Raw genomic sequence first — 461,373 nt, 5'->3', positions numbered from 1 at the left:
GTGCCAGTGTGGTGCGGATTTGTGCCGTTTTTCGCGCAAAGCACGCACCAGAAACCGAATTTGTGCATGAATCGATTATTTTACAGCAGATTGATGCACATAAACCTGCAATAAAGCGCCTTAGTTATCAATTGGATAATCGCTGGCACCCATCGGTGGCGACAGGAAGCCGCCGATGTGGTGCGTTTTTTGCAAATGAACGCCATCATTTGCAAAGAGATCGCGCCATGGATAACGCTGTACAACCTTCCCGCATTCCCCACACCCGTACAGAAGATGCGCTGGCTATCGTGCTTGGCACGCTGATGGTGTCGTTTGGCGTCATTTTGCTGAAACAGGCGGGCGCGCTGACCGGCGGTACGGCGGGCGTGGCTTTTCTCATCAGCTACCTGTCGCCGCTCTCGTTCGGCAGCGCCTTCTTTCTGATTAACCTGCCGTTTTACTGGCTGGCCATTCGTCGCATGGGCTGGGAATTTACCCTGAAAACCTTCTGTGCTGTGGGGCTGGTATCGCTGTTCACCCATTTGCACCCGCTGTTTATCCATTTTTCTGCGCTAAATCCGTTTTATGCGACATTGTTCGGTAACGTGGTGATGGGGATTGGGTTTATAGTGTTGTTTCGTCACAAAGCCAGCCTCGGTGGTATCAATATTCTGGCGCTCTGGCTGCAGGATCGCTCTGGTCTGCGCGCCGGCAAACTGCAAATGGCGCTGGATACCTGTGTGGTACTGGCCTCGCTTTTTGTGGTATCGCTGCCGATGCTGCTGGCCTCCATCGCCGGCGCGGTGATGCTCAATCTCATCATCGCCATGAATCACCGTCCCGGCCGCTATTTTGTTTGATGACGTCGACCCACACATTTATGAATAATCATGGAGATCTGCACCGTGTTTCAAAACGTTGATGCCTATGCTGGCGATCCGATTCTGTCGCTGATGGAAACCTTCAAACAGGACCCGCGTGACCACAAGGTGAATCTGAGCATCGGCCTCTATTACAACGAAGCCGGCATCATTCCTCAGCTGCAGGCGGTGGCCGCCGCGGAAGAGCGTTTGCAGGCGCAGCCACATCAGGCTTCGCTCTATCTGCCAATGGAAGGGCTGGGTCCATATCGTAACGCCATTGCGCCGCTGCTGTTTGGTAAAGAGCACCCGATGCTGCAGGCGGGGCGCATTGCTTCCATCCAGACGCTGGGCGGATCCGGCGCGCTGAAAGTGGGCGCAGATTTCCTGAAGCGTTACTTCCCGGACGCCAGCGTATGGGTCAGCGATCCGACATGGGAAAACCATGTGGCGATCTTTAACGGTGCCGGGTTTAACGTTAACACCTACCCGTGGTACGACGACGCCACCAACGGCGTGAAGTTCGATGCCTTCATCGCCAAACTGAAAACGCTGCCGAAGCAATCCATCGTGTTGCTGCATCCGTGCTGCCACAACCCGACCGGTGCGGATCTGACCAACGCGCAGTGGGATCAAACCGTTGAGGTCCTGAAAGCGCAGGAGCTGATTCCGTTCCTCGATATCGCCTACCAGGGCTTTGGTGCCGGCATGGAAGAGGACGCTTACGCGATTCGCGTGATTGCCGCGGCGGGCCTGCCGGCGCTGGTGAGCAACTCCTTCTCGAAAATCTTCTCGCTGTACGGTGAGCGCGTTGGCGGCCTGTCAATTGTCTGCGACAGCGCAGAAGAGTCGGCACGCGTGCTGGGTCAGCTGAAAGCGACCGTGCGTCGCAACTACTCCAGCCCGCCGAACTTCGGTGCTCAGGTGGTTTCCTGCGTGCTGAACGACGAAGCGCTGCTGAACAACTGGCTGGCGGAAGTGGAAGCGATGCGCCTGCGCATCATCGAAATGCGCCAGGTGCTGGTCAATGTGCTGAACAGTAAACTGCCCGGCAAAAACTTTGATTATCTGCTGAAGCAGCGCGGCATGTTCAGCTATACCGGCCTGAGCGCACAGCAGGTGGACCGCCTGCGCGAAGAGTTCGGCGTGTACCTGATCGCCAGCGGCCGCATGTGTGTCGCCGGTCTCAACAGCCGCAACGTCAATCAGGTAGCTGAGGCGTTTGCTGCCGTAATGTAATTGACGCGATGCCTGTCAGCCGCGCGGCTGGCAGGCACCCGTTTCAGTCATCCACGCATTGTCTGTTCCCGCTGTACCTTCGCCGCACCCCGCTTTTCCACGCTTCTCTTTGCCAACCATGCTGGCTGGCGGCCGCATTTAGCATAGGTATAACACCTTAACCCCGGGTAATCGGGACGGGTCTTGTGTGTTCCTGTTAGTGAGGGCGCTATTTTTTGCCGGCGCGCTTTGGCGCACTGCCAGAGCGCTCGCCAATCACAATAAGGAACCGCCCATGAGCTATTTCCCTTCCGCACTGAAACCCCTCTGCATTGCCATGACGCTGGCGCTCGCACTGCCTGCTGCGGCCGTTGAGCTGACGCGTGATAACGGCGCGCCGGTCGGCGATAACCAGAATTCACAAACTGCCGGCGCCAATGGCCCGGTGCTGTTACAGGACGTGCAGCTGATTCAAAAGCTGCAACGCTTTGATCGTGAACGTATTCCGGAACGTGTGGTGCACGCACGTGGCACCGGCGCGCACGGTGAATTTCGCGCCAGCAAAGATATCAGCGATCTGACTATCGCTGAGGTGTTTAAACCGGGAACGGTGACGCCGGTCTTTGTGCGCTTCTCCAGCGTGGTGCACAGCAAGCATTCGCCGGAAACGCTGCGCGATCCGCGTGGTTTTGCCACCAAATTCTATACCAGCCAGGGCAACTGGGATCTGGTGGGCAACAACCTGCCGGTGTTCTTCATCCGCGATGCGATCAAGTTCCCTGATATGGTGCACGCGTTTAAACCGGATCCGCGCACTAACCTCGATAACGATGCGCGCACCTTCGATTTCTTCTCCCACGTACCGGAAGCCACGCACGCGCTCACCATGCTGTTCTCCAACATGGGCACGCCGGCGACCTATCGCGAAATGGACGGTAACAGCGTGCACGCCTACAAGTTTGTGAACAGCCAGGGCGAAGTGCACTACGTGAAGTTTCACTGGAAGACGCTGCAGGGCGAACGCAACCTCGATCCGGCTGAATCGGCAGCGATCCAGGGCCGCAGTTACAGCCACATGACTGAAGATCTGGTGGCGGCGATTAACCGCAAAGCGTTTCCGAAGTGGGATCTCTACATTCAGACCATTAAAGCCAGCGAACTGGATAAGTTCGATTTCAATCCGCTCGACTCCACCAAAATCTGGCCGAACTTGCCAGAGGTGAAAATCGGGCAGATGGTGCTGAATCGCAACGTCGACAACTTCTTCCAGCAAACCGAGCAGGTGGCAATGGCGCCGTCCAATCTGGTGCCGGGTATTGAGCCGTCTGAAGATCGCCTGCTACAGGGCCGCCTGTTCTCTTATGCTGATACCCAGCTGTACCGCGTGGGCACTAACGGCCTTAGCCTGCCGGTGAATGCACCGCGTGTACCGGTCAGCAACGGCAATCAGGATGGCCTGATGGATAGCGGTAACGCCGATGACAAGGGCGTTAATTACCAGCCAAGCCGCATCTATCCGCGTGAAGAGCTGCAAAGCGCGCGTTACAGCCATACGCCGCTTAGCGGCAGTACGCAGCAGGCGATGATCGCCAAACCGCAGAATTTCCGCCAGGCAGGGGAGCTGTATCGTTCCTTTAACGCGAAAGAGCGGGGCGATCTGATCACCTCGCTCGGTGGCGCGCTGAAAAGCGCCGACGCGCAAAGCCGGCTGGCGATGCTCTCGTTCTTTTATAAGGCCGATAGCGAGTACGGCACGCGTCTGGCGGCGGTAACGCAGGACGATATCACCACGGTAAAAGCGCTGGCTGACAAGCTGAGCGACTGATGCGCCGGCGGCAGAGCAAGCGCTCTGCCGCTTTTTCCCGCTGAAGGGTTTACCTTTCGCCGACATGCTGCACACTTAAGTAAACGGTTTAACCCAGGAATGTGGCATGTGGCAGCAACAAACTCTCACGCTGAGCGCGAAGGCGCGCGGCTTTCATCTGATCACCGACGAGATTGTCGGCCAGCTTAATGGCTTAGCGGACCTGCGCATCGGCCAGCTGCATCTGCTGTTGCAGCACACCTCAGCGTCGCTGACGCTCAATGAAAATTGCGATCCTACGGTACGCAGCGACATGGAGCAGCACTTTCTGCGGCACGTTCCAGAGGATGCGCCCTATCAGCACGACTATGAAGGCGCTGACGACATGCCGGCGCACATCAAATCGTCACTGCTTGGCGTATCGCTGCTGATCCCGGTCAGCCGCGGCAAACTGCTGCTCGGCACCTGGCAGGGGATCTGGCTGGGCGAACATCGGGTACACGGCGGCGCGCGGCGCATCGTCGCCACCTTACAAGGGGAATAAAACATGAACACGTCGGATTTACTGACCTACTGCATGAGCAAACCGGGCGCTTCACAAAGTTATAAAGATGAGTGGGACGCAACCCAGGTGAAAAGCGATGGCGTGCTGTTTGCCATGGTGCATGACGTTGAAGGGCGACCAGCGTTGTCGCTGAAGACCTCGCCCGCGCTGGCGGAGTTATTGCGCGATGAACACCACGATGTGTTTCCCAGTGAACATCTCAATAAGTCGCACTGGAGCACGCTGTGGCTGGATGGATCGCTGAAGGATTCGCAGATTTACTATCTGGTTGATGCATCGTGGCAACAGGCTGACGCCACGCGCGCGGCGGGCGTCAGCCATGATGATGAGACGCGCTGATTAAGCCGCAGACTCTTCACGCAGGGTGTTGATATCAATCACGAAGCGATACTTCACGTCGCTTTTCAGCATGCGCTCGTAGGCGTCGTTGATCTGGTTCATAGCGATCAGCTCGATATCCGAAGTGATACCGTGCTTGCCGCAGAAATCCAGCATTTCCTGGGTTTCGGCGATACCGCCAATCAGTGAACCGGCAATGCTGCGACGCTTGAGGATCAGGTTAAACACCTGCGGTGCCGGGTGATCGTGCTCCGGCGCGCCAACCAGCGTCATGTTGCCGTCGCGCTTCAGCAGGGCGATAAACGGGTTGAGATCGTGCTGCGCGGCGACGGTATTTAAGATGAAGTCGAAGCTGTTGGCGTGCTGCGCCATCTGGTCAGCATCTTTCGAAATCACCACTTCGTCAGCGCCGAGGCGTTTGCCATCTTCAATTTTTGACGGTGAGGTAGTGAACAGCACCACGTGCGCGCCCATCGCATGCGCGATCTTCACGCCCATATGGCCGAGGCCGCCCAGACCAACGATACCAACTTTTTTGCCGGGACCGACATTCCAGTGACGCAGCGGGGAATAGGTGGTGATACCGGCGCACAGCAGAGGCGCAACGCCAGCCAGATCGAGGTTTTCCGGTACGCGCAGCACAAAGCTTTCATCAACCACCATGCTGGTGGAGTAGCCGCCGTAGGTGATGGCGCCGGTTTCACGATCCTGGCCGTTGTAAGTGCCAACAAAGCCGTTTTCACAGTACTGCTCGAGTCCTTCCTGACAGCTTGGGCAGCTGCGGCAGGAGTCGACCATACAGCCGACGCCGACTAAATCGCCCACTTTATATTTGTGCGTGTGCGCGCCAACGGCGGTGACGCGACCCACGATTTCATGGCCTGGCACCACCGGGAATACGGTGTTGCGCCATTCGTTGCGCGCCTGGTGCAGGTCCGAGTGGCAGACGCCACAGTACAACACTTCAATCTGCACATCATGAGCGCGCAGTTCGCGCGGCTTATAATCGAACGGGGCGAGTTTGGCTTTCGCGTCCTGTGCGGCATAGGCATGCGTAATATTCATGGTGTCTCCAGTCAGATGTGTCGTGAGTATTTTTTGCGAGGGGTCCGTTCAGTGATGACACTGAAGGACAGAGGCGCGTCAGCGGCGCCAAAAGGAACGCAGTAAGAATAGTCAGCGGGACGCGATGCGTATATGCCTGAAGTTGTCTGTTTCTTGCCTGTTTCTGCATTTGCTAAGGCATTCAGACAATGGCACCGGCTGGCGAGTAACCGGAGCGGTAAGCCGTGGCGAGATCAGAAAAAACGCGCCGCAACAGCGGGTGCGGCGCGTTAAACCTACTTTTTCAGCATCGGCTTGAGGAAGCGTGCAGTATGCGATTTTTCGCACTGTGCAACGGTTTCCGGCGTACCGGCCACGAGGATTTCACCACCGCCGCTGCCGCCTTCCGGACCGAGATCGACAATCCAGTCAGCGGTTTTGATCACGTCGAGGTTATGCTCAATCACCACGATGGTATTGCCCTGATCGCGCAGTTGATGCAGCACTTCCAGCAGCTGCTGGATGTCGGCAAAATGCAGGCCGGTGGTCGGTTCATCAAGAATGTACAGCGTCTGACCGGTACCGCGCTTCGACAGCTCACGCGCCAGCTTAACGCGCTGCGCTTCACCGCCGGACAGCGTGGTTGCCGACTGGCCAAGACGAATGTACGACAGGCCGACATCAATCAGCGTCTGCAGCTTACGCGCCAGCGCAGGTACCGCATCAAAGAACTCACGCGCCTCTTCGATGGTCATCTCCAGCACTTCGTGAATGCTCTTGCCTTTGTATTTAATCTCCAGCGTTTCGCGGTTATAGCGTTTGCCTTTGCACTGATCGCACGGCACATAAATGTCCGGCAGGAAGTGCATTTCGACCTTGATTACGCCGTCGCCCTGACAGGCTTCACAGCGCCCGCCGCGCACGTTAAAGCTGAAGCGGCCCGGATTGTAGCCACGCGAACGCGCTTCCGGCACGCCGGCAAACAGTTCACGCACCGGGGTAAAAATCCCGGTGTAAGTGGCCGGGTTTGAGCGCGGCGTCCGGCCGATCGGGCTCTGATCGATGTCGATCACTTTATCGAAATGCTCCAGCCCGGCGATCTCGCGATACGGCGCAGCTTCACCGCTGGTGGCACCATTCAGCTGGCGCTGCGCAATCGGGAACAGCGTATCGTTAATCAGCGTTGATTTGCCGGAACCGGACACGCCGGTGATACAGGTAAACAGCCCAACCGGAACCGTCAGCGTGACATCCTTCAGGTTATTACCGCGCGCGCCGCTCAGTTTCAGTACTTTGGACGGATCACCTTTCACCCGCTCTGCCGGCACCGCGATTTCACGCTTGCCGCTGAGGAACTGACCGGTGAGGGAATCTTCGTGCGCCATGATGGCATGCACATCGCCCTCGGCTACCACCTGGCCGCCGTGCACGCCAGCGCCCGGACCGATATCAATAATATGGTCAGCGGCGCGAATCGCGTCTTCATCATGCTCAACCACGATCACGGTATTACCGAGATCGCGCAGGTGAATCAGCGTCGACAGCAGGCGCTCGTTGTCGCGCTGATGCAGACCGATGGACGGTTCATCCAGTACGTACATGACGCCAACCAGACCGGCACCAATCTGGCTCGCCAGACGAATACGCTGTGCTTCACCGCCGGACAGCGTTTCCGCTGAACGCGACATCGACAGATAATTCAGGCCAACGTTGACCAGGAAGCTCAGACGGTCGCCAATTTCCTTCAGCACTTTCTCGGCGATTTTGGCGCGCTGGCCGCTCAGCTTAAGATTGCGGAAGAAGTCCATAGCGTGGCCGATGCTCATATCCGAGATGGTCGGCAGGTTGGTATCTTCCACGAACACATGGCGCGCTTCACGACGCAGGCGCGTCCCTTCGCAGCTGGCGCAGGCGCGGTTGCTGATAAACTTCGCCAGCTCTTCGCGCACCGCGTTGGATTCCGTCTCTTTGTAGCGGCGCTCCATGTTATGCAGCACGCCTTCGAACGGATGACGACGCACTGAGGTATCGCCGCGATCGTTGATATATTTGAACTCAATGTTCTCTTTGCCGGAGCCGTACAGAATCACTTCGCGCGCTTTGTCGCTCAGGCTATTGAACGGCGCTTCGACATCGAAATCCAGATGTTCCGCCAGTGAGCGCAGCATCTGGAAATAGTAGAAGTTACGGCGATCCCAGCCGCGAATGGCGCCACCGGCCAGCGACAGCTCCGGATTTTGAACCACGCGATCGGGATCGAAATATTGCTGAACGCCGAGGCCGTCACAGGTCGGGCAGGCACCGGCCGGGTTGTTGAACGAGAACAGACGCGGCTCCAGCTCACGCATGCTGTAACCGCACACCGGGCAGGCAAAATTGGCCGAGAACAGCATCTCTTCGATATCGGGATCGTCCATATCCGCGACGATCGCCGTGCCGCCACTCAGTTCCAGCGTCGTTTCAAAGGATTCGGCCAGACGGGTCGCCAGATCGTCACGCACGCGGAAACGATCGATCACCACCTCAATGGTGTGTTTCTTCTGCAGCTCCAGCTTGGGTGGATCCGACAAATCGCACACTTCGCCATCGATACGTGCGCGGATGTAGCCCTGCGCCGCCAGATTTTCCAGCGTTTTGGTGTGCTCGCCTTTGCGATCTTTTACCACCGGCGCCAGCAGCATCAGGCGCCGCCCCTCTTCCTGCGCCAGGACCTGATCGACCATCTGACTGACAGTTTGTGCCGCCAGCGTGACGTTATGATCCGGACAGCGCGGCTCACCCACGCGGGCAAACAGCAGACGCAGATAGTCATGAATTTCAGTGATGGTGCCGACGGTCGAGCGCGGGTTGTGCGACGTCGATTTCTGCTCAATGGAAATGGCAGGCGACAGCCCCTCAATGTGGTCTACGTCCGGTTTCTCCATTAAGGAAAGAAACTGGCGCGCATAGGCAGAAAGCGATTCAACATAGCGGCGCTGGCCTTCGGCATACAGCGTATCAAACGCCAGCGAAGACTTACCGGAACCCGACAGACCGGTCACTACAATGAGCTTGTCGCGTGGGATGATCAGGTTGATATTCTTCAAATTATGGGTGCGAGCACCGCGGACTTCAATCTTATCCATTCACCTTTCCCGGATTAGGCAACGCTCGCCATGCCTTGCCAGCACGACCAGCAGAAACGCATCATTATGGCACAAAAAATAAACTGAATAAATATCCAGTGTTTTTGCTATCCTGTCACGGTCGAAAAACTGGAATCCCGCTCGAAAGTGGGAAGCGTCATTGTGACGTGATACAATTTTTCGCTTAGACTTTTAGCATCAACTCATCGGGAGACAGCAACATGGCCAGTCGTGGCGTAAACAAAGTGATTCTTGTCGGGAATCTGGGTCAGGATCCGGAAGTGCGCTACATGCCGAATGGTGGCGCGGTAGCCAACATTACGCTGGCCACGTCAGAGAGCTGGCGCGACAAGCAAACCGGTGAAAACAAAGAGATCACCGAATGGCACCGCGTCGTGCTGTTCGGCAAGCTGGCCGAAGTCGCCGGCGAATATCTGCGTAAAGGTTCGCAGGTCTACATTGAAGGCCAGCTGCGCACCCGTAAATGGCAGGACCAGAGCGGCCAGGACAAATACACCACCGAAGTGGTGGTGAACGTGGGCGGCACCATGCAGATGCTGGGTGGTCGTCAGCAGGGCGGCAATGGCGGTGGCGCACCCATGGGCGGCCAGGGCGGCGGCAACAATAACGGCTGGGGCCAGCCGCAGCAGCCGCAGGGTGGGGGCAACCAGTTCAGCGGCGGCGCGCAGCAGCGTCCACAGCAGCAGAGCGCACCGGCGAACAACGAACCACCAATGGATTTCGACGACGATATCCCGTTCTGATTGGCGTACCGATCAACGCGTTATCCAGCCCTCGCTTCTGCGAGGGTTTTTTTATTATTTTCTATTTAATTATTGCATTGAAATTATCCAGTGCATTTTTCTTTAGGTTTTCAAAGTTACTTTTAATGATGTCTTCCTTGTTTTTTATTTCAGATGTTTCGAAATAAGGTTTTTCTTTAAGACAGGTTAATCTTGAACTGTACCAATTTTCATTTCTATGTGTAAAAACACGATATTCACCTTCATTAAGTAGTAGGTAATATTTTTCTCCTTTTCCTGCAAGCATCATTGATGCATCATTACATTTGAATGTTTCGGTAGCATCCACAGGAATACTGATGTTTAGAGCAGTATTAAATACTAGCTTTAAATTAGATGTTATTATTAATAGAGTGACAATGGCTGTCATGGTTAGTGGGATAAATAGAGGGAATGAGTCTCTAATAATAATAATATCTTTTTTATTGACGTTGGTGCTGGTTTTTTCGAAGAAAAATAAAGCTACCCCTGCAGAGGTAACTGCCAGTGAAACATATGTCATGAGAATCAAGCCCGCATAGAGAATGACACAAAAGCGTGATGCAGTCTGGTCATAAGTTAAATCGGCGATGTTCATAAAATCGTGTCTGGCTTGCGCATAGGCGTAGAAGGAGCCTACTATCCAGCCGATTTTAACTATCCATGACGTGGCACTTTTGTAATGCTGGTTGTAGATGTTACTTTCAGAAAGGAAGACGCTGGAAGAAAGGAAAAGTAATACTGTCGAGCTTATTAACAATAAAAGTGAAACTGTTTTTTCGGTCTGAAAAAGATAAGATAAGATAGCACAGAAAAAAATAATTGAAGAATAAAGTGCTAATACAATGCTGGAGTTGTATTGCGTTATTATCTTTCTGTGCTTAGGGCTCTTAATAATGCCTTTGTGGGATGGGCTTCTGAAAAATCCTTTAGCCATAAATGTAAAAAAAATGATCAGAGAAAATAAAAACAATACTAACGCTGTTATACTTCTTTTAACTGTTTCTATTTTGGCTAACAAAGTTATTGAAATACAAAAGTAATAAATGACTGCGTAGTAAAAGTAAATTATTCTTTTAGCGGTTAATTTTGCTGTTTTCATTTAATGTCCTTTTACGCGAGGAAAAATCATCCCTTTATAAGGCGTTGATCAAAGACAAAAGGTAATTCTTTCACTCTGGTAAGAGCGCTTTTAAAAGAATGATGAAGCGGATTTAATATTGCTTTGTTTTCCATCGGGATAATCGTTGAAGGTAGCATCAGCGCGGCGCCTTCAGCGGATTGCAGCCAGCCGGTGCCGAGATCCATTGTCGACAGTGGCGCTGGATCATGACGCCAGTCCGGCGGTAAAAATGCTTCAGCAAGATAGGCAACTTCAGCATCCGGGATGTCGATACTGAATAAGGTGTACTCATCCAGCACCGACTCTCTTCCGATATGGACCAGCACTTCCAGTGCTGCGAGTGACACCGACGTGGCAACATAAATGGTGGGATAGCCTTTATGATTCCAGCGTCCACCATACTGTTTTGCCCCATAACCGGACCAGGCTTCAGCCGCATACTGGCTCTTCGTCAGCCGATAAAAAATCACGAGAAAACACCGTGCTCCAGACGACCGATCAGATCGAGAACATCCAGCGCACCGCTCTCCGTCGTCAGTAAGGTGATGGGCGCAACATTGCCTAACCCTTTCACCGGTCGGCTCAGCCACTGGGTGGCCTCTTCTTTATTACCAGCAAAAAGCTGAACGGCGGCATCCATCACGCGGACGAAGCGGGCGACACGTTCACTCTCGTCGGGTGACAGACTTTTACCCGTGCTTTTACGACGGGCAATGTTGCGTTCATTAATCCCTGTGACCTTCATGATTTCGGCGCGCGTCATGGCCGACCAGTGACGGATATCATCAATGACGGCCACCGGCAAACCGGCTTCCAGCATACGCGTTAACTCAATACCACGTGGAGGCAGGCCAGCAACCCGCCACAGCGCGTTGTCATTGGCTCCATGCTGAGGAATATAAGCTCGCATCTGAAAACTCCATACAGACAAGTGTCCTGCTCTATTATTGACACTTGTCAGATTATTTCAATAGCGCAACCCTTAATGCGCGCGCCACTCCCGCAGTAATTCTTCCGTGGTTTTAACCCGCACCGGATTGCCCGGCATGATCAAATCCGCCCACACTTCGTTGTGCTGATTAATAAGTTGCTGCGCCGACACATAAGTGCGATCGGCGGTGGTGTGGGCGTCGGCCGCCACGGTGATGTGATAGCCAAGGCTGGCCCCGACTTTGATGGTGGTATCGACACAATAATCGGTGGCGCAGCCGCAAATGACAAAGCTTTCAATCTGATGCTGTTCAAGCTGCGCCGCGAGCCCGGTTTGCCAGAAGCTGTCGCAGGCGGTTTTGGTGATGTAAAGCGCGTCGGCGGGTTGTTCCAGTTCGGCGACTATTTGCCAGTCTGCGGAGTCAGCGGCTAAATCCGGCCCGCTATGCTGAATAAAAATGACCTGATCGGCGGCGGCCATCAGCTGATTAATGCGCGCGCAGCGTCCGGCGCGGTCGTAACGCGGCGTTGCCAGCACGCCATTTTGCATATCCACTACCATTACCACCCGTTGTGCCATTGTCGCCTCCTTTATAGGTCAGGCCCCAGTGTCGCGCTGAACGGGTAGGCGCGTAAAGCGATTGGGCTTTGCTTTTTTTGTGCGCGCCGCGCATGCTTACTGCCTGATAGCGTATGGAGGTGTGTGGTGACGGTGGTTCCTGAAGTCTTTCCCTGTGAGCAGGATCGTGCGCAGTTTCAGCACTTTGCTGAGCTGCCGGGCATTGAGCTTTATCAGGCGCACATCTCCCGCTACGCTTTTGAGCCCCATACCCACGAAGCCTTCGGGATTGGCACCATCGAATCCGGCGCGCAGCGCTTTCGCTACCGCGGCACCAATTATGTCGCGCCGGTGCATTCGCTGGTGATGATGAATCCCGATGAACTGCACACCGGTGAATCGGCCTGCGCCGAAGGCTGGCGTTATCGCATGATCTATATCGATCCGGCGGAGATGGATCGGCTGACCGGCGATCGCAACTGGTGGTTCAGCGATGCGCTGCGCACCGATGCGCGTCTGGCACAACCTTTCTCCCATGCGCTGGCACAGATGTGGCAGGCGCAAAGTGCGCTCGAGCGGCAGGGCGCGCTGCTGGATCTGCTGGAGTGGCTGCGTCCGCTGGCGCAGCAGGGCGTCGCGCGGCCGCGCGAAGGCGCCCACCGCTTTGATGTGGTAAAAGCCTGGCTGCGCGATAACCTGGCAGAACCGGTGCGGCTGGAGGAGCTGGCGGCGCTGGTATCGCTGTCGCCGTGGCATTTTCTGCGCAGTTTCAAACAACACTTTCACGTCACTCCCCATCAAATGCTGATGGCCTTCCGCCTGTTCGAGGCCAAGCAGCGGCTGGCGCAGGGCGAGAGCGCCGCCAGTGTGGCGGCGGCGGTTGGCCTCACCGACCAGGCGCATCTGACGCGGGCGTTTGCCCATCGCTACGGCATTACGCCGGGACGCTATCAAAAGCAGGTGTTCAGCGCACGTTAACCGCAATCTGCTACAAGCCTTTCACCTTTTCCTGCGCCACACTGTGGCGGATTGAAGATAAAGGAAAGGTGTATGTTTGCAGGAATAGTGTTTGCCCTCGCGGCGGGGCTGATGTGGGGCATGATTTTTGTCGGGCCGCTGCTGATACCCGATTATCCGGGCACGTTGCAATCGGCGGGTCGCTATGTTGCCTTTGGTCTGGTGGTGCTGCCGCTGGCGTGGCTCAGCCGGCGCCGGCTAAAACAGCTGACGCGCCCGGACTGGACGGAGGCGGTGAAGCTGTCGCTGGTGGGCAATCTGCTCTATTACGCCTGCCTCGCCAGCGCGATTCAGCGCACCGGCGCACCGGTCTCCACCATGATCATCGGCACGCTGCCGGTGGTGATCACCGTTACCGCTAACCTCTGTTATGGCCACCTCGAAGGGCGACTGCCGTGGCGCCGCCTGATGCCCGCGCTGGTCATCATTGCTGTCGGGCTGGGCTGCGTCAACGCGGCGGAACTGCACGGGCAGGGGTCGGCATTTGATCTCTGGGGCTACCTGAGTGGTCTGCTGCTGGCGGTGCTGGCAGTGGTGTGCTGGACCTGGTATCCGCTGCGCAATGCGCGCTGGCTGCGCGAACATCCTCAGCACAAACCGTCGAGCTGGGCCACCGCGCAGGGGCTGGTGACATTGCCGCTGGCGCTGGTGTTTTATGGGCTGGTGAGCCTGCAGATTCACTGGCAGCAGCCCGATTTCGCTTTGCCGTTCGGCCCGCAGCCGGCGCGTTTTATTTGGCTGATGCTGGCGATTGGTTTGTTCTGCTCATGGCTGGCGGCGTTGTGCTGGAATGCCGCCAGTCAGCGTTTGCCAACGGTGGTGATGGGGCCGCTCATCGTATTCGAAACGCTCTCTGGCCTGCTGTGGACCTTCATTTACCGCCAGAGCTGGCCACCGCTGCTCACCAGCATCGGCATCGGCTGTCTGATCGTTGGCGTGATCTATGCCATGCGCATTAAACCGCAGCGGCTGAGCGCGCTTCCTTAACCCTGCCTCGCTGCTGAGTCATCCACTCAGCAGCGCTTTCCCCTGATATTTTAGGAATTTGACCAGCCGGTAATCCCGCCTCAGTGACCTGATACTGGCCGCCACGCGCACGCTATATAACCGACCAGCGCTACGGCCGCCCGGTTTTCATTCTCTTCCGCTATAAAACTCTCTGCCGTCAGCACGCTAAAAGGTCGACTTTCGCTGCCTTAAAGCGTTCCGGTGGGATAAAAAAAGCGCATATCGGGCAACAATTCGCCGGTTTAGCGCGTAAAAAACTCTTCGCCAGTCGGATTTTTACCCGACTGTGGCACTGAAATTCCAGCGTGAGAAGCCACCTTAGCCTTAAGCGTTACCGGCATTGTTAAGAATGATTCCCAACAGCTGCCAGAAAAAAAGATTAAAGATGACGATGGATTTAAGCGCAGTATTTACCGTGGATAACCGTTTTTCGGCTTTATAGTTTAAACATCATAACGTTTTTGAACCGGAGTATTCCTGGTGTGGTTTAAGAGTTAGCCGACTAGCGCTGATCGCCAAAGCGATCATAAACGCAGCGGCCAGATCCAGTTTAAAACTGAGCCAATGTGTGAGCGGTTACACCGTGTTGTTCATTAACGCTTAACAGAATTGTCTGTGATCAGGTCTGATTATTAGTAATCGTGAAGTAATAGACTAAGCACCAATCTCACCAAAATGAGATTGGGCTAAGTCTAAATGGCTTGAAACGCGAGGCTTTTGCTGGTGTGAATCAATTTTACCGCAAAAAAGGAAGTGATTCCGTGATGGCATTCATCAGGAAAAAGTGGTTCGAATTGTTATGTAGCGAATGCCGAATTTAATGATCTTCATCTCTTCTGGTAAGAACAAATCTCAGCATTAAGTCATATAACATCGGCCTCAATGGTATTAGCGATTATCGGAACCGGAAGGGTAATGATAAACGCTACGGCTAATATCCAGTAAACGACAGCTGCGACGGGTACCGATGTCGAAAGTGGTTTGCAGGAAGTTGACCGCCTGACGCTTTTCATTCGTAGTGAAGAAGTTTTTCAGCACGCTTTGCAGCATCTCCTTGTCGGAGCTCAGGGTCTGCAGCTCGCGCGTAAGGTTCTGCAGTTTATCCTCCAACTCCTTGATTTTTCGACCCTCCTCTGAAGAAAGCCCGGAGAACTTCTTCTTCCAGCTATAGAAGGTGGCCTCGGAAATGCCCAGCTCCTCACAAATCTCCCTGACTTTCACTCCCGTTTCAGAAGCTTTAATGGCATTTGTGATTTGCTCTTCGCTATATCGTGACTTTCTCATAAATGCTCTTACCTTTCTTATCAATTAGTGGATGAGAATTACTGTATTAATATCTGGTACTGCAAAAACGGTATTAATGCAGTATTAAAGTGCGCGATTAGAATTGCGAGGGTTAAATTAAGTTATTTAGAATAAATATCATCATGGGATAAATCTTATTTTATTCTGAATGCCATTGAACGCCTTCCTGGTGCTGGGTTTTTGATATAGATTCATTCCATCCCAAATGCAGAAAAATACGACAATCATTGGAAATTCGGCATAGCCTGCTTGCAAAAAACTCAGGATATGCCTGTGAACTTTTGTCCTGAATTCGGGTTGAAATCGTTTACATCCATCGGGCTTCGCACCAGGTTTAATCGGAATTTTCCTGAATTTAATCGCTAAACTCTGACGCGAGTCTCATTTTTCGGACCAGCCTGGTTTGAAGTTATTAAATTGTGTCAGGCCCACTGAGCGCTTGTTAATTCATTTCAAGGACGTTGTACCGAAAAGCAGTTGCTGTACGTAATACTAAGGACCAGTCAATGAAATTGAGCGTAATGTCTAATGCCGCCTGGATGATGTCTGAGAAGATCGTCTCGGTATTCGGCGTCATATTTGTGACCTCCTACGTGGCAAAATCCTTTGGCCCAACGGTGTTTGGTCAAATGGCGTTTTCGACCTCGCTGTTCTCCATGGTGCAAACCGTGGCGATTTTTGGTACCGAAACCATCCTGTTCAAGCGCATCAGCAAAAGTGCGCCGAAAGGCCTGCGGCTGATGACCGTGGCGCGGACCATGCGCCTGGTGCTACTGTTGCTGGCATCAATCCCGGTGTTGATTTGGGTCTGGTACAACATGCAGGAAAACTTCCTTGCGTTTGCACTGGCCTCGTTTATCTCGTCGGTGTTTGTCACCCAGGACACGTTCAGCGTTTATAACAATGCGCGACTGGCGTCGCGGCTCAATACCATTGCTAACTCGGCCGGCTTGCTGCTGGGCTTTGCCATGAGCTTCACCATCGCCTGGCTGCATCTCAATCCACTGTGGCTCACCGCCTCGATTGTGGCCGTCACACTGGTGCCGTACGCCATCAAGCGCGTCAATTTCTATCGCGAACATCAGGATCTGGCACCGCCGCAGGACAAGCGCACCACCTACCTGCGCTACCTGATGTATGCCGGCCTGCCGCTGGCCATCTCCAGCATCTTTATCTCGGTGCAGGTGAAAGCCGCACAGATGTTCCTCGCGGGCATCGCCTCAGCGCGCGACCTTGGCCTGTTCGCCGCCGCGAATACCATTTCGGCTTCCTGGATTTTTATCCCGGTTGCCATCATCACTTCCTGCTTCTCGGAGATTTTCCGCGAGCGTGGAGCAGCCGCGATCAAGCTCACCGCGCGGCTGAACGGCTATGTCATGGGAGTTTCATTGCTGTTATTAGCGGTGATCGCCTTATACGGCGAAAAAATCATCATCGCTTTATATGGTCACGAGTACACACAGTCCGGAAGTCTCATTACGTTACTGTCGTTAGCAACCTGCTTTTCGGCAATGGGGACCGTCGCTTATCGCTACATGGTGAAAGAGGGCGGGTTTAACTATCTGTTGAAGAAGATCATTTGTCTGATGGTCATCAGCCTGCCGCTGTCGTGGTGGCTGATCCAGGGCTACGGCATCATGGGTGCCGCCTGGAGCGTCTTCATCACGGAGTTACTGTCCCTGACCGTAATGAATTACTTCTTCAAAAACGGCGTCATCCAAAAAATTCAGGTTTCCTCACTCAACTACAAAACCTACAAATGAGGTCAGATATGATCAGGTTGAAAGACGAACTCAGAAGAAGCGTACAGTATTTCATCAAAAAGATGCCCTGGGCTTACCAGGATCGCATCTACTACTTTCACAAATTCCGTAAGCTGCCGAACCTGCGTCAGCCGAAGGTGTTCAACGAGAAAGTGCTGTATCGCAAATTCGTCTACGGCGACTACCAGTGCTATGGCCGCCTGTCGGACAAATTTTCGGTGCGTGAGTACATTGCCGAAAAGGTGGGCAGTGAGTATCTGATTCCGCTGGTTTATGAGACCAGCGATCCGCACTCACTGCATACGCTGCCGAGCTGGAAGAACACGGTTATCAAGCCGAATCACGGCTCCAACATGGTTGAGATCCTGCTGGAAGAACCGGATGCGCTGAAAAAACAGCAGATTATCAGCGACTGCCAGCGCTGGCTGAAGACCGACTTCGCCAACGAGGCGCGCGAGATTCACTATCGCTATATCAAGCCGCGCATTCTGGTGGAGAAGTACATCGGCGATGGCAAAACCGCGCCGATCGATTACAAGTTTCACATGTTCAACAAGCGCGACGGCAATTTTGAATATGTGCTGCAGGTGATCTACAACCGCTGTAATCCGCTGCTGTCGATGAACTTTTACGTCAACAATCTTAACGAGGCGTATCACAAAATCCGTGATACCGGGCTGGATGTGTCACCGTTGCTGCCACAGCTGCAGCACGCGCTGGCACTGAGTAAAACGCTGGCCAGCGACTTCGATTATGTGCGCGTGGACTGGTATATCGATGGCGAACAGATCTACTTCGGTGAGCTGACGTTCACGCCAGGCGCCGGGCTGGTCACCGGGTTGGATCGGGGGCTTAATCAGATGATGGGTGATATGTGGATTCAGGATCGTCGCGATACGCAGAGATCGGACGTCACTGTGCCGGAAGTACCACTTCCAGCCGTATTGAAGAAAATTTGAAATCACACAGCAAAATAAAAAACCCCGCTTAGCGGGGTTTTTTATGCGCCGCGTTTACGGCATTGGCCAGTCGGCTGGTGTCTGGCTCATCACCTGAATAAACGCTTCTTTGGTGATGGACATAAAGTTATGCACGTTTTCCATGCTCAGCGTAATGCCGAGCAGACCGGTAACGAACCAGCATGACATCGCTACGCCCACGCCGCCGCACATCAGCGCCATCACGTGGTGGCTGTTCTGACGCAATTTAATTTTCATGGTGCTGGCGAAGAACATCATTAGCGCGCTGAGTAGTTCCCAACGCATGACGATCAGACTGGTAGTTAACGTAGCCATTGGCGAAAAACCTCTTGAGATCAGTAATATCCCTGACATTCATCGGACATCACTGGCGGCAGAAAAGGGAGGTCAGGGAAGCCCTTCTGTCGTCTTAATACAGCTTGAATCTGTGACTTGGGTCACATTATATCACTGGATTTGAAAATTTGAACAAAATTTAGACCTGGTATGGCAGGCAAAGAAAGGGCTGGAGGAAGGTGAAGAGGAGGGGAAAGGCGCGCCCGCGTGGGGCGCACTGACTTCAGCGTACCGGGCAGCACTCGCCGGTGGTGCGCTGGGCAAAGCTGTTCATGCCTTCGCTGCAGTCAAAGTTGACCAGACGCGGACGCTGCACCATCGCCTGGCGACGCATGCTGTGACGATAAGCGGTAGGGGTTTGCGAGAACTGACGGCGGAACACGCGCGAAAACGTCTGCTGCGAGTCGTAGCCGTACTGCATCGCAATGTCGAATACCGGACGCTGCGTCTGACGCAAGGCTTCGGCGGCCAGCGTGAGACGGCGTTCACGAATATAACCACCCAGCGTTTGTTTCGTAACCGTACGGAACATACGCTGCAGGTGCCATTTCGAGTAACCCGATTTTGCCGCCACTTCATCAATCGACAATGTTTTATCCAGATTCTGATCGATCCAGTTAGTCAGTGAATGGATGATTTCCTGTTGCATCATAGCCTGTTCCTTCTGCAAGGTTATCGCCTGGTTTGAAATTCGCTGTTTTGCTGGGGTGCGAGTATAATTCCTCAAGTTAACTTGAGGTAAAGGCCCTAAATGAAAAAAGAACGCAATTACCCGAAACCGGTGCTGACGCCGGGCGAAGTGGCGAAACGCAGCGGCGTGGCGGTATCGGCACTGCACTTTTATGAAAGCAAAGGCTTGATCAGCAGCACGCGCAATGGCGGTAATCAGCGCCGCTACAGCCGTGATGTGCTGCGCCGCGTGGCGATCATCAAAATTGCGCAGCGCATCGGGATTCCGCTGGCGACGGTCAGCGACAGCCTGATGCACGTGCCGGCGAATAAGCGCATGTCGACGCAGGAGTGGGACGCGCTGACGCAGCACTGGCGCGAAGAGCTGGATAAACGCATCGAAACCCTGACGCGTCTGCGCAACGATCTTGACGGCTGCATTGGTTGCGGCTGCCTGTCGATGCGCGACTGCCCGCTGCGCAATCCGGGTGACCGTCTGGGACAGCAGGGCTCCGGAGCGGTCCTGCTCGATCCGCAACAGGACGAGCCGCAGCGTTAATCCGCTATACTAGATGCCAACCCTTAGCAGCAAGGAATCGCGCATGATTACCGTTCACCATCTGGAAAACTCCCGTTCTCATCGGGTGCTGTGGCTGCTGGAAGAGCTGGCGGTGCCGTATCAAATCAAACGCTATCAGCGGGAAAATACCCTGCTGGCGCCGGACGAATTAAAGAAAGTGCACCCGCTGGGTAAATCGCCGGTGATTACCGATGGCAATCGGGTGATCGCCGAATCGGGCGCCATCCTCGAATATCTGCAGCTAAAGTATGACAGCGAGCATCTGCTGGCGCTGCATGAGGAAGAGGAGCAAATTCAGGCGCGTTACTGGCTGCACTATGCTGAAGGTTCGCTGATGCCGCTGCTGGTGATGAAGCTGGTGTTTGCTCAGCTTGGTAAAAAGCCGGTGCCGTGGCTGCTGCGCCCGGCCGGCGTGGCGCTGAGTAAAGGCATTCAGAAAGCGTGGCTGAACAAGCAGCTGGCGCTCCACGGGCGCGTGATTGAGCAGCATCTGAGCCAGCAGCGCTTTTTTGCCGGTTCACGCTTCAGTATTGCCGATGTGCAGATGAGTTTTCCGTTGCTGGCGTTGCAGATGCGTGGCGCGCTGGGTGAGATGCCCGCCACGGCGCGCTGGCTGGAGAATATGCAGCAGCGCGCCGCGTGGCAGCGCGCGCTGGAGCAGGGCGGCCCGATTCAGTTCAATAACGGCTGAGGCGCAGCGGTAACGCAACGAAACAGGACGCCGCGACGCGCTGTCGCGGCACCGCAGCAAACCACCTGAAATGCCAGCCTTTTTCCTCCATGATTTCCTGCTCCCGCTAGCGTAACGCCAGCCATAATTGCGCCAGAGCTGCGCATTATCCTGCCTGCCAGGTGATTAGCAGTTGAAAACGCCACCCCAAACGCCAGATAATCGTTTGCCTTTTTTCCGCGTCACCCCTTTTTGACCTGGAATACGCGGCCACGTAATCGTTTGCCTGCTTTTCTCTCTGAGACATCTTCACCAGGATGATGCGCAAACGCGAGCCGCGCGGTGACCTATATCTTAAAAAACACAGAGGAATAACTATGTCTGGCGAATCACGCCCGGCCAGGGGAAAACTGGACGCCTGGTTCCACATTTCAGCACGCGGCAGCAGCGTGCGGCAGGAAGTGCTGGCTGGCCTCACCACCTTTTTAGCGATGGTCTATTCGGTCATCGTGGTGCCTGGCATGCTTGGTAAAGCGGGCTTCTCACCGACGGCGGTGTTTGTCGCTACCTGTCTGGTGGCCAGCTTTGGCTCCCTCATCATGGGACTGTGGGCCAACCTGCCGATGGCGATTGGTTGTGCCATCTCCCTGACCGCCTTCACCGCGTTCAGTCTGGTACTGGGCCAGCACATTAGCGTGCCGGTGGCGCTGGGCGCGGTCTTCCTGATGGGCCTGCTGTTCACGCTGATTTCCGTGACCGGCATTCGCGCGTGGATTCTGCGTAACCTGCCGATGGGCGTGGCGCACGGTACCGGCGTCGGTATCGGCCTGTTTCTGCTGCTGATTGCCGCCGATGGCATTGGTCTGGTGGTAAAAAACCCGGCGGCAGGCCTGCCGGTGGCGCTTGGTCACTTCACCTCTTTCCCGGTGATCATGGCGCTGATCGGGCTGGCGGCGATTTTTGGTCTGGAAAAACGGCGGGTACCGGGCGGCATTCTGCTGACCATCATTGCGATTTCGCTGCTTGGGCTGATTTTCGACCCGGCGGTAAAGTGGCAGGGGCTGTTTGCCATGCCGAGCCTGCGTGATGCCAGCGGCCAGTCGGCGATGTTTAGCCTGGATATCATGGGCGCGCTGCAGCCGGTGGTATTGCCGAGCGTGCTGGCGCTGGTGATGACCGCGGTGTTTGACGCCACCGGCACCATTCGTGCGGTGGCCGGGCAGGCGAACCTGCTGGATAAAGAGGGCCAGATTATCAATGGCGGTCGCGCGCTGACCACCGACTCTATCAGCAGCCTGTTTGCCGGACTGGTGGGTGCCTCGCCCGCCGCAGTGTATATCGAGTCCGCTGCGGGTACTGCCGCCGGCGGTAAAACCGGCCTGACGGCGATTGTCGTGGGTCTGTTGTTCCTGCTGATTCTGTTTATGTCGCCGCTGGCTTATCTGGTTCCAGCCTATGCCACCGCACCCGCGCTGATGTATGTCGGCCTGCTGATGCTGAGCAACGTGGCCAAAATCGACTTCAATGATTTCGTCGATGCGATGTCTGGCCTGCTGACGGCGGTATTCATCGTACTGACCTGCAACATCGTCACCGGCATCATGCTCGGCTTTGCCGCGCTGGTGATTGGCCGCCTGTTTGCCGGCGAGTGGCGCAAGCTCAACGCTGGCACGGTGGTGATTGCTGTGGCGCTGGTGGCGTTCTACGCGGGCGGCTGGGCTATCTGACCGCAATCCGGGCGTCAGTCCGGATTATTCTCTTTATCGCACACGCCGCACATCGGGTAGCCCCGCCGGGCGGCGTTTTGTTTTACACTTTCCGACGCAACATCGCTTCGATTAATATGATTCGCCTAAGGAAAGCATGGAAATCTTCTTTACTATTCTCATCATGACGCTGGTGGTTTCGCTGTCCGGCGTTGCGGCACGTATCCTGCCGTTTCAGATCCCGCTCCCGCTGGTACAGATCGCGGCCGGCGCGCTGCTGGCCTGGCCAACCTTTGGTCTGCACGTCGATTTTGACCCCGAACTGTTCCTCGTGCTGTTTATTCCGCCGCTGCTGTTTGCTGATGGCTGGAAAACGCCGATCAACGAGTTTCTGCATCACGGCCGTGAAATTATCGGCCTGGCGCTGGTGCTGGTGCTGATAACCGTGGTCGGTATCGGCTACCTGATTTACTGGCTGGTGCCGGGCATTCCGCTGATTCCGGCGTTCGCGCTGGCGGCGGTGCTGTCACCGACCGATGCGGTGGCGCTCTCCGGCATCGTCGGCGAAGGGCGCATCCCGAAAAAGATCATGTCGATTGTCCAGGGCGAGGCGCTGATGAATGACGCGTCGGGCCTGGTGTCACTCAAGTTTGCCGTCGCGGTGGCGATGGGCACCATGGTGTTCACCTGGGGCGGCGCCAGCGTCGAATTCCTTAAAGTGGCGATTGGCGGCCTGGTGGCCGGTGTCGCCGTTTGCTGGCTGTATGGCCGTTCGCTGCGCCTGCTCAGCCGCTGGAGCGGTGACGACCCGGCAACGCAAACCGTACTGCTGCTGCTGCTGCCGTTCGCCTCTTACCTGATTGCTGAACACCTCGGCGTCTCCGGCATTCTGGCGGCGGTGGCGGCCGGTATGACCATCACCCGTTCCGGCATCATCCGTCAGGCACCGCTGGCGATGCGCCTGCGCGCCAACAGCGTATGGCAGATGCTGGAGTTTGTGTTCAACGGCATGGTGTTCCTGATGCTGGGCCTGCAGCTGCCGGACATTCTCTCCACCTCGATTGCTCAGGCGAACGCCGATCCTAACGTCGAGCTGTGGATGCTGTTCGCCGACGTCGGGCTGGTCTATGCGGCGCTGATGATCGTGCGCTTCGGCTGGTTGTGGATCATGAAGCGCACCAGCTTGCGCCTGCTGAAGAAGAAGCCGCTGGAGTTTTCCAGCTACTCGCTGCGTGAACTGCTGATCGCCTCTTTTGCCGGCGTGCGTGGTGCTATCACGCTGGCCGGTGTGCTGTCGATTCCGCTGTTCCTCAGCAACGGCGAACCTTTTCCGGCGCGCTACGAACTGGTGTTTATCGCCACCGGCGTGATTCTGTTCTCGCTGTTTGTCGGCGTGATTCTGCTGCCGATTCTGCTGCGCGGCATGGAGAGCCACGACAAAGTGGGGCACCGTCGCGAAATCCAGAGCGCGCGTGCCGCGATGGCCGGCGTGGCGATTGAGAGCCTGCATAAAATGGAGCAGCGGCTGGAAAACGACGCTGAAGAGAACATCGATCCTGAGCTGCTGAAAGAGGTCAGCCTGCGGGTGATTGGTAATCTGCGTCGTCGCGTCGATGGCAAAGATGATATGGAACAGGCGCTGTTTGCGGAAAATCTGGAGCGCCGTTTCCGTCTGACCGCGCTGCGCGCCGAGCGTGCCGAGGTTTATCATCTGCGCGCCACCCAGCAGATCTCCAACGAGACCATGCAGCGCCTGCTGCGCGATCTCGACCTGCTGGAAGCGCTGCTGATAGAGAAAGAGGAATAGCCGCCGCGTTTTGCTGCTCTCCGATCCCGCGGCCGCCTGACAGACAGGGCGGCCGCTTTGCTACAGCGATAGCCGTGGCGCGTTATCCGGCCAGTGTTCGCGGCAGCAGGCAATCCACGCCTGCGCGCTGCGCGACAGATAACTGCCTTCGCGCCAGATTAGCCCCAGACGCCACTGCAGCTCCGACTCCAGCGGCAGCCACAGCAAGGCCTGTTTATCCAGCCGCTGGCAGATCGGCTCCGGCAGGATCGCCAGCCCCATATCCGCCTGCACCATCGCGGCAAGAAAATCCCACTGCGCGCTACGCAGCGCGATATCCGGCATCACTCCCTGGCGCTGAAACGCTTTCATCAGCTGGCGGTTAAGCGAAAACTCTTCGTTGAGGATCAGCAGGGGATGCTGAGCCAGCTCGGCCAGCGTCAGGCTGGTGCGGTTGAGCCAGCGCGCGCTGCGCGGCAGCAGCACGCACAGCGGATGGCGCATCAGTTCCAGCGTGTTCAGCGGCAGCTCCGCATCAATCGGCAGGGCGGTCAGCGCAATATCCAGCCCGCCGCTCAGCACCGCCTGCTGCACCGTCAGGCCACCAAATTCGGAGATTTTCAGCTGTACGCCGGGATAGCGGCGGCGGAACGCGGAGATCGATCCGGCAATCTGCATGCCGACCATCGGCGGAATGCCCAGCCGCAGCTCACCGGTTTTCAGCTGGTTGATGTCACTGATTTGCGCCTCCAGCTGATGAAACTCCTGCAAAATCGCCAGGCCACGCTGATACACCGCCTGGCCGCTGTCGGTGAGATGCAGCTTGCGTCCCTCGCGCAGCAGCAGCGTGCAGCCCAGCTCTTCTTCCAGCTGGCGCAGCATTTTACTGATGGTGGGTTGCGTCACGAACAGCTTCTCCGCCGCGCGGGTAAAGCTCTGCTGACGCACCACTTCGGTGAAGTAACGCAGGGCACGCACGTCCATAAACATTCCTTTTTGGCATAGTTTGAATAATTTTAATTCATTTCTTTCACACTCTGGCGCGGATTTATACTGAAACCCTGAATTTTTAAGGGGGAAGAGAGAAATGGCGTCCGCGCTTCGTCCGCGCACCACGGATATCCTGCAACGCGTCACGGTGCCGCTGCAGCTGGTGCTGTATATCGCCCTGTTCGTTGCCAGTGGCCAACTGGTGAGTTGGCTGCATCTGCCGTTACCGGCCAACGTCGTGGGTATGGTGTTGCTGTTACTGTTGATCGTCAGCGGTATCGTGCCGCTGCGCTGGGTTAAAGCCGGGGCCAACTGGCTGCTGGCCGAAATGCTGCTGTTTTTTATTCCGGCGGTGGTGGCGGTGGTGAATTACAGCGACCTGCTGCGCAGTGAAGGCTGGCGCATCTGTGTGGTGATCGCCGTCAGTACGCTGATGGTGCTGGCGGCCACCTCGCTGGTGGTCGATCGCTTATACCGTTTCGAACTGGCGCGCGCGGCGCGTAAGCAGGGCGATCGTGACTGACTTTATCATTAGCCTGTTATGTCTGGCGCTGACGCTGCTGGTTTACTACCTCAATAAACGCCTGTACCGGCGCAGGCCCACGCTGCTGCTGATGCCGCTGGTGTTAACGCCGCTGGTGCTGGTGGCGCTGCTGCTGCTGACGCACGTCAGCTGGCAGGATTACATCGCCGAAAGCCACTGGCTGCTGTGGCTGCTGGGGCCGGCGACGCTGGCTTTTGCGGTGCCGGTTTACGAAAACCTGCACATTATCCGCCGCCACTGGCTGTCGCTGAGCGTGGGCGTCATCACCGCCACGCTGGTGGCCGTGTGCAGTTCGGTATGGCTGGCGCGGCTGCTGACGCTACCGGAGAGCATCCAGCGCAGCCTGGCGGTGCGCTCCATCACCACGCCTTTTGCGCTGGCAGCGGCCCAGCCGATTGGCGGCCAGCCCGATTTGGTCGCGCTGTTCGTGGTGATTACCGGCGTGTTTGGCATGGCGGTGGGCGACGTGCTGTTTTTACGTATCGCGATTAAGCAGGGCGTGGCAAAAGGCGCCGGCTTTGGCGCCGCCTCGCACGGTGCCGGCACGGCACGCGCTTATCAGCTCGGCCAGCAGGAGGGCGTGGTCTCCAGCCTGGTAATGATGCTCTCCGGCGTGCTCACGGTGCTGCTGGCCCCGCTGCTGGGTCAGCTGTTGTGGCATGCCTGACGGGCAAATTTGAGCCTGGGCTCATATCAGAGTTTCCTCGCTTTGCTTACCGTTTGCGCGCGTAAACAACAAGGAAGCGAGAATGAAAAATACCACATTAGCATTAGGCCTGCTGCTGGCCGCCACCGGGACCAGTGCCGCTGAGATCGGCGGGCAGGGCGGCAGCCATTTCTGGACAGCCCGGATTAACAGCGACCGCACCGCACCAGGCGTGCAGGCAGCACTGGAGTATGTGCATGGTCATCAGCAAACCCATCTGCTCGACGCCAGCCTCGGCTACGGCTTTTCCCTCGGCGCGCTGCAGGTAGCACCGCGTATCGGTGCATTCTGGGCCGATGTGAAAACCACCTCAACATCAAGTCGTGGCATGAATGGCGGGATTCGTCTGATGGCACCTCTGCCGCGGGCAGGGGCCACCTGGCTCTATCTGGATTACAGCCTGTCGCCTGATTTTGCCAACCACAATCTGCATGCGCTGCATCAGCTGGAAGCGGGCGTCTATTACCAGCCGGCGAAGTGGTTATCACTCAGCAGCGGCTATCGCTACCTCTCCGTCAACGGTGATTATGGCCATGCCGATCAAAGCCTGATGGATGGCCTGTTTATCGGCGCTGCCGTGCGTTTCTGATCCCTCCACGGCCGTTCGCGGCCGTTTTCTGCCCGCTGTAACCCATTTTTACGTAAAGCTTTCCAAATAAAGTTGTGTCACGTCGCCGCGCTGTTTACCCTTTGCGCCGAATTATGTGTCCTTCATGGAGTGGATTGTTATGTTTAAGCAACTTGTTACGGGAAGCGTTTTAGGTCTGGCACTGCTGAGCGGCGGCGCGCAGGCGATTGAGGGCAGTGTTGACGTGGGTGAGCACAGCACCAACCTGAACCTTGGCCTCGGCACCGCTTCACCGGGTCTGTTTCTGAAAGGCAACTGGCTGCGCAGCGATCACGACGGCAGCACTTACGGCCTTGGTATGGGTTATAACCTGGATGTGGGTGATTTCCGCGTGGCACCGACGGCAAAAGCGCTGTTCACCCATCCGGAAGATGGCCGTGATGGCTTCACCGTGGCGCTGGGTGCCGGTGCGCAGTATAACTTTAACAGCATGTGGGGCCTGTACGGCGAATATTACTATGCGCCGGAAGCGTTCTCCGATCGTCTGGACAGCTATAAAGAAGCCTCAGGCGGCCTGAGCTTTACGCCGATTTCACTGCTGAACCTGCGCGTTGGCTATCAGTACATTGAGCTGAACAACAAAGGCGACCGTAAAGATAACGTGCTGGTCGACGGCCCGTACGTCGGTGCGTCGCTGCGTTTCTGATGACTGTACCAGGTGCGCATGAATGCGCACCCTACGAAATTCCGTAGGGTCGCCATTTATGGCGACCTGGTCAATCACCGCACTACGTTCATGGCGACCTGGTCAATTACCGCACCGTGTTGATGGCGACCTGGTCAATCACCGCACCCTCTCAATCTTAATGTGCTTTCCCTTGCGAAATCCCGACGCCCGTTTGTGAACGGATGAACTGTCCGCGGAATTTCGCCCGCTCCAGCGCCCCCTGCTGGGAATGATCGGTAATGGAAAACAGCCAGGTGCCGACAAACGCGACCAGCATCGAGAACAGCGCCGGATACTCATACGGATAGACTGGCGTTGCGTGTCCCAGTACCTGCACCCAAATGGTCGGGCCGAGAATCATCAGCACCACCGCCGTCAGCAGGCCCAGCCAGCCTCCCACCATGGCGCCGCGCGTGGTCAGCTTTGACCAGTACATCGACAGCAAAATAATCGGGAAGTTACAGCTGGCGGCAATCGAGAACGCCAGGCCGACCATGAAGGCAATGTTCTGTTTCTCGAACAGAATGCCCAGCGCAATCGCCACCACGCCCAGCACCAGCACGGTAATCTTTGACACCCGCAGCTCTTCTCGCTCGGTGGCCTGACCTTTGCGGATCACGCTGGCATACAGGTCATGCGACACCGCCGAAGCACCGGCCAGCGTCAGGCCGGCCACCACCGCCAGAATGGTGGCGAAGGCTACCGCCGAGATAAAGCCGAGGAACAGGCTACCGCCGACCGCATTGGAGAGATGCACTGCCGCCATGTTAGTGCCGCCAATCAGCGCGCCGCTGGCGTCTTTGAAGGCCGGATTAGCGCCGACCAGCAGAATCGCGCCGAAGCCGATAATAAAGGTCAGGAAGTAGAAGTAGCCCATAAAGCCGGTGGCCCAGAACACGCTTTTGCGTGCTTCTCTTGCATCGGCGACGGTGAAGAAACGCATCAGAATATGCGGCAGGCCGGCGGTGCCAAACATCAGGCCCAGACCGAGCGACAGCGCCGAGATCGGGTCTTTCACCAGACCGCCTGGCTGCATGATTGCGCTTCCTTTCGGATGCACCGCCATCGCCTCGGTAAACAGCGTATTAAAGCTGAAACCGGTGGCTTTCATCACCATGATGGCCATAAAGCTGGCGCCAAATAGCAGCAGCACCGCTTTGATAATCTGCACCCAGGTGGTGGCGAGCATGCCGCCAAACAGCACGTACAGCACCATCAGAATGCCGACCAGCACCACCGCGATGTGGTAGTCGAGACCGAACAGCAGCTGGATCAGCTTACCGGCACCCACCATCTGCGCAATCAGATACAGCGCCACCACCACCAGCGAACCGCAGGCGGAGAGGGTGCGGATGGGCTTTTGCTGCAGGCGATAGGACGCCACATCGGCAAAGGTATAGCGGCCCAGGTTACGCAGGCGTTCGGCAATCAGGAACAGAATCATGGGCCAGCCGACGAGGAAGCCGAGCGAGTAGATCAGCCCGTCGTAGCCGGAGGTGTAGACCAGCGCGGAGATACCGAGAAACGAGGCGGCCGACATAAAGTCACCGGCCATCGCCAGGCCATTCTGGAAACCGGTGATGTTGCCGCCGGCAGTGTAGTAATCGCTGCGCGAGCGGGTGCGTTTGGACGCCCAGTAAGTAATGCCGAGCGTGGCCGCCACGAAGACCACGAACATGATGATCGCTTCGTAGTTGGTGGCCTGTTTTTGCACCGCGCCGGTAATGGCATCGGCGGCAAATACGCTGGCTGGTACGATAGCCAGCGAGGCGGAGAGCAGGCGCTTCATGATTTCACCTCGCTGACAATCTGTTTGGTCAGACGATCAAACTCGCCGTTGGCGCGCCAGACATAAACGCCGGTCAGCAGAAACGACACCACAATCAGGCCGACGCCGATGGGGATGCCGCGCGTCACATTGGTGCCGGCGTGCAAGGGCGTGCCGAGCCAGCCGGGCGCGAAAGCAATCAGCAGAATAAAGCCGACGTACAGTACTAGCATGATGAGGCTGAGCAGCAGCGCAAACGACTGACGTTTGTGCACCAGCTCCTGAAAACGCGGATTGCTTTCGATTTGTTGCCAGACGGCTTCCTGTTGGTTCAGGGCTTCGTTCATCACATTTTCTCCAGAGGCAAGGCAGACAGAAAACTCACGGCAACGTGATTTAACTGGCTGAATATTCTAGTTATAAAGGTTGTGCGATGGTGAAAAGCATACGGCGTAAGGATGGAAGAGCGGAGAGCTGCCTGCCGGGGACAGGCTGATACTCTCCGCCGGGTCAATGCCGGTTATGGCATGGTGATCGACTGTTTCTCCTCGAGCAATTTCTCCACCACGCCCGGATCGGCCAGCGTTGAAGTATCGCCAAAGTTGCTGGTATCGCCGGCGGCGATCTTGCGCAGAATGCGGCGCATGATTTTGCCGGAGCGGGTTTTTGGCAGCGAATCGGTCCAGTGCAACACGTCTGGCGTGGCAATCGGGCCGATCTCTTTTCGCACCCAGTTGCGCACCTCACTGTACAGCTCTGGCGACGGCTCTTCGCCGTGATTCAGCGTGATATAAGCATAGATCGCCTGGCCTTTAATGCTGTGCGGAATCCCCACCACCGCGGCTTCGGCAATTTTTGGATGCGAGACCAGCGCGGACTCGATCTCCGCCGTGCCAAGCCGGTGGCCGGAGACGTTCAGCACGTCATCGACGCGGCCGGTGATCCAGTAATAGCCATCTTCGTCACGGCGCGCGCCGTCGCCACTGAAATAGCGATTTTTAAACGTCGAGAAGTAGGTTTGCTCGAAGCGATCGTGATCGCCAAACAGCGTGCGTGCCTGGCCGGGCCATGAATCGACGATCACCAGGTTACCCTCGGTGGCGCCGTCCAGCGTATTACCTTCGTTATCCACCAGCGCCGGCTGGACGCCAAAGAAGGGTTTGGTGGCCGAGCCGGCCTTCAGCTCGGTGGCACCGGGCAGCGGCGTAATCATGAAGCCGCCGGTTTCGGTCTGCCACCAGGTATCGACGATCGGGCAACGGCTGTCGCCAATCTTTTTGTAATACCACTCCCAGGCTTCCGGGTTGATGGGCTCGCCGACCGATCCCATGATGCGCAGGCTGCTGCGCTGAGTGCCGGCAATCGCTTTATCACCCTCGGCCATCAGCGCGCGGATAGCGGTTGGCGCGGTGTACAGCAGCGTGACCTTATGTTTATCCACCACTTCCGCCATGCGGCTGGGCTGTGGCCAGTTGGGTACGCCTTCGAACATCAGCGTGGTGGCCCCGCAGGCCAGCGGGCCGTAGATCAGATAGCTGTGCCCGGTAATCCAGCCCACGTCGGCGGTGCACCAGTACACATCATCGTCATGATAATCAAAAACATATTTGAAGGTGGTGGCGGCATACACCAGATAACCACCGGTGGTGTGCAGGACGCCTTTCGGCTTGCCGGTGGAGCCGGAGGTATAAAGGATAAACAGCGGATGTTCGGCCTCGACCGCTACCGGCTGATGCTGATCGCTGGCTTTCGCCATCAGTTCATGCCACCACAGATCGCGGCCTTCGCGCCAGCCGGTCTCTTTGCCGGTGCGCTGGAACACAACCACGTTTTTCACGCTGGTGACGTTTGGATTGTTCAGCGCATCGTCCACGTTTTTCTTCAGCGGAATGCTGCGTCCGGCACGCACGCCTTCGTCAGCGGTAATCACCAGTTTTGCACTGGAATCCACTACGCGTCCGGCCACCGCTTCAGGTGAGAAGCCGCCAAAAATGACCGAGTGCACGGCGCCGATGCGCGCGCAGGCCAGCATGGCGACCGCGGCTTCCGGCACCATCGGCATGTAGATCGCCACCACATCGCCTTTCTTCACGCCAAGACCGGTCAGCACGTTGGCGAAGCGGCAGACGTCGGCGTGCAGTTCACGGAAAGTCAGGGTTTTGCTTTCGCTGGCGTCATCGCCTTCCCAGATAATCGCCGGGTGATCGCCGCGCGTAGCCAGGTGGCGATCGAGACAGTTGGCGGCAAGGTTCAGCGCGCCATCTTCATACCAGCGAATCGAAATATTGCCGGGGGCAAACGAGGTATTTTTCACTTTGCTGTAGGGCGTCATCCAGTCGAGGATTTTGCCCTGTTCGCCCCAAAAGGCCTCAGGATCGTCAACCGACTGTTGATACAGCGCCGCATACTGATCGGCATTTATCAGGGCATTCGCTGCAATGGCAGCGGGTACGGGATGCTTGTGTATTTGGCTCATGGCTGACCTCCTTGAAGATGTTAATCATATGTCAATCAAAGGTTAATTGAAGAGTGAGGCCGGGCTTTGTTTCTGTTTTGCAGTCTGGATCACGACCTTGTGTAAGGCTGAAAAGTCACCCAATTCAATCTGTTTACCGGCGCAGGAAATGAGGCAAAACCACTGGCTGGATCAATAAAATTATGAACCAGCCGGTTAAATAAGCAGCAAACAGACCGGCACGTTTTTTCAGCAATCCTGAATAGCTATGCGGAAAATTATCGAATTAACACTTTTCATAACAGCGAGTTATGACAGGCGCATGTCAGCAGCATTTTATGCTGCCTGGCTGTGCAGGATTTAAGCTATCGCCCCAGGGGTTGCATTTACCTTAGTGAAAATGGTACTTATCTCGGCCCTGTTCAGCAGGTATCAACTCAGGCTGCATCATCGCGCGGGCGCATAATGCCGGCGCAGCGGTAACCGATGCAGTCCATTATAACCCTCTATTTTATCGGGCTTTTGCTCACTTCCCTGTGTGTAATGTCTTCTGCACCTTCGCAGCAGAGCAAAGGGGTTTTAACTGAGGAAATAACGCGTTATGAAAGGTTTTAAACTCACCCTCGCGTGGCAGATTCTGATTGCCCTGATTCTCGGCGTTATCGTCGGAACCGTGCTGCATAATCAGCCAGACGATCGTGAATGGTTAATCACTAACATTCTTACTCCTGCCGGCGACATCTTTATTCATCTGATCAAGATGATTGTGGTGCCGATTGTTATTTCCTCACTGATTGTCGGCATCGCCGGCGTGGGTGATGCGAAAAAGCTCGGGCGGATTGGTGTGAAAACCATCATCTATTTTGAAGTGATTACCACCATTGCCATTGTGGTCGGCATCACGCTGGCCAACGTATTCCAACCCGGCAGCGGCATTGATATGTCAACGCTGGCAACGGTGGACATCTCTAAATACGAAGCCACAACGGAAGCGGTGCAGGGTGCGCCACATGGCCTGGTGACCACCATTCTGTCGCTGATCCCGCAGAATATTTTCGCCTCACTGGTCAAAGGCGACATGCTGCCGATTATCTTCTTCTCGGTACTGTTTGGCATGGGACTGTCGGCGCTGCCGTCGGAGCATCGCGATCCGCTGGTGACCGTATTCCGTTCCATTTCCGAAACCATGTTTAAAGTGACGCACATGATCATGCGCTATGCGCCGGTCGGGGTGTTTGCACTGATTGCCGTCACCATTGCCAACTTCGGCTTTGCTTCGCTCTATCCGCTGGCCAAGCTGGTGCTGCTGGTGTACGTGGCGATTCTGTTCTTTGCGTTCGTGGTGCTGGGTGCGGTGGCGCGCTTCTGCAAGTTGCGTATTACCACCCTGATGCGCATTCTGAAAGATGAGCTGATTCTGGCGTATTCCACCTCCAGCTCAGAGACCGTACTGCCGCGCATCATGCAGAAGATGGAAGCCTACGGTGCGCCGAAGGCGATCACCAGCTTCGTGGTGCCAACCGGCTATTCGTTCAATCTGGATGGTTCAACGCTGTATCAGAGCATTGCGGCGATCTTTATCGCCCAGCTGTACGGCATTGACCTGTCGCTGACCGATGAAATCATTCTGGTGCTGACCCTGATGGTGACGTCGAAAGGCATCGCAGGTGTGCCGGGCGTCTCGTTTGTGGTGCTGCTGGCCACGCTGGGCAGCGTTGGTATTCCGCTGGAAGGTCTGGCGTTTATCGCCGGCGTCGACCGTATCATGGACATGGCGCGCACCGCGCTCAACGTCATCGGTAACGCGCTGGCGGTGCTGGTTATTGCCCGCTGGGAAAACCAGTTTGATACCAAACAGGCCGCCGCCTACGAGCTGCAGCTGCGCACGCAAAATGCCAGCTAAGCGACACGCTCTCTGACTGAACCCGCCTTCTGGCGGGTTTTTTTATGTCCGCTGCCGCAAAAGGCAAAAAAATTGACCTGAGCAGGAGGAATTAACAATTCTATATGATATATAGTTTCAAGAATAAATTATTCCTGAAGGGAGCGAACATGAACATTGATCTGAGCCAGATGATCACCGAGGGCCGCAACCCGGCGAGCCAGAACATTGACGAGCTGAACACGGAAGCGATGCTGCGCGTCATTAACGATGAAGACAAAAAAGTGGCGCTGGCGGTGGAAGCTATCGTGCCGCAGATTGCTGAGGTGGTGGATGCCATCACGGCGGCATTCAGCCAGGGCGGACGTCTGATTTACTGCGGTGCCGGGACCTCCGGCCGTCTCGGTATTCTCGATGCCAGCGAATGCCCACCCACGTTCGGCACGCCGCGCAGTCAGGTGGTCGGGCTGATCGCCGGCGGCCATACCGCCATTTTACAGGCGGTGGAAAACGCCGAGGACAACCGCGAGCAGGGCGCGCAGGATTTAAAAGATATCGACTTTTCGGCGCGCGATGTGCTGGTCGGCATTGCTGCCAGCGGCCGCACGCCTTATGTGCTCGGCGCGCTGGCCTGGGCGAAGCAGCAGGGCGCCTTCACCGCCGCGCTGACCTGTAATCCCAACAGCGCCATGTCGCAGGCGGCGGACGTCGCCCTGACGCCGGTGGTAGGCCCGGAAGTGGTCACCGGCTCGTCACGCATGAAAGCCGGCACCGCGCAGAAGCTGGTGCTCAATATGCTGACCACCGGCGCCATGATCCGCAGCGGCAAAGTGTACGGCAACCTGATGGTCGATGTAGAAGCCACCAATCAGAAACTGGTGCAGCGGCAAATCAACATCGTTAAGCAGGCCACCGAATGTGACGATGCCCGCGCACAGCAGGCGCTGGCAGCGTGCGGCGGCCACTGTAAAACCGCCATTGTGATGATACTGGCGGACCTGAACGCCGATGACGCGCAGGCGCTGCTGGCGCAGAACCACGGCTTTATCCGCCAGGCATTACACCACGCAGGAGCGCAATGATGGCGGCGATCACTGAAAGCTTATTGCGCGATATCCTGCAGGCGGTCGGCGGCGCTGGCAACGTCGTGCACTGCGGTAACTGCATGACGCGTCTGCGTCTGACGCTGGCCGATGCCTCGCGGGTCGACAGCGCCCGGCTGAAAACGCTGCCCGGCGTGCTGGGCGTGATTGACAGCGATGCCCAGCTGCAGATTGTGCTCGGCCCTGGCAAAGCGCAAACTGCAGCGGAAAAAATGCAGGCGATGCTGAACAGCGCCACGCCAGAGGCGGCGGGCGATCTGCACAGCATCGCCAGCGCGCAGAAGCAGCAGATGAAAGCGAAGCAAACCAGCGCGCTGCACCGTTTTCTCTCCTGCTTTGCCACCATTTTTACCCCGCTGATCCCGGGTTTTATCGGTGCCGGATTGCTGCTGGGGTTTGCCACGCTGATTGAGCAGGTGTTTCATCTTAATCAGCCCGGGGAACACGCCCGCTGGCTGCTGGATACCGTGGCTTATATGAAGGTGTTCGGTAAAGGGTTGTTCACCTTCCTCAGTATCTTAATCGGCTATAACGCGCAGAAAGCGTTTGGCGGCACCGGCGTGAACGGCGCGATTATCGCCTCGCTGTTTGTGCTGGGGTATGTGCCGAACGCGACCGTCGGCTATTACAGCGGCATGCAGGATTTCTTCGGCCTGACCATCGATCCGCGCGGCAATATTATTGGCGTGCTGCTGGCGGCGATATTTGGTGCCTGGCTGGAGAAACAGCTGCGCAAAATTATCCCGGATAATCTCGATATGATCCTTACCTCGCTGCTGACGCTGTTAATTACCGGCGCGGTGACGTTCCTGGTGATCATGCCGATTGGCGGCGAGCTGTTTAAAGGCATGTCGTGGCTGTTTATCCACCTGAACAATAACCCGTTCGGCTGTGCCATTCTGGCCGGTTTATTCCTGATTGCGGTGATGTTCGGCATTCATCAGGGCTTTATTCCGGTCTATTTTGCGCTGATGGAAACCCAGGGTTTCAATTCGCTGTTCCCGATACTCGCCATGGCCGGAGCCGGTCAGGTCGGGGCCTCGCTGGCGCTGTGGTGCAAAGCCGACAAGCATTCGCTGCTGCGCAGCCAGATTAAAGGCGCCATCGTGCCAGGCCTGCTGGGCGTCGGTGAGCCGCTCATCTATGGCGTGACGCTGCCGCGTCTTAAACCGTTTATCACCGCCTGCTTCGGCGGTGCGTTGGGCGGCTTCTTTATCGGACTGGTGGCGTGGCTCGGCCTGCCGGTGGGCATGAACACGGTGTTTGGCCCGTCAGGACTGGTGACGCTGCCGCTGATGACCTCTTCGCAGGGCATCTTTGCCGGTATGGCGGTCTATCTGGTGGGGCTGATCGTGGCGTGGATCGGCGGCTTCGTCTTTACCTGGTGGGGCGGCACCAAAAACGTCGATTTAAGCTAGAAAAGCCTGCGCGAGCAGACCGTCAAGAGGTCTGATGTCATTAAATGGATGATTTTGCTGCAATTGGGGGCTGGCTCACAATTGCAGCATTTCGTTAGCGCTGCTTATTATTGAGCGTGAGAATTATCACCCGTCCAGACTTTACTGGAGTGGCTGAAGATAAATCACATAATATTAATGCGTTATCCCTATAAGCCTTATTTAAAGCAGGGTTATAGCCTTTCATTTTCTGCGAAATTCTTATTTCATTCCGATAAATATCTCCGGGCTCGCTTTTGATCTGTGCAGCCATAAAGTCTATATAAGCAACAGCTTTCTCCTGATTTTCACGCATCAGCGGCACCCTCTGTGCCCATAATTAACCACTTGATTCGTTTTGTGAAAATAGAGTTCGCCCATCTGCCCCTTTGTTCTTTTTTTCGCTGTGCTTTCACAGCGTCGCTGATTGCTTGTTACTGGAGGTTGTATGAGATTCACCCGGAATCCCATTGCGTTAGGGATCGTCGCTGCGCAGGCGGTGTTTTATTTCCCCGTCGTGGGGGAAGCGGCAACACTGGGCGCGTATAATCCGCGCGATAACGACCAGCAGAGCGGCGCGCTGATCGTTAACGGCGGCAGCGCAACCTTAACCGGTAATCAGGCGTTTGAGCCGGGCATTGACGGGGCGGTCAACACCACGCTCGGCCAGGTGACCATCGCGGCGGGCACACAATACCTTAATCAGGCACGTCTCGATCCCGGTCCGCAAAACCTCGCCATCACCGTGCCGGATCCCACTACCGGCGGCAACACCACCTTTCAGGTGTTTGATTCCGCCAGCCTGGTGGCGCAGGCACCGGTTACCGCCAGCACGGTGGTGCCGGATCTGCAAAACGTGAATGACAATCAGTATATCGACGCGCGTATCGCCGACGTCAGTGGCAGCGGCAGTTCGCTGGATGTCAGCATTGGTCAGGCTAACGCCAATAGCAGCGCCAGCACCAACGCCTGGACCATGGCGGCCAAAAACACCACGCTGTTTCAGGTCAGTAACGGTGGCACCCTCAACTGGAACAACAACAACCGCATCACCTTCAACGGTTCTGCGGCCAACGTCTCCGGCGGCCAGGTGACCGACAGCCTGGCGGTACAAAACCTTGCGACCTATAACGGCAGCTTTAGCGTGCAGACGCTGGATGGCAAAACCACCGCCTTCAACGTCACCAATGCCAGCCAGCTGCAAAGCTACAATAACTGGCTGGTGAGCCAGCTGCAGGCCGGCAATCTCGCGCCGGCCAGCTACCTCAGCGCGTTCAATCAGGCGGTCACTATCACCAACGGCGATATTGTCTATAACGTCAGCGCCACTGCGCCGGATGAAGTGACGCAGCCGATAGGTAGCCGCGTGGTGATCAATGCCGAAGGCGCCGGTTCGCAGGTCACTATCGCCGCCGGTAAAACGCTGGAAGTGGTAGGGGCCAGCGATGGCGCGGTACGCGTGGCCAATGGGGCCAATGCTACCATCGACGGGAAACTGGCGAGCCGCGGCACCGCGCTGGCGCTGGATGGCGCGACGGCTACCAACAGCAGCAGCGGCGTCATCAACGGCGGCTTCCTCAACCGTATTGATGGCACCGGCGTCGGCGCGGCCAGCAACAACGCCACGGCGGTAACGGTGCAAAACGGCGGTGATTTCACCAACAATGGCGTGCTTAACCTCGGTACCACCGGCAGCAATCTGACCAACGGCGTGGCGGGCATCCGCCTTGATGCCAATGCGCAGGCCGCTAACAGCGGCAATATCAACGTGGGCGTCAACGGTTCCAGCGCGCGTGGCACCACTTCCGGCGTGCTGCTCACCAGCGACAGCAGCCGATTTACCAACACCAGCGGCGGCACGATTTACCTCGGGCGAGGCGCGCAGAACAGCCTGAGCGACAACGTGGCGGAGACAGCCCTGAACCAGAGCGGGCTGACCAGCGGCATTGCGCTGCTGGCCAACGGCAGCGCCACCAACGACGGGGCGATTGTGATTGGCTCGCGCGTACAGAACGCCGCCGGGATGTCGGTCAGCGGTGCCAGCAATGCCACGCTGATCAACAGCGGCACCATCGACGTCAACGGCAGCGCCGCGCGCGTGCCGCGCGAGAACGTCGGCATGCTGGTCACTAACAGCAACGGTACGCTGGAGAATCGCGGCACCATCAACCTCAATGGCGTTAACGGCACCGGCCTGAAAGTGCTGGCCACCAGTGGTAACAGCGCCGCCGCCAGCTCCACCGGGACCATCAACGTGGCGGGCGGAGCCGATCCGGCCAGCGGCACGCGCAACTTTGGCGTATGGGTGGAAGGCCAGGGCAGCGGCACTGCCGCAGCAAACGTGGACGGGCCGATTAACCTCACCGGCAACGGCGCGATTGGCGTGCACGCGCGCGGCAACGCCACGGTTAACGTCACGCAGAATGCCATTCCCCGCTTCAGCACCGGCAGCAATCAAATTGGTTTTTTTGCCTATGGCCCGAATGCGCTGATCAACGTAGACGATAACAACGCGTTTGACGTCACCACCACTAATTCGACGCTTTTCCGCATCGAACAGGGCGCGACGTTTGACGGGACTAATACCACGCTGACCGCCTCCGGCGCGGGTGCGGTGGCGGTGAACGGCACCGGCGGTGGCGGAACATTGGTGAAGACCAACAACGCCACGATTAACGTCAGCGGCACCGGCGCCACCGGCGTCAATATCGAGGGCGGTGCGCAGGGCAATATTGACGCGGCGACCACCATTACCCTCAGTGGCAGCAACGCCACGGGCGCGATTGCCGACGGGCAGAAACATACGCTGACCGGTGCCAACAGCCGTGCGCCGGTCGCCAGCACGCGGCTGACCTCCGCCGCAGAACTCAATTCGGCGCAAAACGGCATCACCGGCTATCTGGCGCGCAACCGCGCGCAGCTCAGCAACAGCGGCAACATCAACTTCAGCGGGGCCAATACCACTGGCCTGCGCGTGGAGAGCGGGGCGACCGGCAGCAACAGCGGCAATATCAGCATCAGCGACGGCGGCACCGGTATCGCGGTGAACAGCGCGGGCAGCACCTTCACCACCATCGCCAGCAACAGCGGCAACATCGACGTCAATGGCGGCAGCACCACCCGCCGTTCGCGTGGCGTCAGCGCCAGCGGTAGCCAGGCGGTGGCGAACCTCAACGGCGGTACGTTCACGCTCAACGGCAGTGGTGCCATCGGCGCCGAAGCGCTGGATGGTGCGCTGGTGAATATCGCCGCCGGATCGACGCCGATCTTTAACAATAGCGACCAGATCGCCTATCACGCTGCAGGCAACGGTTCGCGCATCCGCGCCGCCACCAGCGCGCTGGATGTCAGCACGCGTGGCTCGACCGGCTACCGCCTTGACGACGGCGCGGCACTGAGCTTTAGCACGCCGAACAGCCTGAGCGCCAGCGCCGCCAGCAGCACCGGCGTGATTGTCTCCGGCAGCGGCAGTAGCCTCAACAGCGCCAACCTCAATCTGACCGCCAGCGGCGAGGAGAGCACCGCCGTGCGCGTCGAGGGCGGCGCAGCGGCAACGCTCGACGGCAGCAGCACCATCACGCTCAGCGGCAACAACGCGGTGGGCGTGCTGGTGAATACCTTGCGCAGCGATCTCAGCAATGTGCTGGACGGCAGCGCTGCCGCCACCCGCGTCACCAGCAATGCCCGCATCAGCGGCGCTGGCAACGGTGCCGTGGGTTTCGACCTGACCAACGGCGCGGAACTCGAGAACAATGGCGCAGTGACGCTGACCGGCAGCAACAGCATCGGCATGCGCTCGCGCGCCGGCAGCACGCTGACCAACAATGGCGTGGTTAACATCAGCAGCGGCACCGGGTTAGATGTCGGCGGCAACGGCACCACGCTGGCACAGGGCGGCAGCATCAATGTCGATAACGGCGTGGCCGGCGTGCGCATCAGCGACGGCGCGCAACTGGCGCTGACCGGCAGCGATACGCTGATCACCACGCGCGGCACGGCGCATGGCATTTTGCTCGACAGCGGCGCGGCGGCGCTCAGCGCGCGCGACGCCACCATCAACGTACTGGGCAGCGGCAACGGCATCGAAAACCGCGCGGAGCTGGACAACGTTAGCCTGAGCAACCTGACGCTTAACGTCGGCGATGGCAACGGCATCCGCACTGCCGTCGCGTTCGATCCCGCCTCCACCGTGACCACCAATGTATCCGGCAGCGGTAACGGCCTGACTATCGCCAACGCCGATGGATCGACCACCGGCGGCGATCTGACGCTGGGTTCGGGTTACGTTTTCAATGTCACCGGCGCCGGCGGCACCGGGATTCGCGCCAACACCACGGGAAATATCTTCACCGCCGCCAGCGTCAATATCACTAATGCGGCAGGCGGTTCGGCGCTGGTCTCCAGCACCGCCGGCACCATCGTCAACCGCGGCACACTGCGCTCCAGCAGCCTGACGGCGCCGGTGGTCGATCTGCGCGGCGGCAAAACGGTATTCGAAAACCTTGGCACAATCGTAACCGCCACGGCGCAAAGCGTGGCGGTGGCGGGCAGTAACGCCGACGATGTGATTTTGCTGACCCAGGGTGACGTGCTGGGCGACATCAATCCTGGCGGCGGCAGCGACACGTTCCGCTGGACCGGCGGCACGCTCAACGGCAGCCTGACCATGGGCGCAGACAACAACAATATCGCCGAGGTCAGCGGCGTCGATCTCAGCACTACTTACCATCTCACCAGCGGCAACGGCACCGGTAACAGCCTGACCTTCGACCAGATTACGGCGCGCGGCGGCAGCTTCAGCGCGGATGACCTGAGTAAAGGCGTTAACCTCGGCAGCGGCTGGAGCATCATTAACTTCGCGGATAGCCGCTGGACGCTGACCGACAACCTGCAGCTGGCGCACAGCACCATCAACATTGATGGGCGCTCAACGCTGTACGCCGGTGACAACGTGCATCCCACACTGGCGGGCGGCACAGCGGATTCGCTGCAGGTGAATAACAGCGGTACGCTGGACCTCACCAATGGCGGCGGTTCGCCAGGTAATACGCTGGACATCAACGGCTCGCTGGCGTCGATGGGCGGTCAGGCGAATCTGGTGACGCGCCTCAATGACGGCGGCGCGCTGAGCAACCAGTTCACCGACCACATCAACGTCAGCGGTAACGCCAGCGGCACCACGCTGCTCAACGTCAGGCTGGATGCGGCAAGCAGTGCGGCGCTCACCGATCGCAACCGCAACGGCGGCATTGAGGGCAATGAAGGCATTTCGCTGGCGCAGGTGGGCGGCAACGCCGGCCAGAACAGCTTTGCGCTCAGGGATGGCTATCTCGGTGCCGGACCGTGGCAGTACCGGCTGTACAGCTTCGCGCCGGGCAGCAGCGATCCGGCGCAGCGCCTGCTGAGTGGCAGCGGCAACAATTACTGGGATTACCGGCTGGCAAACTACTACGTGTGCGAGGACAGCGACAGCTGCCAGCCAGCGCTGGTGACCAGCGGATTTGGTACGCCACAGCGCTACGATGCGCGTCCGGCGGTGGTACCGCAGGTGCCCTCGTACATTTCGGCACCGGTTGGCCTCGCCTATTACACCGCCGCGATTATTGATGACCTGCACAAGCGTCTCGGCGAACTGCGTCACGAGCAGACGCGCCCGGCGGGTAACGGCGGTGAGATGTTTCTGCGCTATATCGGCTCGAACCTGAAATACAAAAGCGACCGCAGCTTTAGCGATTACGGCTACGGGTTTGATCTCGATTACAGCGCGGTGCAGCTTGGCGGCAACCTGCTGCATCTCGACGGTGAGCAGGACAGCCTGCGCGGCGGCGTGGCCTACACGCGCGGCAATACGCGCATCCGTCCGCAGGCGGCAGACGGTTACAGCAGCACCAGCTTCGATAGCGACAGCCTGGCACTGTACGGCACCTGGCAGCGCCAGAGCGGCTTTTATCTCGACGGTGTGCTGTCGTTTGACTGGCATCGTGGTGAAACCGACATTGCGCGCCAGCAGCGCGAGGCAAAGCTGAAGGGCCACGGCTGGACCGCCTCGCTGGAGAGCGGTTATCCGTTTGAACTCGGCGAGGGCTACAAGCTGGAGCCGCAGGCGCAGCTGATGTACCTGAAACTGAACATGAATGATTTCACGGATGAGGACAATAACCAGGTGCGCTATGGCGATTGTCACCAGACAATTGGCCGTCTCGGCGCGCGTCTCGACCGCAGCTGGACCGATGACAGCAACCGCCAGTACACGCCTTATCTGCGCGCGAATTATTACAAAGGCTGGGGCGGCACGGCGCAGACATCGGTGTCGGCTGCCGATAACCCGGCGCTCGGCGCCAGCTTCAGCAGCGGTAATTTTGGCCAGATGTGGGAAGTGGGCGCTGGCGGCACGGTGACGCTGCAGCAGGATGTGTCGCTGTACGCCGAAGCGGATTACCGCAAGGAGATCGACGGTAACGGCGCCAGAGGCTGGCGTTACAACCTCGGCGTGCGCTGGCAGTTCTGACAGTATATGCACATGACGCGGCCGCCGTGAACGGCGACCCTACAAGAATGGGGCATGTTGCGGGATGCGCAGGGATGCGGTCGCCGTGAACGGCGACCCTACAAAATGGGGCATGCTGCGGGATGCGCAGGGATGCGTTCGCCGTGAACGGCGACCCTACGAGAATGGGCATGTTGCGGGATGTGCAGGGATGCGGTCGCCGTGAACGGTGACCCTACAAAATGGGGCATGCTGCGGGATGCGCAGGGATGCGGTCGCCGTGAACGGCGACCCTACAAGAATGGGGCATGCTGTGGGATGTGCAGGGATGCGGTGATGGCACGTTTTTCTGTAGGGTGCGCATTCATGCGCACCGCTGCCGACACTGCGTTCAGCCAAAGCTCGATCTCATTTACCCTAAATGATTTTTTATCGATCCCGCCCGCGGCCAGAACTGTGAAGCGCCGCGCACTCCGGCTTTATTAAGAACAAAAATTAAATAGCCGCGCTAAAGCCAGGCCATTGTGCTGCCGAAAAGGTAAAAAAGTATTATCGATTTCTCTTCAGCCTGCGTTTTGCAAGGACTCACACATGCGTAATAACCAGCCCATCACCCAGCGTGAATTCGTCTTCGACGATCGCGCCACGCTGATGTCGACCACCGATCTCAACAGCCACATCACCTACGCCAACGACGCCTTTATTGAGGTCAGCGGATTCAGCCCGGAGGAGGTCAACGGCCAGCCACACAACATGGTGCGTCATCCGGATATGCCGCCGGAAGCGTTCGCCGATATGTGGAGCACGCTGAAGCAGGGCGAACCCTGGACCGCGCTGGTCAAAAACCGGCGCAAGAATGGCGATCACTACTGGGTGCGCGCCAATGCCATTCCGGTGGTGCGCGAGGGCAAGCTGCAGGGCTATATGTCGGTACGCACCAAACCGTCGTCGGAGGAGGTCCGTCAGTGCGAGGCGCTGTACCGTGATTTTCGTGAAGGACGTGCCAAAGGGCGTCGCTTCCATAAAGGGCTGATTGTCGGCAGCGGCTGGCGGCGACTGACCTCAGTGCTGAAAACGCTGCCGCTGCGCTGGCGCATCCGCAGTACGCTGATCGCGCTGCTGCCGTTGTCGGTGCTGAGCGTCTGGCTGCTGGGCATGGCACCGCTGGCGATCGGCTGCTTCAGCGGCGGCATGGCCGGGCTGCTGCTGCTGGCCAGCCTGTGGCTGGAGCAGCAGATCTCGCGCCCGATGGAGCGCATGTGCCGCCAGGCGCTGAGCGTGGCCACCGGCGCCAGCCACAAAGTCGAGCACATCGATCGGGTGGATGAGATCGGCATGACGCAGCGCGCTATCGGCCAGCTGGGTCTGATGTTCCGCTGGCTGGTGGATGACGTCAGCGGCCAGGCGATCAATGTCCTGAGTGCCAGCGACGCCATCGCGCGCAGCAATGATGAACTGAGCCGTCGCACCGAGCAGGCGGCGGCGAACGTGCAGCAAACGGCGGCGACCATGAACGAAATGACCGCCACGGTCAAAAGCAATACAGAAACCGCCAGCGAAGTGAATACGCTGTCGGCCAGCACCAGCGCAGCGGCGATCAAAGGCGGTGAAGTGATGCAGGAGATGGTCGGCATGATGGCGGAAATTGCCGACAGCTCGAAGCGTATCGCCAACATCACCAGCGTGATCGACGGCATCGCTTTCCAGACTAATATTCTGGCGCTGAACGCGGCGGTGGAAGCGGCACGTGCCGGTGAGCAGGGTAAAGGCTTTGCGGTGGTAGCGGGCGAGGTGCGCAGTCTGGCACAGCGCAGCGCCAAAGCCGCCAGCGAGATCAAAAACCTGGTGGAAACCAGCGCCGGCCGCGTGCAGTCGGGCAGCGATCACGCCGATGCGGCCGGCCACACGATGCAGGCGATTGTCGATCAGGTGCAGAATGTCACCGCCCTGATCGCGCAAATCAGCGCGGCGACGGCCGAACAATCCATCGCGCTGAGCGAAGTCAGTAGCGCGGTGGAGGATCTCGACGACATCACCCATCAGAACGCGGCGCGCGTGGCGGAAGGCGCAGAAGCCTCCGGCCGAATGGCGCATCAGGCCAACCGGCTGGTTGAAGCGATCAGCGTGTTTCGCTAAGTTTCACGACGCTTCACGTCCGGCGCGCAGTGCGCCGGGCGGTGTGCCGACAATGCGTTTGAAGGCGCGACTGAAGGCGGCCAGTGAACCGTAACCGAGGTGGAACGCCACGCTCTCCACCGCTTCGCCATCGTTAACTATGCGCTCCACCGCCAGACGCATGCGCAGTTCGGTAAGGTAGCGCAGCGGCGTCATGCCGGTGGCGTTTTGAAAGCGCGCGGCAAACACCGAGCGTGAACTGCCGGATTCGCGCGCCAGCCGCTCCACCGTCCAGTTTTCGCCGGGCGCGCGGTGCATGGCCGCCATCGCCAGGCTGAGGCGCGGATCGCGCAGGGCCTGCACCAGCCCGCTGCCCTGACCACAGCCATTCTCCACCCAGCCCCGCACAATTTGCGCCGCCACCACATCGGCCAGCCGCGACAAAATGCCGGCAAAGCCCGCTTTGCGCTGACGTGTTTCACGCTCCATGGCATCCAGAATCGGCTGGATTTCCGGGTATTGCGCCAGCAGCGTGCTGACCAGCATCACGTCAGGCATGGTATGCACCAGCGGCTGCATGCCGCCCAGCTCAAACGCCATGCAAGCGCTGAATAAAATCACATCGCTGTCATCCGGGCAGGCATCCGCATCCGGCGCATCGTTGATGGCGCACACGCTGTCGCAAATGGGTTTGCTGTTAAACGTAGCGATCGGCACGCACACCGCATCTTCTCCGGAGATCAGCGCGTGCGGCTTACCGTGCGGAATCAGCAGCGCATCGCCCGCCTGCAGCGGATAGACGGTGCCGGAAGCGGAGCGAATCAGCAGCGAGCCGCGGCCAACAAAGTGCAGCTGCGCCTTGCCCGGCGCGTCATCATATTGCAGGCCAAACGGCGCATGCAGCGCGATGCGCTGATATTTGACGCCGTACAGGCGCATGCCCATCAGCAGTTCGCTGGTCAAATCTTCATAGCGGCTCATACAATCCAGACGAATTATCAAAAAACAAAGTTTCTGTATCATAGATCGTCTTGCGTCGTCTCTCTATGCTTACAGCCTGATATTTTGTGATGGGGATCGCAGATGAGTCTGGATACTGAAGTAGTGGAAACAAGCATTGCGGTAGAGAAACCCGCATGGGGCGCGGTGTTCGCCATGGCGTTTGGCGTCTTCGGCCTGATCACCGCAGAATTTCTGCCGGTGAGCTTGCTGACACCGATTGCCGACTCGCTGCGCGTCAGCGAAGGGCAGGCGGGCCAGACGGTCACGGTTACCGCGCTGGTGGCGCTGCTGACCAGCCTGGTGATTGGTAACGTCACGCGCCGCCTCGACCGCCGCCTGGTGATGCTGGCGTTCACGTTGCTGCTCATCGCCTCGGCGCTGCTGGTGGCGTTTGCCGAAAATCTGCCGATGATTTTACTGGCGCGCGTGCTGCTCGGCATGGCGATTGGCGGCTTCTGGACGCTGTCGACCGCCATTACCATGCGGCTGGTGCCCGCCGATCAGGTGCCGCGCGCGCTGTCGATTGTGTTCAGCGGTATTTCGCTGGCCACCATTATTGCCGCGCCGCTGGGCAGCTATCTTGGCGGGCTGATTGGCTGGCGTAACATCTTCCTGCTGACCGGTGTTTTGGGCGTGCTGGCGCTGTTCTGGCAGTTCTTCACCCTGCCGTCGATGCCGCCGGAGAACAAAGCGCGCAGCGGCGGCGTGCTGGACCTGCTGCGTCAGAGCGTGATGCGCTGGGGCATGCTGGCGGTGATCATGATGTTTACCGGCCATTTCGCCTTCTTTACCTATCTGCGTCCGTTCCTGGAAACCAGCGCGCAGCTGAATGTGAATCAGCTGTCGCTGGTGCTGCTGGCGTTCGGCGTGGCGAACTTCTTCGGCACCTCGCTGGCCGCGTGGCTGGTGACGCGCAGCGTGTCGCTGACGCTGACCGGCATGGCGCTGGTGATGAGCGTGACGGCGGTGCTGCTGGTAAGCTTTGGCCACGTCTCCTGGCTGGTGGCGAGCGGCGTCGCGCTGTGGGGGCTGGCGTTTGGTTCAATGCCGACTGGCTGGTCAACCTGGCTGTCGCGCGCGGTGCCGGACGACGCCGAATCGGGCGGTGGGCTGCTGGTGGCCACTATTCAGCTGGCGATCACCGCCGGTGCGGCAGCCGGTGGCTGGATGTTCGATCTGCAGGGCGCGGGCGGCGTATTCCTTGCCAGCGGCGTGCTGATGCTGCTGGCCGCCATCACCATCTTTACCCGCGTGCGGCATCACGGTTAAATCCGTTTACCGCCATCAGGCGCGCCGCGACACGCTTCAGGGTGTGTCGCGGCGCCGCTTTTGCCGCGTATGCCTGGTCTCACCAATCACAGCAATAAATCCTGCCTTTTAATCAAATCGTGGTTTTTTAACCCTTTGCGCACAGGTTGCGCTAAACGTGCTTTTAATAGTCAAAATATTCGAAAGACTTAGGCAAATCTCTGCGCTTTTTTTTGATCGGTTGCCGGCCTACTATATCTCTCATCAAGGCGATGTCGCCTTATTCAATCAAACATCATTAAGGACATGACCATGAAAATCATCAAAACTTTTGCTGCTGTTATTGCTCTCTCTGTTCTGCCATTTGCCAGCTTCGCGCAAAGCGTGACCGCTACCGCCTCTACGCTTGACGGTGCTGAAGCGCAAATCGCTGCTAAAGCGCAGGAACTTGGTGCTTCCTACAAAGTGACTGAAGCCAACTTCAACAACGGCGTTCACATGACCGCAGAACTGACCCAATAAGTTTGCCTTACCCTCTGTGCTGACAGGGTGCCTTCGGGCGCCCTGGCGGCGTTGCTAACGCCATAAAATCCTGTCCCTTTTCCGCATAAATGATTATTATTCGCAAAAACTAACATCCTTATCGGCTCGCCTCGGGCTGAATTTCTTATTGGTTGCAGTGTCGGGCTTTCATTTCACTGCCGCACGGCGGTGGTTTTGCTATGGAGAAGTTATGAAAGCGAATAAAACAATGCAGTGGGCGCTGCGTCCGCTACTGGTGGCCACGGCGTTGCTGTCCTGCAGCGCGCTGCAGGCGGCGGAAACGCAGCCGCTCAATCAGCCGATCGCCAAAGGCGCCTACGAACTGGCCTTCAGCAACAGCGACAACGCGCTGTTCCTCGCCACGGCGCAAAACGCCGGCAATCCGCAGGGCGGTACCGTGTACCGTCTCGATCCGCAGAATCTGGCGGTGAAGCAAACCATCAGCACTGAACTGAAGACCTTTGGTGCCGCCATCAATCAGCACACCAACGTGCTGTACTTTGGCAACACGGTCAACGGTGCGCTGACGGCAGTGGATGCCAGCAGCGGTAAGGTGATCAACACGCTGGTGCTGGATAGCCGCAAGCGCGGTGACACGGTTCGTCCGCTGCAGCCGCGTGAACTGGTCGCGGATGCGCTAACCAATCGCGTGTACATCACCGGTCTCGGAGCGCAAAGCGTGGTGTGGGTGGTGGATGGCAAAACGCTGCAGCTCATCAGCACTATCCCGAATACCGGCAAAATGGGCACCGGGCTGGCACTGGATGCCGCCGCGCAGAAACTGTATGTCACCAATGCCGATGGCGAGCTGGTCACCATCAATACCCGCCTGAACGCGATTGAAAAGCGCCAGAAAATTGACGGTGATAAAGAGCACTTTTTCCTGAATATTGCGCTGGATAGCAAAGGCCACCGCGCTTTCCTCAGCGATGCGAAGCAGCCGCAGGTGCTGGTGCTGGATACCCGGACACAGCAGGTGATTCAGCGTATTGAGGTACCGGAATCGCTGGCGGTGCTGTTCAATGCTGACCGTGACGAGCTGTATGTCACGCACCGTAAAGCCGGTGAGATCAGCATCATCGATGCCAGCAGCTATAAAGTGAAACGCACGGTGAAAGCGCCGGGCCTGCCGAACAGCCTGGCGCTCTCCGCCGATGGCAACACGCTGTTCGTCAGCATCAAGCAGCCGGGCTCACGCAGGGAACCGCCAAAAAACCCGGACAGCGTGTTACGCATCGCGCTGTAGGGCGTAATTATCCGAAACTCAGGGGCGACGTGTGTCGCCCTTTGCATTTCCGGCCTTGATCCCCCCTTTCCCGCCCGGCTTACGCTACCTTTAGGACGACAACACCTAAGGGGAGAGTGCAATGAGCCAGTTTTTTATGCATGAAAAAAACGATCTGGTGAACGAAGCGATCGAAGGCGTGTTACTCAGCACACCGTGGCACAATCTGACCCGTCTCGATCTGGGCGATGAGATTCGCGTGGTGGTGCGTTCGGACTGGGATAAAAGCAAAGTCGCACTGATTTCCGGCGGTGGCTCCGGCCATGAACCGGCGCACGCGGGCTTTGTCGGCAAAGGGATGCTGACCGCTGCGGTGTGCGGCGATATCTTCGCCTCGCCGAGCGTTGATGCGGTGCTGAACGCCATCGTTAACGTCACTGGTGAGGCGGGCTGTCTGCTGATTGTGAAGAACTACACCGGTGACCGCCTCAACTTTGGCCTCGCAGCGGAGAAGGCGAAAAATCTTGGTTACAAGGTGGAGCTGGTGATGGTGCAGGACGATATCGCGCTGCCGGAAAATCCGCAGCCGCGCGGCATTGCCGGCACCGTGCTGGTGCACAAAATCGCCGGCTACGCTGCGGAGCACGGCCAATCGCTCGACGAGGTTAAAGCGCTGGCGCAGCGCACCATCGACGCCACGTCCTCCATCGGCCTGGCGTTTGCCACCTGTCACATTCCGGGTGAAAAGCGCGACGATCGTGTGGCAGCCGGTCACAGCGAGCTGGGGATGGGCATTCACGGTGAGCCGGGCGTAATCACGCTGGACACGCAAAACAGCCGCAAAATTACCAGCATCATGACCGATCAGCTGGCGCAGGCGCTGCCCGACGGCAAACAGGCGCTGTTGATGATCAACAATCTCGGCGGCTTTTCCCAGCTGGAGCTGGCGCTGCTCACGCGCGAGGTACTGCAGTCGCCGCTGGCGGCACGCGTCACTCATTTAATTGGCCCGGCAACCCTGGTCAGCGCGCTGGATATGAAAGGGTTTTCGCTGACGCTGCTGGCGCTGGAAGAGGCGTTTTTCGAGGCGCTGCATGCGCCGGTGCAGGTGCTGGGCTGGACGCCGATGTACGACTTTGCGCCCATCAGCCTGCAGCGCGCTGAACGCATCGGCAGCGTGCTGGATTTCGATCCTTCTGATAACGCTGAAGTGGCGCAGGTGGTTGAGCGCGTGACGCAGACGCTGATCGATCTGGAGAGCGAGCTGAATGCGCTGGACGCCAAAGTCGGCGATGGCGATACTGGCTCGACCTTTGCCGCCGGCGCGAAGAAAATCCAGCGCGGCCTGCGTGAACAGCAGCTACCGCTGGATGAGTTGCCTACGCTGCTGGCGCTGGTAGGCGAACAGCTGGCGACGGTGATGGGCGGATCGAGCGGCGTGCTGATGTCGATTCTGTTTACTTCGGCCGGACAGCAGCTGGAGGAGGGCAGCACGCTGCCGCAGGCGCTGATGCACGGGCTGGAACGGATGAAGCACTACGGCGGCGCGCAGCCGGGACATCGCACCCTGGTGGATGCGCTACAGCCGGCACTGGAGGCGTTAGCGGCCGGAGAGTCGCTGGCTGCGGCGGCGGCCGCTGCGCAACAGGGTGCCGACGCGACGGCGCAGATGCAGAGTGCGAAGGCAGGTCGTTCGGCTTATCTCAATCAGCAGAGCCTGGATGGCGTGAAGGATCCGGGCGCGTACGCCATCGAGAGGGTGTTTGCGGTGCTGGCGGGCTGAGGATGGGGCGGATGGGTGCGGGGTTCGCCCTCACCCTAACCCTCTCCCGCGGGCGGGAGAGGGGACTGTCCGGAGTGATGTCGAAGTACAGTGCGGTTCTGCACCCGGCCCTCACCCTAATCCTCTCCCGCGGGCGGGAGAGGGAACTGTTCTGAGCGATGCCGGAGTACAGCGCGGTTCTGCACCCGGCCCTCACCCTAATCCTTTCCCGCGGGCGGGAGAGGGGACTGTCCGGAGCGATGTCGGCGTACAGCGCGCGCTCCTGCCCCTGAGCCTTTTCCGCTTACTCCGAGGCTTCGCGCAGCATCTCGTCGTGCGGAATATCCTGCAGAATCTGCTCGAAGCTGCGCAGACGTTTGTAGATCGACATCAGCGTAATCAGCGTGGACCACGAGGTGATCAGATACTGGAAGGAGGAGCGCACCTGGTCGAACACGTTGGTGATCTGGTTAAGCAGCCCCAGCGTGATGGTGCCCGCAACAATCGAAGGGAACAGCACGAACAGCCCGAACACATTGTCCACCTGCAGGTAGAGAATGCGCGTGATGTTGAAATAGAGGTAGTGGAAATAGAGGCGGAAATAGTTGTGACGCACGCGGCTGAACAGCTCCTGCACCGTGGGCGGTGCGGCGCGCTGCGGATCGTCCTCGCCGTACACCAGCTCTTTACGGTACGCGGCTTCCACCCGCTGATTGCGGAACTCCAGCCCCGGCAGTTTAATTCCCACCAGCGCCAGCAGCGCGGTACCAAACAGCGACCACAGCAGCGCGGCGATCACCAGCGCATAAGGGATATTGCCGAGAATCGGCACTTCCTTCACGTGGTGCGACAGCGTCACCAGCACCGGCAGAAACGCCACCAGCGTCATGATGGCCTGAATAAAGCTGATGCCCCAGTCCTGCAGCGTGCTGGCGAAGCGCATGGTGTCTTCCTGCACACGCTGTGCGGCCCCTTCCACCAGGCGCAGGCGCTGCCAGTTATGCATGTAGTAGTTGTTCATCGCGGTACGCCAGCGGAACACCCAGTGGCTGACGAAAAACGAGTTCATCACGCCGATCACCACCGCGATCAGCGCAATGCCGAGAAATGCCAGCACCTGCACATAGAACTGATTGATGCTCACCGAGCCAGCTTTGGTCAGCGCCTGCTGAATCATGTCGTAAAACGGACCATACCAGGCGTTAACGCCGACGCCTACCTGCACGCCAAACCAGGTGACAAAGATAATCAGTAACGATCCCCATACCGACCAGCGCTGCCACGGATGGTTGTCGATGATGCGCCACACCAGCGCAAAGGCGCCGCCCATGATCCAGTAGTAGGCATAAAACCACAGCTGGCTGGCGTGGATAAAGCGGCTGGCGTTGGTCGGCAGCGGCTGCTGCATCGCCGCCTGCAAAGCGGGAAAGCGCGCCGGAAAATCATTGAAAAAGCCAAACCAGGCAAAAATGGCAATCAGGCTCCAAATCGCGGCCGAGCTGAAAAACAGCGCCGGCCGCGGAAAATAGGACTTAAACATAGGCACTCCGCTGTTGTGTGTACTCTTTATACCGCTTCCGGCATTTATCTGTCTGTTGTCGGTTGTATCCGACGATGACAGCATCGCCGCATTTATGTAAAGCGGCAGAGTTAGTTGTTAAGTTTTTTGTGCTCATTTGTTTCGGGAAACTAAATTATTAACGGCGATGGTGTTACACTACTCTAACTGTTACCGGTAACAGTCTTGCTGTATCCCTTAAAACGCCAATAAAAATCATTACAACGCAACTACTTAACTTTCATGCCGCATTATATGCGGTAATGAGGCAATGTCATGTCAGAAGAAAAAAAGGGTCACACTCGCCGGGATTTCCTGCTGAGAACCATCACCCTGGCGCCGGCAATGGCGGTAGGCAGTACGGCGATGGGTGCACTGGTCGCGCCAATGGCCGCCGGTGCGGCAGCGTCGTCGGCAGCTGCGCCGCAGCAGGCGCGCGAGTATCAGCCGGTGTGGTTTACCGCCGAAGAGTTTGCCTTCATCAAAGCCGCCGTGGCGCGCCTGATCCCCAACGATGAACGTGGTCCTGGCGCGCTGGAAGCCGGCGTACCAGAGTTTATCGATCGCCAGATGAATACGCCGTATGCCACCGGCAGCAACTGGTATATGCAGGGACCGTTCAATCCGGATCTGCCAAAAGAGCTCGGCTATCAGCTGCCGCTGGTGCCGCAGCAGATCTACCGTCTCGGCCTGGCCGATGCCGATGGCTGGAGCAAACAGCAGCACGGCAAGGTATTTGCTGAGCTGACGCCCACGCAGCAGGACGCGCTGCTGAGCGCCTTCGAAAACGGCAGCGCGCAATTCCCGCAGGTGCCGGCCAAAATCTTCTTCGCCTTTCTGTTGCAAAACACCCGCGAGGGCTACTTCAGCGATCCGATCCACGGCGGCAATCAGGGCATGGTGGGCTGGAAGCTGATCGGCTTCCCAGGCGCACGCGCCGACTTTATGGATTGGGTAGAGCGCGGCGAACGTTATCCGTTCCCGTCAGTTGATATTCGCGGCGAGAGGGCGTAACCGTGGCAAATGCGTTAAAAAAAGTGGATGTGGCGATCGTCGGTTTCGGCTGGGCCGGGGCGATCATGGCGAAAGAGCTGACCGAGGCCGGTCTGCATGTGGTGGCGCTGGAGCGCGGGCCGCATCGCGATACCTATCCGGATGGATCCTATCCACAGTCGATTGATGAACTGACTTATAACATCCGCAAAAAGCTGTTCCAGGATCTGTCAAAAAGCACCGTAACTATCCGTCACGATGCCTCACAAACCGCCGTACCGTATCGTCAGCTGGCGGCATTCCTGCCGGGCACCGGCACCGGCGGCGCCGGCCTGCACTGGTCGGGCGTGCACTTCCGCGTCGACCCGGTCGAGCTGAATCTGCGCAGTCACTACGAGCAGCGTTACGGCAAAAACTTTATCCCGGAAGGCATGACCATTCAGGATTTCGGCGTCAGCTATGACGAGCTGGAACCGTTCTTCGATCAGGCGGAAAAAGTGTTCGGCACCTCCGGCAGCGCCTGGTCAATCAAGGGCAAAGTGGTGGGCAAAGAAAAAGGCGGCAACCCGTATGCGCCGGATCGCTCCAGCGACTTCCCGCTGCCCGCGCAGAAGCGCACCTGGTCGGCACAGCTGTTTGCCCAGGCGGCGGAGTCGGTGGGCTATCATCCTTACGATATGCCGTCGGCCAACACCTCCGGTCCTTACACCAATACTTACGGCGCGCAGATGGGGCCGTGCAACTTCTGCGGCTACTGCAGCGGCTACGCCTGCTACATGTACTCCAAAGCGTCGCCGAACGTTAACATTCTGCCCGCGCTGCGCCAGGAGCCGAAGTTTGAGCTGCGCAACAACGCGTATGTGCTGCGCGTCAATCTGACCGACGATAAAAAACGCGCGACCGGCGTCACCTATCTGGACGGTCAGGGACGTGAAGTGGAGCAGCCGGCGGATCTGGTGATCCTCTCCGCCTTCCAGTTCCACAACGTGCACCTGATGCTGCTGTCCGGCATCGGCAAGCCGTACAACCCTATCAGCAACGAGGGCGTGGTCGGCCGTAACTTTGCCTACCAGAACATCTCCACGCTGAAGGCGCTGTTTGATAAAAACACCACCACCAATCCGTTCATCGGTGCCGGTGGCGCCGGTGTGGCGGTGGATGATTACAACGCCGATAACTTTGACCATGGCCCGTACGGCTTTGTCGGCGGTTCACCGTTCTGGGTCAACCAGGCGGGCACTAAGCCGATTTCCGGCCTGCCGACGCCAACAGGCACGCCGAACTGGGGCAGCCAGTGGAAAGCGGCGGTGGCGGATACCTATAACCATCACGTGTCGATGGATGCGCACGGCGCGCACCAGTCGTATCGCGCTAACTACCTCGATCTCGATCCCAACTACAAAGATGCTTACGGCCAGCCGCTGCTGCGTATGACCTTTGACTGGCAGGACAACGACATCAAAATGGCGCAGTTCATGATCGGCAAGATGCGCAAAATCACTGAAGCGATGAATCCGAAGATGATCATTGGCGGCGCGAAAGGGCCGGGTGCCCATTTCGATGCCACCGTGTACCAGACCACGCACATGAGCGGCGGCGCCATCATGGGTGAAGATCCTAAAACCAGCGCGGTGAACCGCTATCTCCAGAGCTGGGATGTGCCTAACGTGTTTGTCGCCGGAGCTTCTGCCTTCCCGCAGGGACTGGGCTACAACCCGACCGGCATGGTGGCGGCGCTGAGCTACTGGTCCGCCAAAGCGATTCGTGAACAGTATCTGAAGAACCCCGGCCCGCTGGTACAGGCATAAGGAACATGGCGATGATCAAAAGTTTAACAGCCCTGTTGCTGGGCACCCTGTCATTCGCCGCGCTGGCGGAGGACACCGCCGCCGATGCGCTGGTGCAGCGCGGTGAGTATCTGGCGCGCGCCGGTGACTGCGTCGCTTGCCACAGCACCGCAGGCGGCAAACCGTTTGCCGGCGGCCTGCCGATGGCGACGCCGATTGGCACCATCTACTCCACCAATATCACGCCGGATAAGGCAACCGGCATTGGTGACTACAGCTATGACGACTTCCAGAAAGCGGTGCGTCATGGCGTGGCGAAAAACGGCGACACGCTCTATCCGGCGATGCCGTATCCGTCTTATGCGGTGGTCAGCGATGACGACATGAAGGCGCTGTATGCCTACTTCATGCACGGCGTGGCGCCGGTGGCGCAGGCTAACAAAGAGAGCGACATTCCGTGGCCGCTGTCGATGCGCTGGCCGCTGGCGATCTGGCGCGGCCTGTTTGCGCCAGATGTGAAGGCGTTCCAGCCGGCCGCGCAGGAAGATCCGGCGCTGGCACGCGGTCGCTATCTGGTGGAAGGATTGGGCCACTGCGGTGCCTGCCACACGCCGCGCAGCATCACTATGCAGGAGAAAGCGCTGAATAACGGTCAGGGCAACGATTACCTTGCCGGCAGCAGCGCGCCGATTGACGGCTGGACCGCCAGCAACCTGCGCGGTGACAACCGCGATGGCCTGGGGCGCTGGAGCGAAGCGGATCTGCAGCAGTTCCTGCGCTATGGCCGTAACGATCACACCGCGGCGTTTGGTGGCATGACCGAGGTAGTGCAGCACAGCCTGCAGTATCTCAGCGATGCGGATATCAGCGCGATTGCCCGTTACCTGAAATCGCTCGGCGCGAAAGATCCGTCTCAGGCGGTGTTCCGTGAGGATGACGCAGTGGCCCGTGCGCTGTGGAAAGGTGACGACAGCCAGCCGGGTGCCGGCGTGTATGTCGACAGCTGTGCGGCGTGTCATAAAACCGACGGCAGCGGCTATCAACGCTTCTATCCGGCACTGCGCGGGAATCCGGTGGTGATGGCAGAGGATCCGACGTCGCTGATTCACATCGTACTGGTTGGCGGCACGCTGCCGGGCGTGAAAGGCGCACCGACCGCGATCACTATGCCGGCGTTTGGCTGGCGTCTGAACGACAGCCAGGTGGCTGATGTGGTGAACTTTATCCGCAGCAGCTGGGGCAACGGCGTGCAGACCAAAGTCACGGCGAAACAGGTGGCGAAACTGCGCCAGGATGACAGCGTGCAGCCAAAACAGGGCAGCGCGGATATCCGGGTGCTGGAAAAGCAGTAAGCCTGTCTTAAGCATTTCCTTCAGGTCATGGCGCGGTTCATGGCCTGAAGGGTGCGAAAAATCCCACTAAAATTCATTATCTTAGATTTTCCTTTCAGACGTTTCTTGTAAGAGATTTCTCCCCCACGTTTAAAAATCCCTGCCGCTTATTAAGCGTTACTTTAACGATATTAACTCTGGCGAAAAGGATGACCATATGTCTGTAGGCTATTACGACCCGACCAAACCGGGGCAGGAGAACTACGTCAATTCACCTTATCAATACTGGAAAGGGGTGGTTGAAGATAAGAGCGTCAGCTATATCGAATTTGCCATTAACGGCCAGCTGTTTACTACGCAGGTAAACGCGGACGGCAGCTGGGAGTATCAGTTGCCGCTGCGGCTGGAAGAGGGGAGCCACAATCTCACCATCCGCTTTTTCGACCGGGCCGGCAACGCCGGGATTCCGTTCCAGACGCGGCTGGAAGTCGATCTCAGCCCGCCCGATATGCCGGCGATTATGCGCGTACTGGATGATCTCGGACCGGTGCAGGGCCCGGTTGGCAACAAAGGCTTCACCGATGATAAAACGCCAGCCATTTCCGGTTATGCCGAGCCGGACAGCATTGTCCGCCTGTACAGCAACGGCGTGCTGACTGGCAGCGTGCAGGCGGCGAAAAATGGTCAGTGGACCATCACGCCGGAACTGAGTAATGGTGAACAGCGCCTGTATGTCACCGCCACCGATAAATTCGGTCAGGTCAGTTTTGATTCCCCGGTCTATACGCTTTACGTCAATTCGCCGCGCATCGACAAGCCGCAGCTGCTGGAAGTGTTTGATAATGAAGGGGTGAACACCGGTGTGATCAAAGCCGGTAGCGAAAGCGACGATCGCAGCCCGCGCCTGAGCGGCAACGCGCCGCTGGACGCAGAAAACGTCATCATCTACGTCAACGGGGTACGCGTCGGCGTGGCACCGGTGATTGACGGGCAGTGGCGCTGGGAGAGCAACGTTGATCTGCTGGGCTACGGTGAAAACACCATTACTACCCGCGCGCAAAATAACCGTGGTGAGTTGAGCGATGCGAGCGAGCCGTTTACGTATACGGTGGTGCCCACCGCGCCGGTGAAGATTGAGTATGCGCTGGATAATTTTGGCCCGGCACAGGGCAAACTGGAAAACGGCGCGCTGACTGATGACTTCACCCCCACGCTCAAAGGCACGGCGGAAGCCAACAGTATCGTCTACGTGTATGCCACACGCGAAAACGGCAGCTGGTGGCTGAAAGGCAGCACCCAGGCGGATGCCTTTGGCCACTGGCAGGTGGAAATCGCCCGACTGGATGGCGGTGCCGGCCCGTATCACTTCCAGGCCAGTAACAGCCCGACGCGCGATCCCGCTGCGCCGCTGTTCGACCTGTATGTGTCAGATAACGGCACCCGCCTGAAGCCCACCATTGACGCGGCACACGATAATGTCGGGCCCGAGCAGGGCAAATTAATCAACGGCGCCACCACCGATGACATGGCACCGACGCTGCAGGGCAAAGCCGAAGCCAACAGCATGGTGTATATCCATGCGCGGCATATTGATGGCCACTGGGTGGTGTTAGGCAGCGTTAAGGCCGATGCCTGGGGCAACTGGATAACGGAAGTGCGCGCGCTGCGCGGGGGATACGGCACTTATGAGTTTCAGGCTGCCAAAACCCCCGATCGCGACACCAGCGCCGAGGTGTTCAGTCTCAACATGGTGCCGGAAAAACCCGGTATCGTTTCTGCCTGGGATAATTTTGGCGCGCAGACCGGCGTGCTGCATCAGGGCGATGTCACTGATGACCTGACGCCAACGCTGAAAGGCCATGCTGCAGCAAACAGCGTGGTTTATATCTATGCCCGTCACGTGAACGGGGTATGGGTGACGCTCGGCAGCGCCGTTGCGGATGCTCATGGTCACTGGCAAAGCGAAGTGCGCGCGTTACGCGGCGGCTTTGGCAAATATGAGTTCCAGGTCTCAGACAGCCCGGTGCGTGACGCCGCCGCCGACGTTTTCGACCTGACGATTATCTCCGGCAAGACGGAGATTATTTCTGCGTGGGATGACAGCGGACCAAAGCAGGGCCAGCTGAAAAGCGGTGATATCACCGATGATATGACGCCAACCCTGAAAGGCACGTCTGCACCCAATAAGGTGGTGTACATTTTCGGCTGCCATATTGAGGGCCACTGGGTATTAATGGACTCGGTCACAGCGGATGCTTCGGGTAACTGGAGCTACCAGTCTTACGATCGCTCGCCGTGGAAAGGACTGACGCAATTTCAGGTCAGTGATAGCGCCATTCGTGATGTGAATGCGCCAACCTTTCTGCTGGAGATCAATGTCGATCCGCCGAAGGTCGATCACAAGGGGCTAGTGTGGAATTTCAACGACGGTACCCAGCAGGGCTGGATCGCCAGCGGTCTGTATCACAAAAATGACAACATCGGGGTTAAGCGCTGGAGCGGAGGCAATTCCTCTTATGAGTTGGGTTCCATGACCAACGGTTCAAACACCAACGGGTTCAAAGGAGAAGTGGTTTATCGCTATATTCAGGTCGAAGCGGGTAAAACCTACCAGTTCGATTTTGATGGCTACCGTATTCCTGGCGGTAGCCTGAAACCAAAAATCGGTCTGGACGTTAATGGACAGAAAGTAATTCCTAATATGGGGCTGGATGCTGCCTGGAATCATTTCAGCGGACTGTATACCGCCAGCAAAACAGAGGTGGTTCGCGTGGCGGTAACCAATGAGGTTAATAACGGTAACGGCAACGATTTCGCTATCGATAACATCGGGGTTAAAGAAATCAGCCGGGTTCGTGGACAACCTGATCTGGTGAAAGACGCTAACGGTCATCCGCGCTATATCGATTTTAAAACCGGGGTCAGTTATACCATCGACGACAGTCTGAAAATGACGCTGATTAAAGGACCGAATATCGGCGGCGAGCAAAAAACGCTGAAGCATGGCGAAATCATTGTTGGCCGTGGCGGCCAGATGAAGCTGGATTTCGACGGCGTGGCGGAGAAAGTGGTGCTGAAATCGGATTATGTGCACAGCAAAGGCAATTACATCGATTTCTATGACACGCAAGGTAAATTGCTGCACAGCTATGAGCTGAAGGCGCATCCTGGCACCCTGCGAAGCGACATTGTCGAGTACCACGCCCCGGCCGGTAAGCTGATCGGATCAGCCGTGGTGCGCGTCAATCCGGCTGAAGTGGATTCGGTGAACAATCCGGGCGGCGTGCGCATCAGTGACGTTGAATGGGGCATGCATGATGATCATGTCGGTATCACCGCCTTTGATGTTCCTGCCGTCATCACCCTGGGCGATGAATTCGCCGTTTCCCTGAGCGATGTGCTGGCGCAGGGCAAGCAGGGCAGCACCATCGATATGACGGGTCACGGCAAAAACGTCCTGAGCGTAGCGGTTGACGATATCCTGCAGGTTGGAAGTCAGGATCTGTTCGTGAAAGACGGCAAAACCCAGCTGCTGATCAAAGGCGATGCGCAGGACGTGGTAAAACTGGATGACATCCTCGGCGACGGCGGTGACGTGGGCGATTGGGTGAAACAGCAGGGCAGCACCACGGTGGCTGGCGTGAAGTATCAGGTTTACAGCCACAGCGGTGTCGATGCCGACGTGCTGATCCAGGAAGGGGTGAAAACCGAACTGGTGTAAATCTGGCGGGGGCGGAAACGCCCTCAGAGGTTTGCACCAGGACGTAGCGGCGCGATTTATCGCGCGATGAATCGTGCCGCTCCAAAGGGTGCGCATTGCCGGGCTGAACCGGCCGCCGCCCACCTTGCGCCCGTCCGGTTTAAATGTTCTCCAGATCCAGCCCCCGCGTCTTCGGCCCGTAAATCCCGACCGACAGCATCACCATCAGCATGCTCAGCACGATAAACACGATCACGCCCTGACTGCCGGCATACTGCAGAATCAGGCCAATCAGAATACTGCTGAAAGCGGTCGACAGCCGGCTGAACGAATAGCAGAAGCCGACGGCGCGCGCACGAATGTGCGTCGGGAAGATCTCGGTCTGATAGGCGTGATAGCTGAAGGTCAGCCAGGCGTTGCTGTAGGTGATCAGGAAACCGCACACCACCATCAGCAGAGGATTGCTGGTCAGCGCGAACAGCGTGCCGAACACCACCGTCATCAGCGATGAAAAAACGATCTGCCATTTGTTTTCCAGCCGGTCGGCGTAGCGGCTGCAGATCAGCGAGCCGAGCGGATAGGCCAGCGTGATGAAAAAGGCGTACAGCAGGCTGTGGGTAACGGTGGCCCCCTTGCCAGACAGCAGCGCCGGCAGCCAGTTACCGAAGCCGAAGAAGCCAATTGCCTGGAAGAAGTTCATCACCACCAGCATCAGCGTACGCTGGCGATAAGCCGGTGCCCAGATTTCGCTAAAGCGCCCTTTTTTCGGCAGCTGTGCCGCCGCATCACGCTGAGAGAAATCGTCTCCCGGCGCGATGCCGCAGCGTTTTTCCATCTCGCTCAGCACCCGGTGCGCGTCCTGATGCCGCCCCTGCTGCGCCAGCCAGCGCGCCGACTCCGGCAGATTTTTCCGGATAAACCAGATCACCAGCGAGCACAGCGCACCGGCGATCACGACCCAGCGCCAGCCTTCGAGGCCGAGCAGGGTTTGCGGTACCAGCCACCAGGACATCAGCGCCACCGTCGGCACCGACAGGAACTGAATGAAAAAAGAGAAGGCAAACGCGCGGCTGCGCAGATGGGCCGGCACCCACTCCGACAGATAGGTATCGATGGTCACCAGCTCGACGCCCAGACCGATACCGACCAGGAAGCGGCACAGAATAATCATCTCCGCGCTGTGCTGGAACGCCATCAGCAGTGAGAACGCACCGTACCACGCCAGCGCGCACATAAAGGTCAGGCGACGGCCGAAGCGGTCGGCATAGGGCGTCAGCAGGCTGGCACCGACAAACAGGCCGAGAAAGGTCGCCGAGGCGAACGCCGCCTGATCGGCGATACCAAACACGCCAGCGGTGCCGGTGTGGAACACGCCTGCGGCGACCAGCCCGGCGCTGATGTAGCCGGTTTCAAACAGATCGTACAGCTCGAAGAAGCCGCCGAGCGCCAGCAGCGTAATAAAGCGCCACAGCCCGGCGGAAGAGGGCAGAGCGTCGATGCGCCCGGCCAGCGTCTGGCGTTCGGTCGCGATGCGATCGGTCGCCACCCCTGTCGAATAGGTGGTTGTCATTATGATTGTTACCTCGGTGTTTGCAGGATCCGCCCGGTGGTGGTTTCTCAGAAATCATTAACCGTTAGCAAGCGAAGAAATAGCAGAATAATCAATTCGTCCGGGGTTGCCGAGAGGCGCAGCGGTGACATTTTGGCAACGTGCGTTGCAGTTCACAGAAAGCGGTACGCCGTCCATGGCGCCAGGTCAGGGCAGATGCGGATAAACGCCCGGACCGATGGGCAGGCCCAGCAGATACCACACCAGCAGCAGCGCGATCCACGTCACAAAGAACACCAGCGGATACGGGAAGATCAGCACATAGTAGGTGCCGAGCTGCGCGTCTTTTTGATAGCGCTGCAGGAAACCGAGGAACAGCGGCAGAAACGGCGACATCGGCGCCAGCGGCAGCACGGCGGAATCGGCGATGCGGAAAATCATCTGGGCAAACGCCGGGTGAAAGCCGAGCAGCATAAACATCGGCACAAACACCGGCGCGAGGATCGACCAGATCGCCGAGCCGCTGGCGATAAACATGCACAGAAACGCCGAGAGGAACATCAGGCCGAGAAAGGCCGGCGCACCGCTGATGCCGGCGCTCTCCAGCATATCGGTCAGGCCGATGGCCATAAACTTGCCCATGTTGCTCCAGTTGAAGAACGCCACGAACTGCGACAGCGGAAACACCATGACGATAAAACCGGCCATGCTCTTCATCGGATCCACCAGCAGTCGGGGGATGTCGTCAGCGCGGCGAATCTGCTGCGTCACCGCGCCATAGGCAATCGCCACCACAAAGAAGAACAGGATGATGATCGGCACGATGCCCTGAATAAACGGCGAAGGGATAATGCCGCCGGTTTTCGGGTTGCGCAGCGGCGCATGCTCCGGCACCACCAGCAGTGCCATCACGCCGATGAACACCAGTGCGGCGAGACCGGCCGCCTTCAGGCCGCGATTCTCCTGCGCCGTCAGCGGTGGCAGGCGATCGTGGTGGCCGCTGTTCCAGACGGGCAGGCGCGGTTCGACAAATTTATCGGTCAGCAGCGCGCCGGCCACGGTCAGTACGATGACTGAGCTGGCCATAAAGAACCAGTTATCGATCACGCTGACGTGGACCGTGTCGCTGACCGCTTTGGCGGCCTCTGTACTGATGCCGGAGAGCAGTACGTCGGTGGTGACGATCAGCAGATTCGCGGTAAAACCCGACGCGACGCCGGCAATCGCCGCCAGCAGACCCGCCACCGGATGACGCCCGACGGCAAGGAAGATCAGCGCGCCGAGCGGCGGCATCACCACCAGTGCGGCGTCGGAAGAGATATGGCTGAAGAACGCGATAAACAGCACCATATAGCTGGCGTAGCGACGGCTGACGCGTGACGCCATCTTCACCATCAGCGACTGCAGCAGGCCGACTTTTTCCGCCAGCCCGGCCCCGATCACCAGCGCCAGAATGGAGCCCAGTGGGGTGAAACCGCTGAAGTTTTTGATGATGTTGGGCAGGATCCATTGAATGCCCGCCACGCTCAGCAGGTTATTGACCCGCACCAGTTCGCCATTGGCCGGATTTTTAACAGCTACATCAAGGCTGCTGAGAAGCGCGGTGGCGATCATCAGCACCACGATCAGGTAGACAAACAGTAAGAACGGGTTGGGCACTTTGTTGCCGACCCGCTCAATCCAGCTGAACAGCTTGCCGGGGCTGCGATTTTCGGTCATCACTTCCATCGGTAGATCCTCGTCATGTTGTATTTGCATGCCCGGAAGGGCTGTTATTTTTTATTTTTTTATTTACTGCTTCCGCATGTGTTGCGGAGTGACCTTTCACACCAGCCTGTAGCGGCGCAATTTATTGCGCGTCTTGTTAAACCCGCGCGATTAATCGCGCCGCTACGGGCCAGTGCGCTTCGCTTTATAATGTCGATGGCTGCACGCCGGCCGGAATTGGGCACACGTACGGCTGCTCACGGCGCACGCGGTCAAACTCTTCACGACAACGCGCCAGCGCGGCATCATCGTGCAACAGCGTCAGCGCGGTGGCGGCCAGCACTTTGGCGGCAAGGCACATCCCTCTGTGGGCAATCGGCGTGCGGCCCTGTGCCACCAGCTGCCAGGTGTGCAGCGGCGTGCCGAAGGCAAAGCAGGGGGCAAAACACTGCGCCGTCGGCGTTACCCAGCTCACATCCCCAACGTCGGTTGAGCCGTACAGCAGCTCGCGCGTGACCGCATACGGCGCTACCTCATCCATCAGCACTTTATCCCCCAGCGCCTCAGCCCAGGCGATACCCGCTTCGCCGCCGGTGCGCGCCGCATTCAGTCGCGCGTTACGCAGATCGTCTTTGCTCAGCGTGGCGCGGATCTCTGCAGCAAATGCCTGTTCCTGCTCGCTGTAGAGCGGCAGACCGAAATGGTGCAAATTACGTTCCATCACCGCTTCCAGCGCGCGGTTGGGCACATAGTTGGAGCAGGCTTTATCAAAACGTACCGTCATCTGCGTATCGGTCATCAGCGCCGCGCCTTTGGCGATGTTGATCACGCGCTGGTAGATATCCTGGGCCTGGTCGAGCTGCGGCGCGCGAATCAGGTACAGCACTTCGGCATCGGCCTGCACCACGTTGGGCGATACGCCGCCGGTTTGGGTGACCGCATAGTGCAGGCGCGCCTCCTGCACGATGTGCTCGCGCAGGAAATTTGCGCCGGTATTCATCAGCGTCACCGCGTCCAGCGCGCTGCGCCCGAGATGCGGCGAGTTAGCGGCATGCGCTGCCACGCCTTTGAAGTGAAACGCCGCCTGAATATTGGCGAGGGTGCTGAGGTTGAACATGCCGCTGAAGCCTTCCGGGTGCCAGGTCACGGCAGCATCGACATCATCAAACAGCCCCTCGCGCACCATAAAGGTTTTACCCGAGCCGCCCTCCTCGCCAGGGCAGCCGTAAAAGCGCAGCGTGCCGCGTCCGCCCTGTTCTGCCCACCAGGCTTTGATGGCGAAAGCGGCGGCCAGGCCGGCGGTACCGAGCAGGTTGTGGCCGCAGCCGTGACCATTGCCGTTTTCCACCAGCGGCTCAGGCGTGGCGCAGCCCGCCTGCTGGCTCAGGCCGGCCAACGCATCAAACTCGCCGAGGATGGCGATCACCGGCTGGCCGTGGCCGATTGAGGCGATAAACGCGGTGTCGAGACCGCCAACGCCGCGCTCGACCTCAAACCCCTCCTGGGCCAGCGCATCGGCCAGCAGCGCAGACGATTGCGTCTCTTCGAAACGGGTTTCCGGCACGTCCCAGATCGCATCGCTGAGGGCACTGAAGCGCGCCTGATGCTGGTCGATGTAGCGATCGATAAAGTCGTGTGCGCTCATCGGGCACCGCCGAATTGCGTCTGATTAAGCGCCAGCGTAGCCAGCATCTGCACGGCAGTGGCCATCACCGCTTCATCAAAGTCGAACCGCGCATTGTGATGGCCCGCCGCCAGCTCGCAGCCGAAGATGACGTAAGACGCCTGGCCGCCGCGCTGCTGCACGCGCTCCATCATATAGGTGGCATCTTCGGAACCGGCCGCCTGCTGTTTGCTGTCTATCACCGAACTGAACAGACCCAGCGCTTCGGCCTGCTGATGGATAAAACTGACCCACGCCGGGCTCGGCGTGCAGCTGCGTGCACCGCCCATCAGCGTGACCTCGTGCTCAACGCCGTACATCGCCGCGGCACCGGCAATCACGCGCAGCGCCTGCTGATAGATATCGTCATTAACCTGATTACTCGCGCCGCGCGTTTCCACCTTCATCAGCGCAACATCCGGCACTACGTTGCGTCCGCTGCCGGCCTGTAAGACACCAACGTTAACGCGCGCCACGCCGCCGCTGTGCTGCGGCAGAGTGTGCAGCGCCAGCGTAGCCTGCGCCGCCGCCAGCAGTGCGTTGCGTCCCTCTTCCGGTTTGCCACCGGCATGCGCGCCGACCCCGGTAAAACGCACGTCCAGTTTGGTCGTGGCGAGAAAGCTGTCGCTGCCGCAGACGATCTCGCCCGGCGGCACGCCGGTTCCAAGGTGAATGGCGGTGAACAGATCGACATCATCAAGCACGCCCGCGGCCACCATGGCTTTGGCACCGCGTACGCCTTCTTCCGCCGGCTGAAAAATGAGTTTTATGCGACCGCTCAGCTGGTGCTTCATCGCCATCAGCACGCCCGCCAGCGCCAGACCTATGGTGGTGTGACCGTCGTGGCCGCAGGCGTGCATCATGCCGGGATTACACGAGGCGAAGCCTTCGCGCGTCGGCAGGTGATCGGCGGCGGCGCTTTCCGTCTGGTCGAGCGCGTCCATATCAACACGAAAGCCCATCACCGGACCGGGACGGCCGGTGTCCAGCGTTGCCACCACGCCGCAGAAACCGCCGGAGAAGTGGGGCAGCCACTGTGGCAGCGCGCCCTGCTGCAGCGCACGCGCTTCCTGCTGCGCCAGCACTTCAGCAGACGGCAGACCCATGCGCGCATCGGCATCAATCACCTCACGGCCCAGCTGCAGCTGATAACCAAGACGATGCAGCTCTTCCGCCACCAGCGTGGCGGTGCGGAACTCCAGCCAGCCGGATTCAGCATACTGGTGCAGGTCGCGGCGCCATGTCTGCATCTGCGGTATCCGCGCGTTGACGAGGTCGGAAAGGGTGTTCATCGGCTGTTCCTTAGTGTTGGTTTTTTATGCATTCAACCGAATCTACACAATGGTATTAAGGCGCATAAGATGCGAATATCTTGTGACCGATAGACAACGGTTATCACCTAATCATGGCGGCCAATCTCAAACTTCATCAGCTGCGCGCCTTTGTTGACGTGGCCCGCCAGGGCAGTATTCGCGCTGCCAGCCGGCTGTCGGGCCTGTCACAGCCGGCGTTAACCAAAGCGATTCAGGAACTGGAGCTGGCGCTCGGCGCGCGCCTGTTCGAGCGTCGTCAGCAGGGCGTGATGCTGACCGATGTCGGTGAAACCTTTTTTCGTCATGCCTGTCTGGTGCTGGAGGAACTGCGCGTGGCGCAGGAGGATATCCAGCAGCGGCTCGGTCTGGCCGGTGGCAAAGTGAATATTGGGGTGGGCGGCAGCATTGCGCGTACCGTGATGCCGCAGGTGATAACCCAGTTTCATCGTGAATATCCACTGGTGAAAGTGCGTATCGTTGAGGGCCAGCTGGTGTCGATGGTGCATGAACTGCGTCAGGGCGCGCTGGATTTCACCATCAATACCTACGACCGGCATCACTTCGATCAGGAGCTAATTTTCGAGCGGCTGATGCAGCGCGAGTATCAGGTGGTGATGCGTAAAGGGCATCCGATGGCGCATGCGCGCTCGCTGGCCGAGTTGCAGCACTGCGACTGGACTATGCCGACACCGCAGGGCAGTTATTACCGACTGCTGCATGACCTGTTCGGTGAGCGCGGCATGGCACCCAAAATCGCGGTGACCTGCGAGACCTTTATGGCCTGCACCAGCCTGGTGGCGAAGAGTGATTTTGTCAGCATCATTTCGCGCGACGTGATTGAAGACCCTACGCACGGCGGGCAGCTGATCGCGCTGGATCTCGACGATCCGCTGCCGAAAGCCACCTTTTATCTGATTCAGCGTAAAGACACCGCGCTGACGCCGATGAGCGCTTACATGGCGCAGCTGTTTCGCCGCTACTGCCAGCCGTGACGGGCGAAAAACTGCATCGTCTACACTTTAGGTGTACGACACGCGTTTACGCACTCTCAACGGAGGTTACGATGCAGGTGAGTCCTTATTTATTTCTCTACGGTCGCTGTGAAGAAGCGATTGCCTTCTATCTGGAAGCCACCGGCGGCGAAATTCTGCAAAAAATGACGTTTGGCGATATGCCGGAGCAGGGCGAACAAGTGGGCGATCAGTCGGTGCCGCCGCTGCCGCCGGAAAAGATTATGCATGCGCATCTGCGCATTGGTCAGGGCGAGCTAATGCTGAGTGATGGCAATACCGCCCAGCCACCGGCGTCCGAACATGCCGGTTATGCGGTGAGCCTGGCCACGCCAGATGAAGCGGAGGGTAAAGCCTGGTTTGATAAGCTCTCTGCGGGCGGCAAAGTGACCACTGAATGGCAGAAAACTTTCTGGTCGAACGGCTTCGGGATGTTTATCGATAAGTTCGGCATCCCATGGCGCATCAACGTGGTGAAGCCACAGGCGTAACAGACTGGCGTGGCCGTGATGGTAAGCGGCCACGCCGGAAGCGGTTTAGAAGTTGTAACCCACCACCAGGTAGTAACCCCAGCCGGTTGATTTCACTTCAAACGGACCGTTGCCGAAGTTCAGCTCCTGGCCATCAGCCCACTGGCCGCCGTTGTGGAAGTAACGCGCCACGGTAGAGACATGCCAGTGATCGTAGTTCAGCGACAGAATGTGGCTGGAGGCAATTGAGTTGCTGGTGCGTGAGCGGTCAGACTTGTCACGCAGATCGGAGCCCCAGTCAAAGTTGGTGAAACCGATGTAGCTCAGCTTGCCGCCCCACAGGTCGGTAATCGGTACAAAGTATTTCACCTTGAAGCGATAACCATCCCAGCTGTTTTCGTTCGCCGCGCCGTAGTTTTCCCACTGGTATTTCGCGTACACGTTCAGTGACAGGCCGATATCGCTATGGGTATCAATGTCAGTACCCAGACCCATATACCAGGTGTTCTGACGGCTGTCGCTGTTGCGACCCATGTCGTAGATGTAGTTGTTAGCGAAGTACCACTCTTTGAACGGTCCGAACGCCAGGCTGGTGCCGGTCAGCTTATCAATGGAGAAGCGTGGCTCAATTTCCATGAACATCGGAGAACCGTGGTCAAAAATACCGTTGGCATTGCTGTTACCCACGCCAAAGAAGTTGGTCAGGTCAAGGTAGCCGTAGAAATCAAACCAGTCCTTTTTAGTAAAGGCTTCGTATTCGAGATACACATCATTGTTGAACTGGGGTCCGAAGCGGGTGTGATAACTGCCTACCACGTTCACGCTCTGATGCCACCAGTCAGAAAGGTACTGCGGATCGCTTTCCGCCGCCTGTGCGGCGCCGGTCCAGCTACTGGCCAGTAAGGCCCCTGCTATCAACGTTTTAAATTTCATTATTTTTTAACCACTTACTCGTGATCGCCGCGCAAATGCTGCGATCTGGTGAAATCGATCCCAGGGGATGGGCAGTGTGCTGTTGTCGCCGGTCTGACGCGCCGGATTTTCAGGCCCGCGTAATGTGCCTGTAACAGAGCGATAGAAAATAGATTTTGATCACGTTTGTCAAAAAGTGTTGCATTTCGATTCAGTAAATATGTGAGCTTGATCACATAAAGGTCGTGTAACGAACGGAACCCCGCAACCGTTTACGTTGTCGGGATACGCAGAGAACTGGCAGGAGAAGAAAATAACCGGCGCGGATTAACGCGCCGGAGGAGGAAAGACGTCAGGGAAGGGTAACGCGCACCTGCAGGCCACACACTTCACCCTGCGGGTTCAGGCAATTCGACAGAGCCACCTGCATCTGATGCTTTTGCGCCACGCTGCGCACGATCGACAATCCTAAGCCGCTGCCCTGCGCCTGGACATCCGGCGAGCGGGTAAAGCGATCGAAGGCGCGCTCGATAAACGACTCCGGCATGCCGGGGCCGTTATCGACAATATCCACTACCGTATGATGACCGACGCGATGCAGCAGCACATCCACCAGGCTGCCCTCCGGCGTGTGCAGCATGGCGTTGCCGATCAGGTTATCGAACAGGCTGCGCAGATCGGATCGGCTGGCGTGCAGACGATAGTGCGCGGTGCCGTTGAAGCCGATATCAATGCCGCGCTTGTCCGCCACCACCATCAGTTGCTCAATGCTCTCCTTCAGCAGGTCATCAAGCTCAATGGTCTCGACGCTGGCGACCACGGACTGATCCTCCTGGCGTGAGATATTCAGCAACTGCGTCACCAGATGGCGCGTGCGCGTGACGCCCGCTTCCAGCTGATCAAACTGGCGGCTGGCTTCGCCCGGCAGGATGTGCTGACGCAGGTTCTCCAGCTGTAACGTGACGGCGGTGACCGGCGTGCGCAGTTCATGCGCGGCATCCTCAAGGAACTGGCGCTGTGACGACCAGGCCGCGCGTAGTTTATCCAGTAGCGAGTTATAGGCATCGACCAGCGGCAGCACTTCGTCCGGCAGACCGTCCGGCGACACGCTGTGCGGATGCAGGGTTTCCTGCGCCGCAATCTGGCGCGACGCTACGCGCAGATCGCGCGTAATGGCCCGTACCACCAGCCAGATCACCAGCAGCGACAGCGGCATCATCAGGATGAGCGGAATGATGGCGGAGAGTACGCGTTTCACCATCAGGCTCTTCATGTAGCCGACGTTGTGCAGCACCTGAATATTGCCGATCTCGCTGCCCAGCTCGCCGGGTCGGGTGTAAACGCGCCACTGACAGTCATCGCCGCAGTCGCCAACTTTTAAATCTGACCAGCCTTTTTTGCTCTGCAGGGGCGCGTGCAGCGCCGGCCAGGAACTGGCGCGCAGGTGATTATTGGTGTCCCAGAGCTGAACGATATAGGTACTTTTCAGCTTCTCCTGCTGCATCACCATCGGCATCAGTGCCGGCATGCGCTGGCTGCTTGACCAGGCATCGGCAATTTTAGCGAGCTGGTCGTCCTTCATGGTGCCCATCATGTCGCCATAGCAGTGGTAGAAATACCAGGTGACACCGCCGATCATCGCCAGATGCAGCAGCACCAGCGTGGCCAGCAGTTTGTTGCGCAGCGACCGCATAAACGTAAAGGATCTCATATTGCCGGCACCCGCCAGCCCAGACCGCGTACGTTGCGAATCACTTCGTTATCGAGTTTGCGCCGCATGCCGTGAATCAGCACGTCCACGGCGTTGCTGGTGACCTCTTCGCCCCAGCCGTAGATGCGGTTTTCTAACTGCTCACGCGACAGGATCGCCCCTGGGCGTTCCAGCAGCGCATAGAGCAGGGCGTATTCACGTGCGGTTAGCTGCTCGCGCTGGCCTTTGTACAGCACTTCACGCGTCATCATATCGAGCTGCACGTCGCCGTTGCCCAGCAGGGAGTCCGCCGCACCGTGGCGGCGTCGGGTGATGGCTCGCATACGCGCCAGAACCTCTTGCAGATCAAAGGGTTTGAGTAAGTAGTCATCGGCGCCGCTATCCAGACCCTGAATGCGCTGCTGCACGGTATCACGCGCGGTCAGCACCAGCACCGGCGTCATGTCACCGCGCGTGCGCGCACGGCGCAGCACATTGATGCCATCTTCACGCGGTAAACCGAGATCGAGCAGGACGCAGGTATAACCGCCTTCCTGCCAGGCGTTGCTGGCAAATACGCCGTCACGCACCCAGTCCACCGACCAGCCGGCGGCCTCCAGCGCCTGCTGCAGGTTGGCGCCGATCATTTCATCATCTTCTACCAGCAGCACACGCATGATGCCCTCCTGAATAACTTGTCGCAGTGTAGCGCCCGATAATTAGCGCAGAATTAACCTGGCGCGCTGTTTCGTCGGGAAAGCCGTTTTTTGCTTGCTAATTCTGCGCTAATTTTCTGCTAATTAAGGGATAAATTTAACGCGCTACAGTGACGTCACTGGACATTTTACCGACGCCGGAGGAAGTCATGAATCAGCGCGAATTTATCCGTAGTTTGCTGGAGTGGATTGAAAAAAACTTAGGGCACGATCTGCATCTGGATGAAGTAGCACGCCGCTCGGGGTATTCCCGCTGGCATCTGCAACGTCTGTTCCGTCAGCACACCGGTTTTTCACTGGCAGAATACATTCGCCAGCGCCGGCTGACTGAGTCAGCGCTCACGCTGATCAACAGTGATGAGGCGATTCTGCAGGTGGCGATGAGCTACGGCTTTGATACCCAACAGGCTTACACCCGCACCTTTAAAAATTATTTTCGCGTCACGCCAGGCCAGCTGCGGCGTCAGCGTCGCGTCGAGCCGGACCGCCTGCTGTTTCCGCTAGCGGTGGCGGTGTGACATCCCTCGCCCGATTTCCCGTGGCCGCTGCGTAACGGGAAATCGGGTGCGCATTCGCGTTTTTGCTTTTAAGCTGCGGTTCTCACTCTTTCGAATCAGCCAGAGAACATGGACAACAGCGATAATCTCACCGCCATGATGCTGTTTGCACGCGTCGTTGAGCGGCAAAGTTTCAGCGAAGCGGCCCGTACGCTGGGGGTATCAAAATCGCACGTCAGCCGCGAAATCGCCCGGCTGGAGGTGCGGCTGGGTATCAAACTGCTGCAGCGCACCACGCGCAAAGTGGCGCTGACCGAGCTGGGCCAGGCTTACTATCCGTTCTGCACCCGCATGCTGGAAGAGATGCATCGCGCCGACGCGTTTGTGCAGCAGGTGCATCAGCAGCCTGCCGGCAACGTGCGGCTGCAGGCGCCGATCACCTTCGGCTGCCAGTGCGTGGTGCCGACGCTGAATACCTTTATCCGCCGTCATATTCACATCAATGTCGATCTCGAACTGACCACCAGCGACGATCCGCAGCCCAGTGCGGACGTGGCGATTGTGATCCGCGCGCGTGCGCCGGAAGTCGCAAACTACCGCGAACTGAGCAGTATTGACTGGGGACTGTATGCGTCGCCAGCGTATCTGGCCGCGCATCCGGCCATCGATCATCCCGAACGTCTGATGCGCCACGATCTGCTGCTGTTTCACGGCCCGGCACACACGGCGGCATTGCCGTTTCGCCGTGATAAGCAGCGCCTGGCGCTGGATGTGCACAGCCGCTTTCGCGCGAATAACAGCATGGCGCTGCTCAATGCGGCCCTGGCCGGAACCGGCGTGGCGTATCTGCCGGCCTATATGACGCAGGAGGCGCTGGCGCGCGGCGAGATTCAGCAGGTGCTGCCGGAATGGCAGATGGACCGCCTGCACAGTTACCTGCTGCTGAAAGAGCAGCCGCAGCCCTCGTCACCGATCACCTTGCTCTGCGACGCGCTGATCACTGCGCTGGGTGCGTCGTGATTGTTGTTTTCTGGCAACAATAACGCGCTGGCTGGCAAATATCCGCTTCTCCCTGTTTTCTGTGTGCTACCGCTGATAGCCTGCTAAAAAAGCCAAAAACAGGGATATCACTATGTCGCACTCTTCTATCGCGTTAGCGCCTGAGCAGCAACACTGGCGGCGCAATTTGTGGGTTTGCGTGCTGGGCTCGTTCAGCACTATCGTCGCCATGACCCTGCTGCTGCCCTTTCTGCCCCTCTATGTGCAGCAACTGGGCGTGCAGGAACCGGCAGCGATTGCGCGCTGGTCAGGCGCCGCTTATGGTGCCACCTTTCTTAGCGCGGCGCTGACGGCACCGCTGTGGGGAAAACTGGCGGATCGCTATGGCCGCAAGCTGATGCTGATCCGCGCCAGCCTCGGAATGGCCGTCGCCATGTCGCTGATTGGTATGGCCACCGCGCCGTGGCAGCTGGTGGCGCTGCGCCTGCTGGCCGGTCTGCTCGGCGGCTATGCGTCGGGATCCACCATTCTGGTGGCGGCGCAAACGCCGAAAGCGCAGACCGGCTGGGCGCTGGGCGTGCTGTCCTCCGGCATCATGGCCGGTAATGTGGTCGGCCCGCTGCTGGGCGGCGTGCTGCCGCCGCTGATCGGTATCCGCCACACTTTCTGGCTCACCGGTGCGGTGATTTTTCTCGCGTTTCTCGCCACCACTTTTCTGCTGAAAGAAGCGCCACGTGCGGCGAAGAAAGCCGCAGCCGGGGAGGGGGATGAGCCGGAGGCGTCGATCAACCGGCCAGTGGTGCGGCTGATGTGGCTGTCGGGCATGCTGCTGATTTTTGCCAATATGTCGATTGAGCCGATTATCACGCTGTATATCGCGCAGTTTGTGCACGGCGATCACGCGGTGACGGTGACGGCCGGGCTGGTGATGGCGGCCGCCGCGCTGGGCAGCATTCTCTCCGCGCCGCGCCTTGGCCGGCTGGCCGACCGCATCGGACATGCGCGCGTGCTGATTTATGGCCTGCTGTTCTGCGCGCTGCTGCTGATTCCGCAGGCATTTATTAGCGCGGCATGGCAACTGGTGCTGCTGCGTTTCCTGATGGGGATGGCGCTGGGCGGCCTGATGCCCTGCGTGACGGCGTTGATTCGTCATAATGTGCCGCAGCGGCAGGTCGGGAAAATGCTGGGCTATGCGACCTCAGCCCAGTATGTCGGCCAGGTGAGCGGCCCGCTGTTCGGTGGCTTTATCGGCGGCGCGTTTGGTATGCGCCCGGTGTTTCTCGCCACCTGCGTGATTATGGCGCTGTGCGCGCTATTGAATGCGCGGGTGCTGCGTAAACCCTGATCGCCAGATCGACCGTAATGCCGACCGGCGTGAAAAAAAAAGCGGGCATTGCCCGCTTTTTTACTTCAGTGCGAAAAATTACTTCGCATCTGGCAGCGCATAGGCAATCACGTAATCGCCCAGCTTGGTACCAAACGAACCGTGACCACCGGCCGCGATGACAACGTACTGTTTGCCATTCACTTCATAGGTCATCGGCGTAGCCTGGCCACCCGCTGGCAGACGCGCCTGCCACAGCATCTCACCGGTGTTGGTATCGAACGCACGCAGGTAGTTATCTGCGGTCGCGCCGATGAAGAACACGTTACCGGCGGTGGTGATTGGGCCACCCAGCATTGGCATACCCATTTTGAACGGCAGCGGAACCGGTGCGCTATCGCGAACGGTACCGATACGTTTCTTCCACACGGTTTCGTTGGTCTTCAGGTCGATCGCTGAAACGTAACCCCAGGCCGGCTGTTTACACGGCAGACCAAACGGCGACAGGAACGGGTTCAGCTCGACGCCAAACGGCACACCGTACTGCGGCTGAATGCCGGTTTCGGTACCGGAACCGCCTTCTGCGCCCTGCGGTGGTTCAATCGGGTTGCCCGGACCGCGCGGAATCAGCTTAGACACAAACGGCAGCGCCATTGGGTTAGCGATGGCGATCTGACGATGTGGATCAACCGCGATGCCGCCCCACTCGAACATACCGAGGTTGCCCGGGAACACCAGCGTACCCTGCTCAGACGGCGGCGTGAACGGACCTTCGTAGCGCAGACGCTTGAAGATCACGCGGCACACCAGCTGGTCATACATCGTCGCGCCCCACATGTCCTTGTCCGTCAGGTTCTGCTTCGGACGGAAGGTCAGTTCGGAGTACGGCTGGGTCGGTGCCACGTGGTCACCTTTCGCCGCGCCCTGCGGTACCGGCGTCTCCGGTGCAGGCACGACCGGCTTACCGGTACGACGATCCAGCACAAAGATGTTACCGGTTTTCGCCGGGGCATAAATCACCGGTACGGTGTTGCCATCTTTGTCCGTGATATCGGCCAGCGTCGGCTGTGACGGCAGGTCCATATCCCACAGATCGTGGTGCACGGTCTGATACGACCACACCAGCTTACCGGTGGTGGCGTTCAGCGCCAGAACGCTGCTCGCGTAGCGCTCCTGCTCTGGTGTGCGGTTACCGCCCCAGATATCCGGGGTGGAAACGCCCATTGGCAGGTAAACGGTATCCAGTTTTGGATCGTATACCGCCGGCGCCCACGAGTTCGGCGAGTTCATGGTGAAGGTGTGTTCATCGGCCGGAATCGCGTTAGGATCTTTCGCGCCCGGGTCGAACACCCACAGCAGTTTACCGGTATTGACATCGAAGCCACGGATGGCACCAGACGGCTCACGGGTAGAGTAGTTATCGGTGACCGCACCAGCAATGACGATGGTGGTGTCAGTGATAACCGGCGGTGACGTAGGCTCATACTGGCCTGGCGTCTGTACCGGCTGCTTGTGCTGCAGATCCAGCTCACCGTTGTTACCAAAGGATGGGCAACGGGCACCGGTATCGGCATCCAGCGCGAACAGACGACCGTCGTTCACTGGCAGATAGATGCGGCGTGAGCACAGCGCAGGCTGGCTGTTGGCGGCATCGGCAGCAGCAGGCACTTCATGGTATGAAACACCGCGGCAGGTCACGTGCTGGAAGGTAGGATTCGGCTTCAGGCCCGGATCGAATTTCCACTTCTGCTTACCGGTCGTCGCATCCAGCGCAAACAGAATCTGGTGCGGCGAGCAAAGGTACAGCGTGTCGCGGATTTTAATCGGCGTCACTTCGTCAGTGATTTCACCCGGATCGTTGGCGGTTTTGAGATCGCCGGTCTGGAACTGCCAGGCAACCTGCAACTCTTTCACGTTGCTGGTGTTGATCTGCTTCAGCGGCGAGAAGCGAGTGCCCTGCTGGTCACGCGCGTAGGCTGGCCAGTCAGCATCGTTGATGTTACTCAGCGGCTGGGCCTGCGGAACGTTAGCGGCTTCCGGCAGATTGCCATTCAGCTCCTGCGGATCGTGGAATACTGCCCACGCCAGCACCAGTACGCTGGCTACCAGCGCAACGGCCATCGCACCCAGCGCACCTTTACCCGCATGATTCAGGCCGCGATACACAAACGGCAGAATCAGCCAGATACCGAAGATCACCAGCACGTCGGTACGTGGGGCCAGCGCCCAGAAGTCGAAGCCGACTTCCCATACGCCCCATACCAGAGTTGCCAGCAGCAACAGGGCATACAGCAGCAGTGCGGAACCGCTACGGCGCCACAGCAGGACAGCGGTGATCAGCATAATCACACCGCCAATAACGTAGTACCAGGAACCTCCAATGGCGGCTAACCAAACGCCGCCAATCAGCATAAATGCGCCCGTCAGCAGTGCAAACAGCACCGTCAGGAAGCGAATTACGCCAAAAGATGAGGAAGCTTTCCCCATAATATTGACCTCTTTCTTTGCCATAAAATCAAAGGAAACAACCGATTAGGCTGTATCCCGACATAGAGTACGAAGTGACTTAAGGTGTTCTGTCAGTGCTTTTCCGTTAAGCAGGATGATCCCTTTGCGTTAAATTTTATCTTAAAAACGTTAACAGGTTTGATTTTTTTAGCGCTTTGCTCTTTTTATCAGGCAGTGACACGACATTTTATGAGGATATTGCGCCATCCTGTCCGGCGTAATCGGGTGATAACGCCGACGCGCAGAATTTTGTGTAAACGTTTACCCCGGGAAGAGCGGATGACAGCTCCGCTGCGTTTGCCAGCCGCTTAGCTGTAAATGCAGGTAATCTTCGGCCGGTAATTGGAGCTGAGGCGTACGTAATATTACCTCTGCTTGTGTTTCCCGCAGCGAAGCGAGCAGAAAAGGAAAGCTGAACTTGAGATAATTTTCGCGGAAGAAGTCATCGCTCAGAACAATACCGCTGAAGGGAAAATCGGTAATATTTTTCCACTCGGTTCCCGGCGGCGCGAGATCGTAAAGCCAGAAGGAAAAACGAGACGCCACAGCGCGTAAGGCGGATCCTGCCTGACGTAAAGTGGCATAGTTGATCGCCAGCCTTACATTCTCATGTTGCAGGCTGGAATAATTATCCACGTCATGCAAAAAGGACATCACACTATTTCCCGCCAGTGGAATAATTATTAATCCCGCAGCATCCGCTGACTGATAATGTTGGGTAATTATCTCGCCTTCATGAAGTAATGCATCACGCTCCGGCACGCAATGCATTAAGGACGCTGAATAACATGCGCCGATAGGTGTGCCGTCGAAGCGACAGACACGCTCAGTGACATAAGGATGGTATGAATTGTTTTCCATTTATCTCTATGAATAAATTAATGAACGATAGCGTCTTAATTATTATAAGGACGGGAAGACTGCTGTGATTATCACAGGGGGCAATATAGATCGATTCGCCGGCAAAGATCACCTTTTTTAGCTGTTTCTGATAAAGAGATAAAAAGGATTCGCCAAGCATTAATTAACGCTTTACTGAATTATCTGGAATGATTCGGCTATTTTCAAAGTAAAACAATCAGTCTGCTAATATTCAGAACGCCATGTTTAACTGTTAATCCGGATAAGCACCTGTTTTTACAGCGCACATCCAGCCATTGCCTGCCCCGGTCAGTTATCGCACTCTATGGCGTGAAAAACATAAGGAAAGCCGATGGTGGCTTTTCACCAGGCCGGTGCCATGACGCCGGCCGGTTCTGCTTCAGGATGGGATAAAACTATGGGTTCACCGGTCACCGCAGCGGAAGATTCGCTGCTGCGACACAGGTCGTTCGTCGCCTTCTGGCTGGCGCGTACCTGTTCATCGTTTGGTTTTCAGATGTTCTCCGTGGCCGTCAGCTGGCAAATCTATGCGCTTACCCACAGTGCTATGGCGCTGGGCATGATCGGTCTGATGCAATTTTTACCTTCGGTATTGCTGGCGCTGCCGGCGGGTCACCTTGCGGATCAGTATGACCGTCGCCGCATCGTGCTGCTGGGGCAGCTGATTGAGTGGCTGGCGCTGCTCGGGCTGGTGGCGCTGACGCTGCTGCACTGGGCGGGCCGGATTGAAATCTGGGGACTGGTGTTCCTGATTTCGCTGGCCAAAGCGCTGGAGTGGCCGGCAATCACCTCAATGCTGCCAGCGCTGGTGCCGCCGCCTATTCTTGCGCGCGCCATGGCGGCCAGCTCAGTGGGCGGTCAGGCGGCGGTGATTGTTGGCCCGACGCTGGGCGGTTTGCTGTATGTGGCCGGACCGGAGGTGGTGTATGGCGTGTCGGCACTGTTCTATCTGCTGTCGATTGTGCTGGTCAGCCGTTTGCGCTACGAACGACCGCCGCAGACACGTATTCCGGCCAGCCTCAGCACCATGTTTGCCGGTGTCCGCTTCATCCGCGAGCGCAAAGATGTGCTTGGGGTGATCTCGCTCGATCTGTTTGCCGTGCTGCTGGGCGGCGCCACGGCGCTGCTGCCGATCTTCGCCCAGGATATTCTGCATACCGGTCCGTGGGGGCTGTGCATGCTGCGCGGTGCCCCGTCGGTCGGGGCGCTGCTGGTCGGGGTGTGGCTCAGCCGTCACAAGCTGGAAAAGCACGTGGGCATGATCATGTTTGGCTCGGTAGCCGGTTTTGGTCTGGCTACGCTGGTATTTGCGCTATCGACACAGCTGTGGCTCTCGCTGCTGGCGCTGGCGGCACTCGGCGGCTTCGATATGGTGAGCATGGTGATTCGCGGCGCGCTGGTACAGCTGGACACGCCGGATGAGATGCGCGGGCGCGTCAACGCGGTCAACGCCATCTTCATTAATACCTCTAACCAGCTGGGGGAGTTCGAGTCCGGCCTGTTGGCCGCATGGTTCGGTGCGGTGCCCGCAGCGGCGATTGGCGGTGTCGGCACCCTGGTGGTCGTGGCGCTGTGGATGGCGCTGTTCCCTCATCTGCGTAAACGGCAGAAACTGGAAAACGACAGTCTCGCCTGACGTTCGCGGCTGCCCGGCGCGGTAGCCGTGGCCGGGCACGCAGTCTGCCTCGCTATCTCACAGTTAAGTTTGATTATTATTAATCACATTTGACTGTTTGTGAGCATGATCAAACTAATTAAGCGCCAGTTAATCTATAAATTGCCCTGCCTGTGCGTAAATTTATTCATTTTTGAGTGAAGTAAATCATTTTGCACGGTGCGGGGTAGCCAGCGCAGCGACGCAACAACAATAATCATGGCCGCCTCATTAACGGTGCGTGTGAAGCCCGGCACGCACCACGACCCTACGTTATCAATGAGGCGAACATGAAACAGTTCTCTGCAGAAGGGATGGTGATTATTGTCGGGATTGTCATTGCTTACATCCTGTTCACCACCTGGCTGACCTGGCGGTTGCGCAGTAAAAACAGCGGCGACTTTATGGCGGGTTCAAACGTGATGCCAGCGTTTGTGGTCGGCGTGATGCTGATGTCTGAATACATTGGCGCCAAGTCAACCATCGGTACGGCTCAGGCGGCTTTTGAGGATGGCTTTGCCGCGTCCTGGTCGGTGATCGGTGCCGCTATCGGCTTTCCGCTGTTTGGTATTTTGCTGGTCAAACGCATCTACAACACCGGCAAAATTACCATTTCCGGCGCGATTGCCGAGCGCTATGGCAACTCCACCAAAAATATTATTTCCATCATCATGATCTACGCGCTGCTGCTGGTGAACGTCGGTAACTATGTCAGCGGTGCGGCGGCGATCTCTACGGTACTGAACCTTGATCTCACCACGGCGGCGGTGATCACTGCGCTGGTCAGCACTTTCTATTTTATGTTCGGCGGCATGAAAGGCATCGCCTGGGTGACGCTGCTGCACAGCGGCCTGAAATATATCGGTATTCTGGTCATTCTCGGCGTGGCGCTGCACATGACCGGCGGCGTTAGCCCGATGATCAAAGAGATGCCGCACTTTTACTGGACCTGGGACGGTAACGTGGGCGCCAGCACCATTTTTGCCTGGATGATTGGCACCATCGGGTCGATCTTCTGCACCCAGTTTGTGATTCAGGCTATCGCCTCGACCAAAAGTGCGGCGTCTGCGAAGCGCGCCACTTGGGTCGCCTTCTTCTTCTGTATGCCGATTGCCATCGCCATTGCGCTGATTGGCGTGGCGGCAAAGTATCTGCATCCGGAGATTAACAGCCTGTACGCGCTGCCGGTGTTCCTGCAGGACATGAGCCCGTGGCTGGCAGGGATTGTCACCACCTCGCTGGTGGCATCGATTTTTGTCAGCGTCAGCACCGTGGCGCTGGCCATCGCCTCACTGGTGGTGAAGGACTTTTATGTGCCGTACCGTAATCCGACGCCGGAACGCGAATTTCGCATGACGCGCTGGCTGTCACTGCTGATCGGTTTCGTGCCGCTGATCTTCGTGCTGTTCGTACCGGAAGTGCTGAAGCTGTCGTTCTTTACCCGCGCCATTCGCCTGTCAATTTCGGTGGTGGCGATCATCGCTTTCTACCTGCCGTTTTATAAAAGTACGCGCGGCGCGAACGCCGGCCTGATTGGTGCCTGCGTCATGACCTCGCTGTGGTATCTGCTGGGCGATCCGTTCGGCATCAACAATATGTACGTCGCGCTGGTCACACCGGCGGTGATCATGCTGATTGACCGCCTGATCCCGTCACGCCAGCCGCAGCGCAAAAATGCACCTGATTCATCAATGCAAAACAGTGGAGCCTGACATGACCGACTCAACCATTACCGTCGAACGTAACGGTAAGCTTCATCCGCACGCGCAGGACGCGCAGCAGCTCACGGCGATGCTGCCTTCGGTCTGTCCGCAGAACCACGCCGCTAATCTGCTGCCGTTACCGAACGGCGACCTGCTGTGCGTGTGGTTTGGCGGCACGCAGGAAGGCATCGCGGATATTTCGGTGTGGTGCTCGCGACTGGCGCAGGGCAGCGCGCAGTGGAGCGATCCTTTGCAGTTATCCGACGATCCGGCGCGGTCGGAACAGAATCCGGTGCTGTTTCTCGATCCCGAGGGCGTGCTGTGGCTGCTGTGGACCGCGCAGAAGTCCGGTAATCAGGACACGGCGATTGTGCGCTATCGCCAGTCACACGATTTGGGTCACAGCTGGAGTGCCATCGATACGCTGCTCGATCAGCCGGGCACGTTTATCCGCCAGCCGCTGGTGGTGCTGCCGAACGGCAACTGGCTGCTGCCGGTGTTCTATTGTCGCACCCAGCCGGGAGTGAAATGGGTGGGCAACGATGACATCAGTGCGGTAAAAATCTCCAGTGACAAAGGCCAGAGCTGGCGCGATGTGGCGGTGCCGGACAGCCTCGGCTGCGTGCACATGAACATTACGCTGCTGCAGGATGGCAGCCTGCTGGCGCTGTATCGCAGCCGCTGGGCTGATTATATCTACCAGAGCCGTTCGGACGACGGCGGTGAAAGCTGGAGCACGCCGCAGGCAACCGATCTGCCAAATAATAACTCATCGATTCAGGTGACTACGCTGCACAACGGCCATCTGGCGCTGGTGTTTAACGCCATGAGCGCACGTGATGCCAGCGAGCGTCGCCTGTCACTGTACGACGAAATCGAAGACGAAGATGAAGATGACGCGGCGGTGGCCGTGGCGGCGCAGCCGGTGGTTCAGGGCGCACGCACCGCCTTCTGGGGGGCTCCGCGCGCTCCGATGACGCTGGCTATTTCTGCCGATGGCGGAGTGAGCTGGCCTTGGCAGCGTAATCTGGATGAGGGGGATGGCTACTGCATGACCAACAATTCACAGCAGAAACTGAACCGTGAGTTCTCCTATCCCAGCATTAAGCAGAGCGCGGACGGCGCACTGCACATTGCCTACACCTATTTCCGCCAGGCCATCAAATACGTGCGCGTCGACGAACGCTGGGTGAGGGACAAAGCATGAGCCGCCACGCGCTGGTGACCGGTGTCAGTTCCGGCATTGGTGCGGCGATTGCCGATGAGCTGCTGACGCAGGGCTGGCAGGTTACCGGTTTTAGCCGTACGCCGGTGGAGAAACATCATCCGGCGTTTACCTCTGTCAGCGTCGACCTGTTTGACGCCGGTCAGCTGAAACGGGCTTTGGCCGGGCTGGCGAAGGTGGATGCGCTGGTGCACGCGGCAGGCATGATGCTGGCCGCGCCGCTGGGTGAGCTGGAGGAAGAGCAGGGGGCGCGGCTGTGGTATCTGCACGTGCAGGTGGCGCAAATCATGGCCAACACCTTGCTGCCGCAGATGGGCCACGGCGATCGTATTCTGCTGCTCGGCAGCCGCACGTCACGCGGCGCGGCGAATCGCAGCCAGTATGTCAGCACCAAGGCGGCGATGGTGGGCATGGCGCGCAGCTGGGCCGCCGAACTGGCTCCGCAGGGCATTACGGTCAACGTGATCGCCCCCGGTGCCACCGCCACGCCGATGCTGCTGCAGCCGGACCGCGCCAGCTCGCCGCCGAAACTGCCGCCTATCGGACGCTATATCCATCCCGAAGAGGTGGCAGCGCTGGCTGGCTTTGTGCTGTCGCCGGCTGCCGCTGCCATTACCGGACAGGAGCTGGTAATTTGCGGCGGCGCGTCGCTGTAGTTTTATTCTCCAGCGTGCTTCTCCCATCGTAAAAACAGGATGGGAGAGGCTGATTATGTCTCGTCTGCGAAAACTCCTGGCTTATCGTGCTACGCTTTCTTTGGGTTTACCAAAATGGTAATCTTTTACCGTTTTATGCTAAATCCAATTTTATTGTCTACATATTAAGTGGTTACGGAGTGTAGCGCTCCGCAGCAGAGAAGCGCGCAATGAATCATGATGTTCTTCAGGAAATAAACGCCGAACCACTTTTTCCGGTACAGAGCGATCAACATATTGTTTTTGGCGTTGACGGAAAGTTTAAAGCGCATGCGCTAATCACGATTCTGTCCATCATGAAACACGCCGGAGACCGCGTGTATCATTTCCATCTGATCTCTTCAGAACTGACACCGGCCGATAACCACCGGCTCGCCAGGCTTTTTCAGGGATCGCGCCACGGCGTGACGCTGCATCATCTGCCGGACCAGCTGTTTGCCACGCTGCCGGTCACCGAACTTTTTACCCGTGCAACCTACTACCGCTTTCTGGCACCGCTGATTTTGCCGCAGGCGGAAAAACTGCTCTATCTTGATGCCGATATGGTGTGCATTAATCCGCTCAATGAACTGTGGCAGATCCCGACCGGCCCTAAGGCGGTTGCGCTGGTGGTCGGTGAAATTGCCTCGCTGCAGCCGGTGCTGGCCAAGAATGCCGGCTTGCGCGGCGAGCGCTATTTTAACGCCGGCATGATGCTGATTGATGTGGGGCAATGGCGCGCTGACAATATCAGCGAACGCGCGTTTACTTTACTGTCCGAACACGGGCGAAACTTCCAGTATCTCGACCAGGATGCGTTGAATATTTTACTGGAAGATAAAGTGACCTTTGTTTCTCCTCGCTTCAATACCCTGACCATGCTGGCCCATGACGATCGTGGCTATACGCTCGACGTGCCGGCGGAAACCTGCCTGATTCATTATGCCGGTGCGGATAAGCCCTGGCAGGTATGGAATCAACAGTTTGTGGTTCACCATTATCGCGATATTTATCAGGATTCACCGCTGTCCACCATGGCGTTTGACCAGCCAGCCAATGCGCAGCAGGCAAAAAGAATGTATAAGTCGCTTTTTCGTCAAAAAAGATGGTGGCAGGCCATGCTGTGGCGCCTGAAACATATCAAGATGAGGTATTGTTAAGTGCAAGCTCACGCTTTTCGCCAGCTGATGACGGGAAAAAATATTTACCAGCTCTGTTTTGTGCTGCTGAGTATCGCGCTGGCGTCGTCACTGGTGGTTGAAGCCTTACCGCGCAAAATATTCTATTTTTCCAGTTATCTGGTGGCTCTGTATTTAGTAATTCTGGCGGTGAAAAAACAGTGGCTAACAGATAAAACGGCCATAACGGTAGCACTTCCGCTGCTGTTCATTGGGCTGGTCAGGCTCATCTGGGCAAAGATGTTTTCCCACGCTGAATTCAGTGATGTGGTGAATAACTACTTCCAGGGCGGTAAGCTGTTTATTATCGCGGCTTTTCTCAGCTATTTTATCGTCGCGTGGCGCCACTATCTTAGTCGTCCACTCCTGATAACCTGCAGCGCCATCTTATTTGTCGGGCTGCTGGTGACGTTAGGTTTCGCTATCAGTGAACACGCAAAAACGCTGACCCGCATCAGATTGCTGACCGACTCCGCCGGTACCGTCTCTTATCTGATTACCGCGCTGGCGCTCTGTACTTTGTATACCGGCCACCGGGTCATCACCCATCGCGGCGGACAAATGGTCTTATTCAGCGCGGTTTTTGTCGTGAATATGATGCTGATGATTCTGACCGAGTCACGCGCCGGCGTATTAACCCTGCCACTGATTTATCTGGCCTGGTTTTATTTTACCCACCGCTGGGCGGGTAAAATTTCGCTGGTGGTGTTAGCGCTGTTTATTATCGTGGGCGCTTTATTTATGCCGGGCAGCGTCTGGCAGCGCTTAGACAGCATCCACAATGAAGTCGATACTTATCAGACCAACAACAACACCTCGATTGGCGCCCGTTTCTCTATCTGGAAAGGCGGCTGGCACAGCGTTTCGTGGTCGCTGCTGGGGCAAAGTCCGGATCAGCGTACGGCAAAAGCGCGGGAATACATCACGCAGCATGAGCGCCACAATCCCGAAGCGTATAAAAACGTCATGTATCACCTGCACGATGATTTCCTTGAAACGCTTTCGCTGCAGGGGATCGCTGGCGCACTTTCCCTGCTGATTTTTTACCTCGTGCTGCTGATAGTAGCCGCACGCCGCGGCGTCGCCGGATTAACGCTGCTGCCGCTGTCAATTATCATCTTTGGACTGACCGACACGGTGTTAATTCAGAGTGGTTCGGTGCTGATCCTGGTGATGGCGATTATCATCAGCTATGCCATGATTCATCCGCCTGAGAAAGCATCGTCCTGATAAACCGGCGCTGGCATAGCGCCCGGTAGTTACAGCGGTTTGTTTAACTTCAGAGCCAGATATTTCTTTTTAAAGCTGGTTCTGATTTTACTATCGAAAAGAAAAGACAGCGGCCTGATTTTAGTGATCGCCTCAATAACCTGCTTTCTGTCGTCAGGATTATCCAGGGCTTTCCGATGTTTATGTGCAATATTAATCCAGTGGCAGGATAGCAGATTGCGATAGCGCTCCTGCAACACCTCATCCATATGCTGCGTTGCGCTCACTAGAAGTGAAATTTTGTGTTTATCCAGCTGGCTGGATAAGCTGCTGCCGCGTTTAAAATAGAGATAAGGGCTCTGGCGGCTATAAGCGATTGCATCACTGCTGACCAGGATTTCCGGGAAAAGCCAGGCGTCCTCGTAGCAGGTATAATCCGGGAAGGGATGTGCCAGCAGCATGGTGCGCTTAATAAACTGACCGATAAAGTGCGCCTGCAAATCGCGATGGATCAGGAATTTTTCAATGGCCTGATGCCGTGACAGTGTTTCCGCCTGCAGGCCCTGCCACGTGATGTGCTGAGGCCGGGATTCGTATACCTCATTAAGCGCCGTGAACAGTGCGTCGGGACGATGGCTTTTCAGGTAGCGGACAATATCGGTGAGGGCGTCGGCCAGCAACTGATCGTCGCCATCCAGCATCGTAATATATTCACCGCTGCACTGCTGAACGCCAAAATTACGCACCCGGCCAATGTTGCGGTAATCAATATTAAATACTTTCGCCTGCGGATGTCGCCGGGAAAAATCATCGAGTAACGCTGCTGTGTTGTCGACGGATGCGTCATTGATAAGAATAAATTCAATATACTGCTCAACACCATGACAGGCCTTTTCTAAACTCGCCAGCGTGTCAGGCAGAAATTTTTCACTGTTATGGGCCGTTAGCAACACACTGATTAAATAGTCAGGAACCATCATTTTTAAGTCAACATCTGAGGCAGGAATGCCGTCAAGCATACTACAAGTGGCAATTTGAGGGGAGGGCATTGACGCAGTGCAGCTCTGCGCCTGCTGCCACCGATCAGGCACATTTACGGCTGATACAATAATGCGTATGATTCTCATTCCTTTTTATGCTTCCTGCTCGCGCAGGTAACCCATCGGTCCTTACCGGAGACAGCAATGACTTCATCATTACGCCCGCGCGCCACCGCGCTGGTTCTGGCGCTGCTGGCAGCCATGAGCCTGAGCGCCTGTCAGGCGCCGGCTAAAAAATCAGTAGCGCCTGCCGCCGCGGCTAAGCCAGCGGCAGCGGAGAAGGTACAGCAGCGTGAACTGGGCGACGGCCTGTATGAAATGGCCTATGTGCCGGGCGATCCGGCTGCGCTGTATGTGGCCAGCGCGCAGGCGTTTAAAACCGTCAACGGTGGCGTGCTGTATCGCCTGGATGCCCGCACGCTGGCGACGCTGGGCGAAACCCATACCGATCTGAAAAACTTTGGCATGACGGCTTCACCGGACGGCAGCGTACTGTACATTACCAACACGCTGGACGGTGGCGTGACGAAAGTGGACGCCAGAAGCGGTAAAGTGCTGCAGCGCCTGCTGTTTGGCCTGAAAAACGACAAAGGCAATCCGGTTGGCGCGCGTGAAATCCTGCTGCATGACGGCCTGCTGTACATCGGTGCGATTGAGAATCCGGCGATGATTTGGGTGGTCGATGTGAATACGCTGCGGCTGAAAACCACCATCAAAAACGCCGGTAAGTGGGTGACAGGGTTGCTCTATTCGGCGTCAACCGACCGTATTTACGCGGCGAACGGCAGTGGCGAAGTGCTGGTGATCAATCCGCGCAGTCACAAAATTGAGCAGCGCTGGACGCCAGGCGATGGCAAAGAGTATCTGCTGTTAAATCTGGCGGAAGATGCCGCCAATGGCCGCCTGTACGTCACTGACAATTCTAAGGGCAAAACCACGCTGGTGTTCGATGAGCGCAGCGGTAAGGTGATCAAACGCCTGGATGTCGGCGATTCGCTTGGCATCAAATTCAATGCGAAGCGCAACGAGATTTACATCAGCCAGCGACTCGGCGGCAAAGTGCTGCAGCTGGACGCGACGACTTACGCAGTGAAAAATAGCTGGACGCTGCCGACCCACCCTAACAGCCTGCTGGTGTCGCCAGATGGTCAGACGCTGTACGTGACGGTGAAGCAGGGGCTCAATAAAGATCGCTCGCCGCAAGGGCCAGATAGCGTGGTGCGGATTACGCTGGATTAACCGCGCTGGATTTAATCGCGGCGCGAGAGATCGCGCCGCGGATAACCCGTGCTTAGCAACGGGTTACGTCATCCATTACGCCACGCCGTTCACCAGCAGTACGCGGTAGTTGGCGCCTTTCAGGCGATGCGCTTTGGCTTCCTGGTAGGCCGGGCTGAAGTACCAGGCTTTGGCGGCCTCGGCATCTTCAAACTGCAGCACCACCACGCCTTCAGCATCGCGCCCTTCCAGTACCTCCAGATCGCCGTAAAACGCCAGTGGCGTGATGTGGTGATCGCCACGCGCCGCGCCGGCTTTCTGCGAATAGGTGGCCAGCTCATCTTTATCCAGCGTTTCGTCTTTAATCATAACGACATATGCGGCCATTATTGTTCGCCTCGCGCCTGACGCTTGTCTTCAGTATTGGTATCAAAATCGCTCGCATCGTGCCGTTCCAGCAGCTGATCCTGCGGCTCGGCGCCAAATGCCCGATTCACTTTACGCCCGCGGATCACCGCCGGACGGTCGGCAATCTCTTTTGCCCAGCGCACCACATTTTTGTACGACTGCACATCGAGGAACTCGCCGCCGCCGTACTGGTTGTTCAGCACCAGATTGCCGTACCACGGCCAGGTTGCGATATCGGCAATGGTATATTCGTCGCCGGCGAGGAAACGGTGGTCCGCCAGCTGGCGATCCAGCACATCAAGCTGACGTTTGGCTTCCAGCGTGAAACGGTTAATGGCGTATTCAATTTTTTCTGGCGCGTAGTGATAGAAGTGGCCGAAACCGCCGCCAAGGTAGGGCGCGGATCCCTGCAGCCAGAACAGCCAGTTCAGGGTTTCCGTGCGGCCCGCTACGTCGGAGGGAATAAAGTGGCCGAATTTATCTGCCAGATAGAGCAGGATATTGCCGGATTCAAACACGCGCTGTGGCGGCGTGATCGAGTGGTCGCGCAGCGCCGGAATTTTTGAGTTGGGGTTAACCTCAACGAAGCCGCTGGAGAACTGATCGCCATCGCCGATGCGGATCAGCCAGGCGTCATACTCCGCTTCCTGCACGCCGAGCGCCAGCAGCTCTTCCAGCAGGATGGTCACTTTCTGGCCGTTTGGCGTCCCCAGCGAATAGAGCTGCAGCGGATGCTTACCGACCGGCAGCGTTTGCTCATGCGTCGGCCCGGCGGTTGGACGGTTAGTCTTCGCCCCGTTACCTTTGGCTTCCGGGTCCCAGGTCCAGACTTTCGCGGGCTGATACTGATTTTCCGACATAATGCGTTCGCCTTGTTGTGAGAAGATTTTTGCTGCTACTGAGTGTAGCAGCACGCTATCACGCCGATTTAACCGCGCTGGCGATAAAAGACAAAGTCGAATCAGGCAAAATTCTCTTGCGTAAACAGCATAAAGTCGACTTTGCCGGGCTGATAGGTCTCTGGTTGCTCACCCTCTTCCAGATGTCGCAGCAGCAGCGTCAGCGCCAGCTGTGCGTGACGCAGGGTGTTTTGATCGAGCGTCAGCGTCAGCACGCGTTTGGCCAGCAGCTCACTGGTGGTTTGGTAAAGTTCGTGCGTCACATACACCACCTTGCCGCACAGCCGGTGGCGCGCCAGCGCTTCGTGAATCTGCGTGTTGCCCATGCCGGTATTGTACAAGCCGACAATCTGCTGCGATGCGGCCAGCGTTTTCTCCAGCAGCCGGCTGATGCGCTCGCGCTCGTCCTGGCCTGCGATGATCTCCCGCAGCCGCAGATGCGGGAAGCGCTCCGCCAGCACCGCCTGAAATCCTTCGATGCGCAGACGGTGCGCGGCGTAATCGGCGCGACCGCTAACCAGCACTACGTCACCCGCCACGGGCAGCATGCTGCCGAGCATCAGCGCGGCAGTGCGTCCGGCCTTCAGCTGATCAACACCGACATGACACAGGCGCGGCGCTTCAGGCAGATCGGCCACCAGCGTGATGACCGGTACGCCACGCGCTTTACAGGCCTCAAGCGCCGCGTAAATCAGCGGATTTTCATGGGCGAAAACAATCAGCCCGTCCATCTTTTTGCTGCTGGCTTCGATATGCGCCGCCAGCTTTTCGGGCGCATGCTCCGGAATCAGCGTGCGGTGCAGCCGCAGGCGACGATAGCCGAGCTCATCTGCCAGCCGGGCAAAATCCTGCGCCAGCTGTTGAAAAAAGAAGGAACCGTTACCGCTCAGCAGCACTTCGATCTGCCACGCGTGGCGGTGTTCCTCCGGCAGGATGCGTTTCAAACCCGCTTCGCGCGCCGCCAGTAAAATTTTTTTCGTCATCGCGGGCGACACGCCGCCCCGGTCGTTCAGCACCCGATCCACCGTGGCGACGCCCACGCCCACCCGCTTAGCCAGTTCGGCCAGCGTCATTGTTTTCATCTGAGTGAATTCCATCAAAAACCGCGTTCAGACAGCCTGCCAGAAAGCGATATTTTGACAAGACCGACGATGCCGAAGTGTGAGCAACAGGAGCGTTATCATGCGCAGTGCGCAACGTTTTGCCTTGATTGGCTGTGGATTTATTGGCCAGGTGCATGCCGCAAACCTGGCGCGCCATCCCGGCGTTGAGCTGGCGCTGGTGTGCGATATAGACACCGCGCGCGCCGCCGCGCTGGCACAGCAGTTTGGGGCGCGGGCCGCCAGCGTGCCGCAGGCGCTGAGCAGTGAGGCCATTGATGCGGTGCTGATTGCCAGTGCGACGCCGACCCACGCCCCGCTACTGGAGCAGGCGGTGTTGGCGGGCAAAGCGGTGTACTGTGAAAAACCGATCGATTTGTCGCTGTCGCGCGCCCGGGAAGTAGTAGCCAGCATTTCCCCGCTGCAGGTGCCGGTGACGGTAGGGTTCAATCGGCGTTTTGATCGCAGCCATGCACAACTGAAAGCCCAGCTGCAGCAGGGCGTGATTGGGCGCAGCGAGCTTATCCAGATGGTGTGCCGCGCCTCTGAACTGCCGCCGCTGAGCTATCTGCAGGCGTCCGGCGGACAGATGCGCGACCAGGCCATCCACTTTTTCGATCTGCTGCGCTGGCTAACTGAGGATGAAGTGGTCACCGTGGGCGCGCTCGGTGCCGCGCTGGCGATGCCGGCGATCCGCGACATTGACGTCGATACCTCGGTGCTGATTATGCGCCTGCAGCAGGGTGCGCTGGCGCAGCTCGATAATGCCCGTCGTACCGCTTACGGTTATGACGAGCGCATCAGCGTGATGGGCAGCCTGGGCATGCTGGCGTCGGAAAGCCAGGCGGTGCGCGGTGCAACGCTGTATCAGGGGCAGCACATCCGCCAGCCGGGACTGTATGCGGACTGGTTCAGCCGGGTTCAGGAGACCTATTACAGCCATCTCGATGCGTTTGTGCGCCATCTGGGCGGCGAGAAAGTGGCTGGTCTGCCGGGGCTGATTGATGGGCTGCGCGCGCAGGCCATCGCGGAAGCGGCGCAGCTGTCGCTGACGCGCGGCGAGTTTGTGGAGGTGGAGTGGGTGACGGTTTGATGGGAAGTGGGCGATGGCGTTTACCCTCACCCCAACCCTCTCCCGCAGGCGGGAGAGGGGGCTGATAGTGCGTCCATCTGTCATTGGCGGGAGAGGGGGCTGATTGTGCGTCCATCTGTCATTGGCGGGAGAGGGGGCTGATTGTGCGTCCCTTTATCGCTGGCGGGAAAGGGGTTGATTGTGCGGGCGATTTACAGATTCAGCAGCTCGCGCTCAATCAGCTCGCGGGTTTCCACCGCCTGATACTTCATCTTCTCCGGATAGCCAAAAAGCGCGGCGGAGATAATCGACTCGCCGCCCACTTTATAGTGGCGGTTAGCGAAATCCATCTCGCGCAGCGCTTCGAACAGCGCGTCGAAATTCACCTCACCTTCGCCAACGGCCACGTGCTGGTGGATGGTGGCATCGACGCCCGGCGGGTTAACGATGTAGCGACAGTGTTTGGTGTGGTTCATGGTATCGGCAATCAGCATGTGCGACAGATCGTCGCCAGCGTAATGCAGCATACTCTTCACGTCGCCTTTGCCCTTGTCATAGTAGAACGTATGCGGTGCGCTATAGATGTATTTGACGTTGTCGCTGCGGAACGACTTGACGATATCGGCCGTTTCATTGCTCTCTTCGCAGAAATCCCACGGATGCGCCTGAATTTCCACGCGAATCCCCTCTCGCTCGAAAATCGGCAGCAGCTCGTCCATTGAGCGATAGAACATCTCTTCGCAGATTTCGGGCTCGTTCGGGTTACCGGAGAGCTCGGTATTGATCACCTGCACGCCCATCTCCACGGCAATCTCAATCATTCGCTTCCAGTTTTTCACCGCCGCCTGGCGCCGCAGCTCATCCGGTCCCGACCAGCGATAGACGGTGATAAACGAGGAGATTTCCAGTCCGGTAGCGTTGAGCGCATTTTTGTACTCGCGCATGATCTCCCGGCTGGCTTTTGGGTGTTTATAGAACGGATTGATCTGCGGATGCGGCGACTGTTCAATGTATTTATAACCCCACTCCGCGACCTGATGCACCATACGCGTGATGCCGAGATCGCGGATAACATCCACATCAAAAGCGATTTTCATTGTTGTTCTCCTGCGCGTTACGTTACCCACCACCGCAATCGGCGGCTGGTGTCGCGTCAACTATAAAAACAGCCCGGCACCGGCTCTAATGCTTTGCTGATGCATTTCCATCAGTGCCGGCGACACGCTGCGGCGATCGTTTGCCAAATAATTATTCTATTTGCGTGAGAAATGAAACGAATGAGGGTGTTTGTGCGACAGCGATCAAAAGAATGAGAGGATTTACTCATTAATTGAGAGGTAACGACCGGCTTATATGGCGTGAAAGCATAACGTCAGGCATTATTTTTGATAGTTTATTATCATTTAGGGGCTTAACGATGAGCAAAATTACCATGAGCGCGATTGCCGCCGCTGCCGGGGTGGGGATCGCCACCGTGGATCGGGTGCTCAATCGCCGCGCGCCGGTGCGGGCGCAAACCGAACAGAAAGTACTGGCAGCGGCGCATCGGCTGGGTTACCGCAGCAGCCACGCCCCGCTCAGTGCACAGAGCGACGGCGTGACGCTGCGTATGGGGTTTATCCTGCTGTCGGCTTCGTACTCTTTTTATCAAACGCTAACCGATGCGCTGCGCCAGCAGACGCAGCCATTTCATCCGGCCGGCAGCGAGCCGCTGTTTGTCTGGCACGAGATTGATGAGGTGGCAGCGGTGGTGGATTCGCTCTACCGGCTGGCTGAGCAGGTGGAGGCTATCGGCGTGGTGGCGCTGGATCATCCGCTGATCCGTCACGCGATAGCGCACGTTTCGCGTCAGGGCGTGCGCGTCTACGCGCTGTTTTCTGACTTCTCGCCCTGTGGGCATGCTGGCTATTTCGGCCTGGATAATCAGAAAGCCGGGCGTAGCGCGGGCTGGATCGCCAGCCATCTGCTGCATCAGCCGGGTCCGGCGGGCGTGCTGCTGGGGGATCACCGCTTTATCTGTCAGGAGAACTGCGAGAGTGGTTTTCGCTCGTATCTGCGCGAGCAGGACAGTGCGCGGCGCGTGCTGGAACCGCTCAAAACCCACGAATCGATTGCCGGTGGTTATCAGGCGACCCGCCAGCTGCTGGAGCAGCATGCCGATCTGGCGCTGATTTACGCGCCGTGCGGCGGTATAGAAGGGGTCGTTCAGGCGCTGCGTGAGCAGCCGCAGCGTAAGGTGGCGCTGATTTGTCACGGCCCGGTCAATGATGGCGACCTGGCGCTGATAGATGGCACCATCACGGTGATGCTGCGCCACCAGATCGCTGACATGGCACGACAGCTGGCGCAAACCGTGCAGCAACGTCACGCTGAGCGCAGCGATCATTTTTCTCAGGTCACCCTGCCGTTTGAGATCGTCATGCGGGAAAATGTCTGAGGCGTTGCGCAGTCACCCTTTGTTATCGCTCACCGGGCGACAGCCGCGCCCGCGCGCATGACGACAGCATTTGATAAAAAAATATCAAAAATTTGATAATTAAATTTATGATCGCTATCAAAGAATGAAAGTTCCATGATTGAGGTTGGTGAAATATCTATTTGATACTGACGCCAGCCCTCATCATAAGGAACCATCATGACCCTACACATTGCCAATGCGCCCTGCAGCTGGGGCGTAGACGATCCTGACAATCCTTTCCTGCCACCATGGCAAACGGTGCTGCGCGAGGCGGCCCAGGCCGGTTACCGCAGCATTGAACTCGGGCCGTGGCGCTATCTGCCGACCGATGCCGCCGAACTGCGCCAGCAGCTGGAAGCGCATCAGCTGTCGCTGGTGGCCGGCACCATTTTTGATGATTTGGTCAGCGAGGCGAATTTCCCGGCGATGGTTGAGCTGACGCACAACATCTGCCGCAACCTGTCGCAGGTGCCGTGCACGGCACGCACGCACGGTGATAACCGGCCCGCGCCCTATCTGGTGATTATCGATTTCGGCAACCCGCAGCGGGCGCAATTTGCCGGCCAGACGGAGAAAGCGCCACGTCTGGTACCTGCGGACTGGCAGCGCATGATGCAGCACATCACTCAGCTCAGTCACATCGCTTGGCATGACTACGGCGTGCGACCGGTGATTCATCCTCATGCCGGTGGCTGTATTGAGTTTGCTGATGAACTGGAGCAGCTGGTACAGGACATCCCGCACGAGGTCGCCGGACTGTGTCTCGATACCGGCCATCTTTTTTATTCCGGCATGGATCCGCAGACCTGGCTGCAACGCTACTGGTCGCGCATCGACTATCTGCATTTCAAAGACATTAATGCGGCCGTCTGGCGCGATGTGATTGCGCGCGGCGTCGACTTTTTTACTGCCTGTGCCGAGGGCGTGATGTGCCCGCTTGGCCAGGGCGCGATTGATTACCCGGCGCTGCGGGCGTTTCTCGCTGAACGTCACTACCAGGGCTGGATCACCATTGAGCAGGAGCGCGATCCGCGCAACGCCGCCACCAGTCTGCAGGACGTCACGGCCAGCCTGCATTACCTGCATTCCATCGGATTCTGAGGAGAACAGCATGATTAACGGGAGCAAAGTACTGGATCGCGCGCTGCGCTGGGGCATGGTGGGCGGCGGCGGCACCAGCCAGATCGGTTACATCCACCGTTCCGCTGCTTTACGCGACGGCAACTTCACCTTAGTGGCGGGTGCGTTTGATATTGATGCGGAGCGCGGACAAGCGTTTGGTCGCGCGCTGGGCGTGGCGGCCGAGCGCTGCTATAGCGATTACGAAACCCTGTTTAATGCGGAAGCCGCGCGTGCTGATGGCATTGAAGCCGTCTCCATCGCCACGCCGAACAATACGCACTTTGCTATCTGCCGCGCTGCGCTCAGCGCCGGGCTGCACGTGGTGTGTGAAAAACCGCTGTGTTTCACCTCCGCTGAAGCTGAGGAGCTGCAGCAACTGTGTAAAGCGCAGCAGAAGATCATCGGCGTGACCTACGGTTATGCCGGCCATCAGCTGATTCAGCAGGCGCGCACCATGATTGCTGACGGGCTGCTGGGTGAGATCCGCATTGTGAACATGCAGTTTGCTCACGGCTTTCATCACGAAGCGGTCGAATTACAGAATGCCAGCACCAAATGGCGCGTCGATCCGCGTTTTGTCGGCCCGAGCTATGTGCTGGGCGATCTGGCCACCCATCCGCTGTTTATCGCTGAAACCCTGTTGCCGCAGTTACAAATAAAACGCCTGCTGTGCAGCCGCCAGAGCTTTGTGGCCTCGCGTGCGCCGCTGGAAGATAACGCCTTTGTGATGATGGAATATGACAACGGCGCGGTCGGTACGCTATGGGCGTCAGCGGTGAACTGCGGATCGATGCACGGCCAGAAAATTCGCGTGGTGGGTGCCCGAGCCAGTCTGGAGTGGTGGGACGAACAGCCAAACCAGCTGCGCTATGAAGTACAGGGCGAGCCGGTGCAGATTCTTGAGCGCGGCATGGGTTATCTGCATGCCAGCGCGCTGGCCGATGACCGTATTGGTGGCGGCCATCCCGAAGGATTATTTGAAGCCTGGTCGAATCTCTATCGCCGTTTTGCGCTGGCGATGGACGCCACCGACCGCGGCGATCACGCCTTCCTGCAGGATTTCTGGTATCCGGACGTGCACGCCGGGCTGATGGGGGTACGCTGGGTGGAACAGTGTGTCAAATCGGCGGATGCCGGTGCGGTGTGGGTTGAGTGCTAATTAGCTGACGAAATTTAACCGGAGTGCGAGGCAGCGGGGCGGCATCCGTGCTTTATTGGGAGCCGCTGCGCATGCCTTCTGCAGTTGCTGCGGCGATCTGATCGATGGCGCGCTGTGCCTGTTCGCACTGGTGCAAAATAGTGAAGGCATGATGGTAAAGCATTTTCCCCGCTTCGGTAGGCGTTACGCCGCGTTTGGTGCGGATCAGTAACTGCTGATTCACTTCTCCCTCCAGCGTGGCAAGCTGCTGGCTTAGCGCCGGTTGCGCAATATGCAAACTTTCAGCGGCCTGCGTCAGGCTGCCCGCGTCGACGATTTTGATGAAATATTTAAGGCGACGAAGGTTCACGATTACTCCCTCTGGCGACACGATTCGGTGTATCAAAAACGTCCGGCACGATGAGATGCAGCAGACGCTGAGTTAAGGACAAAAGCCACGACGGCAGGCAGGTATTACGATTAACAGTTTTTTAACATCGACACGCGCAACGCGGCGTGACCGGTGGCGCAATTCGCTGGAAAGGTTTGGGCGCAATCGCAAAAGTGTGCGACGCGTCGCGCAAATGGGGGACTGGAAAGAGAGAAATAGCAGCGATACAGCTGCAAATTTTTAGCGCTAAGACCGGCAATGTAGCGAATCAATATGCCGACGCAGAAAAGCAAAAACCCAGCCATAAGGCTGGGTTTTCTGAATAGTGGTGCCCGGACGCGGAATCGAACCACGGACACGGGGATTTTCAATCCCCTGCTCTACCGACTGAGCTATCCGGGCAACGGGGCGCATTAAACCCTAATGGCTCACAGCCGTCAACGGGTTTCGTAAAAAAAGCGTAGCAATCGTGACTGATTGCCTGCTTTTCAGGCAGGGTGAACAAAAAGCCTACGCCAGCGCACCGTTTTGCCGGCACAGCGCGATGCTCAGCACATCTTCAGCCAGACGCCGCGCGGTAGAGACATCCTGCACGTTGCGCTTCACCAGCAGCTTACTCAGACAACCTTCGAGGATCAGCTCCATCTGATCGGCCACCATGCTGGGGTTGTCCAGCGCCAGGTCGACGAGGATTTCATGGGTGAACTGCCAGGAACTGCGCTTCTGCTGTTCGGCGAGCTGATGCACCGGCTGATCCGGCTGGGGATAGAAACTGCAGGCGGCAATAAACAGGCAGCCGGGAAAGCGGCCTTTACTGACGTGCTCTGCCAGCACGTCGTAACGCGCCAGCAGCTTTTGTGCCGCACTGAGGCGCTCATCCAGCTGCACCTGGCGGCGCCAGCTGTCGATCTGCTGGCCGTGAAAGCGCAGCGCGTCATACAGCAGGGCATCGCGATCGGGCCAGTAGCGCTCCAGCTGATCGCTGGCGAGGCCGCTTTCGCCAGCCAGCTGCAGCAGCGAGGTGGTCGCGGCCAGGCCGCTCTGTTCGAGCACATTCAGCGCATGCTCAAGGATCTGTTCGCGTTGCAAAAGACTCTCCTCCGGAATGCGGGCCCGAACGCGTGCGCCCGGGCAGTGTCGTGCAACCAGTTTCGTTTAACGCGGCAGATTGTGCAAATGGGCGCGGAAATCCGCGGCGTTAAGGAATCCGGTGACGCGTGAATCGGCAATCTCTTTGCCCTGCGCATCAAAGAACAGGATGGTCGGCAGGCCGAGCACCTGCAGATGCTGCAGCAGCGCGTTATCCTGCGCGTTGTTGGCTGTCACGTTAGCCTGCAGCAGCTGCACGTTGCTCAGGGCACTGCGCACGCCGTCATCGCTGAAGGTGTATTTTTCAAACTCTTTGCAGGCCACGCACCAGTCGGCATAGAGATCGACCATGGTGATACGGCCCTGCGCCTGCTGTAATGCGCTATCCAGCTGCTGGCTGCTGCTGATGCGCTGAAACGGCAGGTGCGCGACGCTTTGCGTACTGCTGCTGCCAAATGCCCAGTCCTGCAGCGGGCGCGCCACCACCAGCGCGGCCGCCAGCATGATGATCGGCAGCACGCGCGCTGTGCCGCGCGCGCTGAGACTCAGGCTGAACGCCCAGGCAAAAAACGCCACGCCGAGCAGACTCCACAGCCGCAGCCCCCAGATATCGCCCAGCACGCGCTCCAGCAGAAACACCGGCAGCGCCAGAATCACAAAGCCAAAACCCTCTTTCACACTCTGCATCCACGGACCGCTTTTCGGCAGCAGCCGGTTGCCGAACATCGTTACAGCAATCAGCGGCAGTCCCATGCCGAAAGCGTACAGCCACAGCGTGCCGGCACCGGCCCACAGATTACCGCTCTGCGCGATATACAGCAGGATAGCGCTGAGCGGCGCGGTGGTGCAGGGTGAGCAGATTAGCCCAGCCAGTGCGCCCATCATAAACACGCCCGCCAGCGAGCCGCCTTGCTGACGGTTGCTCCACAGCGTCAGACGCGTCTGGAGGCTGGCAGGCAGCTGCAGCGTGAACAGGCCAAACATCGACAGCGCCAGCAGCACAAACAGCACGGAGAGGCCGATCAATACGTAAGGATGCTGCAGCGCAGCCTGGAAACGCAGCCCCGCCGCTGCCACCACCATACCGAGCAGGGTGTAAGTCAGCGCCATGCCCTGCACGTAAACCAGTGCGAGGGCGAACAGCCGGCCCAGCGAGTAGCGGCGCTGGCCACCAAGAATGATGCCGGAGATCAGCGGATACATCGGCAGCACGCACGGCGTAAAGGCCACGCCGATGCCAATCAGCAGCGCCCACAGCGGCGAAAACGGCAGCGGCGTGCGGTGAGCGGCCGGTGATGCCGCGATTACCGGCGCGGCGCTATCGGCAGCAATCGCCGTCAGCGGCACCGAGCGGGTCTCCGGCGGATAGCAGAAACCGGCCGCGGCGCAGCCCTGATAGGTCACGCTGAGCGTTGCACCGGCATCGGCCTGGCGCAGGGTGATCGGCAGCTGTACGTCCTGCGGATAGATTTCGCTCTTACCGTAAAACTCATCTTCGTGCGGCTGGCCCGGCGGCAGCGTGACCGGCGCCAGCTGCGCGTGTTGCGCGCTGATGTGGAATTGCTGACGATAGAGGTAATAGCCGTCCTTCACTTTCCAGCTCAGCGTCAGCTGATGGCCCTGCTGGCTGAAATCAAAGCCAAAGGCCTGATCGACCGGCACAAAGCGGTTGTTGGTGGTGGGCGAGAACAGGCTGGCCTGCGCCGACAGGCAAAACAGCAGTGCCAGGCACAGGCTTAACAGGCGGGAAAATCGAGCAGCCATGACGAATTAATCAGCTCCGGTGGCGAATGAGCCGCGATAATAACACGGCTCATTCGCCACGAGGTTTTCAGGATGTAACCACGACGCTACAGAATCAGGCTGCCGAACAGGAAGCCAAACGCCACCGAGAAGGTAATTGCCAGTACGCCGGGAATGATAAACGAGTGGTTGAACACGTACTTACCAATGCGGGTCGAGCCGGTGTCATCCATCTCCACCGCGGCCAGCAGCGTCGGGTAGGTGGGCAGCACGAACAGCGCGGACACCGCGGCGAAGGAGGCGACCGCCGCCAGCGGCGACACGCCGAGCATCAGTGCGGCCGGCATCAGCGCTTTGGTGGTGGCCGCCTGCGAGTAGAGCAGCGTGGCAGCAAAGAACAGCACCAGCGCCAGCATCCACGGATAGCTCTGCAGCATGTCGCCGGCCAGCGTCTGGATGTCGCTGAGATGCGCTTTAACAAAGGTATCGCCCAGCCAGGCGACGCCCATTACGCAGATACAGGCGCTCATGCCGGATTTAAACGTGCTGGCACTGAGGATTTCACCGGTTTCCACTTTGCAAGTCAGGCAAATCAGCGTAGCAACCGTCAGCATAAACACCACAATGGCTTCGTTACGCGGCAGCACCGGATTGCTGATCAGGCCCACGCTGTCGCTGATTGCCGTCGCGTACAACACGACCGCCGCAATACCGATCAGGAACAGCAGCACCGCGCGTCTGGCACCCGGCTTGATGTGATAAACCTGCTCACCGCGCAGCGTCACTTCACCTTTCGCCAGGCGCGCCTGATAGACGTCATCTTCTTTGAGTTCTTTGCCGAGGAAGTTGGTGATCACGGCGGCAAAGAAAATGGCCAGCATGGTGGCAGGCAGCGCGACGCCGAGCAGCGCCAGATAACTGACGCCGCGCGGTTCAAGAATCGAGGCAAAAAATACCACTGCGGCCGAAAGCGGCGAGGCGGTGATGGCGATTTGCGACGCCACTACGGCTATCGACAGCGGGCGCGAAGGGCGTACGCCTTGCTCCTTAGCCACTTCCGCAATCACCGGCAGGGTGGAAAAGGCGGTATGACCGGTGCCCGCCAGCAGCGTCATCGCATAGGTCACCAGCGGCGCAAGGAACGTGACATAGCGCGGATGGCGGCGCAGCAGGCGTTCCGCCAGCCCGACCAGATAATCCATGCCGCCAGCCACCTGCATCGCGGCGATGGCCGCAATCACCGCCATAATGATCTCGATGACATCAAACGGGATCGCGCCGGGTTTCATGCCGCAAACCAGCGTCAGCACCAGCACGCCTAAACCGCCGGCAAAGCCAATGCCGATGCCGCCAAGGCGCGCACCCAGCCAGATCGCCAGCAGGACGATGAGCAATTCCACCACTACCATAGTTTCACTCCCTGAAGTGCCGCCACACGCAGCCACTTTAGTTATAGACGTCAAAATAAAAAAGCACGCCGTATTGTATACAGGCGTGCTTCAGACGACTTGATCCGGAACGGATTACTGTTCGTTTTCGTCGGTGTAACGCTTGGCTTTATATTCCGGGTGCATCAGGTTCTGGATGGAGAAAATATCGTCCAGCTCGGCTTCGGTCAGCAGACCGCGTTCCAGCACCACTTCGCGTACACTCTTACCGGTTTCAGCACAGATTTTCCCGACGATATCGCCGTTGTGATGGCCGATGTACGGGTTGAGGTAAGTGACGATACCGATGGAGTTGAACACGTAGGCTTCACAGACCGCTTTGTTGGCGGTGATGCCGTTAACGCATTTTTCCAGCAGGTTGTAGCAGGCGTTGGTCAGGATGCTGATCGACTCAAACAGCGCCTGGCCAATCACCGGTTCCATCACGTTGAGCTGCAGCTGACCGGCTTCAGAAGCCATGGTCACCGTGGTGTCGTTGCCAATCACTTTAAAGCACACCTGATTGACCACTTCCGGTACCACCGGGTTAACTTTCGCAGGCATGATCGAAGAACCGGCCTGCAGTTCCGGCAGGTTGATTTCGTTCAGGCCGGCGCGCGGACCGGATGACAGCAGGCGCAGGTCGTTACAGATTTTCGACAGTTTCACCGCCAGGCGCTTCAGCGCTGAATGCACCATGACGTAAGCGCCGCAGTCTGAGGTGGCTTCAATCAGATCTTCGGCGGGCACCACCGGCAGGTTGCTGACTTCCGCCAGGCGCTGTACCGCCAGCTGCTGGTAGCCGTCCGGCGTGTTGAGGCGGGTGCCGATCGCCGTGGCGCCGAGGTTAACCTCCAGCAGCAGTTCGGCGGTGCGCAGAATGCTGCGCGTCTCTTCGTTCAGCAGTACGTTGAACGCGTGGAACTCCTGACCGAGCGACATCGGCACCGCGTCCTGCAGCTGGGTGCGGCCCATCTTCAGGATGTTTTCAAACTCCACCGCTTTGCGCTGAAAACCTTCGCTCAGCTGGCCAATCGCGTCGAGCAGTTTGAGGATCGAGGCGTAAACCGCAATGCGGAAACCGGTAGGATAAGCGTCGTTAGTGGACTGACACTTATTCACGTGATCGTTCGGGTTGAGATACTGATATTCACCTTTCTGGTGACCCATCAGCTCCAGACCGATGTTAGCCAGCACCTCGTTGGTGTTCATGTTGACCGAGGTGCCCGCGCCGCCCTGATAGACATCAACCGGGAACTGGTCCATGCACTTACCGTTGTTCAGCACTTCATCACAGGCCTGAATGATAGTGTTGGCGATGTGGCGAGGGATGGTTTGCAGCTCTTTGTTGGCGAGCGCGGCGGCTTTTTTCACCATCACCATGCCGCGAACAAACTCAGGGATGTCGCTGATTTTACTGTTACTGATATAGAAGTTCTCAATCGCACGCAGAGTATGAACACCGTAATAGGCATCTGCCGGAACTTCACGCATGCCTAACAGGTCTTCTTCGATACGAATGTTGTTCGCCATGATTACCTTCTTATTATTGCTGCTGTGTTACTGCCGGGCATCCGGAATGGATGGGCGGCGAATAACGTGCAGGTGAAGCAATTATATTGTCGTGGAATACCAGTGCCGACATTTTATCCATCTTCGGGCTGGCGAGCACGATCATATTCTGTCACTGCAGAAATGCTTGTGCACAGATCACTTTACGGACATTTGCTGGCCCAGCGGTAATAACGATATGTGATGTACTTCGCAATTTTAAGTCAGTGGCATAAATTTAACAGTGGCGGTTGAATTTCCCCGGCCGCGTGCCCATCTCATACGTTATGGTCATGCTGACCCTTCAATTTTGCTGCCCCGCACGCTGCGTGGCGGCGCGACTCACAGGAGATATCGGTGCGCTGGTTACCGTTAGTGATTTTTTTTGTTCTGGCCTGGATTGAGATCTCAATTTTCATCCAGGTGGCGCACGCGCTCGGCGTGCTGCTGACCATGCTGCTGGTGATTTTTACCTCGTGCATTGGTGTGTCGCTGGTGAAAAATCAGGGCATGAAGAACTTTATGCTGATGCAGGAGAAGCTGGCGCGTAACGAGAGCCCGGCGGCGGAGATGATCAAAAGCGTGTCGCTGATCATCGCCGGTTTTCTGCTGCTGCTGCCGGGCTTCTTTACCGATTTCCTCGGCCTGCTGCTGTTGCTGCCGCCGGTGCAGAAGCACCTGACGCTGAAGCTGATGCCGCACCTGCGCGTATGGCGCGGCCCGGGGCAGGGCCCTGACAGCGGCGTCACCATGGACGGCGAGTTTGAGCGCAAAGATCAGGATCGTATCGGTCACGATAAAGATCGCTGAATGTAAGCGGGGCGGCGTAAGCCGCCCTTTTTGCTGTCTTTTTCGTCATCTGTTACGCAAACGAAAATTTTTTATTTTTTTGCCCTTGAAAGCCCCTTTTCTGCCCCTATCTCTCTCTCCACGAGGCCGGAACCCTCAAGCCCGGCGTTCAACCCAAAAATGAATGATTGGACTTCTCAAAGGAGAGCTATCAAATGAAAATTCGTCCGTTGCACGATCGCGTTATCGTCAAGCGTAAAGAAGTTGAAGCCAAATCTGCTGGCGGTATCGTTCTGACCGGCTCTGCAGCAGGCAAATCAACCCGCGGTGAAGTACTGGCTGTTGGCAATGGCCGCATCCTGGAAAACGGCGACGTGAAGCCGCTGGACGTGAAAGTGGGTGATCTGGTGATTTTCAGCGAAGGCTACGGTGCCAAGACTGAGAAAATCGACAACGAAGAAGTTCTGATCATCTCTGAAAGCGACATTCTGGCGATTGTTGAAGCGTAATTTACGCGTAATTCACTGAACGAAACGAATTTAAGGGATATTTGAAATGGCAGCTAAAGACGTAAAATTCGGTAATGACGCACGCGTAAAAATGCTGCGTGGCGTGAACGTACTGGCAGATGCAGTAAAAGTTACCCTGGGCCCGAAAGGCCGTAACGTGGTTCTGGATAAATCTTTTGGTGCACCGACCATCACTAAAGATGGTGTTTCTGTGGCACGTGAAATCGAGCTGGAAGACAAGTTCGAGAACATGGGTGCGCAGATGGTGAAAGAAGTCGCTTCTAAAGCTAACGACGCAGCAGGCGACGGCACCACCACCGCTACCGTTCTGGCACAGGCTATCGTCAACGAAGGCCTGAAAGCCGTCGCGGCGGGCATGAACCCAATGGATCTGAAGCGCGGTATCGATAAAGCCGTTGCCGCAGCCGTTGAAGAGCTGAAAACCCTGTCTGTACCATGCCAGGATTCCCGCGCTATCGCGCAGGTAGGTACCATTTCTGCCAACTCCGATGAAAGCGTCGGTACCCTGATCGCTCAGGCGATGGACAAAGTGGGTAAAGAAGGCGTGATCACCGTTGAAGAAGGTACCGGCCTGCAGGACGAGCTGGACGTGGTTGAAGGTATGCAGTTCGACCGTGGCTACCTGTCTCCGTACTTCATCAACAAGCCAGAAACCGGTGCAGTGGAGCTGGAAAGCCCATTCATCCTGCTGGCTGACAAGAAAATCTCTAACATCCGCGAAATGCTGCCAGTGCTGGAAGCTGTGGCGAAAGCCGGCAAACCACTGCTGATCATCGCAGAAGACGTGGAAGGCGAAGCGCTGGCTACGCTGGTGGTGAACACCATGCGCGGTATCGTGAAAGTGGCTGCGGTGAAAGCACCGGGCTTCGGCGACCGTCGTAAAGCGATGCTGCAGGATATTGCTATCCTGACCGGCGGTACCGTGATCTCTGAAGAGATCGGTATGGAGCTGGAAAAAGCGACGCTGGAAGACCTGGGTCAGGCAAAACGCGTGGTGATCAACAAAGACACCACCACCATCATCGATGGTGTGGGCGATCAGGGCGCCATCTCTGGCCGCGTGACGCAGATCCGTCAGCAGATCGAAGAAGCGACGTCTGACTACGACAAAGAGAAACTGCAGGAGCGCGTTGCTAAACTGGCAGGCGGTGTAGCCGTACTGAAAGTAGGCGCAGCGACTGAAGTTGAAATGAAAGAGAAGAAAGCACGCGTTGAAGATGCCCTGCACGCTACCCGTGCTGCGGTTGAAGAAGGCGTGGTTGCCGGTGGTGGTGTTGCGCTGGTGCGTGTTGCGGCGAAAATCGCAGCATCTGGCCTGAAAGGTCAGAACGAAGACCAGAACGTCGGTATCAAGGTTGCTCTGCGTGCGATGGAAGCGCCACTGCGTCAGATCGTTTCTAACGCCGGTGAAGAGCCATCTGTGGTTGCTAACAACGTGAAAGCCGGCGACGGTAACTACGGTTACAACGCACAGACCGAAGAGTACGGCAACATGATCGACTTCGGTATCCTGGATCCAACCAAAGTGACCCGTTCTGCGCTGCAGTACGCATCTTCTGTGGCCGGTCTGATGATCACCACCGAAGCGATGGTCACCGACCTGCCGAAAGGCGACGCACCTGACTTAGGTGCTGGCGCTGGCGGCATGGGCGGCATGGGCGGTATGGGCGGCATGATGTAATTGCCCTGAACGTCTGAGCTGTTGAGAAACCCCCGATCGGAAACGGTCGGGGGTTTTTCTTTTGCCGGCGAACAAGGTATAAGTAAGGGCGCAATACTTCGGCTTTGCGGGTTTAGGGCAATGAATGTTCAGAAAAAATGTGCGCTTTTCTGCTACGCTGCCGCCCGACACTGATGATAATAAATGGGGATTATAATGCGGATTAACCTCTCGCTCGGACTGGCAGTCGGTACCTTACTGCTGGCGGGCTGTAGCACCTCCAACCAACTGAGTGCCGCCGGCGAACGTGTCACCTTTGTTGATCAACAGCCAGGCAGCCAATGTCAGCTGCTGGGCAATGTTACCGGCTCGCAGAGCAACTGGCTGACCGGCTCAGGCGGTGAAGGCAGTTCACTGCGCGGTGCGGCCAACGACCTGCGTAACCGCGCAGCGGAGATGGGCGGCAACGTGATTTATGGTGCCACCAGCCCGACGCAGAACCTGCTGTCTGCCTTTGCCCCGCTCGACAGCAAAATGTCGGGTCAGGTGTATAAGTGCCCGTAATGGCAGAGCAGCAATAAAAAAGCCGCGAGAGCGGCTTTTTTGTTTTTGAGTACAGTTCCAGCACGGTCGCCATCAATGGCGACACTACGGTGATGGCGCCGCCACAGGAATACTGTAGGGTGCGCATTCAGGTACGACCGGGCACATGGGTAACAGATCAGACCGGGCACACAGGTAACACTTTTTGTGGTCAGTCGATCCGGATAATACGCTTTTCTGCCCGGTCATAATACGCAAGGATGAGCCTGTCGAAGAGGATGACGTCAATGCCGTCGTCCACTTCCAGGAACCGCACGTACTCGCCCCGTAACGCTGCGCTCAGGAAGGTCCGCCCGTTCAGCCTCAGGTCGCCTTTTTCACCGACTTTGTACAGCTTCGCCCCCTCCGGATAACCCACCTCCGGCACTTTTCCGTTCCATTTCCGCGGTGAAGGCGTCCATATTTTTGCGGGCGGCTGCTGCCCGTGTGCCTCATGCGGCTTTTCCTGATTGAACTCGTTCCGCCATCCGCTGCACCACGCCTGCTGCTCTGGCAGCGAGCCAAAGACGTCGTGATGGCTCATGGCGACCTTCAGCGACCGGTGCATCCGCTCGTGGCGGGCGTTCTGCCCCGGACAGCCCGGTGCGGTTCTTTCCGGCTGTATCCCCAGTTTTATCAGCCACACGCTCAGCTGCGTCAGCGCGAGGATGCCCGGCGCAACGAAGGGCGAGCCGTTGTCGGTGCGGATAACGTCGGGCAGCCCGCCTTCCAGGAAGGCCTTTTCCATGCAGCCGCGCACGAACACCGTGGTCTCCGACGTGCCCGGCTCGCAGGACAGCAGGTAGCGGCTGTGGTTATCGGTGAGCGTGAAGGGGCGGCACCAGCTGCCGTCTTTCAGGCGGAAGCGCCCTTTAAAATCAGCGCTCCAGACGTGGTTATTCCTCACGGGTGTCGTGAGACTGCGCAGGTTGCCCGGCGTTCGCTTACGCGGCGTCCGCGGCTGCACCATTCCCGCCGCCTTCAGCAGGTCGCCGATGGTGCTGGCGGCGGGCACGATGAAGTCAGCGCCGTTGCTGAGGAACCAGTGGCGGATTTTTTTTGGCCCCCAGTCGGGGTGCTGCTGGCGGAACTGAACAAGGCGCGCGGCGATGTCGGGGGCGATTTTATCGGGCTGGAGATGGCGGGCGCGGGAGAGATTTTCAAGCGAGGAGAGCTCGCCGGGGTTAAAGCGGCTGAGCCACTTGTAGCCGGTTTTGCGGCTGATGCCGTGGCGGTGACACAGCTGCGTCATGGATTCCCCGCCTGCCTGGCAGGCGAGGATGAATTCAAGGCGTTGCATGGTAACAGTCTCAGTCCAGGGCATAGTGAGTCTCCTCTGCTATGCCGTTTATAACTGTTACCCATGTGCCCGGTCTAAAGTGTTACCCATGTGGCCGGTTTGTACCTTCATGCGCAACGGGCAGCTGGCAGGGAACGTCACTCCTGACGCAGCTGCAGATCCAGCGGCGTTTTGCTCGGCTCACCACCAATTTCCCGCGCCAGCTTCGGCACCATATAGCCCGATACCATGGTCAGCAGTTGCCGCACCAGCGCGCGCGCCTGCTCATCCGGCACAAAGAAGTGCGCCGCCCCCTGCACCTTATCCAGCACATGTAAATAGTAGGGCAGGATGCCGGCATCAAACAGCGCATTGCTGAGCTGTGCCAGGGTCTGCGCATCGTCATTAACGCCGCGCAGCAGCACGCTCTGGTTCAGCAGGGTGACGCCGGCGCGCTTCAGCCTCTGCATGCGTTCGCGCAGCGCCTCGTCAATCTCCTGCGCGTGGTTGATGTGGCTGACCAGCAGCACCTGCAGACGCGTATCCGCCAGCAGCTGGCATAGCCCTTCGGTAATGCGCGCTGGGATCACTACCGGCAGCCGGCTGTGAATGCGCAGGCGTTTCAGGTGCGGAATGTTTTCCAGCGCGCCAATCAGCCACGCCAGCTCCTGATCTTTCGCCATCAGCGGATCGCCGCCGGAGAAGATGATCTCGTCCAGCTCGGGATGGGCGGCAATGTAATCAATCGCCGCCTGCCAGTTGCGCTTGTTGCCCTGATTATCCTGATAGGGGAAATGCCGGCGGAAGCAGTAGCGGCAGTTCACCGCGCAGCCGCCCTTGACCAGCAGCAGCGCGCGGTTTCTATACTTATGCAGTAAGCCCGGCACCACGCTGCTCTGCTCATCGAGCGGATCGGTGCTGTAGCCCGGCGCATCGGTAAACTCCTGACGGCTGGTCAGCACCTGCAGCAGCAGCGGGTCCTGCGCATTGCCGCGCTGCATGCGCTGAATAAAGGCGCGCGGTACGCGCAGGGCGAACAGACGGCGTGCCTCGCTCCCGGCTGCCAGATCCGCGTGGTTTTCGAGGGCTAAAAGTTGCAGTAATTCAGCAGGATCGGTGACAACATCAGCAAGTTGCTGCAACCAATCTTCTCTGACGGGGGGATTTAGGGTTACAATGTGTGCCATTTTTTTGGCTATTACCAGTTAATATCTACAGAGGGCCTTTATGGCGACTTATCTTAGCAACGATTTTCGTGCCGGTCTTAAAATCATGTTCGAAGGCGAACCGTATGCCATCGAATCCAGTGAATTCGTTAAGCCGGGTAAAGGCCAGGCGTTTGCACGTGTTAAAATGCGTCGTCTGCTGACCGGTTCACGCGTTGAGAAAACCTTCAAGTCTACCGACTCCGCCGAAGGCGCAGACGTGCGTGACATGACGCTGCAGTACTCCTACAACGATGGTGACTTCTTCTACTTCATGCACCCTGAAACCTTCGAACAGTATCAGGTTGAAGCCAAGGTGCTGGACGACGTGACCAAATGGCTGCAGGACAACGCCGAGTGTATCGTAACCCTGTGGAACGATAAACCGATCGCCGTTCAGCCACCGAACTTCATCGAAGCTGAAATCACCGAAACTGACCCAGGTCTGAAAGGTGATACTGCCGGTACCGGCGGCAAGCCAGCGACGCTGTCTACCGGCGCTGTGATCAAAGTGCCACTGTTCGTACAGATTGGCGAAGTGGTAAAAGTGGACACCCGCTCTGGCGAATACGTTTCCCGCGTAAAATAATCGTCAAATCAGGCGCATCATCGATGCGCCTTTTTTATTTCCGCGCTCTTCCCCGCACCGCGTCTTTTTTCAGCAGCTTAACCGCCATCATGGCGTATCCGGTCTATGCTTTAAAAGCTGTACTTTTACTGCAACCAACAAGGATATGGCTATGTTAAAGAAAAGTATTGTCGCGATTTTCTCGGTACTGGTGCTTTCCTCGCTGCTTTCAGCCTGTAACACCACGCGTGGCGTAGGCGAAGATGTTGAAGCGGGCGGTCAGGCAATTCAGCGCAGCGCGCAGTAACTAAAACCGGTGCGAAACCTGCTTTCGTACCGGCTTTCTCTTCCTCCTGTTGTCCTGCCAGCACCTGTGATTTCTGAAACTGCCTGCCGCGACGGCGGTGCCGTTGTTTGCCGTCAGCAATACGGGTAGACTTCCTCCCCTTGTCTGTATAAGGAGTCATCACCATGAGCGAAACGGCAAGCTGGCAGCCGAGCGCACCCATTGCCAATTTGTTGAAACGCGCCGCCATCCTGGCGGAAATCCGGCGTTTCTTTGCCGATCGCGGCGTACTGGAAGTGGATACGCCTGCCATGAGCCAGGCGACGATCACCGACATCCATCTGGTGCCATTCCAGACGCGCTTCGTCGGACCTGGGGCGGCAGACGGGCGCGATCTGTGGCTGATGACCAGTCCGGAATATCACATGAAGCGCCTGCTGGCGGCGGGCAGCGGCCCGATTTATCAGATGGGGCGCTGCTTCCGTAATGAAGAGGCCGGGCGCCACCATAATCCGGAATTCACCATGCTGGAGTGGTATCGGCCGCACTACGACATGTATCGGCTGATGAACGAAGTCGACGACCTGCTGCAGCAGGTGCTGGAGTGCGACAGCGCCGAATCGCTATCGTATCAGCAGGCGTTTATCCGTCATCTGGAGATCGATCCGCTGTCGGCGGACAAGGCGCAGCTGCGCGAAGCGGCGGAAAAGCTGGGTGAGGGCGAGCTGGCGAATCGCGAAGACGATCGCGACACGCTGCTGCAGCTGCTGTTTATGCTGGGCGTGGAACCGAAAATTGGTCTCGATAAGCCGTGCTTCGTCTATCACTTCCCGGCCAGTCAGGCGGCGCTGGCGGAGATCAGTACCGAAGATCACCGCGTGGCAGAGCGTTTTGAGGTCTATTACAAAGGCGTGGAGCTGGCCAACGGTTTCCGCGAACTGACCGATAGCCGCGAACAGCGTCAGCGCTTTGAGCAGGATAATCGCCGTCGCGCTGCGCGCGGTTTGCCACAGCATCCGATTGATACTTACCTGCTGGATGCGCTGGCGCACGGCATGCCGGCCTGTTCCGGCGTGGCGCTGGGCGTCGATCGCCTGATTATGCTGGCGCTGAAGGCCGATGCGCTCAGTGAGGTGATCGCTTTCCCGGTGGATCGCAGTTAGTTACGCCGCAGTTCTGCACACCCGGCCGCAGCTCAGCAACAGCGCTATCCGCGGCCGGATGCGTTTACGGCGAGGTATTATTGGCCGCTTCCGGAAACTCCTGGATGGTAACCGGCAGCGTCATCTTCTGCTCATTGCGCAGCACCTGCACATCAATCACCGATCCCGGGCGGATTTCCGCCACCTGGTCCATGGTCTCCTGCGCGGACAGCGCCGGCTTACCGTTTACCTGCAGCAGGACATCATTGGCCTGAATGCCGGCGCGATCCGCCGGACCGCCCGGCGTCACTTCGCTGACAATGATGCCCTGCACCCGATCGAGGTTGCTGCCCTGACCGTGCAGCGGCGGCAGTTCGCGCCCGGTAATGCCGATATAACCGCGGATCACCCGGCCATCGCGGATCAGCTTATCCATGATTTTGGTCGCCAGCGCGGTCGGAATGGCAAAACCAATGCCTTCCGGGGTTTCGCCGTCGTTGCTTTTGTCGAAAGTCAGCGTGTTGATGCCCATCAGCTCGCCCAGCGAGTTAATCAGCGCGCCGCCGGAGTTCCCCTGGTTGATCGAGGCATCGGTTTGCAGGAAGTTCTGCCGACCGGAGGAGCTCAGACCGATGCGGCCGGTGGCGCTGATGATGCCTTGGGTGACCGTCTGGCCGAGGTTGTACGGATTGCCAATCGCCATCACCACATCACCAATATGCGCGACACGTTTGGCGTTGATCGGGATTACCGGCAGATTGGAGGCGCTGATTTTTAACACCGCCAGATCGGTCATGGCGTCGGAGCCCACCAGCGTCGCTTCAAAAAAGCGTCCGTCCTGCAGCGCGACGATAATCTGGTCAGCGTTATTGATGACATGTTTGTTGGTGAGGATGTAGCCTTTCGCGTTCATGATGACGCCGGAACCGAGCGTGGTAATGCCGCGATTATTGTTACCGTGCGCGCTGCGGTTATAGACGTTGACCACCGCCGGCACAGCACGGCGCACGCCCTGATTGAAACTGAAGGGCGCTTCATCGGCGCTGCTGTCGTGATCAAAGGTGACGTTGCTGCCCATTCGCAGCGCCGGGATCGCGACAAGCAGTAAACCTGCCACGATCAGGCCCATCACCACAGAACGTAAAAGTTTAAGAAACATGGTGTTATTTCAGGCAAGAGTTGATCGCAGGGCAGAATAGCACGAGAAGGGCGGACAAACACCTGCTTGTCCGCCCGTTGCGAGGATTATCGCAGAAGCAGGTAAATACTCTCGTCGCCGCGCACCACGTTCAGCGCCAGTACCGGCGGTTTGCCCTCCAGCACTTTGCGCATCTCGGCGAGGCTCTGCACCCGCGTACGGTTGACGCCGACAATCACATCGTCTTTCTGCAGGCCAACCTGTTCTGCCGGCGTGCCTTTTTCGATGGTATCGACTTTGACCCCTTTATCGCCGGCTTTGGTATTGCCGTCACTGAGCGTGGCGCCCTGCAGCGCTGGCGACATCAGCTGGGCGCTGGCGGTGCTCTGCGCGCTCTGTTCCAGCGTTACGGTCACCGTCAGCGGTTTGCCATCGCGCAGCAGACCGATTTTCACCTGCTGGCCTGGCGGCGTGGTGCCGACTTTCACCCGCAGCTCGGCAAAGCTGGTAATTGGCTTATCGTTAATGGCGGTAATGATGTCGCCCGCTTTGATGCCCGCCTGTTCCGCCGCCGACTTCGGCAGCACTTCAGAGACAAATGCTCCGCGCTGCGCATCGACGTTAAACGCTTTCGCGATATCGGCGGTCATTTCTGTCCCTTTGATCCCGAGCTGACCGCGCTTCACTTCGCCGAACTGAATCAGCTGCTGCGCCAGGTTCATCGCCATGTTGCTGGGGATGGCAAAGCCAATACCAATGTTGCCGCCGCTCGACGCCAGAATGGCGGTGTTAATGCCGATCAGCTCGCCATTGAGGTTCACCAGCGCGCCGCCAGAGTTACCACGGTTGATGGCGGCATCGGTCTGAATAAAGTTCTCCAGCCCTTCCAGATTCAGCCCGCTGCGGCCCAGCGCCGAGATAATGCCGGACGTTGCCGTCTGGCCGAGGCCGAACGGGTTGCCGATCGCCACGGCGAAATCACCCACTTTCAGCGCGTCAGAATCAGCAATTTTCACCTGCGTGAGGTTTTTTGCGCCTTCTACCTGAATCAGCGCGATGTCGGTTTGCTCGTCATGACCAATCAGCTTTGCGTCATATTCGTTGCCATCACTCAGCTGCACGCTGATTTTATCCGCACCGTTTACCACGTGATTGTTGGTCAGAATGTAGCCTTTAGCTGCGTCGATGATGACGCCGGAACCCAGTCCTTCAAACGGCTGTGGCTGAGACTGCCCGGGCGCCTGGCCAAAGAAGCGCTTCAGCGGCTCGGGAATATCCTGGCCCTGCTGACCGCTGTCGGTGCCCTCGACATGCACGCTGACCACCGCCGGCAGCACTTTTTCCAGCATCGGTGCCAGGCTTGGCAGTGCTTGTCCCTGAATCTGTGCCGGCAACGTGGCCATGGCACCCGGCGTCGCCGCCAGACTCATCCCAATGCTCAAGGCTAATGCGCTTAACAGTCGTGCTGGTTTTTTCATTGCTATGACGCTCTCGCTGCGAAAAGGGGGATAAAAGAAGTGTGACAGTTATTGGTAATAAGCGTTCGGAAAACAAAAAGGGCACAGCCATGCTGTGCCCCAAAAGGATTAACTGCGGGTGGTGCGTTCGCCGCTGCGCAGCAGGCCCGATGCGCCTTCAGAGTAGTCGCGCGGGATCTGCACCGGCGCCTGGTCGTTATCGGCCTCGGCTTCCGTCAGCTGGTAAGCAAACGGATTTTTCTCGCCCGGCAGATTTGGCAGCAGGTCATTCGACCCTTTCGCCATGTGCTGATACAGCTGGCGATAGTCGCGCGCCATGTTGTCCAGCAACTCTGCGCTGCGCGCAAAGTGGTTGGTGAGCTCTTCGCGGTAATCCGCCAGCTCCGCTTTGGATTTTTCCAGTTCGTACTGCATGCTGCGCTGCTCACGCAGCTTTTTGTTGCCAAAACGCATCGCTACCGCGCCGACAATAATGCCAATCACTAAACCAATCAGCCCGTATTCCCAGGTCATAATGACTCCCGTGTAATTTCCGTTGCTTCGTAGGGCATTGCTTCTGTTTCAACTTCAATAGTAGCCACTATACCCGTTAATCCATCGGAAGTGGAATCCTCGGGCTGTATCGCTTAGTGTAGAGCGGCCTAATTTTCGACAACCGACACGTGAATCGGACTTTTTCAGGGATTCTGAGAGAACCATGCAAACCTCATCTCCGCTTGCGCGCTATGAGCAGGCGCTGTCGCAGGGCGAGTTTCGTCCGGACGATGTACAACGTGACGCCATCACCCGTTTAGATCGCATTCAGCAAGGCCTGATTGCCCGCCAGCAGCAGCCGCAACCGGCAGCTAAAGGGCTGTTTGGCCGCTTATCAAAGCTGATGAATAAAGCGCCGGAGAGCCATGAAGCGCCGGTGCGTGGCCTGTATATGTGGGGCGGCGTCGGACGCGGTAAAACCTGGGTAATGGATCTGTTTTTTCAGTCTATTCCTGGCGATCGCAAACTGCGTCTGCATTTCCATCGCTTCATGCTGCGCGTGCACGAAGAGTTAACGCAGCTGCAGGGCCACAGCGACCCGCTGCTGATTGTCGCTGACCGTTTCAAAGCGGAAACCGATATTCTCTGTTTCGACGAGTTTTTCGTCTCCGACATCACCGACGCAATGCTGCTTGGTACGCTGATGGAAGCGCTGTTTGCCCGCGGCATCACGCTGGTGGCGACCTCCAACATTCCGCCGGATGAGCTGTACCGCAACGGCCTGCAGCGGGCGCGTTTTCTGCCGGCTATCGAGCAGATCAAGCGCCACTGCGATGTGATGAATGTCGATGCCGGCATTGATTATCGCCTGCGCACCCTGACATCGGCCCATCTGTGGAATTTCCCGCTTAACGACGCGACGCACGCGGAGATGGAGCGCATGTTCAGCGCGCTGTCCGGTAAACCGCGCGGCGACGCGCCGGTGCTGGAGATTAACCATCGCCAGCTGCCGACGCTCGGCGTTCACGAAGGCGTACTGGCCATCAACTTCCTCGCGTTGTGCGGTGAAGGGCGCAGCCAGCACGATTACATTGAGCTGTCGCGCCGCTTCCACAGCGTGCTGCTGTACGATGTGCCGGTGATGATTTACAAAACGGAAGACCAGGCGCGGCGGTTCCTCGCGCTGGTGGATGAGTTCTATGAGCGCCACGTCAAGCTGGTGGTGGCGGCAGAAACCTCGCTGTTTGAAATCTATCAGGGCACGCGGCTGAAATTCGAATATCAGCGCTGTCTGTCGCGCCTGCAGGAGATGCAGAGCGAGGAGTATCTTCGCCTGCCGCACCTGCCCTGAGGGGCAAACAGAAATCACCGCTTCGGGCGCAAAAAGAGTCGATCTTTAGATTCGACTTCTCTATAATCTTGCGACCCCACGTTACAGCACAGGCTTTCTTTTCCCGGAAAACTGTGTGATCCGGTAACTCTACCTGAGGGGGTGGGCTTGCTGGGCGAATTGGTCGTGTGAGCCTCAATCGTTAACTTAGCGTTTGGGATTTCACCAACGTGTAACTTTTATTTGGGTAAGCTTTTCAATGAAAACTTTTACAGCTAAACCAGAAACCGTACAGCGTGACTGGTATGTTGTTGACGCAACTGGCAAAACCCTGGGTCGCCTGGCGACTGAACTGGCGCGCCGTCTGCGTGGTAAGCACAAAGCGGAATACACTCCGCACGTTGATACCGGTGATTACATCATCGTTCTGAACGCTGACAAAGTTGCTGTAACCGGCAACAAGCGTAACGACAAGATTTACTATCACCACACTGGCCACATCGGTGGTATCAAGCAAGCGACCTTTGCAGAGATGATCGAACGCCGTCCTGAGCGTGTGATTGAAATCGCGGTTAAAGGCATGCTGCCAAAAGGCCCACTGGGTCGTGCTATGTACCGTAAACTGAAAGTTTACGCAGGTAACGAGCACAACCACGCGGCGCAGCAACCGCAAGTTCTTGACATTTAATCGGGATTATAGGCAATGGCTGAAACTCAAAACTACGGCACTGGTCGCCGCAAAAGCTCTGCCGCTCGCGTCTTTATCAAGCCGGGTAGCGGTAACATCGTAATTAACCAGCGCTCTCTGGAGCAGTACTTCGGTCGTGAGACTGCACGCATGGTCGTGCGTCAGCCGCTGGAGCTGGTTGATATGGTTGGTAAACTGGACCTGTACATCACCGTTAAAGGTGGTGGTATTTCTGGTCAGGCTGGTGCGATCCGTCACGGTATCACCCGCGCTCTGATGGAATACGACGAGTCTCTGCGTTCTGAACTGCGTAAAGCGGGCTTCGTTACCCGTGACGCGCGTCAGGTTGAACGTAAGAAAGTCGGTCTGCGTAAAGCACGCCGTCGTCCACAGTTCTCCAAGCGTTAATTGCTGGCTGCTTCGGCAGTTACAATTGGCTCAAAAAACCCGCTTCGGCGGGTTTTTTATTGCCTGAATCGCGGCTTTTTCAGCGCAAAAACGCGAGCTTTCCCCGCATTTTGCCCGCAAATGATTATCCCCGCCCCACAAGCTGCTTAAAATCTGGTAAACTGACTGACACTTTGCGCCCGCGAGTCGCGGCGTTGTGCATACTGCTCCTGTCGGGACGACCGGACAATGCCCGTAACGCCCGGCTGTGTGCGAATCTGATGAGCAGGTGAGTCGCCGCGTGGTTGGCTATTCGCAGTATTTTTTTGTGAACAAACTTGGAGGTTTTCATGGCTGTCGCTGCCAACAAACGTTCGGTAATGACGCTGTTTTCTGGTCCGACTGACATTTTCAGCCATCAGGTACGTATCGTGCTGGCTGAGAAGGGCGTCAGCGTGGAGATCGAGCAGGTTGAAACGGATAATCTGCCGCAGGATCTGATTGACCTCAACCCGTATCGCACTGTGCCAACGCTGGTCGACCGTGAACTGACGCTGTATGAATCCCGCATCATCATGGAATACCTCGATGAGCGTTTCCCGCATCCGCCACTGATGCCGGTTTATCCGGTCGCGCGCGGTGAAAGCCGTCTGATGATGCACCGCATTGAGCAGGACTGGTACAGCCTGATGCGTACCATTGAAACCAGCAGCGGTGCCGAAGCCGATGCCGCGCGCAAGCAACTGCGCGAAGAGCTGCTGGCCATTGCGCCGCTGTTCTCACGTACGCCGTTCTTTATGAGCGAAGAGTTCAGCCTGGTTGATTGCTATCTGGCACCGCTGCTGTGGCGTCTGCCGCAGCTGGGTGTGGATCTGGCTGGCGCAGGTTCGAAAGAGCTGAAAGGCTACATGACGCGCGTATTTGAACGTGACTCCTTCCTCGCTTCTCTGACGGAAGCCGAACGTGAAATGCGCCTGCAAGCCCGGGGCTAATCTATGGAAATGTCGCAACTTACTGCCCGCCGTCCCTATCTGCTGCGGGCCTTTTATGAATGGCTGCTCGACAACCAGCTGACGCCGCATCTGGTGGTGGATATCAATCTGCCTGGCGTACAGGTGCCGCTGGAGTACGCTCGTGACGGACAGATTGTCCTGAACATCGCACCGCGCGCGGTGGGTAACCTTGAGCTTGCCAACGATCAGGTGCGCTTCAATGCGCGTTTCGGCGGCGTGCCGCGCCAGGTATCCGTGCCGATGGCTGCGGTGCTGGCGATTTACGCGCGCGAAAACGGCGCCGGCACCATGTTCGAACCGGAGCCTGCTTATGAGCTGTCCGGCGACGAGCAGGAAGGTGGCCAGGAAGAGACGCTGATGTCGGTGATTGATGGTGACCGTCCGGACGATGCGACGGATGACGACTCTTCACCGGATGACGAACCGCCGCCGCGCGGTGGACGTCCTTCACTGCGCGTAGTGAAGTAAATCGCGGAAAATAAAAAACGGGCTGATTAGCCCGTTTTTTTATGCCTGTGCCGCGGCGCGGCTTAGCGCGCAGCAGACCAAAGGGAACGTAGCGCTCCCTTTGTACCGATCTTAATAAACGTCGCGCAGATAACGCTTATCTTTCTTCAGCTGATCGATATAGGCTGCGGCACGCTCGCTGGAAAGACCACCGAACTGACGCACCACTTCATACAGCGCGGCATCGACATCTTTCGCCATGCGTGAGGCATCGCCACAGACGTAGAAGTAGGCGCCTTCCTGCAGCCAGGCGTACAGCTCAGCGCCTTTCTCCAGCATGCGGTTCTGCACGTAAATCTTCTCTTCCTGATCGCGGGAGAAGGCCAGGTCGAGATGCGTCAGCAGACCGCTCTGCTGCCAGCCCGCCAGCTCATCCGCATAAATGTAATCATGTTCCTGATGCTGGTCGCCGAAGAACAGCCAGTTTTTACCTTCAGCACCGGTCGCCTGGCGCTCCTGCAGGAAGGCGCGGAACGGCGCGATGCCGGTGCCCGGACCGACCATGATCAGCGGGGCGTTATTGTTCGCCGGCACGCGGAACGCTTTGTTCGGCGAAATAAAGATCGCCGGCTTCTCTCCGCGACGCACGCGTTCAGCCAGATAGGTTGAGCACACGCCTTTACGCTCGCGGCCACCGCTGTGATAGCGCACGGAAGCGATGGTCAGATGCACCTGGTTAGGGTGCGCCTTCGAGCTGGACGAAATGGAGTAAGCACGGTGCTGCAGCGGACGCAGCATCGCCACCAGCTCCGGCACCGACAGGCTGCGCTTCAGCTCGAGCTGCAGCAGATCCAGCGTATCTTTGCCCCACAGCCAGTTGGCCAGCGTGTCTTTATCGTCGTGCTGCAGCACGTGCAGCAGCTCCTGGTTGGTTGTGTGCTGTCCGACCCACTCAATCAGCTTGCGCGACGGCTCAGAAATCTCGAACTGATAGGTCAGCAGATCGCCGAGGTTACGGTCAAAGCCCGGCACCGGGGTTTCGTAGTCGGCTTTCAGCTCGCTCAGCAGCAGGCTAACCAGCCCGGCATCGTTCACCGGGATCACGCCCAGCGCATCGCCGGCTTCGTATTTCAGGCCGCTGTCGCTCAGGTCAAATTCGAAGTGACGGATATCTTTGGCGGACTGCTCGCCGGACAGACGCTTATTGGTCACCAGCGCCGCCGCGTACGGGTTTTGCTTGTTGCTGCCCGGGATCACCGGCGCTTCCGGTGCGCTCTCCAGCACCGTGCCGCTGCTGCCCGCGCTGGCGGCAAACTGTGGCATGGCGCTGCCAATCCACTCGCTGGAAGGCTCTTCGTAATCGATGTCGCAGTCGATGCGATCCACCACGCGTTTCGCCCCCAGCTGCTCCAGGCGCATATCAATGAACTTACCGGCCTGGCAGAAACCGTCGTAGCCGGTATCGCCGATTGCCAGCACGGCAAAGTGCATCTGCTCCAGACGCGGCGCGGTGCTGGCTGAGATGGCCTGCCAGAACAGCTGTGCGTTGTCTGGCATTTCGCCTTCGCCGTAGGTGGAGGTGACGATCAGTACATGACGCATGGTGGCGAACACATCCAGATCCACTTCACCCAGCGCCTGCACTACCGGCACCAGGCCTTTAGCGCGCGCCGCTTTGGCTGCGGTCTGCGCCAGCACTTCGGCGTTACCGGTCTGTGAACCAAACAGAATATGCAGCTGGGTGGTGGCGCTGGCGCCCGCTGCCGGTGCGGTCTGCTTGTCTTCTAATACCAGCAGGCGCGAGTGGAGACCGGCGAGAAACCCCGCCAGCCAGTATTTCTGTTCGCCGTTAAACGGCGCGTCTTCAGGAATGTAAGGAATCTTCATGGATATCAGTACTCAAACCGTTTTATCGTCATCAATCTTCTTTCGCAGCGCAATCAGGAGAGTTTCCCGACCGCGGCGGCAATCTCTGGCAGTGCGGCGCGTGCAAACAGCTCTTCAAAATCAGGCAGATGGCCCAGCACCTCTCGGTTGCAGGCGTCCTGATAAATGATCCAGCCATAGGTTGCCAGGCTGTCCATGGAGCGAATGTTGCGCTGCGTCAGCGCGGCTTTGTAATCCGACATACGCTTGGCGGCGATCAGGCTTGCCAGCTCATCATCGCTGTAGTTCTCAATGGCCGCACGGGCATGACGCTGCAGCTTGCTGACCAGCGCGAAATCTTCGGTCATCAGCAGGTTGCGAACCGCTTTCTCGACTGCCGCGTCTTCCACCGCTGTGCCTTTCGGCAGTTTGCCCAGCGCCAGCTGCTGCGCGAAGCTCAGAACGGTGTAGTTATTCAGCAGAACAAACATCTCCTGCGTATCGGTCGCGCCGTAGGCCGGTACCGCACCGTCGGCGATGGTTTTGCCCGCACGCCAGGCTGATTTGAACTTGGCAACCTGATGCGCGGCCAGCGACGTGGACAGTTCTTCCAGCAAATCCTTACGCGTTTTCGCTTTCAGGATCTCGCCGCCGTCCTGATACAGCAGCAGCGAGCGTGGCATCACGTAAACGAAGTGCTGACACTCGGTTTCCCAGTTCTCCAGCAGCCACGCCGCGCGCGGCGACTGGGTAGCTTCGAGGTGCCAGTGCAGCATGGTCAGCACTGCCTGCTTGTGCACCTGCGCCATTTCGTCTTCGTCAGCGATGGAGCCGAACAGCACCGAATCACCGGCGGCGTGAGCGGCCAGGGAACGGTACGGATCGTACTGATAGGCGAAGCCGCCGCTCATGCCGTTACCGAAACCTTTACCAAAGGTGCCGAGGTTAAGAATCGCGCCGTTGGTCATGTATTCACAGCAGAAGTCGCCGACGCCTTCCACCACCGCGGTGGCGCCCGAGTTACGCACGGCGAAACGGTCACCGGCCTGGCCCTGAACAAACAGACGACCGCCGGTCGCGCCGAACAGCGCAAAGTTACCGATCAGCACGTTGCCGTCGCTGTCCTGTGCGCCGCCGCCCGGTGACATCACCACCAGTTCGCCGCCACACTGACCTTTACCGACGCCATCGTTACAGGTGCCGTAATGCTTCATCTGCATGCCGTCGTTGCAGAACGCGCCAAATGACTGACCGGCTGACCCACGGGTATCAATCTGCACTGTGCGCGGTGCCAGATATTTCCGGCCACGGTCATCCTGCAGTACCGCTGGCAGCGCGGCCAGCTGCTGCGCCGACAGCTCGTGGTTCAGAATGCGCTCAATATCGATCGCCAGCTGACCGCCAACGCTCTTGTTACGGTTGTTCAGCGTTACGCCGTTACCCAGCGTAATCTCGCGGCGGGCGGCATCAACCAGCTGCGCTTTCAGCTCTTCTACCCAGCCATCGTCCAGCTCGAAATCTTTTTCCAGATACACCGGCTGAGCGATCTTCTGCTCTGGCACCACGGTCAGCATGGCGCGCAGATCGAGTTTGCCCACTTCCAGCGGATGATCCATCAGGTGCAGCAGGTCAGAGCGGCCGCGCGCTTCACGCAGCGAACGCAGACCGAGGCGTGCGAGGAACTCACGCACTTCCTGCGCCACGTTGATGAAGTACTGCGCCAGCTGACGCGGATCGCCATCGAAGGCTTCAGCGTTAGTGGTGAGGCCAGCCGGGCATTTGACGTTACAGTTTTTCGCCATCACGCATTTCAGCATCATCAGCGCGGTGGTGCCGAACTCGAAGCTGTCGCCGCCGAGCAGGGCCGATTTGATCACGTCGCTGCCGGTCTGCTGTGCGCCGGAACAGCGCAGCTGCACTTTGTCACGCAGCCCGTTAGCGCACAGCGCCTGGTGTACTTCGGCAATACCGATTTCCGCCACGCGCCCGGTGTATTTCAGGCTGGTGACCGACGCCGCGCCGGTGCCGCCGGTGTTACCGGCGACGTTGATGACGTCTGCGCCGGCTTTTGCCACGCCGACTGCGATAGTACCGATGCCTTCAGACGACACCAGTTTGACGATAACGCGCACGCGTGCCGCTTTACAGTCGTGGATCAGCTGCGCCAAATCCTCGATAGAATAAGTATCGTGATGCGGCGGCGGTGATACCAGCTCAACGCCCGGCGTACCGCCACGCGCGGCCGCAATCTCCACCGTCACTTTCGGTGCTGGCAGCTGACCGCCTTCGCCCGGTTTAGCGCCCTGGCCGATTTTGATCTCCAGCTCTTCCAGCATCGGGTCGGCCAGATAAGCCGCCCACACGCCGAAACGACCAGATGCCAGCTGTTTGATGCGCGATGCGCGAATGGTGCCGTGGCGTGAATAGTGTTCGCCACCTTCACCACAGTTACTCATTCCGCCCACCATATTGGTACCGTGCGCCACCGCTTCGTGCGCCGGCGCGACCAGCGCGCCGTGGCTCATGGCGCCTGAGGCGAAGGTACGGGTGATTTCGTGCGCCGGCTGGACCTCTTCCAGCGGCAGCGAGGGCAGCGCGGTAAAGATTTTTGCCAGATAATCTGCGGCCTGGCCGTAAGCGGTAATGTGCAACACGCCTTCAGTGATGCTGCTGCTTTCGATTTCATCGTTGAAGCGGGTTTTCAGCGCGCGTGACAGCGCGGCCAGACGCTCGCTCTCCGGCTTCAGGCCGGCAATGGCATCAATCAGACGCAGCTCAAACTGGTTGAGGCTGCCGTTCACCGCTTCGCAGCGCAGGCCGCGAATGGCGAAGCCGTTGTTGACCAGCGAGTAGCGGCCCAGCTTGCGGCCAAATTCGGCTTCGCTGTCCACGTGGGTCAGATCGCACGGCAGCGCGAGGATGTCGCGCAGTGCCGCCGGACGACGCTTACGCTCAGCGTGCATCAGGCTGGAGAACTGACGGTAATCCGGCGTGATAGCAAAGCTGTCGATCACCGCATTCGGGATGCGCTCGAAGCTGCTGTCTTTAAACGACTCGGCTTTGATGCTGAACGCGTTGTCCAGCCTGGCCAGCGTCATCAGACGGATAAAGTTGTCCTCTTCGCGCGCTTTGTCGGCGAAACGAATCGGCTGCTCTGTCATATCAATAAAGGTACGTACTGCGATGGTGCCATACGAGTGGCCCGCACCCTCAGAACGTTCTTTAAACAGACCCAGCAGTGGCACTTCGGCTTCGCCCTGAATTTTCAGCGCGCTCTGGTGCCAGTCCACCGCCATCTGCGCGATGGCCGGGAAGCCCGCGCCGCCTACCGGGGTTTTGATATTCGGGAAATATTTCTTCAGCACCGGATCTTCGGTATCGAGGAAGTTCGGCTCGAAGAACTCACCGCAGCTGTAGCTCTCAACGGTACACAGGCCCACTTTGCCCATGGTTTTCATCAGCGCTTTTTCTGCCGCTTTGGCATAGCGTTTGAACGCTTTGTTGCCTTCTTCACCTTCGCCAAACTTCTCTTCCGCGCGCATCTGTACGCCCAGCGGATACACGGCAGAGGCGCCGAAGCCGAGCGTGGCGGCGATATGGTGCGAGGAGATGCTCTGGCCGCTCTCGACCACCAGTGACACATCCAGACGCAGGCCTTCCTGCACCAGACGCTGGTTGATGGCCGACACCATCAGCAGCATCGGAATGGCAGCATGAGTTGAAGAGATATGGCGATCGGTGATCACCGCGATGCCGCCCTGCTGACGGGCAAAATCCACCACCTGCTGCGCCAGGTTATCGATAGCGTTTTCCAGCGCTTTGGCGTTGGCGGCGCGGCTGACGATGTCTTTACCGATGACCGGCTCATACAGCATCTCGAAGCGCGCATACGGCGCCACTTTCTGCTCGCGCAGACGCAGCATGTCCAGGTGGGTCAGGATCGGGCTTGGCACGATGATCTGCTGGCCTTTACTGCGGCCGAGGTGCGGTTTAGCGCCGAGCGCCACGCGCAGCGTCATGCCGTCCGCTTCACGGATGGAGTCGAGCGGCGGGTTAGTGACCTGTGCAAAGCGCTGCGAGAAGTAGTGCGCCATGCCGCCTTCATGATCGGACAGGCCATTGATGGCGTTGCCGTAACCCATCGCGGAGATCTTCTCAGCGCCGGTTTGCAGCATCGGGTCCATCATGAATTTGAAGCTTTCTTGGTTGTAGTAGTAAGCCACAAAGCGCTGATAGGTTTTCAGGTCGCCGCGATAGCGCAGCGGTGAGCCGAGTTTCTCTGCCGGCACTTCCGGCAGCTGCTGCAGTTCAACGCGTGCCGCCTGCACCAGGGAGAGATAATCTTTTTCCGCCGCCAGCTTTTCCAGCGCCTGCACGGTGGTGTAAGAGCGTTTCTCTTTGTGATCGTAATAGAGCATGCCGCCAGCTTCGATACGGCCACGGCGCAGCACGCTCTCCGGTGGGAAGGCGATCTGGCCGGCTTCTGACATCGCACCGATGTACTCAGCGGTTTCGACGGAGCGCAGCGGACGCAGGCCAAGACGGTCCAGCCGTGCGCCAATCACTTCGCCGTTACCGAAGATCAGCGCGGCGGGGCCGTCGTTCTTCTCTTCATACAGCGAGAAGTATTCGAGCATGGCGCGCACTTCAGCTGACAGCGAGGTGTCGTTTTCCCACGCCGGCGGCATCATTGAAACCACGGCGTTGATCAGATCGAGGTTATCTTCCATCAGACGGCTGTGGATGCTCTGATCGAGACGCGAACTGTCAGACTGGCCTTTTGGCCGCACGATCTTTTTGCCGCGCGCCAGCATCAGTGCCGCTTCCGCGATGCGGTTTTTACGGTCCGTGTTCAGCTCACCGTTGTGCGCCATCAGGCGGAACGGCTGCGCCATCGTGGTATGCGGATCGGTATTGGTGGAGAAGCGGGTATGGAAAAACAGTCCGCGCACCTGATGATCGGGATCGGTCAGATCTTTGAAGTAGGGAATCACTTCATTGGAGTTCAGGCGGGCTTTGAACACCTGAGTACGCGACGACAGCGACAGCGGATAAAGGCCGCCGAATTCGCTTTCGGTAAAAGCGCGTGCTTCGATGTCCAGCAGCGCACGGTAAATGTGGCGCTCGAAGTCGCTCTGCTCGGTAACGTCCTGCGGTGCGGCAAACACCCACTGCACGATCGGCAGCTGGAACTGCTGTGCGGCCGGGCGCGTGACGCTGTTGTCCAGCGGCATATCACGCTTCAGCAGCACCGGGAAGTTGTAAGCGGCCAGCGTCTCTTCAACCAGACGCTCTGCGTTCGCGCGCAGTGCCGCATCTTTTGGCACAAAGAAGTTGCCCACGCCAAAGCGGCCCGCTTCCAGCGCCTGACCGGTCAGCTTACGGAAGAAGTTCAGGGAGAGGTCAACGTTAACGCCTGCGCCATCGCCCACACCCTCTGCAGACATCCCGCCACGGTGCGGTACCGTGCACAGGGCGCTGTGCGCCATCTGCAGGATTTCATGGGTCTGCTCGCCGTCCTTGCGGGTAATGAAACCTACACCACAGCTGTCGCTTCCTGCTGATGGATCATACAAACCCCAGGGGTTAGGTTGTTGAGTGGACATTGAGGGTCTCCTTAAACTGCTTTAGACATTACCTGCATTATTTCAGGCACAGAGCGCTGCTGCGTGCTGTATCAATTTGTTTTCGCGCGCTTTTACGCGGACGTCGCAACACCGGACAACGACAATCAAGGCACTGATTTACGTCCTTGATTGGCTGTCCATAAAATCCGGTCTCTAAGGGAGATAACTTGCATCCAGAGGGAGTCTTCTTGCTGCATAGATATGCCGAGACACAGTCCCGACTGGAAAGCATCCAGCGGAATTCCAACTTATCGGGAAAGCGAACTCAGGTCAAATAGCCAGCTTTATTACGGTTAATCAGCCTTTTTGCGATTTAACTGTATGATTATTATGTTTTTATTACGTAAATATATGTCAATCTGACCTTTCTGATTCCCTTATGAAGTGTGAGCCGTCTCACTGTGTGATCGGCCTCATATTTCCAGACCATGCTGTTGAATGTGGGGATGCCAGCACAAAATTCTGTTTGGACCGTTTCGTGCACAGCATGTATCTGTTTTTCTTATGGCGGAACATTTGAATCAAAACGCGGTTGCCATTAGTAAAATTAATTAACCAGGGTGTGATTAAAACAGCACTTAAGCTGAATGGATATGCAATAACGGAAGGCAACCATCAGGAGGGATGGCTGCAGAAAGCGGATGCGCCGGGCACGCGGCACCGGGACCCGCAAAAGCGCGGCCCTCCAGATTATTCAGTTGGCAGAATTAGTCAAGCGCTTTAGGCATAAAGGCGCGAACGTCGGCGAAACGCCGCGCTGCTGCACCATAACAGGGCGTAAAGTCAGTCCGCACGGCGCGTGCGGCGGCGCAGCGCGCGGATAATTACGCTATGATGAGCCAGATTCGTTCAGGGAGCGCGTGATGAAACAGATTCGTCTTTTAGCACAGTACTACGTGGATTTAATGGTCAAGCTCGGGCTGGTGCGGTTTTCGCTGCTGCTGGCTTCGGCGCTGGTGGTGCTGGCAATGGTAGTGCAGATGGCGGTCACCATGGTGCTGCGTGGCCACGTTGAAAGTATCGACGTCGTACGTTCAGTGTTTTTTGGCCTGCTGATTACCCCGTGGGCGGTCTACTTTCTCTCCGTGGTGGTCGATCAGCTGGAGGAGTCGCGCCAGCGGCTGTCGAAGCTGGTGGACAAGCTGGAGGAGATGCGCACGCGCGACCTTGAACTGAATCAGCAGATGAAAGAGACCATCAGCCAGCTGAACCAGGAAATCAGCGACCGTATTAAAGCAGAGCAGGCGCGCGAGCAGGTGATGGATAAGCTGCGCGAAGAGATGACGCGGCGTGAACAGGCGCAGATTGAGCTGGAGCAGCAATCTTCCTTCCTGCGTTCGTTCCTCGATGCCTCGCCCGACCTGGTGTTCTATCGCAACATCGACAAACAGTTCTCTGGCTGTAACCGCGCCATGGAACTGCTCACCGGCCTGAGTGAGAAGCAGCTGATTGGCCTGACGCCGCGCGACATTTATGACGAAGATGCCGCCACCAAAGTGCTGGAGACCGATGAGAAGGTGTTTCGCCACAATGTGTCGCTCACCTATGAACAGTGGCTGCAGTATCCGGACGGGCGCAAAGCCTGCTTTGAAATCCGCAAAGTGCCGTATTACGACCGCGTCGGTAAGCGCAGCGGCCTGATGGGCTTCGGACGCGATATTACCGAGCGTAAGCGCTATCAGGACGCGCTGGAGAACGCCAGCCGTGAAAAGACCACCTTTATCTCCACCATCAGCCACGAGCTGCGTACGCCGCTTAACGGCATCGTCGGGTTGAGCCGCATCCTGCTGGATACCGATCTCAATCAGGAGCAGCTGAAGTACCTGAAAACCATTCACGTCTCGGCCATCACCCTCGGTAACATCTTTAATGATGTGATTGAAGTCGACAAGATTGAGCGGCGCAAAGTGCAGCTGGATAACCAGCCGCTGGATTTCACCGGCTTCCTCGCCGACCTGGAAAACCTCTCCGGCCTGCTGGCGCAGCCGAAAGGGCTGAAGTTTGTCATGGCACCGGAGTTGCCGCTGCCGCACAAGATCTCCGCCGACGGCACGCGCCTGCGCCAGATTCTGTGGAACCTGATCGGCAATGCCGTGAAGTTTACCCGGCAGGGCGAAATCGTGGTGCGCGTCGCCTATCGCCAGGACGAAACGCTGCACTTTGAGGTGCAGGACTCCGGGATGGGCATTCCGCAGGAAGAGCAGGATAAAATCTTCGCCATGTATTACCAGGTGAAAGATCAGCACGGCGGTAAACCGGCCACCGGCACCGGAATTGGCCTGGCGGTGTCACGCCGGCTGGCGCAGGCGATGGGCGGCGATATCACCGTCAGCAGCGCACCGGGTCAGGGCTCGTGCTTTACCGTGGAAATCCACGCGCCGCGCGTGGCGGATGAAGTGGAAGATGAGGGTCAGGACGACAGCATGCCGTTGCCGGCGCTGCACGTGCTGCTGGTAGAAGATATTGAGCTCAACGTGATTGTGGCGCGCTCGGTACTGGAAAAGCTGGGTTGCAGCGTGGAGGTGGCGATGACCGGCGGTGAGGCGCTGGCGATGTTCGATCCGCAGGAGTTCGACCTGGTGCTGCTGGATATCCAGCTGCCGGACATGACCGGCCTCGATGTGTCGCGTGCCATTCATCAGCAGCACGCCGGCGTGACGCTGCCGCCGCTGGTGGCGCTGACTGCCAACGTGCTGAAGGATAAAAAAGAGTATCTCGATGCCGGCATGGACGATGTGCTGAGCAAACCGCTGGCGGTGCCGGCGCTGACCGCGATGATCAAGAAATTCTGGGATTACCAGGCCGAAGCGGAAGCAGTGGTGAGTGACGCCGACGCGGAACAGTCACGCACGCTGCTGGATGTCGACATGCTGGAGCAGTATATCGAGCTGGTTGGTCCGGGGCTGATCACCCAAAGCCTGACGATGTTCGAGCAGATGATGCCGGGTTATCTTGAGGTGCTGGACTCCAACATGATGGCGCGTGACCAGAAGGGCATCGCCGAAGAGGGGCACAAGATCAAAGGCGCGGCGGGCTCGGTCGGCCTGCTGCATCTGCAGAAACTGGCGAAACAGATTCAGTCACCGGAATTGCCGGCCTGGTGGGATAACGTGCAGGAGTGGGTTGACGAGCTGAAGCACGAGTGGCGGCACGACGTTGAAGTATTACGGAACTGGGTTGCGGAGCGGGAAAAATAGCGCGGGCCAGAAAAAAAATGACCCCAGTCGAAACCGGGGTGCGCGAATACTGCGCCAACACCAGGGAAATGGGCGCTGCTGCTATTATTAGAAATCGAATACAAAAGCAACAGCGTGGTATTGGTTAACGCTTCAAAATCACCTTAGCAAATTCGCCACAGCTTGTGACAAGATTCATTAAATTGTGTGATGTTGAGCAGCGTTTAAATACAGAAAACATTAATTTGCTGACACAGTCAAGCAAGGAATCAATTTCTTTGGCGTATTGCACTATTTTTGAGCAAATGTTCGGTTTTTTGCCTGGTTTTCCCACAGTCGCGGTCCGGAAAGCGCTGCGCAGCGAAGGGAAACGGCAAAAAGCGCAGCGCAACGGCCGTTTTTATGCTCATGTTATTGATTCTAATAATGAATAACCAGATTTTGCCGCGGTTATCCAAAACGTTTTGGAAACCCCCGGCTGAAAGTTCCAGTTCGGGCATTGAACGGTTAGCGTAAACCGGATGGGCGGTAAAACGTTTTACAGGTTGCGCCCTGGTCTGAAGCGTAATTGTCGCTATTTGCGCCGTGTTTTTCAGAATGGTCTCGGTTGTCAATGAACATCTTCACTGACTACTAAAGATGATAGTTAAACATCGTGAAAGGTTTAACGTGAGCGGCATCACAATCGGTTAAGTATTTATGCCCGTGCGCGCTGCGCGATTTTTCTGCATGGAACCGATTCCTTTTTGCCGGAAGTGCTTGATGCGACTGGCTCTAATAGAGGAACGATGGTTGCCCGCGCAATGAGTTTGGCTGGTGGTCGCGATGCCGCAGAGATAAAATTACGGCTTGCATCACCGCTATTTGAAATCATGACCTGAGTAATTGATTAATCCAGGGAACCGGTAAGAGACGATTGCATGAGTAAGAGTAAAGGGAAGATGGTCCAGCGCCTGAAGCGGCTGGCTGGCAGGGTGCTTCTGGCATGGCTGGGTCTGTGGCTGGCCGGTATTGTGCTGTTCGCATTTTTGCCGGTGCCGTTTTCGGCGGTAATGGTGGAGCGGCAGCTTGGCGCGTGGTTCAGCGGACGCTTCGATTATGTCGCCCATTCAGACTGGGTGGGAATGGATGAGATTTCACCGTGGATGGCGCTGGCGGTGATCGCCTCGGAAGATCAGAAGTTTCCTGAGCACTGGGGCTTTGACGTGCATGCCATTCAGCAGGTGCTGGACAATGACGGCAGCGAACGGATGCGCGGCGCATCAACGCTGTCTCAGCAGACGGCGAAGAACCTGTTCTTGTGGGATGGCCGCAGTTGGGTGCGCAAAGGGCTGGAGGCCGGGCTGACGGTGGGACTGGAAACGGTATGGACCAAACGCCGCATTCTGACGGTGTACCTGAATATTGCGGAATTCGGTAATGGAGTGTTTGGTGTGGAAGAGGCATCGCAGCGCTATTTCCACAAGCCTGCCAGTCGGCTGAGCATGGCGGAAGCCGCTTTGCTGGCGGCGGTGCTGCCGAATCCGATTCGCTTCCGCGCGGATGCGCCGTCCGGCTACATTCGTCAGCGCCAGCAGTGGATTATGCGCCAGATGCGCCAGCTGGGCGGCGAGGGCTTCCTCAACCGTTACCAGCTGCACTGACGCGGTTAGTCTTCGTCAAAACCGGCTTCAAACAGCTCAATCACCGCGGCCAGCGCCTGGGTTTCCTGCGGGCCGCTGGCCTCGATTTCGATATGACCGCCTTTAGCGGAGTCGAGCATCAGTAGCGCAATCACGCTGCTGGCTTCGGCTTCGGTGCCGGCCTCGTTACGCAGCAGCACTTCCGCATCAAAACTCTGCACCAGCTCAAACAGCTTCATCGCCGGGCGCGCATGCATACCCAGCTTATTTCGAATCTCAACGGTTTGCTTCACGGTCATGATTTGCGTTTTTCCAGGGTGCGATGACGGGACTGCACATTTTTACCGCGCGAACGGAAATAGTCTGCCAGCTGTTCGGCAATGTAGACCGAACGGTGCTTACCGCCGGTACAGCCAATCGCCACCGTCAGATAGCTGCGGTTATTGGTTTCCAGCATCGGCAGCCACAGCTCGAGATAGCTGCGTGTCTGGTAGATAAAGTTGTGCACTTCGGTGTGACGATCGAGGAAGGCCGCCACCGGACGATCGAGCCCGGTCATCGGACGCAGCTTCGGATCCCAGTGCGGGTTGGGCAGGAAACGCACGTCAAATACGTAATCGGCGTCGATCGGGATGCCGTGCTTGAAGCCGAAGGATTCAAACACCATGGTGAGTTCACGCTCACGCTTGCCCAGCAGGCGCGTGCGCAGCATTTCTGCCAGCTCATGCACCGACATCTCTGAGGTATCGATGATCAGATCCGCACGCGAGCGCAGCGGCTCCAGCAGATCGTTCTCCTCATCAATGGCGCTTTCCAGCGACAGATTTTTGCTGGAGAGCGGATGCAGGCGGCGCGTGTCGCTGTAGCGGCGGATCAGCGTATTGCGATCGGCGTCCAGAAACAGCAGCTGTGGCGAGAACGCTTCCGGCAGATTGTTCAGTGCCTGCTCAAACACCTCCGGTGATTCCGGCATGTTGCGCACGTCAATGCTAACCGCCGCTGAGATATTGCGCTCGGTTAAGGTGTTCGCCAGCTCCGGCAGCAGCACCACCGGCAGGTTATCGACACAGTAGAAGCCCATATCCTCAAGGGCGCGCAGCGCGACTGATTTTCCTGAGCCTGACCGACCGCTAACGATCATCAGCACCATCACATTTCTCCCGTGTTAAACCGGCACGCAGGCCGGTAAAAGTGTCTGTCGCTTAAGCGTGATCTTCCTGAGCTTCTGTAATGATGGCGTAGAGCTCTTCATCGCTCTGTGCCGCGCGCAAACGGCGGCAGACGGTTTTATCCGCCAGGCGTTTCGCCACCAGCGACAGGGTGTGCAGATGGGTTTTGCACTGGTCTGCGGGCACCAGCAGGGCAAACAGCAGGTCAACCGGCTGGTTGTCGACGGCGTCAAAGGCGATAGGCTGGTCGAGGCTGATAAACACGCCAACGGCGCGCAGCGTATCCTCCTCCAGCTTGCCGTGCGGGATGGCGATGCCGTTGCCAATGCCGGTACTGCCCATGCGTTCACGGGTCAGGATGGCTTCAAAAAGCGTCTGGTGCGGCAGATTGAGCTGCTTAGCGGCCAGCTCGCTGATAATTTCCAGCGCGCGCTTTTTACTCTGGCAGTGTACGCCGCTGCGGGTGCAGTCCAGCGAAAGGACCGCGCTCAATTCCAGTGTCAGATCGTTGTTCATCATCGTTTCACTTGCGTGTTCACATAGCCGTAAGGCACGTACCGGGACACCGCGAACGGGCAGGGCAGGTGACTGCAGGCGCTTGCGCAGATGACAAAACGGGGCGGTGACCCGCCCCATTTCTCCTCTGAGTGCTGAACCCGTCAGCACTCTGCAAGCGTGAAGGTTAGTGTTTTTTCAGTTTGTCTTTGTGTTTGGTCAGCTGACGGGCCAGCTTGTCAATTAACCCGTCGATGGCCGCGTACATGTCTTCCGCTTCCGATGTGGCGTGCAGCTCCCCGCCGTTGACGTGCAGGGTTGCTTCCGCAATCTGCGTCACCTTCTCCACTTTCAGAACAATATAAACCTGATTGATACGATCAAAATAGTGTTCCAGTTTGGCAAATTTGTTATTTACAAATTCGCGCAGTGGGTCGGTTATCTCAACATTCAGTCCGGTAAGGTTTAGCTGCATAGGTCTTCCTTCTTGTTTCGGTCAAACCAGCTGCTTGCGCTGGTTTGATGGCGGTATAGATAAAGACTCGCGATACTTAGCAACCGTACGTCGCGCCACCATGATGCCCTGTTCAGATAACATGGAGGTCAGTTTGCTGTCGCTCAAGGGTTTTGCGGGATTTTCCGCGGAGATTAATTTTTTCACCAGTGCACGGATCGCCGTCGACGAGGCTTCGCCACCGCCTTCGGTGCTGACGTGACTGGAGAAAAAATACTTCAGTTCAAAAATGCCACGCGGGCTGTGCAAATACTTTTGCGTGGTGACGCGGGAAATGGTGGATTCATGCATATCCACGGCCTGGGCGATATCCGCCAGCACCATCGGACGCATATACTCTTCACCCTGTTCAAAAAACGCCTGCTGCTGTTCGACAATACAGCGCGTCACTTTCAGCAGCGTGTCGTTGCGGCTCTCCAGGCTCTTAATCAGCCAGCGGGCTTCCTGTAAGTTGCTGCGAATAAACTGACTGTCACTGTCATTACGCGCAGAACCGCCCATCGCGGCGTAATGCTGATTAATCTTCAGGCGCGGCAGGCTGTCAGCGTTCAGCTCCACCGTCCAGCGCGTGCCAGTCTTGCGCACCAGCACATCGGGAATCACATACTCGGGCTCGCTGGTATTGATGGACTGCCCGGGGCGCGGATCGAGCGACTGAATCAGCAGCATCGCTTCCTTCAGCACCTCTTCTTTCAGCCGCGTCACGCGCATCAGGCTGCGGAAATCGTGGTTAGCCAGCAGGTCGAGGTGCTCGCTGACGATCAGCCGTGCTTCGTTCAGCATCGGCATATCGGCCGGATACTGCGACAGCTGCACCAGCAGGCAGTCACGCAGATCGCGTGCGCCGACGCCCACCGGATCGAAACGCTGTACGCGCTTCAGCACCGCTTCCACCTCTTCCAGCGTCAGCTCTTCGTCACCAATACTGTCACAAATGTCCTGTAAGCTGACAGTGAGATAACCGGTATCGTCGATGGCATCGACGATGGAGGTGGCGATGGCGCGGTCGGTGTCGGTGAACGGCGTCAGTTCCACCTGCCACATCAGATAGTCCTGCAGCGACTGCGTGGTTTCACCCTGATACACCGGCAGCTCGTCGTCCTGGTAATCGGTGCCGGTGCCGGAGGGCGTACCGGCCGTGTAGATCTCGTCCCAGGTGGCATCGAGCGGCAGCTCTTCCGGCATCTCTTTCTGTTCGAGTGCCTCACGGGTATCTAACGCCTCGTTCTCCTGAAACTCGCGGGCGTCGACTTCATCGTGCAGATCGGTTTGTTCAAGCAGCGGATTGCTTTCCAGCGCCAGTTGCAGTTCCTGCTGGAGTTCAAGCGTAGAGAGTTGCAGCAAGCGGATTGCCTGCTGCAACTGGGGGGTCATCGCCAGCTGTTGGCTGAGCCTGAGTTGCAAACCTTGCTTCATAATCCGGCTAGAATTTCCTAAGCAAATGTCGGGTATGCCGACACCTTATCAGAGTCTGAACTCTTCGCCCAAATAAACCCGCTTAACCTGCTCATCTGCAAGAATTTCATCTGGCGTGCCGTGGGCAATCAGATGGCCCTGGCTGACGATATATGCGCGCTCACACACCGCGAGCGTTTCACGCACGTTGTGGTCGGTGATCAGCACGCCGAGGCCGCTGTCACGCAGGTGTTCGATGATCTTTTTGATATCGATAACGGAGATGGGGTCAACGCCGGCAAAAGGTTCATCCAGCAGGATAAACTTTGGATTGGCGGCCAGCGCACGGGCAATCTCGACGCGGCGACGTTCACCGCCCGACAGCGCCTGGCCCATGCTGTCGCGCAGATGGCCGATGTGGAACTCGTCCATCAGCTCATTGGCGCGGTCCTGACGCTGCTCTTCCGTCAGATCGTCACGCACCTGCAGTACCGCCATCAGGTTGTCGTAGACGCTCAGACGGCGAAAGATCGACGCTTCCTGCGGCAGATAACCGATGCCGCGGCGCGCGCGCGCATGCAGCGGCAGAATACTGATATCTTCTTCATCAATGATGATGCGGCCGGCATCACGCGGCACGATGCCGACCACCATGTAGAAGGTGGTGGTTTTACCGGCCCCGTTGGGGCCCAGCAGGCCGACAATCTCGCCGGATTTCACCTGCAGGCTGACATCTTCTACTACGCGACGGCCTTTGTAGGCTTTCGCCAGGTTTTCAGCGACTAATGTGGCCATAGCGATCAGTTACTCTTTTTGGGGCTCGCAGACGAACCGTTTTTATCCTGCAGCTGCGACGGCACCAGCACGGTGGTGACGCGCTTGCTCTGGCCCTGACTGTAGGCCTGCATTTTCTGCTCTTTCACCAGATAGGTGATGCGATCGCCTTTGATGTTGCTGTCCTGCTGCTCAATAAAGGCGTTGCCGGTCAGCTCGACGAAATCGTTGGCCAGCTCATAGTGCAGTTTGGCGGCGTGACCCTGCACCGGTTTGCCGTTGTCCTGCATCTGATAAAAGGTGGCCGGATTGCCGTAGGCATCGACGATGGTTTTGTTGCTGTCGCCGCCGGGACGCGTTACCACCACTTTATCGGCGGTAATTTTGATGGTGCCCTGGGTCACGATCACGTTGCCGGTAAAGGTGGCGACGTTACCCTGCAAATCGAGCGCCTGGTTCACCGAGTCGATGTTAACCGGCTTGTCCGAATCGCCCGTTAACGCCAGCGCCGGCAGGCTGGTTGCCAGCAGCGCACTCACCAGCAGCAACTTAAGGCTATTTTTGTTCATTTTGAATTTCATAGGAGGTTTTGACCTTTTCAAGCAGCTCGGCATTCTTTGTCCGTAGGTTGCCGCGCATCTTCATGCCAGTGGAGTTAAAACTGCGGCCAAATAGGGTGACCTGATCGTCAGACGTCACATCCTGGCTGACCAGATTAACCTGAGCATTATCCGTGATGATGCGCTCAAGCTGGGAATCCTGCGTCAATGTGTGTACTTCAACGTGGCCATAAAGATACAGCATACGATCTTTCGTCAGCTTTGCCTTGTCAGCACGAACCGACCACGTGGGCACTTTGTTTTCGTCGTAAGTGGTCATCACCGGATTATCGAACCAGCTCACTTCTTCGGCCGAAAAGTAGGTCACTTTATCCGAGACCAGCTTATAGGCCAGCGCACCCGTCGGGTTATACACCACGGTGCTGGAGTTAGCGCTGGTGTAGGTCGGCGCCTGATCGTTGGTCGCCACCGGCGTGGCGCTGTCGTCCTGGTTGGTAAGATTCCAGCCGATCAGCACCAGGGCGATCAGCGCCAGAATCAGCGTTATCCAACGCCTGCTTTTACTCATACTGATTGCCCTTTGGCATCCTCAAATTTGTTCTGCGCCAGCAAAATCAGGTCGCATAGCTCACGTACTGCACCGCGACCGCCAGCAATGCGCGTCACGTAATGCGCGCGCGGCTGTAACACCGGATGCGCATCGGCGACGGCCACGCTCAGACCCGCCTGTGCCATTACCGGCCAGTCGATCAGGTCGTCACCAATATACGCGACCTGGTCTGCCGATAGTGACAGTTTATCCAGGAGTTCGCGCCAGGCCAAAAGCTTATCCGACTGTCCCTGGTAAAGATGCGTAATGCCGAGCGTTTTACAGCGATCTTCCAGCAGTTTAGCGCGACGGCCGGTAATAATAGCCACTTCGATGTCCGAGGTCAGCAGGCAGCGCACGCCGTAACCGTCGCGCACGTTAAAGGCCTTTAGCTCTTCACCGCTGTTGCCCATGTAAATCAGGCCGTCGGACATCACGCCGTCGACATCGCAAATCAGCAGGCGGATGTTGGCCGCCCGCGCCATCACGTCGGCGCTCACCGGACCGTAGCAGGTGTCGACCATCGTGGTTTCAGCACTCATTGTTGTTTCCCGTTCAGACCACGCCAGCGCGCAGCATGTCATGCATATGTACCACACCGAGTAGGCGATCGTCATCGGCCACCAGCAGCGCAGTGATGTTTTTGTTTTGCATCAGATTAAGCGCGTCCACCGCCAGCAGGTTGGGGCGCACGCGAATCCCGCCGCGCGTCATGACATCCTGGATACGCGCCGACTGGAAATCGATGCCCATATCGAAGATGCGGCGCAGGTCACCGTCCGTGAAAATCCCTTCGATTTTCATCAGGTCGTCGACAATCACCGTCAGGCCGAGGTTTTTGCGCGTAATTTCCAGCAGCGCGTCGCGCAGCGAGGCGTCACGGGTGACGTGGGGAATTTCATCGCCGCTGTGCATAATGTCGCTGACGTGCAGCAGCAGTTTGCGCCCCAGCGCGCCGCCCGGGTGCGACAGCGCGAAATCTTCCTGCGTGAAGCCGCGCGCCTCCAGCAGCGCCACCGCCAGCGCATCGCCCATCACCAGCGTGGCGGTGGTGCTGGAGGTCGGTGCCAGCCCGAGCGGACAGGCTTCCTGCGGCACTTTCACGCATAAATGCACATCGGCAGCCCGGCCCATGGCGCTCTCCGGACGGCTGGTCAGGCAAATCAGCTGCACTTTCTGCCGTTTGAGCACCGGGATCAGCGCGAGGATTTCGCCGGACTCGCCGCTGTTCGAGATGGCGATCACCACATCGTTGGTGCTGACCATGCCGAGATCGCCGTGGCTGGCTTCACCCGGGTGGACGAAGAACGCCGGCGTGCCGGTGCTGGCGAAGGTGGCGGCCATCTTCTTGCCGATATGGCCGGATTTGCCCATGCCCATCACCACCACTTTGCCACGGCAGGCAAAGATCATTTCGCAGGCGCGGCTGAAGTCGGCGTTAATATACTGGTCGAGCTGTTCCAGCCCTTCGCGTTCAATGCGCAGTACCGCTTTACCTGCCTGCTGGAAGTCGAAATCCGGTTGCTGATGTGACATGGTCAGTCATCCTTAATAGCTTGCGATAAGCGTGGGGCTGAGCCACAGCCACAGCACCCACACGATAAATCCACCTAACAGCAGCGTGCCCGCTATGCGGCCGATGCGGCGCTTGCGCAGCAGGCACAGCAGGGCGAACAGCACGCTGACGCCCAGCATAATCCAGTAATCCCGTGCAAAGGCGTGTGCATCGATCGCGCCGGGATGCACCAGCGCCGGCAGGCCCAGTACAATTGCCAGATTGAAGATATTGGCGCCAATCAGGTTGCCGATGGCGATATCGTCTTCGCCTTTCAGCGCGCCGGCCAGCACCGTGGCCAGTTCCGGCAGGCTGGTCCCGACAGCAATCAGCGTCAGTCCCATCACCAGTTCGCTAACGCCGAAGTAATCCGCAAACACCGTGGCGTTGTCGATCACCATGCGCGTCGACATCGGCAGAATAATCAGCGCCACCGCCAGCCAGAGAAACGCCACCGTATTGCCGCTTTCGTCGCGCGGCAGCTCCGCCAGTTGTTCACGCGTCAGGGTGTCATTATTATCGCGCTCGGCCCGCCGGGCGATGCGGATCGCCACCAGCAGATAACCCAGCGCCAGCAGCAGCAGTGCCACGCCATCCAGCCGGCTGAGCTGGTTATCAAACAGCATGATGCCGCTGAGCAGTGAGACCAGCAGCAGCAGAGGGAGTTCGCGGCGAATCAGATTGGAGTGTACGGTTAAAGGGTGCAGCAGCGCAGCGCCCCCCAGAATCAGCAGAATATTGGTGATGTTCGAGCCCAGCGCGGTACCCACGGCTAAATCCATCTGACCATGCTGCGCGGCAGAGAACGAGACGATCAGTTCCGGCAGTGAAGTGCCAATGCTCACCACCGTCATGCCAATGATCAACGGGGGAATGCCAAGGGATCGACACAGGATCGCGGCGCTGAACACCAGGCGGTCAGCTCCGTAAGCCAGTAAAATCAATCCGATAAACAGCAGGGCAGTGGCTACGAACATGAAAAATCCTTGATGGATAACGGTGCCGGCAAACCTTGTCCGACAGGTAAAAGCAGTGCGCGTGCGGAATCAGGCGCTGATTTTGACTGTCTGAGAGGCAAAAGTAAATTTTAAGGCCGTTTTCGCCACACCGGACGGGTAAGTTTCTGTAAAACTATCGTGCATTGTGGTTTACCAGGCTACCATCCACCACGTTAATTACGCCCGATCCGTTTAAAGAGGTAATGATGATCCAGCAGCAAACGAATCTGGTTGAGGTTCGTGGCGTCAGTTTTACGCGCGGCAATCGCACCATCTTCGATGACATTTCGCTGACCGTTCCGGCGGGCAAAGTCACGGCGATTATGGGCCCTTCCGGCATCGGTAAAACCACCCTGCTGCGCCTGATTGGCGGGCAGTTGCAGCCGGACAAAGGTGAGATCTGGTTTCGTGACCAGAACATTCCGACGCTGTCGCGCCGTAAGCTGTATGACGTGCGTAAAAAAATGAGCATGCTGTTCCAGTCCGGTGCGCTGTTCACCGACCTTAACGTTTATGAAAACGTTGCCTGGCCGCTGCGCGAACACACCCGGCTGCCAGCGGAATTACTGCACAGCACGGTGATGATGAAGCTGGAAGCTGTGGGACTGCGCGGCGCAGCCCAGCTGATGCCGGCCGAACTCTCCGGCGGCATGGCGCGCCGGGCGGCGCTGGCGCGAGCAATTGCGCTGGAGCCGGAGCTGATCATGTTCGACGAACCCTTTGTCGGCCAGGATCCCATTACCATGGGCGTGCTGGTCAAGCTGATCGATGAGCTCAACCATTCGCTGGGCGTCACCTGCATTGTGGTTTCACACGACGTGCCAGAGGTCTTGAGCATTGCCGACCATGCCTATATTGTTGCCGGGCAAAAGATTATTGCTCAGGGTAGTGCGCCGCAGCTGAGGGAGAATCCCGATCCGCGCGTGCGCCAGTTTATTGAGGGTCATGCGGATGGTCCGGTGCCGTTCCGCTTCGCTGCCGGGGATTACCTCAGCGATCTGACCCGCACAGGGAGAAGCTAAACTGATGTGGTTACAGGCACTGGCGTCATTTGGGCGTCAGGGAATTAACACCTGTGCGGCCTTTGGCCGGGCGGGCTTAATGCTCTTCCATGCGCTGGTGGGTAAACCGGCGTTTCGTAAGCATGCGCCGCTGCTGGTGAAGCAGCTGTACAGCGTGGGCGTGCTGTCATTGCTGATCATTGTGGTCTCCGGCCTGTTCATTGGCATGGTGCTGGGGCTGCAGGGCTATCTGGTACTCACCACGTACAGCGCAGAAACCAGCCTGGGTATGCTGGTGGCGCTGTCGCTGCTGCGCGAACTGGGGCCGGTGGTCACCGCGCTGCTGTTTGCCGGGCGCGCCGGTTCGGCGCTCACTGCGGAAATTGGCCTGATGAAAGCCACTGAGCAGCTCTCCAGCATGGAGATGATGGCGGTTGATCCGCTGCGCCGCGTGGTGTCGCCGCGCTTCTGGGCCGGCTTTATCAGTATGCCGCTGCTGGCGCTGATCTTTACTGCGGTGGGCATTGCCGGTGGCGCGCTGGTCGGGGTGGCCTGGAAAGGCATCGACCCGGGCTTTTTCTGGTCGGCGATGCAGAACGCGGTGGATTTTCGTACCGATGTGATCAACTGCCTGATCAAGAGCGCGGTGTTTGCCATCACGGTGACCTGGATCGCGCTGTTCAATGGGTATGACGCTGTCCCGACTTCGGAAGGGATCAGTCGCGCGACGACGCGTACCGTAGTCCATGCTTCGCTGGCGGTGCTTGGACTGGATTTTGTGCTGACGGCACTGATGTTTGGGAATTAATGCAATGCAAAGCAAAAAAAACGAAATCTGGGTTGGCGTGTTTATGCTGGCTGCGCTGCTGGCGCTGCTGTTCCTCAGCCTGCGCGTCGCCGATCTTAAATCGCTGGGTACTGAGCCAACGTGGAAGCTGTACGCCACCTTCGATAATATCGGCGGCCTGAAAGTCAGCTCGCCGGTGAAAATTGGCGGCGTGGTGATTGGCCGCGTCACCGACATTTCACTGGATGACAAAACGCTGTCGCCGCGCGTCACCATGGACATCAGCGAACAGTATGCCAATAAAATTCCTGACACCAGCTCGCTGGCGATTCGCACCCAGGGTCTGCTGGGTGAGCAGTTCCTCGCGCTCAACTTAGGTTTTGACGATCCAGAGCTTGGCTCGGCGATGCTGAAAGATGGCGGCACGCTGCGGGATACCAAATCGGCGCTGGTGCTGGAAGACCTGATCGGCCAGTTCCTCTACAAGAGCGGCGACAACAAGGACAATGAGAAATCGTCGGGCGCCGCCAGCGCGAGCGCCCCGGCAGCACCTGCTACAACGGAATAACCCAGAGAGGTACAACACGATGTTAAAACGTTTCCTGATGGTGGCCCTGCTGGCCATCGCGCCGCTGGCGGCAAACGCAGCGGACGCCAACCAGAGCAATCCGTACAAGATGATGAACGAAGCGGCGGAGAAAACCTTTACCCGCCTGAAGAACGAACAGCCGAAGATTAAGCAGGATCCGAATTACCTGCGCGAAATTGTGCGCCAGGAGCTGCTGCCGTACGTGCAGATTAAATACGCGGGGGCGCTGGTACTGGGCCGTTACTACCGCGAAGCCACGCCGGCGCAGCGCGACGCCTACTTTGCCGCGTTCGGGGATTATCTGGCGCAGGCTTATGGTCAGGCGCTGGCGTTGTATCACGGCCAGACTTACCAGATTCAGCCTGAGCAGCCGATTGGCGATGCCAATATCGTGGCGATTCGCGTCACCATCATCGATCCCAACGGTCGTCCGCCGGTGCGCCTTGATTTCCAGTGGCGCAAGAACAGCCAGACCGGCAACTGGCAGGCTTATGACATGATTGCCGAAGGCATCAGCATGATCACCACCAAACAGAATGAGTGGAGCGATCTGCTGCGCACCAAAGGCATCGACGGCCTGACTGCGCAGCTGAAAACCTATGCCGCGCAGCCTATTACCCTGGACAAGCAGCAATAATGAGCGAACCGTTACGCTGGCAGCGCACTGCCAGCACGCTGGCCCTGAGCGGCAAACTGGACCGCGATACGCTGCTGGCGCTGTGGCAGGCGCGTGACAGCGCCATGGCCGGTATCACCACGATTGACGTGGCGGCGCTGGATCGGGTTGATTCTGCCGGACTGGCGCTGCTGGTGCATCTGCGCGAAATCGCGCGGGCGCAGGGCACGACGCCGCTTTTCAGCGGTATCACCGATAAGCTCGACTCGTTAATCAAGCTGTACAACCTGCAGCAGATTATTGTTTCTGCGGAACAAATCGCCTGATTAACGGCGCTGCTGACAAAGCCCCTGATTTTTTCAGGGGCTTTTGCGTATTTAAGAGTCAGGCGCTTTCCTCTAAGATATCCGCCTTATTATTATCAAGTGAAGCAATGAGCGATGGAAAATAGTGAAGTTCAGGCCGTGCTAATGCAGGCGCTGCCGTTAGAAGAAGTACATGTTCTCAGCAACGATGGCAGCCATTTCCAGGTCATTGCCGTGGGCGAAATGTTTGGCGAGCTGAGCCGCGTAAAGAAACAGCAGGCTGTGTACGCACCGCTGATGGAATATATTGCGGATAACCGTATTCATGCGGTGTCCATTAAGACTTATACCCCAGCCGAGTGGGCGCGCGACCGTAAACTCAACGGTTTCTAAGCGTCACTCTGGCTGTTTTGTTGATAGATAATTGAGAGCCGTGTTAATGGACAAATTTCGTGTGCAAGGCCCCACCCGTTTAAGCGGTGAAGTGACCATTTCCGGGGCGAAGAATGCTGCGCTGCCGATTCTGTTTGCTGCGCTGCTGGCTGAAGAGCCGGTAGAGATTCAGAACGTGCCGAAGCTGCGTGACATCGATACCACCATGAAGTTGCTGAGCCTGCTCGGTGCGCGCGTGGAACGCAATGGTTCGGTCCACGTTGATGCGCGCGAAGTTAATGTCTTCAGTGCGCCGTACGATCTGGTGAAAACCATGCGCGCCTCCATCTGGGCGCTGGGGCCGCTGGTGGCGCGTTTTGGCCAGGGCCAGGTTTCTCTGCCAGGCGGCTGTGCGATTGGTGCGCGTCCGGTCGATCTGCACATTACCGGCCTGGAGCAGCTGGGTGCCGAGATCAAACTGGAAGAGGGCTATGTTAAAGCCTCTGTGGATGGCCGCCTGAAGGGCGCGCACATTGTGATGGATAAGGTCAGCGTGGGCGCGACCGTGACCATCATGAGTGCCGCAACGCTGGCGACAGGCACCACCATCATTGAAAACGCGGCGCGTGAACCGGAGATTGTCGACACGGCAAACTTCCTTAACACGCTGGGCGCGAAAATCAGCGGCGCCGGCACCGACAAAATCACCATCGAGGGCGTTGAGCGCCTCGGCGGCGGCGTCTATCGCGTGCTGCCGGACCGTATCGAAACCGGCACCTTCCTCGTGGCCGGCGCTATCTCGCGCGGCAAAGTGGTGTGCCGCAATGCGCAGCCAGACACGCTGGACGCCGTGCTGGCGAAACTGCGTGACGCGGGTGCGGAGATTGAAGTCGGCGAAGACTGGGTGAGCCTGGATATGCACGGCAAGCGTCCGAAAGCGGTTAACATCCGTACCGCACCGCACCCGGGTTTCCCGACCGACATGCAGGCGCAGTTTACGCTGCTCAACCTGGTGGCTGAAGGCACCGGCGTGATTACCGAGACCATCTTCGAAAACCGCTTCATGCACATCCCTGAGCTGATTCGTATGGGTGCGCACGCCGAAATCGAAAGTAACACCGCTATCTGTCACGGTGTTGAAACCTTGTCCGGCGCGCAGGTGATGGCGACCGATCTGCGTGCGTCAGCCAGTCTGGTACTGGCAGGCTGCATTGCAGAAGGTGCGACGTTGGTGGATCGTATCTACCACATCGATCGTGGCTACGAGCATATTGAAGACAAGCTGAAAGCGTTAGGCGCCAACATTGAGCGCGTCAGCGGCGAGTAATCCTTTGTCCTGATTGCCAGGCATGAAAACCAGTCACGACAGCGTGGCTGGTTTTTTTTTGCTTTACCCGCGTGAGACGATCTTTTTCAGATCCTGGGGCGATCGAATGCGTTTTTTACGATCCAGCAGACGCTGTGTGACCGGATCAAAATAGCGGCTGGGCCAGATCTCGGAAGGATGGACCTTCAGCGCCGTGGCGATCAGCCATTCACCTTTAGGCCAGGGACGTGACAACGCGTTGGCCAGCGTCGATGAACTGAGGCCAGATTGACGTGACAGGGCGGCTAGTGACGTACCGCGCTTGCGCAGGGCCGCAATGATATCTGCCGGATGCCAGTCTTCTCTCCTTGCATGCATAACTCTCTTCTCCGTGTCCGTGTTAGTGCTCCATCTCTGCAGCGCTGTGGCTCTCCTGCGCAGAGATAACTGGAAAAATCCGGATTTTTATAGCAAAAAATTTCCATATGTTTCCAGTAATTGTTTTGCCTGTGCACGAAACTGCGCAGTTTTTCGCAAAAATGCTGCAAGGAAATGTAATCAGACGGGCAGAGCAGGGGGGAGAAATAAAAACGGGGCCGGACGGCCCCGTAGCAGGTCAGAAATCGCGCTGCACCGACATATGCGCCAGCGCTTCCAGCGCGCTGCGCCACGGCGTTTCTGGCAGTGCCTGTAGCGCGGCGATGGCTTTATCCGCCTCTTCTTCGGCGCGTTTGCGCGTCCATTCCAGCGAACCGGTTTGCTGCATTGCCGCCAGCACCGGCTCCAGCAGATGACGGCCATTACCCTCTTCGATCGCCTTGCGGATCATCTGCGCCTGCTCGGGCGTGCCGTTGTGCATGGCGTGCAGCAGCGGCAGCGTCGGCTTACCTTCGCTCAGATCGTCACCGGTATTTTTGCCCAGCGTCTCGCCGTCGGCGCTGTAATCCAGCAGATCGTCGATCAGCTGAAACGCCGTACCGAGATAGCGGCCATAATCCTGCAGCGCTTTCTCCTGCGCTGGCGTGGCCTCCGCGAGGATCGCCGAAGCCTGCGAAGCGGCTTCAAACAGGCGGGCGGTTTTGCTGTAGATCACCCGCATGTAGCTCTCTTCGGTGATATCCGGATCGTTGCAGTTCATCAGCTGCAGCACTTCCCCTTCGGCGATCACGTTCACCGCTTCGGACATCAGTGCAAGGATCTTCAGCGATCCCATGCTGGTCATCATCTGGAAGGCGCGGGTATAGATAAAATCCCCGACCAGCACGCTCGCCGCATTGCCGAACGCGGCATTAGCGGTGGCTTTGCCACGGCGCATATCGGATTCATCCACCACATCATCGTGCAGCAGCGTCGCCGTGTGGATAAATTCGATCAGCGCCGCATTGGTCACATGCAGCGATCCCTGATAATTCAGCGCGCGTGCTGACAGCACCGCGATCATCGGACGGATGCGTTTGCCTCCCCCGCTGATGATGTAATAGCCCAACTGGTTAATCAGTGAGACATCTGAATTCAGCTGGTCGAGGATGGTCTGGTTGACGGCCGCCATGTCCTGCGCGGTTAATTCGTTAATCTGTTCTAAGTTCATTCGTCTGTTCAGCTTTGACTCGTTTTCTGCATGGTAAGCGCTTTTACCCAGCGTGAGTTCAGGTAATCTGTTACTGATTGTACTTGAAAAATCGGGTTGAGAAACGTTTGCATTCGTCCTGCGCTTTTTTTCTGCAAGAGAGTGCAAAGTGCACTTGTCTTCTGCTGGAGTTTTGCGTAGAATTCGCGCCCTATTGTGAATATTTATCGCGCCGCCTGATGAACAGAAAGGCATGCGCAGAAGCGGAGTTTTATATGTACGCGGTTTTCCAAAGTGGTGGTAAACAACACCGAGTAAGCGAAGGTCAGACCGTTCGCCTGGAAAAGCTGGACATCGCAACCGGTGAAACCATCGAGTTCGACCAGGTTCTGATGATTGCAAATGGCGAAGACGTGAAAATCGGCGCGCCACTGGTTTCAGGCGGTGTGATCAAGGCAGAAGTTGTTGCTCACGGTCGTGGCGAGAAAATTAAAATCGTTAAGTTTCGTCGTCGTAAACACTACCGTAAGCAAGCTGGTCACCGTCAGTGGTTCACTGATGTGAAAATCACTGTGATCAGCGCGTAAGAGGAGATCTGACAAATGGCACATAAAAAGGCTGGTGGCTCGACTCGTAACGGTCGCGACTCCAATGCAAAACGTCTGGGTGTTAAGCGTTTCGGTGGTGAATCTGTTCTGGCAGGTAGCATCATCGTTCGTCAGCGTGGTACCAAATTCCACGCCGGTAACAACGTAGGTTGTGGTCGTGACCACACTCTGTTTGCTACCGCAGACGGCAAAGTTAAATTCGAAGTTAAAGGTCCTAACAACCGTAAATACATCAGCATCGTTGCTGAGTAAGGTTGTTGTGCCGCAGACGATTAACGTCTGAACACACGAATGGAAGGCCCCGCAGCTTTGCGGGGCTTTTTACATTCTGCCGCAGGTTACGGCAATCACGCTGACCTTGCGCCTCAGTTTGCTGTACACTTTATGTACACATAGCTTTGCCAATCCTGTATTATCCGCCGCCGGTCAGCGCAGAAGACCCTGGCGGACCCGTTTGTCGCCCGCAGCGTGGCGCAAACGACAGTGTGACGGAGATAAAAAATGAAGTTTGTTGATGAAGCGACGATCCTGGTGGTCGCGGGTGATGGTGGCAACGGTTGCGTCAGCTTCCGCCGCGAGAAGTACATTCCCAAAGGGGGACCGGACGGCGGTGACGGCGGTGACGGCGGTGATGTTTACCTGCTGGCGGATGAAAACCTCAACACCCTGATCGATTATCGTTTCGAAAAATCTTTCCGCGCCGAACGCGGCCAGAATGGCCAGAGCCGTGACTGTACCGGTAAACGCGGTAAAGACATCATTGTTAAAGTGCCGGTGGGTACGCGCGTGATCGATCAGGACACGGGCGAAACGCTGGGCGACATGACGCGCCATGAGCAGAAGCTGATGGTGGCGAAGGGTGGCTGGCACGGTCTGGGCAACACCCGCTTCAAATCGTCCGTGAACCGTACGCCGCGTCAGAAAACCATGGGCACGCCGGGCGAGAAGCGCGACCTGCAGCTGGAACTGATGTTGCTGGCAGACGTGGGGATGCTGGGTCTGCCAAACGCCGGTAAATCGACCTTTATCCGCGCAGTATCAGCGGCGAAGCCAAAAGTGGCGGATTATCCGTTCACCACCCTGGTGCCAAGCCTCGGCGTGGTACGTATGGATAGCGAAAAGAGCTTCGTGGTCGCCGACATTCCCGGCCTGATTGAAGGCGCAGCGGAAGGCGCGGGCCTCGGAATTCGCTTCCTCAAGCATCTGGAGCGCTGCCGTGTGCTGCTGCACCTCATCGACATCGCGCCAATCGACGAATCCGATCCGGTAGAAAATGCCCGCATCATTCTCGGCGAGCTGGAGAAATACAGCGACAAGCTGTACCAGAAGCCGCGCTGGCTGGTATTCAATAAAACTGACCTGCTGAGCCGTGAAGAGGCGGAAAGCCGCGCTAAAGCGATTGCCGAAGCGCTGGGCTGGGATGAGAAATATTATCTGATCTCCGCCGCCAGCCGTGACGGTGTCAATGAGCTGTGCTGGGATGTGATGAGCTTTATCATTGCGAATCCAAAAGAAGCGGAAGAAGAAGCGAAGCAGCCAGAGAAAGTGGCCTTCATGTGGGATGATTACCACCGTGAAGCGCTGGAAAATGCTCAGGAAGTGGAAGAAGACGAAGACTGGGATGACGACTGGGATGAAGACGACGACGAAGGCGTCGAGATCATTTATCAGCGTTGATGTCAGCGAAAAAAGCGGCCAGATGGCCGCTTTTTTTATTGCTGTTTAGCGCCGAGCACCAGCCCGCACCATCATTCCCTCTCCCCGTGGGAGAGAGCACCAGCCCGCACAATCATTCCCTCTCCCCGTGGTGTACAGTCCGGGGACATCGTGAACACTTGTTCGGGGACATGGTAGACACTTACAACTAAGGCATAAGAACCCGTTTATGGAGTCGCTTATGCCCTGGGATGCGAGAGATACCATGTCATTACGTACTGAGTTTGTTCTGTTCGCCTCGCAAGACGGGGCGAACATCCGCGAGCTGTGCCGCCGCTACGGCATATCTCCCGCCACCGGCTACAAGTGGCTTCGCCGCTGGGATGAGGAAGGACCGTCCGGCCTTCAGGACCGCTCCCGCGCGCCCCGTCACTCACCCAACCGCTCATCTGACGACATCACTGAGCTGCTGCGTATGGCGCATGAGCTTCATCAGCACTGGGGGGCCCGCAAGATTAAGCGCTGGCTCGAAGACCGCGGGCACGGCATGCCGGCCTTCAGCACCGTCCACAACCTGATGGCCCGCCACGGCCTGCTGCCGGGCGCAGCGCCGGGCGTCCCGGCCACCGGCCGGTTTGAGCACGCGGCCCCGAACCGGCTCTGGCAGATGGATTTTAAGGGCCACTTTCCCTTTGGCGGCGGCCGCTGCCACCCGCTTACCCTGCTGGACGACCACTCCCGGTTCTCGCTGTGCCTGGTGCACTGCGCTGACGAACGGCGTGAGACGGTACAGGAGCAGCTGGTCAGCGTCTTTGAGCGCTACGGCCTGCCGGACCGGATGACGATGGACAACGGCTCGCCGTGGGGCGACACCACCGGCACCTGGACGGCAGTGGAGCTGTGGCTGATGCGCCACGGCATCCGGGTGGGACACTCGCGGCCGTATCATCCGCAGACGCAGGGCAAGCTGGAGCGCTTTCACCGCAGCCTGAAGGCGGAAGTGCTGCAGGGGAAGTGGTTCGCAGACAGCGGTGAGCTGCAGCGCGCCTTCGACCACTGGCGGACGGTCTACAATCTCGAGCGCCCGCATGAGGCGCTGGAGATGGCGGTGCCGGCGTCGCGCTATCAGCCCTCATCGCGGCAGTACAGCGGGCGAGTAGCGCCACCGGAATACGACGAGGGCGTGATGGTCAGGAAGGTGGATATCAGCGGGAAGCTGAGCGTAAAAGGACTCAGCCTGAAGGCGGGCAAGGCGTTCAGGGGAGAGCGTGTGGGGCTGAAGGAGACGGGGGAAGACGGTTATTACGAGGTGTGGTGGTACAGCACAAAAGTGGGGGTGATCGACCTGAAGAAAAAGTCGATCACCATGGGTAAAGGATGTTAAAAAGTGTTCACTATGTCCCCGAACACCTGTCTGCCATGTCCCCGGACTGTACACTGTACAGTGGGAGAGGGCAGGGTGAGGGCATCAGGCCGCAGCGGAACCAAACCTACCCCAGCACCGCCACCGTCAGCCGCGAACTGCAACACAGCTGATCGCGACCATTGCGTATCTCAATCTGCCAGCTCTGATTGCGCGCGCCAAGATGCAGCGGACGACAAACACCGCGCACCTCGCCGCTGCTCACCGCCCGATGATGGCTGGCGCTCACCTCAATGCCCACCACGCTTTTACCTTCTTCCACGCTCAGGTAACCGGCAATGGAGCCCATCGACTCCGCCAGCACCACCGACGCGCCGCCGTGCAGCAGACCAAACGGCTGCTGCGTGCGGCTGTCTACCGGCATGGTGGCCTCCAGATAATCGTCACCGATCGCGGTAAACACGATGCCCAGATGCGCCACCAGCGAGTTATCGCCCAGCTGATTCAGCGTGGCGAGATCCACCGTACGTTTCCAGATTGCCATGCCTCAGGCTCCCAGCGTTGCGCCACCGTCCACCACAATATCCTGCAGCACCACGTGGCTGGCAAGATCCGAGGCAAGGAACAGGATATTGTTCACGATCTCCTGCGGCTGGGCGATCTTACGCAGCGGAATCCCCAGTTTGTACTGATCCGGGAAACCGTTGATCATCTCCTGCTCGGCTTCCGGCGTATGCCACAGGCTGCGCTGCATATCGGTATCGGTTGATCCCGGTGAGACAATATTGCAGCGCACGCCATACGGTGCCATCTCAAGGCCAACCGTCTGGCACAGGCTGCGCAGTGCTGCTTTGGACGCGCCATAGGCTGACATGCCGAGTCGCGGGGCGTGCGCGGCGTTAGAGGCGATGGTGACAATCGCGCCAGCGCGCTGCTGGCGGAAGACCGGCAGCGTCTGCTGGAACAGGTTAAACGCGCCGCCGGCGTTGACGGCGAGACACGCCTGCCAGTCAGCAAACGACAGCGCATCGGTGCTGCCGATGCGCAGAATGCCCGCGCCGTTCACCAGGATATCCAGCCGCGGCTGGCTGGCCAGCAGTGACTGACAGCAATCGCGCACCGCAGCGCTGTCGGCGACATCCAGCTGGCAGGTGGCAAACGGATAGTCATCCTGGCCAAAGTGCAGATCAAAACCGGTCACCTGCGCTCCGGCCTGATGGAACGCCAGCGCGGTGTGGTAGCCGATGCCTTTACCGGCACCGGTCACCCAGACAATTTTTCCGCTGAAATCAAAACAGGCACTCATTGCGCTGGCACCCGTGACAGCAGCGCCCACCAGCCATCAATGCTGGGGTTTTTCGCCAGGCTGATGAAGTCGATATCGCTGTGCACCTGACGCCAGCGCGCCGCCAGCGCCATCACGCGCACCGAATCCAGCCCATAATCGATCAGGTTTTCATCATCTTCCGGCACGTCATCATCTTCCAGCAGCGGCAGAATCAGCGCCCGCAGCGCGTCCTTGCTCTGTGGCAGCGGCATCAGGTCGGCGGTCATTACCACTTTGCCACTGCGACCTGCGGTGTAGGTCAGCGCCATCATATGCTCGTCGCGCGAGAAGTCGGCCAGCGCATCGGCCACCATGAACGGCTGGATGTTACGCATGAAGGCGTCGGTGGCGGTGGTCAGGCAGCCGATGTGGGCATACACGCCAGTAATGATCAGCTGATCGCGGCCCATCTCCTGCAGGATAGATTCCAGCGGCGAGCGCACGAACGCGCTGTAGCGCCATTTAGTCAGCACCTGATCGTCCTGATCCGGCGCCAGCGCGTCGACGATCTTCTGCTGATCCGGATGTTTGTTCAGCCCTGGTCCCCACATATCATTCAGCAGCGCGCGATCCTCATCGCTTTGCTGGTTGGGCTGGGCGGTATAGAACACCGGAATGCCCTGCGCTTTGCAGTAAGCGCGCAGGCGGGCAATGTTCTCCACCACCTGATTCACCAGCGGGCTGTCTTCGCCCCAGAAGTTGAGGAAATAGGCCTGCATATCGTGAATCAGCAGCGCCGCGCGCTGCGGCTCCAGCGCCCATTGTACTTTGTTAGCCGGCAGCTCAGTGGCGGCGGGCAGCGCATAAGAGGTCAGTTTTGGAATAGCCATTACAATCTCCGGAAAAAATCAGGCTTGCGTCTGCTCAGCAAGCTGTTGGCGTAAACGTTTTTTATCCACTTTGCCCACCGGGGTCAGCGGCAGGGCGTCGACGCAGGTAATGCGGTCGGGAAGTTTGAATTCGGCAATGCCCAGCTCGCGCAGATGGCGGCGCAGCGCGACCGGTTTCACCGGCTGGCGCGCCACAATGAAGGCACAGCTCTTTTCACCCATCAGCTCGTCATGCATGGACACCAGCGCGGCGTGGATCACATCCGGATGGCGCAGCAGCAAGTTTTCGATCTCTTCTGCGGCGATCTTCTCGCCACCGCGGTTGATCTGATCCTTTTCGCGTCCCTGTACGGTGATGTAGCCCTGAGCGTTGATCTCAATCAGATCGCCTGAGCAGTAAAAACCGTTGGCGTCGAAGCTGGCGGCATTGTGCTCCGGGCTGTTGTAGTAGCCCCGGAAGGTGTAAGGGCCGCGCGTCATCAGGCGACCCACCTGGCCTGGCGGCAGCGGATTGCCGTTCTCGTCGGCCACCCACACTTCGTCATCTTCCGAAATCGGACGCCCCTGGGTAGTCAGAATGGTTTGCTCGTCATCGCCGAAGCGCGTGTAGTTAACCAGCCCTTCCGCCATGCCAAACACCTGCTGCAGCTGGCAGCCGATTTCACGCTGAATGCGTGCGGCCAGCGTTTCGCCCAGTTTGGCTCCGCCCACCTGAATGCGCTGCAGCGAGGCCAGCGCTGTATTGCTGCCCCACTCCTGAATTGCCTGCAACCACAGGCTGACCGCCGGCGGCACCAGCCCGGTATCGGTCACCTGGTGCTGCTCAATCAGCGGGAAGCAGAGCGTGGCGCTGGGATCCGCGGCGAGAATCACCTGGCCACCGGCATAGAACACCCCGAGTGAACCGGGGGAACTCATGGCGAAGTTATGCGGCGCGGGCAGGGCGATCAGATAGCGCGTGTCGGCGTTGATGTGGCAAATCTCGTCACTGGCGCGAATGCTGTAGTAGTAGTCGTTGTGGGTGCGCGGAATCAGCTTCGGCGTGCCGGTGCTGCCGCCGGAGAGCTGGAAAAACGCCACTTCATCGGCGGCCGTCGGTGTCGCGACAAAATCGCCAGCCGCTTCATCCTGCAGCGACGCCAGCGTATTTTCCGCCTGCGCGTCGTTACGCAGGATCACCTGCTGCAGCGTGGGCTGCGCCTCGCACAGCGTGGCGATGAAGTCGTCGCTGGCAAACAGCGCGTGCTGGCGATCGGCAATCAGCAGTTTCGGTGCAATCTGCTGCGCATAGGCCAGCAGTTCAGTGCGCTGATGGCTGAACAGCGCGTACACCGGGACCACGCCCAGCTTAAACAGGGCAAACAGCGTAACGTAAAAATCGGCCACGTTGCCGAGCTGCACCAGCGCCGTGTCACCGCGCTGTAAACCGCGCCGCTGCAGCGCCGCCGCCAGATTATCACTGCGCTGCGCCAGCTGGCGGTAGCTGAGCTGTAAAGGGCCATCGATCACGGCGATAGCGTCGTTTTCGCGATGGCGGTCGATGATGTCGGTCAGCGGCACGTCGATCCAGTAGCCTTTTTCGCGGTAGCGCGCGGCCAGATGTGCCGGCCAGCGGCTGAAGGGAATGCTCATGCTTGTTCCTTTATTGCAGTCCAAAAGCGCGCAACATGGTGTCCAGCTTCACACCCGTTTCACGCCATTCTGATTCCGGTTGTGAGTCGGCGACGATGCCAGCGCCGGCAAACAGCCGCACGCGCGTGCCGTTTACCGTTCCGCAGCGAATGGTCACCACCCATTCGCCGTTGCCTTCGCTGTCGCACCAGCCGACGATGCCGCCAAACAGCTGGCGATCAAAGGGTTCGAGCTGCTGAATCAGCTGCTGCGCGCGGGCGTGCGGGAAGCCGCTCAGGGCCGGGGTTGGGTGCAGCAGCGCAGCCAGCGACAGCGCATTTTCGCGCTCATCCTGCACTTCGCCATCGATTTGCGTCGCCAGATGCCACAGCGTGGCGGTGGTGATCAGCGACGGCACGGTAGGCACTGACAGCAGGCGGCTACGCGGCTGCAGCGTGCTGCGCATCGCGTCGGTCACCAGCTGATGTTCGTGGCGATCTTTGGCTGACGCCATCAGGGTATTACCTGCCGCGCGATCGGCGCTGACATCGTCATGATGGCGGCGCGCCGAGCCGGCCAGCGGGCAGGAGGAGAAATCGCGCCCCTGTTTGCGCAGCATCAGCTCCGGGCTGGCACCCACCAGCGCGCCTCCTTCCGCCAGTGGCAGATGGAAATGGTAGCTATTGGGATTTTGCGCGATCACGCGCTGCATCAGCGCGGCGGTATCCACCGGCTGCTCCGTGACGATATCCATCAGGCGCGACAGCACCACTTTGTCCGGATCGCCGCGCTGGATGGTGGCAACGGCGTCGGCCACCATGCGGGTAAACACCGCGTGGTCTGGCACTGCCGTCCGCCGCCGCACTGCCGGCAGATCGCTCTGCTGCGCCGGTAACGCCTGTTGCAGGTCGGCGCGATTAAAGCTCTGCCAGGATTCGGGTATGAACAGCGACGCTGGCTGGCTGACGTCAAACGGAATCGCGCCCACCAGCAGCGGATTGGCGATCCCCTGCTTTTTCGCCGCGGCAAAGTGCTGGCGCAACTGCTGTTGAAAGTCGCCCTGCAGCAGCGCGGCATCGCCCACCGGCGTGTTGATCGTGGTATAGCAGCCCTGGGTGGCCAGGCTGCGCCATGGCGAGGTGAAAAGGAAACCGCGGCACAGCGCGGAAAAATCCTTCAGCCAGGCATTTTCAAACGTGGAGCTTTCCACCATAATTTTCACCTATAAATGATAAGATTATTAAGAATGATTATCATTTTTATTATGGCTCTGTAACCTACGTCGAAAGGGGCAAAGAGTCAATCCATTCGCGGGATTTACCGTGCTGTCAGACGTAAGCGGCGGCTGACGCCGGGCCAGGCATTAAGCTAAAAGGTGGATCAAAACTTATGAATAAATGCGGTTTATGGGGCATGGCTGTCCTGTTGTTCATTTTCCAGTCGCTGTCAGGGACAGCGCGGGCCGACCAGGGCTGGCCGCGCAGCGTACAGGGCGCGACCGGAACGGTAACGCTTCACCAGGCACCGCAGCGCATTGTCTCCACCAGCGTCACGCTGACCGGCTCGCTGCTGGCGATTGACGCGCCGGTCATCGCCTCAGGCGCGACCGCACCGAAAAGCCGCCTGGCCGACGATCAGGGCTTCTTCCGTCAGTGGGGCGAGGTGGCAAAGCAGCGCCACGTTAAGCGGCTGTACATTGGTGAGCCGAGCGCCGAGGCGATTGCGGCGCAAGCCCCGGATCTGATTATCGTCAGCGCCACCGGTAATGACTCCGCCCTGAAGCTGGTCAGTCAGCTGTCCGCCATTGCCCCCACGCTGGTGGTCAACTACGACGATAAGAGCTGGCAGGATGTGGTTACGCTGCTGGGGCAGGCCACCGGCCATGAAGCACAGGCAGCGCAGCGCGTAAAAGAGTTCGACGATCGCGAAGCGGCGCTGAAGCAGGCCATTACGCTGCCGCCGCAGCCGGTCTCCGCGATGGTATGGAACGGTGATGGCCGGGCAGTGAATCTGTGGACCGCCGCATCGGCGCAGGGCAAACTGCTGCAGCAGCTCGGTTTTACACTGGCGCAGCCGCCGGCCGACACGCAACAGGGGCACAGTATGGGCCAGCGCAAAGACATTATTCAGCTCTCGGGCGAGAATCTCGCCGCCAGCCTGACCGGCCACAGCTTCCTGCTGTTTGCCGGCGATGACAAAACTGCGCAGTCAGTGCTGAGTAACCCGTTCCTGGCACAAAACGCGGCGGTGCGCGATAAGCAGGTCTATGCGCTGGGCATCGACACCTTCCGCCTGGATTACTACAGCGCCAGCAATCTGCTGACGCGTCTGCATCAGCTGTTCGTCAAATCATGATGTTTGCTGCGCCAGCACCGGCGCGGGCGCCTGATAGCGCCGTAATCCTTTCATCATCAACCACATCATGACGCCAAGCAGTGTCGCGGCACAGCCAAACGCCGCGGCAGCCTGCGCCGGTAACAGCCACGAACCGAGGGCACCAATCAGCGCGGCGCCGAGGGCATCGCCGCACACGTTCTGCGCCGTCCACAGGCTGTTGATGCGGCCCAGCAGATGATCTGGCGTCAGCAGCTGAATCATTGCGTATTGCACCAGGCTGTTGATGGCACTGAAATAGCCGAAGCCCGCCAGACACAGCAGCGCCAGCCACAGCGTCGGCATCAGGCTGAACAGGCCCAGGGCGACGAAACCGGCCACGGCGCTGCCCAGCACCAGCCGCCCCGGGCGCGCCGCCTGTTTCAGCCTGCCGCTGGTAAATGCACCCACGGCGGCACCGAGCGGCACGGCGGCGTACAGCATACCGAGCTGGTCGGCGCTGACTGACCAGTGCGGTGCCAGCGCCGGGTACAGCACGCGGATGGCGCTGGCCAGCGTCACCAGCGCACCGGTCAGCGCCACCATGCCGACCAGCGGGCTGGCGAACAGGAACTGCACGCCGGTTGCCAGCGCCCGCAGCGGATGCTCGCGCGGCTGCGGAGGCGGGGGCAGCGCAGGTAGCTGCAGCAGCGTCAGCACCGTCAGCAGCGTGCCGAAGGCGGTCAGTCCGTAATTCCACAGCACGCCGCCGTGCGCGATCACCACACCAGCAATTGCCGGCGATAAAATCGAGCCGAAGCGCACCGTCAGCATGGTGATCGCGCCGGCCTGCATAATGTTTTCGCGTCCCACCAGCGCCGGCGTAGCGGCCAGCAGCGCCGTGACGCCAATCGCACCGAAAAAGCCGTCCCACAAGCCCAGCAGATAGACCGCCAGCAGCGAAGGCGCGGGCAGCGCGGCATTTATCGCCAGCGCGACAAAGCCCAGCCCGCAGGTGGTGCGGGCAAACAGGATCAACTTCTTACGCTCATAGCGATCGGCCAGCACGCCGCCGGTCAGCAGGCCAGTAAACATGCCGGCAGCGGACAGTGTGACGGCGAGGCCCACCAGCAACGGTGAATGGGTCATCTGCTGAATCTGCACCGGCACGGCAACGGCCAGCATGCCGAGCGCCACAATCGAGATAAAACGCGCAATAAACACCGCGCGAAACGCCGCGTGGGTTTTCAGCAGTGAGAGATCGATAAAGTGAGAGGGTTTGTTCATTGTTTCGCCTTTTTGCACCAATTTTCCTCATCATCCGCGAGGCGACTCATGGTAACATAGGCAAACGCGAGTAATAACGATAACAAATATCATTATCACATTATGTTGCACCGCAACGACGTCGAACAGTGAAGGTTTAGAACGCTATGCGCCAGATCCGTGCATTAGCAGGCTCAGGGATTCTGCTTTTGCTCCTCATGGCGCTCAGTCTGATGCTGGGTGCCAAATCAATACCGCTTTCCGATGTGTATCACGCTCTCACCGCCTCCTGCTCCAGCGCGGAGTGCATCATCGTGCGCGATGCGCGCCTGACGCGCACGCTGGCCGGTTTGCTGGCTGGCGTGGCGCTGGGGCTGGCGGGCGCGCTGATGCAGAGTCTGACGCGTAACCCGTTGGCCGAGCCGGGCATTCTGGGCGTGAACGCCGGTGCCGGTTTTGCCATCGTGCTCGGCATCGCGCTGCTGGGAGCGGACTCCCCGCTGCAGTGGCTGACGCTGGCCTTCAGCGGCGCGCTGCTGGCGGCGCTGCTGATGACGGTGATTGGCGCGATGGGCGGCGGGCGCGTCAATCCGGTGCGTCTGACGCTGGCAGGCGTGGCGCTGGCGGCGGTGCTGGAGGGCTTAACCTCCGGCCTGTCGCTGCTCAATCCGGACATTTACGATCACCTGCGCTTCTGGCAAAGCGGCTCGCTGGATATCCGCGATTTCAGCGTGTTGCGTACCCTGAGCCCGGCGGTGCTGGCCGGTGCGGCGCTGGCGCTGGGGCTGGCGCAGTCGCTGAACAGCCTGAGCATGGGCGGCGATATGGCGGCGGCGCTGGGCACGCGCGTGGTGCGCACTCAACTGCTGGGCCTGCTGGCGATTGCCTTACTGAGCGGCGCGGCGACCGCCGCCGTCGGACCGATCGCTTTTATCGGCCTGATGACGCCGCATTTTGCCCGCTGGCTGGTGGGCAACGATCACCGCTGGCTGCTGCCAGCGACGGCGCTGATCACCCCGGCGCTGCTGCTGGCGGCGGATATTCTGGGGCGGATGATGGTGGCAGGCGAACTGCGTGTCTCAATAGTGACCGCCATCCTTGGTGCGCCGATGCTGATTTTGCTGGTACGGCGCCAGCGCGGGCGAGGTGGATTATGACGCGGCGCGCCTGGTTGCATGGCGGCTGGCTGCTATTAGCGTGTGCGCTGCTGACGTGGCTGGCGCTGACGCGCGGTGCGCTGCCGATTACGGCGGAGCAGGTGTGGCAGGCGCTGCGCGGGCAGGGAGCGGCTAATGTGCAGCTGATTGTGGTGGAGTGGCGGCTGCCGCGCGTGCTGATGGCGCTGCTGATCGGTGCGGCGCTGGGTGTCAGCGGGGCAATTTTTCAGTCGCTGCTGCGCAACCCGCTCGGCAGCCCGGATATTCTCGGCTTCAATACCGGCGCTTACAGCGGTGTGCTGGTGGCGCTGGTGCTGTTCAATCAAAGTATTACCGCAATGACCGGGGCCGCGCTGATCGGCGGTATCGCGACGGCTGCGCTGGTGTACCTGTTTGCCTGGCGCAACGGGGTGGAAACGTTTCGGTTAATCATCGTGGGCATTAGCGTGCGCGCGCTGCTGATGGCGCTCAATGCCTGGCTGATTATCAGCGCTTCGCTGGAGTCGGCGCTCAGCGCCGGGCTGTGGAGCGCCGGCTCGCTTAACGGCATCACCTGGGCGAAAACGCCGCCGGTGGTGACGGTGCTGCTGCTGTCGCTGCTGCTGGTGGCGCTGTTAACGCGCCGCATGCGTCTGCTGGAGATGGGCGACGACACCGCCTGCGCGCTCGGCGTGCCGGTGGAGCGCAGCCGCCTGTGGCTGATGCTGCTGGGCGTGCTGCTGACCGCGGCGTCCACCGCGCTGGCGGGGCCGATCTCGTTCGTGGCGCTGCTGGCACCGCAGATTGCGCGCCGGCTGTGCGGTGGGGAAAAAGGCGCGTTGTGGCTGGCGGCGCTGTGCGGCGCGCTGCTGTTGTGCGCCGCCGATTATGCCGCGCAGCATCTGTTCCTGCCTTATCAACTGCCGGTTGGCGTGATCACCGTCAGCCTGGGCGGACTCTATCTGATTGCATTACTGGTGCGGGAGGCGCGACGCCAATGATCGATATTCCTTCTCGGCTGTATGGCGAAGGCCTGACGCTGGGTTATGACAAAAAAGTGGTGGCGGAAAATCTCTCGGTGGCGATTCCGCAAGGGGAGCTGACCGTGATTATCGGCCCTAACGCCTGCGGTAAATCCACCCTGCTGCGTACTCTCAGCCGCCTGCAGGCACCGCTGAAAGGCGACGTGCTGCTGGACGGCGAGGCGATTGCACGTTATCCCACCAAAGAGGTGGCGCGCCGCCTTGGCCTGCTGCCGCAGAGTTCGAGCGCACCGGCGGGCATCAGCGTGAGCGAGCTGGTGGCGCGCGGACGTTATCCGCATCAGTCACTGTTTGGCCGCTGGCGCGCGGAGGATGAAGCGGCGGTGCAGCAGGCGATGCTGGCCACCGGCGTGGCGGATCTGGCGCAACAGGCGGTCGATACTCTGTCCGGCGGGCAGCGTCAGCGCGTATGGATCGCCATGGTACTGGCGCAGCAGACGCCGCTGCTGCTGCTGGATGAGCCCACCACCTGGCTGGATATTACCCACCAGATTGAGCTGCTTGAGCTGATGCAGACGCTCAATCAGCAGCATGGCCGCACGCTGGTGGTGGTGCTGCACGACCTTAATCACGCCTGCCGCTACGCCACTCATCTGATCGCCATGCGTCACGGGAAGATCATTGCCGAGGGCAAGCCTGGCAAGATTGTTACGCCAGCACTGATTGAGCAGGTGTACGGATTACGCTGTGTGATTGTTGAGGATCCGGTGGCGCATACGCCAATGATTGTGCCGCTGGGGCGCGGGCGCTAAAGCAGAAGAAAGGGCTGTTGTTTAAACGTCTTCTGCCATACGGTTCCCTCTCCCGTCGGGAGAGGGTTAGGGTGAGGGCAAAACCGCTACGTCAGCAACTGCTGCAACAGCGGCCCGATCTGCTCAAACATGCGAGGCGAGATAATCTCGACGTGGGCGCAATCCATCGGCCACACCGTCAGCTCACCGACATAGGGCGCCCAGGCGCGGCGCGCATCCTGGCCTGGCTGCTGCGTCTGTTCGGCGAGGAACAGCGTAGCGCGGCCGCCGAAGCGTGCGCTGCGCGCCGTGGCCAGCAGACGCACCGAGCTGGCGTAGTTGGCTTCGATGGTATCGAACATGGCCTGCATCTCTTCACCGGCCTGATGGCGCTGCGCGGCGATAAACTGTTCGCGCTCGCGATTCACCTCCTCCAGTACCGCCGGATCCAGCACGTTCTCGCCGCGCTTCTCATCCCAGTTCTGCGTTTCCGGCGGCCAGGTGTCGAGCAGGCCAAGGAAGGCAACCTCTTCACCCGCCGCTTCCAGCCGGGCAGCAATGCCCTGCGCCAGCGTACCGCCCAGCGAGTAGCCGAGGAAATAGTATGGCCCGTGCGGTTGTACCTCGCGCAGCGTACGCAAATGCGCTTTACAGACCTCATCGAGGTGCGCGCTCTGATTCAGCGGTCCCTGCGTGTCAGGCGACTGAATGCCGACCAGTGACCAGCGTGGGTCAAGGTAACGCTGCAGCACGCTGAACTGCCAGGCGAAGCCGGACGCCGGGTGGAAGCAGAACAGCGTCGGTCCGCTGCCTTTACGCAGCGGCAGCACCGCTTCAAAGCCCGCCTGCTGATGGGATTGTCCATCGTTCAGCAGCGTCGCCAGTTTTTCCACCGTCGGCGCGATCATGATCTGCCCGACCGAGACCGGCAGCTGGAGCTCGCGGCGCAGCTGCGCGGCCAGGCGCATCGCCAGCAGCGAATGGCCACCGAGCGCAAAGAAATCATCCTGCGCACCGATCGTGTCGCAGGCCAGCAGGCGGCAGAACGCTGCGGCCAGCGTGCTCTCTAAACCGGGCAGTGGCGCGCGCCCCTGGCGCTGCGCGGTGCTCTGCGGCAACGGCAGCGCTTTGCGATCCAGTTTGCCGTTGCTGCTGAGCGGCAGCGCCTCCAGCTGGACGATGGCCACCGGCACCATGTGTGCCGGTAACTGCTGTGCCAGCGCGTGACGCAGCGCGTCGCCATCCACCGGCTGAGGCGCCACCACGTAGCCCACCAGCTGACGCGCATCGCCCTGTGCCGTCGCACTGCCCAGCACCACCGCATGCGTCACCGCCTGCTCAATGCCGGGCTGGGCGCACAGCGCATGATCGATTTCGTTCAGCTCAATGCGCTGACCGCGGATCTTCAGCTGGTCATCGCTGCGCCCGAGATACTCCACCGCACCGTTGTCCAGCCAGCGCGCTACATCGCCGGTCAGGTACATGCGCTCGCCAGCGGCGTACGGGTCGGCGATAAAGCGGCTGGTGGTCAGCTCCGGTCGGTTGAGATAGCCATGCGCCAGCTGAATGCCGGTAAGATAGAGATCGCCGGCCACGCCCGGCGGCACCGGCTGCATTTGCGCATCAAGAATGCGCAGGCCGGTGTTCCACACCGGGAAGCCGATCGGTACGCTCGGGCCATCGACGGCGGCGAGCGCCGCGCCATACGCCGGATACCAGCTGACATCAACGGCCGCTTCGGTCGGCCCATACAGATTGTGCAGCGGCACGCGGGTCAATGTTTCCCAGCTGCGCGACAGATCGGTGGGCAATGCTTCACCGCTGCAGAACACGTTGCGCAGGCTGGCGCAGCACGCTATCGCGGCCGGGTGGTCGAGCGCCGCGACAAAGGCCGCCAGCATTGAGGGTACGAAATGCGTGGTGGTGACTTTGTAGCGGGCAAACAGTTGCTGTAAGGCTTCCGGATCGCGGTGTGCATCCGGCGGCGCCATCACCAGCTGCGCGCCGACCAGCAGCGGCCAGAAGAACTCCCACACCGAGACATCAAAGCTGCTCGGCGTTTTCTGCAGCACCACGTCATCCGCCTGCAGCGGATAACGATCCTGCATCCACAACAGGCGATTAACGATCGCCTGATGGCCGACCAGCACGCCTTTCGGCCGGCCGGTAGAGCCGGAGGTATAGATGATGTACGCGCCATCCTGCGGCGTCGGCGCGCTGGCCGGTGCCGGTGCATGTTCGGCATTGTACAGGGTGTCAAAGTGCAGCTGACTGACCGGCGCGATGGCGTGGAAGCGGGCACTGAGCGCGGCAGCGGTGATCAGCGTTTTGGGCGCGGCGTCTTCCAGCATCAGCTGGAGCCGCTCGTCCGGATAGCCGGTATCCAGCGGCAGATAAGCGGCCCCGAGCGTCACAATAGCCTGCAGCGCCAGCGACAGCTGCACTGAACGCGGCAGCGCCACGGCGACGATATCACCCCGCTGCACGCCGGCCGCACTGAGATCGGCCGCCAGCGCGAATACCTGCTGCTGCATCTGGCGATAGTTCAGCTGGTGCTGCGCATCGGCCAGCGCCGGTGCGTCCGGGGTGCGCTGCGCCTGCTGCGCCAGCAGCGACGCCAGGGTTTCCGCTGGCAGCGGATGGGCGGTCTGATTGATGGCCGCAATTTGCTGCTGCTCCGCTGGCGTCAGCAGATCGAGCTCGCCCAGCGCGCGCTGCGGCTGCGCGGCCAGCTGGCTGAGCAGCAGGGCAAAGCGGCTGGCATGGCGCTGCAGCGTCTCCGCAGCATAGCGCTGCGCGTTCGCGAGCAGCTCCAGCGTCAGATCGCCGTGCTCGCTGAGGTAAATCGCGATTTCCAGATCGCGCACCGGGCCGGAGGCCAGCTGATGCGTGATGCCTTCAATGCCGGCGAAATCGAGCTGGTAGTCAAACATCTTCAGGTTGATCACCGGGCCATACAGCGGATCGCTATCGCCGAGGCGGCCGAGATCGCGCTGCACCTGTTCAGCATCGTAGCGCTGATGACGGCGCATTTTTTTCACTTCCGCGGCCAGCTGAGCGGCGAGATCGCCGAGCGTTTGTCCCGGCTGATAATGCACCGCCATCGGCAGCACGTTGATCACCGGACCGGTGGCGCACAGCGCGGCGGAGCCGATGCGGCGCATGAAGATGAAGCCGGCAGCAAAATCATTTTGCCCGCTGAGGCGAGCCAGCCACAGCGCTACCAGTGCAAAGGCCAGATCGGCGGCGCTGTGCTGTGGATGCTGGCTGGTCAGCGTCTGGAAGCGGTGACGATCCAGCGTAACGCTGTGGCGCAGCAGATCGGTGCTGGCGCTCTGACCGGCCAGCGGCAGTGGCGACAGCGAGGCGGGCGCGGGCAGGGCGCGCCCTTTTTCGCGCCAGAATTCGCCGTCACGGGTGTAAGACGCCGATTGCTGATAGCGCTGATACTCGTCAACCACGGCGCTGAACGGAATAAACGGTGTCGGCTCAGGCGGCTGCTGCTGTACGGCGGCGCTGTACAGATTGGCGATGCGGCGCGTCAGCGCGGTAAAGCTGAAGCCATCCACCACCAGATGGTGATAGCGCTGATACCAGAACCAGTGCTGCTCGCCGATGCGGAACAGACGATGGTGCCACAGCGGTGCGCCACTCAGCACACGTAGGTCCCCCTGCATATCGGCACGCATCAGGGCGCGCGCGGCGGCAGCGGCATCCGCTTCGCCGCGCAGATCAACGATGTCTGGCAGGCTGAAGGTCTGCGGCTGCGGCCACTGCAGCGGCTCGCCGTCGATTTCGCCGAACGCCATATTCAGGGTATCGGCTTCCTGCATGCCGTCGACGATGGCCTGCGCCAGCAGCGCGCTGTTGATGTCGCCGCGCAGTTCGACAAAGTGCGCGACCGCGTAGGCGTTGTGATGGCGGCTGAGCTGGTCGGCGATCCAGATGCCAGGCTGCGCCGCCACCAGCGGCAGAGTTTGTTGGTCAATCATAGTGTCGTTCATCAGAGAATTTACTGTCGCTCCGGTTCACGTCTGGCGTGATGAATGAATTTGGATTGCGCCACAAAGCTTGCAGACCGTCGAGCAGGCCACCGCGCCAGCACAGCGCGTCATGGCCGCCCTCTACCGGCTGGTAATGCACCTGATAGCCGGCAGCGGTAAGTTGTTGTTGTAATTGTTGATTGGCTTGCAGAATCAGGCCTTCACGCTGGCCTGCTTCCAGCCAGAAACGCAGCGGCTGGCGAGGTGCCAGGCCATGGTCCAGCGCCTGCAGCAGCCAGCCATGCGGGTTACCACGCTCCGGCCACCAGAAGGAGCCGGACAGGCTGAGCGCATTACCAAAGGTGTGGGGAAAGTGCAGCGCGGCAAACACCGCGGCCAGACCGCCGAAGCTTTGTCCGGCAACCAGCGTGCGCGCCGGCTGCGCATCGTACGGCATCCAGCGTGCCACCTGCGGCAACAGCTCCTGCTGCACCGCCTGCCAGAATTGCGGATTGCATGGCAGCTCGCGGCTGCGGTGTTCGCGATCGATGATGTCGATAAACAGGTAGACCGCCGGCGGCAGCTTGCCCGCGGCGGTCAGCTGCTGCAGCGGGCCGGCGATCGGCATCTGCTGCGCCCAGAACTGACCATCGAGCAGTATCGCCAGCGGACGCGGGCCGTGCTGCGCCTCGCCTGTGGCGTACAGCCACACCCGGCGACGATTGCCGAGCAGCGCGCTGTCCCACTGCTGCACCTGCAGCGTCAGCGCCGGGGCGCGGCCCTCATCCACCGCACGCCACACCTGCTGGTCGGGCGCGTCAGGCAGGTGCAGCGGTGACACGCCCATGCCGCGTCCGCCGGACCAGCTGCGCAGCGGATTGAGCGCATCGGCCTGCGCGGCAGGGAATTTTTCGCGCCACCAGTGGCGCAGCGCATGCATGTCAGGCTCGCCGCTGAAATCGCTGGCCTGCCGATCCGGCATCAGGCAGTAGCTGCCGCGCCAGTGTGACGGCAGCACAGTTTGCCAGTACCAGACATCGCTACTGGCGACGCGCATCAGCGATTGCGGCGGGCGATGCTGGTGGTGATCGGTCACGCCGGTGATGTTGATCCACACGCGCTGGGTGTGGGAGGTGGTTTCACTGCCTTGCGGATCGCGCCAGAAGAAGGTCACCAGACAGGTGCCATCCTGCTGCGGCTCAATGCGCGGAATGCCCTGAGTCTGTTGCTCCTGCCACCAGGCTTCGCTACCAATTCCATCATTTCGCCAGGTCATAGGGGCTGCCAGTCGCCGTCTGTACGGGGAGGTTTACATAGGATTGATAAATAATACTATTGATAATTATTTGCATTTGCAATAGGGTGACTGCGCTCAAAATGAGCACGCACGTTCCGTCTGGCACCCGGTAAGTCATGGGATTCAGCAAAGGATGGCCCTGCCAGGTGTGAACGGCTGCGCGATAAAGACAGGGATCTTCTCACCGGCTCGCCAGTCACTCCGCTGTGGCGCAGAACTGGCCTTCCAGGAATGAAAAAAATGAAGCATTACTCGCGGTTAACCTTCGCTATTTTGATCGAACTGGGGCTCAGCGCCTCACTGCTCTCCGGCAGCGCCTGGGCAGCAGAGACTTCCAGCAAGACGACTTCCAGCAACGCCTCTTCTCCCGACGCCAGCGCAATGGACGGTGGCACCTTAATGGTGACGGCCCAGCAGCAGACGCTGCAGGCACCGGGGGTTTCCACCATCACCGCCGATGAGATCAAAAAGCATCCGCCGGCGCGCGATGTCTCAGAAATTATCCGTACCATGCCGGGGGTTAACCTGACCGGTAACTCGACCAGCGGCCAGCGCGGCAACAACCGTCAGATCGATATTCGCGGCATGGGACCGGAAAATACCCTGATTATGGTGGACGGCATGCCGATCACCAGCCGTAACTCAGTGCGTCTCGGCTGGCGCGGTGAGCGTGATACGCGCGGCGATACTAACTGGGTGCCGCCGGAGATGATTGATCACATCGACGTGATTCGCGGGCCGGCCGCGGTGCGCTACGGTAACGGCGCGGCGGGCGGTGTAGTGAACATCATCACCAAAAAGTACAGCGATCAGCAGTGGCACGGTTCGTGGAATACCTACTTCAACGCGCCGGAACACAAATCGGAAGGGGCGACCAAACGCACCAACTTCAGCCTTGAAGGGCCGCTGGGCGACGACTTCAACTTCCGGCTGTATGGCGGTTTAGCCAAAACTCAGGCCGACGCGTACGACATCAATGAAGGACATGCGGCAGCGCGCACCGGCAGCTATGCCGGCAGCTACCCGGCAGGCCGCGAAGGCTCGGTGAACAAAGACATCAATGCGTTGCTGAGCTGGGCGTTTGCCCCCATGCAGACGCTGGAGTTGCAGGCTGGTTACAGTCGTCAGGGCAACCTGTACGCGGGCGATACGCAGAACACCAACACTAACGCGCTGGTAAAGAGCCTGTACGGCGATGAAACCAACCGTCTGTATCGCCAGAATATTTCACTGAAATGGACCGGCGCGTGGGACAACGGCATCAGCACCAGCAGCTGGGCGCGCTACGAGAAAACCCGCAATACGCGCATCAATGAAGGTCTGGCGGGCGGCACGGAAGGGATCTTCTCCAACAGCGGGTTCAATACCATCCAGCTGGACGATGTGCTGCTGCACAGTGAAATCAGCCTGCCGTTTGAGCTGGGCGTCAATCAGACCGCGACGCTGGGCACCGAGTGGAACCAGCAGCGCATGAAAGATCCTTCGTCGACCACCCAGGCCGCCAGCAACGGCGCTGTGCCAGGCATCGCCAGCACCGGCCGCAGTCCTTATGCCCAGGCGGAGATTTTCTCCCTGTTTGCCGAAGACAACATGGAGCTGACCGACAGCACCATGCTGACGCCGGCGCTGCGCTTCGATCATCACTCCATCGTTGGCAACAACTGGAGCCCGTCGCTTAACCTGTCACAGGGGCTGGGCGATGACTTCACGCTGAAGATGGGGATTGGCCGGGCTTACAAAGCGCCGAGTCTGTACCAGACGAACCCGAACTACCTGCTGTACAGCAACGGCCAGGGCTGCGCCGACAGCACCGGCGCCTGCTATCTGCAGGGTAATCCGAATCTGAAAGCGGAAAACAGCATCAATAAAGAAGTTGGGCTGGAGTGGAAGCATGAAGGTTATCAGGCCGGTCTGACCTGGTTCCGTAACGATTACCGCAACAAGATTGAAGCCGGCTATGCGCCTTCAGGTAAAGCCTCTAACGGCACCACGGATATCTATCGCTGGGAGAACGTGCCGAAAGCGGTGGTGGAAGGGCTGGAAGGTACGGTCAATGTTCCTTTCTCTGACAGCGTGATGTGGAATAACAACTTTACCTACATGCTGCAGAGCAAGAACAAGGAGACCGGCGATCGTCTGTCGATCATTCCGGAGTATACGCTGAACTCGACGCTGAGCTGGCAGGCAACGCAGGATCTGTCGCTGCAAACCACCCTGACGTGGTACGGCACCCAGACGCCGAAGAAGTATGACTACAAAGGACAGCCGGTGACCGGCAGCGCCACCGACAAAGTGAGCCCGTACTCGATTGTCGGCCTGAGCGGTACTTACGATATTAATAAGTACGCCAGCGTGACGCTGGGCATCGATAACCTGTTCGATAAGCGCCACTTCCGTGAGGGCAATGCGCAAACCACCGGTAATGCTACCACCGGCGCTTATCTCTACGGTGCCGGTGCCAATACCTATAACGAATCAGGCCGTACTTACTATATGAGCCTCAACACCCACTTCTGATGGCGTTCAGCCAATCAGTTGCGTTGGCAAACAGCAGCGGGCGACCAGTCCGCTGCTGTCTTCGCGGTTGACCAGTTCCAGTTTGCCGCGATGCATCTGCACAATACGCAGCACAATGTTCAGGCCCAGGCCGCTGCCGCCATAGCGTTGATCGCGCCGCCGGAACGCCTGCGTCAGCTCTTCTGCCGCATCGGCATCAATACCCGGCCCCTGATCCCACACTTCAACCCAGACCTGCTGTTGCACCTGACGCAGCTTCACCTGCACGCTGCTGCCTTCCGGACTGTAGCGCGATGCGTTCTCCAGCAAATTGCGCAGCATCAGGCGCAGCAGCACCGCTTCACCCTGCTGCGGCACATCGTCGCCGTCGGGCCAGTGCAGCGTCTGCTGACGCTGCGCATACAGTTCAGCCATCTCCGGCATCAGCGGCTGCATGATGTCACGCTGCCACTGCAGCTGCTGATAGTGGCCGCCCGCCAGCGCCTGACCGGCGCGCGACAGCATCAGCAGCTGTTCGACGGTGTGCATCAACTGGTCGATACGCTCAATCAGCATGGCGCTTTGTGGCACCTGCTGCTGATGCAGAAGCTCAAGATGCAGGCGCAGCCCGGCCAGCGGCGTACGCAGCTCGTGCGCGGCGTCGGCGGTGAATAATCGCTCCTGCTGCAGCGTGTGGTCGAGACGGGAAAACAGCTGGTTGATGGAGGAGGTGACCGCAACGATCTCATCCATCTCGGAGTAAATCGGCAGCGGCGTCAGGTTGTCGGCAGAGCGGTGGGCAAGGCTGTCCTGTAGCGATTTGAGCGGACGGATAATCCAGTTGATGGCCCAGAACGACAGCAGCAGCGTCAGGCTTACCATCACCAGCGAAGGCAGCAACAGCGAAGCGATGGCCTCACGGATCTCATTCTCCACGCGATCGTTACGCGCCTGGGCCGACAGGGTTTCGTTGACGAGGAAACTGATCTGTTCGCGGCTTTCGTGCCACAGCCAGATGGCGCTCATCACCTGGCAGGTGAGGAGAATCAGCGCCAGCATGATCAGTAACCGCTGACGCATGCTGTTCATTCGCGCAGTTCCAGCCGGTAGCCAACGCCGCGCACGGTTTTGATGCGATCTTTCCCCAGCTTGCGGCGCAGATTATGAATGTGAACTTCTAAAGTGTTGGAGCCGGGATCGTCGTTCCAGCTGTAGAGATCCTGCTGCAGCGTTTCGCGATGCACATTCTGCCCCACGCGCATCAGCAGGCGAGTGAGCAGGGCGAACTCTTTGGGGGTGATCTCCAGCGGCAGATTCTCCAGCAGCACCTGCTGCGAGCTGAGATTGAGCGTCAGATCGCCCTGCTGCAGCAGGTTGTCGCTGTGCCCCTGATAGCGGCGGATCAGCGCGCGCACCCGCGCCTGCAGTTCTGCCAGCGCAAACGGCTTGACCAGGTAATCATCGGCACCGGCGTCCAGCCCGTCGACGCGATCCTCCAGCGCATCGCGCGCGGTCAGGATCAGCACCGGCACCGCGATGCCGTCTCGCCGCCACTGGCGCAGCAGCGTGGCGCCATCGCGATCCGGCAGACCGAGATCCAGCACGATCAGGCTGTACTGGCTACTGCGCAGCAGGGCGTTGCTTTCCGCCGCGCTGCCAGCGCAATCCACGGCGTAGCCCTCGCTGCTCAGCGCCTGCGCCAGGCCCGATTGTAACAACGCATCATCTTCAACGATCAACAGTTTCATTAGTTGTTCTTGTTAATGTCGGTATAGAGCCGGCTCTCAAAGCGCACCAGCGGAATCCGCCGCGTTTTCTGGTCTTCCGGCGGTACCGCATAGCCAGAGAGGAACTGGACAAAGGCCACGCGCGCACCGCTCGACGTGGTGATGAACCCAGCCAGATTATAGACGCCCTGCAGCGAACCGGTTTTTGCCGACACTTTGCCATCCAGCCCCGCTTCGTGCAGACCGCCGCGATACTGCAGCGTGCCGTCATAACCCGCCAGCGGCAGCATCGAAATATAATTCAGCGTGGCGTCATTTTTGGCGATGAACTGCAGCACCTGCATCATAGTATCCGGCGCGATCAGGTCGTGACGCGACAGGCCGGATCCATCCACCTGAATGCTGTTGCCGAGGTCGACGCCGGCTTTTTCGCGCAGCACACGCCTGACCGCATCCGAACCGGCGCGGAAGGTGCCCGGCACGTTAAAGTAGTGATGGCCGATAGTGCGGAACACGGTATCGGCGATCATGTTGTCTGACTTTTTCAGCATGGTGTGCAGCAGGTTGTGCAGCGGTGCGGACTGCGTCGAGGCCAGCACCGTACCCGGTGACGTCACCTGCGTCTGGCGCACTAAATGGCCGCTGTAATCAATATCGGCGTCGCGCAGCTGCGCTTTAAGGATCTCGCCGGCCCACGCGGCGCCATCCTGCACGGCAAACGCCAGGGGCAGCGGTTCCGCACGCTGGCGCATACAGCCGGTCAGCGTGTAGCGATTGAGCTCGCCGGGCACCACGTCCAGTTCGCAATACTGCCCGTCACCGCTGTTGCGTCCGATCGTGCGCACCTGACTGAACATGTGCGCCGGATAGTAAGAGGCGATGCGCACAAAGGCGTTTTCGCCGGGCGTATTGGCACTGTAGAGCGAAACCGAGAAGCAGTTTTTATCAACAATCGCCGCACCTGGCGGGGCGCTGAAACACTGTGTCAGATCGTTCCACGGCCAGCCTGGCGCCATATCGTGACTGGCGAACACCGAGGTATCGATCACCAGATTACCTTTGATATGGTTGATGCCCTGCTTTTTCAGCGCCGCCACCATATTGCGCAGATCCTGGCGGCTGAGCGTCGGATCGCCGGCAAAACGCGCCACCAGGTCGCCATTTAAGGTGCCATCGCTGACCGCGCCTTTAGTCTCCAGCGTGGTCTGAAAACGGAAGTCCGGGCCCAGCTCCAGCAGTGCCGCCAGCGCGGTGATCACTTTCATGGTACTGGCCGGCAACGCCATCTGTTTGCCGTGATAGTCGATTATCGGGGTGGATGCGCCCACTTTTTGTACCATCAGCGCCAGGTTTGCGCCGTCTGGCAAATACTGCATGTATTCTTCAACGGGTGCTGCTTGTGCCTGCAGCATAAACGCACAGGTTAATCCGGTAACAAGTCGTGAAAATCGCATAATCTCGCGGTAACTGACGGGTGAAGGCGTCAATACTATGTCCCCGGACGGTGCAAAGTAAACAATGACCCACAGGGAACTCTGGGGTAAAATACGTATCAAAATGCAAAATCGATACCTGACCCGGAAAGCTTTCCGGGTCAGGATTCTTTTGCTTGTGAAAAGAGGTTACGCGCCGCAGAAGCCGATCTTCTGCTGTCACCGGTCAGGATGACGCCGTTAACCAGGATAGATGACGAGGAGCCAAAATGAATCAGATTCCGATGACGTTGAAAGGCGCTGAGAAGCTGCGTGAAGAGCTGAACGAACTGAAAACCGTTAAGCGTCCGCGCATCATCGCCTCTATCGCCGAAGCCCGTGAGCACGGCGATCTGAAAGAGAATGCCGAATACCACGCCGCGCGCGAAGAACAGGGGTTCTGCGAAGGGCGTATTCAGGAGATTGAAGCCAAGCTCTCCAATGCACAGGTGATTGACGTGACCGCCATGCCGAAAACCGGCCGCGTGATTTTTGGCGCCACCGTCACCGTGCTGAATGTCGATACCGATGAAGAGTTTACTTACCGGATTGTTGGTGACGACGAAGCGGACTTTAAACAGAACCTGATTTCCGTGAATTCGCCGATGGCGCGCGGTCTGGTGGGCAAAGAGGCCGATGACGTGGCTATTGTCAAAACCCCAGGCGGCGATGTGGAATATGAAGTGCTCAAAGTGGAATACATCTAAGATATTGCTACGCTTTGAAATGCGCAGCTGCATATTGTAAAGAAAGGAAAAAGGCCGCGCTGCGGCCTTTTATCCCATGCAGGAGCATGGCACTTTCTCTGCCCGTCGGACGAGCCGTAACGGTACGCTTAACGTGGCAGAGTAATTTTGCGCTCTTTGGCAGGGCGATACAGCACCAGCACGTTGCCGATGACCTGAACGTTGTTTGCCTTAGTTTCACGCACGATAGCGTCAACGATCAGCTGCTTGGTTTCACGATCTTCCGAGGCAATTTTTACCTTGATCAATTCGTGATGTTCGAGCGCCTGTTCGATCTCGGCGAGCACGCCTTCAGTCAGGCCATTGCCGCCCAGCATGACCACTGGCTTCAGTGGATGGGCAAGGCCTTTCAGGTGCTGTTTTTGTTTGGTACTCAGATTCATCGTATTTTTTGCTTACTCAGGGATTGAAAACGGTTCATTCTACCGCCATCTCGGGTATATCGCCAAATCAACGCGACCCATTGCGTGCTGATTTATCGCTACGATGACGATTTAACTGGAAATATTATGACGGGTAAAAAGCGTTCGGCCAGTTCCAGTCGCTGGCTTCAGGAACACTTTAGCGATAAATATGTGCAACAGGCACAGAAAAAAGGGTTGCGCTCGCGCGCCTGGTTTAAACTGGATGAAATTCAGCAGGGTGACAAGCTGTTCAAACCCGGTATGACCGTAGTTGACCTGGGCGCTGCGCCCGGCGGCTGGTCGCAATATGTGGTACAACAGATTGGTTCGGGTGGCCGTATTATTGCCTGCGATCTGCTGCCGATGGATCCCATCGTCGGCGTTGACTTCCTGCAGGGCGATTTTCGCGACGAAGCGGTGTTGAAAGCGTTACTGGAGCGCGTGGGCGACCAGAAAGTGCAGGTGGTGATGTCGGACATGGCGCCGAACATGAGCGGTACGCCTGCGGTCGATATCCCACGTTCCATGTATTTAGTTGAACTGGCGTTAGAAATGTGTCGGGATGTACTGGCACCTGGCGGCAGTTTTGTTGTGAAAGTGTTTCAGGGAGATGGCTTCGATGAATACCTGCGGGAAATTCGCTCCCTGTTTACGAAAGTGAAAATTCGTAAGCCGGACGCTTCGCGATCACGTTCGCGCGAAGTGTACATTGTGGCGACAGGGCGCAAACTGTAGCCCTCCATACCGGAATCAAAGCAAGGCGAAACGGCGTTTATTCTGATGCGTAATTCTGAGTTTCAGGCTAAACAGGCAAAATCATCAGCGCCGCGATTCCAGGTATGAAGGATATATAGTACCCTACGCTGTCTGTTAACACCGTTGTAATATGAGGTTAATCCCTTGAGTGACATGGCGAAAAACCTGATTCTCTGGTTAGTCATCGCGGTCGTGCTGATGTCAGTATTCCAGAGCTTTGGGCCCAGCGAGTCGAATGGCCGTAGGGTTGATTATTCAACCTTCCTGTCGGAAGTGAACCAGGATCAGGTCCGCGAGGCACGTATTAACGGGCGTGAGATCAACGTAACCAAAAAAGACAGTAATAAATACACGACCTACATTCCTGTCAACGATCCCAAGTTACTCGATAACCTGTTGACCAAAAACGTCAAAGTTGTGGGTGAACCACCGGAAGAGCCGAGCCTGCTGGCTTCCATCTTCATCTCCTGGTTCCCGATGCTGCTACTGATTGGCGTGTGGATCTTCTTTATGCGGCAGATGCAGGGCGGCGGCGGCAAGGGCGCGATGTCCTTCGGCAAGAGCAAAGCCCGTATGCTGACCGAAGACCAGATCAAAACCACCTTTGCTGACGTTGCGGGTTGCGACGAAGCAAAAGAAGAGGTGGGTGAGCTGGTGGAATACCTGCGTGAGCCGAGCCGCTTCCAGAAGCTGGGCGGTAAAATCCCGAAAGGCGTGCTGATGGTGGGCCCTCCGGGTACCGGTAAAACGCTGCTGGCGAAAGCGATCGCCGGCGAAGCAAAAGTGCCGTTCTTCACGATTTCCGGTTCTGACTTCGTAGAAATGTTCGTTGGTGTCGGTGCATCACGTGTGCGCGACATGTTCGAGCAGGCGAAGAAAGCGGCACCGTGCATCATCTTTATTGATGAGATCGATGCGGTGGGTCGTCAGCGTGGCGCCGGTTTAGGCGGTGGTCACGACGAACGTGAGCAGACGCTGAACCAGATGCTGGTTGAGATGGATGGCTTCGAAGGCAATGAAGGCATCATCGTTATTGCCGCGACTAACCGTCCGGACGTACTGGACCCGGCGCTGCTGCGTCCAGGCCGTTTTGACCGCCAGGTGGTGGTAGGTCTGCCAGACGTGCGCGGCCGTGAACAGATTCTGAAAGTGCATATGCGTCGCGTGCCGCTGGCAACCGACATTGATGCAGCGATTATCGCACGTGGTACGCCGGGCTTCTCCGGTGCGGACCTGGCGAACCTGGTCAACGAAGCGGCGCTGTTCGCTGCGCGTGGCAACAAGCGCGTGGTGTCGATGGTCGAGTTCGAGAAAGCGAAAGACAAAATCATGATGGGTGCGGAACGTCGCTCCATGGTGATGACGGAAGCGCAGAAAGAATCCACCGCGTATCACGAAGCGGGCCATGCGATTATTGGTCGCCTGGTGCCGGAACACGATCCGGTGCATAAAGTGACGATTATCCCGCGCGGCCGTGCGCTGGGTGTGACCTTCTTCCTGCCTGAAGGCGACGCGATCAGCGCCAGCCGTCAGAAGCTGGAGAGCCAGATTTCAACGCTGTACGGCGGTCGTCTGGCAGAAGAGATCATCTACGGGGCGGAACACGTTTCTACCGGTGCTTCAAACGACATCAAAGTGGCGACCAACCTGGCGCGCAACATGGTGACGCAGTGGGGCTTCTCGGAAAAACTCGGTCCGCTGCTGTATGCGGAAGAGGACGGTGAAGTGTTCCTCGGCCGTTCAGTGGCGAAAGCTAAACACATGTCGGACGAAACGGCACGCATCATCGACCAGGAAGTTAAACACCTGATCGACAGCAACTACCAGCGTGCACGCCGTATTCTGGGTGAGAACATGGATATCCTTCACGCGATGAAAGACGCGCTGATGAAGTATGAAACCATCGACGCACCGCAGATCGACGACCTGATGGCGCGCCGCGAAGTGCGTCCGCCAGCAGGCTGGGAAGATCCAGGCAGCAACAACTCTGACAGCAACGGTACGCCAAAGGCGCCACGTCCGGTTGATGAACCGCGTACGCCAAACCCAGGCAACACCATGTCAGAACAGTTCGACAAGTAACAGGCCTGTTCCTAAGCAAAAACCCCGGCTGGTCCGGGGTTTTTTACATTCCACAATCCAGTGATTCCTCAGGGAGATTTTCGCCATGAAGTTGTACGCCCGTGATACCCATCTCGATCTGTCGTTTCCCCATGTGATGGGAATTTTAAATGTCACGCCGGACTCCTTTTCTGATGGCGGAACGCACAACACGCTGGTCGACGCGCTCACGCACACCAACGAGATGGTGAATGCCGGTGCCACGATTATCGATGTGGGCGGCGAATCAACGCGTCCCGGTGCTGATGAAGTCTCAGTGGAAGAGGAACTGGCGCGGGTGATTCCGGTGGTGGAAGCCATTGCGCAGCGCTTTGAAGTGTGGATTTCGGTGGATACGTCAAAAGCAGAAGTGATCCGCGAAGCTGCGCGAGTAGGCGCTCACATCATTAACGATATCCGCTCGCTGTCCGAGCCGGGTGCGTTACAGGCCGCCGCAGATACTGGTCTGCCGGTATGCCTGATGCACATGCAGGGCGAACCGCGCACCATGCAGCAGGCACCGGAATATCAGCACATCGTAAGCGAAGTGGACGCTTACTTCGCCGCGCAGATCGCCCGCTGTGAAGCGGCCGGCATTAAAAAAGAGCGTCTGCTGCTCGACCCGGGCTTCGGTTTCGGTAAGAATCTCAGCCACAATTATGAGCTGCTGGCGCATCTCAGTGATTTTCACCATCACGGCCTGCCGCTGCTGGTGGGCATGTCGCGTAAGTCGATGATTGGCCAGCTGTTAAACGTCGGCCCGGCACAGCGCCTGACCGGCAGTCTGAGCTGTGCGGTAATCGCCGCCATGCAGGGCGCGCAGATTATTCGCGTGCATGACGTTAAAGAAACTGTCGAAGCGATGCGCATCGTCGAGGCGACACGGAGAGCAAAAGGATAAAGGCATGAGCGATCGTAAATATTTCGGTACGGATGGGATTCGCGGCAAAGTGGGTGAAGCGCCCATTACCCCGGACTTTGTGTTGAAGCTGGGTTTTGCTGCCGGCAAAGTGCTGGCCCGTTCCGGCTCGCGCAAGGTATTGATTGGTAAAGATACACGGATTTCCGGCTACATGCTGGAATCGGCGCTGGAAGCCGGTCTGGCGGCTGCCGGGCTGTCTGCCGCGTTCACCGGCCCGATGCCCACGCCGGCCATTGCCTACCTGACGCGCACCTTCCGCGCCGAGGCGGGCATCGTGATCTCCGCGTCGCACAACCCGTTTGACGACAACGGCATCAAATTCTTCTCAGCCGAAGGCACCAAACTGCCGGACGACGTCGAAGCCGCCATTGAGCTGGAGCTGGAGAAGCCGCTGACCTGCGTCGAATCCGCTGAGCTGGGCCGTGCCAGCCGCATCGTCGATGCCGCCGGGCGTTACATTGAGTTCTGCAAAGGCACTTTTCCCAGCGAGCTGAGCCTGAACGGGCTGAAGATCGTGGTGGACTGTGCCAACGGCGCGACCTATCACATCGCGCCGAATGTGCTGCGTGAACTGGGTGCGAAGGTGATTGCGATTGGCGTGCAGCCGGACGGCATGAACATCAACAAAGAGTGCGGCGCTACCGATCTGCGTCAGCTGCAGCAGCGCGTGCTGGATGAAAAAGCCGATCTCGGCCTGGCCTATGACGGCGACGGCGACCGCATCATGATGGTGGATCACCTTGGACAGAAGGTGGATGGCGACCAGATTCTCTACATCATCGCGCGTGAAGCGCTGCGTCAGGGCCAGCTGCGTGGCGGCGTGGTCGGTACGCTGATGAGCAACATGGGGCTGGAGCTGGCGCTGAAGCAGCTGGGGATTCCGTTTACCCGCGCCAAAGTGGGCGACCGCTATGTGCTGGAAAAAATGCAGGAGAAGGGCTGGCGCATGGGCGCGGAGAACTCCGGCCACGTGATCCTGCTGGATAAAATCAGCACCGGTGACGGCATCGTAGCAAGTTTGCAAGTACTTACTGCGATTGTGCGCAACCACATGAGTCTGCACGATCTGTGCAGCGGCATGAAGATGCTGCCACAGGTGCTGGTCAATGTGCGTTTCAGCGGCAGCCACGATCCGCTGGAGAGCGACAGCGTCAAAGCGGCTGCCGCAGAGGTGGAAAAAACGCTGGCCGGGCGCGGGCGTGTGCTGTTGCGCAAATCCGGCACTGAGCCGCTGATTCGCGTGATGGTGGAAGGCGAGGATGAGGCGCAGGTGACCGAACTGGCGCACAAAATTGCCGATGCGGTAAAAGCGGTTTAACTGCGTTATGGGCGGTCAGTTTGCTGCTTTCCGCCTGTAAAATCACCGGGATGGCGCTTTTTTCCGCAATCGCAAAACTTCGTGTAAATTGCGCTTGCAGAGGTATGCGCCTTTGGTTAGTATTCACACCCGCTTCTGATGGGTGATGACGAGACTCCCCGTCAATATTGGTTGAAGCTTTAACTGTGCGGATAACGCGCAAGGAAACAGGTTGATTATGTACGAAGCTCTGTTGGTTGTTTTCCTTATTGTAGCGATTGGCCTCGTTGGTCTGATCATGCTGCAGCAAGGCAAAGGCGCTGATATGGGAGCCTCATTCGGTGCAGGCGCTTCTGGTACGCTGTTCGGTTCAACCGGGTCTGGTAACTTCATGACTCGCATGACCGCAGTACTGGCTACGCTGTTTTTCATTATCAGTCTGATTCTGGGCAACCTGAACAGTAACAAGACTTCCAAAGGAAGCGAGTGGGAAAACCTCAGCGCGCCGGCTCAGTCTCAACAGCAGACTCAGCCAGCTAAACCGGCCACGCCGGGCAATGATATCCCGCAGTAAGATCGTCAGCGCTAAAGCGACATCGTATCGTCGCAGTCAGTGAAGTGCCGAGGTGGTGGAATTGGTAGACACGCTACCTTGAGGTGGTAGTGCCCGATTGGGCTTACGGGTTCAAGTCCCGTCCTCGGTACCAAATCTCAGTATAACTTGCATTTTTCGCAATATCGGCGTAATATTCGCCACGTTTTCGGACGCGGGGTGGAGCAGCCTGGTAGCTCGTCGGGCTCATAACCCGAAGGTCGTCGGTTCAAATCCGGCCCCCGCAACCACTTTCCCTTAGAGTTCTTTTTCAAATATACTGTATGCATCGACGGACGCATCCGCAGTCAGTTTTGAAAAAAATTCTGCTGGATGGTGTGCCGAAGCCGCATCGCGGCATACAGGGTCCAGTCACAAAAAGCCCCGAATTTTCGGGGTTTTTTGTTATCAGGAAATCGTAACACTGGGCTTTAGGCCCTTTTTTTATGTCTTGGGGGTGGGCTTGTCCACATTAGAGCAAAAGTTGACAGAGTTGATCTCTGCTCCGGTAGAAGCGCTTGGCTACGAATTGGTCGGTATCGAGTTCATTCGTGGTCGCACATCAACCTTGCGCATCTATATTGATAGTGAAGAGGGTATCAATGTTGATGATTGCGCCGATGTTAGCCACCAGGTCAGCGCTGTAATGGATGTGGAAGATCCTATTACGGTGGCTTACAACCTTGAAGTTTCCTCACCGGGTCTCGATCGCCCTCTGTTCACCGCGGAGCACTATGCGCGTTTCGCTGGCGAAGAGGTGAGCCTGGTACTGCGTATGGCCGTGCAGAACCGCCGTAAATGGCAGGGCATCATCAAGTCTGTCGAAGGCGAGATGATCACGGTAACCGTTGAGGGTAACGATGAAGTGTTCGCGCTGAGCAACATTCAGAAAGCGAACCTGGTCCCCCACTTTTAAAAGTCCGGATTGAGGCTAACCAGGATGAACAAAGAGATCTTAGCTGTAGTAGAAGCCGTTTCTAACGAAAAAGCCCTGCCGCGTGAGAAAATCTTCGAAGCGCTGGAGAGCGCTTTGGCCACTGCGACCAAGAAGAAGTATGAGCAGGAAATCGACGTACGCGTCAGCATTGACCGTCGCAGCGGCGATTTCGACACCTTCCGTCGCTGGGTGGTTGTAGAAGAAGTCACGCAGCCAACGCGCGAGATCACGCTGGAAGCAGCACGCTTTGAAGATGAAGCCTTCAATCTGGGCGATTATGTTGAAGATCAGATCGAATCTGTCACCTTCGACCGTATCACCACGCAGACCGCGAAACAGGTTATCGTCCAGAAAGTGCGTGAAGCCGAGCGCGCGATGGTGGTCGATCAGTTCCGCGAGCAGGAAGGCGAAATCATCACCGGCGTGGTGAAGAAAGTGAATCGCGACAACATTTCACTGGATCTCGGCAACAACGCCGAAGCGGTGATTGTACGTGAAGACATGCTGCCGCGTGAAAACTTCCGCCCGGGTGACCGTATTCGCGGCGTGCTGTATGCCGTGCGTCCGGAAGCGCGTGGTGCGCAACTGTTCGTTACCCGCTCCAAACCGGAGATGCTGATCGAACTGTTCCGCATTGAAGTGCCGGAGATTGGCGAAGAAGTTATCGAGATCAAAGCGGCAGCGCGCGATCCGGGTTCACGCGCCAAAATTGCGGTAAAAACTAACGACAAACGTATCGATCCGGTCGGTGCCTGCGTCGGTATGCGCGGTGCGCGCGTGCAGGCGGTGTCCAGCGAGCTGGGCGGCGAGCGTATTGATATCGTGCTGTGGGACGACAACCCGGCACAGTTCGTGATTAACGCCATGGCACCTGCCGATGTGGCGTCAATTGTGGTGGATGAAGACAATCACACCATGGATATCGCTGTTGAAGCCGGCAATCTGGCTCAGGCGATTGGCCGTAATGGCCAAAACGTGCGTCTGGCATCCCAGCTGAGCGGCTGGGAGCTGAACGTGATGACCGTCGATGATCTGCAGGCGAAGCATCAGGCCGAAGCCCATGCAGCGATCGATATGTTCACTAAACATCTCGACATCGACGAAGAGTTCGCCACCGTTCTGGTGGAAGAGGGCTTCTCTTCGCTGGAAGAATTGGCTTACGTGCCAATCAACGAGCTGCTGGAAATCGACGGCCTCGACGAAGAGACCATTGAAGCCCTGCGTGAACGAGCAAAAAATGCGTTAACCACCCTGGCATTAGCGAAAGAAGAGAGCCTTGGTAATCAGGAACCTGCTGAGGACCTGCTGAATCTTGAAGGCCTGGATCGTACGCTGGCGTATCGCCTGGCGTCAAAAGGCGTTTGCACGCTGGAAGATCTCGCTGAGCAAGGTGTTGACGATCTGACAGATATTGAAGGGCTGGATGATGAGAAAGCCGGTGCGCTGATTATGGCTGCACGTAATATCTGCTGGTTCGGCGATGACGCGTAATAACAGGAAGGAACAGCATGACAGATGTAACCGTAAAATCGCTGGCCGCCGAAATTCAGACTCCGGTCGATCGCCTGGTACAGCAATTTGCTGATGCAGGGATCCGTAAGTCTGAAAACGACGCCGTATCCCAGCAAGAGAAAGAGACCTTACTGTCCCACCTGAATCGTGAGCACGGTCAGACCGGTTCAGGCAAACTGACGTTGCAGCGCAAAACGCGCAGCACCTTGAATATTCCAGGCACCGGGGGTAAAAGTAAGTCGGTGCAAATCGAAGTCCGCAAAAAGCGCACATACGTGAAAGGTGATGCCGACGCTGAGCAAGCTCAGGCGGAAGCAGAAGCTGAGGCGCAGCGTGAAGCGGAAGAGCAGGCGCGTCGCGAGGCTGAAGAACAAGCCCGTCGCGAAGCTGAACAAAAAGCGCAACGTGAAGCCGAAGAGAAAGCCAAGCGCGAAACCGCTGACAAGGCTAAGCGTGAAGCAGCGGAAAATGAGAAAGTGACTAATCAACCTACCGACGAAATGACCAAGGCTGCGCAATCTGACAAAGCCCGTCGTGAAGCTGAAGCCGCCGAACTGAAGCGTAAAGCGGAAGAAGAAGCGCGCCGTAAGCTGGAAGAGAATGCGCGCCGCGCGGCGGAAGAAGCCCGTCGTCTGGCCGAAGAGAAAGCCGCTGAATGGGAAAAACCAGAGGAAGAAGATAAGGGCGACTACCACGTCACCACTTCAACTCATGCCCGTCAGGCAGAAGACGAAAACGATCGCGAAGTCGAAGGTGGTCGTGGTCGCACCCGCACCACCAAGGCAGCGCGTCCGGCCAAAAAAGGCAACAAGCACTCTGAAGCCAAAACTGACCGTGAAGAAGCGCGTGCTCAGGTACGCGGCGGTAAAGGTGGCAAACATCGTAAACCAAGCACGCTGCAGCAGGGCTTCAATAAACCTGCTCAGGCGGTGAACCGTGACGTCATCATTGGCGAAACCATCACCGTTGCCGAACTGGCCAACAAAATGGCGGTGAAAGGCTCGCTGGTTATTAAAGCGATGATGAAGATGGGTGCCATGGCGACCATCAACCAGGTTATCGATCAGGAAACCGCCCAGCTGGTGGCCGAAGAGATGGGTCACAAAGTGATCCTGCGCCGCGAGAACGAGCTGGAAGAAGCGGTAATGGACGATCGTGATACCGATGCTGCGCAGGAAAGTCGTGCGCCGGTCGTGACCATCATGGGTCACGTTGACCACGGTAAAACCTCGCTGCTGGACTACATCCGCTCCACCAAAGTCGCCTCCGGCGAAGCGGGCGGGATTACCCAGCATATCGGTGCGTATCACGTTGAAACCGATAACGGCATGATCACCTTCCTCGACACCCCGGGCCACGCCGCGTTTACCGCAATGCGTGCACGTGGTGCGCAGGCCACGGATATCGTTATCCTGGTGGTGGCGGCGGACGATGGCGTGATGCCGCAGACCGTCGAAGCTATCCAGCACGCGAAAGCGGCCGGTGTGCCGGTGGTCGTGGCCGTGAACAAGATCGATAAGCCAGAAGCCGATCCGGATCGCGTGAAGAACGAGCTGACTCAGTACGGTATCATTCCGGAAGAGTGGGGCGGCGAGAACATGTTCGTTAACGTCTCGGCGAAAGCCGGTACCGGCATCGACGACCTGCTGAACGCAATTCTGCTGCAGGCGGAAGTACTGGAGCTGACTGCGATTCGTCAGGGTATGGCGAGCGGCGTGGTGATCGAATCGTTCCTCGACAAAGGTCGTGGTCCGGTAGCAACCGTGCTGGTGCGTGAAGGTACGCTGAACAAGGGCGATATCGTGCTGTGCGGCTTCGAATACGGCCGTGTGCGTGCGATGCGTGACGAACTGGGTCGCGAAGTGCTGGAAGCGGGTCCATCGATTCCGGTGGAAATCCTCGGTCTGTCCGGTGTGCCGGCAGCGGGTGACGAAGCGACCGTGGTGCGTGATGAGAAGAAAGCGCGTGAAGTGGCACTGTATCGTCAGGGCAAATTCCGCGAAGTCAAACTGGCGCGTCAGCAGAAGTCCAAGCTGGAAAACATGTTTGCCAACATGACCGAAGGCGAAGTGTCCGAGCTGAATATCGTTCTGAAGTCCGACGTACAGGGTTCTGTGGAAGCGATCTCCGACTCGCTGCTGAAACTCTCCACCGACGAAGTGAAGGTGAAGATTATCGGTTCTGGCGTGGGCGGTATCACCGAAACCGACGCCACCCTGGCCGCTGCGTCCAACGCGATCATCCTCGGCTTCAACGTGCGTGCTGATGCCTCTGCGCGTCGCGTGATTGACGCTGAAAACGTTGACCTGCGCTACTACTCCGTCATCTATAACCTGATTGACGAAGTGAAAGCTGCCATGAGCGGCATGCTGGCACCAGAGTTCAAACAGCAGATTATCGGTCTGGCCGAAGTCCGTGACGTGTTCAAGTCACCGAAATTTGGCGCGATTGCCGGCTGTATGGTCACCGAAGGCAACATCAAACGTCACAATCCGATCCGCGTACTGCGCGACAACGTGGTTATCTATGAAGGCGAGCTGGAATCTCTGCGTCGCTTCAAAGATGACGTCAACGAAGTGCGTAACGGCATGGAGTGTGGTATCGGCGTGAAGAACTACAACGACGTTCGCGTTGGCGATATGATCGAAGTGTTCGAAGTGATTGAAGTTAAACGCACCATCGAGTAATTGCTGGTCGATGTGATGCAATTTGGGAGGCCTCTGGCCTCCCGAATTATTTGGGAGAAATAGTATGGCGAAAGAGTTTGGTCGCCCACAGCGCGTAGCGCAGGAGTTGCAGAAAGAGATTGCGATCATCCTGCAGCGCGAAATCAAAGACCCGCGTCTGGGTATGATGGTCACCGTGTCTGGCGTTGAGGTGTCACGCGATCTGGCGTATGCCAAAGTGTTCGTGACCTTCCTGAACGACCAGGATGAAGAAGCGGTGAAAAACGGCCTCAAAGCGCTGAAAGAAGCGTCTGGCTACATCCGTATTCTGCTCGGTAAAGCGATGCGTCTGCGCATCGTGCCAGAGCTGACCTTCTTCTACGATAACTCGCTGATTGAAGGGATGCGCATGTCGAATCTGGTGTCTAACGTGATCAGAAACGATGCTGAGCGACGGGGTGAAAGCCCGGCGGAAGACGACAAGGAGGACTGATGAGTCGTCCTCGTCGCCGTGGTCGTGATGTCCACGGTGTTTTCCTGCTGGATAAACACCAGGGCGCATCCTCCAACGATGTGCTGCAAAAAGTAAAACGCCTGTTTAATGCTAACAAGGCGGGCCATACCGGCGCGCTCGATCCGCTGGCCACCGGTATGCTGCCGATTTGTCTCGGCGAAGCCACCAAGTTTTCCCGCTATCTGCTGGATTCGGACAAGCGTTACCGCGTGATTGCCCGTCTGGGCCAGCGCACCGATACCTCCGATGCGGACGGCAATATCGTTGAAACGCGGCCGGTGACCTTCAGCCAGGCTGAGCTGGATGCCGCGCTGGAGAGCTTTCGCGGCGAGACGCTGCAGGTGCCCACCATGTTCTCGGCGCTCAAGTATCAGGGCCGCAAGCTGTACGAATATGCGCGCGAAGGCATCACCGTGCCGCGTGAAGCGCGACCGATTACCGTGTTTGAACTGCAGTTTATTCGCTGGCAGGGCGACGAGCTGGAACTGGAAATCCATGTTTCCAAAGGCACCTACATTCGCACCATCATTGACGATTTAGGTGAGAAGCTCGGCTGCGGTGCACATGTAATCATGCTGCGCCGTCTGCAGGTGGCGCGCTACCCGATTGCGCGCATGATGACGCTGGAACAGCTGCAGGCGCTGGCGGCGCAGGTTAATGCGGCGGAAACGCCGGATTACGCACCGCTGGACGCGTTGCTGTTGCCAATGGACAGCCCGGCGGAAGATTTTCCAGCGGTCAATCTGCCCACGCCGATCGCGGCCTGGTTCAAACAGGGCATGCCGGTCCAGGCGGAAAACGCGCCGGCCAGCGGGCTGGTGCGGGTGACCGAAGGTGAGCAGCAGAAATTTATCGGTATGGCGGAAATCGCCGACGATGGCCGCGTGGCACCGCGTCGTCTGGTAGTGGAGTTTGCCGACTGACCGCGTATTACCGCTGGGCGTTACAGCGCATTTGCGTTGCTACCGGGCGAAGAGTAGAATAGCGCGGCTTTAAAAGCGGGCTGCTGAATTAGAGATCGGCACCCATACATTCATTTTTTACTGGAGTTTATTATGTCTCTAAGCGTAGAAGCTAAAGCAGAGATCGTTGCTAAATACGGTCGTGGCGCTAACGACAGCGGTTCAACTGAAGTTCAGGTTGCTCTGCTGACTGCTCAGATTAACCACCTGCAGGGTCACTTCTCTGAGCACAAGAAAGACCACCACAGCCGTCGCGGTCTGCTGCGCATGGTATCCCAGCGTCGTAAGCTGCTGGACTACCTGAAGCGTAAAGACGTTGCACGTTACACCAGCCTGATCGAAAGCCTGGGTCTGCGTCGCTAAGTCTGAAGAATCTGATCAACGATGTAGCGCATGCAGTATGCAAAAAACCGCATCTGGCGATCAGATTTGTGCGAGTTTCGCGAAAAGGGGGCCTTTATGGCCCCTTTTTTCGAGCAATCCGCAGCAATCCGGACCAAACTCATGTATTGTTGCTGAGAGTGATCTTTGCTTGCAGAGGTTCGCGCGGCTAATGAGAGGCTTTACCGCAGGGGCGGTTAAGGGTTGTCATTAGTCGCGAGGATGCAACTAAAGATCGGTAATCCCCGGCGGGCCGAGCAGGCTTTGCCACGAATTTAAGGACTTAAATTTTGCTGAACCCGATCGTACGCAAATTCCAATATGGTCAGCATACCGTCACGCTGGAAACCGGCATGATGGCGCGCCAGGCCACCGCAGCAGTAATGGTAAGCATGGACGACACCGCGGTATTCGTTACCGTCGTGGGCCAGAAAAAAGCCAAAGCCGGTCAGGACTTCTTCCCTCTGACAGTGAACTATCAGGAGCGTACTTACGCTGCTGGCCGTATTCCGGGCAGCTTCTTCCGTCGTGAAGGCCGTCCAAGCGAAGGCGAAACCCTGATTGCGCGTCTGATTGACCGCCCGGTGCGTCCGCTGTTCCCGGAAGGTTTTGTTAACGAAGTACAGGTTATCGCGACTGTGGTATCCGTGAACCCGCAGGTTAACCCGGACATCGTTGCGATGATCGGTGCTTCTGCTGCGCTGTCACTGTCTGGTATTCCGTTCAACGGCCCAATCGGTGCGGCACGCGTTGGTTACATCAACGATCAGTACGTGCTGAACCCAACCGCGGATGAGATCAAACAGTCTCGTCTGGATCTGGTGGTTGCCGGTACGCAGAATGCAGTGCTGATGGTGGAATCTGAAGCGGACATCCTGACCGAAGATCAGATGCTGGGTGCTGTGGTGTTCGGCCACGACCAGCAGCAGGTTGTGATTGAAAACATCAATGCGCTGGTGGCCGAAGCCGGCAAACCACGCTGGGACTGGCAGCCAGAGCCGGCGAACGATGCGCTGATCGCACGCGTTGCCGCCCTGGCCGAAGCGCGTATCAGCGATGCTTACCGCATCACTGACAAGCAGGAGCGCTATGCGCAGGTTGGCGTCATCAAAGACGAAACCATCGCCGCACTGCTGGCTGAAGACGAAACGCTGGATGATGCCGAAATCGGTGACATCGTACACAGCCTGGAAAAGAACGTGGTGCGTACCCGTATCCTGAACGGCGAACCGCGTATCGATGGCCGCGAAAAAGATATGATCCGTGGTCTGGACGTGCGCACTGGCGTACTGCCGCGTACCCACGGTTCTGCGCTGTTTACCCGTGGTGAAACGCAGGCGCTGGTCGCTGCCACCCTCGGTACCGCGCGTGACGCACAGAATCTCGATGAGCTGATGGGCGAGCGTACTGACAGCTTCCTGTTCCACTACAACTTCCCTCCGTACTCCGTGGGCGAAACCGGTATGGTTGGCTCACCGAAGCGTCGTGAAATTGGTCACGGCCGCCTGGCGAAGCGTGGCGTGCTGGCAGTAATGCCTAAACAGGATGCGTTCCCGTACACCGTGCGCGTCGTGTCTGAAATCACCGAATCGAACGGTTCTTCTTCTATGGCTTCCGTGTGCGGTGCATCGCTGGCACTGATGGACGCTGGCGTACCGATCAAAGCGGCCGTTGCCGGTATCGCGATGGGTCTGGTGAAAGAAGACGAGAAGTTCGTGGTGCTGTCTGACATCCTCGGCGACGAAGATCACCTCGGCGATATGGACTTCAAAGTAGCCGGTAGCCGTGAAGGTATCACCGCGCTGCAGATGGACATCAAAATTGAAGGTATCACCCGCGAAATCATGCAGGTGGCACTGAACCAGGCCAAGGGTGCGCGTCTGCACATTCTGAGCGTGATGGAACAGGCGATCAGCACGCCGCGTCAGGAGATCTCCGAGTTCGCGCCGCGCATCTACACCATCAAGATCAACTCAGACAAGATCAAAGACGTCATCGGTAAAGGCGGTTCAGTTATCCGTGCGCTGACCGAAGAGACCGGCACCACCATCGAAATCGAAGATGATGGCACCGTGAAGATCGCAGCGACCGACGGCCTGAAAGCCAAAGAAGCGATTCGTCGCATCGAAGAGATCACCGCTGAGATCGAAGTGGGCCGTATCTACGCCGGTAAAGTGACCCGTATCGTTGATTTCGGTGCCTTCGTGGCAATCGGCGGCGGTAAAGAAGGTCTGGTACACATTTCTCAGATCGCCGACAAGCGCGTAGAGAAAGTGACCGATTACCTGCAGATGGGTCAGGAAGTGCCAGTTAAAGTGATGGAAGTGGATCGTCAGGGCCGCGTTCGTCTCAGCATCAAAGAAGCGACAGAGCAGAAGCCAGCAGAAGAAACCGCTGCGGTGACGACGCCTGACGCCGAGTAAGCGTTTTTCCTGATCAGCCGCTCCCTGCCTGCTGGCGGGGAGCGGTGTTTGTATACCCGGAATGCGTGGCGCGCTGGTCAGCGTGTCAGTGCAGCTGAAGCAGGACGGGTATCATCGCGAGGGCGGGAACCCTTGTGCATAGCAGGCGGATGACAGGATGGTTATCCCAATGTTTGTATTCGGGAGTGGGAAATGAAGCCTTTTTTGCGCTGGTGTTTTGTTGCGACAGCTATCACGCTGGCAGGATGCAGCAACTCCAATTGGCGTAAGAACGAAGTTCTGGCAGTACCTTTGCAGCCCACACTGCAGCAAGAGGTTATTCTGGCGCGAATGGAACAAATTCTTGCCAGTCGGGCCCTGACCGATGATGAACGCGCACAGCTGTTATATGAGCGCGGAGTGTTGTATGATAGTTTGGGTCTGAGGGCACTAGCGCGGAACGATTTCTCGCAAGCGCTGTCTATCAGACCGGATATGCCGGAAGTGTTTAACTATCTCGGCATTTACTTAACGCAGGCAGGCAATTTTGATGCTGCCTATGAAGCGTTTGATTCTGTACTTGAGCTTGATCCAACTTACAACTATGCGCATTTAAACCGTGGTATCGCCCTCTATTACGGCGGTCGATACAAGTTAGCGCAAGATGATCTGCTGGCGTTTTATCAAGACGATCCTAACGATCCGTTCCGCAGCCTGTGGCTCTACCTCGTTGAACGCGAGATGGATGCCGACAAGGCAAAAGTGACGCTACAACAGCGTTACGACAAGGCGGCTAAGGACCAATGGGGATGGAATATTGTCGAGTTCTACCTGGGCGACATCAGTGAAAAAACATTGATGGAACGTCTCAAGGCGGACGCAACGGATAACACCTCGCTCGCTGAACATCTCAGTGAAACCAACTTCTATTTAGGTAAGTACTACCTAAGTCTGGGGGAGAAGGACGACGCGAAAGCGTTGTTCAAACTGGCGGTGGCCAACAACGTCAATAACTTTGTTGAACACCGATACGCATTGTTGGAACTGGCGCAACTCGGCCAGACACAAGACGATTTATCAGAATCTGACCAGCAATAGCTGACGAACTTTTATTGCCTGATTTACCCGTAAAGTCATCGCCTGAACAGGTGAGGGCTTTTCTGTTCGTCAAAACTTCTAATTTGAGCCGGTTCACACTTTTTGATGAAAATGACTGAAAGTTTTCACGACGAGTTATGTAGACTGGCCGCCGCAATCTAAGAGGCACGTGTACTACATGACTGATATTCAAACCACTTTTGCTGATCTGGGCCTGAACGCCGACATCCTCGAATCACTGAACGGTATGGGCTACGTTAAGCCATCGCCAATCCAGGCTGAGTGTATTCCTCACCTGCTGGCGGGCCGTGATGTGCTGGGTATGGCGCAGACCGGTAGTGGTAAAACAGCAGCGTTCTCGCTGCCGCTGCTGAACAACGTTGATCCCTCTGTCCGCGCACCGCAAATCCTGGTGCTGGCGCCGACCCGCGAACTGGCGGTTCAGGTGGCTGAAGCGATGACAGAATTCTCTAAACACATGCGCGGTATTAACGTCGTGGCCCTGTACGGTGGCCAGCGTTATGACGTGCAGCTGCGCGCACTGCGCCAGGGTCCACAGATCGTGGTTGGTACCCCGGGCCGTCTGCTGGATCACCTGAAACGCGGTACCCTGGACCTGTCCAGCCTGCGTGGTCTGGTACTGGACGAAGCCGATGAAATGCTGCGTATGGGCTTCATCGAAGACGTTGAAACCATCATGGCGCAGATCCCGGAAGGTCATCAGACCGCACTGTTCTCTGCAACCATGCCGGAAGCGATTCGCCGTATCACTAAGCGTTTCATGAAGGATCCGCAGGAAGTGCGCATCCAGTCCAGCATCACTACACGCCCGGACATTTCTCAGTCTTACTGGACCGCTTACGGTCGTAAGTCTGACGCGCTGGTGCGTTTCCTCGAAGCGGAAGACTTTGATGCTGCCATCATCTTCGTGCGCACCAAAAATGCCACGCTGGAAGTCGCAGAAACGCTGGAGCGTAACGGCTACAACAGCGCCGCGCTGAACGGTGACATGAACCAGGCGCTGCGTGAGCAGACGCTGGAGCGCCTGAAAGACGGTCGTCTGGATATCCTGATCGCGACTGACGTTGCGGCCCGTGGTCTGGACGTTGAGCGTATTAGCCTGGTGGTTAACTACGACATCCCGATGGATGCCGAATCGTATGTACACCGTATCGGCCGTACCGGTCGTGCGGGTCGTGCTGGCCGTGCGCTGCTGTTCGTTGAGAACCGCGAGCGTCGTCTGCTGCGCAACATCGAACGCACCATGAAGCTGACTATTCCGGAAGTTGAGCTGCCTAACGCCGAGCTGCTGAGTCAGCGTCGTCTGGCGCAGTTCGCTGCCAAAGTTCAGCAGCAGCTGGAAAGCAGCGATCTGGATCAGTACCGTGCGCTGCTGGCTAAAATGCAGCCAGAAGAAGAGCTGGATATGGAAACGCTGGCCGCTGCACTGCTGAAAATGGCGCAGGGCGAACGTCCACTGATTCTGCCACCGGATGCACCACGTCCACAGCGTCGTGAATTCCGCGATCGCGATGAGCGTGGCGGCGACCGTCCACGTCGTGACAGCCGTGATAGCCGCGAAGGTGGCGATCGTCCACGTCGCGAACGTCGTGACGTTGGCGAAATGCAGCTGTACCGCATTGAAGTGGGCCGTGACGACGGTGTTGAAGTGCGTCATATCGTGGGCGCGATTGCTAACGAAGGCGATATCAGCAGCCGTTACATCGGTAACATCAAGCTGTTTGGTACCCACTCCACTATCGAGCTGCCAAAAGGCATGCCGGGTGAAGTCCTGCAGCACTTCACGCGTACGCGTATTCTCAACAAGCCGATGAATATGCAGCTGCTGGGCGATGCACAGCCACACGAGCGCACCGAGCGTCGTAGCGGCGGTCGTGACTTCGGTGGTGAGCGTCGTGGTAACCGCGAGGGTGGCAACCGTGAAGGTGGCGCACCGCGTCGTTTCTCTGAGCGTCGCGAAGGCGGTCGTGAAGGCGGACGTTTCAGCCGTGAAGGTGGCCGTGGCCCACGTCGCGACGAAGGCGCAGCTGCACCACGTCGCCGTGATGCATAAGCGTTAATCGCTTAAAAATAAAAAGGACGCGCAAGCGTCCTTTTTTTATGTCTGTAACGCAGGCTTTACACGCCGCCGGCAATCAGCACCCGCTCACCGGTAACATAAGCCGACTCTTCCGACGCCAGAAATAGCGCCACCTGCGCCACATCCTCCGGCAGGCCAAAGCGTCCCAGCGGCGTGGCCGCGATCAGCTGCGCTTTAAATTCCGCATTCATTTTTTTCGCTGCCAGCAGCCCTTCGGTCAGAATGATCCCCGGCGCCAGCGCGTTGACGCGAATGTTGCGCGGGCCCAGCTCACGTGCCAGCCCCTGCGTTAAGGTGTCGATCGCGCCTTTAGTCGCTGACCACAGTACCGAGCCGGGCAGGCTGCGCTGGCTGTTTAGCGCGCTGAGGTTGATGATGCAGCCGCCGCGCGCCGGAAAATGCTGCGCCGCCTGCTGGCACACCAGCAGCGTACCGAGCAGATTGACGTTGAGCTGCTGCTGCATGTCGCTGACGCTGAGGCTGGCGAAGTCACCATGGTGAAACATGCCGGCGTTGTTGACCACGATGTCTGGCGCGCCAAACTGCGCAATACTGCTGGCGAACAGGCGTTGCACGTCAGCTTCACGGGATATATCGGCCTGTACGGCGATGGCGTCGCTTCCCAGCGCGCAAATATCGGTCACCACATCCGCCGCGCCCGCTTCATCCTGACGATAATTCACCACCACCCGGGCGCCGGCCGCGGCGAAAGTCATGGCGATGGCGGCGCCAATGCCTTTCGACGCGCCCGTCACCAGCGCAATTTTGCCTTCAAGTGCTTGCATTGTGTCTCTCCACCTGAGATTTCGGGTGAGTAAAGCATGCGCTGTTGCCGCTTTGTGCGGTAGCGCAATCCTGCAAGCTTTTTGCACGATCCTGCAAATCTGTGGCGCAGGGACTAGGCGCAACCGCATCGGCAGGTAAGAATGGGGATTCAGTGATTTTTCATCGCGGAGTGCATAACGCATGATTCATCAGGAACAGTGGCAGCAGCTGGTGGCGATGATTGCCCGTCACGCGCAGCAGGATGGGCGCACCGCCAGCGCGATTGATTTTCTCTCTTTTGGCCGCAGCTCGCACCCCTCCAGCCTGGCGCACATTGCCAGTTGGGCGGGGTTTGCGCTGATGGCCCAGGGCCAGAAAGCACTGCGCATGGGCGATGATGTGATGCATTACGGGCCGGGCGATCTGCTGCTGGTCACCATGGACATGCCGGTGCAGTCCTGCGTGGTGCTGGCGACGCCAGAGAAACCCTGTCTTGGCGTCGGCATCACCATCAACGAAGCGCGCCTGCTGCGCTATCTGGAGCATTTCCCGCCGCAGCAGATTGGCAGCGCCGCCCCAGAACGCAGCATTACCGTGCACAAAGTCGCGCCGCCGCTGGTGGATGCGGTGATGCGGCTGGTGGCGCTGCTGGATCAGCCGCAGGATATCGCCGCGCTGGCACCGCTGATTGAGCAGGAGATTTTCTATCGCCTGCTGACCGGGCCGGAAGGGCCGCGCATTCTGAACATGGCGCTGACCGAGCGCCCGGGCAACAAAGTGGCGCGCGCGGCGCGCTGGCTGCGCGAAAACTTTCATCAACCGCTGAAGGTGGATCAGCTGGCCAGCAGCGTTGGCATGAGCATTTCATCGCTGCACCATCACTTTAAAGCGGTTACGGCGATGACGCCGATGCAGTATCAGAAGCAGCTGCGGCTCAACGAAGCGCGCCGGCTGATGATGATTGAGAAGCTGGATGCCGGGACGGCGGGCTATCGGGTGGGCTATCAGAGTGCGTCGCAGTTCAGCCGGGAGTACAGCCGTTTTTATGGCCAGTCTCCGGCGCGCGATGTGCGCAAGATGGCGGTGGGGCCGGAAGGACTCTCCCCACCGCAGTAAGGCTTACAGCGTGCGTGCGGCTTCCATCGCCAGCGCGAACGAACGCAGGCGCGCCTGCGGATCGTAAATCTGGCCGTTGACCATGATCTCATCCGCCTGGGTTTCACGCAGCAGTGCGGCAAGGCCGTGGCGCACTTTATCTTTATCGCCCACCACCGACATGCTCAGCGCCTGCTGCACGCCATACTGTTCGGACGGCGACCACAGGTTATCCATGTTCTCCACCGGCGCCGGCAGCGGGCCGGGCTTGCCGCGGCGCAGATTAATGAACTGCTGCTGCATCGAGGTGAACAGGAAGCGCGCATCACGATCGCTGTCTGCCGCCACCACGTTGACACACACCATAGCGTAAGGTTTTGCCAGACGCGCAGAGGGCTGGAATTTTTCGCGATACAGGTGCAGCGCCTGCAACAGCAGGTCTGGCGCGAAGTGCGAAGCAAAGGCAAACGGCAGACCAAGCTGCGCCGCCAGCTGCGCGCTATACAGGCTGGAACCCAGCAGCCACACCGGAATTTTCAGCCCGAGGCCAGGCACCGGCTGTACCGGCGGATGTTCGCCCTCTTCGGCATCGAACCAGCGGATCAGATCGGCCACATCTTCCGGGAAGCTGTCGGCCTGGGCGCTCGAAAGATGACGGCGCAGCGCCAGCATGGTGCGCTGATCGGAGCCGGGCGCGCGGCCCAGTCCGAGATCGATACGGCCAGGGTAGAGGGATTCCAGGGTGCCAAACTGTTCGGCAATCACCAGCGGTGCGTGGTTGGGCAGCATGATCCCGCCGGAGCCGAGGCGCAGCGTTTCGGTGTTAGCGGCGAGATAGCCAATCAGCACCGACGTTGCGGCGCTGGCGATGCCGGTCATGTTGTGGTGTTCGGCCAGCCAGTAGCGATGAAAGCCAAGGGCTTCAGCCTGACGCGCCAGCGCCAGCGAATTATGGAAGGCATCGCGCGCAGACGAGCCTTGCGGAATGGGGGCCAGATCCAGCACGGACAGGCGAACAGTTTTCTTCTCAGACATGGGTACTCCAGCAAAGGATGGCGCAGGTGATAAGTAAACCTGCACCAGTCAGTATTACGCATCATTACCCATATTAAAACTGCTAATAACGGCAGGAATATAGCCGGAATGTGCCTTTAACCGCCGCTATCCAGCGCCATTCCGGCCAGGCGGCGCCAGTAACCGTTGCTGTCGCTGCCGCGCGCCATCATCAGCGGTGCTTCACCCGCTTCGTTAGCGCGGAAGCGATCAACCTGTGCCAGCGTGCTCTCATCCTGCGGCGACAGGCGCACAATATCGATCCAGCCATGCATACCGGCGAGATCGTTGCCAAGGTTGTAACAGTAGCCGCTCATGGTCTGAATGCCGTTGAGGACAAACACCTGCTGGCCCTCCTGCGACAGCACGCGGCGTCCGGTGGGATAATCAATACAGCAGGTCTGGCAATCATCTTTGGCACGGTTTTCAGAACGCGCGGTAAAGCAGCGCGCCGACAGCGCCAGCGGCAGATGGCCATAGCCGAGCACTTCAACCTCAAACCGGTCGCGCAGGCCAGCGTCATGGCACTGCTGCAACAGCTGAATCAGCCAGTCGCGTGACATTTCCACCGGCATGCACCAGCGCGTCATGCCCTCCTGCAGCAGCAGCTGGAGCGTCTGCGCGTTATACACATTCAGGGTGGGACCGGCGACAAATGGCAGTTTGCGCTCTGCCGCCATGTTCACGGTGCCGATATCGTTGGCTTCCAGTAAGAACTCACCGTTTTCAACATAGCGGCGCAGCTCTTTGACTTCGGAAGGCGACTGCAGCAGCGCCAGCGTGCTCAGCACCACCTGTTTGCCGCTGGCCGCCAGCGTGCGGCCCATCTCCATCCACTGACTGAACGCGGTGGCGCGGCGTTTGCTGCACACCGCTTCGCCGAGGTAGACGATCTCTGCGCTACTTTCTGCGGCGCGCTGGTAAAACTGCTCCAGCGTGGCGGTTGGCCAGTACCACAGCACCGGGCCGATGGCATATTTCATACGGTCTCCTTATTGCCAGTCGCGGTGATAGGCGCCAAGCGTGGTCTGGCTGCCTTCAGAAAGTTCACCGAGTGCGCGCATCCACGGCGCCTGCACCGTGAACTGTTGCGGATCGGCCATGCAGCGATCGATCGCCTGACGCCACACTTTTGCCACCTGCGCCACATAGGCCGGGCTGCGCTGGCGTCCCTCAATTTTCACCGAGGCGATATTGGCGCGCAGCAGCTCCGGCAGCAGCGCCAGGGTATTGAGGCTGGTGGGCTCTTCCAGCACGTGATAGCGCTGGTTATCCACCTCGTAGCGTCCTTTACACAGCGTCGGATAGCCCGCACTCTCATCGGCGGCGTAACGGTCAATCAGCACTTCGTTCAGGCGCGACTCCATGCCCTGTGCCGTCTGCTGCCAGCGCACAAATTTGGCCGGTGAACAGGCGCCCGCGCTGTTCGGCGACTCGCCGGTCAGCCACGACGAGAGATAGCAGCGGCCTTCTGCCATGATGCACAGGCTGCCAAAGGCGAACACCTCAAGCGGCACCGGCGTTTCACGCGCCAGCTGCTTTACCTGGTGCATCGACAGCACGCGCGGCAGCACCACGCGACTCAGCGCAAAGTGGCGGTGATAAAACTGAATGGCCTGCAGATTGGTGGCGGACGCCTGCACTGACAGGTGACGTTCAACCTGTGGATAGCGGCTGGCGGCATACTCCAGCGTGGCGATATCGGCCAGAATCAGCGCATCGGCACCGTTCTGTGCGGCGACGTCGATGGCGCTTTGCCAGCGGTTAAGGCCGTCAGGATGGGCGAAGGTGTTGATCGCCACGTGCAGTTTACGCCGGTGCTGATGCAGGAAGCGCGCGGCTTCTGCCAGTTTCTTATCGGTAAAATTGAGGCCAGCAAAGTGGCGGGCGTTGGTGTCATCTTTCAGGCCGACGTACACCGCGTCAGCGCCGTGCTCCACCGCCGATTTCAGCGCAGGTAAATTCCCCGCCGGACACAGCAGTTCCATACAATTTCCTCCCCCGGATTCTGAACGCCGTTGAGTGTAAGGAAGCGCAGGTGCTGCAATGTTGATTTAAGGCAGTGAAAGCGGGATTGCCAGGGCGGAATGGAGAATTTTCGCACAGACGCGGGGCGATTTCCTTGATCCCGGTTGAGGCGAAAGCCGACGGATGTGGCAATATAGATAAAATTTTCTCAAGGGAGTGCAGCGCATGTTCGCACGCTTACGCGGCCTGTTAATTGAAAAAGGGCCGGAATTCCTCGCTTTACCGGTGTCGCTAACACCATTCGCCGTGAAAAAAACGGTTTTGCAACAACTCCTAAACTGGCAATTTCGTCATGCTTTGGCTGAAGGTGAGTTAGACTTTCTGCAAGGGCGCTATCTCGGCATTGAGATCGCGGACGTCAATCTGCGCTGGATCACCACGCTGCAGGACGGGCGCCTGACCGTTTCGCGCGATGCCGTAGCAGATGTCTGGTTTCGTGGCGAAGCCAACGATCTGCTGCTGGTAGCAGCACGCAAAGCCGACCCCGATATGTTGTTCTTTCAGCGCCGTCTGGTGATTGAGGGCGACACGGAGCTGGGACTGGAGGTGAAGAATCTGATGGATGCCATAGAACTGGACGCCATGCCCACGCCATTGCGCACGGGGTTGCTGCAGCTGGCTGCTTTTGTTGAGGCAGGAATGACACAGGACGCGAAGGCCGCTGAGGCGCGCGCGGGGATCTCATGTTGATTCGTACTGAAATTGGTGTGGACGCGGCAGGCATCGACAGCCTGTTAAAGCGCAGTTTTGCCACCGCAGCCGAAGCGGAACTGGTACAGCAGCTGCGTGAAGACGGTTTACTCACGCTGGGTGTGGTGGCCACCGATGACGAAGGCCAGGTGCTGGGTTATGCCGCCTTCAGTCCGGTGACGTTGCAGGGCGAGGATCGTAACTGGGTGGCGCTGGCGCCGCTGGCGGTTGATGCCTCGGTGCGCAGTCAGGGCATTGCTAAACAGCTGGTGTATGAAGGGCTCGATTCGCTCAATGAGTTCAGCTACAGCGCCGTGGTGGTGCTGGGCGATCCGCAGTTCTACAATCCGCTCGGCTTTGAACCGGCGGCGCGTCACGGCCTGCACTGCCGCTGGCCCGGCAGCGAAGCGGCGTTTCAGGTGTATAAACTGGCGGACGATGCATTCGATGGGGCAGAAGGGCTGATCGCCTTCTCGGCACCTTTCAATCGTATCGACTAAACCACGCCGTTAAGCAGGCCGGCTGCTGGGCAACCAGCAGCAGTTTCTGCGCCCGGCTCAGCTGTTTTACCTGATACTCCAGCCGGGAAGCCGCCGCGCGATCGCCAGCCGCGCAGTGAAACACCAGCGTCAGTGGACCTTTGCCGCGCAGCGCACGGGCACCGCGCCCCTGCTGGTGCTGCTGCAGGCGACGGTTGACGTCAGTGGTGATGCCGGTATAAAGCATCCCGGCGGCGGTTTGCAGCATATACAGCTGCCAGCCCTGTTCCATTTACAAACCTCGTTCATGTGCTGGCAGACAGTGTAACGCGCCTGCGGCCGCATCGCTATCAACGCACGGAGTTGCTCTTGTCTGATCATTCTCATCTGATTCGCTATCTGAAAAAACAGCACGTGCTGTCGCTGTGTGCCAGCGACGGCGATGCGCTATGGTGCGCCAACTGTTTCTACGTATTCGATGAAGCGCGCATGGCGTTCTGGCTGATGACCGAAGCGGATACGCGCCACGGCGTGCTGATGGCGCGTTATCCACGCGTCGCCGGTACGGTGAACGGCCAGCCGAAAACGGTGCTGCTGATTAAAGGCGTGCAGTATCGCGGGCGTATTCAGCTGACTGATGAGGCGCAGGCGCTGAAGGCCTATCAGTCGCGCTTTCCGGTGGCAAAAAAAGTCACCGCGCCGCTGTGGGAAATTACGCTTGATGAGCTGAAAATGACCGATAACGCGCTGGGGTTTGGCAAAAAGATTGTCTGGCAGCGTTAGCCCGGCACGCGCAGAGGCGCACCGGGCGACCGCCTTACGCTGCGTTCAGAATGCGCAGGGATTCGCGGTTAAACGCGGGCAGGTCTTCAGGCGTGCGGCTGGTAACCAGCTTGTCATCATCAACCACCACCTCTTTATCGTAAAAGTCCGCGCCGGCATTACGCAGATCGATGGCGATAGCTTTCACGCAGGTCATTTTGCGACCGCGCACGCCGTTCGCGCTGATCAGCAACTGCGGACCGTGACAGATGGCGAAAATCGGTTTGCCGCTGGCGACAAACTCTTTGGTAAAGGTGACAAAGCGATCGTCACCGCGCAGCGCGTCAGGCGAATGACCGCCGGGCAGCAGCAGCGCGTCGAACTCGGCCGGGCTGACATGGTCAATATCCTTGTCGATTTTGACTTCGGCTTTGCCCTGTTTTCCCTTCACGGTTTTGCCCGCCTGCATCTCAATGGTGACCACTTCATGGCCCGCTTTGGTGAAGGCCTCGGCCGGTGAGGTAAACTCTGAGTCTTCAAATTCATCGGTAATCAGAACCGCTATTTTCTTGCTCATCTTTCTCCTCCTTGCTGGTCACGCACCTGCTGTGCGTGACACGTTTCAACAGACAAGTCTGGACCCTGAGCGCGGAAACGCAAGCCAGCCGGCGCAGGCGGGATTGGTTAAATTCCGGAGACAGATCAAGTTTAAGCGTGACGACGCTGGCACACAGTCATAACCTGAATAACACTGTGGGATCTGCGTCGCGCGCTCCGCGCGGCATACGTTATTCAGTTGAATACGGAACCGGTTATGACCCAATTCGCCTCACCTGCACCAGCGGCCCGCTTCGCCTGGTGGAAACCGCTGCTGTTCCTCGCCGTGGTACTTATCGGCCTGTGGTACGTAAAATGGCAGCCTTACTATGGCAAAGCCTTCACGGCCGCAGAAACCCATTCCATCGGCCGCTCTATTCTTGCCAATGCCGCAGATTCGCCGTGGCGCGCCGCGCTGGATTACGCCATGGTCTATTTTCTCGCGGTGTGGAAAGCCGCGGTGCTCGGCGTGGTGCTGGGCTCGCTGGTGCAGGTGCTGATTCCGCGCCGCTGGCTGCTGCGCCTGATGGGCAGCAACCGGCTGGGGGCCACGCTGGTCGGCACCGGTTTTGGCCTCCCGGGCATGATGTGCAGCTGCTGTGCCGCGCCAGTTACCGTCGGCCTGCGTCAGGCGCAGGTTTCAAGCGGCGCGGCGATGGCGTTCTGGCTGGCGAATCCGCTGCTCAATCCGGCAACGCTGGTGTTTATGGGCTTTGTGCTCGGCTGGCAGTTTGCCGCCATTCGGCTGGTGGCGGGTGGGGTGATGGTGCTGGGCATTGCCCTGCTGGTGCAGCGCAGCGTGCCGGAAACCGCCGTTGCCGCGCCGCTGTTGCCGCAAGAAAGCCATGAACGGTTTGTGACGCGCTGGCTGCGTGTGATGTGGCGGCTGTTCTGTAACACCATTCCGCTCTACATCGTGGCGGTGCTGCTGCTCGGCGCCGCGCGCGTCTGGCTGTTTCCGCACGCGGACGGCGCGGTGGGGAATACGCTGTTCTGGGTGATGCTGATGGCCATCGCCGGCTGCCTGTTTGTGATCCCGACCGCCGCCGAGATCCCCATCGTGCAAACCATGATGCTGGCGGGCATGGGCATCGCACCGGCGCTGGCGCTGCTGGTGACGCTGCCCGCGGTCAGCGTGCCGTCGCTACTGATGCTGCATCGCGCGTTCCCGCCGCGCGCGTTGTGGATCGCCTTCTGCGGCGTGGCCGTCAGCGGCATGCTGCTCGGCATCCTCGCACTGTGACTGGCGTAAATACCAGATAGTCTGATTGCGGCTGCCGCGCCACAGCAGCCGCGCATCTTTTTCCGCTTCGATGAAACGTCCATCAATCAGCACGTCGATTTCCGCAATCACTTCACGCTGCGCCGCCGTCAGTTCCGCCAGGGTGTAGCCGGTCCACAGCCAGATATCTTTATCCGGACAGTCGCGCCGCACGCGCTTCACCAGCCGGCGAATATGCGGCACATTGTGCGGATGCAGCGGATCGCCGCCGCTCAGCGACAGCCCCTGACGCGGAATGCGGCGATCCTGCAGATCGGCGATCAGCTGCTCCTCCATGGCCAGCGTAAACGGCACGCCGGAGTCAGGCCGCCAGGTGCTCTGGTTGTAGCAGCCGCGGCACTGATGTTCGCAGCCCGCGACAAACAGCGTGCAGCGCGTGCCGGGACCATTCACGATATCCACATCATAGTAACGATGAATGTGCATCATCCCAGCTGTCCGGTATCAAGGTGTTTAACACGGCGCTGCACCTCTTCCTGCTTGCCGGCGTTGAACGGCCGCGCATCCGGACTGCCAAGATAGCCGCAGACGCGGCGCGTGACCGAAACTCGCGCCGGATCGTGATTGCCGCAGCACGGACAGGTAAAGCCTTTGCTGGTACAGCTGAACTCGCCGCTGAAGCCGCACTCGTAGCACTCATCGATCGGCGTGTTGGTGCCGTAATAGGGCACGCGGTCGTAGCTGTAATCCCACACATCTTCCAGCGCCCGCAGGTTGTGCTGAATGTTGGGGTATTCGCCGTAACAGATGAAGCCGCCGTTAGCGATGGCCGGGTAGGGCGCTTCAAAGTCGATTTTGTCGTACGGATTGACCTTTTTCTCTACGTCGAGATGGAAGCTGTTGGTGTAATAGCCCTTGTCGGTCACGCCCGGCACTACGCCAAATTCGGCGGCATCAAGGCGACAGAAGCGATCGCACAGGTTTTCACTGGGCGTACTGTACAGGCTAAAGCCGTAGCCGGTTTCCGCTTTCCACGCATCCACCGCCTGGCGCAGATGCGTCACAATCGCCACACCGGTTGCGCGCAGATGCGCGGCATCATACGGATGCACGGCGTTGCCGCTTAGCGCGTTAAGCGTTTCATGCAGACCGATATACCCCAGCGAGATCGAGGCGCGGCCGTTGCGGAAGATCTTGCCCACCTCATCGTCCGCGTTGAGCCGCACGCCGCAGGCACCTTCCATGTAAAGAATCGGTGCGACGCGCGCTTTGGTTTTTTCCAGCCGGGCAATGCGGGTCATCAGCGCCCGCTTCGCCAGCGCCAGGCGCGCATCCAGCAACGTCCAGAAGCGGGCTTCGTCTCCCTGGGCTTCTAACGCAATGCGCGGCAGGTTGAGGCTGATCACGCCGATGTTGTTGCGGCCCTCATGAATCTGCTCGCCGTTTTCCTCGTAAACGCCGAGGAAGCTGCGGCAGCCCATCGGCGTTTTGAACGAGCCGGTGACTTCCACCACTTTGTCGTAGTTGAGAATATCCGGATACATGCGCTTGCTGGCACACTCCAGCGCCAGCTGTTTGATGTCGTAATTGATGTCGCCGGCGCGGCGATTGACGCCTTCGCGAATGGCAAACACCAGCTTAGGAAACACCGCGGTTTTATGGTTTTTGCCCAGCCCGGCAATGCGGTTGCGCAGAATCGATTGCTGAATCAGGCGCGCCGCCCAGTCGGTGCCGAGGCCAAAGCCAAAAGTGACGAACGGCGTCTGGCCGTTGGCGGTGTGCAGCGTATTGACTTCGTACTCCAGCGACTGAAACGCGTCGTAGCACTCTTTTTCCGTGCGTGCGTGCGCGTAAGCTTCCACGTCAGCAATCTGCCATTCGCGGGCAATCTGGCGATGTTTTTCAAGGCTGAGGGTGACAAACGGCGCCAGCACTTCGTCAATGCGGTTTATGGTGGTGCCGCCGTAAATATGGCTGGCGACCTGCGCAATGATCTGCGCCGTCACCGCGGTGGCGGTGGCGATGGATTTTGGCGGTTCAATCTCGGCGTTACCCATTTTGAAGCCGTGCGTCAGCATGTCGTGCAGATCAATCAGCATGCAGTTAAACATCGGGAAGAAGGGGGAGTAGTCGAGGTCGTGATAGTGGATCTCACCGCGTTCGTGCGCCAGCACCACATCGCGCGGCAGCAACTGCTGCTGGGCATAATGTTTGGCCACGATGCCGGCCAGCAGGTCGCGCTGCGTCGGGATCACTTTGCTGTCTTTGTTGGCGTTTTCGTTGAGCAGCGCCGCGTTGGTCTGTTCCACCAGGCCGCGAATGGCATGGTTCAGCTTGCCGCGATGCTCGCGCGCCAGATCGCGGTCGTGACGGTATTCGATATAGGCGCGCGCCAGCTGTGGCCAGCGTCCGCTCATCAGCGCTTCTTCCACGGCACACTGGATGTCACGAATATCGACCTCAGCCTGGGTTGCCAGCTGCGCGCTGACCTGCTGAGCGACCGTCGTGCACCAGGCCAGGTCGTCAACCTGGGCGGCCTGGGCGGCGGCCCGCACTGCAGCTTCAATGCGCCGGGCATCAAACGGCACCCTGCAGCCGTCACGCTTAATCACTACCGTTGCCATCTTCCCTTTCTCCGCTGGAAACTACATGTAGATAATTTTAAGGAGTGTAATCGCAACATGTGGTGTTTCGGAGGAAATTAATCGCACTGTTTTTGACCTGTCGCAAAGAAGCGCGGCCAGCGCCTGAAAGCCGTGCAGTGGTCAACAGCCGCTACACTGAAAAGTTTTAAGCCGGGCAAACTTCAGCCGGTTGCAACTTGCTTTGCGTTGCGAAACAGGTTTAATGAGCGTTTTGCGCCATTTCCGGCCCATCGTTTTGCCTTACAAGGATGCCCACCATGCTTCTGCCCCGTACGCTGCTGGCCGTTTTGTGTTCCCTGACGTTTTCCACGCAGGCCGCACCGGCAGACGATCTGCCGCTGATGCCGTGGCCACAGCAGGTGACGCAGCCCGCTGGCGGTGGCGCGTTTACCCTGACGCCGCAATTTTCGCTGCACATCACCGGCGATCACCTGGAAGGGGCCGAAGCGCGCTGGCGCGCCCGCATTGCGCGGCAAACCGGCTGGGCGCTGCTGCCCGCCAGCCCGGCCAGCGATCGTCCCGCCATTCAGGTCCGGATTGCCGACGCGGTCGATCCGCTACCGCAACCGGACAGCGACGAAAGCTACCATCTGGAGGTCAGCAGCAGTGGCGTACTGCTGCAGGCACCTACCCGTTTTGGCGCGATGCGCGGTATGGAAACCCTGCTGCAGCTGATCGCCAACACCGCCAGCGGCACGCAAATTCCCTTTGTCACCATTGACGATCGGCCGCGCTTCCCGTGGCGCGGCGTGCTGATCGATCCGGTGCGCCATTTCCTGCCGCTGGAAACCCTCAAGCGGCAGATTGATGGTATCGCCGCGGCGCGCATGAATGTGTTTCACTGGCACCTGACCGACGATCAGGGCTGGCGCTTTGCTTCCAGTCACTATCCGCAGCTGCAGCAGCAGGCCAGTGATGGCCTGTTCTACAGCCAGCAGCAAATGCGCGAGCTGGTGCACTATGCCACCCAGCGCGGCGTGCGCGTGGTGCCGGAAATCGATCTGCCCGGCCATGCTTCCGCCCTGGCCGTAGCGATGCCGGAGCTGATGAGCGCGCCGGGGCCGTATGCCATGGAGCGCGGCTGGGGGGTGTTTAAACCCTTGCTCGATCCCAGCAATGAAGCGGTGTTTCGCTTTATTGATACGCTGATTGGCGAAGTCGCGGCGATCTTTCCCGATCCCTACATTCATATCGGCGGGGATGAAGTCGATCCCAGTCAGTGGAACGCCTCACCGAAGATTCAGCAGTTTATGCGCGACCACGGCCTGCAGGACGCCCATGCGCTGCAGGCGTGGTTCAACCAGCGGGTTGAGAAGATTCTCGCCGCGCATCAGCGGCGCATGCTTGGCTGGGATGAGGTGTACCATCCCGACCTGCCGAAAAGTATTGTGATTCAGTCGTGGCAGGGGCAGGACGCGCTGAGCGAAGTGGTAAAGCAGGGGTATCGCGGCATTCTTTCCACCGGTTTTTATCTCGACCAGCCGCAGAGCGCCGCGTATCACTATCGCAACGAGCTCTGGCCGCAGGGGCTGAACGGCGTCGATCAACTGCGCGCCGACGATCAGGCGCAAAGCTGGCAGTTCACTATGCCGCGTCTGAAAGGCAGCGCGGTGCAGGGCAGTTTCACCCTGATTGAGGGCAAAAACGGCTGGCGCGGTTTTATCGATTTCAGCGGCAAGGCGCGACGCCAGGTCAGCGACATTCGCTGGCTATCACCGACGCAGCTGACCTTCAGCGTCGACAGCTGGATGGGGCCGTTTCAGCCGGTGGTGACGCTGACGCGTGACAGCCTGACCGGCTACGTGCTGGTGGGCAACGTACGCTATCCGACCACAGGCAGCAGGCTGGCGCAGATACCGGCCGGTATTGCCCCGGTACTGCCCACGCCCGCTCAGCTGCAGCGTGATTTGCTGGGCGGTGAAGCGGCGCTGTGGGCGGAGAACGTGAATAGCCGGGTGATTGATACGCGGCTGTGGCCGCGCGCCTTTGTGGTGGCGGAGCGGCTGTGGTCGGCGCAGGATGTGACCGACAGCGAGAATATGTACCAGCGGCTCAGCGCGATTGATCGCTGGGGGACGGTGTCAGTCGGCCTGCAGCAGCATCAGCAGGCCGAGGTGCAGATGATGCGGCTGGCCAACAGCAGCGATATCACTCCGCTGCGCGTGCTGGCGGAAGTGCTGGAACCCGCGCAGTATTACACCCGCCAGCACCTGAAGTTTCAGGCCGGGCATTATGACTATTTTGAGCCGCTGAACCGGCTGGCGGACGTGCTGCCGGCTGAGAGCGAGCCGGTGCGCCTGCTGGATAAGCAGGTGGATGCGCTGATCGCCAATCGCGGCGATCATGCTGCCGCCAGCGCCCTGCGCCATCAGCTGCAGCGCTGGCAGCGCAACAGCGATGCAGTGATGCCGCTGGTGCTGGGCAACTATCAGCTGAAAGCGCTGCAGCCGCAGGTGCGTCAGGTCGCTGAGCTGAGCCGGATGGGGCTGGATCTGGTGAATGCGCTGGAGCGCAACCAGGCCTATGGCGCAGGCGAGGTGGCGCAGATGCACGCCCGGCTGGATGCGGCGGCGCAGGTGCAGGATGAAACGGTGCTGGCGCTGGTGCGACCGCTGGAGAAACTGCTGCGATCGTCGAGATAGGGAAGATCGGAATTCACGAACTATGCAGGGTCGTCATTGATGACGACCTGGCGATCTCGCCAGGTGCGCACGGATACGCCCCCTGCATGCTGTGTGATTGATGACAGCTAAATCAGCGGCGTACCGCGATGGCTTCGATCTCAATCTTCACGTCTTTCGGCAGACGCGCCACTTCCACGCAGGAGCGCGCCGGGAAGCTGGCCTGATGCTCGGTGAAAAACGCTTCATAGGTGGCGTTGACCGTGGCGAAATCGTTCAGGTCTTTGACGAACACGGTGGTCTTCACAATGTCGCCCACCTGCAGGCCAGCGGCCAGCACAATCGCCTTCACATTCTCGAGCGACTGACGCGCCTGCGCGGCGATGTCGTCCGGAACCGCACCGGTGGCCGGATCGACCGGGATCTGGCCGGAGGTGATGATCATGCTGCCGAGATCCACGCCCTGGACGTACGGGCCAATCGCTGCCGGGGCTTTTTCAGTACTGATTTCGCGAGACATTGTTTCTCCTTAGGCATGCGCGGCGAACCCTTGCCCGCCGCGAAAATGTTCGCCCCATTATAGGGAGGAAACGGGCGATTACCAGTGACCGAGCACCACGTGGCGCGCGAACTCTTTCTCGCAGTATTTACACTTCAGGTGCACATCGTCGTCACGCTGTTTCACCGCAAAGCTGGAGAACACCGGCTCGCTGCGGCTGATGCAGTTGCCGTTGGGGCAGGTCAGCACGCGCTCGATGCGTTCCGGCAGCGTTGGTGCAATCTTCGCCACCACTTCATACTCATCAATGCGATTCACCGTGGCGTGTGGCGCGTACACCGCCAGCTGATTGATCTGATCATCAGTCAGAAAAGTATTTTCGATTTTGATCAGATCCTTACGCCCCATCTCGCCCGACGGCAGATTAAGGCCGATGGTGATGCGCTGATCGGTTTCAGTGAGGCGGAACAGTGACAGTAGCTTAAAGCCGACCTGCGCCGGAATGTGGTCAATCACCGTGCCGCGTTTGATGGCTTCAACCTGCAGTTTGTTATCGTGGGTCATCGTTCTGCTCCTTACAGTGCCAGTTCGCTATTCAGTACCAGCGCCAGCAGGGCCTGGCGGGCATAGATGCCGTTGCCGGCCTGCTGGAAATACCAGGCGTGCGGCGTGCTGTCGACATCGGTGGTGATCTCATCAATGCGCGGCAGCGGATGCAGCACCTTCATGTTATCGCGCGCACCGGCCAGATCGGCCGCCCGCAGGATGAACTGCGCTTTCACGTTGGCATACTCTGAGGGATCGAGACGCTCTTTCTGTACGCGCGTCATGTAGAGAATATCCAGCTCCGGCATCACTTCTTCGATGCTGTCGTGGCGCGACCAGGCAATGTTCTGTTCATCCAGCATATCGGTGATGTAGGACGGCATCGCCAGCGCATCCGGTGCGATGAAGTAGAAGCGGTTGCCGCTGAACTTCGCCAGCGCCTGGGTCAGCGAATGCACGGTGCGGCCATATTTCAGGTCGCCGACCATCGCCACGTTGAGGTTATCGAGGCGGCTCTGGGTTTCCCGGATGGTGAACAGATCGAGCAGCGTCTGCGTCGGGTGCTGGTTGGCGCCGTCGCCGGCGTTAAGGATCGGCACGCCGCCCGAAAACTCCGTGGCCAGCCGCGCCGCCCCTTCCTGCGGATGGCGCATCACGATGGCATCCACATAGGTGCCAATCACCGAGATGGTATCGGCGAGGGTTTCCCCTTTCTTGCCCAGCGAGGTGTTGCTGCCGTCGGCAAACCCCACCACCGACGCGCCCAGCCGGTGCATCGCGGTTTCAAACGACAGGCGGGTGCGCGTTGAAGCCTCAAAGAAGCAGCTGGCGATAACGTTGTGTTTCAGCAGCTCCGGCTGCGGATGGGCTTTCAGCTGGGCGGCGGTATGCAGCACCAGCTCCAGCTCATCGCGGTTGAGGTCGTTGATGGAAATAATGTGCTTGCGATATAGCGGGTTGGCCATAGCTCTCTCCTCTGCGCTGCCGGATTGCGGACAAAAAAAAGCCCCTTTACAGGGGCTTTCTGGCGATCGATGAATGACGGAAAGAAACAGGTGCGCCGCCTGCATTCAGGCGTACGGGAGCGGCAAATTGTGCGCTGCGCTGTTGCATGTTTCCTCCGGCAAATTGTGGCGCATTATACGCATTCACTGAGCCGCATCAAGCAGAAATCACGCGTGAGGTAAACGTTTGCGCTGTGCAGGCTTAGCGCTGGCTCAGCGTCGCCACCATCACCGCTTTGATGGTGTGCATGCGGTTTTCCGCCTGGTCAAACACCACGCTATGGTCGGATTCAAACACCTCGTTGCTGACTTCCATGCCGTCGTGCAGACCATACTGTTCGGCCATCTGCCGTCCGAGCGTGGTTTGGTCATCATGAAACGCGGGCAGGCAGTGCAGGAACTTCACCTGCGGATTGCCGGTCAGCGCAAGCATCGCGCTGTTCACCTGATAGGGACGCAGCAGGGCGATGCGCTCTTCCCACACTGATTTCGCTTCGCCCATTGATACCCAGACGTCGGTATAGATGAAATCAGCACCCTGCACGCCTTCGGCAATCTCTTCTGTCAGGGTGATTTTGCCGCCGGTGTGCTGTGCTGCCGCGCGGCACTGCGCCACCAGCTCCTCTTCTGGCCAGCAGCCTTTCGGTGCCACCAGCCGCAGATCCAGCCCCACCAGCGCCGCCGCTTCCAGCATACTGTTGCCCATGTTGTTGCGCGCATCACCGACGTACACCAGCGTCATCTCGCTCAGCGCTTTGCCCGGCAGATGCTCCTGCATGGTTAGCAGGTCAGCCAGCAACTGCGTCGGATGGAACTCGGTGGTCAGGCCGTTCCACACCGGCACGCCGGCATGTTCGGCCAGCGTCTCTACCAGCGCCTGGCCGTAGCCGCGATACTGGATGCCGTCATACATGCGTCCCAGTACGCGCGCGGTGTCTTTCATCGACTCTTTATGGCCGATCTGGCTGCCGCTCGGGCCGAGATAGGTGACGTTAGCGCCCTGATCGTAGGCGGCAACTTCGAAAGAGCATCGGGTACGGGTCGAGTCTTTTTCGAAGATGAGCGCGATGTTTTTGCCTTTCAGGTACTGGGTTTCGCTGGCGTTTTTCTTTGCCTGTTTTAATTCACTGGCGAGTGATAACAGACCGGTGATTTCGGCTGGGGTGAAGTCCAGCAATCTCAGGAAATGTCTCGAATACAGCTGACTCATACTGCGCTCCGCATTACATCAATAATGAATTAAAATTCAATCTAACCGTATGAATATGCATTTTCAACCCCAGCGCTAAGAAACTTTCTGTTTTGTGTAGTGGCGCGCGAGGCAGTGTGGGAAAATAATTGCATTCACTGCCACTATTTTGAGGACACGCCCATGGCATACGAAGCATTGCTGGAAGAACAGCGCGAAGAGACGCGCCTGATCATTGAAGAGTTGCTGGAAGACGGCAGCGATCCGGATGCGCTTTACACCATCGAGCATCATCTCTCCTGCAACAACTTCGACTCGCTGGAGAAGGCCGCGGTTGACGCGTTCAAGCTGGGCTATGAAGTCACCGAGCCGGAAGAGCTGGAGCTGGAAGACGGCAGCACCGTGATGTGCGTCGACATCCTGAGCGAATCGGCGCTGAAGCCGGAACTGATTGACGCGCAGGTCGAGCAGCTGGTGAATCTGGTCGGGAAATACAACGTCGATTACGACGGCTGGGGCACCTACTTTGAAGATCCGGATGCCGAAGATGAAGACGACGGCGAAGAGATCGACGACGAAGACGATGACGGTGTGCGTCACTAAGCCCTGACGGGCGGCACGTGCCGCCCGGTAATTTTCCTGCCAGCAAAGAACCTCCGATGAATTACGCTTCGCTATTAGACCCCATTCACCAGTTTTTACAGTGCCGCACGCCGCAGGCGTGGATTGATGAAGCGCGCAAGCCGGAAAATCTCACGCTGCTGCTTACCGATCACATGGTATGCGAGTTGAAAGCGGCGCAGACCGCAGTGTGGCTGATCCGCAAATACGTCGCGGATAAACCCAGTGGTGACGCAATTCTGGCGTGGCTGCAGCCGTACGAAGATTTTATTTTCGGCGAGAATCACGACAGCGATTTTATCAATGCCCATAAGAATCTCAGCAAAAGCATTATTGTGCGCAATGAACTGCCGTGGGCTGATGAGATGGTGGAAAAGATGGTGCTGCTGATTAAAGAGGAGCTGCACCACTTTTATCAGGTGTGGGAAATCATGCAGGCGCGCGATTTGCCCTATCGCAAGATCACCGCCAGCCGCTACGCCAAAGGGCTGCTGCGTGAAGTGACTACCCATGAACCGGATACGCTGGTGGATAAACTGATTTGCGGGGCGTATATCGAAGCGCGTTCCTGCGAGCGCTTCGCCAGCCTGGCGCCGTATCTGGATGCGCAGCTGGAGAAGTTTTATATCTCGCTGCTGCGCTCAGAGGCGCGCCACTATCAGGATTACCTGACGCTGGCGGCACAGATTTCACCGAAGGATATCGCGCCGCGCGTGCGGGCGATTGGGGCAGCGGAAGCGCGCTTGATCAGCGAACCGGACGCTGAGCTGCGCTTTCACAGCGGCGTGCCGGCGTTTTGATTTGGTGCGCGCGGCGAAACTTCCTGACCCAGCCTTCAGGCGTTGTCTTACTACGCTCTTTAGCTTCGCATACCTTCTGTGTAAAGACGCAGGGGGTAGTAATTAAGCAGTGAGTCATTAAGGGCTTATAAATACCATGGAAGCAGGAATGAATTTGCCCGATCAGATCTTCGCGGCGCGCTGATGGCCCCAGGTCAGGTAGTAGACATCATAAAAATCCACTTCTCCTTTCTGCTGCATCAGGCGATCGATGCCGCTGCGCACGCGCTCGGGCGTGCCCGGATTCTCCAGAATCTTGTCCAGCGCCTGCTGCGAGACCGGCTGCACGTAATACCACTCGCCGTTGTAGCACACGCGCAGATCCAGCGTATCGATGTCCTCGAAGCGGTATTTCGGGTTGATGTCCAGCAGCATCAGAAAACTCATCACCAGCACGAACACCGTGGCGAACCAGAAGGCTGGCCAGCCGAGCATCTCGGTGGAGAAAATCAGCGCCACGCACAGGCCGTAGCACAGGTACATCACGCCCCACAGCCCCGGATGGGTTTTCAGGAAGTTAAAGCTAAAACGCGGCAGATTATCGCGCCGCTCTTCGCGGTTGAGCGTGTCGATTTCATCGATCAGAATTTGTTTAATCGCGTCCATTATTCACCTCTGAATATCACTGCCTGCCAGTAAACCACATAACAGTGAAGGGCGGCAGAGACAGATCAGCGGTGTTTTTTTATAACAGTTTTCCGCAACGCATCAGCTCACCTGCCCGACAATCTGCAGATTGGCATCGTCCGGCACCTCGTTATACGACAGCACATTCAGCCCGCTGGCGAACAGCCGGGCGTAGCGCGCAATCAGCGGCCGCAGCTGCGGCGTCACCAGCAGCACCTGCGTCAGGTTCTGCGCTTTCAGCTGCTCCATCATCACCGGCAGCGTGCTCTGCAGCTGGGTGAGAATGTTAGGGTCGACCGGGAAACTGTCCAGCGCCACTTTGCCGCCCTGCTGCGCCTGATTGAGCGCTGCCAGCAGCAGGTTTTCCAGGCTGTTATCCAGCGTATAGGCCGACAGCGGTTTGTTGTCCGGCGCAATCGCCGCCACCATGGCGCGGCGCAGCGCATAACGCACGTCGGAGGTCAGCAGGATCGGATCTTTGGTGATCGCCACGCTCTCCAGCAGCGTGGTGGCGATGGTGTTGATGTCCTTGAGCGATACCTGATCGTTGAGCAGCAGACGATACACCTTGAGCTGCAGACTGTAGTTCACCGCGGCGTTGAGATCCTCTGACAGCTTCGGCGCCACGCTCGCCAGCCGCTGATGCAGCTGAGTAATATCATCGTAATTAAACAGCTCCGGCAGGTTTTCGCGCACCACTTTGTTGACGTGCGTGGCCACTACGCTGGCGCAGTCGACTACCTGATAACCCAGATTCAGCGCTTTGGCTTTCTGCTCCGGCAGGATCCAGGTCACCGCCATACCGTATGCGGGATCGGTATCCAGCAGGCCGTCGATCTCACCGTACTGATCCGGCGTCGGCAGCGCCATCAGGCGGTCGGCGTGCACTTCGCCCACCGCGGTGCGAACGCCGTTGATCTTGATGGCGTACTGCGACGGCTTTAAGTGGAAATCTTCACGCAGGGCGATCTCCGGCAGCAGCACGCCGCTGGTTTCTGACACCACCTGACGCACGCCGCGCATACGCTGAGTCAGCGGCGCGCCTTTGCCTTTGTCCACCAGCGTGACCAGCTTGTAGCCCAGGTTAAGGCCGATGGGCTCGACCAGCGGAATATTGTCCCAGCTGATGGTCGGCTGTTCGTCCGGCTGCGCCAGCGCCTGATTGATCGCCTCCATGTCGACATGGCTTTGCGTCGGCTTCTGCACCACGCGGCTCTGGCGCCACGCGGCGAACAGCAGCAGGGCGGTGAAGGCGAGGAACACCATGTGCGGCATGCCCGGCACAATCGCCAGCACAAACATTACGCCCGCGGCGGTATACAGCGTGGCCGGTTTCGCCAGCAGCTGCGACTTCACTTCCTCGCCCATGTCAGCGCCGTCGCTGATGCGCGTCACGATGATCGCCGCCGCCGTCGACAGCAACAGCGACGGGATCTGCGCCACCAGACCGTCACCGATGGTCAGCAGCACATACTGTTCGAACGCCTGGCCGGCCGGTAAACCGTGTTTGAACACGCCGATCAGGATGCCACCCAGCACGTTGATCAGCAGGATCATGATGCCGGCGACGGCGTCACCGCGCACAAACTTGGAGGCGCCGTCCATCGCGCCGTAGAAGTCCGCCTCGTTGGCCACATCCTGACGCCGCACGCGCGCCTGTTCCTGATTGATCAGCCCGGCGTTGAGATCGGCGTCGATCGCCATCTGTTTGCCCGGCAGCGCGTCGAGGGTAAAGCGCGCCGACACCTCAGAAATACGCTCGGCCCCTTTGGTCACCACCACAAAGTTGATCATGGGCGCCGTCACCGAAGACGAGCGTAAGGAGATTGTCGCGCAGCTTAACGGCACCTCGGTGTTTAACGGGTCCGGCTTTAATCCGTTCGATGTCGAAACCGGACGCGGCTCCGCCATCATTGGTGAAACGCTGGCGATTGCGCCGCCGACCGAGGGCGCCACCGTCAGTGACACCAGTGCGGAAAACAGCGACAACAACAGTAACGCCAGCCAGCCGCAGGAAGATCTGGACAGCGTGCTGTCGCGCTCCGACGCCGAGCTGGCGCAGCTGCGTCAGCAGATCCAGAGCATCATCAACAGCTATCACGCCCAGAACCTGCTGACGCTGGAAACCCTGCCGCAGGGGCTGCGTATCCTGATTCAGGATGACCAGGATCGCATGATGTTTCCGCGCGGCAGCGCGGTGCTGACGCCGTTTTATCAGCGCCTGCTGACCGAACTTGGTCCGGTGTTTAACCGCATCGACAACAAAATCATGATCAGCGGCCACACCGACGCCGCACAGTACAGCGGCAACGCGGCGTACAACAACTGGAATCTCTCCGGTGACCGTGCGCTGGCGGCGCGGCGTGCGCTGGAGCGCGGCGGGCTGGAAAGCACGCGCGTGCTGCAGGTGAATGCCATGTCGTCCCGTATGCCGCTCGACAAAGCCGATCCGCTCAGCGCACGTAACCGCCGTATTGAAATCATGGTGCTCACCGAGGCGGCAGCCGAGACGCTGTTTCAGTTTTATGGTCGCGAAGGGGAGAACGTGGTGAAACCCATCGCTGACCGCCTGCGATAACCTGTCAGTGCCTTTGAATCAACTGTTGATTCTACCGGTGGCGAAATCCACCGGTTTTTTTTGCCTGTTTTTTGCTGCGGCAGACGCCGGGTAAACGAGGCGCGCCACGGCATGCCACGAAATGTTAAATATGTTAATAAGTAATTTGGCTTTAGTAAGCTAAATCATTCTTTTATGTGAATTTTGCCGGTGTGCGCACATTGCAATGCCCGGTGGCTTTGCCACAATTAGGCAACGTGGCTATCCGGAGAAAGAGTATGTCTGCCCAATCTTCCAGTCTGCTGTTACTGATGTCTTTCGCCGCCGGTACCTTTTCCGCGGGATCGTCAGGTAACCCGCAGCATTTAATGTTATCGCTGCCGTCCGGCGGTGTACCCAATAATCCGCTGCCGCTGATCATCTGGCCGTGCGTGGTACCGGAAGAGGAGGAGGACAGCGCGGCCTGGTTTGAAAAAACCTTTAGCGCCAGCGGCTGGCCTGCGGCGTGGCGCGCGCCGATTTTTCCTTACACCCACTATCATCCCAACACCCATGAGGTACTGGGCGTCGGCGCGGGCTGGGCGGAAGTGCTGTTTGGCGGCGACAGCGGCCGCATGGTGACGCTGCGTGAAGGGGATGCGGTGCTGATCCCGGCCGGCGTGGGCCATAAACAGGTGTTTGCCTCCGACGACTTTTTCACCGTTGGCGCCTATCCTGAAGGGATGTCACCGGAAACCGTGCGCGACGAACCCTCCCGGCTGCGCGCGTCGAAAGAGCAGATCCAGCGCGTGCCGCTGCCGGATCGCGACCCGTTTACCGGCGGCGAAGGAGCAATGACCGAAATCTGGCTGCCAGTGGCGCAGCAGCTGATGCACCAGTAAGGTGCAAGGCAACGATTATCCGGCGCGGCTCCGCTTTCGGGGCGCGCGTGCCGTTGCGGCGGCGGGCCTCTGGCACACTTTGTGCAGGAGAGAAGTCAGGTCCTCTGACAAGCGCCGGGTAAATCATGAAAGCACGCGACCAGATAGCATCAACCTTCTACGATGAGATGTTGCAGAGCGACGGTCAGCACCGCGCTCACTATCAGCATTACTGGGAATGGTTACAACAGGCGGACAAAGAGGCGGTGGCGCGTAAACGTGAAGAGGCAGAACTGCTGTTTCATCGCGTTGGCATCACCTTCAACGTCTACGGTGACGATGGCGGTGCCGAGCGGCTGATCCCGTTCGACAGCGTGCCGCGCATCATTCCTGCCAGCGAGTGGGCGATGCTGGAACGCGGCATTCGCCAGCGCGTTCAGGCGCTCAACGCCTTCCTGCACGATATCTACCATCAGCAATATATTCTCAAAGCCGGCATCGTGCCGGCCGAGCAGGTGCTGGTTAACGATCAGTATCAGCCCTGTATGCAGGATGTCGATCTGCATCGCCAGATCTACGCGCACATTACCGGTGTCGATATGGTACGCAACAGCGACGGCGACTATTACGTGCTGGAGGATAATCTGCGCACGCCGTCCGGCGTCTCCTACATGCTGGAAAACCGCAAAATGATGATGCGCCTCTATCCGGAGCTGTTTGCCGCGCAGCATATCGCGCCGGTGGAGCGTTATCCGTCGCACCTGCTGCAGACGCTGCGCGAAAGCTCGCCGGTTAACGATCCGGTGGTGGTGGTGCTGACGCCGGGACGTTTCAACAGCGCCTACTTCGAACACAGTTTTCTCGCCCAGCAGATGGGCGTGGAACTGGTGGAGAGCGCCGATCTGTTCGTCAAAGACGGCGCGGTGCTGATGCGTACCACCGCCGGGCCGTGCAAAGTGGATGTGATCTATCGCCGCGTGGATGACGCCTTTCTCGATCCGCTCGCCTTCCGGCCGGATTCGATGCTCGGCGTGCCGGGATTATTGTCGGTATACCGATCCGGCAATGTGGTGCTGGCCAATGCGATCGGCACCGGCGTTGCCGATGACAAGTCGATCTATCCGTACGTGCCGGAGATGATCCGTTACTACCTTGATGAAGATCCGATCCTCAACAATGTGCCCACCTGGCAGTGCCGCAAGCCGCAGGATCTGAGCTACGTGCTGGCCAATCTGGCGCAGATGGTGGTGAAAGAGGTACACGGTGCCGGCGGTTACGGCATGTTGATTGGTCCGGTCGCCAGCCAGCAGCAGCTGAGCGAGTTCCGCGAGCGGCTGCTGGCGCGGCCGGATAATTACATCGCGCAGGATACGCTGTCGCTCTCCACCTGCCCGACCTTTATCGACAACGGTCTGGCGCCGCGCCATATCGATCTGCGGCCTTTTGCGCTGTACGGCGCGGATATCCGGCTGGTGCCGGGCGGCCTGACGCGCGTGGCGCTGACCGAAGGCTCGCTGGTGGTGAACTCGTCGCAGGGCGGCGGCACCAAGGACACCTGGGTGCTGGAGGATGACACATCATGCTAAGCCGGACGGCCAGTGGCCTTTACTGGATGGCGCGCTATCTGGAGCGCGCAGAACAACTTGCCCGGGTGCTGGATGTGACCCATCGCCTGTCGCTGATGCCGGTGCGCAATCGTCAGGGCGACGAACTGCTGTTGCCGCTCAACCTGACCGGTACGCGTCAGCTGTTTGAAACCCTCAACGGGCGCTGCACCATGCCGCAGCTGTTCAACTTCTTCGCGCTGGATGAGCGTAACCCGAGCAGTATTTTCAGCTGCTGGCAGGCGGCGTGGAACAACGCGCACGCGGTGCGCGGCAGCCTGTCATCCGAAGTGTGGGAGAGCATTAACTCGACGTGGATTGAGATGCGCAACACGCGCCGCCGCGGCATCTCGCCGGCCGGTGCCGACAGCTTCTTCGACTGGGTGAAAGAGCGTTCGCATCTGTTTCGCGGCGCGATGTCCGGCACGCTGCTGCGCGGCGATGCGCTGCGTTTTATCCGGCTTGGCACGCTGATGGAGCGCAGCGACGGCACCGCGCGGCTGCTGAGCGTTAACCAGCAACTGCTGGAGCAGCATCCCGACACGGTGCGGGAATATTACTGCCTCGACAGTCTGCTGCGCGCGGTGTCGGCGCGCGAGGCCTACAACGCCATCTTTAAGCAGCAGCTGATGCCGCCGCTGGTCAACGAAATGCTGATCCTGCGCAGCGAAAGTCCGCGCTCGCTGCACTCCTGCATTGAGGAGATCGCCAGCCAGCTGGAGCAGATTGGCAGCAGCGGCGAGGATCGCCCGCGCTATCTCAGTACGGTCCTGCTGGCGGAGATGCGCTTCAGCACCTGGGAAAGCCTGACGCGCGACGGCCTGCAGCCGTGGCTGGACCATTTTCTCAGCCGCATCAACGCGCTGGCGGAGAGCATCAATCACACCTATCTGGAGGCGAAATGAGACTGAACATTGAGCATAAAACCTGGTACGCCTATGAGCAGCAGGTAAAACTCAGCACCCAGTATCTGCGCCTGACGCCGCAGAATTCGGTGCACCAGCAGGTGCTGTCGTGGCAGCTCGATCTGCCGTGTGAGGCGACGCGCACGCTGGATGCTTACGGCAACGTGCTGCACGTGCTGACACTGGACAGGCCGCATCAGCTGCTGGAGATTGCCGCGCGCGGCGTGGTCGAGATTCTGGATGCCAGCGAGCTGGCGCCGGATCCGCAGTCGACGCTGTCGCCGCTGGTTTTTCTGCGCGCTACGCCGCTGACCCAGCCGGACGGGGCAATCCGCGACTTCGCCCGGCGTTACTGGCAGGCGGAAAAACCGCTCGCCAGCCTGGAAAAACTGATGGACGAGCTGCTGCTGAAAATGCCGTACCAGCCCGGCAGCACGCAGGTAAGCGACAGCGCGGCGAAAGTGTTTGCTGCCGGCAGCGGCGTTTGCCAGGATCACAGCCACGTGTTTCTCGCCTGCTGTCGCAGCCTGGGGATCCCGGCGCGCTACGTCAGTGGCTATCTGTATACTGACAACGTTGAACACGTTGCTACCCACGCCTGGGTTGAAGCCTGGCTGGATGGCAGTTGGCACAGCTTTGATATCACCAATAACACGCGCAGTACGCGGCAGCATTTGCGGCTGGCGGTGGGTGTCGACTATCTCGATGCCTGTCCGGTACGCGGCATTCGTCTGGGCGGCGGCGGTGAAGATATGCTGGCGGTGGCTGCGGTGCAACAGGTGCACGGGCAGCAGTAATCGGAACAGGCGTAACTATGACTTATTGTGTGGCAATGCGTTTATCGGCCGGGATGATTTTTGTCTCGGATTCACGCACCAATGCGGGCGTGGATCATATCTCCTCGTTTCGCAAACTGCATGTGTTTCAGGTGGATGATGAGCGCACGCTGGTGCTGCAAAGCGCCGGCAATCTGGCGACGACGCAGAGCGTGATGAGCCTGCTGCGGCGCAACTGTAACGACAGCGAACAACCCAATCTGCTCAACGGGCGTTCACTGTACGACATTGCGCTGCTGGTAGGCGCCACGCTGCGTGAAGTGATTGCGCGCGACGGCGAGGAGTTTGGCGGCACGCTGCTGCTGGGCGGGCAGATTCGCGGCGAAGAGCCGCGGCTGTTCCAGATCTATCCGCAGGGCAACTTTATTGAAGCCAGCGTCGACACGCCGTACTTCCAGATTGGTGAGAGCAAATACGGTAAGCCGATCATTGATCGCGTGCTGCGCTATGAGACCTCGCTCAGCCAGGCGATGCAGTGTGCGCTGATCTCCATGGATTCGACGCTGGCGAGTAACATCTCCGTCGGCCTGCCGCTCGACGCGATGGTTTACCACAGCGACAGCTTTAGCGACAGCGAGCAGTACCACATCACCGAACAGCATCCCTACTTTTCCCAGATCCGCCAGCTGTGGAGCAAAGGGTTGCTGAGCGTATTCTCTCAGCTGCCGCCGCTCAAGCTCTGACCTGCTGCCCGGTCGTCACGCTGGCGGGCCGGGCCGGATTTGACTCACACCAGCTCATTGGCGCGCGCCGCCGTATTAATTCCGCTAATCCCTTTCAGGCCGAGCTTACGCAGAATTTTAATTTTATAAGTGCTGATGGTTTTACTGCTCAGCTGTAATTGTGAGGCGATCTCTTTATTACTCATCCCGGAGGCCAGTTTCACCAGCACAATCAATTCGCGGCGCGTTAAACTCATCAATTTCTCGCTTTCGATCAGTTCGGCGGCATCTGCCGCGCTGTGCGTGACCGGATAAAAACGTTTTCCGCGCTCGACTTCTTTTATTGCTGTCAATAAAGTTTCCAAATCGCCGCGTTTACACACATAGCCTTCTACCCCTAACTGCAGGCAACAGCGTTGATAAAACAGGCTTTCTGAGGCGGTAAAAACAATGATTTTTTGCTGCGGCAAAATACGTTTAATGTCGGCAATCAGCGGAATGCCCGCGCGGCCGGGCATGGTCAGGTCCAGCAGCACCACGTCTGGCTGCGCATGATGTAATTCGCTAATCAATAAATCGCCTTTGTTGGCAATGCCCGCAACCGAATAGTCATAAGCGTGCAGCAGTGCCTGAATACCCGCACAGATTAATGGGTGGTCATCAACTATAAATACCGAATGAATCATATGTGTAGTCCAAAAATAAACAAAAAAAGAATGCAAGGAATAAACACCGATGAAAATTCATTAGCAGAGGTGTGACCAGATTAATTCACGGGTCTTAAGAATAAGATTTAAGTCCTGTCTGGAAAATTCTCATTTAAGGTAAAATTGACTTTTTTATGCGCCAGCACAAAGCGCGCAGATACTTTTTCCTGTCCGCATCTGCCATGGTCATAAATCTGAAAACAAGCCGTTTTAACGTCAGGGGAATAAATCGCTGCGTATAAAAAGGTGCACCATGTTTTCCGTTGATCAGCTTCTCAATACTTACTGGCCAGGCCAGCAGCCAGCAAACTGGCAGAAAAGCCTGCTGAAGTGGGCGGTGCGTGAACAGGAGTTTCAGGACTTTGCCCAGCGCTATCCGCATCTGAAAGGGGTGGATATGGTGGAGCAGGTGCTGGAACACCTGGATGTGCGCTGTGAGCTCAGCGAACGCGACCTTGAACAGATCCCGACGCATGGGCCGGTGGTGATCGTCGCCAACCATCCGCTTGGCGCGCTGGACGGCCTGGCGCTGCTGGCGGCGGTATCGCAGGTGCGGCGCGACGTGAAAATCGTTGCCAACCGCATGCTGATGATGCTGGAACCCATCAACAACCTGATGCTGCCGGTGGATAACATGGGCAGCCGCACCAGCCGCGAGCAGCTGACGCGCATGCAGCAGCATCTCGACAACCAGGGCGCGCTGATCATCTTTCCGGCCGGTGAAGTCTCGCGCCTATCCAGCCGCGGCGTGCGTGACCGTCACTGGCACCACAGTTTTCTGCGCCTCGCCGCCCGCGCCCGCGCGCCGCTGGTGCCGGTGCACGTAGTCGGACGTAACAGCCTGGCGTTTTACGCCGCGGCGAAGGTGGCGGCACCGCTGGCGCTGCTGATGCTGGTGCGCGAAATGTTCCGCCAGCGCGGCACGCGCATCAAACTGCATATCGGCGAACAGATTCCCTTCGCCAACTGGCACGATGGCCATACGCCGGGCAAAGAGCTGGCGAAGCGGCTGCGCAAGCATCTGTACCGCATCGGCCAGGGACGACGCGGTCTGTTTCTCACCGAAGCCGCCATCGCCCGCCCGGAAGATCGCGCTGAGCTGAAAAAAGCGTTGCTGGAGAGTGAACGGCTCGGGACGCTGCCGGACGGCAAACAGATCTATTTGTGGCGGCGCAACGGGGCCAGCTGGGTACCGCTGCTGCGTGAACTGGGCCGGCTGCGCGAAATCGCCTTCCGCGCGGTGGGCGAGGGCAGCGGCCGGCGGCGCGATCTCGACAAGTATGACGATGATTACTATCACCTGATTTTGTGGGATGACGAGGCGCTGGAGATTGTCGGTGCCTACCGCTTTATTCCCGGCGCCGAGCAGCTGGCGCGGCGCGGGCTGCAGGGCATCTACAGCGACAGCCTGTTCCACTATGACGAGCGCATGCTGCCGATTATTCAGCAGGGGCTTGAACTGGGACGCAGCTTCATTCAGCCGGCCTACTGGGGCAAGCGCGGGCTGGATTATTTATGGATGGGCATCGGCGCTTACATTGCGCGCTATCCGCAGACGCGCTACCTGTTTGGCCCGGTATCAATCTCCGGCACCATGCCGCTGGCGGCACGCGATCTGCTGGTGGCGTTTTACCGTCTCTACTTTCCGACCGATCTGCCGCTGGCGAAATCGCGCCGCCCCTATCCGGCGTCGCTGCCGGAGGTGCTGGCGCAGTTCACCGGCGATAACTACGCCGACGATTTGCGGCGTCTCAAGCATTTGCTGGCTAATCTCGGTACCGCGATTCCGACGCTGTACAAACAGTATTCGGAAGTGTGCGAGCCGGGCGGCGTGCAGTTTATCGATTTCGGCAGCGATCCGGACTTCAATCACTGTATTGATGGCCTGGTGCTGGTCGATCTGTCACGCGTAAAACCCGCGCGTTATGAACGCTATATCGGCATGCATTTAACCTGAACGCGCCAGATGACGTCAGTTAATGCCACCTGACAGCACGCCGCCGGAGCATCTCCGTGCGGCGTGCTGTCAACTTTGCGCAATAAATCCACTATCCCACTGAACATTTTCTCGCCACTGCCGATAACCACACTACCAACTTTTGTCTGCGGATGATTTGCGCTTGTAAGCGATGCGCTTTTGCGTTTAAGTCTGCCTGAAGATTAAGAATTATCTTAACTGCGCATCGAGACCAGGCCAGCATAGGCGAACAACAATGAACAATAACTCTGACGTAATGTACCGGCTACTGGTGCAGAGCGTGGTGGATTACGCCATCTATATGATTAAGCCGGATGGCACGGTGGCTAACTGGAACACCGGGGCGCAACGCGCCAAAGGCTATACCCCCGAAGAGATCATCGGGAAGAATTTTGCGCTGTTTTACAGTGAAGAGGATCGGCGCAACGGCGCGCCGCAGCGCGGTCTGGCCATCGCCACCGCCACCGGGCGCTATGAAACCGAAGGCTGGCGCTATCGCAAGGACGGCAGCGCCTTCTGGGCGCACGTGGTGATCGACGCCATCCGCGATGAGTACGGCGAATTGCTGGGCTTTGCCAAAATCACCCGCGACTGCACTGAACAGCAGGCGCAGCAGCGTAAACAACAGGAACAGGAGCAGCGTTTCCGTTTATTGGTTGAAGGCGTAACGGACTACGCCATCTACATGCTCGACCTTGACGGCAACGTCGAAAACTGGAACGCCGGCGCACAGCGCGCTAAAGGCTACGTGGCCGAAGAGATTGTCGGCCAGCACTTCTCGCGCTTCTACAGCGCACAGGATCGCCTGAACCATATCCCGGAACGCAACCTGACCACCGCGTTTAAAACCGGTCGCTTTGAAGACGAAGGCTGGCGCTATCGCAAAGATGGCAGCGCCTTCTGGGCGCACGTGATCATCGACGCGATTCGCGATGATGCCGGCAAACTGATCGGCTATGCCAAAATCACCCGCGACTGCACCGAACAGCAGGCGCTGCTGCGCAAGCAGCGCGAATACGAGAAAACCTTCCGCCTGTTAGTGGAAGGCGTGACGGATTACGCCATCTACATGCTGGATTTACAGGGCCGGGTGGTGAACTGGAACGCCGGCGCGCAGCGCGCCAAAGGCTACATGGCTGACGAGATCGTGGGCCAGCACTTCTCCGTGTTCTACGGCTCACCGGAACGTCAGGCGCGTACGCCGGATGCCAATCTGGGCATCGCGCTGAAAACTGGTCGCTTTGAGGACGAGGGCTGGCGCTACCGCAAAGACGGCTCCGCCTTCTGGGCGCACGTGGTGATTGACGCGATTCATGATGAAGAGGGCAAAATGATCGGCTTCGCCAAGATCACCCGCGACGTCACCGAGCGGCGTGAGCACGAGCAGCAGCTGCTGCGTGCGCGCGATCTGGCGCAGGCGCAGAGCGCCAAAATGTCGGAGCTTTCCGGCTTCCTCGACACCATCATCAGCAACATTCCCTCCTGCGTGATCGTCGAAGACGCCATCAGCCGCGAAATCCTGATGGTCAATGACAAAGCCGAGCAGCTGTTTGGCTTCAGTAAGTCGCTGATTATGCATAAGCGGCCGCACGAATGTATGTCGGCGGAACTGAGTGATTACTTCAACAGCCTGGCGGATATCGCGCTGCGCAGCGAAGGCATCCACACGCGCGAGCAGCTCTTGCTGACCGCTGGCGGTGAGCGGGTGCTGCACACGCGCGCCACTACCATCAGCGGCAAAGACATGCGGCAGAATTACGTGATGCTGATTGTGGAAGATGTCACCGACCAGCGTGAAGCCGATGCGCGCATTCGTCACATGGCGCATCACGATAATCTTACCAGCCTGCCAAACCGCATCCTGTTTCGCCAGAAGCTGAGCGAGGCGCTGCGCGTCGATCAGCAGCAGGGCCAGACCAGCGCCACGCTGTGCCTCGATCTGGATAACTTCAAGAATGTGAACGACGCGCTGGGGCATCAAATCGGTGACGATCTGCTGCGCGTGGTGGCGAAGCGGCTGCGCAGCGTACTGCGCGATCAGGACACGCTGGCGCGCATCGGCGGCGATGAGTTTGCCATCGTGCTGCCCAACGTGCGGAATGCCGATGAGGCCGCGATCGTGGCGCAGCGCCTGATCGAGGCGATCCGCCCGCCGGTGAATGTTGAAGGCCACAACCTGTCGGTCGGGCTGAGCGTCGGCATTGCGCTGACCTCGCAGGCCACCAATACGCCGGAACATATGCTGCGCTGCGCCGACATGGCGCTGTATGAAGCCAAGCGTAACGGCCGTAACCGCTATGAGCACTTTACGCTGGAGATGGATAATGTGGCGCGCAGCCGCCGGGTGATCGAGAACGATCTGCGCGAGGCGATCACCGGACGGCAGCTCAAACTCTACTATCAGCCGATCACCAACGAGACCGGCATCATTGGCTATGAGGCGCTGATGCGCTGGCATCATCCGATCAAAGGGTTGATCATGCCGAATGACTTCATTCCAATTGCCGAAGAGACCGGGCTGATCCATATGCTCGGCGCCTATGCGCTGTACGAAGCCTGCCGCGAGGCGCAGAGCTGGGAAACCGAACAGTCGGTGTCGGTCAACCTGTCGCCGCTGCAGTTTAAGAACAGCTCGCTGGTATCTGTGGTGGAGGGCGCGCTGCGCGAATCCGGCCTGGCGCCGCATCGGCTGGAGGTGGAGATCACCGAATCGGTGCTGCTGGATGATACGCTCGGCAATATCCGCACGCTGCAGAGCCTGAAAACGCTGGGCGTGCAGATTGCGCTCGACGACTTCGGCACCGGCTACTCGTCGCTCAGCTATCTGCGTTCGTTCCCGTTCGATAAGATCAAAATCGACAAGTCATTTATCAATGATATGGGCGACAGCCGCGAGGCGCTGGCGATCATCCGCGCGATTACCGGCATGAGCCGCAGCCTGGATATTCAGATCACCGCAGAGGGCGTGGAGAGTAATGAGCAGTTTGTCCGCCTGCGCGAAGAGGGCTGTACGCTGTTCCAGGGCTACCTGTTTGGCCGGCCACAGCCATCGGAGCTCAGACTGAAGGCGCTGGAGTAAGCACAAAAAAACGCCCGACAGGGTCGGGCGTTGTGCATGCTGCTGTGCATAATCTTTATTATTTTTACTGGCCGTGGCCTTCGACGTTCATGCGGCCCAGATCTTTGTCCACCAGGAACAGACCTTCGCCTTTGTTGCCCACCAGCGCCAGCTTGTCCAGCACGGTTTTGAACAGCTTCTCTTCTTCGTGCTGCTCGGCAACGTACCACTGCAGGAAGTTAAAGGTGGAGTAATCCTGCGAAGTCAGCGCGGCGTGCACCAGCTCGTTGATTTTGCTGGTGATCAGCTGCTCGTGCTTCAGCGCTTCTTCCAGTACGTCATTCAGCGAAGTCCAGCTTACCGCCGGTGCGGCGATGCTGCCCAGCACCGGCAGTGAACCGGCATCGCTGACGTAGTCAAACAGCTTCTGCATATGCTGCATCTCTTCGCGCGAGTGCATTTTCAGGAACGAGGCGGCACCTTCGAAGCCTTTGTCGCTGCACCAGGCACTCATCTGCAGATAGAGGTTGGCGGAGAAGAATTCGAGATTGAGCTGGTCGTTCAGGCGTGAGGTCATTTCAGCGGTTAACATGGCTGAGTCCTTTTTAATTTGTCAGGTGAAGTACGGCGAATTATGCATCAATCTATACTTTTTTGTGAAGGTTTTTTCGTAAAAAAGTTGAATTTATCTTATTGATTATAAATGGAATTATTCCGCTAGTTGAATGCGAAGAATTCTCAATTTTGACTAATTTTCATTCACAGTCCGCAGCACTGTTTTAGTGCAGCTGCGTTGCCTGCTGGCGGTGCAGCGCATAACTGCACCGATCACTTCTTCGCCAGTCACCCCGCCGATAAAATAAGCACTGGCGCAACCAGCAATAAACCTGACACGGCGATTTAAACGCTTATTCTGGCTGCTGCTTGTTACTGAACAAAATTAGCCATAGCGAAATTAAAGAAAGTACGCATTGGCATAAATCCTGCTTGGTTAATAGTTCCGTATATTGCAACCACGTCTGGCAGAAATAGGGCCAGCAGGAGAAAACATGTCTGAAGAAAAAATCATGGCCGCGCCACAAACGGTCACGGCGAGCGCCGGAAATTATCTCGCGCTGATACTGGCAATACTGTTTTTTTCCGGTTTGCTATATAAGGTCGAAGGCTTTAGCTGGCTGGGCGCGTTTGATTTCACCACGCTGGGCGGCAGCTTTGGCACCATCAAAGAGTCAGGTTCCACCTTTCTCGGCGCCGGCGGCATCAGCGCTAAAGCCGGCTTCCTGTTCGCGCTGTCGCTGGCACCCACTGTGATGCTGGCGCTGGGCGTGCTGGAGATTTTCACCCACTACGGCGCGATTCGTGCCGCCCACACGCTACTGACGCCACTGCTGAAACCGCTGATGGGGTTGCCGGGACGCTGCGGCCTGGCGCTGATTACCGATCTGCAAAGTACCGATGCCGGCGCGGCGCTCACCAAAGAGATGGCGGATCAGCAGCAAATTGGTAAAAAAGAGCTGGTGGTGATGAGCGCCTGGCAATATTCCGGTGCCGGACTGATCAATAATTATTTTGCCATTGGTTCGGCGCTATTTGCGTCCATGAGTGCACCAATCATTATTCCGCTGCTGCTGATGTTTGTGCTGAAATTCGTCGGTGCGGCATTTGTTCGTTTTGTGTTAAACAGTGTTTATAAGAAGGATTTTGCTGATGTCAAATAATGTACAGACGCGGGTCAATAATAATCCGTTTGATATTTTTATTGTCGGCGCGCGTAAAGGCTTCCATATTGCTATTCACAATCTGATGCCCAATGTGGTGATGGCCTACGTACTGGCGGAAGTGCTGAATCTGCTCGGCATCATGCAGTTTCTTGGCCACGCGTTTGCGCCGCTGATGGGGATTTTCGGTTTGCCCGGCGAGGCGATCACCGTGCTGCTGACCGCGTGGCTGTCATCCTCGGCCAGCGTCGGGGTGGCGGTAAGCCTGATGGCGAAAGGCCTGCTGAGCGGTACCGACATCACTATCCTCGCGCCGGCGATTTTTCTTATGGGTTCGCAGTTGCAGTACATGGGCCGCCTGCTGGGCGTCGCCGATGTGCCGAAAAAATACTGGCCGCTGCTGATGCTCACCAGCATTATCAATGCGGTTATCGCTATGTTCGTGATGCGTTTTTTTGTTTAGGAGCGAAACGGTGTCCAGAGTACTCGATCACTACCATTTTCTGCATGAAATACCCGAGCTGGGGTTTCAGGAAGTTAAAACCTCGGCCTACATCGCCGGCCAGCTGGAACAGGCTGGCATTAAGGTCACGCGCGGCATCAACCAGACCACTGGCATCGTGGCGGAGATCGACAGCGGCGTGCCCGGCCCGGTGCTGGCATTGCGCGCCGACATGGATGCGCTCGGGCACGTGATCGACGGCGTTGCCTGCGCCCGCCATACCTGCGGCCATGACGGCCACTCGTCGGTGGTGCTGACCGCCGCGCAGGAGCTGCTGCAGGAAGGCGCTATTAAAAAAGGGCGGCTGAAGCTGCTGTTCCAGCCGGCTGAAGAGCTGGGGGCCGGCGCGCTGGCGATGATTGAGGGCGGCGCGCTGGATGACGTGGAGATGATCCTCGGCTTCCATTTGCGCCCGCTGGAGGAGTGCCAGGTCGGGCAGGCGACGCCTGCGGTGATCTATTCAGCGTGCAGCACGCTGGAGGCCACCATTAAAGGTGTCCCGGCCCATGCCGCGCGACCGCATCTTGGCGTCAACGCGCTTGATGCAGCAGTCCAGGCGGTGCAGGCGGTGAATAGCATTCATCTGGCACCGGGCCTCACCTGGAGCGTAAAAGCGACGCGCTTCCTGTGCGACGCCGGCGTGACCAACTCGGTGCCGGACGAGGCGCGCGTGGTGTGGGATCTGCGTTCGCAGGAGAACGCGCCGATGGAACTGCTTAAAGAGAAAGTCAGCCAGGCGATTCAGCACAGCGTGGCCGCGCTGGGCGCAACCGCTGAAGTGGTGGTGCTGAAAGAGATGCCGGCGGCGGAAATTGATGCCGATGCCACCGCGCTGCTGAGCGCCGCGATTGTCGATGTGCTGGGCGAGCAGGGATTACTGGCGGCGAAAACCACGCCGGGCAGCGAGGATTTCTTCTACTATCCGGTGAAAAATCCGCAGGTGAAAGCCGGTTTCTGGGGGCTGGGAACCAATCTGGTGCCGGGACTGCACCATCCGCAGATGCGCTTTGAGCTGAGTTCGCTGGAGATCGGTGTGAAGATCTTCAAGGCGGCCGTGGTGCGCATGCTGGGGTAACGCGCCTTAGCGTTAGCCCACGCCCACGGTTTGATTCCACACCATCTCATCGAGCAAAATTGAACTGTGCTGGCTGGTCTCAATCACCAGTGAGACCGGCTTCATGCCGGCGAAGCAGAACACTTCGTGGCGCTTTTTGCTGGCGTTCAGGCGACGAAACGCCACGATGCGTCCGGCACGGTTGTAGAAGCGCACTTCGCTAAAGTAGGTGTTGAGACCGATGTAGCTCAGCACTAAGTCGTGCAGCGGCGGCAGATCAAATTTCACCAGCGTCTGCCGCTCAATCACCAGCGCACACTTGTCACTGTCGGCGTGATACGGTGCTAACGACACCGCGCCCCGGCGGGCAGTGACCGACAGCGCGGCGTCCAGCATGTACGGATACTCCGGGACAAAATGCTGACCGGCAGAAAAACCGGGGCGCGGCGTGAGCAGATAATGCAGGTGCGCCGGCAGGCTGCTGCGGGAAAAATCAGCGCGGCCAGTGGCAGGCACGCCTGGGTTATCCGGCGCGTTGATCAGCAGCATCTCGCAGGGTTTGCGGTACATCTGCGCGGGCGACGACAGGGCGGCGTTTCGGTGCGACGGGCTGTAGGTTTGTGGGTTAAGCTGTAGAGTCATTTTGCTGTCCTTGCCGGGGTGACGGTTCCGGACAGGCATTCTCAGCCAGACATCGCTTAGTGTTTACAAGACATGTCCTGAACTGCGCGAGCATCGTCTCATCCTGCCGCAGATTCCCCCGCCTGCTGAAATATTGTATGCTATGCCGCCTCAATGCTGATGGGATAACCGGACTGCCGCCAATGTAGATCGCACACACCCTGCTGTGACCCGACGCGCATGCGTCGCCATTGGCACCGTTATCCGCCGGACTGGCTCCGGAATGATTTATTCGCAGCGCGCCGCTCGCGCGTTGCCCTGAAGAAGAATTCACTCATGTCTATTGCTCCCTTTTTAGAAGAAGTGGCGCGCCGCCGTACCTTTGCGATCATCTCGCACCCGGACGCCGGTAAAACCACAATCACCGAAAAAGTCCTGCTGTTCGGACAGGCGATCCAGACCGCCGGTACCGTTAAAGGTCGCGGCTCCAGCCAGCATGCCAAATCAGACTGGATGGAGATGGAGAAGCAGCGCGGTATCTCCATCACCACCTCGGTGATGCAGTTCCCGTATCGCGACAGCCTGGTTAACCTGCTGGATACCCCCGGGCACGAAGACTTCTCGGAAGACACCTATCGTACGCTGACGGCGGTGGACTGCTGCCTGATGGTGATTGACGCCGCGAAAGGGGTTGAGGATCGTACCCGCAAGCTGATGGAAGTGACCCGTCTGCGCGACACGCCGATCATCACCTTTATGAACAAACTGGACCGCGACATTCGCGATCCGATGGAACTGCTGGATGAGGTCGAGAGCGAGCTGAAAATCGCCTGTGCGCCGATCACCTGGCCGATTGGCTGCGGCAAGCTGTTCAAAGGCGTTTATCACCTCTACAACGACGAAACTTACCTGTATCAGAGCGGCAAAGGCCACACGATTCAGGAAGTGCGCGTGGTAAAAGGGCTGGCGAACCCGGAACTGGACGCGGCCGTCGGCGAAGAGCTGGCGCAGCAGCTGCGTGACGAGCTGGAGCTGGTGCAGGGCGCATCGCACGAGTTCGACAAAGAGCTGTTCCTGAGCGGCGAAATTACGCCGGTGTTCTTTGGTACCGCGCTGGGCAACTTTGGCGTCGATCACATGCTGGATGGTCTGGTTGCCTGGGCGCCGGCGCCCATGCCGCGCCAGACCGATACCCGCAAAGTCGAAGCCAAAGAGGAGAAGTTCAGCGGCTTCGTGTTTAAGATTCAGGCCAACATGGACCCGAAACACCGTGACCGCGTGGCCTTTATGCGCGTGGTGTCCGGCAAATATGAGAAGGGCATGAAACTGCGTCAGGTACGCACCGGTAAAGATGTGGTGATCTCCGATGCGCTGACCTTCATGGCGGGCGACCGTTCGCACGTTGAAGAAGCTTATCCGGGCGATATCATCGGCCTGCATAACCACGGCACCATCCAGATTGGCGACACCTTCACCCAGGGCGAAACCATGAAGTTCACCGGTATTCCGAACTTCGCCCCGGAACTCTTCCGTCGCATTCGCCTGCGCGATCCGCTGAAGCAGAAACAGCTGCTGAAAGGGCTGGTCCAGCTGTCGGAAGAGGGCGCCGTGCAGGTGTTCCGTCCGGTGCACAACAACGATCTGATCGTGGGTGCGGTGGGCGTGCTGCAGTTTGATGTGGTCGTGGCGCGTCTCAAGAGCGAGTACAACGTTGAGGCGATTTACGAGGCCATCAACGTGTCGACCGCCCGCTGGGTTGAATGCAGCGACGCGAAGAAGTTCGACGATTTCCAGCGCAAAAACGAGATCAACCTGGCGCTCGATGGCGGTGACAACCTCACCTATATCGCCCCGACCATGGTCAACCTCAACATCACGCAGGAGCGCTATCCTGACGTGACCTTCCGTAAAACGCGCGAACACTAAGTTCGCCGTCTCCACCGGGCTGCTGCTTTCCGCCGCCCGGTTTTCTCCGATACAGACTCCTCTTAATTGCGCTGCGGTTATCGCTTTTTGGCGAGATATCAACCACAAAAGCCAGCAAAAGCTGTAATCCCTACTATGATTATTCTGTCGGACGAGAAAACGGACCTGTAGGTCTGATTACGTCCATCACGCAGCAACGTGGTGTGTTGCTGGCGCATTCGCGGTTGCGAGTGAGTTAACTGATAGAAGGATGATATCGATGAATAAGACTAAGATTGCTAAAACCCTGATTGCTGCACTGGCCGGTACTGCACTGTTAAGCGGCGCGGCAATGGCGGCTGATACCAGCAGCAGCGCGGGTTCCAAAATCGATAGTTCTATGAAAAAAGTCGATGGCTTTATGGATGACAGCGGCATCACCGCCAAAGCCAAAGCCGCGCTGGTGGACGATGAAGCGATTAAAAGTACGGATATCTCCGTCAAAACGCAGCAAGGCGTGGTTACGCTGAGCGGTTTTGTCACCTCGCAGGACCAGGCTGAGAAGGCTGTGGCGCTGGTGCAGAAGGTGGAAGGGGTTAAATCCGTCAGCGACAAACTACACGTCAGAGACAGCAAACAGAGTTCATTGAAAGGTTATGCAGGTGATGCAGCAACCACCAGTGAAATAAAAGCTAAACTTCTAGCAGATGACATTGTGCCATCGCGCAACGTGAAGGTGGAAACCACCGATGGCGTGGTACAGCTGTCCGGGGAAGTGGCGAATCAGGCCCAGTCCGATCGGGCTGAGAAGATCGCCAAAGCCATTGAAGGCGTGAAAAGCGTGAAGAATGACCTCAAGGTGAAATCTTAACGCAACCGGAACGGCATCACCAACGGTGCCGTTCCGTATTAAAAACAGTGATGTGAAGAATAAGCAGTTCGATTTTCACTATGGTAAAGGAGAGGCTTATGTTTCGTTGGGGTATTATCTTTCTGGTCATCGCTCTGATTGCTGCAGCATTAGGTTTTGGCGGTCTGGCGGGTACGGCAGCATGGGCAGCTAAAATTGTCTTTATTGTCGGTATTATTCTGTTCCTCGTGAGCCTGTTTACCGGGCGCAAACGACCCTGACCCACTGCGTTAACCATGTTAACCCGCTAGTCACATAAAGCGGAGGCCAGTCATTGCCACCATTGAAGGTGCGCCGCGACGATTGCAGAATGCGGTTGGTCAGGGAATGACAATGACTGGTTCTCCGGGATGCTGATTGAGCGCCTCCCTCAGAGCAGCAAACACTGAGGGACATCCATTGGGAATACGCATCCCGGTGTCGCTGGACACCTTTGAGCCACTGGCACTCACGCCATTCAAATCCAAAAAAATCGCGCTGGTCTGCGAAGGCGGCGGACAACGCGGCATCTTCACGGCGGGCGTACTGGATGAATTTCAGCGCGCAGGCTTCAACCCCTTTCAGTTGATGCTCGGCACCTCAGCCGGGGCACAAAACCTCTCAGCCTTTGTCTGTGCTCAGCCCGGTTATGCGCGGCGCGTGATTACCCGTTACACCACCAGTAAACTGTTTTTCGATCCGCTGCGTTTTGTGCGCGGTGGCCACCTGATCGATCTCGACTGGCTGGTGGATATCACTAAACAGGAGTTCCCGCTGGCGCTGAGCAGCGCCGAAAGCCTGTTTGCCAAAGGCAGCGAATTTTACATGTGCGCCTGCCGCAGCGATGATTACAGCGCGCAGTACTTCAATCCCACCAACCTGACCTGGCATGACATCATTAAGGCTTCCAGCGCGATCCCCGGTTTCTACCGCAGCGGCGTGTTGATGGATGGCGTGAGCTATCTCGACGGCGGCATCAGCGACGCCATTCCGGTGCGCGAAGCGGCGCGGCGTGGCGCCGATACCATTGTGGTGATCCGTACCGTGCCGTCACAGATGGCGTATACGCCGAAGTGGTTTAAACGCATGGAGCGCTGGCTGAGCGACAGCGCCCTGCAGCCGATGATCAATATCCTGCATCAGCACGAAGAGAGCTACCGCCAGATTCAGCAGTTTATTGAACAGCCGCCGGATAATCTGCGCATTATTGAAATCTTTCCGCCAAAGCCGCTGGCCAGCATGGCGCTGGGCAGTCGTCTGGCGTCGCTGAATCAGGATTATCATCTGGGCCGCCGCAGCGGGCGCTATTTCCTGGCGACGCTGGGCCAGTGGCTGAGCGATGCTGAACCGCTGGCGCGCCCGATTGCCGTGACGCCGCCAGCCGCCGTCGCCAACGCGCCGGATAACCGGCCGGTCAGCACGCCGCCGCTGGCGGGTAATGACGCCGACTACGATGCAGGATCGCTGGCATGAGATTTATCGACACCCACTGCCACTTTGATTTTCCGCCATTTGTCACCGCTGCCGAACACAGTATCGCGCAGGCGGCGCAGGCGGGCGTGGAACGCATCATCGTGCCGTGCGTGGATGCCAGCCGTTTTGCCGTGGTGAGCCAGCTGGCGCAGCAGCATCCGGCGCTGTATAGCGCGCTCGGGCTGCACCCGATCAATATTGCGCAACATCAGGATGACGATCTCGATCGCCTTGAGCAGTACCTGCAAACGCCGGATGCAAAACGCGTGGCGATGGGGGAAATCGGGCTGGATCTGTATATGGAAGCGCCGGATTTTGCGCGGCAAACCCGGCTGCTGGAGGCCCAGCTGAAGCTGGCAAAGCGCTATGATTTGCCGGTGATCCTGCATTCGCGACGTACGCACGATCAGCTGGCGCAGTATTTGCGCCGTCACGATGTGCCGCGGCGTGGCGTGGTGCACGGCTTTGCCGGCAGCCAGCAGCAGGCGGAGCGTTTCATCGCCCTTGGCTACGCGATTGGTGTCGGCGGCACCATTACCTATACGCGCGCCAGCAAAACCCGCCACACCATCGCCAGCCTGCCATTGCAGGCGCTGCTGCTGGAAACCGATGCGCCCGATATGCCGCTGCACGGTTTTCAGGGCCAGCCAAATCGCCCGGAGCGCGCGCGTAATGTGTTTGAAGTATTGTGCCAGCTGCGCCCGGAACCGCCCGATGAGATCGCCGATGCGCTGTGGCACAACAGCCTGCGTTTGTTCGCGCTGCCGGATTGAGTATTGATCCTGCGCCTGCCGTCACCTCACTTCATCTAATAGCGCCGTCACGGTTAATGGCCGTTGCAATTGTGCCAGCGGCGCAATTTCTTGCGCGATGAATCGCGTCGCTGCAACGCCTCTGCCACTTTTGATGATGTGCTGACAACTCCCGCTCTGTCGCAAATTAACTACGCTTTAACGATATCCGATACCTTTTTGCGGCAACATTTGTGATAATAATCACAATCGCATCATGCCGCGCTATTCGGCAAAATAGCGATTTAATGTGATTAAAATCGCTAAATGCATGTATATCAGAGCGCGGTTTCCTTTTCCTTGTGACAAACCTCGCAATTCCACGCGGCGTGGGTTGTTATAATTATCACATTCTCCGGTGAGCAGATTTCACCGGCCTGACTTTGGAGAGCACCATGACCGATCTGAACGCGGCCGCGCAGCGCGCGCTGCATCTGATGGACCTGACCACCCTGAACGAAGACGACACCGATGAAAAAGTGATCGCGCTGTGCCATCAGGCGAAATCACCGGCCGGTAACACGGCGGCGATCTGTATCTATCCGCGCTTTATCCCGATTGCACGTAAGACGCTGCGCGAGCAGGGCACGCCGGAAATTCGTATCGCGACCGTCACTAACTTCCCGCACGGTAACGACGACATCGACATCGCGCTGGCGGAAACCCGTGCGGCAATCGCCTACGGCGCGGATGAAGTTGACGTGGTATTCCCGTACCGTGCGCTGATTGCCGGTAATCGTGACGTTGGCTTTGCGCTGGTAAAAGCCTGTAAAGAGGCCTGTGCGGCGGCGAACGTGCTGCTGAAAGTGATCATTGAAACCGGCGAGCTAAAAGAGGAAGCGCTGATTCGTGCAGCGTCCGAAATCGCGATCGATGCCGGCGCGGATTTCATCAAAACCTCTACCGGTAAAGTGCCGGTCAACGCCACGCCAGAGGTGGCGGCGATCATGATGCAGGTAATCCGTGACAAAGGCGTGCAGCAGCAGGTGGGCTTCAAACCGGCTGGCGGCGTGCGCACGGCGGAAGATGCCGCTATCTACCTGCAGCTGGCCGACGACATCCTCGGCAGCGGCTGGGCGGATGCGCGTCATTTCCGCTTCGGCGCTTCCAGCCTGTTAGCCAGCCTGCTGAATACCCTGGGGCACGCTACGGCGACCAGCAAAGCCGGTTATTGATCCACGCGGTCGCTAAAATAGCGGCCCACGGTGTCACTGCCGTCAGGTGCGTATTGCTGCGCATCTGGCGGTTGTCATTCAGCGATACATCGCTTTTCCGGGGAGGCAACCTTGTTCCTGCCACAAGAAATTATTCGTAAAAAACGCGACGGCCAGCCGCTGAGCGAAGCGGAAATCCGCTTTTTCATCAACGGTGTGCGTGATAACAGCGTGTCTGAAGGGCAAATCGCCGCGCTGGCGATGACGATTTATTTTCACGACATGAACCTGGAAGAGCGCGTGGCGCTGACCATGGCGATGCGCGATTCCGGCACGGTGCTCAACTGGCAGGCGCTGAATCTCAACGGACCGATTGTCGATAAACATTCAACCGGCGGCGTGGGCGATGTCACTTCGCTGATGCTGGGTCCGATGGTGGCGGCCTGCGGCGGCTACGTGCCAATGATTTCCGGGCGCGGCCTCGGTCACACCGGCGGCACGCTGGATAAGCTGGAAGCCATTCCCGGCTTTGATATCTTCCCCAGCGACGATCGCTTCCGCCAGATCATCAAACAGGTCGGCGTTGCCATTATCGGTCAGACCAATTCGCTGGCGCCGGCGGATAAGCGGTTCTACGCCACGCGCGATATCACCGCCACCGTGGATTCTATTCCGCTGATCACCGCCTCGATCCTCGCCAAAAAATTAGCCGAGGGATTAGACGCGCTGGTGATGGATGTCAAAGTCGGATCCGGGGCGTTTATGCCAACCTTTGAGGCCTCGCAGCAGCTGGCGCAGGCGATTGTCGGCGTCGCCAACGGCGCGGGATGCAAAACCACCGCGCTGCTCACCGACATGAATCAGGTGCTGGCATCGAGCGCCGGTAATGCGCTGGAAGTGCGCGAAGCGGTGCATTTCCTCACCGGCGAGGCGCGCAATCCGCGGCTGCTGGAGGTCACGCTGGCGCTGTGCGCCGAGATGCTGATCTCCGGCAAACTGGCGGCGAACGAAGCCGAAGCGCGGCAAAAACTGCAGCAGGTGCTGGATAACGGTAAAGCGGCTGAGGTGTTTGCACGCATGGTGGCGGCGCAGAACGGCCCGACGGATTTCATCGAGCAGATGGACCGCTACCTGCCGGCACCGATGCTGAGCAAAGCGGTGTACGCCGATTGTCCCGGCATCGTCAGCGCCATGGACACGCGGGCGCTGGGCATGGCGGTGGTGGCGCTGGGCGGTGGCCGTCAGCGCGCCAGCGACAGCATTGATTACAGCGTGGGCCTCAGCGACATGATCACGCTGGGCAGTGAAGTAAATGCGCAGCAGCCGCTGGCGGTGATTCATGCCGCGTCGGAAGCACAGTGGCAGCAGGCCGCTGCGGCAGTGAAAGCGGCGATAACGCTCAGCGACCACGCTCCGGAGGCCATGCCGGTGGTGTATCGCCGCATCAGCGAATAGTGGCGTAACTGCGTGCCAGGCAGCGGCCGTTCGGGTATACTGATCTGATCGCTTTTTTTTGACTTGTCATCGCGCTATGGCGCAGGAGACTTGCATGAAACGTGCTTTTATTATGGTTCTCGACTCCTTCGGGATTGGTTCCAGCAAAGACGCCGATAAATTCGGTGATGAAGGATCGGATACGCTCGGCCATATCGCCGAAGCGTGCTTTGAAGGCCGCGCCAATGAAGGCCGCGAAGGTCTGCTGCATCTGCCCAACATGACCGCGCTCGGCCTTGGCAAAGCGGCGGAACTCTCTACCGGCCGCTTCCCGCCGGGACTGGATCCGCAGGCGGAAATTATCGGCGCGTACGCCTACGCCAGCGAACTCTCTTCGGGCAAAGATACGCCGTCCGGCCACTGGGAAATCGCCGGGGTGCCGGTGCTGTTTGACTGGGGCTACTTCAGCGACAAAGAGAACAGCTTCCCGCAGGAGCTGCTGGATACGCTGGTAAAACGCGCCGATCTGCCGGGCTACCTCGGCAACTGCCACTCCTCCGGCACGGTAATTCTTGACCAGCTGGGCGAGGAGCACATGAAAAGCGGCAAGCCGATTTTCTACACCTCGGCAGATTCGGTGTTCCAGATTGCCTGTCATGAAGAGACCTTTGGCCTCGATCGCCTGTACGCGCTGTGTGAAATTGCGCGTGAAGAGCTGACCAACGGCGGCTATAACATTGGCCGTGTGATTGCGCGTCCGTTTGTCGGCGATAAAGCCGGTAACTTCCAGCGCACCGGTAACCGTCACGATCTGGCGGTCGAACCCCCGGCACCAACCATGCTGAAAAAGCTGGTGGATGAGAAGGGCGGCGAAGTGATTTCAGTGGGTAAAATCGCTGATATCTACGCGGAGCAGGGCATCACGCAAAAGGTCAAAGCCACCGGTCTGGATGCGCTGTTTGATGCCACCATTGAGCAGATGAAGAAGGCGCCGGACAACTCGATAGTGTTCACCAACTTCGTCGATTTTGACTCGACCTGGGGCCATCGCCGCGATATCGCCGGTTATGCCGGTGGGCTGGAGCTGTTTGACCGTCGTCTGCCGGAGCTGATGGCGCTGGTGAAAGAGGGCGATATCCTGATCCTCACCGCTGACCACGGCTGCGACCCGAGCTGGCATGGCACCGAGCACACGCGCGAGCACATCCCGATTCTGATCTACGGTCCAGAAGTAAAACCGGGCTCGCTGGGTTACCGCGATACCTTCGCCGATATCGGCCAGACCATCGCCAGCTATTTTGGCCTGTCCAGCATGGACTACGGCAAAAGCTTGCTGTAAAACAGCCACCACTTTTTGATAAGGAAGAACAACAATGGCAACTCCTCATATTAATGCCGAAATGGGCGATTTCGCGGACGTGGTGCTGATGCCAGGCGATCCGCTGCGTGCAAAACACATTGCCGAGACCTTCCTCGACGATGTGGTCGAAGTGAACAACGTACGCGGCATGCTGGGCTTCACCGGGACTTACAAAGGCCGCAAAATCTCCGTAATGGGCCACGGTATGGGTATTCCATCCTGCTCGATCTACACCAAAGAGCTGATCACCGATTTCGGCGTGAAGAAGATCATTCGTGTGGGTTCCTGCGGTGCAGTGCGTGCAGACGTGAAACTGCGTGATGTGGTGATTGGTATGGGTGCCTGCACCGACTCAAAAGTTAACCGCATGCGTTTCAAGGATCACGATTTTGCCGCCATCGCGGATTTCGATATGGTGCGTAACGCGGTTGACGCGGCTAAAGCGCTGGGCGTGGACGCGCGCGTCGGTAACATCTTCTCCGCTGATTTGTTCTATACGCCGGACCCGCAGATGTTCGACGTGATGGAGAAGTACGGCATCCTCGGTGTGGAGATGGAAGCGGCCGGCATCTATGGTGTGGCGGCAGAGTTTGGTGCCAAAGCGCTGACCATCTGTACCGTGTCGGATCATATCCGTACGCACGAGCAAACTACCGCGGCAGAGCGTCAGACGACGTTCAACGATATGATTAAGATCGCGCTGGAGTCGGTGCTGCTGGGGGATTGATTTTCCTGGGTTTTTCTTCGCCCTCACCCTAACCCTCTCCCGCCCGCGGGAGAGGGAACTGATCGAGCAACGGTTAACGCCCTCGCGCGGGAGAGGGGACTGATCGAGCAACGGTCAACGCCCTGTCCCGCATTCCTGACGTAGCCGCTCCACCGTAAACATCTGACACACTTTTACCCAGGCTTGTGCATCTTCCTGCTGGCTCTGCGGCGATCTCTCCTTATCATTAGCGTGATAATGAAGAGACTAAGCCCCTGATGAATTTCCGCAATTTCGAAGCCGAAGAGAAACTGTTTGTGCGCCGCGCGCTGGTGGCGTTTGCCCTGGTTGTTATCTGCTTCACCATTCTTGGCATCAACCTGTATCGCTTACAGGTGGATCAGCACAGCTATTACCAGACGCGTTCCAACGAGAACGACATCAAAATGATCCCCATCGCGCCGACGCGCGGGCTGATCTTCGATCGCAACGGCATCCCGCTGGTGCGCAACGTTACCTGGTACGACATCCTCGTCACGCCGTACAAAATCGACAACATGCAGGCGACGCTGAAGGCGCTGACGCCTATCGTCGATCTGACACCGGATGATATCGAAACCTTTGAGCATGAACTGAAGCAGAGCAGCCGCTATAAACCGGTGGAGCTAAAAGCCGAGCTCACCGACGAGGAGGTGGCGCGCTTCTCGGTCAATCAGTTCCGCTTCACCGGCGTCACCATTGATACCTATCAGGATCGGGAATACCCGTACGGCGCGGATCTGGCGCACGTGGTCGGCTACGTGTCGAAGATTAACGATAACGATTACAAGCGGCTCAATGCCGAGGGCGTGGGCGAAAACTATGCCGCCGACCATAACATCGGCAAGCAGGGTATTGAGGGCTACTACGAATCCCTGCTGCACGGCAAAACCGGCTATCAGGAAGTGGAAGTGGATAACCACGGCCGCATCGTGCGCGTGCTGAAAGAGGTGCCGCCGGTAGCAGGCAAAAACATCTGGCTGACGCTGGATCTGCATCTGCAGCAGTATGTGGAGAGCCAGCTGGCCGGGCAGCGTGCGGCGGTGCTGATTGAGGATCCGCACGATGGCGGCGTGCTGGCGATGGTCTCCAGCCCGAGCTACGATCCCAACCCGTTCGTGAAGGGCATCAGCTACAAAGCCTATAAAACGCTGCTGCAGGATAAAAACCTGCCGCTGATCAATCGCGTCACCCAGGGGCTGTATCCACCGGCATCGACGGTAAAACCCTACATGGCGATGTCGGCGCTGCTGAGCAAAGTGATTACGCCGGGCACCACCTTCTTTGGCGCGCCGACCTGGACGCTGCCGGGCACCGATCGCAAATACCGCGACTGGAAAAAGTCCGGCCACGGCATGCTCGACGTCACCAAAGCGATTGAAGAGTCCGCCGACACCTTCTTCTATCAGGTGGCGTTCATGATGGGCATCGACCGCATCCACAGCATGCTCAGCCAGTTCGGCTACGGCAAACCTACCGGTATCGATTTGAATGAAGAGTACGCCGGGCTGCTGCCAAGCCGCGAATGGAAGCAGAAAGTGCATAAACATACGTGGTATCAGGGCGATACGGTGTCGGTGGGCATCGGTCAGGGCTACTGGATCGCCACGCCGATTCAGATGGTGAAAGCCATGGTGGCGCTGATCAATAACGGCCGGGTGATTAATCCGCACCTGCTGGCCAAAGCACAGCGCGGCACCTGGCAGCAGGTTTACCAGCCGACCGCGCCGCAGCCGCAGATTGGCGATGCGAAATCACCGTACTGGTCGCTGGTGCGCCACGCCATGTTTGGTATGGCCAACGCGCCTAACGGCACCGGTTATAAATATTTCCATACCGCGCCGTACGGCATCGCCGCCAAGTCCGGTACGTCGCAGGTGTTTAGCCTGAAGCAGAACCAGACTTACAACGCGAAGATGATTCCGGTGCGCCTGCGCGACCACATTTTCTATACCGCCTTTGCGCCGTTTAACAACCCGCAGGTGGCGGTGGCGCTGATTCTGGAAAACGGCGGTAACGAAGGCATTACGGCCGCGCCGGTGATGCGCAATATCCTCGACCACATCTTCCTGCCGCCGCCGGATAGCAGCGTGCCGATGCAGACGGCCAGCACCGCGCAGGCGCGCTGATCAGCGGAAAAATACCCGGTTGCGGCCGTGGTGTTTGGCATCGTAGAGCGCAGCATCGGCATTGCTGTACAGCGTGTCGAAATCGGAGCCCGGCTTGCCGTAGCTCACGCCGAGGCTGGCGGTCACCAGTTGCTGCGGCAGCACCGCCAGCGGCGAGGCGTTAAGCGAGGCGTGGATCGCACCGGCGACAATCACCGCGTCGGACAGACGATAGTGCGGCAGCAGCACGGTAAACTCTTCGCCGCCGATGCGGCCAATGCTGGCGCCGGCCGGGCAGTGCGCCTGAATGCGCGTCACCAGCCCGCAAATCACCTTATCGCCCATCGGATGGCCGTATTCGTCATTGATCTTCTTGAAGTGGTCGATATCCAGAATGATCAGCGCCGCCGGGCCGCTCTCCAGCGTCTGGCTGATGCGCTGAATAATCGCGCCGCGATTCCACACCGCCGTTAGCGGATCGTGGCTGGCTTTGTACTCCAGCTCCTGCGCCAGCTGGTTTAACTGCTCATTTACGCGGTTCAGCTCGCGCTCCGCGCGATCGCTGCGGGAGATCAGCCGCCAGGTTTCGCGCATCAGGCGCTGATAGTGGCGATTCAGGTGCAGCAGCGCCTCGCGGTAATCCTGCGCGCTCAGCGTGTTTTGCGCCGCCACATGCTGTGAGCGATTCAGCACCTCGCTCTCTTCACGGAACAGCTCGTTGAGGTCCATCATGACGCTAGTTCCGCCTGCAGATTAACCTGCAGATCGGTAAAATCCAGCGCCAGTTCCTGACCAAACTCTTCCGCGATGTCATCTTCCGCATCAAACAGCCAGTTCAGCGTGACGCGCTGACCGCGCTGCGCCAGCTGGTTGAACAGATCAAACAGGCTGAACAGCATTTTAGTGCTGGAGCTGTTGAAGTAGCGCAGCGCGATAGTGACGACCACCGCGTTGTTGTCAGTGGGTTGCCACTGCTCAAGGGCATCCAGCAGCGGGCGATAAAACGCCGCCGCGTTCTCCGGCCACGACTCGCCGCGCAGCGCAAACTGGCGGGTGGCAAAATCAAAACTCACTTCGGGCGTGCTCTCAGTGGCAGCGATAATCAGGTTTTGCATACAACCTCAATCCTGGTGAATGGTGGCTTTAAGCCAAAACGTGGCGTAGCCGCTGGCGGGCAGCGGACGCAGTTCATACTCCAGCGGTTCACTGACATCACGGGCAAGCGTCAGCAAACCGATATTGGCCCCTTTGCTGGCGGCGGGGCTCTCGGTGCGCAGACCGACACGGTAGGCCTGCTTAATTTCGTCGTTACTCATGGTACGCAGCAGATCGAGCCAGTCGCGCAGCTGCTCGCAGGCGGCCTGTTCGACCTGATTACTGCTCTCCAGCACGTAGTTATCGCCATCCACGTGCAGCGTTACGGTGCCAAAGCGAAAGTGCTGTTCGGCGTGGCTCAGGGTACGGCTGTCCTGCGAATAGCGCAGGATATTCTGCACAATCTCGACAAAGCTGGAGAACAGCCGGCGGCGCACTTTCAGCGGGGCCTGCTGGTTTTCCAGAAACACTTTGATCACTTCACCCATCGCGGTGATGTTCTGCGGCGAAAAGAAGCCGGTATAGTGTAGCGCAACGCTGTCGGGCGGCAGGTGCGTGCCGGTGGAAGCTGGATGCATAAGAGGCTCGTTAATAACGCAGGCCAAACCAGGTGACGTCATCGCGTCGCGGCTGGTTGCCCTGCCAGTGAAGAAATGCCTGCGCAAACGCCGTGGAGAGCTCGGCCATCGGCAGGGTTTTATGTTGTGCAATGACCGTCTGAATCCGCTTTTTACCGAACATAATCTGCCGCGCGCCGCCGGGTTGATCGGTCACGCCGTCGCTCATCACCAGCAGCACATCGCCGGGCTGCAGTGTGCGCTGCTGCTGCGGCCAGCAATAGTCGTGCGGCGTATCGGTGTAGCCAACGCCGACGCGATCGGCCTGCAGCGCGGCTGCTTCACCCTGAATCGGCTGCAGCACCGCGTGCATGCGCGCGCTGGCCCAGCTCAGTTGATGGCTGGCCGTCTCCAGCCGCAGCGCAATCGCATCGCAGCCGTCGTTGGACAGCGAAGTCTGCTGCGAGGCATTAAGCTGGCCCAGGGTTTGTTTGATATGGCGGTTAAGCGCCTGCAGCAGGGCAGACGGCGTACGATGGTTGTGCTGCAGCGCACGCTCCAGCGCTGCATGCAGAATCACCGTCATAAACGCGCCGGGAATGCCGTGACCGGTGCAGTCGGCAATCAGCGCCAGCCAGCCGTGCTCGTCGCGGTGAAAGGCGTAATAGTCGCCGCCCACGCCGTCGCGCGGCTGCCAGTGCAGGCACCAGTCGCTCAGCTGCTGCGCCATCTGCTGCCGCGAGCGGTCCAGCATCGCGTCCTGAATCACCCGCGCGTAATCGATGCTCTGTAAAATTTGCTGATGCTGCTGCGCCTGCAAATCGGAGACGGTACGAATCAGGTCGATACCCAGACCGATGCCAATATAGCGGCCCTGTTCAGTCACGATAAAACCATCAGTCACTGATTTATCCCCGCTGGCGACCACCTGCTGCGCGACCCGATCGAGTTCGGTTTCGGCATCGATCACCAGCGGTTGTTTATCCATAAAGGCGATACAGCTTTTACGAGCGTACAGCTCGCGGAAGAACGGGCGCGTCATTTGCGACAGAAAGATGTGGCGGTTAATCATGCCGAACGGCGTGCCGTTTTCCACCACCGGCAGGCCAATCAAATCTTTGTGTTCGCTAAACAGCGCCATTACCGCCGTGTTGTCCATTGCTGGTGTGACGAACGGCACGGCGATACACAGCGAACGCGCACGGGCTCGGGCCGACAGGGCGCTAAGCCCGGTGGGTGAATCAGGCAGCTGCATAAGAAGGATTCTGGCGTCGATTAGGAATAATCTTAGGCTACGACACGGCGATGACACTTTTATGTCACCGCCGTGCCGCGCGCGACGCGACGCTTACTGCGGGGCTTTTAGCGCATCGGCGACGTGGCTGATGGCGCGTACCACTTCACTGGAGCTGCCGCGAATTTCGGCAATCACTCCGCCTGCCTGCTGCGCGAGCGCCACGCCCTGATCGGCACGTTTCAGGTTCGACGCGATGCCTTTCTGCGCCTTATCCGCCAGCAGGTGATTATGTTTCACCCGACTCTCGATTTCGCTGGTGGCACGATTGATGTTCGCCGCGAGGGTGCGCACTTCACTGGCGACCACGGCGAAGCTGCGGCCATGCTGACCGGCGCGTGCGGCTTCGACTGCGGCATTGAGCGCCAGCAGATTGGTTTGGTCGGCAATGCGGCGAATGCTCTCCACGATGGCGCCGATGCGATCGGATGAGTCGCTCAGATCGTTGATATCCCCAGAAATACCGTGCAGTTCGCTGGCCAGCGCGTTGATATTCTGCACGCTGTTCTCAATGACCATCGCACCCTGTTGGGTGCTTTCGCTGGTGTGCAGCGCGGTCTGCCATGCCTGCTGCGCAGCTTCGCGCTCCAGCTGGTTCTTTTCCACCTGCGCGGTAACGTCGGTGGCGAACTTCACCACTTTGTACAGCTCGCCGGCGCTGTTAAACACCGGATTATAGGTGGCGCGCAGCCAGACGGTGTTGCCCTGCTTATTGACGCGCTCGAACTGGCCGGAGATATATTCGCCCTGATTGAGCTTGTGCCAGAAGCGACGATAGGCCTCGCTGGTGCGCATGTCGGGCGGACAGAACAGGCTGTGATGCCGACCGATGATCTCATCAGCGCGATAGCCCATGGTATTGAAGAAGTTATCATTGGCCATCAGCACTTCGCCTTTGAGGTTGAAGGCGATGACTGCCATCGAACGCTCAATGGCAGTGGTCATGGCGCGCTGCTCCTGCGCATCCATGATGCGTGCGGTGATATCGCTCGCCAGCTTGACGATTTTAATCACCCGGCCGTGACGATCCTGCACCGGTACGTAGTTGGCTTCCAGCCAGATCGGACGGCTGTGCTTCGCCACGCGCAAAAACTTATCGCTGAAGCCTTCGCCGCGATTCAGGCGCTGCCAGAACTCGCGATACTGCGGTGACTGCACCATATCCGGCGTGCAGAACAGGCTGTGATGCTGGCCGACAATTTCTGCCAGCGTGTAGCCCATGCGCTCCAGAAACAGCGCGTTAGCGGTAAGGATGTGACCATCAGGCGTAAACTCAACCATGGCGATGGCCTCCTGCAGCGAACTGAGCGTTGCGCTGCTGTGACTGCGTTTCTGCCACGCGAGGCGCGACAGGATTCCCGATGTAATAGTGCTGAACATGGTGGACCTTATTATGGTTATGGGATGTCAGCACGGTTATCGGCGTGAGTGGCTAAAAATTCACCGCTAAATGACGCGGTTGCGCAGGTTTTTACCATCGGGTCCAGCGGTTGCTGCAAAAGGCAGCAGTCAGCTGATTTTTACCGAAAAGCGTTTGACGGTACGGCGCGAGTAAGGTTTAATGCGCCCCGTTGCCCGGATAGCTCAGTCGGTAGAGCAGGGGATTGAAAATCCCCGTGTCCGTGGTTCGATTCCGCGTCCGGGCACCACTCACATCAAGGCACTGGTCAGAAAGACATTTTCTGACGGGTGACTGAAAGAAGGTGGCGTTCCAGCAACATTGAGTGCAGAGTAAATGCACCATCCTGGTTTAAAGCCAACCTTCTGAAAGGGTATCAGTTAGCGCTGATACCCTTTTTTTATTGGTACTAAAAATAATTGCCGTACTGTTGCCTTATGTTAATTACAATTGTCTTTCTGAGTTTTTATAGGTGATGCTTAGAGTTATGGGCGGCCCCATTTCCCATTGTATTCCTCAAAAATTCTCTTCTATCCTTTCTGCATAATTACAATCAATGACATCAATTAATTAAGAAAGTATGGATGTCATTTTTATTAAGCAAATATGATTTCCAAGGTTTTCGGTAATACAATTCAACCAGCAGCAGAATTGTAATACGCGCGATTTAATTCAACTTAAGTCACATGCATGCTGGGAGTGTTTAGCATTTCCAGTGTCTGACCGCGCCTATCAGCACAAAGCACGCCATTAATCTGATAATTCGGATGTGGCAGATGTTTGTGACAGGACTGAAAATCTTGCTCCTCGGCTGCTAACCACAACAGCGTGATATTTACTCCGTAGTAGTGGCGGCGGGTCGGCGCGTTGAATAGGATCGGAGATTCAGCGGAACGCTTACTGTCTCGCCAGGGTTTACACCAGGATAAAGCTTCTCGCTCGATCGACGCTACGATTTCGCCGATGACTTGCTGGTAGAGATCAGCTTGGTCGGTTTGGGATTTAGGTTTTATGTGTTTGGTCGGCGTGGGATACTCCTTACGTGGCGTATCCCTTCACGTAATGGCGAAATGATACGCCACCGGGCAGGTTGAAATTGAGGGTGGTTACTCGAGGTTATGAAGGATTGCTTCAGGTATTGGCCATTGGCCACTTAAGTGCTTTGTAAGCCACTCCTGAACATCAAGCCATTCAGCAAGCGTGCCATCTGATGAGATGTCATAGCAGCCGATGCAAAATCGATGTGCCAGCAGTAGTGTGGCTTTCACCATAAAGTCATAAGGCCGGTCTGGTGACCAGTTGAACGATGTCTTGCAGAATTCACTGCCAGACGAATGTTGGCGAAGGAAAAAACTTTCATACTCAAGATTTTCCTTCTCTTCGCCGTTAAAAGAGATAGCGGGTTGTCGAATGCCGCTTTGCACTATGAGATCCGCTGGCTGCAGAAGTGGATAACGGCCATCGCTCGTGCAAAGAACCAACAGTTGCTTATGGCCGAGAACGTGCCGGTTTTGTATTATCAAAAATACGTTTGATAGCTGTACGGTGAACAGTAACCACTGATCTTCAGGTACTGATTTCAGTTAGGTATAGCAATGGCAATAGCCCATAGGTAAATCCTCCAGATGTGAAAAATGGGGATTTATCCGCTAACGGGAGTAAATCCCCGTTAGGGTGGGTAATGCGTGCCGTTAGGCAAGGTGATGAGAGAACCTTAACCATCATGGATGGCACCCGCTCTAAAGGTGTGCGGGTATAGGGACCGCCAGTTAGCGCTTCTTTCAGGTCCGTGAAGTTTTATCATAAATCAGGCAACAAATATCTTTTAAGAATAGAGGGAATTATGATCAAGTCAATAAAGGTTGAAAGAAATGAATTATTTTTAACAACTCGTGATGATGGAAAGGATAATGTTTTTGATGTCGATTCAATGTCTCTTATCATTGGTGAGAATGGTTCAGGTAAAACATATTTTTTTCGACAAGTAATAAATGAATTTAGATCCTCCCATGTAGGCGCATTCACTGGCGATTGTACTATCAACTTCCACGGTCAACAAAATAAATATTCTGACCAAGAAACTAGGGATTGGGGCGTCGTCTATTACTCACCGGTACCGCATCGACCAAAATTTCATCCATCGAGCAGGTTTAAGGATGCATCTCCAAATTATAACAAGAAATTTAATGTTATCAGTTTATTAGACTACAAAGACATTATAGAAGAGTTTGGTATAAGGCCAAATGTTGTTCTGAAAGCTAACGTTGATGCCAGATCGGAGATTAAATGGCTTATAGCATCAATAAAGGAATCTGATAATAATTTTATCGGAAAAATATTTGATACTCCCTCTCTAATTAAAAAATTCATAGAAATGGATTTAGATATCAAACGAGACTTGCAGCCTAAGACTACAGCGGAAAAAAACGCATTTCTAAAAGATAAGGAGAAATTGTTAGAAGACTTGGTTGATGAAATATTTGATAAATTAAGTTCTGTATTATTGGATGACGGTGTAAAGGCGTTTGTAATAACCCTCAATGCTAAGAGGAAAAATGGCTCATTTAAGAGAGTAGCGGCCATTCAGATTTTGGCTCAATTCCTTAATTCTACGATGATTGAAATTAATAGCAGTAGTAAAAGAAGCTTCTATCAATTCCATGATGATTATAATAAAGTAAAAATATTTCTTGCTATGTACAAAAACAATTTAAATCTTTTAGATGGACCTGGAATTCCAGTTGATCCTTATATGGCCTCATCATTATTAAAATCACATAGTGTGGAAGAGTGTTTTTCATTAGAATTTAGTGATATGAGTACAGGTGAACTATCATTTTTACTTCAGGTATCATCTCTTGCATCATCCTTAATAACAATGTCTTCGAAGAAAATAAAAAGTTTCTTAATTTTGATTGATGAAGGTGATGCCTTTCTTCATTTAGAATGGCAAAGAAAGTATATTAATCAATTAAATAAACTATTGGGTTACCTAAAAGTTAAGCTAGATATCAAAACATTACAGATTATTCTTGCGACACACTCACCATTACTAGCAACGGATATACCCAAGGAATATATATGTATAATGGATGATGGGAAAGTAAAATCAGGTTTTGCGGCTCCTATACACATTCTGCTAAATGAGTCCTTTGGTTCTAAAACAATTGGTGAGTTTGCATCAAAAAGAATAAATGAATTGGTAGATTCTATTACTAATGGTGAGTTAAGTGAGCGAGACTGCGTGGTCCTGAAATCAATTGATAATGAGATTATTAAAAGAGAATTAGATAGGATTATGCGAGATAATGGGGTGATGCCATGATTGTTTCAATAAAAAACAACTGGAGTGATATTAAAGAAACTCATAATGAATATGTCAAGTCAAGAATAGACTCATTCACATCGCAACCTCTAAGGAAAAACAATTTATCAATGCACACCGTTGATTTTTTATTAGAGAATGGTGATCTTATTGTTTCTGATAAGTTGGATGATTTAATTCGCTCGGCCCGACATTTTGATATGCTTATTGCCTTTAATTCGACAACACCTAATGTTATTGCTCGCTTAAAGCGTGACTTGAAGAAAATATTTAATTATAAAGCTTTTACAGATAAAAAGAAGTCCTATGATGCATATGATTTATGTGCAAAGTCAAAATCTCGAACATGCCCTTATTGTAATCAAGCCTTTGCTTTTACAGTCCAAGATTTAAACGGTTCATTCAGGCCTACGTTAGATCACTTTTTTTCCAAAGATTTATATCCACATTTAGCATTAAGTTTATCTAATCTCATACCATCATGTTCAACCTGTAATTCAAGCCTTAAAAACATCAAGGATTTCTATTTGCAACCCCACTTACATCCTTTGTTTGATGATGAGAATATTCAATTTATTTTGACAGGAAAAACCAATAGGGAAAAAATAAATATATTAAGTGATATAAATGAGAAGGATGTGGAAATTGATTTGCTTCCAACAACATGCAAAAAAACCAACCTTTCAATTGAAACATTTCTAATCAAGAAAAGATATCAGTATACGATTTTTGAAGCTGTAAACTTCGCCAAAAACATTATTACCCTCGATGAATACTCCAGAAACAGTCAGCTTAAATTAACAAATGAAATTAATATCTCATCAGCATTACTATTTGACACGAGGAACTATTCTAACAGTATTTTAGGTAAGCTTTTTCATGATATTTACAATCAATTAAAAACCCATTATAAGAAAGTCACTTAACGATTATATATTCTTGATACAAATACTCCCCGGCCATCACCATGGCCTAAATCCATTGAAACCATCGCCTCAGCTTCTTTCCTGCTGAGGCCGTTTTTCATATGCCACTCTGTAGCCTCACGCGAATAGGCATATCTTATACTGTACGTTACTTCTAACCCTGATAGTCCTGCATACTTGGCCACATTTCGATACCGAGCGATAGCGCTCCTCTAATTTGCTTTATCTACCGACTTACCACCATATTTTGCCGTATAAGCCACCGCAGCATTCAAGCTGCGCACCAGTTCATCACACCTAACGACCGTTGTATCTCTCGGCCTAACGCCTTTGATACCGAACATTACACGCGATCGCTCATCCCCACGCGCCATCGCCTGCTGCACGTCTTAAGTGATTTAGCCGACCGCACCGCTTCTTCCGTTCGCAACCCGAGATAGCGCAATCTCCATCTCCAACGCGATACCTTCGTCTTTACTCCGTACGAGGGCGAGCGCCTCGTGAAAGCGCTCATCCGTAACTGCCCTCTTTGATCCGGCTCAGCTGGCACCTGACAGGTTGGGCTCATCTTTACTCAACTTCTCATACTTTGGATCAGTCAATTTTGTTCTGCCAGTAGTGGCAAATATTACGCGCAGCGCCGCCATTTTGTTTTGCAGCGTGCGCTTAGAAATATCATCCGCCAGGCGGCTTCGGACATAAAGTTCGATGTGATGAGTTTTTATATGGTTCACGTCTCTGATCTGGATGTTGAGTTTCAGCATGTGCTCTGCCAGCCGTGCTGCTATGCGCGAACGATCTGCAACGGTTTTGAAACTGCCGCCAGATTGTCTGGCCAGCGTCACCAGTTGTTTGCTGAACTGCTTATTTCCTCGCGACATACATCCTCCAAAAAACATCTCTACCCCGACGGCACGGTTACAGGTTGCGCTTCCTGCGTCTCAGCGGATATCTGTGCATCGGGGCGGCGAAATGTTGAGTTGTTGCGAGGTCTCCACAGCTCTCAGAGCTGATCGCGGCTAATGCCGGTTCCTGATTTCTCAGAACGCCTCCGTCCGTCAGGTTCACTGACGTCGCCTTGATATCGCGTTGATTTCCTCCTCAGATAAGTTGCCAACGTTCACTGAATGTTGGTGCGGTTGAAGGTTGTGATAACGAACAACGTGTTGGTCAGACGGTAAGCGTCGTCGCAGAAGGCCGTATTAAGTGGTGTTGACGTATACGCGCTGCGCGCGTCACTTGGTTGTTGCTACGCGCCAACGCAAGTGACGCCGCGCAGCTTCTGCCTGTATTTGCGAGGTATGTTCGTCGCCAAATTTTCCAAATGGCGGAAACGATCACGCAAACTGGCCGTGCGCTGTAGCTGGTATCGATGAGATGAAGTTGATAGAACCGTAGTGGAGTGGTGGAAACCTTGGGCGTTGCTTTTGCCCGCTACTTGCAAAGGTTGAGTAGCTTTGCCGGTTATCCCGGATGCAGCCGCCAAATGGCGGTTCTCACAGGCTGCTTAAGCTTTCGCTGCTGACCGCCGCTTGGGTGCCCCTTTCAGGTCATGAGGGCTTTGTTGGTTGCGTAAGCAACTATGGCAACAGCTAAAACTTAGCAAATAAGGACTTTGGGGTAAATTTAGAAAGTGATTAAATGTTGAAATTTTAGCCGGGAGGGGGGGCTTTGAATACAAATTTGAAACAGTGTAGGAGGCTGCATGCAGAAAAATTCATATCGTAATGGGATGAAAATTGGTAAAGCAGCCAAATCAATCTTTAACTTTTTCGGTCATATCAGAAATCAAATGTTAGCTAGAGCAGGCCAATCTAAATGGGAAAAAAGTGGCAAACATGCTGTTTGTTGCCATGGTTGTTTTATTTATTGGTCTTGTCTCGTTTGTTCTTTATATTTTTTAATGGTATTCTTGATGTAGTCATCATTTTATTAATCGCCATCGCATTACCCAAAGTTTACCCCAAGTCCTGTGATGACAAAGCGTATGATTTTAATGATGGGTATTGTGATGGGCCGGAAGGGTTTGTCTATTATTCAGGTTGATACAAAGTTGATGATTAATGTTTGTCATTAAGAATTAATTTTAAAAAATGGAGTGAAATCGCCATGTATTCACACTCCAATTTAATCTTATTCTAGCCCATTGAGATATAAATATTGCATATCAAGAGATAGACCAAAGAACGTCTTAAAGTCATGAAGGATTTAAATTGATTTGCATTTTAGCGACCAGCCTTCTCTTTGATAATGTTGGACGTCTGTATTTGGTAGTGTTTCTTTAATTAAAGACTTTAGTTCTTGGGCGTGTGATAGAGTTATAGATGATCCTAATATTACTCTCTCAATATCATCATCACCTATCGAAATAACATCAAGGTCATCTTCTAATGTTTTAATTATTATATTGTCCTTTCTATAAACTACTCGATGTTCATTTTCATATTCCCACTCTGTCATTTTCATGAAGAAATACTCAAACATTATTTTTAGTGTGTAGTCGGAAGCAATATCAGAATGAGCATCTGAAAATCCTTCTCCCTTTTCTTTTTCTGCTATAACAGAGCAAATCTCTTTGAAAAAAACATTCAATATCTTAGAGCCATTGTAGTAATCGACCTTCCTAGGTAACCCAAATGAAGGATTGCTCTTAAATTGAACAACAACTCCTCTATGTTCATCAGCGTAATGTGACCACATTAACAGATTGTCTTTTTTTGCTGTTAGAGATAAAACTCGGTAGCCACTAATTAATTCAGCCCAGTTATTTGATAGTTCAGCTGAAATCTTTTTTAGCTCTTTTTTAAGTTTTGTAAGCTCGTAATTAATTCTCTGATCACTTTCTGATTTGAAGTCATTCAAAAGCGGCAACATCTCATTTCCAAGTGAGGTATGGACTAATTTTTTGATATGATTCTCATCTATCTGAATTTCAGGGAAAGTACAATCCATTGGGTCATTAAATTTCAATGGGTTAGTTATCTTTATTGTTTTGTTTTTCAGAAGGTGTAAGAGCACATCTTCTTTCATGTATTTATAATATGATGAAGGCTGCTTTAATTTTAATTTATTGCTAGTGATGGAGTCAATGGACTTATCCAGTGGCGTAGCTCCACTAATTCTTTTTGATAAAGTATCAACTCTACCTTTAAGGAGTTTATTTCTTGCTTTTAAATTACTAATCTTCTTTGTTTTAGTCATTTTTTATCCTAAAAGATGCCTAATTATGTCATTTAAAATATATAAAATTGCAATTGTGTTTCTCTGCCAACTATATCATTATTCTATGAGGTGGTTGAATTTATTTTCCAATTCCTTTTCCTATCCCTCCTGAAACTGATTCCCCAGCTTTACCCGCAGTTCCCTGTACATTGCCCACCCCATTTGAAAACATCTCTGCCATCCCGCCAACTCTGATCCCAGCCCAACCAAACGCCGCCATCCACAACGCAGGCAGCACAATAAACATCGCCCCCATAACAAAGTTCATAATCAAATCATCAGAGCTATTCTGGAACCCAGCAGCATTCCAGCGGCTATGCGTATCAGAACTATAAAGCGCTTCCATTAACCAGCTGTCAAGCCAGCGCGCCAGTTCCCACCAGAACGTCAGAAAATTAATTGCGAACACCACAAAGCTGACGATAATAACAGTTTTAAACTCATAACTCCCAAATGCCAATATCAATTGAAGCATCACATAAATAGCCATCAGTAATAATGCCTGCACCATCGGTAATGCCTGGCGCATCGCATCAAAAGCCGGGAACGCAGCCAAGCTGCCCAGTAACATTCCCGCAATTCCGCAATTCCGCAATTCCGCAATTCCGCAATTCCGCAATTCCGCAATTCCGCAATTCCGCCAATGCGGCTGGCGGAGTTATCCAGCGTGAAATCGGCATTGCCACCATAACCGGCTTGAGTACGGCCATTCTGCGAAACGGTCAAACTCTCCGGGCTCACCAGGCGGCGAACAATGCTTTCTTTACATTCGGTGTTGTCTTTGCCCATCATTTTTAGCGCGGCAGACATGCGCAGCCACATGCCGAGTGATGCATGATCGACTACACGCGCCTCGAGCCCGGTATCAGCGCTGGACCCCCATTCGTGGCAGGTTGGATAGCCACCGCGCCCGGTGTCCGGTCTGCCGCTGTCGCGGCTTTCGTTCCATCGGAATGAGGTGCGCGGTGTCTTCAACTGCAGCTGATCGTAATAACCGCTGCCGTTCAAGGAGGTGCTGCTACCCAGCCATTCAACATCGCGAAGCGCGTCTTCTTCTTTCGTTTGTCCCTGATCCTGTTGTTTCTAAAGGTAAAGCGCTAGCGCATAGCAATCATTGGTAAAGTCCTGCGGAAGCGTGAGTTAAGTGCCGTTCGTACCCGTAGCCAGTTTGAATGCATACCCCGAGGGCACGCACCTCACAACGCCAGCTGCACCGCCGCGTCCCCGTCTTCGACCTGCGCCGGCACCGCGCAGCAGATTAGCACTTCATCCTGCGCCAGCGTGATGCCTGGCCGGGAAGTGTAAGTCACCGCGCCTTTCACCAGTCTGGTCTTACAGCTGCCGCAATGTCCGGCGCGACAGCTGTAGGCCGGGCTCAGGCCGCGCGCTTCGGCCAGCTCCAGCAGCGTGCCGGACTGCGGTGTCCAGCGCGCTTCTTTCAGTGACTCTGTAAACACCACCGGCACCGCTTCGGTCGCCACCGACGGCAGCGCGGCGGGCGCTGGCACATCCTCCTGCTGACGCTGCAGCGACGACGGACCAAACGCTTCGGCGTGAATACGCGCGTCGGCAATGTTCAGGCCGCGCAGTCCGTCATATATCGCCTGGGTGAATGATGGCGGGCCGCACAGATAGAAATCGTAATCGTTGAACGGCAGCACCTGCGACAGCAGCGCCATATCGATGCGTCCGGCGACGTCGTAATCCACGCCCGCTTCGGCTGCACCCGGCTGGCTGAGCACGCGCACCAGTTTCAACGCACCTTCGCTGGCTGCCAGCAGCGCATCGATCTCACGCGCAAACGGGCGTTCGGCCAGGTTACGCGCCGACTGCAGCAAATACACCGGGCGCATCCGGCGTTGGCGTCGGCCTTCATAAATCAGGTGACGCAGCATCGCCAGCAGCGGCGTGATGCCGACGCCCGCCGCCAGCAGCACCGCTGGCCGCGTTTCGTGTGCATCAATAGTGAAGTCGCCGGCCGGTGCGCGCACCTCCAGCCGATCGCCGACGCGCAGGGCATCGTGCAGATACTGCGATACGGCGCCTTCACGCTTTACGCTGATGCGGTAATAACCATCCGACGGCGCAACTGACAGCGTATATTGCCGAATCAGTGGTTTAGCGCTGCCCGGCAGCGTCAGGCGGATTGGCAGATGCTGGCCCGCCAGATGCGGCAGCACGCCAGCTCCATCATCCGGCGTAAGGTGAAACGAGCGAATCTGCGCGCTCTCATCGACAATTTGCGTGATGCGAAATGGTCGCCACTGCGCCGCCAGCTGTTGCGCCCGCAGGCGTTCGCTGGCGGACGGCCAGTCGCCGGTCATCAGCGAGGCGGGCGATACGCCGTCTGGCTGATCGGCCCAGCGCAGGGCGAGGGCAGCGCGCCGGCGCACGATGCGGCGCGCGCTAAAGCGCCACAGCCGCTCGGCACCCTGGAAGGCCGCGATTTCGGCGGAATCGGTTATCACCGTGGCATCGCCGCTCATTTGTAATACATCGCCGCTGGCGTAGTCGATAAACAGCAGCCCGGCCTTGCCGTTGAGCACGATATTGCCGAGGGTGGAGAAGAACAGGTTGCCGTTGAAGTCCGGAATGGTCAGTACATCATCGGCAGCGATGCGCACAAAACCGGCTTTGCCGCCGCGATGCGAAACGTCCACCTGACGGCGCGCCTGGTCGGCATAGGTGGTGACATAAAACGTATCTGCATGCCGGATGGCGGCGCGCGCGGCATCATCCAGCGCGCTGAGCGTCTCAACTTCGCCCTGATAAGCCCTGCCGGGCGCATGGTCGAAGCGGAAATCGCGCAGCTGAATATAGCGCGGGCAGTTGCCGAAGCTCTGGTCAACCTGCACGCGCAGGCCGCCGCCAATCGCCGTCAGCACGCCGTTCATGCGGTTGCGCCGCCGCGTGTGCAGCTCAATGCCGAGCAGGCCCACCGGCGCGCCATCGGTCATCCCGCCGGCCGCCGGATCGCTGGCGTCAGGACGGGCCGCGATATCCAGCGTGGTGGCGTTGGGCGAGAAGATAAAACCGGGCTGGCCTTCCAGCAGCGTGGCCCAGGCATCACCCTGTGCATCAACGCTGCCGGCAACGATAAACGGCAGCTGCGCGTAAAAGTCACGATGCTGATCGGGCATGTAATCGCGGATCACGCGCTGCCCGACATCGGCCATACGTTCCGCCACCCCCGCCTGCTGCTGCAGCGCAATTTCACCGTCATGCCATACCGGCAACTTAATCAGTTTCTCGCCCATGATGCTGGCTCCTGTCAGGCGCGCAGGCCGGCGGCGGTCTGCGGAAAAGGCACAAAGCCGGGCAGCGCTTCAATCCGGCGCAGCAGCTGATTCACCGCAGGGTAACCGGACATCTCGACATTGCCTTCCGGGGCACCGGCCAGGTAGCTATATAAAGCAATGTCAGCAATGGTGGGATGGTCGCCCACCAGCCACTCACGCTGGCTGAGATGGCTTTCCAGCCGGGAAAGAATCAGATGCGCGCGCGCCAGCACCTCTTCAGCATTAAATTTGGCACCAAACACGGTAATCAGGCGCGCCGCCGCCGGACCGTAAGCCAGTTCACCGGCCGCCACCGACAGCCAGCGCTGCACCTGGGCTGCGCCCAGCGCATCTTCCGGCAGCCAGTCGCTGCGGTTAAATTTCTTCGCCAGGTACACCAGAATGGCGTTGGAATCTGCGATATAAACGCCTTCGTCTTCCAGCACCGGCACCTGACCGAACGGGTTGATGGCGAGAAACGCCGGGGTTTTATGTTCGCCGCCAGGCAGGTCAACTTCGACCGTTTCATGCGCTATGCCGAGCAGTGACAGCGCCAGCAGTGCGCGGTGAGCGTGGCCGGAGAGCGCTAAATTGTACAGTTTCATCATGCGGTTCCTCAGGTTGTGGCCGGGGTGATCCCGAGCCGTGGCCTAAGGTTCGCACAGCCGTATTGCTGGCAGAATAGCCAGATCTGCGAAGTCATTATTGCAAAAAGTGGAAGGATGCGGCCGGGTGCGCAGCAAGGCGCACCCGGCAGAGGGAGTGGTTCAGGAAGGCACGACGGCACTGCCGCTGGCGGCCTGCGCCTGCTGTTCGTTCTGCTGCTCTTCGCGCAGTTTCAGGCGATCCCACACGCGGAAAAACGGATAGTAGACCACCAGCGAAATCGTCAGGTTGACCACCTGCAACACCGTGCCGGAGATATGGCCGCCGGTGGCGAGATAGCCGCTGACGAAAATTGGCGTGGTGAAGGGCAGGGCGATGCCGGCTGGCGGCGCCACCAGACCGCTGCTCATTGCCGCCCACGAAACAATCACCAGCAGCACCGGCGTCAGGATAAACGGCAGGAACAGGTAGGGGTTCATCACCAGCGGAATACCGAACACCAGTGGCTCGCTGATGTTGAACAGCGCCGCCGGCGCGGCGATTTTCCCCAGCTGTTTCATCTGGCGGCTGCGCGCGCGGATCAGCATAAAGATTACCAGCCCAAGCAGCGCGCCGGTGCCGCCGGGCGCAATCCATAAATCGTAAAACTGCTGGGTAAAAATGTGCGGAATCGGCTGGTTATGCTGAAAGGCTTCGAGGTTTTCACTCATGTTCGACAGCCATACCGGCTGAATGAACACCAGCACGATGGCATCGCCGTGCAGGCCGAGCGTCCACAGAATGCCAATCAGCAGCACTGAGAAAATCATCCCCGGCAGCGTGCCGCCGACGTGGTGCATCGGCAAACCAATCACCGTGGCGATCAGGTTGTTGATGTCGTGGAACGGTGAGGCTTCAACTGCCAGGCGCAGCAGCAGCACCACTGCCAGCACGCAGAAGCCGGGAACCAGCGCGAGGAATGATTTCGCCACCGCCGGCGGTACGCCTTCCGGCATCTTGATCACGAGGTTGCGGCTGTGCACAAAGCGGTAGATTTCGGTGGAGAGCAGCGCAATCACAATCGCCACGAACAGGCCCTGACTGCCGATCAGCGAAATCGGCAGCACGCCAGTGACCAACTGCGCGGGTGCGCCTTCAACCGGGGCGAACAGCGTCTGCTGCGGAATGGTCATCACAAACGCCACCAGCGCCATCGCGCCGCTGGTTAGCGGGTCGAGCGTGCGGTATTTCTCTGCCAGCCGGTAGGCGATGCCGAAGCTGGAGATCAGCGCCATGATGTCGTAGGTGGCACGCACCGGATAGAGCAGTTTATTGCGCCAGCTGTCGCCGAACAGGTCGGCCATCAGATGCCCCCACGCCGGGATCGGCAGGTAGGCGAAGATTAGAAAAAAGCTGCCGATCAGCATGAACGGCATGTTGAGAATGATGCCGTCCCGCACGGACAGCACATGCTTCTGCCCGGCCACCTTGAGCGCGGCGGGCAGCACATAACGTTCGATGATATTACGGTTGGACATAGGGCCTCCTCGGGCACAATGGCGCAACAAATTAACAGGTCAATGCGTGTCATTTCGGCGCGGCAGCGGATACCTGCACCCGGCCGTCGCGGCGCAATTTATTGCGCGATGAAGCGCGCCGCGATGGCCAGAATGCGGTTTGCGACAGGGATATCACGCAAACTGCGGCAGCCACGGTTGATTCAGCGTCAGCACTTCGTCCAGCAGCGCTTCGGCGCTGGCGACGTCGCCGACCAGCGGGTTGCCGACCAGCGCCAGCAGCGCGGCACCGCGATCGCCGTGCACCGCCGCGTCGATGGTCAATCGCTCGAAGGCTTTGATCTGCTGCGTCAGCCCGTGCATCAGCGGTGGCAGCGCGCCAAACACCAGCGGGTGCGCGCCCTGCGCATCGACCACACAGTTCACTTCCACCACTGCGTCGTCCGGCAGACCGTGAATCGCCCCACGGTTCTGGCAGTTCACCACCAGATTTTGCCCGCTATTGTTATGGATGGCGCTGATGAGCTCAACGGCCACTTCGGAGTAATATGCGCCGCCGCGAAAACTCAGCTGCTCCGGCTTGTGCGTCAGCTGCGGATCGGCATACAGCGTGAACAGCTCGGCTTCCACTTTCATCACCTGTTCGGCGCGCGTTCCGGCCTGGCCGTGCTGCGCTTTCTCCTGCTCTTCGGCCAGCATCTGCGGTGTTTGCCAGTAGTAGCGGTGATACGGGCAGGGAATCGCCTGCAGCGCGCGCAGAAACGCCGGCGACCACGGCATCTCTTTGATGTTATTCATGGTCAGCGCCTGGCCTTCGCACAGCTGTTCGATCACCCCGGCGGTCACGTCCTCGCCGCGGCACAGCACCTGATGCACCCACACCAGATGATTCAGCCCGGCAAAGCGCAGCGCCACCTCGTCAAACGGCGCCTGTAACATGCCGGCGATCATATGGTGCATATTCACCGGCACGTTACACAGGCCGATGATCTTCGCGTTGCTGTAGCGCGCCACGGCTTCGGTAACGATGCCCGCCGGATTGGTGAAGTTGATGATGAAGGCGTCGGGTGCCAGCTGTTCTACTTTGCGCGCAATCTCCAGCATCACCGGAATGGTACGCAGCGCTTTGGCGAAGCCGCCGACACCGGTGGTTTCCTGGCCGAGACGGCCATACTTCAGGCCCAGCCGTTCATCGGCGGCGCGTGCCGCCAGCTGGCCGACGCGCAGCTGTGTCAGCACAAAGCGCGCACCGCGAATCGCCTCATCCAGCGCAAAGTGCACGCTGACCTTAACCTGCTCCAGCCCGTTTTTTTGCAGCATGCGGCGCGTGAGATCGGCGATGATCTGCACCTTTTCGCGTCCTGCCGCCACATCCACCAGCGCCAGTTCGGTTATCGGCAGCTGCGCATAACGGTTGATGATTCCCTCCACCAGCTCCGGCGAATAGCTGCTGCCGCCGCCAATGATTGCTATCTTAAGCATCGTTTTCTCCTGCCGTGGTACGGCGATAGAGTTCAATGATTTCGCCCGCTAAATCCTGAATCAGCATGGCGTTCATCAGGTGATCCTGGGCATGAACCAGAATCAGGGTAACCGGCAACCGGCCGCTGCCTTCGTCCAGGCTAATCAGCGCCGTCTGCTGCTGATGCGCGCTGCTCACGTTTTCCCGCGCCGCCGCCAGCTGCTGCTGTGCCGCCTCAAACTGGCCGGCGCGCGCCAGCCGCAGGGCGCTGAGAGCGGCGCTGCGCGCAGCACCGGCCTGCACCAGCAGCAGCATGATCTCCTCTTCCGGAACCACCATTACGTCATCTTCAGGCATGCAGAATCTCCCACAGCGCAACGCCGTGTGTTATCAGTCAGATTGGGGGAAACGAAGAATCAGGAAGCGTGCAGCGCCAGCGCTTTATCCAGCACCTGTTCGCCGCGCATCATGCCGTAATCCATCATGTCGATAACGGCGACCGCCTTGCCCTGCGGGGCCGCGATGGCGGTGAGGCGGGCAGCTTCAAACTGCACCTGCGGGCCGAGCAGCACCACGTCTGCGTCCGGCAGGATACGTTCGAAATCGGCCACCGGGACGGCCTGAATGTTGATCGCCAGCCCGCGCGCTTGTGCGGCGTGCTGCATTTTATTCACCAGCATGCTGGTAGACATGCCGGCGGCACAGCAAAGAACAATGCGCATAATTTATCCTCCTGTGAATTGACTCCGGCATTTAAGACCTGTCGCAGTCGCACTGTAAATACCCTGCAGCCAGATGATTTTGTGATGAAAGTTATTTGAAGTATTATTTATCAATAGTTTAATCATTAAACTGCCATGAAAATAATTTTCATTGGTGTGATCGGGACGATGATTTTCTGTTGCGAGTGCTTTAATTCCAGGAAAATTCAGTGCGCTCAGCTGAAAAAAATCTCACCATGAAAAATATTTTCATGCATCATGAGGGTTCGTTACTGAGGATGTGATGAGCTAATGGATATTGTCTGGCAACTGCAGCAGCAGTCGGCGCGTTTTGATGCGCAGGAATCAAAGCTGGCGCGATTTATTCTGGATAACCTGCACGCCAGCGCGCAGGCCACCATGGAGAGTCTGGCGGCGCAGGCGGGTGTCAGCCCGGCTGTACTCCAGCGCTTTGCTGCCTCGGCGGGCTACCGCGATCTGGATGATTTTCTGCACCAGGTGCGCCAGGCCGGCCAGCAGGAAAGTGCGTTTATGACGGTGATTCGTCAGCGGCAGGCTTCGCTCAGCCAGCAGGAGCAGCGGGTGGCGCGCGCCATCCTGCGTGACGCCGCGTTCGCGGCCTCGGCCACCATTGAACAACTGGCCAGCCGGGCGGAAGTCAGTGCGGCGACCATTACCCGCTTTGCCCGTTCGGTCGGCTGCGACGATATTCGCGATCTGCGTATGCGGCTGGCACGCGCCAGCGCCGAACCGGCCAGCGCCAGCCATGGTGCGGTGCCGCAGCTGGTGAGTCTGCATCAGGCGCTGACCCAACAGTGGCAGCAGCTGGATGACAGCCGCTGGCAGCAGGCGGCGCAGGCGCTGTGTCAGGCACGCAGCGTGTTGCTGATCGGTGCCGCCGGCCAGCACACGCCGCTGGTGACGGAAGTGCAGCAGCGGTTGAGTGAAGCCGGGCTGGCGCTGGCGTGGATCCAGGACGACAACCTGCTGCGCCTGACGCTCAGCCGTTTGCAGCCGGACGATCTGCTGCTGATCCTCGCGCCGGATACCATCAACAGCAGCGTGCTCAGCGCGGTGCATCACGCTCACATCCAGCAGACCCCTGTGATGGCGCTGTGCCCGGCGGCGCTGGATCTCGCCAGCCAGGCCAACTACTGGCTGCCGCTGCCGGATGCAGCACCGGCGCGGCGCTACGGCATCCTGCTGGCGCTGGACCGGCTGGCGGCGGCGCTGTAACACCCCGCCTTTCGACTCAGGCGGTTGCCGCCACCTGAGATTTGGCTTCAATAAATTGCACCAGCGCGCGCGTCACGTCAGCGGTGGTGGCGCTGCCGCCGACGTCCGGCGTCAGAATGCCCGCCGCGCACACGTGCTCAATGCCCTGCATAATCAGCGCGGCCGCGTTGCGTTCGCCCAGATGCTCCAGCATCTGTACCGCGGTCCAGAAGGTGGCGATCGGGTTAGCGATGCCTTTGCCGGTGATATCAAACGCCGAGCCGTGAATCGGTTCGAACATCGACGGAAAACGCCGCTCCGGATCGATATTGGCGGTCGGCGCGACGCCGAGACTGCCGGCCAGCGCGCCGGCAAGGTCGGAGAGAATATCCGCATGCAGGTTCGTGGCGACAATGGTATCCAGCGATTGCGGGTGCAGCGTCATGCGGTGCGTCATGGCATCCACCAGCATCTTGTCCCACTGCACATCCGGAAACTCCTGCGCCACTTCCGCCGCAATTTCATCCCACATCACCATGCCGTGCCGCTGGGCATTGGATTTGGTCACCACCGTCAGCAGTTTGCGCGGCCGCGACTGCGCCAGTTTAAAGGCGTAGCGCATGATGCGCGTCACGCCGACGCGGGTAAAAATCGCCACTTCAGTGCCCACCTCTTCTGGCAGGCCGCGGTGCGCACGGCCGCCGTTGCCGGAGTATTCCCCTTCCGAGTTCTCGCGCACGATTACCCAGTCAAGATCGCCCGGTCCACGGTTGCGCAGCGGCGAGGTCACGCCCGGCAGAATTTTGGTAGGCCGCACGTTGGCGTACTGATCGAAGCCCTGACAAATCGGCAGGCGCAGCCCCCATAGCGTGATGTGATCCGGCACGTCCGGCGCGCCCACCGCGCCAAAGTAGATGGCATCAAACTGCTTCAGCATCTGCAGGCCATCTTCCGGCATCATCACGCCGTGCTGTTTGTAGTAATCCGAGCCCCAGTCAAAGGTCTGCACGTCAAACTTTAGCTGTTCATCGTGCTGCGTCAGCGCCTGCAGCACCTCAACGCCAGCCGAAATCACTTCCGGGCCAATACCGTCTGCCGGAATCGCGGCAATTTTGTAGTTACGCATAGTTTTCTCCAGTCAATTAATGGGTATGAGGATGAGGCAGATCGGCGCTTTGCGGTTTTGGCGTGTGCGCGGCGAGAATCAGCACGATGAGAGCGGACAACGCCAGCAGCGCGGCGACGAAATAGAGTCCCCAGGTGTAGCTGCCGGTTTGCTGGCGGATCACGCCAATCATCATCGGGCCGACAAAACCGCCGAGGTTGCCGATGGAATTAATGGTGGCGATGCCGGCGGCTGCGGCCGGCCCGCTGAGAAACAGCGTCGGCATGCTCCACAGCGGCGGTTTAGAGGCGCTGATGCCGACCGTGACCAGCGTCAGCGCAATAATCACCGCCAGCAGCGTGCTGACGTTACCGGCGTAAATCAGCCCGGCGGCAGCCAGTAAACAGGCGCCAATGACGTGCCAGCTGCGCTCGCCGCGACGATCGGAGTGACGTGCCCACAGGATCATGCCAATCACGCCGATCACCGCCGGGAAAGCGTTGAGGAAGCCGATTTCCAGCGAGAAGGCGCCGAAGCTGCGAATAATTTGCGGTGACCAGATCCCCAGCGTGTACAGCCCGGCCGACGTGCCGAAGTACACCAGCGCCAGGGCCAGTACGCGCTTGTCCGCCAGCCCGCGCCAGGCGCTGCTGTGGCCGTGCTGCGTCGACCGGGCCTGCTCTTCAGCCTGCATGGTCTCCTGCAGCCAGCGCCGCTCTTCTGCGTTCAGCCATTTAGCCTGCGCCGGACGGTCGGTGAGGAAAAACAGCACCACGATGCCCAGCAGCAACGCCGGAATCGCTTCTAACACGAACATCCACTGCCAGCCGGCGTAGCCCAGCAGACCGTGCATCTCCAGCAGCGCCGCAGAGACCGGCGAGCCTAGCGCGGTAGAGAGCGGGGCGGCGGCCATGAAGATGGCGGTAACCTGCGCGCGCTTCGCCGCCGGGAACCAGTAGCTGAGGTAGAGAATGATGCCAGGGAAGAAGCCGGCTTCCGCCACGCCGAGCAAAAAGCGCAGGATGTAGAAGCTGGTGGTGCCCTGCACCAGCGCCATGCAGCCGGAGACCAATCCCCAGCTGATCATCACGCGGGCGATCCAGATGCGTGCGCCCACTTTATGCAAAATTAAATTCGACGGGACTTCAAACAGAAAATAGCCGAGGAAAAAGATCCCGGCGCCAAAACCAAATACCGTGGGCGAGAAACCTAAATCCTGATTCATGGTTAACGCGGCAAAACCAATATTGACGCGATCGAGAAACGCGATGAAATAGAGCAGCATGATGAAGGGCACAATGCGCAACGTCACTTTACGCATCACCCTTTTTTCGAGGTGAGAGTTCATATTAAAGTGCTCCAGATTGTGTAAGGTAGTATTATTTTCTGGTTGTCGAATGCAGTATGCAGGTTTGTATTGCGCGATCATCAGGCGTGGATTATATAAACTATTTGAATAATCGTGCGGCGAGGAAAATGTGGATATAAATCAATTGCGTTGTTTTGTCGCGGTGGGTAAAGAACTGCATTTCGGTCGGGCGGCACAAAGTATGGAAATGATGCCTGCATCACTTTCCCGCTTTATTCGCCTGCTGGAAGAAGATCTCGGCGTGCGCCTGTTAAACCGTTCAACGCGCAATGTTTCATTAACCGCCGAGGGAGCCCTGTTTTTTGACGAAGCGGGAAAACTGATCGATCAGTTTGATGCGCTGGCGCTGCGTTTTAAAGGCGGATTAAAAGATGAACGCCGGACATTACGCATTGGGGCTATCGATAGCGCCGCGCGCGGTTTAGTTCCGGCACTGCTGAATTTATTTGTGCCGCGTCATCCGCTGAGCGATATCCATATTATCGAAGATAAAACCCTTAACCTGATTCCTAAATTAAAATCCGGCTGGCTGGATATGATTATTATCCGCGCGCCGCAGCGCATGGATGCGTCACTGGCGCTGCGTTTTATTACCCGCGAAAGTTGCGTGCTGGCAGTGCCGCTGACGCATCCGCTGGCGGATAAAGCGCAGGTGACGGTGGCAGATTTTCAGCATGAAGCCATGATCATTCCGGACCGCCGCACCCGGCCGCACAGCCACGATCTCACCATCAGCCTGTTTAAGCAGGCTGGCCTGACGCCGCATATCGCGCAATATGCCGAAGAGAAGCAAACTATTCTCAGCCTGGTGTCCGCCGGCCTCGGTCTGGCGGTGGTACCAGCCTCTTATCGCACCATGAACAGCGACAGCGTGCGCTATATCGCGCTGACATTACCTGAGCAGATCAAAGGCTTGCCGCTGAGTATTGCGTGGCAGAAGGGCAACGAAGATCCGCTGTTGCGTGAAATGCTGCGTCTGCTGCATGACCACCGGCAGGAATTGATCGACAGGCTGTGAGGCTGCGCCGGAACGCACGCTGACGATCTGTTTGTTACTTTCATTCTGCAAGTAACTTGCAAAATGAAAGTTACCGTGCCACAGTATCCCGCATCGACTTCACATCGGGAACTGGCCCATGAAAAACCAACCTCTGTGTAATATGCCGTGCCCTATCGCACGCAGCCTTGGACGCGTCGGCGACGGCTGGAGCATGCTGATCATGCGCGATGCGCTGGCCGGCTTTACCCGCTTTGATGAGTTTCAGAAAAGCAGCGGCGTGGCGCCCAATATTCTGTCGCGCCGGCTAAAAGAGCTGGTAGAGGATGGATTGCTGGAAAAGGTGTGTTACAGCGACACTCCGGCACGCTACGAGTACCAGCTCACTGCGGCGGGCCGCGATTTTCGCACGGTAATACTGGCGCTGGCCGAGTGGGGCAGCACCCACTTCTCACCGGAAGGTCGGCAGATGCAGCTGGTTGAAAGCGCCACCCAGCGCCCGGTGACGCCGCAAATGGTCGACAGCGCCACCGGCCAGCCGCTCTCCAGTGACAAATACCAGATGGTGCCTGGCCCGGCGGCCACCCCGATGATGCACTATCGCCAGCAGTATCTGGCGAGAAAGCGCGCAGGCGATACGGCGCAAAAATTCGCCCCGCAGACGGTGGCCGGGAACGAACCATGAGCCTGACGCGGAAAAAAGCGGCACTGCTGCTGATGCTGGCCTGCGGCGGCGTGGCGCTGGCAGGCTATGGCTATTACTGGTGGCACAGCGCGCGCTTTATGCCTTCGACCGATGATGCTTACGTCGGCGCGGATATCAGTGCGATTTCGGCCAAAGTGTCCGGCTATGTCCAGACCCTTGCGGTGCAGGATAATGCGGCGGTTAAAAAGGGCGACCTGCTGGTGCAGCTGGATAACCGCGACTATCGGGCGGCGGTTGACCGTGCGGCGGGCGAAGTCGCCGCGCAGCAGGCGGCGCTGCAGGATATTGCCGCCACGCGCCAGCTCCAGCTGGCCACCATCGACGGCGCGCGTGCTGCGCTGCTGGCGGCGCAGGCGGTGACGCAGAAAACCACCGCCGACCAGCGCCGCTATGACGCGCTGGTGAGCAGCGCTGCGGTGTCGCAGCAGATTCGCGATCATGCGCAGGCCGATTACCAACAGGCGCTGGCGCAGGAGGGCAAAACCCGTGCCGATCGCGCGGTCGCCGAACGTCAGCTGCAGGTGCTGGATGCGCGCGAGCAGCAGACGCACGCCGCGCTGGCACAGGCGCAGGCCGACCTGGCACTGGCACAGCTCAATCTGGAATACACCGCTATCCGCGCGCCGTTTGATGGCGTAATTGGCAATCGCCGCGCCTGGGCTGGTTCGTATATCAGCAGCGGCACGCAGCTGCTGTCGCTGGTGCCGGCGCAGGGGCTGTGGATTGACGCCAACTTCAAAGAGAGCCAGCTGGCGCACATGCGGCCAGGCCAGACGGCAACAATTGTCGCGGACGTGCTGCCGGGCCGCACCTTCAGCGGGCATGTCGCCAGCCTGTCGCCTGCGACCGGCTCGCGCTTCAGCATTCTGCCGGCGGAAAACGCCACCGGTAACTTCACCAAAATTGTCCAGCGCGTGCCGGTGCGCATTGCGCTGGACGGCGATGCGGCCACGCTTGGGCTGTTGCGTCCGGGACTGTCGGTGACCGTGACCGTCGATGAGCGCAGCGCGCAATGAGCCGCGTGGTCGCCGCGCCGATCGCGCCTGCGCAGATGCCGGTCAGCCGGAAAGTCTTCGCCTTTGCCACCCTGTGCATCGGCATGTTTATCGCGCTGCTGGATATCCAGATTGTCTCAGCTTCGCTGCGCGACATTGGCGGTGGCCTGTCGGCGGGGGATGATGAAACCGTGTGGGTGCAGACCAGCTACCTGATCGCCGAAATCATCATTATTCCGCTCTCCGGCTGGCTGGCCAGCGTGCTGTCTACGCGCTGGCTGTTCGCCGCCTCGGCCTGTGGCTTTACGCTGATGAGCCTGCTGTGCGGCTGGGCGTGGAACATTCAGAGCATGATCGCGTTCCGTGCGCTGCAGGGGCTGGCGGGTGGCTCGATGATCCCGCTGGTGTTCACTACCGCCTTCGCCTTTTTCCAGGGCCGGCAGCGGGTGATTGCTGCCGCGACCGTCGGCGCGCTGGCATCGCTGGCGCCGACGCTCGGCCCGACCGTTGGCGGCTGGATCACCGATAACTTCAGCTGGCACTGGCTGTTTTTTATCAACATCATTCCCGGTATTTACATCACCATTGCGGTTCCGCTGCTGGTGAACATCGACGCGCCCAACCGCGAACTGCTGCGCGGCGCGGATTATCTCAGCATCGTGCTGCTGGCGCTGTCGCTCGGCTGTCTGGAATATACACTGGAAGAGGGGCCGCGCTGGGGCTGGTTTGATGATGACACCATTGCCACCACCGGCTGGATTGCGCTGGCGGCGGGCGTGTTGTTTGTGATCCGCACGCTGCGGCATGCCAAACCGATCGTCGATTTACGCGCGCTCAAGGACCGCGACTTTAGCCTCGGCTGCTACTTCTCGTTTATGGCGGGCGTAGGGATCTTCGCCACCATTTACCTTACGCCACTGTTTCTCAGCCAGGTGCGCGGCTTCAGCGCACTGGAGACTGGACTGGCGATCTTCTCTACCGGGGTGTTTCAGATTCTGTCGATCCCGCTGTATGCCTGGCTGGCGAACCGCGTCGATCTGCGTATTTTGCTGGCGGCGGGGCTGATCTGTTTTGCGCTGTCGATGCATTTCTTCGTGCCGATTACCCATGACTGGGGGGCGAAGGAGTTGCTGTTTCCGCAGGCGTTTCGCGGTATGGCGCAGCAGTTTGCCGTGGCGCCCACGGTAACGCTGACGCTGGGCAGTTTGCCACCGGCCCGCCTGAAGCTCGCGTCTGGCCTGTTTAATCTGATGCGCAACCTTGGCGGTGCGATTGGCATTGCCCTGTGCGGTACGGTGCTCAACGACCGCACCAACCTGCACTTTAGCCGGCTGGCGGATTATCTCAACAGCGCCAGCCTGACGCTGGGTGATTTTCTGCAGGGGCGCGCTCAGGCGCTGATGACCAGCGGCCTGAGCCCGGATGCCGCGCATACGGCCGCGCTGCAGTCGCTGGCGGCGCTGACGCTGCGTGAAGCGCGCACCCAGGCCTTTTCCGACGCGTTCTGGCTGATCATGACAGGATTTTTCGTCGCGGCGCTGCTGGTGCCGTTGCTGAAAAAGCCGCAAGGGTGAGCGCCAGATCGTAGCCCATTAACGTTTACTCAGCGCTTCCCACAGGCCCAGCAGATAGGTTGTGCCCAGCGCGCGGTCGTACAAACCGTAGCCTGGGCGCCCGGTTTCACCCCAGATAAAGCGGCCGTGATCCGAACGGATATAGCCGTCAAAGCCGTTGTCATACATCGACTGCAGCACTTTATACATATCCAGCGAGCCATATTCCGTCGGATGCGCGCACTCGTAGAAATCTTTATCGCGGATGATCTTGATGTTGCGCACGTGGGCAAACGGGATGCGCTTGCGGCGCGAGAATTCGGCCAGAATGGCATAGACATCGTTCTGCGGATCCTCGGCAATCGATCCGGTACACAGCGTGATGCCGTTGGCTTCAGAATCGACGACGTTACAGATCCAGTCGAGATCGTCGCGGTTTTTCACCACGCGCGGCAGACCGAAGATCGAATACGGCGGATCGTCCGGGTGGATTGCCATCTTCACGCCCACCTCTTCGCACACCGGGATCACCGCTTTGAGGAAATAGGCGAGGTTTTCACGCAGCTTCGCGTCATCAACGTCCTGATATTTGGCAAACAGCTCCTGAACTTTTGCCAGCCGTTCCGGCTCCCAGCCCGGCAGCGCGAAGCCATTGGCGCTGCCCAGCACCTCTTTCACCACCTCGTCGAGGCTTTTATCGATGCCCTGTTTCTCGAAGGCCATGGTGATGGAGCCATCCGGCAGCACATAATTCATATCCGTCTTCATCCAGTCGAACACCGGCATGAAGTTGTAGCAGATCACTTTTACCCCGGCGGCCGCCAGGTTGCGGATACTTTGCTGATAATTAGCGATATAGCGATCGCGGCTCGGCAGGCCGATCTTGATGTCGTCGTGAATATTAACGCTCTCAATCACTTCAACTGTCAGTCCGGCTGCGTGCACCTGATCGACCAGCGCCTGGATCTTCTCCTGCGGCCAGGTTTCGCCCACCGGCACATCGTAAAGTGCGCCCACCACGCCGCGTACGCCCGGCACCTGGCGAATATATTCCAGCGAAACCTTGTCTTCCTTCGGCCCAAACCACCGCATTGTCAGCTGCATTATGTCATCCACCGTCATCGTGTCTGTATGATAACGGCTAAACTACCATACTAGAATTCATGAGGGCAGCATTGCGCGGCGATTAAGCCTTGATCCGCGTCACAGAACCGGTTTTATCCGCAGCGCAGTCGCTTATTGGGTGGTCACCAGCTCGGTGAAATACTGCTTGTACTTAAACAGTTCGAGATCCGAGCGCAGCCCCAGTTTGCGCAGCGCGGTCTGCTTCTGACCGCTGATGGTTTTGCGGCTGCGCGCGTATTTACCGGCGATCTGCGTAATGCTCAACCCGTCGAGATAACAGCGAATCACCTCGATTTCGCGCGGACTCAGCTCGCGCAGCAGCAGCGTGATGTCGTCGCCCGCCTGGCGCGGCGTCAGGTAGTCGTGCATCTCGCGATCGCTCTCCTGGAATTTATCCAGCTCCAGCATCATGTCCGGCGTCAGGAAGCGCTTGCCGCGACATATTTGATGAATGGCATCGATCAGCACCTCCTGATCGTGGCTTTTACCGACAAATCCCTGCACGCCGGCTTTCAGCAACAGCTGGACAATCGCCGGTTTCTCCACCGCGGACGACACCAGAATCTTCAGCTGCGGATAGTGCAGGCGCAGCTGTTTCACCATTTGCAGCCCGTCGAGCTGGTCTTCACCCAGCATGTAATCCAGCACCAGGATATCGAGCGGGTGGCGCTGCAGGAAGGCCATCAGCTGCTGGCGCTGGGCAAAAGCCCCGACCAGATCGAGCTGCGGCTCCTGCGCTAAGCGGTACTGCATGGCTTTACCAATCAGCGGATGATCGTCCAGCACGGCAATCTGCCAGATTGCGCTCTCTTTCATTACATCACCTCTTCAGGAATAGGTGTTTCCAGGGCACGCAGGAACAGCGCGTCCAGCTCGGCCACCGCCCCGGCGACCTCCGGCAGCAGCTGCTGTAATAGCGCACTATCTTGATGCTCCGCGGCCTGTTCGGCGGCGCGGCAGCGATGTTGTAAAGCCTCGGCGCGCAGCATTCGGGCACTGCCGAGTAGCTGATGCGCGGCGTGACGCGCCGAAGCAAAGTTGTGGGCGGCGACCGCCTGCGTCAGCTGGGCGAGATCGTAGCTGTTCTGCTGGCGCGCGGTGGTGACCAGATCGCGCCACGCCTGCGGATTATTCGCCGCCAGATTTTCCAGCGTCAGCAGGGTATCGTCGCGCGTCGGGTTCATCGGCGCGCCGGTGATCACCTGCAGCAGCTGCGCGCGCTCCAGCGGTTTAAACAAACAACCGTTCATGCCGGCGTCCTGCGCCAGCTGCGCCACGCGCTCCTCCGCCATGGCTGTCAGGCCGTAAACCGGCACCGCGCGTCGCACCAGACGTTTCTCTTCGGCGCGCAGCTGGCGGGTGAATTCGAAGCCGTCCATCTCCGGCATGTTGCAGTCGGTAATCACGCGATCGGGCTGATTCTCGCGCCACAGCGCCAGCGCGGCTGCACCGCTGTCGGCCACCAGCACATGATGCCCGGCGTAGCGCAGCTGCTGGGCCAGCAGCAGGCGGTTGGTGGCGTTGTCATCGACAATCAGAATGCGCAGCGCAGCCTGCTTAGCGGGCTCCACCGGCTGCGGCAGAACGGGTTGCTCATGCTCAATACGCGCCGCTTCCGCGCGGAAGCGCAGCATAAACACGCTGCCGTCACCCGGTTCGCTCTCGACGTGCAGCTCGGTGCCGAGCATTACCGCCAGCCGGCGGCAGATATTCAGGCCCAGACCGGTGCCGCTGGCGCGATTGCTGCCCTGACCGACCTGGATAAACGGTTCGAAGATCGCCTGCTGCTGCTCTTCTGACAGGCCAACTCCGCTGTCGCTCACCTCCAGCACATATTCCGGCAGCGCGCTATCTGCCTGATACAGTGCCACTTCCACTGCGCCCTGCGAGGTAAACTTGATGGCGTTGCTCACCAGATTGGAGAGGATTTGCTTCAGCGCTACCGGGTCAAACAGCACCTGATCCTGCGTCAGCTCCAGCACAATATTCAGCTCAAGGCCTTTATTCAGCGCCACCTGGCGGAACAGCGCTTCGCAATCACGCACCACTTCACTGAGCGACATCGGCTGCAGCTGCACGCTGAAATGCCCGGATTCGATTTTTGCCAGGTCGAGAATATCGCCCACCAGCGACAGCAGCGAACGTGACGACTCCCAGGCGACATCAATGTTTTTCTGCCGCTGCTGTTCATTACTCTGGCCGAGATGCTCGATTTCCAGCAGGCCAATCAGCGCCGCCAGCGGCGTGCGGATTTCATGACTCATGTGCGACAGGAAGGTGCTTTTCGCTTCGCTGGCGCGCACCGCGACTTCGTTGGCTTTACGCAGGTCGGCCATCAGCGCTTCGATATGCGCCAGCTGCTCGCTGATTTCACGCTCGTGCTCACGCTGTTTGGCCAGCGAGGCTTTCAGCAGATGGTTACGCCACAGGAAAAACAGCAGGCCCAGCCCGGCCACGGCGACGATGCGCAATATATAGCTGCGATAGCTTTGCCATGAGGTGCTGGTGGCGGGCGGCGTGTATTTGATCCAGCGCTCCATCAGCGACTGCATGGTCGGCTGCGGAATATCGGACAGCGCTTTGTTGAGAATCGACAGCAGCACCTGATCCTGGCCATTGACCGCCATCGCCATACGGAACATCGGCAGCGGCGCGACAAAGGCCACTTTGAAGCTGTCACTGAAATGGTTGTTGAGCAGGAACAGCGACGACTCGTACGGCACGATAAAGCCATCCAGCTGCTTATCCAGCAGCTGACCGAGTGAATCGATCGACACGCCGTTTTCGACAAAGTTGATGCCCGGCCAGCGTTCGCGTAAATCGTAGCGATAATAGGCGCGCTCATAGATGCCGATGCGCTTGCCCGCCATCTCATCAAAGCTTTTCCAGGTACTGTCTTTGCGCGTGACGACCACCCACGACGAGTAAATGTACGAACGGCTGTAGCGGATTTTGTCGTCCTGCTGCGCGGTGGCATCGCTGACGGCGATAATCGCATCGCGCTGGCGGTTGAGCGTATCGCGCATGTTGCTCAACCCCTGAATCGGGTTATAGCGGAAGCGAATGCCGGTGCGCTGTGAAATCATTTTCAGCAGGTCCACGCTCAGGCCGACCACGCGCTGCCGGTTATCAACGAAGGTAAACGGCGTGTGCGAGGGATCGTAGTTGACGGTGATTTCCCGGTGCTCTGCCAGCCACGCCGCCTCTTGTTCGCTCAGATCGAGGGGATAATTTTTCACCACCGACTGATAATCCAGGCTCCAGGCTTCGGCAATCTGTACCGCGTTGCGCAGCGGAATGTTTTTCAGGATTTCATTAATGGCGTTGATCAGCGGCAGATTGGCGTGGTTGCTGGCAAAGCGCGCGTCGACATCGTTGGTGTACGGCGTGCTGTGCGCTTCAATCACGTTCTGCAGGCCGCGATGCGAAAGAAAGCGCTGAGTGGCGCTGTTGCTCCAGAACAGGGTGTTTTCGCTAAACGCGGTGTCGGTGTAGGCCCACAGCGGCGGCGCGGCCGGCGCCAGCGTGGCGCGCGGATAGCGCTTGTGCAGCAGCGCTTTGAGTTCTGCATCACCGTAATAGAGCAGGCGATAGCGGCTATTTTTCAGCTCACTGTCGAAGGTCGCGTTACGTTTGCTGATTAATACGCTGCGCGCCAGTGAATACGGCAGGCTCAGCGCCAGCTGCGTATCCTGATTGGCGGCCAGCGTATAGTAAGGAATCAGATCGACTTCACCGTCGTTGAGCGCATCCACCAGCTCCAGCCGGGTTTTATACACCTTGATTTTCACCGGCAGATTTAACGCCTTCGCCACGATGGCCAGATAATCGGCCGAAAGTCCTTCGTAGGTATTGGCTTCAAACGACACGGAATAGGGCGGCAGCGGATTGTTCCACACGCCGACGCGCAGTACAGAGTGCTGTTTCAGCCACTGCTGGCTCTGCGGCGACAGCGTGACTTCCGGTGCTACCAGACCATAGCGCGGCGAGAAATTTAACGTGGTTGCACCCCAGGCAGACAGGCAAAAACCCAGTAACAGAAGGAGGCTGAGGATGCGTTTACTCACGGATGGTTTCACTCGCTGGACCGGTTGCGCGCGCTGCCACCATGACGGCGCTTCTTCTCTGACGGCACGTTGCGCGTCAGGCATCCTTCAACAGCGACTTAATACAAGTGGACTTAAATCGCGCTTAAGAAATTTCTTAAAAACAGGAGAGAAAATTCCTGGTGAAAGCCAGGTTTCGCCAGCACGCCGAAGCGAAGCGCGCTGCTATTTTTAGTAAGTGTAAGTTTTGTTTGCTGAAATTACCGCGTTGCTTCGCCATTCCTGCTGAACCCGGCACAATTTTCCGACGCTAATCGCCTTTTCATTTGTTTTATTTACAGAATCTATCGTGCAGGCAAAATAGCCCTTATTTTCTCTCCAGCGATCAACCATGTCCGAAGAAGCGCTGCGCCAACAGATTCAGAACCTGAAAAAGCACAATGCGCGCCTCAAGCGCCTGGCGCACGACGCGCGTAATAAGCTGAACGCGGCGCTGGACGGCACCGGCTTGTGCCTGTGGCAGCTGGATATTCCCAGCGGCAAGCTGGTGATTTTTAACCGGCGCTGGGGCGCGATGCTCGGCTTTCAGGCGAAAGAGACCAAAGCGCGCTTTGATGCCTGGCGCGAGTGCCTGCATCCGGAAGATGCCGATGAGGTGCTGCGCGCCTTTTACGATCATATTGAAGGACGCGCGCCCTATTACGAGGCGCTGCACCGTATGATCGGCAAGAACGGCAAAATCACCTGGGTGCTGGATCGCGGCCGCGTCAGCGAGTGGGACGAGCAGGGTAATCCGCTCAAAGTGACCGGCACCCATATCGACATGACCAAAGAGAAGAATTACGAAGCCCAGCTCTCCCTGCTGGCGCATCACGACCCGTTAACCGCGTTGCCCAACCGCCACGCGCTGCAGGCGCATTTTAGTCAGCTGCAACGCGCCGGGCCGCTGTGCGTGGCGTTTATCGACCTCGACAACTTCAAGCACGTCAATGACACGCTCGGCCATCGCAGCGGTGACGAGGTGCTGATTCAGCTCAGCCAGCGCATCCGCGATTTGCTGCCGTCAGAGGCCATCGTCGGGCGGCTTGGCGGCGATGAGTTCGTGCTGCTGCTGCCGTTTTTGATTGATTACCCCAAGGTGCGCATTCTGGCGCAGGCGGTGCTGGATGCGGCGCTGACGCCGTTTGATATCGACAATGGTCATGCGCGGATTGGTGCTTCGATCGGTATCGCCCCGGTACACCGGCGCGACAGCTTCGACGACGCGCTGACCCGGGCGGATGGCGCGATGTACCAGATCAAGAAGAACGGTAAGCAGGGCTTTGGCCTGGCAGGCAATATATCGATGGGGTGAGGGCCAGCGCCCGCACCCCTTGATCACTTAAAACGCAAAACAGGAACAGCCCAGCGCCCCCCAGAACGCGTTGTTGTCTGACACCGGCACCGATGACTGGCGCGCGACATCATGAGCGTGGCTGTGCACGCCGCAGGGGCCGCTGCACTGGTGTACCTGCGGCATCCGCGCGGCGCGGCCGCTGGTCTGTGGCGGGGCGCTGCGGTAGTGACCAGGCACGGTAACTACCGGCGACCACTCCGGCAACACCGGCACCGGCGGCGGTGCCAGCGGCGTGAAGCTGCCAGCGGCATACACCACATTGCCATCCACCAGCGTCAGCACCGACTCAATGCCTTTGATCTCCTCTTCCGGTACGCTGAAGAAATCTTTCGACAACAGCACCAGATCCGCCAGCTGGCCGACTTTGATCTCACCTTTGGCGCTCTGCTCGCTGGAGAACCAGGCGCTGCCTTTGGTCCACAGCATCAGTGCGGTTTCACGGTCGATGCGTGCGTTGTCATCGTACAGCTGCATCCCACCGACGGTACGGCCTGAAACCAGCCAGTACAGTGCGGTCCACGGGTTATAGCTGGCGACGCGGGTGGCATCGGTACCGAGGCCGACCGGCACGCCGGCCTCCAGCATGCGCGCCACCGGCGGCGTCTGCTTCGCGGCCTCTTTACCGTAGCGATCGACAAAGTATTCTCCCTGGAAAGCCATGCGATGCTGCACCGCCAGGCCGCCGCCGAGCGCTTTTATCCGCTCAATATTGGCTTCAGTGATGGTTTCCGCATGGTCAAAGAACCAGTGCAGGCCATTGAACGGAATGTCGCGATTCACCTTCTCAAACACATCCAGCATACGGCTGATTGATTCGTTATAGGTGGCGTGCAGGCGGAATGGCCAGCGATGCTCCACCAGGTGGCGCACCACGCGCTCCAGCTCATCTTCCATGCCGGGTGCCAGATCCGGGCGCGGTTCGAGGAAATCTTCGAAGTCCGCCGCCGAGAACACCAGCATTTCACCGGCACCGTTGTGGCGCAGGAAATTGGTGCCCTGGCCCGGCTTCAGCATATCGGTCCACTTCTCAAAGTCTTCCAGCTCGTGGCCGGGACGCTGGGTGAACAGGTTATAGGCGATGCGTACCGTCAGCTGCTTTTTCGCGTGCAGTTCGGCGATCACGTCGTAATCGTCCGGGTAATTCTGGAAGCCGCCGCCGGCGTCGATGGCGCTGGTCAGACCGAGGCGGTTCAGCTCGCGCATAAACTGACGCGTCGAGTTAACCTGCTGTTCCAGCGGCAGCTTTGGCCCTTTCGCCAGCGTGGCGTACAGCAGCATGGCGTTAGGACGGGCGATCAGCATGCCGGTCGGATTGCCATTGCTGTCGCGCTGGATTTCGCCGCCCGGCGGGTTGGGGGTCTCTTTGGTGTAGCCCACCACTTTCAGCGCGGCGCGATTGAGCAGCGCGCGGTCATACAGATGCAGAATGAAGACCGGCGTATCGGGCGCGGCGGCGTTGATTTCGTCCAGCGTCGGCATGCGGCGCTCAGCAAACTGGAACTCGCTCCAGCCCCCGACCACGCGCACCCACTGCGGTGACGGCGTACGCAGTGCCTGATCGCGCAGCATACGCAGCGCATCGGCTAGCGACGGCACGCCTTCCCAGCGCAGCTCAAGATTGTAGTTAAGGCCGCCGCGAATCAGATGCAGGTGGGAATCGTTCAGGCCGGGAATGCCAGTGTGCCCTTTGGCGTCGATGATTTGCGTGTCGCTGCCGGCAAAGCGCATGACGTCCGCTTCGCTACCTACGGCGAGGAACTTGCCGTCTTTGATGGCTACGGCGGTGGCCAGCGGGTTTGCGCGGTCGACGGTGTGAAACTTACCGTTGGTAAAAATCAGGGATGCGGTCGTCATTCTGTTCTCTCCGTTAAATTAAGCGTAGCGGCCCTCAGCCACCGTGTTAATGCGCGGTTAAAAATGCTTGCGCCGATGAGGAAAAAAATACGAAATGACAGCAGTTATTGATAACGGATTGTTTTTACGTTGTCGTTCAACTTTTTTTACGGAGGGTAGGGAATGCGTTTAAATCTGGAGGCGCTGCTGATTCTGGATGCGCTCGATCGTCATGGCACCTTTGCCGCTGCGGCCGCGCGACTGTTCAAAACCGCGTCGGCGTTGAGCTATACCGTGCAGAAGATGGAGAGCGATTTAAAAATCACGCTGCTCGACCGCTCCGGCCATCGCGCCACGTTCACGCCGACCGGCCGTCTGATGCTGGAAAAAGGGCGGACGCTGCTGCGTGCGGTGAACGAGCTGGAGCAGCAGGCGCGCTACGTGGAGAGCGGCTGGGAGAGTCTGCTGACCATCAGCGTGGATGCTTCGCTGCCGTTTAGCATCCTCACGCCGCTGATTGACGAATTTTATCAGCAGCACCCGCACACCCAGCTGCAGTTCCGTCAGGACGTGCTGGCCGGCTGCTGGGAAGCGCTGCACTACGGCGAAGCGGACATTGTCTTTGGCGCGGTCCAGGAACCCGCCACGCGCAAAGAGATTGTCTGCCAGCCGCTGGGCTGGCTGGAGTATGTGTTCGCTGTCGCTCCTGACCATCCGCTGGCGGCGGAGCCCGAACCGCTGCTGCGCGAACAGATTCGCCAGTATCGCGCGGTCACGGTGCATGATTCATCCCGCCACGGTGCCGGGATGGATTTACGCGTGCTGGATGAGCAGAAGACGCTGAGCGTGCATGATTTCCCGGCCAAACTGCAGGCGCATCTTGCCGGGCTCGGCTGTGGTTATCTGCCGCTTTACCTGGCGCGCCCGCACCTGGCGAGCGGTGCGCTGGTGGCGCGCCAGCTGGACAGCGAGTGCCGGCGCGATATCGCCTATCTGGCGTGGAATGAGAGCGCCTGCGGCAACGCGGCTATCTGGTGGCGCGAGCGCCTGCCGACGCTGCCCGGCCTGAGTGACATCTACGCGCCAGCCTGATCACAGCGCAATATGATGGCTGACCTGCGGGGGTTCATCACCCTGATGGAACTGCAGTACCGCCTGCTGTAACTCAGCATCGGCGCGCGAGACGCGCTGGTGCTGACGCAAATGCTCCTGCCATGACTCCACCATAAACCACTCCAGCAGCGCTCCGGCATCGTCGGTCTGCTCCATTAATCCCCACGCATAGGCACCGTCACGGCGTCGCGCCTGCGCCAGTTTGTGCATGGCGTGCTGGAAAGCGGCGCGATCGGCCTGGGGAACACGGTAGCGAATCTGGATCAGTACGGCGCCACGGCGGATATCCACCGCATCACTCACCACCGGTTCAGCCCAGTGCTGCGCCGGCTGCAGATCCGCTTCGCCCGCCGGCAGTGCCAGCCGTTTTGCCAGCAGCGCCGTGATGAGCAGCGCCGCGCCGGCCAGCATCAGCGTTGACGCCAGACCCATGTGCTGGGCGATCAGCCCCCAGGCCAGACTGCCACCCGCCAGCGTGCCGTTGAACACCATCAGATAGACCGCCAGCCCGCGACCGCGCACCCAGTCGGGCAGCACCGCCTGCGCCACGCCGTTGAGGGTCGTCAGCGCGATGATCCAGCCGGTGCCCAGGACCAGCATCAGCAGCAGCGCCAGCCACTGCGGCGGACTGAGCGCCAGCGCCACCATGACCAGCGCGCTGAGCACGGCGGAGAGCAGCATCAGTCCATCATGGCTCAGCCGGGCACGCAGGCGCGGCAGCAGCAGCGCGCCGGCAATAGCACCGGCACCGACGGCCCCGAGCAGCAAGCCGTAAAAGCCTGCGGTGCCGTGCAGCATGGTGCGCGCCACCAGCGGCAGCAGCGCCCAGATGGCACTGGCAAAGGCAAAATACAGCGCGGCACGCAACAGTACGCGGTGCAGTTCGCGGCTGGCCTTCACATAGCGCAGCCCGGCGCGGAAAGCACCAAAGAAGTGCTCATTCAGCGCGGTAGCGGCTTTCGCCGGACGTTTCCACCACAGCAGCGCGGCGATGACAAAAAAATAACTGGCGACATCGGCACCGTAAGCGGCCATAGCACCTAAACTTGCCAGCAGCAGGCCGCCGGTAGCCGGTCCAATCGCCCGGGCGATATTGATGCCCAGCGAGTTGAGCGCGACGGCATTTTTCAGCTCATGGCGGGGTACCAGCTCCGGCACGATGGCCTGCCATGCCGGACCGAACAGCGCCGCGCCGACGCCGCCGACAAAGGTCAGGCCGATCAGCCATTCAACGGTGAGCCAGTGGTTGTGCGACAGCAGCAGTAGCGTGCCGCTGACGCTGGCCATCAGCAGCTGCACCACAATCAGCAGGCGGCGGCGGTCAACAATATCCGACAGCACGCCGGCCGGCAGCGCCAGCAGGAACACTGGCAGGGTGGCGGCGGTTTGCATCAGCGCGACGGCGGTTGGGTTATCCGACAGTCCGGTAATCAGCCAGGCGCTGGCGACGTCACGGATAAAGCTACCGGTATTGCCGAGCACCGAAGCGGTCCAGATCACGGCGAAAAGCCCGTAGGCGAAAGGGGAAAACGCGCCGCTGCGCGCTGTTTGTGGATTTGGCTGGTTCATCAGGCTGTTCCTGTCAGTGTGCGATGAGAGCACGATACGAAGCTCGCCCGTCAGGAGATAGCGGAAAAAATCGGCCAACTTGTACAAGGATTTTTGACGGCAGGGCTTAGCAAAAATCTTTGCACAAGTTGTCAAAATCTCTGCTTTAGGTTTTTCCAGCATCCCGCGCTAGTTTGATTGCCAGACACAACATCACTGACTAACGGAGAAAAAACATGAGCACATTCAAGACTAAAGACGGCGTAAACCTGTACTTCAAAGACTGGGGCAAGGGGCAGCCGGTGCTGTTCAGCCACGGCTGGCCGCTGGATGCCGATATGTGGGACAGCCAGCTCAACTTTCTTGCCGAGCGCGGCTACCGCGTCATCGCGTTTGACCGCCGCGGCTTTGGTCGCTCCGATCAGCCGTGGGAAGGCTACGATTACGACACTTTTGCCGACGATATTCACGGCCTGATCGAGCACCTGCAGCTGGATGAGGTGACGCTGGTGGGCTTCTCGATGGGCGGCGGGGATGTGTCGCGCTACATCGGTCGTTATGGTACCGCGAAAGTGAAAGGACTGGTGCTGCTGGGCGCCGTCACCCCGATTTTTGGTAAAACCGACGATCACCCGGAAGGGGTGGAATCAGCGGTGTTTGACGGGATCAAAGCGGGCTTGCTGAAGGATCGTGCGCAGTTTATCAAAGAGTTCGCCACGCCGTTTTACGGCACCAACGCGGGCCAGACGGTTTCCGATGGGGTGCTGACGCAGACGCTGAACATTGCGCTGCTGGCGTCGCTAAAAGGTACACTGGATTGTGTGACCGCGTTCTCTGAGACGGATTTCCGTGCGGATATTGCCAAAGTGGATGTGCCGACGCTGGTGATCCACGGCAGTAACGACCAGGTGGTGCCGTTTGAAGCCACCGGCAAGCTGGTGCATGAGATGATTGCGGGTTCGCAGCTGAAAGTGTATGAGAACGGCCCGCACGGTTTTGCGGTGACGCATCAGGACCAGCTGAATGCGGATCTGCTGGCGTTTTTGCAGGGGAATTGAGGGGGAGTGCGTTTTTCCCCTCACCCTAACCCTCTCCCGCCCGCGGGAGAGGGGACCGATCGAGCGAGCAGTGGATTCTTTCGTTACATGTGGCAGCGTTTCCCTCTCCCGATGGGAGTGTACAGTCCGGGGACATCGTGAACACTTGTTCGGGGACATGGTAGACACTTACAACTAAGGCATAAGAACCCGTTTATGGAGTCGCTTATGCCCTGGGATGCGAGAGATACCATGTCATTACGTACTGAGTTTGTTCTGTTCGCCTCGCAAGACGGGGCGAACATCCGCGAGCTGTGCCGCCGCTACGGCATATCTCCCGCCACCGGCTACAAGTGGCTTCGCCGCTGGGATGAGGAAGGACCGTCCGGCCTTCAGGACCGCTCCCGCGCGCCCCGTCACTCACCCAACCGCTCATCTGACGACATCACTGAGCTGCTGCGTATGGCGCATGAGCTTCATCAGCACTGGGGGGCCCGCAAGATTAAGCGCTGGCTCGAAGACCGCGGGCACGGCATGCCGGCCTTCAGCACCGTCCACAACCTGATGGCCCGCCACGGCCTGCTGCCGGGCGCAGCGCCGGGCGTCCCGGCCACCGGCCGGTTTGAGCACGCGGCCCCGAACCGGCTCTGGCAGATGGATTTTAAGGGCCACTTTCCCTTTGGCGGCGGCCGCTGCCACCCGCTTACCCTGCTGGACGACCACTCCCGGTTCTCGCTGTGCCTGGTGCACTGCGCTGACGAACGGCGTGAGACGGTACAGGAGCAGCTGGTCAGCGTCTTTGAGCGCTACGGCCTGCCGGACCGGATGACGATGGACAACGGCTCGCCGTGGGGCGACACCACCGGCACCTGGACGGCAGTGGAGCTGTGGCTGATGCGCCACGGCATCCGGGTGGGACACTCGCGGCCGTATCATCCGCAGACGCAGGGCAAGCTGGAGCGCTTTCACCGCAGCCTGAAGGCGGAAGTGCTGCAGGGGAAGTGGTTCGCAGACAGCGGTGAGCTGCAGCGCGCCTTCGACCACTGGCGGACGGTCTACAATCTCGAGCGCCCGCATGAGGCGCTGGAGATGGCGGTGCCGGCGTCGCGCTATCAGCCCTCATCGCGGCAGTACAGCGGGCGAGTAGCGCCACCGGAATACGACGAGGGCGTGATGGTCAGGAAGGTGGATATCAGCGGGAAGCTGAGCGTAAAAGGACTCAGCCTGAAGGCGGGCAAGGCGTTCAGGGGAGAGCGTGTGGGGCTGAAGGAGACGGGGGAAGACGGTTATTACGAGGTGTGGTGGTACAGCACAAAAGTGGGGGTGATCGACCTGAAGAAAAAGTCGATCACCATGGGTAAAGGATGTTAAAAAGTGTTCACTATGTCCCCGAACACCTGTCTGCCATGTCCCCGGACTGTACACTGTACAGGGAGAGGGCCAGGGTGAGGGCATCAGGCCGCAGCATCCCGCATCAGACCGCAGTGTCCCGCGTCAGTCCGCCAGCAAATGCCCGTACATCGCCAGCAGGCGACGGGTGACGCCGTTGGTCCAGCCGAAGCCGTCCTGCAGTGGATACTCACCGCCGCCGCCCGGGCGGGCGCGATCGCCGCTGATATCGTACTTCTCTACCAGCTTGTGGTGCAGCGAATAGAAATTCTTCACCGTGGTCAGCCAGTTGACCGCAATCTCGGTTGCCAGCGTCTCTTCACCGTAGTTATTCAGTCCGACCACCGCCATCCACTGTAGCGGTGCCCAGCCGTTGGGTTTATCCCACTGCTCGCCGCTCTCCACCATGGAGGTGACAAGGCCGCCCTGCGTCAGCAGCAGCTGGCGCAGCGCCACCGCCTGCAGATGCGCCTGTTCGGGTGATGCCAGCCCCAGGAACAGCGGTACCACCGCCGCTGCGGTAAAGGCACCAAAGCGTTCACGACGCCAGTCGTAGTCGCGGTACACGCCTGCAGTGTTGTCCCACAGATAGCGATGGATCGCCTGCTTGCGCGCATCCGCTTTCTTCTGCCACGCCAGGCCGGTGAGTTCTTCGCCCTTCGCGTGCGCCAGCGTTGAGATCATCAGCTCCAGCTTGTAGAGAAACGCATTCAGATCCACCGGAATAAACTGGGTGGTGCGAATGCTGGCCAGACGCTGTGGATCGCGCAACCAGCGCGAAGAGTAATCCCAGCCGGAAGCGGCACCGGCGCGCAGATCGCGATAAACCTCGCTGGCCGGACGACGCGATTTGCTGGCGGTTTCCACATCTTCCATCCACGATTCATCGCGCGGCGTGTCGCGATCGTCCCAGTAGCGGTTGAGCAGCGAACCATCCGGCATACGCACCACGTGACGATAGGCCTGATGCGGCATCAGCTCGCCGGCTCCGTCCATCCAGAACTGATACTCTTTCATCAGCTGGTCAAGGTAGCGCTTCGCGCCGCGAATGCCGTCCTCTTCAAACAACTCGACCATCAGCGCGAACACCGGCGGCTGCGAGCGGCTGAGGTAATAGGTACGGTTGCCATTTGGCACGTGACCGTAGTTATCAATCAGCCAGGCGAAGTTATCCGCCATATGACGCAGCAGATCGTCGCGGCCCGCTTCGGCCAGTCCCAGCATGCTGAAGTAGGAGTCCCAGTAATACGTTTCACCAAAACGTCCGCCGGGCACCACGTAAGGCTTCGGCAGCGGCAGCAGCGACGAATGCGGTAAATGCTGCTGCGGCATTTTGGTTAACACTGGCCACAGATCGTCAATATGTTCCGTCAGGGTTTTATCCGGATTGGAAACATAAAAACTCTCATTGACCTGCGGTAAATAAAAATGCTCGTGGACAAATTTTTCCAGGTCGAACTCCGCCGAGCGTTTGCGGCGGCGATAGCGGATTAGAATATCCAGAGGATCGAATTTAGGCGCGCAGTCCGGAAACGTTTTACTGTCGGCAAAAATACGTGACGTCTGCACGTGCTCAAACAGCTCCAGATAGCGATCGGCAGGCGTCAGCGCATCAGGCGCAGGCAGGCCTTCGATCAGCTCGGGTTCCGGCTCCGAATCCTGCATACCTTCGCGGATAAACTCGTGAGGATCGTATTGATACCCCAGATCAGCATGGGCTTCGTGTTCTCCGAAAGCTTGACGTTGCTGGTGGTTAGTATTAATAGCGGCCTCCTGAAATTGCCTGGTTGCTCAAAGGACAAATTATAGATCTCTGACCCGATGAGACAACAATGCGAAATATCTATGAACGTAATAAATCTTGTCGATTGATCGGCTATTTAAGGCTTTTTTCAGCGAATACAACGCCCTATATTTCAGGAATTGAAAGCAGTGTTTCAGATGAAGCTTTAAATAAATGAGCAGAATTATCTGTAAATAAGAAAATCGTCAGTGATGACGGCAAAAAAGCGGGAAGAGGTTGATCATTTGATGGCAAACGAGACGGGGAAAAGAGGGCTTTTCGTCGCCCTCACCCCGGATTTCACCGCAGGTGAGGGCGCCATCAGCGCCTTACTTTGCCAGCATGGCCTTAATTACCGCGGCGAACGGTGTGGTCGGGCGGCCAATGAGTTTGCTGAGCGTGTGGCTGTCGTCGAACAGGGCACCCTGAGCGGCACCGGCGTCTGAATCCGCCAGCAGTTCGGCCAGCGGCGCGGGTAAACCGGCTCCGATCAGCGCCGCGCTGAATTCCGCAGGCGGCAGGTTAACGTACTCCACCTGTTCGCCGGACTGGCGGGCGATCTCCGCACTGAATTCTGCCAGCGTATAGCTGTCATCGCCGGCCAGTTCGTACACTTTGCCGGCCTGATCGTCACGGCTGATCACCTCTGCCGCCGCGGCAGCATAATCCTCGCGCGCCGCCGACGCGATGCGCCCGTTGCCCGCCGCGCCGATAAAGGCATGATGCGCTAACGCCGGTGCGATGCTGGCCGCATAGTTTTCGCTGTACCAGCCGTTACGCAGCAGGGCATAAGGGATGCCTGAAGCCTGCAGCAGCGCTTCGGTGGCGCGGTGTTCGACGCCCAGACCCAGCGGCGAGGTATCGGCATGCAGCAGACTGGTATACGCGATAAATGACACGCCTGCCGCTTTGGCGGCATCAATCACCGCCCGGTGCTGGGCTTCGCGCTGGCCCACTTCGCTGGAGGAGATCAGCAGCACTTTCTGCACGCCGGCAAAGGCGCCTTGCAGCGTCTGTGGCTGGTTGTAATCTGCGGTACGCAGCGCGACGCCGAGCGCCTGCAGGTCCTGCGCCTTTTCCGGTGAACGTACTACCGCGATGATCTCGCTGGCCGGTACTTTCTTCAGCAAGGCATTAATCACTAAACGGCCCAGTTGGCCAGTGGCTCCGGTAATCGCAATCATGGTGTTTTTCCTCAGGTTGAACTGGTATGGAAACAGCCTACGAGATAAACTAACTTTTAGTAAGTACTTACAGATTTGTTAGTTTGAGCGGAGTGATGTAAATGGCTGAAAACCTGAGTGATAAATTTTCCCGTGGTGAATTGCTCAATGTGAACTGCCCGTCACGTGAAGTGTTAAAACGGATTACCAGCCGCTGGAGTGTGCTGGTGTTACTGGCGCTGCGTGCTGAGACGCTGCGCTTCAGCGAACTGCGCCGCCGGATTGGTGGCATCAGTGAACGCATGCTGGCGCAGACGCTGCGCTACATGGAAGAGGATGGCTTCATTGAGCGTATCGCTTATGAAGTGGTGCCGCCGCACGTGGAGTACCGGCTGACGGCGCTGGGCCATGAGGTGGAAGGGCAGGTCATCGGCCTCGCCGACTGGCTGGAAAGCAATGTCCACCGCATCATTAAAGCGCCGCAGACAGCGTGAGTGCCGTCGCGGCGCGCCAGGCTCAGGCGTGCAAATATTTCCCAAACCAGCCGAGTGTGCGACCCCATGCCAGTTCGGCGGCAGCTTTGTCATAGCGTGGCGTTGAGTCGTTGTGAAAGCCGTGATTCACGCCGGGATAAATATACGCCTCATAGGTTTTGTGGCTGGCTTGCAGAGCGGCTTCATAGGCTGGCCAGCCTTCGTTGATGCCTTTATCCAGCGCGGCATAGTGCAGCAGCAGCGGCGCCTGAATGCGCGCCACATCTTCCGCTTTTGGCTGGCGGCCGTAGAACGGCACGGCGCAGGCCAGCTCAGGAAACGCCACTGCCGCCGCATTTGCTACGCCGCCGCCATAACAGAAGCCGGTGATGCCGACCTTGCCGTTCCCCTCGGGATGCTGCATCAGGAAATCGACCGCCGCGAAGAAATCGTTCATCAGTTTGGTCGGGTCGACTTTGGCCTGCATCGCACGGCCCTCTTCATCATTGCCCGGATAGCCGCCCTGCGAGCTTAAGCCATCCGGCGCCAGCGCGACATAGCCCGCTTTGGCGACCCGTCTCGCCACGTCTTCAATGTAAGGATTCAGGCCGCGATTCTCGTGTACCACCACCACGGCACCCAACTTGCCGCTGGCGTGAGTCGGGCGCACCCGATAAGCGCGTACCTCGCCATGTCCCTGGGGCGACGGGTAGTGAATGTATTCGGCGTTGATATCAGGATCGGTAAACGACACCTGCTCTGCCAGCGCATAATTGGGGCTCATGGCGCTGAGCAGGGTGGCTCCGGTCATGCCAGCGATGGTGAACTTCGCGGCCAGCGAGAGAAACTCGCGCTTGCTGATGCGACCGTGCGCATAGTAGTCATAAAGCTCAAGCAGTTCCTGGGGAAAATCCTGGGCGGTAAGACGGGTCATAACCTCTCCTTCGCTGATTAACCGGACTGTGCTGCTTTAACAAAGCACAGCCTGACGCCGCTGGCAAATGCCATGCCCCAGCGGGTTAATGCGCGATGGCTCACAGAATGTCACCGAAAGGCAGCAAATTAATTTCTTTTTGGTCTATAAAAATTATCTTTTAATTAACAAAGTTTCTTTCTGGCTACTGTGCAGGAAATTTTACAGCGTAACGTGACGGTGCGGTCCTGTGCCGTTTTGTCTTGCGCAGTAATTAACAGCTAAATTAGCCAGTTACCAGATTAACGCCTTTTTCTCTCGCTCTGCTTAATAACAAGATTGTCACAATAAATCACGGGCTTTAACCTTAACTTAGTGATTTTAAACAAGTAGTTTCTGGTGAAAACAATGATCGAAATCAAAAAATACTGTTATAGTTTTAGCCATTCCCACTGTTTCTTTTTGTTCTCGCCGCTTGCCTTACAATTGGCGTGAATCTCTTCCGACGTCACGAAATAATAATCTTGTGCGTCAAACTTGTTAATTATAAGTAAAAATTCGGTGCAATCTTGTGGCAAAGAGGTAAGCAATGTTTGGATTAGATGCCTTCCACCTGGCCAGGATTCAGTTCGCCTTTACTGTTTCCTTCCATATTATTTTCCCGGCCATCACCATCGGTCTCGCCAGTTTCCTGGCGGTGCTCGAAGGCATGTGGCTGAAAACCCGTAACGAGACCTATCGCGATCTCTACCACTTCTGGTCCAAAGTCTTTGCCGTTAACTTCGGTATGGGCGTGGTGTCCGGACTGGTGATGGCGTATCAGTTTGGTACCAACTGGAGTGGTTTCTCGCAGTTTGCCGGCAGTATTACCGGTCCGCTGCTGACGTATGAAGTGCTCACCGCCTTCTTCCTTGAAGCGGGCTTCCTCGGCGTGATGCTGTTTGGCTGGAACCGCGTTGGGCCGGGCCTGCACTTCTTTGCCACGTGCATGGTTGCGCTCGGCACCATCATCTCAACCTTCTGGATCCTCGCGTCCAACAGCTGGATGCATACCCCGCAGGGCTACATCATTGAGAATGGCATCGTGGTGCCGCAGGACTGGTTTAAGATTGTCTTCAACCCGTCGTTCCCGTACCGCCTGTTCCATATGTCGGTGGCGGCCTTCCTCGCCAGTGCCTTCTTTGTTGGCGCGTCTGGCGCGTGGCATCTGCTGCGCGGTAACGATAACCCGGCAATCCGCAAAATGTTCTCCATGGCACTGTGGATGGCACTGATCGTAGCGCCGATTCAGGCGATGATCGGCGATGCGCACGGCCTGAATACCCTTGAGCATCAGCCGGCAAAAATTGCAGCGATTGAAGGCCACTGGGAAAACCCGCCGGGAGAAGCGACGCCGCTGATTCTGTTCGGTATTCCGGATATGGATGAAGAACGCACCAAATATGCGCTGGAAGTGCCGTACCTCGGCAGCCTGATTTTGACCCACAGCCTGGACAAACAGGTCCCGGCGCTGAAGAGCTTCCCGAAAGAGGACCGTCCGAATTCGCTGGTGATCTTCTGGTCGTTCCGCGTCATGGTGGCGATGGGCCTGCTGATGATCACCCTCGGTGTGCTGAGCCTGTGGCTGCGCTACAAAAAGCGGCTGTATAACTCCCGGCCGTTCCTGTGGTTCGCCCTGCTGATGGGCCCATCCGGCCTGATCGCCATTCTTGCCGGCTGGTTTACCACGGAAATTGGTCGTCAGCCATGGGTGGTGTACGGCGTGCAGCGCACCATTGATGCGGTGTCGGCGCATGGTGATTTGCATATGAGCATCAGCCTGCTGGCCTTCATCCTCGTCTATTCGTCGGTGTTTGGTGTCGGCTACGTTTACATGATGCGCCTGATCAAGAAAGGTCCGCTGACCGGCGAGGGTAAAGATGTGCGCCACGGTGGTCCGGGGCAGGATAAAACACCTGCGCGTCCGCTTTCTGCGGCCCATGAGAGTCTGAACGAACCGCAGGAGGGTAAATAAATGATCGATTTCTCCATTATCTGGTTCGCCATTATCGTGTTCGCCACCCTGATGTATATCGTGATGGATGGCTTCGATCTTGGCATCGGTATCCTGTTCCCGTTCAACAAAGATGCAGTTGAGCGCGACATGATGGTGAATACCGTTGCGCCGGTCTGGGATGGCAACGAAACCTGGCTGGTGCTGGGCGGTGCCGGTCTGTACGGTGCGTTCCCGCTGGCCTATTCGGTGATTGCCGATGCGCTGGCTATTCCGCTCACCGCGATGCTGATTGGCCTGATTTTCCGTGGCGTGGCGTTTGAGTTCCGCTTTAAGGCCACGGAAGAACACCGCGCGTTCTGGGATAAATCATTTATCGCCGGTTCACTGCTGGCGACCTTCAGTCAGGGCGTTGCGGTCGGTGCGATTATCGACGGCTTCCCGGTGAAAGGGCGCGAGTTTGCCGGCTCGGCGCTGGACTGGCTGGCGCCGTTCCCGCTGTTCTGCGGCGTCGGTCTGGTGGTGGCGTACGCGCTGCTGGGCTGTACCTGGCTGATCATGAAAACCGAGCATGAACTGCACCGTAAGATGTCCGCGCTGGCGACGCCGCTGGTGATCGCGCTGCTGCTGATTGTCGGCATTATCAGCCTGTGGACGCCGTTCACCCACGATGCGATTGCGCACCGCTGGTTCAGCCGTCCTAACCTGTTCTGGTTCCTGCCGGTGCCGGTGCTGGTGCTGCTGTGTTCGTGGGGCATCGTGCGCGCCATTAAGCGTGAGGCGCACTACTCGCCGTTCCTGCTGACGCTGGCGCTGGTGTTTCTCGGCTTCTCCGGCCTTGGTATTAGCGTGTGGCCGCACATTATTCCGCCGTCGATCACCATCTGGGACGCCGCGTCACCGCCGCAGAGTCAGGCCTTTATGCTGGTCGGTAGCTTACTGATTATTCCGGTGATTCTGGGTTATACCTTCTGGAGTTACTACGTGTTCCGCGGAAAAATCAAAGCCGACGAAGGATACCACTGAGATGCAAACCGAGGTCAGCAATATGAGCAACCCCACTGAAACGAAAGCCCCCTGGTGGAAGCGCGTGCTGTGGTTAGTAATCATCTACGGCGCAAGCGTGCTGGCACTGGGCGTGGTGGCATCACTGTTTCGTATGATGATGACGGCAGCGGGCATGCGTTCGCACTGAGTGGTCGATGAGGGCAGGCACGCCTGCCCGGCATTATCGGTCGCCATAAATGGCGACCCTGCAAGGTGATGCACGATTTTCACAGGGTGCGCATTGATGCGCACCGATCATGTGTCGGCCCATCAGATTGACCAGCATTTGGTCGCCATTAATAGCGCCCCTGCGGATACGATTTACAGGGGGCGCATTAATGCGCACCGCTATGCGCAGGCAAATCACTGCTCAATGATGCGATGCCGTTAAGACGATAAAAGGTTAGTTACCTAAGCAATTAATGCTTTTCGCGTCTCGCTGTCTTTACTCTTCCTTACGTTATCCATACGATTTTGTTATATTTATGTGACGGATTACGCAAAAGCACCGCCTTTCCCAACCCATTCAATTAAAAAAATGCTCAGCCTGAATCTGAAAAAACAGTACATCAACGATCTGGTGGACTGGATCGAGGCCAATCTGACCGACGAGCTCAACATCGATCTGATTACCCTGAAATCCGGTTACTCCAAGTGGCACATGCAGCGCATGTTTAAAGAGATGACCGGCCAGACGCTGGCCTCGTACACGCGCAAACGTCGTCTGACGCTCTCTGCCATGGCGCTGCGCCTGACCAGCATGCCGCTTATCGATATCGCCGTGCGGTTTGGCTTTGATAATCAGCAAAACTTTACCCGGGTGTTTAAAAGCCACTTCGCCATGACGCCAGGCGCTTATCGCCGCATTCCTGAGATGCAGATGAAAGACTTCCACAGCCGCATCTCAACCCAGCGGCAGTGGGTGAGTGCGCGCCTGGCAGAGAAGCCGGAGCTGAAGCTGTGCGGAGAAGTGATTGAGTGGGAGTGCCGCTTCGGCGAATACATTGACCACCACAATCACGTGGTGGCGCAGCATACGCGTGATTTCATCGCCTTCGCCGGCCAGCATGTGCAGCGCGGCTGGCTGGGTTTCCAGTTCAGCCCGGGGGTTAACTCCAGCGATCAGCAGCATATCAGCCTGTTCCAGGCGCTGGAGAGCCAGTACGCCGACGTGCTGACCGGCAATGTACAGAACTGGACTGGTGAAAGCGGACTGTATGCGGAGATTGACTGGCACGGCGCGCCGGAAGAGATCAATGCGTTCACCGCAGAGGTGTACTACAACCATCTGCCTGCGCTCGGCGTGGCGCGGCGGCCGGGCAAGGACCTGATTAAGCTCGATCTCCGCTACAGCACGCCGGATCTGCTGCAGGGCACCTTTTACATTCCGGTCAAAGTCGGATAATGCATAAATCGTGCGGTAAACTGTGATAAACCGCACGATTTTATAAATTCCTGCGCCTGAGTGGCGTAAAATCCTTCACTGAAACCTGACTGACCGTGGAAAACACTGTTTGCCACCTCTCAGGCTGGATTATCACCTGCATGCCTGGTCCATTCCGGACCGTTATAGTGAAAAGACAAAAAATTATGCGACTTCTACCGTTGTTACTTTCAACAGCGCTTGTGGCGTTTTCCGCGCTGGCAAGTGCCCAGATGGCTGAGCCTTTCTCGCCGCCAGGCGGTCTGCATCCGCATCAGCCTCACTGCGCCCAGCATGAGATTGCCGGCGATAATGCGCTGCCACAGCAGCGTACGGATGACGTGACGCTGCTGACCTGCACTAACCACCAGGCCTGACGGCGCGCTACCTGCTTAGCGACCAGCGCCGTATTGCGTCCGTCCGCTTTCAGCCCCTCCCTCCGCTGCAATACGCCCGGCCTGGCAAATAACTCGAAAATCCCGAGCAATAAACGAGAAATAAGCTGCTTTTAACGAGGTGTTTCAGCGGCTAAACTTCTCCACCAAATGTCTCTGCTCAGGAGGAGTTGTGAACAAACCCCGTAGTATTCGAAGCTTGCTGAAAAGCTTTATCGAAAGTGACGCCAGCAACGGCATGGTGCTGATTCTGGCGGCGGTGGCGGCGATGGTGCTGGCCAATAATGCCGCCACCGCGCAGGGCTATCAAAACCTGCTGGCGGAGCCGGTACAGATTCGCTTCGGCGCGCTGGATATCAGCAAAAACCTGCTGCTGTGGATTAACGATGCGCTGATGGCGCTGTTCTTTCTGCTGATTGGCCTCGAAGTGAAGCGCGAACTGATCAGCGGCGAGCTGGCCAGCCGCGATCGCGCGATCTTTCCGGTGATTGCAGCGCTGGGCGGCATGGTTGCCCCGGCGCTCATTTTCCTGCTGTTCAATCATGATAACGAGGTAGCCCGCAACGGCTGGGCAATTCCCACGGCCACCGATATCGCCTTTGCGCTCGGCGTGCTGGCGCTGCTCGGCAGCCGGGTACCGGCGGCGCTGAAAGTGTTCCTGATGGCGCTGGCGATCATTGATGACCTCGGTGCCATCGTGATTATTGCGCTGTTCTATACCAGCGATCTGTCAGTGCTGTCGCTGAGCGTGGCGGGCGGCGCTATCGTGCTGCTGGCGATCCTCAATCGCTGCGGTGTGCGCAACATCGCAGTGTATATGCTGGTAGGCGTGGTGCTGTGGACCGCGGTGCTGAAGTCCGGCGTGCACGCCACGCTGGCGGGCGTCGTGGTGGGCTTCTTCGTACCGCTGGAGGAGAAAGAGGGTCACTCACCGGCTGAGCACCTGGCGCATGGCCTGATGCCGTGGGTCAACTGGCTGATCCTGCCGCTGTTCGCGTTCGCCAACGCCGGTATTTCACTCAGCGGCATCACCTTTGGCGATGTGCTGTCGCCGGAGCCGCTCGGCATCATCCTGGGTCTGCTGATTGGTAAACCGCTGGGCATTACGCTGTTCTGCTGGCTGGCGGTGAAGATGCGGCTGGCGGCGCTGCCAGGCAGTACCACTATTCGCGATATCATGGCAATCGGCGTGCTGTGCGGCATCGGCTTTACCATGTCGATTTTCATCAGCTCGCTGGCGTTTGACGCCGCGCATGAACAGCTGGTGACGTTCTCGAAACTGGGCATTCTTAGCGGTTCGCTGCTGTCGGCGGTGATTGGTTACACGCTGCTGCGCATCAAACTGCGCTAATAAGGGGAGGCGCAAGCCTCCTTTATCGTATGAATCAGCTCAATTTTAATCATCTCTATTACTTCTGGCAGGTGTGCAAAACCGGTTCGGTGGTGCGCGCCGCTGAAGTCTTGTGCCTGACGCCGCAAACCGTGACCGGCCAGATCAAGGCGCTGGAAGAGCAGCTGAATGGCGTGCTGTTTCGCCGTCAGGGGCGCGGCCTGGTGCCCACCGAGCTGGGGCAGCTGGTGTTCCGCTATGCCGATCGCATGTTTATGCTCAGCCAGGAAATGCTCGATATCGTTAACTACCGCAAGGAGTCGCATCTGCTGTTTGATGTTGGCGTGGCGGATGCGCTGTCAAAACAGCTGGTGAGCAAGGTGCTGGAAACGGTGGTGATGGCCGGCGAGAAAATTCAGCTGCGCTGCTTTGAATCAACGCATGAAATGCTGCTGGAGCAGCTCAGCCAGCATAAGCTGGATATGATCCTCTCCGACTGCCCGATAGATTCAACCCAGCAGGCCGGGCTGTTTTCGGTCAAGCTCGGCGAATGTCCGGTTAGCTTCTGGTGTAATGCGCCACTGCCTGAGCTGCCGTTTCCGGCCTGTCTGGAGCAGCGGCGCCTGCTGTTGCCCGGCCGGCGTTCGATGCTGGGGCGCAAGCTGCTGAACTGGATCCACAGCCAGGGGTTACAGGTTGAGATTCTCGGTGAATTTGATGATGCGGCGCTGATGAAGGCGTTTGGCGCGCAGAATAATGCGATCTTTGTCGCACCGACGCTGTACGGGGATGATGTCTATCGTGACGATAGCGTGCGCGAGATCGGCAGGCTGGAGACGGTGATGGAGGAGTATCACGTTATTTTTGCCGGGCGCATGATTCAGCATCCGGCGGTGCAGCGCATTTGCCATCGCGACTTCAGCGCGCTGTTCAGCCACGGATCGCAGGCATAAAAAAACCGGCGAAGCGCCGGTTCTTTTAACAAAGCGATAAACAGACGGCGATTAAGCCAGTTTGTTGATCTGAGCAGTCAGGTTTGCTTTATGACGTGCAGCTTTGTTTTTGTGGATCAGACCTTTAGCAGCCTGACGGTCCACGATTGGTTGCATTTCGTTGAATGCGTTCTGCGCAGCAGCTTTGTCGCCGGTTGCGATAGCCGCGTATACTTTCTTGATGAAAGTACGCATCATAGAACGATTGCTCGCGTTATGCTTGCGACGTTTCTCAGATGTTACGGCGCGTTTCTTAGCTGATTTGATATTAGCCAAGGTCCAACTCCCAAATGTGTTCTATATGGACAAATCAAAGGCCGAGGACTATGCCTTTTGCGCCTTCTTTTGTCAATGGATTTGTGCAATAAAGCGTCGTTTTAACCACGACACCCGCTTACGTAATTGATGGCGCAAGATTCTACCAGCAACACCGCGCTGAATACAGTATTTCGCAACAAAATTGTTGTGATGGGGCCGGAGCCGCCAGCCAGCGGGCGCCTGACGCTGAATCAGGCGCAGGAAAGGCACGCAGACGGGTTAACCTGAACGCTATTCAAGGGTATAATCCGCCGATTTCCACCGGTTTGAGTCAGCCATGAAGTTTATCCGCGGTATTTACAATCTGAAAGAGCAGCATCGCGGCTGCGTCCTGACCATTGGTAATTTTGACGGCGTGCATCGCGGCCACCAGGCGCTGATGGCGGAGTTAATTGCCGAAGGACGTAAACGCAACCTGCCGGTGGTGGTGATGCTGTTTGAGCCACAGCCGCTGGAGCTGTTTGCCGGCGACAAAGCGCCGGCGCGCCTGACGCGTCTGCGTGAAAAGCTCAAGTACCTCGCACTGGCAGGCGTTGACGCCGTGGTGTGCGTGCGCTTCGATCGCCGTTTTGCGGCACACTCAGCACAAAGCTTTATCAGCGAACTGCTGGTCGACAAGCTCAATGTGAAATTCCTCGCAGTGGGGGATGATTTCCGCTTTGGCGCTGGTCGCCAGGGGGATTTCCTGTTATTACAGAAAGCCGGTGCGGAGTATGGCTTTGAGGTCATCAGCACCCAGACCTATTGTGATGGCGGCAAACGTATCAGCAGTACGGCGGTACGTCAGGCGCTGGCGCAGGACGATTTTGCTCAGGCGCAGCAGCTGCTCGGTCATCCGTTCAGTATTTCTGGCCGCGTGGTGCACGGTGATGCACTGGGACGCACCATTGGTTTCCCGACCGCCAATCTCCCGCTTCGACGCACCGTGACGCCGGTAAAAGGTGTCTTTGCGGTTGAAGTGCTGGGGCTGGGCGAGCAGCCGATTCCCGGCGTGGCAAACATTGGTACGCGCCCGACGGTAAAAGGTCTGCGTCAGCAGCTTGAAGTTCACCTGCTCGACACACATATGAATCTTTATGGGCGCCACATTGAGGTGGTGCTGAAGCAGAAGATTCGCGACGAACAGCGTTTCGCTTCGCTGGACGCGCTGAAAGAACAAATTGCGAAAGATGTGGTGACGGCCCGCCAATTTTTTGGGCTAAAAACACCGGTTTAATGACCGAAATACGGAACCGAGAATCTGATGAGTGACTATAAATCTACCCTGAATTTGCCGGAAACGGGGTTCCCGATGCGTGGCGATCTGGCCAAACGCGAACCGGGAATGCTGCAACGTTGGTATGATGACAACCTGTACGGCATCATCCGCGCAGCCAAAAAAGGGAAAAAAACCTTTATCCTGCATGATGGCCCTCCGTATGCGAACGGCAGCATTCATATTGGTCACTCAGTTAACAAGATTCTGAAAGATATTATCGTTAAGTCGAAAGGCATGGCGGGCTTTGACTCGCCGTATGTTCCCGGCTGGGACTGCCACGGCTTACCGATTGAGCACAAAGTTGAGCAGATGATCGGCAAGCCAGGCGAGAAAGTCAGCGCGGCTGAATTTCGCGCAGCCTGCCGCAACTACGCGGCGGAGCAGGTTGAAGGCCAGAAGAAGGACTTCATCCGCCTTGGCGTGCTCGGTGACTGGGATCGTCCTTATCTGACCATGAATTTCCAGACCGAAGCCAACATCATTCGCGCGCTGGGCAAGATCATCGGTAATGGCCATCTGCACAAAGGCGCTAAGCCGGTGCACTGGTGCATGGACTGCCGTTCCGCGCTGGCGGAAGCGGAAGTGGAGTATTACGACAAAACCTCACCTTCTATCGACGTGATGTTTAACGCGCTGGACGCCGATGCGGTACGCGCGAAGTTTGGCGTTGCTGCGTCAGAAGGCCCGGTTTCACTGGTTATCTGGACCACCACGCCGTGGACCATGCCGGCAAACCGCGCCATCTCGCTGCATCCGGAGTTCGACTACCAGCTGGTACAGATTGCCGGCCGCAGCCTGATCCTCGCGAAAGATCTGGTGGAATCGGTGCTGAAACGCGCAGGCATCAGCGAGTGGCAGGTGCTGGGCGAATGCAAAGGCGCCGCGCTGGAGCTGCAGCTGTTCCAGCATCCGTTCCTTGAGCAGATCCAGTCGAAAGTGGTGCTGGGCGAGCACGTCACGCTGGACGCCGGTACCGGTGCGGTGCACACCGCGCCAGGCCACGGTCCGGATGACTATGTGATCGGCCAGAAATACGGCATCGAAACCGCTAACCCGGTCGGGCCGGACGGCGCGTATCTGCCGGGCACCTATCCAACCCTGGATGGCGTTAACGTATTTAAAGCCAACGACATGATCGTTGCGCTGCTGCAGGAGAAAGGTGCGCTGCTGCACGTGGAAAAACTGCTGCACAGCTATCCGCACTGCTGGCGTCATAAAACGCCAATCATCTTCCGGGCTACGCCGCAGTGGTTTATCAGCATGGATCAGAAAGGCCTGCGTGCGCAGTCGCTGAAAGAGATCAAAGGTGTGCAGTGGATCCCGGACTGGGGCCAGGCGCGTATCGAAGCGATGGTCGCTAACCGTCCGGATTGGTGCATCTCGCGTCAGCGCACCTGGGGCGTGCCGATGGCGCTGTTCGTCCATAAAGAGAGCGAGCAGCTGCACCCGGATACGCTGGAGCTGATGGAGAAAGTGGCGCAGCGTGTCGAGCAGGACGGTATTCAGGCGTGGTGGGATCTCGATCCGCGCGATCTGATGGGCGATGACGCCGATCACTACGTCAAAGTGCCGGATACCCTCGACGTCTGGTTTGACTCCGGATCGACCAGCTTCTCGGTGGTGGATGCGCGTCCGGAATTTGACGGGCACGCACCGGATATGTATCTGGAAGGCTCGGATCAGCATCGCGGCTGGTTCATGTCGTCGCTGATGATCTCCACGGCGATGAAAGGCAAAGCGCCTTACCGTCAGGTACTGACCCACGGCTTCACCGTCGACGGTCAGGGCCGCAAAATGTCGAAATCAATCGGCAACACCGTGGCACCGCAGGATGTGATGGACAAGCTGGGCGCGGATATTCTGCGTCTGTGGGTGGCCTCGACCGACTATTCCGGTGAGATGGCCGTATCCGACGAAATCCTGAAACGGGCCGCCGACAGCTATCGCCGTATCCGTAACACCGCGCGCTTCCTGTTGGCGAACCTTGCAGGCTTCAACCCGGCGACCGACTGCGTCAGCCCGGAAGAGATGGTAGTGGTGGATCGCTGGGCCGTAGGCCGTGCGCTGGCGGCACAGCAGGACATTGTGCAGTCGTACGAGAACTACGATTTCCACGAAGTGGTGCAGCGTCTGATGCACTTCTGCTCCATCGAGATGGGCTCGTTCTACCTCGACGTGATCAAAGATCGTCAGTACACCGCGAAGGGCGACAGCCTGGCGCGTCGCAGCTGCCAGACCGCGCTGTGGCATATCGCTGAAGCGCTGGTGCGCTGGATGGCGCCGATCATGTCGTTCACCGCGGATGAGATCTGGGGCTATCTGCCTGGCGAGCGTCCACAGTACGTGTTCACCGAAGAGTGGTATCAGGGCCTGTTTGGTCTGGCGCAGGATGAAGCGCTGAATGATGCTTACTGGGCAGAACTGCTGAAAGTGCGCGGTGAAGTGAATAAGGTGATCGAGCAGGCGCGCAGCGACAAGCGCATCGGCGGTGCACTCGAAGCCACCGTCACGCTGTACGCCGATCCGGAACTGGCGGCGAAGCTGCAGGCGCTGGGCGATGAGCTGCGTTTCGTGCTGCTGACCTCGGGCGCGACCGTGGCGGATTACGTGACGGCCAGCGACGAAGCGCAGCAGAGCGAGCTGTTAAAAGGTCTGAAAATCGCGCTGCATAAAGCAGAAGGCGAGAAATGTCCGCGCTGCTGGCATTACACTACTGACGTCGGCCAGAATCCGGAGCATGCTGCGGTGTGTGGACGTTGCTACACCAACGTAGCCGGAAACGGTGAAGTGCGGAAATTTGCCTGATGAGTAAACTGTGCTCAACCGGACTGCGCTGGGTATGGCTGGTGCTGGTGGTGATCGTGGTCGATTTTGCCAGCAAGCAGTGGGTCATGAACAACATGATGCTGCATGAAACTCAGCCGCTGATGCCGTTCCTGAACCTGTTCTACGCGCACAACTATGGCGCGGCGTTCAGCTTCCTGGCAGACAAAGGCGGCTGGCAGCGCTGGTTCTTTGCCGGTATCGCCATCGCCATTGTGGTGTCGCTGCTGGTGATGATGTACCGCAATCGCGCCAGCAATAAATTAACCAACATTGCCTACGCGCTGATTATTGGCGGGGCGCTGGGTAACCTGTTTGATCGTGCCTGGCACGGCTTTGTGGTCGACTTTATCGACTTCTATGTCGGTGACTGGCACTTCGCCACCTTTAACATTGCCGACTGCGGAATCTGCATTGGTGCGGCGCTGGTGGTGCTGGAGGGCTTTCTGAGCCCGAAAGGCAAACAGGTCACGAATAAATAAGGGTAACAGATGACAGACATCGTTCAGCGCGACAGCGCGCTGCTGGTGCATTTTACACTGAAGCTGGAGGATGGCTCGACGGCTGAATCCACGCGCGCCAACGGCAAGCCTGCGCTGTTCCGTCTGGGAGATGGCAGCCTGTCGGCGGCGCTGGAGCAGGAGCTGGTCGGACGTAAAGTGGGCGATCAGCACGCCTTTACGCTCGAGCCGGAAGACGCCTTTGGCGCTGCCAGCCCGGATCTGATCCAGTACTTCTCGCGCCGTGATTTCATCGACGCGGGCGAGCCGGAAGTCGGTGCCATCATGCTGTTCAGCGGCATGGGCGGCAGCGAGATGCCGGGCGTGATTCGTGAAATTTCCGGTGACTCGATTACCGTCGATTTCAACCATCCGCTGGCGGGTCAGCGCATTAAATTTGAGATTGAAGTGCTGGAGATCGATCCGGTGCTGGAGGCCAGCGATGCAAATCCTGTTAGCTAACCCACGCGGTTTCTGTGCAGGCGTCGACCGCGCTATCAGCATTGTCGAGCGGGCGCTGGAGATGTATGGCGCGCCAATTTACGTGCGCCATGAAGTGGTGCATAACCGCTACGTGGTCAGCAGTCTGCGCGAGCGCGGTGCGATCTTCATTGAAGAGATCAGTGAAGTTCCGGACAACGCCATCCTGATTTTCTCGGCACACGGCGTTTCCCAGGCCGTGCGGGCCGAAGCGAAAGCGCGCAGCCTCACCATGCTGTTTGACGCCACCTGTCCGCTGGTGACCAAGGTGCATATGGAAGTGGCGCGTGCCAGCCGTAAAGGCGTGGAAGCGATCCTCATCGGCCACGCCGGCCATCCGGAAGTGGAAGGCACCATGGGTCAGTACAGCAATCCGAACGGCGGCATGTATCTGGTGGAGTCGCCAGAGGATGTGTTTAAGCTGCAGGTAAAAGATGAAAACAACCTGTGCTTTATGACGCAGACCACGCTGTCGGTGGATGATACCTCGGACGTGATCGATGCGCTGCGTCAGCGCTTCCCGGCAATCATTGGACCGCGTAAGGATGATATCTGCTACGCCACCACCAACCGCCAGGAAGCGGTGCGCGTGCTGGCGCAGGATGCGGAGGTGGTTCTGGTGGTCGGCTCGAAAAACTCCTCCAACTCGAATCGTCTGGCGGAGCTGGCGCAGCGTGCCGGCAAGCTGGCGAAGCTGATTGATTCTGCGGATGATATTCAGGAAGAGTGGGTCAAAGGCGTGCAGTGTATCGGCGTTACCGCCGGCGCTTCGGCTCCGGATATTCTGGTGCAGCAGGTGATTCAGCGCCTGCGTGAGCTGGGCGGCGAAGCGGCGATTGAGCTGATTGGCCGTGAAGAGAATATCGTGTTTGAAGTGCCGAAAGAGCTGCGCGTCGACGTACGCAACGTGCAGTAAGCACTTCAATTTGCTGACAGAAACAGGCCGACAATGTTCGGCCTTTTCTTTATCCTTTATCACCTCAGCCGTGACTTCCAGCGGGCGGGATTGCTTTTACTGATAATCTATCGCGGCTGGCCTAAAATTCTTATTATCCCGTTATTATTGTGGCGTGACTGTTATCTGACCGTTAACCTGTTTACGCTTTGCATGCATAGTTTTGTATCAGGAATGAATAAATATGAGTGAAATCCGCATTGCTATTGTTGGTGCGCCGGGTCGCATGGGACGCAATCTGATTCAGGCCGCACAGCAGGCGGAAGGCGTGGTGTTAGGCGCGGCGCTGGCGCGCAGCGGTTCCTCGCTGCTGGGGGCGGATGCCGGTGAACTGGCGGGAATCGGCAAAACCGGCGTACGGGTGACCGACGATCTGCGGCAGGTGGTGAATGATTTCGATGTGCTGATCGATTTCACCCGTCCGGAAGGCACGCTGGAATATCTGGCGTTCTGCCGTCAGCATCAAAAAGCGATGGTGATTGGCACCACCGGTTTTGATGAAGCCGGTAAGGCAGCCATCCGTGAAGCAGCTGAAGAGATTGGCATCGTGTTTGCCGCTAACTTCAGCGTAGGCGTCAATCTGGTGCTTAACCTGTTACAGCAGGCGGCAAAAGTGATGGGCGACTATGCGGATATCGAGATTGTGGAAGCGCATCACCGCCACAAAGTGGATGCGCCATCAGGCACAGCGCTGGCGATGGGAGAGGCGATTGCCGACGCCATGCACTGGAAGCTGGATGAGCACGCGGTTTACGCGCGCGAAGGCCATACCGGCGAGCGCAAGGCGCAAACCATCGGCTTTGCCACCGTGCGCGCGGGCGATATTGTCGGTGAGCACACCGCGATGTTTGCGGATATCGGCGAGCGCGTAGAGATTACGCACAAGGCTTCCAGCCGCATGACCTTCGCCAATGGGGCCGTTAAAGCCGCCGCATGGTTGAAAGATAAAAAATCCGGCCTTTATGATATGCGTGATGTGCTGGATTTATCGATGTTGTGAGTGTTGTGAACCATCGTGATGTGGTTATTTCAATCGGTAAGATATTGATTGAACAGGGCAATGTTTTCATTGCCCTTTATTTTGTCTGTAAAATGGCAAGCTGAGTGTCATTTTTGTTTATGATGGTTATTTTTGTGATTTATCTGCACGTTTTTTCATGTTGAGTGGCTTTTTTTGACCATTTGGTCAAAAATTTACGCAGTCAGACGGTGTTTTGCCATTAATTGCGTCAGGCAACCGATTATTTATCGGAGATCTCTCACTATTTTGTCGCGTTGCTTCACTTTTAACATTCAGTGGCCCGAAATATACAAAAAAATAACCGCTCAGGGTAGACAATCACCAGGTCGATCATTAGAATGCGCGCAATTTGCCAAAAATCGAGCGGTCAGGCGGTTTTTGCATTGATTCAGCGCATCATTTTGAATTAATATGCAGATATTGTGACTGTTTATTCCCTGGAGGATGTTTTGATTAAGTCAGCGCTCTTGGTTCTGGAAGACGGAACCCAATTCCACGGTCGGGCCATCGGGGCAACGGGATCGGCAGTGGGGGAGGTCGTTTTCAATACGTCAATGACCGGTTATCAAGAAATCCTCACTGATCCTTCCTATTCCCGCCAGATCGTCACCCTCACTTATCCTCATATCGGCAACGTTGGTGCCAATGCCGCCGATGAAGAATCCAGTCAAATTCATGCTCAGGGCCTCGTCATCCGCGATCTGCCGCTGATTACCAGCAACTTCCGCAGCGAAGAGAGCCTGTCAGCCTATCTGCAGCGCAACAACATTGTCGGTATCGCCGATATCGATACGCGCAAACTGACGCGCCTGCTGCGTGAGAAAGGGGCGCTGAACGGCTGCATCATCGCCGGCGACAGTCCGGATGCGGCGCTGGCGCTGCAGAAAGCCCAGGCGTTCCCGGGCCTGAAAGGCATGGACCTGGCGAAAGAAGTGACCACGGCGGAAACCTACGCGTGGCAGCAGGGGAGCTGGGCGCTGAAAGGCGGCCTGCCCGAGCAGCAAAGCGCTGACGCGCTGCCGTTCCACGTGGTGGCTTATGACTACGGCGCCAAGCGCAACATTCTACGCATGCTGGTGGATCGCGGCTGTCGCCTGACGGTTGTCCCGGCGCAAACGCCGGCAGATGAAGTGCTGGCGCTGAATCCGGACGGGATTTTCCTGTCGAATGGCCCTGGCGACCCGGAGCCGTGCGACTACGCCATCAGTGCGATTCAGGCTTTCCTGAAGACCGACATTCCGGTGTTTGGTATCTGCCTTGGCCATCAGCTGCTGGCGCTGGCCAGCGGTGCGAAAACCGTGAAGATGAAGCTTGGCCATCACGGTGGCAACCATCCGGTGAAAGATCTCGATAACAACACCGTGATGATCACCGCGCAGAACCACGGTTTTGCCGTCGATGAAACCAACCTGCCGGCTAACCTGCGTGTGACCCATGTTTCCCTGTTTGACCAGACCGTACAGGGCATTCACCGCACCGACAAACCGGCGTTCAGCTTCCAGGGACATCCGGAAGCCAGCCCAGGCCCGCACGATGCGGCGCCGCTGTTCGATCACTTTATCGAACTGATCGAAGCTTACCGTTCTAACGCGAAGTAATCAGGAGCCCACGATGCCAAAACGTACTGACATAAAATCTATCCTGATCCTTGGCGCTGGCCCGATTGTGATTGGCCAGGCATGTGAATTCGACTATTCAGGTGCGCAGGCGTGTAAAGCGCTGCGTGAAGAGGGTTACCGCGTCATTCTGGTGAACTCCAACCCGGCCACCATCATGACTGACCCGGAAATGGCGGATGCGACCTACATCGAGCCTATCCACTGGGAAGTTGTGCGTAAAATCATTGAAAAAGAGCGCCCGGATGCGGTGCTGCCGACCATGGGTGGCCAGACCGCGCTGAACTGTGCGCTGGAGCTGGAGCGTCAGGGCGTGCTGGCCGAGTTTGGCGTGACCATGATTGGTGCCACCGCCGATGCGATTGATAAAGCCGAAGACCGTCGCCGCTTCGACGTGGCGATGAAGAGCATCGGCCTGGATACCGCACGTTCCGGTATCGCGCACACCATGGAAGAAGCGCTGGCGGTAGCGGAAGAGGTCGGTTTCCCGTGCATCATTCGTCCGTCATTTACCATGGGCGGCACCGGTGGCGGTATCGCTTACAACCGCGAAGAGTTTGAAGAGATTTGCGAGCGCGGCCTCGATCTGTCGCCAACCAATGAGCTGCTGATTGATGAGTCGCTGATTGGCTGGAAAGAGTACGAGATGGAAGTGGTGCGTGATAAAAACGACAACTGCATCATCGTCTGCTCGATCGAAAACTTTGACGCCATGGGGATTCACACCGGTGACTCCATCACCGTGGCGCCAGCCCAAACGCTGACGGACAAAGAGTATCAAATCATGCGTAACGCCTCGCTGGCGGTACTGCGTGAAATCGGTGTCGAAACCGGCGGTTCCAACGTCCAGTTCTCGGTGAACCCGAAAGATGGCCGCCTAATCGTCATTGAGATGAACCCGCGCGTGTCGCGCTCCTCAGCGCTGGCCTCGAAAGCGACCGGCTTCCCGATTGCCAAAGTCGCGGCCAAGCTGGCGGTGGGCTTTACCCTCGATGAACTGATGAACGACATCACCGGTGGCCGTACGCCGGCCTCGTTCGAGCCGTCCATCGACTACGTCGTCACCAAGATTCCCCGCTTCAACTTCGAGAAGTTTGCCGGTGCCAATGACCGCCTGACCACGCAGATGAAATCAGTCGGTGAAGTGATGGCGATTGGCCGCACGTTCCAGGAGTCGATGCAGAAAGCGCTGCGCGGTCTGGAAGTGGGCGCCAGCGGCTTCGACCCGAAAGTGGATCTGGATGATGGCGAAGCCCTGACCCGTATCCGCCGCGAGCTGAAAGATGCCGGTTCTGACCGCATCTGGTATATCGCTGATGCGTTCCGTGCCGGCATGTCGGTCGATGGCGTGTTCAACCTGACCAACGTTGACCGCTGGTTCCTGGTGCAGATTGAAGAGCTGGTGCGCCTGGAAGAGCAGGTGGCGCGCGAAGGTGTCAACTCGCTGAGCGCGGATTTCCTGCGTGCGCTGAAGCGTAAAGGCTTTGCCGATGTGCGTCTGGCAACGCTGGCGGGCGTGGCGGAGAGTGAAATCCGCAAGCTGCGTCATCAGTTCAACCTGCATCCGGTTTACAAGCGCGTGGATACCTGTGCGGCAGAGTTCGCCACGGACACCGCCTACATGTACTCCACCTATGAAGAAGAGTGCGAAGCCAATCCTAATCAGGATCGCGACAAGATCATGATTCTGGGCGGCGGGCCAAACCGTATCGGTCAGGGCATTGAGTTCGATTACTGCTGCGTGCATGCGGCGCTGGCGCTGCGTGAAGACGGTTACGAAACCATCATGGTCAACTGTAACCCGGAAACCGTGTCAACCGATTACGACACCTCAGACCGTCTCTACTTTGAGCCGGTAACGCTGGAAGACGTGCTGGAGATCGTGCGCATCGAGCAGCCAAAAGGCGTTATCGTGCAGTACGGTGGCCAGACGCCGCTGAAGCTGGCGCGCGCGCTGGAAGCGGCTGGCGTCCCGGTGATTGGTACCAGTCCGGATGCCATTGACCGCGCGGAAGACCGTGAGCGTTTCCAGCAGGCGGTGGATCGCCTGAAGCTGAAACAGCCAGCTAACGCCACGGTGGCGACGCTGGAACAGGCGGTAGAGAAAGCCGCAGGGATTGGCTATCCGCTGGTGGTGCGTCCTTCTTATGTGCTGGGCGGCCGGGCGATGGAAATCGTCTATGACGAAGTGGATCTTAAGCGCTACTTCCAGACTGCGGTGTCCGTGTCCAACGATGCGCCAGTGCTGCTGGATCGCTTCCTCGATGACGCGGTGGAAGTGGACGTCGATGCGATTTGCGACGGCGAACGCGTGCTGATTGGCGGCATCATGGAACACATTGAGCAGGCGGGCGTGCACTCCGGTGACTCGGCCTGTTCGCTGCCGGCGTACACCCTGAGCACTGAGATTCAGAACGTGATGCGCCAGCAGGTGGAAAAGCTGGCGTTCGAACTCAACGTACGTGGTCTGATGAACGTGCAGTTTGCGGTCAAGGACAACGAAGTTTACCTGATTGAGGTCAACCCACGTGCCGCGCGTACCGTGCCGTTTGTCTCCAAAGCCACCGGCGTGCCGCTGGCGAAAGTGGCTGCGCGCGTGATGGCTGGCAAAACCCTGGCTGAACAGGGCGTGACCGAAGAGGTGATTCCGCCGTACTACTCGGTGAAAGAAGTGGTGCTGCCGTTCAACAAATTCCCGGGCGTGGACCCGATTCTTGGTCCGGAAATGCGTTCGACCGGTGAAGTGATGGGCGTGGGCCGCACCTTCGCGGAAGCATTCAGCAAAGCTATGCTCGGCGCGCAGAGCAATATGAAGAAGCAGGGGCGTGCGCTGCTGTCGGTGCGTGAAGGCGACAAGAAACGTATTGTTGACCTGGCCGCGAAGCTGCAGAAGTTTGGCTTCGAGCTGGATGCGACGCACGGTACCGCCGTGGTGCTGGGTGAAGCCGGCATCAATCCGCGCCTGGTGAACAAGGTGCACGAAGGGCGTCCGCACATTCAGGATCGCCTGAAGAACGGTGAGTACACCTACATCGTCAACACCACCGCAGGACGTCAGGCGATTGAGGATTCGAAACTGATTCGCCGCAGCGCGCTGCAGTACAAAGTGCATTACGACACCACGCTGAACGGTGGTTTTGCTACCGCGATGGCGCTGAATGCGGATCCGACCGAAAAAGTGATTTCGGTGCAGGAAATGCACGCGCAGATCAAAGGCTAAACTGCCTGCTCTGTGACTAAACGGCCCCGCGCGGGCCGTTTTTTTTTTGCTGTTTTGCCTGTGCTGCATAAGGTTATACGTTACAAATCTATTGATTTGACATAATTTTTATCAGTTGATGCGAAACCAGTTACATTCAGGCGTATCCGCACAAAATTATAAATACCTCTCCGCTAAGCGCACCGTACTATTCCGCTGCTCAATCATAGAGCGCTCACCTTTACGGGATATAAAAATGAAAATGCGTGCTTTCACTCTCAGCGCAGTGGCTGCGTTACTTGTTGCTGCACCTCTCGCCAGTCAGGCGGAAATCACCCTGCTGAAGCAGGATCCGCAGGCCGGCGATCCGCTTAGCCGTCTTGATTTCAAAGTGGGCGGCAGTGTTCGTCCGCAGTATCTGCATCAGAACGGGGTTAACGATAAATCGTATAAGCGTAACGGCTACGACGGCGGTTCACGTTTCCGCTTCAGCGCCAACTACTACCTGTTTGACGATGTCAGCTGGGTGGGTTACTACGAGCTGGGCGTTAACTTCCCGGCCTGGTGGGGCTGGGATAACCACTATGCGGACGGTGCCCATAACACCACGCGTCGCCAGCTGTATACCGGTTTCAAAAGCGCATCGCTGGGCGAGCTCTATTTTGGCCAGCAGAACAGCGTTTATTACGATGTCGTCGGCGCTAAAACCGATATCTGGGACTACGATATGCTGGCCCAGGCACCGGGTAACGGCATCAACGGTGACTACGACGGATCTTACCGCTCGCGCAAGATGCTGAAGTATAAAAACACCTTTGGCGATGCGGATGTCTATGCCGCTTATCTGTTTGAAGATGACGATTATCTGCCGGGCAACGGCCTGCGCTACAAGCGTAAGGGCGGCGGTTCGCTGGGTGTGAACTATCACATCACCAAAGATCTGGCGTGGGGCACCGCGTGGAACTACACCCGCGCAGATATCCGCAATCCGGGCAATGGTGACAGCAAGCGTTACGACCAGAATATCTACGGCACCGCGCTGAGCTGGACGCCGGACAACTGGACGCTGTCCGCCGGTGCGGGCTGGTATGAGAACTTCTCGCCAACTAAACTCAACACCGTTAACAACTACTTCGCGGATGATGCGTGGGGCGTTGAATACTTCGCCGGTTATAAATTCCCGATCGGCCAGTATGCTGTGAAGAGCATCCAGCCGTACTTCATGGGCGATCGCCTGGAGTTCGTCAATGGACGTAACTACAAGCGTATCGATAACGGCGTGGGCGTCAGCGCGCAGCTCGACTACGGTTTCCGCGTCGACTACGAGTACGTGATCACCTCCAGTACCGATAAATCACTGGGCAACGTTAATCTGGTGCGCCTGCGCTACGATTTCTGATGCGTAAATCAACGGCTCCTGCGGGAGCCGTTTTTTTGGGGCGGACACAGTGCGCTTTTCTTTACACAGCGCGCGGGCAGCGTGGAGCATCACCCTGAGTTGTAGCGCCTTCACCGCGAATTCTGGCGGCTCTTTCCGCTAACGGCCGCAAAGCCGGAGTAAAACTCTGTCGCTCAGACAAAACGCCGAGCCAAGCGGGCTTTACGTAAATAGCACGGTCGTCCTATCGACGAAAGTTTCACCTTTACGTATCATTGCGCCAATTTTTTTCCTGTAGGTCTTTTAACATGATTAGTTTGATCGCGGCACTGGCAGCAGATCGTATTATTGGCATGGAAAACGCCATGCCATGGCACCTGCCTGCCGACCTCGCGTGGTTCAAGCGCAACACGCTGAACAAACCGGTGATTATGGGCCGCCTGACCTTTGAATCGATTGGTCGCCCGTTACCGGGACGTCTGAACATTGTGGTCAGCAGCCAGCCCGGCAACCATGACGGCGTGACCTGGGTGACGTCGCCGGAAGAGGCGATTGCCGCAGCGGGTGAGGCAGAAGAGATCATGGTGATTGGCGGTGGCCGGATTTATGCGCAGATGCTGGCGCGCGCCGATCGTCTCTATCTGACGCATATCGATGCGGAAGTGGAAGGCGACACCCAGTTCCCGGATTACGAGCCGGACGAGTGGCAGTCGACGTTCAGTGAGTTCCACGATGCCGATGCGCAGAATTCGCACAGTTACTGCTTTGAGATTCTGGATCGCCGCCGTTGATTGTGGCCAGGTGCGTATGAATGCGCACCTTACAACGACAGGGATCAATCGCTGTTTATACATTCCAGGTGCGCATAAATGCGCACCCTACAATGGCAGGGATCAATTGCTGTTTATGATGCGATAAAATTGTGCGATATCAGGCTGATGGCTGCCTCGGTACAGATTGTCGCTGTAGGGTCGCCATTTATGGTGACCAAAAAAAAGCCCCGCTAACATCGCGGGGCTTTTTGTTTACTGCATATCGCTCAGGGGGGAGGGCGCATTCACCGCGCTTTCCGCCATGGCCTGGTCACGGTTCGAGACCTGGGTGTAATACTGGCCGCTCTCCCAGTGCAGCAGGGTCAGCGTTCCGCCCCAGCAGCAGCCGGTGTCGAGCCCGATCACATGCTCTGGCGTGCCTTTTCCTTCCAGCGAAGCCCAGTGACCAAAGATTTGCGTATAATCGCTGCTGATTTTGCCGGGCACCTGGAACCACGGTTTCAGCGGCGGCGGCGCTGAGGCGGGTGCCTCTTTGCAAATCATGTCGAGCTGACCATTGGGGAAACAGAAGCGCATGCGCGTCAGCGCATTGGTGCTGAAACGCAGGCGCGCCAGTCCGCTCAGCTCCGGTGTCCAGTTGTTCGGCATGTCGCCATACATGGCATCGAGAAACAGCGGATAGCTGTCGCTGGACAAGACCGCCTCAACTTCGCGCGCGCACTGCTGTGCCGTCTCCAGATCCCACTGCGGCGTAATGCCAGCATGCGCCATCAGCAGCTTTTTCTCTTCATCCACCTGCAGCAGCGGCTGGCGACGCAGCCAGTTAATCAGCTCGTCGGCATCGTCCGCTTCCAGCAGGGGAGTCAGGCGATCCTTGGGCTTGTTACGACTGATCCCGGCATACACTGCCAGCAAATGCAGGTCATGGTTGCCCAGCACTATGCGCACACAGTCTCCGAGCGACTTGACGTAGCGCAGTACCTCAAGCGAACCCGGACCGCGCGCCACCAGGTCGCCGGTCAGCCATAGCTCGTCCTGCTGCGCATCAAAATTGACCTGCGCCAGCAGCGCACGTAATTCGTCATAACAGCCGTGAATATCGCCAATCAGGTATGTACTCATTAAGTCAGTCCGATGAAAACGCGCCGCCCGGACTGGCCGGGCGGAGGAGGAATTAGTGAATGTGGGTTTGCACCGCGAGGCGGAACACCGGAATCTCCACGTGGAAGGTCTCGCCCTCTTCGTCGATCATCACATAGTGTCCCTGCATGGTGCCCATCGGCGTTTCCAGAACCGCACCGCTGGTGTACTGAAACTCATTGCCGGGCGCGATATGCGGCTGCTCACCGACCACGCCTTCACCCTGCACTTCGGTCTCGCGCCCGTTGCCATTGGTGATTAGCCAGTAGCGGCTGCGCAGCTGCACGCTGTTGCGCCCGAGGTTACGGATGGTGATGGTGTAGGCAAACACGTAGCGATCCTCATCGGGAGAGGATTGCGATTCCACATACTGACTCAGTACCTGAACACAAACGCGGGCCAGTTCACTCATGCACTCAGTTCTCCGCAGATTCAGCCTGATGATTGCCCAGCCAGTTTGCCAGCTGGCAATACTGCGCCACGGTGACATTTTCTGCCCGCAGCGAGGCGTCGATGTTGAGTTCATCCAGCGCACCGGCCGTGAACAGGTGTCCCAGGCTGTTACGCAGGGTTTTGCGTCGCTGACCAAACGCTTCGGTGGTGATACGGCTCAGTAAACGCACATCGCTGACCGGATACGGTGGCTGGGTAAAGGGCACCAGACGCACTACCGCCGAATCCACTTTCGGTGGCGGGGTGAACGATTGTGGTGGCACTTCCAGCACCGGAATCACCTGACAATAATATTGCGCCATCACGCTGAGACGCCCGTAAGCTTTGCTGCCCGGGCCGGCTACCAGACGGTTAACCACCTCTTTCTGCAGCATGAAGTGCATATCTTTAATCGAACCAGTATAGCTGAAAAGGTGGAACATCAGCGGCGTCGAGATGTTGTAAGGCAGGTTGCCAAACACGCGCAGCGGCTGACCCTGCTCCTTTGACAGCGCGGAGAAGTCGAAGGTCATCGCATCCTGCTGATAAATCGTCAGCTTAGGACCGAGGAACGGGTGCGTCTGCAAACGCGCGGCAAGGTCGCGGTCCAGCTCGACGACAGTCAGCGCATCAAGACGCTCGCCCACCGGCTCGGTTAACGCACCCAGCCCTGGGCCAATCTCCACCATGGCTTCACCCTTTTGCGGATGAATAGCGGAGACGATGCTGTCGATAATGTACTGATCGTTCAGGAAGTTCTGCCCGAAACGTTTACGGGCGTAGTGCCCCTGATGGACGCGATTATTCATTACTGCTCTTGATCATAGTGATGGCGAGGTTAAGCGCCGTAATAAAGCTGCCCGGCTCTGCGCTGCCCAGACCGGCGAGTTCCAGCGCGGTGCCGTGGTCAACAGAGGTACGGATAAATGGCAGGCCGAGGGTGATATTCACCGCGCGACCAAATCCCTGGAATTTTAGCACCGGCAGGCCCTGGTCGTGATACATCGCCAGCACTGCATCAGCGTGCTGCAGATATTTCGGCTGAAACAGCGTATCCGCCGGTAACGGACCGGTGAGCTGCAGGCCCTGCTGGCGCAGTTCGTCGAGCGCCGGGATGATGGTATCGATCTCTTCCCGGCCCATATGACCGCTTTCGCCAGCATGCGGGTTGAGCCCGCAGACAAAGATATGCGGCTGCGGAATGCCAAACTTTTGCTGCAAATCCTGATGCAGGATGGTGATGACTTCATGCAGGCTGTCACGGGTGATGGCGTTCGCGACATCTTTCAGCGGCAGATGCGTGGTGGCCAGCGCCACGCGCAACGCTTCGGTCGCCAGCATCATCACCACGCGATCGCCACCGGCGCGCTCAGCAAAGAACTCAGTGTGGCCGGTGAAGGGGATGCCGGCGTCATTGATCACGCCTTTGTGCACCGGACCGGTTACCAGCGCGGCAAACTCGCCGCTGAGGCAGCCGTCGCAGGCGCGGGCCAGCGTCTCCAGTACGTAATGACCGTTGGCGACCGTCAGTTCGCCGGCGGTCACCGGCTGCGCCGTCGCGATGGGCAGCAGCGTCAGCGTACCGGCCTGCTGCGGCTGCGGTGCCACGCCGGGCTGATAGTCACGCAGCGTCAGCGGCAAACCCAGTTGAGCCGCGCGCTGGCGCAGCACGTCGCCGTCTGCGCACACCACCAGCTCAACCGGCCAGTCACGCTGAGCCAGCGCAACGGCGAGATCGGGACCAATCCCGGCGGGTTCGCCGGGCGTGATCGCCACACGATAATTACTGACCATTGCCATCCAGAATCTTCACGTAAGCACTGGCGCGCTGTTCCTGCATCCAGGTTTGCGCTTCTTCGGCAAACTTACGGTTGAACAGCAGACGGTAAGCGCGCTCTTTCTGCGCGGCATCGGTTTTATCCACCTGACGGGTATCCAGCAGCTGAATCAGGTGCCAGCCGAAGGAGGAGTGCACCGGCGCGCTGACCTGGCCTTTCTGCAGCTTCAGCAGCGCATCACGGAACGCCGGATCGTAGATTTCCGGTGACGCCCAGCCGAGGTCGCCGCCCTGGTTCGCTGAACCCGGATCGTCGGAGAACTGTTTCGCGGCAGCGGCGAAGGTGGTTTTGCCACTCTTGATGTCTGCGGCGATCTGTTCAATCTTCTGACGTGCCTGATCGTCGGTAAGGATCGGTGACGGCTTCAGCAGAATGTGGCGGGCATGCACTTCGGTGACCGAAATGTTTTTGCTCTCGCCGCGCAGGTCGTTCACTTTCAGGATATGGAAGCCAACGCCGGAGCGGATTGGGCCGACGATGTCGCCTTTCTTCGCGCTGCTCAGCGCCTGCGAGAACAGCGTTGGCAGCTCTTCAATTTTGCCCCAGCCCATGTTGCCGCCTTTCAGCGCCTGCGGATCGGCAGAGTAGGTCACGGCCAGTTTACCGAAATCGGCACCACCTTTCAGTTCACCCACCAGCTGACGCGCCAGCGCTTCCTGGTCGTCAACCTGCTGCTGAGTTGGATTTTCCGGCAGCGGCAGCAGAATCTGACTGATGTTAAGTTCGGTGCCCTGGGTATTCTGCGAGCCAATCTGCTTAGCCAGCGTATCCACTTCCTGCGGCAGAATGGTGACGCGACGACGCACTTCATTGTTACGCACTTCAGAGATCAGCATCTCTTTGCGGATCTGCGCGCGATAATCGTTGTAGTTCATCCCGTCATAGGCCAGACGGCTGCGCAGCTGATCAACGCTCATGCGGTTCTGCGCGGCGATGTTCTGAATCGCCTGATCCAGTTGCTGATCGCTCACCTGCAGACCGGCTTTTTCGCCCATCTGCAGAATGATGGCGTCCATGACCTGGCGTTCAAGGATCTGATGACGCAGGGTTTTGTCATCCGGCAGCTGCTGACCAGCCTGCTGCGCCTGTGACTTCACCGTGCGCAGCATGTTGTCTACGTCACTTTCCAGCACCACGCCGTTGTTCACGACTGCGGCAACTTTATCGACCATCTGTGGGGCTGCGAACGCAGTGTTAGCGGTAATCGCCACACCAAGAATCAGCATTCTCCAGTTCTTCATACTTTATCCATTGTTGTTTCCGCACTGCGGGATAGCCTGTCAAATATCACAACATCAGAAAGCGCGCTGATAAGGGATGATGCCCTGACGCAGCATTTCATTGGTGCCTAAGCCATAGTTAGAACTCAGACCACGCAGCTCAATGTTGAATGAGATTTGGTTGTCATACTTGCTGTCGTTGTTTTCCCAACCGTTGATCTTGCGTTCGTAACCCAGACGAATGGCGTAGCAGCAGGAGCTGTACTGCAGACCGACTAGCTGCTCGGCCGGACGGCTGTTACGGGTGTCATAGTAGTAACCCCCCACCAGCGACCAGGCATCGGCAATCGGCCAGCTGGCCGTGGCGCCCACCTGCGAGATACCGTTTTTGTAGATCGGGTTAGTGACATAGCTGGGGTTATTCAACGCCTGCGCCACATACTCCGGGCTGCTGTAGCGGTAGCTCAGCTGCACCATACGGTCGGCATCACGACGATATTCCACAATGGCATTGCCCTGGGAAACGTTGTCCAGCCGCGTATCGTATTGCAGGCCACCGCGTACGCCCCAGCGATCGCTGACTTTCCAGTAAGTATCACCCGCCCACACCAGGCTACCGGTATCATCTTCTTTATTCGTCTGGTTTACGCCGGTACGAGACGGGGTAAACGAGTAGATTTGACCCACGGAAACGTTAAAACGTTCAACCAGATCGTTATCATAAATACGCGTGGTCACGCCGGTCGCCACTTCGTTAGACGAAGCGATACGATCGAGGCCGCTGTAGGTGCGATCGCGGAACAGGCCGGTGTAGTCGGTCTGCAGCAGCGTGGAGTCGTACGGATAGATGTTGCTCTGGTTGCGGTACGGGATATACAGGTACTGCACGCGCGGTTCCAGCGTCTGGGTGTAGCCTTCGGCCCAGTCCATATTGCGGTCAAATACCAGGCGACCATCTACCTTGAACTGTGGCAGGGTGCGGTTGACCGACTCTTTCAGCTGATTGGTGCGGGTGGTATCGATATTTTCGTTGTAGTAATTAACGTTATCCTGCTGGTAATGCGTCGCCAGCAGCTTTGCCTCGGTATCCAGGCTGGCCCAGCCGTTGGACAGCGGCAGGTTGAGCGTTGGCTCGATGTGCAAACGCGTCGCTTCCGGCATTCGGTTACTGACGTTAGTGAACTTCACGGCCTGCGCATAGATGCGACCGTCAAACGGCCCGATATCGTTCTGGTACAGATTGACATCCAGCTGCGGCATCGCCCGGTACACGTTCTGGCTGCTGGTATTACCAAACACCTGGAAGTCTTTGCTGGACAGCGTCGCATCCCAGTTGGTGTCAGCGTAGCCTACGCTGAATTTCTGCGTGGCGTAGCCGTCAGTCGAGCTGTAGTACTTCGAATCAAGATCGTTGAAGTAATAAGGATCGCTGACTTTGGTGTAGTCGGCGTTGAAGCGCCAGTGCTGATCGTAGACGCCGGAGTGACGCCAGTAGAACAGCCAGCGGTCGTCGTTGCTGTCGTTCTGCACCGACGGTCGCGCGGCTTTATCTTTGTTGTACTGATTGTCAGACGGCAGATAGTCCAGCTCTAACAGGCCGGCACCAAACTGCGTCAGGTAGCGGAACTCGTTCTGCAACTGCAGACCGCGCTTGCTCATGTAGTGCGGCGTAATAGTGGCATCGGCCTGAGGCGCGATGTTCCAGTAGTACGGCAGCATGAATTCGAAGCCGTTGTTGCTGCCGTATTTCGCGTTGGGGATCAGGAAGCCGGAGCGGCGGCGGTCGCCAATCGGCAACTGCAAATACGGGCTGTAAAACACCGGCACGTTGCCGAGCTTGAAGCGCGCATTCCAGATCTCCGCCACTTCTTCTTCACGGTCCTGAATCACTTCCGAACCGACCACGCTCCAGCTATTGGAACCCGGCAGACAGGAGGTAAAGCTGCCATTTTCCAGAATGGTATAGCGGTTATTACCGCGCAGTTTCATCTGGTCAGCATCACCGCGACCCTGACGGCCGACCATCTGATAATTACCGTTCCACACGTTGGTGTCTTTGGTGTTCAGATTGGACCAGGCTTTCGGACCTTTCAGGATGACCTGGTTGTCGTCATAGTGCACATTACCCAGCGCATCGACGGTACGCACCGGCGTCGTTTGTCCGTCCTGCTGACGCTGATGCAACTGCATCTCGTCGGCAACCAGACGGCTGTTCCCCTGCTGCACATCAACATTACCGGTGAACACCGCGTCGTTCGGATAGTTCCCTTTTGCTGAGTCAGAGTTGATGGTTACCGGCAGCGAATTCGCGTCGCCACTGACCAGCGGACGGTTGTAGCTCGGCACGCCCAGCATACACTGCGACATCAGATCGTCGGCCAGTGCATGCTGACTATAAAGCGCTGCACCAATCATGGTAGCCAGCAGGGTAGGTATACGTTTTTTCATACGCGGTTTCGATAATTCCATGAAAACTGGCATCATGCCGACAATCCGGACAGAGACTAACGTACCGCCCGGCGTTGCGCCAGTGTTAATCCTGCTCTGCCTGCGTTGCCGTTAGGCGCGGAGATAAATGACAGGTATGATAATGCAATTTTCAGCCGCAAGCATGGCGAATTGAGGAGTTTATGCGCTACTGGGGAAAAGTTATTGGTCTGGCTCTCGGCTTACTTTCCGGAGCAGGCTTTTGGGGCATCGTACTGGGTCTGATCATTGGTCATCTGTTTGACAAAGTGCGCAGCGTAAAAGGACAGGGCTACTTCGCCAATAATCAGGCGCGTCAGACGCTGTTCTTCAGCACCACGTTCCAGGTGATGGGCCATCTGACCAAGTCAAAAGGGCGCGTCACCGAAGCGGATATCCAGATTGCTTCTTTATTTATGGATCGTATGCAGCTGCATGGCGAGGCGCGTACTGCGGCGCAGCGTGCGTTCCGTGAAGGTAAGCAGAGCGAATATCCGTTACGTAACAAGCTGCGCGAGCTGCGCAGCGCCTGCTTTGGCCGTTTCGACCTGATTCGGATGTTTCTGGAAATTCAAATCCAGGCGGCGTTTGCTGATGGTTCGCTGCATCCCAACGAGCGTCAGGTGCTGTACGTCATCGCGGAAGAGCTGGGGATTTCCCGCGCGCAGTTCGATCAGTTTCTGCGCATGATGGAGGGCGGTCAGCAGTTTGGTGGCGGTTCGTCGTATGGCGGCGGCGCTTATCAGCAGGCGAAACGTGGCCCGACGCTGGAAGATGCCTGCAGCGTGCTGGGGGTGAAAAGCAGCGACGACAGCACCACCATCAAGCGCGCCTACCGCAAGCTGATGGCCGAGCACCATCCGGATAAGCTGGTGGCGAAAGGTCTGCCGCCGGAGATGATGGAGATGGCGAAGCAGAAAGCGCAGGAGATTCAGGCCGCGTACGACCTGATTCGCAAAGAGAAGGGCTTTAAATAAGGGGCGGCGGCCCCTTAAAAATCGGCCGGCTGGCGAAACGTCATGCTGTTGCCAAACGCCGGATGGGTAATGGTCAGCGATTCGGCGTGCAGCTGCAGGCGTGGCGCCATGGCTAACGCTTCGGGATGGGCATAGAAGCGATCGCCGAGAATCGGATGCCCCAGCGCCAGCAGATGCACGCGCAGCTGGTGGGAACGGCCGGTGATCGGCTTCAGCTGCACCCGCGCGCTGTTATCGGCGTCATACGCCAGCACCTGATACTCCGTCTGCGCCGGCTTACCCAGCTCCACACTCACCATCTGCTTCGGCCGGTTAGGCCAGTCGCAAATCAGCGGCAGATCGATCATGCCCTGTTCCGCTGCCGGATGTCCCCAGACGCGCGCCACGTACTGCTTCGCGGGCTCGCGCTCGCGAAACTGCCGCTTCAGCTCGCGCTCGGCCGCCTTGGTCAGCGCCACCACAATCACACCGCTGGTGGCCATATCGAGTCGGTGCACCGACTCCGCCTGCGGAAAGTCACGCTGGATGCGCGTCATCACGCTGTCCTTGTGCTCCTCAAGGCGGCCGGGCACCGACAGCAAACCGCTCGGCTTGTTAACCACCATGATGTGCTCGTCCTGATACAGAATATGCAGCCAGGGGTCGAGCGGCGGATTGTAGGGTTCCATCAGCATGATTCAGCGCGGCCTCAGCGATTATTGATGTGTCACAACGATCAGACGCAGCGCATCCAGCCGCCAGCCGGCCTCGCCGAGGCTGGCCAGCACCTGCTCGCGGTTGCTCTCCAGCGCATCAACCTCATCATCACGGATGTTGGGGTTGACCGCTTTCAGCGCTTCGAGGCGCGACAGCTCGGCGCTCAGTTTCTCATCGGCTTCAGCTTTGGCCGCCGCAATCAGCGCCTGCGCTTCCGGCACGATGACTTTTTCCGCCTGCGTCAGGATGTGATGCACATCCTGCTGCACCGCGTTCACCAGCTTGCTGCCGGTATGGCGATTGACTGCGTTGAGCTGACGGTTAAAGCTTTCGAACTCCACCTTGCCGGCGAGGTTATTTCCGGCGCGATCCATCAGCAGGCGGACCGGCGTGGGCGGCAAGAAGCGGGTAAGTTGCAGGTGCTTCGGCGCCTGTGCTTCGACCACATAGATCATCTCTACCAGCAGCGTGCCTACCGGCAGCGCCTTGTTCTTCAGCAGCGACAGCGCACAGCTGCCGGTATCGCCGGAGAGAATAAGGTCGAGGCCGTTGCGAATCAGCGGATGTTCCCAGGTAATGAACTGGGTATCTTCGCGTGACAGCGCCTGGTTACGGTTAAAGGTTACGGTGCAGCCATCTTCCGGCAGACCGGGGAAATCCGGCACCAGCATGTGGTCAGACGGCGTCAGGACGATCAGGTTATCGCTGCGATCTTCCTGGTTGATCCCGACGATATCAAACAGGTTGAGCGCAAAGTTCACCAGCTCGGTGTCGTTATCCTGCTCGCCGATGGCATCGGCCAGCGCCTGTGCCGCTTCGCCGCCGTTCGAGTTCAGCTCCAGCAGACGGTCGCGCCCCTGCTCCAGCTGCGCCTTCAGGGTGTCATGCTGTTTGCGGCTCTGGGCGATAAAGTCGTCCAGCCCCTGCGGGTTGTCCGGCGCGGCCAGATACTCAATCAGCTGCGGGTAGGCGCTGTCGTAGATGGTGCGGCCGGTCGGACAGGTGTGCTCAAACGCGTCCAGCCCTTCGTGGTACCAGCGCAGCAGCACCGCCTGGGCGGTTTTCTCCAGCCACGGCACCAGAATCTGGATGTCATGCAGCTGGCCGATACGATCGAGACGGCCGATACGCTGCTCGAGCAGATCCGGGTTAAACGGTAAATCGAACATCACCAGCCGGCTGGCGAACTGGAAGTTACGCCCTTCCGAGCCGATCTCCGAACACAGCAGCACCTGGGCGCCATCTTCCTGCGAAGCGAAGAAGGCGGCCGCGCGGTCGCGTTCGATAATCGATAGCCCTTCATGGAACACCGCGGCGCGGATGCCTTCGCGCTCGCGCAGCACCTGCTCCAGCTGCAGCGCAGTGGCCGCTTTGGCGCAAATCACCAGCACTTTCTCTTTACGGTTGCTGGTGAGGTAGCCCATCAGCCACTCAACGCGCGGGTCGAAGTTCCACCAGGTGCCGCTGTCGCCTTCAAATTCCTGATAAATCTGCTCGGGATACAGCATGTCGCGCGCGCGCTCTTCCGCCGTTTTGCGCGCCGCCATGATGCCGGAGACTTTAATCGCCGTCTGATACTGCGCTGGCAGCGGCAGGCGAATCTGATGCAGTTCGCGTTTCGGGAAGCCCTTCACGCCGTTACGCGTGTTACGGAACAGCACGCGGCTGGTGCCGTGGCGATCCATCAGCATCGAAATCAGCTCTTTACGCGCGTCGTCTTTGCCGTCGCGCTCGCTGTTCGCCACCTGCAGCAGCGGCTCGATGTCCTGCTCGCCGACCAGATCGTTGATCAGGTTCATCTCGTCTTTGCTGATGGCGTGATCGGCCAGCAGCGTACTGACGGCGTCAGCCACCGGGCGGTAGTGCTGCTGCTCGGCCACGAACTGCGCGAAATCGTGGAAACGATTCGGGTCCAGCAGACGCAGACGGGCAAAGTGGCTCTCCATGCCGAGCTGTTCCGGCGTCGCGGTCAGCAGCAGCACGCCGGCGGTCTTTTCCGCCAGCTGTTCGATAACCTGATATTCGCGGCTCGGCGCGGCTTCGCTCCACGCCAGATGGTGCGCTTCGTCGACCACCAGCAGATCCCAGTCAGCTTCGGCCAGCAGCTCCAGCCGCTGTTTGTTGCGGCGGACAAAATCCAGCGAGCAGATAATCAGCTGCTCGGTATCAAACGGATTGTCGCTGTCGTGCTGCGCTTCGGTGTAGCGATCGTCGTCGAACAGGGCAAAGCGCAGGTTGAAGCGGCGCAGCATTTCCACCAGCCACTGGTGCTGCAGGGTTTCCGGCACCACGATCAGCACGCGCTCGGCGCGTCCGGCCAGCAGCTGCTGCTGGATAATCATCCCGGCTTCAATGGTTTTACCGAGGCCGACTTCATCGGCCAGCAGCACGCGCGGCGCATGACGGCGACCGACGTCATGTGCGATGTGCAGCTGGTGCGGAATCAGGTTGGTGCGCATACCGCGCAGGCCGCTAATCGGCAGGCGATACTGTTCGCTCTGGTATTTGCGTGCGCGGAAGCGCAGGGCGAAGCGATCCATGCGATCCAGCTGGCCGGCAAACAGGCGATCCTGTGGCTTGCTGAACACCAGTTTGCTGTCGAGCATCACTTCGCGCAGCACCACGTTGCTTTCGTCGGTATCAAGACGCGTGCCGATGTAAGTCACTAAATCGTTTTCGTTGCGGACTTCATCAACCTGCATCTGCCAGCCTTCGTGGCTGGTGACGGTATCACCCGGATTAAAAATCACGCGGGTGACCGGAGAATCATTACGGGCATAGAGGCGGTTTTCGCCGGTGGCGGGAAACATCAGTGTGACCATGCGCGTATCCAGCGCCACGACTGTCCCCAGTCCCAGCTCACTTTCCGTATCACTAATCCAGCGTTGACCCAGTGTAAAAACCATATATTTTTTGCTCGATTCTCTAAAAGATAGAAAGACGTTCGCCTGCTCTCAGACAATACCCCACCGCCAGACAGTTATCTGGTCAGCTGGTGCACGCGGTGAGAATCAGGAAGGGCGCTATGGTACTGGATGGCAGGGCATTCGTCACCTGTCAAAAAAGCCCCAGTTGCCCGGTGATCAGTGTAGCAAAGTCATCACCGACAAACGGTAAAATCCCTTCGGCGATCGGCTGCAGCTGCTTGCTGACGTAGTGATCGTAATCCAGCGGCGTGCTGCGCGCTTCCAGCGGCTCCGGCCCGGCGGTGGCCATGACGTAGCGGATCGATCCGCCGTTCTGATACTGCAGCGGACGCTGCAGTTTACGGTTATGTTCATCGGCGAGGCGCGCGGCACGCACGTGGGGCGGCACGTTGCGTTCGTAATCTTTCAGCGGCCGGCGCAGGCGCTTTTTATACACCAGCAGCTCGTCCAGTTCGCCGGCCAGCAGCTGTGCTACGGTGTCGCGAATGTAATCCTGCCAGGGTTCACCGCGGAAGATGCGGCCATACAGCGTCTGCTGGAACTGCTGCGCCAGCGGCGTCCAGTCGGTGCGCACCGATTCCAGCCCCTTAAACACCAGCCGCTCGTCACCGTCGCGGCGAATCAGTCCGGCGTAGCGCTTTTTACTGCCCTGTTCGGCGCCGCGAATGGTTGGCATCAGGAAGCGGCTGAAATGGGTTTCGTACTCCAGCTCCAGCGCGCTGTCGAGACCGTAAGTCTGCTGCAGATGCTGTTGCCACCAGCGATTCACGTGCCCGGCCAGCCGCTGGCCGATCGCGGCGGCATCGGCTTCGCTGTGGGCGCTTTTCAGCCAGACAAAAGTAGAATCGGTGTCACCGTAAATCACGTCAAAACCTTCGGCTTCAATCAGCTCACGCGTTTGCTGCATGATGGCGTGACCGCGCAGGGTGATCGACGAGGCGAGGCGCGGATCGAAAAAGCGACAGGCGCTGGTGCCAAGTACGCCATAAAAAGCGTTCATGATGATCTTCAGCGCCTGCGACAGCGGCTGGTTGCCGTCACGTTTGGCGGCCTCGCGCCCCTGCCAGATCTGCCCGACAATCGCCGGTAAACAGTGGGTGCGGCGCGAAAAGCGCGCGTGGCGAAAACCGGGAACCGAATCGGCGTCATCCGGATGCGCCAGGCCTTCGACCAGCCCGACCGGATCGATCAGAAAGGTGCGGATGATCGACGGATAGAGGCTTTTATAATCCAGCACCAGCACCGAATCATACAGTCCGGGGCGCGAATCCATCACGTAGCCGCCAGGGCTGGCTTCCGGTGCCACTTCGCCGAGATTGGGCGCGACAAAGCCGGCGCGGTGCATTCGCGGAATATACAGGTGGCTGAACGCCGCCACCGATCCGCCGTGGCGATCCACTGCCAGGCCATTGACGGTGGCGCGCTCCAGCAAAAACGGCATGATGGCGGTGTGCTGGAAAATACGCGTAACCAGCTCGCAATCCTTCAGGTTGTAGGTGGCCAGCGCCGGTTTGTCGTGGGCAAAGCGCCAGTTGATCTCTTCCATGCGCTGCCACGGATTGTTGATGGCTTTGCCTTCGCCCAGCAGCTCGCGCGACACCGCTTCCAGGCTGAATGAGGCGAAGTCCCAGAACGCCGATTTCAGCGCCTCGATACCGTCAATCACCAGCCGGCCGCTGGCCTGAGCGAAGAACACGCCGGGCTTAAAGCCGTGCTCGCGCCACTCCAGCGGCTGCTGCTGACGGCCAAGACGCAGCGGAATACCGTAGCGGTCGGCATGTTTTTGCAGCACGCGCAGGTCGAACTGCACCACGTTCCAGCCGATGATGACATCGGGATCGTGACGGGCGAACCAGGCGTTAAGCTGCTCCAGCAGCTGTGGCCGGCTGTCGAGGTAAATCAGCTCAAAATCCAGCTGGCTGGCATCACCGTTCGGCGGGCCGAGCATATACACCTGGCGCTGGCCGCAGCCCTCCAGCCCGATGCAGTACAGCTCGCCGTGCTCGGTGGTTTCGATGTCGAGCGACACCCATTTCAGCTGCGGACGGTAATCGGGATGCGGCTTGAGGCGCGCGTTGACGAGGCTGTCGCCGCGCGGCTCGCCGCTGAACCACACCGGTGCCGTGATAAAGCGCTCCATCAGGTAGCGTTCCGGCGGGCGGATATCTGCTTCATACACCGCAATGCCGTTTTCACGCAGGCGTTTTTCGATGCTTTGCAGCTGTCGGTGGCTGCGGCAATAGAGTCCCAGCACCGGTCGGCGCCGGAAATCTTTCAGATCCAGTGGTTGCAGGCGCGTATGGCGCTCGTCGCGAATCAGCGCTTCGGTTTGCGCCTGGAACTCCCGGGGAATAAACGCCACTGACTCCTGCGCAGGCAGCACCAGGCGCTGCGGGCCCTGGTCGGTGGCCAGCCACAGCACTACTTCGCTGCCGGTCGGGGTATCCCGCCAGTGGCGAGTCAGCAAAAATCCTGCGCGCGGTTCGGTCACGTTAACTCCGGAGAATGAATTCATTTCAGTATATCATGGATGTTTATACAGTGTACTGCCGGTGGTGCCGTCGTCCGCGCGGCGCGGGCGTGCGGCAGCGCGGGGAATTGCTTGACGCTGTGGGGCTGTCTCAGGACAATCCAGCCTCTATATTCCGCAGAGGATAGTTATGGAAGCCTGGATCCAACACCTGTTTACGCAATCGCTGGAGTACGCGCTGATTGCCGTGGCGCTGGTGACCTTTCTTGAGTCGCTGGCGTTTGTCGGCCTGCTGCTGCCGGGAACGGTCCTGATGGCCAGCCTCGGCGCGCTGGTGGGCAGCGGACAAATCGGGCTCTATCCGGCGTGGGCCGCCGGGCTGGCCGGCTGTCTGATTGGCGACTGGGTGTCGTACGGCATTGGCTGGAAATTCCAGGGACCGCTGCACCGCTGGAAATACCTGCAAAAATACAAAGGGCTGCTGGATAAAACCGAGCACGCGCTGCATCAGCACAGCATGTTTACCATCCTCGTGGGGCGCTTTGTCGGACCGACGCGTCCACTGATTCCGCTGGCGGCCGGCATGCTGGAGCTGCCGGTGCGTAAATTCCTGCCGCCGAACATTATCGGCTGCATCCTGTGGCCGCCGGCCTACCTGATGCCGGGCATTCTGGCGGGCGTGGCGATCGACGTGCCGCAGGCGGCGCAGGGCGACAGCTTCAAATGGCTGCTGCTGGCGGTGGCGCTGCTGCTGTGGATCGGCGGCTGGCTGCTGTGGCGCTGGTGGCGCAGCGGCAAAAGCGTCGACTGGGCTACGCCTTATCTGCCGCAGGCGCGGCTGCGCTGGCTGGCACCGCTGATGGCGCTCATCGGCGCGGGTGCCTTTATTGCGCTGTTGTTCCACCCGATGATGCCGATTTTCCTGCAGCTACTGTGGAAAGTGTTCTTCGCTTAACACGGCTGGACGCCAAGGATGGCGGCCGCCGGGCTCTCGCCGCGCAGCAGGCTGGCGGTGCTGCCATCCCAGTACACCCGACCGTCAACAATCACCAGGCTGCGTGACGCAATCTGCTGCGCATCTTCCAGACTGTGCGACACCATCAGCAGCGTGATAGTGCGTGCCTCGCATACCGCGCGCACCAGCTGCAGCATCTCGCTGCGCAGCGCCGGATCGAGTGCCGAAAACGGTTCATCCAGCAGCAGTACCGGCTGATTACGCAGCAGGCAGCGCGCCAGCGCCACGCGCTGGCGCTGACCGCCGGAGAGCTGGCCGGGCAGACGCGTCAGCATCGATTCCAGCCCGGTTTGCTCCGCAATCTGCTGTACCTGCTGCTGCTGTTGGCGCGTCAGCTTCAGGCCGGGATGCAGGCCCAGCCCCAGATTTTGCTGCACCGTCAGGTGCGGAAACAGATTGTTCTCATGAAACAGCATCGATACCGGTCGCGCGGAAGGCACGCTGCGGGTGTGGTCGACGCCATCGATCAGCAGGCTGCCCTGACTCACCGGCAGAAAGCCGCCGAGCAGGCTCAGCAGGGTACTTTTGCCCGCGCCGCTCGGGCCGAGAATGGCGAGACGTTCACCAGCCTGTGCGCTAAAGCTGAAGCGCATCGGCAGATGCTGGTAGAGATAAGTAAGGTTATTCAGTGTCAGCATGGCGACCCGGTAATTTTTCCATCAGCGTAAACAGCAGCAGGCATAACAGCAGCAGTAGCAGCGCGGTCACCGCGCCATCGGCACCGCGATAGGCGCCAATCTGCTGGAACAGATAAAACGGCAGGGTGCGGAAATCGGCGCTGCCGAACAGCGCCACCACGCCGAAATCCCCAATCGATAGCACGCAGGCAAAGGCCAGCGCCTGTGCCAGCGGACGTTTCAGCGCCCGCAGTTCAATCAGCCGCAGGCGAGTAAACCCACTGATGCCCAGCGAGGCGCACAGCTGAGCGTAGCGCGCGCTGAGATCGCGCATCGGATTTTCCAGCACTTTCATGGCGTAGGGGATGGCGATCAGCGCGTTGGTAAAGATCACCAGCGCATCGGCACGCTGCGGCAGGCCAACGGTGGCGTTGAACAGCAGGAAGAACCCACTCGCCAGCACGATGCCCGGCATCGCCAGAATCAGCATCCCGCTGAGTTCCATGGCCTGCGCGGCGAAGCGCTGCTGACGCTGGCGCAGTTCGCGACTGCTCCACAGCAGCATCATGGTCAGCAGCACGCACAGCACACCGGCACCGAGTGCGATACGCAGCGACGTCCACGTGGCCTGCCACAGCGCGGGCTGTTGCAGCGCGCCGGCAATGCCGCCGCGTAAGCCGTCGACCAGCACCGCCGCCAGCGGTGGCAGCAGTAACAGCAGCGCCAGCGTAATCAGCAGCGTATCCGCGACGCGTGCGCGCCAGGAATCCTGCGGATCGCGCCAGCCGCGCACCGTCTGGCTACCGGCCGGAATCGCTTTACTGAAGCGCTGGCTAAGCAGCACCAGCAGCAGACAGCAGCCGAGCTGCAACAGTGCCAGCAGCGCGGCGCGGCCGGGATCGTAATCAAAGCTAAGCGCCTGATAAATGGCCAGCTCCAGCGTGGTGGCCTGCGGACCGCCGCCCAGTGCCAGCACGGTGGCAAAACTGGCGAAGCACAGCATAAAGATCAGCGCTGCCGTTGGCAGCAGCGGACGGCGCAGCCACGGCCACTCCAGCAGGCGAAACAGCGACCAGCCGCGCAGACCGAGCTGAGCCGCCAGCTGGCGCTGCTCGCCAGGAATGCTCTCCAGCGCCTGCAGCAGCATGCGCGTCGCCAGCGGCAGATTGAAAAACACGTGCGCCAGCAAAATGCCCTGCAGGCCATAGGGCGAGAAGTGATAGTCGATACCGACTGTGGCACACAGCTGCGCCAGCCAGCCGCTGCGCCCATAGACGCTCAGCAGACCGAATACGGCGACCAGCACCGGCAGCACCAGCGTCATGGCGCACAGGCGCAACAGCAGGGTGCGGCCGGTAAAACGGCGGCGATAGAGCGCGCGGGCCAGCAGAATGGCTGGCAGCACCGAGAGCAGCGCTGACAGCAGCGCCTGTTCAAAGGAGAACGCCAGCACATGGTGCAGATAGCTATCGCTGAGCAGCGCGCGCCAGTCGGTGGCCGGCGCGGCGAGCAGCAGGGCACCGAGCGCCAGCAGCGCGACCGCACACAATAGCAGTGCGCTAAGCGCTCCGGGCAGCAGCCAGCCGGGCATCAGCGGCTGACGGCGCGCTGCCACGCACTAATCCACGCCGCGCGATGGTCAGCCACCTCTGTCGGGGTGTATTGCAGCGCATTCGCGGGCACCGGTAACGCCTGATAACCGGCGGGTAAATCGCTTTTGATCACCGGATACATCCAGTTGCCGGTAGGAATGGTGCTCTGAAACGCTGGCGACACCATAAACTGCATGAATTGCTGCGCCAGCTGCGGCTGTTTGCTGCTGGCGAGTTGCGCGCCCACTTCTACCTGCAGATAGTGGCCTTCGCTGAACGGCGCGGCGGCGTAGTTATCCTTTTTCTCTTCAATAATGTGGTAAGCCGGCGAGGTGGTGTAGCTCAGCACCAGATCGCTTTCGCCTTTGAGGAACAGACCATAAGCTTCGCTCCAGCCTTTGGTGACGGTCACGGTTTTGCTGGCCAGCTTCTGCCAGGCCGCCGGCGCATCATCGCCGTACACTTTCTGCATCCACAGCAGCAGACCGAGCCCCGGCGTGCTGGTGCGCGGATCTTCATAAATCACCCGCCATTTTTCCGGGCTTTCGACCAGCTCCTTCAGGCTGTGCGGCGGATTCTTCAGCTTGTTTTTGTCGTAAACGAACGCAAAGTAGCCGTAATCAAACGGGATAAAAGTGTCACTGTGCCAGCCGTCCGGCAGCTGTAGTGCACGAGTATCCACCGTGCTTTTGCTGAACAGGCCGGTTTTTTCCGCCGCCTGAATCAGGTTGTTGTCCAGCCCCAGCACCACGTCGGCCTTGCTGTTCTTTCCTTCCATGCGCAGGCGATTAAGCAGCGATACGCCATCTTCCAGCGCCACATAGTTCAGCTCACAGCCGCACCGGGCCTCAAAGGCTTTTTTCACTGCAGGACCGGGGCCCCAGTCGGCGGCGAACGAGTCGTAGGTATACACGGTGAGGACGGGTTTGGCCGCCAGAGCCGGCGCAGCGATCAGCAGCAACAGGGGCAGAACTTTATTTAACACTTTGCGTTCCTTAAGGGGAAGGTAAGGTTGCGTCGCAAAGGATCTGAGGGCGGAGCATCTCAAATCCCTACGCCGGTACGAGCCGGATCAGGTTCGACGGGTCTCTCTCAGCCAGTTAACCGGCACCCCGTTGAGAACGACATATTCTAGACATTTACATGACAACGCGAAAGGTTCACCTGCCGGTCGTGTTGTCTCATGCTGCCCTTTTTACAGCTCCGGCGGGGCGAACCAGGCGGACTTGAAGTCAAACCAGCCGAGCGTGTTCAGCCGCACGCCACGCATGCTGCGCTGGCCCTCCAGCAGCAGCCAGTGATGAAACAGCGGATGCAGATAGTCGCTGTTTACCAGCTGTTTGCTCCACTCCGCCAGCGGCAGCGCTTTCTCACGCCAGCGCGCGGCGTCGGCCTGCCAGTCCAGCGGGATACAGTGATGCATCAGCGGTAGCTCGTAGAGCTGAGCGAACAGGGCGTAGTCGAGCGGCAGGGTAAAGTTGACGCTGCCCAGCCAGATGTCACTCTCGCCCGCGCCGTCGAACCAGCTTTCGTAGCTCACTTCGCGGGTAATCAGCTCGACGCCCTGCTGCGCCAGCAGCGGCCGTAGCGCATTGGCGATGCCCTCGTGTTCGACGTGGTGGCTGTACCAGCTGAGCGTCAGCTGGGTCACGCCGTCGGGCTTGTGGGCTGGGGTGATATCGCGCCGATGGTGCCAGCGCGGCAGCAGACCATAAGCCGGGAACCAGTAGCGCTGATAGCCGACGCCGGCATGATTGAGCAGCGCGATAGGGTTAAGCAGATCGCTCACCCAGCGGCGGAAACCGGCATCGCGCCCGCGTTCAGAGCGCTGATCGAACAGCAGAAAATAGCAGCCCTCTTCGAGACGACTCTCTTCCGATTTTTCGTCGTCGTTTTCGCCTTCCAGTTTTACACCGGCGTAGACCAGCTCATCGCTGATCTCCGGCAGCACCCAGATCGAGACATCATCAATCAGCGCGCGGTAGCCGAAGTAGTCATCAAACGCGGCGATTTTCAGCTGGGTTTGCTGATTGCGCACCACGCTGTACGGACCGGTGCCAATGGGCTGACGGGCGAAGTGGCGCAGCGTCGGCCACTCACGCGGCAGAATCATGGCGCTGACGCTGGCCAGCAGCCACGGCAGCCAGCAGTCCGGCTGGCTGAGATGGATATCCAGCGTCCACGGCGCCGGCGAGTGCAGTTGGTCGATATGCGAAAACAGCGGCTGGCTGCGCACCCGTTCCAGCGAGGCGATGACATCCTCCATCTCCAGCTCGCGACCATGATGAAAGCGGATTGCCGGCCGCAGGAAGAAGCGCCAGTGCAGCGGAGAGGTTTGCTGCCAGTGATGGGCAATGTCGGCGGCGATTTCCCCCTTTTCCTCATTTATACGCGTCAGGCCGCTGAATATCTGTCGCGCCAGATGGGTTTCTGAACGGCGCAGCGGCGAGCCGGGCAGCAGGTTAGGCAGGGGCCGGTAGTAGAGCACGCGCAGAATATGCTTGCCCTGGCGAAAGCTGCGGCCAAGGTGCGCGGCAATCATCTGCCGCACCTGGTTTTTATCGCCCACCAGCTGCACCAACTGGTCGATGCGATCCTGCTCCAGCAGGTCTTCGGCGCGCTGCTGCTGTAGCGCCAGTCCGGTATAGCAGAAGCTCAGCAGCGAGCGTTTACCGCGACCGGCTTCAGCCTGCCAGATCAGCCAGCCCGCCGCCTGCATGGCGTTCAGCAGGTTACGCATGTGGCGGCGTGAGCAGTGCAGCAGTTCAGCCAGCTCGCTCAGCGTGGTTTCCTGATCCTGGCCCTGACAGTGTTGCCACAGGCGAATGAATTGCTGTTGCAGACGCGCAGAGGACATAAAAGGGGAACTCCTTCTCGACTTCGCTCAGTTTTTCCTGCCCCATATTAGAGGCATACTGGCGGGCAATGGAAGAGCGGGAGGCATTCAGCAATGAATGGCGCTCTGCCAGCGGTTCCGCCGACGTGGAACCTTTTCTGAGTAGGGTGCAATTTCACCGCCAGCGGAGTTTTTCTCTGCTGGCTTTTTTCGTTTTGCTGTGGAATCTTCTACGCTGTTTTTTCCCGGTCTTTTTCCTCAAAGGGATTTCTGCATGAAATCGCTGTTACCGCGGCCGCGCCGCCTGAATCCGGTTTACCTCTCCTTTATGGCGGTGTCGTTTATGGTCGGCGTGGCGGGGGCGTTACAGGCGCCAACGCTCAGCCTGTTTTTGACGCGCGAGGTGCAGGTGCGGCCGTTCTGGGTCGGCCTGTTCTTTACCATCAACGCCGTCGCCGGGATCGTGATCAGCCTGCTGATGGCGAAGCGTTCGGATAACCGTGGCGATCGCCGTCATCTGATCCTGTTTTGCTGCCTGATGGCGGTGGCCAACGCGCTACTGTTTGCCTTTAACCGTCACTATCTGACGCTCATCACCCTCGGCGTGCTGCTGTCGGCGCTGGCCAGCGTGGCGATTCCGCAGATCTTCGCGCTGGCGCGTGAATATGCCGATCAGTCGGCGCGTGAAGTAGTGATGTTCAGTTCGGTGATGCGCGCGCAGCTGTCGCTGGCGTGGGTGATTGGGCCGCCGCTGTCGTTCGCGCTGGCGCTCAACTACGGCTTCGTCACGCTGTTCTGCGTGGCGGCGGTGATTTTTCTGCTGAGTATGCTGCTGATCTGGCGCACGCTGCCCTCGGTGCCGCGCATCGCCGCCACGCCGGAGCAGGTGCTGATGCAGCTCAGCCCGTGGAAAGACAGCCAGGTGCGGCTGCTGTTTATCGCCTCGGTGGTGATGTGGGCGTGTAATACCATGTATATCATTGATATGCCGCTGTATATCAGCGCAACCCTTGGCCTGCCGGAGAAGCTGGCAGGGCTGCTGATGGGCACCGCTGCCGGGCTGGAGATCCCGATCATGCTGCTGGCCGGCCATTACGCGAAGCGCTACGGCAAGCGCAAGCTGATGCTGCTGGCGCTGGTGGCGGCGATTGTATTTTATCTCGGGCTGGTGCTATTCCGTTCTCAAACCGCGCTGATGGTGCTGCAGCTGTTTAATGCCGCGTTTATCGGCATCATCGCCGGCATAGGTATGCTGTGGTTTCAGGATTTGATGCCGGGCCGTGCCGGTGCGGCGACCACCATGTTCACCACATCGATTTCAACCGGGTTGATTATCGCCGGCCTGATTCAGGGGATACTGAGTGAGCGCTTTGGTCATGAGTCGGTGTACTGGCTGGCGTTAGTGATGGCGGTGGTGGCGCTGGTGCTGGCGGCGCGGGTACGCGATGCGCAGTGAGGGCGGTGTGGAGATTGAAGGTCGCCATCAATGGCGACCTTGCAGGGCATTGCGCGTTTCGGGCATGTTTTGCACATTTTTGGTCGCCATAAATGGCGACCCTACAGGGCATTGTGCATTTAAGCATCTTTGGTCGCTATAAATAGCGACCTAATTACTGACGCGTTTGCTGTAGGGTGCGCCTTGCTGCGCACCGGGTAAACCTTAACGCAGAAACGCTGGCTGGCTGGATTCGTAGCTGGCGATGGACGCTTCATGCTGCAGCGTCAGGCCAATGCTGTCGAGGCCGTTGATCATGCAGTGACGGCGGAAGCTGTCGATTTCAAAACTATAAACCTTGTCGCCGGCGGTGACGGTCTGCGCTTCGAGATCCACGGTGAAGCGGATACCCGGCTGCGCGGCCACCAGTTTGAACATTTCATCGACCTGCTCTTCGCTCAGCTTCACCGGCAGCAGCTGGTTGTTAAAGCTGTTACCGTAGAAAATGTCGGCGAAACTCGGCGCAATCACCACGTGAAAACCGAAGTCGGTCAGCGCCCACGGCGCGTGTTCACGCGAGGAGCCGCAGCCAAAGTTCTCGCGCGCCAGCAGGATGCTGGTGCCTTTGAACTCCGGCTTATTCAGCACGAAGCTGGCGGTCGGCTGGGTGCCGGCATCATCATCAAAACGCCAGTCGTGGAACAGGTGCGCGCCAAAGCCGGTGCGCGTCACTTTCTGCAAAAACTGCTTCGGGATGATGGCATCGGTGTCGACGTTTGCGGCATCCAGTGGGGCCACAATCCCGGTGTGTTGGGTAAATTTGTTCGCCATGGCTTAAGCTCCCTGAGTCAATTCACGAATGTCGGCAAAACGACCGGTTACCGCCGCCGCAGCAGCCATCGCCGGGCTCACCAGATGGGTGCGACCGCCGCGACCCTGGCGACCTTCAAAGTTACGGTTACTGGTTGAGGCACAGCGCTCGCCCGGATTCAGGCGATCGTTGTTCATCGCCAGGCACATCGAACAGCCCGGCAGACGCCATTCAAAACCGGCTTCGAGGAAGATTTTGTCCAGGCCTTCGGCTTCAGCCTGCGCTTTCACCGGACCGGAACCCGGCACCACCATCGCAACCACGCCCGGCGCGACTTTGCGGCCTTTGGCGATCGCGGCAGCCGCGCGCAGATCTTCGATACGTGAGTTGGTGCAGGAACCGATAAACACTTTATCGATCGCTACCTCAGTCAGTTTGATGCCCGGCTGCAGATCCATATAGGCCAGCGCCTTCTCGGCGGAAGCGCGTTCAACCGGATCGGCAAACGAGGCCGGATTCGGGATGGCCTGATCCACGGCCATCACCTGGCCCGGATTGGTGCCCCAGGTGACCTGCGGCGCGATATCGGCAGCATTCAGCGTCACGACGGCGTCAAACTGCGCGTCGCTGTCGGACTTCAGGGTGCGCCAGTAAGCCACCGCCTGTTCCCACTGCTCGCCCTTCGGCGCAAACTGCTTGTCTTTCAGATAGGCAAACGTGGTGTCATCCGGTGCCACCAGTCCCGCTTTGGCGCCCATCTCAATCGCCATGTTGCACAGCGTCATGCGGCCTTCCATGCTCAGCGCTTCAATCGCCGGGCCACAGAATTCAACCACGTGACCGGTGCCGCCGGCGCTGCCGGTTTTACCGATGATCGCCAGTACGATGTCTTTGGCGGTGATGCCCGGCGCAGCTTCGCCCAGCACTTCAATCTTCATGGTTTTCGCCCGGCCCTGTTTCAGGGTCTGGGTGGCGAACACGTGCTCCACTTCGGAGGTGCCGATACCGAACGCCAGGGAACCGAAGGCGCCGTGCGTTGCGGTGTGCGAGTCGCCGCAAACGATGGTCATGCCCGGCAGCGTCATGCCCTGCTCAGGACCGATCACGTGCACAATGCCCTGGAACGGGTGGTTCAGGTCATACAGCTGAATGCCGAACTCAGCACAGTTCTTCATCAGCTCCTGCATCTGGATACGCGCCATTTCACCCGAGGCGTTGATGTCTTTGGTCTGGGTGGAAACGTTGTGGTCCATGGTGGCAAAGGTCTTCGACGGCTGGCGCACTTTACGGCCGTGCGCACGCAGACCGTCAAACGCCTGCGGCGAGGTGACTTCGTGAATCAGGTGACGATCGATATACAGTAACGGCGTTTCGTCTGGCGCTTCGTGAACGACATGTGCATCAAATAACTTCTGGTATAAGCTTTTCATTTTGTTATTTTTCCTCGCTGATGTAACCGGCAATGATGCTGCCCATTTCATCGGTGCTCACGGCAGGGCCGTCACCGGCCAAATCACGGGTGCGATGGCCCGCTTCCAGCGCACGGCTTACCGCGCGCTCAATGCTATCCGCAGCGGCATCAGCGTTCAGGCTGAAACGCAGCAGCATCGCCAGCGACAGAATCTGCGCAATCGGGTTGGCGATGTTCTGGCCGGCGATATCCGGTGCGGAACCGCCCGCCGGTTCGAACAGGCCGAAGCCCTCTTCATTCAGACTGGCCGAAGGCAGCATGCCCATCGAGCCGGTGATCATCGCGCACTCGTCCGACAGAATGTCACCAAACAGATTCGAGCAGAGTAAAACGTCAAACTGCGACGGATCCTTAATCAGCTGCATGGTGGCGTTGTCGATGTACATATGGCTCAGCTGCACATCCGGATAATCTTTTGCCACTTCGTTGACGATTTCACGCCACATCACTGAGGTCGCCAGCACGTTGGCTTTATCAACGGAAGTCACTTTGTTACGACGCTTGCGCGCAGCTTCGAAGGCGTTGCGGGCAATACGCTCGATTTCAAAACGGTGATAGACCTCGGTATCAAAAGCGCGTTCATGCGCGCCGCTGCCTTCGCGGCCTTTCGGCTGGCCGAAATAGATGCCGCCGGTCAGCTCACGCACGCACAGGATATCGAAGCCGCGGGCGGCGATGTCGCTGCGCAGCGGGCAAAATGCTTCCAGACCTTTATACAGCGCCGCCGGGCGCAGGTTGCTGAACAGTTTGAAGTGTTTACGCAGCGGCAGCAGCGCACCGCGCTCAGGCTGGCCAGCTGGCGGCAGGTGTTCCCATTTTGGACCGCCGACCGAGCCGAACAGAATGGCATCAGCCTGCTCAGCACCGGCCACGGTGGCGGCGGGTAAAGGTTCACCGTGACGATCGATGGCGATACCGCCGACATCATATTCGCTGGTGGTGATGCGCATATCGAAGCGCGCGCGAATCGCGTCGAGAACTTTCATGGCCTGCGCCATCACTTCCGGACCGATTCCGTCGCCTGGCATTACCGCAATATGATAAGACTGAGTCATAGTTACACCGTTTCCTTCTGATCTTTAAATTTACGCTGCAATTCTTTTTCGACCTGCTTTGCCCGCCAGATGTTGTTCAGGGCATTCACCATCGCTTTCGCCGAGGATTCGACGATATCGGTCGCCAGGCCCACGCCGTGGAATTTACGCCCGTTGTAGTTGACCACGATATCGACCTGACCCAGCGCGTTTTCGCCGTGGCCTTTCGCGGTCAGCTTGTAGTTCACCAGCTCAGCATCGAAGCCGGTGATACGGTTAATAGCCTGGTAGACGGCATCAACCGGACCGTTACCGGTGGCGGCGTCGGCTTTGGCCTCTTCGCCGCAGCCCAGCTGTACTGACGCCGTCGCGGTGACGCTGGAGCCGGTCTGCACGTTGAATTCGTTCAGCTGGAAGTACTCCGGCTCTTCATTCTGCTTATTAATGAAGGCCAGCGCTTCCAGGTCGTAATCGAACACCTGGCCTTTTTTGTCCGCCAGCTTGAGGAAGGCGTCGTACAGCGTATCCAGGTTGTAATCGGACTCTTTGTAACCCATCTCTTCCATACGGTGCTTCACGGCGGCACGGCCGGAGCGGGAGGTCAGGTTCAACTGAATTTTGTGCAGGCCAATCGACTCTGGCGTCAGGATTTCGTAGTTTTCGCGGTTCTTCAGCACGCCATCCTGATGAATGCCGGAAGAGTGGGCGAAGGCGTTAGAACCGACCACCGCTTTGTTGGCCGGAATCGGCATGTTGCAGATCTGGCTGACAATCTGGCTGGTGCGGTAGATTTCCTGATGATTGATGTTGGTGTGCACGTTCATGATCTGCTGACGGGTTTTAATCGCCATGATCACCTCTTCCAGCGCACAGTTACCGGCGCGCTCGCCCAGGCCGTTCAGCGTGCCTTCGACCTGACGCGCACCGGCCAGTACCGCCGCAATGGCGTTACCGGTCGCCATGCCCAGATCGTCATGGGTGTGCACCGACAGAATCGCTTTGTCGATGTTGGGTACGCGCTGCACCAGCTGACCAATAATGTTGGCGTACTCGCCCGGCAGGGTATAGCCCACGGTGTCCGGAATATTGATGGTGGTGGCGCCGGCGTTGATCGCGGCTTCTACCATGCGGCACAGGTCGTCAATCGGCGTACGACCACCGTCTTCGCAGGAGAACTCAACGTCATCGGTATAGTTGCGCGCCCGCTTAATCATGTGCACCGCGCGTTCAATCACATCCGGCAGCGTGCTGCGCAGTTTAGTGGCGATGTGCATCGGCGAAGTGGCGATAAAGGTGTGAATACGGAAGGCGTCGGCCACGCGCAGCGATTCGTAAGCTGCGTCGATATCTTTCTCGACACAGCGCGCCAGACCACACACGCGGCTGTTTTTAATGGTCCGGGCAATGGTCTGCACGGATTCGAAATCACCCGGCGAAGAGACCGGAAAACCGACTTCCATTACATCCACGCCCATCCTTTCCAGCGCCAGGGCGATCTGCAGTTTTTCTTTAACACTCAGGCTGGCCTGTAATGCCTGTTCGCCGTCGCGCAGAGTGGTATCGAAAATTATTACTTGCTGGCTCATGATCATCTTCCTTTTGCATTGACTTCGCCGGTGCTACGAGCATAAAAAAACCCGCGCAGTGGCGCGGGTTTTTTAACTTTCAGCAGGTTCGAATCAGTTGTTGATTTCGCCCACGAGTCTACCGCGCAAACTGGATGCGTTAAGTAGTAGACCGAGTAGACGAAAAGAACGTGACATGAATCAAACCTCGTAAAATGAGTGCTGCACATATTGGTACTGGATTCGCCTGGCGATGTCAACCCTAAGTGAAAGGGTATTTCTCTGGCCGGAAAAGGGCGATGTGCTGGGATTATCGGTCATCGCAGAGCATTGCCATTAATTAACGGTGGCTTAGCGCGTTATGCCACTTTAAAAAATCTTTTAAAAAAGGCGGATAATTTTAAGTTGCTGAATTATATGTTTTTAGTAAGGCTTATTCGTCAGGTGGAAAAACAAGATAAAGCTTGTTGCTTAGCAGATTGTGATGTGGAAGAGGGATTTAAGAGTTAATCACGCCAGAAACGCGGTAACGGAAAAAATTGTGGGCTAAACACGCTGGCAATATGAAAATCATATTTCTTACAACACGCTGTAAATAATCTGCAAACCAGCATTTTCCTCTGTCCTTATGCCATCGCATTAGTTTATTCCTCCCGGGCGATAATCACGCGTCAGTGCCTTTTTTGCCACTGACAGCGCCGTGCCGCCTTATGGCGTTTGCAGGCCGGGTTTTCTGCGGTTATGGTAATCGACCTACTCTCAAAAGAATCCACGCAGGTAGATTCCCTGTACCTGGAAGACGAAATGAATGGCGTCTTCTGAGCATAAACATAAGGTTTTGATCTTAATTGGCAATAAAGGGACAGATGCGAGCGGCACGCAGGATAGCGTTTGCTGGCGCAGCTGGCTCTCAAGCCTGGAGGCAGAAAATGGAGATGTTGTCAGGAGCCGAAATGGTCGTCCGTTCGTTAATCGATCAGGGCGTTAAGCAGGTATTCGGTTATCCGGGCGGTGCGGTGCTCGATATTTATGATGCGCTGCAAACGGTCGGTGGTATTGACCACGTGCTGGTACGCCACGAGCAGGGCGCCGTACACATGGCGGATGGCCTGGCGCGCGCGACCGGCGAAGTCGGCGTGGTGCTGGTCACCTCAGGTCCTGGCGCCACCAACGCCATCACCGGCATTGCGACCGCTTATATGGATTCCATTCCGCTGGTGATCCTCTCCGGTCAGGTGCCGTCCTCGCTGATTGGCTATGACGCCTTCCAGGAGTGCGACATGGTGGGGATTTCGCGTCCGGTGGTGAAGCACAGCTTCCTGGTGAAAAGCACCGAAGAGATTCCGACAGTGCTGAAAAAAGCCTTCTGGCTGGCGGCCAGCGGTCGTCCGGGGCCGGTGGTGATCGATCTGCCAAAAGATATTCTGAATCCGGCCAACAAGCTGCCTTACGTGTGGCCGGAAACCGTCAGCATGCGCTCTTACAATCCGACGCTGCAGGGCCACAAAGGCCAGATCAAGCGCGCGCTGCAGACGCTGCTGGCGGCGCACAAACCGGTAATTTACGTCGGCGGCGGGGCCATTACTTCAGGCTGCGAGGCGGAACTGCTGCAACTGGCAGAGCAGCTGAATATTCCGGTCACCACTTCGCTGATGGGGCTGGGCGCGTTCCCGGGCACGCATCGCCAGTGTGTGGGCATGCTCGGTATGCACGGCACCTATGAAGCCAACATGACCATGCACAACGCCGATCTGATCTTTGGTATCGGCGTACGCTTTGACGACCGCACCACCAACAATCTGGCGAAGTATTGCCCGAATGCCACCGTGATGCACATTGACGTCGATCCAACCTCGATCTCTAAAACCGTCAGCGCCGATATTCCGATTGTCGGCGATGCCAGACAGACGCTGACGCAGATGCTGGAGCTGCTGGCGCAGAGCGAGGCGAAGCAGGAGCTCGATAGCCTGCGTGATTGGTGGCAGAGCATTGAAGGCTGGCGCAGCCGCAAATGCCTGGAATTTGACCGCAGCAGCGACAAAATCAAACCGCAGGCGGTGATCGAAACCATTTGTCGTCTGACACACGGTGAGGCGTATGTGACCTCGGACGTCGGCCAGCACCAGATGTTCGCTGCGCTTTACTACCAGTTCGATAAACCGCGTCGCTGGATCAACTCCGGCGGCCTCGGCACCATGGGCTTTGGCCTGCCGGCGGCACTCGGCGTGAAGATGGCGCTGCCGCAGGAAACCGTGATTTGCGTGACCGGCGACGGCAGTATTCAGATGAATATTCAGGAGCTGTCGACCGCGCTGCAGTATGACCTGCCGGTGCTGGTGCTGAACCTGAACAACCGCTTCCTCGGCATGGTGAAACAGTGGCAGGACATGATTTACTCCGGCCGCCATTCCCAATCCTATATGGAATCGCTGCCGGACTTCGTGCGCCTGGCGGAAGCCTATGGCCACGTGGGCATCGCGATTCAGCATCCGGCTGAGCTGGAAGAGAAGCTGCAGCTGGCGCTCGATACGCTGGCAAAAGGGCGTCTGGTGTTTGTGGATGTCACGGTGGACGGCAGCGAGCACGTCTACCCGATGCAGATTCGCGGTGGCGCGATGGATGAGATGTGGTTGAGCAAAACGGAGAGGACTTAATTATGCGTCGTATTTTATCAGTTCTGCTGGAGAACGAATCCGGCGCATTGTCGCGCGTGGTGGGGCTGTTTTCCCAGCGCGGCTATAACATTGAGAGCCTGACCGTCGCGCCGACCGACGATCCTACCCTGTCGCGCATGACCATTCAGACCGTGGGCGACCAGAAAGTACTGGAGCAGATCGAAAAGCAGCTGCACAAGCTGGTGGACGTGTTACGCGTCAGCGAACTGGGGCAGGGCGCTTACGTCGAGCGTGAAATCATGCTGGTGAAGATTCAGGCCAGCGGGTACGGTCGCGAAGAGGTAAAACGCAGCGCGGAAATTTTCCGTGGACAGATCATCGATGTGACGCCGACGCTGTACACGGTTCAGCTGGCCGGCACCAGCGATAAACTCGACGCGTTCCTCAACACCGTGCGCGAAGTGGCGGAAATCGTTGAAGTGGCGCGTTCCGGCATCGTCGGGGTATCACGCGGCGATCGCGTAATGCGTTAATACCGCAAAGTTATCATCGGTTTTCAAGCTAACCCGGCGGAATGCCGGGTTTTTTTATTTTATGCGCTTCGGCCGCTTGTGCATGAAAAGCGGTTGCTCAGCGTACTGTTCTGCGGTTAGATGTTACAAATGTTTTACCCTTAGCTACTCTGCGGACATTTTCGCCAGCCCTGGCTTATCAGAATTAAGGTGTCATCGTGAAACTGGATGAAATTGCGCGCCTGGCGGGCGTGTCGCGCACCACGGCGAGCTATGTCATCAATGGCAAAGCGCGGCAGTATCGTGTCAGCGACAAAACCGTTGAGAAAGTCATGGCGGTGGTGCGTGAGTACAACTATCACCCCAACGCGGTGGCTGCGGGCCTGCGCGCCGGACGCACCCGTTCGATTGGTCTGGTGATACCCGATCTGGAAAACACCAGTTATACCCGCATCGCCAACTATCTTGAACGCCAGGCGCGTCAGCGCGGCTATCAGCTGCTGATTGCCTGTTCCGAAGATCAGCCGGATAACGAAATGCGCTGCATTGAGCATCTGCTGCAGCGTCAGGTTGATGCGATCATCGTCTCCACATCGCTGCCGCCGGAACATCCGTTCTATCAGCGCTGGGTCAACGATCCGCTGCCGATTATCGCGCTGGACCGCGCGCTGGATCGTGAACACTTCACCAGCGTGGTCGGTGCCGATCAGGATGACGCGCAGGCGCTGGCGGCTGAATTGCGTCAGCTGCCGGTGAAAAACGTGTTGTTTCTCGGCGCGCTGCCGGAGCTGTCGGTCAGCTTCCTGCGTGAAATGGGGTTCCGCGAGGCGTGGCAGGGTGATGAGCGCCCGATCGATTTCATCTATTGCAACAGCTTTGACCGCGCCGCTGCGGCGACGCTGTTTGAAAAATACCTTGAAGACCACGCGATGCCCGAAGCGCTGTTTACCACCTCGTTTGGCCTGCTGCAGGGGGTGATGGACGTGACGCTGAAGCGTGACGGCCGCTTGCCGACAGACCTGGCTATTGCAACTTTCGGCGACCACGAATTATTAGACTTTCTGGAGTGCCCGGTGCTGGCGGTAGGGCAGCGCCATCGCGATGTTGCTGAGCGTGTGCTGGAGCTGGTGCTGGCTTCGCTGGATGAGCCACGCAAACCGAAGCCGGGTTTAACCCGTATTCGCCGTAATTTATTCCGCCGCGGACAATTAAGTCGTCGCGCTAAATGAAGCGTCGGGCGAGACGTCGCCCGCGCTAATTTCTCTCATCCCTATTTAACCAGACGCACACGGGCGTAAAAAAGCGTAAATTATCATCGCCCCGGCTAACGAATTATCGGCGCTGGATTTTCTTATTTGTTTACATCTTCAGCAATCGCGCATAGCAGAGCTGACGCGATGGTGCTGGGCTTCCTTTCAGAAATCCCCTAAAATGCCGCCGCCGTCGCAGATTGGGGCAGAATAATCGCAGCGGTAAAATTGCGCTAATTTTCACCGATAAATCTGACGCAAATTTTTTTTATACTGTTATTCATCAGGTTAATTTTAAATTGACCATTCATTCTCCTCTTATTCTTCTCTCCGGTTAATTTCATTCGGTGTAAAGAGTGATATTCACTTGCCGTTGCGGCTTGACAAGGATTTCATCGGCTCCGTAAACTCGTTTCGTGGTAAAAAGTGGGATAAAGTGGTGAAAACGGGTAACTGAGGGGTAGGGCTGGCATGTTCCGTGGAGCAACGTTAGTCAATCTCGACAGCAAAGGGCGCCTGGCGGTGCCGACGCGTTATCGCGAATTGCTGCTCGCAGAGTCTCAGGGTCAAATGGTTTGCACCATTGACCTCCATCAGCCCTGCCTGCTGCTTTATACCCTGCCCGAATGGGAAATTATTGAGAAAAAACTGGCCCGGTTATCCAGTATGAATCCGAACGAGCGTCGCGTGCAGCGTCTGCTGTTAGGTCATGCCAGCGAGTGCCAGATGGATAATGCAGGCCGTTTACTGCTGGCGAATACGTTGCGCCAGCATGCGAGCCTGACCAAAGAAGTGATGCTGGTTGGACAGTTCAACAAGTTTGAGCTGTGGGATGAACAGACCTGGTATCAACAAGTTAAGGACGATATTGACGCAGAACAGTCAGCTCAGGAGCCTTTATCTGAGCGGTTGCAGGACTTGTCGCTATAGCTATGCAGGAAAATTTTAAACACACCACGGTGCTGCTGGATGAGGCGGTTAACGGCCTTAATATCAGGGAAGACGGCATTTATATTGACGGCACCTTTGGTCGCGGCGGTCACTCACGCCTGATCCTGTCGCAGCTTGGCGCGCACGGACAGTTACTGGCGATCGATCGCGATCCGCAAGCCATAGCCGCAGCCGCTGAGATAAAAGATCCACGTTTCTCGATTGTGCACGGGCCGTTTTCAGCGCTGGCTGAGTATGTCGAAGAGCGCGGGCTGACCGGAAAAATCGACGGCGTACTGCTGGATTTGGGCGTCTCTTCGCCTCAGCTGGATGACGCCGAGCGCGGTTTCTCCTTTATGCGCGACGGGCCGCTGGATATGCGTATGGATCCGACGCGCGGTCAGTCGGCAGCCGAGTGGTTGCAGAACGCGGAAGAAGCAGACATTGCGTTTGTGCTGAAAACCTACGGCGAAGAGCGCTTCGCGAAACGCATCGCCCGCGCCATTGTCGAGCGCAACCGGGAACAGCCGATGACGCGCACCAAAGAGCTGGCCGATCTGATTGCGGCGGCAACGCCGGTAAAAGACAAGTTTAAGCATCCGGCGACGCGCAGCTTCCAGGCGATACGCATCTGGATCAACAGTGAGCTGGAAGAGATCGATATCGCGCTGAAAGGGGCATTGACGGTGCTGGCACCGGGAGGGCGTTTATCCATCATCAGCTTCCACTCGCTGGAGGATCGGCTGGTGAAGCGCTTTATGCGTGACCAGAGCCGCGGTCCGCAGGTGCCGGCCGGGATTCCGATGACCGAGAGCCAGCTGAAAGCGCTGGGCGGACGTGAACTGAAAACCCTCGGCAAGCTGATTCCTGGCGAAGCCGAAGTCAAAGACAACCCGCGCGCGCGCAGTTCGGTCCTGCGTATCGCTGAGAGAACCGCATCGTGATTGGCAATGAGCGTCACAGCCTGCCCGGCGTCATTGGTGGCGATCTGCTGCGTTTTGGCAAGATCCCGCTGCTGCTGCTGATCGCCGTGCTGGTTTCTTCGGTGCTGGTGGTGACCACCACGCATAAGACCCGTCTGCTGACGGCGCAGCGTGAGCAGCTGGTACTGGAGCGTGATGCGCTGGATATCGAATGGCGCAACCTGATCCTCGAAGAGAATGCGCTGGGCGATCACAGCCGGGTAGAACGGATAGCAACCGATAAGCTGCAGTTGCAGCATGTTGATCCTTCACAGGAAAATATTGTGGTGCAGAAATAAGGAATCGCAGACCTCAATGAGCGGCGCAGGCAAAACGCTGAAGTTAAGAAAACAGGAAGATAAGGCCAGCTTTGTAAGCTGGCGTTTTGCGTTGCTGTGCGGCTGTATTCTTCTGGCGCTGGGCGGATTGCTGTCGCGCGTGGCGTGGCTGCAGGTCATCAGCCCGGATAAGCTGGTGAAGGAAGGCGATTTACGTTCGCTGCGCGTGCAGGAAGTGCCTACCGCGCGCGGCATGATTAGCGATCGCGCCGGACGCCCGCTGGCGGTAAGCGTGCCGGTTAACGCCATCTGGGCCGATCCCAAAGAGCTGACCGAGCACGGCGGCGTCACCGTTGATAGCCGCTGGAAAGCGCTGTCGGATGCGCTGTCGATCCCGCTGGATCAGCTGGCGGCGCGCGTCAACGCCAACCCAAAAGGGCGCTTTATTTACCTCGCCCGTCAGGTTAACCCGGCGATTGGCGAATACGTGAAAAAGCTCAAGCTGCCCGGTATTTACCTGCGTCAGGAGTCGCGCCGCTACTATCCGGCCGGCCAGGTCACTGCCCACCTGATTGGCTTCACCAACATTGACGGCCAGGGCATTGAAGGCATCGAGAAGAGCTTCGATAAATGGCTGACCGGTGAGCCGGGCGAACGTACCGTGCGCAAAGACCGCTACGGGCGGGTGATTGAAGATATCTCCTCGGTCGATAGCCGCGCCGCGCACAACCTGACGCTGAGCATCGACGAGCGCCTGCAGGCGCTGGTGTACCGCGAACTGAACAATGCTGTTGCCTTCAACAAAGCCGAATCGGGCACTGCGGTGCTGGTGGACGTGAACACCGGCGAAGTGCTGGCGATGGCCAACAGCCCGGCTTACAACCCCAATAATCTCAGCAACACGCCGAAAGACGTGATGCGTAACCGCGCTATTACCGACATCTTCGAGCCGGGTTCCACCGTGAAGCCAATGGTGGTGATGACCGCACTGCAGCGCGGCGTGGTGAAAGAGAACAGCGTTCTGAACACCGTGCCGTATCGCGTCAATGGTCATGAGATCAAAGACGTGGCGCGCTACAACGAATTGACCCTTACCGGGGTTCTGCAGAAGTCGAGTAACGTCGGGGTTTCGCGCCTCGCGTTAGCGATGCCCTCCTCAGCGCTGGTAGAAACTTACGCGCGCTTTGGCCTGGGTAAACCGACCAATTTGGGGCTGGTCGGGGAAAGTAGTGGCTTATACCCTCAAAAACAACGGTGGTCTGACATAGAGAGGGCCACCTTCTCTTTCGGCTATGGGCTAATGGTAACGCCGTTACAGTTAGCGCGAGTCTACGCAACCATTGGCAGCTACGGCATCAACCGCCCGCTGTCGATTACCAAAGTTGACCCGCCGGTGGCGGGCGAGCGCGTTTTCCCGGAAGACCTGGTGAAAACCGTGATGCACATGATGGAAAGCGTGGCGCTGCCGGGTGGCGGTGGCGTTAAAGCCGCCATCAAGGGCTATCGCATCGCGATCAAAACTGGTACCGCGAAAAAAGTCGGGCCGGACGGACGCTACGTCAATAAATACATTGCTTACACCGCGGGCGTTGCGCCTGCCAGTCGCCCGCGTTTTGCGCTGGTGGTGGTGATCAACGATCCCCAGGCCGGTAAATATTATGGTGGTGCGGTTTCTGCACCGGTGTTTGGCGCCATCATGGGCGGTGTGCTGCGCACCATGAACATTGAACCGGATGCGCTGCCAACGGTGGATAAAAACGAGTTGGTGAAGAATAAGAGAAGTGAGGAATCAAGTGACAGATCGTAACCTGCGCGACTTGCTGGCCCCGTGGGTGCCTGGCGCGCCGGCGCGTCCACTCCGTGACATGACACTGGACAGCCGCGCTGCGGCTGCTGGCGATCTGTTTATCGCCGTGGCGGGCCATCATGCTGATGGACGTCGATTTATTCCACAGGCCATCGCCCAGGGTGTGGCGGCGGTCATTGCCGAGGCTGAAGGTGAAGCCAGCGATGGTGATATCCGCGAGATGCACGGCGTCCCGGTCATCTATCTGGCCCAGCTGCCGCAGCGCCTTTCCGCGTTGGCCGGGCGTTTCTACCAGCAGCCGGCTGACAAATTAAAGCTGATTGGTGTGACCGGCACTAACGGCAAAACCACCACCACGCAGCTGATCGCGCAGTGGGCCAACCTGCTGGGCGAAACCGGCGCGGTGATGGGCACGGTGGGCAATGGCCTGTACGGTCAGCTGGTGCCGAGTGAAAACACCACCGGTTCGGCGGTGGATGTACAGCATATTCTGCACGACCTGGTCGGGCAGGGAGCTACCGTCGCCGCGATGGAAGTCTCTTCGCACGGTCTGGTGCAGCATCGCGTGGCCGCGCTGCCGTTTGCCGCTGCGGTATTTACCAATCTGAGCCGCGATCACCTTGATTATCACGGTGACATGCAGGGCTACGAATCGGCCAAGTGGCTGCTGTTTTCTGAGCATCAGGTAGGCGAGGCCATCATCAACGCTGATGATGAAGTGGGCCGCCGCTGGCTGGAAAAATTACCGGATGCCGTGGCCGTTACGCTGGGCAACAATCTGCAGCCCGGCTGTCGTGGCCGCTGGCTGCAGGCGACGGCGATCGATTATCACGACGGCGGCGCACACGTGCAGTTCAGTTCAAGCTGGGGCAACGGCGAGTTTGACAGCCGCCTGATGGGTGCCTTTAACGTCAGCAATCTGCTGCTGGCGCTGGCGACACTGCTGACGCTGGATTATCCGCTCGACACGCTGGTGGCCAGTGCCAGCCAGCTGCAGCCGGTGTGCGGTCGTATGGAAGTGTTCACCGCCGCGCACAAGCCGACGGTAGTGGTGGATTACGCACATACGCCTGACGCGCTGGAAAAAGCGCTGGAAGCGGCCCGGCTGCACTGCAAGGGCCAGCTGTGGTGCGTATTTGGCTGCGGTGGCGACCGTGACAAAGGCAAACGCCCGCTGATGGGCGCGATTGCCGAACAGTTTGCCGATATCGTGGTGATCACCGATGACAATCCGCGGAGCGAAGAGCCGACGGCGATTGTTAACGACATTCTCACCGGCCTGCTCGATCCGGGCCGGGCTCGCGTCATTGCAGGACGAGCGCAGGCGGTCACCCATGCGGTGATGCAGGCCAGCGCCGACGACATCGTGCTGGTGGCCGGTAAAGGCCATGAAGATTATCAAATCATCGGCAACCGCCGTCTTGACTACTCTGACCGCGACACCGTCGCCCGTTTGCTGGGGGTAATGGCATGATTTCGGTTACGCTGAAAACCCTGGCAGAGATTAGCGGTGGGCAACTGCACGGCAGCGATCTCACTATTGCGGATGTCACCACGGATACCCGTAAAGTCACCCCAGGCAGCCTGTTTGTCGCGCTGGTGGGCGAACGTTTCGATGCACACGATTTTGCCGCCGACGCTATCGCCAGTGGCGCTCAGGCGCTGCTGGTGAACTGTCGTTTAGCGGTTGACGTGCCGCAGGTGGTGGTCGCTGACACGCGTATCGCTTTTGGTCAGCTCGGCGCCTGGGTGCGTCAGCAGGCGAAAGCGCGCGTGGTAGGGCTGACCGGCTCCTCCGGTAAAACCTCCGTGAAAGAGATGACTGCGGCGATTCTGCGCCAGTGCGGTGAAACGCTGTATACCGCCGGCAATCTCAACAACGATTACGGCGTGCCGATGACGCTATTGCGTCTTACCCCGCAACACGCGTATGCCGTGATTGAAATGGGCGCGAACCATCAGGGTGAAATCGCTTACACCACCAATCTGGTGCGTCCGGAAACCGCGCTGGTCAACAATCTGGCGGCGGCGCATCTGGAAGGCTTCGGTTCACTGGCGGGCGTGGCAAAAGCCAAAGGCGAAATCTTTGGCGGCTTACCGGTACACGGCACCGCAATCATCAACGCTGACAGCAACGATCTGCCCAACTGGCAGCCGCAGTTCGCAGACAAAACCCTGTGGCGCTTTTCGCCGCAGCCGATGGCAGACGCGGAATTCCGCGCCAGCGATATCGTACTGCGCGCTGACGCCACGCTGTTTACCCTGCACACGCCGCGCGGCGACATCGCCGTCGAGCTGCCGCTGCCGGGTCGGCACAATATCGCTAATGCGCTGGCTGCTGCCGCGCTGGCGCTGTCGGTTGACGCGCCGTTAACCGCTATCCAGTCTGGCCTTAAAACCTTACAGCCCGTTCCTGGGCGCCTGTTCCCGATTCGCCTCGCCGGTAATCAGCTGCTGCTGGATGACAGCTACAACGCTAACGTTGGTTCGATGACCGCCGCTGCGCAGGTGCTGGGCGATATGCCGGGCTTCCGCGTCATGGTGGTCGGCGATATGGGCGAGCTGGGCGACGAAGCCGAAGCCTGTCATCGTCAGGTGGGCGAAGCGGCGAAAGCCGCCGGTATTGATTGTGTGCTGAGCACCGGCAGGTTCAGCCATTTGATTAGTGAAAGCAGCGGCCGGGGCGAACATTTCGCCAGTAAAGCTGAACTGACTGAACGTTTACGCACGCTGCTGTCCCAACATGCGGACATCACTATTTTGGTTAAAGGTTCACGTAGTGCCGCCATGGAGCAGGTAGTACAGAGCTTACAGGAGAAAGGAACATGCTAGTCTGGCTGGCCGAACATCTGGTCGCATTTTATTCCGGCTTTAACGTCTTTTCCTATCTGACGTTTCGCGCCATTGTCAGCCTGCTGACCGCTCTGTTCATCTCTTTATGGATGGGCCCGCGCCTGATCGCCTGGCTGCAGAAACTGCAGATTGGCCAGGTGGTACGTAACGATGGTCCGGAGTCGCACTTCAGCAAGCGCGGCACGCCGACCATGGGCGGCATAATGATTCTGACCTCCATCACGGTTTCGGTGCTGATGTGGGCTTATCCGTCCAATCCTTACGTCTGGTGCGTGCTGGTGGTACTGGTCGGTTTTGGCGTAATTGGCTTCGTTGATGACTACCGCAAAGTGGTGCGTAAAGACACTAAAGGCCTGATCGCGCGCTGGAAATATTTCTGGATGTCAGTGATTTCGCTCGGCGTGGCGTTCGCGCTGTTCATCGCCGGTAAAGATACGCCTGCCACACAGCTGGTGGTGCCGTTCTTCAAAGATGTTATGCCGCAGCTCGGCCTGTTCTACGTGGTGCTGGCCTACTTTGTGATTGTCGGAACCGGTAATGCGGTAAACCTGACAGACGGTCTGGATGGTCTGGCCATCATGCCAACGGTGTTTGTCGCGGCGGGATTTGCGCTGGTGGCCTGGGCGACCGGTAACGTGAAATTTGCCGAGTATCTGCACATTCCGTATCTGCGTCACGCCGGTGAGCTGGTGATTGTCTGTACCGCGATTGTCGGGGCCGGTCTCGGCTTCCTGTGGTTCAACACCTATCCGGCGCAGGTCTTTATGGGCGACGTGGGGTCGCTGGCGCTGGGTGGCGCACTGGGCACGCTGGCAGTGCTGCTGCGTCAGGAATTTTTGCTGGTGATCATGGGCGGCGTATTTGTGGTCGAGACGCTGTCGGTGATTCTGCAGGTGGGTTCGTTCAAGCTGCGCGGTCAGCGTATTTTCCGCATGGCACCGATTCACCACCACTATGAACTGAAAGGCTGGCCGGAGCCGCGCGTGATCGTGCGCTTCTGGATTATTTCGCTGATGCTGGTGCTGATTGGCCTGGCAACGCTCAAGGTACGTTAATCATGGCTGACTATCGGGGCAGAAAAGTCGTCATCATTGGATTAGGCATTACCGGCCTGTCCTGTGTTGATTTCTTCCTCGCGCAGGGCGTGACGCCCCGCGTGATGGATACCCGTGTGTCACCGCCGGGGCTGGACAAACTGCCAGAGCAGGTGGAGCGCCACGTTGGCGGTATCAACAGCGACTGGCTGCTGGCATGCGATCTGATCATCGCCAGCCCGGGCATCGCGCTGGCGCACCCGGCGCTGAGCGAAGCGGCTGACGCCGGCATTGAAATTGTCGGCGATATCGAACTGTTCTGCCGTGAAGCTCAGGCGCCGATTGTGGCGATCACCGGTTCCAATGGCAAAAGTACCGTCACCACGCTGGTGGGCGAAATGGCGCGCGCCGCGGGCTGGCAGGTGGGCGTAGGCGGCAACATTGGGCTGCCGGCGCTGACGCTGCTTAAATCGCCGGCGCAGCTGTATGTGCTGGAGCTCTCCAGCTTCCAGCTGGAAACCACCTACAGCCTGAAAGCGGCGGCAACAACCATCCTCAACGTCACTGAGGATCATATGGATCGCTATCCGCTCGGCATGCAGCAGTACCGCGCCGCTAAATTACGCATCTATGAAAACGCGGATATCTGCGTGGTGAATGCCGACGATGGCATGACCATGCCGGTGCGCGGCGCCGATCGCCGCTGCGTCAGCTTTGGCATCGACGTGGGCGATTATCACCTCAACCAGCAGCAGGGCAGTACCTGGCTGCGGGTGAAGGGCGAGAAAGTCCTTAATACCGACGAGATGAAGCTGGTCGGGCAGCACAATTACACCAATGCGCTGGCCGCGCTGGCGCTGGCCGATGCGGTGAATATCCCGCGCGCCTCCAGCCTGAAAGCGTTAACCACCTACAGCGGCCTGCCGCATCGCTTCCAGCTGGTGCACGAAGCGCATGGCGTGCGCTGGATTAATGATTCGAAAGCCACCAACGTGGGCAGCACCGAAGCCGCGCTTAACGGCCTGCAGGTGAAAGGTACGCTGTGGCTGCTGCTGGGTGGCGATGGCAAAGGGGCGGACTTTACGCCGCTGGCGCGCTATCTGCAGGGCGACAACGTGCGGCTGTTCTGCTTTGGCCGCGACGGCGACGCGCTGGCCGCGCTGCGTCCGGCAGTGGCGACGCGCACCGACACGCTCGAACAGGCGATGACGCAGATTGCCGCGCAGGTGCAGGCGGGCGACATGGTGCTGCTGTCACCGGCGTGCGCCAGCCTCGACCAGTTCCGTAATTTTGAACAGCGTGGCGATCGCTTCGCGCAACTGGCGAAGGAGCTGAGCTGATGCGTATTCCCGGAGCCAGTATCGCCAGTTTTATTTCGCTGCGCCTGCGTGATTGGGTGATGGGCGCGCGCGACAACGACGACGCGCCGGTGGTGCTGTATGACCGCACGCTGCTATGGCTGACGTTTGGCCTGGCGATTATCGGTTTTGTCATGGTCACCTCGGCCTCGATGCCGGTTGGACAGCGTCTTAACGACGATCCGTTCTACTTTGCCAAGCGTGATGCCTTTTATATCGCCCTGGCGCTGGGGATGGCGTTAGTGACGCTGCGTGTACCGATGGATTTCTGGCAGCGCTACAGCAACGCGATGCTGATGGCCTCGGTGGCGATGCTGCTGATTGTGCTGGTGGTCGGTAGCTCGGTTAACGGCGCATCGCGCTGGATCGCGCTCGGGCCGCTGCGTATTCAGCCGGCGGAGTTATCCAAGCTGTCGCTGTTCTGCTATCTCGCCAGCTATCTGGTGCGCAAAGTGGAAGAGGTGCGGAACAACTTCTGGGGCTTCTGTAAGCCGATGGGCGTGATGGTGGTGCTGGCGGTGCTGCTGCTGGCCCAGCCGGACCTCGGTACCGTGGTGGTGCTGTTTGTTACCACGCTGGCGATGCTGTTCCTCGCGGGCGCCAAACTGTGGCAGTTCCTGGCGATTATCGGCTCCGGCATTTTCGCCGTGGTGCTGCTGATTATCGCGGAACCTTACCGTATGCGCCGCGTGACCTCCTTCTGGAACCCGTGGGAAGATCCGTTCGGCAGCGGCTACCAGCTGACCCAGTCGCTGATGGCGTTTGGCCGCGGTGAGTTCTGGGGGCAGGGCCTGGGCAACTCGGTGCAGAAACTGGAGTATCTGCCGGAAGCGCACACCGACTTTATCTTCTCAATTATCGGTGAAGAGTTGGGTTATGTCGGTGTGGTTTTGGCGCTGTTGATGGTATTCTTCGTCGCTTTTCGCGCAATGTCGATTGGCCGTCGCGCGCTGGAGATCGACCAGCGTTTTTCCGGCTTCCTCGCCTGTTCCATTGGCGTGTGGTTTAGCTTCCAGGCGCTGGTTAACGTTGGTGCGGCGGCGGGTATGCTGCCGACCAAGGGCCTGACGCTGCCGCTGATCAGTTACGGTGGATCGAGTCTGATCATTATGTCGACCGCCATCGTGTTTTTATTGCGCATTGATTATGAAACGCGTCTGGCAAAAGCCCAGGCGTTTACCCGAGGTGCCCGATGAGTGGTAAACGGCTGATGGTCATGGCAGGGGGGACCGGCGGACATGTGTTCCCCGGACTGGCCGTGGCGCATCATCTGATCGAACAAGGCTGGCAGGTGCGCTGGCTGGGAACGGCAGACCGGATGGAAGCCGATCTGGTGCCAAAGCATGGCATCGATATCGACTTCATTCGCATCAGCGGACTGCGCGGTAAAGGCGTAAAGGCCCTGCTGCTGGCACCGGTGCGCATTTTCAATGCGTGGCGCCAGGCGCGCCGCATCATGAAAAACTGGCAGCCGGATGTGGTGCTGGGCATGGGCGGTTATGTTTCCGGTCCGGGCGGCCTTGCGGCGTGGAGTTGCGGCATCCCGGTGGTGCTGCACGAGCAGAACGGTATTGCCGGCCTGACCAATAAGTGGCTGGCGAAGATCGCCACCACAGTGATGCAGGCCTTTCCGGGCGCGTTCCCCACTGCCGAGGTGGTGGGCAACCCGGTGCGTAATGATGTGCTGGCGCTGCCGCTTCCGGCGCAGCGTCTGGCACACCGCAGCGGGCCGATTCGTGTGCTGGTGATTGGCGGTAGTCAGGGGGCGCGCATCCTCAATCAGATCGTGCCGCAGGTCGCCGCCGAACTGGGTGACGCCATCACGTTGTGGCATCAGACCGGCAAAGGTGCACGGGAGACCGTGCAGCAGGCGTATCAGGCCGCTGGCCAGCCGCAGCACAAGGTCACCGAGTTCATCGATGACATGGCGCAAGCCTATGCGTGGGCCGATGTGGTGGTGTGCCGCTCCGGCGCGCTGACCGTCAGTGAAGTGGCGGCGGCGGGTTTACCGGCGATTTTCGTGCCGTTCCAGCACAAAGATCGTCAGCAGTACTGGAATGCGCTGCCGCTGGAAAAAGCCGGCGCGGCCAAAATTTTCGAGCAGCCGCAGTTTACTGCTGCGGCCGTCGCAGACACGCTGCGCCACTGGGATCGCGCCACGCTGCTGGCGATGGCGGAAAAAGCCCGCCAGGTCGCGATTCCTGATGCGACCGAACGGGTGGCACAAGAGGTTGCGCGCGTCGCGAAGTAAGTTAACCGGTCAGTTTGACTGGCCCGCATCTGAATGCAGGTGCAAACGGGAAAACAGGTAACAGAGACAGATGAATACACAACAATTGGCAAAACTGCGTTCTATTGTGCCCGAGATGCGTCGCGTCCGGCACATCCACTTTGTCGGCATCGGCGGTGCCGGCATGGGCGGTATTGCCGAGGTGTTGGCGAACGAAGGCTATCACATTAGCGGCTCCGATCTGGCGCCCAATCCGGTTACGCAGCATCTGGCCTCGCTGGGCGCGACCATTTACTTCAACCATCGCCCGGAAAATGTTACCGACGCCAGCGTCGTCGTGGTTTCCACCGCCGTGGCGCAGGACAACCCGGAGCTGGTGGCGGCGCGTGAGCAGCGTATCCCGGTGATCCGCCGGGCGGAGATGCTGGCTGAGCTGATGCGTTTCCGTCACGGCATCGCGATTGCCGGCACGCACGGCAAAACCACCACCACCGCGATGGTGACCAGTATTTATGCGGAAGGCGGTCTCGATCCGACGTTCGTCAATGGCGGTCTGGTCAAAGCGGCGGGTACGCACGCACGCCTCGGCAGCAGCCGTTATCTGATTGCGGAAGCGGACGAAAGCGACGCGTCTTTCCTGCATCTACAACCGATGGTGGCGATTGTCACTAACATCGAAGCGGATCACATGGATACCTATCAGGGCGATTTTGAGAACCTGAAGCAGACGTTTATTAACTTCCTGCACAACCTGCCGTTCTACGGGCGCGCGGTGATGTGCGTGGACGATGTGGTGATTCGCGATCTGATTCCGCGCGTGGGCCGTCAGGTCACCACCTATGGTTTCAGCGACGATGCGGATGTGCGGGTCGAAAACTACGAACAGCGCGGCGCGCAGGGCCACTTCACCCTGATTCGTCAGGACAAGCCGGTGCTGCACGTGACGCTGAATGCGCCGGGTCGCCATAACGCGCTGAACGCCGCGGCAGCCGTGGCGGTTGCCAGCGAAGAGGGCATTGACGACAACGCTATTCTGGCGGCGCTGGAGAGTTTCCAGGGCACCGGTCGACGTTTCGACGTGCTGGGCGAGTTTGACACCGCAGCCGTTAACGGTAAGCCAGGCAGCGCGATGCTGGTCGACGATTATGGCCATCATCCGACCGAAGTGGATGTCACCATCAAAGCGGCGCGCGCCGGCTGGCCAGAGAAAAAGCTGGTGATGGTGTTTCAGCCGCATCGCTATACGCGCACCCGCGACCTGTTCGATGATTTCGCCAATGTGCTGTCGCAGGTGGATGTGTTACTGATGCTGGATGTCTACCCGGCGGGCGAAGCCGCTATTCCGGGCGCGGACAGCCGTTCACTGTGCCGTGCCATCCGCAATCGCGGCAAGGTCGATCCGATTCTGGTCTCCGAGCACGAAGCGCTGCCGGATGCGCTGGCACCGCTGCTGTCTGGCGACGACCTGGTGATTGTGCAGGGCGCCGGCAACATCGGCAAAATTGCCCGCAAGCTGGCTGAGATTCAGCTGCAGCCGGCTCTGAACACGGAGGCGCGCCATGGCTGAGAAAGTCGCGGTATTGATGGGCGGTACCTCCGCCGAGCGCGAGGTGTCACTGATGTCCGGCAGCGCGGTGCTGGCGGGACTGCGCGAGATGGGCATTGATGCGCACGGTGTCGACACCCGTGACGTCTCAGTGCTGGACCTCCGGCAGCAGGGCTTTGCCAAAGCGTTTATCGCGCTGCACGGTCGCGGTGGCGAAGATGGCACGCTGCAGGCGCTGCTGGAGTTTCTGCAACTGCCCTACACCGGCAGCGGCGTCATGGCGTCGGCCATCACCATGGATAAACTGCGCAGCAAACTGCTGTGGCAGGGCAGGGGATTGCCGGCGGGCAAATTTGTCTGGCTGACGCGCCAGCAGTATGAGCAGGGGCTGGATGCTGCAGCGCAGGCGTCGATTGACGCGCTCGGACTGCCGCTGTTTGTGAAGCCAAGCTGTGAAGGTTCCAGCGTTGGCATCAGCCGCGTGAACCAGGCGGAAGCGCTGCCAGCCGCGCTGCAGGAGGCGTTTCGCCATGATGATGACGTGCTGGTGGAAGCTTTTCTCAGCGGTGCCGAATACACCGTGGGCATCGTCGGCGACGAAATTCTGCCGTCAATCAGAATTCAGACCGCCAGCGAGTTCTATGACTATGAAGCAAAATACATTTCTGACGATACTCAATACTTCTGCCCGAGCGGCCTGAGTGCGGAGAAAGAGGCGGAACTGCAGACATTAGTGCTGGCCGCGTGGCGCGCGTTAGGCTGCAGCGGCTGGGGACGGGTTGATGTGATGGTCGACGGCGACGGCAACTTCCAGCTGCTGGAAGTGAACACCTCGCCTGGCATGACCAGCCACAGCCTGGTGCCGATGGCGGCAAAGCAGGCGGGATACAGCTTCCCGCAACTGGTGGCGCGCATTCTGGAGCTGGCTGACTGATATGTCTCAGGCGGCACTGCGCGTTAGAAATCGCGAACCTCAGGAGCGTGCGCGCTCCGGACGGAGCAACGGAGCACGGCTGTTTGGCATCGTGTTCCTGCTGCTGGTGATGGGCATCATGGTGGCTGGCGGCCTCGTGGTGCTGAAGTGGATGAATGATGCGTCGCGTCTGCCGCTGTCGAAGCTGGTGGTGACGGGCGAAACCCACTACACCACGCACGATGATATTCGTCAGGCGATTTTATCGCTCGGCGCGCCGGGAACGTTCATGTCGCAGAACGTGGACATTATCCAGCAGCAGATCGAGCGTTTACCGTGGATTAAACAGGTTAGCGTGCGCAAGCAGTGGCCTGATGAGCTGAAGATAAACCTGGTGGAGTACGTCCCGGTGGCACGCTGGAATGACTCGCACATGGTGGACGCCGATGGCGTCTCCTTCAGCGTCCCGGCCAGCCACATCGGCAAAGAGACGTTGCCGATGCTGTATGGTCCGGAAGGCAGTGAGAAAGAGGTATTGGCCGGCTATCACACCATGAGTGATGTGCTGCGGGCCAGTAAGTTTACCCTGAAGGTCGCGTCGATGACGGCGCGGCGCTCGTGGCAGCTGGTGACCAGTGACGATGTGCGCATCGAACTGGGGCGCAGCGATACCATGAAGCGTCTGAACCGTTTTATTGAGCTCTATCCGGAGTTACAGCAGCAGGGCCAGAGTCAGAACCAGCGCATCAGCTATGTTGATCTACGCTATGACTCCGGCGCCGCAGTAGGCTGGGCACCGGCACCGATTGAGCCACAGGACAGTAATCAGCAACAAAACCAGGCACAGGCTAAACCACAATGATCAAGGCAACGGACAGAAAACTGGTAGTAGGACTTGAAATCGGCACTGCGAAGGTCGCCGCCCTGGTTGGGGAAATTCTGCCCGATGGTATGGTCAACATTATTGGCGTCGGCAGCTGCCCGTCCCGCGGTATGGACAAAGGCGGCGTGAACGATCTGGAGTCGGTGGTGAAGTGCGTTCAGCGCGCCATCGACCAGGCGGAATTGATGGCAGACTGCCAGATTTCGTCGGTATACCTTGCTTTATCGGGCAAACATATTAGTTGTCAGAACGAAATCGGGATGGTTCCGATTTCCGAAGAGGAAGTCACTCAGGATGATGTGGAAAACGTGGTGCATACGGCGAAATCCGTTCGCGTGCGCGACGAACATCGTATTCTGCATGTGATTCCACAGGAATACGCCATCGATTATCAGGAAGGCATCAAAAATCCGGTTGGCCTTTCCGGCGTGCGTATGCAGGCCAAGGTGCATCTCATCACCTGCCACAACGATATGGCAAAAAATATCGTGAAAGCCGTTGAACGTTGTGGCCTGAAAGTTGACCAACTGATTTTTGCCGGACTGGCATCCAGTTTTTCGGTGCTGACCGAAGATGAACGTGAGCTGGGAGTCTGTGTTGTTGACATCGGTGGCGGTACAATGGATATCGCGGTGTACACCGGCGGCGCGCTGCGTCATACCAAAGTGATTCCCTATGCCGGGAACGTGGTGACCAGTGATATCGCCTATGCCTTTGGCACACCGCCAACCGATGCCGAAGCGATTAAAGTGCGTCATGGTTGTGCGCTGGGTTCGATTGTCGGCAAAGACGAAAACGTCGAGGTGCCGAGCGTGGGTGGACGTCCACCGCGCAGCCTGCAGCGCCAGACGCTGGCAGAAGTGATTGAGCCGCGTTACACCGAACTGCTGAATCTGGTGAACGACGAGATTCTGCAACTGCAGGAGCAACTGCGCCAGCAGGGCGTAAAGCATCACCTGGCAGCCGGTATTGTGCTGACCGGCGGTGCGGCGCAGATTGAAGGTCTGGCGGCCTGTGCACAGCGGGTGTTCCACACCCAGGTGCGCATCGGTCAGCCGCTTAACATCACCGGCCTGACGGATTATGCGCAGGAGCCGTACTACTCGACGGCGGTTGGTCTGCTGCATTACGGCAAAGAGTCACACATGAACGGTGATGCAGAAACGGAAAAACGTGCTTCAGTGGGCAATTGGTTTAAACGCATCAACAGCTGGCTGAAGAAAGAGTTTTAATTTTTTGAAAAAGGAGATCATCAGGCAATGTTTATGATCTCCAGGCGACAGGCACATAACGGAGAGAAATCATGTTTGAACCTATGGAATTAACCAATGACGCGGTGATTAAAGTCATCGGCGTCGGCGGTGGCGGTGGCAACGCCGTAGAGCACATGGTACGCGAGCGTATCGAAGGTGTGGAATTCTTCGCTGTGAATACCGACGCGCAGGCGTTGCGTAAAACGGCGGTCGGCCAGACGATTCAGATCGGGACCAATATCACCAAAGGTCTCGGTGCGGGTGCTAACCCGGAAGTCGGCCGTACCTCGGCGGAAGAGGATCGCGAAGCACTGCGTTCTGCGCTGGAAGGGGCAGACATGGTGTTTATCGCCGCGGGCATGGGTGGCGGTACCGGTACCGGTGCAGCTCCTGTGGTGGCAGAAGTAGCCAAAGATTTAGGTATCCTGACGGTTGCGGTGGTGACGAAGCCCTTCAACTTCGAAGGGAAAAAACGCATGGCGTTTGCTGAGCAGGGTATCGCAGAGCTGTCCAAGCATGTTGATTCACTGATCACCATTCCTAACGACAAGCTGCTGAAAGTACTGGGCCGTGGTATCTCTCTGCTGGATGCCTTCGGTGCGGCTAACGACGTGCTGAAAGGTGCGGTGCAGGGTATCGCAGAATTGATTACCCGTCCGGGTCTGATGAACGTCGACTTCGCCGACGTGCGTACCGTGATGTCAGAAATGGGTTACGCGATGATGGGTTCTGGCGTTGCCTGTGGTGAAGACCGTGCTGAAGAAGCGGCCGAAATGGCGATCTCCAGCCCGCTGCTGGAAGATATCGATCTGTCGGGTGCGCGTGGCGTGCTGGTCAACATCACGGCGGGCTTCGACCTGCGCCTGGATGAGTTCGAAACCGTGGGTAACACCATCCGCGCCTTCGCCTCGGACAACGCGACCGTGGTTATCGGTACCTCGCTGGATCCAGAGATGAACGACGAGCTGCGCGTCACCGTGGTGGCGACCGGTATCGGCATGGACAAGCGTCCGGAAATCACTCTGGTGACTAACAAGCCTGCGACTCAGCCGGTCATGGATCATCGCTACCAGCAGCACGGCATGGCGCCGCTGCCGCAGGAGCAGAAACCGGCCGCGAAAGTGGTGAATGACCAGCCAGCGTCATCCAGCAAAGAGCCTGACTATCTTGATATTCCAGCCTTCCTGCGTAAACAGGCAGACTAAGAATATCCTGAGAATTGGGATTCTCCGCTCTTTGTGCTAAAGTATTCGCCCGCCGGTAATTTATACTGGCGGTCGGATGGGTAATATTGCGAGATAATGCGATGATCAAACAAAGGACATTAAAACGTATTGTTCAGGCGACTGGCGTCGGTTTGCATACCGGCAAAAAAGTCACGCTGACTTTACGCCCTGCGTCGGCTAATACCGGGGTCATCTATCGTCGCACTGACTTGAATCCACCGGTTGATTTCCCGGCTGATGCAAAATACGTGCGCGACACCATGCTGAGTACCTGCCTGGTGAATGATGAAGGCGTGCGTATTTCGACGGTTGAACACCTGAATGCTGCATTGGCAGGTCTGGGTATCGACAACATTATTGTTGAAGTCGATGCACCAGAAATTCCGATCATGGATGGCAGTGCCGCGCCTTTTGTTTATTTGCTGATGGATGCCGGTGTCGAAGAGCTGAACAGCGCGAAGAAATTCGTGCGCGTGAAGCAAACGGTACGGGTTGAAGATGGCGATAAGTGGGCCGAGATTAAACCGTACAACGGTTTTTCACTCGACTTCACCATCGACTTCAAACATCCGGCGATCGACTCAAGCTCGCAGCGTTACCAGCTCAATTTCTCGGCTGAATCCTTTGTGCGTCAGATTAGCCGTGCGCGCACCTTCGGCTTTATGCGTGAAATCGAATATCTGCAGTCTAAAGGCCTGTGCCTGGGCGGTAGTTTAGATTGTGCGATTGGCCTCGATGACTTCCGCGTATTGAATGAAGATGGCCTGCGCTTTGAAGATGAGTTCGTGCGTCACAAAATGCTGGACGCCATCGGCGACCTGTTCATGTGTGGTCATAACGTGATTGGCGCATTCTCTGCGTTCAAGTCCGGCCATGCGCTGAACAACAAACTGTTGCAGGCGGTACTGGCGAAGCAGGAAGCCTGGGAATGGGCGACCTTCGAAGACGAAGCTGAACTGCCACTGGCCTTCAAAGCGCCAAATTTAGTGCTGGCTTAATTAGTCAGCCATCAAACGGCGGGCTTCCCTGACACCCTCTCCGGTCAGTGGAACCCGCCGTTTTTTATTGCCCGCCGCTAAGCTGTAATCCCGCTCGCAAAACCCTGTTGCCAGCGACCAAACCCTGCGCAAAAAAACGTGAAATCCGCCGTAAGCCCTTTAATCCCTGATGTCGAAGCCCCACATAAGTGCTATTATCTGGCGCTCATGTAAGCAGGGTGCGTAACGCAACTCTGGCTTAGCGCTTAATGACTGGCATGATGGACGAAAGGTGATCGGGATTTTCTCACGCTGGCGACAACTCGGCAGACGCTATTTCTGGCCTCATCTCCTGTTGGGAATGGTGGCGGCCAGTCTCGGCCTGCCTGCCTGTGCACAAAGCGCAGAACCCACCAGCAGCGATTCGCCGGTCAGCAGCCTGTTTACCGGCAAGGTGGTGCGGTTTGATCACCTGATTCGCCTGCAGGAAAGCGCGCGCCGTCCCAGTTTCAACGTTGACTACTGGCATCAGCACGCCATCCGCACCGTTATTCGCCATCTCTCATTCAGCATGACGCCGCCCGCGACCGCGGAAGCGGAGCATGCATTGCCGCTGGCGGCGCAAAAGCTGGCGCTGATTGACTCGCTGCAGGCGCTGCTGACTTCACCCGCGCAACCTTTAGCCGCGATGGCACCGCCGTCGCGAGCGCATCATGTTTCGCCCAACGTTCACTCTTCTGCTGACTGGCAGGCTGCTATTCATGGCATCCGCGCCGGACCTTTCATTGCTTAACGCTAACGTTATTTTCCTTTTTCTGTTTTTTGCTTTTGCAGCCCGTATTGTCACGGCTGAATTGAGATAAATTTATTATGTTAATCAAATTGTTAACGAAAGTTTTTGGTAGCAGCAATGATCGTACTCTGCGCCGCATGCGTAAAGTGGTCGATGTCATCAACAAGATGGAGCCGGAGTTCGTCAAACTGTCTGACGACGAACTGAAAGCGAAAACCGATCAATTCCGCGAGCGCCTGAAAAAAGGTGAAACGCTGGAGAGCCTGATTCCCGAAGCCTTCGCCACCGTGCGTGAAGCCAGTAAGCGCGTGTTTGGCATGCGCCACTTTGATGTGCAGCTGATCGGCGGCATGGTGCTCAACGAACGCTGCATCGCGGAGATGCGCACCGGTGAGGGTAAAACCCTGACTGCGACGCTGCCAGCCTACCTGAACGCGCTGAGCGGCAAGGGCGTGCACGTTGTGACCGTCAACGACTATCTGGCGCAGCGTGACGCCGAAAACAACCGTCCGCTGTTTGAGTTCCTCGGTCTGACAGTCGGTATTAACCTGCCGGGCATGCCGGCGGTGGCTAAGCGCGCTGCCTATGCAGCCGATATCACCTACGGCACCAACAACGAATACGGCTTCGATTATCTGCGCGATAACATGGCCTTCAGTCCGGAAGAGCGCGTACAGCGTAAACTGCACTATGCGCTGGTGGATGAGGTGGACTCGATCCTGATCGATGAAGCGCGTACGCCGCTGATTATCTCGGGTCCGGCCGAAGACAGCTCCGATCTCTACATCAAGGTCAACAAAATCATCCCGCACCTGGTGCGCCAGGAAAAAGAAGACTCGGATAACTTCCAGGGCGAAGGTGACTTCTGGGTGGATGAAAAAGCCCGTCAGGCGCACATGACCGAGCGCGGTCTGGTGAAAGTGGAAGAGCTGCTGGTCAGTCAGGGCATCATGGATGAGGGCGAATCACTCTACTCGCCGACCAACATCATGCTGATGCACCACGTGACGGCAGCACTGCGCGCCCATGCACTGTTCACCCGCGACGTTGACTACATCGTGAAGGACGGCGAGGTGATCATTGTTGATGAACACACCGGCCGTACCATGCAGGGACGTCGCTGGTCTGATGGCCTGCATCAGGCGGTCGAAGCCAAAGAAGGTGTGGAGATCCAGAATGAAAACCAGACGCTGGCTTCCATCACCTTCCAGAACTACTTCCGTATCTACGAGAAACTGGCCGGTATGACCGGTACCGCTGATACTGAAGCGTTTGAATTCAGCTCCATCTACAAACTCGATACCATCGTGGTGCCGACCAACCGTCCGATGGTGCGTAAAGATATGGCCGATCTGGTCTACATGACCGAGAAAGAGAAGATCGACGCCATTATCGAAGATATTCGTACCTGTACGGCTAACGGTCAGCCGGTACTGGTGGGCACCATCTCGATTGAAAAATCGGAAGTGGTATCTCAGGAGCTGACGCGCGCGGGTATTAAGCACAGCGTACTGAACGCCAAGTTCCACGCCAGCGAAGCGGATATCGTGGCACAGGCAGGTCAGCCAGCCGCGGTAACCATCGCGACCAACATGGCCGGTCGTGGTACGGACATCATGCTCGGCGGTAGCTGGCAGGCGGAAGTGGCCGCGCTGGAAAACCCGACGGAAGAGCAGATTGAAGCCATCAAGGCGGCGTGGAAATTGCGCCATGATGCGGTGCTGGCGGCAGGCGGTCTGCACATTATCGGTACCGAACGCCACGAATCACGCCGTATCGATAACCAGCTGCGCGGCCGTGCGGGCCGTCAGGGTGACGCCGGTTCTTCGCGCTTCTATCTGTCGATGGAAGATGCGCTGATGCGTATCTTTGCCTCCGATCGTGTGTCCAACATGATGCGTAAGCTGGGTATGAAGCCGGGTGAAGCGATTGAGCATCCGTGGGTAACCAAAGCGATTGCTAATGCGCAGCGCAAAGTTGAAAGCCGCAACTTCGATATCCGTAAACAGCTGCTGGAATACGACGACGTGGCTAACGATCAGCGCCGCGCCATTTACAGCCAGCGTAACGAACTGCTGGATGTCTCTGACGTTTCGGACACCATCAACAGCATCCGTGAAGATGTGTTCAAAGCCACTATCGACACTTACATTCCGCCGCAGTCGCTGGAAGAGATGTGGGACGTCCCGGGGCTGGAAGAGCGTCTGCGCAATGATTTCGATCTGGATCTGCCGATTGCCGAGTGGCTGGATAAAGAGCCGGATCTGCATGAAGAGACGCTGCGTGAGCGCATCATGAGCCGCGCCAGCGAAAACTATGCGGCGAAAGAAGAAGTGGTCGGCGCAGAAATGATGCGCAACTTCGAAAAAGGCGTGATGCTGCAAACGCTCGACTCGCTGTGGAAAGAGCATCTGGCTGCGATGGACTATCTGCGTCAGGGTATCCATCTGCGTGGCTATGCGCAGAAGGATCCGAAGCAGGAGTACAAACGTGAATCTTTCGCCATGTTTGCCGCGATGCTGGAGTCGCTGAAGTACGAAGTGATCAGCACCCTGAGCAAAGTGCAGGTGCGGATGCCGGAAGAAGTGGAAGCGATGGAGCAGCAGCGTCGTGAAGAAGCAGAGCGCCTGGCACAGCAGCAGCAGCTCAGTCACGTCGATGACGACACCGCAGCGGCCGCTGCACTGGCGGCACAGGGCGGTGAGCGAAAAGTGGGACGTAACGATCCGTGCCCATGCGGCTCAGGTAAAAAATACAAACAGTGTCACGGTCGTCTGGCCTGATAACAAAAAGGAGCCCGCGGGCTCCTTTTTCTTTGGCTGATTAGCGGGTAATCGCCATCAGCTTCTCCTCATTCAGCCGCACGCCATGGTAGGGCAGCGTAACCAGCAGCCCATCCGGCAAACCATAGCGTTTCAGCAACGCCCGGCTCTGAAACAGCAGCTGGTGATAGTTGTTATCGCTGATCCCCGGATAGCTCTCATTCCATACTGTGGCAATGATCTGCCGTTTGGACGTGATGCGCAGCAGCAGGCAGGAGAAGAAGCGCTTCTGCGCTTCATTAAGCGGGATGGTCTTCTGCTCTGGCCACCAGGTTAAGGTGTTCTGCGCGCTGTCGAGCGTCAGGATGTCGTGAAAAACCAAATGGCGTAAGGTATTCATCTGTTTCTGTGCGTCTTGCGCCAGAAACGTTGTTAGTTTGCGTTCCATGTGTAGTCGGCCTGGCTTAGAGTAAAGTGGCTGCGAGTATTCCCAACATGGCGCCGTGCGATCATTACGACCTGTCTTAATAACTGGAATCTGTGCGACAGGATCGCGGTGAAGCCGACAGCAGTTAACATCGTCCGGCGTCTGCTTTAAAATCAGCGCTCACTCACTACAAGCGGAATCCAGCTTATGAAACACCTGCAGGTGGCGGTGGGCATCATTCGCAATGCCAGTCGTCAGATCTTTCTTGCCCAGCGCGCAGCAAGCTCCCACATGGCCAACAAATGGGAGTTCCCGGGCGGAAAAATTGAACAGCACGAAAGCGCAGAACAGGCGTTAAAACGTGAGCTAATGGAAGAAACCGGTATTGAAGTGACGGCGGCGAAAGCGATTGGTCAGGCCGACCACAGTTACGATGACCTGCGTGTTACGCTGCATTTTTTCCTGGTGGAGGGCTGGCAGGGTGAGCCGTGGGGACGCGAAGGTCAGCCGCAGCGTTGGGTCGAGCAGCGTGATTTAGTGGCTGATGAATTTCCACCTGCCAACCACGCCCTGATTGCCCGCTTAGTGGCGGGCGAGATTTAAACTCAGGGGCCGCGTGCCCCTGCCGATCACGACTGCTCTTCACTCCAGTCGTCACTCTCCGTCATGTCTCCGCTGCTGGGAATGCGTTTCTCTTCAGCGGCCCACTCACCCAGATCGATCAACTGACAGCGTTTGCTGCAAAACGGGCGCCACGGGCTGAGTTCATCCCACATCACGGCTTTACCGCAGTTGGGGCAAGGTACGGTAATCATCTCTTCCTGCATAACATCCTCTAACAACAGGCTAATTCAAAATTCAGTCGCGCCGGTACTTCGCCGCGTTCGCTATCGAGCGGTAAAAAGCGGATGGCATAGCGGCTTTTATGACCAGAGACCTGCGGATAGAGCGCATCTTCCAGCGTCAGCTGCAGGCGCAGCAGGTCGGACCCTTCGGCGTTATCCTGATAAAAGCCGTTGAGGCTGGTCTGATGGCGAAACACGCCTGACTGACGAATCAGGTTGAGGATCATCGTCAGGCTGTTGCGCAGCGGATCGAGCGAGGCCAGCCAGCTATTCACCAGGGTATCGCGCAGCGCCTGTGGCTGGTGCAGCCAGATGTGTAAACCCGGCAGATCAAAACTGCAGCAGCCGCCGGGAATGCTCAGGCGCTGACGTACGGAGGCAATCAGCCGGTCTTCGCGCAGCTGCTGACCCATGCGCGGCGCGGCCATCAGCTCGCTGGACTGCTGCTTTAGCTGTTCGCGCAGCTGGCTGACGGTGTGTTCATCGACACCCGGCACATCCAGCCAGGCACGCAGTTTTTGCTGCTGACGCTCCAGCTCTTTTAACAGCTCGGTGCGCATATCGCCGCGTTCGAAGATATCCAGCAAGTCGCCAATAATACGAAATACACCCAGTGCGGCAACCGAGCTGTTGACCGGCAGCGTTTCGTCCAGCTGGTTAATCAAAAACTCCACGCGCAGCCAGGTGCGCATTTTCTCATTCAATGGGTGTTCAAACAGAACCACTGTGCTCATGATATTAATCCCGTCCGGTTGCTGCCAGGCGCAAATAGCGCTGGTGAAGTTCAGCAACGCGCGGCAAAGCCTGTTCCGGCGTGCCACTGTTATCAATGATGTCATCCGCGCAGGCTAAACGCTGCTGACGGCTGGCCTGCGCGGCAAGAATCCGTTGCGCCTGGCTGAGAGAGATACCATCACGCTGGCGGGTGCGCTGCAGCTGCGTGGCCTCATCGACATCCACGACTAATACCCGGTCAGCCTGATGCTGCAGACCATTTTCTACCAGCAGCGGCACTACCCACATGACGTAAGGCGAAGCTGCCTGCGCCTTCAGCTGCTGGGTACGGGCGTTAATCAGCGGATGCAGCAGTTGATTGAGCCAGTTTTTCTCTTGCGGCTGCTGGAAAATAATTTCCCGCAAACGCGCGCGATAAAGCGTGCCTTCTGCGGTCAGAATCGATTCTCCGTGGCGTTTCACAATCGCATTGAGCGCAGGTGTGCCCGGTTCAACCACCTCGCGGGCAATCACATCGGCATCAATGATGTCGACGTTCAGCGCGGCAAAAGCGTTAGCAATGGTGCTTTTACCACTACCAATGCCGCCGGTCAGTGCAACGGTAAAAGGCATAGCGTTCTCTCAACATTTTTCTCATCTGCCGCAGCGTGATGAGAGCCCGATCACAATCGGTTTTCTCAGCTAAATTTAACGGATTGTAGCTTAAATAAAGTGAAATTCGCAGTCTTGTCGCGGAACGAATGGCGCGTATGATAACGACACTGGAGCCGTGAGCGCTACCCGAACTGCGGTTCGTCGTCACTAACCAGGACACTCTGCTATGCGTATCGAAGAAGATGTAAAACTGGGCTTTAAAGATGTATTGATCCGCCCGAAACGCTCCACGCTGAAAAGCCGTTCCGAGGTTGAGCTGGAACGTACGTTCACCTTCAAACATTCAGGCCTCGCCTGGTCCGGCGTTCCGGTGATTGCCGCCAACATGGATACCGTCGGCACCTTTACCATGGCCGAAGCGCTGGCTGGCTTTAACGTGCTGACCGCCGTTCACAAGCACTACAGTGTTGAAGCGTGGCAGACCTTTATCCAGCGCGTACCGGCCACGGTGCTCAGCCACGTGATGGTCTCCACCGGGACCTCAGAAGCAGATTTTACAAAGTTAAGCGCGATCCTCGCGCTGTCGCCCCAACTCAATTTTATCTGTATTGATGTGGCAAACGGCTACTCCGAGCACTTTGTTGCCTTCCTGCAGCGCGCGCGGGAAAGCTTCCCGGGGAAAACCATTTGTGCCGGGAATGTAGTGACCGGTGAAATGGTCGAAGAGCTGATTCTGTCCGGTGCCGACATTGTGAAGGTGGGAATCGGCCCGGGATCGGTCTGCACCACGCGCGTCAAAACCGGCGTTGGCTACCCGCAACTCTCCGCGGTGATTGAGTGTGCTGATGCGGCGCACGGCCTCGGTGGGCAGATTGTCAGTGACGGCGGTTGCGCCGTGCCGGGCGATATCGCCAAGGCGTTTGGCGGCGGGGCCGATTTCGTGATGCTCGGCGGCATGCTGGCGGCGCACGATGAGTGCGAAGGCACTCTTGTTGAAGAGCAGGGCGAGCAGTTCATGCTGTTCTACGGCATGAGCTCCGAATCAGCGATGAAACGTCATGTGGGCGGTGTGGCGGGCTACCGCGCCGCAGAAGGTAAAACCGTTCGTCTGCCGCTGCGTGGACCGGTCGCGGAGACGGTGAAAGATATCCTCGGCGGGCTGCGTTCGGCCTGTACTTACGTCGGCGCAGAGCGCCTGAAAGAGCTGACCAAACGCACCACCTTTATTCGTGTGGCAGAACAGGAAAACCGCGTCTTTAACCGCTGATGTGCCGCAACGGGCGCCGCGTGCGCCCGTTTAACGTATGGCGTCTCCCAGACCAAATACCGGCAGATACATGGCAATCACCAGCGTGCCGACAATGCCGCCAATCACCACCATCATTAATGGCTCCAGCGAAGCGGCGAGGCTGTCTGCGCGCGTCAGCGTTTGCGCTTCGTGCCACTCCGCCAGTCGCGCCAGCATCACATCCAGCGCACCGGCCTCTTCACCGACGCGGATCAGCTGAGCGCACAGCGGCGTAAACAGCGGATGTCCCTGTAGCGCCTGATGCAGCGGTGCGCCAGCGGCAATGTGCTGCTGTAACGCCACGATGGCATCGCGCCACAGTCGCGCGGCCAGCGTCACTTCCACCGCCTGCAGGCTTTGCAGCAGCGTCAGTCCGGCCTGCTGCGTCAGTTGCAGAATCGCATATATCTGGCTGAGCTGACCGCCGCGCCACAACGGGGCCAGCAGCGGAAGCCGCAGCAGCCACTGCTGGCTGCGCTTTTGCCACGCAACGGATCGTCGATAGGTCAGACGCGCCAGCCACCCGGACGCCACACCGCACAACAGCAGCGGCAGCGCCGCCTGCTGCAACAGTGCCGACAGCGCCATCACGCCGGCGGTAAAGGCCGGCAGCGGTGCGTCAAAGCTGGCGTACACCGCAACAAATTCCGGCAGTACAAACAGCAGCATCCCGGCGCTGACCGCCAGCGCTACCAGCAGGATGAACAGCGGATAGCGCAACGCTTTCACCACTTTCTGGCGCAGAAACTGTTGCCTGCTCTGCTGTAGTGCCAGCTGGCGGCAGCACTCGTCCAGTTGTCCGGTCAGCTCACCAACCTGCATCAGCGCCGGAAACAGCGGCGGGAAGATATCCGGCCAGGCGCGCAGCGCCTGAGAAAACGGCTCTCCGGCCATGACCCGCTGTTGCAGAAGGCTCAGCAGCACGCGCCAGCCTGCATGGGGATGGCCGCTGGCCAGCAATGTCAGACTCTCCGCCAGCGGCAGCCCGGCTTTCAGCAACGTCGCCAGCTGGCGCATCAGGTCAATTTTCTGCTGCCACTTCCAGTCGCGCGCGCGCCAGCATTTCCCGCGCTGCCAGCTCACCACCAGCATGCCGCGATCGCCCAACTGGCCGAGCAGGGCATCCTGCGTGGGCTGCAGCGACTCGCCCTCCTGCAGCAGGCCCATGCTGTCCAGTGCCTGCCAGTGAAACTGGTAGCGATTAGCCATTGCCAAGGCCCACCACGCGCTGCATCTCCTCGAAAGAGGTATCGCCGCGGCTCACCGCCTCCAGCCCGGCGGTCAGCAGCGTTTTCATTCCCTGCTCCGCGGCCAGCGTCAGCAGGTGCTCCAGCGGCATATCAGCCGAGATAGCGTTCTGCAACCTGCTGCTCATCGGCAGGATTTCAAACAGCGCCAGGCGGCCGTAATAACCCGAGAAGCAGTGATCGCAGCCGGGGGCACGCCAGGTTTGCAGCGTGCCGGGCCACATGTCGCCGGGCAGATGGGCAATCGCCTGGCCGGGCTGACGGCAGTGCACGCACAAACGGCGCACCAGCCGCTGCGCCACCACCAGCTGTAGCGCCGGGCCAAGCAGATAGCCGGGAATGTCCATCTGCCGTAGGCGGGTCAGGGTTTCGGCCGTCGAGTTGGTGTGCAAAGTCGAGAGCACCAGATGTCCAGTCTGCGCCGCTTTTACGGCGATGCTGGCGGTTTCAGCATCACGGATTTCACCGATCATTATGACGTCCGGATCCTGCCGCAGCAGCGCGCGCAATACGCGGTTAAAATCGAGACCGCTCCGTGGCTGTACCTGTGTCTGGTTAATCCCCTGTAGCGGAATTTCCAGCGGGTCCTCCACGCTGCAGACGTTTTTCTCCGGCACGTTGAGGGCGCTAAGGCTGCTGTACAGCGTAAAGGTTTTGCCGCTGCCGGTTGGGCCGGTGACCAGAATCAGCCCCTGCGGTTTGGCCAGCGCGTTTTTCAGCAGGCGCAGCTGTGGCGCCGGCATGCCCAGCTTATCGAGCGCAATGGCGCTGTTTTCGCTTTGCAGCAGGCGCACCACCGCTTTTTCCCCCTGGCTGACCGGCAGGGTCGACAGGCGGAACGCCGCCGGTTTGTCATCCATCTCCAGACTGAACTGGCCATCCTGCGGCAGCCGACGCTCCGCGATATCCAGACCGCCGAGAATTTTCAACCGTGCCAGCACGGCGGCGGGTGGGGCATCCGGTAACTGCGGCAGCGGATGCAGCACGCCGTCAATCCGCAGCCGTACGCGCAGCCCGTGACGCTGCGGTTCAAAGTGCACATCGGAGGCGCGTCGCTGTATGGCCTGGCGCAGAATCTGATCCACCGCGTGAATGGCGGACTCGGCGCTGGCCTGTTCGCGCGGTGCCGCACTGCTTTCTGGCTGGTGCAGCAGCTGCTCCAGCCGTGCGGCGGGCCAGCATTCGACCTCGACTGCGCACTGGCTGGCAAACTGCAGCGCCTCTAACAACAGCGGGTCTGGCGCGTCCGCGACCGCCACGCGCAAGTGCGTGGCGTCGTGGTGCAGTATCACGGCCTGATAGCGGGCACACAGCGCCTGCAGGGTGCTATCCGGCTTATCCATTGTTTTCTTCCTTGTCGGCAAAGCGGAACTGCTCGAGACAGCTGTCGCGCAGGCTGGTGTTGTCGCTGGTGCAGCTGCGTTGCCAGCTGAGTGCGCCTTCCGCCGCATTCCATATCGGCAACATTGCAACGGTTAACCCCGTCAGGCTCTCCTGGCCGGTCAGCGTAATGGCACCATTCACCACGCTCAGGTTCGCCACATAGCGTGAGCCTTTGGCGGCGGGAATACCGCGCTCGCCGGCCTGACACTGCGCCGGTCCGCCGCGCTCAATGGCGCACAGCTCCACGGCAGTTTTATAGGGCACCATGGTTTGCAGCATGTCGGTCAGCGCGGCACGTTGCAGATAATTTTGGTAAGCGGGCAGGCCAATGGCGCTGAGGATGGCGACGATACCGATAACAATCATCAGCTCGATCAGGGTAAAACCGCGTTGTTTATCCATAATGAGGCTCCTTGTTGTGGAGCCGCAACGGTAAGAAAGGGCGGGCAAAAGCGGAAGGGGGCGCGTTTCAATCCCGGAAAGGGGCGCGCAGACAATGTAGCGCGTTACAGGCGAAGCCACATGATGATGGAAGCCGGCTCGCAAACTGCCGCCAGCACCGGCGGCATGGCCAGACGTCAGACTTCGCGAAAACGCATCGACAGATCGAGTGCCTGCACGTGCTTAGTCAGCGCGCCCACCGAGACATAATCCACTCCGGTGGCGGCGATCTGCGGCAGCGTCGTCTCCGTCACGTTGCCGGACACCTCCAGCAGTGCGCGCTTCGCAGTCAGCGTAACCGCCTGCTGCATCATCGCCAGCGTGAAGTTATCCAGCATGATGATGTCGGCGCCGGACGCCAGCGCCAGCTGCAGTTCGCTGAGACTTTCCACTTCCACCTCGACCGGCACATCCGGGTGCAGCCACAGGGCTTTCTCCACCGCTTTACTGACCGAACCGCTGGCAATGATGTGGTTTTCTTTAATCAGGAAAGCGTCGGACAGGCCCAGGCGATGATTCTGCCCGCCGCCGCACAGCACCGCATACTTGAGCGCGGTGCGCAGGCCAGGCAGGGTTTTGCGCGTATCCAGCAGCTGGGTATTGCTGCCAGATAAGAGCGCCACATAGCGGTTCACGGCTGTCGCTACGCCGGAGAGCGTCTGCACAAAGTTTAACGCGGTGCGTTCTGCCGTCAGCAGCAACCGCGCCGGTCCCCGTAATTCAAACAGCAGCTGATCGGCCACCAGCGGTTGGCCGTCTTCGACGTGCCAGGTAATGGAAACGTTATTGCCCAGCTGGGTAAACACCTCTTCCACCCAGCGTTTACCACAGAAAACACCGGCTTCGCGGGTGATAACGCGCGCTTCAGCCTGCGCCGCCTGCGGCAACAGCTGGGCGGTGATGTCGCGGTCCGCGTCAACGTCACCGCCTAAATCCTCCTGAAGCGCGCGCGCCACGGTTTCCGGGATATCCAGCTGAATACGTTTAAGCAGTTCCTGACGACGATGTTCGGGATTATAACGACGCGACACCATGATTTTGCGGCTCCACCCTGCGGATTACGTGCGCTCACCTTAGCCTGATTTTGCAGCTATTGCCAGACACGCCAGGTGAAATGTTTAGTATCCTTAACTTGCTGATGCCATAACGCATTAAGTCACAAGCAGTGAGGTGGAATCATGGTATTCTCAGCCAGATTTTGTTCAGGATAACAGGCATGAAACTGGAACACGGCTGGATCACGAGCGCACGCAAGGTGCCGTCGCCGCACTTCAATGCGCGGCCGGATAACGAAGCGCCGTCGCTGCTGATCATTCATAACATCAGTCTGCCGCCGGGCGAATTTGGCGGTCCGTGGATTGACCGGCTGTTCACCGGTACGCTACCGGCTGATGCGCATCCCTATTTTGCGGATATCGCCCAGTTACGCGTGGCGGCGCACTGTCTGATTCGCCGTGACGGTGAGCTGGTACAGTATGTTTCCTTTGACCAGCGCGCCTGGCACGCCGGCATTTCGCAGTTTGCCGGACGGGAAAACTGCAACGATTTTTCCATGGGTATTGAGCTGGAAGGCACTGATACGCTGCCCTACACCGATGCCCAGTACGCTACGCTGCAGCAGGTTACCCGCCTGCTGATGCAGCATTATCCGCTGACGCCGCAGCGTATCACCGGTCACAGCGATGTTGCGCCGGAACGCAAGACCGATCCCGGTCCGGCATTTGACTGGATACGCTATAAACAGGCTATCGGGCAGGAGCACCCCTGACACCGCAGGAGCAGGTATGACGTTGTTTAGTTTGTTGTTAGTTTTGGGTTGGGAACGCCTTTTTAAATTAGGTGAACACTGGCAGCTGGATCATAGGCTTGAGCCGCTGTTTCGCGGTCGCCAGCGCTTCTCGTTGCTGCGTACGCTGCTGATGACCGTGATCGCCATGCTGCTGGTCTGGGTGGTGGTGTGGAGCCTGAAGGGCATTCTGTTTGGCGTGGCGCAGCTGCTGTTCTGGATTGTGGTCGGTTTGCTGTGCATTGGTGCCGGCTCGGTGCGGTTGCATTACCACCAGTATCTTAAAGCGGCGAGCCACGATGATGAAGCGGCCCATCAGGCGATGGCGGCAGAGCTGACGCTGATTCACGGCGTGCCGGTTGACTGTAGCGAGCGCGAATTTCTGCAGGCGCTGCAAAACGCGCTGATCTGGATTAATTTCCGCTTCTATCTTGCGCCGCTGTTCTGGTTTGTGGTCGGTGGCCCTTACGGGCCAGTGTTGCTGGTGGGGTATGCGTTTCTGCGCGCCTGGCAGAGCTGGCTGGCAAAACACCGTTCCCCGCTGGAACGCGCACAGTCCGGCATCGATCGCATTCTGCACGTGCTGGACTGGATTCCTGTGCGGCTGGCCGGTGTGGCTTATGCGCTGCTCGGCCACGGCGAGCGTGCGCTGCCGGCATGGTTTGCTGCGCTCAGCGATGTGCATCGTCCACAGTATCAGGTGCTGACCAGCCTGGCGCAGTTCTCGCTGGCGCGCGATCCGCATCTGGATAAAGTGGAAACGCCACGGGTCGCCGTGGCGCTGGCCAAACGCGTTTCGCTGGTACTGGTCGTGGTAGTGGCGCTGCTGACCATCTACGGCACGTTAGTGTGATCGGCAGGCGGCACGCCGAAATCCGGTGTGCCGTCTTCGCGCCAGGCAAAATATTTAAGCCGCGTATGGCGGTTGGGATCCCACAGCGGATCGCCCTCAATTTCGGTGTAATTCCGTGCGTGATACACCAGCACGTCCCGTCCTGCTTCATCCACGGTAAAACTGTTATGCCCCGGACCGTACTGGTGATTATCCCAGCTGGTGGCAAATACCGGCCGCGCCGATTTGTGCCATGCGCTGATGTCGAGCGGATCGGCCTGCGCGTCAATACTCAGTATGCCGAGGCAGTAATTTTCATCCGTGGCGCTGGCTGAGTAGGTGACAAACAGCCGCTCGCCATGGCGAATCGCCGCCGGTCCCTCATTGACGCTAAAGCCGGCACACTCCCACTCATACTCCGGCCGGCTGAGCATCAGCGGCTGGGTTTTCAGCGTCCACGGATTCAGTAATTCCGCCAGATACAGGTTGGAGTTACCGGGAATGGCCGGGTCTTTTTGCGCCCACAGATACCAGTTTTTACCCTGATGCACGAAGTGGGTGGCGTCAAGGGCGAAGGTATCGAGGTGGGTTTGCACGCGGCGGCACGGCTGCCAGTGACCGCTGAGCGGATCGGCATCATCACATACCAGCGCGTACATACGGTGCTGAAACAGCCCCTCTTTAATTTCGCGGGACGGCGCGGCGGCGAAGTAAATCACCCACTGGCCATTAATCAGGTGCAGTTCCGGTGCCCAGATCAGGGCGCTGAAGGGACCACTGTCCGGTTTATGCCACACGGTTGTGGCCGGGGCGGTAATCAGGCCGTTAAGCGTGCTGGCATAGCGCAGCTCCAGCCGATCGTACTCGGGCACCGAAGCGATAAAGTAATAGCCATCGCTGTGGCGCAATATAAACGGATCGGCACGTTGCGTAATAAACGGGTTAGGCCAGCTCATTTAATTTCTCCTGGTTGTGAGGTTGCGCGGCGAACAGGGGCGGACAGGTCATGGAAGTTGGCGCGACGCAGCGCGAGATCCTGCTGGATGGTGCGCATCAGCGCGCGGTCCACTTTCAGCAGGCGCACCACGCCGGCGGTGATCAGATAGCCGACGCCGGGGATCAGGGTAAACAGCAGCACAATGCCGTTAAGCGCGCTGGCAGACTGCTGCTTCGCCGCTGCGTCATAGCCATACATCGACAATAAAAACCCGACCATGGCACCCGCTACCGCCAGTCCGACCTTGAGGAAAAACAGGTTGCCGGAGAAGCTGATCCCGGTGATGCGTTTACCGGTTTTCCATTCGCCGTAGTCATCGACATCAGCCATCAGCGACCAGTGCAGCGGTGACGGGATTTGGTGCAGGATGTTCAGCAGGAAATAAGCGATCACCACGGTGACGGTGGCGTGCGGATCGATCCAGTAAAAGCCGCTGGAGAACAGCGCCAGCGCAATGTTGGTCCAGAAAAACACCTTGAGCTTGCACCAGCGATCGGTGAGGACTTTCGCCAGTGTGCTGCCCAGCATCATGCCGATGACGCCCAGGCTGATAAACAGCGTCGCAAAGTGCGTCGACTGGCCCATCACCCAGGTGACGTAATACATGGTGGCGGCCATGCGAATAAAACCGGGACAGACATTACAGAACGTCAGCAGCAGAATGCGCACCCACTGATCGTTCTTCCATACATCGCGCAAATCTTTCTTCAGATCATCGTTGCTCGGTACCGCCGGGCGAATACGCTCGCGCACCGTGGCAAAACAGAACAGAAACATCACCAGGCCAATCAGCGCCAGCACGCTCATCGCCAGCTGATAGCCGCGCGCTTTGTTGTCACCGCCAAACCACTCGGCCATCGGCAGCAACGACAGCGAAAGGATTAGTGTGGCGATGCCCACCATGACAAAGCGGTATGACTGGCAGGAGACGCGTTCACCGGGATCGTTAGTGATGACGCCCCCCAGCGAGCAGTAAGGAATATTGATGGCGGTGTAGGTCAGCGACATCAGGAAATAGGTGACAAATGCCCAGATCACCTTGTTGTCGTAGCTCCAGTCCGGGGTGGTAAACATCAGCACGCTGAACAGCACGTAGGGCAGCGATATCCACAGCAGCCACGGGCGAAAGCGTCCCCAGCGGCTCTGCGTGCGGTCGGCAATCGCGCCCATTATCGGGTCGGTCACCGCATCCAGCACCCGTACTGACAGCAACAGCGTGCCGACCAGCGCCGGAGCAAGGCCAAATACGTCGGTGTAGAAGTAGTTGAGGAACAGCATGATGGCACCGCCGATCATGTTGCATCCGGCGTCACCCATGCCGTATCCCAGTTTTTCTCTGAACGAGAGGGCTGCTCCTTTCATCAGTCGTCTCCTGCGACAAGTGGAGCAAAAATTATCAGCGTTAAATCAGTAACCTGGTGGGGAACAATCGGTCAGGATGATGGACAAAATACGCGGGCGGGGAAAAGTGTGAAGCGGATCGGCCCGGCAGCAGCGTGCCGGGCCCGGTGAAGCATCAGGCTTTCTGTACCCGATTTTTAACGGTATAACCCACGGCCAGCACCAGCAGCCACACCGGAATCAGCCACACTGAAATCGCCATGCCCGGCGTCATCAGCATGATCACCAGAATGGCCGCCAGGAACAGCAGGCAGATCCAGTTACCCAGCGGATACAGCACCGCCCTGAAACGGGTTGTCACGCCCTGCTGGTCTTTTTTCTTGCGGAATTTCAGGTGCGCGAGGCTGATCATCGCCCAGTTGATGACCAGCGCGGAGACCACCAGCGACATCAGCAGGCCGAAGGCTTCGCCCGGCATCAGATAGTTAATCAACACGCACAGCGCAGTGGCTACCGCCGAGACCAGAATGGTCGCCACCGGCACACCACGACGGTCCACTTTCAGCAGCGCTTTTGGCGCGTTGCCCTGCTGCGCGAGGCCGAACAGCATGCGGCTGTTACAGTAAACGCAGCTGTTATACACCGACAGCGCGGCGGTCAGGATCACCACGTTGAGCGCATTTGCCACCAGCGCATCACCCAGTTCGTGGAAGATCAGTACAAACGGGCTGGTCTCTTCGGTGACGCGCGTCCATGGCAGCAGGGACAGCAGCACCGCCAGTGAGCCGATGTAGAAAATCAGGATACGCCACAGCACCTGGTTGGTGGCTTTAGGGATGCTCTCTTGTGGATTGTCGGCTTCTGCGGCGGTGATCCCCACCAGTTCAAGGCCGCCGAAGGAGAACATGATGATCGCCATCATCATCACCAGCCCGCTGACGCCGTGCGGCAGGAAACCGCCCTGGTTCCACAGGTTGCTGACGCTGGCCTGTGGGCCGCCGTTGCCGCTAAACAGCAGCCAGCCGCCAAACAGGATCATGCCGATGACCGCCACCACTTTGATAATCGCGAACCAGAACTCCATCTCACCGAACACTTTAACGTTGGTCAGGTTGATGGCGTTGATCACCACAAAGAAGATAGCCGCAGTGGCCCAGGTGGGGAATTCCGGCCACCAGAACTGAATATATTTGCCGACGGCGGTGAGTTCAGCCATCGCCACCAGCACATACAGCACCCAGTAGTTCCAGCCGGAGGCAAAGCCGGCAAAGTTGCCCCAGTATTTATAGGCGAAGTGGCTAAAGCTGCCGGCCACCGGCTCTTCCACCACCATTTCGCCGAGCTGGCGCATGATCAGGAAGGCAATAAAACCGGCGATGGCATAGCCGAGAATCACGGCCGGACCGGCCGATTTAATCACTGATGCGCTGCCCAGAAACAGACCGGTACCGACGGCACCGCCCAGCGCAATCAGCTGAATATGGCGATTTTTCAGGCCGCGATGCAGCGTTTCGCCATGCTGTTGTTCCATACAAACCTCATGATGTTGTTATTGTGCACCTGCAGTGCGCGCACTGTAAGGCTGTTCTATCTGTGTACGTTTTTCTTTACGGTATCCGGCGGGCTGTGTGCAAGCCTGAGCTACCCTGGCGACCAGAATAGTGATAAGCGCGCCGCTTTGCACCTGCTTTTGCTTTTTGTGCTGAGAGATGGCTGAAAAAGCAGCAGCATCCTCTGCGCTTCCCTTGCGCTATTTCTGCCATGAATAAGGCTTAAACACGAATAGCATTCGCTTATGGCTACGCAGCCTGGTGCGCGCTAATGCAGTGTAAGGTTTGGTAAAAGTGAAATCTGTTAACATTTGCCGGGCTGAGACGCTTTTCTGCCAGATCCCGGTAAGTTAGCGCACGGTAACCGGTGTTTGCGGTGAAAGTGTGCGGGGGGCCATATAGACACAAGGTGAATACTTTGTTACTTTACGGGCACCATTTTTCAATTGGTATTACCAATTTACTCCGGACGTTTGGCTCATAAGAAGGGATGATGGCCTACAGTAAAATTCGCCAACCCAAGCTCTCCGATGCAATCGAGCAGCAGCTGGAATCCCTGATTATGGAAGGGACGCTCCAGCCGGGTGAAAAACTGCTTCCCGAGCGTGAACTGGCCAAACAGTTTGATGTCTCACGTCCATCGCTGCGCGAAGCGATCCAGAGTCTGGAAGCCAAAGGCCTGCTGCTGCGCCGTCAGGGTGGTGGCACCTTCGTACAGCAGAATCTCTGGCAAAGCCTGAGCGACCCGCTGGTCGGCCTGCTTGCTGAACATCCTGAATCCCAGTTTGACCTGCTGGAAACCCGCCATGCGCTGGAAGGCGTTGCGGCCTACTACGCTGCGCTGCGCGGCACCGATGAAGACCTGCAGCGTATTCGCGACTGTCACGTCAACATCCAGCAGGCGCAGGACAGCGGCGATTTAGATGCTGAGGCCGATGCGGTCATGAAGTATCAGATCGCTGTCACAGAAGCCGCCCATAATGTGGTGCTGCTGCATTTGCTGCGTTCGATGGGCCCTATGCTGGAACAGAACGTCCGTCAGAATTTCGAATTGCTCTACGCTCGCCGCGAAATGCTGGCGAAAGTGAGCGGTCACCGCGCCAGTATCTTTGAGGCGATTGTGGCTCGTGAGCCAGAACAAGCACGCGAGGCATCCCATCGTCACCTGGCGTTCATTGAGGAAATCTTGCTGGACAGAAGTCGGGAGCAGAGCCGTCGTGAACGCTCCCTGCGTCGTTTACAGCAACGTAAGGAATAACGCACGGCAATGAACGTGCGACATAAACGACGGGCCTGTCTTCTTGTGCTGTGAATCAGAAGCAAAGCACAAGCAGACAGGCTCCTGATAATTCAACGTATTAGACACAGATAAGGAATACACCCCATGTCAGAACGTTTACAGAATGACGTGGATCCGATCGAAACTCGTGACTGGCTACAGGCGATCGAATCGGTCATCCGTGAAGAAGGTGTTGAGCGCGCGCAGTATCTGATTGATCAGGTATTGAGTGCTGCACGCAAAGGTGGTGTGAAAGTGGCAGCGGGCGGCAATGCCGTCAGCAACTACATCAACTCCATTGCGGTCGAAGATGAGCCGGAATATCCGGGGAACACCTCTCTTGAACGTCGTATCCGTTCCGCAATCCGCTGGAACGCCATTATGTCGGTTCTGCGTGCGTCGAAGAAAGATCTGGAGCTGGGTGGTCACCTGTCGTCTTTCCAGTCTTCTGCCACCATTTATGAAGTGTGCTTCAACCACTTCTTCCGCGCGCGTAGCGAGCAGGATGGCGGCGATCTGGTCTATTTCCAGGGCCACATTTCTCCGGGCATCTACTCTCGTGCGTTCCTTGAAGGACGTCTGACTGAAGAGCAGATGAACAACTTCCGTCAGGAAGTCCACGGCAACGGTCTCTCTTCCTATCCGCATCCAAAACTGATGCCGGACTTCTGGCAGTTCCCGACCGTGTCGATGGGTCTCGGCCCACTGAACGCCATCTATCAGGCGAAGTTCCTGAAATATCTGGAACACCGCGGCCTGAAAGATACCTCTAAGCAGACCGTTTACGCCTTCCTTGGCGATGGCGAGATGGACGAACCAGAATCCAAAGGGGCGATCACCATCGCTACCCGTGAGAAGCTGGATAACCTGGTGTTCATCATCAACTGTAACCTGCAGCGCCTCGACGGTCCGGTCACCGGTAACGGTAAGATCATCAACGAGCTGGAAGGCATCTTTGCCGGTGCTGGCTGGAACGTGATCAAAGTGATCTGGGGCGGACGCTGGGACGAGCTGCTGAAGAAAGATACCAGCGGCAAGCTGATTCAGCTGATGAACGAAACCGTTGACGGCGACTATCAGACCTTCAAATCACGCGACGGTGCGTACGTGCGCGAGCACTTCTTCGGTAAATACCCGGAGACCGCAGCGCTGGTGAAAGACTGGTCAGACGAAGAGATCTTCGCCCTGAACCGTGGTGGTCACGATCCGAAGAAAATCTACGCGGCACTGAAGAAAGCGCAGGAGACCAAAGGTCAGCCAACGCTGATCCTGGCGCATACCATTAAAGGCTATGGTATGGGTGACACTGCGGAAGGTAAAAACATCGCGCACCAGGTTAAGAAGATGAACATGGATGGCGTTCGCTACATCCGCGATCGCTTCAACGTGCCAGTGGCTGACGACAAGATCGAACAGCTGCCGTATGTGACCTTCGAAAAAGGCTCAGAAGAGTACAACTACCTGCACGGCCAGCGCGAGAAGCTGGGTGGCTATCTGCCAACCCGTCAGGCTGAGTTCAGCGAAAAGCTGGAAATGCCGGCGCTGGAAGAGTTCAGTGCGCTGCTGGAAGAGCAGAGCAAAGAGATCTCTACCACCATCGCCTTCGTGCGTGCGCTCAACGTGATGCTGAAGAACAAGTCGATCAAAGATCGTCTGGTGCCGATCCTCGCAGACGAAGCGCGTACCTTTGGTATGGAAGGTCTGTTCCGTCAGATTGGTATTTACAGCCCGAACGGCCAGCAGTATACGCCGCAGGACCGTGAGCAGGTTGCGTACTATAAAGAAGACGAGAAAGGCCAGATTCTGCAGGAAGGGATCAACGAGCTCGGCGCAGGGTCTTCCTGGCTGGCGGCGGCGACCTCTTACAGCACCAATAACCTGCCGATGATTCCGTTCTACATCTATTATTCGATGTTTGGTTTCCAGCGCATCGGCGATCTGATGTGGCTGGCAGGCGACCAGCAGGCGCGCGGCTTCCTGGTGGGCGGCACCTCTGGTCGTACCACGCTGAACGGCGAAGGTCTGCAGCACGAAGATGGTCACAGCCACATTCAGTCGCTGACTATCCCGAACTGTATCTCTTACGATCCGTCTTACGCGTACGAAGTGGCAGTCATCATGCATGACGGTCTGGTACGTATGTACGGCGAAGCGCAGGAAAATATTTACTACTACATCACCACGCTGAACGAAAACTACCACATGCCTGCGATGCCGCAGGGTGCGGAAGAGGGTATCCGTAAGGGTATCTACAAGCTGGAGACGGTAGAAGGCAGCAAAGGCAAAGTGCAGCTGCTGGGCTCAGGTTCTATCCTGCGTCACGTGCGCGAAGCGGCACAGATCCTGGCGAAGGATTACGGCATCGGTTCTGACGTCTACAGCGTAACCTCGTTCACCGAGCTGGCACGCGACGGTCAGGATTGTGAGCGCTGGAACATGCTGCACCCAACGGAAACGCCACGCGTACCGTACATCGCTCAGGTGATGAACGACGCGCCGGCGGTGGCATCGACCGACTACATGAAGCTGTTCGCAGAGCAGGTTCGCAGCTACGTGCCAGCCAGCGATTATCGCGTGCTGGGTACCGATGGTTTCGGCCGTTCAGACAGCCGCGAAAACCTGCGTCACCACTTCGAAGTGGATGCGTCATACGTAGTGGTTGCAGCCCTGGGTGAACTGGCTAAACGCGGCGAAATCGAGAAGAAAGTGGTGGCGGATGCGATCGCGAAATTCAACATCGATGCCGATAAAGTTAACCCGCGTCTGGCTTAAGAGGTAAGAGAGTAATGGCTATCGAAATTAACGTACCGGATATCGGGTCAGACGAAGTTGAAGTCACCGAGATTCTGGTCAAGGTGGGCGACAAGGTTGAAGCCGAACAGTCGCTGATCACCGTGGAAGGCGATAAAGCCTCGATGGAAGTGCCTTCGCCGCAGGCCGGCGTGGTTAAAGAGATCAAAATCGCGACCGGTGACAAAGTGAATACCGGTTCACTGATCATGATTTTCGACGCCGAAGGTGCAGCTGCTGCGGCACCGGCCGCCGAAGAGAAACCAGCGGAAGCGGCACCTGCTGCGGCCGCCGCCAGCGAAGCGAAAGACGTTAACGTCCCGGATATCGGCGGCGACGAAGTCGAAGTCACCGAAATTCTGGTTAAAGTGGGCGACAAAGTGACGGCAGAACAATCGCTGATCACCGTCGAAGGCGACAAAGCCTCCATGGAAGTGCCTGCACCGTTTGCCGGTGTGGTGAAAGAGATCAAAATCGCCACGGGCGACAAGGTGAACACCGGTTCACTGATCATGATCTTTGAAGCCGAAGGCGCGGCGCCAGCAGCGGCTGCCAAACCTGCCGTGAAAGAAGCGGCGGCCTCCGCGCCAGCCGCGGCTGCGGGTGCCAAAGACGTTAACGTCCCGGATATCGGCGGCGACGAAGTGGAAGTCACCGAAGTGCTGGTCAAAGTAGGCGATAAAGTTGAGGCTGAGCAGTCACTGATCGTGGTGGAAGGCGATAAAGCATCAATGGAAGTTCCGGCGCCGTTTGCCGGTACGGTTAAAGCGCTGAAAGTGGCTACCGGCGATAAAGTCAGCACCGGTTCGCTTATCATGGTGTTCGAAGTAGAAGGCGCTGCGCCGGCTGCTGCGGCACCGGCAGCGAAACAGGAAGCCGCACCCGCTGCAGAAGCCAAACCGGCTGCTGCACCTGCGCCAGCAGCGGCGAAAGCCGATGCGAAGAGCGAATTTGCTGAAAACGATGCTTACGTGCACGCCACGCCGGTGATTCGTCGCCTGGCGCGCGAGTTCGGTGTTAACCTGGCGAAAGTCAAAGGCACCGGCCGTAAAGGTCGCATCCTCAAAGAGGACGTGCAGGCTTACGTGAAAGACGCAGTGAAACGCGCTGAAGCGGCCCCGGCTGCGGCCGCAGGCGGCGGTATTCCGGGCATGCTGCCATGGCCGAAAGTGGACTTCAGCAAGTTCGGTGAAATCGAAGAAGTGGAACTGGGTCGTATCCAGAAAATCTCGGGTGCTAACCTGAGCCGTAACTGGGTAATGATTCCGCATGTGACCCACTTCGACAAAACCGATATCACCGATCTGGAAGCGTTCCGTAAGCAGCAGAATGCGGAAGCCGAGAAGCGCAAGCTGGATGTGAAGTTCACCCCGGTGGTGTTCATCATGAAAGCGGTCGCCGCGGCACTGGAGCAGATGCCACGTTTCAATAGCTCGCTGTCGGAAGATGGCCAGAAGCTGACGCTGAAAAAGTACATCAACATCGGTGTGGCGGTCGATACGCCAAACGGTCTGGTGGTTCCGGTGTTCAAAGACGTGAACAAGAAAGGCATCACTGAGCTGTCGCGTGAGCTGATGGCGACGTCGAAGAAAGCGCGTGATGGCAAACTGACCGCCAGCGATATGCAGGGCGGCTGCTTCACCATCTCCAGCCTTGGCGGCCTCGGCACCACGCACTTCGCGCCAATTGTTAACGCGCCGGAAGTGGCTATCCTCGGGGTGTCTAAGTCGGCGATGGAGCCGGTGTGGAACGGCAAAGAGTTCGCTCCGCGCCTGATGATGCCGATTTCGCTGTCGTTCGACCACCGCGTCATCGACGGTGCGGATGGTGCGCGCTTCATCACCATCATTAACAATATGCTGTCTGATATTCGCCGTCTGGTGATGTGACGTTAATCAAGGCCGGCAAATGCCGGCCTTGTTGTAAGCATTCGGAGTTGCCGCGGTTGGCAGTTTGTTAACAATTCTGTAAACTCTCGCGGTGAAATGTCCCGGTGGAGATAGGGCATCAAGAGCCTGGGAAAGGGTCGCTTTTGACCGCCGGCAATCTAACAAGAGGTCATGATGAGTACAGAGATTAAAACTCAAGTCGTGGTACTTGGGGCAGGTCCTGCAGGTTACTCTGCAGCCTTCCGTTGCGCTGATTTAGGTCTGGAAACCGTACTGGTAGAGCGCTACAGCACCCTCGGCGGTGTCTGTCTGAACGTCGGCTGTATCCCGTCAAAAGCGCTGCTGCACGTGGCGAAAGTCATCGAAGAAGCTAAAGCTCTGGAAGAGCACGGTATCGTGTTTGGCCAGCCGCAGACTGACATCAACAAAATCCGTACCTGGAAAGAGAAAGTCATCACTCAGCTGACCGGTGGTCTGGCTGGCATGGCAAAAGGCCGCAAAGTGAAAGTGGTCAACGGTCTGGGTAAATTCACCGGCGCCAACACGCTGGTAGTGGAAGGAGAGGGCGGCGCAACCACCATCAACTTCGATAACGCCATCATCGCTGCAGGCTCGCGTCCAATCGAACTGCCTTTCATTCCACATAACGATCCGCGCGTGTGGGACTCTACCGATGCGCTGGAGCTGAAAGAAGTTCCGAAGCGTCTGCTGGTTATGGGCGGTGGCATCATCGGTCTGGAGATGGGTACCGTCTACCATGCGCTGGGTTCAGAGATCGACGTGGTCGAGATGTTTGACCAGGTGATCCCGGCCGCCGATAAAGACGTGGTGAAAGTGTTCACCAAGCGTATCAGCAAGAAATTCAACCTGATGCTGGAAACCAAAGTCACCGCGGTAGAAGCGAAAGACGACGGTATCTACGTATCAATGGAAGGTAAAAAAGCGCCGGCTGAACCACAGCGTTACGACGCAGTGCTGGTGGCGATTGGCCGTGTACCGAACGGTAAAGGTCTGGATGCTGGTAAAGCAGGCGTGGAAGTGGACGATCGCGGCTTTATCCGCGTCGACAAACAGATGCGCACCAACGTGCCACACATCTATGCTATCGGTGACATCGTCGGTCAGCCAATGCTGGCGCACAAAGGCGTGCACGAAGGTCACGTGGCGGCAGAAGTGATTTCCGGTCTGAAGCACTACTTCGACCCGAAAGTGATCCCTTCTATCGCTTATACCGAGCCAGAAGTGGCCTGGGTGGGTCTGACCGAGAAAGAAGCCAAAGAGAAAGGCATCAGCTACGAAGTGTCCACCTTCCCGTGGGCGGCATCGGGCCGTGCTATCGCGTCTGACTGTGCAGACGGTATGACCAAACTGATCTTCGACAAAGAGACGCACCGTGTTATTGGTGGCGCGATTGTCGGTACCAACGGCGGCGAGCTGCTGGGTGAAATCGGTCTGGCTATCGAGATGGGTTGTGATGCCGAAGATATCGCGCTGACCATCCACGCGCACCCAACCCTGCACGAATCGGTTGGCCTGGCGGCGGAAGTGTTTGAAGGTAGCATTACTGACCTGCCAAATCCGAAAGCGAAAAAGAAATAAGTTCGCCTGAGGCTTAGGTTAATTAACGGCTCCTGTAAGGAGCCGTTTTTTTATTAATCGAAAACGTAAGTTGAATAGATAAAAGCGGGCGCAGGAGCAACACGTTAACGATGCCGGAATAGCGGAGGAGACCCTCCGCTATTGAAGTTTACTGTTGTGCTTCGTAAGCCATGACAGCCGATAATTCAGCCGCGAATATCCGCAATCGTAATTCACACAGTGAACTGCGATTTGCCAGGCATAAACCTAACAGGATGAGCCCGCTGATAATCAGCGTGCTGAATTTCACCTTCATAATCACTTACTCCTTGCATTAGCACGAGCAAGCCATTACCCTGACACTGTCTGGGTGTAGGGTAGTGGCTCACCCGTGCGGTTAATGAAAATTAATCGCACGGTTCACCTTCCACCATCCACCTCAATTTCTTTTGCAGATCTTAAGGCAGATAGCCTCAAGCGCCCGCAGGCAGTCTACGCTATTTATTTATCATTTCCTCTTTTATTTTTTTTATCTCTTTTTTAAATCGCAGTTATTTTTTAAGGGTGTATTTTAATTGAGTGACTAAGTTTAAAGGTTAATTTAAACCGGCACTGCGTTGATAATTAATTAAATACGTGCAAGGCATCACGTTCAATATTTATCAGGTGATGTGGTATTAATTTTTCCTCAGGAAAACGTGTGCGGGAAGCTGAAGGGTAGCCGTTTAGTGCAAGCGCATTAGCACATAACCAAAAGTGAATGAACCGGCCTGAAAGGGGATTGCAGGTTATGGATTCGCTGTGTGAGGGCCGGATGCAACAAATTACGCGCTAAAACCTGGCTCCACTGGCTACCGGCACAGGCGCGAACAGGCACTACCAGAGCCGCTCTGGCTTCTCTTCTGGCGCAAAGCGCAGACAAATCTGCTAAATAACGCGCGGATGTTGCTTTTTTGTAAACGGATTAACAATCAGCCGAAATCCTGCTATGCTGGCCGACGCAGAACCGGGCACCTCACCCTACTGTTTGACAGCATCAACAGGTGCACCGGAAAGCTATACAATGAGAGCGAGGAGAACGTCGTGCTAGAAGAATACCGTAAGCACGTTGCCGAGCGTGCTGCCCAGGGAATCGTACCTAAGCCGTTAGATGCTTCCCAGATGGCCGCGCTGGTTGAACTGCTGAAAAACCCGCCAGCGGGTGAAGAAGAATTCCTGACTGACCTGCTGGTCAACCGTGTCCCGCCGGGTGTTGATGAAGCGGCGTATGTAAAAGCCGGATTCCTGGCAGCTATCGCAAAGGGCGAAGCCCACTCTCCTCTGGTCACTCGTGAAAAAGCAGTCGAACTGCTGGGCACCATGCAGGGCGGCTACAACATCCATGCGCTGATCGAGGCGCTTGACGATGAGGCTCTGGCACCGATTGCCGCTGAAGCACTGTCCCATACGCTGCTGATGTTCGATAACTTTTACGACGTCGAAGAGAAAGCCAAAGCGGGTAATCCCCACGCGAAGAAAATCCTCCAGTCCTGGGCTGATGCAGAATGGTTCCTTAAGCGTCCTAAGCTGGCAGAAAAAATCACCACCACCGTGTTCAAAGTGACCGGCGAAACCAACACCGACGACCTCTCTCCGGCGCCGGATGCATGGTCACGTCCGGATATTCCACTGCACGCGCTGGCGATGCTGAAAAACCCACGTGACGGCATCGAACCCGACGATGCTGGCAACATTGGCCCGATCAAACAGATTGAAGCACTGCAGCAGAAAGGCTTCCCGCTGACTTATGTCGGTGACGTGGTTGGTACCGGTTCTTCACGTAAGTCCGCGACCAACTCAGTGCTGTGGTTCATGGGTGACGACATTCCGTATGTGCCGAACAAAAAAGGCGGCGGTCTGTGCCTCGGCGGTAAAATCGCGCCGATCTTCTTCAACACCATGGAAGATGCCGGCGCGCTGCCGATCGAACTCGACGTTGAGCGCCTGAACATGGGCGATGTGATTGACGTTTACCCTTACAAGGGTGAAGTACGCCATCACGAGACCAATGAACTGCTGGCGACCTTTGCGCTGAAAACCGACGTACTGCTGGATGAAGTACGCGCCGGTGGCCGTATTCCGCTGATTATCGGTCGCGGCCTGACCACCAAAGCGCGTGAGTCGCTGGGTCTGCCGCACAGCGATGTGTTCACCAAAGCCAAAGATGTGGCTGAAAGCAACCGTGGTTACTCGCTGGCGCAGAAAATGGTGGGCCGCGCCTGCGGCGTGGCAGGGATTCGTCCTGGCGCCTACTGCGAACCGAAAATGACCTCGGTCGGCTCTCAGGACACCACCGGTCCAATGACCCGTGATGAACTGAAAGATCTGGCGTGTCTGGGCTTCTCCTCCGATCTGGTGATGCAGTCCTTCTGTCACACTGCCGCTTATCCGAAGCCGGTCGATGTCACCACACACCACACGCTGCCGGACTTCATCATGAACCGTGGCGGTGTCTCGCTGCGTCCGGGCGATGGCGTGATTCACAGCTGGCTGAACCGTATGCTGCTGCCGGATACCGTCGGCACCGGCGGTGACTCGCACACCCGCTTCCCGATTGGCATCTCGTTCCCGGCCGGTTCTGGTCTGGTGGCATTTGCCGCGGCGACGGGCGTAATGCCTCTGGATATGCCGGAGTCAGTGCTGGTGCGCTTCAAAGGCGAAATGCAGCCGGGCATCACGCTGCGCGATCTGGTGCACGCGATTCCGCTGTACGCCATCAAGCAGGGCCTGCTGACCGTTGAGAAGAAAGGTAAGAAAAACATCTTCTCCGGTCGCGTGCTGGAAATCGAAGGTCTGCCGAAGCTGAAAGTTGAGCAGGCGTTTGAGCTGACCGATGCCTCGGCCGAGCGTTCTGCGGCGGGTTGTACCATCAAGCTGGATAAAGAGCCGATCATCGAGTATCTGAACTCCAACATCGTGCTGCTGAAGTGGATGATCTCCGAAGGCTACGGCGACCGTCGTACGCTGGAGCGCCGTATTCAGGGCATGGAAAAATGGCTGGCCGATCCGCAACTGCTGGAAGCCGATGCCGATGCGGAATACGCAGCGGTGATCGAAATCGATCTGGCGGAAATCAAAGAGCCCATCCTGTGTGCGCCGAACGATCCGGACGACGCGCGCTGGCTGTCTGACGTGCAGGGCGAGAAGATCGACGAAGTGTTCATCGGTTCGTGCATGACCAACATCGGTCACTTCCGTGCGGCAGGTAAACTGCTGGACGCGCACAAAGGCCAGCTGCCGACCCGCCTGTGGGTAGCGCCGCCAACCAAGATGGATGCCGCGCAGCTGACGGAAGAGGGCTACTACAGCGTCTTTGGTAAGAGCGGTGCGCGTATCGAGATCCCGGGCTGTTCACTGTGCATGGGTAACCAGGCGCGCGTGAAAGACGGCGCGACGGTGGTTTCCACCTCGACCCGTAACTTCCCGAACCGTCTGGGTACCGGTGCCAACGTGTTCCTGGCATCAGCCGAGCTGGCCGCGGTCGCTTCCCTGCTGGGTAAACTGCCTACGCCGGACGAGTATCAGCAGTTTATGGTGCAGGTGGATAAAACCGCTGCCGACACCTACCGCTACCTGAACTTCGATCAGCTGGGCCAGTACACTGAAAAAGCGGATGGAGTGATTTTCCAGACCGCGGTGTAAAATACCCCTGCCAGTGAAAAAGGGACGAGCGCATCGTCCCTTTTTTTATGCGCTTTTTTCCCTCGCCGTCTCCAGGCATAATGCGAGCGCGATCCCACTTTCTTGCGCGCGCTGCGCACAAAATGCACGAAAGCGTGCCGTCTGGCGCGCCACTGGTATGAGGCCAACATGGAATATGAATTTCTGCGTGACGTGACCGGTCAGGTCCGGGTGCGCATGTCGATGGACCACGAAGCGGTGGGGCACTGGTTCAATGAAGAGGTGAAAGAGAACTTTGCGCTGCTGGATGAAGTCGAAGCCGCGGTGCGTGCAGTCAAAGGCACGCAGCAACAGTGGCAGCGCGTCGGGCACGAATATACGCTGTGGCTGGATGAGGAAGAGGTGATGATCCGCGCTAATCAGCTGGCGTTAGAGGATGACGGCCTGGAAGAGGGCATGACTTATTACGATGAGGAGAGCCTGTCGTTCTGCGGCGTGGAGGATTTTCTCGCGGTGATTGCTGCTTATCGCCGGTTTATGGCCGGCCGCTAACGGGCGCCCGCAGCCGGGCGCCACTGCCGTTGCGCAGGTTACACGCCGTTAATGGCGGAACGGGCGTGGGATAAAGGTTCCTCATCCACAATCGGTTCGACCTTGCCAAGCAGGAACAGGTAGTTAAGGATTCCGATCACTACCAGCACCGCCGAGAACACCAGCGCCCAGGTAAAGTGGCCGGTGGCACCGACGATAGCACCGGTAATGATTGGCCCGACCGCGCCGCCCATATTGGAGACGGTATTCTGCAGCCCGGCAACAATTGACACGCTGTTGGTGGGCGCAACATCGCCCGGCAGCGCCCACACCTGAGAGGCCGCGACGGTGGTGCCGGACTTAGCAATACACAGCAGCAGCACCGTCATGAACACGGAATCGGTGAATGGCGCGAACCCGATGCACAGCGCCATCAGCAGGCCAATCGTCAGGAACAGCTTGCGCGTGGCGGTCAGCGACAGCACTTTTTTGTGCACCATACGGTCCGACGCCCAGCCCGCCAGCACCTCAATCACCATACCGCAGATCAGCGGCAGCGCCGCCACCATGCCCATTTTCAGGAAATCCATCCCTTTGTCTTTCACCAGGTAGGTTGGCAGCCAGGTGATAAAGAAGTAGGAGGTGTAATTGATGGTGAAGAAGCCAATACACATCGCCCAGATGTTGCGGTAGCGCAGCAGCTTGTACCACTTCATCGGCCGCACGTTCTTATCGCCGTGCTTCTGCGCCTGGCCATCGCGGATCAGGCGCACTTCATCGGCGCTGATCGCTTTGTGGTCTTCCGGGTTCTCGGCATAAATGAAGTACCAGGCGATGACCCAAATCAGCCCGACGGCACCAATCGCCAGAAAGGTCAGACGCCAGTCGAACAGCGCGATCATAAAGACGATCAGCGGCATGGCGACGGCCCCGCCAAATTTTGATGCGCTGTCGAACAGGCCGGAGACGGTGGCGCGCTCGCGATCCGGGAACCAGCGCGCGGTAATACCGGCGTTGCTGGGATAAGCCGCCGCTTCACCCACACCGAGCGCCAGACGCAGCGCCAGCAGCGATTTAAAGCCGGTGGCGAGCCCCATCGCCATGGTGGCAATCGACCACCAGCCGACAGCGATACCGAGGCCTTTTTTCTGGCCGAAGCGGTCGGCAAACCAGCCTGCCGGGATCTGCAACAGCGCGTAGGACCAGAAAAATGCCGCCATGATAAAGCCCATCATCTCCGGATTGATGTCGAGCTCGGTGATCAGGTGCGGTGCGGCGGCAGAGAGTACGGTACGATCAATATAGTTAATGGCAATGGCCAGCCACATCAGGCCGGCGATCCACCATCTGATGCGTGTTGAGCGTGCGGTGTTGGTCATAATCATTATCCACGCGAAAAGGGTGACAGAGGAGGGCGGCGTCAGGCCAGCCCGTTCATGACATTCATCGGGCGTTCGCCCTGTTTTATACACTGCACAATCTGCGTCACGCAGCGTTCGCCGATGGCGCTGATAGCACCGTCGGTATAACCGGCAAGGTGCGCCGTGGGGATAAAGTTGCTCAGGGTGAACAGCGGATGCTGCGCCAGCGGCTCCTGCACAAAGACATCCGCCGCCGCACCGGCAATCACGTTATCCTGCAATGCCTGGTAGAGATCCTGCTCATTCACTACGCCACCGCGTGACGCGTTGATGAGAAACGCGCTCTTCTTCATGCGCTTCAGGCGCGCAGCGTCGAACAGGTTTTGTGTCTGGTCCGTGAGCGGCATATGTAAGGTGATGAAGTCGCTGTGCTCCGTCAGCTGATCGAGGCTGACAAACGACACGCCGTGTTCGGCGGCGAAGGCGTCATCGGGGTAAAAATCGAAGGCGAGGATGCGCATATTGAAGCCTTTAGCGCGCAGTGCCACCTGCTTACCGATATTGCCCAGGCCGATGATGCCGAGCGTTTTGCCGTAGACGTCGGTGGCAAAAATGCGCGGCCAGTGGCCGGCGCGGGTCTCTATTGCGGCGGTGGTGATCTGGCGCGCGCTATTGAGAATCAGCGCAAAGGCGAAATCGGCAACCGCGTGTTTGTTCGCGTCCGGCACGTTCGTCACGTAAATACCGCGCGCACGCGTTGCGTCGAGGTCGATGTTATCGACGCCCACGCCGTGCTTGCAGACAATTTTCAGCTGCGGTGCCAGCGACAGCAGCGCATCGTTGACCTCGGTAAAGGCCACGATCAGGGCGACGGTGTCGGCGAGATACGGCGCCAGCGCGCTGAGCGGTGCGTCGGCGGGCAGCGTAATCAGCTCAAAGCCCTGCTGGCGCAGTGTGTCGATCGGCGCGGCGTCGTAGCGGGCGAACGAAGGTGAAGTACAGATGACTTTCATAGCAAATGCGTCCCGGTGTTAATAACAGCAGCCATCGCTGCCTGAATCCGCCCCGCCTCCGTCAGATTAACCCTAACCCTGATGGCGGCAGGGGGTAGCGGCGGCTGTATTGCGCGATGAATCGCGCCGCTACCACAGCTGCGTGCGGTAAGTGCTTTGAATTTCCTGGCTTTACTGCAAATACTGATTCACGATCTGGCGTATCTTCTGCTCTTCCTCTTCAGAGAAGCGCACCGCATAGCGGCTGTCGCCGACCTCATAGCCGAGCAGCGCCACGGCTTTTTTCACCGCCGCCGGGGAAAAACCAATGCTGTAGAGATCGGTACGCAGGCCGGTGACGTTCTCCTGAGCGGCGCGCGATCCGGCGATGTCACCGGCATGGAAGCGCGCCCAGATGGCGTTAATCTCTTTCGGCGCCACGTTAGCCAGCCCGGAAATACAGGCGGAGCAGCCATCGACAAAGCCCTGATGAATCAGTGAATCCGGCCCGTTCAGCACGTTGAAATGCGCAATACCTGCCGCTGCCTGCAGAAAGCCGCTCAGGCTTTCGTAGCTGCCGGCACTGTCTTTGATGCCAATGATGTTGGGATGCGCTGCCAGCGTGCGCACGGTTTCCGGCTGCAGCGTATTACCGGTGCGCGCCGGAATGTTGTAGAGAAACAGCGGGACGTCGAGGGCGTCGGCCACGGCGCGGTAGTGATCAATTAGCTCTTCCTGTTTAAGCGGGACAAAGTAAGGGGTGATCACCGAGACGGCATCCACACCCAGCTTTGCTACCTGCCTGCCCAGCCGGATAGTCTCACGCGTCGAGATCTCGCCAATGTGCGCCACCACCGATGCAGTGCCGTTTACTTCGTCGACGCAGGTCTCGGTCACCGCTAGCTTCTCCTGCTCGTTCAGCACGAAAAATTCCCCGTTGGTGCCGCCGCAGAAAATACCGTTACCGGCGCTCAGCTGACGCTGAATCTGTTCACGCTGCGCGGCAGGATTGTAGGCTCCGTCGCGATCAAAAGTGGTGACGATGGCGGTCAGTACGCCCTGAATGGTGTTGCTCATGATTTCCCCGCTCATGCTGAGTGATTTAACGCCGGAAACAGCGTCAGGTAGACGTTGCGCACATCGTCGGCGCTGACTTTCATCGGTACATTCTTCATCAGGCGCTGCACGTCCAGCGCGGCTTCGACCAGATACGGCAGATGATCCGGCCCGATGCCCAGCGCTTCCAGGCTGGCCGGCAGTTTAAGGCGCTGCACCAGCGCGGCGAAATAGGCCACCAGCGCGTGCGATTTGGCCTCTTCATCCAGTGCGCTATCGGCATCCGGCAGCAGATCGTAGGCCTGCGCGAACTTGCTCACCGCCGCCGGACGCACAAACTGCATGCACGGCGCCAGCAGAATGGCGTTGGCCACGCCGTGCGGCAGATGATACTTGCCGCCCAGCGGATACGACATGGCGTGCACCAGGTGCGTCCCGGCATGGGCGATCGCCGCTCCACCGTAGTAGGACGCCCACAACATATTCAGCCGTGCTTCCAGGTTGTCCGGTTCGGCAAGGGTCTTTTCGAGGCTGGCGAACAGCTTTTTCATGCCGATCAGCGCATAGTTATCACTCACCGGATTGGCCACGGTGGCGGTGAAGCACTCAATCAGGTGACACAGCGCATCAATCCCGGTCGACGAGGCGATGTGCGCCGGCATGCTGGTGGTCAGTTCCGGAATCAGCGCCACGTAGTCCGGCAGCATCACCGGCGAAATAATACCGACCTTGGTCTCTTGCTCCGGGATGGCAAGGATGGCATTGGGCGTGGCTTCCGAGCCGGTGCCGGCCGTGGTCGGGATCAGTAAAGAAGCGGTACGCGTGTGCGGCTTCTCACCGGCCAGCAGCGCCGTCAGGGTTGGCGCATCGCCCACGCACAGCACGGACAGCAGCTTGGCCACATCCAGTACGCTGCCGCCGCCAATGCCGATCACCAGATCGACGTCGCCGTGCGGCAGCGCCGCAACAATCGCCGCCACATCATGCTGGCTCGGTTCGGGCGGCACAGTATCAACCAGGCTCAGGCTGGCGATCTGCTGCTGCAGCCGGGCGACAAGCGCCTGCACCGCCGGAATACCCAGAATGTTTTTATCCGTGACCAGCAACGCCTTCTGCTTATCCTGCAGTAAATAGCTGAGATCGTTCAGAGCCTGATAGCCACTGATCACGGTGCTGTTGATATTCATGTCATGCCCTTATAACGGTTTTGCACATTATGATTAGGTTTGCTCAATGTTGTGCGGGGTATATCTCTTTCTGAGGCTAAATTTATAGGCGATATCGATTTCAATTAATTTGATCTTGCTCACATATAATCAATCATGATTGAATATAATCAAATGCAGCACGGCAAGGGGCCGTGACAGGAGAGAGAATGACTTCATCGCCATGGAAAACGCCCGTTCTGGTGATTGCCGACGATTTTACCGGTGCCAATGACGCAGGCAGCGGCTTCGCGCTGGCCGGCGCGCGCGTCCACGTGCTGTTCAATAACCTGACGCCCCCGGATGCCGGCGCAGCGGATGTGCTGGTGATCAGCACTGATAGCCGTGCGGTGAGCGCAGCGGAAGCCGCCAGCCGTACACATGCCGCCATGCAGCCGCATCAGCAGATAGCGCAACACGGCTGGCTGTTTAAGAAGATTGACTCAACGCTGCGCGGCAATCCAGGCGCTGAGGTGGCGGCCGCGCTGCAGGTCAGCGCGAAACGGCTGGCGCTGGTGGTGCCGGCGGTGCCAAAGCTGGGCCGCATCACGCGCGGCGGGGAAGTGTGGATCCATCAACAGCGCCTGATCGACACCGAATTTGCCAGCGATCCTAAAACCCCGGTGACCAGCAGTAACGTGCTGACGCGGCTGCAGATGCAATGCGACCTGCCGGGCGAGCAGATCGATCTTGCCACGGTACGCAGCGGCACGCTGGCCGCACGGCTGGCGACCAGTCAGGGCCTGCTGGTACTGGACGCGGAACAGCAGGCGGATATCGACGCCATTATCGCGGCTGCCGCGACGCTGCCGGAACGTCCGCTGCTGGTCGGCGCGTCCGGGTTAAGCGATGCGCTGGGTGCGCATCTTGCTGCGCGGCCCTCTCGCCCGGTGCTGGCGATAGTCGGTTCGATGAGCGCCATGGCGCAGCAGCAAATCGCCCGGCTCGCCAGCCAGCGTGACATTTGCTTGATTGATATTGATATTTGCCAGCTGTTTGCCACACCGGCATGGCCGCAGGCGGCAGCCTGGCAGCAGGCGATAGTCCAGGCGCTGCGCGAGGGCGTGCACTGTGTGGTGCGCACTACGCAACAGGCTGACCAGCGCCACGCGATTGCGCAGCTGTGTCAGCAGCAGCAGATTACGCGCCAGCAGCTCGGCGAGCGCATCTGCCAGTTCCTGGCGCAGCTGACGCGCGCCGTCTGCGCACACATTCAGCCTGCCGGCCTGTTTCTTTCCGGCGGTGACGTGGCCATCGCAGTGGCGCAGGCATTCGGGGCCAGCGGCTTTCAGATTCAGGGCCAGGTGGCGGGCTGTGTGCCGCACGGGGTTCTGCTTAACAGTGAATTACACCTGCCGGTGATGACCAAAGCGGGTGGCTTTGGTGATGAAAACACCCTGGCAGAAGCCATTCGTTTTATTGAGGAGAAGTCGAGTGAATAACACTATTGCGGTGACCATGGGCGATCCGGCGGGCATCAGCCCGGAAATCATCATTAAAGCACTGGCAGAAGGGGAGCTGGCGGGCATTCCGGCGGTGGTGGTCGGCTGTGCCGCGACGCTGCGTCGGGTACTGGCGCTGAACATTACGCCGCAGGCCGAGCTGCGCGTGCTGGACAGCGTGCAGGATGCGCATTTCGCACCGGGCATCATTAACGTCATCGATGAGCCGCTGGCCGATCCTGACGCGCTGCAGCCGGGCAAGGTACAGAAGCAGGCCGGCGATCTGGCCTGGCGCTGCGTGAAGCGCGCCACCGAACTGGCGCTGGCGGGCGACGTGCAGGCGATTGCCACCGCCCCGCTGAACAAAGAGGCGCTGCACGCGGCGGGCCACCTTTATCCCGGCCATACCGAACTGCTGGCACAGCTGACCAATACCAAAAATTACGCCATGGTGCTGTATACCGACCATCTGAAAGTGATCCACGTGACCACGCACATCGCGCTGCGCAAATTCCTCGACACGCTGAACGGCGAACGTATTCAGACGGTGATCGGCATGGCTAATAGCTTCCTGCGCCGCGTGGGCTATGACCAACCGCGCATCGCAGTCGCCGGGGTCAATCCGCACGCGGGCGAGAATGGCCTGTTTGGTGATGAAGAGATCACTACGGTGACGCCAGCGATCCAGGCAATGAAGCAGCAGGGCATTGATGTCCATGGCCCGTGCCCGCCGGATACGGTGTTTTTACAGTGCCAGCAGGGGCAGTACGATATGGTGGTGGCGATGTACCACGATCAGGGGCATATCCCGTTGAAACTGCTTGGCTTTTACGATGGCGTCAACATCACGGCGGGACTGCCGTTTATCCGCACTTCCGCCGACCACGGCACGGCATTTGATATCGCCTGGACAGGTAAAGCGAACTCTGCGAGCATGGCGATCTCGATTAAACTCGCGATGCAGCTTGCATAGGGAAATATGAAGGGACAAAGCCGTCTCGACCAGATTATGGACTATCTCAAAAGTCATAATCTGGTCACTGTTGAACAGCTGGTGAGCGCCATTTCTGCTTCGCCAGCCACCATTCGCCGCGATCTGATTAAGCTGGACAAGGAAGGGGTGATTAGCCGCAGCCACGGCGGCGTCACGCTGAACCGCTTTATCCCGACGCAGCCGACCACGCTGGAGAAGATGCAGCGTAACCTGGCGGAGAAGCAGGCCATCGCGCAGTTCGCCGCCAGCTATGTGCAGTCCGGCGATGCGGTGGTGCTGGATGCCGGCACCACCATGCTGGAACTGGCACGACAGCTGACCCATTTGCAGCTGCGGGTGATCACCGCCGATCTGCACATTGCGCTGTTTTTGTCGGAGTTTAAACAGATTGAGACCACCATCATCGGCGGCCGCATCGACGACTCCAGCCAGTCGTGCATTGGTGAGCACGGCCGGCGCCTGCTGCGCAGCATCAATCCGGACATTGCGTTTGTCAGCTGTAACTCATGGAGTATTGAGCGCGGTATTACCACGCCGACGGAAGACAAAGCCGGGCTGAAGATGGATCTGCTGGCCAATGCGCGCCGGCGCATTCTGCTGGCCGACAGCAGTAAATATGGCTCATGGTCGCTGTACTGCGCGGCACCGATTGATAGCCTGACCGATGTGGTGACAGATTCCCGCCTTGATGAAGCGGTATGCCGTGATTTGCGCGAGCGCGGCATTGGCCTGCAGCTGACCGCGTAAATGTGCCGCCTGCATCAGCGGGTGAATGACGTGCGCTGCGTTACCGCGGCGCAGCCTTCACCCACTGCTGGCGCTGAGTTATAACAACTTCAATCCCGTCGCCGGGATATTGCGCCCGTAGTAAATCTCACGCATCTCCTTCCACAGCAGATTGGTAATGCGCTTGTGTTCCTGCGGGCTCAGCTCTTCAGGTTTGGTGTTGAACAGGTAATACTTCAGATCAAATTCTTTCAGCAACATCTTGGTATGAAAGATGTTTTCCTGATAAACGTTGACGTCCACCATGTCGTACATCGCCTTCATATCCTCGGACATGAAGTTCTGAATCGAATTGATCTCATGATCGATGAAGTGCTTCACGCCATTGACGTCGCGGGTGAAGCCGCGCACGCGGTAATCCACGGTCACGATATCCGACTCCAGCTGGTGGATGAGATAATTCAGCGCCTTCAGGGGCGAAATCACGCCGCAGGTCGAGACTTCAATGTCGGCGCGGAAGGTACATAAACCGCCTTCCGGGTGACTTTCCGGATAGGTGTGCACGCAGATGTGACTCTTGTCGAGGTGCGCGACCACCGAATTGGGCAGCGGGCCGGGATGCTCGGAATTATCGATATCCTGCGGATTGATCGGCTCTTCGCTGACCAGAATCGTCACGCTGGCACCCTGCGGCTCATAATCCTGGCGCGCGATATTCAGCACGTTAGCGCCGATGATCGAGCAGGTCTCGGTGAGGATTTCCGTCAGGCGGTTGGCGTTATATTGCTCATCAATATAGGCGATATAGCCATCACGTTCGGCTTCGCTATTGGCATAGCAAATGTCGTAGATACAAAAACTCAGGCTTTTGGTCAGATTATTGAAGCCATGTAGTTTTAGCTTTTGCAATTGGGTTCACCTCCTGAGGTCAGCTGAGCGCGTTTAAAAGGTATTGCGGCAGGGCAAAGCTGCCGATGTGCAGCTGTGGCGTGTAGTAACGGCAGGGCAGTCCGGCTGCGGCAAAACGTGACTGCAGCGTCGCAAGGTCCGGCTGGCGCAGCGCCGGATCGTCGCTCGCCCAGGCGAAGGTCATGATGCCGCCGTAGTAGGTCGGAATCGCCGCATGGTAAAAGCTGACGTCAGCGAAATAGTGGCTGAGTTTGCGGTGGCTGTTGACCGCTTCATCCTGCTGCAGGAAGCAGACGCCGTTCTGCGCGACAAACACGCCACCGGGATTGAGCGCCTGTTTGCAGCCGGCATAAAACGCCGAGGTGAACAGACTCTCGCCGGGACCGATTGGATCGGTACAGTCGGAGATGATCACATCAAACCGTTCCTGCGTCTGGCTGACGAAGTTAACGCCATCGTCGATCACCAGCTGCAGACGCGGATCGTCGTAAGCGCCGGCGCTGTGGTTAGGCAGATAGGTTTGACAGAAATTCACCACGCCGGCATCAATTTCCACCATGGTGATGTGCTCAACGCTTTGATGCCGGGCGACCTCGCGCAGCATCGCGCCGTCACCGCCGCCGATAATCAATACGCGCCGGGCATTGCCGTGCGCCAGAATCGGCACGTGCGTCATCATTTCGTGATAGATAAACTCATCGCGCTCGGTGGTTTGCACCACGCCGTCCAGCGCCATCACGCGGCCAAACGCGGCGTTCTCAAAGATCACCAGATCCTGATGCGCGGTTTTATCGCGGTAAAGCAGATTATCTACGCTGAAATATTGGCCAAAGCCGCTATGCAGCGTCTCATGCCAGGTCTCTTTGTCGGCCATGCCGGAGCGCTCCTTATGCTGTTAACGCGCAATAATGCCAGAAAAAAGCATAACGAATTATGACCGTGCTTGCACGGTCAGGGCGTTAACAGCAGCGCAGGGCGGAGGATTATTTCACGTAGGCAAGCAGGCTGAGGGAATCGCGCGCCAGCGACTTACACTTTTTGTCGTTGGTGATGGCGATACCGCTCAAATCTTTGTAGCTCTCTTCACCGAGGGATTTCATGTTGTAAGCGCTGTAGTTGCTCAGATCCCAGCGGTTTTGCTGGGCAAAAAACACCAGTGCTTTACGAATCTGCGCGTCGGGCAGATCCTGATAGCCGCAATCATTTTTCAGATAGACAAACACCGCGGTGAGGTCAGCCAGATCTTCTGCTTCGGATTCGCTCAGGGCAAAACTGGTGGAGGAGAAGCCAAGGAGTCCCGCCAGCAGCAGGATCTTGATGCTTTTCGTCATAATCGTTCTCAACAAGGGACAATTTAATGACGTTAGCACAGTTATTGCCGGGATTCCGCTAAATTTGGCTAAATGGGCCACTGGCGCGCTTTTTATCCCGGCGGGCGCTTTCATCGCTTGACCCTCCCGCAGGGGAAAGGTTTACGCTGTGCCCCTATTCACGATAAGGATATGAATATGCAACGTCGTCATTTTCTCAAGCTGACCGCCGCCCTCAGTGCAGCCGGCGCGCTGCCCTTGTGGAGCCGCTCGCTGATGGCCGCTACGCGCCCGCTGTTGCCCATCCCGTCGCTGCTGGAGCCCGATGCACACGGCCAGTACACGCTGACCGCCATGACCGGCAGAAGCCAGTGGAACGGCAAATCCGTCCCAACCTGGGGTTACAACGGTAGCCTGCTCGGCCCGGCGCTGCGCCTGCAGCGTGAGAAAAGCGTCACCGTCAATATTCATAATCGTCTGCCGGAAGCCACCACGTTGCACTGGCACGGGCTGGAAATTCCCGGCGCGGTGGATGGCGGTCCGCAGGCGCTGATTGCGCCCGGCGCCACGCGTCAGGTGAGTTTTACCCCCGATCAACCGGCGGCGACCTGCTGGTTCCATCCGCATCAGCACGGCAAAACCGGCTATCAGGTGGCGCAGGGGCTGGCGGGGCTGGTACTGCTGGAAGATGAGGCGTCCGGCAAGCTGCGGCTGCCGATGCAGTGGGGCGAAGATGATGTGCCGCTGATTTTCCAGGATAAGCAGCTCACTCAGGACGGCACGCGTATCGATTATCAGCTGGATATCATGCGCGCCGCCGTGGGCTGGTTTGGCGATTTGATGCTGACCAACGGCGTGCCGTATCCGCAGCACGCGGTGCCGCGCGGCTGGCTGCGGCTGCGCCTGCTCAATGGCTGCAACGCGCGCTCGCTGCACATCGCCGCCAGCGATAAACGTCCGCTGTACGTGGTGGCGAGCGACGGTGGCCTGCTGGCTGAACCGGTGAAGGTGGAGAGCCTGCCGCTGCTGCCGGGCGAGCGCTTTGAAGTGCTGGTGGATACCTCAGACGGCAAAACCTTCGATATCGTAACGCTGCCGGTCACGCAGATGGGCATGACGCTGGCGCCGTTCGATCAGCCGCTGCCGCTGGTGCAGATTCTGCCGCTGCGCGTGATGGCCAGCGGTACGCTGCCGGACCAGCTGGTGGATGTGCCGCCGCTGCCGGCAACGGAAGGGCTGCAGAGCCGCTGGCTGCAGCTGATGATGGATCCACAGCTGGATCAGCAGGGCATGCAGGCGCTACAGCAGCGCTACGGTGCCAAAGCGATGGGCAGCCAGCACGGCGCGGGCAAAGCGATGGATCACGGCAGCATGAACATGGACCATGGCGCGATGGATCATGGCAACACGGAGCACGGCGATATGGCGATGGATCAGGGCAACCCTGCCCGCAGCGCCGCATATGATTTCCACAACGGCAACAAAATCAACGGCCAGGCCTTCAACATGGAAAAGCCCATGTTTGCCGTGCCGCTGGGCAAATATGAAAAATGGACCATCTCCGGCGAAGGCGACGCCATGCTGCATCCGTTCCACATTCACGGCACGCAGTTCCGCATTCTGTCCGAGAACGGCAAGCCGCCTGCGGCGCATCGCGCCGGCTGGAAAGATATGGTCAGCGTCAACGGCTGGCGCAGTGAAGTGCTGGTGCGCTTCAACTACGTCGCCGATAGCGAAAATGCCTATATGGCGCACTGCCATCTGCTGGAGCATGAAGATACCGGCATGATGCTGGGCTTTACGGTGAGCTGACGGCCGCTTCCAGCGCCAGGCGGATATCCTCAATCAAATCATCGGCATGTTCGATGCCGATCGACAGGCGCACCGTCGCGTCGGTGATGCCGATGCGCTCCCGCACCTCCTGCGGCACGCCGGAATGGGTGGTGCTGGCGGGATGGCTGGCGAGCGACTCGGTGCCGCCGAGGCTCACCGCCAGTTTGAACAGCGTCAGCGCGTTGAGAAAGCGGAATGCCGCAGCCTGGCCGCCCTCGATATCAAAGGAGAAGGTGGAACCGGCGCCGCTGCACTGGCGCTGCCAGGTTTCGCCTGCCGGACTGCTGGCGTCGAGATAGGGCAGCCAGTGCAGTTTCGCCACCTGCGCGTGATCGCGTAAAAATGCCGCGACCTGTTCCGCATTGCTGGCGGCTTTCTCCATGCGCAGCGACAGCGTTTCCAGCGAGCGGCCAATCATCCAGCTGGAGTGCGGATCGAGCTGGGTGCCAATCGCGCTGCGCAGCGAACGCACTTTGTTGATTAATGCCCGGCTGCCCAGCGCGGCGCCGGCAATCAAATCGGAATGACCGCCGACATATTTGGTCAGCGAGTAGAGCGAGATATCCGCGCCGTGCTGCAGCGGACGCTGAAACAGCGGGCCGAGCAGGGTGTTGTCGCAGGCGAGAATCGGCCGTGAGCCCTGCTGCTGGGTGATCACCTCTGCCACCTGACGCATCAGTTGGATATCTACCAGACTGTTGGTGGGGTTGGCCGGCGTTTCAATCAGAATCATCGCGACGCGCCCGCGCTGCCACGCCAGCTTCGCGGCCTCATACACTTTATCTTCGTCGGTGCCGTCGCTGAACCCCACCGCTTTGATCTCCAGATCGTGCAGCGTTTTGCTCAGCAGCGTTTCGGTGCCGCCGTACAGCGGCTGCGAGTGCAGAATCACTTCGCCGGGACGGGCAAAGGTCAGCAGCGTGGTGGCAATCGCCGACATGCCGGAAGAGAACAGCGCGGCGCTTTCGGCACCTTCATAAATGGCCAGCCGATCTTCGACGATCTCGCTGTTAGGATGGTTGAAGCGGGAATAGACCAGCCCACCGCTTTTGCCCGCCGGCGGTTGCTGGCGACCGGCAACGAAATCGAAAAATTCTTTGCCCTCTTCGGCGCTGTTAAACACAAAGGTTGACGTCAGAAACACCGGCGGCTTCACCGCACCTTCTGACAGGCGCGGATCGTAACCGTAGTTAAGCATCTGCGTTTCCGGATGCAGTTCACGCGTGCCGATCTGCGTTTTTTTACCTGATGAAGCGGCCATAGGGATCTCCAGAGAGAGCGGGCAGGATGCTTACAGTTAACGCCAGTGCAATAAATTTCGCCACGATAACGTTTGCGTTCTGTGCGCGGCGTTAGCCTGTGCGTCGACTATGATAGAATGCGCGGCTTTCTGAAAACCTTCTTAGGCGAATGCAATGAAACACACCGTCGACGTGATGATCTCTGAGCAGGAGATCGCAACCCGTATTGCCGAACTGGGCAAGCAGATCAGCGAGCACTACCGCAACAGCGGCAGCGAAATGGTGCTGGTCGGCCTGCTGCGCGGCTCCTTCATGTTTATGGCAGACCTGTGCCGCGCCATTGATGTCGCGCACGAAGTCGACTTCATGACCGCCTCCAGCTACGGCAGCGGCATGTCCTCCACGCGCGACGTGAAAATCCTTAAAGATCTCGACGAAGACATTCGCGGCAAAGATGTGCTGATCGTCGAAGACATCATCGACTCCGGTAACACCCTAAGCAAAGTGCGTGAAATTCTGCAGCTGCGTGAGCCAAAATCGCTGGCGATCTGCACGCTGCTGGATAAGCCGGAGCGTCGTGAAGTTGAGGTGCCGGTCGAGTTTGTCGGCTTTACCATTCCGGATGAGTTCGTGGTCGGCTTCGGTATCGACTACGCACAGCGCTACCGCCATTTGCCGTATATCGGCAAAGTTACGCTGCTGGACGAATAACCGCACAATCTTCCAAGGCTGATTCCCTCCGCCTGCGATAAGATGCGCAGCCCGTAACTCAATGACTTACGGGCTCGGCACGCGTTTTCCTGCGGCACGCAGAGTGGTAGAGTGTGGTGGGTTATCACTCTGCGCAATTCCTTTGATTTCACAACCGTTATCGCTGAATAACCCCGCACGCTCGACGCGAGCGCACTATCATTTCATATGGCTATGATGTCACTACAACAGGGTACGGACTCGCAATGACTTATGCACTGGAACTTTCCGGGCTGACCAAGACCTATCCCGGCGGCGTACAGGCGCTGAAAGGCCTCGATCTCAACGTGGAAGCAGGCGACTTTTATGCCTTACTGGGCCCTAACGGTGCCGGTAAGTCCACCACCATTGGCATTATCAGCTCGCTGGTGAACAAATCCAGCGGCAGCGTGCGCGTGTTTGGCTATGACCTGCAGAAAGATGTGGTCAACGCCAAGCGGCAGCTTGGGCTGGTGCCACAGGAATTCAACTTTAACCCGTTTGAAACCGTGATGCAGATTGTGGTTAATCAGGCCGGTTATTACGGCGTGGAACGCGCCGAAGCGAACAAGCGCGCGGAAAAATACCTCAATCAGCTCGACCTGTGGGGCAAGCGTAACGAACGGGCGCGCATGTTGTCCGGCGGCATGAAGCGCCGGCTGATGATTGCCCGGGCGCTGATGCATGAACCGAAACTACTGATTCTTGATGAGCCGACGGCTGGCGTGGATATCGAACTGCGCCGCTCAATGTGGGTGTTCCTGAAAGAGCTGAACGCCAAAGGCACCACCATCATCCTGACCACCCACTATCTGGAAGAGGCGGAAATGCTGTGCCGTAACATCGGCATCATCCAGAGCGGCGAGCTGGTGGAGAACACTTCAATGAAAGGGCTGCTGTCCAAGCTGCAGTCGGAAACCTTTATCCTCGACCTGGCGCCGCGCAGCCCGCTGCCGCAGCTGGAGGGCTTCCAGTATCGTCTGGTTGATACCTCAACGCTGGAAGTGGAAGTGATGCGTGAACAGGGGCTGAATAGCGTATTCAGCCAGCTGAGCGCGCAGGGAGTGCAGGTGCTCAGCATGCGCAATAAAGCGAATCGTCTGGAAGAGCTGTTCGTCAGCCTGACGCAGGGAAAAACAGGAGTAACCGCATGACGCATCTGTACTGGGTGGCGCTCAAGAGTATCTGGAGCAAAGAGATCAACCGTTTTGCCCGCATCTGGATTCAGACGCTGGTGCCGCCGGTGATCACCATGACGCTGTACTTCATTATCTTTGGCAATCTGATCGGCTCACGCATCGGCGATATGCACGGCTTCAGCTACATGCAGTTTATCGTGCCGGGCCTGATTATGATGGCGGTGATCACCAACGCTTACGCCAACGTCGCCTCGTCATTCTTCAGCGCCAAGTTCCAGCGCAACATTGAAGAGCTGCTGGTGGCGCCGGTGCCGACGCACATTATTATCGCCGGTTATGTCGGCGGCGGCGTAGCGCGCGGCGTGTGCGTGGGCGTGCTGGTGACGGCGGTGTCGCTGTTTTTTGTGCCGTTCCACGTATTCTCGTGGCCGATGGTGGCAATCACGCTGCTGCTGACGGCGATTCTGTTCTCGCTGGCGGGCCTGCTGAATGCGGTGTTTGCGCGCACCTTTGACGATATCAGCCTGATCCCGACCTTCGTGCTGACGCCGTTAACTTACCTCGGTGGCGTATTCTACTCGCTGGCGCTGCTGCCGCCGTTCTGGCAGGCGGTGTCGAAGCTCAATCCGGTGGTGTACATGATCAGCGGGTTCCGCTATGGCTTCCTTGGCATCAACGATGTTCCGCTGGTGTTGACGCTGTCAGTGCTGGTGGCGTTTATTGTGGTGTTTTACGTGCTGGTGTATGCGCTGATTCAGCGCGGACGCGGCTTGCGCACCTGAGGCGCAGCTCCGAATAAGAAGCCGCTGCCGGCGTCGTCCGGCGGCGGCTTTTTTTTACCCACTCTTCGCAATTCCAGACGCGTCTTGTGCTTTCAGTCTGTGGCTTTCCCCATAGTGGCCGCTGACCAAAAAAGCAGCGGGGAAGCGAAGAGTGAATCGGGTATCATGGATTGATAATTTACGCGGCATGAGCATTCTGGCGGTGATTTTTTTGCACTGCATGATTGCAGTGAACCAGCAGGCCGGGCACTTCACTGCCTTTAACGAGCTGGTAAATCAGCTGCTGGCGCCGGTGCGTATGGGGCTGATGTGCTTCGTCTCCGGACTGTTCGTCGCCAGCGGTTTACGCCACGGGCAGGCGCGCTATCTGCGAAACAAAGTCAGCAGCATTCTCTATCCGTTTGCCGTCTGGGCGCTGATCTACGGCGGTCTGAAGTGGACCTTCAGCGCGATGGCCAATCACCCACAGTCGCCGCTGGCTATCGCGCTCGGCCATCTGAGCGGCGGCGATATCACCTGGTTTCTGCACTCGCTGTTTCTGTTTTTTGTGCTGATTATCCCGGCGCGCCGCCTGCCTGCGGCGCTGGTGCTGACACTGTGCGTTGCCGGTGCGGTGCTGCTGCCGCCGGTGCCGCCTGACTCGCTGTTTGCCAGTTTCGACAACCTGCATCTGAACAAGTCGCTGGTGCTGTTTGCCTTCTTCTACAGTGCCGACTGGCTGGTGCGCCAGGATATTGATATTGCCGCGTTCGCGCAGCGTCGTACACCGCTGCTGCTGTCGCTGATCGCCTTTATGCTGCTCGCGGCGTTCAGCCTGTGGGGCGGGCTGCGTCAGCATTCGCCGTGGCTGCTGCCGCTGGCGCTGCCCTCAATCCCGCTGTTCGTTGCGCTGGCCTGTCGTATCAATCTGCGGGCGGTTAACTACGTTGGCCGCCATTCGATTGTGTTTTATCTGTCGCACTATCTGGCGATTCAGGTGTGCAGTAAATTGCTGCGCCACGACGGCCACTCTGCGTGGCTGGCTGACCTGCATTTTGTGCTGGCGTTCAGCGTCGCGCTGGCGTTGCCAACGGCGCTGTGCGTACTGCGGGCAAAAGGATGGTTTGACTGGTTGTTTACGCTGAAGCGCAAAGGGCAGCCGCAGCTGGCGGGCGTATAAGGGAAAGGCGCGCTGTCAGTACAGCGCGCGGGATGATCAGGCCACCTGTACCGGCAGCGCTTTAGCGATACGTTTCATCTCGTTATCGCCGTCGAAGTAGGCCACTTTGGGCTGCCAGCTGCGCGCCACTTCATCTTCCACCTGCACATAAGAACAGATGATCAGCAGATCGCCCTGACAGGCACAGCGCGCGGCTGCACCGTTGACCGAAATGATTTTTGAGCCACGCTCGGCGGCAATGGCATAGGTAGAGAAGCGCTGGCCGTTGGTGACGTTATAGATGTCGATGGCTTCGTATTGCAGAATGCCGGAGGCATCAAGAAAATCCTGATCGATGGCGCAGGAGCCTTCATAATGCAAATCCGCCTGCGTCACTTTTACGCGGTGCAGTTTGCCTTGTAATACGGTACGAATCATAGCGTGATACCTTTGTTATACCCGTGCGCGGCCGGTTTCCACCGCGCAGTGTGTAGCGGGTACATGCTGCCCATAAACGACGGCGTTAAACCGTCAGATCCACTTGCTGATTATCAATCAAACGCGCATTGCCGAGCCAGGCGGCCATCAGAATCACTGCGCGCTGGCTGTCGACCGTCAGCGGCTGCAGCGTATCGGCATCGCAGATGGCCAGGCCGTCGGGGCGCAGGCCCTGATCGCGCAGCGTCTGTTCGGCGTGTTCAATAATCTCATCCACGTGCCGCTCGCCGTTGCTGAGGCGCTGCGCCATGCTGTTCATCACCTGGCTGAGCACCGGCGCCAGCTTGCGTTCATCGGCAGTAAGATAGCCGTTACGTGAGCTGAGCGCGAGACCGTCTTTGGCGCGCACCGTCGGCACGCCAACGATGTCAATGTCAAAGCCCATGTCCGCCACCATCTTGCGGATGATCGCCAGCTGCTGAAAATCCTTCTCGCCAAAACAGGCGATATCCGGCTGTACCAGATTAAACAGCTTACTGACGATGGTCGCCACGCCGCGGAAATGACCGGGACGGCTGGCGCCCTCCAGCAGCGAGGAGAGGCCCGGGACTTCAACAAACGTCTGGCTGTCGAGACCCTGCGGATAGACATCGGCCGGCGCCGGGGCAAAGACCAGGTCGACGCTGTGGCGATTGAGTTTTTCACAATCGTCCTGCAGCGTGCGCGGATAGCGCGCCAGGTCGTCGGCGCGATCAAACTGCATCGGGTTAACGAAGATCGATACCACCACGATATCTGCGCGCTGGCGTGCTTCATCCACCAGCGTCAGATGCCCCTCATGCAGGTTGCCCATAGTGGGCACCAGCGCGATGCGTTTACCTGCCTGGCGCCAGCGTCGAATCTCACGGCGCAGCAGCGGCAGCGTTTCAATGATCAGCACTGCAAATCTCCTGATTTACTGGAAACTGTGTTCGGCAGCAGGGTAGGTGCCTGCTTCAACGTCGGCCATATACTGGCGAATTGCCGCACGAATGTCGCCGGTTTCCGCAAGGAAATTTTTGGCAAATTTTGGAATGTGGCCGCCGGTAATACCAAACGCGTCGTGCATCACCAGAATCTGGCCGTCGGTGACGTTACCGGCACCGATGCCGATCACCGGTACCGACAACGCTTTTGTGACGCGCTCAGCCAGCGCGACCGGCACGCACTCCAGCACCAGCAGCTGCATACCGGCCGCTTCCAGCGCCAGCGCATCCGCCAGCAGGCGCTCGGCTGCCGCTTCATCGCGCCCCTGCACCTTGTAGCCACCGAAGATATTAACTGACTGCGGCGTCAATCCCAGATGACCACACACCGGCACGGCGCGCTCGGTCAGCATGCGCACGGTCTCTGCCAGCCAGGCGCCGCCTTCCAGTTTTACCAGGTTGGCACCGGCGCGCATCAGCTGCGCGGCACTGTCAAAGGTTTGCTGCGGCGTGGCGTAACTCATAAACGGCAGGTCGGCCATCACCAGCGCGTCAGGCGCACCGCGCCGCACAGCGGCGGTGTGATAAGCAATATCGTCGACTGTCACCGGCAGCGTGGAATCATGGCCCTGCACGGTCATGCCGAGCGAATCGCCAATCAGCAGCAGCGGAATGCCCTGGTCGGCAAACAGGCGCGCGAAGCTGAAATCGTAGGCGGTCAGCGTGGCGAACTTGCGGCCGCTGGCTTTCAGCTGGCGTAAGTGAGAGAGGGTGGTGGGTTTCATCGCAATCTCCAGCATTTTCTGATGCGCGCAGTGTACTGGATTGATTGCAAAGGCGATACGACGGGCGTGCGATTCTGCCGCGTCAGGCGGACCACAAGCGAATGCTGCTGCGGTCCAGCGTCGCCAGAATGCCGGCCAGCGGCTGGCCGTTCGGCAGGCGCAGCGCTGGCGCGATTTCCAGCAGCGGCACCAGCATGAAGGCGCGGTTGTGCATATCGTAGTGCGGCACCGTCAGGCGCGGCGTGTGGATCACTGCATTGCCGAACAGCATAATATCGAGGTCCAGCGTGCGCGGTCCCCAGCGTTCGGCTTTGCGCACCCGGCCATGCTCCAGCTCAATGCGCTGGGTGTGATCGAGCAGCGTTTCCGCGGCCAGTGTGGTCTCCAGCGCCACCACGGCGTTGAGATAATCCGGCTGATCCGGCGGGCCGTAAGGTGGCGTGCGATAAAACGCGGAGGTGGCTACGCGGTGGGTATCGGGAATGGCATCCAGCGCGGCCAGCGCTGCATCAACCTGATGCAGCGGATCGGCGAGATTACTGCCTAAGGCGAGATAGACCCGCGTCATGACGCGCTGTGGTTGCTGTCGCGGCGCGGGCCAGCTGGACGACGGCGCGGACGGCGTGGTTTACGGCGCGGAGCCGGATCGTCACCCAGGGTGTTGAGCATGGTCTTCTGCTGTGTCGGCACCGCCGACTGGAACTCGCCCCACCACTGGCTGAGGCGCAGCAGCTCGGCGTTGTTCTCGACTTCTGCGCGCAGCGCCAGCAGGTCGTAGGCAGCGCGGAATTTAGGATGCTCCATCAGCTTCCATGCGCGCTTACCGTGACGGCGCGACATGCGCAGCTGCAGCTGCCAGATATCGCGAATCAGTGTGGTGATACGTTTTGGAATCGCCAGCGCACGGCAGGCTTCATCCAGCGTTTCGTTCATGGACAGCGCAAAGGCGTCGAAATAGGTCAGGCCGCTCTCCTGCGCAATCTGCTCGGCTGACTCCAGCTGCGGATACCAGAACATCGCCGCAAACAGGAACGCCGGATTCACGCGCATGTCGTTGTGCAGGCGGGTATCGGTGTTTTTCAGCACCTGGGCCAGCATGCGTTCCATCGGGCTGTCGCCCTGTTCGGTGAAGTTGCGCGCCAGCGTCGGGAACAGCGGCTGGAACAGCTGGTATTCGCGCATCATCAGATAGGTGCGATAACCGTAACCGGCCTGCAGCAGCTTCAGCGACTCCTCAAACAGGCGCGCCGGCGGAATGTCATTCAGCAGCGTGGCGAGGCGGGGAATCGGCTCGGCGGTTTCCGCCGCAATGCTCATGTCCAGCTTCGCGGCGAAGCGCACCACGCGCAGCATACGCACCGGATCTTCGCGGTAGCGCGTTTCCGGATCGCCAATCATGCGGATGATGCCTTCCTGCAGATCCTGCAGGCCACCGACGTAATCGCGCACGGTGAAATCAGCCACGCTGTAATAGAGGCTGTTGATGGTTAAATCGCGGCGCTGCGCATCATCTTCAATGTTGCCAAAAATGTTGTCGCGCAGCAGCATGCCGTTCTGACCGCGCTGCGAACCGTTGCGATCGTCGACGCTCTCTTCCTGATGGTGGCCGCGGAACGTAGCGACTTCGATCACTTCCGGACCGAACATCACATGCGCCAGACGGAAGCGACGCCCGACCAGGCGACAGTTGCGGAATAGCTTACGCATCTGCTCCGGCGTGGCGTTGGTGGTCACGTCAAAGTCCTTCGGCTTTTTACCCAGCAGCAAATCGCGCACGCCGCCGCCAACCAGATAGGCTTCGTATCCGGCTTTGTTCAGGCGATACAGCACTTTGAGAGCGTTTTCGCTGATATCTTTGCGTGAGATATTGTGGCTTTCCCGGGGGATAACGGTCATCAGACTTACGGTTTCCACCTCTTCAGGGGCCTCCTCATCACGCTTGAGGACTCTCCGGCAAAAATTAGCGACTCGGGTAAAAATGGGACACCTCGACAGTGAGAAAATGGGTGTGAATAAAATCAGCGGCTAATCATAGCCTGTTGCGAACCATTTAGGAATGGCGTTGTCGACTCATCCGGTTGTTGCGCATCATGCCGCGGAATCAATGCGCTATCCCAGTGTGTAACGGCATGGTCCAGCAGCGCCTCCAGCCCATGGTCCTGCCAGCCTGGTAAAACCGACTGTCCCAGGAAGCTCAGCGCCTGCACCAGCACCGGTCGCGGATCGCCGTCCGGTAAGGCTGGCGCGTGGTTCTGCTTCGACAATTTATTACCGTCCGGGTTAATTGCCAGCGGCAGATGCATATAAGCCGGCACCGGCCAGCCAAACTGCTGATACAGCGCAATCTGACGCACCGTTGGCTCAATCAAATCCGCACCGCGCACAATCTCCGTCACGCCCTGAAAATGGTCATCGACCACCACCGCAAGGTTATAGGCGAACAGGCCGTCACGACGGTGAATAATAAAGTCTTCCTGCGCCAGACGCGGCTCCGCCTGCAGATGGCCGCGCAGGCGATCGTCAAAACCGTACACCGGCACATGCTGACGCAGCCGCAGCGCGGCGCCCTCCGGCGGCAGATGTAAATCGCGGCAGTGACCGTCGTAAAAGCCGCCCAGCTGCTGAATGCGGCTGCGCGGGCAGGTACAGAAGTAGCTTTGACGATGTTCGCGCAGCCAGCTCAGCGCCGCGCGATAGGCCTCGTGGCGCTGCGACTGCCACAGCACGTCGCCGTCCCAGTGCAGCCCATAATGGGTCAGCTGACGCAGGATGCGCGTTGCGGCACCGGCGACTTCACGCGGCGGATCAATATCTTCAATGCGCACCAGCCAGCGGCCCTGCTGCGCGCGCGCGCTCAGGTAGCTGCCTAATGCGGCTATCAGCGAACCGAAATGAAGATCACCGGAAGGAGAGGGGGCGAAACGCCCGATGCAGGGAAGCGTGGCGGACATCATGCTTTGGTACACCGCACGGCGGGAAAACAGTGGTTTTCCCGGCTGTGCGGCGACAGTCTGTTAACGGCCATTAGCCTGCCATCTGCTTCTCGCGGATTTCTGCCAGCGTTTTGCAGTCAATGCAGAGATCGGCGGTCGGACGCGCTTCGAGACGGCGGATACCAATTTCGACTCCACAGGATTCGCAGTAGCCAAAGTCGTCGTCTTCCACTTTCTTGAGCGTTTTCTCAATCTTTTTAATGAGTTTGCGCTCACGATCGCGGTTACGCAGCTCCAGGCTGAACTCCTCTTCCTGGGCGGCACGGTCAACCGGATCCGGGAAGTTGGCAGCTTCGTCCTGCATATGCGACACAGTACGGTCTACTTCATCCCTGAGTTGGTTGCGCCAGGCTTCCAGAATCTTGCGGAAATGGCTCAGCTGGGCGTCATTCATATACTCTTCGCCCGGTTTCTCCTGATACGGCTCCACCCCAGCGATGGCGAGGATACTCAGGGACGATGTTTTACGGTTTTGCCCTTCTTGCATGTTGTTTCTCCTGGATAACACGCACTACCCGTTCTGTTTCAGATTGCGAAAGCCTTTGCCTGCAACCCGACGCATGCGGGGCATATCGATTCCCATCAGGGAAAAAAACAGGCCGCTATAAATAGCAGAAGCAATCAAGGTTGGCAATTATTCATGAACGCACCTTGACAAGCCTGTGAGGAACAGCGTATTTAGCGCACCGCTCAGAACATTCTTATCACAGCAAATAACGTTAAATATTACAACTGTGCGTTAATCGTTACCGTTAACGGCCGGGTAAGTAACATTTCTGCCGGTGAAATCTGAGCCTGATACGCCAACACTTCCACACCGCAGCGCTGCGCCTGTACCAGTAGTTCTGCGTATTGCGCATCGATATGGTGCGCCGGGGAAACGTCCTCAATCCCCGTGTGCAGAACAGCAAACAACAAAACGGCCCGGTGGCCTTCTGCCGCGATAGTGCTTAATTCGCGCAGATGTTTCTGTCCACGAGCCGTCACCGCATCCGGAAAATAGCCTTTACCATTTTGTAAAAGGGTGACGGACTTGACTTCAATATAGCAGTTGACTTTGCCCTCCGCTTGCAACAGGAAGTCAATTCGGCTTTTTTCCGTGCCGTATTTCACCTCAGCCTGGCAGTGGCTATAAGCGGATAATTCCGGAATTGCGTCGCGCAGCAGCGCCTCGCGCACCAGTTGGTTAGCGCGCAGAGTATTGACGCAAATCCAGTGACCCTGCGCGGTTTGCGTTATTTCCCAGCTGTGCGGATATTTGCGCGTCGCGCTGGCCGTGGTGGAGTACCACACCGTGTCGCCTGGCGTGGCGCAGCCGGTCATCGCGCCGGTATTGGCGCAGTGCAGGGTAAAGGTGTCACCTTCCGGCGTAATGACATCGGCTAAGAAACGTTTATAGCGGGTAATTAAGCGGGCTGATTGTAACGGCGGATCGAACTGCATTTATGCTCCTGCGGCAGATAACAGTGGCCAGCGCGCCAGCCGGCGATAGCGCGTGCGTCCCTGCGTGAAGCTGGACGCAAACAGCGCGAAATGACTCACCTCAACGCGCCAGTGAAAACCGCGCGGCGGCAGCGCCACGGCCTGCGCAGCGTGGCGCAGCAGGGTGATGTGGGGATGGAACGGCTGCGTACTCTGCGCACAGCCATGACGCGCGGCCTGGGCGCGCAGCAGGTTGGCCAGCTGCAGTAAACCGCGCGGCGCGCGCTGGCAGCCAAGCCACACTACGCCGGGACGCGGCCAGTGACCGGCGTCATCGAGATCCAGCGTAAAGCCGGGCTGGCGGATGCGTGCCGCCAGCTGCTGCAGCTGATCCGCCGTTTCCGTGCTGGCCTCACCAAGAAACGCCAGCGTCAGGTGCAGATTCGCCGCCGCCACCGGTTTACCCGCGTCTGCGGCGAAGCAATCGGCCCGCCATTGCACCAGCTGTTGCTGGAGGGCATCAGGCAATTCGAGGGCAAAAAACAGTCGTTGCGTGGCCATGCTGAACTCCGGTAATCGGCGCCGGGTGGTGTACAATGCGCGCCATCTTAGCACAGGCAGAGTGGGAGTTGAGTGTGAGTGAGTTACCGGTAAGCGAGGTACTGCCTGCATTGCTGGCCGCGCTGGCGCAGTCGCCACAGGTGCTGCTGGCGGCCCCGACCGGCGCCGGGAAATCCACCTGGCTGCCGCTACAGCTGCTGCAACAGGCGAAGCTGCCAGGGCAAGTCATCATGCTGGAGCCGCGCCGGCTGGCGGCACGCAACGTGGCACAGCGGCTGGCGGAACAGCTGGGCGAACAGCCGGGTGAGACGGTAGGTTATCGGCTGCGCGGGGAAAACTGCAGCAGCGCAGCGACGCGTCTGCTGGTGGTCACCGAAGGCATTCTGACACGCATGCTGCAGCGCGATCCGCTGCTGGAGGGCGTATCGCTGGTGATCCTCGACGAATTCCATGAGCGCAGCCTGCAGGCTGATCTGGCGCTGGCGCTGCTGCTTGATGTGCAGCAGGGATTGCGCGACGACCTGAAAATTCTGCTGATGTCGGCAACGCTGGATAATCAGCAGCTACGCACGCTGCTGCCCGATGCGCCGTTTATTGCGTCACAGGGGCGCAGCTTTCCGGTGATGCGACGTTACGCTTCGCTCAATCCGCAGCAGCGGTTTGAAGAGGCAGTGGCGCGCGAGGTTGCACAGTTGCTGCGTGATGAGCCCGGTTCGCTGCTGCTGTTTCTGCCCGGTGTGGCGGAGATTGAACGGGTGAAGCGTGAACTGGCGTCGCGCGTCAGTGATGAGGTGGATTTATCTCCTTTATATGGTGCGCTGTCGCTGGAGGCGCAGCGGCGGGCCATCCTGCCGGCCGCGCCGGGCCGGCGTAAAGTGGTGCTCGCCACCAATATCGCCGAGACCAGCCTGACCATTGAAGGCATCCGCCTGGTGGTGGACAGCGCGCTGGAGCGCGCGGCGCAGTTTGACGTGCGCAGCGGCGTGACGCGTTTGCTGACCCAGCGCATCAGCCAGGCATCAATGACGCAGCGCGCTGGCCGCGCCGGTCGCCTGGCGCCGGGGATCTGCCTGCATCTGCTGCCGCAGGAGCAGGCGCTGCGTGCGGCGGCGCAGAGTGAGCCGGAGATACTCACCAGCGATCTGGCCTCGCTGCAGCTGGATTTACTGCAGTGGGGCTGTCAGGACGCGGCTCAGCTGCAATGGCTGGATAGTCCACCGGCGCGCAGCCTGCAGGCGGCACGTCAACAACTGCAGCGGCTCGGCGCGCTGGATAGCGAAGGGCGGCTCAGCGCGCGCGGCCGTAAAATGGCGCAGCTCGGCAGCGATCCGCGTCTCACGGCGATGCTGTGCGCCGCCGGCGACGATGTGCACGCCATCGCCAGCGCGGCGCTGCTGGTGGCGATTCTGGAGGATCCGCCGCGCAGCGGCAGTGTCGATCTGCGCGATGCGCTCAACCAGCCACAACCGCAGTGGCTGCGGCGCGCGCGCCACTGGCAGCAGCGCCTGAATGCAGGTCAGGGGCGCGTTGACGCCAATCGCTTCCCGGCGCTGCTGGCCGCCGGATTTGCTGACCGGCTGGCGCAGCGTCGCGGTGACAGTGCGCGCTATCAGCTCGCCAATGGGATCGGCGCAATGCTGGATGAGCACGACGGCCTGAGCCGCTATGAGTGGCTGATTGCCCCGAGCCTGCTGCAGGGGGCCAGCAGCGCCGATGCGCGCATGCTGCTGGCGCTGCCGGTAGAGATGGATGCGCTGCGCCAGCAGTGCCCGCAGCTGGTGGAGCAGCGCACCGATGTGGACTGGGATGACGACAAAGGCACGCTGCGCGCGTGGAAGCGGGACGCGATTGGCGCGCTGATCCTGCGGGCCCAGCCGCAGGCGCGGCCCGAGCCGGAGATCCTGCATCCGGCGATGCTGCGCTGGATCCGCGAAAAAGGGCTGGCGGTGCTCGGCTGGACGCCAGAGGCAGAGCAGCTGCGTGTGCTCCTGCAGTGCGCCGCGCAGTGGCTGCCGGAAGAGGCGTGGCCGACGCTGGATGATGACACGCTGCTGGCCTCGCTGGAGCACTGGCTGCTGCCGGAGATGGGCAAAGTACGCGATTTAAAAGGGCTGCAGAGCGTTAATCTTGTCAGCGCTTTATTACATTTGCTGACATGGTCACAGCGGCAGCGGCTGGATACTGTGCTGCCAACTCATTACACTGTGCCGACCGGAAGTCGCCTGCCGATTCGCTACGACGCGGAAAAGCCCCCCGCGCTGGCGGTACGTATGCAGGAGATGTTTGGCGAGGCACAGAACCCGGCGGTTGCCGATGGACGCGTTCCGCTGGTGCTGGAGCTGCTTTCGCCGGCGCACCGTCCGCTGCAGATCACCCGTGACCTCGCGGCGTTCTGGCGCGGTGCGTATCCTAAAGTGCAGAAAGAGATGAAAGGGCGCTATCCCAAACATCCGTGGCCGGACGATCCGGCCAGCGCCTTGCCGACGAGGCGCACCAAAAAATATTCCTCGTAGCCCGCAGTGGATCGAATTCAGAGGGTTCTGCCATGCGCGGCACGAGAAAGCAGTTAGAGTAGCGGCGCTGCCGTAGCTATGCCTGGAGAAAACAAAGCATGTCTGGGAACGATCGCGAACCTATTGGGCGCAAAGGAAAAGCGCCAAAGCCGCCGCGTAACGTTACGCGCCGGGGTCGCCGCAGGGAGCCTGAAGATGATATCGATCAGGACGATTTTGACGAAGATGATGAGGAGAGTGCGCCGGTGCCACCCAAAGGTAAAGGAAAACGTCCAACGCGTGGCAAACGCCGCTGGTTAGGCTGGTTGATTAAACTCTTCCTGGTGTTTGTCGTGGTGATGGCCGCCTGGGGCGTCTATCTCGATTCGGAAATCCGCAGCCGCATTGACGGTAAAGTGTGGCAGCTGCCGGCGGCCGTATACGGGCGCATGGTTAGCCTCGAACCGGGCATGGCTTACGACAAGAAAGAGATGATTGCGCTGCTGGAAGGCACGCAGTATCGCGAAGTGTCGCGCATTACCCGTCCGGGTGAGTTCAGCGTGAAAGGCAACACCATCGACCTGCTGCGCCGTCCGTTTGATTTTCCGGACAGCAAAGAGGGCCAGATTAACGCGCGTCTCACCTTCAGCAACAACGAGCTGAGCGAGATTAAAAACCTCGATACCGGACGCGACTTTGGCTTCTTCCGCCTCGATCCGCGGCTGATCACCATGTTGCAGTCGCCAAACGGCGAGCAGCGTCTGTTTGTACCGCGCGCCGGGTTCCCGGATCTGCTGGTCGATACGCTGATCGCCACCGAAGACCGCCACTTCTATGAGCATGACGGCATCAGCCCGTACTCGATTGGTCGCGCCTTCCTCGCCAATATCACCGCCGGTAAAGCGGTGCAGGGCGGCAGTACGCTGACGCAGCAGCTGGTGAAAAACCTGTTCCTCACCAACGAACGCTCGCTGTGGCGTAAAGCGCGTGAAGCCTATATGGCGGTGATCATGGATGCGCGCTACAGCAAAGATCGCATTCTTGAGCTCTACCTGAACGAGGTGTATCTCGGCCAGGCGGGCAACGACCAAATCCGCGGTTTCCCGCTGGCCAGCCTGTACTACTTTGGCCGCCCGGTGGACGAACTGAGCCTTGATCAGCAGGCGATGCTGGTCGGCATGGTTAAAGGTGCGTCACTGTACAATCCGTGGCGCAATCCGCAGCTGGCGCTGGAGCGTCGTAACCTGGTGCTGCGTCTGCTGCAACAGCAGAAAGTGATCGATCAGGAGCTGTACGACATGCTGTCGGCGCGGCCGCTTGGCGTCCAGCCGAAAGGCGGGGTGATCACGCCGCAGCCGGCGTTTATGCAGATGGTGCGTAATGAGCTGCAGGCGAAGCTGGGCGATAAAGTCAAAGATCTGTCCGGCGTGAAGATCTTCACCACGCTCGATCCGATTTCGCAGGATGCCGCGGAAAAAGCGGTTGAAGACGGCATTCCCACGCTGAAGAAACAGCGCGGGCTGAAAGATCTGGAAACCGCGATGGTGGTGGTCGACCGCTTCAGTGGTGAAGTGCGCGCCATGGTCGGCGGTGCCGATCCGCAGTTTGCCGGCTATAACCGCGCGCTGCAGGCACGTCGCTCGATTGGCTCACTGGCAAAACCGGCGACCTATCTGACCGCCCTCAGCCAGCCAAACAGCTACCGCCTGAACAGCTGGATCGCCGACGAGCCGATTGCGCTGAAACAGCCAAACGGTTCGGTGTGGAAGCCGATGAACGACGATCGTCGCTTCAGCGGTAAAGTGATGCTGGTGGATGCACTGACTAACTCGATGAACGTGCCAACCGTTAACCTCGGTATGACGCTGGGACTCGATGCGGTAGTGGATACCTGGACCAAACTGGGCGTGCCAAAAGATCAGCTGCATCCGGTACCGGCCATGCTGCTGGGGGCGCTTAATCTGACGCCGATTGAAGTGGCGCAGGCGTTCCAGTCAATTGCCAGCGGCGGTAACCGCGCTGCGCTGTCGGCGGTGCGCTCGGTGATCGCGGAAGATGGCACGGTGCTGTATCAGAGCTTCCCGCAGGCGCAGCGCGTTGAGCCGGCGCAGGCGGCGTATCTGACGCTGTATACCATGCAGCAGGTGGCCGATCACGGTACGGCGCGGGCGCTGGGCGCACGCTTCCCGGGTGCGCATCTGGCGGCGAAAACCGGTACCACCAATGACCTGATCGACAGCTGGTTTGCCGGTATTGATGGCAAAGAAGTGGCGATCACCTGGGTTGGCCGCGACAACAACCAGACCTCGAAGCTGTACGGTGCCAGCGGTGCGATGCAGATCTATCGTCGCTACCTCGACAACCAGGCGCCGATGCCGCTGGTCCTGACGCCACCGGAAGATATCACTCAGATGAATATCGATTCGGCCGGTAACTTTGTCTGCGGCAGCGGCAGCAGCACATGGCGTTCGCTGCCGGTGTGGGCGCTGGATCCGAACGCGCTGTGCCAGCAGCAACAGCAGCAGCAGCAGCAACAGCAAGAGCAGCAACAGCAACAGCAACAGCCGCAGGGCGAGCAGAAGGACTCTGACGGCGTCGCGGGTTGGATTAAAGATATGTTTGGCAGTAAATAAGCCATCCGGCACTGCACCGGCTTTCCACCTTCAGAGCCTGTGCGGTGCCGGCGCTTTACCACCACGTGGCGGCGCCCGATACATGGCGGCGCTCCAGCCTGAGTCTTGCATAAAAGCTGAATTTAACTCCCTCTGGCGCTGCGGCGCCTTTTCTTTGCCCGCCATTTTTTTAGCCGCGATCATGGATATGTGCGATCCGCTGGCAAACTCACCGCCATCAGGCATTACATCTTGCGGTGCTTGCCGGGTTTCGCCTAAAATCCGTGCGTCTAATAATCATTCTCGTTTCCATTCGCCTGCATTGTTCTATTTTCATGAGATCCCACTATGAATGCGCGAAACACTTTTCCTTGTTCTCTGCGCGCGGTGACCACCCGTCGACCGCTCGCGTTATTGATTTCCCTGACTCTGGGCACACTCAGCATGCAGGCGCTGGCCGAAGATACCGTGGTGGTGACGGCTGATGGCGGCAGCGGCGTCGCGCAGGAGAGCGCATGGGGACCGTCGCCGACCATCGCCGCCAAACACAGCGCGACCGGCACCAAAACCGATACGCCAATCGAGAAGAATCCGCAGTCGGTGTCGGTGGTGACGCAGGAAGAGATGTCAATGCATGCGGTGACCAGCGTCAAAGGTGCGTTTAATTACACGCCAGGCGTGCTGACCGGTAACCGCGGCAGCTCGGACGTTATCGACGCGCTGTCGATTCGCGGCTTCAGCGAAACCAACACCAACCAGTATCTGGATGGCCTGAAGCTGCAGGGTGACAACTACTCCGAATTCGCTATCGATCCTTACTTCCTCGAGCGCGCGGAGCTGCTGCGCGGTCCGGTTTCGGTGCTGTACGGTAAGAGCAACCCGGGCGGTGTGGTGTCACTGGTGAGCAAGCGGCCGACCCAGGAGACGCTGCGTGAAGTCCAGTTCCAGATGGGCACCGATAACCTGTTCTCCACCGGCTTCGATTTTGGCGGCTCACTGGATGATGACGGCGTTTACAGCTATCGCCTGACCGGCCTGGCGCGCAGCGCCGATGCGCAACAGGAGATGAACAAAGAGAAGCGCTATACCCTTGCGCCTTCGTTCAGCTGGCGTCCCGATGCCAATACCCGCTTTGACCTGTTGACCTACTTCCAGAACGAACCGGAAACCGGCTATTACGGCTGGCTGCCGCGTGAAGGCACCGTGGTGGGCATCACCCGGCCGGACGGCAGCAGCTATAAGCTGCCCACCAATTTTGATGAAGGCGAAGACAGCAATAAGATCTCGCGCAACACCAAAATGGTTGGCTATAACTTTGAGCACAGCTTTAACGACACCTGGACGGTGCGCCAGAATCTGCGCTATGCGGAGCTGAAAACGAATTATCGTAGTATTTATGGCAACGGCTATTTGCCTGAGTCACAAGAGATTACACGTGGTTCAGCCATTTCCGATGAGAAACTGAATCAGTTTGCTGTCGATAATCAGGTGCAGGCAAAATTTGCTACCGGTGCGGTCGATCATACGCTGCTGATGGGGGTTGATTATCAGCGCACCCGTAATGATATTGATGCTGCATTTGCCTCCGCAGCGCCAATCAATGCGATCGATCCGCAGTACGGTAATGATGCTGTGGGTGCCGCCTTCCCCTATCAATATCTGAACCGTCAGGAACAAACTGGCCTGTATACGCAGGATCAGATGGAATGGAATAAATGGGTGCTGACGCTGGGCGGGCGATACGATTATGCGATGACCTCCGCACTGAACCGTAACGGTAACAGCGAAGTAAAAAACCACGACCAGGCATTTACCTGGCGCGGTGGTGTGAACTATGTGTTTGATAATGGTATCGCGCCGTATTTCAGCTACAGCGAATCCTTTATCCCAACGGCTGGCACCACGGTTGATGGGAAACCTTTTGACCCATCCCGCGCGAAGCAGTATGAGGCTGGCGTAAAATACGTACCAAAAGATCGCCCGATTGTGGTCACCGCAGCGGTTTATCAGCTGACTAAAACCAAAAACCTGACGGCAGATCCGAACAGCCTGCAGTTTAGTGTGCAGGGAGGGGAGATTCGCTCACGTGGCGTCGAGCTGGAAGCCAAAGCGGCGCTTAACGCCAACATCAACCTGACGGCGGCTTACTCATATACCGATGCGGAATACACCGAAGACACCTTGCTGAAAGGCCGTACGCCGGTGCAGGTGCCGAAGCACATGGCCTCGCTGTGGGGCGATTACACCTTCCATGAAACCGCACTGTCGGGCTTCACCGTGGGTGCCGGGGTACGCTACGTGGGTGAAAGCAAAGGCCTGTACGCCAGCGGCGCAAATGCCAACCAGAACTTTGACGTCGCCGCGTACACCACTGTAGATGCCGCACTGAAATACGATCTGGGCCGCTTCGGCTTGCCGGGCTCAACCGTCGGCGTCAACATCAACAACCTGTTCGATCGCGAATACGTTGCCAGCTGCTACCGCGACTACGCCTGCTACTGGGGCGCAGAGCGCCAGATCGTCGGTACCGCCACCTTCCGCTTCTGATACTGAACACAGGGCGCTGCGGCGCCCGTTAACCAGGGATTATCATGCAGCATCCGCACCACGCAGAAACCACCTTTTCACTGGAAAACGTCAGCTTCCGTGTACCGGGCCGCACGCTGCTGCATCCGCTGTCGCTGACTTTCGCCCCGGGCAAAGTCACCGCGCTGATCGGGCATAACGGTTCCGGTAAATCCACGCTGCTGAAGATGCTCGGCCGTCACCATGCCGCCAGCGAAGGGCGCGTGATGTTGAACGGTGAGGCGGTTGATACCTGGAGCAGTAAAGCTTTTGCACGTCAGGTAGCCTATCTGCCGCAGCAGCTGCCTGCGGCGGAGGGCATGACGGTGCGCGAGCTGGTGGCGATTGGGCGCTATCCGTGGCACGGTGCGCTGGGGCGCTACGGCCAGGAAGATCGCGATCGGGTAGACGAGGCGATTGCGCTGGTTGGACTGAAACCCTTCGCCGGGCGGCTGGTGGACAGCCTGTCCGGCGGCGAGCGTCAGCGTGCGTGGCTGGCGATGCTGGTGGCGCAGAACAGCCGCTGTCTGCTGCTGGACGAACCCACGTCGGCGCTGGATATCGCTCATCAGGTTGATGTGCTGGCGCTGATTCAGCGCCTCAGCCACGAACGCGGCCTGACGGTGATAGCGGTATTGCACGATCTCAACATGGCGGCTCGCTACTGTGACCGGCTGGTAGCGCTGCGCGCGGGCGAAGTGATCGCGCAAGGCGGACCGGAAGCGATTATGCAGGCCGGGGTGCTGGGTGATATTTATGGCATTCCGATGGGCATTCTGCCGCATCCGCAGGGCGGCGCGCCCGTCAGCTTTGTCTACTGAGGCCTCGTGATGTTCGACATTTCCCGTCGCCGTCTGCTGACCGCGCTGGCGCTCTCACCGCTGATGAACCTTGCACCGCTGCGCGCCGCGCCGCCGGACAGCCAGCGCATCCTGGCGCTGGAGTGGCTGCCGGTGGAGTTGCTGATGGCGCTCGGCGTCGCCCCGCTCGGCGTGGCCGATCTGCACAACTACGCCATCTGGGTGGGTGACCCGGTCTTGCCGGCCGGCACCCTCGATCTCGGCTTACGCACCGAACCCAATCTGGAACTGATGACCCAGCTGGCACCGTCGCTGATCCTGCACTCCAACGGTTACGGCCCGGCGGTCGACAAGCTGGAGCGCATTGCGCCGACGATGGGCTTTGACCTCAACAGCGGCGATGGCAAACCGTTCACCACCGCGCGCAAATCGCTGCATGCGCTGGGTGCCCGGCTTGGCCTTGAAGCGCAGGCTCAGGCCCATTTGCACTGGGTGGATGGTGAAGTGGCGGCCGCGCGTGAGCGGTTACGTCCATGGGCGCAGCGTCCGCTGCTGCTGATGTCGCTGATGGATCCGCGTCACGCCATTACCTTCGGTAAAGGCAGCCTGTTCCTCGAGGTGATGGAGCAGCTTGGCCTGCGCAATGCCTGGCAGGGCGAAACCAACTTCTGGGGCAGTGCGGTGGTCGGGCTGGAGCGGCTGGCGGAGGTCGGTGACGTTGAGGTGATCTGCTTCGATCACGATAACGAACGCGATATGCAGCAGGTGACGCAAAGCGCACTGTGGCAGGCGCTGCCGTTTGTCCGTTCAGGCCGTTTCCGGCGGGTGCCGGCGGTGTGGTACTACGGCGCCACTTACTCAGCCATCAAATTTATTCGCGTGCTGGAACGCGCGCTGGAGTCGCACTGATGCGCAACCGTCTGTTTCCCGTCGCGCTGCTCAGCGTGCTCAGTTTACTGGCGCTGGCGCTCACGTTTATCAACCTGCGCCAGGCGCTGCCGCTGGCGCAGTGGCAGCAGGCGATGTTCGCGCCGGATATCGATAACATCCGTCAGGTGGTGTTCCACTACAGCCTGCTGTCGCGGCTGGCGCTGGCGCTGCTGGTCGGGGCCGGACTTGGCCTCGCGGGCCTGCTGTTTCAGCAGGTGCTGCGCAATCCGCTGGCGGAGCCGACCACGCTGGGCGTCTCTTCCGGCGCGCAGCTTGGCCTGACCGTCGCCACTCTGTGGCAGCTGCCGGGCGGGGAGCTGAGGCAGCAGTTTGCCGCGATGGGCGGGGCGGTGCTGGTCGGCGTGCTGGTGTTTGGCATCGCCTGGGGCAAGCGTCTGTCGCCGGTGACGCTGATCCTGGCCGGTCTGGTACTGAGCCTGTATGCCGGCGCGGTTAATCAAATCTTTGCCATCTTCAATCACGATCAGCTGCAAAACATGTTTCTGTGGAGCACCGGCGCGCTGAACCAGCTCGACGGCCACAACGTGGCGCTGCTGTGGCCGCGCCTGCTGCTGGCGTTCGCACTGGCGCTGGCGCTGTTGCGTCCGCTGACGTTGATGGGGCTGGATGATGGCGTGGCAAAAAACCTCGGTCTGGCGCTGTCGGCAGCGCGCATTGCCGCGCTGGCGCTGGCGATCCTGCTCAGTGCGCAGCTGGTTAACGTCGCCGGTATCATCGGCTTTATTGGGCTGTTCGCGCCGCTGCTGGCGAAGATGCTGGGGGCGCGTCGTCTGCTTAGCCGCTTGCTGCTGGCGCCGCTGATTGGCGCACTGCTGCTGTGGCTGGCCGATCAGTGCGTGCTGTGGCTGACCGCGCACTGGCGTGAAGTGTCAACCGGGACGGCTACCGCGCTGATTGGCGTGCCGATTCTGCTGTGGCTGCTGCCGCGTCTGCGCACGGGCTCGCTGCCGCCGGCGATGAATGCCGGCGACACAGTGCCGCAGGAGCGGCAGGCCGTGCTGCGCTGGTGTCTGGCGGGCGTGATGATTCTGGCGCTGTGCAGTCTGGCGGGCATCGCGTTTGGGCGCGACGCACACGGCTGGACGTGGGTCAGCGGCGACATGCTGCAACAGCTGCTGCCGTGGCGCGTGCCGCGCGTGCTGGCGGCGCTGGTGGTCGGCACGATGCTGGGCGTCGCCGGGGTGCTGATTCAGCGCCTGACCGGTAATCCAATGGCCAGTCCGGAAGTGCTGGGCATCAGCTCCGGAGCGGCCTGCGGGGTGGTGGTCATGCTGTTCTTTGTGCCCGGCAACGCGGTCGCCTGGCTGCTGCCTGCCGGCGTGCTGGGTGCCGCGCTGACGCTGCTGGTGATTATGCTGGTGGCCAGCCGCGGCGGTTTTGCACCGGAACGCATGCTGCTGGCCGGAATGGCGCTGAACAGTGCGTTCGTCACGTTACTGATGGTGTTGCTGGCGAGCGGCGATCCGCGCATGGCCGGGCTGCTGAGCTGGATTTCCGGTTCGACGTACAACATCTCAATGACGCAGGCGCTGCAGAGTGCTGTTGTGGGCATGATACTGGTGGCGCTGGCACCGCTGGCCAGCCGCTGGCTGACGCTGCTGCCGCTCGGCAGTGCCACGGCGCGCTCAGCCGGCATGGCGCTGAACCGATCGCGCTTCGGCCTGCTGTTGCTGGCGGCCGCGCTGACTGCCACCGCGACGCTCACTATCGGTCCGCTGAGTTTTATTGGCCTGATGGCGCCGCATATTGTGCGTATGCTCGGCTTCCGTCGCGCGCTGCCGCAATTGCTGATGGCTGGCCTGCTCGGCGGGTGCCTGCTGGTGTTCGCCGACTGGTGCGGCCGTATGCTGGCCTTCCCGGATCAAATCCCGGCAGGCCTGATGGCGACCTTCTTCGGCGCGCCGTATTTTATCTGGCTGCTAAGGCGCGCTTAGTGAAGCGGGGCGCTATCAATGGCGCCCCGGCAGGTTTACAGCTGCGCGAAGCAGCGGCGTGCGGCATCGACGGTGCGCTGAATATCTTCCTGGCTGTGCGCCAGTGACATAAAGCCGGCCTCATAGGCCGATGGCGCGAGGTAAACACCTTCCTGCAGCATCAGATGGAAGAAACGCTTAAAGCGCTCCACATCGCACTTCGTCACGTCGGCGTAGCAGGTTACACTGTCGGCGTCGGTGAAGAAAATACCGAACATGCCACCGACGTGGTTCACCACCAGCGGGATATTTTCCGCCTCTGCCGCCGCCAGCAGGCCAGCACACAGCTGGTCGGTGAGCGCGGTTAAGGTCGCATGGGTGCCAGGCTGCGCAATCTGCGACAGGCAGGCAAAACCGGCGGCCATGGCAATCGGGTTGCCGGACAGCGTGCCCGCCTGATACACCGGGCCGGTGGGAGCCAGCGCGGCCATCACTTCGCGGCGGCCGCCAAAAGCGCCAACCGGCATACCGCCGCCGATGATCTTACCGAGGCAGGTTAGGTCTGGCGTAACGTCGTAATACGCCTGGGCACCGCCCAGCGCCACGCGGAAGCCGGTCATCACTTCATCAATAATCAGCAGCGCGCCAAACTCATCACACAGCGCACGCAGGCCCGGCAGGAATTCCGGCTGCGGCGGGATGCAGTTCATGTTGCCTGCCACCGGTTCGACGATGATACAGGCGATCTCTTGCGGATACTGCTCAAACGCCGCGCGCACCGAGTCGAGATCGTTATAGGTGCAGGTCAGGGTGTGACGGGCGAAATCCGCCGGCACGCCCGGCGAGTTGGGCTGGCCGAGGGTCAGCGCACCGGAACCGGCTTTCACCAGCAGGCAGTCAGCGTGGCCGTGGTAGCAGCCCTCAAATTTGATGATTTTGTCACGCTGGGTGAAACCGCGCGCCAGGCGGATGGCGCTCATGGTGGCTTCGGTGCCGGAGTTAACCATACGCACCATGTCCATGCTCGGCACCAGCTCGCACACCAGCTCGGCCATCTTCACTTCCATCTCGGTCGGCGCGCCAAAACTCAGGCCGCGCGCGGCGGCTTCGATCACCGCATTGCGTATGGTGGCGTTATTGTGGCCCAGCACCATCGGCCCCCAGGAGCCGACGTAATCGATATAGGCTTTGCCATCGGCATCATACAGATAGGCACCGTCGGCGCGTTCGATGAACAGCGGCACGCCGCCCACACCGGTAAAGGCACGCACCGGGGAGTTCACGCCGCCCGGGATCAGGCGTTGTGCTTCGGCATACAGGTTTTCTGACTTACTCATGGTTCGGCTCCTGCTGTTCTGGAAAAAATCTGGCGCCATTCTACGGAAGAGCGGCCGTTGAAGAAAGGCGCGCGGCCGCTTGCGCCTGCGACATTGCTATACTTTATGCCATAACTGGCGGCACACAGTGTCAAGGGCGCTACTTGATTGCACTGGACGGCTGGCAGATAATAGCGAAATTGAGGTCGTTTTCTGACCTGGACGTTTACCCGGAGTAAAAGATGAGTGACGACGTAGCCGCGCTGCCTCTGCAGTTCACCGATGCAGCAGCGAAAAAAGTAAAAAACCTGATTGCGGATGAAGAGAATCCGGCGCTGAAACTGCGCGTATATATCACCGGCGGGGGCTGCAGTGGCTTCCAGTATGGTTTTACTTTTGACGATCAGATGAATGACGGCGACATGACCATCGAGAAGCAGGGTGTGGCGCTGGTGGTTGACCCGATGAGCCTGCAGTATCTGGTGGGCGGATCGGTTGACTACACCGAAGGTCTGGAAGGTTCCCGCTTTATCGTGACCAATCCCAACGCCAAAACCACCTGCGGCTGCGGCTCCTCTTTCAGCATCTGATGCTGGGCTGGCTGCCGTTCTGGCAGCCATGATTTACCACTCAATCGTCACTAAGCGAGCCGTTTCACGGCGCATCGCATCGCGGTTCAATACGCTTTGTGTCACGCGCGGCTGCGCGCTGAAATGTCGGCCGCAGTCAACAGACGGCAGCGTCTGCTCACTCGGGCGTGAGATATCGCAGCGGGAGAAAATCGTTAGCGAGACGGCGATAGAGCCCGTGGTGGTTGCCGCACCGATCGGTGCAGCCACGATCAGCCCTATGGCCAGCAGCAGCGCTCTGGTCATGGTGAAATCCTGGTGATGTCAAAAGTGCGCTACGCGCTAAAAGGGCACAGAGCATACGTGGCCGCTGTGCCTTGTTATTTGATTTTCGACATGAATTGTCGAATCTTTAGTCTGGTGATGCTTTATTTTTCGTCGGATGTAAAGCTTCGCACAATTGTTTTGCTGCCAGCAGCAGGCGCGGACCCGGCCGGCTCAGCCAGTCATCGTTAAGCGCAATCACCGGCACGTTAAGCTGCGGCTGCCAGAAGCGCGCGACGCTGGCGGCGCGGCTGGCATCACCGCCAGTGACAATCGCCTGCGGGTGCCGCGTCAGCACCTGCTCCCGGCTCACCTGAGGCCAGCTCACACTGCTGTCAGCAAAGATATTGCGACCGCCGCACAGGGTGATGACCTCATTCTGCAGCGTGCTGCGCGCGGCGGTAAACAGCGGCTGCTGGCCAAACTGCAGAAACAGCGGCACCGGCGTTTGCTGCTGATAGCGCTGACGCAGTGTCTGCAGCTGCTGGTGTAACGCCTGTGCGGCCGCGGTGGCCCGCTGGGGCTGTGGGCTCCAGCGCTGCAGCGCCGCCAGCGCGTCAATCATCTGGTCGAGTGATTGCGGATCGATCCATTCCACATGGATGCCCAGACGCTGCAGCTGCTCCACCTGGCGCAGCGGATTGCCGCCGCGCCAGGCCAGTACCACATCCGGTCTGAGCTGCACAATGCGTTCAACGCGAATGCCCTGCCAGTTTGCCACCTGCTCCAGCTGGCGAGCAGCGGCGGGATAGTCTGACCAGGCGCTCACCGCCACCGGCGTGATGCCGGCGGCAAACGCCAGTTCAGTGAGATGCGGCGACAGGGTAATGACGCGCGGTGCGGCCAGCAGGCTGTGGCACAGCAGCCACAGCCCGAGCAGCAGATATTTAGCCACGCGCCAGCTGAGCCAGCAGGTTTTCCACCATCAGCGACGACTGTTTAGCCGCCACGCTGAGGAACTCTTCGAAACTCAGATGCGACGCTTTATCGGCCACGTCAGAAATAGCGCGTACCACCACGAACGGCACCTTAAATTGATGGCAAACGTGACCAATCGCCGTGGCTTCCATCTCTACCGCAATCGCCTGCGGGAAGGTGCTGCGGATACGCTCCAGCGGTGCGGCGCCATTAATAAAGGCGTCACCGCTGACCACCAGACCGCGCACCGCGTTGAGATCCAGCTGTTTGATCACCTGCTCTGCGGCGGCAATCAGCGCGCTGTCCGCGACAAACGCCGCCGGGCAGCCCGCCATCTGACCAGGCTCATAGCCAAAAGCGGTGACATCGGCATCGTGATAACGCACTTCATCGGACACCACGATATCGCCCACCTGCAATGTTGGCGCCAGACCGCCTGCGGAACCGGTGTTGATCACCAGATCCGGTTTGCACAGCTCCAGCAGCAGCGTGGTACCCAGCGCCGCCGCGGTTTTGCCGATGCCCGATTTCAGCAGAGCCACCTCAACGCCGTTGAGCGTACCGGTGTAAATTTCGCAGCCGGCCAGCGTCAGCGTCTGACGGTTTTCAATTTTGTCACGCAGCAGTGTGACTTCCTGCTCCATCGCGCCAATAATGCCTGCTTTCATAAAGAATCTCGCTGTAGTTATGGATGTATAAGGCTAAAGTGAGGCATAGTCTAACATGGCTCAATGGGGATCAATTCAGGAAAAAATAAGGGGTAACAATGGCGACGATCAATTTCAGGAAGAAGATCAGTTTCACCCGCCCTTATACCAGCCGCAAAGATCCCGAAGGCGAATACTTTATTACCCGCCATTTTGAAAGCGATCGTGGACGCATTATTAATTCTGCCGCGATTCGCCGTCTGCAACAAAAAACCCAGGTGTTTCCGCTGGAGCGGAATGCGGCCGTGCGCTCGCGCCTGACCCATTCGCTTGAGGTGCAGCAAACCGGGCGTTACATCACCAAAGAGATTCTGCATACGCTGAAAACCCAGGGCGGTGGGCTGGCGGCTTACGGCCTCGATGGCTTTGAGGGCGCGGTCGAGAGCCTGGTGGAGATGGCCTGCCTGCTGCACGACGTCGGCAACCCGCCGTTTGGCCATTTTGGTGAAGCGGCGATCAATGACTGGTTTGATGACAACCTGCCGGCCGAACTGGTGGATCCGCTGGTGGCGGGCGTGGCGGATGACGCGCAGCGTGCCGATTTCGACCGGTTAAATGCAATGATTCGTCAGGATTTGTGCCATTTCGAAGGGAATGCGCAGGCCATTCGGCTGGTACATACCCTGCTGCAGCTAAATCTTAGCTATGCGCAGGTAGCGTGTATTTTAAAATACACCGCGCCGGCGTGGTGGCAGGGCGATAAGCCGGCGGAGTTCAGCGTATTAATGAAAAAGCCGGGTTTCTATTTATCTGAGCGTGAATATGTGGCCGATCTCCGCGCGGCAACGGATATACCTGAGCACCACCGTTATCCGCTGACCTGGATAATGGAAGCGGCTGACGATATCTCCTATTGTATTGCCGACCTTGATGACGCCGTAGAAAAAGACATCTTCACCGTCGATACGCTCTATCATTCTTTGCTCAACGCCTGGGGCCCGGTGAAACCCGGCGACGCGTTCAGCCGCACCATTAATGAAGCGTGGAAAGAGGCCAATCAGAAAAAGCGTCGCAGTATTAGCGATCAATTTTTCATGTCGCTGCGGGTTAACGTCCAGAGCGTGCTGGTCAGCCATGCGGTGCGCCGCTTTGTTGATAATTTACCTGCCATTTTTGCCGGCAACTTTAACCATGCGCTGCTGGAAGACGACGGTGATGAAGGGCGCCTGTTAAAATTATTTAAAACCGTGGCGCGCCAGCAGGTGTTTAATCACCCTGAAGTTGAGCAGCTGGAATTACAGGGTTATCGGGTCATTAAAGGATTACTGGAAATTTATCAGTCGCTGATGCAGCTCGATTATGAACAGTTTACCACGTTAATGAATGAGGATTTTCTTGCGAAACATCCGATTGAAACCCGACTGTTTCATAAACTTTCCGGTAAACATCGCAAAGCTTATCAGCAACAGATGCGTAACCTGGTGGTGCAGCATAAATATCAGCGATTGTTATGGGAACGTTATTATCGCTCGCGGCTGATTCAGGACTATATCAGCGGGATGACGGACAATTACGCCTGGGATGAGTATCGTCGGTTGATGGCGGTGGAATAAGCGCAGTTTTGTAAAGACGAAGAATAAATTTTTACCTTTGCCCAATACTTTATCAGGAACTTCGCGCTAAAAACTTAATCTCATCATCACGACCACAGCAATGGTCTGCACGTTAATTTCAGAGAGACACAGACGAATGAAAAAAAGCACATTAATGTTAAGTGCGCTGGCGCTTAGTCTGGGCATGGCGTTAAGCCCTGTCAGTGTTTTCGCGGCGGAGACAGCGTCTTCCTCCAGTCAGCAACTGCCCAGCCTGGCACCGATGCTGGAAAAAGTGATGCCTTCCGTGGTCAGTATCAGCGTGGAAGGCAGCACCACGGTAAAAACCCCGCGCATGCCGCAGCAGTTCCAGCAATTCTTTGGCGATAATTCCCCGTTCTGTCAGGACGGATCGCCGTTCCAGGGTTCACCCATGTGCCAGGGCGGCGGCGGTGACGGTAGCGACGATGGCGCCAACGCGCAGAAGCAGCAGTTCCGCGCGCTCGGTTCTGGGGTAATCATCAACGCCGACAAAGGCTATGTGGTGACCAACAACCACGTGGTAGATAACGCCACCAAAATTCAGGTACAGCTGAGCGATGGCCGTCGCTACGATGCTAAGGTCATCGGCAAAGATCCGCAGTCTGACATCGCGCTGATCCAGCTGCAGGATGCGAAAAACCTGACGGCAATTAAGATCGCAGACTCCGACAATCTGCGCGTCGGTGATTACACCGTGGCCATCGGTAACCCGTACGGCCTGGGCGAAACGGTCACCTCCGGTATTGTCTCGGCGCTGGGGCGCAGCGGCCTTAACGTTGAAAACTACGAAAACTTTATTCAGACCGATGCGGCGATCAACCGCGGTAACTCCGGCGGTGCGCTGGTTAACCTCAACGGTGAGCTGATCGGTATCAACACCGCGATCCTGGCACCGGACGGCGGCAACATCGGCATTGGCTTTGCCATCCCGAGTTCCATGGTGAAAAACCTGACCGCGCAGATGGTGGAGTATGGCCAGGTGAAACGCGGCGAGCTGGGCATTATGGGCACCGAGCTCAACTCCGAGCTGGCTAAAGCGATGAAAGTGGATGCGCAGCGCGGCGCCTTTGTCAGCCAGGTGCTGCCAAACTCCGCGGCGGCGAAAGCCGGCGTGAAAGCGGGCGATGTGGTGGTCTCTATGAACGGTAAAGCGCTGACCAGCTTTGCTGCGCTGCGTGCGGAAGTCGGCTCGCTGCCGGTCGGCACCAAACTGCAGCTGGGCCTGCTGCGCGACGGCAAACCGCTGAACGTGACGGTTGAGCTGCAGCAGAGCTCACAGGATAAAGTGCAGTCCGCGACGATTTACACCGGCATTGAAGGCGCCGATCTCAGCAACGTCGACAGCAACGGCCAGAAGGGCGTGCGCGTTGACAGCGTGAAAGCCGGCAGCGCAGCGGCACGTATCGGCCTGAAGAAAGGCGATGTGATCCTCGGTGTGAACCAGCAGGCGGTAAGCAACCTTGGCGAGCTGCGTAAAATCCTCGACACCAAACCGTCGGTGCTGGCGCTCAACGTCAAGCGCGGCGACAGCAGCCTCTATCTGCTGATGCAGTAATCCTTTTATTGGTCTCTCAGGCGAGCTGCGGCTCGCCTTTTTTATTGCCTGTATGCTGCTGCGCCCCCAGTCATCTGTGCCTTCCCAGTGTGACCGCTGCCGCAATTCCGGTAATCACCCTGCGGCTATGTGCAGTTGCACAATGCCAGGGGCAATCGGGATGCGTATTCTGTCGGTTCGTCCCGAATTCTGGAGTGTTTGATGGCCACCTATCATCTTGATGCGCGACTGGCTCAGGATATCGTTGCCCGCACCATGAAAATTATCGACAGTAATGTCAATGTGATGGATGCGCGCGGCCGCATTATTGGCAGTGGCGATCGCGAGCGTATTGGCGAATTGCACGAGGGCGCGCTGCTGGTGCTGTCACAGGGCAGGGTGGTTGATATTGACGAAGCGGTGGCTAAACACCTGCACGGCGTGCGGCCGGGCATCAATTTGCCGTTGCGCATTGACGGCGACATCGTCGGCGTGATTGGCCTGACCGGCCAGCCCAGCACGTTACGCCATTACGGCGAGCTGGTGTGCATGACGGCAGAGATGATGCTGGAACAGGCGCGCCTGCTGCATATGCTGGCGCAGGACAGCCGCCTGCGTGAGGAGCTGGTGCTGAACCTGATCCGCAGCGATACGCTGTCGCCAGCGCTGAACGAATGGGCGCAGCGACTGGGCATCGATCTCAATCAGCCGCGCGTGGTGGCGGTGGTTGAAGTGGATAGCGGACAGCTGGGAGTCGATAGCGCGATGTCGGAGCTGCAGCAATTACAGACGCTGCTGACCACGCCCGATCGCGACAACCTGATCGCCATTGTTTCGCTCACCGAAATGGTGGTGCTGAAGCCAGCGCTGAATGCCCATGGCCGTTACGATCAGGACGATCATCGCCGCCGCGTCGATCAACTGCTGCAGCGCATGAAAGAGAGCGGTCAGGTGCGGATGCGCATCGCGCTCGGCAATTTCTTTACCGGGCCCGGCAGCATTGCGCGCTCTTACCGCACCGCCCGCACTACCATGATGGTGGGCAAACAGCGCATGCCGCAGCAGCGGAGCTTCTTCTATCAGGATCTGGTGCTGCCAGTGCTGCTGGATAGCCTGCGCGGCGGCTGGCAGGCCAGCGAGCTGGCACGTCCGCTGGCAAAGCTGAAGAGCATGGACAATAACGGTTTGCTGCGGCGCACGCTGGTTGCGTGGTTCAGCCATAACGTGCAGCCGAGCGCCACGGCGCGCGCGCTGTTTATTCATCGCAATACGCTGGAGTACCGCCTGAACCGCATCTCGGAACTGACCGGCCTTAATCTGGCGAACTTTGACGATCGGCTGCTGCTGTATGTGGCGCTGCAGCTTGATGAGCAGGCATAAAAAAGGCCAGCAGTGGCTGGCCTGAGAAGCGGCGGGAATTAGCGACCGTTGCGGGTCAGCTGATCGAGATCGGATTCGATTTCGGCGATTTTGTTCGACACCACGTTCTCCAGATGGCGCAGATCGGCGAGGATTTTGCGCTTCAGATCCACTTCTACCTGATCGCGCTGGCAGATCTGATCCAGTTCGTCGATCACGTAACGCAGGTTAGGGCTGATTTCCTGAATCTCTTTATAACCCTGGGTGGTGTGATCGGCCACCACGGTTTTGCGCTGACGCGGGTATTTGAACTTCACGCTTTTGGCGAAGAACTCGCCCTTGTCTTTGCGGAAGTAGATTTTCAGGATGTCGTTGTTGGCTTCCTGACGCAGGCTGTAGCGGTCAATGTCTTCAGGATTGCTGATACCTAAGCTTTTCAGGTTGTCGTACATAGCGTTTATATTCCATCTGAGAGTGAGTGAGCGCGCAGGATTATCATCATCATTCGGCTGCGTAATAAGCGCAACGAACCGAACGCTTACGGCATACTTAATCAACTGTAGACACAAAAACCGGGATGAACAGTGCGCGACCGGAGTTAACTGGCGCGGATTATGACCTGTTTGAAAAACAAACGCACCTGTTAATTCGCGGCGCGAAACAGGTAATAGCGGCAGGAGTGTAAAGAAAAAATGACGGGCCTGAATACAGGCCCGTGGGTATAAAAATACGCGGGAAGAAAAAACTTAATCGATGGTACGCAGCAGTTCGTTGATGCCGGTTTTTGCCAGCGTTTTCGCGTCGACTTTCTTCACGATCACCGCACAGTACAGGCTGTAGCTACCGTCTTTAGACGGCAGGTTACCGGAAACCACCACCGAACCCGCCGGTACGCGGCCGTAGTGCACTTCACCGGTTTCGCGGTCATAAATTTTGGTGCTCTGGCCGATGTAAACGCCCATAGAGATCACCGAACCTTCTTCGACGATCACGCCTTCAACGATCTCGGAACGGGCACCGATAAAGCAGTTATCTTCGATGATGGTTGGATTGGCCTGCAGCGGTTCCAGTACGCCGCCGATGCCGACGCCGCCGGACAGGTGCACGTTTTTACCAATCTGCGCACAGGAGCCGACGGTGGCCCAGGTGTCAACCATGGTGCCTTCATCGACATACGCACCGATGTTGACATAGGACGGCATCAGCACGGTGTTGCGCGCGATGAATGCACCCTGACGCACTGCGGCCGGTGGCACGACGCGGAAGCCGGCGCTTTTAAAGCGCGCTTCATCCCAGCCGGCAAATTTCATCGGCACTTTGTCGTAGAAGCGGGTCTCTGCCCCGTCGATCACCTGGTTGTCGTTGATACGGAACGACAGCAGTACCGCTTTTTTCAGCCACTGATGCGTTACCCATTCGCCGTTGATCTTTTCTGACACGCGCAGTTCACCGCTGTCCAGCAGGCCAATCACCTGGTTGATCGCTTCACGGGTGGCGCTGTCCACGCTGGTCGGCGTAATGTCGGCGCGGCGTTCAAAGGCAGATTCGATAACGCTCTGTAACTGTTGCATATTTAATTCCTGAGTCTGTCATTGCGGATGCACGCCAGCTGGCGTGCAGAGTAAAATTATCAGGCAAACATCCTTCATGCTGCAGAACGGTGGCGCGCCTATCGGAGCGAGATCCACGGATGGGCCGGGTCACCAGGCCAATGCATCGGCAACGTGAAGAATGGAAGCCGGGTCACATTTTATCGTTTGGATTAAGTACCTCTGTCAACCGTTGTTGCAGCACGGAGCGCATTTCGGCATCCAGCGCACGTCGTTCGCTGTTGGCAAGGATGAACAAATCCTCCACCCGTTCGCCGATGGTACTGATGCGGGCGCCGTGCAGCGAAACGCCGAGGTCAGCAAACACTTCGCCCACGCGCGCCAGCAAACCTGGCTGGTCCAGCGCCACCAGCTCCAGATAGCTGCGGCGGTCGGTATGGGTGGGCAAAAAGTTGACTTCGGTATCGACGCTGAAGTGTTTCAGACGTGACGACGGCCGGCGCGTACGCGGTGGCACCCACTGCGTTTGCGTGATCGCCTGCTCCAGCGCCTGGATAATCAGCGGATGGCGATCTGCTGCCAGCGGACTGCCGTCCGGCTCCAGCACAATAAAGGTGTCCATGGCCATACCGTCGCGGCTGGTAAAGATCTGCGCATCGTGCACGCTCAGATTACGGCGGTCGAGCTCTCCGGCTACGGCGGCAAACAGGTAAGGGCGATCCGGGCTCCAGATGAAGATCTCGGTGCCGCCGCGCGTAGCCTGCGGGCTTACCAGCACCAGCGGTTTGCTAAGGTCATGATTGATCAGATGCCGCGCGTGCCACGCCAGCTGGTTGGGCGTATGGCGCAGGAAGTAGTCGGCACGGCAGCGGCTCCAGATATGGTGCAGGCGCTCTTCGTTGAGATTTTCCATGCGCAGCAGCGCCAGCGCCTGCAGCCGGTGATGACGCACGCGCTCGCGCAGATCCGGGCTGTTCTCCATACCGCGGCGCAGCTGTTTTTCGGTGGCGAAGAACAACTCACGTAGCAGGCTCTGTTTCCAGCTGTTCCACAGGCTTTCATTGGTGGCACAGATGTCGGCAACCGTCAGGCAGGCCAGATAGCGCAGCCGGTTTTCATTTTGCATCACTTCAGCAAACTGCTGAATCACCGTGGGATCCTGAATGTCGCGACGCTGAGCAGTCACCGACATCAGCAGGTGATGACGCACCAGCCACGCCACCAGCTGCATTTCGCGTGAATTGAGGCCGTGCAGCTCAGCAAAGTCCAGCGCGTCCTGCGCGCCAAGAATCGAGTGGTCACCACCGCGCCCTTTGGCGATATCGTGCAGCAGCGCGGCCATCAGCAGCAGCTCCGGCTGCGGCAGACGCGGCCACAGCTCGACGCACAGTGGGTGCATCGGGCGCGTGGCTTCGTCGGCAAAACTTTCCAGCTTCTGCAACACGCGGATGGTGTGCTCATCCACGGTGTAGGCGTGGAACAGGTCGAACTGCATCTGGCCGACAATGTTGCCCCACAGCGGCGTATAGGCCCACAGTACGCTGTGGCGATGCATCGGCAGCAGCGCGCGCTTTACCGCGCCTGGATGGCGCAGAATCGCCATAAAGGTGCGGCGCGCTTCGGGGATCTGACACAGCGGCTGTTGCAGATGACGGCGGGCGTAGCGCAGCTGGCGCAGCGTGGTGGAATAGATGCCGGTGATGGTTTCGTTACGCACCATCACGTAAAACATGCGCAGAATCGCCTGCGGCTCGCGCTCAAACAGCGTGGGATCGCGCAGGTCAATCAGATTACCGCGCAGCTGAAAATCCTCATCAATGCTGCGCGGCTTCTCGGTGGTCGACAGCGCCAGAATGGCTTCGTCAAACAGCTGCAGCAGCATCTGGTTCAGCTCGCCGATACGGCGCGTGACGCGATAGAAATCTTTCATCATGCGCTCAACCGGCTCATTGCCTTCACCGCCATAGTTGAGGCGCTGTGCCACGTTGAGCTGGCGATCGAACAGTAAGCGGTTATCGTAGCGCGGCAGCGTCAGGTGCAGCGCGAAACGGATGCGCCAGAGAAATTCCTGGCACTCATTGATTTCATTGCGTTCGGCTTCAGTGAGAAAGCCAAAGCCGACCATCTCATCCATGGTGGTGGCGCCAAAGTGGCGGCGCGCGACCCACTGCAGAGTATGAATGTCGCGCAGCCCGCCCGGGCTGCTTTTGATATCCGGTTCGAGGTTGTAGCTGGTGCCGTGATAGCGCTGATGGCGTTCCAGCTGCTCCTCAATTTTGGCGGCGAAGAAGCGTGACGACGGCCAGAAACCGTCGCTGAAGATATTCTTTTGCAGTTCGAGAAACAGCGCCACGTCGCCGGTCAGCATGCGCGACTCAATCAGGTTGGTGGCGACGGTGAGATCCGACAAGCCCTCCAGCAGACACTCTTCCAGCGTGCGTACGCTGTGGCCGACCTCCAGCTTGAGATCCCACATCAGCGTCAGCAGTTCTGACGTGCGCTGCGCGGCAGCTTCGTCCAGTGGCTGACGGCTCAGGATCAGCACGTCGATGTCCGACAGCGGATGCAGCTCGCCGCGGCCATAGCCGCCCACCGCCACCAGCGCGATCTCTTTCATCTGGTCAAAGCCAAACAGCCGCCACAGCCGGCGCAGCAGGCGATCGATAAACAGCGTGCGCGCATCAATCAGCGATTCGATATCGCTGCCTGCGTCAAAAGCGCTGCCCAGATGCTGCTGGAACTGTTCAAGATACTGTTTGAGTTTGTCGCGCGTCAGCGCGTCGTCTGGCCAGCTGGCGGGGGAATCGGTCAGGCCTTTGTGTACTGCTTCGGTCACGCTACCACTCATCAACATGCCTCTTCTGCGCCATAAAAAGCGGGCTTAACGCCGTAATGCCGTTCAGTTAGCCACCGTCCGTGACATCACCGCAGTAGCGGCGCGGGTTAACGCGCAACTGATGGCGCCGCTACGGGAGGTGCAGGGATGGGTGAACCTAAACTGACAGGCGTTCGTTTTGAGCCGGCCTGTTATCCTGATGACGAGCGTTACGCGTTGTTTTCCAGCACCGCTGGAATAGTGTCGTCGGCGCGCAGCGTCAGGATCTCACAGCCGTTTTCCGTCACCACAATAGTATGCTCGTACTGTGCGGACAAGCTGCGATCTTTGGTTTTCACCGTCCAGCCATCTTTCATGGTGCGGATGCGATAATCACCGGCGTTTACCATCGGTTCGACGGTAAATGTCATGCCAGCCTGCAGCACCACGCCGCTGTCGTCGGCATCGTAATGCAGCACCTGCGGCTCTTCATGGAAGCCTTTACCGATGCCGTGTCCGCAATACTCGCGGACCACGGAAAAATCCTGTGCTTCCACGTATTTCTGAATCGCCCGGCCCAGTTCACGCAGGCGAATGCCCGGCTTCACCAGACGCAGCGCAATGTACAGGCTCTCCTGCGTAACCCGGCACAGGCGCTCGCCCTGAATCGTCGGTTTGCCGACGATGAACATCTTTGACGTATCGCCATGGTATTCATCTTTGATCACCGTGACGTCGACGTTAACGATATCCCCGTCTTTCAGCACGCGATCGTCGCTGGGAATACCGTGACATACCACTTCGTTGACCGAAATACACACTGATTTCGGGAAACCGTGGTAGCCGAGACAGGCTGAAATGGCCTGCTGCTTTTCGGTGATGTGCTGGTGGCACAGACGGTCAAGCTCGCCGGTGGTGACGCCTGGCACGACGTGCGGAGCGATCATCTCCAGCACTTCTGCAGCCAGACGGCCCGCCACGCGCATTTTTTCGATTTCTTCTGGGGTTTTGATTGAAATGGCCATTAAATAATCCGCAATCGCCGCAATTTTCGACAATAATGAGTTCTGTGGCAGTCATGTTAGCAGTCAGCAAATGGGCTGCCAAATCGGGATTACAGCCTGCCGCTCATGCTAACAACTGTTGGCGTATTCCTGCGCATTGTGGTATAAAGCGCGCCGACGATTCTCTGTCACCTCGTATGAGAGGGCAGGAAACGCATAAATCTCATTATGTGTACTAAAACACACATGTATCGACACGTACGCCGGGGTGCCTCGTAAGAGGTCGGTTGTATGGGATACATGGAGGCCCAACCCCAAACAAACTTTTAGAGGTAATCATGGCAACTGTTTCCATGCGCGACATGCTCAAGGCTGGTGTTCACTTCGGTCACCAGACCCGTTACTGGAACCCAAAAATGAAGCCATTCATTTTCGGTGCGCGTAACAAAGTTCACATCATCAACCTTGAGAAAACCGTACCAATGTTCAACGAAGCCCTGGCTGAGCTGAACAAGATCTCTTCCCGTAAAGGTAAGATTCTGTTTGTTGGTACCAAGCGCGCTGCTGCCGAAGCGGTAAAAGAGTCTGCACTGAGCTGCGACCAGTTCTTCGTTAACCACCGCTGGCTGGGTGGTATGCTGACCAACTGGAAAACCGTTCGTCAGTCAATCAAACGCCTGAAAGATCTGGAAACTCAGTCTCAGGACGGTACTTTCGACAAACTGACCAAGAAAGAAGCACTGATGCGTGCTCGTGAGCTGGCCAAGCTGGAAAACAGCCTGGGCGGTATCAAAGATATGGGCGGTCTGCCGGATGCACTGTTCGTTGTTGACGCTGACCACGAACACATCGCAATCAAAGAAGCAAACAACCTGGGTATCCCGGTATTTGCTATCGTTGATACTAACTCTGATCCAGACGGCGTTGATTTCGTTATCCCAGGTAACGACGATGCGATCCGTGCTGTAAGCCTGTACCTGACTGCCGTTGCCACTACCGTGCGCGAAGGCCGTTCACAGGACCTGGCTGAGCAGGCTGAAGAAGCTGCTGAAGCTTAATAAGGTTCGCTCTTTCTGAGAGCCCTTAGACATCAGATGTGATCTGTTAAGGGGCCGTGAAGGCCCCTTTATTTATCTCACTTAGTCACGCACCCTGTTCGGGCTGGCGGGGCAAGTAAATTTTCCGCAACAAGTTTCTGACAGTGTGAAAGCACTGCGAGACGAATCGAGGATTCTGGAATGGCTGAAATTACCGCTGCACTGGTAAAAGAACTGCGCGAGCGTACTGGCGCAGGCATGATGGACTGCAAAAAAGCGCTGACCGAAGCGAACGGCGACATTGAGCTGGCGATCGAGAACATGCGTAAGTCTGGTGCGATCAAAGCTGCTAAGAAAGCAGGCAACGTGGCTGCTGACGGCGTGATCAAAACCAAAATCGCTGGCGACTATGGCGTGATTCTGGAAGTGAACTGCCAGACTGACTTCGTGGCAAAAGATGCCGGTTTCCAGGCCTTTGCTGACAAAGTGCTGGACGCTGCAGCTGCCGGTAAAGTGACTGATGTGGAAGTTCTGAAAGCGCAGTTCGAAGAAGAGCGCGTGGCACTGGTTGCGAAAATCGGTGAGAACATCAACATCCGTCGTGTTGCTGTCCTCGAAGGTGCTGAGCTGAACGGCTATCTGCACGGCGCACGTATCGGCGTACTGGTTTCTACCACCGGCGCTGATGAAGAGCTGAGCAAGCAGATTGCTATGCACGTTGCTGCCAGCAAGCCAGAGTTCGTGAAGCCAGAAGACGTTTCTGCTGACGTGGTTGAGAAAGAGTACCAGGTTCAGCTGGACATCGCGATGCAGTCTGGCAAGCCAAAAGAGATCGCTGAGAAGATGGTTGAAGGCCGTATGAAGAAATTCACCGGCGAAGTCTCTCTGACCGGTCAGGCTTTCGTTATCGATCCGAGCAAAACTGTTGGTCAGGCGCTGAAAGAGAAAGGCGCTGACGTGATCAACTTCATCCGCTTCGAAGTGGGCGAAGGCATTGAGAAAGTCGAATCTGACTTTGCAGCCGAAGTTGCTGCCATGTCCAAACAGTCTTAATGGTTTGCAGGAACCGCCGAGAGGCGGTTCTTTTTTGTCTGCGTTTTGGCGCAGCAATTTTCAGTCTCATCCCAATAGCTTTTCTCACGCGCTAAGCGGATGATCGATCAGATTTAACTTCTCATTCATCTTATCTTCCAGGAAGAATTGACCATGGCGACCAACGCAAAACCTGTATATCAACGTATCTTACTGAAACTGAGCGGCGAAGCACTGCAGGGTGCCGAAGGTTTTGGTATCGACGCGAGCGTGCTTGACCGTATGGCGCAAGAGGTGAAAGAGCTGGTTGAGCTGGGCATTCAGGTGGGTGTGGTAATTGGTGGCGGTAACCTGTTCCGTGGCGCGGGTCTGGCGCAGGCAGGTATGAACCGCGTGGTCGGCGACCACATGGGGATGCTGGCGACCGTGATGAACGGCCTGGCAATGCGTGACGCACTGCATCGTGCGTACGTTAACGCGCGCCTGATGTCGGCGATTCCGCTGAACGGCGTGTGTGATAACTACAGCTGGGCAGAAGCCATCAGCCTGCTGCGCAATAACCGCGTGGTGATCTTCTCTGCCGGTACCGGCAACCCGTTCTTTACCACCGACTCAGCGGCCTGCCTGCGCGGCATCGAAATCGAAGCGGACGTGGTACTGAAAGCCACCAAGGTCGACGGCGTCTACTCAGCCGACCCGGTGAAAAATCCGGATGCCACGCTGTACGAACAGCTGACCTACGGTGAAGTGCTGGAAAAAGAGCTGAAAGTGATGGATCTGGCCGCCTTTACGCTGGCGCGCGACCATCAACTGCCGATCCGCGTCTTCAATATGAACAAGCCTGGCGCGCTGCGTCGCGTGGTGATGGGTGAAAAAGAAGGCACCCTGATTACGCATTAATACCCGACGCAGGATAAAATAAGGTATATTCTGTTGGCGCGCTGCACTGCTGTCGCGCAGCATTCAGGATGATCGATGTTTATCGATACCGTTTCCGTTCCGCTGCGTCCGGAAGTGGCCAGGTCAAACCGAATCCAAGGGTTTCAACGTGATTAACGATATTAAAAAAGATGCTGAAACGCGCATGGACAAATGCGTGGAAGCATTCAAAAACACCATCAGCAAAGTGCGCACCGGTCGTGCTTCGCCTTCACTGCTCGACGGCATCGTTGTGGAATATTACGGTACGCCAACGCCGCTGCGTCAGCTGGCCAGCGTCACCGTTGAAGATTCACGCACGCTGAAAATCAACGTGTTCGATCGCTCAATGGGTCCGGCAGTCGAGAAAGCCATCATGGCTTCTGACCTCGGCCTCAACCCAAGCTCAGCCGGTAGCGACATTCGTGTTCCACTGCCTGCGCTGACCGAAGAGCGTCGTAAAGATCTGATCAAGGTTGTGCGTGGCGAAGCCGAGCAGGGCCGTGTTTCCGTGCGCAACGTGCGCCGTGACGCGAACGACAAGATCAAGGCGCTGCTGAAAGACAAAGAGATCAGCGAAGACGACGAACGTCGCTCGCAGGACGAGATCCAGAAAATGACCGACGCTCGCATCAAGCACGTTGATGCGGCGCTGGCCGAGAAAGAGAAGGAACTGATGGAATTCTGATTCCGTCATTTGCCTGACAAAACGCCGTTCAGAGACGTAGTACGACTCTGGCGGCGTTTTACATTGTGCCCGGCGTACGCGCGGGCGCGCACCACGACTTCACAGGGACAGCACCATGAAGCGATTAACTCTGCTGGGTTCGACCGGCTCAATTGGCACCAGCACGCTGGCGGTAGTGGCGGCGCATCCTGAACGCTATCAGGTGACTGCGCTGGTGGCCGGTCAGAATGTGGCGCTGATGGCCGAACAGTGTCAGCAATTTAAACCGCGCTATGCGGCGATGTCCGACGACGCTTCCGCTGCGGCGCTGCGTGAACGACTGAAAGCACTCAACATCGATACGGAAGTGCTCTCCGGCGTTCAGGCCGCCTGCGAACTGGCCGCGCTGGACGAGGTCGATCAGGTGATGGCCGCCATTGTGGGCGCTTCCGGTTTACAACCGACGCTGGCCGCCATTCGCGCCGGCAAAACCGTCCTGCTTGCCAATAAAGAATCGCTTGTCACATGCGGCCGTTTGTTTATGGAGGCGGTGCGCCAGCATCAGGCGCAGTTGCTGCCGGTTGACAGCGAGCACAACGCCATTTTTCAGAGTTTGCCCGCTTCCATACAGCATCAGTTGGGGTACGCTGATCTGCGGGAGAATGGCATCGAGTCGATTCTCCTTACGGGATCGGGTGGTCCTTTTCGTGACACGCCATTAGCCGAGCTGGCCGCTATGTCGCCAGATCAGGCCTGTGCGCATCCGAACTGGTCAATGGGGCGTAAAATCTCCGTTGATTCGGCCACCATGATGAATAAAGGTCTTGAATACATTGAAGCCCGCTGGCTGTTTAACGCCACCGACGCACAAATGGAGGTCATCCTGCATCCGCAGTCGGTGATTCACTCCATGGTGCGATACTGCGACGGTAGCGTGCTGGCACAGCTGGGTTCACCCGATATGCGCACGCCAATCGCCCACAGCATGGCCTGGCCGGCACGTATTACCGCAGGCGTAACGCCGCTTGATTTCACCCGAATGAAGGCGCTGACGTTTGCTGAGCCGGACTACGCACGCTATCCCTGCCTGAAGCTGGCAATCGATGCATGCGCAACCGGACAGGCGGCCACCACCACGCTGAACGCAGCCAATGAAGTCGCGGTAGCGGCATTTCTGCAGCATCAGATTCGCTTTACCGATATCGCGGCCATCAACAGTGAAGTGCTGGCAACCCTGCAGTGTCAGGAGCCGGGCAGCGTGGATGACGTGATGGAGATTGATCGGATTGCACGCGTGCGGGCCACGGCGTTGCTGCCGCGCTTTCGTTTAGCCGGTTGATAGTGGCGCTATTTGTTCGCTCAGGGTGAAAATGGTATAGTCGCTCGCTCGCGTTTTACGGCCCGACATTGTTTCGATGTCATCCGGTGAAGTTTCCGGCGTTTGCCGCAGGCGCAATGTATTCAGAAACCACAGCATTTCTGATGAAAGGAATTATTACGCGTTATGTCGTCCAACAATCACAATACAATCGATGACGGGTCGTACTGCACGCCACGTCACGTGGCCATCATTATGGATGGTAATGGTCGCTGGGCAAAAAATCAGGGCAAACTGCGTATTTCAGGCCACAAAGCCGGGGTAAAATCAGTACGCCGGGCCGTCAGCTTTGCGGTCAGCAACAAGCTGGAAGCGCTCACGCTCTATGCGTTCAGCAGTGAAAACTGGAGCCGACCGGTACAGGAAGTGACGGCCTTAATGGAATTGTTTGTCTGGGCGCTCGACAGCGAAGTCAAAAGCCTGCACAAGCACAATGTGCGTCTGCGCATTATTGGTGATATCAGCCGTTTCAATAACCGCATTCAGGAACGCATTCGCCGCGCCGAGGAACTGACTCAGCAAAATGATGGACTCACCCTCAACATTGCTGCCAACTATGGCGGCCGTTGGGATATTATCCAGGGTGTAAAAAAACTGGCTGAACAGGTTCAGGAAGGACTGCTACGTCCTGACCAGATAACTGAAGAAAGTCTGGCTCCGCATCTGTGTATGCAGGAGCAAGCGCCGGTGGATTTAGTGATAAGGACCGGGGGAGAGCATCGGATCAGCAACTTCCTGCTGTGGCAGATCGCCTATGCTGAGTTTTGGTTTACCGATGTTCTCTGGCCTGATTTTGATGAACACGTTTTTGAAGGTGCACTGAATGCATTCTCTCTGCGGGAGCGACGCTATGGCGGCGCTGCACCAGGCGGCGCCTGAGCAACCTGGGGGTAACCTTTGCTGAAGTCTCGTCTGATCACCGCGTTTATTCTGATTCCGCTGGTGATCGCTGCTCTGTTTTGGTTGCCGCTGTCCGGTTTTGCGATTACCACCATCATCATCTGCATGCTTGCCGCCTGGGAGTGGGGGCAGCTGGCGGGGATGGCAACGCGTCAGCAGCGTATCTGGCTGGCGGTGCTATGCGGCCTGCTGCTGGCGGTGATGCTGTTCACCCTGCAACCCTATCAACGTAATCTGCACCAGTTCCAGATGGAGAGCTCGCTCTGGGCCTCGCTGGGCTGGTGGATTGTCGCGCTGTTTCTCGTGCTGTTTTATCCGGCCTCGGCTGCGCTGTGGCGCGCATCGCGTCCGCTGCGCCTGCTGTTTGGCGTGCTGACCGTGGTGCCGTTCTTCTGGGGCATGATGGCGCTGCGCCAGTATCACTATGACACCGACCATTTCGCCGGCGCCTGGTGGCTGCTGTTCGTGATGTTCCTCGTCTGGGGCGCGGATTCTGGTGCTTACATGTTTGGTCGTCTGTTCGGCAAGCATAAGCTGGCGCCAAAAGTCTCGCCGGGCAAAACCTGGGAAGGCTTCTTTGGCGGACTGCTGTCATCGGCGATTATCGCCTGGCTGTTTGCGCTGCTGGCCCCGCTGTCGGTGGCGCCGGGCACGCTGATTATCTGCGCCGTGATTGCCACGCTGGCCTCCGTGCTGGGCGATCTCACGGAAAGTATGTTCAAACGTGAAGCCGGTATCAAAGACAGCGGTAACCTGATTCCGGGGCACGGTGGTATCCTCGATCGCATTGATAGCCTGACAGCCGCGGTGCCGGTATTTGCCTGCCTGCTGCTGCTGGTGTTCCGCACCCTCTGAGGATAAGCGACGATGTTGAGCATACTCTGGAGTTTTGTCGCCTTTATCGTGGCGCTCGGCGTGCTGATTACGGTGCACGAGTTCGGCCACTTCTGGGTGGCGCGTCGCTGCGGTGTCAAAGTAGAACGCTTCTCGATCGGTTTCGGCAAAGCCCTGTGGCGTCGCACTGACCGTCAGGGCACGGAATACGTGATCGCGCTGATTCCGCTCGGTGGCTACGTCAAAATGCTCGACGAGCGCGTTGAGAGCGTGCCCGCTGAGCTGCGTCATCAGGCCTTCAACAATAAAACCGTGCTGCAGCGTGCCTCAATCATTGCCGCCGGTCCCATCGCCAATTTCATCTTTGCCGTGTTCGCCTACTGGGTGGTGTTCATCCATGGGGTGCCGGGTGTTCGCCCGGTGGTCGGCGAAATTATGAGCGGTTCCGTCGCGGCAGAAGCGCAAATTACCTCCGGCATGGAACTTAAAGCGGTTGACGGTATCGAAACGCCTGACTGGGATGCTGTGCGCCTGGCGCTGATCGGTAAAATCGGCGACAGCAGCGCCACGCTGACCGTGTCACAGTTTGGTCAGCAGGCGACGCAGCAGAAGCAGCTCAATCTGCGTGACTGGCAATTTGAACCGGACAAACAGGACCCGGTGGTCGCTTTAGGCATTCGACCGCGCGGGCCGCAAATCGAAACCACGCTGGCAGAAGTGCAGGCGCGTTCACCGGCAAGTGCTGCCGGTTTGCAAGCCGGCGACAGGATCGTTAAAGTCGATGGTCAGCCATTAACGCAATGGCAGGTTTTTGCGGCTCAGGTTCGGGATAATCCTGGAAAAAACATGGCGCTGGAGGTTGAGCGTAACGGTGAACCGTTAACGCTGACGCTAACGCCGGAAGCGAAACCGGGCAACGCAGCGGAAGGTTTTGCCGGGGTAATCCCGCGTGTTATCCCGCTGCCGGATGAGTACAAAACGGTAAAACAGTACGGACCTTTCGCCGCGATTGGTGAAGCCGGTGTCAAAACCTGGCAACTGATGAAGCTGACGGTTTCGATGCTGGGCAAGTTGATAACCGGGGACGTCAAGCTGAATAACCTGAGCGGGCCAATTTCGATTGCGCAGGGTGCCGGATTATCAGCTGAATATGGGGTGATTTATTACCTGATGTTCCTCGCGCTGATTAGCGTCAACTTAGGGATCATCAATCTGTTCCCTCTGCCGGTTTTAGATGGTGGACATCTGCTCTTTCTGGCGATCGAAAAGATCAAAGGTGGACCGGTGTCCGAGCGAGTTCAGGACTTCAGTTATCGCATCGGCTCAATTTTGCTGGTGCTTTTAATGGGGCTTGCACTTTTCAATGATTTCTCTCGCCTGTAATCGCTGGAACGCAGACAGGCGCGGGATGTGTTAGGAAAACGCATAACAACGATGGCGATGAAAAAGTTGCTCATAGCGTCGCTGCTGTTTAGCAGCGCCACCGTTTACGGTGCAGACGATTTCGTAGTGAAGGACATTCATTTCGAAGGTCTACAGCGAGTCGCCGTCGGCGCGGCTCTGCTCAGCATGCCGGTACGCGTCGGTGATACGGTGAATGATGATGACATCAGAAACACCATTCGCTCACTGTTCGCTACCGGTAACTTTGAAGATGTCCAGGTTCTGCGTGACGGCACCACCCTGATTGTTCAGGTTAAGGAACGTCCGACCATTGCCAGCATCACCTTCTCCGGTAACAAAGCGGTGAAAGAGGATCAGCTGAAGGAGAACCTTGAGGCCTCCGGTGTGCGCGTCGGCGAAGCGCTTGACCGCACCACGCTCTCTTCCATCGAGAAGGGGCTGGAGGACTTTTACTACAGCGTCGGTAAATATACCGCCAGCGTCAAAGCCATCGCGACGCCGCTGCCGCGTAACCGTGTCGATCTGAAATTCGTCTTCCAGGAAGGCGTCTCGGCCAAGATCCAGCAGATCAACATTGTCGGCAACAAAGCGTTCAGCTCAGACGAACTGATCTCCCGCTTCCAGCTGCGCGATGAAGTGCCGTGGTGGAACGTGGTGGGCGATCGTAAATACCAGAAGCAGAAACTGGCGGGCGATCTCGAAACCCTGCGCAGCTTCTATCTGGATCGCGGTTATGCGCGTTTCAATATTGATTCCACGCAGGTGAGCCTGACGCCGGACAAGAAAGGCATCTACATCACCGTCAACATCACCGAAGGCGATCAGTACAAGATTGCCGGCGTGATCGTCAACGGCAGCATGGCGGGCCACTCGGCGGAAATTGAGCACCTGACGCAGATTCCTAACGGTGAGCTGTATAACGGCACCAAAGTCACCCAGATGGAAGATGACATCAAGAAGCTGCTGGGCCGTTATGGCTACGCCTATCCACGCGTGGTGACGCAGCCGGAAATCAACGATGCGGATAAAACCGTTAAGCTGCACATCAACGTTGATGCCGGTAACCGTTACTACGTGCGTAAAGTGCGTTTTGAAGGTAACGATACTTCGAAAGATGCCGTACTGCGCCGCGAAATGCGTCAGATGGAAGGCGCATGGCTGGGCAGCGACCTCGTCGATCAGGGCAAAGAGCGCCTGAACCGTACCGGTTACTTCGAAACCGTGGACGTTGATACCCAGCGCGTTCCGGGCTCGCCAGACCAGGTTGACGTGGTTTACAAAGTTAAAGAGCGTAACACCGGTACCTTCAACTTTGGTGTGGGTTACGGTACGGAGAGTGGCGTCAGCTTCCAGGTCGGCGTGACCCAGGAGAACTGGCTCGGCACCGGTAATACCGTCGGCATCAGCGGTACCAAGAACGACTACCAGACTTACGCAGAATTCTCACTCACCGATCCGTACTTCACGGTGGACGGTGTGAGCCTCGGCGGCCGCCTCTTCTACAACGACTTTAAAGCGGATGATGCTGATCTCTCCGACTACACCAACAAAAGTTACGGTGTGGACGGTACGCTCGGCTTCCCGGTTAACGAAAATAACACGCTGCGCGTCGGCTTAGGTTATGTGCACAACGACCTGTCCAACATGCGTCCGCAGGTGGCGATGTGGCGTTACCTTGACTCGGTGGGTCGTCATCAGGGGCTGAATGATGACGGTGATTTCTCTGCGGATGACTTCACCTTCAACTACGGCTGGACGTACAACACGCTCGATCGTGGTTTCTTCCCGACGCGCGGTAACCGTACCAACCTGAACGGTAAAGTGACCATCCCGGGCTCTGATAACTCGTTCTACAAAGCGACGCTGGACACCCAGCAGTACGTGCCGCTGAACCGTGATGGCACCTGGGTGGTGCTGGGTCGTGGCCGCGTTGGCTACGGTGACGGACTCGGTGGCAAAGAGATGCCGTTCTATGAGAACTTCTACGCCGGTGGTTCCAGCACCGTGCGTGGCTTCCAGTCCAACACCATTGGTCCGAAAGCCGCTTACCTGAACGATCGCTCGTCGAGCTGTAATCTGACCGATCCGGACGGCATCTGTAAGTCTGACGATGCGGTGGGCGGTAACGCCATGGCGATCGCCAGCCTTGAGCTGATTACGCCAACGCCGTTCCTGAGCGAGAAATATGCAAACTCAGTACGTACCTCGGTATTTATGGATGCCGGTACCGTCTGGGATACCAAGTGGCAGAACACCGCGGAAACCCGCGCGGCAGGCATTCCGGACTACAGCGACCCGAACAACATTCGCGTCTCTGCCGGTCTTGCGCTGCAGTGGATGTCGCCACTTGGACCACTGGTGTTCTCCTACGCACAGCCAGTGAAGAAAGTCGAGGGAGACAAAGCAGAACAGTTCCAGTTTAACATCGGTAAAACCTGGTAAGGTTCTGAGCACGGAAGCAGAGTCGTAGTACGGCATCGCGCCGGCGCCAGACGGGAGCCGGACGATGCCAACACTGTGTCGCTGACACAAACGTTGATGGTAAGGAGTTTATAGTGAAAAAGTTGTTGTGTGCCGCAGGTCTGGGTCTTGCTTTAGCGGTTTCCGCGGGCGTTCAGGCTGCTGACAAAATTGCAGTGGTAAACGTGTCCAGCATTTTCCAACAGTTACCGCAACGTGCGACCGTTGCTAAACAGCTGGAAAACGAATTCAAGGGCCGTGCCACTGAGCTGCAGAGCCAGGAGCGCGATCTGCAGACTAAAATGCAGAAACTGCAGCGTGATGGTTCAACCATGAAGGCCAGCGACCGCAGCCGCATGGAAAAAGACATCATGTCACAGCGCGAAGCATTCTCGACGAAAGCGCAGGCTTTCGATCAGGATAACCGCCGTCGTCAGATGGAAGAGCGTAACAAACTGCTGAGCCGTATTCAGGACGCAGTGAAGAAAGTGGCGGACAGCGAAGGGTATGACGTGGTAATCGACGCCAATGCCGTTGCCTATGCTTCTAACGCGAAAGACATTACTGCTGACGTGCTGAAACAGGTTAAATAATCGATGTCATCAATTCGACTGGCTGATTTAGCCCAGCAGTTGGATGCAGAATTGCACGGAGATGGCGATATCGCCATCTCCGGCATTGCTTCTATGCAATCCGCCACCCCTGGTCAAATCACTTTTCTTGCCAACAGCCGCTACCGCGAGCAGCTCGCACAGGTTCAGGCCTCAGCCGTGGTGCTGACGGAAGCGGATCTGGAGTGGTGTAAAACCGCCGCGCTGGTGGTGAAAAACCCTTACCTGACTTATGCCCGTATGGCACAACTGCTGGACACCACGCCGCAGCCCGCGCAAAATATCGCGCCCAGCGCCGTGATCGATCCGAGCGCGAAGCTGGGGAGCAATGTCTCGGTGGGCGCTAACGCGGTCATCGAGTCCGGCGTTGAGCTGGGTGATGACGTGGTGATTGGCGCCGGCTGCTTTGTCGGCAAGCGCTCGCGCATTGGCCGTGGTTCCCGTCTGTGGGCCAACGTTACGATTTATCATGAGATTCAGATTGGTCAGGATTGTCTGATTCAGTCTGGCACCGTGATTGGTGCCGATGGTTTCGGTTATGCTAACGACCGCGGCAACTGGGTGAAAATTCCTCAGCTGGGCACCGTGGTGATTGGCGATCGGGTAGAAATTGGTGCCTGTACTACGATCGATCGCGGTGCGCTGGATAACACTCTGATCGGCAATGGTGTTATCATAGACAACCAGTGTCAGATTGCGCATAACGTCGTGATTGGTGATAACACCGCGGTTGCCGGTGGTGTGATCATGGCGGGTAGTCTGAAGATTGGGCGTTACTGTATGATTGGCGGAGCCAGCGTCATTAACGGCCATATGGAAATCTGTGACAAAGTGACGGTAACCGGCATGGGCATGGTCATGCGTCCCATCACAGAGCCTGGGGTATACTCATCGGGTATCCCGCTGCAACCCAACAAAACCTGGCGTAAAACGGCAGCGCTGGTGATGAACATCGATGACATGAGCAAACGCTTAAAAGCCATCGAACGCAAGGTCGGCAAAGACGACTGAGCACATCCCGGCTCTACCCGCTTTCATAATAAAGCAGCGTACCTTCTTTCACCTCGGGGTTAACCAGAGTGCGGCAGCAGGTATCATGGTAAGCGAAACGCCACTGAACTGATTTGCGGCCTGCGAAAGATCATTTTGATCGGTGCAGGCCGTGTTATTGTTGCCATCAGATTTTTTAGGACAGGAAGAGTATTTTGACAACTGAAACGCATACTCTGAAAATTGAAGAGATTTTAGAACTGCTGCCGCACCGCTATCCGTTTTTGCTGGTTGACCGCGTGCTGGAATTTGAAGAGCATAAATATCTGCGTGCGGTAAAGAACGTTTCTGTTAATGAACCGTTTTTCCAGGGACACTTCCCTGGTAAACCGATTTTCCCAGGCGTTCTGATCCTGGAAGCGATGGCGCAGGCGACCGGTATTCTGGCGTTTAAAAGCGTTGGAAAACTGGAACCGGGCGAGCTGTACTATTTCGCCGGTATCGACGAAGCCCGTTTCAAGCGTCCGGTAGTGCCGGGCGACCAGATGATCATGGAAGTTACCTTCGAGAAGACCCGCCGTGGCCTGACGCGCTTCAAAGGCGTGGCAACCGTAGACGGTAAGATTGTCTGTGAAGCGACCATGATGTGTGCCCGTAGCCGGGAGGCATAATTAGTGATTGATTCAACCGCCAGCATCCATCCAACGTCCATCATTGAAGAAGGTGCGGTGATCGGCGCCAACGTCCAAATCGGTCCGTTTTGTGTTGTCGGAGCGAACGTGGAAATTGGCGAAGGCACGGTGCTGAAATCGCACGTGGTGGTGAATGGCCACACGCGTATCGGTAAAGATAACCAGATCTACCAGTTCGTTTCGATTGGCGAAGTGAATCAGGATCTGAAATATGCCGGTGAACCGACCCGCGTTGAAGTCGGCGATCGCAACCGCATCCGCGAGAGCGTCACCATTCATCGTGGCACCACGCAGGGTGGCGGCCTGACCAAAGTCGGCAGCGACAACCTGCTGATGGTCAATGCGCACATTGCCCATGACTGCGTGATCGGCAATCGCTGTATTCTGGCCAACAACGTAACGCTGGGCGGCCACGTTACCGTGGATGATTTTGCCATCATCGGCGGCGTGACGGCGGTGCACCAGTGGTGCACCATTGGTGCCCACGTGATGGTAGGCGGTTGTTCCGGCGTCGCGCAGGACGTGCCGCCGTACGTGATTGCGCAGGGCAACCATGCCACGCCGTTCGGTGTCAATATCGAAGGCCTGAAGCGTCGTGGCTTCAGCAAAGAAGCACTGCACGCCATTCGTAACGCGTACAAGCTGCTGTACCGCAGCGGTAAAACGCTGGATGAAGTGAAGCCGGAGATTGAAGAACTGGCCAAACTTCATAGCGAAGTGCAGCCTTTCTACGACTTCTTTGCCCGTTCTACCCGTGGATTGATTCGTTAATTCATGTCAGTGCGTCCCTTAACGATTGCCCTGGTCGCCGGAGAAACCTCCGGCGATATTCTTGGTGCCGGATTGATTCGTGCGCTGAAAGCGCGCCATCCTGACGCGCGCTTCGTTGGCGTTGCCGGTCCGCTGATGCAGGCCGAAGGCTGCGAAGCCTGGTACGAGATGGAAGAGCTGGCGGTAATGGGCATCGTTGAGGTGCTTGGCCGCCTGCGCCGTTTGCTGCACATCCGCAAGGATTTAACCCAGCGCTTTACCGAGCTGCGGCCGGATGTCTTCGTCGGCATCGATGCCCCGGATTTCAACATCACGCTGGAAGGCAACCTCAAGCGTGCCGGCATTCGCACCATTCATTACGTCAGTCCCTCCGTGTGGGCCTGGCGACAAAAGCGCGTGTTCAAAATTGGCCGCAACACCGATCTGGTGCTGGCGTTTCTGCCTTTTGAAAAAGCGTTTTACGATCGCTACAACGTGCCGTGCCGCTTTATCGGGCACACCATGGCCGATGCGATGCCGCTGCAGCCGGACAAACTGGCCGCGCGGCGTGAATTAGGCATCGCTGACGATGCGCTGTGCCTTGGCCTGCTGCCGGGCAGCCGCGGCGCGGAAGTGGAGATGCTCAGCGCCGATTTCCTGCGCGCTGCACAGCTGCTGCGCCAGCGCTATCCGGCGCTGGAGATCGTGGTGCCGCTGGTTAACGCGAAGCGGCGCGCGCAATTCGAGCAGATCAAAGCCAGCGTCGCGCCGGAATTGCCGATGCACCTGCTGGATGGCAAAGGGCGCCAGGCGATGATCGCCAGCGACGCGGCGATTCTGGCTTCCGGCACTGCCGCGCTGGAGTGCATGCTGGCGAAATGCCCGATGGTGGTGGGCTATCGTATGAAGCCGTTCACCTTCTGGCTGGCGAAGCGGCTGGTGAAAACCCCGTACGTTTCGCTGCCTAACCTGCTGGCCGGCCGTGAACTGGTGCAGGAGCTGCTGCAGGAGGAGTGCCAGCCTGCAGCGTTAGCCGCGGCGCTGGAGCCGCTGCTGCATGCCGGTCCGGAGCGTGACGCGCTGCTGGCCACTTTCACCCAATTGCATCAGCAGATTCGCTGGAACGCCGACGAACAGGCGGCGGATGCGGTACTGGAGATTGCCAATGGCTGAATTTATCTATCCTGACGCCCGGCTGATTGCCGGCGTTGATGAAGTCGGACGTGGCCCGCTGGTCGGTGCCGTGGTGACCGCCGCCGTGATCCTCGATCCGGCGCGGCCGATTGCCGGCCTGGCGGATTCCAAAAAGCTGTCTGAAAAGCGCCGCCTCGCGCTGTTTGATGAAATCAAAGAGAAAGCGCTGGCGTGGAGCCTGGGCCGCGCTGAACCGGAAGAGATTGATCAGCTGAACATCCTGCACGCCACCATGCTGGCGATGCAGCGCGCGGTTGCCGGTCTGCATATTGCACCGGATTTTGTCCTGATTGATGGCAACCGCTGTCCGGCGCTGCCGATGCCGTCGCAGGCAGTGGTGAAGGGCGATAGTCTGGTGCGGGAAATCAGCGCCGCCTCGATCATCGCCAAAGTCACGCGCGACCGTGAAATGGCCGAGCTGGATCTGCTGTTTCCGCAGTACGGTTTCGCCCAGCACAAAGGCTATCCGACCGCGCTGCACATGGAAAAACTGACGCAGTTTGGTGCCACACCTCACCACCGCCGCAGCTTTGCGCCGGTGCGTAACGCCCTGATTGATGCTGATGTGCTGGCCGCGCGCCAGCCGACTACGCTTTAATAGCCTGACGCTGTTTTAACCGGAAACTGATATGGCTGAACCTCGTTTTATACATCTGCGCGTACACAGCGATTACTCCATGGTCGATGGTCTGGCCAAGACCGGGCCGCTGGTAAAAAAGGCGGCCGCGCTCGGCATGCCAGCCATTGCCATCACCGACTACACCAACCTGTGCGGGCTGGTGCGCTTTTATGGCAGCGCGCATAGCGCCGGTATCAAACCGATCGTCGGGGCTGACTTCCAGGTGGCCAGCGAGTTAATGGGCGATGAGCTGACGCAGCTCACCGTGCTGGCGGCTAATAACACCGGTTACCAGAATCTGACGCTGCTGATTTCGCGCGCTTACCAGCGCGGTTACGGTATCGCCGGACCGATTATCGATCGCGACTGGCTACTGGAGCTGGGCGAAGGGTTGATTCTGCTGTCGGGCGGACGGCGCGGCGACGTCGGTCGCAGCCTGCTGCGCGGCAATAACGCGCTGGTGGCGCAGTGCCTGAGCTTCTATCAGCAGCATTTTCCTAACCGCTACTATCTGGAACTGACGCGCACCGGCCGGCCAGATGAAGAGGCCTATCTGCACGCCGCGGTTGAGCTGGCGATTGCTGAATCGGTGCCGGTGGTGGCCACCAATGAAGTCTGCTTCCTCAATGAAGAAGATTTTGATGCCCATGAAATCCGCGTGGCGATTCACGACGGCTACACGCTGGACGATCCTAAACGTCCGCGCAACTACAGTCCTCAGCAATATATGCGCAGCGAAGAGGAGATGTGCGAGCTGTTCTCGGACATCCCGGAAGCGCTGGAAAACAGCGTAGAGATTGCTAAGCGTTGTAACGTCACGGTGCGCCTCGGCGAATATTTCCTGCCGCAGTTCCCGACCGGCGACATGTCGACCGAAGATTTCCTGGTGATGAAGTCGCGCGAAGGGCTGGAGGAGCGCCTGGCGTTTCTCTTCCCGGATGAGCAGGTGCGTGCCGAACGCCGGCCGGAGTATGACGAGCGTCTCGACATTGAGCTCAACGTCATTAACCAGATGGGCTTCCCCGGCTACTTCCTGATCGTGATGGAGTTTATCCAGTGGTCGAAGGACAACGGCATTCCGGTCGGGCCGGGGCGTGGTTCCGGTGCCGGTTCACTGGTGGCCTATGCGCTGAAAATTACCGATCTCGATCCGCTGGAGTTTGACCTGCTGTTCGAACGTTTCCTTAACCCGGAACGTGTCTCGATGCCCGACTTTGACGTCGACTTCTGCATGGAAAAACGTGACCAGGTGATCGATCACGTGGCTGAGATGTACGGCCGCGATGCGGTGTCGCAGATTATCACCTTTGGTACCATGGCGGCGAAAGCGGTGATTCGTGACGTCGGCCGGGTGCTGGGTCATCCGTACGGCTTTGTTGATCGCATCTCGAAACTGATCCCGCCGGATCCCGGCATGACGCTGGAAAAAGCGTTCCAGGCGGAACCGCAGCTGCCGGAGATCTACGAAGCTGACGAAGAGGTCAAAGCGCTGATCGACATGGCGCGCAAGCTGGAAGGGGTCACGCGTAACGCCGGCAAGCACGCCGGTGGCGTAGTTATTGCACCGACCAAAATCACCGATTTTGCGCCGCTGTACTGCGATGAGAACGGCCAGTTCCCGGTCACCCAGTTCGATAAAAACGACGTGGAATACGCCGGACTGGTGAAGTTTGACTTCCTCGGCCTGCGCACGCTGACCATCATCGACTGGGCGCTGAAGATGATCAACCCGCGGCGTGAAAAGCAGGGTTTACCGCCGATCGATATCGCCGCCATCCCGCTGGATGACAAAAAAAGCTTCGACATGCTGCAACGCTCGGAAACCACCGCGGTGTTCCAGCTTGAATCGCGCGGCATGAAAGATCTGATCAAGCGCCTGAAGCCGGACTGCTTCGAAGATATGATCGCACTGGTGGCGCTGTTCCGTCCGGGGCCGCTGCAGTCGGGCATGGTCGATAACTTTATTGACCGTAAGCACGGCCGTGAAGCCATCTCTTACCCGGATATTCAGTGGCAGCATGAGAGCCTGAAGCCGGTGCTGGAGCCGACCTACGGCATCATCCTCTATCAGGAACAGGTGATGCAGATTGCCCAGGTGCTGTCCGGCTATACGCTGGGCGGCGCGGATATGCTGCGTCGTGCCATGGGTAAAAAGAAGCCGGAGGAGATGGCCAAGCAGCGTTCGGTGTTCCAGGATGGTGCTGAGAAGATGGGCATCAACGGCGAACTGTCGATGAAAATCTTCGATCTGGTGGAGAAGTTCGCAGGCTACGGCTTTAACAAGTCGCACTCTGCTGCTTATGCGCTGGTCTCCTATCAGACGCTGTGGCTGAAAGCACACTATCCGGCCGAGTTCATGGCGGCGGTGATGACCGCCGATATGGATAACACCGAGAAGGTGGTTGGACTGGTGGATGAGTGCTGGCGCATGGGGCTGAAAGTGCTGCCGCCAGACATTAACTCCGGGCTCTATCCGTTCCACGTCAACGATGACGGAGAGATCGTGTACGGCATCGGCGCCATCAAAGGCGTGGGTGAGGGGCCGATCGAAGCGATCCTCGAAGCGCGTAATCAGGGCGGCTACTTTAAAGAGCTGTTTGATCTCTGCGCGCGCACCGACACCAAAAAGATCAACCGTCGCGTGATGGAAAAACTGATCATGTCCGGCGCGTTCGATCGTCTTGGCCCGCACCGCGCGGCGCTGATGAGCGCGCTGGGGGACGCCCTGAAGGCGGCGGATCAGCATGCCAAAGCCGAAGCGACGGGACAGGCGGATATGTTCGGCGTGCTGGCCGAAGAGCCCGAGCAGGTTGAGCAATCTTATGCGGCCATTACGCCGTGGCCGGAACAGGTGCAGCTGGATGGCGAGCGTGAGACGCTCGGTCTGTATCTCACCGGCCATCCGATCAATCAGTATCTGAAAGAAATTGAGCGCTACGTTGGCGGCATGCGCCTGAAAGACATGCATCCAACAGAACGTGGTAAAGTGACCGTTGCGGCCGGGCTGGTGATTGCCGCCCGCGTCATGGTCACCAAGCGCGGCAACCGAATTGGTATCTGTACTCTTGACGACCGCTCTGGCCGTCTTGAGGTGATGTTATTTACCGATGCGTTAGATAAATACCAGCAGCTGCTGGAGAAGGACCGTATCCTGATCGTCAGTGGACAGGTCAGCTTTGATGACTTTAGCGGTGGGCTTAAAATGACCGCCCGGGAAGTCATGGACATCGACGAAGCGCGGGAAAAATACGCGCGCGGACTTGCTATCTCGCTGACGGACAGGCAAATTGATGACCAGCTTTTAAACCGTCTCCGCCAGTCTCTGGAGCCTCATCGCTCCGGGACCATTCCGGTGCATCTCTATTATCAGAGAGCAGATGCGCGGGCGAAGCTGCGCTTTGGTGCAGCGTGGCGTATTTCGCCCAGCGATCGTTTACTCAACGATTTGCGGTCGTTAGTAGGGTCGGAGCAGGTGGAACTGGAGTTTGACTAAAACAGGAACATTATGAGTCTTAATTACCTGGATTTTGAACAGCCAATCGCTGAACTGGAAGCGAAAATCGACTCGCTGAAATCGATTGGTCGTTCGGATGAGAAACACGATATTAATCTGGATGAGGAAGTGCAGCGTCTGCGCGAGAAAAGCGTCGAGCTGACCCGTAAAATCTTCTCCGATTTGGGTGCATGGCAGGTTGCGCAGCTGGCGCGCCATCCGCTGCGTCCTTATACGCTGGACTATGTCCGCAATGCGTTTGACGATTTTGACGAGCTGGCCGGTGACCGCGCCTATGCCGATGATAAAGCCATTGTCGGCGGCATCGCTCGTCTGGATGGGCGTCCGGTGATGGTCATTGGCCATCAGAAAGGCCGCGAAACCAAAGAGAAAATCCGGCGTAACTTCGGTATGCCAGCACCCGAGGGCTACCGTAAAGCACTGCGTCTGATGGAGATGGCCGAGCGCTTTAAGATGCCACTGATCACCTTCATCGACACGCCGGGTGCCTATCCGGGCGTGGGCGCGGAAGAGCGCGGTCAGTCTGAAGCGATTGCCCGCAACCTGCGCGAGATGTCCGGTTTGAAGATCCCGGTGATCTGTACCGTGATCGGCGAAGGCGGCTCCGGCGGCGCGCTGGCGATTGGCGTTGGCGATAAAGTGAATATGCTGCAGTACAGCACCTACTCGGTGATCTCACCGGAAGGCTGTGCGTCAATTCTGTGGAAGAGCGCCGACAAAGCGCCACTCGCCGCAGAAGCGATGGGCATCACCGCCGGGCGTCTGAAAGAGCTGAAGCTGATCGATTCGATCATCCCGGAACCGCTGGGCGGCGCGCACCGTCATCCGGTGGACATGGCGGCAGCGCTCAAGCAGCAGCTGCTGGCCGATCTGGCCGATCTCGATGTGCTGAGTACGGAAGAGCTGCTTAACCGCCGCTATCAGCGCCTGATGAGCTACGGCTACGCGTAAGCGCCGAAAAGTCTTCACAGAAGCGGACCCCGGTCCGCTTTTTTTATGCCTGTTTTCCGCGATCAGGCTTGAGTTCTCCGCTGGGTTGCCATTTATGGCGGTGCGCATTAAGGTACGACCGGGCACATGGGTAACAGATCAGACCGGGCACACAGGTAACACTTTTTGTGGTCAGTCGATCCGGATAATACGCTTTTCTGCCCGGTCATAATACGCAAGGATGAGCCTGTCGAAGAGGATGACGTCAATGCCGTCGTCCACTTCCAGGAACCGCACGTACTCGCCCCGTAACGCTGCGCTCAGGAAGGTCCGCCCGTTCAGCCTCAGGTCGCCTTTTTCACCGACTTTGTACAGCTTCGCCCCCTCCGGATAACCCACCTCCGGCACTTTTCCGTTCCATTTCCGCGCTGAAGGCGTCCATATTTTTGCGGGCGGCTGCTGCCCGTGTGCCTCATGCGGCTTTTCCTGATTGAACTCGTTCCGCCATCCGCTGCACCACGCCTGCTGCTCTGGCAGCGAGCCAAAGACGTCGTGATGGCTCATGGCGACCTTCAGCGACCGGTGCATCCGCTCGTGGCGGGCGTTCTGCCCCGGACAGCCCGGTGCGGTTCTTTCCGGCTGTATCCCCAGTTTTATCAGCCACACGCTCAGCTGCGTCAGCGCGAGGATGCCCGGCGCAACGAAGGGCGAGCCGTTGTCGGTGCGGATAACGTCGGGCAGCCCGCCTTCCAGGAAGGCCTTTTCCATGCAGCCGCGCACGAACACCGTGGTCTCCGACGTGCCCGGCTCGCAGGACAGCAGGTAGCGGCTGTGGTTATCGGTGAGCGTGAAGGGGCGGCACCAGCTGCCGTCTTTCAGGCGGAAGCGCCCTTTAAAATCAGCGCTCCAGACGTGGTTATTCCTCACGGGTGTCGTGAGACTGCGCAGGTTGCCCGGCGTTCGCTTACGCGGCGTCCGCGGCTGCACCATTCCCGCCGCCTTCAGCAGGTCGCCGATGGTGCTGGCGGCGGGCACGATGAAGTCAGCGCCGTTGCTGAGGAACCAGTGGCGGATTTTTTTTGGCCCCCAGTCGGGGTGCTGCTGGCGGAACTGAACAAGGCGCGCGGCGATGTCGGGGGCGATTTTATCGGGCTGGAGATGGCGGGCGCGGGAGAGATTTTCAAGCGAGGAGAGCTCGCCGGGGTTAAAGCGGCTGAGCCACTTGTAGCCGGTTTTGCGGCTGATGCCGTGGCGGTGACACAGCTGCGTCATGGATTCCCCGCCTGCCTGGCAGGCGAGGATGAATTCAAGGCGTTGCATGGTAACAGTCTCAGTCCAGGGCATAGTGAGTCTCCTCTGCTATGCCGTTTATAACTGTTACCCATGTGCCCGGTCTAAAGTGTTACCCATGTGGCCGGTTTGTACCTTAATGCGCACCCTACAAAATACCGACAATGATCCTGCAGGGGCACCATTTATGGCGACCTGATAAAACCGTGCAGTTACCCGGCAGGTGCGCCATTTATACCGGTGCGCATCAATGCGCACCCTGGGAAAAACCGGGCAGTAATCCTGTAGGGGCGCCATTCATGGCGACCTGAGATGCCTCGCTGACAAACATCAGGCCAACAACGGCGCTATTCCGGAACATTCACCCGCCACTTTTCGCTATCCTTATTCCGTGCCACAACACCACAGGAGGTGAGCATTGAATATTATTGCGATCATGGGACCGCACGGCGCGTTCTACAAAGATGAACCGATTCGTGAACTGGACGCGGCGCTGAAGCTGCAGGGTTTCCAGACCGTTTATCCCAACAATGCCAGCGACCTGCTGAAACTGATCGAACACAACCCGCGCGTCTGCGGAGTGATATTTGACTGGGACGACTACAGCCTGGCGCTGTGCAGCGACATCAATCAGCTTAACGAATCACTGCCGCTGTATGCCTTCATCAACACCCATTCGCAGATGGATGTCAGCATTAATGAAATGCGCATGGCGCTGCACTTCTTCGAATACGCGCTCAACGCCGCTGACGATATCGCGCTGCATATCCGGCAGTACACCGATGAGTACATCGACAAAATTATGCCGCCGCTGACCAAAGCGCTGTTCACCTACGTCAAAGAGGGGAAATACACCTTCTGCACGCCGGGCCACATGGGCGGCACGGCGTTTCAGAAAAGCCCGGTCGGCAGCCTGTTCTATGATTTCTTCGGCGCTAACACGCTGAAAGCGGATGTATCGATCTCGGTCACCGAACTGGGCTCGCTGCTCGATCACACCGGTCCGCACCTTGAAGCAGAAGAGTATGTGGCGCGCACCTTTGGCGCTGAACAGAGCTATATGGTTACCAACGGCACGTCGACTTCAAATAAAATCGTCGGAATGTACGCCGCACCGGCCGGCAGCACGGTACTGATTGACCGCAACTGCCACAAATCGCTGACCCATCTGCTGATGATGAGCGACATCATCCCCATCTGGCTCAAACCGACGCGCAACGCGCTGGGCATCCTGGGTGGCATCCCTAAGCGCGAATTCACCCGCGACAGCATTCAGCAGAAAGTTAACGCGACCCCGCGCGCCAGCTGGCCGGTGCATGCGGTGATCACCAACTCAACCTACGATGGTCTGCTGTATAACACGCAATACATCAAACAGACGCTGGACGTGCCGTCCATCCATTTCGATTCCGCCTGGGTGCCGTACACCAATTTTCACCCTATCTACAGCGGCAAAAGCGGCATGAGCGGCGAGCGTATTCCAGGCAAAGTGATCTATGAAACCCAGTCGACCCACAAACTGCTGGCGGCGTTCTCACAGGCGTCGCTGATTCACATCAAGGGCGATTACGATCACGACACCTTCAACGAAGCCTACATGATGCACACCACCACCTCGCCGAGCTACGCGATCGTCTCTTCGATTGAGACCGCGGCGGCGATGCTGCGCGGTAATCCGGGCCGGCGGCTGATTAATCGCTCGGTGGAGCGCGCGCTGCATTTTCGCCGCGAGATCCAGCGGCTGCGCGAAGAGTCTGACGGCTGGTTCTTTGATATCTGGCAGCCGGAGCAGGTGGATGAAGCCGAATGCTGGCCGATTCAGCCGGGCGACGAGGCGTGGCACGGCTTTACCCACGCCGATCGCGATCATATGTACCTTGATCCCATCAAAGTCACCATACTTACGCCGGGCATGAGCGAACTGGGCCAGATGGCGGAAGAGGGCATTCCGGCCGCGCTGGTGGCGAAATTCCTCGACCAGCGTGGCATCGTGGTGGAAAAGACCGGACCGTACAATTTGCTGTTCCTGTTCAGCATTGGCATCGATAAAACCAAAGCGATGAGCGTGCTGCGCGGACTGACGGAGTTCAAACGCGCCTACGATCTCAACCTGCGGGTAAAAAACATGCTGCCGGATCTGTATGCTGAAGATCCTGACTTCTACCGTAACATGCGCATCCAGACGCTGGCGCAGGGCATCCACCAGTTGATCCTGCAGCACGATCTGCCGCGTCTGATGCTGCGGGCATTCGACGTTCTGCCGGAGATGAAGATGACGCCGCACCAGGCGTTTCAGCGGCAGGTGCAGGGGCAGGTGGAAACCGTGGACATTCGCGAGCTGGTCGGGCGGATTTCAGCCAACATGATCCTGCCTTATCCGCCAGGCGTGCCGCTGGTGATGCCGGGCGAGATGATTACCGAACAGAGCCGGGCGGTGCTGGATTTCCTGCTGATGCTCTGTACCATCGGGCGGCACTATCCCGGCTTTGAAACGGATATTCACGGTGCCACGCTCACCGACGACGGTCGCTATCTGGTGCGCGTGCTGCGCGACGAACCTGTGCGCTAACTTCAGATAATTGCCTCTTTTCAGCGCCGCGCCGGGCACGTAGGCTAAGCGGCTCAGAATACTTTCGGAGCCGCTATGCTGCAGATAAAACAGATCCACCACATCGCCATTATTGCCACCGATTATCAGCGCAGTAAGGCGTTTTACTGCGACGTGCTGGGCTTTGAGCTGCTGGGTGAATACTATCGCGCTGAGCGCGATTCATGGAAAGGCGATCTTGGCCTTAATGGCGTCTATACCATTGAGCTGTTCTCATTTCCTGCGCCGCCGCCGCGCGTCAGCGGGCCGGAAGCGTGCGGGCTGCGCCATCTGGCGTTTTGTGTGGATGATGTCGAACAGTCGGTTGCCGCGCTGGCAGAAAAGGGCGTGGTGTGCGAGCCGATCCGCATCGATGCTCTCACCGGTAAAGCCTGTACTTTCTTCCCCGATCCGGACGGTTTGCCGCTGGAGCTGTATCAGGCGTAAAATAGCGCGCGCAGTGAGCCGCAATCCGGCGGTTCACCTCAACGGAATGCGTGCATGTCCTTTTCTCATCTTGCTGCGCTGCTGCCAGCCGATGCCCGCTGCGTGCTGGCATTCAGCGGCGGGCTCGATTCCAGCGTCCTGCTACATCAGTTAGTGAGCTGGCAACGCCAGCAGCCGCAGCTGCGCGTGCGCGCATTACATGTGCATCATGGTTTAAGCCCCAACGCCGATCGCTGGGCGGCGCACTGCCAGCAGCAGTGTCAGCAGTGGCACATTCCCTGCGAGGTGCTGCGCGTGCAGGTGGACGCTCGCGCCGGCGGGATCGAAGCCGCAGCCCGCACGGCGCGCTATCAGGCGTTATTTAGTCATCTGCAATCCGGTGAGTACTTACTTACTGCTCAGCACCTCGATGACCAGGCTGAAACGCTGCTGCTGGCGCTGAAACGCGGCAGCGGTCCGGCTGGTCTGGCGGCGATGCCGCAGCAGCGGCAGGTTAACGGCCACTGGCATCTGCGCCCATTGCTTAACCTCAGCCGTCAGCAGCTGGAAGCTTACGCTGTCGGGCACCAGCTGGTCTGGATTGACGATGAGAGCAACGTTGACCGCCGCTACGATCGCAATTTTCTGCGTCAGGACGTGCTGCCGCTGTTGCAGGCGCGCTGGCCGCACTTCAGCGCTGCCAGTGCCCGCAGCGCGGCGCTGTGCGGCGAGCAGGAGCAACTGCTGGATGAGCTGCTCAGCGAGCAGTTAGCGCAGCTGACCGATGCACAAGGCGCGCTGCACTTTCCGCCGCTGCTGGCCTGTAGCGAAGTGCGGCGGCATGCGCTGCTGCGTCGCTGGATTGGCGAACATGGTGGCGCCATGCCCGCGCGCGACGCGCTGCAGCGCATTACCGATGAGGTGATGCACAGCCGCGAAGATGCGCAGCCGTGTCTGCGTTTTGGCACGCATGAACTGCGGCGCTACCGGGAACGGCTCTACTGGCTGCCGCGACAGCACTCGCTGAGTCAGCACTCGCTAACCTGGCAGCCGCTGACGCAGCCATTAATTTTGCCTGATGGACTGGGCGAGCTGCACGCCAGTCCGGCGCTGGCGGAACTGCGCCCGCCGGCGGCGGGTGAGCAGGTTAGTGTGCGCTTTCAGGCGCACGGCTATCACCATATTGTCGGCCGGGCTGGTGGTCGCGAAATGAAAAAGCTGTGGCAGGAGCTGGGTGTGCCGCCGTGGCAGCGCGAACGCATTCCGTTGATTTACTACAACCAGACGCTGATTGCTGCGCCGGGGCTGTTTGTCACCCGCGCCGGCGCGGCGGGCGACACGCAAGGCTGGCAGGCGATCTGGTCAACACCCTAAAAAGGAACAGCAATGATGAAACAGTGGATTGTCGCGGCGCTACTGGCTGCTGCGCTGCCGGCGTTTGCGCAGGGCGACGTCAGGGCTGGCGCGCAGAAAGCCGCCAGCTGTATGGCGTGCCATGGCGCTGAAGGTAAGAGCGCGGTGCCGCTTTACCCTAATCTGGCCGGGCAGCATGCGCCCTACCTGCTGCATTCGCTGCAGGCCTACAAAAAGGGCGAGCGCAGTGGCGGTCAGGCAGAGGTGATGAAAGCCTTTGTTGCCGGGTTGAGCGATCAGGATATGGATGATTTAGCGGCGTACTACGCTTCGCTGCAGCCTTAAGCGAGGTGGGCGGGAACAGCTTTCCCGCCCGGGGAGAGATTATTCGTCTTCGCTGACGATAACGGTGCCCAGCTCAGGATGGCTGAAGCTGGCGATGTGGTCGAGACGCAGCTCGCGCGTTTCACCGGAGAGGTCGACCGCAAGATACTCGACGTTTTTACGTGAGACCATGTCCACGGCTTTCGCTTTCACCTGGTCGCCGTTTTTGAGCTCCAGCGACAGCGTCCAGTGTTTGGTACAGGCGAGCTCGAGGTTGTCGTAGTCATCACAGTTGATGGGTTTGTAGGCTTCATTCGTCAACATAGTCGCTCACCAATAGGTTTGCAGCGGCATACGCTGCCTGTTCCCTGAAAGAAGAGTTTAGCGCAGAATTAGCGGCAATATCATTGAGTGCTTTCAGTGCGCATCCGATCGCGTCTGGCACATACCCCAGGTCGCCGCTGCCAATCCCGGCATACTTCTGGCGAACTAACTCACAATACTTTTGCACATACACCTCCTCAGCAGAGCATCAATACTCTGGTTGATATGCGACTATATCACAGGGGTTCGCTGGAAATCAGCCAGGGGGCGCAGGGAAGGTGGCAAAGAAAGGGCAAAAAGTGACAGCCAGCACTGGTCTCAGCCAGCCTGGCGGCGCACAAAAGGTTAAGTTGATGAACAGGTTATTTCCGGATACAACCGCGCTGATAACGGCAGGTGGCAGATGATTGTGCTGTCACGTAGTGTTTCAATTGCGGACAATGAAGTGGAGCTCAGTGCCATTCGCGCTCAGGGCGCGGGCGGCCAGCACGTCAATAAGACGTCGACCGCTATCCATCTGCGTTTCGATATTCACGCCTCGTCGCTACCGCCGTTTTATAAACAGCGGCTGCTGGAGGCGAACCACCATTTGATCAGCGCCGATGGCGTGGTGATTATCAAAGCGCAGGAGTATCGCAGCCAGGAGATGAACCGTGAAGCGGCGCTGCAGCGGCTAATCAACCTGATACGCGAGCTGACGACGGTGGAGAAAGTGCGCCGGGCGACGCGCCCGACGCGGGCGTCCAGAGAGCGGCGGCTGGAAGGTAAATCACGACGCAGCAATGTGAAGGCGCTGCGCGGCAAGCTACGCTAAAAAAAACGCCTCCGGCAGGAGGCGTCAGGGGATTACTTGTTGAGGGCGCGGCTGAGGAAGTCGACGATGTCGTGCTGCTTGATCATCTGCTTCTCGCTGGCGGCGCGGGCTTTGTACTCGATCTCCTGGTTATCCAGGTTGCGATCGCCAATCACGATAGTGTGCGGTACGCCGATCAGTTCCATATCGGCGAACATCACGCCCGGACGCTCTTTACGATCGTCAAGAATGACATCGATGCCTTTGGCGCGCAGCTCGTTGTACAGCTGTTCCGCCAGCTCTTTCACGCGGAAGGATTTGTGCATGTTCATCGGCAGAATCGCCACTTCGAACGGTGCCAGCGCCGCTGGCCAGATAATCCCGCGCTCGTCGTGGTTCTGTTCGATAGCCGCCGCCACGACGCGGGTGATACCGATACCGTAGCAGCCCATGGTCATGATCTGGTTGCGACCATCTTCACCCTGTACCGCTGCTTTCATCGCGTCCGAATATTTGGTGCCGAGCTGGAAGATGTGGCCGACTTCAATGCCGCGCTTAATCATCAGCACGCCTTTGCCATCCGGGCTCGGATCGCCTTCTACCACGTTACGAATATCTTCTACGCGTGCTTCTGGCAGATCGCGGCCCCAGTTGATGCCGGCATAGTGCTGGCCATCAATGTTGGCGCCTGCCGCGAAGTCACTCATTTTTGCCACGGTGCGGTCAGCAATCACCGGGATGGTCAGACCGACCGGACCGAGAGAGCCAAAACCGGCACCGATGGCGGCGCGAATCTCTTCCTCGCTGCCCATTTCCAGTGGCGCGGCCACAATGTCCAGATGCTCGGCTTTGATTTCGTTGAGCTCGTGGTCGCCGCGTAACAGCAGCGCAACCAGCGAATGACCGCTCTCTTCGCTGGCTTTCACAATCAGCGTTTTCACCGTTTTTTCTACCGGGATCTGATGCTGTTCGACCAGCTCGGCGATGGTTTTCGCGTTTGGCGTAGCGAACTGCGTCAGCGCCTGCGTTGCCGCCGGGCGCTCACCGGCAGGTGCCAGCGCTTCGGCTTTCTCAATGTTGGCCGCGTAATCGGACTCGCTGGAGAAGATCACATCATCTTCACCACTCTGCGCCAGCACCTGGAATTCATGCGAGCCGCTGCCGCCAATCGAACCGGTATCGGCCTGCACGGCACGGAAATCCAGCCCCATGCGGCTGAAGCTCTGGCTGTAGGCGCGGTACATCGCATCGTAAGTTTCCTGCAGCGACTCCTGCGAGGTGTGGAACGAATACGCATCCTTCATGATGAATTCGCGCGAACGCATCACGCCAAAACGCGGGCGTACTTCATCACGGAATTTGGTCTGGATCTGATAGACGTTGAGCGGCAGCTGCTTATAGGAGCTCAGTTCGTTGCGGATCAGGTCGGTGACCACTTCTTCATGGGTCGGACCCAGCACAAACGGACGTTCGTGGCGGTCTTTAATGCGCAGCAGCTCCGGGCCGTACTGCTCCCAGCGACCGCTCTCTTCCCACAGATCGGCTGGCTGAACCACCGGCATTGAGATCTCAATCGCACCGGCGTTGTTCATCTCTTCGCGCACGATGTTTTCAACTTTTCGCAGCACGCGAATACCGGTCGGCAGCCAGGTATAGAGACCGGAAGCCAGTTTGCGGATCATACCGGCGCGCAGCATCAGCTGGTGGCTGATCACTTCAGCATCGGAAGGCGTCTCCTTCAGGGTGGAGAGCAGATATTGAGTAGTACGCATTAATTTACGATTCCAGTTGTACGGAAGGATACGAACAAAAAATTTGCTGGCGGCTAGTGTACCAGCGAGATCCGTCACTCAAAAGCTTGTTTTAGCGCGGATCGAGCGCGATCACCTCGGTTCCCGCCGCGTCAATGCGCCAGCGCACATTAAAGTCGAGCAGCCAGGCGGCATATTCACGGCCAGGGCTTTCACCTTTGCGATAAGCCGGGCGCGGATCCTGCGCCAGCACTTCAGTGATAAAGCGCGCCAGCTGCGGGTAGTGGCGTTGCTGCTGTTGCAACTGCTGCTGCGCCTGCGCGGAGAAACGCACCGGCATGCTGGCGTCGGGCGCGCTCTGGGCGAAACCCGCGCGCGCCTCAGGCAGCGCTTCGGCGAAGGGCAGGTAAGGCTTGATATCCACCACAGGGGTGCCGTCCACCAAATCGAGGCTGCCTAATTGCAGAATCACCTGTTGCTGCTCGCAGCGGATGCCTTTGAGCTCAACCAGCGACATGCCGATAGGATTGGGGCGAAAGGTCGAGCGGGTGGCAAATACGCCCATGCGGGCATTACCGCCGAGGCGCGGCGGGCGTACGGTTGGGCGCCAGCCGCCGGCCATGGTCTGGTGAAAGACGAACAGCACCCACAAATGGCTGAATGCCTCCAGTCCACGCACCGCTTCAGGCTGATTGTACGGCGCCAGCAGATGCAGTTCGCCACCGCCGTCCTGCACCAGACCTGGCTGGCGCGGTACGGCAAATTTCTCTTTCCACGGCGAACGGATCACGCCGATTTGCGCAAAGGCAAATTCACTCATTGATTGGAGACTTTCAGCGCGGAACCCTGGCATACCGCCTGGCGATAGCAGCCTGGCGTGCTGGAGACAATTTCACACTTGTGCAGCAGCACGGCGTTGGCTTTCATGCCAGCCGCTTTAATCTGCAGGCGTTTACGCGCGGTGTTGAGGTTCGGCGGCGAGTCCTGGGTGCTGCTCTGGCAATCATCACCCGACACTTCGCCCAGATCGCGGAACGGATTGCTGACCAGATCGGTCGCATCGGTATAGATCTTCACCGGGGCCGGACGCGCAGCCGGTTTGCGCTGAGGTTCGCTGGTTGATTGCTGCGGGCGAGACGGAGCACTGCTTATTGGGTGATATTCACGCACGCACCCGGTCAGCATCAATGCCAACAAGCAGAGCGGTAAAAAACGCATGGCAACATCCTCATGTAATAAAAAGTGGCGTTATTGAAACAAGGACGACCAGAAATAACAAGTCAGCTGCCACATGCTGAAATAGAAAGGGCGGCCGAAGCCGCCCTGCACCGCATGAAAGGGATAATTACCAGCCTTTCACTGCGCCGCCGTTGAAGATTTTGTTGGCGGCTTCAGACACTTCGTCTGACTGATAAGCCTCAACAAACTTCTTCACGTTCTCCGCGTCTTTGTTGTCTTCACGGCTAACGATCAGGTTCACGTACGGCGAGTCTTTATCTTCTACGAAGATGCCGTCCTTCGCCGGGGTCAGGCCAATCTGGCTGGCGTAAGTGGTGTTGATCACCGCCAGCGCAATCTGCTGATCGTCGAGTGAACGTGGCAGCTGTGGCGCTTCCAGCTCAACAATCTTCAGGTTCTTTGGATTCTCAGTGATATCCAGTGAGGTTGGCAGCAGGCCCACGCCATCTTTCAGTTTGATCAGGCCCACTTTCTGCAGCAGCAGCAGAGAACGACCGAGGTTGGTTGGATCGTTCGGGATAGCGATCTGCGCACCGTTCTGCAGCTCATCCAGCGATTTGATTTTTTTCGAGTAGCCGGCAATCGGATAAACGAAGGTGTTGCCGACCGGCACCAGTTTGTAGCCGCGGTCTTTGATCTGCTGATCGAGGTACGGCTTGTGCTGGAAGGCGTTAACGTCAATATCGCCTTTGCTCAGCGCTTCGTTAGGCAGCACGTAATCGTTAAAGGTAACCAGTTCAACATCGAGACCGTATTTCTCTTTCGCGACTTTCACGGCAGTTTCCGCAACCTGCTGCTCAGCCCCGACAATCACACCCACTTTAATGTGGTTGGGATCTTTCTCTTTCTGATCGCATCCTGCCAGCGCAATCGCGCCAATCAGAGCACCCACAGCGGCAATCTTTTTAAATGTGAAAGACATATCCTTTCCTTAATAGAGGACTATTGATGTTGTTTGCTTATTTATGTGACACCGCACGCACGATGCGGTCACCACAGAACTGAATTAAATACACCAGCACCACCAGCAAAATCAGCACGGTATTCATCACGGTGGCGTTATAGCCGATGTAACCATACTGATAGCCAATCTGGCCCAGACCGCCCGCGCCCACAGCACCACCCATGGCGGAGTAGCCCACCAGCGTAATCAGGGTAATTGTAGCGGCATTCACCAGCCCTGGCAGCGCTTCCGGCAGCAGCACTTTACGCACGATCTGCAGCGGTGTGGCACCCATGGCGCGCGAGGCTTCAATCAGTCCGGTCGGCAACTCAAGCAGCGCGTTCTCCACCATACGGGCGATAAACGGCGCCGCGCCCACGGTCAGCGGAACGATGGCCGCCTGCAGACCAATGGAGGTGCCGACGATGGCGCGGGTAAACGGAATCATCCACACCAGCAGGATAATGAAAGGAATAGAACGGAAAATATTGACGATGGCTGACAGCACGCGATACAGCGCAGTGTTGGCCAGAATCTGTCCCGGACGCGTGACGTACAGCAGTACGCCAACCGGCAGGCCAAGCACAAAGCCAAAGAAACCAGAAACGAAGGTCATCATCAGCGTTTCCCAGACGCCACGCGTCAGTAACCACAGCATCGCTTCAGACATAACCCAGCACCTCTACTTTCACATGATTTTCTTTCAGCCAGGCAATAGCGGCTTGTGTATCTGTTTCACTGCCGTCCATTTCGGCCAGCATGATGCCGAACTTCACGCCACCGGCGTAATCCATCTGGGCACTGATAATGTTGTTATTGACGTTGAAACGGCGCGCGGCTTCTGACAGCAGCGGCGCATCCACCGATTTACCGGTGAAC

General features: G+C 58.1%; 398 protein-coding genes, 4 tRNA genes, 5 pseudogenes and 1 riboswitch (1 of these 408 cut by a window edge). Of the genes and pseudogenes, 229 read left to right on the top strand and 178 right to left on the bottom strand.

Annotated features, from left to right (window positions below):
• Positions 1-227: 227 nt before the first annotated feature.
• The 5 genes from E7738_RS12285 (at position 228) to E7738_RS12265 (ending at position 4,768) form a co-directional block, all read left to right on the top strand.
• Positions 228-842, top strand: a complete 615-nt coding sequence (locus E7738_RS12285) for a YitT family protein (RefSeq protein WP_021507849.1) — start codon at positions 228-230, stop codon at positions 840-842.
• 45 nt (positions 843-887) lie between these two features.
• Complete coding sequence (locus E7738_RS12280; protein WP_031279758.1) at positions 888-2,081, top strand: amino acid aminotransferase; 1,194 nt, start codon at positions 888-890, stop codon at positions 2,079-2,081.
• A gap of 316 nt (positions 2,082-2,397) precedes the next feature.
• Positions 2,398-3,885 (top strand): catalase, encoded by a 1,488-nt coding sequence (locus E7738_RS12275; protein ID WP_369974308.1) that lies wholly within the window; start codon positions 2,398-2,400, stop codon positions 3,883-3,885.
• 106 nt (positions 3,886-3,991) lie between these two features.
• Positions 3,992-4,408: a secondary thiamine-phosphate synthase enzyme YjbQ gene (locus E7738_RS12270; protein WP_104187842.1), complete on the top strand. Its 417-nt coding sequence runs from the start codon at positions 3,992-3,994 to the stop codon at positions 4,406-4,408.
• Positions 4,409-4,411: 3 nt separating this feature from the next.
• Positions 4,412-4,768 (top strand): MmcQ/YjbR family DNA-binding protein, encoded by a 357-nt coding sequence (locus E7738_RS12265; protein ID WP_021507845.1) that lies wholly within the window; start codon positions 4,412-4,414, stop codon positions 4,766-4,768.
• Here E7738_RS12265 and E7738_RS12260 read toward each other — a convergent pair whose 3' ends face one another.
• Positions 4,769-5,833, bottom strand: a complete 1,065-nt coding sequence (locus E7738_RS12260; protein ID WP_104187843.1) for an NAD(P)-dependent alcohol dehydrogenase — start codon at positions 5,831-5,833, stop codon at positions 4,769-4,771. It lies immediately after the preceding gene.
• 275 nt (positions 5,834-6,108) lie between these two features.
• Positions 6,109-8,937, bottom strand: a complete 2,829-nt coding sequence (gene uvrA, locus E7738_RS12255; RefSeq protein ID WP_262256534.1) for an excinuclease ABC subunit UvrA — start codon at positions 8,935-8,937, stop codon at positions 6,109-6,111.
• A gap of 221 nt (positions 8,938-9,158) precedes the next feature.
• On the opposite strand from uvrA, the gene ssb1 reads away from it, so the two are divergent.
• A complete protein-coding gene (gene ssb1 / locus E7738_RS12250) occupies positions 9,159-9,701 on the top strand; it encodes a single-stranded DNA-binding protein SSB1 (RefSeq protein WP_021507842.1) in 543 nt (180 codons plus the stop codon).
• Between the two features lie 61 nt (positions 9,702-9,762).
• On the opposite strand, the gene E7738_RS12245 is transcribed toward ssb1, so the two are convergent.
• The 4 genes from E7738_RS12245 to E7738_RS12230 all read right to left on the bottom strand — a co-directional run bounded on the left by E7738_RS12245 (position 9,763) and on the right by E7738_RS12230 (position 12,352).
• Positions 9,763-10,821 (bottom strand): hypothetical protein, encoded by a 1,059-nt coding sequence (locus tag E7738_RS12245; RefSeq protein WP_021507841.1) that lies wholly within the window; start codon positions 10,819-10,821, stop codon positions 9,763-9,765.
• Positions 10,822-10,847: 26 nt separating this feature from the next.
• Positions 10,848-11,312 carry an RES family NAD+ phosphorylase gene (locus E7738_RS12240; protein WP_021507840.1) on the bottom strand — a complete coding sequence of 155 codons (465 nt, stop codon included), beginning with the start codon at positions 11,310-11,312 and terminating at the stop codon, positions 10,848-10,850.
• Complete coding sequence (locus E7738_RS12235; RefSeq protein WP_021314045.1) at positions 11,309-11,752, bottom strand: type II RES/Xre toxin-antitoxin system antitoxin; 444 nt, start codon at positions 11,750-11,752, stop codon at positions 11,309-11,311. Before E7738_RS12235 ends, E7738_RS12240 begins: the two co-directional genes overlap by 4 nt.
• 72 nt (positions 11,753-11,824) lie before the next feature.
• The gene (locus E7738_RS12230) at positions 11,825-12,352 is read right to left on the bottom strand and encodes an isochorismatase family protein (RefSeq protein WP_021507839.1); all 528 of its coding nucleotides are present in this window, start codon (positions 12,350-12,352) and stop codon (positions 11,825-11,827) included.
• A gap of 126 nt (positions 12,353-12,478) precedes the next feature.
• Between E7738_RS12230 and E7738_RS12225 the strand changes: the two genes are divergently transcribed.
• On the top strand, positions 12,479-13,309 hold the full coding sequence (locus E7738_RS12225) for an AraC family transcriptional regulator (RefSeq protein ID WP_021507838.1): 831 nt from the start codon (positions 12,479-12,481) through the stop codon (positions 13,307-13,309).
• A 72-nt stretch (positions 13,310-13,381) separates the two neighbouring features.
• Positions 13,382-14,335 (top strand): DMT family transporter, encoded by a 954-nt coding sequence (locus E7738_RS12220; RefSeq protein ID WP_058780887.1) that lies wholly within the window; start codon positions 13,382-13,384, stop codon positions 14,333-14,335.
• Between the two features lie 909 nt (positions 14,336-15,244).
• Here E7738_RS12220 and E7738_RS12215 read toward each other — a convergent pair.
• Positions 15,245-15,640: a transposase gene (locus E7738_RS12215; protein WP_031279757.1), complete on the bottom strand. Its 396-nt coding sequence runs from the start codon at positions 15,638-15,640 to the stop codon at positions 15,245-15,247.
• A 527-nt stretch (positions 15,641-16,167) separates the two neighbouring features.
• On the opposite strand from E7738_RS12215, the gene E7738_RS12210 reads away from it, so the two are divergent.
• Positions 16,168-17,424: an oligosaccharide flippase family protein gene (locus E7738_RS12210; protein WP_241798052.1), complete on the top strand. Its 1,257-nt coding sequence runs from the start codon at positions 16,168-16,170 to the stop codon at positions 17,422-17,424.
• 8 nt (positions 17,425-17,432) lie between these two features.
• Positions 17,433-18,383: an ATP-grasp fold amidoligase family protein gene (locus tag E7738_RS12205; protein ID WP_031279756.1), complete on the top strand. Its 951-nt coding sequence runs from the start codon at positions 17,433-17,435 to the stop codon at positions 18,381-18,383.
• Positions 18,384-18,437: 54 nt separating this feature from the next.
• Here E7738_RS12205 and E7738_RS12200 read toward each other — a convergent pair whose 3' ends face one another.
• Both E7738_RS12200 and soxS read right to left on the bottom strand, forming a co-directional pair.
• Positions 18,438-18,719 (bottom strand): YjcB family protein, encoded by a 282-nt coding sequence (locus E7738_RS12200; RefSeq protein ID WP_058770027.1) that lies wholly within the window; start codon positions 18,717-18,719, stop codon positions 18,438-18,440.
• Positions 18,720-18,963: 244 nt separating this feature from the next.
• On the bottom strand, positions 18,964-19,392 hold the full coding sequence (soxS, locus tag E7738_RS12195; RefSeq protein WP_058757551.1) for a superoxide response transcriptional regulator SoxS: 429 nt from the start codon (positions 19,390-19,392) through the stop codon (positions 18,964-18,966).
• A 99-nt stretch (positions 19,393-19,491) separates the two neighbouring features.
• Between soxS and soxR the strand changes: the two genes are divergently transcribed.
• From soxR to E7738_RS12175, 4 genes are all read left to right on the top strand, one after another.
• Positions 19,492-19,968, top strand: a complete 477-nt coding sequence (gene soxR, locus E7738_RS12190; protein ID WP_021507832.1) for a redox-sensitive transcriptional activator SoxR — start codon at positions 19,492-19,494, stop codon at positions 19,966-19,968.
• Positions 19,969-20,011: 43 nt separating this feature from the next.
• On the top strand, positions 20,012-20,680 hold the full coding sequence (locus E7738_RS12185; protein ID WP_021507831.1) for a glutathione S-transferase family protein: 669 nt from the start codon (positions 20,012-20,014) through the stop codon (positions 20,678-20,680).
• Between the two features lie 356 nt (positions 20,681-21,036).
• Complete coding sequence (locus E7738_RS12180; RefSeq protein ID WP_058757550.1) at positions 21,037-22,386, top strand: NCS2 family permease; 1,350 nt, start codon at positions 21,037-21,039, stop codon at positions 22,384-22,386.
• Positions 22,387-22,522: 136 nt separating this feature from the next.
• Entirely contained in the window at positions 22,523-24,172 is a 1,650-nt protein-coding gene (locus E7738_RS12175) for a Na+/H+ antiporter (RefSeq protein WP_021507828.1), read from the top strand.
• Between the two features lie 60 nt (positions 24,173-24,232).
• Here the strand turns inward: E7738_RS12175 and E7738_RS12170 are convergent, their stop codons facing one another.
• Positions 24,233-25,135, bottom strand: coding sequence for a LysR family transcriptional regulator (locus tag E7738_RS12170; RefSeq protein ID WP_021507827.1), 903 nt, complete (start codon positions 25,133-25,135; stop codon positions 24,233-24,235).
• 103 nt (positions 25,136-25,238) lie between these two features.
• On the opposite strand from E7738_RS12170, the gene E7738_RS12165 reads away from it, so the two are divergent.
• From E7738_RS12165 to E7738_RS12150, 4 genes are all read left to right on the top strand, one after another.
• Positions 25,239-25,664, top strand: coding sequence for a CidA/LrgA family protein (locus E7738_RS12165; protein WP_021507826.1), 426 nt, complete (start codon positions 25,239-25,241; stop codon positions 25,662-25,664).
• Positions 25,657-26,352, top strand: coding sequence for an LrgB family protein (locus E7738_RS12160; RefSeq protein WP_021507825.1), 696 nt, complete (start codon positions 25,657-25,659; stop codon positions 26,350-26,352). The genes E7738_RS12165 and E7738_RS12160 overlap by 8 nt, the downstream gene beginning before the upstream one ends.
• A gap of 82 nt (positions 26,353-26,434) precedes the next feature.
• Positions 26,435-26,980 carry a YfaZ family outer membrane protein gene (locus tag E7738_RS12155; RefSeq protein WP_164861036.1) on the top strand — a complete coding sequence of 182 codons (546 nt, stop codon included), beginning with the start codon at positions 26,435-26,437 and terminating at the stop codon, positions 26,978-26,980.
• Positions 26,981-27,119: 139 nt separating this feature from the next.
• A complete protein-coding gene (locus E7738_RS12150) occupies positions 27,120-27,665 on the top strand; it encodes a YfaZ family outer membrane protein (protein ID WP_031279754.1) in 546 nt (181 codons plus the stop codon).
• Positions 27,666-27,822: 157 nt separating this feature from the next.
• Here the strand turns inward: E7738_RS12150 and E7738_RS12145 are convergent, their stop codons facing one another.
• From E7738_RS12145 to acs, 3 genes are all read right to left on the bottom strand, one after another.
• Positions 27,823-29,475, bottom strand: coding sequence for a cation acetate symporter (locus E7738_RS12145; RefSeq protein ID WP_021507822.1), 1,653 nt, complete (start codon positions 29,473-29,475; stop codon positions 27,823-27,825).
• Entirely contained in the window at positions 29,472-29,801 is a 330-nt protein-coding gene (locus tag E7738_RS12140; RefSeq protein WP_021313201.1) for a DUF485 domain-containing protein, read from the bottom strand. Before E7738_RS12140 ends, E7738_RS12145 begins: the two co-directional genes overlap by 4 nt.
• A gap of 173 nt (positions 29,802-29,974) precedes the next feature.
• Entirely contained in the window at positions 29,975-31,930 is a 1,956-nt protein-coding gene (gene acs / locus E7738_RS12135) for an acetate--CoA ligase (protein ID WP_238561248.1), read from the bottom strand.
• A gap of 580 nt (positions 31,931-32,510) precedes the next feature.
• Here acs and gltP point away from each other — a divergent pair.
• From gltP to murP, 3 genes are all read left to right on the top strand, one after another.
• The gene (gene gltP / locus E7738_RS12130) at positions 32,511-33,812 is read left to right on the top strand and encodes a glutamate/aspartate:proton symporter GltP (protein WP_021507820.1); all 1,302 of its coding nucleotides are present in this window, start codon (positions 32,511-32,513) and stop codon (positions 33,810-33,812) included.
• Between the two features lie 149 nt (positions 33,813-33,961).
• A complete protein-coding gene (murQ, locus tag E7738_RS12125) occupies positions 33,962-34,873 on the top strand; it encodes an N-acetylmuramic acid 6-phosphate etherase (RefSeq protein ID WP_058780882.1) in 912 nt (303 codons plus the stop codon).
• The gene (gene murP / locus E7738_RS12120; RefSeq protein WP_021507818.1) at positions 34,873-36,312 is read left to right on the top strand and encodes a PTS N-acetylmuramic acid transporter subunit IIBC; all 1,440 of its coding nucleotides are present in this window, start codon (positions 34,873-34,875) and stop codon (positions 36,310-36,312) included. The genes murQ and murP overlap by 1 nt, the downstream gene beginning before the upstream one ends.
• 94 nt (positions 36,313-36,406) lie before the next feature.
• On the opposite strand, the gene E7738_RS12115 is transcribed toward murP, so the two are convergent.
• Positions 36,407-36,646: a hypothetical protein gene (locus tag E7738_RS12115; protein WP_155519911.1), complete on the bottom strand. Its 240-nt coding sequence runs from the start codon at positions 36,644-36,646 to the stop codon at positions 36,407-36,409.
• 132 nt (positions 36,647-36,778) lie between these two features.
• Between E7738_RS12115 and E7738_RS12110 the strand changes: the two genes are divergently transcribed.
• Positions 36,779-42,838, top strand: coding sequence for an autotransporter outer membrane beta-barrel domain-containing protein (locus E7738_RS12110; protein ID WP_394515678.1), 6,060 nt, complete (start codon positions 36,779-36,781; stop codon positions 42,836-42,838).
• Between the two features lie 570 nt (positions 42,839-43,408).
• Complete coding sequence (locus E7738_RS12105; protein WP_394515677.1) at positions 43,409-44,953, top strand: methyl-accepting chemotaxis protein; 1,545 nt, start codon at positions 43,409-43,411, stop codon at positions 44,951-44,953.
• 3 nt (positions 44,954-44,956) lie between these two features.
• On the opposite strand, the gene E7738_RS12100 is transcribed toward E7738_RS12105, so the two are convergent.
• The gene (locus E7738_RS12100; protein ID WP_021507815.1) at positions 44,957-45,913 is read right to left on the bottom strand and encodes an AraC family transcriptional regulator; all 957 of its coding nucleotides are present in this window, start codon (positions 45,911-45,913) and stop codon (positions 44,957-44,959) included.
• A 102-nt stretch (positions 45,914-46,015) separates the two neighbouring features.
• Between E7738_RS12100 and E7738_RS12095 the strand changes: the two genes are divergently transcribed.
• The 4 genes from E7738_RS12095 to E7738_RS12080 all read left to right on the top strand — a co-directional run bounded on the left by E7738_RS12095 (position 46,016) and on the right by E7738_RS12080 (position 50,733).
• On the top strand, positions 46,016-47,203 hold the full coding sequence (locus tag E7738_RS12095; RefSeq protein ID WP_058757539.1) for an MFS transporter: 1,188 nt from the start codon (positions 46,016-46,018) through the stop codon (positions 47,201-47,203).
• Between the two features lie 291 nt (positions 47,204-47,494).
• A complete protein-coding gene (locus tag E7738_RS12090) occupies positions 47,495-47,704 on the top strand; it encodes a YdgH/BhsA/McbA family protein (RefSeq protein ID WP_394515676.1) in 210 nt (69 codons plus the stop codon).
• A gap of 211 nt (positions 47,705-47,915) precedes the next feature.
• The gene (locus E7738_RS12085; RefSeq protein WP_394515675.1) at positions 47,916-48,971 is read left to right on the top strand and encodes a 7-bladed beta-propeller protein YncE; all 1,056 of its coding nucleotides are present in this window, start codon (positions 47,916-47,918) and stop codon (positions 48,969-48,971) included.
• A 121-nt stretch (positions 48,972-49,092) separates the two neighbouring features.
• On the top strand, positions 49,093-50,733 hold the full coding sequence (locus tag E7738_RS12080) for a dihydroxyacetone kinase subunit DhaK (RefSeq protein WP_021507811.1): 1,641 nt from the start codon (positions 49,093-49,095) through the stop codon (positions 50,731-50,733).
• A 283-nt stretch (positions 50,734-51,016) separates the two neighbouring features.
• Here E7738_RS12080 and sbmA read toward each other — a convergent pair whose 3' ends face one another.
• Complete coding sequence (gene sbmA, locus E7738_RS12075) at positions 51,017-52,252, bottom strand: peptide antibiotic transporter SbmA (RefSeq protein ID WP_021507809.1); 1,236 nt, start codon at positions 52,250-52,252, stop codon at positions 51,017-51,019.
• A 294-nt stretch (positions 52,253-52,546) separates the two neighbouring features.
• Here sbmA and E7738_RS12070 point away from each other — a divergent pair, with 294 nt between their 5' ends.
• The 4 genes from E7738_RS12070 to E7738_RS12055 all read left to right on the top strand — a co-directional run bounded on the left by E7738_RS12070 (position 52,547) and on the right by E7738_RS12055 (position 60,102).
• On the top strand, positions 52,547-53,284 hold the full coding sequence (locus E7738_RS12070; RefSeq protein WP_394515674.1) for a gluconate 2-dehydrogenase subunit 3 family protein: 738 nt from the start codon (positions 52,547-52,549) through the stop codon (positions 53,282-53,284).
• Between the two features lie 2 nt (positions 53,285-53,286).
• The gene (locus E7738_RS12065; protein WP_394515673.1) at positions 53,287-55,071 is read left to right on the top strand and encodes a GMC family oxidoreductase; all 1,785 of its coding nucleotides are present in this window, start codon (positions 53,287-53,289) and stop codon (positions 55,069-55,071) included.
• Positions 55,072-55,082: 11 nt separating this feature from the next.
• Entirely contained in the window at positions 55,083-56,402 is a 1,320-nt protein-coding gene (locus tag E7738_RS12060) for a c-type cytochrome (RefSeq protein WP_394515672.1), read from the top strand.
• Positions 56,403-56,598: 196 nt separating this feature from the next.
• Positions 56,599-60,102 carry an Ig-like domain-containing protein gene (locus tag E7738_RS12055; protein ID WP_394515671.1) on the top strand — a complete coding sequence of 1,168 codons (3,504 nt, stop codon included), beginning with the start codon at positions 56,599-56,601 and terminating at the stop codon, positions 60,100-60,102.
• Positions 60,103-60,241: 139 nt separating this feature from the next.
• On the opposite strand, the gene E7738_RS12050 is transcribed toward E7738_RS12055, so the two are convergent.
• From E7738_RS12050 to E7738_RS12035, 4 genes are all read right to left on the bottom strand, one after another.
• Positions 60,242-61,651 (bottom strand): MFS transporter, encoded by a 1,410-nt coding sequence (locus E7738_RS12050; RefSeq protein WP_058774914.1) that lies wholly within the window; start codon positions 61,649-61,651, stop codon positions 60,242-60,244.
• 186 nt (positions 61,652-61,837) lie between these two features.
• Positions 61,838-63,358, bottom strand: coding sequence for a p-aminobenzoyl-glutamate transporter (abgT, locus tag E7738_RS12045; protein WP_058759275.1), 1,521 nt, complete (start codon positions 63,356-63,358; stop codon positions 61,838-61,840).
• Positions 63,359-63,542: 184 nt separating this feature from the next.
• On the bottom strand, positions 63,543-64,982 hold the full coding sequence (locus E7738_RS12040) for a M20 family metallopeptidase (RefSeq protein ID WP_394515670.1): 1,440 nt from the start codon (positions 64,980-64,982) through the stop codon (positions 63,543-63,545).
• Positions 64,979-66,292: an amidohydrolase gene (locus E7738_RS12035; protein ID WP_059011921.1), complete on the bottom strand. Its 1,314-nt coding sequence runs from the start codon at positions 66,290-66,292 to the stop codon at positions 64,979-64,981. The genes E7738_RS12040 and E7738_RS12035 overlap by 4 nt, the downstream gene beginning before the upstream one ends.
• 113 nt (positions 66,293-66,405) lie before the next feature.
• Here E7738_RS12035 and E7738_RS12030 point away from each other — a divergent pair, with 113 nt between their 5' ends.
• Both E7738_RS12030 and yjdN read left to right on the top strand, forming a co-directional pair.
• On the top strand, positions 66,406-67,305 hold the full coding sequence (locus tag E7738_RS12030; RefSeq protein WP_058770043.1) for a LysR family transcriptional regulator: 900 nt from the start codon (positions 66,406-66,408) through the stop codon (positions 67,303-67,305).
• A gap of 71 nt (positions 67,306-67,376) precedes the next feature.
• Positions 67,377-67,814 carry a VOC family metalloprotein YjdN gene (gene yjdN, locus E7738_RS12025; RefSeq protein ID WP_394515669.1) on the top strand — a complete coding sequence of 146 codons (438 nt, stop codon included), beginning with the start codon at positions 67,377-67,379 and terminating at the stop codon, positions 67,812-67,814.
• A 45-nt stretch (positions 67,815-67,859) separates the two neighbouring features.
• Here the strand turns inward: yjdN and E7738_RS12020 are convergent, their stop codons facing one another.
• From E7738_RS12020 to E7738_RS12010, 3 genes are all read right to left on the bottom strand, one after another.
• Positions 67,860-68,726 (bottom strand): nucleoside-specific channel-forming protein Tsx, encoded by an 867-nt coding sequence (locus E7738_RS12020; protein WP_021507798.1) that lies wholly within the window; start codon positions 68,724-68,726, stop codon positions 67,860-67,862.
• A 331-nt stretch (positions 68,727-69,057) separates the two neighbouring features.
• On the bottom strand, positions 69,058-70,416 hold the full coding sequence (locus E7738_RS12015) for a sensor histidine kinase (protein ID WP_058759279.1): 1,359 nt from the start codon (positions 70,414-70,416) through the stop codon (positions 69,058-69,060).
• Entirely contained in the window at positions 70,413-71,072 is a 660-nt protein-coding gene (locus tag E7738_RS12010) for a response regulator (protein WP_021507795.1), read from the bottom strand. Before E7738_RS12010 ends, E7738_RS12015 begins: the two co-directional genes overlap by 4 nt.
• A gap of 188 nt (positions 71,073-71,260) precedes the next feature.
• Here E7738_RS12010 and E7738_RS12005 point away from each other — a divergent pair, with 188 nt between their 5' ends.
• From E7738_RS12005 to E7738_RS11995, 3 genes are all read left to right on the top strand, one after another.
• A complete protein-coding gene (locus tag E7738_RS12005; RefSeq protein WP_021507794.1) occupies positions 71,261-71,629 on the top strand; it encodes a helix-turn-helix domain-containing protein in 369 nt (122 codons plus the stop codon).
• A gap of 108 nt (positions 71,630-71,737) precedes the next feature.
• Positions 71,738-72,628, top strand: a complete 891-nt coding sequence (locus tag E7738_RS12000) for a LysR family transcriptional regulator (RefSeq protein WP_058770045.1) — start codon at positions 71,738-71,740, stop codon at positions 72,626-72,628.
• Between the two features lie 112 nt (positions 72,629-72,740).
• Positions 72,741-73,952, top strand: a complete 1,212-nt coding sequence (locus tag E7738_RS11995; protein ID WP_394515668.1) for an MFS transporter — start codon at positions 72,741-72,743, stop codon at positions 73,950-73,952.
• Positions 73,953-74,030: 78 nt separating this feature from the next.
• Here the strand turns inward: E7738_RS11995 and E7738_RS11990 are convergent, their stop codons facing one another.
• Complete coding sequence (locus tag E7738_RS11990) at positions 74,031-76,418, bottom strand: glucose/quinate/shikimate family membrane-bound PQQ-dependent dehydrogenase (protein ID WP_058770114.1); 2,388 nt, start codon at positions 76,416-76,418, stop codon at positions 74,031-74,033.
• Positions 76,419-76,700: 282 nt separating this feature from the next.
• Positions 76,701-77,300 (bottom strand): hypothetical protein, encoded by a 600-nt coding sequence (locus E7738_RS11985; RefSeq protein WP_058774908.1) that lies wholly within the window; start codon positions 77,298-77,300, stop codon positions 76,701-76,703.
• A 418-nt stretch (positions 77,301-77,718) separates the two neighbouring features.
• Between E7738_RS11985 and E7738_RS11980 the strand changes: the two genes are divergently transcribed.
• The 6 genes from E7738_RS11980 to E7738_RS11955 all read left to right on the top strand — a co-directional run bounded on the left by E7738_RS11980 (position 77,719) and on the right by E7738_RS11955 (position 84,985).
• Entirely contained in the window at positions 77,719-78,957 is a 1,239-nt protein-coding gene (locus tag E7738_RS11980) for an MFS transporter (protein ID WP_394516344.1), read from the top strand.
• Positions 78,958-79,265: 308 nt separating this feature from the next.
• Positions 79,266-80,687, top strand: a complete 1,422-nt coding sequence (locus E7738_RS11975) for a sodium:solute symporter family protein (protein ID WP_315659168.1) — start codon at positions 79,266-79,268, stop codon at positions 80,685-80,687.
• Between the two features lies 1 nt (position 80,688).
• Positions 80,689-81,885, top strand: a complete 1,197-nt coding sequence (locus E7738_RS11970; protein WP_394515667.1) for a sialidase family protein — start codon at positions 80,689-80,691, stop codon at positions 81,883-81,885.
• Positions 81,882-82,559: an SDR family NAD(P)-dependent oxidoreductase gene (locus tag E7738_RS11965; RefSeq protein WP_315659164.1), complete on the top strand. Its 678-nt coding sequence runs from the start codon at positions 81,882-81,884 to the stop codon at positions 82,557-82,559. The genes E7738_RS11970 and E7738_RS11965 overlap by 4 nt, the downstream gene beginning before the upstream one ends.
• A 209-nt stretch (positions 82,560-82,768) precedes the next feature.
• On the top strand, positions 82,769-83,737 hold the full coding sequence (locus E7738_RS11960) for a glycosyltransferase family 8 protein (protein WP_394515666.1): 969 nt from the start codon (positions 82,769-82,771) through the stop codon (positions 83,735-83,737).
• On the top strand, positions 83,738-84,985 hold the full coding sequence (locus E7738_RS11955; RefSeq protein WP_394515665.1) for an O-antigen ligase family protein: 1,248 nt from the start codon (positions 83,738-83,740) through the stop codon (positions 84,983-84,985).
• A gap of 29 nt (positions 84,986-85,014) precedes the next feature.
• Here the strand turns inward: E7738_RS11955 and E7738_RS11950 are convergent, their stop codons facing one another.
• Positions 85,015-86,091 carry a glycosyltransferase family 2 protein gene (locus E7738_RS11950; protein WP_394515664.1) on the bottom strand — a complete coding sequence of 359 codons (1,077 nt, stop codon included), beginning with the start codon at positions 86,089-86,091 and terminating at the stop codon, positions 85,015-85,017.
• A gap of 57 nt (positions 86,092-86,148) precedes the next feature.
• On the opposite strand from E7738_RS11950, the gene E7738_RS11945 reads away from it, so the two are divergent.
• Positions 86,149-87,243 (top strand): YncE family protein, encoded by a 1,095-nt coding sequence (locus E7738_RS11945; protein WP_394515663.1) that lies wholly within the window; start codon positions 86,149-86,151, stop codon positions 87,241-87,243.
• A gap of 75 nt (positions 87,244-87,318) precedes the next feature.
• Here E7738_RS11945 and E7738_RS11940 read toward each other — a convergent pair whose 3' ends face one another.
• From E7738_RS11940 to E7738_RS11930, 3 genes are all read right to left on the bottom strand, one after another.
• Complete coding sequence (locus E7738_RS11940; RefSeq protein WP_021507781.1) at positions 87,319-87,609, bottom strand: DUF1330 domain-containing protein; 291 nt, start codon at positions 87,607-87,609, stop codon at positions 87,319-87,321.
• Positions 87,609-88,490, bottom strand: a complete 882-nt coding sequence (gene yghU / locus E7738_RS11935; RefSeq protein WP_394515662.1) for a glutathione-dependent disulfide-bond oxidoreductase — start codon at positions 88,488-88,490, stop codon at positions 87,609-87,611. The genes E7738_RS11940 and yghU overlap by 1 nt, the downstream gene beginning before the upstream one ends.
• A gap of 101 nt (positions 88,491-88,591) precedes the next feature.
• Positions 88,592-89,611, bottom strand: coding sequence for a LacI family DNA-binding transcriptional regulator (locus E7738_RS11930; protein ID WP_394515661.1), 1,020 nt, complete (start codon positions 89,609-89,611; stop codon positions 88,592-88,594).
• Positions 89,612-89,711: 100 nt separating this feature from the next.
• On the opposite strand from E7738_RS11930, the gene E7738_RS11925 reads away from it, so the two are divergent.
• Positions 89,712-90,722 carry a Gfo/Idh/MocA family oxidoreductase gene (locus tag E7738_RS11925; RefSeq protein WP_264441710.1) on the top strand — a complete coding sequence of 337 codons (1,011 nt, stop codon included), beginning with the start codon at positions 89,712-89,714 and terminating at the stop codon, positions 90,720-90,722.
• A 191-nt stretch (positions 90,723-90,913) separates the two neighbouring features.
• Here the strand turns inward: E7738_RS11925 and E7738_RS11920 are convergent, their stop codons facing one another.
• On the bottom strand, positions 90,914-91,798 hold the full coding sequence (locus tag E7738_RS11920; RefSeq protein WP_021507777.1) for a sugar phosphate isomerase/epimerase family protein: 885 nt from the start codon (positions 91,796-91,798) through the stop codon (positions 90,914-90,916).
• A 320-nt stretch (positions 91,799-92,118) separates the two neighbouring features.
• Here E7738_RS11920 and E7738_RS11915 point away from each other — a divergent pair, with 320 nt between their 5' ends.
• A complete protein-coding gene (locus E7738_RS11915; protein WP_394515660.1) occupies positions 92,119-93,138 on the top strand; it encodes a LacI family DNA-binding transcriptional regulator in 1,020 nt (339 codons plus the stop codon).
• Between the two features lie 29 nt (positions 93,139-93,167).
• On the opposite strand, the gene E7738_RS11910 is transcribed toward E7738_RS11915, so the two are convergent.
• Positions 93,168-93,338 (bottom strand): hypothetical protein, encoded by a 171-nt coding sequence (locus E7738_RS11910; RefSeq protein ID WP_159377357.1) that lies wholly within the window; start codon positions 93,336-93,338, stop codon positions 93,168-93,170.
• Here E7738_RS11910 and E7738_RS11905 point away from each other — a divergent pair.
• Together E7738_RS11905 and E7738_RS11900 are read left to right on the top strand one after the other, a co-directional pair.
• A complete protein-coding gene (locus E7738_RS11905) occupies positions 93,337-94,260 on the top strand; it encodes a TIM barrel protein (protein WP_394515659.1) in 924 nt (307 codons plus the stop codon). The two genes, E7738_RS11910 and E7738_RS11905, sit on opposite strands and share 2 nt — an antisense overlap.
• Positions 94,261-94,270: 10 nt before the next feature.
• A complete protein-coding gene (locus E7738_RS11900) occupies positions 94,271-95,440 on the top strand; it encodes a Gfo/Idh/MocA family protein (protein WP_275026626.1) in 1,170 nt (389 codons plus the stop codon).
• Positions 95,441-95,534: 94 nt separating this feature from the next.
• Here the strand turns inward: E7738_RS11900 and E7738_RS11895 are convergent.
• From E7738_RS11895 to aspA, 6 genes and pseudogenes are all read right to left on the bottom strand, one after another.
• Positions 95,535-95,789 (bottom strand): annotated as a pseudogene (locus E7738_RS11895) (LysR family transcriptional regulator); the annotation flags it as partial.
• A 347-nt stretch (positions 95,790-96,136) separates the two neighbouring features.
• Positions 96,137-96,212: transfer RNA gene (locus E7738_RS11890), tRNA-Phe, on the bottom strand.
• A 108-nt stretch (positions 96,213-96,320) separates the two neighbouring features.
• Positions 96,321-96,899, bottom strand: a complete 579-nt coding sequence (locus tag E7738_RS11885; protein ID WP_394515658.1) for a division control transcriptional repressor DicD — start codon at positions 96,897-96,899, stop codon at positions 96,321-96,323.
• Positions 96,900-96,965: 66 nt separating this feature from the next.
• A complete protein-coding gene (locus E7738_RS11880) occupies positions 96,966-98,663 on the bottom strand; it encodes a protein-disulfide reductase DsbD (protein ID WP_394515657.1) in 1,698 nt (565 codons plus the stop codon).
• Positions 98,664-98,749: 86 nt separating this feature from the next.
• Positions 98,750-100,051, bottom strand: coding sequence for an anaerobic C4-dicarboxylate transporter (locus tag E7738_RS11875; RefSeq protein ID WP_132465830.1), 1,302 nt, complete (start codon positions 100,049-100,051; stop codon positions 98,750-98,752).
• A gap of 114 nt (positions 100,052-100,165) precedes the next feature.
• On the bottom strand, positions 100,166-101,602 hold the full coding sequence (gene aspA, locus E7738_RS11870) for an aspartate ammonia-lyase (RefSeq protein WP_021507768.1): 1,437 nt from the start codon (positions 101,600-101,602) through the stop codon (positions 100,166-100,168).
• 375 nt (positions 101,603-101,977) lie between these two features.
• Here aspA and E7738_RS11865 point away from each other — a divergent pair, with 375 nt between their 5' ends.
• The 4 genes from E7738_RS11865 (at position 101,978) to E7738_RS11850 (ending at position 105,163) form a co-directional block, all read left to right on the top strand.
• The gene (locus E7738_RS11865) at positions 101,978-102,430 is read left to right on the top strand and encodes an FxsA family protein (protein ID WP_021507767.1); all 453 of its coding nucleotides are present in this window, start codon (positions 101,978-101,980) and stop codon (positions 102,428-102,430) included.
• A 194-nt stretch (positions 102,431-102,624) separates the two neighbouring features.
• Positions 102,625-102,918: a co-chaperone GroES gene (locus tag E7738_RS11860; RefSeq protein WP_021507766.1), complete on the top strand. Its 294-nt coding sequence runs from the start codon at positions 102,625-102,627 to the stop codon at positions 102,916-102,918.
• Between the two features lie 46 nt (positions 102,919-102,964).
• Complete coding sequence (gene groL / locus E7738_RS11855) at positions 102,965-104,620, top strand: chaperonin GroEL (RefSeq protein WP_021507765.1); 1,656 nt, start codon at positions 102,965-102,967, stop codon at positions 104,618-104,620.
• Positions 104,621-104,815: 195 nt separating this feature from the next.
• Positions 104,816-105,163 (top strand): DUF4156 domain-containing protein, encoded by a 348-nt coding sequence (locus E7738_RS11850; protein ID WP_021507764.1) that lies wholly within the window; start codon positions 104,816-104,818, stop codon positions 105,161-105,163.
• A 190-nt stretch (positions 105,164-105,353) separates the two neighbouring features.
• On the opposite strand, the gene E7738_RS11845 is transcribed toward E7738_RS11850, so the two are convergent.
• Both E7738_RS11845 and epmB read right to left on the bottom strand, forming a co-directional pair.
• Positions 105,354-106,481 (bottom strand): DDE-type integrase/transposase/recombinase, encoded by a 1,128-nt coding sequence (locus tag E7738_RS11845; protein ID WP_196368259.1) that lies wholly within the window; start codon positions 106,479-106,481, stop codon positions 105,354-105,356.
• 137 nt (positions 106,482-106,618) lie between these two features.
• On the bottom strand, positions 106,619-107,647 hold the full coding sequence (gene epmB, locus E7738_RS11840; protein ID WP_058759602.1) for an EF-P beta-lysylation protein EpmB: 1,029 nt from the start codon (positions 107,645-107,647) through the stop codon (positions 106,619-106,621).
• A gap of 40 nt (positions 107,648-107,687) precedes the next feature.
• On the opposite strand from epmB, the gene efp reads away from it, so the two are divergent.
• The 3 genes from efp (at position 107,688) to epmA (ending at position 109,682) form a co-directional block, all read left to right on the top strand.
• Entirely contained in the window at positions 107,688-108,254 is a 567-nt protein-coding gene (efp, locus tag E7738_RS11835) for an elongation factor P (RefSeq protein ID WP_021507762.1), read from the top strand.
• A gap of 151 nt (positions 108,255-108,405) precedes the next feature.
• On the top strand, positions 108,406-108,540 hold the full coding sequence (locus E7738_RS11830; RefSeq protein WP_031279745.1) for an entericidin A/B family lipoprotein: 135 nt from the start codon (positions 108,406-108,408) through the stop codon (positions 108,538-108,540).
• A 164-nt stretch (positions 108,541-108,704) separates the two neighbouring features.
• On the top strand, positions 108,705-109,682 hold the full coding sequence (gene epmA, locus E7738_RS11825; RefSeq protein ID WP_021507760.1) for an elongation factor P--(R)-beta-lysine ligase: 978 nt from the start codon (positions 108,705-108,707) through the stop codon (positions 109,680-109,682).
• Positions 109,683-109,746: 64 nt separating this feature from the next.
• Here the strand turns inward: epmA and degS are convergent, their stop codons facing one another.
• The 3 genes from degS to zapG form a co-directional block, all read right to left on the bottom strand.
• Entirely contained in the window at positions 109,747-110,820 is a 1,074-nt protein-coding gene (gene degS, locus E7738_RS11820; RefSeq protein ID WP_021507759.1) for an outer membrane-stress sensor serine endopeptidase DegS, read from the bottom strand.
• An 86-nt stretch (positions 110,821-110,906) separates the two neighbouring features.
• On the bottom strand, positions 110,907-112,277 hold the full coding sequence (degQ, locus tag E7738_RS11815) for a serine endoprotease DegQ (RefSeq protein WP_031279744.1): 1,371 nt from the start codon (positions 112,275-112,277) through the stop codon (positions 110,907-110,909).
• A gap of 108 nt (positions 112,278-112,385) precedes the next feature.
• A complete protein-coding gene (gene zapG, locus E7738_RS11810) occupies positions 112,386-112,790 on the bottom strand; it encodes a Z-ring associated protein ZapG (protein ID WP_021507757.1) in 405 nt (134 codons plus the stop codon).
• Between the two features lie 184 nt (positions 112,791-112,974).
• Between zapG and zapE the strand changes: the two genes are divergently transcribed.
• The 5 genes from zapE (at position 112,975) to sspB (ending at position 116,637) form a co-directional block, all read left to right on the top strand.
• Positions 112,975-114,102, top strand: a complete 1,128-nt coding sequence (gene zapE / locus E7738_RS11805) for a cell division protein ZapE (RefSeq protein WP_058759600.1) — start codon at positions 112,975-112,977, stop codon at positions 114,100-114,102.
• 238 nt (positions 114,103-114,340) lie between these two features.
• On the top strand, positions 114,341-114,769 hold the full coding sequence (rplM, locus tag E7738_RS11800; RefSeq protein ID WP_021507755.1) for a 50S ribosomal protein L13: 429 nt from the start codon (positions 114,341-114,343) through the stop codon (positions 114,767-114,769).
• Positions 114,770-114,784: 15 nt separating this feature from the next.
• Positions 114,785-115,177, top strand: a complete 393-nt coding sequence (gene rpsI, locus E7738_RS11795) for a 30S ribosomal protein S9 (RefSeq protein WP_021507754.1) — start codon at positions 114,785-114,787, stop codon at positions 115,175-115,177.
• A gap of 329 nt (positions 115,178-115,506) precedes the next feature.
• Complete coding sequence (sspA, locus tag E7738_RS11790; protein WP_021507753.1) at positions 115,507-116,148, top strand: stringent starvation protein SspA; 642 nt, start codon at positions 115,507-115,509, stop codon at positions 116,146-116,148.
• A gap of 3 nt (positions 116,149-116,151) precedes the next feature.
• Complete coding sequence (gene sspB, locus E7738_RS11785) at positions 116,152-116,637, top strand: ClpXP protease specificity-enhancing factor (RefSeq protein ID WP_021507752.1); 486 nt, start codon at positions 116,152-116,154, stop codon at positions 116,635-116,637.
• Positions 116,638-116,748: 111 nt separating this feature from the next.
• On the opposite strand, the gene E7738_RS11780 is transcribed toward sspB, so the two are convergent.
• Both E7738_RS11780 and E7738_RS11775 read right to left on the bottom strand, forming a co-directional pair.
• Entirely contained in the window at positions 116,749-118,503 is a 1,755-nt protein-coding gene (locus E7738_RS11780) for a sulfite reductase subunit alpha (RefSeq protein WP_394515656.1), read from the bottom strand.
• A 53-nt stretch (positions 118,504-118,556) separates the two neighbouring features.
• Positions 118,557-124,088: a glutamate synthase-related protein gene (locus E7738_RS11775; RefSeq protein ID WP_394515655.1), complete on the bottom strand. Its 5,532-nt coding sequence runs from the start codon at positions 124,086-124,088 to the stop codon at positions 118,557-118,559.
• 884 nt (positions 124,089-124,972) lie between these two features.
• Between E7738_RS11775 and arcB the strand changes: the two genes are divergently transcribed.
• Entirely contained in the window at positions 124,973-127,306 is a 2,334-nt protein-coding gene (gene arcB, locus E7738_RS11770) for an aerobic respiration two-component sensor histidine kinase ArcB (RefSeq protein WP_021507748.1), read from the top strand.
• A gap of 248 nt (positions 127,307-127,554) precedes the next feature.
• Here the strand turns inward: arcB and E7738_RS11765 are convergent, their stop codons facing one another.
• A complete protein-coding gene (locus E7738_RS11765) occupies positions 127,555-127,899 on the bottom strand; it encodes a hypothetical protein (protein ID WP_153001976.1) in 345 nt (114 codons plus the stop codon).
• Between the two features lie 306 nt (positions 127,900-128,205).
• On the opposite strand from E7738_RS11765, the gene mtgA reads away from it, so the two are divergent.
• Positions 128,206-128,928, top strand: a complete 723-nt coding sequence (mtgA, locus tag E7738_RS11760) for a monofunctional biosynthetic peptidoglycan transglycosylase (RefSeq protein ID WP_031279742.1) — start codon at positions 128,206-128,208, stop codon at positions 128,926-128,928.
• A 5-nt stretch (positions 128,929-128,933) separates the two neighbouring features.
• Here the strand turns inward: mtgA and npr are convergent, their stop codons facing one another.
• From npr to E7738_RS11705, 11 genes are all read right to left on the bottom strand, one after another.
• Positions 128,934-129,206 carry a PTS phosphocarrier protein NPr gene (gene npr / locus E7738_RS11755; RefSeq protein ID WP_058759594.1) on the bottom strand — a complete coding sequence of 91 codons (273 nt, stop codon included), beginning with the start codon at positions 129,204-129,206 and terminating at the stop codon, positions 128,934-128,936.
• On the bottom strand, positions 129,203-130,057 hold the full coding sequence (rapZ, locus tag E7738_RS11750) for an RNase adapter RapZ (RefSeq protein ID WP_021507744.1): 855 nt from the start codon (positions 130,055-130,057) through the stop codon (positions 129,203-129,205). Before rapZ ends, npr begins: the two co-directional genes overlap by 4 nt.
• A 52-nt stretch (positions 130,058-130,109) precedes the next feature.
• Complete coding sequence (gene ptsN / locus E7738_RS11745; protein WP_031279741.1) at positions 130,110-130,592, bottom strand: PTS IIA-like nitrogen regulatory protein PtsN; 483 nt, start codon at positions 130,590-130,592, stop codon at positions 130,110-130,112.
• A gap of 166 nt (positions 130,593-130,758) precedes the next feature.
• Positions 130,759-131,046, bottom strand: a complete 288-nt coding sequence (gene hpf, locus E7738_RS11740) for a ribosome hibernation promoting factor (RefSeq protein ID WP_010618250.1) — start codon at positions 131,044-131,046, stop codon at positions 130,759-130,761.
• A 21-nt stretch (positions 131,047-131,067) separates the two neighbouring features.
• Positions 131,068-132,501 (bottom strand): RNA polymerase factor sigma-54, encoded by a 1,434-nt coding sequence (rpoN, locus tag E7738_RS11735; protein WP_394515654.1) that lies wholly within the window; start codon positions 132,499-132,501, stop codon positions 131,068-131,070.
• Positions 132,502-132,549: 48 nt separating this feature from the next.
• Positions 132,550-133,275: an LPS export ABC transporter ATP-binding protein gene (gene lptB / locus E7738_RS11730; protein WP_010618248.1), complete on the bottom strand. Its 726-nt coding sequence runs from the start codon at positions 133,273-133,275 to the stop codon at positions 132,550-132,552.
• Between the two features lie 5 nt (positions 133,276-133,280).
• The gene (gene lptA / locus E7738_RS11725; protein ID WP_031279739.1) at positions 133,281-133,835 is read right to left on the bottom strand and encodes a lipopolysaccharide ABC transporter substrate-binding protein LptA; all 555 of its coding nucleotides are present in this window, start codon (positions 133,833-133,835) and stop codon (positions 133,281-133,283) included.
• Positions 133,810-134,382: an LPS export ABC transporter periplasmic protein LptC gene (lptC, locus tag E7738_RS11720; protein WP_021507740.1), complete on the bottom strand. Its 573-nt coding sequence runs from the start codon at positions 134,380-134,382 to the stop codon at positions 133,810-133,812. Before lptC ends, lptA begins: the two co-directional genes overlap by 26 nt.
• On the bottom strand, positions 134,379-134,945 hold the full coding sequence (gene kdsC / locus E7738_RS11715; RefSeq protein WP_394515653.1) for a 3-deoxy-manno-octulosonate-8-phosphatase KdsC: 567 nt from the start codon (positions 134,943-134,945) through the stop codon (positions 134,379-134,381). The genes lptC and kdsC overlap by 4 nt, the downstream gene beginning before the upstream one ends.
• A 13-nt stretch (positions 134,946-134,958) precedes the next feature.
• Positions 134,959-135,939 carry an arabinose-5-phosphate isomerase KdsD gene (gene kdsD, locus E7738_RS11710; protein ID WP_021507738.1) on the bottom strand — a complete coding sequence of 327 codons (981 nt, stop codon included), beginning with the start codon at positions 135,937-135,939 and terminating at the stop codon, positions 134,959-134,961.
• Positions 135,940-135,951: 12 nt separating this feature from the next.
• Positions 135,952-136,935 carry a calcium/sodium antiporter gene (locus E7738_RS11705; RefSeq protein ID WP_021507737.1) on the bottom strand — a complete coding sequence of 328 codons (984 nt, stop codon included), beginning with the start codon at positions 136,933-136,935 and terminating at the stop codon, positions 135,952-135,954.
• Between the two features lie 227 nt (positions 136,936-137,162).
• On the opposite strand from E7738_RS11705, the gene mlaF reads away from it, so the two are divergent.
• From mlaF to murA, 7 genes are all read left to right on the top strand, one after another.
• Positions 137,163-137,978, top strand: a complete 816-nt coding sequence (gene mlaF / locus E7738_RS11700) for a phospholipid ABC transporter ATP-binding protein MlaF (protein ID WP_021507736.1) — start codon at positions 137,163-137,165, stop codon at positions 137,976-137,978.
• A 4-nt stretch (positions 137,979-137,982) separates the two neighbouring features.
• Positions 137,983-138,765 (top strand): lipid asymmetry maintenance ABC transporter permease subunit MlaE, encoded by a 783-nt coding sequence (mlaE, locus tag E7738_RS11695; RefSeq protein ID WP_104093950.1) that lies wholly within the window; start codon positions 137,983-137,985, stop codon positions 138,763-138,765.
• Positions 138,766-138,769: 4 nt separating this feature from the next.
• Positions 138,770-139,312 (top strand): outer membrane lipid asymmetry maintenance protein MlaD, encoded by a 543-nt coding sequence (gene mlaD / locus E7738_RS11690; RefSeq protein ID WP_021507734.1) that lies wholly within the window; start codon positions 138,770-138,772, stop codon positions 139,310-139,312.
• Between the two features lie 19 nt (positions 139,313-139,331).
• Entirely contained in the window at positions 139,332-139,970 is a 639-nt protein-coding gene (gene mlaC / locus E7738_RS11685) for a phospholipid-binding protein MlaC (protein WP_021507733.1), read from the top strand.
• Positions 139,970-140,275, top strand: a complete 306-nt coding sequence (mlaB, locus tag E7738_RS11680; protein WP_021507732.1) for a lipid asymmetry maintenance protein MlaB — start codon at positions 139,970-139,972, stop codon at positions 140,273-140,275. Before mlaC ends, mlaB begins: the two co-directional genes overlap by 1 nt.
• Before the next feature lie 114 nt (positions 140,276-140,389).
• Entirely contained in the window at positions 140,390-140,647 is a 258-nt protein-coding gene (ibaG, locus tag E7738_RS11675; protein WP_007886637.1) for a BolA family iron metabolism protein IbaG, read from the top strand.
• Positions 140,648-140,693: 46 nt separating this feature from the next.
• The gene (gene murA / locus E7738_RS11670) at positions 140,694-141,953 is read left to right on the top strand and encodes a UDP-N-acetylglucosamine 1-carboxyvinyltransferase (protein WP_021507731.1); all 1,260 of its coding nucleotides are present in this window, start codon (positions 140,694-140,696) and stop codon (positions 141,951-141,953) included.
• A 63-nt stretch (positions 141,954-142,016) separates the two neighbouring features.
• Here the strand turns inward: murA and E7738_RS11665 are convergent, their stop codons facing one another.
• Together E7738_RS11665 and ispB are read right to left on the bottom strand one after the other, a co-directional pair.
• On the bottom strand, positions 142,017-142,310 hold the full coding sequence (locus E7738_RS11665) for a helix-turn-helix domain-containing protein (RefSeq protein WP_021507730.1): 294 nt from the start codon (positions 142,308-142,310) through the stop codon (positions 142,017-142,019).
• A gap of 238 nt (positions 142,311-142,548) precedes the next feature.
• On the bottom strand, positions 142,549-143,520 hold the full coding sequence (ispB, locus tag E7738_RS11660; RefSeq protein WP_021507729.1) for an octaprenyl diphosphate synthase: 972 nt from the start codon (positions 143,518-143,520) through the stop codon (positions 142,549-142,551).
• Between the two features lie 254 nt (positions 143,521-143,774).
• On the opposite strand from ispB, the gene rplU reads away from it, so the two are divergent.
• From rplU to E7738_RS11640, 4 genes are all read left to right on the top strand, one after another.
• Positions 143,775-144,086 (top strand): 50S ribosomal protein L21, encoded by a 312-nt coding sequence (gene rplU / locus E7738_RS11655; protein WP_021507728.1) that lies wholly within the window; start codon positions 143,775-143,777, stop codon positions 144,084-144,086.
• A 15-nt stretch (positions 144,087-144,101) separates the two neighbouring features.
• Positions 144,102-144,359: a 50S ribosomal protein L27 gene (gene rpmA, locus E7738_RS11650; RefSeq protein WP_006121751.1), complete on the top strand. Its 258-nt coding sequence runs from the start codon at positions 144,102-144,104 to the stop codon at positions 144,357-144,359.
• 249 nt (positions 144,360-144,608) lie between these two features.
• Positions 144,609-145,784 (top strand): Obg family GTPase CgtA, encoded by a 1,176-nt coding sequence (gene cgtA, locus E7738_RS11645; RefSeq protein ID WP_394515652.1) that lies wholly within the window; start codon positions 144,609-144,611, stop codon positions 145,782-145,784.
• A gap of 208 nt (positions 145,785-145,992) precedes the next feature.
• Positions 145,993-147,147 (top strand): IS481 family transposase, encoded by a 1,155-nt coding sequence (locus tag E7738_RS11640; RefSeq protein ID WP_394515624.1) that lies wholly within the window; start codon positions 145,993-145,995, stop codon positions 147,145-147,147.
• Positions 147,148-147,253: 106 nt separating this feature from the next.
• Here the strand turns inward: E7738_RS11640 and E7738_RS11635 are convergent, their stop codons facing one another.
• The 5 genes from E7738_RS11635 to E7738_RS11615 are packed head-to-tail and all read right to left on the bottom strand — an operon-like array spanning position 147,254 to position 152,104.
• Positions 147,254-147,670, bottom strand: coding sequence for a hotdog fold thioesterase (locus tag E7738_RS11635; RefSeq protein WP_021507726.1), 417 nt, complete (start codon positions 147,668-147,670; stop codon positions 147,254-147,256).
• A gap of 3 nt (positions 147,671-147,673) precedes the next feature.
• Positions 147,674-148,432 carry a 2,3-dihydro-2,3-dihydroxybenzoate dehydrogenase gene (gene dhbA / locus E7738_RS11630; protein ID WP_058759589.1) on the bottom strand — a complete coding sequence of 253 codons (759 nt, stop codon included), beginning with the start codon at positions 148,430-148,432 and terminating at the stop codon, positions 147,674-147,676.
• A complete protein-coding gene (locus E7738_RS11625; protein WP_021507724.1) occupies positions 148,429-149,283 on the bottom strand; it encodes an isochorismatase family protein in 855 nt (284 codons plus the stop codon). Before E7738_RS11625 ends, dhbA begins: the two co-directional genes overlap by 4 nt.
• Positions 149,284-149,301: 18 nt before the next feature.
• Positions 149,302-150,915: a (2,3-dihydroxybenzoyl)adenylate synthase gene (locus E7738_RS11620; protein WP_058780376.1), complete on the bottom strand. Its 1,614-nt coding sequence runs from the start codon at positions 150,913-150,915 to the stop codon at positions 149,302-149,304.
• 10 nt (positions 150,916-150,925) lie between these two features.
• Positions 150,926-152,104, bottom strand: coding sequence for an isochorismate synthase (locus E7738_RS11615; RefSeq protein WP_370515556.1), 1,179 nt, complete (start codon positions 152,102-152,104; stop codon positions 150,926-150,928).
• Between the two features lie 179 nt (positions 152,105-152,283).
• Here E7738_RS11615 and fepB point away from each other — a divergent pair, with 179 nt between their 5' ends.
• Positions 152,284-153,249 (top strand): Fe2+-enterobactin ABC transporter substrate-binding protein, encoded by a 966-nt coding sequence (fepB, locus tag E7738_RS11610; protein ID WP_058780377.1) that lies wholly within the window; start codon positions 152,284-152,286, stop codon positions 153,247-153,249.
• Here fepB and entS read toward each other — a convergent pair.
• Entirely contained in the window at positions 153,244-154,494 is a 1,251-nt protein-coding gene (entS, locus tag E7738_RS11605) for an enterobactin transporter EntS (protein WP_058774889.1), read from the bottom strand. The two genes, fepB and entS, sit on opposite strands and share 6 nt — an antisense overlap.
• A 146-nt stretch (positions 154,495-154,640) precedes the next feature.
• On the opposite strand from entS, the gene fepD reads away from it, so the two are divergent.
• From fepD to E7738_RS11590, 3 genes are read left to right on the top strand one after another with little or no spacing between them, the layout of a single operon-like run.
• The gene (gene fepD / locus E7738_RS11600; RefSeq protein WP_394515651.1) at positions 154,641-155,630 is read left to right on the top strand and encodes a Fe(3+)-siderophore ABC transporter permease; all 990 of its coding nucleotides are present in this window, start codon (positions 154,641-154,643) and stop codon (positions 155,628-155,630) included.
• Positions 155,627-156,610 (top strand): iron-enterobactin ABC transporter permease, encoded by a 984-nt coding sequence (fepG, locus tag E7738_RS11595; RefSeq protein ID WP_278707867.1) that lies wholly within the window; start codon positions 155,627-155,629, stop codon positions 156,608-156,610. Before fepD ends, fepG begins: the two co-directional genes overlap by 4 nt.
• The gene (locus E7738_RS11590) at positions 156,607-157,404 is read left to right on the top strand and encodes an ATP-binding cassette domain-containing protein (protein WP_394515650.1); all 798 of its coding nucleotides are present in this window, start codon (positions 156,607-156,609) and stop codon (positions 157,402-157,404) included. The genes fepG and E7738_RS11590 overlap by 4 nt, the downstream gene beginning before the upstream one ends.
• 86 nt (positions 157,405-157,490) lie before the next feature.
• On the opposite strand, the gene E7738_RS11585 is transcribed toward E7738_RS11590, so the two are convergent.
• Together E7738_RS11585 and fes are read right to left on the bottom strand one after the other, a co-directional pair.
• Complete coding sequence (locus E7738_RS11585) at positions 157,491-161,375, bottom strand: enterobactin synthase subunit F (protein ID WP_394515649.1); 3,885 nt, start codon at positions 161,373-161,375, stop codon at positions 157,491-157,493.
• Positions 161,368-162,642 carry an enterochelin esterase gene (gene fes / locus E7738_RS11580; protein WP_394515648.1) on the bottom strand — a complete coding sequence of 425 codons (1,275 nt, stop codon included), beginning with the start codon at positions 162,640-162,642 and terminating at the stop codon, positions 161,368-161,370. The genes E7738_RS11585 and fes overlap by 8 nt, the downstream gene beginning before the upstream one ends.
• A 261-nt stretch (positions 162,643-162,903) precedes the next feature.
• Here fes and E7738_RS11575 point away from each other — a divergent pair, with 261 nt between their 5' ends.
• Positions 162,904-165,180 carry a TonB-dependent siderophore receptor gene (locus E7738_RS11575; protein ID WP_394515647.1) on the top strand — a complete coding sequence of 759 codons (2,277 nt, stop codon included), beginning with the start codon at positions 162,904-162,906 and terminating at the stop codon, positions 165,178-165,180.
• A gap of 6 nt (positions 165,181-165,186) precedes the next feature.
• Here the strand turns inward: E7738_RS11575 and pmrB are convergent, their stop codons facing one another.
• From pmrB to dacB, 3 genes are read right to left on the bottom strand one after another with little or no spacing between them, the layout of a single operon-like run.
• Positions 165,187-166,248 carry a two-component system sensor histidine kinase PmrB gene (pmrB, locus tag E7738_RS11570; protein ID WP_058774882.1) on the bottom strand — a complete coding sequence of 354 codons (1,062 nt, stop codon included), beginning with the start codon at positions 166,246-166,248 and terminating at the stop codon, positions 165,187-165,189.
• Positions 166,245-166,907, bottom strand: a complete 663-nt coding sequence (pmrA, locus tag E7738_RS11565) for a two-component system response regulator PmrA (protein WP_021507711.1) — start codon at positions 166,905-166,907, stop codon at positions 166,245-166,247. The genes pmrB and pmrA overlap by 4 nt, the downstream gene beginning before the upstream one ends.
• Positions 166,907-168,340 (bottom strand): serine-type D-Ala-D-Ala carboxypeptidase, encoded by a 1,434-nt coding sequence (dacB, locus tag E7738_RS11560; RefSeq protein ID WP_031279733.1) that lies wholly within the window; start codon positions 168,338-168,340, stop codon positions 166,907-166,909. Before dacB ends, pmrA begins: the two co-directional genes overlap by 1 nt.
• 248 nt (positions 168,341-168,588) lie before the next feature.
• Here dacB and greA point away from each other — a divergent pair, with 248 nt between their 5' ends.
• Complete coding sequence (gene greA, locus E7738_RS11555) at positions 168,589-169,065, top strand: transcription elongation factor GreA (RefSeq protein ID WP_021507709.1); 477 nt, start codon at positions 168,589-168,591, stop codon at positions 169,063-169,065.
• 128 nt (positions 169,066-169,193) lie between these two features.
• On the opposite strand, the gene yhbY is transcribed toward greA, so the two are convergent.
• Positions 169,194-169,487, bottom strand: coding sequence for a ribosome assembly RNA-binding protein YhbY (gene yhbY, locus E7738_RS11550; protein WP_010617345.1), 294 nt, complete (start codon positions 169,485-169,487; stop codon positions 169,194-169,196).
• Between the two features lie 126 nt (positions 169,488-169,613).
• Between yhbY and rlmE the strand changes: the two genes are divergently transcribed.
• From rlmE to E7738_RS11465, 17 genes are all read left to right on the top strand, one after another.
• Complete coding sequence (gene rlmE / locus E7738_RS11545; RefSeq protein ID WP_021507708.1) at positions 169,614-170,243, top strand: 23S rRNA (uridine(2552)-2'-O)-methyltransferase RlmE; 630 nt, start codon at positions 169,614-169,616, stop codon at positions 170,241-170,243.
• Between the two features lie 174 nt (positions 170,244-170,417).
• Complete coding sequence (gene ftsH, locus E7738_RS11540) at positions 170,418-172,346, top strand: ATP-dependent zinc metalloprotease FtsH (RefSeq protein ID WP_021507707.1); 1,929 nt, start codon at positions 170,418-170,420, stop codon at positions 172,344-172,346.
• Positions 172,347-172,431: 85 nt separating this feature from the next.
• Positions 172,432-173,265, top strand: coding sequence for a dihydropteroate synthase (gene folP / locus E7738_RS11535; protein ID WP_021507706.1), 834 nt, complete (start codon positions 172,432-172,434; stop codon positions 173,263-173,265).
• 4 nt (positions 173,266-173,269) lie between these two features.
• The gene (gene glmM / locus E7738_RS11530) at positions 173,270-174,604 is read left to right on the top strand and encodes a phosphoglucosamine mutase (protein WP_021507705.1); all 1,335 of its coding nucleotides are present in this window, start codon (positions 173,270-173,272) and stop codon (positions 174,602-174,604) included.
• A gap of 217 nt (positions 174,605-174,821) precedes the next feature.
• Complete coding sequence (secG, locus tag E7738_RS11525; RefSeq protein WP_010617340.1) at positions 174,822-175,157, top strand: preprotein translocase subunit SecG; 336 nt, start codon at positions 174,822-174,824, stop codon at positions 175,155-175,157.
• A 46-nt stretch (positions 175,158-175,203) separates the two neighbouring features.
• Positions 175,204-175,290 (top strand) — tRNA-Leu (locus E7738_RS11520).
• A 59-nt stretch (positions 175,291-175,349) separates the two neighbouring features.
• Positions 175,350-175,426 (top strand) — tRNA-Met (locus E7738_RS11515).
• A 212-nt stretch (positions 175,427-175,638) separates the two neighbouring features.
• Positions 175,639-176,091: a ribosome maturation factor RimP gene (rimP, locus tag E7738_RS11510; RefSeq protein WP_031279732.1), complete on the top strand. Its 453-nt coding sequence runs from the start codon at positions 175,639-175,641 to the stop codon at positions 176,089-176,091.
• A 24-nt stretch (positions 176,092-176,115) separates the two neighbouring features.
• Positions 176,116-177,603, top strand: a complete 1,488-nt coding sequence (gene nusA, locus E7738_RS11505) for a transcription termination factor NusA (protein ID WP_394515646.1) — start codon at positions 176,116-176,118, stop codon at positions 177,601-177,603.
• Between the two features lie 17 nt (positions 177,604-177,620).
• Positions 177,621-180,311: a translation initiation factor IF-2 gene (infB, locus tag E7738_RS11500; RefSeq protein WP_394515645.1), complete on the top strand. Its 2,691-nt coding sequence runs from the start codon at positions 177,621-177,623 to the stop codon at positions 180,309-180,311.
• A gap of 64 nt (positions 180,312-180,375) precedes the next feature.
• A complete protein-coding gene (rbfA, locus tag E7738_RS11495) occupies positions 180,376-180,783 on the top strand; it encodes a 30S ribosome-binding factor RbfA (protein ID WP_021507701.1) in 408 nt (135 codons plus the stop codon).
• The gene (gene truB, locus E7738_RS11490; protein WP_058780382.1) at positions 180,783-181,727 is read left to right on the top strand and encodes a tRNA pseudouridine(55) synthase TruB; all 945 of its coding nucleotides are present in this window, start codon (positions 180,783-180,785) and stop codon (positions 181,725-181,727) included. The genes rbfA and truB overlap by 1 nt, the downstream gene beginning before the upstream one ends.
• Positions 181,728-181,859: 132 nt before the next feature.
• Entirely contained in the window at positions 181,860-182,129 is a 270-nt protein-coding gene (rpsO, locus tag E7738_RS11485; protein ID WP_010615981.1) for a 30S ribosomal protein S15, read from the top strand.
• Positions 182,130-182,437: 308 nt separating this feature from the next.
• On the top strand, positions 182,438-184,570 hold the full coding sequence (gene pnp / locus E7738_RS11480; protein WP_058770684.1) for a polyribonucleotide nucleotidyltransferase: 2,133 nt from the start codon (positions 182,438-182,440) through the stop codon (positions 184,568-184,570).
• A 192-nt stretch (positions 184,571-184,762) separates the two neighbouring features.
• The gene (nlpI, locus tag E7738_RS11475; protein WP_021507697.1) at positions 184,763-185,647 is read left to right on the top strand and encodes a lipoprotein NlpI; all 885 of its coding nucleotides are present in this window, start codon (positions 184,763-184,765) and stop codon (positions 185,645-185,647) included.
• A gap of 105 nt (positions 185,648-185,752) precedes the next feature.
• Positions 185,753-185,809 (top strand): protein YrbN, encoded by a 57-nt coding sequence (gene yrbN, locus E7738_RS11470; protein WP_098053093.1) that lies wholly within the window; start codon positions 185,753-185,755, stop codon positions 185,807-185,809.
• A 16-nt stretch (positions 185,810-185,825) separates the two neighbouring features.
• On the top strand, positions 185,826-187,721 hold the full coding sequence (locus tag E7738_RS11465; RefSeq protein ID WP_058759574.1) for a DEAD/DEAH family ATP-dependent RNA helicase: 1,896 nt from the start codon (positions 185,826-185,828) through the stop codon (positions 187,719-187,721).
• A 65-nt stretch (positions 187,722-187,786) separates the two neighbouring features.
• Here E7738_RS11465 and E7738_RS11460 read toward each other — a convergent pair whose 3' ends face one another.
• Complete coding sequence (locus E7738_RS11460) at positions 187,787-188,533, bottom strand: SDR family NAD(P)-dependent oxidoreductase (protein ID WP_021507695.1); 747 nt, start codon at positions 188,531-188,533, stop codon at positions 187,787-187,789.
• Positions 188,534-188,714: 181 nt separating this feature from the next.
• Here E7738_RS11460 and E7738_RS11455 point away from each other — a divergent pair, with 181 nt between their 5' ends.
• Entirely contained in the window at positions 188,715-189,629 is a 915-nt protein-coding gene (locus E7738_RS11455; RefSeq protein ID WP_059009545.1) for an AraC family transcriptional regulator, read from the top strand.
• Between the two features lie 3 nt (positions 189,630-189,632).
• Here the strand turns inward: E7738_RS11455 and E7738_RS11450 are convergent, their stop codons facing one another.
• The 3 genes from E7738_RS11450 to E7738_RS11440 form a co-directional block, all read right to left on the bottom strand.
• Entirely contained in the window at positions 189,633-190,643 is a 1,011-nt protein-coding gene (locus E7738_RS11450) for a luciferase-like monooxygenase (protein WP_021507693.1), read from the bottom strand.
• Between the two features lie 116 nt (positions 190,644-190,759).
• Entirely contained in the window at positions 190,760-191,644 is an 885-nt protein-coding gene (locus tag E7738_RS11445) for a U32 family peptidase (RefSeq protein WP_058770682.1), read from the bottom strand.
• Between the two features lie 9 nt (positions 191,645-191,653).
• On the bottom strand, positions 191,654-192,649 hold the full coding sequence (locus tag E7738_RS11440; RefSeq protein WP_058759571.1) for a ubiquinone anaerobic biosynthesis protein UbiU: 996 nt from the start codon (positions 192,647-192,649) through the stop codon (positions 191,654-191,656).
• Positions 192,650-192,854: 205 nt separating this feature from the next.
• Between E7738_RS11440 and E7738_RS11435 the strand changes: the two genes are divergently transcribed.
• Positions 192,855-193,379 (top strand): ubiquinone anaerobic biosynthesis accessory factor UbiT, encoded by a 525-nt coding sequence (locus tag E7738_RS11435; protein ID WP_150361181.1) that lies wholly within the window; start codon positions 192,855-192,857, stop codon positions 193,377-193,379.
• The gene (locus E7738_RS11430) at positions 193,373-193,879 is read left to right on the top strand and encodes a GNAT family N-acetyltransferase (protein ID WP_021507689.1); all 507 of its coding nucleotides are present in this window, start codon (positions 193,373-193,375) and stop codon (positions 193,877-193,879) included. The genes E7738_RS11435 and E7738_RS11430 overlap by 7 nt, the downstream gene beginning before the upstream one ends.
• Here E7738_RS11430 and E7738_RS11425 read toward each other — a convergent pair.
• On the bottom strand, positions 193,863-194,150 hold the full coding sequence (locus E7738_RS11425) for a GIY-YIG nuclease family protein (protein WP_021507688.1): 288 nt from the start codon (positions 194,148-194,150) through the stop codon (positions 193,863-193,865). The two genes, E7738_RS11430 and E7738_RS11425, sit on opposite strands and share 17 nt — an antisense overlap.
• Positions 194,151-194,227: 77 nt before the next feature.
• Between E7738_RS11425 and E7738_RS11420 the strand changes: the two genes are divergently transcribed.
• Complete coding sequence (locus tag E7738_RS11420; RefSeq protein WP_150361183.1) at positions 194,228-194,641, top strand: YhbP family protein; 414 nt, start codon at positions 194,228-194,230, stop codon at positions 194,639-194,641.
• Positions 194,642-194,675: 34 nt separating this feature from the next.
• Here the strand turns inward: E7738_RS11420 and E7738_RS11415 are convergent, their stop codons facing one another.
• The gene (locus E7738_RS11415; RefSeq protein ID WP_021507686.1) at positions 194,676-195,197 is read right to left on the bottom strand and encodes a type 1 glutamine amidotransferase domain-containing protein; all 522 of its coding nucleotides are present in this window, start codon (positions 195,195-195,197) and stop codon (positions 194,676-194,678) included.
• A 237-nt stretch (positions 195,198-195,434) separates the two neighbouring features.
• On the opposite strand from E7738_RS11415, the gene E7738_RS11410 reads away from it, so the two are divergent.
• Positions 195,435-196,460 carry a permease gene (locus E7738_RS11410; protein WP_394515644.1) on the top strand — a complete coding sequence of 342 codons (1,026 nt, stop codon included), beginning with the start codon at positions 195,435-195,437 and terminating at the stop codon, positions 196,458-196,460.
• 3 nt (positions 196,461-196,463) lie between these two features.
• Here E7738_RS11410 and nrdG read toward each other — a convergent pair.
• Together nrdG and nrdD are read right to left on the bottom strand one after the other, a co-directional pair.
• Positions 196,464-196,928: pseudogene (gene nrdG, locus E7738_RS11405) on the bottom strand (anaerobic ribonucleoside-triphosphate reductase-activating protein); the annotation flags it as partial.
• A complete protein-coding gene (gene nrdD / locus E7738_RS11400) occupies positions 196,925-199,063 on the bottom strand; it encodes an anaerobic ribonucleoside-triphosphate reductase (protein ID WP_394515643.1) in 2,139 nt (712 codons plus the stop codon). The pseudogene nrdG and the gene nrdD, both read right to left, overlap by 4 nt.
• 278 nt (positions 199,064-199,341) lie before the next feature.
• Here nrdD and E7738_RS11395 point away from each other — a divergent pair, with 278 nt between their 5' ends.
• Positions 199,342-201,726, top strand: a complete 2,385-nt coding sequence (locus tag E7738_RS11395; RefSeq protein WP_283342225.1) for a beta-N-acetylhexosaminidase — start codon at positions 199,342-199,344, stop codon at positions 201,724-201,726.
• A 112-nt stretch (positions 201,727-201,838) separates the two neighbouring features.
• Here the strand turns inward: E7738_RS11395 and ridA are convergent, their stop codons facing one another.
• The 4 genes from ridA to argF form a co-directional block, all read right to left on the bottom strand.
• Positions 201,839-202,225, bottom strand: a complete 387-nt coding sequence (ridA, locus tag E7738_RS11390) for a 2-iminobutanoate/2-iminopropanoate deaminase (RefSeq protein ID WP_010615965.1) — start codon at positions 202,223-202,225, stop codon at positions 201,839-201,841.
• 78 nt (positions 202,226-202,303) lie between these two features.
• Positions 202,304-202,768: an aspartate carbamoyltransferase regulatory subunit gene (gene pyrI, locus E7738_RS11385; protein WP_010615964.1), complete on the bottom strand. Its 465-nt coding sequence runs from the start codon at positions 202,766-202,768 to the stop codon at positions 202,304-202,306.
• A gap of 11 nt (positions 202,769-202,779) precedes the next feature.
• The gene (pyrB, locus tag E7738_RS11380) at positions 202,780-203,715 is read right to left on the bottom strand and encodes an aspartate carbamoyltransferase (RefSeq protein WP_058770675.1); all 936 of its coding nucleotides are present in this window, start codon (positions 203,713-203,715) and stop codon (positions 202,780-202,782) included.
• A gap of 241 nt (positions 203,716-203,956) precedes the next feature.
• Positions 203,957-204,964, bottom strand: coding sequence for an ornithine carbamoyltransferase (gene argF, locus E7738_RS11375; protein ID WP_058774874.1), 1,008 nt, complete (start codon positions 204,962-204,964; stop codon positions 203,957-203,959).
• 162 nt (positions 204,965-205,126) lie between these two features.
• Between argF and rraB the strand changes: the two genes are divergently transcribed.
• Complete coding sequence (rraB, locus tag E7738_RS11370; protein ID WP_010615961.1) at positions 205,127-205,546, top strand: ribonuclease E inhibitor RraB; 420 nt, start codon at positions 205,127-205,129, stop codon at positions 205,544-205,546.
• 56 nt (positions 205,547-205,602) lie between these two features.
• Complete coding sequence (locus E7738_RS11365) at positions 205,603-206,364, top strand: tRNA isopentenyl-2-thiomethyl-A-37 hydroxylase MiaE (RefSeq protein WP_058770673.1); 762 nt, start codon at positions 205,603-205,605, stop codon at positions 206,362-206,364.
• Positions 206,365-206,526: 162 nt separating this feature from the next.
• Here the strand turns inward: E7738_RS11365 and E7738_RS11360 are convergent, their stop codons facing one another.
• Both E7738_RS11360 and E7738_RS11355 read right to left on the bottom strand, forming a co-directional pair.
• Positions 206,527-207,009, bottom strand: coding sequence for a YlaC family protein (locus E7738_RS11360; RefSeq protein WP_021507677.1), 483 nt, complete (start codon positions 207,007-207,009; stop codon positions 206,527-206,529).
• Between the two features lie 102 nt (positions 207,010-207,111).
• Positions 207,112-208,824 (bottom strand): annotated as a pseudogene (locus E7738_RS11355) (flagellar biosynthesis protein FlhA); the annotation flags it as partial.
• Between E7738_RS11355 and E7738_RS11350 the strand changes: the two are divergent.
• The 6 genes from E7738_RS11350 (at position 208,823) to E7738_RS11325 (ending at position 214,475) form a co-directional block, all read left to right on the top strand.
• Positions 208,823-209,608, top strand: a complete 786-nt coding sequence (locus E7738_RS11350; RefSeq protein ID WP_394515642.1) for an OmpA family protein — start codon at positions 208,823-208,825, stop codon at positions 209,606-209,608. The pseudogene E7738_RS11355 and the gene E7738_RS11350 overlap by 2 nt on opposite strands.
• Positions 209,609-209,865: 257 nt before the next feature.
• Positions 209,866-210,468, top strand: coding sequence for a hypothetical protein (locus tag E7738_RS11345; protein WP_021507674.1), 603 nt, complete (start codon positions 209,866-209,868; stop codon positions 210,466-210,468).
• Between the two features lie 125 nt (positions 210,469-210,593).
• Complete coding sequence (locus E7738_RS11340; protein ID WP_058770669.1) at positions 210,594-212,033, top strand: circularly permuted type 2 ATP-grasp protein; 1,440 nt, start codon at positions 210,594-210,596, stop codon at positions 212,031-212,033.
• Positions 212,027-212,956, top strand: coding sequence for an alpha-E domain-containing protein (locus tag E7738_RS11335; RefSeq protein WP_021507672.1), 930 nt, complete (start codon positions 212,027-212,029; stop codon positions 212,954-212,956). The genes E7738_RS11340 and E7738_RS11335 overlap by 7 nt, the downstream gene beginning before the upstream one ends.
• Complete coding sequence (locus E7738_RS11330; RefSeq protein ID WP_058759558.1) at positions 212,953-213,753, top strand: transglutaminase family protein; 801 nt, start codon at positions 212,953-212,955, stop codon at positions 213,751-213,753. Before E7738_RS11335 ends, E7738_RS11330 begins: the two co-directional genes overlap by 4 nt.
• Positions 213,754-213,770: 17 nt before the next feature.
• Entirely contained in the window at positions 213,771-214,475 is a 705-nt protein-coding gene (locus tag E7738_RS11325) for a proteasome-type protease (RefSeq protein ID WP_031279727.1), read from the top strand.
• 44 nt (positions 214,476-214,519) lie between these two features.
• Here E7738_RS11325 and E7738_RS11320 read toward each other — a convergent pair whose 3' ends face one another.
• Positions 214,520-215,140: a response regulator transcription factor gene (locus tag E7738_RS11320; RefSeq protein ID WP_021507669.1), complete on the bottom strand. Its 621-nt coding sequence runs from the start codon at positions 215,138-215,140 to the stop codon at positions 214,520-214,522.
• A 274-nt stretch (positions 215,141-215,414) separates the two neighbouring features.
• On the opposite strand from E7738_RS11320, the gene E7738_RS11315 reads away from it, so the two are divergent.
• Both E7738_RS11315 and E7738_RS11310 read left to right on the top strand, forming a co-directional pair.
• Positions 215,415-217,118, top strand: a complete 1,704-nt coding sequence (locus E7738_RS11315; protein ID WP_371221735.1) for a lysophospholipid acyltransferase family protein — start codon at positions 215,415-215,417, stop codon at positions 217,116-217,118.
• Positions 217,119-217,374: 256 nt separating this feature from the next.
• Positions 217,375-220,218: a sensor domain-containing protein gene (locus E7738_RS11310; RefSeq protein ID WP_141496214.1), complete on the top strand. Its 2,844-nt coding sequence runs from the start codon at positions 217,375-217,377 to the stop codon at positions 220,216-220,218.
• A 64-nt stretch (positions 220,219-220,282) separates the two neighbouring features.
• Here the strand turns inward: E7738_RS11310 and ftnA are convergent, their stop codons facing one another.
• On the bottom strand, positions 220,283-220,789 hold the full coding sequence (gene ftnA, locus E7738_RS11305; RefSeq protein WP_058759556.1) for a non-heme ferritin: 507 nt from the start codon (positions 220,787-220,789) through the stop codon (positions 220,283-220,285).
• Between the two features lie 457 nt (positions 220,790-221,246).
• Between ftnA and E7738_RS11300 the strand changes: the two genes are divergently transcribed.
• From E7738_RS11300 to E7738_RS11290, 3 genes are read left to right on the top strand one after another with little or no spacing between them, the layout of a single operon-like run.
• The gene (locus E7738_RS11300) at positions 221,247-221,915 is read left to right on the top strand and encodes a nucleoside recognition domain-containing protein (RefSeq protein ID WP_021507665.1); all 669 of its coding nucleotides are present in this window, start codon (positions 221,247-221,249) and stop codon (positions 221,913-221,915) included.
• Entirely contained in the window at positions 221,905-222,378 is a 474-nt protein-coding gene (locus tag E7738_RS11295; protein ID WP_021507664.1) for a YjiG family protein, read from the top strand. The genes E7738_RS11300 and E7738_RS11295 overlap by 11 nt, the downstream gene beginning before the upstream one ends.
• 10 nt (positions 222,379-222,388) lie before the next feature.
• Entirely contained in the window at positions 222,389-223,492 is a 1,104-nt protein-coding gene (locus E7738_RS11290) for a M20 peptidase aminoacylase family protein (protein WP_058759555.1), read from the top strand.
• 12 nt (positions 223,493-223,504) lie between these two features.
• On the opposite strand, the gene E7738_RS11285 is transcribed toward E7738_RS11290, so the two are convergent.
• Entirely contained in the window at positions 223,505-224,113 is a 609-nt protein-coding gene (locus E7738_RS11285) for a hypothetical protein (RefSeq protein ID WP_394515641.1), read from the bottom strand.
• A gap of 315 nt (positions 224,114-224,428) precedes the next feature.
• Here E7738_RS11285 and prfC point away from each other — a divergent pair, with 315 nt between their 5' ends.
• The 10 genes from prfC to mrdA all read left to right on the top strand — a co-directional run bounded on the left by prfC (position 224,429) and on the right by mrdA (position 235,972).
• Positions 224,429-226,018 (top strand): peptide chain release factor 3, encoded by a 1,590-nt coding sequence (gene prfC / locus E7738_RS11280; protein ID WP_021507661.1) that lies wholly within the window; start codon positions 224,429-224,431, stop codon positions 226,016-226,018.
• A gap of 259 nt (positions 226,019-226,277) precedes the next feature.
• Positions 226,278-226,868: a molecular chaperone OsmY gene (osmY, locus tag E7738_RS11275; protein ID WP_021507660.1), complete on the top strand. Its 591-nt coding sequence runs from the start codon at positions 226,278-226,280 to the stop codon at positions 226,866-226,868.
• A gap of 98 nt (positions 226,869-226,966) precedes the next feature.
• Positions 226,967-227,128: a DUF1328 domain-containing protein gene (locus tag E7738_RS11270; RefSeq protein ID WP_007893192.1), complete on the top strand. Its 162-nt coding sequence runs from the start codon at positions 226,967-226,969 to the stop codon at positions 227,126-227,128.
• 178 nt (positions 227,129-227,306) lie between these two features.
• On the top strand, positions 227,307-228,359 hold the full coding sequence (locus E7738_RS11265; RefSeq protein ID WP_031279725.1) for a patatin-like phospholipase family protein: 1,053 nt from the start codon (positions 227,307-227,309) through the stop codon (positions 228,357-228,359).
• The gene (locus E7738_RS11260) at positions 228,356-229,132 is read left to right on the top strand and encodes a TatD family hydrolase (protein ID WP_264240865.1); all 777 of its coding nucleotides are present in this window, start codon (positions 228,356-228,358) and stop codon (positions 229,130-229,132) included. Before E7738_RS11265 ends, E7738_RS11260 begins: the two co-directional genes overlap by 4 nt.
• Positions 229,133-229,545: 413 nt before the next feature.
• Positions 229,546-230,325, top strand: a complete 780-nt coding sequence (deoC, locus tag E7738_RS11255; RefSeq protein ID WP_166711278.1) for a deoxyribose-phosphate aldolase — start codon at positions 229,546-229,548, stop codon at positions 230,323-230,325.
• A gap of 111 nt (positions 230,326-230,436) precedes the next feature.
• On the top strand, positions 230,437-231,759 hold the full coding sequence (deoA, locus tag E7738_RS11250; RefSeq protein WP_394515640.1) for a thymidine phosphorylase: 1,323 nt from the start codon (positions 230,437-230,439) through the stop codon (positions 231,757-231,759).
• Between the two features lie 94 nt (positions 231,760-231,853).
• Complete coding sequence (deoB, locus tag E7738_RS11245) at positions 231,854-233,077, top strand: phosphopentomutase (RefSeq protein ID WP_394515639.1); 1,224 nt, start codon at positions 231,854-231,856, stop codon at positions 233,075-233,077.
• Positions 233,078-233,111: 34 nt separating this feature from the next.
• The gene (deoD, locus tag E7738_RS11240) at positions 233,112-233,825 is read left to right on the top strand and encodes a purine-nucleoside phosphorylase (protein ID WP_021507654.1); all 714 of its coding nucleotides are present in this window, start codon (positions 233,112-233,114) and stop codon (positions 233,823-233,825) included.
• A gap of 257 nt (positions 233,826-234,082) precedes the next feature.
• Positions 234,083-235,972 carry a penicillin-binding protein 2 gene (gene mrdA / locus E7738_RS11235; RefSeq protein ID WP_058759549.1) on the top strand — a complete coding sequence of 630 codons (1,890 nt, stop codon included), beginning with the start codon at positions 234,083-234,085 and terminating at the stop codon, positions 235,970-235,972.
• On the opposite strand, the gene E7738_RS11230 is transcribed toward mrdA, so the two are convergent.
• The 5 genes from E7738_RS11230 to E7738_RS11210 form a co-directional block, all read right to left on the bottom strand.
• On the bottom strand, positions 235,973-236,683 hold the full coding sequence (locus E7738_RS11230; protein ID WP_021507652.1) for a GGDEF domain-containing protein: 711 nt from the start codon (positions 236,681-236,683) through the stop codon (positions 235,973-235,975).
• Positions 236,680-237,066 (bottom strand): DUF1987 domain-containing protein, encoded by a 387-nt coding sequence (locus E7738_RS11225; protein WP_141496220.1) that lies wholly within the window; start codon positions 237,064-237,066, stop codon positions 236,680-236,682. The genes E7738_RS11230 and E7738_RS11225 overlap by 4 nt, the downstream gene beginning before the upstream one ends.
• Before the next feature lie 6 nt (positions 237,067-237,072).
• Positions 237,073-237,624 carry a SiaB family protein kinase gene (locus E7738_RS11220; RefSeq protein WP_394515638.1) on the bottom strand — a complete coding sequence of 184 codons (552 nt, stop codon included), beginning with the start codon at positions 237,622-237,624 and terminating at the stop codon, positions 237,073-237,075.
• A gap of 10 nt (positions 237,625-237,634) precedes the next feature.
• Entirely contained in the window at positions 237,635-238,858 is a 1,224-nt protein-coding gene (locus E7738_RS11215) for a SpoIIE family protein phosphatase (protein ID WP_394515637.1), read from the bottom strand.
• Between the two features lie 93 nt (positions 238,859-238,951).
• Positions 238,952-240,277, bottom strand: coding sequence for a methyl-accepting chemotaxis protein (locus E7738_RS11210; protein ID WP_394515636.1), 1,326 nt, complete (start codon positions 240,275-240,277; stop codon positions 238,952-238,954).
• 193 nt (positions 240,278-240,470) lie between these two features.
• Here E7738_RS11210 and E7738_RS11205 point away from each other — a divergent pair.
• Positions 240,471-240,546, top strand: a tRNA-Phe gene (locus tag E7738_RS11205).
• Between the two features lie 427 nt (positions 240,547-240,973).
• On the opposite strand, the gene E7738_RS11200 is transcribed toward E7738_RS11205, so the two are convergent.
• Both E7738_RS11200 and E7738_RS11195 read right to left on the bottom strand, forming a co-directional pair.
• Positions 240,974-241,240 carry an ArdC family protein gene (locus E7738_RS11200; RefSeq protein ID WP_394516343.1) on the bottom strand — a complete coding sequence of 89 codons (267 nt, stop codon included), beginning with the start codon at positions 241,238-241,240 and terminating at the stop codon, positions 240,974-240,976.
• A gap of 162 nt (positions 241,241-241,402) precedes the next feature.
• Positions 241,403-241,720 (bottom strand): hypothetical protein, encoded by a 318-nt coding sequence (locus E7738_RS11195; protein ID WP_394515635.1) that lies wholly within the window; start codon positions 241,718-241,720, stop codon positions 241,403-241,405.
• Between the two features lie 419 nt (positions 241,721-242,139).
• Between E7738_RS11195 and E7738_RS11190 the strand changes: the two genes are divergently transcribed.
• The gene (locus E7738_RS11190) at positions 242,140-243,621 is read left to right on the top strand and encodes an AAA family ATPase (protein WP_394515634.1); all 1,482 of its coding nucleotides are present in this window, start codon (positions 242,140-242,142) and stop codon (positions 243,619-243,621) included.
• Positions 243,618-244,547, top strand: a complete 930-nt coding sequence (locus tag E7738_RS11185) for a hypothetical protein (protein ID WP_394515633.1) — start codon at positions 243,618-243,620, stop codon at positions 244,545-244,547. The genes E7738_RS11190 and E7738_RS11185 overlap by 4 nt, the downstream gene beginning before the upstream one ends.
• Here E7738_RS11185 and E7738_RS11180 read toward each other — a convergent pair.
• The 9 genes and pseudogenes from E7738_RS11180 to E7738_RS11140 all read right to left on the bottom strand — a co-directional run bounded on the left by E7738_RS11180 (position 244,544) and on the right by E7738_RS11140 (position 255,336).
• Positions 244,544-245,428, bottom strand: a pseudogene (locus tag E7738_RS11180) (integrase domain-containing protein). The gene E7738_RS11185 and the pseudogene E7738_RS11180 overlap by 4 nt on opposite strands.
• Before the next feature lie 1,327 nt (positions 245,429-246,755).
• On the bottom strand, positions 246,756-247,748 hold the full coding sequence (locus E7738_RS11175) for a DUF2971 domain-containing protein (RefSeq protein WP_394515632.1): 993 nt from the start codon (positions 247,746-247,748) through the stop codon (positions 246,756-246,758).
• A gap of 100 nt (positions 247,749-247,848) precedes the next feature.
• Positions 247,849-248,897: pseudogene (locus E7738_RS11170) on the bottom strand (conjugal transfer protein TraG N-terminal domain-containing protein); the annotation flags it as partial.
• 68 nt (positions 248,898-248,965) lie between these two features.
• Positions 248,966-251,026 carry an FAD-binding oxidoreductase gene (locus E7738_RS11165; protein ID WP_394515631.1) on the bottom strand — a complete coding sequence of 687 codons (2,061 nt, stop codon included), beginning with the start codon at positions 251,024-251,026 and terminating at the stop codon, positions 248,966-248,968.
• A gap of 14 nt (positions 251,027-251,040) precedes the next feature.
• A complete protein-coding gene (locus tag E7738_RS11160) occupies positions 251,041-251,652 on the bottom strand; it encodes a glutathione S-transferase family protein (RefSeq protein WP_058759678.1) in 612 nt (203 codons plus the stop codon).
• Positions 251,653-251,814: 162 nt separating this feature from the next.
• Positions 251,815-253,170 (bottom strand): PTS cellobiose transporter subunit IIC, encoded by a 1,356-nt coding sequence (celB, locus tag E7738_RS11155; RefSeq protein WP_021507630.1) that lies wholly within the window; start codon positions 253,168-253,170, stop codon positions 251,815-251,817.
• Positions 253,171-253,323: 153 nt separating this feature from the next.
• A complete protein-coding gene (locus E7738_RS11150) occupies positions 253,324-254,631 on the bottom strand; it encodes a 6-phospho-beta-glucosidase (protein ID WP_394515630.1) in 1,308 nt (435 codons plus the stop codon).
• Complete coding sequence (locus E7738_RS11145) at positions 254,624-254,968, bottom strand: PTS lactose/cellobiose transporter subunit IIA (RefSeq protein ID WP_223815702.1); 345 nt, start codon at positions 254,966-254,968, stop codon at positions 254,624-254,626. The genes E7738_RS11150 and E7738_RS11145 overlap by 8 nt, the downstream gene beginning before the upstream one ends.
• A gap of 59 nt (positions 254,969-255,027) precedes the next feature.
• On the bottom strand, positions 255,028-255,336 hold the full coding sequence (locus tag E7738_RS11140) for a PTS sugar transporter subunit IIB (protein WP_058759671.1): 309 nt from the start codon (positions 255,334-255,336) through the stop codon (positions 255,028-255,030).
• Positions 255,337-255,624: 288 nt separating this feature from the next.
• Between E7738_RS11140 and E7738_RS11135 the strand changes: the two genes are divergently transcribed.
• Positions 255,625-256,569: a MurR/RpiR family transcriptional regulator gene (locus E7738_RS11135; protein ID WP_394515629.1), complete on the top strand. Its 945-nt coding sequence runs from the start codon at positions 255,625-255,627 to the stop codon at positions 256,567-256,569.
• Positions 256,570-256,585: 16 nt separating this feature from the next.
• Here E7738_RS11135 and E7738_RS11130 read toward each other — a convergent pair whose 3' ends face one another.
• Both E7738_RS11130 and E7738_RS11125 read right to left on the bottom strand, forming a co-directional pair.
• Complete coding sequence (locus E7738_RS11130) at positions 256,586-257,674, bottom strand: tartrate dehydrogenase (RefSeq protein ID WP_150361234.1); 1,089 nt, start codon at positions 257,672-257,674, stop codon at positions 256,586-256,588.
• A 16-nt stretch (positions 257,675-257,690) separates the two neighbouring features.
• Complete coding sequence (locus tag E7738_RS11125; RefSeq protein WP_394515628.1) at positions 257,691-259,001, bottom strand: MFS transporter; 1,311 nt, start codon at positions 258,999-259,001, stop codon at positions 257,691-257,693.
• 130 nt (positions 259,002-259,131) lie between these two features.
• On the opposite strand from E7738_RS11125, the gene E7738_RS11120 reads away from it, so the two are divergent.
• From E7738_RS11120 to E7738_RS11105, 4 genes are all read left to right on the top strand, one after another.
• Positions 259,132-260,040: a LysR family transcriptional regulator gene (locus E7738_RS11120; RefSeq protein WP_031279716.1), complete on the top strand. Its 909-nt coding sequence runs from the start codon at positions 259,132-259,134 to the stop codon at positions 260,038-260,040.
• A 118-nt stretch (positions 260,041-260,158) separates the two neighbouring features.
• Positions 260,159-260,704, top strand: a complete 546-nt coding sequence (locus E7738_RS11115) for a winged helix-turn-helix transcriptional regulator (RefSeq protein WP_262264646.1) — start codon at positions 260,159-260,161, stop codon at positions 260,702-260,704.
• Positions 260,701-261,741 (top strand): HlyD family secretion protein, encoded by a 1,041-nt coding sequence (locus E7738_RS11110; RefSeq protein ID WP_394515627.1) that lies wholly within the window; start codon positions 260,701-260,703, stop codon positions 261,739-261,741. Before E7738_RS11115 ends, E7738_RS11110 begins: the two co-directional genes overlap by 4 nt.
• Complete coding sequence (locus tag E7738_RS11105) at positions 261,738-263,294, top strand: DHA2 family efflux MFS transporter permease subunit (protein ID WP_227746435.1); 1,557 nt, start codon at positions 261,738-261,740, stop codon at positions 263,292-263,294. Before E7738_RS11110 ends, E7738_RS11105 begins: the two co-directional genes overlap by 4 nt.
• An 18-nt stretch (positions 263,295-263,312) precedes the next feature.
• Here the strand turns inward: E7738_RS11105 and uxuA are convergent, their stop codons facing one another.
• The 3 genes from uxuA to E7738_RS11090 all read right to left on the bottom strand — a co-directional run bounded on the left by uxuA (position 263,313) and on the right by E7738_RS11090 (position 268,465).
• The gene (gene uxuA / locus E7738_RS11100) at positions 263,313-264,377 is read right to left on the bottom strand and encodes a mannonate dehydratase (protein ID WP_031279714.1); all 1,065 of its coding nucleotides are present in this window, start codon (positions 264,375-264,377) and stop codon (positions 263,313-263,315) included.
• Between the two features lie 132 nt (positions 264,378-264,509).
• Positions 264,510-265,214 (bottom strand): response regulator, encoded by a 705-nt coding sequence (locus E7738_RS11095; RefSeq protein ID WP_371221717.1) that lies wholly within the window; start codon positions 265,212-265,214, stop codon positions 264,510-264,512.
• A complete protein-coding gene (locus tag E7738_RS11090; protein ID WP_394515626.1) occupies positions 265,214-268,465 on the bottom strand; it encodes a transporter substrate-binding domain-containing protein in 3,252 nt (1,083 codons plus the stop codon). Before E7738_RS11090 ends, E7738_RS11095 begins: the two co-directional genes overlap by 1 nt.
• A gap of 370 nt (positions 268,466-268,835) precedes the next feature.
• Here E7738_RS11090 and E7738_RS11085 point away from each other — a divergent pair, with 370 nt between their 5' ends.
• Entirely contained in the window at positions 268,836-269,798 is a 963-nt protein-coding gene (locus E7738_RS11085; protein ID WP_021507616.1) for a sensor domain-containing diguanylate cyclase, read from the top strand.
• A 27-nt stretch (positions 269,799-269,825) separates the two neighbouring features.
• Here E7738_RS11085 and E7738_RS11080 read toward each other — a convergent pair whose 3' ends face one another.
• Positions 269,826-271,694: an amidohydrolase gene (locus E7738_RS11080; protein ID WP_394515625.1), complete on the bottom strand. Its 1,869-nt coding sequence runs from the start codon at positions 271,692-271,694 to the stop codon at positions 269,826-269,828.
• Positions 271,695-271,856: 162 nt separating this feature from the next.
• Here E7738_RS11080 and E7738_RS11075 point away from each other — a divergent pair, with 162 nt between their 5' ends.
• Complete coding sequence (locus E7738_RS11075; protein ID WP_021507614.1) at positions 271,857-272,765, top strand: LysR family transcriptional regulator; 909 nt, start codon at positions 271,857-271,859, stop codon at positions 272,763-272,765.
• Here E7738_RS11075 and E7738_RS11070 read toward each other — a convergent pair whose 3' ends face one another.
• Positions 272,766-274,355, bottom strand: coding sequence for an MFS transporter (locus tag E7738_RS11070; RefSeq protein WP_283342207.1), 1,590 nt, complete (start codon positions 274,353-274,355; stop codon positions 272,766-272,768). It abuts the gene before it with no gap.
• Positions 274,356-274,570: 215 nt separating this feature from the next.
• Between E7738_RS11070 and E7738_RS11065 the strand changes: the two genes are divergently transcribed.
• Together E7738_RS11065 and E7738_RS11060 are read left to right on the top strand one after the other, a co-directional pair.
• Positions 274,571-275,392 carry an alpha/beta fold hydrolase gene (locus E7738_RS11065; protein ID WP_010616452.1) on the top strand — a complete coding sequence of 274 codons (822 nt, stop codon included), beginning with the start codon at positions 274,571-274,573 and terminating at the stop codon, positions 275,390-275,392.
• A 195-nt stretch (positions 275,393-275,587) separates the two neighbouring features.
• Positions 275,588-276,742 (top strand): IS481 family transposase, encoded by a 1,155-nt coding sequence (locus tag E7738_RS11060; RefSeq protein ID WP_394515624.1) that lies wholly within the window; start codon positions 275,588-275,590, stop codon positions 276,740-276,742.
• 123 nt (positions 276,743-276,865) lie between these two features.
• On the opposite strand, the gene treF is transcribed toward E7738_RS11060, so the two are convergent.
• Positions 276,866-278,524, bottom strand: coding sequence for an alpha,alpha-trehalase TreF (gene treF / locus E7738_RS11055; protein ID WP_058759659.1), 1,659 nt, complete (start codon positions 278,522-278,524; stop codon positions 276,866-276,868).
• 348 nt (positions 278,525-278,872) lie between these two features.
• A complete protein-coding gene (locus E7738_RS11050) occupies positions 278,873-279,727 on the bottom strand; it encodes an SDR family oxidoreductase (protein WP_104093988.1) in 855 nt (284 codons plus the stop codon).
• Between the two features lie 101 nt (positions 279,728-279,828).
• On the opposite strand from E7738_RS11050, the gene E7738_RS11045 reads away from it, so the two are divergent.
• Complete coding sequence (locus E7738_RS11045) at positions 279,829-280,200, top strand: winged helix-turn-helix transcriptional regulator (RefSeq protein WP_021507610.1); 372 nt, start codon at positions 279,829-279,831, stop codon at positions 280,198-280,200.
• A 22-nt stretch (positions 280,201-280,222) separates the two neighbouring features.
• Here E7738_RS11045 and yghX read toward each other — a convergent pair whose 3' ends face one another.
• Complete coding sequence (yghX, locus tag E7738_RS11040) at positions 280,223-281,113, bottom strand: YghX family hydrolase (RefSeq protein WP_104093989.1); 891 nt, start codon at positions 281,111-281,113, stop codon at positions 280,223-280,225.
• 568 nt (positions 281,114-281,681) lie between these two features.
• On the opposite strand from yghX, the gene E7738_RS11035 reads away from it, so the two are divergent.
• The 7 genes from E7738_RS11035 (at position 281,682) to nhaR (ending at position 288,233) form a co-directional block, all read left to right on the top strand.
• Positions 281,682-283,106, top strand: coding sequence for a cytochrome ubiquinol oxidase subunit I (locus E7738_RS11035; protein WP_021507608.1), 1,425 nt, complete (start codon positions 281,682-281,684; stop codon positions 283,104-283,106).
• Entirely contained in the window at positions 283,107-284,111 is a 1,005-nt protein-coding gene (cydB, locus tag E7738_RS11030; RefSeq protein ID WP_021507607.1) for a cytochrome d ubiquinol oxidase subunit II, read from the top strand.
• Position 284,112: 1 nt separating this feature from the next.
• Complete coding sequence (locus tag E7738_RS11025; protein ID WP_064511421.1) at positions 284,113-284,280, top strand: DUF2474 domain-containing protein; 168 nt, start codon at positions 284,113-284,115, stop codon at positions 284,278-284,280.
• A gap of 390 nt (positions 284,281-284,670) precedes the next feature.
• Positions 284,671-285,537, top strand: a complete 867-nt coding sequence (locus E7738_RS11020; protein ID WP_058780419.1) for a helix-turn-helix domain-containing protein — start codon at positions 284,671-284,673, stop codon at positions 285,535-285,537.
• A 251-nt stretch (positions 285,538-285,788) separates the two neighbouring features.
• Positions 285,789-285,932, top strand: coding sequence for a hypothetical protein (locus tag E7738_RS11015; protein ID WP_164861030.1), 144 nt, complete (start codon positions 285,789-285,791; stop codon positions 285,930-285,932).
• A gap of 190 nt (positions 285,933-286,122) precedes the next feature.
• The gene (gene nhaA / locus E7738_RS11010; RefSeq protein WP_104093990.1) at positions 286,123-287,301 is read left to right on the top strand and encodes a Na+/H+ antiporter NhaA; all 1,179 of its coding nucleotides are present in this window, start codon (positions 286,123-286,125) and stop codon (positions 287,299-287,301) included.
• Positions 287,302-287,330: 29 nt separating this feature from the next.
• Positions 287,331-288,233, top strand: coding sequence for a transcriptional activator NhaR (gene nhaR / locus E7738_RS11005; RefSeq protein ID WP_104093991.1), 903 nt, complete (start codon positions 287,331-287,333; stop codon positions 288,231-288,233).
• Between the two features lie 51 nt (positions 288,234-288,284).
• On the opposite strand, the gene rpsT is transcribed toward nhaR, so the two are convergent.
• Positions 288,285-288,548: a 30S ribosomal protein S20 gene (gene rpsT / locus E7738_RS11000; RefSeq protein WP_013507813.1), complete on the bottom strand. Its 264-nt coding sequence runs from the start codon at positions 288,546-288,548 to the stop codon at positions 288,285-288,287.
• Between the two features lie 319 nt (positions 288,549-288,867).
• On the opposite strand from rpsT, the gene ribF reads away from it, so the two are divergent.
• The 10 genes from ribF to folA all read left to right on the top strand — a co-directional run bounded on the left by ribF (position 288,868) and on the right by folA (position 302,611).
• Positions 288,868-289,806, top strand: coding sequence for a bifunctional riboflavin kinase/FAD synthetase (gene ribF, locus E7738_RS10995; RefSeq protein ID WP_058774845.1), 939 nt, complete (start codon positions 288,868-288,870; stop codon positions 289,804-289,806).
• 27 nt (positions 289,807-289,833) lie between these two features.
• Positions 289,834-292,653 carry an isoleucine--tRNA ligase gene (gene ileS, locus E7738_RS10990; RefSeq protein WP_088516070.1) on the top strand — a complete coding sequence of 940 codons (2,820 nt, stop codon included), beginning with the start codon at positions 289,834-289,836 and terminating at the stop codon, positions 292,651-292,653.
• Entirely contained in the window at positions 292,653-293,153 is a 501-nt protein-coding gene (gene lspA / locus E7738_RS10985) for a signal peptidase II (RefSeq protein WP_021507598.1), read from the top strand. Before ileS ends, lspA begins: the two co-directional genes overlap by 1 nt.
• 9 nt (positions 293,154-293,162) lie before the next feature.
• Complete coding sequence (gene fkpB / locus E7738_RS10980; RefSeq protein WP_021507597.1) at positions 293,163-293,633, top strand: FKBP-type peptidyl-prolyl cis-trans isomerase; 471 nt, start codon at positions 293,163-293,165, stop codon at positions 293,631-293,633.
• Complete coding sequence (gene ispH, locus E7738_RS10975) at positions 293,614-294,567, top strand: 4-hydroxy-3-methylbut-2-enyl diphosphate reductase (RefSeq protein ID WP_021507596.1); 954 nt, start codon at positions 293,614-293,616, stop codon at positions 294,565-294,567. Before fkpB ends, ispH begins: the two co-directional genes overlap by 20 nt.
• A 223-nt stretch (positions 294,568-294,790) precedes the next feature.
• Complete coding sequence (gene dapB / locus E7738_RS10970; RefSeq protein ID WP_021507594.1) at positions 294,791-295,606, top strand: 4-hydroxy-tetrahydrodipicolinate reductase; 816 nt, start codon at positions 294,791-294,793, stop codon at positions 295,604-295,606.
• A 470-nt stretch (positions 295,607-296,076) separates the two neighbouring features.
• The gene (carA, locus tag E7738_RS10965; protein WP_031279710.1) at positions 296,077-297,225 is read left to right on the top strand and encodes a glutamine-hydrolyzing carbamoyl-phosphate synthase small subunit; all 1,149 of its coding nucleotides are present in this window, start codon (positions 296,077-296,079) and stop codon (positions 297,223-297,225) included.
• 13 nt (positions 297,226-297,238) lie between these two features.
• Positions 297,239-300,463: a carbamoyl-phosphate synthase large subunit gene (carB, locus tag E7738_RS10960; RefSeq protein WP_021507592.1), complete on the top strand. Its 3,225-nt coding sequence runs from the start codon at positions 297,239-297,241 to the stop codon at positions 300,461-300,463.
• Positions 300,464-300,698: 235 nt separating this feature from the next.
• The gene (locus E7738_RS10955) at positions 300,699-301,841 is read left to right on the top strand and encodes a porin (protein WP_394515623.1); all 1,143 of its coding nucleotides are present in this window, start codon (positions 300,699-300,701) and stop codon (positions 301,839-301,841) included.
• 287 nt (positions 301,842-302,128) lie between these two features.
• On the top strand, positions 302,129-302,611 hold the full coding sequence (gene folA, locus E7738_RS10950; protein WP_031279709.1) for a type 3 dihydrofolate reductase: 483 nt from the start codon (positions 302,129-302,131) through the stop codon (positions 302,609-302,611).
• A gap of 234 nt (positions 302,612-302,845) precedes the next feature.
• Here folA and apaH read toward each other — a convergent pair whose 3' ends face one another.
• Genes apaH through lptD form a run of 6 tightly spaced genes read right to left on the bottom strand, consistent with a single transcriptional unit; the run spans position 302,846 to position 309,671 of the window.
• Complete coding sequence (gene apaH, locus E7738_RS10945; RefSeq protein ID WP_021507589.1) at positions 302,846-303,715, bottom strand: bis(5'-nucleosyl)-tetraphosphatase (symmetrical) ApaH; 870 nt, start codon at positions 303,713-303,715, stop codon at positions 302,846-302,848.
• A 52-nt stretch (positions 303,716-303,767) separates the two neighbouring features.
• Positions 303,768-304,145, bottom strand: coding sequence for a Co2+/Mg2+ efflux protein ApaG (gene apaG / locus E7738_RS10940; protein WP_021507588.1), 378 nt, complete (start codon positions 304,143-304,145; stop codon positions 303,768-303,770).
• Between the two features lie 4 nt (positions 304,146-304,149).
• The gene (gene rsmA, locus E7738_RS10935) at positions 304,150-304,974 is read right to left on the bottom strand and encodes a 16S rRNA (adenine(1518)-N(6)/adenine(1519)-N(6))-dimethyltransferase RsmA (protein ID WP_021507587.1); all 825 of its coding nucleotides are present in this window, start codon (positions 304,972-304,974) and stop codon (positions 304,150-304,152) included.
• Complete coding sequence (pdxA, locus tag E7738_RS10930) at positions 304,967-305,959, bottom strand: 4-hydroxythreonine-4-phosphate dehydrogenase PdxA (RefSeq protein ID WP_031279708.1); 993 nt, start codon at positions 305,957-305,959, stop codon at positions 304,967-304,969. Before pdxA ends, rsmA begins: the two co-directional genes overlap by 8 nt.
• Positions 305,949-307,244: a peptidylprolyl isomerase SurA gene (surA, locus tag E7738_RS10925; RefSeq protein WP_031279707.1), complete on the bottom strand. Its 1,296-nt coding sequence runs from the start codon at positions 307,242-307,244 to the stop codon at positions 305,949-305,951. The genes pdxA and surA overlap by 11 nt, the downstream gene beginning before the upstream one ends.
• A gap of 54 nt (positions 307,245-307,298) precedes the next feature.
• Complete coding sequence (gene lptD / locus E7738_RS10920; protein ID WP_230857095.1) at positions 307,299-309,671, bottom strand: LPS assembly protein LptD; 2,373 nt, start codon at positions 309,669-309,671, stop codon at positions 307,299-307,301.
• A 182-nt stretch (positions 309,672-309,853) separates the two neighbouring features.
• Here lptD and djlA point away from each other — a divergent pair, with 182 nt between their 5' ends.
• Positions 309,854-310,666, top strand: a complete 813-nt coding sequence (djlA, locus tag E7738_RS10915; protein ID WP_021312869.1) for a co-chaperone DjlA — start codon at positions 309,854-309,856, stop codon at positions 310,664-310,666.
• A gap of 14 nt (positions 310,667-310,680) precedes the next feature.
• Here the strand turns inward: djlA and rluA are convergent, their stop codons facing one another.
• The 3 genes from rluA to polB all read right to left on the bottom strand — a co-directional run bounded on the left by rluA (position 310,681) and on the right by polB (position 316,780).
• On the bottom strand, positions 310,681-311,340 hold the full coding sequence (gene rluA, locus E7738_RS10910; protein WP_021507583.1) for a bifunctional tRNA pseudouridine(32) synthase/23S rRNA pseudouridine(746) synthase RluA: 660 nt from the start codon (positions 311,338-311,340) through the stop codon (positions 310,681-310,683).
• A 21-nt stretch (positions 311,341-311,361) separates the two neighbouring features.
• Positions 311,362-314,268 (bottom strand): RNA polymerase-associated protein RapA, encoded by a 2,907-nt coding sequence (gene rapA, locus E7738_RS10905; protein WP_394515622.1) that lies wholly within the window; start codon positions 314,266-314,268, stop codon positions 311,362-311,364.
• A 151-nt stretch (positions 314,269-314,419) separates the two neighbouring features.
• Positions 314,420-316,780 carry a DNA polymerase II gene (gene polB / locus E7738_RS10900; protein WP_394515621.1) on the bottom strand — a complete coding sequence of 787 codons (2,361 nt, stop codon included), beginning with the start codon at positions 316,778-316,780 and terminating at the stop codon, positions 314,420-314,422.
• A gap of 169 nt (positions 316,781-316,949) precedes the next feature.
• On the opposite strand from polB, the gene E7738_RS10895 reads away from it, so the two are divergent.
• Entirely contained in the window at positions 316,950-317,714 is a 765-nt protein-coding gene (locus E7738_RS10895) for a DedA family protein (RefSeq protein ID WP_264249465.1), read from the top strand.
• Here E7738_RS10895 and thiQ read toward each other — a convergent pair.
• From thiQ to sgrR, 4 genes are all read right to left on the bottom strand, one after another.
• A complete protein-coding gene (gene thiQ, locus E7738_RS10890; RefSeq protein WP_394515620.1) occupies positions 317,711-318,412 on the bottom strand; it encodes a thiamine ABC transporter ATP-binding protein ThiQ in 702 nt (233 codons plus the stop codon). The genes E7738_RS10895 and thiQ overlap by 4 nt on opposite strands.
• Positions 318,396-320,006 carry a thiamine/thiamine pyrophosphate ABC transporter permease ThiP gene (thiP, locus tag E7738_RS10885; protein ID WP_072209696.1) on the bottom strand — a complete coding sequence of 537 codons (1,611 nt, stop codon included), beginning with the start codon at positions 320,004-320,006 and terminating at the stop codon, positions 318,396-318,398. Before thiP ends, thiQ begins: the two co-directional genes overlap by 17 nt.
• Positions 319,982-320,968 carry a thiamine ABC transporter substrate binding subunit gene (thiB, locus tag E7738_RS10880; RefSeq protein ID WP_058770627.1) on the bottom strand — a complete coding sequence of 329 codons (987 nt, stop codon included), beginning with the start codon at positions 320,966-320,968 and terminating at the stop codon, positions 319,982-319,984. The genes thiP and thiB overlap by 25 nt, the downstream gene beginning before the upstream one ends.
• Positions 320,969-321,014: 46 nt before the next feature.
• Positions 321,015-321,108, bottom strand: a riboswitch (TPP riboswitch).
• A gap of 70 nt (positions 321,109-321,178) precedes the next feature.
• Complete coding sequence (sgrR, locus tag E7738_RS10875) at positions 321,179-322,840, bottom strand: HTH-type transcriptional regulator SgrR (RefSeq protein WP_058770626.1); 1,662 nt, start codon at positions 322,838-322,840, stop codon at positions 321,179-321,181.
• Positions 322,841-323,093: 253 nt separating this feature from the next.
• Between sgrR and E7738_RS10870 the strand changes: the two genes are divergently transcribed.
• Entirely contained in the window at positions 323,094-324,275 is a 1,182-nt protein-coding gene (locus E7738_RS10870; protein WP_132466720.1) for an MFS transporter, read from the top strand.
• A 204-nt stretch (positions 324,276-324,479) separates the two neighbouring features.
• Here the strand turns inward: E7738_RS10870 and leuD are convergent, their stop codons facing one another.
• From leuD to leuL, 5 genes are all read right to left on the bottom strand, one after another.
• Positions 324,480-325,085, bottom strand: a complete 606-nt coding sequence (gene leuD, locus E7738_RS10865) for a 3-isopropylmalate dehydratase small subunit (RefSeq protein ID WP_058759635.1) — start codon at positions 325,083-325,085, stop codon at positions 324,480-324,482.
• A 3-nt stretch (positions 325,086-325,088) separates the two neighbouring features.
• Positions 325,089-326,495 (bottom strand): 3-isopropylmalate dehydratase large subunit, encoded by a 1,407-nt coding sequence (gene leuC / locus E7738_RS10860; RefSeq protein ID WP_058759634.1) that lies wholly within the window; start codon positions 326,493-326,495, stop codon positions 325,089-325,091.
• A 4-nt stretch (positions 326,496-326,499) separates the two neighbouring features.
• On the bottom strand, positions 326,500-327,591 hold the full coding sequence (leuB, locus tag E7738_RS10855) for a 3-isopropylmalate dehydrogenase (RefSeq protein WP_058759633.1): 1,092 nt from the start codon (positions 327,589-327,591) through the stop codon (positions 326,500-326,502).
• A 2-nt stretch (positions 327,592-327,593) separates the two neighbouring features.
• Positions 327,594-329,156, bottom strand: a complete 1,563-nt coding sequence (leuA, locus tag E7738_RS10850; RefSeq protein WP_058759632.1) for a 2-isopropylmalate synthase — start codon at positions 329,154-329,156, stop codon at positions 327,594-327,596.
• Between the two features lie 93 nt (positions 329,157-329,249).
• The gene (gene leuL, locus E7738_RS10845; RefSeq protein WP_125308910.1) at positions 329,250-329,333 is read right to left on the bottom strand and encodes a leu operon leader peptide; all 84 of its coding nucleotides are present in this window, start codon (positions 329,331-329,333) and stop codon (positions 329,250-329,252) included.
• A gap of 132 nt (positions 329,334-329,465) precedes the next feature.
• Here leuL and E7738_RS10840 point away from each other — a divergent pair, with 132 nt between their 5' ends.
• The 22 genes from E7738_RS10840 (at position 329,466) to secA (ending at position 355,338) form a co-directional block, all read left to right on the top strand.
• On the top strand, positions 329,466-329,645 hold the full coding sequence (locus E7738_RS10840) for a hypothetical protein (RefSeq protein ID WP_132466716.1): 180 nt from the start codon (positions 329,466-329,468) through the stop codon (positions 329,643-329,645).
• Between the two features lie 419 nt (positions 329,646-330,064).
• The gene (gene ilvI / locus E7738_RS10835) at positions 330,065-331,789 is read left to right on the top strand and encodes an acetolactate synthase 3 large subunit (RefSeq protein ID WP_104188108.1); all 1,725 of its coding nucleotides are present in this window, start codon (positions 330,065-330,067) and stop codon (positions 331,787-331,789) included.
• 2 nt (positions 331,790-331,791) lie between these two features.
• Complete coding sequence (gene ilvN / locus E7738_RS10830) at positions 331,792-332,283, top strand: acetolactate synthase small subunit (RefSeq protein ID WP_010615603.1); 492 nt, start codon at positions 331,792-331,794, stop codon at positions 332,281-332,283.
• Positions 332,284-332,480: 197 nt separating this feature from the next.
• Entirely contained in the window at positions 332,481-333,491 is a 1,011-nt protein-coding gene (gene cra / locus E7738_RS10825) for a catabolite repressor/activator (RefSeq protein ID WP_010615604.1), read from the top strand.
• Positions 333,492-333,983: 492 nt separating this feature from the next.
• On the top strand, positions 333,984-334,442 hold the full coding sequence (gene mraZ, locus E7738_RS10820; protein ID WP_021507569.1) for a division/cell wall cluster transcriptional repressor MraZ: 459 nt from the start codon (positions 333,984-333,986) through the stop codon (positions 334,440-334,442).
• 2 nt (positions 334,443-334,444) lie between these two features.
• Positions 334,445-335,386, top strand: coding sequence for a 16S rRNA (cytosine(1402)-N(4))-methyltransferase RsmH (gene rsmH, locus E7738_RS10815; RefSeq protein WP_394515619.1), 942 nt, complete (start codon positions 334,445-334,447; stop codon positions 335,384-335,386).
• Positions 335,383-335,703 (top strand): cell division protein FtsL, encoded by a 321-nt coding sequence (gene ftsL, locus E7738_RS10810; protein WP_021507567.1) that lies wholly within the window; start codon positions 335,383-335,385, stop codon positions 335,701-335,703. Before rsmH ends, ftsL begins: the two co-directional genes overlap by 4 nt.
• A 16-nt stretch (positions 335,704-335,719) precedes the next feature.
• Positions 335,720-337,489 carry a peptidoglycan glycosyltransferase FtsI gene (locus E7738_RS10805; RefSeq protein ID WP_021507566.1) on the top strand — a complete coding sequence of 590 codons (1,770 nt, stop codon included), beginning with the start codon at positions 335,720-335,722 and terminating at the stop codon, positions 337,487-337,489.
• Positions 337,476-338,963 (top strand): UDP-N-acetylmuramoyl-L-alanyl-D-glutamate--2,6-diaminopimelate ligase, encoded by a 1,488-nt coding sequence (murE, locus tag E7738_RS10800; protein ID WP_088516655.1) that lies wholly within the window; start codon positions 337,476-337,478, stop codon positions 338,961-338,963. Before E7738_RS10805 ends, murE begins: the two co-directional genes overlap by 14 nt.
• The gene (murF, locus tag E7738_RS10795; protein WP_394515618.1) at positions 338,960-340,321 is read left to right on the top strand and encodes a UDP-N-acetylmuramoyl-tripeptide--D-alanyl-D-alanine ligase; all 1,362 of its coding nucleotides are present in this window, start codon (positions 338,960-338,962) and stop codon (positions 340,319-340,321) included. Before murE ends, murF begins: the two co-directional genes overlap by 4 nt.
• The gene (gene mraY / locus E7738_RS10790) at positions 340,315-341,397 is read left to right on the top strand and encodes a phospho-N-acetylmuramoyl-pentapeptide-transferase (protein ID WP_021507563.1); all 1,083 of its coding nucleotides are present in this window, start codon (positions 340,315-340,317) and stop codon (positions 341,395-341,397) included. The genes murF and mraY overlap by 7 nt, the downstream gene beginning before the upstream one ends.
• Before the next feature lie 2 nt (positions 341,398-341,399).
• Positions 341,400-342,716: a UDP-N-acetylmuramoyl-L-alanine--D-glutamate ligase gene (murD, locus tag E7738_RS10785; RefSeq protein ID WP_394515617.1), complete on the top strand. Its 1,317-nt coding sequence runs from the start codon at positions 341,400-341,402 to the stop codon at positions 342,714-342,716.
• A complete protein-coding gene (gene ftsW / locus E7738_RS10780; RefSeq protein ID WP_021507561.1) occupies positions 342,716-343,930 on the top strand; it encodes a cell division protein FtsW in 1,215 nt (404 codons plus the stop codon). Before murD ends, ftsW begins: the two co-directional genes overlap by 1 nt.
• On the top strand, positions 343,927-344,985 hold the full coding sequence (murG, locus tag E7738_RS10775) for an undecaprenyldiphospho-muramoylpentapeptide beta-N-acetylglucosaminyltransferase (RefSeq protein WP_059010288.1): 1,059 nt from the start codon (positions 343,927-343,929) through the stop codon (positions 344,983-344,985). The genes ftsW and murG overlap by 4 nt, the downstream gene beginning before the upstream one ends.
• Positions 344,986-345,055: 70 nt before the next feature.
• Complete coding sequence (gene murC / locus E7738_RS10770) at positions 345,056-346,531, top strand: UDP-N-acetylmuramate--L-alanine ligase (RefSeq protein WP_031279704.1); 1,476 nt, start codon at positions 345,056-345,058, stop codon at positions 346,529-346,531.
• The gene (locus E7738_RS10765; protein WP_058770620.1) at positions 346,524-347,444 is read left to right on the top strand and encodes a D-alanine--D-alanine ligase; all 921 of its coding nucleotides are present in this window, start codon (positions 346,524-346,526) and stop codon (positions 347,442-347,444) included. The genes murC and E7738_RS10765 overlap by 8 nt, the downstream gene beginning before the upstream one ends.
• A gap of 1 nt (position 347,445) precedes the next feature.
• Positions 347,446-348,285, top strand: coding sequence for a cell division protein FtsQ (gene ftsQ / locus E7738_RS10760; protein ID WP_021507557.1), 840 nt, complete (start codon positions 347,446-347,448; stop codon positions 348,283-348,285).
• Positions 348,282-349,538, top strand: a complete 1,257-nt coding sequence (ftsA, locus tag E7738_RS10755) for a cell division protein FtsA (RefSeq protein WP_013507861.1) — start codon at positions 348,282-348,284, stop codon at positions 349,536-349,538. Before ftsQ ends, ftsA begins: the two co-directional genes overlap by 4 nt.
• 71 nt (positions 349,539-349,609) lie before the next feature.
• Positions 349,610-350,764, top strand: coding sequence for a cell division protein FtsZ (ftsZ, locus tag E7738_RS10750; protein WP_021507556.1), 1,155 nt, complete (start codon positions 349,610-349,612; stop codon positions 350,762-350,764).
• 101 nt (positions 350,765-350,865) lie between these two features.
• Positions 350,866-351,783 carry a UDP-3-O-acyl-N-acetylglucosamine deacetylase gene (lpxC, locus tag E7738_RS10745; protein WP_031279703.1) on the top strand — a complete coding sequence of 306 codons (918 nt, stop codon included), beginning with the start codon at positions 350,866-350,868 and terminating at the stop codon, positions 351,781-351,783.
• A gap of 271 nt (positions 351,784-352,054) precedes the next feature.
• Entirely contained in the window at positions 352,055-352,555 is a 501-nt protein-coding gene (gene secM / locus E7738_RS10740; protein ID WP_031279702.1) for a secA translation cis-regulator SecM, read from the top strand.
• Between the two features lie 77 nt (positions 352,556-352,632).
• Positions 352,633-355,338 carry a preprotein translocase subunit SecA gene (gene secA / locus E7738_RS10735; RefSeq protein WP_059010287.1) on the top strand — a complete coding sequence of 902 codons (2,706 nt, stop codon included), beginning with the start codon at positions 352,633-352,635 and terminating at the stop codon, positions 355,336-355,338.
• 40 nt (positions 355,339-355,378) lie between these two features.
• On the opposite strand, the gene E7738_RS10730 is transcribed toward secA, so the two are convergent.
• A complete protein-coding gene (locus E7738_RS10730; RefSeq protein ID WP_021507552.1) occupies positions 355,379-355,765 on the bottom strand; it encodes a winged helix-turn-helix domain-containing protein in 387 nt (128 codons plus the stop codon).
• A 186-nt stretch (positions 355,766-355,951) separates the two neighbouring features.
• Here E7738_RS10730 and mutT point away from each other — a divergent pair, with 186 nt between their 5' ends.
• Positions 355,952-356,347 (top strand): 8-oxo-dGTP diphosphatase MutT, encoded by a 396-nt coding sequence (gene mutT / locus E7738_RS10725; protein ID WP_010618124.1) that lies wholly within the window; start codon positions 355,952-355,954, stop codon positions 356,345-356,347.
• Between the two features lie 26 nt (positions 356,348-356,373).
• Here mutT and yacG read toward each other — a convergent pair whose 3' ends face one another.
• Genes yacG through coaE form a run of 3 tightly spaced genes read right to left on the bottom strand, consistent with a single transcriptional unit; the run spans position 356,374 to position 357,936 of the window.
• Positions 356,374-356,571, bottom strand: a complete 198-nt coding sequence (gene yacG / locus E7738_RS10720; protein WP_021507551.1) for a DNA gyrase inhibitor YacG — start codon at positions 356,569-356,571, stop codon at positions 356,374-356,376.
• An 8-nt stretch (positions 356,572-356,579) separates the two neighbouring features.
• On the bottom strand, positions 356,580-357,323 hold the full coding sequence (gene zapD, locus E7738_RS10715; protein ID WP_031279701.1) for a cell division protein ZapD: 744 nt from the start codon (positions 357,321-357,323) through the stop codon (positions 356,580-356,582).
• 4 nt (positions 357,324-357,327) lie between these two features.
• Complete coding sequence (coaE, locus tag E7738_RS10710) at positions 357,328-357,936, bottom strand: dephospho-CoA kinase (protein WP_088516649.1); 609 nt, start codon at positions 357,934-357,936, stop codon at positions 357,328-357,330.
• A 208-nt stretch (positions 357,937-358,144) separates the two neighbouring features.
• On the opposite strand from coaE, the gene E7738_RS10705 reads away from it, so the two are divergent.
• Positions 358,145-359,185 carry a GMP reductase gene (locus tag E7738_RS10705; RefSeq protein ID WP_021507548.1) on the top strand — a complete coding sequence of 347 codons (1,041 nt, stop codon included), beginning with the start codon at positions 358,145-358,147 and terminating at the stop codon, positions 359,183-359,185.
• A 30-nt stretch (positions 359,186-359,215) separates the two neighbouring features.
• Here E7738_RS10705 and hofC read toward each other — a convergent pair whose 3' ends face one another.
• The 4 genes from hofC to nadC form a co-directional block, all read right to left on the bottom strand.
• Positions 359,216-360,415 (bottom strand): protein transport protein HofC, encoded by a 1,200-nt coding sequence (gene hofC, locus E7738_RS10700; RefSeq protein ID WP_288423324.1) that lies wholly within the window; start codon positions 360,413-360,415, stop codon positions 359,216-359,218.
• Positions 360,408-361,796, bottom strand: a complete 1,389-nt coding sequence (gspE, locus tag E7738_RS10695; protein ID WP_104094007.1) for a type II secretion system protein GspE — start codon at positions 361,794-361,796, stop codon at positions 360,408-360,410. The genes hofC and gspE overlap by 8 nt, the downstream gene beginning before the upstream one ends.
• The gene (gene ppdD, locus E7738_RS10690; protein WP_058759497.1) at positions 361,789-362,238 is read right to left on the bottom strand and encodes a prepilin peptidase-dependent pilin; all 450 of its coding nucleotides are present in this window, start codon (positions 362,236-362,238) and stop codon (positions 361,789-361,791) included. The genes gspE and ppdD overlap by 8 nt, the downstream gene beginning before the upstream one ends.
• Before the next feature lie 176 nt (positions 362,239-362,414).
• Entirely contained in the window at positions 362,415-363,311 is an 897-nt protein-coding gene (gene nadC / locus E7738_RS10685; RefSeq protein ID WP_059010285.1) for a carboxylating nicotinate-nucleotide diphosphorylase, read from the bottom strand.
• Between the two features lie 182 nt (positions 363,312-363,493).
• On the opposite strand from nadC, the gene ampD reads away from it, so the two are divergent.
• Positions 363,494-364,045: a 1,6-anhydro-N-acetylmuramyl-L-alanine amidase AmpD gene (gene ampD / locus E7738_RS10680; protein ID WP_010618114.1), complete on the top strand. Its 552-nt coding sequence runs from the start codon at positions 363,494-363,496 to the stop codon at positions 364,043-364,045.
• Positions 364,046-364,061: 16 nt separating this feature from the next.
• A complete protein-coding gene (ampE, locus tag E7738_RS10675) occupies positions 364,062-364,916 on the top strand; it encodes a beta-lactamase regulator AmpE (protein WP_058780446.1) in 855 nt (284 codons plus the stop codon).
• On the opposite strand, the gene E7738_RS10670 is transcribed toward ampE, so the two are convergent.
• From E7738_RS10670 to aroP, 3 genes are all read right to left on the bottom strand, one after another.
• Positions 364,898-365,851 (bottom strand): glycoside hydrolase family 43 protein, encoded by a 954-nt coding sequence (locus E7738_RS10670; protein ID WP_394515616.1) that lies wholly within the window; start codon positions 365,849-365,851, stop codon positions 364,898-364,900. The genes ampE and E7738_RS10670 overlap by 19 nt on opposite strands.
• Positions 365,848-367,254: a glycoside-pentoside-hexuronide (GPH):cation symporter gene (locus tag E7738_RS10665; protein WP_031279699.1), complete on the bottom strand. Its 1,407-nt coding sequence runs from the start codon at positions 367,252-367,254 to the stop codon at positions 365,848-365,850. The genes E7738_RS10670 and E7738_RS10665 overlap by 4 nt, the downstream gene beginning before the upstream one ends.
• A gap of 154 nt (positions 367,255-367,408) precedes the next feature.
• Positions 367,409-368,764, bottom strand: coding sequence for an aromatic amino acid transporter AroP (gene aroP / locus E7738_RS10660; RefSeq protein ID WP_058759500.1), 1,356 nt, complete (start codon positions 368,762-368,764; stop codon positions 367,409-367,411).
• A 512-nt stretch (positions 368,765-369,276) separates the two neighbouring features.
• Between aroP and pdhR the strand changes: the two genes are divergently transcribed.
• From pdhR to lpdA, 4 genes are all read left to right on the top strand, one after another.
• Positions 369,277-370,041, top strand: coding sequence for a pyruvate dehydrogenase complex transcriptional repressor PdhR (gene pdhR / locus E7738_RS10655; RefSeq protein WP_021507539.1), 765 nt, complete (start codon positions 369,277-369,279; stop codon positions 370,039-370,041).
• Positions 370,042-370,167: 126 nt separating this feature from the next.
• A complete protein-coding gene (gene aceE, locus E7738_RS10650) occupies positions 370,168-372,834 on the top strand; it encodes a pyruvate dehydrogenase (acetyl-transferring), homodimeric type (RefSeq protein ID WP_021507538.1) in 2,667 nt (888 codons plus the stop codon).
• A 14-nt stretch (positions 372,835-372,848) separates the two neighbouring features.
• Positions 372,849-374,741 (top strand): pyruvate dehydrogenase complex dihydrolipoyllysine-residue acetyltransferase, encoded by a 1,893-nt coding sequence (aceF, locus tag E7738_RS10645; RefSeq protein WP_058759501.1) that lies wholly within the window; start codon positions 372,849-372,851, stop codon positions 374,739-374,741.
• 174 nt (positions 374,742-374,915) lie between these two features.
• The gene (lpdA, locus tag E7738_RS10640; RefSeq protein ID WP_021507536.1) at positions 374,916-376,340 is read left to right on the top strand and encodes a dihydrolipoyl dehydrogenase; all 1,425 of its coding nucleotides are present in this window, start codon (positions 374,916-374,918) and stop codon (positions 376,338-376,340) included.
• A gap of 148 nt (positions 376,341-376,488) precedes the next feature.
• Here the strand turns inward: lpdA and E7738_RS10635 are convergent, their stop codons facing one another.
• Positions 376,489-376,635: a Hok/Gef family protein gene (locus tag E7738_RS10635; RefSeq protein ID WP_021314460.1), complete on the bottom strand. Its 147-nt coding sequence runs from the start codon at positions 376,633-376,635 to the stop codon at positions 376,489-376,491.
• 767 nt (positions 376,636-377,402) lie between these two features.
• On the opposite strand from E7738_RS10635, the gene acnB reads away from it, so the two are divergent.
• Complete coding sequence (acnB, locus tag E7738_RS10630; protein ID WP_394515615.1) at positions 377,403-380,000, top strand: bifunctional aconitate hydratase 2/2-methylisocitrate dehydratase; 2,598 nt, start codon at positions 377,403-377,405, stop codon at positions 379,998-380,000.
• Positions 380,001-380,168: 168 nt separating this feature from the next.
• Positions 380,169-380,531: a protein YacL gene (gene yacL / locus E7738_RS10625; protein WP_031279698.1), complete on the top strand. Its 363-nt coding sequence runs from the start codon at positions 380,169-380,171 to the stop codon at positions 380,529-380,531.
• Between the two features lie 38 nt (positions 380,532-380,569).
• Here yacL and E7738_RS10620 read toward each other — a convergent pair whose 3' ends face one another.
• From E7738_RS10620 to E7738_RS10605, 4 genes are all read right to left on the bottom strand, one after another.
• Entirely contained in the window at positions 380,570-381,889 is a 1,320-nt protein-coding gene (locus tag E7738_RS10620) for an MFS transporter (RefSeq protein WP_021507533.1), read from the bottom strand.
• Positions 381,890-381,930: 41 nt separating this feature from the next.
• Positions 381,931-382,884, bottom strand: coding sequence for a phosphoglycerate dehydrogenase (locus tag E7738_RS10615; RefSeq protein ID WP_394515614.1), 954 nt, complete (start codon positions 382,882-382,884; stop codon positions 381,931-381,933).
• Positions 382,885-383,055: 171 nt separating this feature from the next.
• A complete protein-coding gene (locus tag E7738_RS10610) occupies positions 383,056-383,940 on the bottom strand; it encodes a dihydrodipicolinate synthase family protein (protein ID WP_394515613.1) in 885 nt (294 codons plus the stop codon).
• An 11-nt stretch (positions 383,941-383,951) separates the two neighbouring features.
• Complete coding sequence (locus tag E7738_RS10605; RefSeq protein WP_394515612.1) at positions 383,952-385,106, bottom strand: iron-containing alcohol dehydrogenase; 1,155 nt, start codon at positions 385,104-385,106, stop codon at positions 383,952-383,954.
• A gap of 188 nt (positions 385,107-385,294) precedes the next feature.
• Here E7738_RS10605 and E7738_RS10600 point away from each other — a divergent pair, with 188 nt between their 5' ends.
• From E7738_RS10600 to E7738_RS10590, 3 genes are read left to right on the top strand one after another with little or no spacing between them, the layout of a single operon-like run.
• Positions 385,295-386,566 (top strand): D-threonate kinase, encoded by a 1,272-nt coding sequence (locus E7738_RS10600; protein WP_394515611.1) that lies wholly within the window; start codon positions 385,295-385,297, stop codon positions 386,564-386,566.
• Positions 386,511-387,539 (top strand): D-threonate 4-phosphate dehydrogenase, encoded by a 1,029-nt coding sequence (locus tag E7738_RS10595; RefSeq protein WP_394515610.1) that lies wholly within the window; start codon positions 386,511-386,513, stop codon positions 387,537-387,539. Before E7738_RS10600 ends, E7738_RS10595 begins: the two co-directional genes overlap by 56 nt.
• Positions 387,540-387,545: 6 nt before the next feature.
• Positions 387,546-388,307: a DeoR/GlpR family DNA-binding transcription regulator gene (locus tag E7738_RS10590; RefSeq protein WP_022547144.1), complete on the top strand. Its 762-nt coding sequence runs from the start codon at positions 387,546-387,548 to the stop codon at positions 388,305-388,307.
• Between the two features lie 78 nt (positions 388,308-388,385).
• On the opposite strand, the gene speD is transcribed toward E7738_RS10590, so the two are convergent.
• From speD to E7738_RS10575, 3 genes are all read right to left on the bottom strand, one after another.
• Positions 388,386-389,195: an adenosylmethionine decarboxylase gene (gene speD / locus E7738_RS10585; RefSeq protein ID WP_058770602.1), complete on the bottom strand. Its 810-nt coding sequence runs from the start codon at positions 389,193-389,195 to the stop codon at positions 388,386-388,388.
• A gap of 19 nt (positions 389,196-389,214) precedes the next feature.
• Positions 389,215-390,069, bottom strand: a complete 855-nt coding sequence (speE, locus tag E7738_RS10580) for a polyamine aminopropyltransferase (protein WP_394515609.1) — start codon at positions 390,067-390,069, stop codon at positions 389,215-389,217.
• Between the two features lie 109 nt (positions 390,070-390,178).
• The gene (locus E7738_RS10575) at positions 390,179-390,526 is read right to left on the bottom strand and encodes a YacC family pilotin-like protein (RefSeq protein WP_021507525.1); all 348 of its coding nucleotides are present in this window, start codon (positions 390,524-390,526) and stop codon (positions 390,179-390,181) included.
• Positions 390,527-390,703: 177 nt separating this feature from the next.
• On the opposite strand from E7738_RS10575, the gene cueO reads away from it, so the two are divergent.
• Positions 390,704-392,317: a multicopper oxidase CueO gene (gene cueO / locus E7738_RS10570; protein ID WP_394515608.1), complete on the top strand. Its 1,614-nt coding sequence runs from the start codon at positions 390,704-390,706 to the stop codon at positions 392,315-392,317.
• On the opposite strand, the gene E7738_RS10565 is transcribed toward cueO, so the two are convergent.
• Positions 392,304-393,599 carry a cystathionine gamma-synthase family protein gene (locus E7738_RS10565; RefSeq protein ID WP_394515607.1) on the bottom strand — a complete coding sequence of 432 codons (1,296 nt, stop codon included), beginning with the start codon at positions 393,597-393,599 and terminating at the stop codon, positions 392,304-392,306. The two genes, cueO and E7738_RS10565, sit on opposite strands and share 14 nt — an antisense overlap.
• 154 nt (positions 393,600-393,753) lie before the next feature.
• Here E7738_RS10565 and hpt point away from each other — a divergent pair, with 154 nt between their 5' ends.
• From hpt to E7738_RS10545, 4 genes are all read left to right on the top strand, one after another.
• Complete coding sequence (gene hpt / locus E7738_RS10560; protein ID WP_021507522.1) at positions 393,754-394,290, top strand: hypoxanthine phosphoribosyltransferase; 537 nt, start codon at positions 393,754-393,756, stop codon at positions 394,288-394,290.
• A 245-nt stretch (positions 394,291-394,535) separates the two neighbouring features.
• Entirely contained in the window at positions 394,536-395,462 is a 927-nt protein-coding gene (locus E7738_RS10555) for an ABC transporter ATP-binding protein (RefSeq protein ID WP_021507521.1), read from the top strand.
• Positions 395,459-396,229 carry an ABC transporter permease gene (locus E7738_RS10550; RefSeq protein ID WP_021507520.1) on the top strand — a complete coding sequence of 257 codons (771 nt, stop codon included), beginning with the start codon at positions 395,459-395,461 and terminating at the stop codon, positions 396,227-396,229. The genes E7738_RS10555 and E7738_RS10550 overlap by 4 nt, the downstream gene beginning before the upstream one ends.
• A 151-nt stretch (positions 396,230-396,380) precedes the next feature.
• On the top strand, positions 396,381-397,388 hold the full coding sequence (locus E7738_RS10545) for an acyltransferase family protein (protein ID WP_058780458.1): 1,008 nt from the start codon (positions 396,381-396,383) through the stop codon (positions 397,386-397,388).
• Positions 397,389-397,424: 36 nt separating this feature from the next.
• On the opposite strand, the gene panD is transcribed toward E7738_RS10545, so the two are convergent.
• From panD to thpR, 9 genes are all read right to left on the bottom strand, one after another.
• On the bottom strand, positions 397,425-397,805 hold the full coding sequence (gene panD, locus E7738_RS10540) for an aspartate 1-decarboxylase (protein WP_021507518.1): 381 nt from the start codon (positions 397,803-397,805) through the stop codon (positions 397,425-397,427).
• A gap of 85 nt (positions 397,806-397,890) precedes the next feature.
• On the bottom strand, positions 397,891-398,745 hold the full coding sequence (gene panC / locus E7738_RS10535; protein WP_021507517.1) for a pantoate--beta-alanine ligase: 855 nt from the start codon (positions 398,743-398,745) through the stop codon (positions 397,891-397,893).
• 15 nt (positions 398,746-398,760) lie between these two features.
• Complete coding sequence (gene panB / locus E7738_RS10530; RefSeq protein WP_058780480.1) at positions 398,761-399,555, bottom strand: 3-methyl-2-oxobutanoate hydroxymethyltransferase; 795 nt, start codon at positions 399,553-399,555, stop codon at positions 398,761-398,763.
• A gap of 82 nt (positions 399,556-399,637) precedes the next feature.
• Positions 399,638-400,123: a 2-amino-4-hydroxy-6-hydroxymethyldihydropteridine diphosphokinase gene (gene folK, locus E7738_RS10525; RefSeq protein ID WP_021507515.1), complete on the bottom strand. Its 486-nt coding sequence runs from the start codon at positions 400,121-400,123 to the stop codon at positions 399,638-399,640.
• Positions 400,120-401,535, bottom strand: coding sequence for a polynucleotide adenylyltransferase PcnB (gene pcnB / locus E7738_RS10520; RefSeq protein ID WP_206099480.1), 1,416 nt, complete (start codon positions 401,533-401,535; stop codon positions 400,120-400,122). The genes folK and pcnB overlap by 4 nt, the downstream gene beginning before the upstream one ends.
• A 38-nt stretch (positions 401,536-401,573) precedes the next feature.
• A complete protein-coding gene (gene gluQRS / locus E7738_RS10515) occupies positions 401,574-402,509 on the bottom strand; it encodes a tRNA glutamyl-Q(34) synthetase GluQRS (RefSeq protein ID WP_394515606.1) in 936 nt (311 codons plus the stop codon).
• A gap of 70 nt (positions 402,510-402,579) precedes the next feature.
• A complete protein-coding gene (dksA, locus tag E7738_RS10510; protein WP_021507512.1) occupies positions 402,580-403,035 on the bottom strand; it encodes an RNA polymerase-binding protein DksA in 456 nt (151 codons plus the stop codon).
• A 239-nt stretch (positions 403,036-403,274) separates the two neighbouring features.
• Positions 403,275-403,991: a DNA/RNA nuclease SfsA gene (gene sfsA / locus E7738_RS10505; RefSeq protein ID WP_394515605.1), complete on the bottom strand. Its 717-nt coding sequence runs from the start codon at positions 403,989-403,991 to the stop codon at positions 403,275-403,277.
• Complete coding sequence (thpR, locus tag E7738_RS10500) at positions 403,992-404,531, bottom strand: RNA 2',3'-cyclic phosphodiesterase (protein ID WP_394515604.1); 540 nt, start codon at positions 404,529-404,531, stop codon at positions 403,992-403,994.
• Positions 404,532-404,566: 35 nt separating this feature from the next.
• Between thpR and hrpB the strand changes: the two genes are divergently transcribed.
• From hrpB to fhuB, 6 genes are all read left to right on the top strand, one after another.
• Positions 404,567-407,044, top strand: a complete 2,478-nt coding sequence (gene hrpB, locus E7738_RS10495; RefSeq protein WP_394515603.1) for an ATP-dependent helicase HrpB — start codon at positions 404,567-404,569, stop codon at positions 407,042-407,044.
• A 98-nt stretch (positions 407,045-407,142) separates the two neighbouring features.
• Positions 407,143-409,656 carry a bifunctional glycosyl transferase/transpeptidase gene (mrcB, locus tag E7738_RS10490; protein ID WP_394515602.1) on the top strand — a complete coding sequence of 838 codons (2,514 nt, stop codon included), beginning with the start codon at positions 407,143-407,145 and terminating at the stop codon, positions 409,654-409,656.
• Positions 409,657-409,983: 327 nt separating this feature from the next.
• The gene (gene fhuA / locus E7738_RS10485; RefSeq protein ID WP_394515601.1) at positions 409,984-412,182 is read left to right on the top strand and encodes a ferrichrome porin FhuA; all 2,199 of its coding nucleotides are present in this window, start codon (positions 409,984-409,986) and stop codon (positions 412,180-412,182) included.
• 44 nt (positions 412,183-412,226) lie between these two features.
• Positions 412,227-413,021 (top strand): Fe3+-hydroxamate ABC transporter ATP-binding protein FhuC, encoded by a 795-nt coding sequence (gene fhuC, locus E7738_RS10480; protein WP_088516628.1) that lies wholly within the window; start codon positions 412,227-412,229, stop codon positions 413,019-413,021.
• A 9-nt stretch (positions 413,022-413,030) separates the two neighbouring features.
• A complete protein-coding gene (gene fhuD / locus E7738_RS10475) occupies positions 413,031-413,909 on the top strand; it encodes a Fe(3+)-hydroxamate ABC transporter substrate-binding protein FhuD (RefSeq protein ID WP_125308835.1) in 879 nt (292 codons plus the stop codon).
• A complete protein-coding gene (gene fhuB / locus E7738_RS10470; protein ID WP_394515600.1) occupies positions 413,909-415,885 on the top strand; it encodes a Fe(3+)-hydroxamate ABC transporter permease FhuB in 1,977 nt (658 codons plus the stop codon). The genes fhuD and fhuB overlap by 1 nt, the downstream gene beginning before the upstream one ends.
• A gap of 35 nt (positions 415,886-415,920) precedes the next feature.
• On the opposite strand, the gene hemL is transcribed toward fhuB, so the two are convergent.
• Positions 415,921-417,201: a glutamate-1-semialdehyde 2,1-aminomutase gene (hemL, locus tag E7738_RS10465; RefSeq protein WP_021507502.1), complete on the bottom strand. Its 1,281-nt coding sequence runs from the start codon at positions 417,199-417,201 to the stop codon at positions 415,921-415,923.
• A gap of 221 nt (positions 417,202-417,422) precedes the next feature.
• On the opposite strand from hemL, the gene erpA reads away from it, so the two are divergent.
• Positions 417,423-417,770: an iron-sulfur cluster insertion protein ErpA gene (gene erpA, locus E7738_RS10460; protein ID WP_021507501.1), complete on the top strand. Its 348-nt coding sequence runs from the start codon at positions 417,423-417,425 to the stop codon at positions 417,768-417,770.
• Between the two features lie 33 nt (positions 417,771-417,803).
• Here erpA and E7738_RS10455 read toward each other — a convergent pair whose 3' ends face one another.
• The 3 genes from E7738_RS10455 to mtnN form a co-directional block, all read right to left on the bottom strand.
• Positions 417,804-418,055, bottom strand: a complete 252-nt coding sequence (locus tag E7738_RS10455; protein ID WP_058780468.1) for a hypothetical protein — start codon at positions 418,053-418,055, stop codon at positions 417,804-417,806.
• Positions 418,056-418,161: 106 nt separating this feature from the next.
• Complete coding sequence (btuF, locus tag E7738_RS10450) at positions 418,162-418,968, bottom strand: vitamin B12 ABC transporter substrate-binding protein BtuF (protein ID WP_058770588.1); 807 nt, start codon at positions 418,966-418,968, stop codon at positions 418,162-418,164.
• Positions 418,961-419,659: a 5'-methylthioadenosine/S-adenosylhomocysteine nucleosidase gene (gene mtnN, locus E7738_RS10445; RefSeq protein ID WP_021507498.1), complete on the bottom strand. Its 699-nt coding sequence runs from the start codon at positions 419,657-419,659 to the stop codon at positions 418,961-418,963. Before mtnN ends, btuF begins: the two co-directional genes overlap by 8 nt.
• 98 nt (positions 419,660-419,757) lie before the next feature.
• On the opposite strand from mtnN, the gene dgt reads away from it, so the two are divergent.
• The 3 genes from dgt to E7738_RS10430 all read left to right on the top strand — a co-directional run bounded on the left by dgt (position 419,758) and on the right by E7738_RS10430 (position 424,186).
• Complete coding sequence (gene dgt, locus E7738_RS10440; RefSeq protein WP_021507497.1) at positions 419,758-421,251, top strand: dGTPase; 1,494 nt, start codon at positions 419,758-419,760, stop codon at positions 421,249-421,251.
• Positions 421,252-421,387: 136 nt separating this feature from the next.
• A complete protein-coding gene (gene degP, locus E7738_RS10435) occupies positions 421,388-422,827 on the top strand; it encodes a serine endoprotease DegP (RefSeq protein ID WP_058759526.1) in 1,440 nt (479 codons plus the stop codon).
• Between the two features lie 201 nt (positions 422,828-423,028).
• Positions 423,029-424,186 carry a CdaR family transcriptional regulator gene (locus E7738_RS10430; protein ID WP_021507495.1) on the top strand — a complete coding sequence of 386 codons (1,158 nt, stop codon included), beginning with the start codon at positions 423,029-423,031 and terminating at the stop codon, positions 424,184-424,186.
• Between the two features lie 38 nt (positions 424,187-424,224).
• Here the strand turns inward: E7738_RS10430 and E7738_RS10425 are convergent, their stop codons facing one another.
• From E7738_RS10425 to map, 4 genes are all read right to left on the bottom strand, one after another.
• Positions 424,225-424,617 (bottom strand): DUF3461 family protein, encoded by a 393-nt coding sequence (locus tag E7738_RS10425; RefSeq protein WP_010616197.1) that lies wholly within the window; start codon positions 424,615-424,617, stop codon positions 424,225-424,227.
• A 294-nt stretch (positions 424,618-424,911) separates the two neighbouring features.
• Positions 424,912-425,736 carry a 2,3,4,5-tetrahydropyridine-2,6-dicarboxylate N-succinyltransferase gene (gene dapD / locus E7738_RS10420; RefSeq protein WP_021507493.1) on the bottom strand — a complete coding sequence of 275 codons (825 nt, stop codon included), beginning with the start codon at positions 425,734-425,736 and terminating at the stop codon, positions 424,912-424,914.
• A 172-nt stretch (positions 425,737-425,908) separates the two neighbouring features.
• Complete coding sequence (glnD, locus tag E7738_RS10415) at positions 425,909-428,563, bottom strand: bifunctional uridylyltransferase/uridylyl-removing protein GlnD (protein WP_021507492.1); 2,655 nt, start codon at positions 428,561-428,563, stop codon at positions 425,909-425,911.
• 197 nt (positions 428,564-428,760) lie between these two features.
• Positions 428,761-429,555: a type I methionyl aminopeptidase gene (gene map / locus E7738_RS10410; RefSeq protein ID WP_021507491.1), complete on the bottom strand. Its 795-nt coding sequence runs from the start codon at positions 429,553-429,555 to the stop codon at positions 428,761-428,763.
• A gap of 317 nt (positions 429,556-429,872) precedes the next feature.
• Here map and rpsB point away from each other — a divergent pair, with 317 nt between their 5' ends.
• From rpsB to accA, 17 genes are all read left to right on the top strand, one after another.
• Positions 429,873-430,592: a 30S ribosomal protein S2 gene (gene rpsB / locus E7738_RS10405; protein WP_031279692.1), complete on the top strand. Its 720-nt coding sequence runs from the start codon at positions 429,873-429,875 to the stop codon at positions 430,590-430,592.
• A 180-nt stretch (positions 430,593-430,772) separates the two neighbouring features.
• Complete coding sequence (tsf, locus tag E7738_RS10400; RefSeq protein ID WP_058759527.1) at positions 430,773-431,624, top strand: translation elongation factor Ts; 852 nt, start codon at positions 430,773-430,775, stop codon at positions 431,622-431,624.
• 153 nt (positions 431,625-431,777) lie between these two features.
• On the top strand, positions 431,778-432,503 hold the full coding sequence (gene pyrH, locus E7738_RS10395; protein ID WP_010616191.1) for a UMP kinase: 726 nt from the start codon (positions 431,778-431,780) through the stop codon (positions 432,501-432,503).
• 148 nt (positions 432,504-432,651) lie between these two features.
• A complete protein-coding gene (gene frr / locus E7738_RS10390) occupies positions 432,652-433,209 on the top strand; it encodes a ribosome recycling factor (protein WP_394515599.1) in 558 nt (185 codons plus the stop codon).
• 115 nt (positions 433,210-433,324) lie between these two features.
• A complete protein-coding gene (gene ispC, locus E7738_RS10385; protein WP_058774798.1) occupies positions 433,325-434,527 on the top strand; it encodes a 1-deoxy-D-xylulose-5-phosphate reductoisomerase in 1,203 nt (400 codons plus the stop codon).
• A 165-nt stretch (positions 434,528-434,692) separates the two neighbouring features.
• Positions 434,693-435,445 (top strand): (2E,6E)-farnesyl-diphosphate-specific ditrans,polycis-undecaprenyl-diphosphate synthase, encoded by a 753-nt coding sequence (gene ispU / locus E7738_RS10380; RefSeq protein ID WP_021507486.1) that lies wholly within the window; start codon positions 434,693-434,695, stop codon positions 435,443-435,445.
• Between the two features lie 18 nt (positions 435,446-435,463).
• Positions 435,464-436,321: a phosphatidate cytidylyltransferase gene (cdsA, locus tag E7738_RS10375; protein ID WP_010616187.1), complete on the top strand. Its 858-nt coding sequence runs from the start codon at positions 435,464-435,466 to the stop codon at positions 436,319-436,321.
• Positions 436,322-436,333: 12 nt separating this feature from the next.
• Positions 436,334-437,683 carry a sigma E protease regulator RseP gene (gene rseP, locus E7738_RS10370; RefSeq protein ID WP_058759530.1) on the top strand — a complete coding sequence of 450 codons (1,350 nt, stop codon included), beginning with the start codon at positions 436,334-436,336 and terminating at the stop codon, positions 437,681-437,683.
• Between the two features lie 51 nt (positions 437,684-437,734).
• Positions 437,735-440,146: an outer membrane protein assembly factor BamA gene (bamA, locus tag E7738_RS10365; RefSeq protein WP_021507483.1), complete on the top strand. Its 2,412-nt coding sequence runs from the start codon at positions 437,735-437,737 to the stop codon at positions 440,144-440,146.
• 113 nt (positions 440,147-440,259) lie between these two features.
• Positions 440,260-440,757 (top strand): molecular chaperone Skp, encoded by a 498-nt coding sequence (skp, locus tag E7738_RS10360; protein ID WP_021507482.1) that lies wholly within the window; start codon positions 440,260-440,262, stop codon positions 440,755-440,757.
• 3 nt (positions 440,758-440,760) lie between these two features.
• Positions 440,761-441,786 carry a UDP-3-O-(3-hydroxymyristoyl)glucosamine N-acyltransferase gene (gene lpxD, locus E7738_RS10355; protein WP_394515598.1) on the top strand — a complete coding sequence of 342 codons (1,026 nt, stop codon included), beginning with the start codon at positions 440,761-440,763 and terminating at the stop codon, positions 441,784-441,786.
• A gap of 194 nt (positions 441,787-441,980) precedes the next feature.
• Positions 441,981-442,436, top strand: a complete 456-nt coding sequence (gene fabZ / locus E7738_RS10350; protein ID WP_013507953.1) for a 3-hydroxyacyl-ACP dehydratase FabZ — start codon at positions 441,981-441,983, stop codon at positions 442,434-442,436.
• Positions 442,437-442,439: 3 nt separating this feature from the next.
• Entirely contained in the window at positions 442,440-443,228 is a 789-nt protein-coding gene (gene lpxA, locus E7738_RS10345) for an acyl-ACP--UDP-N-acetylglucosamine O-acyltransferase (RefSeq protein ID WP_021507480.1), read from the top strand.
• 3 nt (positions 443,229-443,231) lie between these two features.
• Positions 443,232-444,380 carry a lipid-A-disaccharide synthase gene (gene lpxB / locus E7738_RS10340; protein ID WP_058759532.1) on the top strand — a complete coding sequence of 383 codons (1,149 nt, stop codon included), beginning with the start codon at positions 443,232-443,234 and terminating at the stop codon, positions 444,378-444,380.
• A complete protein-coding gene (gene rnhB, locus E7738_RS10335) occupies positions 444,373-444,999 on the top strand; it encodes a ribonuclease HII (protein ID WP_058759533.1) in 627 nt (208 codons plus the stop codon). Before lpxB ends, rnhB begins: the two co-directional genes overlap by 8 nt.
• A 31-nt stretch (positions 445,000-445,030) precedes the next feature.
• Positions 445,031-448,513 (top strand): DNA polymerase III subunit alpha, encoded by a 3,483-nt coding sequence (dnaE, locus tag E7738_RS10330; protein WP_394515597.1) that lies wholly within the window; start codon positions 445,031-445,033, stop codon positions 448,511-448,513.
• Positions 448,514-448,525: 12 nt separating this feature from the next.
• A complete protein-coding gene (gene accA, locus E7738_RS10325; protein WP_021507476.1) occupies positions 448,526-449,485 on the top strand; it encodes an acetyl-CoA carboxylase carboxyl transferase subunit alpha in 960 nt (319 codons plus the stop codon).
• Between the two features lie 171 nt (positions 449,486-449,656).
• Here the strand turns inward: accA and E7738_RS10320 are convergent, their stop codons facing one another.
• Positions 449,657-450,784: a DDE-type integrase/transposase/recombinase gene (locus tag E7738_RS10320; protein ID WP_394515596.1), complete on the bottom strand. Its 1,128-nt coding sequence runs from the start codon at positions 450,782-450,784 to the stop codon at positions 449,657-449,659.
• A gap of 388 nt (positions 450,785-451,172) precedes the next feature.
• Here E7738_RS10320 and E7738_RS10315 point away from each other — a divergent pair, with 388 nt between their 5' ends.
• The 4 genes from E7738_RS10315 (at position 451,173) to E7738_RS10300 (ending at position 455,465) form a co-directional block, all read left to right on the top strand.
• Complete coding sequence (locus E7738_RS10315; protein WP_059010415.1) at positions 451,173-453,323, top strand: lysine decarboxylase LdcC; 2,151 nt, start codon at positions 451,173-451,175, stop codon at positions 453,321-453,323.
• Between the two features lie 75 nt (positions 453,324-453,398).
• Complete coding sequence (locus tag E7738_RS10310; protein WP_058770579.1) at positions 453,399-453,788, top strand: VOC family protein; 390 nt, start codon at positions 453,399-453,401, stop codon at positions 453,786-453,788.
• Positions 453,789-453,842: 54 nt separating this feature from the next.
• A complete protein-coding gene (gene tilS / locus E7738_RS10305) occupies positions 453,843-455,141 on the top strand; it encodes a tRNA lysidine(34) synthetase TilS (protein WP_394515595.1) in 1,299 nt (432 codons plus the stop codon).
• A gap of 15 nt (positions 455,142-455,156) precedes the next feature.
• Positions 455,157-455,465, top strand: a complete 309-nt coding sequence (locus E7738_RS10300; protein ID WP_058780481.1) for a c-type cytochrome — start codon at positions 455,157-455,159, stop codon at positions 455,463-455,465.
• A gap of 39 nt (positions 455,466-455,504) precedes the next feature.
• On the opposite strand, the gene rof is transcribed toward E7738_RS10300, so the two are convergent.
• Both rof and E7738_RS10290 read right to left on the bottom strand, forming a co-directional pair.
• Complete coding sequence (gene rof, locus E7738_RS10295) at positions 455,505-455,768, bottom strand: Rho-binding antiterminator (RefSeq protein WP_394515594.1); 264 nt, start codon at positions 455,766-455,768, stop codon at positions 455,505-455,507.
• Positions 455,755-455,955, bottom strand: coding sequence for a YaeP family protein (locus E7738_RS10290; RefSeq protein ID WP_394515593.1), 201 nt, complete (start codon positions 455,953-455,955; stop codon positions 455,755-455,757). The genes rof and E7738_RS10290 overlap by 14 nt, the downstream gene beginning before the upstream one ends.
• Before the next feature lie 216 nt (positions 455,956-456,171).
• Here E7738_RS10290 and arfB point away from each other — a divergent pair, with 216 nt between their 5' ends.
• Positions 456,172-456,582 carry an alternative ribosome rescue aminoacyl-tRNA hydrolase ArfB gene (gene arfB, locus E7738_RS10285; RefSeq protein ID WP_021507469.1) on the top strand — a complete coding sequence of 137 codons (411 nt, stop codon included), beginning with the start codon at positions 456,172-456,174 and terminating at the stop codon, positions 456,580-456,582.
• 32 nt (positions 456,583-456,614) lie between these two features.
• On the opposite strand, the gene proS is transcribed toward arfB, so the two are convergent.
• The 6 genes from proS to metN form a co-directional block, all read right to left on the bottom strand.
• Complete coding sequence (proS, locus tag E7738_RS10280; protein WP_058759538.1) at positions 456,615-458,333, bottom strand: proline--tRNA ligase; 1,719 nt, start codon at positions 458,331-458,333, stop codon at positions 456,615-456,617.
• A 91-nt stretch (positions 458,334-458,424) separates the two neighbouring features.
• Entirely contained in the window at positions 458,425-459,132 is a 708-nt protein-coding gene (gene tsaA, locus E7738_RS10275; protein WP_058774790.1) for a tRNA (N6-threonylcarbamoyladenosine(37)-N6)-methyltransferase TrmO, read from the bottom strand.
• The gene (rcsF, locus tag E7738_RS10270) at positions 459,129-459,530 is read right to left on the bottom strand and encodes an Rcs stress response system protein RcsF (protein WP_021507466.1); all 402 of its coding nucleotides are present in this window, start codon (positions 459,528-459,530) and stop codon (positions 459,129-459,131) included. Before rcsF ends, tsaA begins: the two co-directional genes overlap by 4 nt.
• A gap of 127 nt (positions 459,531-459,657) precedes the next feature.
• On the bottom strand, positions 459,658-460,473 hold the full coding sequence (locus tag E7738_RS10265) for a MetQ/NlpA family lipoprotein (RefSeq protein WP_021507465.1): 816 nt from the start codon (positions 460,471-460,473) through the stop codon (positions 459,658-459,660).
• Positions 460,474-460,510: 37 nt separating this feature from the next.
• Entirely contained in the window at positions 460,511-461,164 is a 654-nt protein-coding gene (locus tag E7738_RS10260; protein ID WP_021507464.1) for a methionine ABC transporter permease MetI, read from the bottom strand.
• Positions 461,157-461,373, bottom strand: the final stretch of a protein-coding gene (gene metN / locus E7738_RS10255; protein ID WP_058759540.1) for a methionine ABC transporter ATP-binding protein MetN. It continues 815 nt past the right edge of the window; only the last 217 of its 1,032 coding nucleotides appear in the window; its start codon lies off the right edge, out of view; the stop codon is at positions 461,157-461,159. The genes E7738_RS10260 and metN overlap by 8 nt, the downstream gene beginning before the upstream one ends.

It is taken from the genome of Pantoea sp. SGAir0430 (genome assembly GCF_043549295.1).
Note: the sequence above shows the minus strand (reverse complement) of the source record. Positions and strands in the feature narration are given on the sequence as shown.

What these genes read in the sequence shown, in the direction of transcription:
- E7738_RS12285 (WP_021507849.1), top strand. Translation starts at nt 228, where the DNA reads ATGGATAACGCTGTACAACCTTCCCGCATTCCCCACACCCGTACAGAA.
- E7738_RS12275 (WP_369974308.1), top strand. Translation starts at nt 2,398, where the DNA reads ATGACGCTGGCGCTCGCACTGCCTGCTGCGGCCGTTGAGCTGACGCGT.
- E7738_RS12270 (WP_104187842.1), top strand. Translation starts at nt 3,992, where the DNA reads ATGTGGCAGCAACAAACTCTCACGCTGAGCGCGAAGGCGCGCGGCTTT.
- E7738_RS12265 (WP_021507845.1), top strand. Translation starts at nt 4,412, where the DNA reads ATGAACACGTCGGATTTACTGACCTACTGCATGAGCAAACCGGGCGCT.
- E7738_RS12260 (WP_104187843.1), bottom strand. Translation starts at nt 5,833, where the DNA reads ATGAATATTACGCATGCCTATGCCGCACAGGACGCGAAAGCCAAACTC.
- uvrA (WP_262256534.1), bottom strand. Translation starts at nt 8,937, where the DNA reads ATGGATAAGATTGAAGTCCGCGGTGCTCGCACCCATAATTTGAAGAAT.
- ssb1 (WP_021507842.1), top strand. Translation starts at nt 9,159, where the DNA reads ATGGCCAGTCGTGGCGTAAACAAAGTGATTCTTGTCGGGAATCTGGGT.
- E7738_RS12245 (WP_021507841.1), bottom strand. Translation starts at nt 10,821, where the DNA reads ATGAAAACAGCAAAATTAACCGCTAAAAGAATAATTTACTTTTACTAC.
- E7738_RS12235 (WP_021314045.1), bottom strand. Translation starts at nt 11,752, where the DNA reads ATGCGAGCTTATATTCCTCAGCATGGAGCCAATGACAACGCGCTGTGG.
- E7738_RS12230 (WP_021507839.1), bottom strand. Translation starts at nt 12,352, where the DNA reads ATGGCACAACGGGTGGTAATGGTAGTGGATATGCAAAATGGCGTGCTG.
- E7738_RS12220 (WP_058780887.1), top strand. Translation starts at nt 13,382, where the DNA reads ATGTTTGCAGGAATAGTGTTTGCCCTCGCGGCGGGGCTGATGTGGGGC.
- E7738_RS12215 (WP_031279757.1), bottom strand. Translation starts at nt 15,640, where the DNA reads ATGAGAAAGTCACGATATAGCGAAGAGCAAATCACAAATGCCATTAAA.
- E7738_RS12210 (WP_241798052.1), top strand. Translation starts at nt 16,168, where the DNA reads ATGAAATTGAGCGTAATGTCTAATGCCGCCTGGATGATGTCTGAGAAG.
- E7738_RS12205 (WP_031279756.1), top strand. Translation starts at nt 17,433, where the DNA reads ATGATCAGGTTGAAAGACGAACTCAGAAGAAGCGTACAGTATTTCATC.
- E7738_RS12200 (WP_058770027.1), bottom strand. Translation starts at nt 18,719, where the DNA reads ATGGCTACGTTAACTACCAGTCTGATCGTCATGCGTTGGGAACTACTC.
- soxS (WP_058757551.1), bottom strand. Translation starts at nt 19,392, where the DNA reads ATGATGCAACAGGAAATCATCCATTCACTGACTAACTGGATCGATCAG.
- soxR (WP_021507832.1), top strand. Translation starts at nt 19,492, where the DNA reads ATGAAAAAAGAACGCAATTACCCGAAACCGGTGCTGACGCCGGGCGAA.
- E7738_RS12185 (WP_021507831.1), top strand. Translation starts at nt 20,012, where the DNA reads ATGATTACCGTTCACCATCTGGAAAACTCCCGTTCTCATCGGGTGCTG.
- E7738_RS12180 (WP_058757550.1), top strand. Translation starts at nt 21,037, where the DNA reads ATGTCTGGCGAATCACGCCCGGCCAGGGGAAAACTGGACGCCTGGTTC.
- E7738_RS12175 (WP_021507828.1), top strand. Translation starts at nt 22,523, where the DNA reads ATGGAAATCTTCTTTACTATTCTCATCATGACGCTGGTGGTTTCGCTG.
- E7738_RS12170 (WP_021507827.1), bottom strand. Translation starts at nt 25,135, where the DNA reads ATGGACGTGCGTGCCCTGCGTTACTTCACCGAAGTGGTGCGTCAGCAG.
- E7738_RS12165 (WP_021507826.1), top strand. Translation starts at nt 25,239, where the DNA reads ATGGCGTCCGCGCTTCGTCCGCGCACCACGGATATCCTGCAACGCGTC.
- E7738_RS12155 (WP_164861036.1), top strand. Translation starts at nt 26,435, where the DNA reads ATGAAAAATACCACATTAGCATTAGGCCTGCTGCTGGCCGCCACCGGG.
- E7738_RS12150 (WP_031279754.1), top strand. Translation starts at nt 27,120, where the DNA reads ATGTTTAAGCAACTTGTTACGGGAAGCGTTTTAGGTCTGGCACTGCTG.
- E7738_RS12145 (WP_021507822.1), bottom strand. Translation starts at nt 29,475, where the DNA reads ATGAAGCGCCTGCTCTCCGCCTCGCTGGCTATCGTACCAGCCAGCGTA.
- E7738_RS12140 (WP_021313201.1), bottom strand. Translation starts at nt 29,801, where the DNA reads ATGAACGAAGCCCTGAACCAACAGGAAGCCGTCTGGCAACAAATCGAA.
- acs (WP_238561248.1), bottom strand. Translation starts at nt 31,930, where the DNA reads ATGAGCCAAATACACAAGCATCCCGTACCCGCTGCCATTGCAGCGAAT.
- gltP (WP_021507820.1), top strand. Translation starts at nt 32,511, where the DNA reads ATGAAAGGTTTTAAACTCACCCTCGCGTGGCAGATTCTGATTGCCCTG.
- murQ (WP_058780882.1), top strand. Translation starts at nt 33,962, where the DNA reads ATGAACATTGATCTGAGCCAGATGATCACCGAGGGCCGCAACCCGGCG.
- murP (WP_021507818.1), top strand. Translation starts at nt 34,873, where the DNA reads ATGGCGGCGATCACTGAAAGCTTATTGCGCGATATCCTGCAGGCGGTC.
- E7738_RS12115 (WP_155519911.1), bottom strand. Translation starts at nt 36,646, where the DNA reads ATGCGTGAAAATCAGGAGAAAGCTGTTGCTTATATAGACTTTATGGCT.
- E7738_RS12110 (WP_394515678.1), top strand. Translation starts at nt 36,779, where the DNA reads ATGAGATTCACCCGGAATCCCATTGCGTTAGGGATCGTCGCTGCGCAG.
- E7738_RS12105 (WP_394515677.1), top strand. Translation starts at nt 43,409, where the DNA reads ATGCGTAATAACCAGCCCATCACCCAGCGTGAATTCGTCTTCGACGAT.
- E7738_RS12100 (WP_021507815.1), bottom strand. Translation starts at nt 45,913, where the DNA reads ATGAGCCGCTATGAAGATTTGACCAGCGAACTGCTGATGGGCATGCGC.
- E7738_RS12095 (WP_058757539.1), top strand. Translation starts at nt 46,016, where the DNA reads ATGAGTCTGGATACTGAAGTAGTGGAAACAAGCATTGCGGTAGAGAAA.
- E7738_RS12090 (WP_394515676.1), top strand. Translation starts at nt 47,495, where the DNA reads ATGAAAATCATCAAAACTTTTGCTGCTGTTATTGCTCTCTCTGTTCTG.
- E7738_RS12085 (WP_394515675.1), top strand. Translation starts at nt 47,916, where the DNA reads ATGAAAGCGAATAAAACAATGCAGTGGGCGCTGCGTCCGCTACTGGTG.
- E7738_RS12080 (WP_021507811.1), top strand. Translation starts at nt 49,093, where the DNA reads ATGAGCCAGTTTTTTATGCATGAAAAAAACGATCTGGTGAACGAAGCG.
- sbmA (WP_021507809.1), bottom strand. Translation starts at nt 52,252, where the DNA reads ATGTTTAAGTCCTATTTTCCGCGGCCGGCGCTGTTTTTCAGCTCGGCC.
- E7738_RS12070 (WP_394515674.1), top strand. Translation starts at nt 52,547, where the DNA reads ATGTCAGAAGAAAAAAAGGGTCACACTCGCCGGGATTTCCTGCTGAGA.
- E7738_RS12060 (WP_394515672.1), top strand. Translation starts at nt 55,083, where the DNA reads ATGATCAAAAGTTTAACAGCCCTGTTGCTGGGCACCCTGTCATTCGCC.
- E7738_RS12055 (WP_394515671.1), top strand. Translation starts at nt 56,599, where the DNA reads ATGTCTGTAGGCTATTACGACCCGACCAAACCGGGGCAGGAGAACTAC.
- E7738_RS12050 (WP_058774914.1), bottom strand. Translation starts at nt 61,651, where the DNA reads ATGACAACCACCTATTCGACAGGGGTGGCGACCGATCGCATCGCGACC.
- abgT (WP_058759275.1), bottom strand. Translation starts at nt 63,358, where the DNA reads ATGGAAGTGATGACCGAAAATCGCAGCCCCGGCAAGCTGTTCAGCTGG.
- E7738_RS12040 (WP_394515670.1), bottom strand. Translation starts at nt 64,982, where the DNA reads ATGAGCGCACACGACTTTATCGATCGCTACATCGACCAGCATCAGGCG.
- E7738_RS12035 (WP_059011921.1), bottom strand. Translation starts at nt 66,292, where the DNA reads ATGAACACCCTTTCCGACCTCGTCAACGCGCGGATACCGCAGATGCAG.
- E7738_RS12030 (WP_058770043.1), top strand. Translation starts at nt 66,406, where the DNA reads ATGGCGGCCAATCTCAAACTTCATCAGCTGCGCGCCTTTGTTGACGTG.
- yjdN (WP_394515669.1), top strand. Translation starts at nt 67,377, where the DNA reads ATGCAGGTGAGTCCTTATTTATTTCTCTACGGTCGCTGTGAAGAAGCG.
- E7738_RS12020 (WP_021507798.1), bottom strand. Translation starts at nt 68,726, where the DNA reads ATGAAATTTAAAACGTTGATAGCAGGGGCCTTACTGGCCAGTAGCTGG.
- E7738_RS12015 (WP_058759279.1), bottom strand. Translation starts at nt 70,416, where the DNA reads ATGAGATCCTTTACGTTTATGCGGTCGCTGCGCAACAAACTGCTGGCC.
- E7738_RS12010 (WP_021507795.1), bottom strand. Translation starts at nt 71,072, where the DNA reads ATGCGTGTGCTGCTGGTAGAAGATGATGAAATGATCGGCGCCAACCTG.
- E7738_RS12005 (WP_021507794.1), top strand. Translation starts at nt 71,261, where the DNA reads ATGAATCAGCGCGAATTTATCCGTAGTTTGCTGGAGTGGATTGAAAAA.
- E7738_RS12000 (WP_058770045.1), top strand. Translation starts at nt 71,738, where the DNA reads ATGGACAACAGCGATAATCTCACCGCCATGATGCTGTTTGCACGCGTC.
- E7738_RS11995 (WP_394515668.1), top strand. Translation starts at nt 72,741, where the DNA reads ATGTCGCACTCTTCTATCGCGTTAGCGCCTGAGCAGCAACACTGGCGG.
- E7738_RS11990 (WP_058770114.1), bottom strand. Translation starts at nt 76,418, where the DNA reads ATGGGGAAAGCTTCCTCATCTTTTGGCGTAATTCGCTTCCTGACGGTG.
- E7738_RS11985 (WP_058774908.1), bottom strand. Translation starts at nt 77,300, where the DNA reads ATGGAAAACAATTCATACCATCCTTATGTCACTGAGCGTGTCTGTCGC.
- E7738_RS11980 (WP_394516344.1), top strand. Translation starts at nt 77,719, where the DNA reads ATGGGTTCACCGGTCACCGCAGCGGAAGATTCGCTGCTGCGACACAGG.
- E7738_RS11975 (WP_315659168.1), top strand. Translation starts at nt 79,266, where the DNA reads ATGAAACAGTTCTCTGCAGAAGGGATGGTGATTATTGTCGGGATTGTC.
- E7738_RS11970 (WP_394515667.1), top strand. Translation starts at nt 80,689, where the DNA reads ATGACCGACTCAACCATTACCGTCGAACGTAACGGTAAGCTTCATCCG.
- E7738_RS11965 (WP_315659164.1), top strand. Translation starts at nt 81,882, where the DNA reads ATGAGCCGCCACGCGCTGGTGACCGGTGTCAGTTCCGGCATTGGTGCG.
- E7738_RS11960 (WP_394515666.1), top strand. Translation starts at nt 82,769, where the DNA reads ATGAATCATGATGTTCTTCAGGAAATAAACGCCGAACCACTTTTTCCG.
- E7738_RS11950 (WP_394515664.1), bottom strand. Translation starts at nt 86,091, where the DNA reads ATGAGAATCATACGCATTATTGTATCAGCCGTAAATGTGCCTGATCGG.
- E7738_RS11945 (WP_394515663.1), top strand. Translation starts at nt 86,149, where the DNA reads ATGACTTCATCATTACGCCCGCGCGCCACCGCGCTGGTTCTGGCGCTG.
- E7738_RS11940 (WP_021507781.1), bottom strand. Translation starts at nt 87,609, where the DNA reads ATGGCCGCATATGTCGTTATGATTAAAGACGAAACGCTGGATAAAGAT.
- yghU (WP_394515662.1), bottom strand. Translation starts at nt 88,490, where the DNA reads ATGTCGGAAAATCAGTATCAGCCCGCGAAAGTCTGGACCTGGGACCCG.
- E7738_RS11930 (WP_394515661.1), bottom strand. Translation starts at nt 89,611, where the DNA reads ATGAAAACAATGACGCTGGCCGAACTGGCTAAGCGGGTGGGCGTGGGC.
- E7738_RS11925 (WP_264441710.1), top strand. Translation starts at nt 89,712, where the DNA reads ATGCGCAGTGCGCAACGTTTTGCCTTGATTGGCTGTGGATTTATTGGC.
- E7738_RS11920 (WP_021507777.1), bottom strand. Translation starts at nt 91,798, where the DNA reads ATGAAAATCGCTTTTGATGTGGATGTTATCCGCGATCTCGGCATCACG.
- E7738_RS11915 (WP_394515660.1), top strand. Translation starts at nt 92,119, where the DNA reads ATGAGCAAAATTACCATGAGCGCGATTGCCGCCGCTGCCGGGGTGGGG.
- E7738_RS11905 (WP_394515659.1), top strand. Translation starts at nt 93,337, where the DNA reads ATGACCCTACACATTGCCAATGCGCCCTGCAGCTGGGGCGTAGACGAT.
- E7738_RS11910 (WP_159377357.1), bottom strand. Translation starts at nt 93,338, where the DNA reads ATGATGGTTCCTTATGATGAGGGCTGGCGTCAGTATCAAATAGATATT.
- E7738_RS11900 (WP_275026626.1), top strand. Translation starts at nt 94,271, where the DNA reads ATGATTAACGGGAGCAAAGTACTGGATCGCGCGCTGCGCTGGGGCATG.
- E7738_RS11880 (WP_394515657.1), bottom strand. Translation starts at nt 98,663, where the DNA reads ATGGCTGCTCGATTTTCCCGCCTGTTAAGCCTGTGCCTGGCACTGCTG.
- E7738_RS11875 (WP_132465830.1), bottom strand. Translation starts at nt 100,051, where the DNA reads ATGGTAGTGGTGGAATTGCTCATCGTCCTGCTGGCGATCTGGCTGGGT.
- aspA (WP_021507768.1), bottom strand. Translation starts at nt 101,602, where the DNA reads ATGGCGAACAACATTCGTATCGAAGAAGACCTGTTAGGCATGCGTGAA.
- E7738_RS11860 (WP_021507766.1), top strand. Translation starts at nt 102,625, where the DNA reads ATGAAAATTCGTCCGTTGCACGATCGCGTTATCGTCAAGCGTAAAGAA.
- groL (WP_021507765.1), top strand. Translation starts at nt 102,965, where the DNA reads ATGGCAGCTAAAGACGTAAAATTCGGTAATGACGCACGCGTAAAAATG.
- E7738_RS11850 (WP_021507764.1), top strand. Translation starts at nt 104,816, where the DNA reads ATGCGGATTAACCTCTCGCTCGGACTGGCAGTCGGTACCTTACTGCTG.
- E7738_RS11845 (WP_196368259.1), bottom strand. Translation starts at nt 106,481, where the DNA reads ATGCAACGCCTTGAATTCATCCTCGCCTGCCAGGCAGGCGGGGAATCC.
- epmB (WP_058759602.1), bottom strand. Translation starts at nt 107,647, where the DNA reads ATGGCACACATTGTAACCCTAAATCCCCCCGTCAGAGAAGATTGGTTG.
- efp (WP_021507762.1), top strand. Translation starts at nt 107,688, where the DNA reads ATGGCGACTTATCTTAGCAACGATTTTCGTGCCGGTCTTAAAATCATG.
- E7738_RS11830 (WP_031279745.1), top strand. Translation starts at nt 108,406, where the DNA reads ATGTTAAAGAAAAGTATTGTCGCGATTTTCTCGGTACTGGTGCTTTCC.
- epmA (WP_021507760.1), top strand. Translation starts at nt 108,705, where the DNA reads ATGAGCGAAACGGCAAGCTGGCAGCCGAGCGCACCCATTGCCAATTTG.
- degS (WP_021507759.1), bottom strand. Translation starts at nt 110,820, where the DNA reads ATGTTTCTTAAACTTTTACGTTCTGTGGTGATGGGCCTGATCGTGGCA.
- degQ (WP_031279744.1), bottom strand. Translation starts at nt 112,277, where the DNA reads ATGAAAAAACCAGCACGACTGTTAAGCGCATTAGCCTTGAGCATTGGG.
- zapG (WP_021507757.1), bottom strand. Translation starts at nt 112,790, where the DNA reads ATGACCTGGGAATACGGGCTGATTGGTTTAGTGATTGGCATTATTGTC.
- zapE (WP_058759600.1), top strand. Translation starts at nt 112,975, where the DNA reads ATGCAAACCTCATCTCCGCTTGCGCGCTATGAGCAGGCGCTGTCGCAG.
- rplM (WP_021507755.1), top strand. Translation starts at nt 114,341, where the DNA reads ATGAAAACTTTTACAGCTAAACCAGAAACCGTACAGCGTGACTGGTAT.
- rpsI (WP_021507754.1), top strand. Translation starts at nt 114,785, where the DNA reads ATGGCTGAAACTCAAAACTACGGCACTGGTCGCCGCAAAAGCTCTGCC.
- sspA (WP_021507753.1), top strand. Translation starts at nt 115,507, where the DNA reads ATGGCTGTCGCTGCCAACAAACGTTCGGTAATGACGCTGTTTTCTGGT.
- sspB (WP_021507752.1), top strand. Translation starts at nt 116,152, where the DNA reads ATGGAAATGTCGCAACTTACTGCCCGCCGTCCCTATCTGCTGCGGGCC.
- E7738_RS11780 (WP_394515656.1), bottom strand. Translation starts at nt 118,503, where the DNA reads ATGAAGATTCCTTACATTCCTGAAGACGCGCCGTTTAACGGCGAACAG.
- E7738_RS11775 (WP_394515655.1), bottom strand. Translation starts at nt 124,088, where the DNA reads ATGTCCACTCAACAACCTAACCCCTGGGGTTTGTATGATCCATCAGCA.
- arcB (WP_021507748.1), top strand. Translation starts at nt 124,973, where the DNA reads ATGAAACAGATTCGTCTTTTAGCACAGTACTACGTGGATTTAATGGTC.
- mtgA (WP_031279742.1), top strand. Translation starts at nt 128,206, where the DNA reads ATGAGTAAGAGTAAAGGGAAGATGGTCCAGCGCCTGAAGCGGCTGGCT.
- npr (WP_058759594.1), bottom strand. Translation starts at nt 129,206, where the DNA reads ATGACCGTGAAGCAAACCGTTGAGATTCGAAATAAGCTGGGTATGCAT.
- rapZ (WP_021507744.1), bottom strand. Translation starts at nt 130,057, where the DNA reads ATGGTGCTGATGATCGTTAGCGGTCGGTCAGGCTCAGGAAAATCAGTC.
- ptsN (WP_031279741.1), bottom strand. Translation starts at nt 130,592, where the DNA reads ATGAACAACGATCTGACACTGGAATTGAGCGCGGTCCTTTCGCTGGAC.
- hpf (WP_010618250.1), bottom strand. Translation starts at nt 131,046, where the DNA reads ATGCAGCTAAACCTTACCGGACTGAATGTTGAGATAACCGACCCACTG.
- rpoN (WP_394515654.1), bottom strand. Translation starts at nt 132,501, where the DNA reads ATGAAGCAAGGTTTGCAACTCAGGCTCAGCCAACAGCTGGCGATGACC.
- lptB (WP_010618248.1), bottom strand. Translation starts at nt 133,275, where the DNA reads ATGGCCACATTAGTCGCTGAAAACCTGGCGAAAGCCTACAAAGGCCGT.
- lptA (WP_031279739.1), bottom strand. Translation starts at nt 133,835, where the DNA reads ATGAAATTCAAAATGAACAAAAATAGCCTTAAGTTGCTGCTGGTGAGT.
- lptC (WP_021507740.1), bottom strand. Translation starts at nt 134,382, where the DNA reads ATGAGTAAAAGCAGGCGTTGGATAACGCTGATTCTGGCGCTGATCGCC.
- kdsC (WP_394515653.1), bottom strand. Translation starts at nt 134,945, where the DNA reads ATGAGTGCTGAAACCACGATGGTCGACACCTGCTACGGTCCGGTGAGC.
- kdsD (WP_021507738.1), bottom strand. Translation starts at nt 135,939, where the DNA reads ATGTCACATCAGCAACCGGATTTCGACTTCCAGCAGGCAGGTAAAGCG.
- E7738_RS11705 (WP_021507737.1), bottom strand. Translation starts at nt 136,935, where the DNA reads ATGTTCGTAGCCACTGCCCTGCTGTTTATCGGATTGATTTTACTGGCT.
- mlaF (WP_021507736.1), top strand. Translation starts at nt 137,163, where the DNA reads ATGATCCAGCAGCAAACGAATCTGGTTGAGGTTCGTGGCGTCAGTTTT.
- mlaE (WP_104093950.1), top strand. Translation starts at nt 137,983, where the DNA reads ATGTGGTTACAGGCACTGGCGTCATTTGGGCGTCAGGGAATTAACACC.
- mlaD (WP_021507734.1), top strand. Translation starts at nt 138,770, where the DNA reads ATGCAAAGCAAAAAAAACGAAATCTGGGTTGGCGTGTTTATGCTGGCT.
- mlaC (WP_021507733.1), top strand. Translation starts at nt 139,332, where the DNA reads ATGTTAAAACGTTTCCTGATGGTGGCCCTGCTGGCCATCGCGCCGCTG.
- mlaB (WP_021507732.1), top strand. Translation starts at nt 139,970, where the DNA reads ATGAGCGAACCGTTACGCTGGCAGCGCACTGCCAGCACGCTGGCCCTG.
- ibaG (WP_007886637.1), top strand. Translation starts at nt 140,390, where the DNA reads ATGGAAAATAGTGAAGTTCAGGCCGTGCTAATGCAGGCGCTGCCGTTA.
- murA (WP_021507731.1), top strand. Translation starts at nt 140,694, where the DNA reads ATGGACAAATTTCGTGTGCAAGGCCCCACCCGTTTAAGCGGTGAAGTG.
- E7738_RS11665 (WP_021507730.1), bottom strand. Translation starts at nt 142,310, where the DNA reads ATGCATGCAAGGAGAGAAGACTGGCATCCGGCAGATATCATTGCGGCC.
- ispB (WP_021507729.1), bottom strand. Translation starts at nt 143,520, where the DNA reads ATGAACTTAGAACAGATTAACGAATTAACCGCGCAGGACATGGCGGCC.
- rplU (WP_021507728.1), top strand. Translation starts at nt 143,775, where the DNA reads ATGTACGCGGTTTTCCAAAGTGGTGGTAAACAACACCGAGTAAGCGAA.
- rpmA (WP_006121751.1), top strand. Translation starts at nt 144,102, where the DNA reads ATGGCACATAAAAAGGCTGGTGGCTCGACTCGTAACGGTCGCGACTCC.
- cgtA (WP_394515652.1), top strand. Translation starts at nt 144,609, where the DNA reads ATGAAGTTTGTTGATGAAGCGACGATCCTGGTGGTCGCGGGTGATGGT.
- E7738_RS11640 (WP_394515624.1), top strand. Translation starts at nt 145,993, where the DNA reads ATGGAGTCGCTTATGCCCTGGGATGCGAGAGATACCATGTCATTACGT.
- E7738_RS11635 (WP_021507726.1), bottom strand. Translation starts at nt 147,670, where the DNA reads ATGGCAATCTGGAAACGTACGGTGGATCTCGCCACGCTGAATCAGCTG.
- dhbA (WP_058759589.1), bottom strand. Translation starts at nt 148,432, where the DNA reads ATGAGTGCCTGTTTTGATTTCAGCGGAAAAATTGTCTGGGTGACCGGT.
- E7738_RS11625 (WP_021507724.1), bottom strand. Translation starts at nt 149,283, where the DNA reads ATGGCTATTCCAAAACTGACCTCTTATGCGCTGCCCGCCGCCACTGAG.
- E7738_RS11620 (WP_058780376.1), bottom strand. Translation starts at nt 150,915, where the DNA reads ATGAGCATTCCCTTCAGCCGCTGGCCGGCACATCTGGCCGCGCGCTAC.
- fepB (WP_058780377.1), top strand. Translation starts at nt 152,284, where the DNA reads ATGAATAAATGCGGTTTATGGGGCATGGCTGTCCTGTTGTTCATTTTC.
- entS (WP_058774889.1), bottom strand. Translation starts at nt 154,494, where the DNA reads ATGAACAAACCCTCTCACTTTATCGATCTCTCACTGCTGAAAACCCAC.
- fepD (WP_394515651.1), top strand. Translation starts at nt 154,641, where the DNA reads ATGCGCCAGATCCGTGCATTAGCAGGCTCAGGGATTCTGCTTTTGCTC.
- fepG (WP_278707867.1), top strand. Translation starts at nt 155,627, where the DNA reads ATGACGCGGCGCGCCTGGTTGCATGGCGGCTGGCTGCTATTAGCGTGT.
- E7738_RS11590 (WP_394515650.1), top strand. Translation starts at nt 156,607, where the DNA reads ATGATCGATATTCCTTCTCGGCTGTATGGCGAAGGCCTGACGCTGGGT.
- E7738_RS11585 (WP_394515649.1), bottom strand. Translation starts at nt 161,375, where the DNA reads ATGATTGACCAACAAACTCTGCCGCTGGTGGCGGCGCAGCCTGGCATC.
- fes (WP_394515648.1), bottom strand. Translation starts at nt 162,642, where the DNA reads ATGACCTGGCGAAATGATGGAATTGGTAGCGAAGCCTGGTGGCAGGAG.
- E7738_RS11575 (WP_394515647.1), top strand. Translation starts at nt 162,904, where the DNA reads ATGAAGCATTACTCGCGGTTAACCTTCGCTATTTTGATCGAACTGGGG.
- pmrB (WP_058774882.1), bottom strand. Translation starts at nt 166,248, where the DNA reads ATGAACAGCATGCGTCAGCGGTTACTGATCATGCTGGCGCTGATTCTC.
- pmrA (WP_021507711.1), bottom strand. Translation starts at nt 166,907, where the DNA reads ATGAAACTGTTGATCGTTGAAGATGATGCGTTGTTACAATCGGGCCTG.
- dacB (WP_031279733.1), bottom strand. Translation starts at nt 168,340, where the DNA reads ATGCGATTTTCACGACTTGTTACCGGATTAACCTGTGCGTTTATGCTG.
- greA (WP_021507709.1), top strand. Translation starts at nt 168,589, where the DNA reads ATGAATCAGATTCCGATGACGTTGAAAGGCGCTGAGAAGCTGCGTGAA.
- yhbY (WP_010617345.1), bottom strand. Translation starts at nt 169,487, where the DNA reads ATGAATCTGAGTACCAAACAAAAACAGCACCTGAAAGGCCTTGCCCAT.
- rlmE (WP_021507708.1), top strand. Translation starts at nt 169,614, where the DNA reads ATGACGGGTAAAAAGCGTTCGGCCAGTTCCAGTCGCTGGCTTCAGGAA.
- ftsH (WP_021507707.1), top strand. Translation starts at nt 170,418, where the DNA reads ATGGCGAAAAACCTGATTCTCTGGTTAGTCATCGCGGTCGTGCTGATG.
- folP (WP_021507706.1), top strand. Translation starts at nt 172,432, where the DNA reads ATGAAGTTGTACGCCCGTGATACCCATCTCGATCTGTCGTTTCCCCAT.
- glmM (WP_021507705.1), top strand. Translation starts at nt 173,270, where the DNA reads ATGAGCGATCGTAAATATTTCGGTACGGATGGGATTCGCGGCAAAGTG.
- secG (WP_010617340.1), top strand. Translation starts at nt 174,822, where the DNA reads ATGTACGAAGCTCTGTTGGTTGTTTTCCTTATTGTAGCGATTGGCCTC.
- nusA (WP_394515646.1), top strand. Translation starts at nt 176,116, where the DNA reads ATGAACAAAGAGATCTTAGCTGTAGTAGAAGCCGTTTCTAACGAAAAA.
- infB (WP_394515645.1), top strand. Translation starts at nt 177,621, where the DNA reads ATGACAGATGTAACCGTAAAATCGCTGGCCGCCGAAATTCAGACTCCG.
- rbfA (WP_021507701.1), top strand. Translation starts at nt 180,376, where the DNA reads ATGGCGAAAGAGTTTGGTCGCCCACAGCGCGTAGCGCAGGAGTTGCAG.
- truB (WP_058780382.1), top strand. Translation starts at nt 180,783, where the DNA reads ATGAGTCGTCCTCGTCGCCGTGGTCGTGATGTCCACGGTGTTTTCCTG.
- rpsO (WP_010615981.1), top strand. Translation starts at nt 181,860, where the DNA reads ATGTCTCTAAGCGTAGAAGCTAAAGCAGAGATCGTTGCTAAATACGGT.
- nlpI (WP_021507697.1), top strand. Translation starts at nt 184,763, where the DNA reads ATGAAGCCTTTTTTGCGCTGGTGTTTTGTTGCGACAGCTATCACGCTG.
- E7738_RS11465 (WP_058759574.1), top strand. Translation starts at nt 185,826, where the DNA reads ATGACTGATATTCAAACCACTTTTGCTGATCTGGGCCTGAACGCCGAC.
- E7738_RS11460 (WP_021507695.1), bottom strand. Translation starts at nt 188,533, where the DNA reads ATGCAAGCACTTGAAGGCAAAATTGCGCTGGTGACGGGCGCGTCGAAA.
- E7738_RS11455 (WP_059009545.1), top strand. Translation starts at nt 188,715, where the DNA reads ATGATTCATCAGGAACAGTGGCAGCAGCTGGTGGCGATGATTGCCCGT.
- E7738_RS11450 (WP_021507693.1), bottom strand. Translation starts at nt 190,643, where the DNA reads ATGTCTGAGAAGAAAACTGTTCGCCTGTCCGTGCTGGATCTGGCCCCC.
- E7738_RS11445 (WP_058770682.1), bottom strand. Translation starts at nt 191,644, where the DNA reads ATGAAATATGCCATCGGCCCGGTGCTGTGGTACTGGCCAACCGCCACG.
- E7738_RS11440 (WP_058759571.1), bottom strand. Translation starts at nt 192,649, where the DNA reads ATGGAACTGCTGTGTCCGGCGGGGAATTTACCTGCGCTGAAATCGGCG.
- E7738_RS11435 (WP_150361181.1), top strand. Translation starts at nt 192,855, where the DNA reads ATGTTCGCACGCTTACGCGGCCTGTTAATTGAAAAAGGGCCGGAATTC.
- E7738_RS11430 (WP_021507689.1), top strand. Translation starts at nt 193,373, where the DNA reads ATGTTGATTCGTACTGAAATTGGTGTGGACGCGGCAGGCATCGACAGC.
- E7738_RS11425 (WP_021507688.1), bottom strand. Translation starts at nt 194,150, where the DNA reads ATGGAACAGGGCTGGCAGCTGTATATGCTGCAAACCGCCGCCGGGATG.
- E7738_RS11415 (WP_021507686.1), bottom strand. Translation starts at nt 195,197, where the DNA reads ATGAGCAAGAAAATAGCGGTTCTGATTACCGATGAATTTGAAGACTCA.
- E7738_RS11410 (WP_394515644.1), top strand. Translation starts at nt 195,435, where the DNA reads ATGACCCAATTCGCCTCACCTGCACCAGCGGCCCGCTTCGCCTGGTGG.
- nrdD (WP_394515643.1), bottom strand. Translation starts at nt 199,063, where the DNA reads ATGGCAACGGTAGTGATTAAGCGTGACGGCTGCAGGGTGCCGTTTGAT.
- E7738_RS11395 (WP_283342225.1), top strand. Translation starts at nt 199,342, where the DNA reads ATGCTTCTGCCCCGTACGCTGCTGGCCGTTTTGTGTTCCCTGACGTTT.
- ridA (WP_010615965.1), bottom strand. Translation starts at nt 202,225, where the DNA reads ATGTCTCGCGAAATCAGTACTGAAAAAGCCCCGGCAGCGATTGGCCCG.
- pyrI (WP_010615964.1), bottom strand. Translation starts at nt 202,768, where the DNA reads ATGACCCACGATAACAAACTGCAGGTTGAAGCCATCAAACGCGGCACG.
- pyrB (WP_058770675.1), bottom strand. Translation starts at nt 203,715, where the DNA reads ATGGCCAACCCGCTATATCGCAAGCACATTATTTCCATCAACGACCTC.
- argF (WP_058774874.1), bottom strand. Translation starts at nt 204,964, where the DNA reads ATGAGTCAGCTGTATTCGAGACATTTCCTGAGATTGCTGGACTTCACC.
- rraB (WP_010615961.1), top strand. Translation starts at nt 205,127, where the DNA reads ATGGCATACGAAGCATTGCTGGAAGAACAGCGCGAAGAGACGCGCCTG.
- E7738_RS11365 (WP_058770673.1), top strand. Translation starts at nt 205,603, where the DNA reads ATGAATTACGCTTCGCTATTAGACCCCATTCACCAGTTTTTACAGTGC.
- E7738_RS11360 (WP_021507677.1), bottom strand. Translation starts at nt 207,009, where the DNA reads ATGGACGCGATTAAACAAATTCTGATCGATGAAATCGACACGCTCAAC.
- E7738_RS11350 (WP_394515642.1), top strand. Translation starts at nt 208,823, where the DNA reads ATGGGCGCCGTCACCGAAGACGAGCGTAAGGAGATTGTCGCGCAGCTT.
- E7738_RS11345 (WP_021507674.1), top strand. Translation starts at nt 209,866, where the DNA reads ATGTCTGCCCAATCTTCCAGTCTGCTGTTACTGATGTCTTTCGCCGCC.
- E7738_RS11340 (WP_058770669.1), top strand. Translation starts at nt 210,594, where the DNA reads ATGAAAGCACGCGACCAGATAGCATCAACCTTCTACGATGAGATGTTG.
- E7738_RS11335 (WP_021507672.1), top strand. Translation starts at nt 212,027, where the DNA reads ATGCTAAGCCGGACGGCCAGTGGCCTTTACTGGATGGCGCGCTATCTG.
- E7738_RS11330 (WP_058759558.1), top strand. Translation starts at nt 212,953, where the DNA reads ATGAGACTGAACATTGAGCATAAAACCTGGTACGCCTATGAGCAGCAG.
- E7738_RS11325 (WP_031279727.1), top strand. Translation starts at nt 213,771, where the DNA reads ATGACTTATTGTGTGGCAATGCGTTTATCGGCCGGGATGATTTTTGTC.
- E7738_RS11320 (WP_021507669.1), bottom strand. Translation starts at nt 215,140, where the DNA reads ATGATTCATTCGGTATTTATAGTTGATGACCACCCATTAATCTGTGCG.
- E7738_RS11315 (WP_371221735.1), top strand. Translation starts at nt 215,415, where the DNA reads ATGTTTTCCGTTGATCAGCTTCTCAATACTTACTGGCCAGGCCAGCAG.
- E7738_RS11310 (WP_141496214.1), top strand. Translation starts at nt 217,375, where the DNA reads ATGAACAATAACTCTGACGTAATGTACCGGCTACTGGTGCAGAGCGTG.
- ftnA (WP_058759556.1), bottom strand. Translation starts at nt 220,789, where the DNA reads ATGTTAACCGCTGAAATGACCTCACGCCTGAACGACCAGCTCAATCTC.
- E7738_RS11300 (WP_021507665.1), top strand. Translation starts at nt 221,247, where the DNA reads ATGTCTGAAGAAAAAATCATGGCCGCGCCACAAACGGTCACGGCGAGC.
- E7738_RS11295 (WP_021507664.1), top strand. Translation starts at nt 221,905, where the DNA reads ATGTCAAATAATGTACAGACGCGGGTCAATAATAATCCGTTTGATATT.
- E7738_RS11285 (WP_394515641.1), bottom strand. Translation starts at nt 224,113, where the DNA reads ATGACTCTACAGCTTAACCCACAAACCTACAGCCCGTCGCACCGAAAC.
- prfC (WP_021507661.1), top strand. Translation starts at nt 224,429, where the DNA reads ATGTCTATTGCTCCCTTTTTAGAAGAAGTGGCGCGCCGCCGTACCTTT.
- osmY (WP_021507660.1), top strand. Translation starts at nt 226,278, where the DNA reads ATGAATAAGACTAAGATTGCTAAAACCCTGATTGCTGCACTGGCCGGT.
- E7738_RS11270 (WP_007893192.1), top strand. Translation starts at nt 226,967, where the DNA reads ATGTTTCGTTGGGGTATTATCTTTCTGGTCATCGCTCTGATTGCTGCA.
- E7738_RS11260 (WP_264240865.1), top strand. Translation starts at nt 228,356, where the DNA reads ATGAGATTTATCGACACCCACTGCCACTTTGATTTTCCGCCATTTGTC.
- deoC (WP_166711278.1), top strand. Translation starts at nt 229,546, where the DNA reads ATGACCGATCTGAACGCGGCCGCGCAGCGCGCGCTGCATCTGATGGAC.
- deoB (WP_394515639.1), top strand. Translation starts at nt 231,854, where the DNA reads ATGAAACGTGCTTTTATTATGGTTCTCGACTCCTTCGGGATTGGTTCC.
- deoD (WP_021507654.1), top strand. Translation starts at nt 233,112, where the DNA reads ATGGCAACTCCTCATATTAATGCCGAAATGGGCGATTTCGCGGACGTG.
- mrdA (WP_058759549.1), top strand. Translation starts at nt 234,083, where the DNA reads ATGAATTTCCGCAATTTCGAAGCCGAAGAGAAACTGTTTGTGCGCCGC.
- E7738_RS11230 (WP_021507652.1), bottom strand. Translation starts at nt 236,683, where the DNA reads ATGATGGACCTCAACGAGCTGTTCCGTGAAGAGAGCGAGGTGCTGAAT.
- E7738_RS11225 (WP_141496220.1), bottom strand. Translation starts at nt 237,066, where the DNA reads ATGCAAAACCTGATTATCGCTGCCACTGAGAGCACGCCCGAAGTGAGT.
- E7738_RS11220 (WP_394515638.1), bottom strand. Translation starts at nt 237,624, where the DNA reads ATGCATCCAGCTTCCACCGGCACGCACCTGCCGCCCGACAGCGTTGCG.
- E7738_RS11215 (WP_394515637.1), bottom strand. Translation starts at nt 238,858, where the DNA reads ATGCAGCTGCCTGATTCACCCACCGGGCTTAGCGCCCTGTCGGCCCGA.
- E7738_RS11210 (WP_394515636.1), bottom strand. Translation starts at nt 240,277, where the DNA reads ATGTTCAGCACTATTACATCGGGAATCCTGTCGCGCCTCGCGTGGCAG.
- E7738_RS11190 (WP_394515634.1), top strand. Translation starts at nt 242,140, where the DNA reads ATGATCAAGTCAATAAAGGTTGAAAGAAATGAATTATTTTTAACAACT.
- E7738_RS11185 (WP_394515633.1), top strand. Translation starts at nt 243,618, where the DNA reads ATGATTGTTTCAATAAAAAACAACTGGAGTGATATTAAAGAAACTCAT.
- E7738_RS11175 (WP_394515632.1), bottom strand. Translation starts at nt 247,748, where the DNA reads ATGACTAAAACAAAGAAGATTAGTAATTTAAAAGCAAGAAATAAACTC.
- E7738_RS11165 (WP_394515631.1), bottom strand. Translation starts at nt 251,026, where the DNA reads ATGGGCGAGAAACTGATTAAGTTGCCGGTATGGCATGACGGTGAAATT.
- E7738_RS11160 (WP_058759678.1), bottom strand. Translation starts at nt 251,652, where the DNA reads ATGAAACTGTACAATTTAGCGCTCTCCGGCCACGCTCACCGCGCACTG.
- celB (WP_021507630.1), bottom strand. Translation starts at nt 253,170, where the DNA reads ATGTCCAACCGTAATATCATCGAACGTTATGTGCTGCCCGCCGCGCTC.
- E7738_RS11150 (WP_394515630.1), bottom strand. Translation starts at nt 254,631, where the DNA reads ATGCTTAAGATAGCAATCATTGGCGGCGGCAGCAGCTATTCGCCGGAG.
- E7738_RS11145 (WP_223815702.1), bottom strand. Translation starts at nt 254,968, where the DNA reads ATGCCTGAAGATGACGTAATGGTGGTTCCGGAAGAGGAGATCATGCTG.
- E7738_RS11135 (WP_394515629.1), top strand. Translation starts at nt 255,625, where the DNA reads ATGGATATTGTCTGGCAACTGCAGCAGCAGTCGGCGCGTTTTGATGCG.
- E7738_RS11130 (WP_150361234.1), bottom strand. Translation starts at nt 257,674, where the DNA reads ATGCGTAACTACAAAATTGCCGCGATTCCGGCAGACGGTATTGGCCCG.
- E7738_RS11125 (WP_394515628.1), bottom strand. Translation starts at nt 259,001, where the DNA reads ATGAACTCTCACCTCGAAAAAAGGGTGATGCGTAAAGTGACGTTGCGC.
- E7738_RS11115 (WP_262264646.1), top strand. Translation starts at nt 260,159, where the DNA reads ATGAAAAACCAACCTCTGTGTAATATGCCGTGCCCTATCGCACGCAGC.
- E7738_RS11110 (WP_394515627.1), top strand. Translation starts at nt 260,701, where the DNA reads ATGAGCCTGACGCGGAAAAAAGCGGCACTGCTGCTGATGCTGGCCTGC.
- E7738_RS11105 (WP_227746435.1), top strand. Translation starts at nt 261,738, where the DNA reads ATGAGCCGCGTGGTCGCCGCGCCGATCGCGCCTGCGCAGATGCCGGTC.
- uxuA (WP_031279714.1), bottom strand. Translation starts at nt 264,377, where the DNA reads ATGCAGCTGACAATGCGGTGGTTTGGGCCGAAGGAAGACAAGGTTTCG.
- E7738_RS11095 (WP_371221717.1), bottom strand. Translation starts at nt 265,214, where the DNA reads ATGAAAGAGAGCGCAATCTGGCAGATTGCCGTGCTGGACGATCATCCG.
- E7738_RS11085 (WP_021507616.1), top strand. Translation starts at nt 268,836, where the DNA reads ATGTCCGAAGAAGCGCTGCGCCAACAGATTCAGAACCTGAAAAAGCAC.
- E7738_RS11080 (WP_394515625.1), bottom strand. Translation starts at nt 271,694, where the DNA reads ATGACGACCGCATCCCTGATTTTTACCAACGGTAAGTTTCACACCGTC.
- E7738_RS11075 (WP_021507614.1), top strand. Translation starts at nt 271,857, where the DNA reads ATGCGTTTAAATCTGGAGGCGCTGCTGATTCTGGATGCGCTCGATCGT.
- E7738_RS11070 (WP_283342207.1), bottom strand. Translation starts at nt 274,355, where the DNA reads ATGAACCAGCCAAATCCACAAACAGCGCGCAGCGGCGCGTTTTCCCCT.
- E7738_RS11065 (WP_010616452.1), top strand. Translation starts at nt 274,571, where the DNA reads ATGAGCACATTCAAGACTAAAGACGGCGTAAACCTGTACTTCAAAGAC.
- E7738_RS11060 (WP_394515624.1), top strand. Translation starts at nt 275,588, where the DNA reads ATGGAGTCGCTTATGCCCTGGGATGCGAGAGATACCATGTCATTACGT.
- E7738_RS11050 (WP_104093988.1), bottom strand. Translation starts at nt 279,727, where the DNA reads ATGATTGCGATTACCGGAGCCACTGGCCAACTGGGCCGTTTAGTGATT.
- E7738_RS11045 (WP_021507610.1), top strand. Translation starts at nt 279,829, where the DNA reads ATGGCTGAAAACCTGAGTGATAAATTTTCCCGTGGTGAATTGCTCAAT.
- yghX (WP_104093989.1), bottom strand. Translation starts at nt 281,113, where the DNA reads ATGACCCGTCTTACCGCCCAGGATTTTCCCCAGGAACTGCTTGAGCTT.
- E7738_RS11035 (WP_021507608.1), top strand. Translation starts at nt 281,682, where the DNA reads ATGTTTGGATTAGATGCCTTCCACCTGGCCAGGATTCAGTTCGCCTTT.
- cydB (WP_021507607.1), top strand. Translation starts at nt 283,107, where the DNA reads ATGATCGATTTCTCCATTATCTGGTTCGCCATTATCGTGTTCGCCACC.
- E7738_RS11025 (WP_064511421.1), top strand. Translation starts at nt 284,113, where the DNA reads ATGCAAACCGAGGTCAGCAATATGAGCAACCCCACTGAAACGAAAGCC.
- E7738_RS11020 (WP_058780419.1), top strand. Translation starts at nt 284,671, where the DNA reads ATGCTCAGCCTGAATCTGAAAAAACAGTACATCAACGATCTGGTGGAC.
- E7738_RS11015 (WP_164861030.1), top strand. Translation starts at nt 285,789, where the DNA reads ATGGCTGAGCCTTTCTCGCCGCCAGGCGGTCTGCATCCGCATCAGCCT.
- nhaR (WP_104093991.1), top strand. Translation starts at nt 287,331, where the DNA reads ATGAATCAGCTCAATTTTAATCATCTCTATTACTTCTGGCAGGTGTGC.
- ribF (WP_058774845.1), top strand. Translation starts at nt 288,868, where the DNA reads ATGAAGTTTATCCGCGGTATTTACAATCTGAAAGAGCAGCATCGCGGC.
- ileS (WP_088516070.1), top strand. Translation starts at nt 289,834, where the DNA reads ATGAGTGACTATAAATCTACCCTGAATTTGCCGGAAACGGGGTTCCCG.
- lspA (WP_021507598.1), top strand. Translation starts at nt 292,653, where the DNA reads ATGAGTAAACTGTGCTCAACCGGACTGCGCTGGGTATGGCTGGTGCTG.
- fkpB (WP_021507597.1), top strand. Translation starts at nt 293,163, where the DNA reads ATGACAGACATCGTTCAGCGCGACAGCGCGCTGCTGGTGCATTTTACA.
- ispH (WP_021507596.1), top strand. Translation starts at nt 293,614, where the DNA reads ATGCAAATCCTGTTAGCTAACCCACGCGGTTTCTGTGCAGGCGTCGAC.
- dapB (WP_021507594.1), top strand. Translation starts at nt 294,791, where the DNA reads ATGAGTGAAATCCGCATTGCTATTGTTGGTGCGCCGGGTCGCATGGGA.
- carB (WP_021507592.1), top strand. Translation starts at nt 297,239, where the DNA reads ATGCCAAAACGTACTGACATAAAATCTATCCTGATCCTTGGCGCTGGC.
- E7738_RS10955 (WP_394515623.1), top strand. Translation starts at nt 300,699, where the DNA reads ATGAAAATGCGTGCTTTCACTCTCAGCGCAGTGGCTGCGTTACTTGTT.
- folA (WP_031279709.1), top strand. Translation starts at nt 302,129, where the DNA reads ATGATTAGTTTGATCGCGGCACTGGCAGCAGATCGTATTATTGGCATG.
- apaH (WP_021507589.1), bottom strand. Translation starts at nt 303,715, where the DNA reads ATGAGTACATACCTGATTGGCGATATTCACGGCTGTTATGACGAATTA.
- apaG (WP_021507588.1), bottom strand. Translation starts at nt 304,145, where the DNA reads ATGAGTGAACTGGCCCGCGTTTGTGTTCAGGTACTGAGTCAGTATGTG.
- rsmA (WP_021507587.1), bottom strand. Translation starts at nt 304,974, where the DNA reads ATGAATAATCGCGTCCATCAGGGGCACTACGCCCGTAAACGTTTCGGG.
- pdxA (WP_031279708.1), bottom strand. Translation starts at nt 305,959, where the DNA reads ATGGTCAGTAATTATCGTGTGGCGATCACGCCCGGCGAACCCGCCGGG.
- surA (WP_031279707.1), bottom strand. Translation starts at nt 307,244, where the DNA reads ATGAAGAACTGGAGAATGCTGATTCTTGGTGTGGCGATTACCGCTAAC.
- lptD (WP_230857095.1), bottom strand. Translation starts at nt 309,671, where the DNA reads ATGAAAAAACGTATACCTACCCTGCTGGCTACCATGATTGGTGCAGCG.
- djlA (WP_021312869.1), top strand. Translation starts at nt 309,854, where the DNA reads ATGCGCTACTGGGGAAAAGTTATTGGTCTGGCTCTCGGCTTACTTTCC.
- rluA (WP_021507583.1), bottom strand. Translation starts at nt 311,340, where the DNA reads ATGCTGATGGAACCCTACAATCCGCCGCTCGACCCCTGGCTGCATATT.
- rapA (WP_394515622.1), bottom strand. Translation starts at nt 314,268, where the DNA reads ATGGTTTTTACACTGGGTCAACGCTGGATTAGTGATACGGAAAGTGAG.
- E7738_RS10895 (WP_264249465.1), top strand. Translation starts at nt 316,950, where the DNA reads ATGGAAGCCTGGATCCAACACCTGTTTACGCAATCGCTGGAGTACGCG.
- thiQ (WP_394515620.1), bottom strand. Translation starts at nt 318,412, where the DNA reads ATGCTGACACTGAATAACCTTACTTATCTCTACCAGCATCTGCCGATG.
- sgrR (WP_058770626.1), bottom strand. Translation starts at nt 322,840, where the DNA reads ATGTCCTCTGCGCGTCTGCAACAGCAATTCATTCGCCTGTGGCAACAC.
- E7738_RS10870 (WP_132466720.1), top strand. Translation starts at nt 323,094, where the DNA reads ATGAAATCGCTGTTACCGCGGCCGCGCCGCCTGAATCCGGTTTACCTC.
- leuD (WP_058759635.1), bottom strand. Translation starts at nt 325,085, where the DNA reads ATGGCGAACAAATTTACCCAACACACCGGGATTGTGGCCCCACTGGAT.
- leuC (WP_058759634.1), bottom strand. Translation starts at nt 326,495, where the DNA reads ATGAAAAGCTTATACCAGAAGTTATTTGATGCACATGTCGTTCACGAA.
- leuB (WP_058759633.1), bottom strand. Translation starts at nt 327,591, where the DNA reads ATGACTCAGTCTTATCATATTGCGGTAATGCCAGGCGACGGAATCGGT.
- leuA (WP_058759632.1), bottom strand. Translation starts at nt 329,156, where the DNA reads ATGAGCCAGCAAGTAATAATTTTCGATACCACTCTGCGCGACGGCGAA.
- leuL (WP_125308910.1), bottom strand. Translation starts at nt 329,333, where the DNA reads ATGTCACGTTCTTTTCGTCTACTCGGTCTACTACTTAACGCATCCAGT.
- ilvI (WP_104188108.1), top strand. Translation starts at nt 330,065, where the DNA reads ATGGAGATGTTGTCAGGAGCCGAAATGGTCGTCCGTTCGTTAATCGAT.
- ilvN (WP_010615603.1), top strand. Translation starts at nt 331,792, where the DNA reads ATGCGTCGTATTTTATCAGTTCTGCTGGAGAACGAATCCGGCGCATTG.
- mraZ (WP_021507569.1), top strand. Translation starts at nt 333,984, where the DNA reads ATGTTCCGTGGAGCAACGTTAGTCAATCTCGACAGCAAAGGGCGCCTG.
- rsmH (WP_394515619.1), top strand. Translation starts at nt 334,445, where the DNA reads ATGCAGGAAAATTTTAAACACACCACGGTGCTGCTGGATGAGGCGGTT.
- E7738_RS10805 (WP_021507566.1), top strand. Translation starts at nt 335,720, where the DNA reads ATGAGCGGCGCAGGCAAAACGCTGAAGTTAAGAAAACAGGAAGATAAG.
- murF (WP_394515618.1), top strand. Translation starts at nt 338,960, where the DNA reads ATGATTTCGGTTACGCTGAAAACCCTGGCAGAGATTAGCGGTGGGCAA.
- mraY (WP_021507563.1), top strand. Translation starts at nt 340,315, where the DNA reads ATGCTAGTCTGGCTGGCCGAACATCTGGTCGCATTTTATTCCGGCTTT.
- murD (WP_394515617.1), top strand. Translation starts at nt 341,400, where the DNA reads ATGGCTGACTATCGGGGCAGAAAAGTCGTCATCATTGGATTAGGCATT.
- ftsW (WP_021507561.1), top strand. Translation starts at nt 342,716, where the DNA reads ATGCGTATTCCCGGAGCCAGTATCGCCAGTTTTATTTCGCTGCGCCTG.
- murG (WP_059010288.1), top strand. Translation starts at nt 343,927, where the DNA reads ATGAGTGGTAAACGGCTGATGGTCATGGCAGGGGGGACCGGCGGACAT.
- murC (WP_031279704.1), top strand. Translation starts at nt 345,056, where the DNA reads ATGAATACACAACAATTGGCAAAACTGCGTTCTATTGTGCCCGAGATG.
- E7738_RS10765 (WP_058770620.1), top strand. Translation starts at nt 346,524, where the DNA reads ATGGCTGAGAAAGTCGCGGTATTGATGGGCGGTACCTCCGCCGAGCGC.
- ftsQ (WP_021507557.1), top strand. Translation starts at nt 347,446, where the DNA reads ATGTCTCAGGCGGCACTGCGCGTTAGAAATCGCGAACCTCAGGAGCGT.
- ftsA (WP_013507861.1), top strand. Translation starts at nt 348,282, where the DNA reads ATGATCAAGGCAACGGACAGAAAACTGGTAGTAGGACTTGAAATCGGC.
- ftsZ (WP_021507556.1), top strand. Translation starts at nt 349,610, where the DNA reads ATGTTTGAACCTATGGAATTAACCAATGACGCGGTGATTAAAGTCATC.
- lpxC (WP_031279703.1), top strand. Translation starts at nt 350,866, where the DNA reads ATGATCAAACAAAGGACATTAAAACGTATTGTTCAGGCGACTGGCGTC.
- secA (WP_059010287.1), top strand. Translation starts at nt 352,633, where the DNA reads ATGTTAATCAAATTGTTAACGAAAGTTTTTGGTAGCAGCAATGATCGT.
- E7738_RS10730 (WP_021507552.1), bottom strand. Translation starts at nt 355,765, where the DNA reads ATGGAACGCAAACTAACAACGTTTCTGGCGCAAGACGCACAGAAACAG.
- mutT (WP_010618124.1), top strand. Translation starts at nt 355,952, where the DNA reads ATGAAACACCTGCAGGTGGCGGTGGGCATCATTCGCAATGCCAGTCGT.
- yacG (WP_021507551.1), bottom strand. Translation starts at nt 356,571, where the DNA reads ATGCAGGAAGAGATGATTACCGTACCTTGCCCCAACTGCGGTAAAGCC.
- zapD (WP_031279701.1), bottom strand. Translation starts at nt 357,323, where the DNA reads ATGAGCACAGTGGTTCTGTTTGAACACCCATTGAATGAGAAAATGCGC.
- coaE (WP_088516649.1), bottom strand. Translation starts at nt 357,936, where the DNA reads ATGCCTTTTACCGTTGCACTGACCGGCGGCATTGGTAGTGGTAAAAGC.
- E7738_RS10705 (WP_021507548.1), top strand. Translation starts at nt 358,145, where the DNA reads ATGCGTATCGAAGAAGATGTAAAACTGGGCTTTAAAGATGTATTGATC.
- hofC (WP_288423324.1), bottom strand. Translation starts at nt 360,415, where the DNA reads ATGGCTAATCGCTACCAGTTTCACTGGCAGGCACTGGACAGCATGGGC.
- gspE (WP_104094007.1), bottom strand. Translation starts at nt 361,796, where the DNA reads ATGGATAAGCCGGATAGCACCCTGCAGGCGCTGTGTGCCCGCTATCAG.
- ppdD (WP_058759497.1), bottom strand. Translation starts at nt 362,238, where the DNA reads ATGGATAAACAACGCGGTTTTACCCTGATCGAGCTGATGATTGTTATC.
- nadC (WP_059010285.1), bottom strand. Translation starts at nt 363,311, where the DNA reads ATGGTGTCGCGTCGTTATAATCCCGAACATCGTCGTCAGGAACTGCTT.
- ampD (WP_010618114.1), top strand. Translation starts at nt 363,494, where the DNA reads ATGAAACTGGAACACGGCTGGATCACGAGCGCACGCAAGGTGCCGTCG.
- ampE (WP_058780446.1), top strand. Translation starts at nt 364,062, where the DNA reads ATGACGTTGTTTAGTTTGTTGTTAGTTTTGGGTTGGGAACGCCTTTTT.
- E7738_RS10670 (WP_394515616.1), bottom strand. Translation starts at nt 365,851, where the DNA reads ATGAGCTGGCCTAACCCGTTTATTACGCAACGTGCCGATCCGTTTATA.
- E7738_RS10665 (WP_031279699.1), bottom strand. Translation starts at nt 367,254, where the DNA reads ATGAAAGGAGCAGCCCTCTCGTTCAGAGAAAAACTGGGATACGGCATG.
- aroP (WP_058759500.1), bottom strand. Translation starts at nt 368,764, where the DNA reads ATGGAACAACAGCATGGCGAAACGCTGCATCGCGGCCTGAAAAATCGC.
- pdhR (WP_021507539.1), top strand. Translation starts at nt 369,277, where the DNA reads ATGGCCTACAGTAAAATTCGCCAACCCAAGCTCTCCGATGCAATCGAG.
- aceE (WP_021507538.1), top strand. Translation starts at nt 370,168, where the DNA reads ATGTCAGAACGTTTACAGAATGACGTGGATCCGATCGAAACTCGTGAC.
- aceF (WP_058759501.1), top strand. Translation starts at nt 372,849, where the DNA reads ATGGCTATCGAAATTAACGTACCGGATATCGGGTCAGACGAAGTTGAA.
- lpdA (WP_021507536.1), top strand. Translation starts at nt 374,916, where the DNA reads ATGAGTACAGAGATTAAAACTCAAGTCGTGGTACTTGGGGCAGGTCCT.
- E7738_RS10635 (WP_021314460.1), bottom strand. Translation starts at nt 376,635, where the DNA reads ATGAAGGTGAAATTCAGCACGCTGATTATCAGCGGGCTCATCCTGTTA.
- yacL (WP_031279698.1), top strand. Translation starts at nt 380,169, where the DNA reads ATGGAATATGAATTTCTGCGTGACGTGACCGGTCAGGTCCGGGTGCGC.
- E7738_RS10620 (WP_021507533.1), bottom strand. Translation starts at nt 381,889, where the DNA reads ATGACCAACACCGCACGCTCAACACGCATCAGATGGTGGATCGCCGGC.
- E7738_RS10615 (WP_394515614.1), bottom strand. Translation starts at nt 382,884, where the DNA reads ATGAAAGTCATCTGTACTTCACCTTCGTTCGCCCGCTACGACGCCGCG.
- E7738_RS10610 (WP_394515613.1), bottom strand. Translation starts at nt 383,940, where the DNA reads ATGAGCAACACCATTCAGGGCGTACTGACCGCCATCGTCACCACTTTT.
- E7738_RS10605 (WP_394515612.1), bottom strand. Translation starts at nt 385,106, where the DNA reads ATGAATATCAACAGCACCGTGATCAGTGGCTATCAGGCTCTGAACGAT.
- E7738_RS10600 (WP_394515611.1), top strand. Translation starts at nt 385,295, where the DNA reads ATGACTTCATCGCCATGGAAAACGCCCGTTCTGGTGATTGCCGACGAT.
- E7738_RS10595 (WP_394515610.1), top strand. Translation starts at nt 386,511, where the DNA reads ATGAAAACACCCTGGCAGAAGCCATTCGTTTTATTGAGGAGAAGTCGA.
- E7738_RS10590 (WP_022547144.1), top strand. Translation starts at nt 387,546, where the DNA reads ATGAAGGGACAAAGCCGTCTCGACCAGATTATGGACTATCTCAAAAGT.
- speE (WP_394515609.1), bottom strand. Translation starts at nt 390,069, where the DNA reads ATGGCCGACAAAGAGACCTGGCATGAGACGCTGCATAGCGGCTTTGGC.
- E7738_RS10575 (WP_021507525.1), bottom strand. Translation starts at nt 390,526, where the DNA reads ATGACGAAAAGCATCAAGATCCTGCTGCTGGCGGGACTCCTTGGCTTC.
- cueO (WP_394515608.1), top strand. Translation starts at nt 390,704, where the DNA reads ATGCAACGTCGTCATTTTCTCAAGCTGACCGCCGCCCTCAGTGCAGCC.
- E7738_RS10565 (WP_394515607.1), bottom strand. Translation starts at nt 393,599, where the DNA reads ATGGCCGCTTCATCAGGTAAAAAAACGCAGATCGGCACGCGTGAACTG.
- hpt (WP_021507522.1), top strand. Translation starts at nt 393,754, where the DNA reads ATGAAACACACCGTCGACGTGATGATCTCTGAGCAGGAGATCGCAACC.
- E7738_RS10555 (WP_021507521.1), top strand. Translation starts at nt 394,536, where the DNA reads ATGACTTATGCACTGGAACTTTCCGGGCTGACCAAGACCTATCCCGGC.
- E7738_RS10550 (WP_021507520.1), top strand. Translation starts at nt 395,459, where the DNA reads ATGACGCATCTGTACTGGGTGGCGCTCAAGAGTATCTGGAGCAAAGAG.
- panD (WP_021507518.1), bottom strand. Translation starts at nt 397,805, where the DNA reads ATGATTCGTACCGTATTACAAGGCAAACTGCACCGCGTAAAAGTGACG.
- panB (WP_058780480.1), bottom strand. Translation starts at nt 399,555, where the DNA reads ATGAAACCCACCACCCTCTCTCACTTACGCCAGCTGAAAGCCAGCGGC.
- folK (WP_021507515.1), bottom strand. Translation starts at nt 400,123, where the DNA reads ATGACGCGGGTCTATCTCGCCTTAGGCAGTAATCTCGCCGATCCGCTG.
- gluQRS (WP_394515606.1), bottom strand. Translation starts at nt 402,509, where the DNA reads ATGATGTCCGCCACGCTTCCCTGCATCGGGCGTTTCGCCCCCTCTCCT.
- dksA (WP_021507512.1), bottom strand. Translation starts at nt 403,035, where the DNA reads ATGCAAGAAGGGCAAAACCGTAAAACATCGTCCCTGAGTATCCTCGCC.
- sfsA (WP_394515605.1), bottom strand. Translation starts at nt 403,991, where the DNA reads ATGCAGTTCGATCCGCCGTTACAATCAGCCCGCTTAATTACCCGCTAT.
- thpR (WP_394515604.1), bottom strand. Translation starts at nt 404,531, where the DNA reads ATGGCCACGCAACGACTGTTTTTTGCCCTCGAATTGCCTGATGCCCTC.
- hrpB (WP_394515603.1), top strand. Translation starts at nt 404,567, where the DNA reads ATGCGCGCCATCTTAGCACAGGCAGAGTGGGAGTTGAGTGTGAGTGAG.
- mrcB (WP_394515602.1), top strand. Translation starts at nt 407,143, where the DNA reads ATGTCTGGGAACGATCGCGAACCTATTGGGCGCAAAGGAAAAGCGCCA.
- fhuA (WP_394515601.1), top strand. Translation starts at nt 409,984, where the DNA reads ATGAATGCGCGAAACACTTTTCCTTGTTCTCTGCGCGCGGTGACCACC.
- fhuC (WP_088516628.1), top strand. Translation starts at nt 412,227, where the DNA reads ATGCAGCATCCGCACCACGCAGAAACCACCTTTTCACTGGAAAACGTC.
- fhuD (WP_125308835.1), top strand. Translation starts at nt 413,031, where the DNA reads ATGTTCGACATTTCCCGTCGCCGTCTGCTGACCGCGCTGGCGCTCTCA.
- fhuB (WP_394515600.1), top strand. Translation starts at nt 413,909, where the DNA reads ATGCGCAACCGTCTGTTTCCCGTCGCGCTGCTCAGCGTGCTCAGTTTA.
- hemL (WP_021507502.1), bottom strand. Translation starts at nt 417,201, where the DNA reads ATGAGTAAGTCAGAAAACCTGTATGCCGAAGCACAACGCCTGATCCCG.
- erpA (WP_021507501.1), top strand. Translation starts at nt 417,423, where the DNA reads ATGAGTGACGACGTAGCCGCGCTGCCTCTGCAGTTCACCGATGCAGCA.
- E7738_RS10455 (WP_058780468.1), bottom strand. Translation starts at nt 418,055, where the DNA reads ATGACCAGAGCGCTGCTGCTGGCCATAGGGCTGATCGTGGCTGCACCG.
- mtnN (WP_021507498.1), bottom strand. Translation starts at nt 419,659, where the DNA reads ATGAAAGCAGGCATTATTGGCGCGATGGAGCAGGAAGTCACACTGCTG.
- dgt (WP_021507497.1), top strand. Translation starts at nt 419,758, where the DNA reads ATGGCGACGATCAATTTCAGGAAGAAGATCAGTTTCACCCGCCCTTAT.
- degP (WP_058759526.1), top strand. Translation starts at nt 421,388, where the DNA reads ATGAAAAAAAGCACATTAATGTTAAGTGCGCTGGCGCTTAGTCTGGGC.
- E7738_RS10430 (WP_021507495.1), top strand. Translation starts at nt 423,029, where the DNA reads ATGGCCACCTATCATCTTGATGCGCGACTGGCTCAGGATATCGTTGCC.
- E7738_RS10425 (WP_010616197.1), bottom strand. Translation starts at nt 424,617, where the DNA reads ATGTACGACAACCTGAAAAGCTTAGGTATCAGCAATCCTGAAGACATT.
- dapD (WP_021507493.1), bottom strand. Translation starts at nt 425,736, where the DNA reads ATGCAACAGTTACAGAGCGTTATCGAATCTGCCTTTGAACGCCGCGCC.
- glnD (WP_021507492.1), bottom strand. Translation starts at nt 428,563, where the DNA reads ATGAGTGGTAGCGTGACCGAAGCAGTACACAAAGGCCTGACCGATTCC.
- map (WP_021507491.1), bottom strand. Translation starts at nt 429,555, where the DNA reads ATGGCCATTTCAATCAAAACCCCAGAAGAAATCGAAAAAATGCGCGTG.
- rpsB (WP_031279692.1), top strand. Translation starts at nt 429,873, where the DNA reads ATGGCAACTGTTTCCATGCGCGACATGCTCAAGGCTGGTGTTCACTTC.
- tsf (WP_058759527.1), top strand. Translation starts at nt 430,773, where the DNA reads ATGGCTGAAATTACCGCTGCACTGGTAAAAGAACTGCGCGAGCGTACT.
- pyrH (WP_010616191.1), top strand. Translation starts at nt 431,778, where the DNA reads ATGGCGACCAACGCAAAACCTGTATATCAACGTATCTTACTGAAACTG.
- ispC (WP_058774798.1), top strand. Translation starts at nt 433,325, where the DNA reads ATGAAGCGATTAACTCTGCTGGGTTCGACCGGCTCAATTGGCACCAGC.
- ispU (WP_021507486.1), top strand. Translation starts at nt 434,693, where the DNA reads ATGTCGTCCAACAATCACAATACAATCGATGACGGGTCGTACTGCACG.
- rseP (WP_058759530.1), top strand. Translation starts at nt 436,334, where the DNA reads ATGTTGAGCATACTCTGGAGTTTTGTCGCCTTTATCGTGGCGCTCGGC.
- bamA (WP_021507483.1), top strand. Translation starts at nt 437,735, where the DNA reads ATGGCGATGAAAAAGTTGCTCATAGCGTCGCTGCTGTTTAGCAGCGCC.
- lpxD (WP_394515598.1), top strand. Translation starts at nt 440,761, where the DNA reads ATGTCATCAATTCGACTGGCTGATTTAGCCCAGCAGTTGGATGCAGAA.
- lpxB (WP_058759532.1), top strand. Translation starts at nt 443,232, where the DNA reads ATGTCAGTGCGTCCCTTAACGATTGCCCTGGTCGCCGGAGAAACCTCC.
- rnhB (WP_058759533.1), top strand. Translation starts at nt 444,373, where the DNA reads ATGGCTGAATTTATCTATCCTGACGCCCGGCTGATTGCCGGCGTTGAT.
- dnaE (WP_394515597.1), top strand. Translation starts at nt 445,031, where the DNA reads ATGGCTGAACCTCGTTTTATACATCTGCGCGTACACAGCGATTACTCC.
- accA (WP_021507476.1), top strand. Translation starts at nt 448,526, where the DNA reads ATGAGTCTTAATTACCTGGATTTTGAACAGCCAATCGCTGAACTGGAA.
- E7738_RS10320 (WP_394515596.1), bottom strand. Translation starts at nt 450,784, where the DNA reads ATGCAACGCCTTGAATTCATCCTCGCCTGCCAGGCAGGCGGGGAATCC.
- E7738_RS10310 (WP_058770579.1), top strand. Translation starts at nt 453,399, where the DNA reads ATGCTGCAGATAAAACAGATCCACCACATCGCCATTATTGCCACCGAT.
- tilS (WP_394515595.1), top strand. Translation starts at nt 453,843, where the DNA reads ATGTCCTTTTCTCATCTTGCTGCGCTGCTGCCAGCCGATGCCCGCTGC.
- E7738_RS10300 (WP_058780481.1), top strand. Translation starts at nt 455,157, where the DNA reads ATGAAACAGTGGATTGTCGCGGCGCTACTGGCTGCTGCGCTGCCGGCG.
- rof (WP_394515594.1), bottom strand. Translation starts at nt 455,768, where the DNA reads ATGTTGACGAATGAAGCCTACAAACCCATCAACTGTGATGACTACGAC.
- arfB (WP_021507469.1), top strand. Translation starts at nt 456,172, where the DNA reads ATGATTGTGCTGTCACGTAGTGTTTCAATTGCGGACAATGAAGTGGAG.
- proS (WP_058759538.1), bottom strand. Translation starts at nt 458,333, where the DNA reads ATGCGTACTACTCAATATCTGCTCTCCACCCTGAAGGAGACGCCTTCC.
- tsaA (WP_058774790.1), bottom strand. Translation starts at nt 459,132, where the DNA reads ATGAGTGAATTTGCCTTTGCGCAAATCGGCGTGATCCGTTCGCCGTGG.
- rcsF (WP_021507466.1), bottom strand. Translation starts at nt 459,530, where the DNA reads ATGCGTTTTTTACCGCTCTGCTTGTTGGCATTGATGCTGACCGGGTGC.
- E7738_RS10265 (WP_021507465.1), bottom strand. Translation starts at nt 460,473, where the DNA reads ATGTCTTTCACATTTAAAAAGATTGCCGCTGTGGGTGCTCTGATTGGC.
- E7738_RS10260 (WP_021507464.1), bottom strand. Translation starts at nt 461,164, where the DNA reads ATGTCTGAAGCGATGCTGTGGTTACTGACGCGTGGCGTCTGGGAAACG.